General features: G+C 46.0%; 422 protein-coding genes, 1 pseudogene, 1 CRISPR repeat array and 1 other annotated feature (2 of these 425 only partly in view). Of the genes and pseudogenes, 72 read left to right on the top strand and 351 right to left on the bottom strand.

Going from position 1 to position 461,373, the window contains the following annotated elements; translation table 11 throughout:
- The 5 genes from NLX82_RS12910 to NLX82_RS12890 all read right to left on the bottom strand — a co-directional run.
- A protein-coding gene (locus tag NLX82_RS12910; protein WP_223822107.1) for a helix-turn-helix transcriptional regulator crosses the window boundary here: on the bottom strand, positions 1-15 show its beginning. 600 nt of this gene lie to the left of the window's left edge; 15 of the gene's 615 nt are visible here — the first part of the coding sequence; its start codon is at positions 13-15; its stop codon lies off the left edge, out of view.
- Between the two features lie 238 nt (positions 16-253).
- Positions 254-1,465 (bottom strand): ABC transporter permease, encoded by a 1,212-nt coding sequence (locus NLX82_RS12905; RefSeq protein ID WP_023988441.1) that lies wholly within the window; start codon positions 1,463-1,465, stop codon positions 254-256.
- Positions 1,462-2,181, bottom strand: a complete 720-nt coding sequence (locus NLX82_RS12900; protein WP_023988440.1) for an ABC transporter ATP-binding protein — start codon at positions 2,179-2,181, stop codon at positions 1,462-1,464. Before NLX82_RS12900 ends, NLX82_RS12905 begins: the two co-directional genes overlap by 4 nt.
- 6 nt (positions 2,182-2,187) lie before the next feature.
- Complete coding sequence (locus NLX82_RS12895) at positions 2,188-3,648, bottom strand: efflux RND transporter periplasmic adaptor subunit (RefSeq protein WP_028542326.1); 1,461 nt, start codon at positions 3,646-3,648, stop codon at positions 2,188-2,190.
- Positions 3,649-3,661: 13 nt separating this feature from the next.
- The gene (locus tag NLX82_RS12890; protein ID WP_053325355.1) at positions 3,662-4,828 is read right to left on the bottom strand and encodes a TolC family protein; all 1,167 of its coding nucleotides are present in this window, start codon (positions 4,826-4,828) and stop codon (positions 3,662-3,664) included.
- A 319-nt stretch (positions 4,829-5,147) separates the two neighbouring features.
- Between NLX82_RS12890 and NLX82_RS12885 the strand changes: the two genes are divergently transcribed.
- On the top strand, positions 5,148-5,336 hold the full coding sequence (locus NLX82_RS12885) for a hypothetical protein (protein WP_013370989.1): 189 nt from the start codon (positions 5,148-5,150) through the stop codon (positions 5,334-5,336).
- A 156-nt stretch (positions 5,337-5,492) separates the two neighbouring features.
- Here the strand turns inward: NLX82_RS12885 and NLX82_RS12880 are convergent, their stop codons facing one another.
- The 3 genes from NLX82_RS12880 to NLX82_RS12870 form a co-directional block, all read right to left on the bottom strand.
- Positions 5,493-5,816 carry an MGMT family protein gene (locus NLX82_RS12880; protein ID WP_023988438.1) on the bottom strand — a complete coding sequence of 108 codons (324 nt, stop codon included), beginning with the start codon at positions 5,814-5,816 and terminating at the stop codon, positions 5,493-5,495.
- Positions 5,817-5,931: 115 nt separating this feature from the next.
- Positions 5,932-7,092 (bottom strand): rhamnogalacturonan acetylesterase, encoded by a 1,161-nt coding sequence (locus tag NLX82_RS12875; RefSeq protein WP_028542328.1) that lies wholly within the window; start codon positions 7,090-7,092, stop codon positions 5,932-5,934.
- A gap of 231 nt (positions 7,093-7,323) precedes the next feature.
- Positions 7,324-7,746 carry a hypothetical protein gene (locus tag NLX82_RS12870; RefSeq protein ID WP_023988436.1) on the bottom strand — a complete coding sequence of 141 codons (423 nt, stop codon included), beginning with the start codon at positions 7,744-7,746 and terminating at the stop codon, positions 7,324-7,326.
- Positions 7,747-7,915: 169 nt separating this feature from the next.
- Between NLX82_RS12870 and NLX82_RS12865 the strand changes: the two genes are divergently transcribed.
- The 4 genes from NLX82_RS12865 (at position 7,916) to NLX82_RS12850 (ending at position 11,784) form a co-directional block, all read left to right on the top strand.
- The gene (locus NLX82_RS12865) at positions 7,916-8,341 is read left to right on the top strand and encodes a CHRD domain-containing protein (protein WP_053325353.1); all 426 of its coding nucleotides are present in this window, start codon (positions 7,916-7,918) and stop codon (positions 8,339-8,341) included.
- 318 nt (positions 8,342-8,659) lie between these two features.
- Positions 8,660-9,850 (top strand): acyltransferase, encoded by a 1,191-nt coding sequence (locus tag NLX82_RS12860; RefSeq protein WP_034095027.1) that lies wholly within the window; start codon positions 8,660-8,662, stop codon positions 9,848-9,850.
- A gap of 110 nt (positions 9,851-9,960) precedes the next feature.
- A complete protein-coding gene (locus NLX82_RS12855; RefSeq protein ID WP_023988433.1) occupies positions 9,961-10,662 on the top strand; it encodes a response regulator transcription factor in 702 nt (233 codons plus the stop codon).
- Between the two features lie 15 nt (positions 10,663-10,677).
- Positions 10,678-11,784: a sensor histidine kinase gene (locus NLX82_RS12850; protein WP_028542331.1), complete on the top strand. Its 1,107-nt coding sequence runs from the start codon at positions 10,678-10,680 to the stop codon at positions 11,782-11,784.
- A 65-nt stretch (positions 11,785-11,849) separates the two neighbouring features.
- Here the strand turns inward: NLX82_RS12850 and NLX82_RS12845 are convergent, their stop codons facing one another.
- The 5 genes from NLX82_RS12845 to NLX82_RS12825 form a co-directional block, all read right to left on the bottom strand.
- The gene (locus NLX82_RS12845) at positions 11,850-13,286 is read right to left on the bottom strand and encodes a glycoside hydrolase family 1 protein (RefSeq protein WP_069079677.1); all 1,437 of its coding nucleotides are present in this window, start codon (positions 13,284-13,286) and stop codon (positions 11,850-11,852) included.
- 19 nt (positions 13,287-13,305) lie between these two features.
- Positions 13,306-15,195, bottom strand: a complete 1,890-nt coding sequence (locus NLX82_RS12840; protein WP_069079676.1) for a beta-glucoside-specific PTS transporter subunit IIABC — start codon at positions 15,193-15,195, stop codon at positions 13,306-13,308.
- Between the two features lie 117 nt (positions 15,196-15,312).
- Entirely contained in the window at positions 15,313-16,155 is an 843-nt protein-coding gene (licT, locus tag NLX82_RS12835) for a BglG family transcription antiterminator LicT (RefSeq protein WP_023988429.1), read from the bottom strand.
- A 262-nt stretch (positions 16,156-16,417) separates the two neighbouring features.
- Entirely contained in the window at positions 16,418-17,269 is an 852-nt protein-coding gene (locus NLX82_RS12830) for a DMT family transporter (protein ID WP_053325351.1), read from the bottom strand.
- A gap of 17 nt (positions 17,270-17,286) precedes the next feature.
- Positions 17,287-18,750: a glycoside hydrolase family 1 protein gene (locus tag NLX82_RS12825; RefSeq protein ID WP_028542334.1), complete on the bottom strand. Its 1,464-nt coding sequence runs from the start codon at positions 18,748-18,750 to the stop codon at positions 17,287-17,289.
- Positions 18,751-18,904: 154 nt separating this feature from the next.
- Here NLX82_RS12825 and NLX82_RS12820 point away from each other — a divergent pair, with 154 nt between their 5' ends.
- A complete protein-coding gene (locus tag NLX82_RS12820) occupies positions 18,905-19,882 on the top strand; it encodes a LacI family DNA-binding transcriptional regulator (protein ID WP_068940816.1) in 978 nt (325 codons plus the stop codon).
- 12 nt (positions 19,883-19,894) lie between these two features.
- On the opposite strand, the gene NLX82_RS12815 is transcribed toward NLX82_RS12820, so the two are convergent.
- From NLX82_RS12815 to NLX82_RS12780, 8 genes are all read right to left on the bottom strand, one after another.
- Entirely contained in the window at positions 19,895-20,650 is a 756-nt protein-coding gene (locus NLX82_RS12815; protein ID WP_254348182.1) for a LutC/YkgG family protein, read from the bottom strand.
- A complete protein-coding gene (locus NLX82_RS12810) occupies positions 20,643-22,163 on the bottom strand; it encodes a LutB/LldF family L-lactate oxidation iron-sulfur protein (protein WP_053325349.1) in 1,521 nt (506 codons plus the stop codon). Before NLX82_RS12810 ends, NLX82_RS12815 begins: the two co-directional genes overlap by 8 nt.
- Complete coding sequence (locus tag NLX82_RS12805; protein WP_025724218.1) at positions 22,160-22,888, bottom strand: (Fe-S)-binding protein; 729 nt, start codon at positions 22,886-22,888, stop codon at positions 22,160-22,162. The genes NLX82_RS12810 and NLX82_RS12805 overlap by 4 nt, the downstream gene beginning before the upstream one ends.
- A gap of 268 nt (positions 22,889-23,156) precedes the next feature.
- Positions 23,157-23,915, bottom strand: a complete 759-nt coding sequence (locus tag NLX82_RS12800; RefSeq protein ID WP_023988422.1) for a DeoR/GlpR family DNA-binding transcription regulator — start codon at positions 23,913-23,915, stop codon at positions 23,157-23,159.
- A 20-nt stretch (positions 23,916-23,935) separates the two neighbouring features.
- Positions 23,936-25,411, bottom strand: a complete 1,476-nt coding sequence (rhaB, locus tag NLX82_RS12795; protein WP_069079673.1) for a rhamnulokinase — start codon at positions 25,409-25,411, stop codon at positions 23,936-23,938.
- Positions 25,408-26,628, bottom strand: a complete 1,221-nt coding sequence (gene rhaI, locus NLX82_RS12790; RefSeq protein ID WP_025724216.1) for an L-rhamnose isomerase — start codon at positions 26,626-26,628, stop codon at positions 25,408-25,410. Before rhaI ends, rhaB begins: the two co-directional genes overlap by 4 nt.
- Before the next feature lie 352 nt (positions 26,629-26,980).
- On the bottom strand, positions 26,981-29,050 hold the full coding sequence (locus tag NLX82_RS12785; protein WP_028542340.1) for a bifunctional rhamnulose-1-phosphate aldolase/short-chain dehydrogenase: 2,070 nt from the start codon (positions 29,048-29,050) through the stop codon (positions 26,981-26,983).
- Between the two features lie 263 nt (positions 29,051-29,313).
- A complete protein-coding gene (locus NLX82_RS12780; protein ID WP_075154139.1) occupies positions 29,314-30,327 on the bottom strand; it encodes an LLM class flavin-dependent oxidoreductase in 1,014 nt (337 codons plus the stop codon).
- Between the two features lie 239 nt (positions 30,328-30,566).
- Between NLX82_RS12780 and NLX82_RS12775 the strand changes: the two genes are divergently transcribed.
- From NLX82_RS12775 to NLX82_RS12760, 4 genes are all read left to right on the top strand, one after another.
- Complete coding sequence (locus tag NLX82_RS12775; RefSeq protein ID WP_023988417.1) at positions 30,567-31,049, top strand: RrF2 family transcriptional regulator; 483 nt, start codon at positions 30,567-30,569, stop codon at positions 31,047-31,049.
- Between the two features lie 31 nt (positions 31,050-31,080).
- Positions 31,081-31,962: an Hsp33 family molecular chaperone HslO gene (gene hslO / locus NLX82_RS12770; RefSeq protein ID WP_075154138.1), complete on the top strand. Its 882-nt coding sequence runs from the start codon at positions 31,081-31,083 to the stop codon at positions 31,960-31,962.
- Between the two features lie 155 nt (positions 31,963-32,117).
- On the top strand, positions 32,118-32,951 hold the full coding sequence (locus tag NLX82_RS12765; protein WP_075154137.1) for a class I SAM-dependent methyltransferase: 834 nt from the start codon (positions 32,118-32,120) through the stop codon (positions 32,949-32,951).
- Positions 32,952-33,849: 898 nt separating this feature from the next.
- The gene (locus tag NLX82_RS12760; protein WP_053325341.1) at positions 33,850-34,719 is read left to right on the top strand and encodes an aminoglycoside 6-adenylyltransferase; all 870 of its coding nucleotides are present in this window, start codon (positions 33,850-33,852) and stop codon (positions 34,717-34,719) included.
- A 49-nt stretch (positions 34,720-34,768) separates the two neighbouring features.
- Here NLX82_RS12760 and NLX82_RS12755 read toward each other — a convergent pair whose 3' ends face one another.
- From NLX82_RS12755 to NLX82_RS12685, 15 genes are all read right to left on the bottom strand, one after another.
- Positions 34,769-36,637 carry an alpha/beta fold hydrolase gene (locus NLX82_RS12755; protein WP_254348180.1) on the bottom strand — a complete coding sequence of 623 codons (1,869 nt, stop codon included), beginning with the start codon at positions 36,635-36,637 and terminating at the stop codon, positions 34,769-34,771.
- Between the two features lie 60 nt (positions 36,638-36,697).
- Complete coding sequence (locus NLX82_RS12750; RefSeq protein WP_023988411.1) at positions 36,698-37,276, bottom strand: TetR/AcrR family transcriptional regulator; 579 nt, start codon at positions 37,274-37,276, stop codon at positions 36,698-36,700.
- Positions 37,277-37,345: 69 nt separating this feature from the next.
- Entirely contained in the window at positions 37,346-37,690 is a 345-nt protein-coding gene (locus NLX82_RS12745; RefSeq protein ID WP_028542344.1) for a cupin domain-containing protein, read from the bottom strand.
- A 121-nt stretch (positions 37,691-37,811) separates the two neighbouring features.
- Complete coding sequence (locus tag NLX82_RS12740) at positions 37,812-38,147, bottom strand: YolD-like family protein (RefSeq protein WP_028542345.1); 336 nt, start codon at positions 38,145-38,147, stop codon at positions 37,812-37,814.
- Positions 38,148-38,159: 12 nt separating this feature from the next.
- Positions 38,160-38,354 carry a hypothetical protein gene (locus NLX82_RS12735; RefSeq protein ID WP_013310131.1) on the bottom strand — a complete coding sequence of 65 codons (195 nt, stop codon included), beginning with the start codon at positions 38,352-38,354 and terminating at the stop codon, positions 38,160-38,162.
- 154 nt (positions 38,355-38,508) lie between these two features.
- Positions 38,509-38,892 carry a VOC family protein gene (locus NLX82_RS12730; RefSeq protein ID WP_023988409.1) on the bottom strand — a complete coding sequence of 128 codons (384 nt, stop codon included), beginning with the start codon at positions 38,890-38,892 and terminating at the stop codon, positions 38,509-38,511.
- A gap of 66 nt (positions 38,893-38,958) precedes the next feature.
- A complete protein-coding gene (locus tag NLX82_RS12725) occupies positions 38,959-39,447 on the bottom strand; it encodes a hypothetical protein (protein ID WP_023988408.1) in 489 nt (162 codons plus the stop codon).
- Positions 39,448-39,532: 85 nt separating this feature from the next.
- On the bottom strand, positions 39,533-39,895 hold the full coding sequence (locus tag NLX82_RS12720) for a response regulator (protein ID WP_023988407.1): 363 nt from the start codon (positions 39,893-39,895) through the stop codon (positions 39,533-39,535).
- Positions 39,896-40,228: 333 nt separating this feature from the next.
- Positions 40,229-41,215 carry a metal ABC transporter substrate-binding protein gene (locus tag NLX82_RS12715; protein WP_075154135.1) on the bottom strand — a complete coding sequence of 329 codons (987 nt, stop codon included), beginning with the start codon at positions 41,213-41,215 and terminating at the stop codon, positions 40,229-40,231.
- A 52-nt stretch (positions 41,216-41,267) separates the two neighbouring features.
- Positions 41,268-42,116, bottom strand: coding sequence for a metal ABC transporter permease (locus NLX82_RS12710; protein WP_028542348.1), 849 nt, complete (start codon positions 42,114-42,116; stop codon positions 41,268-41,270).
- On the bottom strand, positions 42,062-42,769 hold the full coding sequence (locus tag NLX82_RS12705) for a metal ABC transporter ATP-binding protein (protein ID WP_025724201.1): 708 nt from the start codon (positions 42,767-42,769) through the stop codon (positions 42,062-42,064). Before NLX82_RS12705 ends, NLX82_RS12710 begins: the two co-directional genes overlap by 55 nt.
- A gap of 217 nt (positions 42,770-42,986) precedes the next feature.
- Entirely contained in the window at positions 42,987-44,009 is a 1,023-nt protein-coding gene (locus NLX82_RS12700) for an ABC transporter substrate-binding protein (RefSeq protein WP_053325337.1), read from the bottom strand.
- 64 nt (positions 44,010-44,073) lie between these two features.
- Positions 44,074-44,862 (bottom strand): ABC transporter ATP-binding protein, encoded by a 789-nt coding sequence (locus tag NLX82_RS12695; RefSeq protein WP_068940795.1) that lies wholly within the window; start codon positions 44,860-44,862, stop codon positions 44,074-44,076.
- Positions 44,859-45,968 carry a FecCD family ABC transporter permease gene (locus tag NLX82_RS12690; protein ID WP_028542351.1) on the bottom strand — a complete coding sequence of 370 codons (1,110 nt, stop codon included), beginning with the start codon at positions 45,966-45,968 and terminating at the stop codon, positions 44,859-44,861. Before NLX82_RS12690 ends, NLX82_RS12695 begins: the two co-directional genes overlap by 4 nt.
- The gene (locus tag NLX82_RS12685) at positions 45,965-47,044 is read right to left on the bottom strand and encodes a CobW family GTP-binding protein (protein ID WP_023988400.1); all 1,080 of its coding nucleotides are present in this window, start codon (positions 47,042-47,044) and stop codon (positions 45,965-45,967) included. The genes NLX82_RS12690 and NLX82_RS12685 overlap by 4 nt, the downstream gene beginning before the upstream one ends.
- 234 nt (positions 47,045-47,278) lie before the next feature.
- On the opposite strand from NLX82_RS12685, the gene NLX82_RS12680 reads away from it, so the two are divergent.
- From NLX82_RS12680 to NLX82_RS12670, 3 genes are read left to right on the top strand one after another with little or no spacing between them, the layout of a single operon-like run.
- Positions 47,279-48,280: a permease gene (locus NLX82_RS12680; protein ID WP_028542352.1), complete on the top strand. Its 1,002-nt coding sequence runs from the start codon at positions 47,279-47,281 to the stop codon at positions 48,278-48,280.
- A gap of 8 nt (positions 48,281-48,288) precedes the next feature.
- Positions 48,289-49,266, top strand: coding sequence for a TIGR03943 family putative permease subunit (locus NLX82_RS12675; protein ID WP_069079661.1), 978 nt, complete (start codon positions 48,289-48,291; stop codon positions 49,264-49,266).
- An 18-nt stretch (positions 49,267-49,284) separates the two neighbouring features.
- Positions 49,285-50,388: a CobW family GTP-binding protein gene (locus NLX82_RS12670; RefSeq protein WP_069079660.1), complete on the top strand. Its 1,104-nt coding sequence runs from the start codon at positions 49,285-49,287 to the stop codon at positions 50,386-50,388.
- A 111-nt stretch (positions 50,389-50,499) separates the two neighbouring features.
- Here the strand turns inward: NLX82_RS12670 and NLX82_RS12665 are convergent, their stop codons facing one another.
- The 13 genes from NLX82_RS12665 to NLX82_RS12605 form a co-directional block, all read right to left on the bottom strand.
- Positions 50,500-50,745 (bottom strand): type B 50S ribosomal protein L31, encoded by a 246-nt coding sequence (locus NLX82_RS12665; protein ID WP_013310118.1) that lies wholly within the window; start codon positions 50,743-50,745, stop codon positions 50,500-50,502.
- Between the two features lie 17 nt (positions 50,746-50,762).
- Complete coding sequence (locus NLX82_RS12660; protein ID WP_023988396.1) at positions 50,763-51,233, bottom strand: hypothetical protein; 471 nt, start codon at positions 51,231-51,233, stop codon at positions 50,763-50,765.
- 95 nt (positions 51,234-51,328) lie between these two features.
- Positions 51,329-51,478: a 50S ribosomal protein L33 gene (gene rpmG / locus NLX82_RS12655; protein WP_007430271.1), complete on the bottom strand. Its 150-nt coding sequence runs from the start codon at positions 51,476-51,478 to the stop codon at positions 51,329-51,331.
- 68 nt (positions 51,479-51,546) lie between these two features.
- Positions 51,547-52,116 carry a hypothetical protein gene (locus NLX82_RS12650; RefSeq protein WP_053325330.1) on the bottom strand — a complete coding sequence of 190 codons (570 nt, stop codon included), beginning with the start codon at positions 52,114-52,116 and terminating at the stop codon, positions 51,547-51,549.
- An 80-nt stretch (positions 52,117-52,196) separates the two neighbouring features.
- A complete protein-coding gene (locus tag NLX82_RS12645; RefSeq protein ID WP_028542356.1) occupies positions 52,197-53,579 on the bottom strand; it encodes an MFS transporter in 1,383 nt (460 codons plus the stop codon).
- A gap of 93 nt (positions 53,580-53,672) precedes the next feature.
- Positions 53,673-54,140: a MarR family winged helix-turn-helix transcriptional regulator gene (locus NLX82_RS12640; RefSeq protein WP_023988393.1), complete on the bottom strand. Its 468-nt coding sequence runs from the start codon at positions 54,138-54,140 to the stop codon at positions 53,673-53,675.
- Positions 54,141-54,371: 231 nt separating this feature from the next.
- Positions 54,372-57,380: a GAP1-N2 domain-containing protein gene (locus NLX82_RS12635; RefSeq protein WP_254348179.1), complete on the bottom strand. Its 3,009-nt coding sequence runs from the start codon at positions 57,378-57,380 to the stop codon at positions 54,372-54,374.
- Positions 57,377-58,642 carry a TRAFAC clade GTPase domain-containing protein gene (locus tag NLX82_RS12630; protein WP_023988391.1) on the bottom strand — a complete coding sequence of 422 codons (1,266 nt, stop codon included), beginning with the start codon at positions 58,640-58,642 and terminating at the stop codon, positions 57,377-57,379. Before NLX82_RS12630 ends, NLX82_RS12635 begins: the two co-directional genes overlap by 4 nt.
- A gap of 16 nt (positions 58,643-58,658) precedes the next feature.
- Positions 58,659-59,312 (bottom strand): beta-mannanase, encoded by a 654-nt coding sequence (locus NLX82_RS12625; RefSeq protein ID WP_068940786.1) that lies wholly within the window; start codon positions 59,310-59,312, stop codon positions 58,659-58,661.
- 18 nt (positions 59,313-59,330) lie between these two features.
- Positions 59,331-60,620: a vWA domain-containing protein gene (locus NLX82_RS12620; RefSeq protein ID WP_023988389.1), complete on the bottom strand. Its 1,290-nt coding sequence runs from the start codon at positions 60,618-60,620 to the stop codon at positions 59,331-59,333.
- 46 nt (positions 60,621-60,666) lie between these two features.
- Positions 60,667-63,033: a transcription initiation factor TFIID gene (locus tag NLX82_RS12615; RefSeq protein ID WP_068940784.1), complete on the bottom strand. Its 2,367-nt coding sequence runs from the start codon at positions 63,031-63,033 to the stop codon at positions 60,667-60,669.
- A 3-nt stretch (positions 63,034-63,036) separates the two neighbouring features.
- Positions 63,037-66,426, bottom strand: coding sequence for a tubulin-like doman-containing protein (locus NLX82_RS12610; RefSeq protein ID WP_068940782.1), 3,390 nt, complete (start codon positions 66,424-66,426; stop codon positions 63,037-63,039).
- A gap of 24 nt (positions 66,427-66,450) precedes the next feature.
- A complete protein-coding gene (locus NLX82_RS12605) occupies positions 66,451-68,253 on the bottom strand; it encodes a vWA domain-containing protein (RefSeq protein WP_068940780.1) in 1,803 nt (600 codons plus the stop codon).
- A 300-nt stretch (positions 68,254-68,553) separates the two neighbouring features.
- Between NLX82_RS12605 and NLX82_RS12600 the strand changes: the two genes are divergently transcribed.
- From NLX82_RS12600 to NLX82_RS12590, 3 genes are all read left to right on the top strand, one after another.
- Positions 68,554-68,706, top strand: a complete 153-nt coding sequence (locus tag NLX82_RS12600) for a hypothetical protein (protein ID WP_023988385.1) — start codon at positions 68,554-68,556, stop codon at positions 68,704-68,706.
- A complete protein-coding gene (locus NLX82_RS12595; protein ID WP_068940778.1) occupies positions 68,699-69,616 on the top strand; it encodes a hypothetical protein in 918 nt (305 codons plus the stop codon). Before NLX82_RS12600 ends, NLX82_RS12595 begins: the two co-directional genes overlap by 8 nt.
- 172 nt (positions 69,617-69,788) lie before the next feature.
- Positions 69,789-69,950 (top strand): hypothetical protein, encoded by a 162-nt coding sequence (locus NLX82_RS12590; protein ID WP_023988383.1) that lies wholly within the window; start codon positions 69,789-69,791, stop codon positions 69,948-69,950.
- A gap of 180 nt (positions 69,951-70,130) precedes the next feature.
- Here the strand turns inward: NLX82_RS12590 and fabG (NLX82_RS12585) are convergent, their stop codons facing one another.
- From fabG (NLX82_RS12585) to NLX82_RS12565, 5 genes are all read right to left on the bottom strand, one after another.
- A complete protein-coding gene (gene fabG, locus NLX82_RS12585) occupies positions 70,131-70,886 on the bottom strand; it encodes a 3-oxoacyl-ACP reductase FabG (protein WP_254348177.1) in 756 nt (251 codons plus the stop codon).
- Positions 70,887-71,223: 337 nt separating this feature from the next.
- The gene (locus NLX82_RS12580) at positions 71,224-73,980 is read right to left on the bottom strand and encodes a PHB depolymerase family esterase (protein ID WP_254348170.1); all 2,757 of its coding nucleotides are present in this window, start codon (positions 73,978-73,980) and stop codon (positions 71,224-71,226) included.
- Positions 73,981-74,253: 273 nt separating this feature from the next.
- Complete coding sequence (locus NLX82_RS12575; protein ID WP_023988379.1) at positions 74,254-74,592, bottom strand: hypothetical protein; 339 nt, start codon at positions 74,590-74,592, stop codon at positions 74,254-74,256.
- A gap of 135 nt (positions 74,593-74,727) precedes the next feature.
- Complete coding sequence (locus tag NLX82_RS12570; protein ID WP_025724184.1) at positions 74,728-75,858, bottom strand: bifunctional cystathionine gamma-lyase/homocysteine desulfhydrase; 1,131 nt, start codon at positions 75,856-75,858, stop codon at positions 74,728-74,730.
- A gap of 1 nt (position 75,859) precedes the next feature.
- Complete coding sequence (locus tag NLX82_RS12565; protein WP_023988377.1) at positions 75,860-76,783, bottom strand: PLP-dependent cysteine synthase family protein; 924 nt, start codon at positions 76,781-76,783, stop codon at positions 75,860-75,862.
- A 255-nt stretch (positions 76,784-77,038) separates the two neighbouring features.
- On the opposite strand from NLX82_RS12565, the gene NLX82_RS12560 reads away from it, so the two are divergent.
- On the top strand, positions 77,039-77,401 hold the full coding sequence (locus NLX82_RS12560; protein WP_220027749.1) for a hypothetical protein: 363 nt from the start codon (positions 77,039-77,041) through the stop codon (positions 77,399-77,401).
- A gap of 118 nt (positions 77,402-77,519) precedes the next feature.
- On the opposite strand, the gene NLX82_RS12555 is transcribed toward NLX82_RS12560, so the two are convergent.
- From NLX82_RS12555 to NLX82_RS12425, 27 genes are all read right to left on the bottom strand, one after another.
- Positions 77,520-77,819, bottom strand: coding sequence for a DUF6509 family protein (locus tag NLX82_RS12555; RefSeq protein ID WP_023988376.1), 300 nt, complete (start codon positions 77,817-77,819; stop codon positions 77,520-77,522).
- Complete coding sequence (locus tag NLX82_RS12550; protein WP_076294847.1) at positions 77,813-79,780, bottom strand: ATP-dependent DNA helicase; 1,968 nt, start codon at positions 79,778-79,780, stop codon at positions 77,813-77,815. The genes NLX82_RS12555 and NLX82_RS12550 overlap by 7 nt, the downstream gene beginning before the upstream one ends.
- A 291-nt stretch (positions 79,781-80,071) precedes the next feature.
- Complete coding sequence (locus NLX82_RS12545) at positions 80,072-81,076, bottom strand: ABC transporter substrate-binding protein (RefSeq protein ID WP_023988374.1); 1,005 nt, start codon at positions 81,074-81,076, stop codon at positions 80,072-80,074.
- A 100-nt stretch (positions 81,077-81,176) separates the two neighbouring features.
- Positions 81,177-81,695, bottom strand: a complete 519-nt coding sequence (locus tag NLX82_RS12540; RefSeq protein WP_069079652.1) for an RDD family protein — start codon at positions 81,693-81,695, stop codon at positions 81,177-81,179.
- Positions 81,696-82,092: 397 nt separating this feature from the next.
- The gene (locus NLX82_RS12535; protein WP_028542366.1) at positions 82,093-83,229 is read right to left on the bottom strand and encodes a glycoside hydrolase family 88 protein; all 1,137 of its coding nucleotides are present in this window, start codon (positions 83,227-83,229) and stop codon (positions 82,093-82,095) included.
- Between the two features lie 59 nt (positions 83,230-83,288).
- Positions 83,289-85,199, bottom strand: a complete 1,911-nt coding sequence (locus NLX82_RS12530) for a glycosyl hydrolase (RefSeq protein WP_254348168.1) — start codon at positions 85,197-85,199, stop codon at positions 83,289-83,291.
- Positions 85,200-85,227: 28 nt separating this feature from the next.
- Positions 85,228-87,132: a heparinase II/III domain-containing protein gene (locus NLX82_RS12525; RefSeq protein WP_254348167.1), complete on the bottom strand. Its 1,905-nt coding sequence runs from the start codon at positions 87,130-87,132 to the stop codon at positions 85,228-85,230.
- 206 nt (positions 87,133-87,338) lie between these two features.
- On the bottom strand, positions 87,339-88,331 hold the full coding sequence (locus NLX82_RS12520; protein WP_023988369.1) for a cation diffusion facilitator family transporter: 993 nt from the start codon (positions 88,329-88,331) through the stop codon (positions 87,339-87,341).
- Between the two features lie 259 nt (positions 88,332-88,590).
- Positions 88,591-88,860 (bottom strand): 30S ribosomal protein S14, encoded by a 270-nt coding sequence (gene rpsN / locus NLX82_RS12515; protein ID WP_254348160.1) that lies wholly within the window; start codon positions 88,858-88,860, stop codon positions 88,591-88,593.
- Positions 88,861-89,122: 262 nt separating this feature from the next.
- Entirely contained in the window at positions 89,123-90,091 is a 969-nt protein-coding gene (locus tag NLX82_RS12510; RefSeq protein WP_053325319.1) for an ABC transporter ATP-binding protein, read from the bottom strand.
- Entirely contained in the window at positions 90,084-91,073 is a 990-nt protein-coding gene (locus NLX82_RS12505) for an ABC transporter ATP-binding protein (protein ID WP_254348222.1), read from the bottom strand. The genes NLX82_RS12510 and NLX82_RS12505 overlap by 8 nt, the downstream gene beginning before the upstream one ends.
- A gap of 6 nt (positions 91,074-91,079) precedes the next feature.
- Positions 91,080-92,006: an oligopeptide ABC transporter permease gene (gene opp4C / locus NLX82_RS12500; protein ID WP_023988365.1), complete on the bottom strand. Its 927-nt coding sequence runs from the start codon at positions 92,004-92,006 to the stop codon at positions 91,080-91,082.
- Positions 92,007-92,021: 15 nt separating this feature from the next.
- Positions 92,022-92,975, bottom strand: coding sequence for an ABC transporter permease (locus tag NLX82_RS12495; protein WP_061831922.1), 954 nt, complete (start codon positions 92,973-92,975; stop codon positions 92,022-92,024).
- Positions 92,976-93,082: 107 nt separating this feature from the next.
- On the bottom strand, positions 93,083-94,804 hold the full coding sequence (locus tag NLX82_RS12490; RefSeq protein WP_028542372.1) for an ABC transporter substrate-binding protein: 1,722 nt from the start codon (positions 94,802-94,804) through the stop codon (positions 93,083-93,085).
- Between the two features lie 201 nt (positions 94,805-95,005).
- On the bottom strand, positions 95,006-95,941 hold the full coding sequence (locus tag NLX82_RS12485) for an ArsR family transcriptional regulator (protein WP_028542373.1): 936 nt from the start codon (positions 95,939-95,941) through the stop codon (positions 95,006-95,008).
- Positions 95,942-96,191: 250 nt separating this feature from the next.
- Positions 96,192-97,601: a discoidin domain-containing protein gene (locus tag NLX82_RS12480; protein ID WP_254348158.1), complete on the bottom strand. Its 1,410-nt coding sequence runs from the start codon at positions 97,599-97,601 to the stop codon at positions 96,192-96,194.
- A 371-nt stretch (positions 97,602-97,972) separates the two neighbouring features.
- Positions 97,973-98,908 (bottom strand): dockerin, encoded by a 936-nt coding sequence (locus NLX82_RS12475; protein WP_023988360.1) that lies wholly within the window; start codon positions 98,906-98,908, stop codon positions 97,973-97,975.
- 187 nt (positions 98,909-99,095) lie between these two features.
- On the bottom strand, positions 99,096-100,253 hold the full coding sequence (locus tag NLX82_RS12470; RefSeq protein ID WP_075154123.1) for an amidohydrolase: 1,158 nt from the start codon (positions 100,251-100,253) through the stop codon (positions 99,096-99,098).
- Positions 100,254-100,309: 56 nt separating this feature from the next.
- A complete protein-coding gene (locus NLX82_RS12465) occupies positions 100,310-101,326 on the bottom strand; it encodes an LLM class flavin-dependent oxidoreductase (protein ID WP_160790074.1) in 1,017 nt (338 codons plus the stop codon).
- Between the two features lie 15 nt (positions 101,327-101,341).
- A complete protein-coding gene (locus tag NLX82_RS12460; RefSeq protein WP_023988357.1) occupies positions 101,342-102,094 on the bottom strand; it encodes an amino acid ABC transporter ATP-binding protein in 753 nt (250 codons plus the stop codon).
- The gene (locus NLX82_RS12455) at positions 102,091-102,801 is read right to left on the bottom strand and encodes an amino acid ABC transporter permease (RefSeq protein ID WP_061830372.1); all 711 of its coding nucleotides are present in this window, start codon (positions 102,799-102,801) and stop codon (positions 102,091-102,093) included. The genes NLX82_RS12460 and NLX82_RS12455 overlap by 4 nt, the downstream gene beginning before the upstream one ends.
- On the bottom strand, positions 102,798-103,577 hold the full coding sequence (locus NLX82_RS12450; RefSeq protein ID WP_076160203.1) for an amino acid ABC transporter permease: 780 nt from the start codon (positions 103,575-103,577) through the stop codon (positions 102,798-102,800). Before NLX82_RS12450 ends, NLX82_RS12455 begins: the two co-directional genes overlap by 4 nt.
- Before the next feature lie 76 nt (positions 103,578-103,653).
- Complete coding sequence (locus NLX82_RS12445) at positions 103,654-104,502, bottom strand: transporter substrate-binding domain-containing protein (protein WP_023988354.1); 849 nt, start codon at positions 104,500-104,502, stop codon at positions 103,654-103,656.
- A 160-nt stretch (positions 104,503-104,662) separates the two neighbouring features.
- The gene (locus NLX82_RS12440; RefSeq protein ID WP_013310069.1) at positions 104,663-105,553 is read right to left on the bottom strand and encodes a LysR family transcriptional regulator; all 891 of its coding nucleotides are present in this window, start codon (positions 105,551-105,553) and stop codon (positions 104,663-104,665) included.
- Between the two features lie 108 nt (positions 105,554-105,661).
- Entirely contained in the window at positions 105,662-106,192 is a 531-nt protein-coding gene (gene ssuE, locus NLX82_RS12435) for an NADPH-dependent FMN reductase (protein WP_029519116.1), read from the bottom strand.
- Positions 106,193-106,209: 17 nt separating this feature from the next.
- Positions 106,210-107,550 (bottom strand): LLM class flavin-dependent oxidoreductase, encoded by a 1,341-nt coding sequence (locus tag NLX82_RS12430; protein ID WP_023988352.1) that lies wholly within the window; start codon positions 107,548-107,550, stop codon positions 106,210-106,212.
- A gap of 142 nt (positions 107,551-107,692) precedes the next feature.
- Positions 107,693-107,962 (bottom strand): glutaredoxin family protein, encoded by a 270-nt coding sequence (locus NLX82_RS12425; protein WP_023988351.1) that lies wholly within the window; start codon positions 107,960-107,962, stop codon positions 107,693-107,695.
- A 271-nt stretch (positions 107,963-108,233) separates the two neighbouring features.
- Between NLX82_RS12425 and NLX82_RS12420 the strand changes: the two genes are divergently transcribed.
- Entirely contained in the window at positions 108,234-109,103 is an 870-nt protein-coding gene (locus NLX82_RS12420; RefSeq protein WP_028542379.1) for a DUF421 domain-containing protein, read from the top strand.
- A gap of 87 nt (positions 109,104-109,190) precedes the next feature.
- On the opposite strand, the gene NLX82_RS12415 is transcribed toward NLX82_RS12420, so the two are convergent.
- The 5 genes from NLX82_RS12415 to NLX82_RS12395 all read right to left on the bottom strand — a co-directional run bounded on the left by NLX82_RS12415 (position 109,191) and on the right by NLX82_RS12395 (position 113,386).
- Positions 109,191-110,315: a sensor histidine kinase gene (locus NLX82_RS12415; protein WP_076160200.1), complete on the bottom strand. Its 1,125-nt coding sequence runs from the start codon at positions 110,313-110,315 to the stop codon at positions 109,191-109,193.
- Complete coding sequence (locus NLX82_RS12410) at positions 110,312-110,986, bottom strand: response regulator transcription factor (protein WP_023988348.1); 675 nt, start codon at positions 110,984-110,986, stop codon at positions 110,312-110,314. The genes NLX82_RS12415 and NLX82_RS12410 overlap by 4 nt, the downstream gene beginning before the upstream one ends.
- A 61-nt stretch (positions 110,987-111,047) precedes the next feature.
- Positions 111,048-111,863, bottom strand: a complete 816-nt coding sequence (locus NLX82_RS12405) for an ABC transporter permease (protein WP_028542381.1) — start codon at positions 111,861-111,863, stop codon at positions 111,048-111,050.
- Positions 111,860-112,879, bottom strand: a complete 1,020-nt coding sequence (locus tag NLX82_RS12400) for a daunorubicin/doxorubicin resistance ABC transporter ATP-binding protein DrrA (protein WP_023988346.1) — start codon at positions 112,877-112,879, stop codon at positions 111,860-111,862. Before NLX82_RS12400 ends, NLX82_RS12405 begins: the two co-directional genes overlap by 4 nt.
- Before the next feature lie 177 nt (positions 112,880-113,056).
- Positions 113,057-113,386: an antibiotic biosynthesis monooxygenase family protein gene (locus NLX82_RS12395; RefSeq protein ID WP_025722950.1), complete on the bottom strand. Its 330-nt coding sequence runs from the start codon at positions 113,384-113,386 to the stop codon at positions 113,057-113,059.
- Between the two features lie 131 nt (positions 113,387-113,517).
- Here NLX82_RS12395 and NLX82_RS12390 point away from each other — a divergent pair, with 131 nt between their 5' ends.
- Complete coding sequence (locus tag NLX82_RS12390; RefSeq protein WP_076317399.1) at positions 113,518-114,378, top strand: LysR family transcriptional regulator; 861 nt, start codon at positions 113,518-113,520, stop codon at positions 114,376-114,378.
- Between the two features lie 2 nt (positions 114,379-114,380).
- Here the strand turns inward: NLX82_RS12390 and NLX82_RS12385 are convergent, their stop codons facing one another.
- A complete protein-coding gene (locus tag NLX82_RS12385) occupies positions 114,381-115,571 on the bottom strand; it encodes a GTP-binding protein (protein WP_068940746.1) in 1,191 nt (396 codons plus the stop codon).
- 193 nt (positions 115,572-115,764) lie between these two features.
- On the opposite strand from NLX82_RS12385, the gene NLX82_RS12380 reads away from it, so the two are divergent.
- Complete coding sequence (locus NLX82_RS12380; RefSeq protein WP_023988342.1) at positions 115,765-116,745, top strand: DMT family transporter; 981 nt, start codon at positions 115,765-115,767, stop codon at positions 116,743-116,745.
- A 148-nt stretch (positions 116,746-116,893) separates the two neighbouring features.
- Here the strand turns inward: NLX82_RS12380 and NLX82_RS12375 are convergent, their stop codons facing one another.
- Positions 116,894-117,868 carry an aldo/keto reductase gene (locus NLX82_RS12375; RefSeq protein WP_023988341.1) on the bottom strand — a complete coding sequence of 325 codons (975 nt, stop codon included), beginning with the start codon at positions 117,866-117,868 and terminating at the stop codon, positions 116,894-116,896.
- Positions 117,869-118,000: 132 nt separating this feature from the next.
- Here NLX82_RS12375 and NLX82_RS12370 point away from each other — a divergent pair, with 132 nt between their 5' ends.
- Positions 118,001-118,177 (top strand): hypothetical protein, encoded by a 177-nt coding sequence (locus tag NLX82_RS12370; RefSeq protein WP_254348152.1) that lies wholly within the window; start codon positions 118,001-118,003, stop codon positions 118,175-118,177.
- A 91-nt stretch (positions 118,178-118,268) separates the two neighbouring features.
- On the opposite strand, the gene NLX82_RS12365 is transcribed toward NLX82_RS12370, so the two are convergent.
- The 6 genes from NLX82_RS12365 to NLX82_RS12340 form a co-directional block, all read right to left on the bottom strand.
- Positions 118,269-120,944, bottom strand: coding sequence for a YhgE/Pip domain-containing protein (locus NLX82_RS12365; RefSeq protein ID WP_053325308.1), 2,676 nt, complete (start codon positions 120,942-120,944; stop codon positions 118,269-118,271).
- Positions 120,945-121,101: 157 nt separating this feature from the next.
- A complete protein-coding gene (locus tag NLX82_RS12360) occupies positions 121,102-122,118 on the bottom strand; it encodes a hypothetical protein (RefSeq protein ID WP_023988339.1) in 1,017 nt (338 codons plus the stop codon).
- Positions 122,119-122,271: 153 nt separating this feature from the next.
- The gene (locus tag NLX82_RS12355; RefSeq protein WP_028542387.1) at positions 122,272-122,823 is read right to left on the bottom strand and encodes a DUF2062 domain-containing protein; all 552 of its coding nucleotides are present in this window, start codon (positions 122,821-122,823) and stop codon (positions 122,272-122,274) included.
- A gap of 190 nt (positions 122,824-123,013) precedes the next feature.
- Positions 123,014-125,467 (bottom strand): glycogen/starch/alpha-glucan phosphorylase, encoded by a 2,454-nt coding sequence (locus tag NLX82_RS12350; RefSeq protein ID WP_023988337.1) that lies wholly within the window; start codon positions 125,465-125,467, stop codon positions 123,014-123,016.
- A gap of 45 nt (positions 125,468-125,512) precedes the next feature.
- Entirely contained in the window at positions 125,513-126,616 is a 1,104-nt protein-coding gene (glgD, locus tag NLX82_RS12345; protein ID WP_023988336.1) for a glucose-1-phosphate adenylyltransferase subunit GlgD, read from the bottom strand.
- Between the two features lie 23 nt (positions 126,617-126,639).
- Entirely contained in the window at positions 126,640-127,785 is a 1,146-nt protein-coding gene (locus tag NLX82_RS12340) for a glucose-1-phosphate adenylyltransferase (protein ID WP_076160182.1), read from the bottom strand.
- Positions 127,786-128,042: 257 nt separating this feature from the next.
- Between NLX82_RS12340 and NLX82_RS12335 the strand changes: the two genes are divergently transcribed.
- Positions 128,043-128,180 (top strand): hypothetical protein, encoded by a 138-nt coding sequence (locus NLX82_RS12335; RefSeq protein ID WP_023988334.1) that lies wholly within the window; start codon positions 128,043-128,045, stop codon positions 128,178-128,180.
- Positions 128,181-128,295: 115 nt separating this feature from the next.
- On the opposite strand, the gene NLX82_RS12330 is transcribed toward NLX82_RS12335, so the two are convergent.
- The 6 genes from NLX82_RS12330 to NLX82_RS12305 form a co-directional block, all read right to left on the bottom strand.
- Positions 128,296-129,108 (bottom strand): DUF3891 family protein, encoded by an 813-nt coding sequence (locus NLX82_RS12330; RefSeq protein ID WP_076160179.1) that lies wholly within the window; start codon positions 129,106-129,108, stop codon positions 128,296-128,298.
- Between the two features lie 131 nt (positions 129,109-129,239).
- Complete coding sequence (locus NLX82_RS12325; protein ID WP_023988332.1) at positions 129,240-130,028, bottom strand: response regulator transcription factor; 789 nt, start codon at positions 130,026-130,028, stop codon at positions 129,240-129,242.
- Positions 130,000-131,964: a sensor histidine kinase gene (locus tag NLX82_RS12320; protein ID WP_076294853.1), complete on the bottom strand. Its 1,965-nt coding sequence runs from the start codon at positions 131,962-131,964 to the stop codon at positions 130,000-130,002. Before NLX82_RS12320 ends, NLX82_RS12325 begins: the two co-directional genes overlap by 29 nt.
- Positions 131,965-132,010: 46 nt before the next feature.
- Entirely contained in the window at positions 132,011-133,657 is a 1,647-nt protein-coding gene (locus NLX82_RS12315) for a type 2 periplasmic-binding domain-containing protein (RefSeq protein WP_028542391.1), read from the bottom strand.
- Positions 133,658-133,683: 26 nt separating this feature from the next.
- The gene (locus NLX82_RS12310; RefSeq protein WP_028542392.1) at positions 133,684-134,571 is read right to left on the bottom strand and encodes a carbohydrate ABC transporter permease; all 888 of its coding nucleotides are present in this window, start codon (positions 134,569-134,571) and stop codon (positions 133,684-133,686) included.
- Between the two features lie 14 nt (positions 134,572-134,585).
- Positions 134,586-135,548, bottom strand: coding sequence for an ABC transporter permease (locus tag NLX82_RS12305; RefSeq protein WP_076264208.1), 963 nt, complete (start codon positions 135,546-135,548; stop codon positions 134,586-134,588).
- A gap of 253 nt (positions 135,549-135,801) precedes the next feature.
- Between NLX82_RS12305 and NLX82_RS12300 the strand changes: the two genes are divergently transcribed.
- Positions 135,802-136,692 (top strand): hypothetical protein, encoded by an 891-nt coding sequence (locus tag NLX82_RS12300; protein WP_053325303.1) that lies wholly within the window; start codon positions 135,802-135,804, stop codon positions 136,690-136,692.
- 195 nt (positions 136,693-136,887) lie between these two features.
- Here NLX82_RS12300 and NLX82_RS12295 read toward each other — a convergent pair whose 3' ends face one another.
- The 3 genes from NLX82_RS12295 to NLX82_RS12285 all read right to left on the bottom strand — a co-directional run bounded on the left by NLX82_RS12295 (position 136,888) and on the right by NLX82_RS12285 (position 140,990).
- Positions 136,888-137,745, bottom strand: coding sequence for a hypothetical protein (locus NLX82_RS12295; RefSeq protein WP_053325302.1), 858 nt, complete (start codon positions 137,743-137,745; stop codon positions 136,888-136,890).
- 234 nt (positions 137,746-137,979) lie between these two features.
- A complete protein-coding gene (locus tag NLX82_RS12290) occupies positions 137,980-139,479 on the bottom strand; it encodes a UxaA family hydrolase (protein ID WP_053325301.1) in 1,500 nt (499 codons plus the stop codon).
- Positions 139,480-139,496: 17 nt separating this feature from the next.
- The gene (locus NLX82_RS12285) at positions 139,497-140,990 is read right to left on the bottom strand and encodes a tagaturonate reductase (protein ID WP_023988325.1); all 1,494 of its coding nucleotides are present in this window, start codon (positions 140,988-140,990) and stop codon (positions 139,497-139,499) included.
- 314 nt (positions 140,991-141,304) lie between these two features.
- Here NLX82_RS12285 and poxB point away from each other — a divergent pair, with 314 nt between their 5' ends.
- Positions 141,305-143,029, top strand: a complete 1,725-nt coding sequence (gene poxB / locus NLX82_RS12280) for a ubiquinone-dependent pyruvate dehydrogenase (protein WP_028542396.1) — start codon at positions 141,305-141,307, stop codon at positions 143,027-143,029.
- Positions 143,030-143,128: 99 nt separating this feature from the next.
- Here the strand turns inward: poxB and NLX82_RS12275 are convergent, their stop codons facing one another.
- The 3 genes from NLX82_RS12275 to uxaC form a co-directional block, all read right to left on the bottom strand.
- Positions 143,129-144,133, bottom strand: coding sequence for a LacI family DNA-binding transcriptional regulator (locus NLX82_RS12275; protein ID WP_069079639.1), 1,005 nt, complete (start codon positions 144,131-144,133; stop codon positions 143,129-143,131).
- A gap of 87 nt (positions 144,134-144,220) precedes the next feature.
- Positions 144,221-145,621 carry an MFS transporter gene (locus tag NLX82_RS12270; protein WP_023988322.1) on the bottom strand — a complete coding sequence of 467 codons (1,401 nt, stop codon included), beginning with the start codon at positions 145,619-145,621 and terminating at the stop codon, positions 144,221-144,223.
- A 272-nt stretch (positions 145,622-145,893) separates the two neighbouring features.
- Positions 145,894-147,318, bottom strand: coding sequence for a glucuronate isomerase (gene uxaC / locus NLX82_RS12265; RefSeq protein WP_023988321.1), 1,425 nt, complete (start codon positions 147,316-147,318; stop codon positions 145,894-145,896).
- 518 nt (positions 147,319-147,836) lie between these two features.
- On the opposite strand from uxaC, the gene alsS reads away from it, so the two are divergent.
- Together alsS and budA are read left to right on the top strand one after the other, a co-directional pair.
- Complete coding sequence (gene alsS, locus NLX82_RS12260; protein ID WP_172828313.1) at positions 147,837-149,540, top strand: acetolactate synthase AlsS; 1,704 nt, start codon at positions 147,837-147,839, stop codon at positions 149,538-149,540.
- A 162-nt stretch (positions 149,541-149,702) separates the two neighbouring features.
- Positions 149,703-150,449, top strand: a complete 747-nt coding sequence (budA, locus tag NLX82_RS12255; RefSeq protein ID WP_025722973.1) for an acetolactate decarboxylase — start codon at positions 149,703-149,705, stop codon at positions 150,447-150,449.
- 156 nt (positions 150,450-150,605) lie between these two features.
- Here the strand turns inward: budA and NLX82_RS12250 are convergent, their stop codons facing one another.
- The 6 genes from NLX82_RS12250 to murI form a co-directional block, all read right to left on the bottom strand.
- Entirely contained in the window at positions 150,606-151,091 is a 486-nt protein-coding gene (locus NLX82_RS12250; protein ID WP_254348148.1) for a tetratricopeptide repeat protein, read from the bottom strand.
- Between the two features lie 154 nt (positions 151,092-151,245).
- Positions 151,246-152,226 carry a S8 family peptidase gene (locus NLX82_RS12245; protein WP_028542402.1) on the bottom strand — a complete coding sequence of 327 codons (981 nt, stop codon included), beginning with the start codon at positions 152,224-152,226 and terminating at the stop codon, positions 151,246-151,248.
- A 194-nt stretch (positions 152,227-152,420) separates the two neighbouring features.
- Entirely contained in the window at positions 152,421-153,815 is a 1,395-nt protein-coding gene (locus tag NLX82_RS12240) for an MATE family efflux transporter (protein WP_068940735.1), read from the bottom strand.
- A gap of 71 nt (positions 153,816-153,886) precedes the next feature.
- Entirely contained in the window at positions 153,887-154,309 is a 423-nt protein-coding gene (gene fosB / locus NLX82_RS12235; protein ID WP_023988314.1) for a metallothiol transferase FosB, read from the bottom strand.
- 14 nt (positions 154,310-154,323) lie between these two features.
- Positions 154,324-155,172 carry an aminoglycoside phosphotransferase family protein gene (locus tag NLX82_RS12230; protein ID WP_076160173.1) on the bottom strand — a complete coding sequence of 283 codons (849 nt, stop codon included), beginning with the start codon at positions 155,170-155,172 and terminating at the stop codon, positions 154,324-154,326.
- 92 nt (positions 155,173-155,264) lie between these two features.
- Entirely contained in the window at positions 155,265-156,119 is an 855-nt protein-coding gene (murI, locus tag NLX82_RS12225) for a glutamate racemase (RefSeq protein ID WP_053325296.1), read from the bottom strand.
- Positions 156,120-156,359: 240 nt separating this feature from the next.
- Between murI and NLX82_RS12220 the strand changes: the two genes are divergently transcribed.
- Positions 156,360-156,986, top strand: coding sequence for an FMN-dependent NADH-azoreductase (locus NLX82_RS12220; RefSeq protein ID WP_025723667.1), 627 nt, complete (start codon positions 156,360-156,362; stop codon positions 156,984-156,986).
- Positions 156,987-157,131: 145 nt separating this feature from the next.
- Here the strand turns inward: NLX82_RS12220 and NLX82_RS12215 are convergent, their stop codons facing one another.
- The 9 genes from NLX82_RS12215 to zwf form a co-directional block, all read right to left on the bottom strand.
- Positions 157,132-157,641, bottom strand: coding sequence for a hypothetical protein (locus tag NLX82_RS12215; protein WP_023988310.1), 510 nt, complete (start codon positions 157,639-157,641; stop codon positions 157,132-157,134).
- Between the two features lie 173 nt (positions 157,642-157,814).
- On the bottom strand, positions 157,815-157,970 hold the full coding sequence (locus NLX82_RS12210; protein ID WP_023988309.1) for a hypothetical protein: 156 nt from the start codon (positions 157,968-157,970) through the stop codon (positions 157,815-157,817).
- A gap of 785 nt (positions 157,971-158,755) precedes the next feature.
- Positions 158,756-159,841, bottom strand: a complete 1,086-nt coding sequence (locus NLX82_RS12205) for a lactonase family protein (protein WP_025723669.1) — start codon at positions 159,839-159,841, stop codon at positions 158,756-158,758.
- Positions 159,842-159,910: 69 nt separating this feature from the next.
- Complete coding sequence (locus NLX82_RS12200) at positions 159,911-160,357, bottom strand: OsmC family protein (protein WP_013310026.1); 447 nt, start codon at positions 160,355-160,357, stop codon at positions 159,911-159,913.
- Positions 160,358-160,412: 55 nt separating this feature from the next.
- Positions 160,413-161,621 carry an MFS transporter gene (locus NLX82_RS12195; protein ID WP_023988307.1) on the bottom strand — a complete coding sequence of 403 codons (1,209 nt, stop codon included), beginning with the start codon at positions 161,619-161,621 and terminating at the stop codon, positions 160,413-160,415.
- A gap of 234 nt (positions 161,622-161,855) precedes the next feature.
- Positions 161,856-161,981: a hypothetical protein gene (locus NLX82_RS27565; protein ID WP_023988306.1), complete on the bottom strand. Its 126-nt coding sequence runs from the start codon at positions 161,979-161,981 to the stop codon at positions 161,856-161,858.
- Between the two features lie 20 nt (positions 161,982-162,001).
- Complete coding sequence (locus NLX82_RS12190; protein WP_023988305.1) at positions 162,002-162,676, bottom strand: SOS response-associated peptidase; 675 nt, start codon at positions 162,674-162,676, stop codon at positions 162,002-162,004.
- 156 nt (positions 162,677-162,832) lie between these two features.
- Complete coding sequence (gnd, locus tag NLX82_RS12185; RefSeq protein WP_023988304.1) at positions 162,833-163,726, bottom strand: phosphogluconate dehydrogenase (NAD(+)-dependent, decarboxylating); 894 nt, start codon at positions 163,724-163,726, stop codon at positions 162,833-162,835.
- A gap of 54 nt (positions 163,727-163,780) precedes the next feature.
- Entirely contained in the window at positions 163,781-165,283 is a 1,503-nt protein-coding gene (zwf, locus tag NLX82_RS12180; RefSeq protein WP_023988303.1) for a glucose-6-phosphate dehydrogenase, read from the bottom strand.
- A 290-nt stretch (positions 165,284-165,573) separates the two neighbouring features.
- Here zwf and NLX82_RS12175 point away from each other — a divergent pair, with 290 nt between their 5' ends.
- Positions 165,574-165,894: a winged helix-turn-helix transcriptional regulator gene (locus NLX82_RS12175; protein ID WP_007430161.1), complete on the top strand. Its 321-nt coding sequence runs from the start codon at positions 165,574-165,576 to the stop codon at positions 165,892-165,894.
- Positions 165,895-166,036: 142 nt separating this feature from the next.
- Positions 166,037-166,366, top strand: coding sequence for a hypothetical protein (locus tag NLX82_RS12170; RefSeq protein ID WP_068940726.1), 330 nt, complete (start codon positions 166,037-166,039; stop codon positions 166,364-166,366).
- Between the two features lie 10 nt (positions 166,367-166,376).
- Here the strand turns inward: NLX82_RS12170 and NLX82_RS12165 are convergent, their stop codons facing one another.
- The 7 genes from NLX82_RS12165 to NLX82_RS12135 all read right to left on the bottom strand — a co-directional run bounded on the left by NLX82_RS12165 (position 166,377) and on the right by NLX82_RS12135 (position 170,450).
- Entirely contained in the window at positions 166,377-167,300 is a 924-nt protein-coding gene (locus NLX82_RS12165; protein WP_068940725.1) for an NAD(P)/FAD-dependent oxidoreductase, read from the bottom strand.
- A gap of 236 nt (positions 167,301-167,536) precedes the next feature.
- Entirely contained in the window at positions 167,537-168,139 is a 603-nt protein-coding gene (locus NLX82_RS12160) for a nitroreductase family protein (RefSeq protein WP_025722870.1), read from the bottom strand.
- Positions 168,140-168,245: 106 nt separating this feature from the next.
- Complete coding sequence (locus tag NLX82_RS12155; RefSeq protein WP_013310018.1) at positions 168,246-168,524, bottom strand: hypothetical protein; 279 nt, start codon at positions 168,522-168,524, stop codon at positions 168,246-168,248.
- Positions 168,525-168,654: 130 nt separating this feature from the next.
- The gene (locus NLX82_RS12150) at positions 168,655-168,981 is read right to left on the bottom strand and encodes a (2Fe-2S) ferredoxin domain-containing protein (RefSeq protein ID WP_023988299.1); all 327 of its coding nucleotides are present in this window, start codon (positions 168,979-168,981) and stop codon (positions 168,655-168,657) included.
- Between the two features lie 35 nt (positions 168,982-169,016).
- Complete coding sequence (locus tag NLX82_RS12145; RefSeq protein ID WP_023988298.1) at positions 169,017-169,517, bottom strand: metallophosphoesterase family protein; 501 nt, start codon at positions 169,515-169,517, stop codon at positions 169,017-169,019.
- A gap of 23 nt (positions 169,518-169,540) precedes the next feature.
- Positions 169,541-169,975, bottom strand: coding sequence for an Rrf2 family transcriptional regulator (locus NLX82_RS12140; RefSeq protein ID WP_013310015.1), 435 nt, complete (start codon positions 169,973-169,975; stop codon positions 169,541-169,543).
- A 97-nt stretch (positions 169,976-170,072) separates the two neighbouring features.
- Positions 170,073-170,450 (bottom strand): DivIVA domain-containing protein, encoded by a 378-nt coding sequence (locus NLX82_RS12135; protein ID WP_023988297.1) that lies wholly within the window; start codon positions 170,448-170,450, stop codon positions 170,073-170,075.
- Between the two features lie 144 nt (positions 170,451-170,594).
- Between NLX82_RS12135 and NLX82_RS12130 the strand changes: the two genes are divergently transcribed.
- Positions 170,595-171,164 carry a TraR/DksA C4-type zinc finger protein gene (locus NLX82_RS12130; RefSeq protein ID WP_023988296.1) on the top strand — a complete coding sequence of 190 codons (570 nt, stop codon included), beginning with the start codon at positions 170,595-170,597 and terminating at the stop codon, positions 171,162-171,164.
- A gap of 92 nt (positions 171,165-171,256) precedes the next feature.
- On the opposite strand, the gene NLX82_RS12125 is transcribed toward NLX82_RS12130, so the two are convergent.
- The 6 genes from NLX82_RS12125 to hrpB all read right to left on the bottom strand — a co-directional run bounded on the left by NLX82_RS12125 (position 171,257) and on the right by hrpB (position 178,383).
- Complete coding sequence (locus NLX82_RS12125; RefSeq protein ID WP_023988295.1) at positions 171,257-172,261, bottom strand: Gfo/Idh/MocA family protein; 1,005 nt, start codon at positions 172,259-172,261, stop codon at positions 171,257-171,259.
- Between the two features lie 19 nt (positions 172,262-172,280).
- The gene (locus tag NLX82_RS12120) at positions 172,281-172,643 is read right to left on the bottom strand and encodes a replication termination protein (protein WP_013310011.1); all 363 of its coding nucleotides are present in this window, start codon (positions 172,641-172,643) and stop codon (positions 172,281-172,283) included.
- Between the two features lie 264 nt (positions 172,644-172,907).
- Positions 172,908-173,546, bottom strand: a complete 639-nt coding sequence (locus tag NLX82_RS12115) for a CatB-related O-acetyltransferase (RefSeq protein ID WP_076264216.1) — start codon at positions 173,544-173,546, stop codon at positions 172,908-172,910.
- A 162-nt stretch (positions 173,547-173,708) separates the two neighbouring features.
- Positions 173,709-174,881, bottom strand: coding sequence for an acyltransferase (locus NLX82_RS12110; protein ID WP_023988293.1), 1,173 nt, complete (start codon positions 174,879-174,881; stop codon positions 173,709-173,711).
- Positions 174,882-175,151: 270 nt separating this feature from the next.
- Positions 175,152-175,736 (bottom strand): general stress protein, encoded by a 585-nt coding sequence (locus NLX82_RS12105; protein WP_028542417.1) that lies wholly within the window; start codon positions 175,734-175,736, stop codon positions 175,152-175,154.
- Between the two features lie 118 nt (positions 175,737-175,854).
- A complete protein-coding gene (gene hrpB, locus NLX82_RS12100) occupies positions 175,855-178,383 on the bottom strand; it encodes an ATP-dependent helicase HrpB (RefSeq protein WP_254348146.1) in 2,529 nt (842 codons plus the stop codon).
- A gap of 323 nt (positions 178,384-178,706) precedes the next feature.
- On the opposite strand from hrpB, the gene gluQRS reads away from it, so the two are divergent.
- Positions 178,707-179,702, top strand: a complete 996-nt coding sequence (gluQRS, locus tag NLX82_RS12095) for a tRNA glutamyl-Q(34) synthetase GluQRS (protein WP_075154090.1) — start codon at positions 178,707-178,709, stop codon at positions 179,700-179,702.
- A 64-nt stretch (positions 179,703-179,766) separates the two neighbouring features.
- On the opposite strand, the gene NLX82_RS12090 is transcribed toward gluQRS, so the two are convergent.
- The 6 genes and pseudogenes from NLX82_RS12090 to cas1 all read right to left on the bottom strand — a co-directional run.
- A complete protein-coding gene (locus NLX82_RS12090; RefSeq protein ID WP_075154089.1) occupies positions 179,767-180,141 on the bottom strand; it encodes a DnaJ family domain-containing protein in 375 nt (124 codons plus the stop codon).
- 114 nt (positions 180,142-180,255) lie between these two features.
- Positions 180,256-180,450 carry a Rha family transcriptional regulator gene (locus NLX82_RS12085; RefSeq protein WP_075155049.1) on the bottom strand — a complete coding sequence of 65 codons (195 nt, stop codon included), beginning with the start codon at positions 180,448-180,450 and terminating at the stop codon, positions 180,256-180,258.
- A gap of 109 nt (positions 180,451-180,559) precedes the next feature.
- Complete coding sequence (locus NLX82_RS12080; RefSeq protein WP_071558834.1) at positions 180,560-180,727, bottom strand: aspartyl-phosphate phosphatase Spo0E family protein; 168 nt, start codon at positions 180,725-180,727, stop codon at positions 180,560-180,562.
- A gap of 366 nt (positions 180,728-181,093) precedes the next feature.
- Complete coding sequence (locus tag NLX82_RS12075) at positions 181,094-182,491, bottom strand: helix-turn-helix domain-containing protein (protein WP_075154088.1); 1,398 nt, start codon at positions 182,489-182,491, stop codon at positions 181,094-181,096.
- A gap of 490 nt (positions 182,492-182,981) precedes the next feature.
- A CRISPR array of direct repeats spans positions 182,982-183,359; the repeat unit is 33 nt; unit sequence ATTTCAATCCACGCACTCCATACAGAGTGCGAC.
- Positions 183,360-183,584: 225 nt separating this feature from the next.
- Positions 183,585-183,710, bottom strand: coding sequence for a CRISPR-associated endonuclease Cas2 (locus tag NLX82_RS27740; protein WP_367995879.1), 126 nt, complete (start codon positions 183,708-183,710; stop codon positions 183,585-183,587).
- 125 nt (positions 183,711-183,835) lie between these two features.
- Positions 183,836-184,169, bottom strand: a pseudogene (gene cas1, locus NLX82_RS12070) (CRISPR-associated endonuclease Cas1); the annotation flags it as partial.
- An 826-nt stretch (positions 184,170-184,995) separates the two neighbouring features.
- On the opposite strand from cas1, the gene NLX82_RS12065 reads away from it, so the two are divergent.
- On the top strand, positions 184,996-185,706 hold the full coding sequence (locus NLX82_RS12065) for a YrpD family protein (RefSeq protein WP_367995882.1): 711 nt from the start codon (positions 184,996-184,998) through the stop codon (positions 185,704-185,706).
- Between the two features lie 59 nt (positions 185,707-185,765).
- Positions 185,766-186,593: a copper amine oxidase N-terminal domain-containing protein gene (locus NLX82_RS12060; RefSeq protein WP_254348217.1), complete on the top strand. Its 828-nt coding sequence runs from the start codon at positions 185,766-185,768 to the stop codon at positions 186,591-186,593.
- A 983-nt stretch (positions 186,594-187,576) separates the two neighbouring features.
- Here the strand turns inward: NLX82_RS12060 and NLX82_RS12055 are convergent.
- The 12 genes from NLX82_RS12055 to NLX82_RS12000 form a co-directional block, all read right to left on the bottom strand.
- Positions 187,577-188,761, bottom strand: coding sequence for an aminotransferase class I/II-fold pyridoxal phosphate-dependent enzyme (locus NLX82_RS12055; protein WP_254348145.1), 1,185 nt, complete (start codon positions 188,759-188,761; stop codon positions 187,577-187,579).
- Position 188,762: 1 nt separating this feature from the next.
- On the bottom strand, positions 188,763-189,692 hold the full coding sequence (locus NLX82_RS12050) for a D-alanine--D-alanine ligase (protein ID WP_254348143.1): 930 nt from the start codon (positions 189,690-189,692) through the stop codon (positions 188,763-188,765).
- 108 nt (positions 189,693-189,800) lie between these two features.
- Entirely contained in the window at positions 189,801-191,285 is a 1,485-nt protein-coding gene (locus tag NLX82_RS12045) for an aminotransferase-like domain-containing protein (RefSeq protein ID WP_254348142.1), read from the bottom strand.
- A gap of 712 nt (positions 191,286-191,997) precedes the next feature.
- The gene (locus NLX82_RS12040; protein WP_023988269.1) at positions 191,998-192,807 is read right to left on the bottom strand and encodes an SDR family oxidoreductase; all 810 of its coding nucleotides are present in this window, start codon (positions 192,805-192,807) and stop codon (positions 191,998-192,000) included.
- A 265-nt stretch (positions 192,808-193,072) separates the two neighbouring features.
- Entirely contained in the window at positions 193,073-193,909 is an 837-nt protein-coding gene (locus NLX82_RS12035) for a hypothetical protein (RefSeq protein WP_028542687.1), read from the bottom strand.
- A 12-nt stretch (positions 193,910-193,921) separates the two neighbouring features.
- Entirely contained in the window at positions 193,922-194,674 is a 753-nt protein-coding gene (locus NLX82_RS12030; protein ID WP_013309992.1) for a vWA domain-containing protein, read from the bottom strand.
- An 84-nt stretch (positions 194,675-194,758) separates the two neighbouring features.
- Positions 194,759-196,804, bottom strand: coding sequence for a serine/threonine-protein kinase (locus NLX82_RS12025; RefSeq protein ID WP_071558842.1), 2,046 nt, complete (start codon positions 196,802-196,804; stop codon positions 194,759-194,761).
- A gap of 200 nt (positions 196,805-197,004) precedes the next feature.
- Positions 197,005-197,280 carry a WXG100 family type VII secretion target gene (locus NLX82_RS12020; protein ID WP_013309990.1) on the bottom strand — a complete coding sequence of 92 codons (276 nt, stop codon included), beginning with the start codon at positions 197,278-197,280 and terminating at the stop codon, positions 197,005-197,007.
- A 248-nt stretch (positions 197,281-197,528) separates the two neighbouring features.
- Entirely contained in the window at positions 197,529-198,065 is a 537-nt protein-coding gene (locus NLX82_RS12015; protein ID WP_023988266.1) for a WXG100 family type VII secretion target, read from the bottom strand.
- Between the two features lie 5 nt (positions 198,066-198,070).
- The gene (locus tag NLX82_RS12010; protein WP_071558843.1) at positions 198,071-198,913 is read right to left on the bottom strand and encodes a hypothetical protein; all 843 of its coding nucleotides are present in this window, start codon (positions 198,911-198,913) and stop codon (positions 198,071-198,073) included.
- Between the two features lie 16 nt (positions 198,914-198,929).
- A complete protein-coding gene (gene essC, locus NLX82_RS12005; RefSeq protein ID WP_254348139.1) occupies positions 198,930-202,925 on the bottom strand; it encodes a type VII secretion protein EssC in 3,996 nt (1,331 codons plus the stop codon).
- 67 nt (positions 202,926-202,992) lie between these two features.
- Positions 202,993-203,313 (bottom strand): hypothetical protein, encoded by a 321-nt coding sequence (locus NLX82_RS12000; protein ID WP_023988263.1) that lies wholly within the window; start codon positions 203,311-203,313, stop codon positions 202,993-202,995.
- Positions 203,314-203,702: 389 nt separating this feature from the next.
- Between NLX82_RS12000 and NLX82_RS11995 the strand changes: the two genes are divergently transcribed.
- Positions 203,703-203,942 carry a hypothetical protein gene (locus NLX82_RS11995; protein WP_013370782.1) on the top strand — a complete coding sequence of 80 codons (240 nt, stop codon included), beginning with the start codon at positions 203,703-203,705 and terminating at the stop codon, positions 203,940-203,942.
- Positions 203,943-204,070: 128 nt separating this feature from the next.
- Here NLX82_RS11995 and NLX82_RS11990 read toward each other — a convergent pair whose 3' ends face one another.
- The gene (locus NLX82_RS11990; RefSeq protein WP_023988262.1) at positions 204,071-204,220 is read right to left on the bottom strand and encodes a hypothetical protein; all 150 of its coding nucleotides are present in this window, start codon (positions 204,218-204,220) and stop codon (positions 204,071-204,073) included.
- A 216-nt stretch (positions 204,221-204,436) separates the two neighbouring features.
- Here NLX82_RS11990 and NLX82_RS11985 point away from each other — a divergent pair, with 216 nt between their 5' ends.
- Entirely contained in the window at positions 204,437-205,456 is a 1,020-nt protein-coding gene (locus NLX82_RS11985) for a flagellar motor protein MotB (RefSeq protein ID WP_254348137.1), read from the top strand.
- A 118-nt stretch (positions 205,457-205,574) separates the two neighbouring features.
- On the opposite strand, the gene NLX82_RS11980 is transcribed toward NLX82_RS11985, so the two are convergent.
- From NLX82_RS11980 to NLX82_RS11970, 3 genes are all read right to left on the bottom strand, one after another.
- Positions 205,575-205,913, bottom strand: a complete 339-nt coding sequence (locus tag NLX82_RS11980) for a L,D-transpeptidase (RefSeq protein WP_023988260.1) — start codon at positions 205,911-205,913, stop codon at positions 205,575-205,577.
- 82 nt (positions 205,914-205,995) lie between these two features.
- Entirely contained in the window at positions 205,996-207,093 is a 1,098-nt protein-coding gene (gene rsgA / locus NLX82_RS11975; RefSeq protein ID WP_160790132.1) for a ribosome small subunit-dependent GTPase A, read from the bottom strand.
- A gap of 484 nt (positions 207,094-207,577) precedes the next feature.
- On the bottom strand, positions 207,578-208,174 hold the full coding sequence (locus NLX82_RS11970; protein ID WP_068940675.1) for a DUF2087 domain-containing protein: 597 nt from the start codon (positions 208,172-208,174) through the stop codon (positions 207,578-207,580).
- A 295-nt stretch (positions 208,175-208,469) separates the two neighbouring features.
- Between NLX82_RS11970 and NLX82_RS11965 the strand changes: the two genes are divergently transcribed.
- From NLX82_RS11965 to NLX82_RS11955, 3 genes are all read left to right on the top strand, one after another.
- Entirely contained in the window at positions 208,470-209,441 is a 972-nt protein-coding gene (locus tag NLX82_RS11965; RefSeq protein WP_023988257.1) for a YpdA family putative bacillithiol disulfide reductase, read from the top strand.
- A gap of 22 nt (positions 209,442-209,463) precedes the next feature.
- Positions 209,464-209,907, top strand: a complete 444-nt coding sequence (locus NLX82_RS11960) for a DUF441 domain-containing protein (protein WP_254348136.1) — start codon at positions 209,464-209,466, stop codon at positions 209,905-209,907.
- Between the two features lie 115 nt (positions 209,908-210,022).
- Positions 210,023-210,535 carry a hypothetical protein gene (locus NLX82_RS11955; protein ID WP_023988256.1) on the top strand — a complete coding sequence of 171 codons (513 nt, stop codon included), beginning with the start codon at positions 210,023-210,025 and terminating at the stop codon, positions 210,533-210,535.
- A gap of 133 nt (positions 210,536-210,668) precedes the next feature.
- Here the strand turns inward: NLX82_RS11955 and NLX82_RS11950 are convergent, their stop codons facing one another.
- Positions 210,669-210,971 (bottom strand): HesB/YadR/YfhF family protein, encoded by a 303-nt coding sequence (locus tag NLX82_RS11950; protein ID WP_068940673.1) that lies wholly within the window; start codon positions 210,969-210,971, stop codon positions 210,669-210,671.
- Between the two features lie 348 nt (positions 210,972-211,319).
- The gene (locus NLX82_RS11945; protein WP_226887697.1) at positions 211,320-211,505 is read right to left on the bottom strand and encodes a hypothetical protein; all 186 of its coding nucleotides are present in this window, start codon (positions 211,503-211,505) and stop codon (positions 211,320-211,322) included.
- 50 nt (positions 211,506-211,555) lie between these two features.
- Between NLX82_RS11945 and NLX82_RS11940 the strand changes: the two genes are divergently transcribed.
- Complete coding sequence (locus NLX82_RS11940) at positions 211,556-213,313, top strand: ABC transporter ATP-binding protein (protein WP_023988255.1); 1,758 nt, start codon at positions 211,556-211,558, stop codon at positions 213,311-213,313.
- Entirely contained in the window at positions 213,313-215,397 is a 2,085-nt protein-coding gene (locus NLX82_RS11935) for an ABC transporter ATP-binding protein (protein WP_068940671.1), read from the top strand. The genes NLX82_RS11940 and NLX82_RS11935 overlap by 1 nt, the downstream gene beginning before the upstream one ends.
- A gap of 125 nt (positions 215,398-215,522) precedes the next feature.
- Here NLX82_RS11935 and NLX82_RS11930 read toward each other — a convergent pair whose 3' ends face one another.
- The 3 genes from NLX82_RS11930 to NLX82_RS11920 form a co-directional block, all read right to left on the bottom strand.
- Positions 215,523-216,491 (bottom strand): S-layer homology domain-containing protein, encoded by a 969-nt coding sequence (locus NLX82_RS11930; RefSeq protein ID WP_068940669.1) that lies wholly within the window; start codon positions 216,489-216,491, stop codon positions 215,523-215,525.
- 264 nt (positions 216,492-216,755) lie between these two features.
- On the bottom strand, positions 216,756-218,483 hold the full coding sequence (argS, locus tag NLX82_RS11925) for an arginine--tRNA ligase (protein ID WP_053325274.1): 1,728 nt from the start codon (positions 218,481-218,483) through the stop codon (positions 216,756-216,758).
- A 59-nt stretch (positions 218,484-218,542) separates the two neighbouring features.
- Positions 218,543-218,801, bottom strand: a binding site (T-box leader).
- Positions 218,802-218,878: 77 nt separating this feature from the next.
- Complete coding sequence (locus NLX82_RS11920; RefSeq protein ID WP_023988251.1) at positions 218,879-219,208, bottom strand: four-helix bundle copper-binding protein; 330 nt, start codon at positions 219,206-219,208, stop codon at positions 218,879-218,881.
- A 262-nt stretch (positions 219,209-219,470) separates the two neighbouring features.
- Here NLX82_RS11920 and NLX82_RS11915 point away from each other — a divergent pair, with 262 nt between their 5' ends.
- The gene (locus tag NLX82_RS11915; protein ID WP_069080935.1) at positions 219,471-219,986 is read left to right on the top strand and encodes a MogA/MoaB family molybdenum cofactor biosynthesis protein; all 516 of its coding nucleotides are present in this window, start codon (positions 219,471-219,473) and stop codon (positions 219,984-219,986) included.
- A 66-nt stretch (positions 219,987-220,052) separates the two neighbouring features.
- On the opposite strand, the gene NLX82_RS11910 is transcribed toward NLX82_RS11915, so the two are convergent.
- The 103 genes from NLX82_RS11910 to NLX82_RS11400 form a co-directional block, all read right to left on the bottom strand.
- Entirely contained in the window at positions 220,053-221,516 is a 1,464-nt protein-coding gene (locus tag NLX82_RS11910) for a nicotinate phosphoribosyltransferase (protein ID WP_028542698.1), read from the bottom strand.
- Between the two features lie 120 nt (positions 221,517-221,636).
- Positions 221,637-222,203, bottom strand: a complete 567-nt coding sequence (locus tag NLX82_RS11905; protein WP_023988248.1) for a cysteine hydrolase family protein — start codon at positions 222,201-222,203, stop codon at positions 221,637-221,639.
- Between the two features lie 69 nt (positions 222,204-222,272).
- Complete coding sequence (locus NLX82_RS11900) at positions 222,273-223,061, bottom strand: NUDIX domain-containing protein (protein ID WP_023988247.1); 789 nt, start codon at positions 223,059-223,061, stop codon at positions 222,273-222,275.
- Between the two features lie 65 nt (positions 223,062-223,126).
- On the bottom strand, positions 223,127-223,549 hold the full coding sequence (locus NLX82_RS11895; protein WP_023988246.1) for a PaaI family thioesterase: 423 nt from the start codon (positions 223,547-223,549) through the stop codon (positions 223,127-223,129).
- A gap of 122 nt (positions 223,550-223,671) precedes the next feature.
- Positions 223,672-224,124 carry a YlbF/YmcA family competence regulator gene (locus tag NLX82_RS11890; protein ID WP_071558852.1) on the bottom strand — a complete coding sequence of 151 codons (453 nt, stop codon included), beginning with the start codon at positions 224,122-224,124 and terminating at the stop codon, positions 223,672-223,674.
- A gap of 81 nt (positions 224,125-224,205) precedes the next feature.
- On the bottom strand, positions 224,206-225,759 hold the full coding sequence (gene miaB / locus NLX82_RS11885; protein ID WP_254348134.1) for a tRNA (N6-isopentenyl adenosine(37)-C2)-methylthiotransferase MiaB: 1,554 nt from the start codon (positions 225,757-225,759) through the stop codon (positions 224,206-224,208).
- A gap of 298 nt (positions 225,760-226,057) precedes the next feature.
- On the bottom strand, positions 226,058-226,630 hold the full coding sequence (gene pduL, locus NLX82_RS11880) for a phosphate propanoyltransferase (protein WP_023988243.1): 573 nt from the start codon (positions 226,628-226,630) through the stop codon (positions 226,058-226,060).
- 142 nt (positions 226,631-226,772) lie between these two features.
- Positions 226,773-227,861: a low temperature requirement protein A gene (locus NLX82_RS11875; protein ID WP_028542700.1), complete on the bottom strand. Its 1,089-nt coding sequence runs from the start codon at positions 227,859-227,861 to the stop codon at positions 226,773-226,775.
- 188 nt (positions 227,862-228,049) lie between these two features.
- Positions 228,050-229,117, bottom strand: a complete 1,068-nt coding sequence (locus NLX82_RS11870; protein WP_028542701.1) for a dipeptidase — start codon at positions 229,115-229,117, stop codon at positions 228,050-228,052.
- 122 nt (positions 229,118-229,239) lie between these two features.
- Positions 229,240-229,500, bottom strand: coding sequence for a stage V sporulation protein S (locus NLX82_RS11865; RefSeq protein ID WP_007430104.1), 261 nt, complete (start codon positions 229,498-229,500; stop codon positions 229,240-229,242).
- Between the two features lie 129 nt (positions 229,501-229,629).
- Complete coding sequence (locus NLX82_RS11860; protein WP_013309959.1) at positions 229,630-230,424, bottom strand: TIGR00282 family metallophosphoesterase; 795 nt, start codon at positions 230,422-230,424, stop codon at positions 229,630-229,632.
- Between the two features lie 76 nt (positions 230,425-230,500).
- Positions 230,501-232,045 (bottom strand): ribonuclease Y, encoded by a 1,545-nt coding sequence (rny, locus tag NLX82_RS11855; protein WP_013309958.1) that lies wholly within the window; start codon positions 232,043-232,045, stop codon positions 230,501-230,503.
- Between the two features lie 373 nt (positions 232,046-232,418).
- Complete coding sequence (locus tag NLX82_RS11850) at positions 232,419-233,168, bottom strand: regulatory protein RecX (RefSeq protein ID WP_160790405.1); 750 nt, start codon at positions 233,166-233,168, stop codon at positions 232,419-232,421.
- A 196-nt stretch (positions 233,169-233,364) separates the two neighbouring features.
- Complete coding sequence (gene recA, locus NLX82_RS11845; RefSeq protein ID WP_023988239.1) at positions 233,365-234,426, bottom strand: recombinase RecA; 1,062 nt, start codon at positions 234,424-234,426, stop codon at positions 233,365-233,367.
- A 242-nt stretch (positions 234,427-234,668) separates the two neighbouring features.
- Positions 234,669-235,937 (bottom strand): competence/damage-inducible protein A, encoded by a 1,269-nt coding sequence (locus NLX82_RS11840; protein ID WP_028542703.1) that lies wholly within the window; start codon positions 235,935-235,937, stop codon positions 234,669-234,671.
- Positions 235,938-236,032: 95 nt separating this feature from the next.
- Positions 236,033-236,620 carry a CDP-diacylglycerol--glycerol-3-phosphate 3-phosphatidyltransferase gene (pgsA, locus tag NLX82_RS11835; protein WP_013309954.1) on the bottom strand — a complete coding sequence of 196 codons (588 nt, stop codon included), beginning with the start codon at positions 236,618-236,620 and terminating at the stop codon, positions 236,033-236,035.
- Positions 236,621-236,830: 210 nt separating this feature from the next.
- The gene (locus NLX82_RS11830) at positions 236,831-237,322 is read right to left on the bottom strand and encodes a YajQ family cyclic di-GMP-binding protein (protein ID WP_023988237.1); all 492 of its coding nucleotides are present in this window, start codon (positions 237,320-237,322) and stop codon (positions 236,831-236,833) included.
- 143 nt (positions 237,323-237,465) lie between these two features.
- On the bottom strand, positions 237,466-237,630 hold the full coding sequence (locus tag NLX82_RS11825; protein ID WP_023988236.1) for a hypothetical protein: 165 nt from the start codon (positions 237,628-237,630) through the stop codon (positions 237,466-237,468).
- An 84-nt stretch (positions 237,631-237,714) separates the two neighbouring features.
- A complete protein-coding gene (locus NLX82_RS11820; protein ID WP_071558855.1) occupies positions 237,715-238,815 on the bottom strand; it encodes a helix-turn-helix domain-containing protein in 1,101 nt (366 codons plus the stop codon).
- A 30-nt stretch (positions 238,816-238,845) separates the two neighbouring features.
- A complete protein-coding gene (locus NLX82_RS11815; RefSeq protein ID WP_013370747.1) occupies positions 238,846-239,619 on the bottom strand; it encodes a DUF3388 domain-containing protein in 774 nt (257 codons plus the stop codon).
- 227 nt (positions 239,620-239,846) lie between these two features.
- Complete coding sequence (locus NLX82_RS11810; protein WP_013309950.1) at positions 239,847-240,101, bottom strand: DUF3243 domain-containing protein; 255 nt, start codon at positions 240,099-240,101, stop codon at positions 239,847-239,849.
- A gap of 102 nt (positions 240,102-240,203) precedes the next feature.
- Positions 240,204-240,971, bottom strand: coding sequence for an elongation factor P 5-aminopentanone reductase (ymfI, locus tag NLX82_RS11805; RefSeq protein ID WP_023988234.1), 768 nt, complete (start codon positions 240,969-240,971; stop codon positions 240,204-240,206).
- 20 nt (positions 240,972-240,991) lie between these two features.
- Complete coding sequence (gene yfmH, locus NLX82_RS11800) at positions 240,992-242,272, bottom strand: EF-P 5-aminopentanol modification-associated protein YfmH (protein WP_069080937.1); 1,281 nt, start codon at positions 242,270-242,272, stop codon at positions 240,992-240,994.
- A gap of 2 nt (positions 242,273-242,274) precedes the next feature.
- Entirely contained in the window at positions 242,275-243,555 is a 1,281-nt protein-coding gene (gene yfmF, locus NLX82_RS11795) for an EF-P 5-aminopentanol modification-associated protein YfmF (protein ID WP_023988232.1), read from the bottom strand.
- Positions 243,556-243,715: 160 nt separating this feature from the next.
- Positions 243,716-244,567 carry a spore cortex-lytic enzyme gene (gene sleB, locus NLX82_RS11790; RefSeq protein WP_023988231.1) on the bottom strand — a complete coding sequence of 284 codons (852 nt, stop codon included), beginning with the start codon at positions 244,565-244,567 and terminating at the stop codon, positions 243,716-243,718.
- A gap of 226 nt (positions 244,568-244,793) precedes the next feature.
- Complete coding sequence (locus NLX82_RS11785; RefSeq protein WP_254348132.1) at positions 244,794-247,472, bottom strand: FtsK/SpoIIIE family DNA translocase; 2,679 nt, start codon at positions 247,470-247,472, stop codon at positions 244,794-244,796.
- A gap of 103 nt (positions 247,473-247,575) precedes the next feature.
- Complete coding sequence (locus NLX82_RS11780) at positions 247,576-247,788, bottom strand: YlzJ-like family protein (protein ID WP_023988229.1); 213 nt, start codon at positions 247,786-247,788, stop codon at positions 247,576-247,578.
- Complete coding sequence (locus NLX82_RS11775; RefSeq protein ID WP_023988228.1) at positions 247,785-248,633, bottom strand: ClpP family protease; 849 nt, start codon at positions 248,631-248,633, stop codon at positions 247,785-247,787. The genes NLX82_RS11780 and NLX82_RS11775 overlap by 4 nt, the downstream gene beginning before the upstream one ends.
- A 229-nt stretch (positions 248,634-248,862) precedes the next feature.
- Entirely contained in the window at positions 248,863-250,542 is a 1,680-nt protein-coding gene (locus tag NLX82_RS11770; protein WP_013309942.1) for a ribonuclease J, read from the bottom strand.
- Between the two features lie 350 nt (positions 250,543-250,892).
- The gene (gene dapA / locus NLX82_RS11765) at positions 250,893-251,774 is read right to left on the bottom strand and encodes a 4-hydroxy-tetrahydrodipicolinate synthase (protein WP_028542708.1); all 882 of its coding nucleotides are present in this window, start codon (positions 251,772-251,774) and stop codon (positions 250,893-250,895) included.
- Between the two features lie 39 nt (positions 251,775-251,813).
- On the bottom strand, positions 251,814-253,031 hold the full coding sequence (gene dapG, locus NLX82_RS11760) for an aspartate kinase (protein ID WP_076156870.1): 1,218 nt from the start codon (positions 253,029-253,031) through the stop codon (positions 251,814-251,816).
- A gap of 23 nt (positions 253,032-253,054) precedes the next feature.
- On the bottom strand, positions 253,055-254,092 hold the full coding sequence (locus tag NLX82_RS11755; RefSeq protein ID WP_013309939.1) for an aspartate-semialdehyde dehydrogenase: 1,038 nt from the start codon (positions 254,090-254,092) through the stop codon (positions 253,055-253,057).
- 134 nt (positions 254,093-254,226) lie between these two features.
- Complete coding sequence (locus NLX82_RS11750) at positions 254,227-254,820, bottom strand: dipicolinate synthase subunit B (protein ID WP_023988226.1); 594 nt, start codon at positions 254,818-254,820, stop codon at positions 254,227-254,229.
- Positions 254,817-255,716, bottom strand: coding sequence for a dipicolinate synthase subunit DpsA (dpsA, locus tag NLX82_RS11745; protein WP_028542709.1), 900 nt, complete (start codon positions 255,714-255,716; stop codon positions 254,817-254,819). Before dpsA ends, NLX82_RS11750 begins: the two co-directional genes overlap by 4 nt.
- 184 nt (positions 255,717-255,900) lie before the next feature.
- On the bottom strand, positions 255,901-256,347 hold the full coding sequence (dut, locus tag NLX82_RS11740) for a dUTP diphosphatase (RefSeq protein WP_013309936.1): 447 nt from the start codon (positions 256,345-256,347) through the stop codon (positions 255,901-255,903).
- Positions 256,325-257,590 (bottom strand): M16 family metallopeptidase, encoded by a 1,266-nt coding sequence (locus NLX82_RS11735; RefSeq protein WP_023988223.1) that lies wholly within the window; start codon positions 257,588-257,590, stop codon positions 256,325-256,327. Before NLX82_RS11735 ends, dut begins: the two co-directional genes overlap by 23 nt.
- A gap of 66 nt (positions 257,591-257,656) precedes the next feature.
- Positions 257,657-258,661 (bottom strand): polysaccharide deacetylase family protein, encoded by a 1,005-nt coding sequence (locus NLX82_RS11730; protein WP_254348130.1) that lies wholly within the window; start codon positions 258,659-258,661, stop codon positions 257,657-257,659.
- A gap of 230 nt (positions 258,662-258,891) precedes the next feature.
- Positions 258,892-260,994, bottom strand: a complete 2,103-nt coding sequence (gene pnp / locus NLX82_RS11725; protein WP_023988221.1) for a polyribonucleotide nucleotidyltransferase — start codon at positions 260,992-260,994, stop codon at positions 258,892-258,894.
- Between the two features lie 214 nt (positions 260,995-261,208).
- A complete protein-coding gene (rpsO, locus tag NLX82_RS11720; protein WP_007430074.1) occupies positions 261,209-261,478 on the bottom strand; it encodes a 30S ribosomal protein S15 in 270 nt (89 codons plus the stop codon).
- A gap of 132 nt (positions 261,479-261,610) precedes the next feature.
- Positions 261,611-262,549 (bottom strand): bifunctional riboflavin kinase/FAD synthetase, encoded by a 939-nt coding sequence (locus NLX82_RS11715; protein WP_023988220.1) that lies wholly within the window; start codon positions 262,547-262,549, stop codon positions 261,611-261,613.
- A gap of 58 nt (positions 262,550-262,607) precedes the next feature.
- The gene (gene truB / locus NLX82_RS11710; protein ID WP_023988219.1) at positions 262,608-263,543 is read right to left on the bottom strand and encodes a tRNA pseudouridine(55) synthase TruB; all 936 of its coding nucleotides are present in this window, start codon (positions 263,541-263,543) and stop codon (positions 262,608-262,610) included.
- A complete protein-coding gene (locus NLX82_RS11705; RefSeq protein WP_023988218.1) occupies positions 263,540-264,517 on the bottom strand; it encodes a DHH family phosphoesterase in 978 nt (325 codons plus the stop codon). Before NLX82_RS11705 ends, truB begins: the two co-directional genes overlap by 4 nt.
- A gap of 51 nt (positions 264,518-264,568) precedes the next feature.
- Complete coding sequence (gene rbfA / locus NLX82_RS11700) at positions 264,569-264,919, bottom strand: 30S ribosome-binding factor RbfA (protein ID WP_010346342.1); 351 nt, start codon at positions 264,917-264,919, stop codon at positions 264,569-264,571.
- A gap of 20 nt (positions 264,920-264,939) precedes the next feature.
- Positions 264,940-267,495, bottom strand: a complete 2,556-nt coding sequence (gene infB / locus NLX82_RS11695) for a translation initiation factor IF-2 (RefSeq protein WP_023988217.1) — start codon at positions 267,493-267,495, stop codon at positions 264,940-264,942.
- Complete coding sequence (locus NLX82_RS11690) at positions 267,488-267,811, bottom strand: L7Ae/L30e/S12e/Gadd45 family ribosomal protein (protein WP_013309928.1); 324 nt, start codon at positions 267,809-267,811, stop codon at positions 267,488-267,490. Before NLX82_RS11690 ends, infB begins: the two co-directional genes overlap by 8 nt.
- Entirely contained in the window at positions 267,804-268,112 is a 309-nt protein-coding gene (rnpM, locus tag NLX82_RS11685) for an RNase P modulator RnpM (protein ID WP_007430067.1), read from the bottom strand. Before rnpM ends, NLX82_RS11690 begins: the two co-directional genes overlap by 8 nt.
- 23 nt (positions 268,113-268,135) lie before the next feature.
- Positions 268,136-269,233 carry a transcription termination factor NusA gene (nusA, locus tag NLX82_RS11680; protein ID WP_013309927.1) on the bottom strand — a complete coding sequence of 366 codons (1,098 nt, stop codon included), beginning with the start codon at positions 269,231-269,233 and terminating at the stop codon, positions 268,136-268,138.
- Positions 269,234-269,334: 101 nt separating this feature from the next.
- Positions 269,335-269,796 (bottom strand): ribosome maturation factor RimP, encoded by a 462-nt coding sequence (gene rimP, locus NLX82_RS11675; RefSeq protein WP_023988216.1) that lies wholly within the window; start codon positions 269,794-269,796, stop codon positions 269,335-269,337.
- A 312-nt stretch (positions 269,797-270,108) separates the two neighbouring features.
- On the bottom strand, positions 270,109-274,425 hold the full coding sequence (locus NLX82_RS11670) for a PolC-type DNA polymerase III (protein ID WP_068940658.1): 4,317 nt from the start codon (positions 274,423-274,425) through the stop codon (positions 270,109-270,111).
- Between the two features lie 202 nt (positions 274,426-274,627).
- Positions 274,628-276,076, bottom strand: a complete 1,449-nt coding sequence (proS, locus tag NLX82_RS11665) for a proline--tRNA ligase (RefSeq protein WP_013309924.1) — start codon at positions 276,074-276,076, stop codon at positions 274,628-274,630.
- Positions 276,077-276,127: 51 nt separating this feature from the next.
- A complete protein-coding gene (gene rseP, locus NLX82_RS11660; protein ID WP_023988213.1) occupies positions 276,128-277,399 on the bottom strand; it encodes an RIP metalloprotease RseP in 1,272 nt (423 codons plus the stop codon).
- 107 nt (positions 277,400-277,506) lie between these two features.
- Positions 277,507-278,646 carry a 1-deoxy-D-xylulose-5-phosphate reductoisomerase gene (locus NLX82_RS11655; RefSeq protein WP_053325266.1) on the bottom strand — a complete coding sequence of 380 codons (1,140 nt, stop codon included), beginning with the start codon at positions 278,644-278,646 and terminating at the stop codon, positions 277,507-277,509.
- 146 nt (positions 278,647-278,792) lie between these two features.
- A complete protein-coding gene (locus tag NLX82_RS11650) occupies positions 278,793-279,584 on the bottom strand; it encodes a phosphatidate cytidylyltransferase (RefSeq protein WP_023988211.1) in 792 nt (263 codons plus the stop codon).
- A 17-nt stretch (positions 279,585-279,601) separates the two neighbouring features.
- The gene (locus NLX82_RS11645) at positions 279,602-280,369 is read right to left on the bottom strand and encodes an undecaprenyl pyrophosphate synthase (protein WP_023988210.1); all 768 of its coding nucleotides are present in this window, start codon (positions 280,367-280,369) and stop codon (positions 279,602-279,604) included.
- An 84-nt stretch (positions 280,370-280,453) separates the two neighbouring features.
- Positions 280,454-281,008: a ribosome recycling factor gene (gene frr, locus NLX82_RS11640; RefSeq protein WP_023988209.1), complete on the bottom strand. Its 555-nt coding sequence runs from the start codon at positions 281,006-281,008 to the stop codon at positions 280,454-280,456.
- On the bottom strand, positions 281,008-281,736 hold the full coding sequence (pyrH, locus tag NLX82_RS11635; RefSeq protein WP_013309918.1) for a UMP kinase: 729 nt from the start codon (positions 281,734-281,736) through the stop codon (positions 281,008-281,010). The genes frr and pyrH overlap by 1 nt, the downstream gene beginning before the upstream one ends.
- Before the next feature lie 121 nt (positions 281,737-281,857).
- A complete protein-coding gene (gene tsf, locus NLX82_RS11630) occupies positions 281,858-282,508 on the bottom strand; it encodes a translation elongation factor Ts (RefSeq protein ID WP_013309917.1) in 651 nt (216 codons plus the stop codon).
- Between the two features lie 131 nt (positions 282,509-282,639).
- Entirely contained in the window at positions 282,640-283,338 is a 699-nt protein-coding gene (rpsB, locus tag NLX82_RS11625) for a 30S ribosomal protein S2 (protein ID WP_013309916.1), read from the bottom strand.
- Between the two features lie 253 nt (positions 283,339-283,591).
- Complete coding sequence (locus NLX82_RS11620; RefSeq protein WP_028542717.1) at positions 283,592-284,239, bottom strand: endolytic transglycosylase MltG; 648 nt, start codon at positions 284,237-284,239, stop codon at positions 283,592-283,594.
- Positions 284,236-284,868, bottom strand: coding sequence for a hypothetical protein (locus NLX82_RS11615; protein ID WP_023988207.1), 633 nt, complete (start codon positions 284,866-284,868; stop codon positions 284,236-284,238). The genes NLX82_RS11620 and NLX82_RS11615 overlap by 4 nt, the downstream gene beginning before the upstream one ends.
- Before the next feature lie 41 nt (positions 284,869-284,909).
- Complete coding sequence (locus tag NLX82_RS11610) at positions 284,910-285,230, bottom strand: hypothetical protein (RefSeq protein ID WP_023988206.1); 321 nt, start codon at positions 285,228-285,230, stop codon at positions 284,910-284,912.
- A gap of 81 nt (positions 285,231-285,311) precedes the next feature.
- Entirely contained in the window at positions 285,312-286,721 is a 1,410-nt protein-coding gene (locus NLX82_RS11605) for a flagellar assembly protein A (RefSeq protein WP_023988205.1), read from the bottom strand.
- A 44-nt stretch (positions 286,722-286,765) separates the two neighbouring features.
- Positions 286,766-287,554, bottom strand: a complete 789-nt coding sequence (locus NLX82_RS11600) for a FliA/WhiG family RNA polymerase sigma factor (protein WP_254348128.1) — start codon at positions 287,552-287,554, stop codon at positions 286,766-286,768.
- Positions 287,555-287,568: 14 nt separating this feature from the next.
- Positions 287,569-287,982 carry a hypothetical protein gene (locus NLX82_RS11595; RefSeq protein WP_013309910.1) on the bottom strand — a complete coding sequence of 138 codons (414 nt, stop codon included), beginning with the start codon at positions 287,980-287,982 and terminating at the stop codon, positions 287,569-287,571.
- Between the two features lie 2 nt (positions 287,983-287,984).
- Positions 287,985-288,482, bottom strand: a complete 498-nt coding sequence (locus tag NLX82_RS11590; RefSeq protein ID WP_010346358.1) for a chemotaxis protein CheD — start codon at positions 288,480-288,482, stop codon at positions 287,985-287,987.
- Entirely contained in the window at positions 288,475-289,101 is a 627-nt protein-coding gene (locus tag NLX82_RS11585; protein WP_023988204.1) for a chemotaxis protein CheC, read from the bottom strand. Before NLX82_RS11585 ends, NLX82_RS11590 begins: the two co-directional genes overlap by 8 nt.
- Positions 289,102-289,104: 3 nt before the next feature.
- Positions 289,105-289,566: a chemotaxis protein CheW gene (locus NLX82_RS11580; protein ID WP_007430046.1), complete on the bottom strand. Its 462-nt coding sequence runs from the start codon at positions 289,564-289,566 to the stop codon at positions 289,105-289,107.
- A 62-nt stretch (positions 289,567-289,628) separates the two neighbouring features.
- Positions 289,629-291,725 (bottom strand): chemotaxis protein CheA, encoded by a 2,097-nt coding sequence (locus NLX82_RS11575; protein ID WP_023988203.1) that lies wholly within the window; start codon positions 291,723-291,725, stop codon positions 289,629-289,631.
- A 33-nt stretch (positions 291,726-291,758) separates the two neighbouring features.
- A complete protein-coding gene (locus tag NLX82_RS11570; protein WP_254348210.1) occupies positions 291,759-293,297 on the bottom strand; it encodes a chemotaxis protein CheB in 1,539 nt (512 codons plus the stop codon).
- A 30-nt stretch (positions 293,298-293,327) separates the two neighbouring features.
- Positions 293,328-294,215, bottom strand: coding sequence for a MinD/ParA family protein (locus NLX82_RS11565; RefSeq protein WP_254348126.1), 888 nt, complete (start codon positions 294,213-294,215; stop codon positions 293,328-293,330).
- Positions 294,212-295,654, bottom strand: coding sequence for a flagellar biosynthesis GTPase FlhF (gene flhF / locus NLX82_RS11560; protein WP_028542720.1), 1,443 nt, complete (start codon positions 295,652-295,654; stop codon positions 294,212-294,214). Before flhF ends, NLX82_RS11565 begins: the two co-directional genes overlap by 4 nt.
- Complete coding sequence (gene flhA / locus NLX82_RS11555) at positions 295,651-297,684, bottom strand: flagellar biosynthesis protein FlhA (RefSeq protein WP_016820963.1); 2,034 nt, start codon at positions 297,682-297,684, stop codon at positions 295,651-295,653. The genes flhF and flhA overlap by 4 nt, the downstream gene beginning before the upstream one ends.
- Before the next feature lie 23 nt (positions 297,685-297,707).
- Positions 297,708-298,820: a flagellar biosynthesis protein FlhB gene (gene flhB / locus NLX82_RS11550; RefSeq protein WP_023988199.1), complete on the bottom strand. Its 1,113-nt coding sequence runs from the start codon at positions 298,818-298,820 to the stop codon at positions 297,708-297,710.
- Complete coding sequence (gene fliR / locus NLX82_RS11545) at positions 298,820-299,605, bottom strand: flagellar biosynthetic protein FliR (RefSeq protein ID WP_023988198.1); 786 nt, start codon at positions 299,603-299,605, stop codon at positions 298,820-298,822. Before fliR ends, flhB begins: the two co-directional genes overlap by 1 nt.
- A gap of 10 nt (positions 299,606-299,615) precedes the next feature.
- A complete protein-coding gene (gene fliQ / locus NLX82_RS11540; RefSeq protein WP_007430038.1) occupies positions 299,616-299,885 on the bottom strand; it encodes a flagellar biosynthesis protein FliQ in 270 nt (89 codons plus the stop codon).
- A gap of 37 nt (positions 299,886-299,922) precedes the next feature.
- Positions 299,923-300,678, bottom strand: coding sequence for a flagellar type III secretion system pore protein FliP (fliP, locus tag NLX82_RS11535; RefSeq protein ID WP_013309901.1), 756 nt, complete (start codon positions 300,676-300,678; stop codon positions 299,923-299,925).
- Positions 300,675-301,208 (bottom strand): flagellar biosynthetic protein FliO, encoded by a 534-nt coding sequence (locus tag NLX82_RS11530; RefSeq protein ID WP_023988197.1) that lies wholly within the window; start codon positions 301,206-301,208, stop codon positions 300,675-300,677. The genes fliP and NLX82_RS11530 overlap by 4 nt, the downstream gene beginning before the upstream one ends.
- 12 nt (positions 301,209-301,220) lie before the next feature.
- Positions 301,221-301,586, bottom strand: a complete 366-nt coding sequence (locus NLX82_RS11525; RefSeq protein WP_010346372.1) for a response regulator — start codon at positions 301,584-301,586, stop codon at positions 301,221-301,223.
- Between the two features lie 29 nt (positions 301,587-301,615).
- On the bottom strand, positions 301,616-302,926 hold the full coding sequence (gene fliY / locus NLX82_RS11520; RefSeq protein ID WP_023988196.1) for a flagellar motor switch phosphatase FliY: 1,311 nt from the start codon (positions 302,924-302,926) through the stop codon (positions 301,616-301,618).
- On the bottom strand, positions 302,916-303,914 hold the full coding sequence (fliM, locus tag NLX82_RS11515) for a flagellar motor switch protein FliM (protein ID WP_023988195.1): 999 nt from the start codon (positions 303,912-303,914) through the stop codon (positions 302,916-302,918). Before fliM ends, fliY begins: the two co-directional genes overlap by 11 nt.
- Positions 303,915-303,957: 43 nt before the next feature.
- On the bottom strand, positions 303,958-304,431 hold the full coding sequence (locus NLX82_RS11510) for a flagellar basal body-associated FliL family protein (protein ID WP_023988194.1): 474 nt from the start codon (positions 304,429-304,431) through the stop codon (positions 303,958-303,960).
- Positions 304,428-304,652: a flagellar FlbD family protein gene (locus tag NLX82_RS11505; RefSeq protein WP_013309896.1), complete on the bottom strand. Its 225-nt coding sequence runs from the start codon at positions 304,650-304,652 to the stop codon at positions 304,428-304,430. Before NLX82_RS11505 ends, NLX82_RS11510 begins: the two co-directional genes overlap by 4 nt.
- A 60-nt stretch (positions 304,653-304,712) precedes the next feature.
- Complete coding sequence (flgF, locus tag NLX82_RS11500) at positions 304,713-305,522, bottom strand: flagellar basal-body rod protein FlgF (RefSeq protein ID WP_023988193.1); 810 nt, start codon at positions 305,520-305,522, stop codon at positions 304,713-304,715.
- Between the two features lie 104 nt (positions 305,523-305,626).
- Positions 305,627-306,007 carry a TIGR02530 family flagellar biosynthesis protein gene (locus NLX82_RS11495; protein WP_023988192.1) on the bottom strand — a complete coding sequence of 127 codons (381 nt, stop codon included), beginning with the start codon at positions 306,005-306,007 and terminating at the stop codon, positions 305,627-305,629.
- The gene (locus tag NLX82_RS11490; protein ID WP_068940652.1) at positions 306,004-306,537 is read right to left on the bottom strand and encodes a flagellar hook capping FlgD N-terminal domain-containing protein; all 534 of its coding nucleotides are present in this window, start codon (positions 306,535-306,537) and stop codon (positions 306,004-306,006) included. Before NLX82_RS11490 ends, NLX82_RS11495 begins: the two co-directional genes overlap by 4 nt.
- Positions 306,538-306,556: 19 nt before the next feature.
- Entirely contained in the window at positions 306,557-308,014 is a 1,458-nt protein-coding gene (locus tag NLX82_RS11485; protein WP_053325258.1) for a flagellar hook-length control protein FliK, read from the bottom strand.
- Positions 308,015-308,040: 26 nt separating this feature from the next.
- Positions 308,041-309,024 (bottom strand): magnesium transporter MgtE N-terminal domain-containing protein, encoded by a 984-nt coding sequence (locus tag NLX82_RS11480; protein WP_053325257.1) that lies wholly within the window; start codon positions 309,022-309,024, stop codon positions 308,041-308,043.
- Between the two features lie 47 nt (positions 309,025-309,071).
- A complete protein-coding gene (gene fliJ / locus NLX82_RS11475) occupies positions 309,072-309,515 on the bottom strand; it encodes a flagellar export protein FliJ (protein WP_013309890.1) in 444 nt (147 codons plus the stop codon).
- Between the two features lie 10 nt (positions 309,516-309,525).
- A complete protein-coding gene (gene fliI / locus NLX82_RS11470) occupies positions 309,526-310,845 on the bottom strand; it encodes a flagellar protein export ATPase FliI (RefSeq protein ID WP_013309889.1) in 1,320 nt (439 codons plus the stop codon).
- On the bottom strand, positions 310,832-311,668 hold the full coding sequence (locus NLX82_RS11465) for a FliH/SctL family protein (protein ID WP_025723732.1): 837 nt from the start codon (positions 311,666-311,668) through the stop codon (positions 310,832-310,834). The genes fliI and NLX82_RS11465 overlap by 14 nt, the downstream gene beginning before the upstream one ends.
- A complete protein-coding gene (fliG, locus tag NLX82_RS11460; RefSeq protein WP_013370674.1) occupies positions 311,661-312,677 on the bottom strand; it encodes a flagellar motor switch protein FliG in 1,017 nt (338 codons plus the stop codon). The genes NLX82_RS11465 and fliG overlap by 8 nt, the downstream gene beginning before the upstream one ends.
- Positions 312,678-312,688: 11 nt before the next feature.
- The gene (fliF, locus tag NLX82_RS11455) at positions 312,689-314,272 is read right to left on the bottom strand and encodes a flagellar basal-body MS-ring/collar protein FliF (RefSeq protein WP_254348117.1); all 1,584 of its coding nucleotides are present in this window, start codon (positions 314,270-314,272) and stop codon (positions 312,689-312,691) included.
- Between the two features lie 35 nt (positions 314,273-314,307).
- Positions 314,308-314,622 carry a flagellar hook-basal body complex protein FliE gene (fliE, locus tag NLX82_RS11450; RefSeq protein ID WP_007430020.1) on the bottom strand — a complete coding sequence of 105 codons (315 nt, stop codon included), beginning with the start codon at positions 314,620-314,622 and terminating at the stop codon, positions 314,308-314,310.
- Positions 314,623-314,661: 39 nt separating this feature from the next.
- Positions 314,662-315,114 (bottom strand): flagellar basal body rod protein FlgC, encoded by a 453-nt coding sequence (flgC, locus tag NLX82_RS11445; protein ID WP_028542726.1) that lies wholly within the window; start codon positions 315,112-315,114, stop codon positions 314,662-314,664.
- A 6-nt stretch (positions 315,115-315,120) separates the two neighbouring features.
- Positions 315,121-315,528, bottom strand: a complete 408-nt coding sequence (gene flgB, locus NLX82_RS11440) for a flagellar basal body rod protein FlgB (RefSeq protein ID WP_013309883.1) — start codon at positions 315,526-315,528, stop codon at positions 315,121-315,123.
- Positions 315,529-315,936: 408 nt separating this feature from the next.
- Positions 315,937-317,337, bottom strand: a complete 1,401-nt coding sequence (gene hslU, locus NLX82_RS11435) for an ATP-dependent protease ATPase subunit HslU (RefSeq protein WP_075154071.1) — start codon at positions 317,335-317,337, stop codon at positions 315,937-315,939.
- A gap of 36 nt (positions 317,338-317,373) precedes the next feature.
- Positions 317,374-317,916, bottom strand: coding sequence for an ATP-dependent protease subunit HslV (gene hslV, locus NLX82_RS11430; RefSeq protein ID WP_013309881.1), 543 nt, complete (start codon positions 317,914-317,916; stop codon positions 317,374-317,376).
- Positions 317,917-317,942: 26 nt separating this feature from the next.
- Entirely contained in the window at positions 317,943-319,283 is a 1,341-nt protein-coding gene (gene trmFO / locus NLX82_RS11425) for an FADH(2)-oxidizing methylenetetrahydrofolate--tRNA-(uracil(54)-C(5))-methyltransferase TrmFO (RefSeq protein WP_023988185.1), read from the bottom strand.
- A gap of 27 nt (positions 319,284-319,310) precedes the next feature.
- Complete coding sequence (gene topA, locus NLX82_RS11420; RefSeq protein ID WP_028542727.1) at positions 319,311-321,413, bottom strand: type I DNA topoisomerase; 2,103 nt, start codon at positions 321,411-321,413, stop codon at positions 319,311-319,313.
- Between the two features lie 286 nt (positions 321,414-321,699).
- The gene (gene dprA, locus NLX82_RS11415) at positions 321,700-322,818 is read right to left on the bottom strand and encodes a DNA-processing protein DprA (protein WP_254348114.1); all 1,119 of its coding nucleotides are present in this window, start codon (positions 322,816-322,818) and stop codon (positions 321,700-321,702) included.
- Positions 322,819-323,045: 227 nt separating this feature from the next.
- Entirely contained in the window at positions 323,046-323,975 is a 930-nt protein-coding gene (sucD, locus tag NLX82_RS11410; protein ID WP_028542729.1) for a succinate--CoA ligase subunit alpha, read from the bottom strand.
- 49 nt (positions 323,976-324,024) lie between these two features.
- Positions 324,025-325,185 carry an ADP-forming succinate--CoA ligase subunit beta gene (gene sucC / locus NLX82_RS11405; RefSeq protein ID WP_053325253.1) on the bottom strand — a complete coding sequence of 387 codons (1,161 nt, stop codon included), beginning with the start codon at positions 325,183-325,185 and terminating at the stop codon, positions 324,025-324,027.
- A gap of 328 nt (positions 325,186-325,513) precedes the next feature.
- Positions 325,514-325,984 carry a MarR family winged helix-turn-helix transcriptional regulator gene (locus tag NLX82_RS11400; RefSeq protein ID WP_023988180.1) on the bottom strand — a complete coding sequence of 157 codons (471 nt, stop codon included), beginning with the start codon at positions 325,982-325,984 and terminating at the stop codon, positions 325,514-325,516.
- Between the two features lie 147 nt (positions 325,985-326,131).
- Between NLX82_RS11400 and NLX82_RS11395 the strand changes: the two genes are divergently transcribed.
- On the top strand, positions 326,132-326,560 hold the full coding sequence (locus NLX82_RS11395) for an organic hydroperoxide resistance protein (protein WP_053325252.1): 429 nt from the start codon (positions 326,132-326,134) through the stop codon (positions 326,558-326,560).
- A 376-nt stretch (positions 326,561-326,936) separates the two neighbouring features.
- Here the strand turns inward: NLX82_RS11395 and NLX82_RS11390 are convergent, their stop codons facing one another.
- From NLX82_RS11390 to NLX82_RS11255, 28 genes are all read right to left on the bottom strand, one after another.
- Complete coding sequence (locus NLX82_RS11390) at positions 326,937-328,556, bottom strand: YifB family Mg chelatase-like AAA ATPase (protein ID WP_068940648.1); 1,620 nt, start codon at positions 328,554-328,556, stop codon at positions 326,937-326,939.
- A gap of 163 nt (positions 328,557-328,719) precedes the next feature.
- A complete protein-coding gene (locus NLX82_RS11385) occupies positions 328,720-329,271 on the bottom strand; it encodes a nitroreductase family protein (RefSeq protein WP_025723284.1) in 552 nt (183 codons plus the stop codon).
- A gap of 153 nt (positions 329,272-329,424) precedes the next feature.
- Positions 329,425-329,808, bottom strand: a complete 384-nt coding sequence (locus NLX82_RS11380; protein WP_254348112.1) for a YraN family protein — start codon at positions 329,806-329,808, stop codon at positions 329,425-329,427.
- Positions 329,808-330,107 carry an EscU/YscU/HrcU family type III secretion system export apparatus switch protein gene (locus NLX82_RS11375; RefSeq protein WP_023988176.1) on the bottom strand — a complete coding sequence of 100 codons (300 nt, stop codon included), beginning with the start codon at positions 330,105-330,107 and terminating at the stop codon, positions 329,808-329,810. The genes NLX82_RS11380 and NLX82_RS11375 overlap by 1 nt, the downstream gene beginning before the upstream one ends.
- Entirely contained in the window at positions 330,104-332,209 is a 2,106-nt protein-coding gene (locus NLX82_RS11370) for a DNA ligase (protein WP_254348110.1), read from the bottom strand. The genes NLX82_RS11375 and NLX82_RS11370 overlap by 4 nt, the downstream gene beginning before the upstream one ends.
- Before the next feature lie 90 nt (positions 332,210-332,299).
- Complete coding sequence (locus NLX82_RS11365) at positions 332,300-332,947, bottom strand: ribonuclease HII (RefSeq protein ID WP_254348108.1); 648 nt, start codon at positions 332,945-332,947, stop codon at positions 332,300-332,302.
- A 211-nt stretch (positions 332,948-333,158) separates the two neighbouring features.
- Positions 333,159-334,019, bottom strand: a complete 861-nt coding sequence (gene ylqF / locus NLX82_RS11360) for a ribosome biogenesis GTPase YlqF (RefSeq protein WP_053326554.1) — start codon at positions 334,017-334,019, stop codon at positions 333,159-333,161.
- An 86-nt stretch (positions 334,020-334,105) separates the two neighbouring features.
- On the bottom strand, positions 334,106-334,732 hold the full coding sequence (gene lepB, locus NLX82_RS11355; protein ID WP_013309866.1) for a signal peptidase I: 627 nt from the start codon (positions 334,730-334,732) through the stop codon (positions 334,106-334,108).
- 101 nt (positions 334,733-334,833) lie between these two features.
- Positions 334,834-335,178, bottom strand: coding sequence for a 50S ribosomal protein L19 (gene rplS / locus NLX82_RS11350; protein ID WP_010346403.1), 345 nt, complete (start codon positions 335,176-335,178; stop codon positions 334,834-334,836).
- Between the two features lie 224 nt (positions 335,179-335,402).
- Positions 335,403-336,221 carry a tRNA (guanosine(37)-N1)-methyltransferase TrmD gene (trmD, locus tag NLX82_RS11345; RefSeq protein ID WP_023988171.1) on the bottom strand — a complete coding sequence of 273 codons (819 nt, stop codon included), beginning with the start codon at positions 336,219-336,221 and terminating at the stop codon, positions 335,403-335,405.
- Positions 336,221-336,736: a ribosome maturation factor RimM gene (gene rimM / locus NLX82_RS11340; RefSeq protein ID WP_160789565.1), complete on the bottom strand. Its 516-nt coding sequence runs from the start codon at positions 336,734-336,736 to the stop codon at positions 336,221-336,223. The genes trmD and rimM overlap by 1 nt, the downstream gene beginning before the upstream one ends.
- A 97-nt stretch (positions 336,737-336,833) precedes the next feature.
- Positions 336,834-337,064: a KH domain-containing protein gene (locus tag NLX82_RS11335; protein ID WP_013309863.1), complete on the bottom strand. Its 231-nt coding sequence runs from the start codon at positions 337,062-337,064 to the stop codon at positions 336,834-336,836.
- 23 nt (positions 337,065-337,087) lie between these two features.
- On the bottom strand, positions 337,088-337,360 hold the full coding sequence (rpsP, locus tag NLX82_RS11330) for a 30S ribosomal protein S16 (protein ID WP_013309862.1): 273 nt from the start codon (positions 337,358-337,360) through the stop codon (positions 337,088-337,090).
- 65 nt (positions 337,361-337,425) lie between these two features.
- Positions 337,426-338,802 (bottom strand): signal recognition particle protein, encoded by a 1,377-nt coding sequence (gene ffh, locus NLX82_RS11325; RefSeq protein ID WP_023988170.1) that lies wholly within the window; start codon positions 338,800-338,802, stop codon positions 337,426-337,428.
- A gap of 52 nt (positions 338,803-338,854) precedes the next feature.
- A complete protein-coding gene (locus NLX82_RS11320; protein WP_023988169.1) occupies positions 338,855-339,223 on the bottom strand; it encodes a putative DNA-binding protein in 369 nt (122 codons plus the stop codon).
- Positions 339,224-339,389: 166 nt separating this feature from the next.
- Entirely contained in the window at positions 339,390-340,040 is a 651-nt protein-coding gene (trhA, locus tag NLX82_RS11315) for a PAQR family membrane homeostasis protein TrhA (RefSeq protein WP_023988168.1), read from the bottom strand.
- A gap of 162 nt (positions 340,041-340,202) precedes the next feature.
- The gene (gene ftsY / locus NLX82_RS11310; protein ID WP_023988167.1) at positions 340,203-341,219 is read right to left on the bottom strand and encodes a signal recognition particle-docking protein FtsY; all 1,017 of its coding nucleotides are present in this window, start codon (positions 341,217-341,219) and stop codon (positions 340,203-340,205) included.
- 38 nt (positions 341,220-341,257) lie between these two features.
- Positions 341,258-344,827 (bottom strand): chromosome segregation protein SMC, encoded by a 3,570-nt coding sequence (smc, locus tag NLX82_RS11305; protein WP_053325229.1) that lies wholly within the window; start codon positions 344,825-344,827, stop codon positions 341,258-341,260.
- Between the two features lie 256 nt (positions 344,828-345,083).
- Complete coding sequence (gene rnc, locus NLX82_RS11300; RefSeq protein ID WP_013309856.1) at positions 345,084-345,782, bottom strand: ribonuclease III; 699 nt, start codon at positions 345,780-345,782, stop codon at positions 345,084-345,086.
- Between the two features lie 12 nt (positions 345,783-345,794).
- The gene (gene fabF / locus NLX82_RS11295) at positions 345,795-347,033 is read right to left on the bottom strand and encodes a beta-ketoacyl-ACP synthase II (RefSeq protein ID WP_023988165.1); all 1,239 of its coding nucleotides are present in this window, start codon (positions 347,031-347,033) and stop codon (positions 345,795-345,797) included.
- 228 nt (positions 347,034-347,261) lie between these two features.
- On the bottom strand, positions 347,262-347,495 hold the full coding sequence (locus tag NLX82_RS11290; protein ID WP_007429985.1) for an acyl carrier protein: 234 nt from the start codon (positions 347,493-347,495) through the stop codon (positions 347,262-347,264).
- A 108-nt stretch (positions 347,496-347,603) separates the two neighbouring features.
- A complete protein-coding gene (gene fabG, locus NLX82_RS11285) occupies positions 347,604-348,353 on the bottom strand; it encodes a 3-oxoacyl-[acyl-carrier-protein] reductase (RefSeq protein WP_025721716.1) in 750 nt (249 codons plus the stop codon).
- A gap of 50 nt (positions 348,354-348,403) precedes the next feature.
- The gene (fabD, locus tag NLX82_RS11280; protein ID WP_069080950.1) at positions 348,404-349,348 is read right to left on the bottom strand and encodes an ACP S-malonyltransferase; all 945 of its coding nucleotides are present in this window, start codon (positions 349,346-349,348) and stop codon (positions 348,404-348,406) included.
- Positions 349,349-349,429: 81 nt separating this feature from the next.
- Entirely contained in the window at positions 349,430-350,419 is a 990-nt protein-coding gene (locus NLX82_RS11275) for a beta-ketoacyl-ACP synthase III (protein ID WP_023988162.1), read from the bottom strand.
- Positions 350,420-350,427: 8 nt separating this feature from the next.
- The gene (gene plsX / locus NLX82_RS11270) at positions 350,428-351,420 is read right to left on the bottom strand and encodes a phosphate acyltransferase PlsX (RefSeq protein WP_023988161.1); all 993 of its coding nucleotides are present in this window, start codon (positions 351,418-351,420) and stop codon (positions 350,428-350,430) included.
- The gene (fapR, locus tag NLX82_RS11265; protein ID WP_007429980.1) at positions 351,404-352,000 is read right to left on the bottom strand and encodes a transcription factor FapR; all 597 of its coding nucleotides are present in this window, start codon (positions 351,998-352,000) and stop codon (positions 351,404-351,406) included. Before fapR ends, plsX begins: the two co-directional genes overlap by 17 nt.
- 282 nt (positions 352,001-352,282) lie before the next feature.
- Positions 352,283-352,456, bottom strand: a complete 174-nt coding sequence (gene rpmF / locus NLX82_RS11260) for a 50S ribosomal protein L32 (protein WP_007429979.1) — start codon at positions 352,454-352,456, stop codon at positions 352,283-352,285.
- 187 nt (positions 352,457-352,643) lie between these two features.
- Positions 352,644-353,162 carry a YceD family protein gene (locus NLX82_RS11255; RefSeq protein ID WP_023988160.1) on the bottom strand — a complete coding sequence of 173 codons (519 nt, stop codon included), beginning with the start codon at positions 353,160-353,162 and terminating at the stop codon, positions 352,644-352,646.
- A 355-nt stretch (positions 353,163-353,517) separates the two neighbouring features.
- On the opposite strand from NLX82_RS11255, the gene NLX82_RS11250 reads away from it, so the two are divergent.
- Positions 353,518-354,753, top strand: a complete 1,236-nt coding sequence (locus tag NLX82_RS11250; protein WP_254348106.1) for a nucleotidyltransferase — start codon at positions 353,518-353,520, stop codon at positions 354,751-354,753.
- Here the strand turns inward: NLX82_RS11250 and NLX82_RS11245 are convergent.
- Positions 354,743-355,774 carry a YlbL family protein gene (locus tag NLX82_RS11245; protein ID WP_254348099.1) on the bottom strand — a complete coding sequence of 344 codons (1,032 nt, stop codon included), beginning with the start codon at positions 355,772-355,774 and terminating at the stop codon, positions 354,743-354,745. The genes NLX82_RS11250 and NLX82_RS11245 overlap by 11 nt on opposite strands.
- A gap of 197 nt (positions 355,775-355,971) precedes the next feature.
- Here NLX82_RS11245 and NLX82_RS11240 point away from each other — a divergent pair, with 197 nt between their 5' ends.
- Complete coding sequence (locus tag NLX82_RS11240) at positions 355,972-357,255, top strand: nucleoside recognition protein (protein WP_254348097.1); 1,284 nt, start codon at positions 355,972-355,974, stop codon at positions 357,253-357,255.
- Here NLX82_RS11240 and coaD read toward each other — a convergent pair.
- The 8 genes from coaD to NLX82_RS11200 all read right to left on the bottom strand — a co-directional run bounded on the left by coaD (position 357,218) and on the right by NLX82_RS11200 (position 364,407).
- Positions 357,218-357,739, bottom strand: coding sequence for a pantetheine-phosphate adenylyltransferase (coaD, locus tag NLX82_RS11235; RefSeq protein WP_013309846.1), 522 nt, complete (start codon positions 357,737-357,739; stop codon positions 357,218-357,220). The genes NLX82_RS11240 and coaD overlap by 38 nt on opposite strands.
- Positions 357,732-358,373 carry a 16S rRNA (guanine(966)-N(2))-methyltransferase RsmD gene (rsmD, locus tag NLX82_RS11230; RefSeq protein ID WP_254348095.1) on the bottom strand — a complete coding sequence of 214 codons (642 nt, stop codon included), beginning with the start codon at positions 358,371-358,373 and terminating at the stop codon, positions 357,732-357,734. Before rsmD ends, coaD begins: the two co-directional genes overlap by 8 nt.
- 315 nt (positions 358,374-358,688) lie before the next feature.
- Complete coding sequence (locus tag NLX82_RS11225) at positions 358,689-358,811, bottom strand: cyclic lactone autoinducer peptide (RefSeq protein WP_023988155.1); 123 nt, start codon at positions 358,809-358,811, stop codon at positions 358,689-358,691.
- Positions 358,812-358,816: 5 nt separating this feature from the next.
- Positions 358,817-359,332 carry an accessory gene regulator ArgB-like protein gene (locus tag NLX82_RS11220; protein ID WP_068940630.1) on the bottom strand — a complete coding sequence of 172 codons (516 nt, stop codon included), beginning with the start codon at positions 359,330-359,332 and terminating at the stop codon, positions 358,817-358,819.
- Entirely contained in the window at positions 359,325-359,957 is a 633-nt protein-coding gene (locus NLX82_RS11215) for a hypothetical protein (protein WP_023988153.1), read from the bottom strand. The genes NLX82_RS11220 and NLX82_RS11215 overlap by 8 nt, the downstream gene beginning before the upstream one ends.
- A gap of 171 nt (positions 359,958-360,128) precedes the next feature.
- Positions 360,129-361,247 (bottom strand): acyltransferase family protein, encoded by a 1,119-nt coding sequence (locus tag NLX82_RS11210; protein ID WP_254348081.1) that lies wholly within the window; start codon positions 361,245-361,247, stop codon positions 360,129-360,131.
- Between the two features lie 312 nt (positions 361,248-361,559).
- A complete protein-coding gene (locus NLX82_RS11205) occupies positions 361,560-363,377 on the bottom strand; it encodes an APC family permease (RefSeq protein ID WP_023988151.1) in 1,818 nt (605 codons plus the stop codon).
- Positions 363,378-363,570: 193 nt separating this feature from the next.
- Positions 363,571-364,407 carry an AraC family transcriptional regulator gene (locus tag NLX82_RS11200; protein WP_254348079.1) on the bottom strand — a complete coding sequence of 279 codons (837 nt, stop codon included), beginning with the start codon at positions 364,405-364,407 and terminating at the stop codon, positions 363,571-363,573.
- Positions 364,408-364,545: 138 nt separating this feature from the next.
- Between NLX82_RS11200 and NLX82_RS11195 the strand changes: the two genes are divergently transcribed.
- The 3 genes from NLX82_RS11195 (at position 364,546) to NLX82_RS11185 (ending at position 368,715) form a co-directional block, all read left to right on the top strand.
- Positions 364,546-366,573 carry a beta-galactosidase gene (locus NLX82_RS11195; RefSeq protein WP_254348077.1) on the top strand — a complete coding sequence of 676 codons (2,028 nt, stop codon included), beginning with the start codon at positions 364,546-364,548 and terminating at the stop codon, positions 366,571-366,573.
- A gap of 69 nt (positions 366,574-366,642) precedes the next feature.
- A complete protein-coding gene (locus NLX82_RS11190; RefSeq protein ID WP_254348076.1) occupies positions 366,643-367,869 on the top strand; it encodes an MFS transporter in 1,227 nt (408 codons plus the stop codon).
- 210 nt (positions 367,870-368,079) lie between these two features.
- Positions 368,080-368,715 (top strand): hypothetical protein, encoded by a 636-nt coding sequence (locus NLX82_RS11185; RefSeq protein WP_023988147.1) that lies wholly within the window; start codon positions 368,080-368,082, stop codon positions 368,713-368,715.
- A gap of 73 nt (positions 368,716-368,788) precedes the next feature.
- Here the strand turns inward: NLX82_RS11185 and NLX82_RS11180 are convergent, their stop codons facing one another.
- The gene (locus tag NLX82_RS11180) at positions 368,789-369,619 is read right to left on the bottom strand and encodes a DegV family protein (RefSeq protein WP_025718529.1); all 831 of its coding nucleotides are present in this window, start codon (positions 369,617-369,619) and stop codon (positions 368,789-368,791) included.
- Positions 369,620-369,640: 21 nt separating this feature from the next.
- Positions 369,641-370,078 (bottom strand): MarR family winged helix-turn-helix transcriptional regulator, encoded by a 438-nt coding sequence (locus NLX82_RS11175; RefSeq protein ID WP_071640431.1) that lies wholly within the window; start codon positions 370,076-370,078, stop codon positions 369,641-369,643.
- Between the two features lie 191 nt (positions 370,079-370,269).
- On the opposite strand from NLX82_RS11175, the gene NLX82_RS11170 reads away from it, so the two are divergent.
- The gene (locus NLX82_RS11170; RefSeq protein ID WP_023988144.1) at positions 370,270-370,737 is read left to right on the top strand and encodes a GNAT family N-acetyltransferase; all 468 of its coding nucleotides are present in this window, start codon (positions 370,270-370,272) and stop codon (positions 370,735-370,737) included.
- A 188-nt stretch (positions 370,738-370,925) separates the two neighbouring features.
- Here the strand turns inward: NLX82_RS11170 and NLX82_RS11165 are convergent, their stop codons facing one another.
- The 3 genes from NLX82_RS11165 to NLX82_RS11155 all read right to left on the bottom strand — a co-directional run bounded on the left by NLX82_RS11165 (position 370,926) and on the right by NLX82_RS11155 (position 373,465).
- Positions 370,926-371,507 carry an NAD(P)H-dependent oxidoreductase gene (locus NLX82_RS11165; RefSeq protein ID WP_028542747.1) on the bottom strand — a complete coding sequence of 194 codons (582 nt, stop codon included), beginning with the start codon at positions 371,505-371,507 and terminating at the stop codon, positions 370,926-370,928.
- Between the two features lie 73 nt (positions 371,508-371,580).
- Positions 371,581-372,003 (bottom strand): MarR family winged helix-turn-helix transcriptional regulator, encoded by a 423-nt coding sequence (locus NLX82_RS11160; protein WP_053325221.1) that lies wholly within the window; start codon positions 372,001-372,003, stop codon positions 371,581-371,583.
- Positions 372,004-372,343: 340 nt separating this feature from the next.
- Positions 372,344-373,465, bottom strand: a complete 1,122-nt coding sequence (locus tag NLX82_RS11155) for an NADH:flavin oxidoreductase (RefSeq protein WP_028542748.1) — start codon at positions 373,463-373,465, stop codon at positions 372,344-372,346.
- Between the two features lie 245 nt (positions 373,466-373,710).
- Between NLX82_RS11155 and NLX82_RS11150 the strand changes: the two genes are divergently transcribed.
- A complete protein-coding gene (locus tag NLX82_RS11150) occupies positions 373,711-374,307 on the top strand; it encodes a TetR family transcriptional regulator (protein ID WP_023988140.1) in 597 nt (198 codons plus the stop codon).
- A 95-nt stretch (positions 374,308-374,402) separates the two neighbouring features.
- Here the strand turns inward: NLX82_RS11150 and NLX82_RS11145 are convergent, their stop codons facing one another.
- Positions 374,403-375,554: an iron-containing alcohol dehydrogenase gene (locus NLX82_RS11145; protein WP_023988139.1), complete on the bottom strand. Its 1,152-nt coding sequence runs from the start codon at positions 375,552-375,554 to the stop codon at positions 374,403-374,405.
- A gap of 251 nt (positions 375,555-375,805) precedes the next feature.
- Here NLX82_RS11145 and NLX82_RS11140 point away from each other — a divergent pair, with 251 nt between their 5' ends.
- From NLX82_RS11140 to NLX82_RS11110, 7 genes are all read left to right on the top strand, one after another.
- Positions 375,806-376,840, top strand: coding sequence for a C40 family peptidase (locus NLX82_RS11140; RefSeq protein WP_069080042.1), 1,035 nt, complete (start codon positions 375,806-375,808; stop codon positions 376,838-376,840).
- Positions 376,841-377,079: 239 nt separating this feature from the next.
- On the top strand, positions 377,080-377,610 hold the full coding sequence (locus NLX82_RS11135) for a GNAT family N-acetyltransferase (protein WP_254348074.1): 531 nt from the start codon (positions 377,080-377,082) through the stop codon (positions 377,608-377,610).
- 160 nt (positions 377,611-377,770) lie between these two features.
- On the top strand, positions 377,771-378,142 hold the full coding sequence (locus NLX82_RS11130; protein ID WP_028542750.1) for an iron chaperone: 372 nt from the start codon (positions 377,771-377,773) through the stop codon (positions 378,140-378,142).
- 172 nt (positions 378,143-378,314) lie between these two features.
- On the top strand, positions 378,315-378,992 hold the full coding sequence (locus NLX82_RS11125; RefSeq protein ID WP_254348072.1) for a tetratricopeptide repeat protein: 678 nt from the start codon (positions 378,315-378,317) through the stop codon (positions 378,990-378,992).
- Between the two features lie 228 nt (positions 378,993-379,220).
- On the top strand, positions 379,221-380,633 hold the full coding sequence (locus NLX82_RS11120) for an efflux RND transporter periplasmic adaptor subunit (RefSeq protein ID WP_023988134.1): 1,413 nt from the start codon (positions 379,221-379,223) through the stop codon (positions 380,631-380,633).
- Positions 380,630-383,710 carry an efflux RND transporter permease subunit gene (locus NLX82_RS11115; protein WP_254348070.1) on the top strand — a complete coding sequence of 1,027 codons (3,081 nt, stop codon included), beginning with the start codon at positions 380,630-380,632 and terminating at the stop codon, positions 383,708-383,710. Before NLX82_RS11120 ends, NLX82_RS11115 begins: the two co-directional genes overlap by 4 nt.
- Positions 383,707-384,588: a TetR/AcrR family transcriptional regulator gene (locus NLX82_RS11110; protein ID WP_254348068.1), complete on the top strand. Its 882-nt coding sequence runs from the start codon at positions 383,707-383,709 to the stop codon at positions 384,586-384,588. Before NLX82_RS11115 ends, NLX82_RS11110 begins: the two co-directional genes overlap by 4 nt.
- A gap of 104 nt (positions 384,589-384,692) precedes the next feature.
- Here NLX82_RS11110 and NLX82_RS11105 read toward each other — a convergent pair whose 3' ends face one another.
- The 10 genes from NLX82_RS11105 to NLX82_RS11060 form a co-directional block, all read right to left on the bottom strand.
- Positions 384,693-385,331, bottom strand: a complete 639-nt coding sequence (locus NLX82_RS11105; RefSeq protein WP_254348066.1) for a GDSL-type esterase/lipase family protein — start codon at positions 385,329-385,331, stop codon at positions 384,693-384,695.
- Between the two features lie 71 nt (positions 385,332-385,402).
- The gene (locus NLX82_RS11100; protein ID WP_023988130.1) at positions 385,403-385,825 is read right to left on the bottom strand and encodes a GNAT family N-acetyltransferase; all 423 of its coding nucleotides are present in this window, start codon (positions 385,823-385,825) and stop codon (positions 385,403-385,405) included.
- A 42-nt stretch (positions 385,826-385,867) separates the two neighbouring features.
- Positions 385,868-386,422: a nucleotidyltransferase family protein gene (locus NLX82_RS11095; RefSeq protein ID WP_023988129.1), complete on the bottom strand. Its 555-nt coding sequence runs from the start codon at positions 386,420-386,422 to the stop codon at positions 385,868-385,870.
- A gap of 19 nt (positions 386,423-386,441) precedes the next feature.
- Positions 386,442-387,695 carry an MDR family MFS transporter gene (locus NLX82_RS11090; RefSeq protein WP_028542757.1) on the bottom strand — a complete coding sequence of 418 codons (1,254 nt, stop codon included), beginning with the start codon at positions 387,693-387,695 and terminating at the stop codon, positions 386,442-386,444.
- A 54-nt stretch (positions 387,696-387,749) separates the two neighbouring features.
- Entirely contained in the window at positions 387,750-389,465 is a 1,716-nt protein-coding gene (locus NLX82_RS11085) for an ATP-binding protein (protein WP_071558900.1), read from the bottom strand.
- Between the two features lie 49 nt (positions 389,466-389,514).
- Complete coding sequence (locus NLX82_RS11080) at positions 389,515-390,579, bottom strand: cobalamin B12-binding domain-containing protein (RefSeq protein WP_254348064.1); 1,065 nt, start codon at positions 390,577-390,579, stop codon at positions 389,515-389,517.
- A gap of 193 nt (positions 390,580-390,772) precedes the next feature.
- A complete protein-coding gene (locus NLX82_RS11075) occupies positions 390,773-391,234 on the bottom strand; it encodes a MarR family winged helix-turn-helix transcriptional regulator (protein ID WP_013309820.1) in 462 nt (153 codons plus the stop codon).
- A gap of 199 nt (positions 391,235-391,433) precedes the next feature.
- Complete coding sequence (locus tag NLX82_RS11070; protein WP_023988125.1) at positions 391,434-391,883, bottom strand: VanZ family protein; 450 nt, start codon at positions 391,881-391,883, stop codon at positions 391,434-391,436.
- The gene (gene rpiA / locus NLX82_RS11065; RefSeq protein ID WP_023988124.1) at positions 391,883-392,551 is read right to left on the bottom strand and encodes a ribose-5-phosphate isomerase RpiA; all 669 of its coding nucleotides are present in this window, start codon (positions 392,549-392,551) and stop codon (positions 391,883-391,885) included. Before rpiA ends, NLX82_RS11070 begins: the two co-directional genes overlap by 1 nt.
- Positions 392,552-392,611: 60 nt before the next feature.
- Positions 392,612-393,082 carry a GNAT family N-acetyltransferase gene (locus tag NLX82_RS11060; RefSeq protein ID WP_254348056.1) on the bottom strand — a complete coding sequence of 157 codons (471 nt, stop codon included), beginning with the start codon at positions 393,080-393,082 and terminating at the stop codon, positions 392,612-392,614.
- Positions 393,083-393,549: 467 nt separating this feature from the next.
- On the opposite strand from NLX82_RS11060, the gene NLX82_RS11055 reads away from it, so the two are divergent.
- The 3 genes from NLX82_RS11055 to NLX82_RS11045 all read left to right on the top strand — a co-directional run bounded on the left by NLX82_RS11055 (position 393,550) and on the right by NLX82_RS11045 (position 400,276).
- On the top strand, positions 393,550-395,319 hold the full coding sequence (locus NLX82_RS11055) for a methyl-accepting chemotaxis protein (protein ID WP_023988122.1): 1,770 nt from the start codon (positions 393,550-393,552) through the stop codon (positions 395,317-395,319).
- Between the two features lie 144 nt (positions 395,320-395,463).
- Entirely contained in the window at positions 395,464-399,159 is a 3,696-nt protein-coding gene (locus NLX82_RS11050) for a non-ribosomal peptide synthetase family protein (RefSeq protein ID WP_209941700.1), read from the top strand.
- Positions 399,160-399,277: 118 nt separating this feature from the next.
- Complete coding sequence (locus NLX82_RS11045; protein ID WP_068940615.1) at positions 399,278-400,276, top strand: polysaccharide deacetylase family protein; 999 nt, start codon at positions 399,278-399,280, stop codon at positions 400,274-400,276.
- A gap of 90 nt (positions 400,277-400,366) precedes the next feature.
- Here NLX82_RS11045 and NLX82_RS11040 read toward each other — a convergent pair whose 3' ends face one another.
- Positions 400,367-400,987 (bottom strand): TraX family protein, encoded by a 621-nt coding sequence (locus NLX82_RS11040; protein WP_254348049.1) that lies wholly within the window; start codon positions 400,985-400,987, stop codon positions 400,367-400,369.
- 22 nt (positions 400,988-401,009) lie between these two features.
- Complete coding sequence (locus tag NLX82_RS11035) at positions 401,010-401,720, bottom strand: CBS domain-containing protein (protein WP_254348208.1); 711 nt, start codon at positions 401,718-401,720, stop codon at positions 401,010-401,012.
- 185 nt (positions 401,721-401,905) lie between these two features.
- On the opposite strand from NLX82_RS11035, the gene fsa reads away from it, so the two are divergent.
- The 3 genes from fsa (at position 401,906) to NLX82_RS11020 (ending at position 404,411) form a co-directional block, all read left to right on the top strand.
- Entirely contained in the window at positions 401,906-402,553 is a 648-nt protein-coding gene (fsa, locus tag NLX82_RS11030) for a fructose-6-phosphate aldolase (RefSeq protein ID WP_013309811.1), read from the top strand.
- Positions 402,554-402,754: 201 nt separating this feature from the next.
- Positions 402,755-403,210: a MarR family winged helix-turn-helix transcriptional regulator gene (locus tag NLX82_RS11025; RefSeq protein ID WP_023988117.1), complete on the top strand. Its 456-nt coding sequence runs from the start codon at positions 402,755-402,757 to the stop codon at positions 403,208-403,210.
- Position 403,211: 1 nt separating this feature from the next.
- On the top strand, positions 403,212-404,411 hold the full coding sequence (locus tag NLX82_RS11020; RefSeq protein ID WP_254348047.1) for an MFS transporter: 1,200 nt from the start codon (positions 403,212-403,214) through the stop codon (positions 404,409-404,411).
- Positions 404,412-404,503: 92 nt separating this feature from the next.
- On the opposite strand, the gene NLX82_RS11015 is transcribed toward NLX82_RS11020, so the two are convergent.
- Both NLX82_RS11015 and NLX82_RS11010 read right to left on the bottom strand, forming a co-directional pair.
- The gene (locus NLX82_RS11015) at positions 404,504-405,814 is read right to left on the bottom strand and encodes an MFS transporter (protein ID WP_254348046.1); all 1,311 of its coding nucleotides are present in this window, start codon (positions 405,812-405,814) and stop codon (positions 404,504-404,506) included.
- Positions 405,815-405,904: 90 nt separating this feature from the next.
- Positions 405,905-407,623 carry a methyl-accepting chemotaxis protein gene (locus tag NLX82_RS11010; RefSeq protein ID WP_023988114.1) on the bottom strand — a complete coding sequence of 573 codons (1,719 nt, stop codon included), beginning with the start codon at positions 407,621-407,623 and terminating at the stop codon, positions 405,905-405,907.
- 270 nt (positions 407,624-407,893) lie between these two features.
- On the opposite strand from NLX82_RS11010, the gene NLX82_RS11005 reads away from it, so the two are divergent.
- Positions 407,894-408,847: a serine hydrolase domain-containing protein gene (locus tag NLX82_RS11005; protein WP_254348045.1), complete on the top strand. Its 954-nt coding sequence runs from the start codon at positions 407,894-407,896 to the stop codon at positions 408,845-408,847.
- Between the two features lie 143 nt (positions 408,848-408,990).
- On the opposite strand, the gene yicI is transcribed toward NLX82_RS11005, so the two are convergent.
- A complete protein-coding gene (gene yicI, locus NLX82_RS11000; protein WP_068940607.1) occupies positions 408,991-411,315 on the bottom strand; it encodes an alpha-xylosidase in 2,325 nt (774 codons plus the stop codon).
- A gap of 181 nt (positions 411,316-411,496) precedes the next feature.
- On the opposite strand from yicI, the gene NLX82_RS10995 reads away from it, so the two are divergent.
- Positions 411,497-412,417 carry an AraC family transcriptional regulator gene (locus tag NLX82_RS10995; protein ID WP_028542770.1) on the top strand — a complete coding sequence of 307 codons (921 nt, stop codon included), beginning with the start codon at positions 411,497-411,499 and terminating at the stop codon, positions 412,415-412,417.
- Between the two features lie 15 nt (positions 412,418-412,432).
- Here the strand turns inward: NLX82_RS10995 and brnQ are convergent, their stop codons facing one another.
- Positions 412,433-413,791 carry a branched-chain amino acid transport system II carrier protein gene (gene brnQ / locus NLX82_RS10990; protein WP_254348043.1) on the bottom strand — a complete coding sequence of 453 codons (1,359 nt, stop codon included), beginning with the start codon at positions 413,789-413,791 and terminating at the stop codon, positions 412,433-412,435.
- 872 nt (positions 413,792-414,663) lie between these two features.
- Between brnQ and NLX82_RS10985 the strand changes: the two genes are divergently transcribed.
- Complete coding sequence (locus tag NLX82_RS10985) at positions 414,664-415,938, top strand: oligosaccharide MFS transporter (protein ID WP_075154056.1); 1,275 nt, start codon at positions 414,664-414,666, stop codon at positions 415,936-415,938.
- 96 nt (positions 415,939-416,034) lie between these two features.
- Here NLX82_RS10985 and NLX82_RS10980 read toward each other — a convergent pair whose 3' ends face one another.
- Entirely contained in the window at positions 416,035-417,738 is a 1,704-nt protein-coding gene (locus NLX82_RS10980; RefSeq protein WP_254348036.1) for a methyl-accepting chemotaxis protein, read from the bottom strand.
- 33 nt (positions 417,739-417,771) lie between these two features.
- Positions 417,772-419,046 (bottom strand): ABC transporter substrate-binding protein, encoded by a 1,275-nt coding sequence (locus tag NLX82_RS10975; RefSeq protein WP_254348034.1) that lies wholly within the window; start codon positions 419,044-419,046, stop codon positions 417,772-417,774.
- Between the two features lie 242 nt (positions 419,047-419,288).
- Here NLX82_RS10975 and NLX82_RS10970 point away from each other — a divergent pair, with 242 nt between their 5' ends.
- A complete protein-coding gene (locus NLX82_RS10970; RefSeq protein ID WP_071558910.1) occupies positions 419,289-420,137 on the top strand; it encodes a copper amine oxidase N-terminal domain-containing protein in 849 nt (282 codons plus the stop codon).
- A gap of 289 nt (positions 420,138-420,426) precedes the next feature.
- On the opposite strand, the gene NLX82_RS10965 is transcribed toward NLX82_RS10970, so the two are convergent.
- From NLX82_RS10965 to NLX82_RS10955, 3 genes are all read right to left on the bottom strand, one after another.
- A complete protein-coding gene (locus NLX82_RS10965; protein ID WP_254348027.1) occupies positions 420,427-422,268 on the bottom strand; it encodes an adenine deaminase in 1,842 nt (613 codons plus the stop codon).
- A 153-nt stretch (positions 422,269-422,421) separates the two neighbouring features.
- Positions 422,422-424,800, bottom strand: coding sequence for an RNA polymerase recycling motor HelD (helD, locus tag NLX82_RS10960; RefSeq protein ID WP_254348025.1), 2,379 nt, complete (start codon positions 424,798-424,800; stop codon positions 422,422-422,424).
- Between the two features lie 356 nt (positions 424,801-425,156).
- Complete coding sequence (locus NLX82_RS10955) at positions 425,157-426,188, bottom strand: FUSC family protein (RefSeq protein ID WP_175405266.1); 1,032 nt, start codon at positions 426,186-426,188, stop codon at positions 425,157-425,159.
- Positions 426,189-426,375: 187 nt separating this feature from the next.
- Between NLX82_RS10955 and NLX82_RS10950 the strand changes: the two genes are divergently transcribed.
- Together NLX82_RS10950 and NLX82_RS10945 are read left to right on the top strand one after the other, a co-directional pair.
- Positions 426,376-427,698, top strand: coding sequence for an MFS transporter (locus NLX82_RS10950; protein WP_023988101.1), 1,323 nt, complete (start codon positions 426,376-426,378; stop codon positions 427,696-427,698).
- 93 nt (positions 427,699-427,791) lie between these two features.
- Positions 427,792-428,961 carry a glycosyltransferase family 4 protein gene (locus tag NLX82_RS10945; protein WP_068940598.1) on the top strand — a complete coding sequence of 390 codons (1,170 nt, stop codon included), beginning with the start codon at positions 427,792-427,794 and terminating at the stop codon, positions 428,959-428,961.
- Between the two features lie 57 nt (positions 428,962-429,018).
- Here NLX82_RS10945 and NLX82_RS10940 read toward each other — a convergent pair whose 3' ends face one another.
- The 13 genes from NLX82_RS10940 to NLX82_RS10880 form a co-directional block, all read right to left on the bottom strand.
- Positions 429,019-429,651: a DUF2238 domain-containing protein gene (locus NLX82_RS10940; protein WP_068940596.1), complete on the bottom strand. Its 633-nt coding sequence runs from the start codon at positions 429,649-429,651 to the stop codon at positions 429,019-429,021.
- 25 nt (positions 429,652-429,676) lie between these two features.
- A complete protein-coding gene (locus NLX82_RS10935) occupies positions 429,677-429,880 on the bottom strand; it encodes a YwbE family protein (RefSeq protein ID WP_013309792.1) in 204 nt (67 codons plus the stop codon).
- A gap of 65 nt (positions 429,881-429,945) precedes the next feature.
- A complete protein-coding gene (locus NLX82_RS10930) occupies positions 429,946-430,686 on the bottom strand; it encodes a DUF1361 domain-containing protein (RefSeq protein WP_254348023.1) in 741 nt (246 codons plus the stop codon).
- Between the two features lie 186 nt (positions 430,687-430,872).
- Positions 430,873-432,624 (bottom strand): hypothetical protein, encoded by a 1,752-nt coding sequence (locus NLX82_RS10925; RefSeq protein ID WP_254348021.1) that lies wholly within the window; start codon positions 432,622-432,624, stop codon positions 430,873-430,875.
- Between the two features lie 34 nt (positions 432,625-432,658).
- Positions 432,659-433,618 (bottom strand): sugar phosphate isomerase/epimerase family protein, encoded by a 960-nt coding sequence (locus NLX82_RS10920; protein WP_034095012.1) that lies wholly within the window; start codon positions 433,616-433,618, stop codon positions 432,659-432,661.
- Positions 433,618-434,490, bottom strand: coding sequence for a carbohydrate ABC transporter permease (locus NLX82_RS10915; RefSeq protein ID WP_028542780.1), 873 nt, complete (start codon positions 434,488-434,490; stop codon positions 433,618-433,620). Before NLX82_RS10915 ends, NLX82_RS10920 begins: the two co-directional genes overlap by 1 nt.
- 21 nt (positions 434,491-434,511) lie before the next feature.
- The gene (locus NLX82_RS10910; RefSeq protein ID WP_025721738.1) at positions 434,512-435,414 is read right to left on the bottom strand and encodes an ABC transporter permease; all 903 of its coding nucleotides are present in this window, start codon (positions 435,412-435,414) and stop codon (positions 434,512-434,514) included.
- Positions 435,415-435,444: 30 nt separating this feature from the next.
- The gene (locus tag NLX82_RS10905; RefSeq protein ID WP_254348019.1) at positions 435,445-437,052 is read right to left on the bottom strand and encodes an extracellular solute-binding protein; all 1,608 of its coding nucleotides are present in this window, start codon (positions 437,050-437,052) and stop codon (positions 435,445-435,447) included.
- A 394-nt stretch (positions 437,053-437,446) separates the two neighbouring features.
- Complete coding sequence (locus NLX82_RS10900; RefSeq protein WP_068940588.1) at positions 437,447-438,652, bottom strand: MFS transporter; 1,206 nt, start codon at positions 438,650-438,652, stop codon at positions 437,447-437,449.
- Positions 438,653-438,671: 19 nt separating this feature from the next.
- Positions 438,672-439,733: an ROK family protein gene (locus NLX82_RS10895; RefSeq protein WP_068940586.1), complete on the bottom strand. Its 1,062-nt coding sequence runs from the start codon at positions 439,731-439,733 to the stop codon at positions 438,672-438,674.
- Between the two features lie 187 nt (positions 439,734-439,920).
- Complete coding sequence (locus NLX82_RS10890; RefSeq protein ID WP_081326392.1) at positions 439,921-442,227, bottom strand: helix-turn-helix domain-containing protein; 2,307 nt, start codon at positions 442,225-442,227, stop codon at positions 439,921-439,923.
- Positions 442,228-442,525: 298 nt separating this feature from the next.
- Positions 442,526-445,078 carry a beta-mannosidase gene (locus tag NLX82_RS10885; RefSeq protein ID WP_254348017.1) on the bottom strand — a complete coding sequence of 851 codons (2,553 nt, stop codon included), beginning with the start codon at positions 445,076-445,078 and terminating at the stop codon, positions 442,526-442,528.
- 206 nt (positions 445,079-445,284) lie between these two features.
- Complete coding sequence (locus NLX82_RS10880) at positions 445,285-446,352, bottom strand: LacI family DNA-binding transcriptional regulator (protein ID WP_076156968.1); 1,068 nt, start codon at positions 446,350-446,352, stop codon at positions 445,285-445,287.
- Positions 446,353-446,631: 279 nt separating this feature from the next.
- On the opposite strand from NLX82_RS10880, the gene NLX82_RS10875 reads away from it, so the two are divergent.
- On the top strand, positions 446,632-448,323 hold the full coding sequence (locus NLX82_RS10875) for an ABC transporter substrate-binding protein (protein WP_254348015.1): 1,692 nt from the start codon (positions 446,632-446,634) through the stop codon (positions 448,321-448,323).
- A 72-nt stretch (positions 448,324-448,395) separates the two neighbouring features.
- Here NLX82_RS10875 and NLX82_RS10870 read toward each other — a convergent pair whose 3' ends face one another.
- Genes NLX82_RS10870 through NLX82_RS10860 form a run of 3 tightly spaced genes read right to left on the bottom strand, consistent with a single transcriptional unit; the run spans position 448,396 to position 450,604 of the window.
- Positions 448,396-449,619: an MFS transporter gene (locus NLX82_RS10870; RefSeq protein WP_028542786.1), complete on the bottom strand. Its 1,224-nt coding sequence runs from the start codon at positions 449,617-449,619 to the stop codon at positions 448,396-448,398.
- Positions 449,620-449,621: 2 nt separating this feature from the next.
- The gene (locus NLX82_RS10865) at positions 449,622-450,182 is read right to left on the bottom strand and encodes a GNAT family N-acetyltransferase (RefSeq protein ID WP_028542787.1); all 561 of its coding nucleotides are present in this window, start codon (positions 450,180-450,182) and stop codon (positions 449,622-449,624) included.
- 59 nt (positions 450,183-450,241) lie between these two features.
- Complete coding sequence (locus NLX82_RS10860) at positions 450,242-450,604, bottom strand: DUF2500 domain-containing protein (protein WP_023988085.1); 363 nt, start codon at positions 450,602-450,604, stop codon at positions 450,242-450,244.
- A 407-nt stretch (positions 450,605-451,011) separates the two neighbouring features.
- Between NLX82_RS10860 and nrdI the strand changes: the two genes are divergently transcribed.
- The 3 genes from nrdI to nrdF all read left to right on the top strand — a co-directional run bounded on the left by nrdI (position 451,012) and on the right by nrdF (position 454,628).
- The gene (gene nrdI / locus NLX82_RS10855; RefSeq protein WP_016819181.1) at positions 451,012-451,371 is read left to right on the top strand and encodes a class Ib ribonucleoside-diphosphate reductase assembly flavoprotein NrdI; all 360 of its coding nucleotides are present in this window, start codon (positions 451,012-451,014) and stop codon (positions 451,369-451,371) included.
- A complete protein-coding gene (gene nrdE, locus NLX82_RS10850; RefSeq protein WP_028542788.1) occupies positions 451,358-453,442 on the top strand; it encodes a class 1b ribonucleoside-diphosphate reductase subunit alpha in 2,085 nt (694 codons plus the stop codon). The genes nrdI and nrdE overlap by 14 nt, the downstream gene beginning before the upstream one ends.
- A gap of 220 nt (positions 453,443-453,662) precedes the next feature.
- Positions 453,663-454,628: a class 1b ribonucleoside-diphosphate reductase subunit beta gene (gene nrdF, locus NLX82_RS10845; RefSeq protein ID WP_028542789.1), complete on the top strand. Its 966-nt coding sequence runs from the start codon at positions 453,663-453,665 to the stop codon at positions 454,626-454,628.
- Between the two features lie 193 nt (positions 454,629-454,821).
- Here the strand turns inward: nrdF and NLX82_RS10840 are convergent, their stop codons facing one another.
- From NLX82_RS10840 to NLX82_RS10810, 7 genes are all read right to left on the bottom strand, one after another.
- Positions 454,822-456,075 (bottom strand): MFS transporter, encoded by a 1,254-nt coding sequence (locus tag NLX82_RS10840; RefSeq protein WP_254348013.1) that lies wholly within the window; start codon positions 456,073-456,075, stop codon positions 454,822-454,824.
- 155 nt (positions 456,076-456,230) lie between these two features.
- Positions 456,231-456,704, bottom strand: coding sequence for a MarR family transcriptional regulator (locus NLX82_RS10835; protein WP_023988081.1), 474 nt, complete (start codon positions 456,702-456,704; stop codon positions 456,231-456,233).
- Between the two features lie 160 nt (positions 456,705-456,864).
- Positions 456,865-457,290, bottom strand: a complete 426-nt coding sequence (locus tag NLX82_RS10830; RefSeq protein ID WP_053325184.1) for a VOC family protein — start codon at positions 457,288-457,290, stop codon at positions 456,865-456,867.
- Between the two features lie 91 nt (positions 457,291-457,381).
- Positions 457,382-458,032, bottom strand: coding sequence for a hypothetical protein (locus NLX82_RS10825; RefSeq protein WP_028542792.1), 651 nt, complete (start codon positions 458,030-458,032; stop codon positions 457,382-457,384).
- 25 nt (positions 458,033-458,057) lie between these two features.
- Entirely contained in the window at positions 458,058-458,597 is a 540-nt protein-coding gene (locus tag NLX82_RS10820; protein WP_053325183.1) for a GrpB family protein, read from the bottom strand.
- Positions 458,598-458,687: 90 nt separating this feature from the next.
- Positions 458,688-460,796 (bottom strand): class I SAM-dependent methyltransferase, encoded by a 2,109-nt coding sequence (locus NLX82_RS10815; protein ID WP_028542794.1) that lies wholly within the window; start codon positions 460,794-460,796, stop codon positions 458,688-458,690.
- Between the two features lie 122 nt (positions 460,797-460,918).
- A protein-coding gene (locus tag NLX82_RS10810; RefSeq protein ID WP_319016732.1) for an NAD(P)H-binding protein crosses the window boundary here: on the bottom strand, positions 460,919-461,373 show its 3' portion. It continues 1,078 nt past the right edge of the window; 455 of the gene's 1,533 nt are visible here — the last part of the coding sequence; the start codon falls outside the window, past its right edge — the gene reads right to left on this strand; its stop codon occupies positions 460,919-460,921.

Genomic DNA, 461,373 nt, shown 5'->3' with positions numbered 1-461,373 from the left:
TACGATGTTTAAAATTTCTACTTGTCTTGCCGTAAGGTCGATGATGAACGTCCCTCCTTTTTTCTTGCGATCTAATAATGAATATAATACGTCATATATAACAATAAATCAACCTTAAAAAGCATATAAAACATCACATATATAAAATTAAGGCGGTTATTCATGTCTTTTTATCATTTAAAACACTTATTTAACACAAAAAAACGGGTACTTTGCACCCTGCTCTTTCGAGTAAGGCGAAGTACCCGCTCCCTTATTCGTATCTTAAAGCATCAATTGGACGCAGCTTCGACGCCTTTCGCGCCGGATATACTCCGAACAACACTCCAACCCCCATACAGCACAGAAAAGAGTAAAGCACGGGCTCTATCGAATACACAATCGGCATTTGGACGAATTTCTCGAGCAGCTTTGCACCTCCGAGACCCACCATTACGCCAACCAGTCCACCCATCAGACTGAGAAAAACAGCCTCAGCCACAAACTGCAGCATAATATCACTGCGTTGCGCACCAATCGCTTTACGAATCCCGATCTCCCTCGTACGTTCCGTGACGGACACCAGCATAATATTCATAATGCCGACACCTCCAACGCCAAGCGCAATTGCAGCTACACCGGCCAGCAGCATATTCATAATCCGATCAACCCCGGACACTGTTTTTAAGATTTCCGTCTGGGTCATGATCTGAAAGTCATCGCCCTCTGATGGCTTTAGCTCATGTCTGGCACGTAGCACCTGCCGAATTTCAGCACTTGCCTGATTAATCTTCTCCTCTGTTGTTGCAGAGGCGTTCACCTGCTGAATACTCATATTGCCTAGCCGTTCCATCCCCGTTGTAATCGGTACATATACCTGCTGACCACTGTTACTCATATTGGAATTGGAATTTGCCAGCACACCAACCACCTTAAAAGGAAGCTGTTTAATCATGATCGTCTCACCGACCGCTCTTGAGGCATCCGGACCAAAAATATTACGGGCCGCATCACTCCCAAGCACGGCCACATTCATTTGTTTATCCACTTCATAGTGGGTAAACGACCTGCCTTGAGCTAGTGACAGCTTTCTCACATGAACGAATGCCAGCGAAGTCCCCTCAATTTGCGCGCTGACCTTATTGCGACTCCACGTAATATCTGCATTGGTCATGGCACTTGGCGCTACCTCTGCTACTGCTTTTTGCTCCTCTAGCGCATCGATATCTTCCAGAGATATTCCTTTCGTCTGACTGAACGACATGGAGCTGGAGCCATCATATGGAGCATAAGGATAGATCATCAGCAGATTATTTCCCATACTGTTGATCTGAGATGTAATCGTAGCCGTTGATCCTTTACCAATGGCTACAATCATAATCACAGCGGCCACTCCGATAATAATGCCCACCATGGTTAGCAAAGATCGCAGCATATTGGTTCGCAAACTGTTGAGCGATACACGGATAATTTCCTTAAACTTCATGCCTTCACTTCCTCTGCCGCCATTCTTCGTTTCCCAACAGGCTGATCCTCTTCAATCCGCCCATCCCGAAAATGAATCAGACGCTTGGCGTATTCTGCAACCTCCTGATCATGAGTAACCAATACAACCGTTTTCCCCTGATCATTCAGACGCTGAAAAATCCCCATTATTTCAACACTTGTTTTGGAGTCCAATGCGCCTGTCGGTTCATCCGCCAAGAGAATGACCGGATTGTTCACAAGTGCGCGCGCAATAGACACCCGCTGCTGCTGACCGCCTGACAATTCGTTTGGCCTATTGTTCATCCGATCGCCTAGACCTACGCTAGTAAGAGCCTCCATTGCCCGCAAACGACGCTCCTTGGCAGGAATACCCGCATAGATCATAGGCAGTTCCACATTCTCCAAAGCCGTTGCTCGCGGGAGCAAATGGAATTTTTGAAATACAAATCCGATTTTCTGATTACGTATAATAGCCAGTTCATCCTCGCGGGCATCTAATATCGAATAGCCATCCAAATAAAATTGTCCCGATGTAGGTAAATCCAGACAGCCGATGACATTCATCATCGTGGACTTGCCTGATCCAGACGGTCCCATGATCGCGACAAAATCACCGTCAGCAATATCAAGTTGTACCTCACGCAGGGCATGAATTTCCTGATCTCCGACCTGATACACTTTTTTCAAATCCTCAATCTGAATGACGTATCTCATACCCGTTTAAAAGCCTCCCTGCATGCCGCCCATAGCAGAAGGGTCCGGCGGAGGTTCAGGAGCAGGCACAATAAGCGTGTCACCCTCCTTTACACCTGACTTGAGCTCGACTCGATCTGGCGTGTAAAATCCGAGTTCTACGGGCTTGAATGTGCGCGCCCCTTGATTCGCAGCGTTATTAGCGGAAACATACACGCCATCCTGTCCCCCTTCCGATCTCAGCGCAGTAGCAGGTACGAACAGCACATTTTTGTGTACTCCCAAAATAACAGCCACATTCATAATCATGCCCGTTTTGAGCTTGCCTTTCGGGTCATGAACAGACAATTCCATCAGATACGTCGTCATCCCTTCATCCGTAGAGGCTTCCGGTGAGACGAATTGCACCTTCCCTGGAAATGATTCACCAGGATATGCATTGGTAGTCAACACGGCTGAAAGACTCTTCTTTACTTTGACAATGTCGGTCTGACTTACCTTCACAACCACCTTAAGATCGTTGGAATCCGAGTTATTCATGACAATGAATGGAGCCGTCGGACTGGTCCCTACATCCCCGTTCACCTTCAAGATTACCCCGTCCCAAGGTGCTGTGACCTGAAGCTTGTTCAGTTCATTTTTCTTCTGCTCCAGTTCCGTCGCCTGTCTTCGAACCTCTATCCGTGAGGCTTGAATATTGGATGCATCAGCCGGAACCTGAATTTTGCGAAGCTCTGCCATTGCCGTACGATATCCGATTTCAGCTTCTGAAATGGTGCGACGTTTTTGCGACATGATTTTGCGGAACTGCAGATCCAGACCATCATAGTCCGTCTGTGCTTTATCCAGTGCTTGCTCTGCCTGCTCCAATTCACTGTTGGACACCGCACCGGCATCATGTAAAAACTTTTGGTCTTCATATGCCTTTCGCGCCTGTTCCAACTGTTTTTGGGAAGTTTTCTTCTGACTTTCGGCTTCTTCCAGCTCAAATGATTCTTGCGCTGTATCGATAGCCATTTTGGCCCGAAGTACATTTGTTTTCTGAATTTCAATATCCTCTGCCTTCGGACCTTTCTCCAATTCAGCCAGCTTGGATTTGGATATTTCCAAAGTATCAGACGCAGTCTGAATTTGCATTTTAATTTCTGAACTGTCCAAAAGAGCCAGCACCTGTCCTTTTTTCACCTTGTCCCCGGCTTTCACATTTACCACTGCCAGCTTGTTATCACCTGCACTCGTGAAGTTTAACTTCACTTCCTTGGACGCTTGCACGGTACCGGACGTGTCCAGCTTCTCACTCACATCGCCGCGCTCTACTTTAAGCGTCTCATCCTGAACCAAAGGTGCCGCCTGCTCCTTGGGCAGACTCAGATATACTGCTGTTCCGCCTCCACCTACAACCAGTAGAACAATTGCAGTCCATATCCACTTTTTTCTCCGTTTTTTCCGTAACTTGATTAAAGCATCATTTAAAACCGTTTCTGCCAACGCCTTTTCCTCCCTATGTGCTCCATGGCTTGTTCAACGTATACTCATTTTGATCCAACTCGATCGCCAGTTCTTCCATTTGCCGTTCAATCTGGTTCACTTTCAACTGATTATTTTTCAATTCCATCTCGATAATTAGACCTCTGTCCCACTTTTTGCGTGATAACTCCAAGGCCTCTTTTGCCGTACGCAAGCTTTCTTCCAGTTGTACATATTTTTTTTGGTTTTCCTTAACCGTGGCATACAAATTACGGAGTGATTCGGCAAAATCCTTTTGACCTTTGTCGAGCTCCTCTTTAGCCGTATCGACATCCATTTTAGCTAGATCATAAGCACCTGCGCCGCTGTTAAAATCGAAGTATCTCACATTAAGTTCCGAAGTTTTGATACTATCCTCCAGCTTCCATAAATTTGGATTCATGTCTGTCAGCTGTTGTATATGTATTTCGATATCCAGCTTCTTCGGTTCCTTGTACACGGGCCGATCAACCAATTCATAGGCTGTTCCGTTAGGTTGTCCCATGAGGAAGTTCAGAGCATCCCTAGATTTTTGCAACGCAATTTTCCCCTGCTCTACTGTTTGCTGAGCCTGGCTTCTGGTCTGTGTACTCTCGTTTTTCGCATACTCAGAAAGCTTGCCGCGTGCAAATTTGGCAAGTGCAATCTTTTCCTCCGCTTGGGCGATTTCAAGCGCTTCCAGATCATTTTTCACCTGATTCTCTGCTATAAACACACTTTGGTAGCTTTTCATCACATTAAAATAAATCTGGTCTTTGGCGAACTGCGCCTGCTTTTTACTGGCTAGATAGGATAACGTAGAGGAACTGTAATTCCTCCATGACGTTTCATCATCAAAAAACTCATCCTCTATAAACGAATCAACAGGTGTATAACCTAGCTCCTTTTCTGCATTTTTCAGTTCGATTCTGCGACGCTCTACATCCCGTTCGGCGGTACGCGTATTGTAACTGTTCGTCTGTGCCCATTCCACGGCCTGCTTGAGTGTTAATGTAGGTAAAGCCTGACCCGTTACGGATGATGTCTTCGATGTAGCCGCAGTAGATGGACTAACCGACGTACTTGATGCTACATTTCCTGATAAACTCTCAGACTGTACAGTGGAGGCCAATCCTGATGATAAGGACAATACAAGCAGCACGACAGCCGCTTTTTGCTTCATAGATGAATCTCTCCCCTTTCGGTTCATTCCCCGAATCTTTTCCATTTTTTTCGACATAAACTTCCACGAACTCTTTGCATTCTAATTGTACTTTCAGGTTTATGTTGGTACAAGGTGTCAAAACAATACATTTTTGTAACCTTTACTTCCTGATTACTCGCTTTATACTACTTTTCGTCCAATGAGATATTGATTCAACCTATTTTTACCTGAACTTTACCTAATTTTCAGCTAATTTTAAGGAAACCAACAGCATCTATTAAGGTTTGGAACATATACTAGAGAAAGAATAACAGCCGCTCACTGGGAGGGTTAATAGATGATAAAAGAATCTCGCATGACAACCACTAACGAACCGTCTGATTTGTGGATGACCCGCTTTTTACGTGAATCAGAACAAAAAAAGAAACAACTGATCCGGGAAGCCCGGAAAAATAACGATATACCGCTGATGAACAGCATTTCTTTTCACCTTGCCCAACGGGATCAGCAGCATCTTATCGGATAAAATGACAAGTGAATCTTATGCTATAAATAACAGATTACCTCTAGTTATCCGCTTCGTATGCTAGATGAAAAAAATCCGGGACAAATCGATAATTGATTTGTCCCGGATTTTTGTGATCATCAAATCTAATATAAAACCGCATAGCTTGTTCCGTTCCTATTCTTCCATCTCCGCCTGCGGATCATAGAGATATTGATCGAGTGGAATACGCCCGCTTTCATTAAAACGTATGCCTTCCTCCTCCAAGTACAGACGCTGCAGGGATGCGGACTCATCCTCCTGCAAAGCAATCTCCCCCAAACGGTTGACTACTCTATGCCAAGGAAGTCGGTGTTTTTGGCTCAATGTATGCAAAATTCGCACCACCTGTCTGGCACCTCTTGGGCTTCCGGCCTCTGCCGCAATTTGACCGTAAGTCATTACTTTTCCCTCAGGGATCAACAGTATAATTTGAAGCACACGGGCAGTGAAAGGCTGCATGTTCTAATTCCTCCGTATTACTATTGCTTTTTCAATAATTATAGCACCCTGAACAGAGGCTAAAAACCCCTGCTCCTACGAATGTAAGAAGCAGGGGAAAACCCATCGTTTAAATTTAGAATCCGCTCAGACCCTGCCTTTTTAAATCCTGTGCTACCAATCGGGCCAGTTCCCTTGCACCTTCATAGTTTGGATGGAGTGTATCGCCGTTCATATACAAGGCCAGTGTAGCGTCTTTACCAATAGAAGTGAAATAAGCTGAGCTAAGAACATTCAGGTCGACTAAAGGCGTTTGTTCCTCTTGAGCCAGTGCCAAAATAGCGCTTCTATACCATCTATTTTCTGCGTTGTGTACATTGTTAGCATTAAAGTCAGTCGCTCGTCCTTGCGGAGTTGACAGGATTACCGTCGCCCCTTTAGCCTTAACCTGCCGAATCATATCCTTCATCCAGTCCTTAAACTCGGCTTCGCTTTCGTTATGCTTTGGATTGGTGTCATTGATGCCCAATTGGAGAATAAAATAATCCCCCGGCTTAATATATTGGACGATGGCCTCCAACTGACCGTCCTGGTGGAAGCCTCTAGCAATTTGGCCTCCTGACGCCATATTGCGAATTTGAAAAGTATTCGTGTTCACAAACTCTGGCAGCAGTTGACCCCATCCCGCCTGTACGCTGCTATCTAGCGGATAATAGTTACAAACCGTAGAATCTCCACCGATATAAATCGTTCGATTCGTAACCGGATTGCTAGATAATTGCCTGATTTCCAATGCACTGAGTGTGAAGACCGCGCCCTCTTTGCCTTCAGTAACCAGCAGATTTAGCTGTCCATCTGTCACTGGAATTTGAAAACGATCCTTGGCCCCATTCCCTGTCATATTAATGACCTGATACACCCCTTCAGCCGCAATACTCGAACGAGAGGTATCTCCTAAAGTAACCGACACCTCATACAAACCAGGAGGAAGATCAACGTCAAAAGTATTCTCGCTTTTCGTACCTGTAGCCAGGAACCGTACCGCATCACTTGCCACTCCAGTCCCCGAAGCGCTGACATTACGCATATTCTCAGGGGTACGAAAGCCATATCCACGTGCTGAGTCATAGGACAGCGAAGCACTCACACCGGTATAACCCGTTTCGACCGTACCTCCGCCAAAATCAAACTTGTACTCGCCAGCGGATGCATGTGCCGGCGTAGCTATGCCCATACCTGGTGCACCACATAAAAAAGCTGCTAAAAGCATACCAGTCAATCCTTTTTTCCATTTCATTCTTCATTCCTCCTTCAGATTTTTAAATGTACGAAGCAAAGAATATTTTATTTTTGTAAGCGCATACATAAAATTCTACCAATTGTTGCAGGGTTATGCCTATGTGATTATTATGCAAAAGAAAAGTAGTTTATTCGTTAAGCTAAAACTTGTACTTGTACACAAAAAAGCCTCGCAGTTACAACTGCGAAGCTTTATGAAGCAATATTTCTTCATATCAAAATCACTACATTAATCCGCAACCAAAATTCCGTCAAAGCTCTCTGGACCTACTCGTACTGTACCCAGCAGGTTAGAAGAAACAAAAGCTGTATAAACCAATTGTGGTGTAATCGGCGGGTTAAAGTCATCGGCTGAGAACGCAATAACCTGTGGAGCTAATAAACTCAAACTGAAAGTAGACGTAGCCGAATAAACAACAGGGTCAGTTACCAGGGTACCTCTTACAATAGTGATCGTTATTCCGACTAAAGCAAGCGGAAGTTGAAGCGATATGGTTCCTTTAAGCAGAACCCGTGGCGTACCTGTAGCTCCCAGTGTGTTTAATCCGATCTGCCCAAACAATTGAGGCGTATTTAAAAGAGTGATCGGAATGGCAATAGAGTTAGCTGTCGAAGCGTTTTGGGATGTTCTCCCATCAATAAATGTTCCCATGGTTTCCCCCTCCTCTCTCTACCAGATACTCATAGACTATGAAAAAGTTTGTTTTGTGCTTGGACTGAATATCTTGTAAAACACACAACTTCTGATGAATAGGCTATTGTGCAGCCCTTTTCCTGGCCCTGTGAATACACTAAACCAACACTGGGAAAGGAGGGATGTCATGTCTAATAAGTTTAGAGCCACCTTAAGGGGGGCTAATGAAGTGCCTCCTGTCAGAACAAATGCGACAGGAACAGCCGAATTTCGTTACCGTCCAACGAGCCAACAATTAAGCTTTGAACTGACTGTACGCAATATCTCACGGGTAACCGAAGCGCATATTCATCTGGGACGAAGAGGTGAAAATGGCCCTGTTGTTGCTACACTGTTTGGTCCTTCGAAGTTTGGGATAACCGTTAGAAGAGGCGTCGTTACCGGCGTGCTACGTGCATGTGATCTTACCGGTCCGCTCAGAGGCAGAACCATTTATGATTTGGTGTGCCAAATCAGAGAGGGCAATGCTTACGTCAATGTCCACACCATCCGTCATCCGAACGGTGCCATTCGTGGACAAATTAGACGCGCACCTATCAAACGCTGCAAATAACGAATGATCATGAGTATAAAAAAGAACTTCCATGCCACTCATTTTGAGGCTATGGAAGTTCTTTTTAATTCAGGATTTTGCAAAATTCGATTCCAGTCGCTCCGAAGTGCAAGATATAGACGGACTAAACCATTTCAATCTATATCTTGTTCATTGGAAGTCGCTTATGGGATTTTTGCAAAATCCTCAATTCTTAACAAAAGTTAAGAAGTTCATAAGCGTTTCTTAAGCCCTTCCCTTCAGGGTTGTTAAGAACTTTATCTTTTAATAGAAAGAGTTCAACAAGATACAGTTCACTCCTGAAAGGAAATGAAGCTTATGAAGCCTAAGACCAAAGAAAAAATTCCCGAATTGCAGTTGGTCAGAGCCATGGCGATTTTAGCCGTCTTGATGGTACATGCCACTTCTTATGCAACGGTTCAGCTTACAAATTCCAGTCTTTATGTTGTATACAATGCGCTCAATGTGTTGATGAAGTATGGAACCCCCGTATTTATCGCGCTTAGCAGCATGGTACTGTTCTACAACTACAAGGATCGTCCGATGGGACGACAGCTCTTAAGCCGCTTTTATAAGCAGAGATTGCTGTACATCCTCTTACCTTACGTCATGTTCTCTCTATTTTATTTCATCCTGTCCCTTATGGCTGGCAGCTCCGAACCATGGAATATAATCACACTTGCGAAAAGCTTTGCTCTGAAGCTGGCCACAGGCAAAGCGTATACTCATTTATATTATATTTTTATCATGATGCAATTCTATCTTGCATTTCCATTCGTACTGTGGCTGTTCCAGCGTTGTCGGCAACTTCCACAATGGTCTATTGTCCTTGGGCTGTTGGTACAGTGGTCATTTGTTATTGGAAATAAATTTCTATTTCAGGTTCAAAATAAGGGCAGTTGGGCACTGTCTTATATAGCTTGCTACATGCTGGGTGCTGCTCTCGGTTACTACTACCCACAGCTGAGAACGTGGTTTCTGATGCGTAAGGGGGAACGAAGTGTTGCCGGTGTGTTGACATGGATCGCAATTTGGGCTTTATGGCTGATTTCAGCCACCATGCATGTCTATATGTGGTACGAAAATAGAATGTACGGAATCTCGTACAATTCGCTAGTTTTTGAACTTATGTATAATATGTACAGCCTGTCTAGCACTCTGGTAATACTACAGATTTCCTTTTTAATGTACAGACGACAAGATTCCTTTGTCACTCGCAAACTGGAACGTCTGGGCACGCTGTCCTTTGGTGTGTATCTGATTCATCCGTTCTTCCTGCTCCTGTATCGGCAGTTTTCACCACATATCGGTTCTCCGCAGCTTATTCATGCGTGGTATGCCGGAGGTTTTTTCTTTGCACTTCTTTGCTCTTGGCTCGTCGTGTCGATCATCTCCCGTTTCCTGCCATTTGCTTGGATCTTGTTCGGTCAACTACCAGAAATAGAAAAAAGACAATTCAAGCAAGAAAACCGTATTTCTTCAACTGAAACAGCACTATCCAAAGGCTGACGACCCCAAGCAAGCGAACTGAGATGAGTGTCCATAGCCTCCATCTTTAAAAAGGTATATAATACGCCCATATTGTATACTGCTGGAAAGAACAGAAAGGGTGCACAACCATGCATAACGGAACCATTTTATTAGTAGACGATGAACCTGAAATTATTAAGCTGATGCAAATTTATTTGGAAAATGAAGGATATCGACTGCTTATGGCACGAGACGGACTGGAAGCGCTGGAGCAAGTCAGTCGGGAATCGATAGATGTGATGGTGCTTGATGTGATGATGCCCAATATGGACGGGGTTGAAGCTTGCATGAAGATCAGAGAAACCGAGCATTTTCCGATTATTATGTTGTCTGCGAAGGGACAAGATATGGACAAAATCACAGGACTCAGCGTTGGAGCCGATGATTATGTCACTAAGCCGTTCAGCCCGTTGGAGCTGGTGGCACGCATCAAATCCCAGCTGCGCAGAGTACGGAAATATACCCACTCCTCCCCTGCATTGGAGCATGAAATGATACTGGATGAACTCTCCATTAATTCTGCTACGCATGAGGTCACTCTCGCCGGAGAATCCATTAAGCTGACCCCGCGTGAATTTGCCATTGTCGAGCTGTTGGCACGTAATCGTGGTCAAGTGCTGAGCATGGAGCAGATCTATGAAAAAGTGTGGAAGGAGCAATATCTGGAATCCAACAACACGCTGATGGTTCATGTGCGTAAAATTCGCGAGAAAATTGAGGCTGATCCGAGAAAACCTAAATACCTGAAAACGGTGTGGGGAATCGGCTACAAAATGGAAAAATTCGATTAATGGAGGATTCACGTCTTGAAGGCAAAACGATATGACACATTGGGATGGAAGCTGGCAGCCCTTAGCCTTGCCGCCTTCACTTTAACCGGACTGATTTTGATGGTGTTTTATTATGGAGCATCTTTGCTACTATGGCTGAACCCTTCCCGTTCATTTTTTGGCACTCGTCTAATTCGCTGGACCGTGAATCATATTGGGTCCCCACTCATCATGCTGATTGGAGGGCTGCCTTTATATATTTATTTCTTTTTCCTTTTTACCAAAAATACGATTGGCTATCTTCGCGAAATTACGACGGGGATGCAGGAGTTTGCTGATGGAGATCTGTCCTATACGATCCCTGTGTCTTCAGCGGACGAGCTGGGTACCTTGGCGAAAAATATGAACACCATGGCGGACAAGCTCCGTCTCTCACTGGAAGAAGAACGGGCTTCCGCCAAAGCCAAAAACGACCTGATCACCGGCGTATCTCATGATCTTCGTACCCCGCTAACATCCGTGATCGGTTTTTTGGAATATATTGAAACCGACCGCTATCGGGATGAAATTGAGCTGCGCTATTATGTGAACATTGCTTATGAAAAGTCATTGACGCTTAAAAAGCTGATCGATGAGCTGTTTGAATACACGCGTGTGAGCGGTGGCAGTCTGCCACTGGAGCTGGAGCCTGTAGATCTCGGCAAATTGCTTACCCAGCTTGCTGAGGAATTTGTACCCTCGCTGGAACAGGCGGACATGTCCTACCGTGTCCGAATCGTCGAGCCTGTTCGGATTCTAGCCGATACCGACGAGCTGGTACGCCTGTATGAAAATTTGTTTTCCAACGCTATTCGATACGGAAAAGACGGCAAACGCCTCGATATCACCATAGGACGCGAAGACGACGAGGCGGTGGTAATCTGCACTAACTACGGCACCCCAATTCCTGCGGAAGATGTCCCGCACTTGTTTGAGCGGTTTTACCGGGTGGACAAATCACGTTCCAAGGAAACCGGAGGCACCGGACTGGGCCTTGCGATTACAAAAAGTATTACCGAGCTGCATGATGGCCGCATTTCGGTTAGGAGCAATCGCAGACAAACAGATTTTGAAACCCGTTTTCCCCTCTACTCCTACACATAAACAAACGAACCAGCCAAAGATTGTATCTCTGGCCGGTTCATTTCTGACTTTTATTTAATACAGGACTATTTTCCTTTATTTTGTTCAAATAATACTTCCCCATTGGATTCAATAATCTTTTGGTACCAGTAGAAGCTGTTCTTTTTTCTTCTTTCCAGCGTACCCGTACCATCGTTGTTTTTGTCTACATAGATAAAGCCGTACCTTTTTTTCATTTCTCCCGTTCCCGCACTGACAATGTCGATTGGACCCCACCAGGTATAGCCGAGCACTTCGCAGCCATCCTCAATAGCTTCATGCAGCTGGATCAGATGCTTGTTCAGATAGTCTACCCGCTCGGGATCATGAATTGAACCGTCTTCCAAAATTTCATCATGACTGCCGTAGCCGTTCTCTACAACAAACAGAGGTTTCTGATATCGGTCGTACATCTCATTACACACATAGCGGAAGCCCTTCGGATCAATTGGCCATCCCCATGGCGTTTTTTCCAAATAGGAATTGTCGAGTCCCATAATTCCCCCTGTGTTGCCCAAGATGGGCATACCTGCTTTATGTGTCGTACTTCGATAATAGCTAAATCCTAAATAATCCGCTGTATGCTCCCGCAGTAATTGTTCATCTCCGGGCTCCATTTGGAGCATGATGTTATGCTCTTTCCATATCCGTTTCGCATAGCTTGGATAATAGCCTCTAAGGATCACATCCGAATAAAATAAGGATCTTCTTCTCAGCTCATAGGCTTCAAACACATCGTCCGGATTACAGGTATTCGGATAGATCGGACTCAGGGATAACATAGCGCCCATCATCGCTCCTGGGATAATTTCATGACACAGTTTAGTAGCCAGGGCACTGGCAACGAAAACATGGTGACTAGCCTGATAAATAGTCGGCAGTTTGTGCTCATCGTCTTGAACAACAATGCCTCCTGCCGCCAAAGGAATGGTATGGAAATGGTTGATTTCGTTGAAGTTCATCCAATATTTCACTTTGTTTTTATAACGTTTGAAGACAACTTCCGCATACTTTACATAGAATCCAATCAGCTCGCGGCTTTTCCAGCCTTCGTATTTGCGAATCAGATTCAGAGGTAGCTCAAAGTGAGAAATGGTGATGACCGGCTCAATTCCATACTTCAGTAGCTCATCAAACAGATCATCGTAAAATTGCAGCCCTTTTTCATTTGGCTCGGCATCATCCCCATTCGGAAAGATTCGGGACCATGCAATGGAAGTCCGAAAGCATTTCATGCCCATTTCGGCGAACAGGGCGATATCTTCTTTATAACGATGGTAAAAATCAATCGCTTCATGGCTGGCGTAGTACTTGTTTTCATCAATCGTATCATCAAACGTCCCGCCTACTATTCCTCCCCGAAATGCATCGCTGATTGCTGGCCCTTTACCATCCTCGTTCCATGCCCCTTCAGCTTGATTCGCTGCTATAGCACCACCCCATAGAAAATTCTCAGGAAAACTTTTGGCTATTTGTGCTGTCATAACTCATTTCCTCCTTTATTTAATGTACAGTGAGCAAAATACTTTGCAAATCTACGGATTTTTGCTGTGTCTGGGTAACCTTTTGGTAAGCAGTGCTGTTGGTAACAATAATTGGAGTGGTCAGGTCATAACCGGCTGCCTGGATTTTCGGAATATCAAATTCAAGCAGCAAATCGCCTCGTTCAATCCGTTGCCCTTGTTCTACATGCTTCGTGAAATAGCTGCCTTTCAGCTTAACCGTATCTAGTCCCACATGAATTAACAGATCCAGATGGTTATCTGAGGTGATGGCTATCGCATGGCCGGTTCGAAATACGAGCGAGACAACCCCGGAAACCGGTGAATATACCTTTCCTTCACTCGGTAGAATGGCTATTCCTTGACCCATCGCTTCTGTAGAGAACGCAGGATCAGGAACCTCATGAAGCGGAACAATTTGGCCATGGATAGGCGCATAGACATTCTCGGTGACTTCGGTATGTCCAGGTTCAGTTTGTAAGGCAGGCTCGGATTTTTCTGCTTCCGTCTTTCCTGTCTCCGCATCCGTTGCCCCGTTTCCTTCATTAAAGCCCAGAATATAAGTCAATAAGGTAGTAACCACAAATGAAATGATGATACTAATCAAATAAAAAGCAATTGTATTCGTAAAGAATGCCGGAATAGTAGTTATTGCCGGGAACACATAAGCAAGCACGGTCGTTTGGAAATGTCCGGCAATGGCCCCTCCGATCATTCCCCCGATGACGGCGGCAATCATTGGTCTTTTCAGCTTCACGGACAATCCGTAAACGATAGGTTCTGTAATACCAGCGAACAGTGAAGGGAAAATAGATGACAGTGCGTAAGCTTTCAGCTTTTTGTCTTTGGCTTTCAGAAAGACCCCAAGAGCGACACCGGATTGGGCGAAGGTCGCAGAAGCCATCATAGGTCGAATCGTATCAAACCCTTTGAGGGAAAGATTGTTGATCATCGCAGGTGCAATCCCCCAGTGTAAACCAAACATCACTAGGAAGGTCCAGCCGCCTCCCAGAATGGCTCCAGTCAAGAGACCGCTTTGCGTACTCAAAAATTCAATACCATCCGCAATACCTTTACCGGTGTACACTCCCAGTGGACCGATCACAATGGCGGTAAGCGGAACCATAATTAATAAGGAAACAAGCGGGACCATAAACAATTCAATGCTTTTCGGAACCACCCGCTTCAGAAACCGTTCCAGATATGAATACAGCCAAATGGCTAAAATTGCTGGAATAATGGATGTCGTATAACTCATCAGGACAACGGGAATGTGGATAAAGGAAGCAATATCCCCCGTGTTTTCCATCAGCTTGGTGAAGTTAGGCTCCAGCAGAGCGGCCATAATGGCAGCAGATACGATAGGCTGGGTCTTGAATGTTCTCGAAGCTGAAAACGCCAACATCAGTGGCAGGAAGAAAAATACGCCGTTGCCTGCGGCAGCAAGGATAGCATAGGTACTGGAGGCACTGTCCAACCACTCTAACTGTGTAAGAATAACCAGGATAGCTTTCAGCATCCCTGCACCAGCCAAAGCAGGTACAATCGGCTGGAAGATAGAGCTCATGACGGTAAAAGCACGACTGATGAAATTACCTTCCTTTGCATTATCCTCTTTCTTTTCGTTGCCGCTTTTTACCTGAAGGTTATAGTTCTTCGCAATCGTATCATAAACCTCGTTAACATGATTGCCGATCACCACCTGGTACTGCCCTCCGCTTTCTATCACGGAAATGACACTGTCGGAATTTTCCAAAGCCTGTTTATTGGCTTTTTGCTTATCCTTAAGTGTAAATCTCAGACGGGTCATACAATGGTACAGATCACGTATATTTTCTTCTCCGCCTACATTAGTTACAATGAATTTCGCTAATTCATCATGTTTGCTCATAATGCCTGCCTCCAATGTTCTCTGGTTGATATAAAAAAAACCTGAGTAATCCCCGATACCAAAATGCAATTTAGTATCGAAATCACTCAGGTAATGCCCACGAATGGTAACACCCTGTTAGTTTTCAGTTCTGTTGACCAATCTGGAAATGTGAATCATAAGATACATCATTTCATCATTGGTTAATTTCTGCTCAAACTGCTTATTCACATACACCCCTATTTTTTGTACACATCTGTGCTCTTCTGGAAATTTGATTTTCAGGTCTTCGAACAAATTCATGTACTGCGGGTCTGCCGATTCGTGGGCAAAAAGCCGCTGGGCAAAAAATTTAAGATGGGTTACAAAACGGTTGTAATTCCATGAATCTTCATCAATCTCGACATTGAAGTGGTATTTTACAATATCCATAATATCCTTGATGACTTTTGACGTTTTTAGCGTCAGATCAAGCTTCTGGTTATCCAGGCGGGCGTTGACGAAATGCAGGGCAATAAACCCAGCTTCATTCTCATCGAACGTGATGTTGATCCTGTTACGAATCATCTCCAGCGCGTGTTTTCCGATCGCGAATTCTTCGCGATAAAACCGCTTGATCTCCCAAAGAAATCGGTTTTCAATCGGTGTTCCCCGTTCATGCCGTTGGATGGCGAATGAAATGTGGTCGATCAGGGCTAGGTAAATATAGTCACTAATGTCTCCAGCCAATCTCGGTCTGGCATACTCCACGATTTCATCCGCGATTTCAATACATTCCATCTTCACATCTTTCAGCAAATCCGCCAGCTTCGCGGATAAATCCTGAGTTTTGACTACAAACAGCTTCGTGATTTTCCGCTCATCAATGGTATCCCCCGGTTTCAGGTTGAATGCGATTCCATTTCCTGTCGCAATGACCTCTTGGGCGTCCTCTTCCTCTGCTAAAACGACATTGTTGTTAAGCGCTTTCTTCAAAATCATGCGACCACCTGCTTTTATTTACTGGAAGGCCATTTTTTAAAGAGACTCTGTTAAAAAATGTGCATACACTAAAAAACCTGAACAGAATACCGCTTCATAGACGTTATCGCCCATTTACCGGAACTCCATTCAGGTTATGCCTAAAATAGTAACACCCTGAAAATTATGAGATTCATTTTTGTAATCGTTTTCTTGGCTTCATTATAATAGAGTTTCTTTTTTTCTGTCAACCCTTTATTAAAAAAAGCCTTCCATCCGCTTACTACGGCTTCGGAGTCCCTGAACGATTCACAATCCAGATGCCCGCCAGTACTAAGAAAATGCCAAGCAAGGTAGCCGCTTTGAGCGCCTCGTGAAGAAAGATCCAGCCGGACACAACACCAATGATAGGAACCAGCAACAGCGTAACAGAAGCTTTACTAGCTTCCATTCTAGTGAGAATATGAGTCCACAGCAGGAATGCAAGAGCAGACGCCACAATGCCGGAAAATAAGATATAAAAGATCGACGCAGCGCTAAAGTTCGGCTCCCATCTCTCAAACAACAGGGAGTACAATAACAATCCGAGCGCACCGAACGCCATCTGCCAGGTCGTGAACTGGGTTTTATCGCAATGCTGGAGCTTGAGCTTGATAATCAGGTTCGAAAGTGCCCAAGCAATCGCTGAACTCACCCCAAGCAGCATGGCCCACAAATTGCCGCCCAAATGAATGTCCATAGCAAATAATAGCCCCAGGACCCCTGTAGCAATTCCAATCGTTTTGCGTGTATTCAGCCGCTCACCTGGAATCATAAAATGAGCCATAATGGATAAAAACAGCGGCATGCTGTACGTAAGCACGGAGGTTAAGCCCGCATTAATGTAGTTCAGGGATATCTGAATCGCAATATTAAAATAGGTAGTCTGGAGAATCCCGCAGAGTATATACCATTTTATCGTGTGCCTGTCAGGGTTCGGAACCCGTTTCCACATCAGAATTCCGAACAGAAGTAGCGTCCCTGTGAGAAACCGGAGAGCCGCAAATTGAACAGGTTCAAAGGCTCCATTGCCCAATTTCATGATGACAAAATTAAAGCCCCAGATCAGGCATAAGAGCAGGCTCAAGCCTTTCATGCATCATACGCCTCCGTTTAGAGCACTTCTCCGCCCGATTCAATCACTTTTTTATACCAGTCAAAGCTTTTTTTCTTGTAGCGGTTCAGTGTTCCGTTGCCCAGATCATCCTGGTCGACGTAGACGAAGCCGTATCTCTTGGATGCCTGTGAGGTCGAAGCACTGATCATGTCGATGGGACCCCAGGCGGTGTAGCCGAACAGGTCCACTCCATCCTCAATGGCTTCCCTCATTTGCTCGATATGTTTTTTCAGATAGTCGATACGGTAATCATCGTTAATGGTCCCGTCAGGATTCATTTGATCTGTCGCACCCACGCCGTTTTCTGAAATGAACAGTGGCTTTTGATAGCGGTCATACAGGTTATTCAACGCATAACGTAATCCTTTAGGATCAATCTGCCATCCCCACTCGGACTGCTCCAGGTAAGGATTCTTCACGCCACCAATCAGATTTCCGCTTGCTTTGGCATGCTGATCGGCAGTGGCACTGGCATTGTTGGACATATAGTAGCTCAGGGACACGAAGTCCACGAGGTTATCTCGCAAGATTTCATCGTCGCCAGGTTCTTTATGCAGAACAACACCCTTTTCTTTGAACATACGTGCGGTATAGGACGGATAATACCCTCTAGCTTGTACATCACTGAAAAAGAAGGACACTCGTTCTTCCTTTTGGCATTCAAGCACATCATCCGGATTGCAAGTATTCGGATAAAGCAACAGATAGCTGATCATACACCCAATCTGGGAGTTCGGTATAATCTCATGACAGGCTTTGACTGCCAGCGCGCTAGCTATAAACTGATGATGGGCAGATTGATACTTGTCCTGCTCCAGATTCGGGTGATTCTCTTCAATGATCCCCGCGCTGACAAACGGATGGTGTTTGACACAGTTCATTTCGTTAAACGTAATCCAGTACTTTACTCTATCCTTGTAACGGGTAAATACAGTCTCGGCAAAACGGACGAAAAATTCAATCAGTTTCCGGTTTTTCCAGCCACCATATTCGGTGACAAGATACAAAGGCATATCGTAATGGGTCAGCGAGATGACAGGTTCAATTCCTTTGGCCAGCAGGGCATCAAAAACCTTGTCATAGAATTGCAGCCCTTTCTCATTGGGTTCTGTCTCGTCGCCATTCGGGAAAATACGTGTCCAGGAAATGGAAGTGCGGAAGCATTTAAAACCCATTTCGGCCAGCAGATTAATATCTTCTTCATAACGGTGATAGAAATCATTTCCCCGACGTTTTGGATAATTTTTGGTGCTGTTTGGGTCCAATGCTTCCTTGACCTGCGCATGGGTCATCATATGCCACTGATCCAGCCAATGCTTTTTGTCGAGTGCTGGATCAAAGGTAAATACATCAGAAATCGAGAGTCCTCTTCCATCTACGTTGTAAGCCCCTTCAATCTGCATGGCAGCGGCTGCCCCGCCCCATAGAAAGTTCTTGGGAAAACCTTTTGCCTGTTCCATGTTGCATTCCTCCAAGTAGGTTATAATTTGTGAAGAAGTATGCGGAACCCATGTCCTTCAAATGCATCCCGGATTGCTGCATACGCTTTATGCTTTCATGCTACAATCTGGGATGCATTCCAGGTCAAGAACTAAATTTTTGGAGTTGAATGTCATGCATAATATAAAAAGAATTGCTGAAATTGCGGGGGTATCGACAAGTACCGTATCTCGAGTGCTTAATCATCATCCATATGTCAGTGAAGCAACGCGGACCAGGGTGATGGAAGTCATTCGGGAACTGGATTATATTCCGAATATTAATGCGGTGCAGTTGAAAGTAGGCCGTACCAAGGTTATTGGGATCATGACCCCAACGATTAACAATTATTACATGCAAATCATCAAGGGAGTATCCAATGCGGGTAAAGAGCAAGATTATCAGGTTTTGATCTACCAGACGGAGGAAAATCAGGATTTGGAAAGCGCGGCGTTAGAGCTTTTGAGGCAGAAAAAAGTGGACGGGATCGTCATTTTACGGCGTATGCTGGATTGGTCTGCTGTGAGGCATTACACCAAGTATGGGCCGATTGTGACCTGCGAGCCATTAAAAAATAAAGAGATTTCATCCATTTATCTCGATCATTATGAAGGATTTCGGATTGGATTAGAGCATTTGGCCGAGCTGGGATTTAGAAAAATCGCCTGCACCGTAGGCAGAAAAAACAGCGTAAACAGCCAAAGAAGACTCCAGGCCTATTATGACCTGCTCGCGGCAAGGAAGCTGCCAGTGAATGAGGAATGGTTGCTCAGTGGTATCCATACGGTGCAGGACGGAATGCGAGCGTTCGCCAAGCTGGAGTCTTTAAAGGAACGTCCCCATGCCATCATGACAACCAATGATTTGGTGGCATGCGGTATTATCTCAGCTGCTCGTAGTAAAGGGTGGAAGGTTCCAGGAGATTTAGCAGTGGTCGGCTTTGAAGCTGACGAAAGTCAGGTAGCCGACGCCATGGGACTGACCAATATTACGAACCCATTGCAGCGAATCGGACAGGAAATGTTCCGTACATTATATCAGCAATTGAACGGACAGCCTTTGGAGCCAGCCTCCCTTGCTTTTGAATTGAAGGTCCGCCAGTCTACCTGCTAATCCATCTACAAACTAACCAATCAACAGTGTATAGACGATACCCGGCCCGTGTACACCGATCGTCAGATCATTTTCAATATCCGACGAGCGGCTCGGTCCAGTAATAAAATGAATGCCTGCGGGCAGTTGCTCACGCCCGGCTTTGTCAAAATGGCTTAGAATTTCGCCCAGCCGTGTTCGCAAGCGCTCTACTGGCAGAAGAATGATCAGTACAGTTGGCAAAAGGCTGACCGCACGGCCTTTCTCCGGCGAGGATAGCACCGCTACCGAACCGGTGTAAGCAGCCGCTTCGTCGGCGATGACGATGCCGATATCCGCCTCGGCGGCGCGGGCCTTCCAATCCTCGACTGGATCGGTGTTCCACACCGATAAACGGACTTCCGGCAGCGCCAATTCCAGCTGGAGCGCATCCAGGTCCGGCTCATTCTGCCGGACGATATAGGCCGCTCCCAGCTCTCGCGCTTTGTGCGCGATCCAGTCTGCGGTCTGCTCCAAATCCGACAGACGCACGACATGCCCGCCAACACTTGTAAAGTTGGCGGTGAACTCTTCGATGCGCTGCTCCGCGCTCCATTCGAATTCGTGCCAAAATGCAGGTGCCCCGCGAAACGGCTGAACTGGCGGTTCCGTTTGTCGTGGACGCTTGAGCCGCGTCGCGATGTCGTCCATAAAGCGTACCTGCTTGGCACGGGATTCTGCTTCCATTTGATGAAGCCACGTTTCATGGGCCGCTTTTGCTTGCGCAGAAGGATTACTCTGTTCACTCATGCTGCGTCCCTCCTTTACTTCTATCTGCCAAAATCTTCTCCATTCGACTGAGAACATCCGGCTGCATCACATTGCGTTCCTGCTCCAGCTTATGCTCCAGCGTGTTCCATTGCTGACGGAAGGATTTTTTCGCCAAAGAGGGAGCCACACGGTACGTATTCCATCCCTTTAGGGGGCCCAGCTTTAGGGTAATTTCGCCCTTACGAACGACCGCTTTCTGAGCAATCTGCCCTAGCCGAATCGCCGCTGCGAATCGCTTCGAGCTGGAAACCACGGTCGCAAAACCTTTCATTCCTACTGTTTCCAGCTTATCTCCTTGTCCCGCCTCTACCTTACGTCTACGCAAATATACCAGCATATCATGCAGCGGTATTTTGACCGGACAGGCTTCATAACACGCACCACACAGACTGGATGCACTCGCAATATCGTTCCACTCTTCGATGTTGCCATGAAGGGCAGGCGTAAGCACTGCACCGATAGGGCCACTATATGTCCCGCCATACGCATGCCCGCCAATGTGTCGGTACACTGGACAGGCATTCAGGCAAGCCCCACAGCGAATGCAATTCAGCAACTCTTGAAACTCGGGATTGCCTAGCTGTAGTGAACGTCCGTTATCTACGATGATGATGTGCATTTCGTCAGGCCCATCGGCATCTTGGCTGCGCCGAGGGCCTGAAATACCAGACATGTACATGGTCAGCTTCTGTCCAGTAGCGGATCGTGGCAGTAATGTAGCCATCACCTCCAAATCCGTCCAGGATGGAATAATCCGTTCCATGCCCATCAGCGTAATTTGCGTTTTGGGCAAAGTGGATACCATTCGTGCGTTGCCTTCATTTTCAAACAGGACCATGGAGCCTGTCTCGGCGATGGCAAAATTACACCCGGTCATGCCAATATCCGCTTCTAGAAACTTCTCACGCAGCTTTTTGCGGACAAAGCCCGCCAAAATCGTCGTATCCGCGGACAATTTCTCCCCTGCTTCTTTGGATAACAGCTCGGCAATCTGATAACGGTTTTTGTGAATCGCCGGAATGACGATATGAGACGGGGGCTCTCCTGCCAGTTGAATAATATACTCACCGAGGTCACTTTCAATCGTCTCGATACCCGCACCCTCCAGCGCCTGATTCAAATGCAACTCCTCCGACACCATCGACTTGGATTTGACGACGGAGCGGGCTTGGCTATGCGCAGCAATATCCAGTGTAATACGTACGGCATCGGCTGCTGTATCGGCAAAATGAATATGCACCCCGTTGGCACGGGCATTTTCTACAAATAGATTTAAATAATAGTCCAGATGGGCAATGGTATGCAGACGAATTTGACGGCCCCGTTCACGCCATTCCTCCCAATTTCCGTGCTGTTCTGAAGCCACCCGCTTGCCGTTGCGCAGCCGCTCCGTAGTGAAACGAACTGCATTCCGCAGAAAATCATCATTTAGGGCCAGCTCTGCGCGTTTTTTGACCTTTTGGTTCATGGAATGTGAGTGTACGGCGGTCATGCGTGCTTCACCCCTTCGTACAGCAGCTCAGCCAGATGCATCACCCGAACTGGCTCCTCCCGATACCGAAGATTTCCAGCAATGTTCATCAAGCAGGCCATATCTAGTCCGACCAGTACCTCGGCTTCGGTCTCCCTGATGTGGTCCACTTTTTCAGTCACCATCGCTCCCGAAATATCCGGCATTTTCACCGCGAAAGTCCCGCCAAAGCCACAGCAGTCCTCAGCAAAGGGAAGTGGTACTAATTGCAGCCCCTTTACACTGCCAAGCAGCTTCATCGGTTCCTCCTTCACGCCGAGCAAACGTGTGCCATGGCAAGACGGATGGTAGGTTACCGTATGCGGAAAAGACGCGCCCACATCGGTCACGCCAAGCACCTGCACCATAAATTGCGTAAACTCATACGTCTTTTGCTCCAGCCTCCGTGCCGAATCGAGCCATTCGGGTTCATCCTTAAACAACTCCGGGTAATGATGAATCATATATGTGCACGAGCCGGAAGGAGATACGACAAAATCGCTGTCGTTAAACGCTTTCAAAATCGTTTTAGCCGCAACCCTCGTTTCATCCCAATAGCCGCTGTTATAGGATGGCTGTCCGCAGCATGTCTGTATCTTCGGAAAATCCAGCTGAACACCATATCTGACAAGCAAGCGTGCCATCGCTTCCCCTACCTTGGGATAAATCGCATCACTCAGGCAGGTTATAAATAAAGATACCTTCATACGGAACACCCTTCCGTCCATGGAATAGCTATTACTTTATAACTGAAAGGTTACCTATAGTGCCGCTGCGCAGTCAGATGGTGCTTCCCATCGCTGTTGCCCCCAGATTCTTTACTCAATGCTAAAAATCCGGGGGAAGTGATACTTTAGAAGCTTGCAGTGGGATTCTCACTTATAACTTTTTTACATCATCAAAGAATCCCACTGCAATAGCGATCGTAAGACCAAATGAAACGCAAAGCAGCCTTCACCTTGGAAATTCCCCGCTTCACACAACCGTAACTGGAATAGCCAGCTCCGCAAGTTGACTGCGAATCGGGTCCGACAACCGCGAATCCGTAATAATCTCGGATACCTGCGACAGGTTCACGACATGCGTAAACGCCTGTTGCCCAAATTTGCTCGCATCCGCCAGTAAAATCACACGGTCTGCAATGCTGACCATTTTCTGCTTCAAACGTGCTTGCAGTTCATTCGATTCACTAATACCGCGATCCAGATGAACCCCCTGGCTGGAGAAAAACAATTTATCCACATAATAGGTTTCTAGTGAACGCTCTGCGAGCGGGCCTACAAATGACAGCGAGCGTTGAAGCAACTGCCCCCCTGTCGAAATAACCTCGATTTTTTCCTTACCCGCCAGCTCTGTAGCTACCCGAATTGAATTTGTTAATATTGTCAAAGGAATATCCGGTAAACTTGACGCCATATACCAGGCGGTTGTGCTGGCATCCAGCAAAATACGATCATTCGGCTGAATCTGCTTGACCGCTTCCTCGGCAATCCTACGCTTTTCCTCTGCGTTCATAATTTCCCGTACCGCATAGGGCGTTTCAGGCTGCTCGTTTTTGACACTGACCGCTCCCCCATGCGAACGGCGCAGTCGTCCCGCCTGCTCCAGGCGGTCCAGATCACGGCGGATCGTTTCTTCCGTTACTTTGCACAACTCACTCAATTCGGACACCCGTATGCTTCCTTTTTCATTAACGAGCTGCACAATCATCTCATATCTTTCTGCGACCAGCATGGCAATCTCACTCCACATCTTTAATGTACAAAAAGTCCCGCCACCCGCCGGAATTGCCCGTAGGCATCCTCCCACGCTTCTGACTCGGCAGGTTCATATTCCTCCACGGAAATAGAATCCGCGATGACCCGGCGTGCTTCCCATATATCGGCGAACTTTCCCTGTGTCATCCATTGTACCGCAAGATTGCCGATTGCGCTCGCTTCTGCAGGTCCCGCCCACACTGGTTTTTGAATCGAATTGGCTGTCCATTGGCACAGCAAGCGATTTTGAATCCCTCCTCCGACCATATGCAAACCATTAAACCGTTGTCCTGACACCTGCTCCGTAAGCTCCAAAATGTAACGGTACTTTAACGCCAGACTCTCCAAAACACAGCGCGTGATTTCTCCCGGCGTCTCGGGCAATGGCTGCCCGGTGTTGCGGCAATATTGGCGAATACGTGTTTTCATATCCCCGGCGTGCAGAAACAGTTCATCGTCCGGGTCAATCAAAGAAGTGAATGCTGGAGCCTGTTCTGCCATATGAACCAGTTCGGGGAAGGAATAGGAGTATCCCTGCCGCTCCCATTCTCTGCGCGCCTCCTGTAAAATCCACAAGCCCATAATGTTTTTAAGCAGCCTGTAAGTTCGACCGACCCCACCTTCGTTCGTAAAATTAAAACGAAGCGTATCGTCATTGATTACAGGCTGTGCCGTTTCCGTTCCCATCAGGGACCATGTTCCGCAGCTCAAGTACGCAAACGAGTGCTCCAGCGCAGGCACGGCAGCCACAGCAGATCCCGTATCGTGCTCTGCTACTGCAATTACAGGAATCGCCCCAATACCCAGATCGGTCATGACCGACGAGCGGATAGTTCCTGCAACATTTCCTGGCTCCAGTACCTCACCAAACCAGGAACGGGGAATATTGATTCCAGACAAAAGCTCATCATCCCATTTTTGCTGCAACGGATTATATAATTGCGTGCTGGTCGCATTCGAAAACTCATTGTACATTTCACCTGTCAGAAAATACCGCAGCAGATCTGGAATCATCAAGAAATGCTTTGCCTGCTCCAGCAACGGTGAACTCGTATTTCGCATAGCAGCCAGCTGATAAATCGTGTTAAACGTCAAAAACTGAATGCCTGTACGCTGAAAAATGAAGTCTTTTCCCAGCCGTTCCTGTATTTCTTCCATCACCCCGTGGGTGTGCCAATCCCGATAATGATAAGGGTTCCCCAGCAATTCTCCGGTTTTCCCAATTAATCCAAAATCGACCGCCCAGGAGTCAATCGCAAGACTGGACGGATTCACTCCCATATGCTTGGCTTTGAGCAATCCTTGCTGAACCTCGTGATGCAGACGCAACAGATCCCAGTGCAGACGCTCCCCAACCTTGACCGGATCATTCGAAAAGCGATGAATTTCCTCCACCACTATACGTGAATCTGTCAATTCTCCGAGTAGAACCCTGCCGCTGCTTGCTCCCAAATCATAAGCGAGGATGCTCACCAGCTTGCACCACCCTTGCCTCTTTGCAAAATCTGCGTGCCATACTCAGACGCTAAATAGGCTTTCATCGGGTCTGCCGGTAACCCTTGCTCTTCACGGATCGCTCTGAGCAATGGTGCCACATCGAACTCAAACGCTTGGCGCACGGCATCCTCCGCACCCAGCACATCCTGGCGACTCGCCGCTTCCTCCACCTCTGCATGATTGATCAGAAGTGCCTTCGCATATTGAGTCTGCACATTCAGCACCGAGCGAATCATCGCCGGAATTTTGGGTTCAATATTGTGCGATTGGTCGATCAAATAAGCAATTTTATCGACGGTATGGCGAATATCCGCATCCACATCCTGAGCCGCATTCAAAATCTGATAAAAAATCAAGAACAGTTCATACGGATTCGCGGAGCCCACGATCAGATCATCATCCGCATATTTGTAGCTATTAAAATGAAAACCACCTAATCGCTTCTCATCAATTAGAAACGCGACAATATGCTCCACGTTGGCTCCCGGCAGATGATGCCCTGTATCCACCAGCACCTGTGCCTGCGGCCCCAGCTTGGTTGCGAAATTGTACGCCATGCCCCAATCGGCAATATCCGTATGGTAAAAGGCTGGCTCGAACGCCTTGTATTCAATCAACATGCGCATGTCAGGAGTAAGCGCCTTATACATTTCACTGAGCGCTTCCAGCATCCAATTTTTCCGTTTGCGAATGTCTCCCTGACCGGGATAATTCGTTCCATCTGCGAACCATAAGCTAAAATCGTTAGAGCCCGTTTCCTTCGCAATATCCACGCATTCCAGCAAATGGTTGATGGCCTTGCGGCGGATGGCCGGGTCTACATTGGTGACACTGCCGAGCATGTAGTCCTCGTCTTGAAACAGATTGGGATTCACGGCCCCAATCTGTAGTCCCAAGCTTTCGGCATGACTGCGAAGCTTGCCGTAATTGTCTACTGTATCCCACGGAATGTGGATCGCAACGGATGGACATAGGCCTGTCACGGCATGAACTTGCGCGGCATCCTCCAACTTTTCGAACGGGTCACGCGGCACGCCTGTTTTCTGAAAGACTTTAAATCGTGTACCTGAGTCACCATATCCCCAGGATGGTGTTTCTATGCTAAGCGCTTTCAGCTTTGCCTTTACTTGCTCCAGGTCAATGCCCCGTTGTTGCTGTTGCTCCTCGAATAAGGCGTACGCTTTGTCACTCATCGTGGTTCCTCCTTGGAAAATGAAGTGAGTTACGGGAGGCCGCTTCGCGTGCGGATTGTTCTTCCGATCGCTGTTGCAACGGGATTTTTCATTTTATAACACATGATAAGGTTAAAATCCCGTTGCAAAGGCAAACACATCGTTTCTTCAGAACAATTCCGCCCGCTCTGCTGCTGACCACCCATAAAGTCACTTCTATATTTAAAGTGTTAGTGTGTATAAGCCCTTCGAAACTATCGTCATGTGGCTTGGTTTAGTGAAATAGATTAGTACATTAAATTAGTTCATTATAATCCTAAGTGTTGAGCCGTTGAAATGAGTCTATCGCTTACATAGGTTCATTTTAATTCGGCTAGCGTGTAAATGCTGCGGGAACGCCACCGTCGATGGTCAGCATACAACCTGTCGTTTTCTCTGCCTTGGACGAGGCGAAAAAGGCAATGCCCTCGGCGATATCCTGCGGGTAAATGTTGACCAGCAACGTCGTCCGTTTGCGGTAATGTTCCTCCAGCTGGTCGGGCTCAATCCCGTAGGCGGCAGCGCGCTCGTTGCGCCAATTGGAGTTCCAGATTGCCGAGCCTTGCAGAATGGCATCCGGCAAAATGGTGTTCACACGGATACCATATTCACCGCCTTCTGCGGCAATACAACGGGCTAAATGCGCTTCCAGCGCCTTGACCGAGCTGTAGGCTGTTACATTTTTTCCTGCGTAGACCGAGTTTTTGGAACCGACGAACACCATGCTGCCGCCAAGTGTCTGCTCCTTCATGAGCTTGAACGCTTCTCGTGCAACCAGAAAATAACCCGTTCCCAGCACATTCACATTTAAATTCCATTCCTTTAACGATGTTTCATCGAACGGACTGGATGTAGCAAGCCCTGCATTGTTGACGATGATATCTACACCGCCATAGGTCAATGCCGTTTCTGCATAGGCAGCCTGAATTTGCTCCTCCAGCGTCACATCCATTTTTACGGCGATGGCACGATTTTCTCCGTAGCTGCTATTTATCTCTGCGGCTACCTTTTGCGCGCCTTCTAGATTCAGATCTGCCAGTACGACATGTGCGCCTTCATCCACCAAACGACGTGCGGTTGCACTGCCAATTCCGCCTGCACCGCCTGTAATGAACGCAATTTTACGGGAAAATTCAGCTTCTGCTGGCGCGAGTGACAGCTTATAAAGCTCCAGCGGCCAATATTCCACGTTATATGACTCGTTCTCGCTGAGTGAAACAAACTCTCCTAACGCCGTTGCTCCTCGCATGACAGCAATAGCCCGATGATACAAGGCGCCGCTTACCTGCGCGTTGCTCCAGCTTTTTCCTGTGTTGATCATACCAATACCCGGAATCAAAATTACACGTGGCGCAGCCTCAAACATAACATCTCCCTCATGCCGATTGCGCTCGAAATAAGCTTGATACTGCTCCTTATAGGCTGCTATACCCTCGGCAAGCTTAACTTTCAAGCCCTCTACATCCTCCACATCCGGTGTCCAATCTACATAGAGTGGCTTCATCTTGGTATGGACCAGATGATCCGGGCACGCAGCCCCGACCTGGGATAAAGCAGCAGAATCCCTGCCGTTCACAAACTCCAACACATCCTCCGCGTCATCAAAGGTGAGGATCATCTTTTTCTCATCACTGACTGCACCACGGACGGATGGCATGACCTGGGATGCAATGCTGCGGCGTTCTTTATAAGTAAGCGCTTTATATTTTGTGCCTCCAAATGCCTGCTTTTCCTCTTGACGAGCTTTAATATAGCTTTCTGCTTCTTGAATGATTTCGATTGTTTTCGCATAAGCCGCTTCGGATGTCTCTCCCCACGTAACCAGACCATGCTTTTCCATCAATACCAATTCAGCTTGTGGATGATCGAGTACACCTTGGGCAATCATTTTCGATAGCTTAAAGCCAGGACGGATATAAGGCACCCATACAAAACGGTCACCGAAAATTTCCTTAGCGATTTCCTTGCCGTTGTGCGCACAGCACAAGCTAATAATCGCGTCCGGGTGTGTATGATCCACATGTCTAAAAGGCAGAAAAGCATGCAATAGCGTCTCAATTGAAGCCCGTGGATGCTTGGCATCTATCATACAGTTCGCCAAATATGCGACCATATCCTCGTCAGACATATCTTCCCTTTCAAATAAAGGACGAATATCCTCCATACGAAGCCCTGTGAAGTTATGCGCTTTCATTGTTGCGAGATCGGAACCGCTGCCCTTAACGTACATCACTTCTACTTCACGCCCACGAAAATCTTGTATCATCGTTTTGGCCGAAGTGTTGCCGCCTCCCCAGTTGCACACACTCCTATCTGTGCCAATCAGGTTAGAACGGTATACGAGCTGTTCCAGCGTGCTTTTCTGCTCAGATGCTTGTGAAGAAATCCACAGACTTTGTACCATAGGAAAAAGACCTCCAAGTTTAGTTTTAGTTTTGAAAGGCTTTATTAAAGTGGTTATTCTTTGTTTATGGAGACTATAACACTTTTGTTTTAATTTGAAAATAAGTAATACAAAAATAATCAAAAATAAATTTTAATTTTTACCCATCTATAAAACGGATATATTCATTGTAAAACGATCATTTCCACGCAGAAAATAAAGGCCATGTCAGAATCGGTTATAAGAACCTTTCTGGCACAGCCTCATTTGTTTAACTCATCTAATTACCCAACTATACGCATCACTTTGGCTAGCAGCTCGTACGAGCGCAGGCGCGCTTGATGGTCATATACCTGAGAGGTTGTAATCAGCTCATTGGCTCTCGTCTGGTCGATTATCAAATCCATCTTTTGCTTGACGGTGTCAGGACTGCCGATGGCTGAATACCCCAGCATATTACCACGAACCATCTCCTTCTCGTGCTCACTCCAAAGCTTTTCCATGTCATCCACTGGTGGCTTCAGTCCTCCGCTGTGCCCGCGCAGCACATTTAGAAACTGCTGTTCTTGTGAAGTAAAGAGCCATTTTGCTTCCTCATCAGAATCTGCAACAAGCACATTAACACCGACCATCACATATGGCTTATCCAGTGCTTTGGATGGCCGAAAATTGCGATGATACAACTCTAAAGCCTGTAGCAAATGAGCCGGGGCAAAGTGGCTGGCGAACGCGAACGGCAACCCAAGCTGACCTGCCAGCTGTGCGCTGAATCCGCTTGATCCCAGTAACCAGATGGGAATGTCCAGCCCCTCTCCAGGAATCGCTCTTACTCCCGGAACGGCTCCGTTTAGCGCTGGATTCAGGTAAGAACGCAGCTCATTCAATTGCTCGGGGAAATCTTCCCCAGTACTGTGAAGCCCTCGCCGCAGTGCCCTCATCGCGGGTTGATCCGTGCCTGGAGCCCGGCCAAGTCCCAGATCAATTCGTCCCGGATAGAGCGACTCTAGGGTTCCAAACTGCTCTGCAATCATGAGTGGAGCATGGTTAGCCAGCATGATACCGCCTGAACCGACCCGAATCTTGTTTGTATGTGCAGCTACATGCCCGATGATCACGGACGTAGCCGCACTAGCGACCGCCTGCATATTATGATGCTCCGTTAGCCAGTACCGATGGTACCCCCATTGTTCAGCATGCTGGGCAAGATCCACCGTGTCGCGGAAGGAATCGGCAGGAGTGCCGCCTTCAATGACAGGTGCAAGATCTAATATAGATAGTGCAACGTTACGCGTAGTCATTATATATAAACCCCCTGTCAAAATATTATTTTACATATTTCCCTCAACGTCTTAATTCTTTGACCCATCAATTGATACGTCAATTATGATAATGTGTTCCGTTATGAATTGCAAATGATTTAAATTTTTAGTTTTTATCAAAAAACAGTTTACTTTTATAATAAGCTCATCTATTATGCAATATATGTGGATAATGTTTATCCACATTAGCCTGGTTATAAATATTGAGGTGATTGCTAGTGCATATGAAAACAGGTGTCGAACAATCTGTCTACGCTCTTCTTCTACTCACGATGCTGCCGGACAAAGCCGTTTTACCTGGGGAGGCCATCAGCCAGCAGTTAGGTGCTTCACCTACTTATTTTCATAAACTGTTACGAAAATTGGTTAGCTCCGATTTGATTACTTCTGTACCTGGTGTCAAGGGCGGGTTCAAATTAAAGAAAAAACCTGAGGATATACGGGTATTTGATATTTATCTAGCGATTGAGGGACAACAAACCCTGTATTCTTCCAGTGGTATATACAACGAAATGCTTGAATTAAAGAAAGACGATCAGTGTTGTTTACTGGCAAATTTGATGGAAGAAGCGGAAGCCTCCTGGAAGGCCGTTCTGAAAAGAGAAACCATCGCGTCACTATCCGCTGACTTTTTTAAAGAAGGATATGATGACAAAATTACTTCTTTGGAGAACTGGATTCAGGAAAAAATGGTCTTGTAAAGAACTCTAATTAACAGAAAGGAATATGAACATGAACGATTATTTAGTAAAAGCTCTTGCCTACAACAATCAGGTACGGGCTTATGCCGTGAGAACAACGGAAACGGTAAGTGAGACCCAACGGCGTCATTATACCTGGCCCACAGCATCGGCTGCATTGGGACGTTCTATGACGGTCGGCGTCATGCTGGGAGCCATGCTTAAAGATGAGGATAAACTGACGATCAGAATCAACGGTGGCGGACCTATCGGCACCATTCTTGTCGATACCAACTCCAAAGGTGAAGTTAGAGGTTATGTAAAAAATCCACAAACCCATTTTGAGCTTAATCAGATAGGGAAATTAGATGTCGCCAGAGCTGTAGGAACAGATGGAGCGCTAATTGTATCCAAAGATATCGGCTTAAAACACCCGTTTGTTGGACAGGTCCCTCTCATATCGGGTGAACTGGGCGAGGACTTCACATCTTATCTCGTCCAATCCGAACAAATTCCTTCTTCTGTGGGAGCGGGAGTTATTGTTAACCCGGATAACTCTATACAGGCGGCTGGAGGTTTTATTATTCAGCTGATGCCAGATACACCAGAAGAGGTTATCAGTTTTATCGAGAGACGTATTGAGAGCATTCCAAGCATCTCCGCAATGGTCATGGAAGGTCTTACACCAGAGCAGATTCTGGGTCAGATTTTAGGAGAAAGCAACATAAACATACTGGAAACCATGCCTGTACAATTTCATTGTCCCTGCTCAGAAGAGCGCGTTACCAATGCCATTATCAGCTTAGGGAATAAGGAAATAGAAGATATGATCCATACCGATGGACAGGCTGAAGCTCATTGCCACTTTTGTAACGCACACTACCATCTTACCAAAGAAGATCTCGAGGGCATGCTGGAAACAAACATCATTTAAATATGGCTGTTCCCAAAAAGTAGGTTTAGCTACTGGGGAACAGCTTTTTTCTTTCCCAATGCTTCCGATGGTTTCTTAATCCTAAACACGGTAGACTTGTTCATGATGTAAGTGATAATGTTATATTATTCCAATCACTTGAGATGAGGTGCGCTATGCTTGAAAAAGATACGCATGAAATTCTGGCTTATTATGATGGCGGTGCAGAAATAGGCAGGTTAGAGCGAGGCATAGGAAAAATAGAACTGGAAAGATCAAAAGAAATCATTTCACGTTATCTCAGGGAGTCTACTCATGTTATTTACGATATCGGCGGCGGTGTAGGGGTCTACTCTTCGTGGCTGGCGGAGCTGGGATACGAAGTTCATTTATTTGATCTATCTTCCCAAGCCATTGAATTCGCTCGTCAGCAGCAACTGAATAAACCCATCATCAGCAAGCTGGAAACCGCGGATGCCAGAAATCTTGATCGTAAAGATGAAAGCGCGGACATCGTGCTATTGATGGGACCTTTATATCATTTAACGGAACAGAAGGAACGAGTAAAAGCACTGCAAGAAGCAGCGCGTGTCTTAAAAAAAGGTGGAACGCTGATTACTTCAGCTATTTCCAGGTTTGGCTCGCTACTGTGGGGGCTATCGGTGTACGGTGAGTGCAATACCATTGTGGAGGAAGATGCGTTCATGGATATGGTCAGACAGGAGCTAACAGATGGTCAGCATGTGCGCCCTGCTGCTTATCCCTCTTTTCTCACACGCTCCTACTTCCATACACCGGATGCCTTGCGCGCAGACTGGCAGGCGGCTGGATTGCCGAAGCCTCGTGTACTGGGCGTGGAAGGACCCGTCTGGATTGCACCCGGATTTGAGGAAAAGTGGGTGCTTCCTTCCCATCGCAGCCGCTTGCTGGATATATCACGGCAGGTTGAAGAGCAGGAATCCGTAATCGGTATGAGCCCGCATATGCTTGCGGTAGGTACCAAGTCTTAAAACTCAGCACCTCTACAATTACGGTCAGATGCCGCTGCTTTAATAGTTCACGATCTATTGCTACGATATCCTCTCCAAGCGGGTTAGCTATACCGTCCAAATGCTGAGTAAACGTCATTCGTCCACTCTTCATAGGCCGTAAATCCTTCATCACGGTTTCAAGAGCAGCTTCCCACTTCTCATCTGCCGGGTAATATAGCACGTAGTCTAATTCTCCTTTGGATGCCAGTTGAGGTAATAGGATTTCTTGAAGCAACATGTTGATTTCTTTTAAAAAGGCTTTATTGTCCGGACTTCCTCCCAGAAAAATGCCTTGGGGGTTGCTCAATACAGCGGTATCCCCATTATTAGATAAAAAAATTCTACCCGGTGTGGTGCCGCTAATAACACCTTGAATCGATATGTGATGCTTCATTGTAATAAAAAGACCGAATGCCTTATAAAAATAAGATTCCGCGAGTTCTATTCCTTTAATCATGTGATGAGCACACATCTGTCCGATTTGCCTCCCATAAGCCTATGAGAGATTCTTTCTTATTCATCTAAATACATAAATCTCTCATAAGCTTTTTGATTTGTTTGTTCGTGTTCAAACATCATCACTCCTTTAAACGTATTAGAGGATTAGGCTCTAAGATGGTCTGTACTTGATGCCTCGCTTCATTATGGATAAAACATACAATTCGGTCAAGTGTACTTCTGGTAATGAAGAAGGCCTCGGCAGCACAATTGAATGGCTTCTGTGTATAGGCTATTGTAAGGATAGGAGACTTATCCCAGATAAAAGAACTTACAGGAGGTTGTTTTCCTTGATGATCCTTGAGCTAGTGGCCATTATTTCTATTGCTCCCTTGTCCACGTTTTTCTCCTTTAGATACCGCTTGTGGAGACAACTATTATGAGAAGTGAACATGAAATGCTTCATACCATTCTCCATCTTGCTCAAGAGGACGAACGGGTACGTGCCGTGATTCTGAATGGTTCACGCGCCAATCCACATGCTCCACGGGACATTTTTCAGGATTATGATATCGTCTTTCTCGTATCCTCCATGGACAGCTTTATTCAGGAACGTCGCTGGATCAACCATTTTGGTGAATTGATCATTATGCAGACGCCCGATGAGCATATGGAACCTACTCCGATGCCCCGTGATCGTTTTGCTTTTCTCATGTTATTTACGGACGGCAATCGCATAGATCTTACTCTCTATCCTACAGAAAACATCGCCAATTGGACCCGAGACAGCTTAAGTGTACTGCTGCTGGATAAAGACGGGCTTGTGCAGCCTTTCCCACCGCCAAGTCTTCAAGATTATAAGACGATACCCCCAACCGCCCAAGCCTATGCGGATTCCTGCAACGAGTTCTGGTGGGTCAGTACTTATGTGGCTAAAGGATTATGGCGACAAGAGCTGCCCTATGCTAAATTTATGCTGGATCGGCCTGTTAGAGATGCGCTCCACTTGATGTTGGAATGGCATATTGGTATACGAACAGACTTCGCGGCAGATCCGGGTAAGCAGGGAAAATATTTCGAGAACCACCTTGAGCCTGAACAATGGACAGCCTACATCCAAACGTTTGCGGATGCAGATTATGAACATATGTGGCAGTCTCTTTTTATCATGGGAAATTTATTTAGAGAAGTTGCCTTGGAAGTAGCGAACCATTATGGTTACGAATATCCGACTCTGGACGATCAACGTGTTACGAACTATCTCCATCACGTAAAAGCTCTCCCAGCAGATGCTAAGGACATTTATTGATAAAAAACCAGGCTGCACTTGATTTATATGTGCTAGGCTGGTTTTATTTTTATACACTAACGTTATTCTGTCGTATGTGCTGCTTTAGATATTGCGCTGTTCGTTCCGGTTGCGAGATCGGAAAATGATGAGCTGCCGGAATATTCAGCGTATGCAGGGCATGAAATGGCTCGGGCAACTTATAGATCTGATCCTTCACACCCCATAGAATCGAAACCTCCTCTTTATACATTCTTTCGGATATCTCAGGGACCGACCGGAAGCTATCGGACTTGGTTAGCATGGCTAGGGCTTGCGCAGTCGTCTTTCTTACGCGTGGGGAACGCATTTCTTCAAGAACATATGTGATGTATGCTGGCGGGATATCGTCGATACTTTCAAAACAAGTCTGCGCAAGCAATTGCTTGCGTAAGCCTGACTCGCTGAGTCTGCCTAGCATACTCTCCGTAATTCGTGCGCTCCGATATCTGCGCGGAGCAGTATGCAATACAGGCTGCAATAGGTGTAAGCTACTGATACGCTCAGGTACGCGTTCCCATGCCTTAACAGCTAGTAGTCCGCCGAACGAATGACCTACAAGGCAGATTGGCGTTTCCAAAGCCTGAATAGCCTGCACTAACGATTCAATGTGGCCTTCTAGTACATCCTCCTTATGATGGTATGGGGAACGGCCAAAACCGGGAAGATCCACCAAGCAAACAGAGGATTCCGGAAATTGATTTGCCAGCGGTATCAAACAATCTGCCCCGCTGAAAGTACCGTGAACTAATACGATCGTTGGATTTCCATTCTTCACCCTTCGCTCCAGGGTAGCTAATGGCCCACGTCTGTTGCGGACATATCCATCTGTATCTATGGTGGAATGAGCAATCCTGAAATCAAGATCAGTAATGACAAATGGGAACATGCTTTTGTTCGTTGCCTGTGACAACCCGTATTTACGTTGAATCTCTCGTGCTGCATCCAGTGGGTAGTCCACATCCACGATAAAATCGAGTGATTCCTTCGGAATACCTAACTTTTGGCCCAGAGGAGTACCCAATATACTGGTTAGCCAAGCTGGCGAGATCGAACCGAGCGGTTTACAGACACGAAGCTCCTTCGCCATATTCGTTCCCAGCTCTATCATCGTTGGACTCTGCTGCCTGTCATCCATCAAGTAGTATGTTTCACTAGCAGGATGTGATTCCTTCGTAAGAACACTGATCAATTCGGCTGCATGATCTACATGGACCAAGGGAAGCCAATGAGATTTTCCGCCGGGGACAAGTCCCATAAGCTTGCGCGCTGTAGAACCTACGAGAATGCCTAGCCCACCAGTTTGGGGCGTATCCCCAGACTCTGAGTCACCCATGACAACGCTCAAATGGACAACCGAAAGCGGAAATCCTTCCTTGTGTGCTCCTTGACGAATACGCAAATCAGCCAAAAATTTCATCCTTTCATATGGAGGCGCCTGTTCCAAATGAGCGATGACGGGCTCGGGAGTAATCCAGTTATGATCATTAAAAGGGCTTTTATACCCAACCAAATGAATAAAATGTCGTAACCCTTTGCTCGCATGAATATGTGTAGCCAACGTTATCATTTCTTCTGCCGCTTGTAGAAAAGCTGCTCTCGCATCCTCCTCTCCCAGCAGAATATCCATCGGGCCTCCTGCGTGAATTATCACATCTGCTGTCTCCACGAGTTGCCTGTCAACAGGATTTAATCCTAGAGCAGGTATACTCAAATTGCCAATAACCGGTGTTAATTTCCCGATATGCCATGCTGTCTCCAAATCCATTTGCCTGCATATTTGTTCCCACTTCTGCTGCGAACGAACCAGGACGGTAATAGTGTGTTCCGCCTTTGAAAGTTGTCGTAACGTATGCATGCCGATAAACCCTGTGCCGCCCGTGATAAAGATATGTGCCATATACGAAACCTGCCTTTTTTAATTTTTAGTACTTCGTAGTACTAATAAAGATTAAAAAAATCACTTTAGCAGAAGTGCTAAAGTAAATTTTAAATTTTCGAGTATGCTCGGGTCCTGGCTTGCATGCTGCAGAAAGAGCGCACCTTCAATGGCCGAGACGATGAATTGGGCCGTCGACCTCGCAGGAAGTTCAGCCTGAATCTCTAATCTTTCCCTTCCCTCGTTCAGCAATATTTCTACGGTAGTGATTTGGCTTTGGAAGAACTGGCTTATTTTATTCCGAAACAAGGCGCTATCTTGAGGCATTTGCGTATAAAGAGTAATAAAGGGACAGCCTCCCAAACAATCTGTCTCTTGCTCTGTCAGCAATTGAAGAAGGATTTCAAAACGTTCCTGAACAGACTGATCCTTACGCGAAACAACTTCATAAATCATCTCATTATACGTTTGAATCAGTTGATCCAGAATGGCTGAAAGTAGCTCTTCTTTACTTTTAAAATAATAGTAAATGTTGGTTTTGGACACATTGCTCACAGCCACAATTTCATCCATACTTGTTGCATGATATCCTTGGGTAAGAAACAATGAGGTGGCGATGCGCAGAACAACATCCCGATTCGTGATTTTATTTTTTTTCATCATATTTAGCACTATACGGTACTAAAAAAGACTTGTCAACCTTCGCTGGAACATGTCTGCTCCAAAATATTATTTTTCGGCCAGAACCCGGTCACCTCTGCTCGCAGGCTGAGAAATAACCAAAAATTCAACATCCTGATTCGTTTCATTAAACATTTGATGAGGCACCATAGGAGGAACCTCACACCCTTCCTGAGATCCTAATTGGATTCGTTCACCATCCACTTCAAGTACCGCTGTACCTGATAAAATAAAGAAAAATTGGCGCGCATGATGATGATAATGTCTGACCTCATGTGTATTTCCGGGCATCCGCTCATGAATAATGCTCAAATCATTATTTTTCACCAAGCGCCAACCATCACATTGATCTCCCCATATATAATGTTCAGCATTATTTTTACTTATTTTCATATTGAACTCCTCCTTTTGCAATTACAGTTTTATTTTAAATATGGATTCATAGAGCTACAATCTTAATTTTAAAAAACGGCGGGACAAATGTAAAAAACACTCCGACTTAGTCAGACTGTTTTTATATATGCGCCTCGATAATTTCCTCCAACTTAATCCAGCTAAAATCCTCTTCCCCACGGGATAGCTTCACTTCTCGCCGACTTGTGTTAATTACTGTGACCAGTCCACGCAGCTCCTCATCATCAAATGGATTGAACACTTTTAGCGTAATAGGCTTACGTTCGTTATAGGATACGATAATGGCCTGTTCAATCTGCTGCATTTCCTGATCGTCCAGTGCTGGCTTGCCGCGCCTTCCTTGCTCCTTCATCAGTCTTAAATATGCCTCCCGATGCTCAGGCAAAATCATGCGCGAGCTTTCCCATATGCCATTTCCTTCAAGCTTTTTCCCCATCGTAAGCCCCTCCTATGCTGTTCTGGTTACCGGATGCCATGCCAATACATGATCTAATCGAAAAACACGTGGCTGGCCTGTCTGTAAACAGGTGGCTCGTATCAAGCCATTCTGCACACGATGCACCTCGATACGCCGATGAGACAGTTTGCCCTTCCGATCCAAATACACGATTTCCACGATCTGCCCCACGTATTTTTCCAACATGATCCTTCACTCCTTATCAGAACGTTTGTTTGTATTATATGCGAACATGCGTTTGATTATCAATGTAAAAAAATCCCCTGAGGGATTTGACTCTCTCAAGGGATTTCGTAACAATGTAATCTGAACTTAAAAATTTAACTTCTACAAAAATTTATTATTTAGTTCGTTCCCTTACAGCAAAGTAATTTTCTTCATTATCTGCAAAGTTAAACACTCTTCCGAAAGGCATAGTTACAATTTCTCCAACTTTGACATTTTTATTTGATAAGTCGTCATATAATTGATCAAGATTTTCCGAAAAAAACATTAAAGAAGGTGTACCGAGATTTAATTCAGGTGACATTTTAGCAACGAATTCCTTATTGTGGAGAATGATGCTTGTTTCTGCACCCTTTGCAGGAGCAATTTCAATCCATCTCATTCCTTGACCATTATTTTCTTCAGAAATTACTTTAAATCCTACTTTTTTTGTCCAAAAATCCAGTGCCTCATCCTGGTTATTTACATACAACATAATTTGACCGACTTTACTAATCATTGATTTTTCAACTCCTTTGTATAAGTAATTACCAAACCTCGATGCCCCTAATCCCATCTCCTCACTTTAAAATTCATAGGTGGATAGCTTAATATCTTCTTTATTCAAATCTTTCAGCGGATAGACAGGGCCATTCCAATAAGTCAGAATATCAAGCGGCTCATTAGTACCATGTTCTTTTAAAGAAAGAGATAATTCAAGTAATAAATGTGGAAGTTGATAAGAGCTTGTTAAAAACTGATATTCCTCTGGACTTTCACAGTCTTCTGCTCGATAGAACACAAAGTATCCCTCGGTATGATCCCCAATGAGTACAATATAGCGAGCAAGAAACATAATTTCGCCATTGGCAAAAGGAATGGAATGTGTCGAAGCAGAGATCAAATCGGTCTCTAATCCCTCAATACGAAGGGTAAGTTCATTGTTAAGAGCATCCATTCTTTCCCTTTGTTCGCTGACGAGGTGTTCATAATTTACAGGGACAAGCCCTCCATTCTTGATCGTAGCGATCAGTTCGTCTATAAATACTTTTTGAGACAACACTCGATTGCTCATCCTATTCATCTCCATATTCGTGAAAATAAGCATGGAATTCTCGCTTTAACATGTTCAATATTTATGTATTAAAAATCTTGATTCCTTAACTCCCCAACATTTTTGTGACGGCATTCACGACCCTTTCCATCTCAAATGGTTTAACAATAAAGTCTTTTGCACCTGCCTGAAATGCTTTTATAATCGCTTCCTGCTGCCCCAAAGCAGAACACATCAAAATGTTGGCTTGGGGATCAAGCTCTACAATCTTTTTAACAGCCTCAAGTCCGTCCATCTTAGGCATATTAATATCCATGGTGATTAAATCGGGACGAAAGTGTGCGTATTTCAAAACAGCATCATACCCATTTTCTGCTTCCGCAATAACAGCGTGACCTAAATCCAAAAGAATATCCTTAAGCACAGAACGCATAAATAAAGAGTCATCCACTACTATAACTGTTGCCAAATTAACCTCTCCAATCCGTTGTCAAATGATATGCACGCCCAAACTTCAATATCGGTGAATAAACTAGTAATATTAATAGAAAGAATCTGTAAAAATAAAAACGCTACCAATGAATTATAAAAGAAATTTGAAACTAGCTACTACAGAATTAGTTTTCAAAAAAACGTTTCACAATGACGTAAATCATTTCTGAAAAGCAAATTACAAAGGACTATATATCTACTGTATCTAGAGCACTAGCCCAGAAAGTACAATCTTCTTAGATAGTTATAAAAAAACTGACGCCGGTATCATTCCGACGTCAGTTTTTAAACTTATTCGTTTAAGAATTCCTTATTCATTCAGAGCTTTTTTCAAAGCCTCCAGATTGTTTTTCATCACACCAAGGTAATCCAGGTTCTTCTGTTTGTCTTCATCCGTCAATCCTTCGAGCGGATTCAGTACATCGGTTTTTGAACCGATTTCAGTAGCTACGGTCTCAGCAACCTTCGGATCAACAAGAGTTTCGAAGAAAATCGTTTTAACATTATTTTCTTTAGCAAATTTGATAATACCCGCCAGCTTGTCCGGTGTAGGCTCTTGCTCTGGAGATAATCCGGCAATAGGTACTTGGGTCAGACCATATTGCTTAGCCAAATAACCAAAAGCAGCATGCTGCGTAATAAAGTCTTTACGTTTTACATCTTTCAGACCTGTTTTGAACTCGTTATCCAGATCCTTCAGCTTGGCGATATAAGCATCAGCGTTTTTCTCATAATCAGCTTTGTTTGCCGGATCGGCTGCCACAAGCCCTGCTTCAATGGACTCCACTTCTTTTTGGGCCAAGACTGGATTAAGCCATACATGAGGATCCAGCACATGATCGTGATCATGGCCTTCCTCTGCGTGTGCTTCTTCTCCTTCTTCCTCAGCCGTGCCTTCCATCAGGTTCAATCCTTTGCTCGCTTCAACTACAACACGCTTATCGTTGGACGCGCTGCTCAAAGCCTGTTCTGCCCAACCTTCGACGATACCGTTATAAACAAATACGTCAGCATCCTTAACCTGTGCCATATCTTTGGCGCTTGGTTCCCAGTCATGCGGCTCAGCACCGGCAGGAATCAACGCGGTTACGTTAGCATGGTCTCCAGCAACTTGCTTGGTAAATTCATACATTGGATAAAAAGTGGTGACCACATTCAGCTTGTCTGCTGTTTGTGCCGCATTCGGCTCGGTTTGGGAAGCATTTGTAGCTGTATTATCAGATTTGGCTCCGCAGCCAGACAAAATAAGTGCTAGTCCCGCAGACAATACAAATGATTTTTTGAACCATGTATTCATATTCATTACTCCTTTATGTGTTAGTTTTTAGTCACTCTCACTGTAATTACACTCACTGGCCTGTCGCATTCTTCCGTCGGGAAGCCTGCTGCTTGCCCAGCTTACGGACCAGCTTTTGAATACCAGCTCCTACGATCAGGAATAATAACAGCACCATGGCAATTGTCCCCCCTGGGGGTGTACTAAGTTCATACGACGCCGTTAAACCCATAAATACGCCGATCAATGCAGTGATCATAGATATCCAGATGGCTGCCGCGAAGCTCGGTGCGATTCGAATCGCCAGCGCCGCAGGGAGCACGATGAGTGAGGAGACAAGCAGCACACCGACAATCGGCATTGCAGCAGCTACAATCATCCCTGTTAAAATACTAAATGCAAATGAGATGGACTTGACAGGAAGACCATTAGTCTTCGCCGTTTCTTCATCAAAGGTAATCTGATACAATGGACGCCGGAATACAAAAAAGAAAATACCTCCGATCACAGCCACTACAATCATCAACATCAGCTCTGTCTGATTGACCGCTACTACCGAACCGAACAAATAAGCGGAAAACCCTTTGTTGATGCTCTGATTCAGATTCATTAAAATAACGGCCGTCGAGAGGCCACCTACCATAATAATAGCCACAGATATCTCACTATATGTTTTATAAGACCTGCGGACGTATTCAACGATAATCGCGCCGATTACGGCAACAATAAATCCAGTTATCGTTGGGTTAATGCCTAAATAGGCACCCGCTGCCACCCCTGCCAGCGATACATGCGATAGCATGTCCGCCATGAGAGCCTGACGCCGTAGCATCAGGTATACTCCAAGCACCGAGGCCAGCAGTGCAATTACCCCACCGGCACAAAATGCCCGCTGCATGAAGTCGTAGTGCAGCATTTCCATCCGCCATCTTCCTTCCTCTCAAGCTCAATAATTCGATCCAGATAATGTTGCACTTCCGATAGTCCATGGGTCACCATGACCACAGTTCTTCCATATTCCTTAACCTGCTGATTCATCAGATCGTAGAAATGATGGCGGCTTTCCTGATCCATTCCGGTCGTAGGCTCATCCAAAATGAGCAAATCCGATTCCTGAGCGAGTGCTCTTGCCACACAAATACGCTGCTTCTGTCCACCCGACAATTCTCCGATTTTACGGTGACGCAAATCCCACATGCCTACTTGACGCAGCGCCTGCTCAGTCAGATCATGATCCTCAGACCGCATACGGCGTAACCAAGAGCCATGAGTATATCTTCCTGAACGGACAAATTCCAAAATCGTACTTGGAAATCCGCCATTGAAAGCAGCAATTTGTTGGGATACAAATCCGACAACGAGCTTTTTGCCTTCACCTGTACGGTTAGACATGAACACCTTGCCCTTCCAAGGCTGAAGCAAGCCGAGCAACAGTTTGAGCATGGTTGATTTGGAAGCACCATTCGGTCCGGTAATAGCTACAAATTCTCCCGAAAAAATTTCAACATTGGCATCCACCAAGTTAGGAACGTCTCCGTAGCCAAATGTGACCTGTTCCAATGAGGCCAATAACATGACGCAAATCTCCTTTTCCTTTAAAAAGCCTGGAGCCATCTGAGCGATCATCATTTGCGCAGATTCTCCAGGTCGTTTATGATCATTAAACCATCTACCGTAATTATTACGATTTGGTAATAAAAAAATAAGCGTTTGATAAACGTAACCTTTACGCATTAGCAAGTTTAACAGTTTAGGCAAGGTTCGTCAATGTTTTGGAAACTCTTTTGTTTGTTTACTTCACCTTGTCCGGGTATAAGCCTGCCGCCAAGGTTTTCAACGCGATCGGAGCGCGCACGCCTTCAGCCGCTGCGGATAATGGCAGTACTATAAACCGTTTGTTTTTGATCGCTTCCACACCAGCCAGCGCAGGCTTGCTCAGGAGCAGCTTCTCTTTATCCGCCAGTGAAGTATCTCCATAGTCGAGAATGACAATGACGTCAGGATTACGGTTCACAACCTCTTCCCAGCTTACCTCGGTAAAACTTTTGTCGATATCATCAAAAATATTTTTCGCCTTCACACTTTCAATCAAAGACGTTAGGTAATTGTTGGCAGCCGTAAAGGGCTTGTCTTCTCCGCTGTCATAGACAAACACCTTGGGTGGCTGTTCAACAATACCAATTTGAGTCTGAATGGACTGCACTTGTTCACGAATGTCATTTACCAGCTTTTCTGCACGCTCCTCAACCCTGAAAATACGCCCAATATTTAGTATATCCTGATACACATCTTCTAACGTGGGACCCGGTTTATTTGAGGACTCCTGTACATAGGTCAGCACCCCTTGTTTGGCTAACTCCTCACGGGAACCCAGATTTTTATCATTAAAGGCACTCTTCCAGCCCGCATAGGCAAAATCCGGTGCAGCGGCCATAAACACCTCTTTGGACGGATATTGTCCGGCCAGTACCGGGATTTTGTCATATTGAGCCTTATATTTTGGCAAAATCTGATCATCCAAATACGCAGTTCCTACCATAGAGGATTCCAGTCCAAGGGCCAGCATAACCTCAGTTGCATGCTGGTTCAATGTAACCGCGCGTTTGGGCGCCTCGGGAAATGCCATTTTAACGCCCATGTTCTCAAGCTCTACCGACGTCTTATTGGTTGCCGATTGCAATGCGGCAGGTTGCTGCCCGTTTGCCAATGGATCGCTTGTTTGAGCTGTGTTTCCTGCTGCGCAGGCTGATAACAACAGCATCATCGCCAAAGCGAGCATAACCAGCGGTAACGCGGGCTTGCTATATTTTTTCATATGTACCGTCTCCTCTTTTATTTGTAGTATATCTTACCTCATCGTATCACCTTTTCTGTTGACGTTATGGATAGCCTCCTCTCCTGAGAGAATCCGGTAAAAAGGTAATATTCGGCTTCCCGGTTTTTGGATGAATGCAGATTTCTGTCTCCACACCGAATACACTCCACAGCAGGTCTGGCTGAAGCACATCCTCCGTTATGCCAGAGGCTACCACTTTGCCTTCTTTTAATACATACATTCGATCACAATAAAATGCCGCCAAATTCAAATCATGTAGTGCAGCTAGCGTAGTTATCCGAAGTGTTTTGACCAAATCCAAAATTTGCAGCTGATACCTGATATCCAGATGATTCGTCGGCTCATCCAAAACAAGAAATTTCGCCTGCCCGGCCAAAGCTCTGGCGATCAATACCCGTTGCTTTTCTCCGCCGGACAAGGTGGCAAAGTCCTGATCCGCCTGAGCATCCATGCCTACCCGCTCCAGCGCCTGCTCGACCAGTTCATGATCGACGACAGTATCTGCTTCCAGCAGTTTCTTATGCGGATGGCGCCCCATCAGCACGATGTCCCGTACTGAAAAATCAAACGTTTGCGGCGCATCCTGACTCACCACTGCCATTTGTCGGGCCGTCTCTTTATACTTCATCCGCAGCATATCCTGGCCATCCAACGTAACCAAACCACTGTCAGGCTTTAGCACACGATACATATTTTTGAGCAACGTCGATTTCCCGCTGCCATTCGGACCGATCAATCCGACCAGCTCCCCTGCTTTTACCTGGAGACAGATGCCGTCGATCAGCCGTTTGTCGTGAATACTGAAGGTCACGCATTCGACTTCTATATTCATTTTTCGCCTCCAAACGAGTAGGAACTACGACGCAGCAGCCACACAAAAAAGGGTCCTCCGCACACAGCCGTCACAATACCAATCGGCAGCTCCTGTGGAGCCAGCACGAGCCGGGCACATACATCAGCCCACACGACAAAAATAGCTCCCGCCAACAGACTGACAGGCAGTACACGCCGATGATCTGATCCCACTATCAGCCTAACGATGTGCGGAATCATAAGCCCGACAAAGCCAATCGAGCCACTAACTGATACGACTGCCCCGGTTAAAAGAGACGCCACAACAACCAGTAATACGCGGAACGTCTGTACGTTCACACCTAGCGTTACTGCGGTTTCTTCACCCGTTAGCAAAGCATTCAGCGAACGGTATCGGGTCAGGAGCACAGCCGTTCCAACGGCTACAATGAGGCTTGGAATAAAAAGTGTATCCCATTGAGCACCTGCCAGACTTCCCATCATCCAATACATCGCGTCACGAATGCCTTTTTCATTCGGGGCCATCGTAACGATAAAGCTAGTCACTGCCGACAGCATCATAGACACCGCCACCCCTGCCAGCAATAAGCGGGTCGTCGATATGCTCCCAGCCACACGGGCTAACGCGAACACCATAAGCATTGCAGTTAACGAACCTATAAAAGCAGATAAAGGCAGCGCAAGTCGTCCTAAAAATCCGAAAGCTCCGAACACAATCACCAACGTGGCTGTTACCGAAGCCCCAGACGAGACTCCTAAAATATAGGGATCTGCTAACGAATTACGGATTAATGCCTGTATAGTCGCTCCTGTAACAGCAAGTCCTGCTCCTACGACAACACCTAGCAGCACGCGTGGAAAGCGGATTTCCCAAACGATATATTGCTCAGGCTTGGTCCATGTCACGGGTATCCACTGGTCCAGCCAAGGAAGATGGGACAGTGCAATTCGCCATATCGTCCCCGGTGTGACAGCTACAGGACCCAGCATAACCGCGAGTGTGACCGAAAGCAACAGTCCAGCAGTCAGCAGCAGAATTGTTGTAAATCCCCAAGTAGGCTTGCCCGCTAGGTGTGCGCGAGAATTATGTTGTGATGGATTAAGGTTGCTCGTTCTCGAAGTCATGAACTACTCAATGGCTTTTCGGCCGCTTCCAGCTTTCTCAATTGTCCCTCGATCTCGGAAGCAGAGAAATTCTCACCCATGACAACCGCTACATCGTTCACTGGCTTTTGCGGGCGGATCGGAATGATTTCCAGCTCCCGATAGGCAAATTGAAACATCATCTGGCCCTCTGATTCCAGAAACCGCACAATTCCTTTGGCCCGGTAAATTTCAGCTGGCAAACTGCGGAACAACTGTTCAAACTCGGAGCGTGGCACAGGTTGTCCAAAGAAATGCGTGTGAACAACTACATGGTCGTAGGAATGATAATGCTCCCCATGTTCGTGGCCATGGGCGTGATCACGGTGATCATGATCATGATGATCTGTATGGTTATCATGATCATACGTCTGCAAATGATTTTCCGAATGAGAATGTTTACTCTTAATATCAACTGCGGATTCCTTATGCCGCGAAACGTCCATACGCTCCTCTCCTTGAGTGGAGAAAAAAATACCCGCGTCCACGTCACTTCGTTGCGTGCTCACAGTCAAAGCATATGGATTTAACTCTTTTACGAGGGCCTGTACTTTCTGCAACTCGCCCGCAGCCAATAAATCGGTCTTGTTAATAATCAGTTTGGAAGCGCACCGAAGCTGATCCTGCATCAAACGAAGCGACTTGCTTCTCTCGTTCCCCGAGGCAAAGTCCAGAAATTGATGCGCGTCTATGACCGTGATAACGGATTGTAAAATCATAGAGGAATAGATGGAGGCGTCTGTCACTGCATCTACAATCTCCATCGGGTTAGCCACTCCGGTACATTCTACAATAATCACGTCCGGCTTATATTCATCAGCAAGATTCATGAGCTCGACGCCCAAATCCCCGCGAATGGTACAGCATATACAACCGCTGAGCATTTCCTTCATGGGTGCTTGGCCATTCACCAAACTGCCGTCCAGATTAACATCACCCAACTCATTCATCAAAATGGCTGGCTTGAGGCCCTTCTCCTTGTAGTAAGCCAGCGCATGCTGAAGAAGAGTGGTTTTACCGCTACCCAAAAAACCGGATAAAACAACAATCGGTATCATATAACCCCTCCTTGTCTTTGCAACATTTAATATGGATCGTACCGTAAAAGTTTCCTTCTTGCAATCATTTATCGAAATTTAATCGTAATAATTACTAATAACAAACATAAATATATATGACCACTCTTTGAATTGTCAATATAGGAGGTGAGACAAGCACAATCCAGCGGGCATGATTGTCCCTCTACAGACATAGGATGTAGATAAGAACCCTTATTCCCAAGGAGACGTGGAATGAAAAACAGTACGCTGTTGAAGATGCTGCCTTTTATAATTCCGTTTGCCTTTCTCATCCCTGTGCTTGTCACGCTATCTCCCCAGTGGCTTCGTTTGTTAGATATGGGCCAGCTGCAACCGTTAAAAACGGTATTTATGGGCATTTTTCTGGAAGCTGTTCCGTTTCTCCTTATCGGTGTACTCGTCTCATCCCTTTTGCAGTGGCTTGTACCGGAGACATGGATTCGCAAAATAGCGCCTGCGCATCCTGTACCGGGTGTCCTGCTGGCCTCCTTACTAGGTATGCTATTTCCCATCTGTGAATGCGGCATGATCCCTGTCGTTCGGCAATTAATGCTCAAGGGAATGCCTGCCTATATGGGTATCACTTTTATTTTAAGCGGGCCCATTATCAATCCCGTGGTACTGGCTGCGACGATGATGGCTTTCCCTTCCCATCCCGAGGTCACTGCCGTTCGAATGGGTTTGGCTTTTGCCGTCTCCGCGATCATCGGGCTGATCGTGTATGCCTTTGTACGAGTGCATCCGCTCAAACGGTCGTTGCTCTCTTTTAACCAGCAAAAGCAGAACAATCAGACTCATCGGCATAGTCGCACATGGCGGGGCTTTTTTGTACATGCTGGTGACGAGTTTTTGGACATGAGTAAATATCTCACTATCGGCGCATTATTAACAGCCTGCATCCAAACCTTCATCCCACGTGATGAGATGCTTTCGTTAAGCAACGGAACGGTCGGATCGTACGCCTTTATGATGGGTTTTGCCTATATACTGTCGCTATGTTCCACCTCCGATGCCTTTGTAGCTACTGCTTTTTCACACACCTTTACACTAGGTCCGCTGGCAGCCTTTCTTGTACTCGGCCCAATGCTAGACTTCAAAGGCACGCTCATGCTGCTAAGCACCTTCCGCACCAAATTTGTCGCCATCCTGGGCTTGCTCATTGTTTCACTCGTCCTAGTGGGTTCTATAGCTGCTGAATGGTTATTAGGGAGGTGAATACAAACGTGAATTCAACCTTTAGCATTCGCTGGCAATACGGCATGCGCTCCTTGCTCCTGATCGGATTGGCTGTGTACATCGTCTCATTAAGCCGCACGAATGCACTTCATTACTACTTGGCTCCCCATATGCAAAAGCTGCTCCTACTCTGTCCTGTACCACTCTTGTTCATCGCATTGGCGATGGCATGGCACGGAATCATCGGGGAGCGGGACGGTGAGGATGTATGTGATTGTGAGCATCCGTTGCCGCAAAGCTGGTTCAAAAAAACACTCGTATATGGAATGCTGCTCATCCCGCTCCTGTTCGGTTCTCTGCTGCCCAATCAGGCACTTGGTAGTGATATGGCCGCCAAAAAAGGCATGTCCTTCACGTATCCCAACCCGGATATCCGACGAAAAACGGATACACAGACCACAAAAGCATCCACCTCCTCCCTTTTATCAACTGCATCTTCTGTCCCAACTTCGTCCCCTCCAGAGGGAAAATGGAGTCAGGAAACGCTGGATAAGCTGTTCGTTCCGCCTGATAAGTACAATGTAGAATTCGCTGAGCTGGCGAAACGCCTGTATCAGCAACCTATCATACAGATCAAGCCAGAGATTTTTTCCGAAACTATTGGAGCCATTGAATTATATAAACAAGCTTTTGAAGGAAAAAAAGTACAGGTGACAGGCTTTGTCTATAAAGACGACAACCTGCCGGGTAAAGGCCTATTTGCAGTAGGAAGATTCCTCGTCATGTGTTGTACTGCCGATGCCATGCCATTCGGGATCATCGTCCAATCCCAGAAAGCCCCGTCCTTTGACAAGGATACCTGGGTGACCATTGAAGGAACACTGCATGCCACACAAAAGGGCAACGCTCCCGTACTTGAAATTCGATCCGAAAAAATAACCGCTGTCGAGCAGCCAGAATCCCCTTATGTCTATACCCAAGCAGACTCGGTAGCTACCTTTGATCGCTTGAACACAGCACACTAAACCCACCAAGGAGGAAAAATGATGAATAAAGTTCCTGTTATTTTAATCAGTGGTTTTCTTGGAAGCGGCAAAACAACACTACTTTTGCGCCTATTAGCCCATACTCGTCAAATCCCCCTTCGTGCTGCTGTTTTAATGAACGAAATGGGCGAATATGATGTAGACAGCGCTATAATTTCAGAGGAAATGCCTGACGTAACAGTAGAAGGATTGCTAGAAGGCTGCATTTGTTGCAGCAAAAGAAATGAGCTGGCAGGGGCTCTGCATACCCTGCTCAGCCAGGAGCCAGATCTGATCTTCATGGAAACCACCGGGGTAGCCAACCCCGAACAAGTACTGGAGGAGCTTCGCTCCCCTCTACTGGCAGATCGGCTTTATCTGGTTCACAGCATCAGTGTTGTGGATGCTGAGCTGTTCCATGAGTACAACAGCCGCTTTACGGCTGATAAAGAACTGGTTCGCACCCTGCACGGACAGCTGCGCACCGCAGACTTCATTGTGGTGAACAAGACGGATGCAGCAAGCAGCCGTGAAGTGACGAAGGTCGTCAAGAGCATCCGCAAGCTCAACGATACGGCCAAGCTGCAAACTACTGAATATAGCCGGGTTGACCTTGAACCACTACTAGAGCCTGTTCTGGCCTCCGCATCCGTTGCCGCGAAACCTGCACAGACACCTCAACCAGCACCTGCACAGGTCCAGCTCACTGATGCAGATGCACCGTTCGTCCCCATTCCCGTCAAAAGTATCGGAAGCACCAGTAGTGTCTCCAGAAGTACGGCTTTCAAAGTTATTTCGACACACAGTCATAACCACGATCCTAAGCAGCCTCATTCGTTCTCCCGTCTGGAGAGCATAACGCTGCATCAATATTCTCCTCAACCACTCGAAAAACAACGATTGGAAAACTTTTTGACCGGGTTAGGTTCCTCGTTGCTTCGTGCGAAAGGTTATTGCGTACTTCCTCAGGAAGGTACAATGCTTTTGCAATTTTCAGGAAATCACTTGGAGTGGCAGCCTACTGCACTTCCCGTGAGTCAGGGATATGTCACGCTAATTGGGGAGCAGCTCGACAAAGCATCCATTACCGACCAATGGGAACAGTGCTTCATTTCGCTATAAATGACAGGTCTAGATTAAGACAAAAAAACCTCCTGCATCTGCAGGAGGTTTTTTAAAAAGCGATGTTCACGGATTATTAGCATAATCCGTAAACATAACGCTCGACTGTTCTTACTTAAGGTTATATTTTTTGTTAAAGCGATCCACACGGCCACCGATATCCACGTTTCTTTGTTTACCAGTGAAGAACGGGTGGGAAGCGGAGCTAGTATCTACACGGATAACTGGGTATGTGTTGCCATCTTCCCATTCCATCGTTTCTTGCGAATATTTAGTGGAAGCACTCAGGAAAGTAAATCCACAGCTAGGGTCCAAAAAGATAACTTTGTTCAATGTTGGATGAATATCTTTTTTCATTAGTTTCACCTAATCTTTCATATAGTTTTAGTTTCAAACTCAAACGTACTGGCGCAATACTCCATCAGTTGGCAAAAGGAACGGTTATGTCCCAGAAAAAAAGACGACAGATCATAACGGTTGCGCTCAAGCTCGTAAACGACAAGCAAACGATGCCGCATATATCGCATCGCCCATTGCACGAACGCTCCGGATCTTTCGTCAGCCTTCATCGTTATATAAGCATATAGTGAATGGTCCTCCGGCTCGTCCCAAATGCTGACACCAGCACAGGAGAACTCGGTAGCCACGTGCTTTCGATTCAAAAGGCAAAGCGTGCCATGTAGCTCGGCATCTATCATACAGCCTTGAAAAAAAGCCGTTTTCTTAGGTGCAAGCTTTAACTTTGGACGCTCTGTCCACTGGACTAATTCAAGTTTTCGCCGGTTCCATAACGCAGGCTTTTGCAAACTTAACACGATTTCTTCATCGTTAACTGGAGAGATCATGCCGCAGCTCCTTTCATGAAGCCCTATATTCATTAGAATTACAGGCTCCGTTCAGGATGCAGGATCATTCAGGTTGCTATATAGCAAGCCTCAAATTATCTAGTTTCACGATGGATCGTGTACTTTTTCAGACGCGGAGAGTATTTTTTCATTTCAAGACGCTCCGGATGATTTCTTTTGTTCTTGGTTGTTGTATAGTTGCGATCACCGGATTCGGTGCATGCCAAGGTAACAATTACGCGCATTTCTCTTCCTCCTTAATTGGAATACATGGTATACAATTACAATAGTAATTTTTACGATTAGTTCTATTCTATAATTCATGCTCCGCTTTGTCAACCTTAGAGTCACGGTTTGTCGCTTCTTCTACCGTGTTCCAGCGATTACGGTACTGTGCAAGCTTCGGATGAAGTTCCTGGGGTTCGCTCGAAAGCAGCAATCTGACATTTCTAATCCATTCTCCAAACGATGCATAGGAAGCGCACAAATTTGCAGTTTCAGGACTCATGTACAAAAAAAGTGGGGTCGTATACTTTTCCGCCAAAAAACGGATGGCTGCTTCAATCGGCGTATACTTTTTACGCTTACCTTCCCAACTCTCAATCACAACAGCACTCAAAGCCTGCTCCCGCTGCCACTCTCCCAGCTCGTCCACCCGCTTGTAATACGAACGTACCGGCTGCTTCCACATTCTTCTGACGGTTTCTTCATGTAGCGGATACAGCACCAGCTTTGTAAAAGATAATGCAGCCCCCGTTTCGGCAAAAAGCTCCAGCTCTCTGGCTGTAATCTGCTCGAACGTATCATAGTAAACCATGGTCCCTTTATGCGTCTCGATCGGAGGCTCATAACCATAGGGCACATATTGAAGGTTTCTTGTCATGCTGGACACTCCGTCCTTCCATAGATGAACTTTTCCTTCTATATTATACCCTTGTTTTGGCATGAGTTTGCATCAAATGTTTATCCTTGTTCAACAGCAGGCGTATTACGGCGTGAACCCCTTCGGAATTGCAACGCATAAAGTCCCATCGTCACAAGCGCAATCAGTGCAAGCACCGTAAAAATATTGCTAAAATTGAACACCTGCACATTAGATACGACAGGATTCAAATGAAAGGACGACGAACTATCCAGCGTTTTGCCCAAAATACTTGTCGTGATCGCCCCTGCAATGAAATTCAGCAGAGATAACAGCCCCATTCCAACACCAATCTGGTCTTTCGACAAGGTACGAGAAATCGTGTTGGACATGGCAATTTGCATGAAGGTCTGACCTACGTTTCCGAAAATAAGCAAAAATAAAATCAGATACGGAGATGCACCCACAAACGTAGACAAGCTGATAAAACAGATGAACAAAAGCGATACAGCTGTATAGACGAGAAACGAATTTCCTTTACTATCCGCCAAACGCCCCCCTCTTTTACCCAATAGAGCCGAAGCAATAGCAGCCGGAAACATAACCAGTCCAATTATTGCCGGCGTAAGCTGATTGAGACTGTTCAGAAACTGCGGTGCCAAGTACGGCAATCCAAAGCTAATCCCCGTCCCTAAAAAAGCGATAAGGAGCCCGTATGAATATTGCTTGTTACGGAACAGCTTCGGCTGGATGAATGGATCATGCGCAGTGTTAATGCGCCATATAAACAGTGCAAATAACACCATACCGAGCAGAAAAAACATCATATTGGTTTGCGAAATCGAAAGTAACAAGAAGGCTACTGTTCCACCCAGCAATAATCCACCAAGAAAATCGAACTTCTGATCCTCTCCACGCTGATCGTCCAAATATTTGCGGAAGAACGGCAATGCGATCAGTGGTAGCATGGAAATGACGAACAAAAAACGCCAGCTTGCAAAGCCTGTGATCAAACCGGAAATAATCGGAGCCAGTGCAGTACCTAACGCCAAGCCGATTGCTGTGACGCCCAAAGCACGTCCTCTTTTTTCAGCCGAGAAATAACGGACTGGGACGATCATAGCAGTTGCCGGAATAACTGCAGCCCCTGCAGCCTGAAGCAAACGAGCTACAATGAGCATCCAAAATTGATTGGCCAACAGTCCAATAAGCGAACCCAGTGCAAAAAAGATAATCCCAAACGTCAGCAAATCCTTAAGACGATATTTATCTGCCAATTTGCCGTAGGTCACCGAGCCAACCGCATACACGATCATATAGCCAGTCAGCAGCCAACTTACATCGGAAGCACTAATATGAAACTCCTCCCGAATCACAGGCATAACGACATTAAACATAAAAGCGTTCATCACTGAAAAAACAAGTGTGAAAGCCAACACACGCATAAGCTTATCCGCATTGGGATAAGTTTGTTCATTTATCATTTGGTTGTCTCCCTCTCCTGTAAACCTCTTATCTAAGATCGTATTTCACTGCTTTTGAATATCCCTATCCGGGCAAACTCTCTATATATCCGCTCAAACGCGGGTGTTCGCATAACGGTAATCGTGGAGAATTTTTTTAAGCAGGCCGCGCAGCGTCTCCGATTCTCCGACAGATAACGTTTCACCTACCGAGCTTTTAATTGCCTCAATGGTACGTTCAGCTGTCTTGTGAATCTCCAAACCTTCCTCAGTCAAATAGATTTGCTTCATTCGTGCATCTTCCGGGTGACTTTTGCGTACTGCCCAGTTTTTCTTAACGATCCCGTTAACCAGGCTGGTAACGCTTGATTTATCAATAAGCAATAGCTTTTCCAAATCCGTATTGGTGACTCCAGGCGACATCGCCAGTATATAGAGCGTCTGCGATTGTGGGGAGGTGAGCCCCAAAGGGCGCAGTGCTGTTTCAATTTCGCGCCGGACGGTAGTGAAAATCCATTTAATTAAATACATCGTACTCTCTTCCTCCCAAGGAAGACAAACGGGATACACCTCACTTCCCATCTCACTACTAACCTCCATAGCTATCTAATTTTAATAGTTTGAATTCCAACTAATTTTAATCAGCTGCCTACTTGGTGTCAATACTTTCGTAAAAAATGATGTTTTATTAGATAAGGTGAATTTCAAATTTTGAATTCATCCTTTATGGAAATATAGGCATAATAAAAGACGAGCCCTTGAAGGAAACCCGTCTTTTACTTCATTCATCATTCATTTCTGTTTTATGATTGCTTAGTCTGCAGTTTTCACTTGAACTAGCGGATATTCTTCTCCATCAACGGTAACCGTACTAGCATCATTCAGCTCCAGCCGTTGCCAAATGGTCAACAGCGTACGATAAGGATACTTCTTCAGATCATACTCCGATGGTGCGTCAGTGTCTGTGTTGGTTCCATTACCACTACCCTCAGTAGAAATCTCTGAAGTCGAGCCTCCGTCCGTATTGTCTGTCACTGTTCCAGACTGATCGCCGCTTTTTCCGCTGGATGTACCACCACGAGCTGTGGAACCACTGTCCGTGGATTGTCCATCTGCTGTCGTGCTTTTTGTAGTGGGATTCCCAATGTTTACGTCACTGGATGTATCATTGTTCGCTTTAATGGCTGCTTCCTTGTCGTTCTGTTCAGCAAGCGTAAAATTTTCGTATAAGTGCTCCTGTTGATCCGCCCCGACAATGACGAGCTTCTTCGGCTTAAATTCTGCCTGCTCTGTCGATGTCTGAAACGCAAATAGCAGCTTGACCATTTTCGTAGTGGACTTGGTATTAGGCACATGTGTCACTATGGCCGTAGGCTCCTCTTTTACGGGCACTGTAGGCTCTACAGGCTGTTGTACAGGCTTCGGGGCAGCAACAGGCGCAGGTGTGTCACCAGATCCGATCACCCCGGTTGCTTTAAGGCCACCTAGCGTACCTGCAATGACAATCAGCACAATCCCGGAAATCACCCCACCTTTACGGAAACGACGAAGTGTTTTGACCAACGGCGTGTCCGTCTCCCGCTTTGCTGCCAAATAGAAATTTTTAAAAGCAGGCTTTGCAGGTTCAAAATATTGACGCCACAGCGTTTTTTTGTGCAATCCCTCTCGTCCTTCCTTTTGGAAGAATAGAAGTAGCGCACGTCGATACGCCGGTTCGAAACCGCCACGTGGAGTAGCAAACTCGGGGTGTTCCTCTGACCATCGGATAAAACGGTACATCGTATCGTTATCCTTCGCCCATTTGCGGATCGAACCGACTAGGCGAGCGAAGTCCAATATTCCTTCTCCCGGCCCGTCAGAACGATAGAAAGCAGGCAACAGACGGGCAAAATGGCCTTCCGCAAGCTGCTGGGGCAGCCAGCCATAAGCCCAATCCTGTACCTTTTCTACTTCGCCAGGCTCCAGGCCGTCCAGCACCGACGGTTCCGGTTCCTCTGTATTAAACCAATCGTAAGCCGCAATCAATCGCACTGCTTGTCCCTTGAGAGGAGCAGGCAGCTTTCCAACCCACTGCACCAAATCGGGCCGTGTAAAAAAGGGAATCTGTACGACCTGATCGGGTGATATCTCTTTTAGCTCTACTTCGGTAAGTAAATACCGATCCGACGCTTCCTGCAAGCGCTCTGTCAATCCAGATTGCTCCAACGGGGACAGTTTGCCTACGGCAGAGTTGCTGTCCCATTGACGCAAGCGTTGGTGAATGGCAGCCACAGCCTCTACTGGTTTTCTTTCGGCACGCAGTCTGCCCATCAGCGCAGATTCTGCCAAAAGCTGAAAATCGGCATTCGCCGACACTTCGATATACCGACTGCCCCATTCGTGCACAACAGCCAGCAGTCCCTTGGCATCCGGTGTTCTTTTCATCTGACTGTCCATGTAGGGAATGAACAGCATTTTTGTAAGTGCTGGATTACCCAACACTTTCGTAAAATATGCCTTGCCTAATGATGGATTTTCTTCAATCGTATGATAAATATACGTGACTGCTTCCGTATTTCTGGCAGTATAAGCATTGTTTAGCGAACGGATTAAATATTCCACCAACCGATTTTCGCTGCTGCGTGCATGAACTTTATAATAGTCCTTGAAACTATCGACTAGACCTACGTCTGGAATATATCCATCCTTCACCCGATCAAATTCATGATCAAAAAACGACAGAAACAGATCATTCAGCCTCATTTTACGTGGCAGCGCATCGGGTGGCGATAAATAATCAGTCAAGCTTCGTAACACAGCGATTCGTTGTTCGTTGTATAATGCCCGCTCTCCCTGCTCAATTCTGTACAACGTAATGAGCTCATGATAGCTGGATGGCGTCAAATCACGCCCGGCCTCCATACCTGTCAGCATTTGCTCGGCAAATTTGAAGAAATCGTCCGGCGTCTCACCATTCAGCAACGTACGAACAATCCAGTCAAAATACGGCTGTCTCACCTGCTCTGCATCCACATTAAGTATTCGACTATGGTTAGACAGGTCAAATACAAAGTCCTTTTCCACATTCCGATCACCGGGACGCAAACTAAAAGGCTCAACGAACATCAAGTGAATGCCTTTTCTGCTGTTCGGTTCCTGTGCATATGTAAGAAATCCGAGTCTGTTACGAAATGCATAAGGCAGTGCCGCATACAGCACACCCAGTAGCTGCTTGGCTGAAGATCCGACCGCTTCTACAGGAACATTCAGCGCTACATATACCTTTTTGCGACCTGCTGCGGACATCATGACTGCGTATAAAAGCTGTTTGAACACTTCTTCGCTCAGCTGTAATTGAGTCAGCACTGTAGACGGGTCAACAGCCGGAAATACACTTCCACCCGGTAGACGCTCCAATTCCGGCAAATCCGTTCCCTGCTCAATATCATAGGTATCAACAAAGGATGTGTTCAGCCACTGCTTATAGTCAGACGGAGATTCACCATGTCCGGCTGGAATCACATAGTTGTGCGTGAAAAAGGCGCTCCGCAGCCCAGTAAAATCCGCGGCCTTATAAATACTGCGGCCAAGCACTACATCCCCGGACTCCGTCCGTACCAGATGTATAGCTTCCGGATAGACGCTTTCCTGTTTCTCACCACGCGCCGTCAAAGCAGCAGGCGCATCATATACACATAAGGGATGGAGCACCTTTTTAATAAAAGAAGCATCCAATCCTTTGGAATTAGCCACTGTATCGAAGCCTTCCGTAGAACGGAAAATACCACGCCGTTCCCGTGTGTACATCTGCTGTTGTATTAAATGAGAGGTAGAATAACTCACTGTGATTCTCTCCCCTCAATGTACTTCAACTTATAAAGCAGCCAAATGAATGGCTCATCCACACGGATCGGACTAACCAACCCTTGCAGCTTTTGCTCCACCGGATTGCTACCCAGCGCGGAAACTGCGAAATAGGCCGTATCCGTAAAATATACATCCATCGTGCCCTTGAACGGCTTATCCACCTTTTCGATGAAGCGTCGAACTTCGCCATCAATGTTCGCGAACTCATCCAAATCCATATATTTGCGATGCTCCATCGGATTAAAAATATTGCTGTTCGTCTTGATGTATGTGCCTTCTTCATCTGCCAACGCAGTAAGCATATCACTTTTGGTCAGGACGACAGCGGTCGGAATATCCGTTTTCCCTTTTTCCTGATAAGCGATAAAATCACCGAACATCGTAAGTACGACATCACGCGGTTCATCGTATTGCGAGACCCATTCACCCGGCTTATCGCCAAGGTTAATCTTAATGCGCTCCCGAATAGAGCGGATTTGCAGTGGATCGACCATAAAGAGAATACCTGCAGAATTCTTAATATGCTGTCCATGCAGTCCCAGATAGTCCTGATCTACCATTCCCTCACCGGCGACATCAAAAAATACCAGCGTCAGTGGCGGCTTTTCCTCATCCTTAAATACAAACTGGAAGATAAAAGGCTCCTGCATCTTTTCTTTTTGTGTCGATGTAAGCAGATCCCCTCGTTCAAATAGGGGTTCCTCATACATGGTGCGGAACTTTCGGCTGATCTCTGCATTGAGCGGCATGCAAGCCGCGTCAAAATGATCGGCCGTAACATGCTGCAACGTGTGAATCAGTGAGGTCATATAAACAGATTTCCCCGCCTGCGAAGCTCCAATGATCGAAATGATATTGCTAGGCACCTTACCCGCGGTCACGGGCAGTTCGTTATGGCAGTGCGGGCACAGTCGGTGACGCGTCAGCTCGCCATAACGGTCGGTCAGTCCTGTCAGTACATGATCAGAATACAATCGATGTTCCTCAGGGACATCATGGGGATGCAAAATCGCCTCCATATCATGCACACTGTCCAAACCAAAACGCTCCCGATATTTGTTCAACAGCTCATCTTCACCCAAAGCGTAGTCCTCGTCATCTTCACGGTGATGAGAAGCACGGAATACCACTTCCTCCGGGGAAAATTTACTAAAGCAATAAGGGCACACAATATCATAAAATAACGGCCTTGGCGCTGCCTGTGGCTTTCTTCTGAATAAATTGCTAAGAAAACTCATCGGTTGCGGCCTCCTTTCATTCAGGGACTAATTCATATACCGTGCCATATTTCTGGCCATCCGTAAAAAACAGCCGCACATATTCATCTCCCCCCACTTCAACAGAGGGTAAAACATTCCGTCCCGCGGCAAAAGGTGCCGTGAACGGATACAAGGTTCCATCGTCCCGGTCTGCTGGATAACCCCCGCGCTTCTTCACGTAGCAAAGCGCCTCTTGCGGGACAGGAACTTCGGCTGTCACCTGAATCTGGACGGTTTTGCGGCTGCGAAACCAGCTTTTTTTATGGTGAACTGCATATCTGATTTTAGCCCTCCCCGTGCTCAACTCCAGTTGGTTGGCTCCGTCTTGCTGACGGATCACGTAAGTGTCTCCATCCTCCCGAACAGCTGGATATACGATATACCGCACGCGTCCAATGCCTTCAATTCGGTCACGATAGCTGCCAGCAGCCTTATACTCCTCGCGTGTAAAAAGTTTTAGGCTTGAAAAAGGCGGTAAAACTTCACCTTCATTTTGCCCATTCACACCTGCATCGGCTGATTGTTTCGCAATATATACCACGGCTGCGCCCTCAGGCCACTGCCAGCGTAACACAACCCGGTTGTCATCAATTTTGTGGCTCAGCTCCGAAATAATAGGATCACCGGGCTGTGCTTCCCTATACTGCATAAGTTCCAGCCTCCCGTTCTAAAATCCACTGCTGCGTCGATTGCGCGTCGGGGCTTCCGGTGCCCCTCTCCGGCGTCCTGATGGCGCACCCTGACTTCCTCCACCGGAAGATCGGCGAGTATTTTCCGCAATCGGCAGAACAAGCGAAAAGACAGCAATAAGGGCTGCCAGTACGAGCGCTGCCACCAAACGAATCATCAAGTCGCCTATAGGCGAGCCAGATAGTCCCTTTTCCAAAATAAAACCAGCGAGCAAGCCTGCCGGGACTCCTCCAATCGCAAAATTCCGTGCGAGAAAACGGTTATCGAACATCAGCCCAAGAGCCAATCCCAATAAAGCGCCGATAATGACCAGCGCCGTTACGCGATAAATGGCAAAATACAGACTGTCGGCATACTCACCTGTCCGCTCCGTTACCAGTGTGCGATCACCGATTTTGTTATATATTTTTCCGAACGCCTGAGTAAGTCCTTGGGCATTGGCTACATTAGAATAAGTTCCGCCCGTCAGGTCAGCAATATTTTGCAATAAGGCTATACCATCCGACTCTGCCAGTTTCAGCCCGATCGTATTAATCGGAATCTGGCGGGCGATATAAGGAGCCAATGCTGTCTGGGTATCCAGATCGCTAAAGCCATCAGAGAGCATGATAACGAGAGAACCTTTTTCTGCATTACCTTGGGTTTCAATCTCTTTGATCGTCTCGTCCAAAGCAAGCCCGATCTCTGTACCGCCTGACATTATAGTCTGCATACTATCGATTTTGGAATAAACCGCTTGCTTCTCTGCATCTGTGCCAATGGGAGTAAATGGCTGAACCAACTGCGCAGCAGATTCAAATGAAACAATGGCTACCCGCTTGTCTCCATCCATTTGGCCAATCAGACTCTTGGCAGCCGTTAGGCGCTCATTATCGGGATCTGTTTGCTGCATACTCCCGGAATTATCAATCACAAGCACGAGGTCCTGTACGCTCTTGCGCCCTTCAGGGTTAACCTGATAGCCCAACTCCAATAGCAGACCTGCCACGAACAACATCACTAGTGTAGCAGGCACCAGTAACTTCCAGGATAACCCGGAGTAGCGCTGCCGCCATGAATGCCCATTTAACTGTGGCGAAATTAGTTCGCCAATCAGACAACCTAGGCCAATGCACAGTGCCATGATGCCAAAATACAGCCCAATCACGACGATATGCGGCCAGTGCCCTATCAATTTGTGAAGAATAAGCTCTCCCAAGATGAAGCCTACTACAGCGCCCAACAAGCCGAACAGTAATAGGAGAACGTTAAATTTACGTTGCTTCATAAGAATCGTTGCTTCCTTCCATCATTAAAGTAGGATTAATATGTGGCTACCGCAATTCCGGCAACCGGTCCACGTCGATTCCGTGAAACACGAAACCATTCGCAGTATATGTCTCATAATACGTTTTGCCGTTGCGGTAAACCATCAGATCCTCCAGATGGAAGCCGCCCATCAAATGCAGCTTTTCCACCCCGCTGCTGCGACGCTCATGTACAAAACCCAGCTTGTAAATACGCGAAGTAATGTCCACATCCATCGCATAAGGAAGAAATTCGCCTTCGTAGTCACCAAAGAAGTACTTTTCTTCATACCGATGCTCATGGGTATAGTCGAGCAAACGTACGTTAATTCCGCCATGTTCCTCTAACGTTTGATATAGTTTTTTAAACAGCTCATCCTTCGGAACGACCAGCCGATTTTCATATGCAGCAGCTACATTGGCACGCCGCAATAATTCTTCTTCGAAGGTCTGATTAAACGGCTGTGAACTGAGAATCAAGGTTCGACAGGTCTGCGTAAGTCGATCCACCAATGCGGACAGGCCCCCGTCCAGCAATCCGGATACAGGCCCCATATGCCGGGTATCAAAGAATATAGATTTTCCCCGCTTGCTTTCCAGCTCACGCATGACATCCTCCGTCACACGCTCGTAATACTCGAACAGGTTTTGACCTGTGTAACTATCAGCCTGCCGAATACTATCCGTTGCAGCTTGATGCAGTTCACGCTCCAGGCTGGAAAGCTGTACTGTAATATGCTTCGCCTGTGCATGCCATTTTTCTAGTGCCAGTTCATAGCGACGAAGCAGCTCCAAATCGGCTTGAATTCGCAGCATGTGCAGTTTGTGCCCGTAAACCGTCTCGGTCAGGTAACGAATCAAGCTGCGCACATTATGCTTATCCATGAGTGGCAGTCGTTGAAAAGGCTGGTCCTCCACCTGACCGCTATACAGGGTGTCCAGTTCAGCGGTACTAATCTGCAAGTCATTGGACGTATCCCGAATCAGTCCCCGAATGGCCGTAAGCACATTTCCTGTTTTATTTTCATCCGTCCAGTCTGTCAACTCGAATAAGCCGATTTCAGGATATTCCTTGGAAGCTGCATTCACAGCCAACTGCAGACCTGATTCCGCCTGAAAATCTCCCAACCGTTTGTGCATAATCCGTTCACAGTTATCGCGGAAAAAGGCTTCGCAGCCCTGACCGAACAAGGCTCCCTCCGCCTCACGTAATGTCATTCGCTTCAAGGAGCCGTAGCTGGCTCCGCTGGTCATCAGTGCGCTCATGTCCGTGATCGCCTCATTACCAGGAACGAGATCATTTCGCGTGCGACCGCGCTCAGCAGCATCTAAACCAAAATAATTCAGCTTATCGCGTATGTCCCACTCCTGCTCTGTTCTCATACGCTCTAGCAGCTTTACATAAAAGTGATACAGCACCGTAAGTGCGATTGACTGGTTAGGGCGGTTGACTCGGGAAAATCCAGCCGACACATAACCCTGCCGCCCGGATTCCGTCATGATGTTGTTTTTAAACGATGTATTGTTGTATCCCCCATCCTGTGACCGATAGGAATCTCCTGCCTGATAGCGGTTTTTAAGAAGCTGAATGTGGCAAATGATGTCACAGCTTTCCCGCAGGCTATTCGGCACCGTTACGCCGCGTTCGTTCTTGTCGGACAGCACATAGACGAGATCGAACAACGGTGATGGAGCATGGGATACTGGAATGGTCAATTTGTCCTCGGTCATATGAAGCGGTGCCGTAAACGTATACTCTGGACTCTGGATATAGTCCAGCTCTCGCATGAAAGCAACGGACGTTGCACTACTGTAGCCGAATTGGACAGCCTGATCGCTTTCATTCACCAACACATACAGATCCATTTGTACCGATTTAAAAGACTGTGCAAAAATATACTCCGCCAACAGCGTAATTTCAGGGATTAATACGTTCATGGGGTCATCCGCTGTCGTCAAAATCGACAAATGGACACGCTCGAACGAAGAATACAACCGACCGTAATCTGCCAGGTGTCCACTAGCCCGGCGCAACGCGGTGTTAAGCTCAATTAGCTGCGATTCATGTGTATAAAAAGCCTGGTGCAAGTCACGGCGTATCGTTTGGTGGCCACTTTCCTCCGGTACTGCTATCGTATGAACAATAGCATCCACCGAACGATCTACAGCCGCATGTTCTTCCTGCGAGCGGATCTGAATATACGTTACTCCCGTGCTGTTATCCCACTTGGTCCGGTTGATATCTGCAATGGTGTTCATCACCGGGTTCATGCGATCACCGATAAAAAGAAACACGGACGGGAAATGGATGCTACTGCGTCCATCTCCGCTTCCGATTAATTGGTCCTCTGCGGCTGCATAGTCAGCCGCATAACGTAACAGCTGCTCTCTCATACTTTACTTCAACTTTCTGCGGATGTCGTTTAATTTTCCAGCCATTTGAGCATAGAATGCATAAAGTTCCGCTCCGTTAGCGAGCTCCACCTTTTCATATTCCAATTGATTGCGGGCCTCTGTGTAAATCGCAGCCAGTTCATCCAGCTTCGCCAGCAATGGTGTAATATCCTCAGATGAAGTCAATACAGCATCACGGCGATCCGCCTTGCGCATTAGAGCAGCAAATTTCTTTTCTTCCAAACCACGGAAGTTTGTAAACACTTCAAACTCCACATAATTACGGCTCTTCATGACATTGGCAAATGGCTCCCAAGCCTCTTCCTCTTCGTCGCGATCATAGACGTACAAAGCACCTTTTTTCGTAATCGTGTCCGTATAGAGTGCCTGAATGAACTGATCCAGCCATTTTTCTTCATCCTGATATTTGCCCAGCAAAGCTTCCAATTCAGCGGCTTTCGCTTCAATTAGTGTATATTTCGCCAGTTCTTCACGAACCACCTGTGTTAATTCTGGTGAACGGATCAGGTTTTCCTTCGCCATCTCTTCATTGATGCTGCCAAAGATGTCCTTGCTTCCGGCCTGCTCCAGCCCTTCAGCCAGCAGACGTTTCAACTCAGACCATGCTCTTTTGACTTCACCCAAATTCGGCTTGGATTCCTGCAAGCGCATATCGTAGCCTGCCAGCATCGCATTCAGATCTAGCGCATGTGAACGGATTACAGTGAAGCGGCTGCTCGTATTCTGATCGACATCCTTTTCCCGAATCACGCCAAGTGACTTGGCACGGTCAAAATCATTACGAATGCGGGCATTGTAAGCTTGCACACGCGAATTGACGTAAGTTTCGCCCCATGACTTTTCAGGAATCGGCGACGGCAGATTAGTCCAATTGTTCTGACCTGTTTGCACCAGATGACGGCCAATACCTTCGCGGTCAAGAATCGTTTTTTCATAGCTTTCTTCATACACTTTGAGCGGCGTATATACAAACAGAGGAACACCATTACGCGTATTGAGCCAGAAAATCCGGTTACGAACTTCACTCTCTTTAATAGTAAAGTGTGATTTGCCAATTGCATTATTTTGATAATTGCGAACGCCTTTCAGGATATTAGGCGACTGTACAGGTACTGAAACGAATCCCCATGATGGGAAGTACAAGTTGCCAGAGCTATTGCTCAAATGGAACACAGGTACAGCTTCCTCATCCAGTTTGCTCGCAATGTAGCGCTCCACAAATTTTTCAATGGCTTCATCTTGCCCGTATTTCATGACGAGGAAATCCTCCATGGAACGGGTAATGAGATCACCGAACTTATCAGTCAAGAAGTTGGAGATTGAGCTAATGATGTCCATATCCTGATCCTTCACCCATTGATCTGAATTTTCCAGCAATTCTTGGGCAAAATCACGAATCAAATCATCACCGTTGCGGTTGTCCAGCAGCTTGGTCACAACTTCAGAAATATCCGGTACACTTACCAGATTCCAATAGTACGTTTTATTACCTTTGTGATCGGACTGTTCCTCGCCGTTAATCAGCAGATCGCCATTCTTCTCGAAAATTGCGCTCAATGCGTTCAAAATTTCAGTAAATACATTATAAATGCGGCTATTTTCCTTGTTCAACAGGTCATACAGGTCTTCATAAAATTCAATGAGCTGCTCTGTACGTTCCACATCAGCCCGCAGCCAATATTCGTTAATTTTCGCTTCAATGTACGCATTTTTCTTTTTATCCTTGGACACAAACGCGCTCTTGGCATCGCCCAGCTTTTCGTTCGCCTGCTCACGCGCCCATTCAATGTCCGTTGGAATACGGTGCAGTGATTCACGCAACGTCTCAACATATGAAAGCAGCATTTTCAGCAAGCTAAATCCTTTTTCAGTATAAATCATGCGGGATACATAAAACGGCCCTTGCTCAGGATGCAGAAACATCCGGCGGATTTGGTCCGTAAACTGTCCTGTAATTTCGCCAGGAAGCTGTTTCTTCGCTTTGATATACTCTTCGCGGGCACGCGTCAGGAACGTTTGCTCCAGCTCGGTGTCCATATTGACAACTTGCATTTTAACAACATTGCTATAACTCAACCGTTCACTGTTTTCAAAGCCCGGAAGCGGCTCAGGTACACGGGATTCAAAGTTTTTGATCATGCTATCCAGATCCACGCCCAGCTTGCGGGCAAACTTCTCTACATCCTCTTGATTTGGCGATTGCTCAAACATTTTGGACATTTTGCCAAACATTCGATAGGCCAGATATGTCGTCATTTCCTCCATTGGCAGTACCGCCGAGGAAGCCCCGATAATATTGTAATCGTAGTTTGCCGGATAGGCCTTATTCATTTGTGCGATGTTGGTACGGATATTGCTGATATAGTCATGAATGGCAAACTCTTCACCTGACTGTTTTTCCTCACTCGCCATAAAGTTGGTGATGTTCTCGGCGGTGACATTCATGCAGTAATCATAAGCATTTTCCAACAGCTTGCCTTCCGTATTCGTGGCCGAAATGAGATGACACAGATTAAACGGCGGAAGCGGCGAGTTCACGGTCAAAATATTTCCGTACTGCTGTTTAAAGCGTTCACCACGGCTGTCTACATTCATCCAATAGTCCAGCTCTTTCAGTGCAGCATAGCCGTTCTTTTTAATATATTCACGTGTATGCTCGCTCAGGCTTTTGTTCGCTAAATTAATATCCGGTGTAAACAGATAACCTAATGTATTTACACGGTCTACACCTGCAGAGCCATAGTCACGCTCAATAATTCCTCGGACGATATATGAGATATCGAGGAAAGTACCGCTTCCTGTACCGCCGGACAAACCGGACAGCAGGAACACCATAAGCTTCTTGTTGGTGCCTTCAGACAAGGTTTTGATTTTTTTGTCAATGCTTTGTACGACCTGATTGATTTTGGTGAACAGCAGTAATCGTCCTGCCTGACGTACCCCTGCCGCCCCGTTCATACCATCGGTAATGCTCAGCTCTGGAGACAGCCAATCGGTAATGTACGGCTCAAGAATGCTGCGGTTTTGCAGCAATCCGCCGATTTCCGCATTGGATAGCAATACAAACTCATTGATGGGGTCCAAACCAATCCCCTTGTATTTTTTGTTACGGTCTTGTTCATTCGTTTCAAAAGCGAGAAATTCCACATTGTCCGGTTTATCGCTCTTTTTCTTGGAGATCGGATCTGCTGGAAGCTTGAATCTGCGGTTAATTTGATATTTCAAGCGGAGAAGGGCATCAATTCCCGTGCCTCCGAGTCCGATAATTAAAATAGGATTATCAATAGTATCAACTCTGATCTTATCGCTTACGATCCCCCCGCCGAGTGATACGTCTAATTGTTGGATATGCTCTCTAACTACTGGTTTCATAGATATGACCTCCTAAGGGTTCGTTTAGCTGTTTACTGAAATAAATTCCAGTAAAATGGTTTTGTCCACACTGGCTAACGGGATGGTCAGACGATCACCGTTTTTGAGTTCAAGACCGTTTCCTGTGTCTACAGCCCGTCCGGATTTCTCAATCGTAATCTCGGGGGTACTGCGCACAATGATACGATCCTGATTGGCTGGTGTGAACACGACCTTGTCGGTTCCAGCAAATTCCGGTGCCAGTTGCAGCAACTGGTGCAGATTAAATTTGCCCCGGAAGGTGTTCAGCTTCTTGTATTGTGGATACGTTTTTTCGCCAGTGTTCTCATCCCGGATTTCCAGTACGATTTGACCGACAAAGCCACGGTTGGCCTTTTTGACAGCCTTCCAGATGAAATATGCGGCAACCAGCAGAATGAGCAGCCCCAGCCCTAAAAGAATGAGTGGCATTAGCTTGGACTTTTCAGCAGGTGTTGTTGGCTGCGTTGTGCCTGTATTCGTACCGTTCGTCGCCCCTGCTTTAGCACTGATGGTTACAGGCTGTGTTTCACGGTAGAAGCTCTTCTCCTCTGCTCTAACGGTTAGTTCGTAGTCATGCTCATCTGGAATCGTATAGGAACCGGTAAAAGAATCCCCTGCATTGGTTAACGGAACCTCATTCGTTGTACCGGAATCCAGATCCTTGACCTTCAGAACAGCATTCATATTTGCATACAATTCCTGATCCTGAAGCTGCTGGCTATTGCTCGTCAGGTAGGAACGAATTTGAACTGCATCGCCTTTTTTGTATGATTTGGCGGACGGTGCGTCCATTTTCAGTTCCAGATCGTAGTTAAACACCAGATTAATATCAATCTGATCCTGCTGGACTCCCTTGACTTGGAGCTTCCAGTCACCAGCCACAGGCTTGAGCAGTTTAATCAGCGAGTAGCTTTTGGACTTGGACAGCAGCACATCGCTCGAAGGAATCGGCTTGGTGTTGCCCGACGGGTCTATCAGTCTCGCATCCACCGGTTTCGAGGACATGATCGAAATGTTAGCCTCCAGCACACTATCGTTCGGTACGGTTACCGTTACGTCCTGATAGTCGCCGTTTGCCGTAATGGACTGCAAAGGCACCACTTTCAACTTCAAATTGCTGGCGAAAATTTCACTTAAAATGTTCGGCAAGTCATCCGCTGAGCTTGTAATAAAGGACTTGCCGCCCGTTTGCTGCGCTATGTCGGCAAGCTTGTTTTTATTCAGCTTCCCATCTGCATTCAACCCGATGGTGTAGATCGGAACACCGCTATTTTTAGCCTCGGCTACAGCCTGTGCCATATCCTGATCGGATTGGCTTTCGGTTCTGCCTGTCGTCTTATTAAAATCGTTGTTACCGTCGGCCAACATGACGATCATAGGCGCATGTCCAGCTGTTTTACCATCTTGCAAAATGCGGATCGCTTCCTTGACACCCACGGAGGTGTCAGTATACGCCCCCCGGTTCAGTCCGTCAATAAACGTCTTCAGTTCCTGCTTATCCGCTTCGGATGTAATATTAAGCAAGGCTTTCTCGCGCTGTACGACATCCGTATACGCTACAATCCCGACCTTGTCATTTTGCGTCGACAGCATATCAATGAACATTTTCATGGCTTCATTGCCAATTTTCCCAGGATCACTGGTGTTCATTGAATTACTTACATCGACGACCAGCACCGCATCCACCTTAGAAGCAGAGGGTGAAGCGGCATTCGCCATCTGTGGCTGCCATGCCAAAATCGAGGTCATGATCATTGTACATATGATTCCGATGACCAAAAACCATTTTCTGTCTCTACTAAACATCGCTTGTACCCCTTTGCCGGTTAATTCTCATTCTAAATTACAGTTGTACTCCCCTACTATTAAATTATAATGAGTTTTACATGAGCGCCAGCTGAAAATACTGCCCAAATGGTCTGAATCCAACCAAAAAGCCTGTCATACCGCGTGATTTTACCAATATCCTGCAGTAATGATATAATTATACCCCAACAAGGGCAATCGGGCACCAGCCTTCTCCTTTATACGACAAAAATGACAGTAGCGAAACCCGCCCATGTAAAATATTGAAGTAAAAATCCAAGCAGAAAGAGGAAGTACACTATGATCTCATACGGATGTCTGGCGATTATGTTTCTTTTTGTCGCCATCAAATCACTAATTTACTATATACATAAAAAACGCGCCCCGTCGATTACACAAATCGACACCGAGCTTCTGGCACTGCTGAACCGGAGAAGTGAGCGCAATGAATAGTTCCAAACAAGCTGTACAATTTCGCCCATTTACCCGCACAGAGCACGCCTTCCAAAAGCTAAGAGTCTGCAAGCGTTGTGGACAATTCACCGCCCTTTGGGAAGAGAAGTGTACATCATGTGGTCGGGATACACTAGTTCCTGTAGAGCAATATGCCAAACTTAGAGCCAAACGTTATTTTCGTAAAGACCTTGCCGTCGGCGTCATATTGCTGGCCGCTACTGTTTTTTTCGGCCACTCGCCGCAACAAATGCTTCTATGCGGTATCGTCGGTGCGTTCTTTCTGCTGCCCTTGGTGCTTCTACAGCAGGGTATTTATCCTTATGAACAGCGTAGGCAGCTTATACGTCTGTTCAGAGGTCGTATAGGGCAGATCCAGGAAGGACTAAACGTTAATCATAAAAACGCGGTTGCCCTGCGGCAGCTCAGTGAGCGTGTCTCCTATGAAATGCTGCGTGAGATGGCTGTACTCATTCACAATGATCGGATAAGGCTCCAGCAGGTCGCCCTGCTGCAATCTTTTGTTCTCCGCAAAGACATGGAATTAACGCTCGATCCTCTCCTGATCAAGAGCTTCGAGCCGCTTATGGTCAGATATATCGGAGAGATTGCCAGACTCAATCGTGAGCTGATCAAGGACCGGACATTCCGATACGTAGTCTTTTATGAGCGCCGTATTCTGGAATTGGCAGGAGGCGAAGATATTCTCGTCCGCGTAGCCAGTGCGGCCGTCCGTAAAAAGCGCTACGTAGTCATCCATGCTGCTTTCATTTCCAGATATGTACGCAAGCTGCCAAAGGAACGAATCCAGCGTTTATATCATATCATTCAGGAGAATCCGTTAGAACCCTTTGGAGATTTAGCCGATGAAGTAAAGATCATGTACCTGATGGAGCAGTATAAAAACTGATCTGTCCTAACGCCCTTCTATATATGACGTCATTACCATGACAAACCACTGCAATAAAGCAGCAAAAAACCGTCAGGATCGCCTGGGTGGTATCATCCCCTTCAAGTAGACACTCTTAAAAAACCTTGTGTGTTACCATGAGAGTATGAGTGAACCTGGAGGGGATTTTCGTATGGCTAACCAACTCAAAGTTTGGGTGAAGAAGGTTCGAAATGCTGAACCGCTCGATTGGCGCAAGGGTTCATCCAGCCCGATGAAGGGGCGTACACGTACCTCCTTTTCCAGTATCAAAGAAGAACGAGATTACTTGATAGCTCAGGGGTGGACTACTTAAAAAGCGATATTCAAATCTGGTGACGGAGCGAAGCTCAGCGGTTTCAGGATAAACTCAAAAAGCGCGCCCCGATCGAGTATCGGCACGCGCTTGCAGCTTAGCTTTTTTCATTCGTCTACTTGACAGGGGTATGACTACTCAAGGATTCATTTTATTCCTCTTGGTACAAACTTGTTTTTATTAAGATTCAGGCAAGCTCTGTCCTCCGTCGATAATAATTGTTTGTCCCGTGATGAAGCCAGCCTCCTTAGAGGCAAGAAACGCAGCTGCGTGTCCCATTTCTTCAACGGTTCCAAACCGTTTCAATGGAATAGCTGGAAGCATGGTTTCAATGTATTCTGGGAAGGTTTGTATCATTTCAGTCATTGTATTACCGGGCATGATCGCATTGATTGTAATACCAAACGGAGCTAACTCAAGCGCTGCACTGCGAATAAAACCGAGTTGGGCAGCCTTACTGGCACCGTAATGCGACCATCCTACAAATCCTGTCAACGGCCCCGTAATCGAAGATGTTAACACCACTCTTCCATATTCAACTTTTTTTAAGAATGGCAGACAAGCCTGTACAGAAAATAAAGCTCCACGCACATTAGTATTCATCACGCTATCCCATTCTTCAGCAACCATTTCTTCAATTGTAGTCATAGGGGCAATACCTGAGTTAGCACACAACACATCAATGCCGCTAAAGGCCACCGATACTGAATGTGCCATCATTTCCATAGAAGATCGATCCGTGACATCACCTCTAAAGCCTTGCGCGTATCCACCGGATGCTCTGATTTCGGCAGCGCATATCTCGGCCTCATCTAGGTTACGAGAAATAATGGCTACTTTAGCTCCCTTTTCAGCAAAGACTTTGGCGATTCCTTTACCAATCCCCTTACTCGAACCAGTTACAATAACCGACTTGTTTTCAAATGAATTTTCCATTATGTTTTCCCTCCTTCGGAGAGAGAGCATTTGCTCTCTAAATAGATCAAAAAAAATATCTTATAATAATATTAATAGATTGCATGACTAGATTAATCTTTTCTGTGCACTTAATGTGCCTTTCCCTGGACAGAAGAAGGATTCAAAACGTTTATGATGATATTCACATTTTTTAGCTTTGTCAATAAAGTGGACGCACAAGGCTACTTCCATATCTCGACATGGTTGAGCTCTCTTGAAGGAGTTTTGATTTGTCTCACGTTAAGGGGTCAGTCCCCCTCCCCAACTCCGGACGTTTTTTTATTTTAGGATTATCGTGTCTAATTAGCTGTCTTCTTTATTGGCCTTGCAGTTTTTGGTGCGCATGTCTGATGGAAGTAAAGTTAAAAGCACGCACTCCCTTGCTGTCATACACAATAATCTCTTTATTCAAATATGGGTGTAAACCATTAAAATATCCAGGCATAATCAGTCTGCGCATAAATAGGTTTTTACCCAACATACGGGGGGAATTGGTCGCTACGACAAGCATTTGCTGGGTTGCAGACCATGGGCTAGGTTGAATATATGACAGACAATACTCGCCTGCCGTAAAATCGCCGCCCAATGTATACCCTTCCTCCGTACATGTAATTTGCAGATCAGCTTGGTGCTTCTGAAGCAGCTCATGTCTGGACAAGCCCGAAGTGACACATATCACGTTGCTATCAGCCAGTGCTTCCTCTGTAATATCATTGGAAGACACCACCGGATAATGAACACCGATATACGGATTCCAAGTCGCTGTTCGTGGGCTAGCCAAGGCGTTCGCCGTCCGTCTCACCGCCTGCTCTTCCTCCGGTGTAGCATAGCTGGATGGAAGGACAATGTGAAGACGATCCATATAAACGTCAAGCACACCCATACCATGGCTCAAAACGTTTCTTCCCACGCTTTTCGAATCCACAATTTCCTTTTTGGCATCCGATTCTTTTGAAAAGCATTCACTGCTTTCTTCCTCCCGTTCGGCAATCAAACGGTATTCAGGTGAGGGACGTTTATGTGAGTGTGTTTTAACAAAGCGAAAGCGGCTGTATTCCCGCAAGTCCAACACGAAAATACGGGCTCCGATACGAACTTGGGCCAATTCCAAGGGCATGACCTCTTGAGAAAGATGAATGATAAATTCTTCGGCGTGAACTGCCTCAATATCCAACTCACCTGTGGCACTCATTTCACCGTACAACTCGGCATATTCCTCATTTTCATCCATTCGCGTCAGTTCCAGCCAGTAAGCCCGGTTATGTCTGCCCCGTTCCGTCCGATAGGCAATACGCTGAGGTACGACATCCCTTTTCCATTGCATAAGCCAACCCAGTACGCCGTCCAGAAGTCTCAGCTCATGCGTATCCCAGTGATTAGACTGCCGCTCTACGACACCTTTAAAATGATCAGATGGAAGCTCTGTTACAGGGGCTGTGTATGCTTGTGCAAATAAGTAATCCTGATCTCCGCATACATTCAATATTGGCATATTCAACAGATTTATCAGATGCTTGGGATGTGGCGCTCCAGAGATAACCGCAATAGCCGCAAACCGAGAAGGATAAGCCTGTGCCATCGCCCAGGCCGCATATGCTCCGTTCGAATAACCCGTCAGATAGATCCGCTCTTCGTCCACTCGGTACGCTTGCAGTATGACATCCAGCGCCTCCAAAAAAGCAGCTTCTCCAATATAACTGCCCAACGTTACACCACGGCATGAAAAAGTAACGAATATAGCTTCCTCTTCCCAGCCTTGCCCAAAACCTCGATTCTGAAAATCCGGCAAGCCCAGTTCATATCGCTTGCCTGGCATCAGAACGATCAGAGGATACTGTCGGTCAGTCGAATAGCTTCTGGGAAGCTGAATGGTATAGCGTTGCAAACTATTATCCAAACGGGAGACAAAAAATCCTTCCCCAATTCCGTCATTAGACAAAAAGATGTGTTCTTCTTGAAGTAAGGACGGGGAGTGTGACTGTTCGGCATGTCCACACGTGAAGATTTGTTTTAATAGCTTGATATATTCACGTACAACCCGGTAATCCCAGATTTCAAAAGGATCTTCCGGCAAATCCGTTAACCTTTTTAATTCCTCAAGCAGGCCCTCTATTTGTATTTTCTGCGCAGAATGAAGAATATCTATAGCGCGGGCTTGAATGTACCGGTCATACTCTTCCTGCAAGCCCTCCACGACGACTGACAAAGGCCGCACAAGTGCCGAATACACAAAATGATGCTCCACAGCCTCATGATCCCGATATGTAACGGTGAAGTGCAGCATTCCCGTATTCCTGGCCTTTTCCTCGTCCCAGTCATAGCTTTGCTCCTGCTCCCAATGTGCTGGAAAGCGATCCAGCTTCATGCCTTCATCATTCGTTACCTCGACCCATAACGTTTGATCTAAGGGAAGATCTATCCGATCCTTACGCAGTAAATAAAATAAGATCGGGCTGTCTTCACCCTCCCTGCCAGCACTTTTCTCAACCTCTAACCAAGCCATATGAAAACGTATATTACGCTCTACAAATTCACGTTGCAGTTCTGTCACATCTGGTTCGTCGCATACCTGATTTCCACTGATACGAATAGAGCGGGCCTCCTCGGGAATAAACGCAGCAATGATAACTACCGTGTGATCGCCTTCCTCCAGATACAAGCGAAAAGGACCGGATTCCGCATATACCAGTGTGCCATCTATCCAAATTTGTCCCGTTCCTTCAAAGGGTCTGAAAATCACTTCCTGTGCAGCCATACAACGAAGATTTGAAACCAGCAAAAGCCTTTCTTGTTCGGCCAAAGGCGGAAAAACACCTAGATTTAGTTCGGCAGTCCGAGGGTCCAGCTCGGTCAATAATCGGCACGCTGCCTTTCCTCCGGCTGAAAGCTCTACTCCTTCTTCATCACAAGCCTTTTCCAAATTCCATTCCTCATGGGCAAAATAACTTGTCCATTCCCTGCCCACACCGCAATTTTCCGGGAGCATGACCGGACCGACTGCATAAGCAGACCTCAGACGTACCGGATGATCCGACAGCACAGTTGTTGCTTTTTCCAGATGTGTGAACCTCATAACATTCCCCCTCCAGGTTTTTGTTTCCTCAGAGACGTAGTCGCGGTTATATTCCGTTTAACATTCAATTTAACTATATAAAACTATTCGTTATTACCTCTACGTACTCCTCTGTTCTTCTCAAAAAAGTAGCTATGATAAAACAAAAAAACGAAGAAAGCAGAGTGCTTCACTTCGTTATTAAAAATTTCTATATCTAAAAACCTATTTAATGCTGCCATGATTGTTGCTAACAATACTAGGGTATAGTATGTTTAGGGTGAAGTTAATATTTTAAAAATGTGCATAACTCGCTTGAATTTGCTTTTCCAACTTAATGCGTTCTAACTTTAGCTCCCAAATCTGTTCGCTCCACGAGTTTCGATCCGCCGCGTTATTACTATTTCGTAAGAGATCAAACAACCTCAGCAATTCATCGTTAATCTGATCAAAATGCCGCCACAGCGTATTAATCTCAGAATCTTTAGTCTCTTTGCCATTCTCCAGCAATTGATGCCGCAGGGCTTCTTTGAGCTCCTGTTGCCACTCTATATCGTTCAATTGTTTCGCATAATTAAGAAGATCCAGATAGTCATCTACCTGCAGGTAACTGCGTGTTTTTATCTGTTTCATAGGGTCTCTCTCCTTATGGCTCAATCTATTACCAAGTATTATACTCGGTTATTAAGGGAAAGCAATACTTTATTCTACAATACACAAAAAAAGAGGCAGCCTCAGCTACCTCTCTTGAACATTACGATTATTTTCTTACAATGCTGCCTGCAAATCTTCGATCAAATCTTCCAGATCTTCAATCCCAACCGAAATCCGCACCAAACCTTCGGTAATACCTAGCTCTGCACGACGTTCTACTGGAATAGAGGCGTGCGTCATACGTGCCGGAACACTAATCAGACTTTCAACCGCTCCCAAGCTTTCAGCCAGTGTAAAATATTTCACCTTTTTCAGAAGTGCAACCGCGTTAGCGTCGCTACCTACATCAAAGGAAATGATGCCGCCAAAGCCTTCGGCCTGGATTTTGGACAGTTCATGCTGTGCATGGCTTTCCAGTCCAGGATAGTACACTTTGCTAACCTTCGGATGTTTTTCCAAAAAGGCTGCAATTTCCTTTGCATTTTGCTCAATCGCTTCCATACGCAGACCCAATGTTTTAATACCTCGGATCAATAACCAAGAATCTTGCGGGCCGAGAATAGCACCAATGGCGTTTTGCAGAAAATGAAGTTGTTCTCCCAGCTCGTCGCTGTTCACAACAGCCAGACCGGCTACAACATCGCTATGGCCGCCCAAATACTTGGTAGCAGAGTGAATGACGATATCAGCCCCAAGTGTAATTGGCGTCTGCCAATAAGGGGTAGCAAATGTGTTGTCGACGATCAATAAAAGATCATGTTTTTTTACAAGCTCCGAAACAGCGCGGATATCCGTAACCTTCAAAAGCGGGTTCGTTGGCGTTTCGACATACAATGCCTTCGTATTCGGACGAATTGCTTTGGAGATGGCTTCCAGGTCAGTCGTATCCACAAATGTGGACTCAATTCCGATACGGCTGAGGACTTTGCTTACAATACGGTAGGTGCCTCCGTATACATCATCGGTCAGCAAAATATGATCCCCTGCATTAAACAGTGAAAATACCGCATGGATTGCTGCCATACCCGAACCGAAAGCAAAACCACGCTTTCCTTCCTCCAGATCCTTAATCAGCTCCTCCAGAGCAAACCGGGTCGGATTGCCTGTACGCGAATATTCGTATCCCTTATGGACGCCAATTTCCTCTTGCTCATAAGTGCTTACCTGATAAATAGGAACGTTAACCGCGCCTGTATGGGGATCGGTAGGAAGCCCGCCGTGAATCAGTTTTGTTTTGCGTTTCATTTTATATCCCGCCTTCATATATTTTTTTGCTCAGATAACGTTCGCTGCTATCCGGGAAAATGGTAACAATATGTGCGCCATCCGGTGCATTTTCGGCTTCCAGTAAAGCGGCATGTAAAGCAGACCCTGAAGAACTGCCAACGAGAAGACCTTCACGTGCAGCCAGTTCCTTGACACGGTCAAAAGCATCAACATCGCTAATGGTGTGAATGGCATTAAAATATCCTTTATCCACAAATTCAGGGATTAATTCCATGCCAATTCCTTCCGTTTTATGTGGACCTGACTCGCCGCCATTCAAAATGGACCCTTCCGGCTCCACGATGACCGTTTTAAGGGCTGCATTTTGTTCCTTAAGATAACGCGAGGTTCCCATAAACGTTCCCCCCGAGCCTGCACCTGCCACAAATACGTCCACTTTGCCGTCCAGATCGTTCCATATTTCAGGTCCCATTGTCGTATAATATGCCTCGGGATTATCCGGATTACTGAATTGCCGTGGCAAGTATGCATCTTTTATTTCAGCAGCCAATTCTTTTGTTTTTTCGATAGCTCCTTTCATCCCCTCACTTGTCGGGGTATGAACGATGCGTGCTCCCAATGCCTTCATCAGGTCCTGCTTCTCTTGGCTGAACTTCTCAGGCACAGCAAAAATAACCGAGATATTATAATGAAGCGCCGCCATCGCAAGACCAATACCTGCGTTGCCTGCTGTTGCTTCAATTAATGTCCCACCTGGCTTCAGCTGACCTGTTTTTAATGCTTTTTCAATTAGAGCCTTACCTACCCGATCCTTTACGCTGCCGCCGGGATTCATAAACTCCAGCTTCGCAAACAGGCGAATTCCTCTCGGTAGAGAATAGCTGTTCAGCTCCACTAATGGCGTACGTCCGATGAGTTCAAGGGTATTTTGATATACATTCATAATTTCAAGCTCCTTTTAATGGCGAATCCAAAATAAACCAATGGTCAAAAATTAACGCCTATTGTCGGAGAAGTTCGCTATCATCTCCGAGAAAACACAGTAATACGGTAAGTATTGATGCAATAAGATTTTATGTGTATTTGAAGCTTTTGTCAAATGGACCAGTCACAATACCCACACACCCTGCCTGCTTGCTCGATATGATAGAGAAGATGTCACAAAATATCCCCGTGCAACATAAGGAGGAGTTCATATATGGGAAAGCAATTTCTGAAGATAGCTGCCGTATATTTTGCCCTCAGTGTGCTGCTTAGTGTAATTATTGGCTTGTCGGGTGATTACAGCCTGTCCAATGTTCAGTCTCATATTCATTTGTTGGGTTGGATTGCACTTGGAATTATAGGTCTGATCTATGTGACCTTTCCTGCACTTTCAGTTACTATTCTGGCACATATCCATTTTTGGATGCATAATATCGGTCTGCCTGTGTTGATATTGGCAATTATAGGTGAAAATTACGAGGTTCCAGAGGCTGGAGTTTGGGTCGCCATAGGGTGGGTGTTACTCGCGGGGGGGACTATGCTGTTTATGGTGAATGTGTGGGATAGACTGCGCTAGAGCAAATAAGTTCTCTTCATTAGACCATAAAAAAGGAGCCTGGTCATCCCAGGACTCCTTGATATCTTCATTATATGTTAGCTATACACCAGCTGTACTAGCTAAGTGTTCTATACTGTTACTTCACTGTTTCATCCTGTACATGTTCTTTACAGAAGTTCTCAACAGCTTGCAGCTCATCATCTTCAAGTTCAAGATCAATGTAACTATTCGTTACTTTTTCAATTAATTCATACTTTAGCAGTCCCGTCTTTTCTTCGTCTACTAAATAAAGACAACGGATATACAGTCCGTTTTCAGTGTATAGCTCGTCGTCCTCCTCTACCTCTACATCAATGATAAATTCATAACGCTGTCCAGTCAAAATACCAAAAGCATCTTTAATCTGATCTACTGTGTACGTTGTAAAATTCAACATGTTTTTATTCCCTCCGGGTTTCCTTCAATTACGGTGCATTCTACGCCCGCAGGCAGTAGTTGTTCAACTTGTGTGCGTACTTCTTGACGTCTCAAATCCTGGCCCATGATGGATATCCAGCCTCGATCATTACGCGAGCGAATTAAACGCCCTATGCCTTGTCTGAGTCTAAGTGCCATGTGAGGCATATCTATCTGAATAAACGGATCTGCTGCATCCTTGCGCAGAGCCGTAAAAACCGGATCATTCGGAGGAAATGGCAGTGACCAGATAATGACGTGCGACAGAGACGGTCCAGGAATATCCAATCCTTCCCATAATGTAACAGCGCACAACACACTTTCCTCATCATTCTGAAAAGCTGAGATCAGATGGCTGATTTCAGCCGAACCTTCGTACAGAAAACGATAGGCTGATGCCTCCGGGTAAGCAACGAGATCCTTCTTGAATGCAGCCAGTTCCTCCTGTGAAGGAAACAGGATAAGCGCTCTTCCCTGCGATTTCTCCAGCAGTGTCAGCGCTCTCTGGATTGGATCATGCCCTGCTTGCAACGGGTACAGTGCAGCTTGCATCTGATCGCTGTAGTCATAAGGTGAAGCAACAGAAAACGTTAGCGGATTTTCAATACCGAGACTCTGCGCCATATAGTCAAAAGAGCTCTCTACGGAAAGCGTAGCTGAAGAGAATACGATTGGTATATGCTGCGCAAATACTCGTTCTTTGAGAATCTCTTTTACCATCTTCGGCATAACCACAAGCGTTAACCCATCCTGATCCTCCATCACCCACGAAATGAGAAGTTCAGGACGCTTAAACAAAGCCAATGCGGTTTGAATCATTTCCAAATGTTCTTCCACAATTTTGACTTGATACTCATCCAAAGAGAATAGCCCGCTTTCAAATACAAGCTCTTCTTCGATCGTGCCGATCAATTCACCAAAGCGGTTTACCTCTCGAATCAGCGACTCATTCAGGATGAACTCCTTGCGATTAGAACCCTGTACAGGCTGACTGTTCTTATCAAGCGCAGCGAACAAAACCTCACTTTGGGAGATCGCATCTTCGATCGTCATTGCCAAAGATTCTCGCACTTCCCCCTCGAGAAGTCGGGTAATAATAGACTCAAACTGAGCGTGCTTAAGCTTGTAGGTAAGTGCATTTTGTGCCGCTGTCTCCAGCAGATGCCCTTCGTCAAAGACGACAGAGCTGTGCTCCGGCAGCAACGGCAGCTGACCCTCGCGCTTTCTCGCTTCGTAGGTCCATACATGCTCCATATAAAAGTCATGAGAGCAAATGACCAGATCTGCCGCTTTGCGGTAATGATCACGAGACAACGTCTGACCGCAACGATGGCGCTGATGGCAAACGAGACAGTCTTGAAATACATCCCATCCGAGTCTGCTCCACTGTCCATCTGTTAGCTCGGGATACTCCTTCCGATTTCCGTAAGGAGTGAAGGACTGTAACGTATCTGGAAAATGAACAAAATCCGGCAGTTCCTGATAAATATCACGGAAAACATCTGCGTCCTCATCCAGTCCGCCTCGCACCTCATCCAGCTTATTCAGGCAAATATACTGATCCGGCGACTTCCCCAATCTGGCATCAATCGTCAGACTCAAATGCCGTGCCAGCTTGGCGATATCCCCTTCCGGCTTTACCAATTGTTCAATTAACGATTCATCCGCACAGGCGATAATCGCCGGTTTTCTCATGTATCGAGCATATGCAATAGCGTACAGCAGGTATACCAGCGTTTTACCAGTGCCCACACCTGCTTCTGCAAAAATGGTCTTTTTTTCCTTATAGGCACGTTCTAGCTGGAATGCCATATAAATTTGTTCATCCCGAACCTCAAAGCCGACTTCAGGCAAAACTTCATAAAATACATCCGCAATCCAGTCACTTGCCTGCTCAATAAACGGCTTGGACGGATCAAAGGCAAAAGGGTAAGTAGTCAATCGGGCTGTGCCTCCAATTCGTTCATAATGTGCATCCTTTCATTATAACGCAAAACAAGCTAAAAAGAACATGAAAACTGTAAGAACAGCTTACATTTTTTATTTCGCCATGAAATTCTATAAATAAAGGACATCAGGGTTCGTTTGTGTGAGTACGCTACGAGGAGGATTTGGCGAAGGATTTGGTGGAGAAAGCTTGATAAGAGATAGGTTAAGCAAGGGAATTATTCATAGCATAATGAGAAAACAAAGAAACCAGCTAATGCTTTCAGGCACTGGCTGGTTCCATGTTTACTTTTGCTTCATCAAATCTGGAATTTGTTCAAGAAGCCGTTCTCTCGTGATGGCATCATCAAAATTCCATGAGCTGTCGAGTGTATATACCCGTTTGTTTTGAACCGCGGGAATGGTCTTCCATATTTCACTGTTCATCAGATTATTAGTAACTGCAACTGTTTCTTTACTCTGATCCGACAGAATAAATAGTTCATCCCCGATAAATGCAGGAAGCACCTCGTTAGAAATGGTAGCAAAGCGCTCTTTTTTATCAATCAGGTCTGTTTGTACCTTGGGAGCCGGTTTAAAGCCAAGCACATCATACAAGGACACGGATGCACCCTGATGTCCCATAACATACAGGTTCTTCCCCATAACTAACAACACCGTCGCTGTCTCTCCTGGCTTAATGTCAACATCCAGCTTGGCCTTCATTTGTTTGGCCTTCTCGTCATATAAGGTTTTGAATTGGTCTGCCTCTTTAGTTTTTCCAAGAAGTTTACCTAGCTCCTGCATACGTTCAAAAGTTGCCTGGTCGGAATGAAGAGCCACGGTAGGTGCAATTTTAGCTAACGTATCAATCGCCTTTTCATCCCAATTGTCGTGAAGAATAAGGTCCGGTTTCAGCATCGTCACTTTTTCCAGATTCACTGGGTAGCCTACATCGGTAATATCCTTGGTAAGGTCCGCATACACAATTTGTGACTGAATGACACTCAGACTCGCACCTGCTGGACGTACACCCAAGGCAAGCAAATCCCCCGGATCACTGCCTACATAAACGATCCGCTGTGGATTTACCGGAATCGTTACTTTACGTTTTTGAGAGTCTGTATATTCTCGGGTGGTCGGCGTTGTTGATGCCTCTTCCTTTTGAACCGTGCTGTTTGCAGCCTGTCCTGCTGTAGGGGAAGTTTGGGCAACATTTCCTTGAGAGCTACAAGCTGATAGTACAACGGCTATAATGAGCAGTACTCCCGCCAGTATAGGGAGTTTGGTCGATTTTTTTACATGTAGCATATGGATGTATCCTCCAAGTTATATAGTCTATAGAAAATGATAATCATTATCATTCACTTAATATTACATAATAGACCCATCTTCTGCAACGGAAATTTCCTTAATTCATGATATTAGAAGCTACTGGAGGGAAGGGCAATTGTTGATCATATCGCTGCAATTCTTTTTTATTCACAACAAAGGTGTTGGTACAAAGATCGTGGAGTCCCTGTTTTTTGGCAGTAAAAGCAACCACAATATAAATAATATGAGCAATTACAAAAGAAATGGCTTTAATCCAATAACGTCCTGAGGCATGTAAGAATCCAAGACGCTTTCCTTCCTTGTCTACAACAATTAAAGAGAACACCAGCTTACCCGGTGTTGCTCTTACCTTCGATGATTCCCATAACACACAGTACAACCATGGCACTACGAGCCATAAGATCAGCGGCCACAACATAAGCAGTACTTGTATGAAACCCGTCTCCTTTATGCCCAGAAGATCTGGGATAATGTAAATTGCGCCCCCTACTAAAAGGACTATGGCAGTAAGGATGATCAGATCAATCACAAACGCTGCCGTTCTTATCCAAAATCCTCCGTATATTCTTTTTGTACAATCACTTGTTGCTGTCATGATATGTATAACTCCTTTTGCAAATGAGATTTAAAATCCAGTTTATTCCTTTACCCAAGAAGATATCATACGGTTCCCCACCTATATTGTCAATTTACGAGTAAATGCTCTTAAACAAGTAAAAGGAACTATTTCCATGCATCAAAATGAAATTTTTCATAGGAGTTAAGAGCTTATATCAATGATTTTTCTCTGATTGGGTACAAAATAAGCTCAGCCACAATCTCTTAACCCCCTATAAGTAGTACTTTGGCATCGAAATAAATCCAGCCTTTTCATGCATAAAAAAACAGCGTATATGTAAATGAAATTACACACACGCTGCTTCACAATTCATTCCGTAAATCTGACAAACGACCGTATGATTAAAATGAGTTCGTTCTTGCACGCTTATACACTATATTTTTTTGCATTCAATACTAAACAAACCTTCTTCTCCGCGCAGCTTTGCCAATGCCTCGACAAAGAAATAATCGCCATAGATAATGGGAACGTTGATGTATTTTTGCTCAGGATAATGTACAGTCCCGTTCATCAGCAATCCCTCATGCTCCTCGCCCCACGCTGTACATGTATGATGCAAGCCCTCGAGGATAGATGCTGCAGCTTCTGTAAAATGCTCTGCACGCGTCGAATATTTTGCCAGCTCCAGCAAACCACTGGCCGCAATTGCCGCCGCCGATGAATCCCATGCCCCGCGGTGCTCTTCTTCTGCTCTAAAATCCCACACAGGCAGGCAAGCATCGCCCAGCTGGGACAGGAAAAAGTCAGCCGTGTTCTCGGCCACCTTCAAATAACGCGAATCGCGCGTGTACCCATACGAAAGCGTAAAACCATACAAAGCCCAAGCCGTGCCACGTGCCCAGGCAGAACCGGGAGCAAATCCCTGTCCACCATGCTCGGCGACCTTTTTTCCAATCTCCGGATCGAATTCGATCACATGTGCGATAGAGCCATCCGAACGGACAAATTCACGTGCTACGGTATCTGCATGCTGCACAGCGAGAGCGGCAAAACGCGGATCTCCGCTTTCCTCCGAAGCCCAATAAAGCAGGGGTAGATTCATCATACTGTCTATAATCGCAACGCCCCGTGTATCCATGTCCTTCGAGGGGAAGTTCCACGCACGAATAAAACGGCCATTCACGTTAAAACGGGCAGCCAGCAGATTGGCAGCCAATAACCCACGTCTTCTGGACTCAGAATCTCCGTTCAATCGGTGGGCGGCCACGCCGCTGAGCAGCCAAATAAAGCCAAGATCATGGTCTACAGCTTCGCTATTATAGAGTATTTTTTCCAAACGACCCTCGCACCGCTGTGCAATCCCGGCAGCCACACTGTCAGGACGCGCCCGATTGGCTAGCCATAGCAGTCCCGGATAAAAGCCTGCTGTCCACCACGCTTCTTCACGATTATCATAACGTCCACCCTCTGCAACATGTGGAAAAGCGTCCCCCAGTCTTGCCGCCAAGGCAAGCGTTTTATCCAAAGCCAGCTCCCACGATTGCTCCAGCCACGCTTCTGCTTTCGTCATTTCTTTTTCCTCTCCTTTTTCCACATGTTTAAAAATATATATGGCTACACCAGTTCCATTTATTCAGGTAACCGAATGATAAAGGAAATGCGGTTGCCTTCACATTCCAGACGCGCTCCCTTAAGTAAACCATTCCGACAGGCCACAGAAGCTAATTCTTCCGGCCAAACCACGTTCGTTCCTTCCGTCGTCGGGATGACTTCAAGGCTTGCACCTGCGTATTCTACTCGAATGCTTTCCGTTTCTTTCCCAGCTGACATGACATGATGAATAACACTGCGCTCCCGACCGTCGTACGCCATTAGGGGAATAAGTGCCCCTACATTCTGAATATTGCCTTGAAGCTCATACGCCACTTCAATTTTGCCGGGTACCTGACGATAATGCGTTCGGATTTCCCTCACTCCCGGGAATGGGCCTTCCCACAGGAGTGTAAAATCCGTTGCTCCGTCAGACGCTGAGCTTTGTTCCATCTGTACGGTTCCTCCACCATCCTGCGGGTCAATCCCTCCATCCCGGTCGAACTCCAGTGTACCGGGAATGCCCTCCGACAAGCTGTGCCACTTTCCGTCCTCCGTTTGCCAGGCCGGGGTATAGCTCAACGGGAAAATATCTCCCTCCGCGAAGCCTGTAAAGCCGCGGTCTGCATGACCTGCTGAGGACGGACCGATCAGCGACGGCAGCGCAGACTGCTGAATACGCACGATGCCCGGAATATTGTACGGGTCGTTGACCGATGTTTGCACAAGCATTTGCTGCCCGTCTACGGCTGCAATGACAGTCTGGAACCAGCCATCCGTTGCCATCACCCGGCTGCCGATCTCCGCCGGGATGAAGGTTGGGGAAATGCGATCCATCTCCTCACCATGTAGAAGGGTGTGGGCCAGCACAGCCGCCGTCCACAGACTGTAGCAGGTATGATTCGAGTACACCTCAAAGCCATGCCGTGCCTCAGACGGATAATGGTTGCGGACGATATGCAGCTTGCCGTCATCCGTCTGCCAGCGACTAATCGCTTTCCAGCATAGATCTGCTGCCCGTCGGAACGCACCTGCGAGCCCATGCTCTCCTGCTGTAAAAGCCTGCTGTGCATGTGTTGTAAAGACAAAGGCCGCCGCCGCTTCGTTCCACTGATGCTGGGCGCTTCTTCCACGCGGCGGAATTTCCCCGTGCGGGGATAGCGCCAGTAATGTGCTGAGCGCCCCCCTGCGAAGGTGGTCACGCAGTTCGAGTGCGCAGCTGCCATCATATCCGTTCTCCAGCATCACGCCCAGATGAAAACGTGTAACGATATCGTAGGCAAATGGGCTATTGGGCCGATCCAACGGACCATCCTGATACAGGCCCAACCCGGTAAAACGAGGCAAATGGTAGCTGCGGATATACGTCTCCATCCATTCCGAATCGGCTGCAATTCCTTCCGTTGCACGCAAAAACTCGCCGGAAATCATAATCGCATTCCAGTTGATCATCCGGTTCGGATTTTTCATTTTGCTCATCGTAAAAATGTAGGTCTGCTCCGGCTGAATTCTGCTCAGTTGCTGCTTCCATGCCATGGCTTGTTCTGGCAGCAGATTTTTAAGGAGCCGATACGCTCCCATCATCATAATTGGAAAAAAGTCTGGGTGGTGATCTGGCGCTTTTTCCTCCACTACACAAGCTATGCTATGCGTCAAGGCCGCAGCAGCAGATTCCAGTAAATCATGCCGACCTTCTTTGACCAACACCGCCGCAGCCAACGCATAGGAGGGGGTGGAGTAGTACCGTTCACTTTCAGAATGGGGGTCAATGATAGCTCCGGTTTCGTCCTGATGCAGGGCATATGCGCGAACCAGCTTTTCCAGCACAGCCAGCTTATGTTGGTGAGTCCATCCGTCATTCACTCGATTTGGCGCGCTTTCCACCTGTTCTATAAATCTCTCCAGCTCCGTCTGCCAAGGGTACACGCTGCCTGTCTGCAGCTTATTCATCCTGTCTGCCTCCCATTCAAAATGAAAATTAATGTATGGTAAAAAACAGATTACAATCTACGCTTGCAGAACCGTTCCATTGATTGGAGTCCAGTTGCAGCGATGTTTTATAAAACACAAAAGGAACTCCGTCATGATCTATGTGCTTCACAGCCTCCAACCCCGCCCGCAGCACGCTGGCATCATAATCTAACCTGACCCCTGCGTTCGCTCCCTTCCATTCCACGAAGCCTGCTCCCAGATTAGGCTGAATACGACTGATGAAAAGCTCCTCCACATCCCGTGACTTCATGCTCACGCCAGACGTTTCAAACTCAAAATGATCTGTGACGGTAAGCCTTGCCCCCTCGTTTCCCTCCAGCACATTCCATGTAAAGGAGCGGGTGAAGACCGCCAATTCTTCTACAGGATAAGCAGATGTCAAATCAAGCTTAAGCCTTGTGCCCGTCTGTACCTCCTCCTGCTCATCCAAAGCAATATCCAGCACAGCCGCCTTTGCCTGTGCGCCCGATTGCTGCATAGTCCCATTGATGACAGGCACGGAATGACCGCCGGAGGAGATATTAATAATCGACTCTCGTCCCGATGAAAAATAGGCTTTCGTGTACAAGCCAGCTCCCAGATCGCACAATATATTTTCGCCACCGCCATGAAGGATGAAATGTCCAAGATCGTTATGATTGTGCGGTTCATTGTTATGCCCAGCCTTCGCTGAAAATGCAAGCATGACATCTGGTTCACCCTTTTGGCTTTCGGGTCCACTATGGCTGGAACTGCAGCTGCGGCACATCAGCCAACCGAGTTGCGGCAAATAATTGGTAACGGTCTCACCGCTCCCGAATGCCAGAGGATTCGTCCAGACCAAGTTGCGCAATACATGAGCCCAGCGGCGACAGGGGTCTTCCAACAGACCAGGTACGCGGAAAGGGAGTGTAGATGGTCGTCCTTGCAAAGAATTCAAATGAGAAATGAGTCCGGAAGGCAATCGTTCCGTTTCACTACTGTCCGAATAATTAGCGAAAATGCCATCCGACAGATGAACCCGCTCTGCAAAGGCTGCGATTTTCCTAACCTTTTCCGAGTTCAGAATATCCACAGCTCCCTCGGTAAACTCACGCAGCATATCGGCAAAATAAGTGAAATAACCAAAGCCGTATACCCAGTAACCTACGCCTTCGGGACATCCCCCATCCTCTCTGTAGCCTGCCAAAAAACAATCCAGCGCGCCCAGCATACTCTCGATGGCTACCGCTCTGGAAAAGTCGTCTTCTACCAGCAGCAATGCTGCAATTCCGCAACCGGAAGCACATACTGCCGACCAATTATGATCTGCGGTTTCCCATCCAAAATGACGAGGCTTCCAAAAAACGGGTTCCAGCACACGACGTTCAATCTCTTCGTGCACCTGAGCGACCACATGGCTAGCCAGTTGTTCTCCTAGCAGCAATAAAATTTCAACCAGCGTTTGTGCTGTTTCGGACGCGAATAAATCCACCTGCTGCCAAGGCGGTGTTACTGTGTCCTCTTCATTGACATGTGCAGGAAGCGCCCATGTGTACTCGCTACATATGTCCAGCAGACCGCTTTCCACCTCTTTCATCTTTCGAGGCTCCGGCTTGACAACAGCTTCAAGCACTATAGCAACCAGTCGTCCACGCCGTTCAAAGTACACATCCTCATACGGCTTGCGCTCTCCTGTATTAGTAAATTCCCGAAACAGAGACAACGGCAGTTCAGGCCATGATGTTTCCCGATTATCTTTACAGACACGCACAATATCCATCCAAAGTTCGGCGTATATCGGCTCAGAGACAGTCGTCCGCAGCCTTTTTGTCCAATTACTCCTTAACCGTTGCCTTGCTGAATCCTGCATGCCGCCAGCCAGCGCCTTAACGAGCCGCGAAGCAGGCCAAGCCTCCCTCAGAAGACTCATTTGCATTTCCTCCCCATGAGAAGCATTTGTTTCACCTTCTTTTTTGTTAACGCTTTCATTGTATCTAACAATCATCCTAAATTCAAAGGGGTAGTAAAACAATTGAGAAAAAGTAAAAGAACCTCCATGCCCCGTTGCTGTGGTCATGGAAGCTCTTATTTTACACTATTGCCAATCCCCGTCCAGATTCGCTTTGATCATTTTTTCTAAACTGTGGGTTTCTCTTGTTTCCACTTTCTAATCCCGTCATCTTCCAGAATACCCAATGCTGCATCTGAGATATTAGGATCACGTAGCAAAGCGTCCTCGACTCTAAATTTAATATCGTCAGCATCTGCCAGCGTCATGCCCGGTGTAAGCTCAATCAACCCTTCCACGTGATAGTAGCGTCCCTCCTGTAAAATACGCATTTGATAAATATCCGTTACATGTGTATCTGCTAGAATAATGGAAGCCACACGTTCTTCGATATCAGGAGGAGCAGATACACCAATCAAGCCTACCATGTTGTCGTAACCGACCCGGAAAGCAACACCGACCATCAGACAACCGATGAGTATACTCGAAATTCCGTCCAGCAGTTTAAAATCTGTCAGCGATGTGACCACCACTGCTAGCAGAGCAAGTACTCCACCCGTTGTTGCTACCAAATCTTCATAAAACACCAGCCGGGTTGGCGGTGCAGCACGCCCCACATGGCGGAACGCAGTGGTGAAAATGCTTAGCCCCTTCGCTTCTACTCTGGATTCATGCAGCACTTCTTTCATCGCTTTGCTCCATACAAATCCGTCCACCACTAGTGACAAAATCAGCACTACTACATTAATCCAAAATCCATGTGTAGATTCAGCTGGATGCTGCAGCAAATGAATGCCTTCCAATGCGGTTTCATAGGCCATAATCGTTACAACAATAACGGCAACCATACAAAACAGGTTAATCACTCGTCCAAAGCCGGTAGGAAAGCGTTTTGTCGGTTTTTTCTCTGCCAGTACACTGCCCGCGAATACAAACATTTGATTCACTGCATCCGCAATGGAATGCATCATCGTAGCAAACATAGAGCCGCTGCCTGTCAAGGCAAAAGCAATCCCCTTAATCAGAGCAATGCCGGTATTACCTAACGCCGCCGAGCCCGAGGATTTGTTTCCTTTTTTGACCATACTCCAAAAGGAGTCCTCTCTCTGTTTCACTTCCATCTTGTAGCTCCTCCTGAGGTATACATAATCTGATATATCCACATTATGTAATCGTTTGTTATGTATATTTTTAACCCGTCCATATTCTACCTAACCATCTGAGGAGAATCAATACAAACGATAATATTTTCCATGGAAAAGGAATGCCCCATGTCCCCCTACGACATGAAGCATTCCCGTTACAACCTTCTATCAGACATATCCTCAGGTTAACAACACAGATAATCTCCATGCGCTGACGATCGACATAAGTACCTGTTTACCAGCTTGATTTCGTAATTCCTGGAATTTGGCCTTTATGTGCCAACTCGCGGAACGCGATACGAGACAGCTTGAATTTGCGCAAGTATCCTCTAGGTCTGCCCGTCAGCTCGCAACGGCTTTTCAGGCGGGTTGGAGATGAGTCACGCGGAAGCTTTTGCAAAGCTTCGTAGTCCCCTTTTGCTTTCAATTCACGTCTCAGGTCCGCATATTTAGCTACAATATCCTGGCATTTCTTCTCTTTTACGACTTTTGACTTCTTGGCCATGTAAAGCTCCTCCTTGTGATATATGCCAATCATGAAGGTTCACCATCACTACCGCGAGATTGATGAACACGGATATGGACATGATTTTATACCTTAAATAGTAATCATTACGATTACTATTTAATATAACGCTGCTCCAGGTGTGTTGTCAACCCAAGCGGTTTGAATCACGACATTAAAAAGCCGTTGAAACAGCAGCCCCCTTCACTCTTGTGAACGGTCTGCCGTTTCAACGGCTTTAAAATTTGCTGACTGACTTTGTTCATTCAGCCAAATGGCAAGCTACCCAGTGATCTGGACGAGCCTCACGATAGAGTGGAATCTCTTTGGAGCAACGGTCGATTGCAAAGGGGCAGCGAGTATGGAACTTGCAGCCCGAAGGCGGATTAACCGGACTTGGAATATCCCCCTTGAGCAAAATACGTTCTCTCTTCAGCTTCGGCACCGGAATAGGTACAGCCGACAGCAACGCCTTCGTATACGGATGCAACGGATTCCCGAATAGCTCGTCACGCGATGCCGTTTCGACCATGGAGCCTAAATACATCACGCCAATACGGGAACACAAATGTTCCACCACGCTCAAATCATGCGAGATGAACAAATATGTCAGACCCCGTTCGGCCTGCAATTTGGCGAATAGGTTAATAATCTGCGCCTGTATGGACACATCCAGCGCTGATACCGGCTCATCAGCGATAATTAGATCCGGCTGAAGCGCCAGCGCTCGGGCAATGCCGATCCGTTGGCGTTGACCTCCCGAAAATTCATGGGGAAAACGGTCGATATGATACTCTGACAATCCACATAGCTTGAGCACGTCCAGCACAATCTGCCGGACCTCCTCCTTCGTTGCTATACCGTGATCCAGTAGCGCCTCACCAATGGCATCACCAATCCGTACACGCGGATTCAGCGAGCTATATGGGTCTTGAAAGATCAGCTGAATTTTGGGACGAAGTTCCTGCATCCCTTTGGCAGACAAGCTGTGCAAATCCACCCCTTTGTATTTTACGGTACCGTCCGTTTTATCCGTCAATCTAACAATCGTGCGGCCCACCGTGCTTTTACCGCTCCCCGATTCCCCTACCAATCCGAAGGTTTCACCCTGACGGATCGTAAAGCTGATATCGTCTACCGCCCGCACATGTCCTGAAGTACGGTTCATAAACCCGGACTTCACCGGAAAGTACGTTTTTAAGCGGTCTATTTCCAACAATGGCTCAGCCATGAACAACCGCCTCCTCATATAACCAGCAGGATGCTTTCTGCTGAGCTGAAACTTCTTTTAATGTAGGCTCCTTTACACGACAAATGTCCATGCAATGCCCACAGCGGTCATGAAAATAACAGGAAGTCGTCAGCTCCAGTGGATTAGGTACCTGCCCGGGAATGGAATACAGTTCCTCTTGGCGCTGATTAAGCACCGGTTTGGATTTTAGTAACCCTTGTGTATAAGGATGCTTGGGATGATTAAACAGCTGTACCACTTCGCCTTCCTCGACGATCTTGCCTGCATACATCACAATGACGTAATCGGCCATTTCGGCGACAACACCCAGATCATGGGTGATTAGCATGAGCGACATATTGGATTGGGCTTTAAATTCACGCAGCATATCGAGGATTTGCGCCTGAATCGTTACATCCAGAGCGGTGGTTGGCTCATCCGCGATAAGCAGCTTGGGACCACAAGAAACAGCAATTGCAATCATAATTCGCTGCAGCATCCCCCCGCTCAGCTCATGCGGATAACTTTTTAAAATCTGCTCCGGCCGGGATATACCGACCTGTTCGATCAGCTCCAGTGCTCGCTTACGAGCTTCCTTACGGCCCATTTTCAAATGCTCAATCAGTGGTTCGGATAGCTGTTCACCAATGGTCATGACCGGATTCAATGAAGACATCGGCTCCTGAAAGATCATGGATATTTCATGTCCGCGAATCGTGCGCATCTCATTTCTGCTAAGCTCTAGCAGATCGGTTTCCTCAAAGCGGATGCTTCCGCCTGCCACTTTACCACCGGGACTCTGGATCAGACCCATGATGGACATCGCGGTAATACTTTTGCCGCATCCCGATTCACCGACAATGCATACCGTTTCCCCTGGCTTCACACGGAAGCTGATATCATCCACCGCTTTAACCGTTCCTTCTTCTGTATAAAAATGAGTGCTTAAATGTTCAATAGAAAGAAATTGTCCATGGTGTATGATCACCTACCTCTTATGTTTCGGGTCAAGTACATCCCTCAGCCCGTCACCAAAAATATTAATAGCGATGACTGTAGCAAAAATAGACAGTCCTGGCGGTATCCACAACCACGGACGTTGCTGAAAATCCAGCACATTGTTAGCGGCATCAATCATGTTGCCCCAAGTCGGTGTTGTGGGCAGCACGCCAAGGCCAAAGAAGCTGAGCACAGATTCACTCAGGATGGCTCCGCCAATATTCAATGTAGCGATAACGATCAACAACGGTAAAATATTCGGCAGCAGATGCTTGAACAGCTTTCGACGATTCGAGAGTCCCAGTACCGTCGCGGCTTGCATAAATTCACGTTCCCGCAAACTAAGCATCTGGCCCCTCACCATCCGTGCAATCCCCGGCCAGTTGACCAGACTAAGCATCAGCATGACAATATACATTCGTTGATCGGGTGGAACCTTCCAGTCAGATAGCAGCGCGCCCATAATAAATAGCAGGGGCAAACTGGGAATCGTCAGCAGCAAATCAGCAACGCGCATAATAATCTGATCCGCAATCCCGCGAAAATATGCGGATATGACCCCCAGCGTAGCCCCCAAAAAGACAGACAATACCATTGAAGCCAAACCCACGGTAAGAGAAATTTGACCTGCTTGCATCACACGTGTCAACACATCCCGCCCCAGCTTGTCTGTTCCTAACCAGTGATGGATATTTGGCGCCTTGTTCATCATTAATATATTTGTTTTATTATCGGAATAAGGAGAAAATAGCGGACCGATAAAACAGAGCAAAAACATAAATACCACGACAAGCAGACCAGCCATAGCAAGCTTGTTTCTGAACAGCTGCCGGAGCGCTTGCTGCCACATTGAAGATTTAACAGTTGTTCGCAGTCTGCCGCTGCTCTTGCTCAAATTACTGCTCACGGATGACATTCCTTAGCCCCCTTCTTACACTTTCACACGCGGGTCCGCGATGCGATACAAAATATCGGACAACAGTGTTCCGATAACGCTCAATATGGCAATTAGCATCGTAAAGCCCATAAGTAGTGGATAATCCCGGAGCGAAAAGGATTGCATGTACAACTGACCGATTCCTGGCCAATTAAAAATCTTTTCAATAATCAGGGACCCGCCAAACAGCGCAGGTAATTCGAAGCCAACGAGCGTAATGGCAGGCAGCAATGCATTTCTCAATGCGTGCGTAAAAAGTACCTTTCTTTCCTTTAAGCCCTTTGCACGGGCTGTGCGTATATAATCCTGCTGGATCACGTCGATCATATTGCTACGGAAGTAGCGGGTCAACGACCCCAGTCCCAGCAGCGTCATAACGATCACTGGCAAGGTCATATGCTGGAGAACCTCCTTCACATACTCCATACCTGTAGCGTTACTCCCCGTATTAAGCATGCCACCGGGTGGCAACCACTTCAGGTCAACCGCTGCGATTTTAATCAGATACAACCCTATAAAAAATGAGGGCACAGACATGGCAGCGAAAATCACCACCATTACCAGAGTATCAAACCATGAATACTGCTTATAAGCAGCAACCACACCGATAATGACCGCGATAAACCAGGTCAGGAAGGTCGATACAACGGCCAGCAAAAACGAGTTCCAGATATACTCATTAAATAAGGTCAGCACCGGCTTCTGCTGGGCAAGCGAATAACCAAAATTTCCATGCAGCGCATTGCCCAGCCAATTTCCATAGCGTTCAAGAATAGGCTTATTCAGGCCGTAAATTCCCCTCAGCTCCGCCTTTCTCTCTGGCGACAGCTTCAGATTGCCGCTAATGAAATCTCCCGGTGTCATGGCATACAGGAAAAAAATCATCATCGAAGCGGCCAACAAAATAATAACCATATACGTCAGTCTTTTCGTTAAAAACGAGCTCATGACAGACTCCTTTCAATTCAAGGTCAGGCTACTCATTACGTTTCCCCTATTTGGGAGGCCCCTTGATCCGAACCTGATGTTCTTCACAAGGGGCCCGCAAATGTGGCTTATTTAAGGGACCATTCGAACAGATTACCAGACAAGCCAATGAACGGACTGACCTTTACATGTTCCATCCGACCATTGTAGGCATACACCGTCTTCTTATAGTTGGTAAAAATTACGGGCAGTTCATCGTTTAGCAGCACATATAATTCTTGATATATTTTCTTGCGTTCTTCCATATTCGTCGTAGACAAGCCTTTTTCATATAGCTCTTTTACCTTTGGATTGTTATATCCCTTGACTTCTCCATTGACGAATTGCTCGATTCCATCTGATGGATCTGTCAGCATGCCTGTCGAAAAGGCGGCAAGATCATAATCCTTACCTTCTACTTTGGCGACCATTGCATTAAAGTCTGCAAAGATTTCCGGCTGTAGGTCAACGCCAATCGCTTTGTAATTTTCAGCCGCAAGCGCAATAAAGGTATCTGTTTCTGGACGTTTAGAGGTCAGCAGGTGAATGGTCAGCTTCTGACCGTTTTTCTCCCGGATGCCGTCACTACCTTCTGCCCAGCCCGCTTCATCCAGCAGCTTTTTCGCTTGCTCTGGGTCGTAGTTATATGGATTGATTCCATCGGTCGTGTAAGACCAGAATATTGGGGAAGCTGGAATATTTGCGACCGCCCCTGCTCCCTGTGCTGCGTCGACATAAATGCTTTTCCGATCCAGTCCATAGGTCAATGCTTGACGAACCTTTTTATCCTTAAGCTTTTCATTTTCAAGATTTACTTGCAAATATCCGTAAGTGCTAGGGGTATACGGCAAAATGTTTAAGAAGCCAAGCCCTTTTAGTTTGTCGATATTTTCCTGAGTTGCGGTGAATTGAGCAAAATCGGTATCGCCTGTTTCTATGAATTGCCAAGCGTCGCCTTCTGCTGTTTTGTAAATGAAATGCTGTGTTTTCGGTTTGCCTTTGAAAAAGTGATCATTCGCCTCCAGACGAACTTCTTGCCCTGGAATGAACTTTTCCAACTTATAAGCCCCATTTCCCAGAGGGCTACTATGTAAATTTTTAAAATAATCCAGCTGTCCGAACTTGTAATCCTTGCCGTAGTAGGCTTTGGACAGTACATAGTCACCCAGAATCGGCAGAGCCAGCGCGTTTGGTTTTTCCAACGTCGCAGAAATGGTCTGCGCATCAATCACCTTGATTCCTTCAATTTGTTTTGCCTTGCCTTCCGTATAGTCTTTGCCGCCTTTAATGTTCAGCTTTCGGATTTGGCTGTCACCAGGATAGGCTTTGTCATAGATCAACGTCCAGGTAAAAGCGACATCCTCTGCTGTCAAAGGAGAGCCATCACTGAATTTTGTACCGGGAACCAGATGAAACGTGTACGTTAGATTATCCTTAGAAATATCCCAGCTCTTAGCCAGATTTGGCAGCGGAAGCCCCTTCTCGTCTACCGTGACCAGCGGAGTCCACAACTGCGAAATCACGTTGCCATCATAGCCGCTTTGGTTAAAATACGGAGTAAACACCCCGGCTGGGTCAGTCAGACCAACAATAATCGTGTCGCTTCTCTTTTTGGACACTTCCGGCAATTTGGATAAATCTGAAGCTTGTACCAGACTTGTTAATGGCTGCGCTGTAGCGGCTGTCTGTGCGACATCACTATTTTGCGAAGTAGCATCATTAGCGCTATCTGATCCACCACTAGAGCAAGCTGCTAATAAGGTAGAACTTGCCAGAAGTAGACTGCTGAGTAGAATAATTCCCTTTTTCAAAATAATCCCCCCGAGTTAATTTAGTAAATTCCGATCGAACAAGTTGTAATTAATAAGATAAATCTCATTATAGGAATCTATTCCGGTTCTGTAAAGAGAGAACTCCATTTTTTATGTAAAAAAAAGACGTCAGCTCATCTGGATTCCAAATGATCGACGTCTATTTGTTTAAAGTGTTAAAGTCTAACTGGTGCGTGTAGCCTAATTTCGCTCCATATAGCCAAGAATGCTCCGATGCATTTCATCCACAGCCGAAAGCCGTGCGCTATATCCGAGTAATGTTTCGCCATCAAAATGTGCATGGATGAAGCCAGAGGCCCGGAGCTTAAAAATATGGTCGTGGGTGATTCCCTTGGACAGCTTGAGATGACGGACAATCTCAATAAAGGTTCGTGGAGACTGGCTTTGATACAAATATTTTAAAATCTTAAGCCTGCTCTTCTCCCCCAAACTTCGGATCATTCGATATTCCTGTGGGGATAAAAAATCGTCCTCCTGAACATAAATCCCTGCCGAATAATGGCACAACAGGAGCGACCCAAATCGATAAATGATATTAATCGGCTGAAAATGGTATTGAGGCACCAGCAACACCCGTGTCAGCCCTTCGGAAGGCTCGAACCGGAAGCCATTAGTGGTACGATCCACCCACTCCATAGAGCTATATACGCCCCTCTCCTTATTTCTCCGTTCAGCTTCCTGTTCCAGACCGCTTAGAATACTTGTATCCACATGGCGGAAATACTCCTCGTCCCAGCCAGATAGCAGTTGCAAAGCAAGTTTGCGAAGCTTCTCCATGTCGTCAGGCAGCGAGACCCCATAGGCTGATGCCTGTTCATTTAATTCCTGTACAGTCCGGTTCTCCAGACGATCTACGACCTCTTTAACGTTCCCCTGATCAGAAAGCATACAGACGAGTCCATAAATAACCTTCCAATCTGCATTGATTTCCATGGACTCCAGCAATTTGGACAAACCTGGAGACAGCGTTCTACGCACTTGCTCCGCCCACCCGGCTGATAAATCGGTCTTCTTGTAAGCCTTGCGGCAAATAAAGGTGTGTAAGCTGCTGAGCAGCTCAAACACCGGTCCATATGCTACATGTACATCGTAAGGAGCATTCACGTCGTGACTCATCGCTTTCTGTCCTCTTTTCTTTCATGTCTGATGTCCATTATACATACTATCGTACACCCGTTCATTCTTAGTGATCCATTCATACGAGAATTTAGCAAAACACAGATACAAATATGAAGGAAACAAGCATCATAATCAAGACGAAAAAAAAGCCTGATCTCATCAGACTCTAACTGTTCAGCTATGAATTAAAAAAGGTTGTCTCCCACAAATATCGCAGGAGACAACCTTTGGACAAATAATATGATGCTTAAAGTTTGTTAGCTGCTACTTTCCACTCTAATATTCCTGTGGATGCTGAACCTTTGGATACCATTTCAATTCTTAATTTCGTTGTTTTTACAGGCGTAAAAGTGGTCGTATTATACTGGTCTGCCGAAGTACCCAATCCATTAGCCTGCTTGACATTGGACCAGCTACGACCATTCCAATACTTAATCTTGTAAGATTTAGGAACATCAACGCCAGCGCCATCTTTGAACCAATAGACATCCGTTTGGGATATCGTATATTCTTGATCAAAATCATATTGGACCCATTGTGTACCCGTCTCAGGCCAGTTACCATACACAGCATGACTTCTATCGTTGGAATTGGCAGGTTCAAATCCATCGTTTAGCGCGCTTACATTTTCCCAAGATGAAGTATAAGAGCTGCTAGCCGTTGCCGCAGGTGCTATGTTCACGATTTCATCAGGATCTGTTTCAATTGGGCCCTCGTCGTCTTTAGTCGTGATTGGGAAACGAGCCGTATCCTTCTTGATTTGACTCCAGGTATAACGCAGCATCCAAACATCCCAGTCGGTGATATGATCGGAATTGCCGGCCCACATAATGGTGTTCGTTGGGAATCCACCTGGTGGACGCTCATGTTCTTCATAAAAATCGTTTAACTCAAATCCGTGACCAATTTCATGTTCAGTAATCTCAATCTCATCCGAGTTTACCGTACTCAGAACGTATTCATCATTCATACGCTGTCCCCAGTCGCCGCCGGCTCCCCCGCCAAAATTTTCTGTGGCCCAGAGATACATATCAAAGCGTTTATCCAATCCACCTGGATACGAATAGTTCGGGTCCGAAAAATGCTCAAACCGGGATATTTCATTAGGCGCAACTGGAAGCGCAGCAGGAATTTCCGGTTTTTCAGAAGCTAGTGTATCTGTAATGGTATCCGTATAAATGACCTCGTCAGGCTGCTTGTTCAGGAGCAGTGAAGGATCGGCAACAGCCCAGCCTACCACTTTTACTTTAATATTCTTATAGGGCCAACCGTCATATCCTTGAAGATGATCTGTCCAATGGTTCATCTGCCGATCTATCATTTTAGCAATATCCTGGCGTTGCTTCAGTGTGACGGGCTTAGAGGATTGCCAGCGTATAACATAATTAAGAGTCCCTTTTCCCGCAAAAATTTGATCAAAAATCGTATTTTTACGAGCCGTCGAGCCTTCGGTCAACATTCTATTCTTCCAAACCCATTCCACCGAGGATTTGAGATAAGCTGGCATATCAGCTAACGTCGAATCACCCGTTGCCGCAACCACAGAATCCCCGTTTAGATGAGAATCCGCTGATACAAAACTAGCGTTTCCCATCAGTAATGAACTAGCAATGACTACTGAAAAAGAAGCCATCATCATTCCTTTTCTGTTCAACATGTATGTACCTCCATATCCATTTGTATTATTGCAATAGTTTTCTTGAAATAACTATCTCTATCACCTCTCTTTTCGTGTTTGCGAACTAATCTAGGAGATTAAGAGTACACTATCAAATCTCCTTGTCGTTTTTTGTAAATAATCACAAATCATATTATCACTGGATTATTGCATCGTCAATATTTTCCTTAATGATTTAAATTAGTCATTTTAATCGTATCTTGGAACATATACTTGATCTTTGCATGCACAAAACTGGTATTTTATAAAATGAAAAAACCGTTTATTCACTAAATCAATTCCACCATAGAATTTGATTTTGGAACAAACGGCTCTATTTATAAGCTTTTTTCACACTACTCTAGCATTTTTTAGCGGTTAGGAAAACGAGAGGTATCCTTCTTAACCTGGCTCCAGGTATAACGCAACATCCAGGTATCCCACTCTGTTATTTTGGGGGAATTTCCGGCCCACATAATAGTTGGCACAGGAAACCCACCGGGTGGACGCTCATGTTCTTCATAGAAGTCAGGCAAGCCGAATCCATGCCCCATCTCGTGCTCTGTAATCTGGATTTCATCCGAATTCAAGGTGTTCAGGATATAATCATCAGGCATACGTTGCCCCCAATCCCCGCCGGCTCCGCCTTGAAAATTGGACGTTCCCCATAAGTACATATCAAACCGCTTGTCCAGGCCACCTGGGTAAGAATAGTTAGGGTCCATAAAATGTTCAAATCTCGATAGTGCGTTAGGAGCAACTGGAAGTTTAGCTGGAATATTCGGGTCTGTTTTACTTAAGTCATCCGTAATGGTATCCGTGTAAACGATTTCATTAGATTGTTTGTTAAGAATCTGTGATGGATTCGCAACGGCCCAGCCTACTATTTTTACTGTAATATTGTTATAAGGCCAGCCATCATACCCTTTCAACTGCTTATTCCAATTATTGATTTGGCGACTCAGCATGGAAGCCATATCTTTACGCTGCTGAAGAGTGATATTTTTAGAGGATTGCCAACGCACTACATAATTTAGCGTTCCTTTTCCCGCATAGATTTGATCAAAAATCAAATTTTTACGGTTGGTGGAGCCTTCTTTGACCATTCTATTCTTCCAAACCCATTCTACCGATGGCTTAAATTTAGCAGGTATATCAGCAGCAGCCAAATTAATATTTGTCGACGCTATATCAGAAGTGCTTTCCAAATCTGAGGCTGCTGAACCAACGTTAGCCCCGCCAACCAGTAAAGAAGCAGCCACTACCAATGAAAAAGAAGCCATGATCATTCCATTTTTCTTCGGCATTTATTTAACCTCCATACCTTTTATTTTTACGAGACATCTAAAAGGACAACGCCTACTCTCTTATTACACCCACTCTCGTTTTTGAATAAAATTACAATTTTATACTATCATTGGAATGATATAGCGTCAAACAAAAATATCCCCTCTACAAGGAGGGGATAAGTATCCATAGACTAGGCTTGCACTCCTACTCTATGGATATCAATGCCGATTCTGCCAGTGAAGCCAGTAGCTTCGCTGTTCCGGGCAACGCGCGTTCGTCCAGATCAAAGGCAGGATGATGCCATTCCTGGCTTCCCGCAGTGCCGACAAAGACAAATACACCAGGGATGTTCTTCTGATAAAACCCAAAATCCTCGCTCGCCGAGGATGGTATGGGACGAACTACGTCCAGACCGACCGCTTCTGCCGCCTCCTCCGCGATGACGGCCAACTTACCGTCGTTCAGCACAGGCGGCGGACCCTCGATCCAGCGGATGGATGCTTTCGTGCCGAAAGCATCCGCAACGCCTTTTACGACCTGCTCGAAGCGCTCAATCACCTGGGCGCGAACATTTTCGTCAAATGTGCGAATGGTTCCGTCCAAATGGGCGCGGTCAGGAATGATGTTCCAGGCGTTGCCACTGTGCAGCTTCGTGACGCTAATGACCGCGCTATCCAGCGGATTAACGCTCCGACTCACAATGGATTGCAGCGCCGTAATGATATGTGACGATACCACGATGGGGTCAATCCCTGCATGCGGCACTGCCGCATGTGTGCTCAGACCCTCCACCTCGATGTAAAAACCATCCGCCGCTGCCATTAGCGGACCTTCTTTGATGCCGACCGTGCCTACGGGCAGGTCCGGCTTGTTATGTAGGCCAAATATGGCCTGCACCCCTGCCAACGCACCGCTGTCCAGCACTTGGGCAGCGCCTTTGGCCTTTTCCTCAGCTGGCTGGAACACCAGCCGAACCGTGCCTTTCAGCTCCTGCTCCCGCTGCTTCAACAATACGGCTGCTCCTAACAGGGATGCGGTATGAAAATCATGCCCACAGGCATGCATCTTGCCGGGATGCACCGAAGCATAAGGCAATCCCGTCTCTTCCTGAATAGGCAACGCATCAATGTCTGCACGAAGCGCGACAGTTGGTCCCTCCTGCTGTCCGCCGATTTCCGCTACTAATCCGGTACGCAGCGGCACATCCAGAATGGTTATGTTCTGTTCTTCCAGCAGACGGCGGATAAAGGCGGTAGTTTCAACCTCCTCGTTAGATAACTCGGGATTTCGATGCAGATGGCGGCGAATGTCCACCAGCTTCTGCTCCAAAACCTGCTCCTTCGTCCCGGTTGATCCACTCATCCCTATTCCTCCTTCGTGAACCCAAAATAGTTACAATTCTCTCAGACCAACAACATCTAGGACTGCACAGGCAACCCGGCAAAAGCTTCATGCAATAACTCGAACGAGCGCACGCGCTTGTGTATATCCCTTATTCCTGTCGTAACAATTAGCTCATCGGCCTGATACTTCGCTTGAATTTCCGTCAACACAGCATAGATTTCGTCTTTATTCCCTTTGTTAATTTGCGCTTGTGTAGCTTCAATTGTATATTCTTCACCTGATTGCTTGCCGAACTCTTCTGCACTTTCCAGCGTGCCCACCGTAGCCGTCTTGCCACTGGCCAGATGAATTTTGTACAGCTTGTGCTCCCCTGCTAACTCCTCAGCTTCCTCGGAAGTGTCCGCTACGATGACTGAAAGCGCAAAAAGAGCTTTCGGCTCACGTCCATAACTATAATCGAAAGACGCCCGATACGTACGGAATGATTCCAATGCAATCTGCTCATTACTATTGATAAATTGCGAGAAAACGTAGGGCAACCCCAAACGCGCAGCAATTCCAGCACTGTCTGTACTTGTACCCAAAACGTAAATATCCGCTGGTGTTTCTGGAATCGGATTCGCCTGTAACCCGGCTAACGGTCCTTCTTCAGACGGAATATTATGAATATAGCGACTTACTTCATCAATTTTTTCTTCGAGAGAAGGCGCGTCATGAACGTTTCGTTGTAACGCCTGTGTGGATTTCGGCAACCCGCCCGGCGCGCGTCCAATTCCCAAATCTACGCGACCCGGTGCAAGAGAGGACAGCACATTAAAGTTTTCAGCTACTTTATAAGGGCTGTAATGCTGAAGCATCACTCCACCAGAACCGACTTTAATACGTTCAGTGCGTGCCAGCAAATGGGAAATGAGTACCTCTGGCGAAGAGCCCGCAACCTGCTCGGAATCGTGATGCTCTGATACCCAGAAACGCGTAAACCCCAATTCCTCTACACGCTGTGCTAGCTTAATCGTATTACGAAGGGCCTGCGCTGCCGTTTCCCCCTCGTGTATAGGGCTTTGATCCAATACTCCGATTTTAATACTCATGTCTCCCTCTCCCGTCTAAATTGAATAGTTATATTCCGGTGTAATCCGTTTCAGGAATTGTTTGGTACGTTCCTCTTTGGGGTGGTTAAAAATGTCGTCCGGTGTGCCTTCCTCGATAATATGACCGCCATCCATAAATACCACATGATTTGAAACATCGCGCGCAAAGCCCATTTCATGTGTAACGACAATCATTGTAATGCCTTCCTTCGCAATCTTGCGGATCACCGACAGCACCTCACCCACCAATTCAGGGTCCAGCGCCGAAGTCGGCTCATCGAACAAAATCACTTCCGGGTTCAGCGCCAAGGCACGCGCTATGCCGACACGCTGCTGCTGCCCTCCGGATAGCTGGCTTGGATAATGATTCAGCTTTTCACCCAGACCGACCTTTTCCAGCACTTCAATGCTAATTTTTTTCGCTTCCTCCTGCTTGACCTTGCGGACAACGACAAGCCCTTCCATGACATTTTCCAGTGCTGTTTTATGCTTGAACAAATTGTACTGCTGAAAAACCATAGCCGTCTTTTGACGTAGAGCCAAAACATCCCTCTTCGCAGGTCGCTTGCAGTTCACTGTAAAATCGCCAATGCTGACTTCCCCATCATTCGGCTTTTCCAGATAATTAATGCAGCGTAGCAGAGTCGTTTTTCCTGAACCGCTCGGGCCTAAAATAACGACGACCTCGCCTTTGTTCACGGTCAAATCAATGCCTTTGAGCACTTCATGTTTGCCGAACGACTTCGTTATATTTTGCAGACGGATCATGATGCTCGACCTCCATTAAACACATTGATTTTTTTCTCCACCAAGCCGGATATTCGCTCAATTAATACCGTCAAGCCCCAAAATAGCAGTGCAGCCGCGATATATACCTCTAAATATTTCCAGTTGGTAGATGCCAGAATTTCAGCCTGTGCCTGGATTTCTGTGACCGATACCGTGAAAGCCAAGGTAGAGCCATGAAGCATCCCAATAACGGAATTCGTCAGGTTTGGCAAACTCACCACGAACGCCTGCGGAAATACAATCCGTCTCAGCACTTGCCACGTCGTCATACCGACGGCATAAGCCGCCTCGATTTGTCCCTTGTTGACCGATTGAATTCCAGAACGGACGACCTCAGACATATACGCGCCACTGGTAATGGAAAACGAAATGAGTGCAAATACCATATAAGGAACATCTTTGGATTGCAGCGGCCAGCCGAAATGCTTCGCTCCCGCATCAATCAACAAAGGCAAACTGAAATAAATAAGCAGCAAATGCATCAGCATCGGTGTGCCACGGATAAAGGTGACGTAACCGTGAGAAATCTGGGACAACACAGGAACCTTATAAATTCGCGCCAGCGCCGTTATAATACCGATGACCAACCCTGCCAGTACGGAAACCACCGTAATAATTAAAGTGTTGGGCAACGCGGAGAACAACCCTAAAAAGGCAGTATATATAAAGCCAAAATCCAGACTCATATGCCTTTACCTCCTTTACTAAGACGGGGACTTCTCAGGTAACGCACCACAAAGCTTTTTCGTTTTTCGGGTTCTTTCTGTACTGCATCCCGATGCTCATGCCGGAGAAGCGTATTTTCCAGCACCTTGAACAATTTTTGTAAAATCAGACTGATCACCAGATAGATAAGGGATAACGCGATATAGGTTTCAACAAAATGCTGGGTAGCCGACCCTAATGTCTGTGATTTCCCTGTCATCTCCATCGCTCCGATCGTAAATGCCAGCGAAGTATCCTTCAGATTGCCAATCACCAGATTGGAAAATACCGGAACCACCACAGCCAGCGCTTGCGGCATTATGATACGTGTAAAGGTCTGGTAGCCTGACATGCCGACGGACTGCGCAGCCTCGATTTGTCCTCGATCTACTGCCTCTACTCCTGACCTGATAATTTCGGAAATAAAGGCTCCACTATTGAGCGCGTAGGTCGCTACGGCAAACCACAGCACATCCCATCTGGAGGAATTGATATCCAACAGCTTTAGTAGCTCTGGCAGGCCGTAATACACCAGAAACAATTGGATTAGAATAGGTGTTCCGCGAAAAAAGGAAACATACACTTGAGAAACACGTTTGAGAAATGGAATGTTATACATGCGAGGCAGCGCAACCAACAGACCAATGATAAGCCCCAATACAAGCGAGCTTGCCACAATAAACAAGGTGATGTGTAAGTAAGACAGCATTTTCGGGATAAAGCTAAAAACATAGTCAATATTGAACTCTCTGCTCATATGCCTGCCTCCTTTCTATACATCAACGGTCAGAATACATAGAGTACCCTGACCGCTGAAATGTCCAAGTCTATCCTTACTTCTTACTGCTACCTTCTTTTTTCACATCTTCCAGAGACTTAGTGAAATCCTCTCCAAGCCATTTAATGCTCAGCTTCGACAACGTACCGTCGTCCTTCACTTCCTGAATGGCTTTGTCCAGGTCATCCGCCAACCCTTGCTCATTTTTGTTCAGTACATACAGTACATCCGATTGAGTCAAAGGATCACCAACGGTCTTCAGAGCTACTTCTCCTTTTTCATCGGTGTTAAAACGGTTCGCAAAGTCTGTCGTAACGGTAGCATCTATACGGCCGCTCGTAATTTGTTGCACCGTATCATTGGCTGCACCACTCGTATAAACGATATTCAGGGCATCTCCGTGGGTTTTGTTATACTCTTTCAGCACATACGCCGCATTACTGGTTGGGCTGGTGAGTACCTTTTTCCCTTTCAAATCATCAATTGAATGAATGGTATTGTTATCCTTCGCTACAGCGACTCTGTTCAGAAAAATGCTATACGGATTTTTGTTGAACAGATACTTGGCTTCGCGCTCCGGGTTTTTTTCCATTTGATGCGATACCAGATCAATCTTGCCGGCATCGAGACTTAGCAGCAAATTTCCAAAGTCCATCGTTTTGAATTCAAATTCGTATTGAGGCAGGCGCTTGTCCAGCTCCTTAATCAGCTCCACATCAAAACCTGTTAAATTTCCGTTTTCGTCAATAAAGCATACATTTTTGAATTGAGTACCTGTGCCTACGATAATTTTCTTCACGTCTCCGCTTGAACCTGACGCGCTAGACGCGTTATCTGAGGAACCGCAGCCTGCCAACACCAGGATGATTGCCATAACAGACAATATTGCAAACCACTTTTTCATATGAATCCCCCTCATCTCTTTGTATATCAGCAGTTTGCGACATACATGGTAGCTACAACATCCAATAATTCATAATTCCTATAAGCTTAATTGGTTTTAGGATGTGATTAATTTAACACCTGGAAACCTATACGTCAATCCACCAAGCTATAGAACATTTCTATAACAAAACAGCACCCCGGAAACCTTCTGTCAGTGCATCTGCAAAATCCGAGGTCACTGCACAGTCTTCTTTGGTCGCTATTATGCTAATCTGCATAGACACCCCAGCTACCTCTGGAACATGGATACGGAATAGTTTCTGATCTTTCACTTCACGGTTCACACAGACATCCGGCAAAAAGGCAATACCCGCTTCTTCCAATACCAGCTTTTTGGCCGTGACCACATTGTCTACCTGAAAAGCAATGTCCGGTGGCTGCTCCAGTGATTCAAAAGCGCGATGAATCCTCATCCAATCTAGTGATCCGCATTCGAAAAATACCAGTGTTTCACGTTGAATATCCTGTATGCTGGCCTTTCCTGTTTTCATAAACGGATGGCCGTCGTATACATACAGGGAAATCGGATCCTCATAAAAAGCAAGCGTACGGATAGCCGGATGCATCACTTTACGGACAAAACTAATGTCTACCTCACGGTTCAACAGTTTATGTACCAGTTGATCCGTCGTAGCCGTCACAATTTTGTAGTTAACCTCTGGATAACGGGCACGAAGCTGCTTTAATATTTCAGGAATGATGTAGTTCGACACCGATATCGTGCAGCCAATTCGAATTTGCTGAGGGGCTTTCTTACGCTGTTGGAGCTTTTGCTTCCCTTTTTGCAGCACCTGAAGCATCTGCTCCGCATAAGGAAGAAACTTTCGTCCATCCTCCGTCAGAACCGTTTGCTTGCTTTGGCGGTCGAACAGCTTGCATTCTAGCTCGCGCTCTAGCGTCTGAATCCGTGCTGTAACGGAGGGCTGGGACAAGAACAAGGCTTCTGCCGCCTTGTTAAAGCTCCCATAATGATTCACGTATACAAAGGCTTCCATATTCTCGATATTCATACGCAAGTCCCCCAGTAAGTTTTATATACATTTATCCAATATGTTAACTTGGTTTTTTTGTATCATAAAACTCACTGAACGACCTGTCAATGGAAATATTGAAAATATCTATAATTTTAATAGCTCATTTAGTTCTTTAACAGAACGTTCCAACCGTGCAACCAATTCTTCGGACAACCCGTATGCTCCATCTGGTAGACGTTCGACCCACTGATCCACTGCATACACCCCGCCAAGAATATGTCTTCCGCCCAGTGCATTAATAACCGGCTTCAAGGCATAGTCAATGACCAGCAGATGAGCCAGCGTACCTCCGATAAATAAAGGCAGGACAGGTTTCCCTCTTAGCCCCTCCTGCGGAACCAAATCCAGGAATATTTTCAATAATCCTGAATAGGACGCCTTATAGACTGGAGAAGCCACAATAACGGCATCCGCTGCTGCAATCAATGCAAGTGATGCTGTGACGTCGGGGCTGTTAAAGTTAGCTGTGACCAGATCCTCAGCTGGCAAGTCAACCACATTCAGTAATGTAACCTCCGCTCCAGCCTGCTGCAACTGCTCCGTTGTATAGTTAATCAAGCCGTATAAACGGGATTGTGTAGACGGACTGCCTGATAGGATGACAACCTTGGACATATTTTTTCCTCCTTCTGTTATGCGTCAACCTTCACTTTGGATTTGGCTGCTGTATAGCGGTTCTCAGGAATAGGCACGCCCAGGTTTTCACGTAGTGTGCTAAATTCATAATCCTGACGGTAAATACCGCGTTCCTGCAAAATAGGCACAACCAGATTTACGAAGTCATGCAGACCCGAGGGTACATCAGAACCAATGATGAATCCGTCTGCTCCTTTTCTTTCAAACCACTCCTGCACTCGATCCGCCACCTGCTCAGCGGTTCCGATAAAAGAGGTTCTCGGCGTAGCTGAACGCAACGCAACCTCGCGTAAGGTCAAATTTTGTTCCTTGGCTACTCGTTTGATTTTATCTGTACCGCTGCGGAACGCATTGCTGCCAATACCATCAAGCTCAGGGAATGGCTCATCCAGCGGATATTGTGAGAAATCATGATGATCGAAGAAACGTCCCAAATATTTTAACGCAGCCTCAATCGTCACCAGATTAGTGATCTCTTCATACTTACGTTCCGCTTCCTCCGTCGTGCTGCCAATAATCGGCGATATGCCCGGCAAAATGACAATATCCTCTTCGGATCTACCATAGCGTACCGCACGTTCTTTCACATCACGATAAAACTGCTGCGCTTCCTCTAACGTTTCATGTCCTGTAAATACAGCATCCGCTTCCTTGGCGGCCAGGTTTTTGCCATCCTCCGAGGAACCTGCCTGAAAAATAACCGGCTGTCCCTGCTTGGATCGTCCAATGTTCAGTGGACCCTGCACAGAGAAAAACTCACCTTTATGGTTCAATGTATGCAGCTTTTCAGGATCAAAGAATACGCCGGCTTCCTTATCACGAACGAACGCATCCTCTTCCCACGAGTCCCACAGTCCTTTGGTAACCTGTAAATATTCCTCTGCAATTTTATAGCGCTGCGGATGCGACGGGTGCTCGCCTTTGCTAAAGTTAAGGGCAGAGCCTTCCAGCGGAGAAGTTACCACATTCCAGCCTGCACGACCTCCGCTAATATGATCAATGGAAGAAAACTGGCGTGCTACCGTGAACGGTTCGCTATAGGAAGTCGACAGTGTGCCGACCAGTCCGATATGCTTCGTCACCCCAGCCAAAGCGGACAGAATCGTAATTGGTTCAAAACGGTTCAGAAAGTGGGGAATGGATTTTTCGTTAATGAACAGGCCATCTGCGATAAATACGAGGTCAAACTTTCCTTCCTCTGCCTTTTGCGCCTGCGTTTTATAAAATTCAAAGTTAACACTCGCATCCGCAGGTACTTCAGGGTGACGCCAAGTCGTCATGCTTCCCCCAACACCGTGAATAATCGCACCAAATTTAATTTGTCTATTCTTAGCCATAACTCTTCCACCTCTCTTGAACATAATTGTTATCCTACGGCTATCATTTTTTTAGGGCAGCTAGGCTGCTAATGGTTTGTAGGGCAGTCTCCGCTACTTATTTTGTATAGGCAGCGGAGCAACTGATCCTTTTCCTATTGGCCTATACTACTTGATTGTAACTTTCCAGCACTTTACCCAACTCTTCCAGATCCGGGTTGAGCAGTGCTTCATATTTATTATCCCCGCCTACCTCGACGACAGGGACATAACGAATACCATATTTGGTCTCCAGCACGTCACGCAGCGCATCATTTCCGTCCACTTGGATATTTTCATACGGCTGATTTTGGGATTCCAGGTACGATTTGATCTCTCCACAAAAATGACAGCCGGTTTTACTCCACAATACAACTTTAGGTTTGGACGACATATACATACCTCCGTGAGCTTAATGTTTATAATCCCGATGAATTAAATAAGAATTATATTTATAATGTATCCTCCCCCCTCCTTTCCGTCAATCGCTTGTTCAATAGACAATGATAATTCATCGATAGAAAATTTTAATTATATATTGTATTTCATCGCTTATTGGCAGCTTGGTTATTTAAATTTAGGGGAATTGGAGTTTAAATGTGCCTTGACGCGGATATCCTTGGAATAGTAGCGTCCTTGTGGCGAAATGAAATGAGGTTGAGCAAATGCAGGATTGGGCCGAGGTTGCTATACGCACATTAATGGCTGTCGCTATATTATTTTTAATCACCAAAATTCTTGGAAAACGTCAGGTATCCCAGCTTTCCTTGTTCGAATATATAACAGGAATCACGATAGGTAACCTGGCTGCTACCATTCCTATGGAGCGTGAATCCACCTGGTATCTAGGCCTCATAGCCTTGTCAGTATGGGTACTGACAACACTTGGCATTGAATATTTGCAAATTAAAAGCAAGAAAATCAGAGATATAACAGATGGAAGGACAACAATCCTGATCAAAGACGGCAAAATTTTAGAGGATAATCTGAGAAAAGAACGGCTCACCCTGGATGAACTCATGGAGCAGCTTCGAAGCAAAAATGTATTCAAAGTATCTGACGTGGAATTTGCTCTTATGGAAACCAGTGGCGAAGTCAATGTGCTGTTAACCAAAGACAAGCAGCCTGTGACACTTAAAGATCTGAATATGCAGCAATTACCGGAGAAGGAACCAACAGCAGTCATTATGGATGGACAACTTATGGAGCAACAAATGGCATATATGGGGATCACTCAACAATGGCTGGATGCCAAGCTAAAGGAAAAGAGTCTAACGGTCAAAGATGTGTTTTTCGCGCAGGTGGACCCGCAAGGAGAACTGTACATTGACCAATATAGTGACAATGTACAGCTAAACAAGGTGCAGGATTCGAATCAAGCCGTGCTGACTTTGCTGGAACAATGCACAACGGAGTTGCAAAAACTCGCATCTGGTTCCAGTGAGCAACAAAGAAAACAGCTATATGAGCAATGCTCACAAAGCTTGAAAGAAGCTATACAGGAGATGCAGCCGGTAAATACATCTAAGTCCTGAGCACATACGCATATGCCATAAGAGTATAAGTATGGGAACTAAAAAGGAGCGTCCTTCAGCCGTTTGTGGCTTTGAAGATGCTCCTTTTTAAATTACTGTGCCGTTGTACATTTCACAGTTGCTGCTGCCTTTCATTACTTTCTGGCGCAGCGGCAGCATAACTGTAAATACCGTTCCTTCTCCCACCTTGCTGGATACAGAGATAGAGCCGGTATGCATCTCTGTTATTTTATAAGCAATGGAAAGTCCCAAACCACTGCCTCCTGCAGTTCGGGCCCGTGACTGGTCTGCTTTATAAAAACGTTCAAAAATGCGCTGCTGATCCTGTTCGTTGATGCCCTGTCCCGTATCCGCAATGCAGATAACCGCCTGATCACCGTTACTTGAAAGAGAAACAGATATGCTTCCACCCTGTGGTGTAAATTTAATGGCATTGTGAAGAAGATTCACCCAAACCTGGCCCATCAGATCCTCGTCCGCGTTGACCTCAACTATATCCACCTCAACAGTCATCTCGATTTTTTTAGCCTCCCATTGCGGTTCGCAGGCGAGAATAAGCGAAATCAGCTGCTTGTCCAGCCGATAAAGGGACGGACGAAACGGATGCCGCTCCGAATCCAGAATCGCCAGCTTCATGAGATTATCGCTTAGCTTGGATAGACGAATACACTCCGTCTCGATGATCGACAAATACCGGTCTCGCTGCTCACGATCCAGATTCTCATCCTTAAGCGCCTTGGCGAATCCGATTATCGAGGTCAGTGGTGAGCCGATTTCATGGGATACGTTCGAAATAAACTCCTCCCGCAGTTTTTCCATAGCCTTCAGATTTGCAGCCATATCATTGATACTGTCCACCAACTGTACATAAGGATGCGGCCTCCGATGTTTTCCGTTCCGCCCGCCGAGGTCCCAATCCAGATTAATGTGAAAGTCTCCTTGCGAAATACGTTTTAAAGCATCGATCATTTCGGTAAAAGCGTGCTGCTCTCTAGGCTGGATGAAGCGTCTTACCGTCATACTGATAATACCGAAGAAGAAAAAGCCAAGCGTCGCATTAATAAGAAAGACGAACAAATCATGAAAAGCCCATGACATGCGCGAATAGATCGCCGCCGTAATAAAGTACGCGGCAGTCCAGCTAAGATACAGCACCAATAACACCAGCATGAGTCTCGCAAGGATATGGAGGAATCCCGGTTCCCGCTTCATTGCCTTACCTCCAGCCGATAACCCAATCCTCGGATCGTACTGATCCGGAAGGAGTGCCTTGCCTCCGGAAATCGTTCCCGAAGGCGCTTGATATGGACATCAACTGTTCTTTCGTCTCCCTCATAATCATAACCCCAGATCTGTTCGATCAACTGGTCGCGGGTAAAGGTTTTGCCAGGATAGCTGGCCAGCTTGAAGAGCAGCTCAAACTCCTTGAGCGGCAGGGTAATCTCCTTCTCTCCAGCCCGACACTCAAATGTATCGCTGCGCAGGACAAGATCTCCGACAGTCACTGATTTTGAAGCCATGATACGATAACGTTTTAATAAAGCCTTCACGCGTGCGACAAGCACCATGGGGTCGAATGGCTTAACAAGATAGTCGTCCGTTCCGAGCGCGAAGCCTTTCACGATCTGTGACGTCTCGCCTTTGGCTGTAAGCATAAGCAGCGGCAGGTCGGTCTGCTCTCGCAGCTTACGGCACAGCTCCCAACCATCCATTCCCGGCATCATGATATCAAGAACAAGCAAATCGACCTTGATTTGATCAAAAATGCGCATCGCGTCCAAACCATCCACCGCCTCGACTACCTCCAGACCTTCCATTCTCAAAAAGTGTCCGACCAGTTCACGAATATGCGGATCATCATCAACGACTAATACACACGTCATTTCAATCCCCCCTAACTAACTCTGCCTTAAATCTCTCGTCCTCGTCAAGAAGACCGCCATCTTATGCTTTACGCATATAAGCACGCACCGTAAGCGGCGCGAAGATCGCCACAATGACTGTAGCGCCAAGCAGTGAGATCGCCAGTTCCTCGCCAATCGTTCCCGTATTCGCAAGCTCCCTGACTGCGTTCACAAGATGTGAAATCGGGTTGACGTTTACAAACCACTGTAGCCAACCAGGCATTGTGTCCACAGGCACAAATGCATTGGAAACAAAAGTGAGCGGAAACAGAACAATCATGGAGATGCCCTGTACACTGGAAGCAGTGCGGGCAATCACGCCAAAGAAGGCGAAAATCCAGCTGACTGCCCAGGAACACACGATGACCAAAAGCGCAGCGATAGCGACACTCAGCAGTCCTCCCTCTGGCCGATACCCCAAAATATACCCCATGGCGAAGGTAAGTACAGTCGCAATAGTATACCGAATACTGTCAGCTAGCAGAGCTCCAGCCAAAGGCGCAATGCGTGCGATTGGGAGTGACTTGAACCTGTCGAACACTCCTTTGTCCATATCCTCACGTAGTTGGACGCCGGTAACGACGGAGGTCGAGATCACCGTCTGCACGAGGATGCCTGGAATAATAACAGGCAAATAATGCTGCACGTCTCCTGAGATGGCGCCGCCAAAGATATAGGTAAACATAAGGGTGAAAATGATCGGCTGGAGCGTGACATCAAACAATTGCTCGGGAGTATGCCGGATCTTCAGAATGCCCCGGTAGGCCATCGTCATGGAATTGAAAAACGCCTGCCTGAAACTCACAGACTTCTTCAATGTGCGATCAGAACCTGTCATAACAGTAGTACTCTTCATGCTCTCGCCCCCTCCACAGCATGCGCTCCTTGGGACGTCTGCTGTCTGTTTACTTGTGCCCCATGACCAGTGATGGACAAAAACACCTCGTCGAGCGTCGGCTTCTGCACACTCATCTCTGCTAGACGAATCTCTCCGGTACGGAGGGCGATCAGCAGGTCCGTTACCCGATCTGCGTTGGCCATCGGAGAGATAATCTTTCCAGCTTCCACTGACACGCTGGACTTAACTGAAAGCACCTGTTCAACGATCTGAACAGCTCTCTCGATGTCCTGTTGATTTTGCACTTTGAGTTGCAGAGTCGACGCCCCCACTGCCGCTTTCAGTTCATCCACCGTACCCTCAGCGACTACCCGGCCATGATCGATCACCGCGATTCGATCAGCAAGTTGATCCGCCTCGTCGAGGTACTGGGTTGTGAGCAGTACGGTGGAACCGGTCTTGACCAAACTCCGGATCGTGTCCCACATCTGGACACGCGTGCGCGGGTCTAGTCCAGTAGTCGGCTCATCCAGGAAAATCAGCGGCGGCTTGGCAATGAGACTTGCGGCCAAATCCAGCCGACGGCGCATACCTCCGGAGAAATGCTTTAGCGGTCGTTTGGCCGCTTCGGCCAAGCCAAATTCCTCCAGCAGCTCCGCTGCCTTATGACGCGCCTCGGCACGTCCCAGTCCAAGCAGTCTGGAGAAGATGATCAGGTTCTCGGTAGCGCTAAGCGACTCATCGACCGATGCATACTGGCCTGTCACCCCGATCAACTGACGCACAACCTGCGGCTCCTTTACTGCATCGTGCCCGAAGATACGGGCTGATCCCCCATCAGGCCGCAATAACGTTGACAGCATTCGGATGGTAGTCGTTTTGCCTGCTCCATTAGGACCAAGCACACCGTAGATCGTGCCAGCACGCACGTTCAAGTCGACACCGTCAACAGCCTGCTTGTCACCAAAAGCTTTTACGAGTCCCCTTGCTTCAATGGCCAAGGTCTCTTTTCTGTCTGTATAATCCACATTCATATCCTCCCTGTACGGTTTCTATAGAGAGGATAACCCACGTTTATGAACTGAATATGAATAGAACCGTTTACGTTTCACAAAATGGTCGACGATGCCTTTCTGACAGAGAAGCCAAAGAAGTCCCATATGGGACCTCTTTGGCTTCATGCTAAGCACTAACTTTGATATTGAACCTATTTACACTGTAAAAAAATAATCTCGTTCTACCTTGCTCACTCTTAAACCAAATGTTTTATACCACTCGGATTTCCCTTTTTCCTGCGCTACCTTGTGCAGCTCGTTATGTTTCCAATTTTTTATAGCGTCCAGAGACTCCCAATAGGAAACTGTAATGCCTACTCCATTGTGGTCACGAACACTTTCCACACCTAGAAAACCAGGCTGTTGGGCAGCCAGTTCCACCATTTTGTCTCCCATCACTCCGTATCCGCCATCTCCTTCCGTACGTTCAGAAGTAAAGATAGCCGCATAATAGGGCGGACGAGGAGTTTTAGCAATTGAATTCATATGACCCTCCTAAAACAAAATTAAATAACCTTTCTTTAATTTGATTATAATCATAAATATTAAATAAAAAAAATGAATATATCTGATATGATGCATGAATATATTTCATAAAAATAGGAGTGAACACAAATTTGTTTAAATATAAGATTTTTCTTTGCGTAGTTGAAATGGGAAGTTTCACAAAGGCCGGGGAAGTTTTAAATCTTACACAATCAGCAATCAGCCATGCGATCTCTGGGTTGGAACATGAACTAGGGCTGACTCTTCTGATCCGAGGTCGTTCAGGCATCAGATTGACCAATAACGGGGAAAGATTAATGAAGCGATTTAGAGAGATTGTACAAATGGACGAAAAGCTTTACCAAGAGGTAGCTTTAATTAAAGGATTGGAAATCGGAACCGTGAAGATCGGTACATTTTCAAGCGTCTCTATTCATTGGCTGCCCCGTATTCTAAAAAAATTCAATGAGCAGTTTCCTCTTATTGAAGTAAAACTGCTCGATGGGAACTACCATGAAATTGAGAGCTGGATAGTCAGTGGGGAAGCTGATTTCGGCTTTGTGAACCTACCCACGTTAGACACATTAGAGGCGTTGCCATTAAAAGAAGAAAGCATGCTTTGTCTACTTCCTTCCGATCATATTCTTGGAAAGCAAGCTTCAATTCGAGTAAAACAGCTCAGAGATGAGCCTTTCATTATGCCTGTTGCAGGCTGTGACACCGATGTAAGAAATATTTTTTCACAGCATAATATGTCACCTAAAATCAAATACGAATTAGAAGATGACCATGCGATTATGGCTATGGTGCAGAATGGCCTAGGCGTGAGTATTCTTCCTGAAATGATCCTGTCTCACATTCCTTACGACATCTCTATTCGACCTTTGGACGAAAGGCATTCCCGTACTATCGGTATCGCTACCGCTTCCTTAAAAAATGTTTCTCCAGCAGCTAAAAAATGTATGGACTTTATTACTGAATGGATCAACTAGCTTCAGCATGTCGGCCAAGGAAGCGGATTCTCAAAGCTGGACCAGTCCATATTCATTTCGTTATCGTTCAGTAGACATTCATCTAGCTCTTCTTCCAAGTCTGGTCGATTCATTCCGATACCTATCATGACGATTTCGTTCATGCGGTCGCCCCATTGTTCATCCCAATGGTCCAGAGCCTCAGGGTCGGCTGCGACGATCTCCTGCCGTTCTTCTTCAGATAACGCAGCAAGCCAGCTTCCCGCAGGGCCAAATTGAATAGATGGTCCAGCTTGGCTAATACTCGCTGCCCAATCCTGCGGGGTTGCAATCCAGGCCAAACCTTTGGCGCGAACGACCTCCTCCGGCCAGTAGTTCATAAATTCAGCCAATCTCGCAGGATGAAATGGTCTTCTACGGCGATATACAAAGGAATTGATCCCATATTCGTCCGTTTCTGGTGTATGGCTTTCAAGCTCCAGCTCACGAATCCATCCAGCGGATTGACTAGCCTTGTCAAAATTGAATAGCCCTGTATTCAAAATGTCCGAAGGAGCGACCTTTCCCTTGGAAGTACGAATGATCCGGGCTTCAGGCTGTAATCTCCGCAGCACACCCTCCAGCTTGTCCAGCTCCGCAGGCTGAACCAGATCGCACTTATTCAGAATCAATACATCACAGGTTTCAATCTGGTCAATCAGCAAGTCCGAGATATCACGCGTGTCGTCTTCACCAGTAGCCTGCCTGCGATCCAGTAGCGTTTCTCCTGATTCAAAATCATGCCAGAAACGATTCGCATCGACTACGGTCACCATGCAATCCAGTTTTGCCAGCGATGCCAAATCAATGCCAGTTCCTTCATCAACGTATGTAAAAGTTTGAGCGATTGGCACGGGTTCACTGATGCCTGTAGATTCGATTAAAATATAATCAAAACCGCCTTGTTCCGTCAGCTTCTTGACCTCCAGCAATAAATCTTCACGCAATGTGCAGCAAATACAACCATTAGACAACTCGACCAGTTTTTCTTCTGTTCTGGACAAGCCGCCCTCTTTTTTAACCAGCTCAGCATCTATATTCACTTCACTCATGTCATTGACGATGACTGCCACTTTCATTCCGTCCCGATTGTTTAATACATGATTCAAAATCGTTGTTTTTCCTGCACCCAAATATCCGCTCAACACTGTTACCGGTATTGCTTTCTTATTCATCGCTGTTACGCTCCCTTGAATATTGGCTTTTCATTTTCATTCTTTTTTTAAATCGTAATAATTACTATTAACATTAACTTTCAGTAATATACAGCATCCCTCTTACCTTGTCAACTGTAAGAAACTCTTGAATTGAATGATCTAAAGTTATTAATATGAGAAATAACGATACTTAAAGAATTAGGTGAATGCTATGCGCTCAATCTGGTTAGGTGTGTTGGCGGCTTTCTTTTTTGCTTTTACATTTGTTCTGAACCGGTCTATGGAGCTGTCTGGCGGGAGCTGGATCTGGAGTGCTTCATTGCGATATCTGTTTATGGTTCCTATTCTAGTCGTCATTGTGATGACCCAACAAAAGCTTAAGCCTCTTTGGAAAGTCATGAAGGAACAACCAGGAACGTGGTTGTGGTGGAGCTTCATCGGATTTGGCTTATTTTATGCTCCGTTATGCTTCGCATCGGCTTATTCACCAGGGTGGTTGATCGCGGGAACCTGGCAAATTACCATCATTTCTGGTTCTTTGCTTGTCCCTTTATTTGCTGAGGTTGTCCAAACGGAGAACGGCCCTGTCAAAATACGAGGAAAAATCCCCCTCCAGGGACTGTTGATGTCTCTCGTTATTTTAATCGGCATTATTGTTATGCAAGTCGAACAGTCGCAATCCATTTCTACCCAAGATTTTTTATTCGGTATTCTGCCTGTCATACTCGCCTCATTCGCTTATCCATTAGGTAATCGTAAAATGATGGAAGTCTGTGCAGGACGATTGGATGCCTATCAGCGTGTGCTCGGGATGACATTAGCCAGCTTACCCTTCTGGTTATTGCTTTCGTTATATGGAGTTTTCAGCGCGGGAATGCCAAGTAAGGATCAGACGATACAGTCTGCTTTGGTGGCTGTGTTTTCAGGGGTGATCGCTACGGTTTTATTTTTTAAAGCTACAGATCAGGTTCGTGGAAATATGCAAAAGCTGGCGACCGTAGAAGCAACACAATCTTTGGAAGTTCTTTTTGCATTAATGGGAGAATTAATCTTTTTGTCTATCCCCATGCCGTCTCCTTTATCATGGATGGGTATGTTCATCGTCATCCTCGGCATGATTCTACACAGTTATGTAACACATCATAAGAAAACCACTCAGAAAATCATATCTAAAAAGATAGATCCCATTTAGCGCATATTTATTCTTGTTACGGTCGTTCAAGTGTGGATCAGGCACCAGAAAAAAAGCAGCAGATCAAAGAGGAAGCTCCTGATCTGCTGCTTTTTTGCCGATTATTTCTCACAAAGAATGATGTTTTATTACGAGTACGAAGTATTATTTACCAAGCGTAGGCTTCTGGCGCAGGTTTTCCCGGACCGGGGAAAATCTCATTCAGCTTGGCAAGCACATCTTCGCTCAATTTGACCTCAGGTACCCGTAGAGCATCCTCTAACTGTTCTAAGGTCCGTGGTCCGATAATTGGAGCCGTTACGGCCGGATGGGACAGTACCCAAGCCAGTGCAATCACGTCTTCCTTTTCACCCAGCTCGCGGGACAATGCTGCAAATTGCTCCAGCTTCGCACGATTCTGCTCCACCTTTTCTTTGGCGCGTGCGCTGCGAGAACCAGTACCTGCTAACGCATTCCGTCCCAACAGTCCGCCGGCCAGCGGGCTCCATGGGATCACACCCAGACCCAGCTCTTGAGCTGCTGGTAATACTTCAAGCTCGGCGGAACGTTCGTTCAGGTTGTACAAATGCTGCTCGGATACAAGCCCCAGAAAACGCCGTGCCTTCGCTTCTGCCTGCGCCACCGCAATATGCCAGCCTGCAAAATTACTGGAACCGATATAATCAACTTGTCCCCGATCCACCACGGACTCAAATACGCCCCACAGTTCATCCCATGACACATTTCGGTCAATGTGATGCATTTGATATAGCTCTACATGGTCGGTTTGAAGACGTTTCAGCGACGCATCCAAATGACGGCGAATTTTGTAAGCAGACAAGCCTGATCCTGCATTGGGTCCGTCATGTTCATTTTTCATGTCTCCGTATACCTTCGTTGCCAACACGACCTTCTCGCGTCTTCCGCCGCCCTGCTGGAACCAACGTCCGATAATTTCCTCTGTCCAACCTTTACGATCATGGCCATATACATTAGCCGTATCAAAAAAGTTAATGCCCGCATCCAGTGCGGCATCCATAATTTTAAACGCATCCTTTTCTTCGGTTTCCGGTCCGAAATTCATCGTCCCCAGACATAACCGACTAACCTTCAAGCCTGACTTTCCTAAGTATGAATACTCCATACTGCTTCCCGCCTTTGCCTAAGGATTTTAAAATTCCGCAAAATTACATGCCAAAAAAGACCATACTCCGTTTATTCACCAGAAAAAACCACATTGAAACAACCCCAAATGCAATTTAAGGTTGGATAGCGCATGCAAAAAAGCCCCACGCACCGCCGAAGCAGCAAGCGCGAGGCATCTCCTACCATACTACCTACTCCATATGAAAAAATAGTGACTTTACGGCGGTTGCAGCGGAGCGGAGAATTTGAATCTGGAGAAGCGAAGCGTTCGCCTTTGCCATGGGATTTTTACCTTGTCATGTCCTAATCCAAAGAATCCCGTGGCAACAGCGATCGTAAGATCAAATCCTTCGCGGAGCGGCTCACTTCAGCCACCGTAACTCATTCTTTTTTTACAATCAAGGAATCAATTTCGTTTCTTTTGCTCGCTCGGCCATTTTTTTCGTATGCTTGCTGAGCGGCTTCTTAAACACCAATCCAAACAGGAAGCAAACACCGATAAATACAAACAGCATCACCACATCTCGTATCACCGTTGAAGGCAACATCCCTCCTACTGTCTCTCGTAACAGACTAACCGCATAGGTGAATGGTACGAACGGATTCAGCGCCTGAAAAAACGGTGTACTCGTCGCAATCGGGAATGTCCCTCCTGAACTGGAGAATTGAAGCACCAGCAGGATGACTGCCAGTCCCTTGCCGATATTGCCGAACACAGAAACTAGTGTATAGGTCATCGCCGTAAACACCAGACTGATCAGCATAGACGATAGTACAAAAGCTACTTTGGCATCCACATACGCCCCGAGCAGGAACAAGTCACCGAGAGATACGCTCAGCGCTTGAAAAATGCCAATCGTGGAGAATGTCATAAGCCGTCCGAAATACACTTGGTAGCTTTTAAATTGTCCTTCCGGGTCATCCACATCTACCCTGAACATGGAGACCAGTAGCATCGCACCTACCCAAATCGACAATGTAGTGTAAAAAGGTGACATCGCAGAACCATAGTTGGGAATTGGGTATATCCGCTCCTGCTTCAACGATACCGGACTGCCGAGAAAATCACTTTCCTTTTTCACATCCCCCTTTAACAATGCAATAGCGCGTCCGAGTGCATTTTCGCCCTTAAGCTTGCGAATTGTGTCTGCAGCCTGACGTATGGAATCCTCGGCAGCTGGAAGATCGGTCCTTACAAAATTGGCTACTTGGTGTACCGCTTTTTCAGCTTCAGGAAATTTATTTTCAATTAAATCAGCCATTTTGACAAACTGTTGTTCCGCTTTAGGCAAATCATTACGCACAAAATCTGCTGCCTGATGAATTTTATTTTTAACCGCTGGCAAATCGTTATTTACAAAGTCTGCCGCTTTGTTCACAGCATTCGTAAACTCGCCCATGCGCCCCTGAATCGTCGTCGCCGCTTCATGCAGTTTTTGACGGTATTGTGGCAGATCCTGCTGGAGACGTGTTAGCTCTTGCTGACCGAATTCTGCTGCAGCCTGTGCGTCATTTAATAGCTTTTCAATATTCGGTAGCTGCTCTTGAGCTGTAGTCAGCACATTGGCAGAATTGCGGGCAACGGATTTGATCTGATCCAGCGCCTTTTGAATGGCGGGTGCATACTCCGTATCATAATTGCCCAAAATGCTGTCAATTCCGCTACTGATTTCTCCTGCAAGGCGATCAGTGTCATCCAGCAGATTTTGCGCAGGCTTTTCGCCGCGCTGAATGGCATCCCCGATGCTAGTTACTGTGCTATTCAGACGACGGAAACGATCCTCTACCCCGCTCACACGGGAAATAAGTGAATCCAGAGGTTGACTTGGCAAGTATCCGTTCACACGCTTCAGCAATTGAGAAATATGATCCAACACTCCCACGGCAGTTGTCAGCCTACCGCTGACACGATTCACCGCAGCTTGTGCTGCTTTAGGATCAAAATCCACACCACGAACAATGTCTGTAATCTGAGAAACTTCATTCGCGATTTGTTGTACCAGTTGTAAGTCTTCTTTAACTACTGTACCAATCGAATCAAGCGCACCCTCGTTTTTGTCCAGAAATTCGAGTAAACCGGTTGTAAAATCCTTGCCTGTGTCCGCTATTTTCTGTACTTCTGGCAGTGCTTTCTGGGCAGCATTAATGACTTTAAGAGCCGTTTGCGTGTCCTCTAGGGCTGTGGCCAGTGCGCTTTCTACCTTGCTGAAATTTTGATCTAGTTCAACAATTCGATCACCGGCCTTTTGAATATCAGGTAGTCTTTTTTGGATATCCAAAATAACAGCGGCTACCTTGTCCAGCTCAGGCATGTTTTTGTCAATTTTGAGCACCAGGTCACCGGCACGGTTAATTTCAGGAATTTTCTCCTTCAATGCAATGATCTTTTGTCCCTGTGCCTTTATTTTCGGCAAATTTTGCTCCAGTTCCAATGCCTGTTTGCCCAACCTTTCGATATCCGGCAATCGATTATTCAGCTCCAACACCCGGTTCTCAATATTACGAATCGTCGGGAGCTCCTCCTCCAGCCTGACTCCGGCTTCCTTCAACTTCGTCAATACCGCCTGGCTGGCAGTTTCAATAAAGTTTTGGCTAATCTGGTTCGTCAGAGAGGTTGCCCCCGAAGATGTAATTTTCGGAGCTACTGCATTAATTTTTTCATTTACGGCGTAATCAATTTCCGGCTTTTGCGGATTTTCCGTCAGCACACTCGTAATTTTCTCTGAAAAATCTTTCGGGATCAGCAGGCTGGCATAATAATCACCATTCAACACACCTTTTCGTGCTTCCGCTTCATTGACAAAAGTCCAACCCAGCTTCTTGTTATTTTGAAGGTTATGCAAAACCTCATCGCCGATATTAATCTTTTTACCATTCACTTCTGCACCCTGATCTTGGCTGGTTACTGCAATTTTAATCCCAGATGTATTCGCATACGGATCCCACATCGCTTTCAAATTCACCCATGCATAGACAGAAGGCAAAAGAATGATGCCAATGACTAATAAAGTCCCGGTCGATACTTTGAATACATTTCTCCAGTCTGTTAAGTAGATTTGCCATATCTTCCGCAACTTCATCACTCCTTGTATGTACATTAACCTGTCGTCCATTGTTGTATGCACACGTATTGTAAACGATTCGAGCGAATGAAGCCAATCCTGTTACAAAATATGTCAAAAGCGTATGCCTCTTATAGAGATCATACGCTTTTCAATAAAATCATTCTGCTTAATTTCGAACTCCATTCGCGGGCATAGCCTCTAGGGAATAAAATGCTCCTTTTTTATTGATTTTTCCCACCACAGTAACTGCGCCTTTTTGGGAGAACGTATACTCGTTATCCTTAATTTTTACGGTATATCCTTTTAGGTTAATTCCGAAAAGAGATTGCACTTTCGACTTCGCGGCTGAAAGAGCCTGAGTTTGGCTGAGCTTTGGCTTAGCGAATGCTTTGACAAAATCCTTTTCCCCCGTCCAATCCATGCCAAGCTCGTTTTTTACGGCCCACACTTTACCAGTTTTCACCCCAATCAACACGTTGTTTAACTCATTATCGTCCCGGAAATTCCAAACGGTATCATTGCCTTCATGCTGACGAAACACATATTCAAACGGATTGCTCGAAGCAATACCAACTGTTTTAAGCGAACGATTCGCTTTGTTGGACAGTGAAGCTTTAACGTCTTTAAGCGAATACATTATGCTAGCCGTTATTTTATTTCCTTGATCAAGGTCAATGTAGAGACTCTGGTCATGCCCCCATAGCACCCAATAATTTTTGAGTTCTCCTTCGTCATCCGGTGAATATACACGCCAGACAGCATCCGTTTTAAACACTCCATCAGAATCAAATGTTTTCAGGAACGATGCAACCTTGCTGCGTAGATTATTGTCCATAACTTTGTTGAGATCAGCCGCATCATAAATAATGCTGGTGGATTGCACGATTCCCTTTTTGGAATCGTAATTTTGGATGAAATCAGCATTAGCTGTCCCGCTCAAAGTACCGTTTACCGTCCATGAGTCAAAAGCAGTATCAGCGCTTGTAAACTTTATTGTTTGTTTCCCCGCTAATGTGTTCAGCACATCTGTTAAACGCTTAGTGGCGGTTGGGTCCAAGTTAACAGAAGTTTGTGCGTTTTGAGCTATGGCAGCGGCGGGCTGCTGTGCCCATGCAACTGGAGCCGTTCCCAAAAGCATGGATATTGCCGCAACTGTTGCAGTGATAGAATTCCATTTTTTCATGGGGCAATTCCTCCTGATGTCTCAAAAGAGACTTAAAAGAATGGATACATATATTCCTTAGACGTAATACAAAAATAAAAGTTGCTTGCCCCAACTCAAAGAAGCCCTTCGGACCTAATAAATAGGCTCGAAGAGCTTCTTTCTTATGCATCGTTATCCATTCTTCAGCAGTCTGGCCGCCGAAAATGCTGCACCATGACGCAACTTCCGCTTTTCCAACCGTTTGTGCAGCGAACGATTATACAGAACCTGAATGACAAAATACGAGATAATGCCCAGCACCACACCGAAAATCGACATGCCGATCAGGATGTGCAAGCCTCCGTGCAGCAAGTCTCTGAATACAGACCAGTTGCCGTGAAACAGCTCCATAAAAGAATGCTCGTGAAGTCGTCCGCCCCTGACATGTACCGGATAATGGGATGGATAAATCCAAGCCCCCACTTGCTTGGCGAATGGCATCAGTACAATTGGCAAAAAGGTCAGTTTACCTACAACGTTACCCACAATGGCCGCAGGCAACGAGCCGCCGGACAGACGAACAATCGGATAAAAAACAAGGTATACCAGAGAAGCCGTGGAAATCACAATCATCTCCAGCGCAAAGCCAATGGCGAAGCCCAAAGAGATCTTTTTAACTCCACCAGGGGCGCGCAATAGCTTGATGAAATTCAGCCGAATCGCACGCCATATATTTTGAAACATATTATATTTCTTCTTCGATTTATGAGGTTTGAGCCTTTTCGGATTGAGCTTTATCAATAGGAGGACTCCTTCAACAGTACAATTCAAGTTCAGGAATGAGTATATACAGTTCCCATCCTTACTTATGTCTATACTGTCATTATAACCCTCAGCGTTCGAAAAGCAATGTTATTCCGCCTGTTTCGCCGTTTTAGGACAGAATTCGCTTGTTGACATCGTTTTGGAGAGGCACAATGTCCCAAATCTCAGCCGCGTATTGCTGAATCGTGCAATCACTAGAAAATTTACCAGAGTTCGCCATATTGACAATAGCACGCCGAGTCCACTCCGAGGGATTCCGATACACTTGTTCAATGTGAACCTGTGTATCCACATAGGATGCAAAGTCTTTGAGCACAAAGTATTCATCATTATGATCAATCAGGGATTGATAAATGGCCTCAAATTCCCGTTCATGCCGCGTAAAAGGAGCATCGTTCACGAGTTGATCCAACACTTCACGCAGTCTTTCGTCGCTATTGGCTGTTTTGCGCGCCGAATACTGGCCGTCCCGGTAATATGCCTCGATCTGGTCCACCTTCAATCCAAAAATGAACATGTTGGCATCCCCTACCATTTCATGCATTTCAACATTGGCTCCGTCCAATGTACCTATTGTGAGCGCACCGTTCATCATAAATTTCATATTCCCTGTGCCAGAGGCTTCCTTGCCTGCCGTGGAAATCTGCTCACTGACATCCGCCGCAGGAATAATCAGCTCCGCTAGCGAGACAGAATAATTTTCAAGGAAAACGACTTTCAGCTTGTCCTTGACATCTACATCCCGATTGATCGTGTCCGCCACGTTGTTAATAAGCTTGATCGTCTGTTTGGCGAGAAAATAACCGGGGGCGGCTTTGGCTCCAAAAACAAACGTGCGTGGCGTCACATCCAGGCCAGGATTACTTTTAAGCTGACTGTATAAATGCATCACATGCAAAATGTTGAGCAGCTGTCGCTTATAACCATGTAACCGTTTGACCTGCACATCAAAAATGGAGGACGTATCCAGTCGTACTCCCTGTTTTGCAAAAACATGCTCAGCGAGCCTGACTTTATTATTTCGCTTAATCGCCTGTATCCGTTCTTTGAACGACTCGTCCCCACTGTAACGAAGCAGGTCGATGAGCTCCCTTGGACGGGTCCTCCAACGTGTACCGATGGTCTCATCGTACAAGCTTGCCAGCTCCGGGTTAGCGTGCATCAGCCAGCGGCGATGGGCAATCCCGTTTGTTTTATTATTAAAACGGTCAGGGTACAGCTCGTGAAACGACTTCATCTCTCGTTCCTTTAATATTTGCGTATGCAGCGCAGCCACCCCATTAACGCTGTAGCTGCCGACGATTGCCAAGTGAGCCATACGGATTTGTTCACCATGAATAATCGCCATTTCACCAATTTTGATGTCCTGTCCTGGGTAACGCTCCAGTAGCATAGCGCAATAACGTTTGTTAATTTCTTCAATGATCAAGGAAATACGAGGTAGTAGCTCCCGTACCATATTGACAGGCCATTGTTCCAGCGCCTCACTTAATATCGTATGATTCGTATATGAAACGGTTCGCGTCGTAATATCCCATGCTTCGTCCCAGCCCAAGCCCTTCACGTCCATCAGAATACGCATCAGTTCCGGTATAACCAGCGTCGGATGTGTATCGTTAATGTGCAGTGCTATTTTATCGGGCAACTGGGCGTAAGGTAAACGAAGCTTCTCGAACGTACGCAAAATACTTTGCAGGCCGGCCGAGCACAGGAAATACTGCTGCTTCAAGCGAAGCAGCTTCCCCTCATAATTGGAGTCATCCGGATATAGAAATGCCGAGATGGATTCCACCGATCGATTGTAGTCGAGAAAGCGGTAATAACCGCCCTCGCCTCGAATCGGTCCTCGAACGGGATCAAGCGCTGATTCCGCACTCCAAATCCGCAGCGTATTCACCTGCGCATGACCATAGCCTACCAGCGGAATATCGTAAGGGACAGCCCAGACTGTTTCGGTATCCTGTGTCTCGAATACAAGACGTCCCTCCTGTTCACGGGTTTCCACTCTTCCCCAAAAATGAACCTCGACCTTTTTGTCAGGACGGCGTTCCTCCCAGACATTCCCTTTCTGTAGCCAGTAGTCCGGCAGTTCAACCTGATTGCCGTCCACAATACGCTGTTCAAACAGACCATATTTATATCGGATACCGCAACCATGTCCTGCATAGCCAAGGGATGCCAGCGAGTCCATGAAGCAAGCCGCCAGACGGCCGAGGCCACCATTGCCTAGCCCCGCGTCCGCCTCCTGTTCTTCAATTTCCTCCAGATCCCAGCCCAGTTCACCCAATGCCTGCCGAACCATATCCAGTACGCCCAAATTCAACAGATTACTGCCCAATAGACGACCTATCAAAAATTCCAGTGAAAAATAATAAATCTGCTTCTCTTGTCCTTCTTTGTAGGCTTGGTTCGTTTCTGCCCAATTCTTGCCGACTTGTTCACGAATCATGCCACCCAAAACCTTATATACGTCTTCCGACTGAGCCTCCTGCATCGGTTTGCCCAGCCTTCCGACCAGTTGCTCTCGAAAAGCCTGCTTAAATGCTTCTTTATTGCTGAACAAAGTTGTACCTCCTGTTATTTCCGTTTTAATGGCTAAGTATATCCTTTAAATTACGCTATTCTTGGCAATGACATAGGGAACTCTAATGTCTCCAATCAGAGTTCGATCTGGTGAAAGCTGTACATCTTTATCTAAAACCACATTCTCCACAACTGCCCCTTTACGGATGACGCATTTTTGCATAATAATCGAGTTGCTTACCCGCGCACCCTCCTCCACCCGTACTCCACGGAAAAGAATACTGTTCTCGACCTTGCCCCCAATGGTGCAGCCATTGGCAACAAGTGAATGATCCACCTCGGCGCTGTGCGTATAACGGGTCGGGGCTTCATACTTGATTTTGGTATGCACCGGCTGATTCTGAAACAGTGCATGATACTGCTCCTGATCCAGCAGCTTCATGCTATTTTTATAGTAGCTCTCGATAGAATTAATGACCGCATGATAACCTTCATAACGATACGCATAAATGCGCAGTCCACTTGGGTTTTTCTGGATGGCATCGCGAAAGAAATGATTATCCTGATGGGCAATGCAATGCTTCACCTGATCCAGATACAAGCCTTTGTCCATCACGAACATTTCCAGATAAATATTATGATGATCCTGCTCCTGATGAATACCAGTCACTCGTCCGTTCTCATCAATCTCCAGTCGTGCACAAGGAGCATGCTCAGATTCGAGCTGGTCGATGGGTTTATATACGAGGGTAACATCTGCATTTTTCTCCCGATGATAACGGTATACATCCTCAATATCAACCTTATTGACATGCTGAGTTCCTGCGTGAACAATGGTTTGCCCCGATGAGCGATGGAAAAAGTCCAGATTGTTGTGCACATGCTGCAAATCCCCACGTGATGCATCCGTCGGATCATTCCAGTCCGGTGGCAAAATAAACAACCCGCCCCGTCTGCGGTCTAAATCCCAAGGCCGGCCTTCACCCAGATGATCCAGCAGCGAACGGTATTTGCGGCGGATAAACAGTGCAATATCATGCACCCCTGCATGCATCATGTTGGATAAGGTAAAATCAATGAGCCGATATCGACTGGCAAAGGGGACTGCGGCCCCGCACCGGAAATAGGTCAACTCTTTCAACTGATCCAGTTCGTGATCCAGGTTGATAACTCCAATGAGTCGGCTCATAGCAGACACCGTCCTTATCCGGGTTAAATTCGTGCATGAAGCTGGCTTTCCTGATCGAACAAAATAATCTCATCAGAACTATCTTCAGGTCCGATAAACGCGTTGTCTTCAATAACGATGTTCTCATTCACGATAGCCCGGTGGATACGTACATTGCGCCCAATTTTTACGTTTGGCATGATGACAGAATCGGTAATGACGCTCCCTTCACCTACTTCGACCCCATAAAATAGTACAGAATGCCTTACTTCTCCATCCACCATGCAGCCTTCATTTACAATGCTGTTTTTGAGGATTGCCCGTTGGGTTATATACTGGGCCGGTTGATTAGGACTGCGGGTATAGATGCGCCAGAAAGGATCGTTCAGATCCAAAGGCGGATCCTGAACCAGAAGATCCATGTTGGACTCCCACAAGCTCTGAATGGTACCTACATCCTTCCAGTACCCGGCAAACGGGTACGCATACAACGACCGTCCATGCTGAAGCAGCAATGGAATGATATCCTTGCCAAAATCATGTGAGGATTCAGAATCGCTTGCACTTTCCAGTAAATAGCGACGTAACACCTCCCATTTGAACAAATAAATACCCATGGAGGCCAATGTGCTTTTCGGCTGTTCAGGCTTCTCCTCAAAGTCATATATTTTGAGATCATCATCGGCGTTCAATATCCCAAATCGTTTGGCTTCCTGAATCGTGACATTGATGACAGAAATGGTGCAGTCTGCTTCCTTCTCCTTGTGATAGTGGAGCATTCGACTGTAGTCCATTTTATAAATGTGATCCCCTGAAAGAATGAGTACATGCTCCGGGTCATACTGATCCAAGAAATGCAGGTTTCGATAAATTGCATCCGCCGTGCCCCTGTACCAGTTGTTTCCATTTTCTTTCTCGTGCGGTGGTAAAACAAAAACTCCTCCATCCAGGCGATCCAAATCCCAGTCGCTCCCAACGCCGATATAGGAATGAAGCACCAACGGCTCGTATTGGGTCAATACGCCTACGGTGTCTATACCAGAATGAGTGCAATTGCTGAGAGGGAAATCAATAATGCGGTAAGTTCCTCCAAAAAATACTGCCGGTTTGGCTAGTGTACGGGTAAGTCCTTTGAGTCTTTTGCCTTGTCCGCCGGCGAGCAGCATGGCAACCACTTCCTTCTTTCTCATAACAAAGACCTCCCTGTCATGTGCGTCTGAAGCAATTGTGGCGGGATATTTAATAATATCCATTAAACATGAAAAGACAGTCGTAATCGTTTCATTGAAGAAGGAACGGGTAAGATTTGATGGAGAAGGGTAAAATCATAGTTATGCGGAACGAGTGCAAGGAATCACTAAATCGTAAAATCCCGTTCATCTTTTCACATTTTGGATGCTTTTAAAGCAATTGTGTATGACAACATGATCATAAGGAGGCGTTATTCATGAAGAATAAAAAATGGGTGGTAGCCGCATTGGGAATGGGTGTTACGTATCTGATGAAAAATAAAGGGGCACGCGATAAGGTATTGAATAAGGTACAGACTATTGTCAATCGTGCGAAAACATCTGCAAAATCGTAAAATGTTAAAGCTAGAAAAAAGCGAGCCTCTCTGAAGCATGGTTCAGGGAGGCTTTGCTCTGACTTTTCTCTGCGTCTACGAACAAAATATTGTTCGAGGCTGTATCCGTAGACTGTCAGGCATTCTCCTTATGTTCTTCTACTTCCATGATATGTTCAACGGTAAAGGTTCGATGCGTCCATTCAGAAGAACGGTAAGCCTCTAGGAGACCAAAGGTACGAATTTTCTCCTTGTCCACCTTCTTAAAGGTATGAGTAATCCCTACCTTGCCCCTGAAAGGAAAAAAGGAAAGACCTACAGTCTGATCCGATAGCCACTCGGCCCAAACTCGCCCGCTTTCATGTCGAACAGCCGGGAAGCTTAAACCTTCAGCAAACCATTCATAATCTGCTGTAGGCGTGCCCGGCTCTCGGCTGCACAAAAACAGACTCAATTCGTCACAAAACAACATTCTCCGTACATCCGTCCGCACTTGATGGTCGAAGGTTACGCCACATGCCAGCTCCTGTTTGAGCCTCTGACGACGCTGTGCCTCCGCTTCCTGATAAGCATGCGTAATCTGCTTGTCCTGAGCGTTTTGATGCTCGGTCCGTCCGACTAGCTCCCTGTACATCAAGCTACACAGCAACGCCGCATACGTATTACCTTGTTCGACTTCATCAATCCCAAGACGATAGAAAACAAAACGAGGATTGAGCGGAAAATCAATAAACGTATAAGGTGCAGACACATGATCATTCCAGAAAGGAGCAGCGTCTAACTGTATCCAGCCCCGATCATGCTCCCTTGCTGCATATACAAAATCCTGCTTATGACGTCTATTCTTGAAGGCACTCTCTTCCCATTGTGAAGCCAACTCACCTGAAATATGGGCATGGTCATGCTGCGTCGTCATGATATAAGCTTGGTCCGTTTCATAAATAACCATATGCTCTCCCCTTCCGTTCGGCGATTCGTGTGATTGTGTACAAACTCTCTGATTGAAGGCGATGGTTATGCTTACGTTTATTATATCAGGATAAGGTTAAAAAGGCAGTGAAGTTTTCCGCCTCTTTATATCTAATTACCCCTTTGATTCTGCACTCGAAACTGCTGCGGGGTCATCCCCTCCAGCTCACGAAACACTTTGTTAAAGTGCTTTGCATTGTCAAAGCCCACGTTAGCCGCAATTTCATAAATCTTGCCCCCTTGACACTCCAGCAGCTTTTTGGCTTCTGTAATGCGCAGCCTTTTTACATATTGAACAAAGCTAAGGCCTGTATAGGCTTTGAACGCCTGACTAAAATACGTATAATTCAAGGATACTGAATTGGATACTACTGCCATATTCAAATCCTCGCTGTAATGAGCATGGATGTATTGGATAGCACGTGTCATACTACCGCTTCTATCGACGATGGCACTCGCGCCAGCTGGTCTATCTTTCTCTACGCTGACAACACCATCGTATATGAGGTGGTTCCTCTGCTTCAATTCCTCATTCAAAACTGCCAGCGCACCAAACAGTTCCTCCCTTACGATTGGCTTGAGCAAATACTCCCGTGCCCCACAGCGAATCGCTTCGCGCGCATACTGGAACTCGTCATATCCACTGAGAATGATTACCAAAGGTCTGCGACCCGGCTCCAGCTCGTGAATATGCTGCATCAGCATAATGCCATCCATAACAGGCATACGGATATCCGTTATCACCAACTCGGGCAAAAACTGCTTCACATGCTGCCAGGCTTCCATTCCGTCCTTGACCAGTACACATTCATAGAGACCGGAAAATTCCCGTTCGATCATAGCTTGAAGTCCCATTCGAATATTTTTCTCGTCATCCGCAATCAACAGCTTGGTCGTCATGGTCTGCCCCCCTCATCATGTAACGTTTAGGCAAAATCAGGGTCACTGTCGTCGATTGTCCGGGGATGCTGTCCAGTCTTATGCCATACTCTTCGCCATACTGCATACTCAAACGGCGATGCACATTATACAAACCGATTCCCCCATTCATCCCGGGCTCGTGGGAATCCATTTCCGTTCGCGCTAGACCAGCCATGATGGCGTTTCTTCTTTCTTCAGATATCCCCACTCCGTTATCCTGTATGCGCAATTCTATAATATCCTGCTTAGGGCAGGCTTCAATCGTGATGCTGAATGGGCTTTGCAATGCACTCCAACCGTGCTTGATAGCATTTTCGACTACAGGCTGCAGCGACATTTTCAGCATCTCCAGTTCCATAAACGCCGACGATAGATGAATTTCCAATCCAATTTGGTTATCGTGGCGAATGTTCATGATGGCCACATAATGCTGAATATGGCGGATTTCATCCCGCAAAGCAACACACGATCCCGACCATTGGAGATTATAACGCATCATCGAGCCAAGGGAAGTAAGGGCATCCGACAGCGGATACTGTCGTTCTATCTCCGCCATCATTTTTAAATTTTCCAATGTATTATAGAGAAAATGGGAATCAATCTGATGCTTGAGCGCTAGCAGCTCAGCCTCCTGAGCAGCGGCCTGCTTGTGTACTGCTTCGGCAATGAGTCCGTTTATCCGACTCAGTAGACTGCGAAAATATAGAGCCAGCTCAGCCACTTCTCCCCGCCCATATACTGGAATTCTAAGCTGAAAGTCACCCTCCTGCTCTACTTTTTTCATGGATTCACGCAGTGTATGTAGCTGCTTGAGAATGAAGGCATGCAGGGTATAAGAAATGACGGACATAAACAAAATCAGCATACTAATAATGAGCAGCATGGCATTGCGTTTCTGACGGAGATCACCCAGCGGACCGTCCAGCGCCACCACATTTAGCAAATAGGCGTCCAACCCTTCTATATAACGGTACATGCCGAGATAAGGCTTATTCTCATAGGAAAAATCAAAAGCACCACCCGGTCCCTGAACCTGGGACTGAAACAGATGGTGCACATGGGACAGAGGGATCGAAATTGAATCTGATTGAGAGGAAGCTGTAGCTATATCGGTAGAAGACATTGGTTTATCAGCGTTCCTTGAGCTGGAATCGTCGCCGTCTAGAATGAACATTTGCCATGCGCGGTCACGTTGTGGGATTCCAAATACTCTAGGTGAAAATAGCTCCAGCCTCATGTTTGTTTCTACCAACCCTGCGTGTCTTCCTCCGGTAGACTGAATTTCACGCAGCAGTGCCATATACTGCACTGTCTCACTTTCCTGCCGGGATTGCCCCAGAAGTAAGCTTTTCGGCCCCTTGTACATTTCCCACCATATTTTCCCTTGTCGGAGTTGGGCCGTTTTCAGCCAGGAAGCTTTAGGCAGTCGTGATTCATTAAAAATCATTGGCCATATTTCATGTGCCTGAGGATTACTCGTATACAGTCGAATGTTCTCTACATTGGGATTACTGTACAGCAAGTGCTGTAAATTTGGAAACACATTCAAGTTGAATTGGACCAGCTCATCGCTGCTTATTTCACGTTCCTCGGTCAGATAACGAAGTACGTTGCGATCTGAGATCGCAAGCTGTGCGGTTCGCTCCATAATTTCCATATTGCTGTGAATATGGGCCAGCTCTGTATCCAACACATACTGATTTTGTACGGTAATGTCTTGCATGGTATTCTCGTACAGTTGGTGAAAGGTATATAGCGAGAACAATACCACCGGAATTAAAATGACTCCGATATACGCGACAATGAGCTTAACTTGAAGAGAGCAACCGCCAAGCCGATCGGCCGTCCCCTTCATCCACTGCCATATAGTGCTGCGCAGCAGGCTCTTCATCTGTGAACGTGCACGGCCTGGCATGAAATCACATCCTTAGGGGTTCAATAGATTAAGTCATCGAATTAAATCATTTGGTGAACTGTTCAATTTTCTTAAGGTTTTCCTCATAGGCTTTTTGCTGATAGGCCATAACTTTGTCATATCCTGCTTTTCTGCGATCTTCCAAAAAGCGAGCAAACAGCTGGTCGAATTCCTCATCTGAGGAAGCCAGCAGCAGCTTCGGCAATGTCTTGCCCCAAATTTTATCTATCTGGCCTGACGCAATGCCCTCCGCCGAAGTTCCGGTCGGTTTGATATTGTCATATTGGGAGAAGCCTTTCGTCTTGCCTTTCGTCCAATCCTCTGGCTGCTTATACGGCTCGACGCTGGGCGGCGCCCACTGCAAATTCATATTCGTATCCATCAGCATCCAGAAGGTGAAGGAGGCTCCATATTTTTTATCAAAAGCAGAACGATCCTTGTTCAGCAGTTCCTGCACCTCTGGCTTGAAGGCTGGCTTACCGTTAACCATGTCCCACAGCTTGCCCTGCTCCCCCAGATACAGATCGCGGTTTCCTTCCTCGCTAATCAGATAAGTCAGAAATTCAATAGCCCGCTCCTTGTCTTTGACATCCTTCGAAATAAGCGTCACCGTCCAGCCGGAAATACCCGGCCCAGCCAGCGTCGGCGGGTCCAGCTTACTGTTCGAAGGTCCATCCACCGCGATATAGACGGAGTTCGGGTCCTTCGCATATAACATTACCTGTTGTGTGGCAAAGTCAGAACGCTGATATAACATGGCAAAATATCGGCCCTGTGCCACCTTTTCCTCCATTTGCGGACGTTTGTCGATAAATACGTCCTTGGCGATCAGGCCCTGCTCATTTGCTTGACGGAATGTTTTGAGCCAGCGAATATACTCTTCGTCCGAACGACGATCGTATAGCTTGCCGTCTTTTTCATGAGGAATGGCTAGGAAGTTAAGTAAATAGTCTTCAAAAGAATAATTTCCGTTATCCGTAAATTCGTGGAATCCCATCGGGATAAGAGGCTGACCGTTCACCTCTGGAAATTTCTCTTTCACTTTTTGAAGCGCTTTCAAAAATCCTTCCGGTGTTCTCATATCCGGCTTGCCGATCGCCTCGTACATATCCTTCCGAACCATAAACGTCTGGTTGGAAACAAAATTTTGGCCGTATTTTTGATAATCCTGTGGCGAAGAAGAAGCGTTAGGATACCCGTAAACATTCCCGTCCGTTTGGCGATACCAGGACATTTTCGCCGGATCAGCTATTTTAATCAGATACGGATCGTATTTCTCGGCCAGCTTGTTGAGCGGAAGCACCATCTTGCCCTCAATCATTTTTTTGACCGCGTCCTCTCCCCAACCAAGTGTGACAAAATCAGGCAGCTTGCCGGAGGCCAGCATGGTGTTGAGCTTTTCATTTTCATTCCCTGCGGGTACGATAAAATTGACGCTGACCCCGGTCTTTTGCGTAACATACTTCGAGGTCATATCCGTCCCCCACTTGTTCGGGAACCAGGAAAAGTTCAAATACCAGTCAAACGTAATCGGCTCCATATCCGCCTTCCATCCCGGTGCATCTGCCGTAGCCTTGGTCTTCTCGTCCTTCAATTCCGTGACAGTACCGCCTCCACCGGACGTACATGCCGCGAGCAAACCCACCAGCAGAACAGAGGCCAACAGCCCCTTCTGCCATTTGCGAATGTTCATTATAAATCTCCCCCTTGGATGATGTGCTAACCCTTGATCGAGCCGATCATCAGACCCTTGACGAAATATTTTTGCAGAAAAGGATATACCAGTACAATAGGCAGTGTCGTCACGACCATCGTCGCCAGCTTGATCGATTGCGAAGTGACGGACTGGGCAACAATTCCCGGTGCAGCAGCCATCATCTGATTAGAGCTAGATTGGGCAACAACCCGGTACAAATACGTTTGAATCGGCTGAAGATCCGTATTATTAATATAAATCATTCCGGTAAAATAATCGTTCCACTGGTATACCCCATGAAACAACGCAATCGTCGCTACTACCGGCATAGATACAGGAAGCACGATCCGGCAAAAGATACCAAAATCATTCGCACCGTCTATTTTCGCCGCCTCTTCCAGTGCATCCGGCAGTTCTCGGAAAAAAGCCATAAAAATAATAAGGTCAAAAAAACTGAACATCGCAGGAATGATGTACACCCAAAAGCTGTCCAGCAGTCCAAGATCACGTATCAGCAAATAGGTTGGAATCAATCCCCCACCGAAAAACAGGGTAATGGTGCCAATCAGCATATACAACTTGCGCCCGATCAGCTCCCTACGGGAATATGCATATGCAATCATGGCAGTAAAAAACACATGAACAATCGTGCCGATAAGCGTCTTGGCAATAGTCACCCCCATCGCGGTCATAATACCGTTGTTGGCAAACACAGCCTGATAGCTGCCCAGACTGAAGACCCTCGGCCACCAGTAAATGCCGCCCCGCATAGCGTCTGCTCCTTCGTTAAAGGAGTTCACCAGCACATACCACACGGGATACAACGTGACAAAACAAATGATCAGCATGAAGACGTTGTTCATGAAATCGAATATCGCTTCGCCTGCTGTTCTGCGTTGCAATAGCTGCATGCAGCCGTCCTCCTTCAAAATAGGGATGTATTATTCACCCGCTTGGTCACCGAATTGGCAATTAGCAGCAAAACGAGAGCAAGAACCGATTTCAGCAAACCCACCGCGGTAGAATACGAGAAACGGCCCTGCTGAATGCCCACCTGATATACATAAATATCAACTACATTACTTGCACTTTCATTCAGCGAGTTACGCAGGACGAGAATTTGATCGAAGTTGGAGTTCAATATGCCGCTAACCGCCAAAATAAATAAAATAGATATTGTCCCCTTGATAGCGGGAAGGGTGACGTACCACATTTTCTGAAACCGTCCGGCTCCGTCAATGGTGGCCGCTTCATACATGTCCGTAGATACCCCCGCCATTGCTGCCAAATAGATAATAGCTGACCATCCAAGCTCCTTCCAGATATCCGAGCTAACGACGATAGCCCAAAAATAGCTCGGCTCTGCCAAATAACTGATCGGCTGGTCAATCCAACCCCAGGCTAGCAACAGTTGATTAATCATCCCGGTATCTGCCAGCCACGTCGTTAAGATCCCGCCAAGAATGACCCAAGATAAAAAGTGAGGAAGGTATGAAATGGTCTGAATAGATTTTTTGAACCGAGTAGATCGTATTTCATTCAGGAATAGAGCAAACACAATAGGCAAAGGGAACCCGATGGCCAGCTTGAGCAGGCTAATGCCCAGTGTATTTTTGACAATGTACCAAAAGTTATCATCCTCCAAAAAGGCCCGAAAATGCTCTAACCCCGCCCAAGGTGCGCTTGATAGGGTACCAATGATGTCAAATTGTTTGAAAGCAATCAAAATGCCGTACATCGGAATGTAATGGAAAATAATCATCCAAACCACCCCAAGCAGCGCCATAGTCTGCAAATGTCTTTGTTGAACCCATTTGCGCGCTAGTGATGCCCCTCTACCCGATCGAACCGGTGGCTGTGGCTGCGGATTCTTCCATCCTGTTCTCATACGAAGACCTCCCTTCTTTGTAATGTAAGCACTTACATTTATTATTTTAGAGGCTTCTGCTTCGAATGAGTAGTACTGGATTTTTTGATTTTGGTATCTAAAGTTCAGGTGGGGATCTGACTATACGCGAAAACCTTCTTCCAGCCTTTGGATTTTTACATCTATTAATTTACGAAAAAGACTATCAGATGGTACGATAAGACTATATGTGATTCCAATCATTACCTATATACCTAGATCAGGAGGATTAAGAATGGAAGAATTGGTTCGTTCGATTCAGAAACAGGTTCGAATTAAAAAGGTTGCCTGCTGGGCGGGGCTCATCATGTTTGGCCTGTGTACTTTAGTTGGCGTTGCAGCTCAGGAATGGCTTATGACGCTCTTGGCGCTCGCGATGACAATTTTATCCGTCTATGGATTAACCATGATGCGTGGTATGACAAAGTTTACCAAAGAGTATCAACCGGGAAAGGGCTACGGTTATTATCGCCGTACGGTACAACAAAAGCTGCGCTATCTAACTTGGGGACAGTGGTTAGTAGGCGGCCTTATTGTCCTGATGTTCTTTATATTTAATGTCCGACTTAGCGCTTTTCTCATAGCTATCTTGGGCATCCTGACTATTCAGTTCAGTATCAAAAAACGAATTAAAAATCATCAGGAACCCGATGTCACTGAGCTGGAGGAGTTTGTACGGATGGGGATTGTTTCTCCGCATGAGCAGACTATTGGGGTATATAAAGATTTTCTACACCTGAGTCATACATTTCGGGGTAACCAAATTGTTATCGTTACAGACAAACGCCTGATTTCTGTATTTGTGGAGGAACAGGGGCGTGCGGTGAAAACGGAAATGCTACTCTCGGGTATAAACAAAATACGCGCAATCGGTACGGGTTTTCAGGGTCAAGGTATATTGCTGTCTGTAAGCAACCGTGACCATAATGAGCTTCACATTCATATGGTCGGGAAAAGCATTTTCTTTTCTCCAGAGCAATTCATAGGTTCCTTGCTACGGGCACTGGATGCAGCGTTAAAAAGCAGATCATACAGTACGGAAGAACCATTCCCCGTTTACCAACAGACAAGAATTTCATTGCATCCATCAGAACAAGGTTTGCTGCATAAACCTACAACAGCTTAAATATTTTTGGGACATGTGCCACGTTATATATACGTTATGATCGGTCTTCATAATACGCCAAATAGCAAGTAAGCCCTGATCTTAATGAGCTTACTTGCTATTGGGTGTACTTCTACTTTACTTCTGCCTTCTTAATGATTGGCTCCATGATAAAACACCGTGATGAGGTCATGACTTGTAACAAACACTAGCAAACTAAACAGACTGAGCGACAGAGGGCGTGAAATCAATTTTTTCATCCTTTAACACTCCTTTTAAAATAGTTATATATTGGTCTTGCTGTGTTGCTGTAGCTTGGGATCTGAAAATTTCAAATATAGCGGTACATTTCCTAAACTCATGCTCATGTTCCATACCCAGGGTATCGGACAGCATAAGAGATTGCAGGATATAGCCCAACGCAACCGTAAACTGTTCTTGCTTGATATAATAAAGAGCCAGTTGATAACAGAAGCGAAAATAATATGATACATTCACAGGCTCTTCAAAATATGTAAAACCTTCAATTTGTTCGGCAAATGATTTAAGCACAGCCTCTAAAGGATAGTCGTATCTCGACGCTCCCTCAACGATGGAAAGAAGCCCCGGTAACAGTTCTTCCGGATTGTTACGAAGAAATTGGATGTATTCCTGCAACACTTCGGCATGGCCTGACAAAATATCAAGCGCATACAAATTAGCTCTGGCAGCATAGCGGTAATATTCTACCTCTGCCTCCCCATATTGATCGAGACCATTAAACCAGCCCAATTCTGCATATTTTTCGATGCAATCGCGAGCGGCCTCATACTTGCCCTGTTTTTGGAAGGCCATGCCTTTCATAAGATGACTGTAGCCGTAGTAGTAGACTAGCGGCCGTTTGGTATGTATGGGTTGTATAGGTTTCTTGCGCGCTTTGTAGAGCTGCAATTCCTGATACTTTTGGTTGACATGGCTATACAGCTGGTCGCATAAAGCAATCATATTGGCACCATCCGCAAATGAAAAAGACAACTTAATCATGTTAACAAGTGTGTCTAGATCTGTGATGTCGGAGTGAACAAGATCATCCACCATTCCCGCCTCCTTGTCCGACTTTTTATATTCACCAAACAAAAGTAAGATCTAAATCCTATCTAAAAATAACTTAATTACGTATTTATTACGTAATTAAGTTATACCATAAATTCAAGCATGTGACAAGTACATTATGATAATATATTCCAATTTTTCTAACATGCTTATTTAGAAGCATACAAACTCAAAAAGGGAAGCGGAATAATTCCGCCTCCCTTACACTTCAGCCTTTTACAACGTAACACCGTTTTTAAAAATAGCGAGCTCTCTGAAATTGTTTTTCTCATTGTTCACCCAGGTTCCGTTGGCTACATCGACGATGTAATCGACAAAGTTGCGGAGCGCATCTTCCATACTGACATCCTCCACCAATGAACCGGCGTTATAGTCGATCCAATGAGGTTTAGCCTTATACAACGGCGAGTTGGTTGAGACCTTCATCGTCGGAACAAAGGAGCCAAACGGCGTACCGCGTCCTGTTGTGAAAATGACGAGCTGGCAGCCCGCTGCAGCGAGAGCTGAAGATGCCACTAGATCGTTCCCCGGCGCGCTGAGCAGGTTGAGTCCCTTGGTCTTGAGACGCTCCCCGTACTGAATAACATCAGTGACCGTGGAAGACCCGGATTTTTGCGTACAGCCCAGTGATTTATCCTCCAGCGTCGTGATCCCCCCTGCTTTATTGCCCGGTGACGGATTTTCGTATACTGGCTGCTTGTAATCCAGAAAATATTGTTTGAAATCGTTAATCAGATGTACGATCTTATTAAATACTTGCTCATCGGCAGCGCGCTCCATTAAAATTGTCTCCGCCCCGAACATTTCAGGTACTTCTGTCAATACCGTTGTTCCACCTTGCGCGGCCATATAATCCGACAATCGTCCGAGTAGTGGGTTGGCAGTAATACCCGATAAGCCATCAGATCCACCGCATTTCAAGCCGATGTTCAGCTCTGACAAAGGTACAGGTTCCCGCCGATCTTCTTGCACGGCCGCAAAAATTTCATGAAGCAGCCTTACCCCTTCCTCTACTTCATCCGACACATCCTGGGAAAGCAAAAACTTTACCCGCTCCGAATCATATTCTCCGATGGCTTCCTTAAATTCTTTCATCTCATTGTTCTCACAGCCTAAACCCAGTACAAGTACACCACCTGCGTTCGCATGTTTCACAGCATCGATCAAAATCGTGCGCGTATGTGCATGATCGTCACCCAACTGAGAACAACCATAGTTATGCTTGAGCACCAGTGCATTTTCAAAAGGTGAAATATCTCCCGCTTCCTGCTTGAAACGGTTTAAAATAAGTTCAGCGATCCCGTTCACACAGCCGACCGTCGGCACAATCCACAACTCATTGCGAATCCCCACACGGCCGTCCTTTCGCCGAAAACCTTGAAACGTACGACTCTCCTGTTCATATAAATGAGGAGCTGGCTTAGGCTTATAAGTGTACTCCTCCACGCCTGTCAGGTTCGTCTTCGTATTATGCGTATGCACATGCTGTCCTGCCTGAATGGGCTGAATGGCATGACCGATGGGATATCCGTATTTCAGAACATGCCCACCTTCAGCTATATCCTGCAAGGCGATTTTATGCCCACGTGCTACATCCTCGGCTAGCTCCACTCGTTGTTCTTCTTGTGCTCCCCACGCCAGTGTCTCTCCCTGCTTGTAATCACGCAAGGCGACAGCCACGTTATCTTGATCATGAATTTGAATGAACTCCAGCATTCCGGTCTCCTCCTTGCTTATGCTCTGGGCACGCTGTTCCCGGTTAGAGAATCGAGCGTCTCCTTCATTCCTCTGCTTGTAATTTCATACACGTGCTGTGCCGTTTGTTCAGCCAGTCCTTCGATCTGGTTCAGGTCTTGCCCCCACCATGTCTGCCGGCCAAGTACCAGCGCAGTCAATTGCTTCGCCCCGGCGAGAGTACCGTCATATTTACTCCACAGTTCACCAAACGTACTCAACACTTCAGCTTCGTCTGCCAACGCAATCGACTCGCCATTTCTGTCACCCCGGTAAAATACGAGCAAGGACGCCAGCGAAAATACAATTTTGGCAGGCAACGCCTTACGCTGTGTCACATACTGGAGCAAGGATGGCAAGTTCCGTGTCTTGAACTTGGACACCGAATTTAGTGCGATACTCATAACATAATGACTTACATAGGGATTACGGAATCGTTCAATAACATCGTCGGCATATACATTCAATTCCGCTTCTGGCGAGTCCAGTGTCGGAATAATTTCTTCTCGAATCAGCGACTGGATAAAGTTTCCCATAATATCATGCTCGACCGCCTGCCCCACCGTGTCCAGGCCATATAAATAAGCTACAGGGGTAAGCGCCGTATGTGCTCCATTCAAAATGCGTACTTTCCGTGTACGGTATGGCGCCATATCGTCGACAATCAGTACATTCAATCCGGCCAAATGAGCAGGTAATTCTTCTTTAAGCCACTGTGGCCCTTCAATAACCCATAAATGATACTGTTCGCCCACAACAACCAAATCGTCCTTGTAACCCAATTCTGCTTGAATCTCATGAATCCGGTCTTTGGGATAACCAGGTACAATCCGATCGACCAAACTGTTGCAGAACGTATTCGATTCCTCCAACCATGCAATAAACTCGGCCCCAAGCTTCCATTGGTCCGCATATTTCAGTACGATTTCCTTGAGAGCGTCTCCATTACGGTCGATGAGCTCGCACGGAATGATCACCAGTCCCTTGCTCTGATCGCCCCCGAAGAATTGAAAGCGCTTGTACAGAAAGGCGGCTAGCTTGCCTGGAAAGCTCTTTTGCGGACGATCTTCCAATTGATCCTCTGGTGCATAAGCGATCCCCGCTTCCGTCGTGTTCGACACGACAAAACGCAGCTCCGGCTTTTGGGATAATGCTTCATACTCGGAAAAATCAGAGCCGTATGGATTAATCCCACGAGTGACGCACTCCACAACGGTATGCTCCTTCATGGCCTTCCCATCCTTAATCCCTTCAAGAATAACCGTATACAGGCCATCCTGCTCGTTAAGCTTCTCCACGAGGCCTCCTGGCTGCGGTTGTACAATCACAACTCCCGTATTCCATTCTGCCAGCTTATTCATTTTGTCAAATTGCCAGTCTACAAAAGCACGCAGGAAGTTCCCTTCCCCGAATTGCAGCACCCTCACAGGATGCGGGTCTGTTACGATAAAGCTTTTTCTGTTTAATTGGTCTAATTCATCTACTTGTTTCATCCGGAGTAACCTCCCACAATTACCATAATGATTTCATCGTTATTTTATCACAATGCACACGTTAACAAAATAGTTTTATCAATATTTTTAGTTTAAAAAAATAATAATGACAATAATATGAACACGTTAACATATACGTTTATATAAAAATTTGCAAGTATATCGTCCTTTTTCTGTTGTTTCGCACCTGATCCAAGACGGTTAAGGCTAACTATCACCCTATCCCGAGACCTTGTTCTTATATACATTTCAGGAGAATAGACGCAAGAAAGCACGGGCAGGATAACACTACTTACTAGGCAGGAGGAACATCTATGAAGACAATCGCAGATACTATTGTACAAGTTTTGGTCAATGCAGGGGTCAAGAGGGTTTATGGCATTGTTGGAGACTCTCTAAATAATATGGTTGATTCCATTCGCAGCAATGGTCAAATCGAATGGATTCATGTAAGGCACGAAGAAGTGGCTGCCTTTGCAGCCGGAGCGGATGCTGACCTTAGTGGTAGCATTGCTGTATGTGCTGGAAGTAGTGGTCCCGGAAATTTGCATCTGATTAATGGTTTATATGATTGCCACCGCAATCGGGTGCCTGTACTGGCTATTGCCGCTCATATTCCAAGCGACGAAATCGGAAGTGAATATTTTCAAGCTACGCATCCTGAGCATCTTTTCGGAGAATGCAGTCACTTCTGTGAGGTTATTACGACACCGCGTCAAATTCCCAGAACGGTGACCATGGCCATTCAACAGGCAATTTCACGTTCAGGTGTCTCCGTCATTGTTCTTCCCGGTGATGTAGCAGCTTTGGAGGCGGAAAAGGTACCTGTCCCTGAACATGTCTACCATCCCACTGCACCTGTAGTGCATCCGTCAGCTTCCGAAATTTCCAGACTGGCCGAATATTTGAATAAAGGCAAACGAATTACGTTACTATGCGGCGCCGGCTGTGCACAATCTCATGAATTGCTCATGCAGCTATGCGACAAGTTAAAATCCCCTATGGTATCTGCTCTGCGAGGCAAGGAATATCTGGAGTATGACAACCCTTACTATGCTGGATTGACGGGACTGATCGGGTATTCTTCCGGGTACCATGCGATGATGGATTGTGACGTCCTGCTTATGCTCGGAACAGACTTCCCTTACAGACAATTTTACCCTGAAGATGCGATTGTCCTACAGGTAGACATAGAGCCAGCCCATCTCGGCAGACGTACTCCGTTGACGTATGGTTTATGCGGGGATGTAAAAGCCACATTGGAAATGCTGCTACCGCATTTAACGTCAGAGCATGATTCCAAGCATCTAGAGAAAACCGTCTCCCACTATACCAAGGTACGCCAGGAGTTGGATGACCTTGCCGTCGGTAAACCAGGTCATACGCCGATCCATCCCCAATATCTCGCCAAGGTCATCAGTGACGCCGCGCAGGAAAATGCTATTTTCACCTGTGATGTCGGTACTCCCACTGTATGGGCTGCGCGTTATTTGCAGATGAACGGTCAGCGTCGGCTTCTCGGCTCGTTCAACCATGGCACGATGGCAAATGCGCTGCCGCAGGCAATCGGAGCGCAGGCTACTGAGCCTGACCGACAAGTGATTGCCCTCTCAGGCGATGGCGGGCTCACGATGCTGATGGGCGACCTGCTCACTCTGAAGCAGCATCAGCTGCCTATTAAAGTCATTGTTTTCAATAATGGCGCTCTCGGTTTTGTCGAGCTGGAAATGAAAGCAGCCGGATTCCTGGAAAACGGCACTGAACTGGTGAATCCTGATTTTGGTGCTGTAGCGCAAGCCATGGGGCTCAAGGGCATCCGGGTTGAAGATCCAGCAATGCTGGAGGATGCCATTCAGCAAGCATTGGCTCATGATGGCCCTGTTGTGGTAGACGTGGTGGTGAACCGTCAGGAACTATCTATGCCACCCAAAATTAATCTTAAACAAGCAGAAGGATTTACACTGTGGATGATGAAAGCGATGTTGAACGGACGCGGTGACGAGATTGTGGAACTGGCTAAAACCAATCTCTTTCGTTAAATCCAGACGAAGCAGAGCGCATTTCAACCTAAAAGGGGCAGAAACCATACATTTAGCATGGTTTCTACCCCTTTGGCCTGCCTGTTAATAAAACGAAACTCAGCGTGGTCTGCCTGCCGTTGATTTCCGTTTCATAAGCGCAGTCTCCATAAATATAAGCTCACCCTCATTGGACGGTGACTGAATTCGTTCCAGAATGCAGGCGGCTCCGCGCTCACTTATCTGCTCAATCGGTCTTTTGACCGTTGTTAACGGTGGAGTCGTATACATTGAGAACCCGATATCGTCAAAACCAATGACTGAGATATCCTCTGGTACCTTCAAGCCGTTTTCGAATACCGCATTCATGGCCCCAATAGCCATATCATCGTTAGAGCAAAATACCGCTGTCGGCGGCTCCTGCAAGGAAAGCAGTTGCTTCATTGCCTGGCTTCCGCTTTCAGTATCATAATGACCTTGCACGATATATTCATGTCGAATCGGCTTACCACTATCAATCAACGCATTCATAAAACCCTCACGGCGTTGCTGGGTAGACTTGAAGCCTTCTACCCCTTCGATGATCGCAATGCGTTCATGCCCGCTTTCAACGAGAAAGGAGACCGCTTCATAGGACCCTTCCTTATCATTAGAGATCACATTTACAATCCCCGCACCGGACACCTGCCGATTCAGTACAACAAGCGGAATACCTTGACCGAGCACATGATAAATAAAAGGGTTGTCCGCCTCGCTCTGGCTCATCAGAATGATACCATCAAAACGCTTGCGGTGAATGGCCGAAAAATCGGCGTAATCGTCAATTCCTCGCACAAACAAATTGTAATCCACCCCGATGACATGATTAACACCGCGGATGGTATCCGCAAAAAAACTGGAGCTGGTGCCTTCTGAAATACTGGTGAAAAACAGGCCAATCGTATGCGAGCGCTGGAGAACCAGGCTTTTGGCATTAAAATTTGGAATGTAATTGAGTTGCTCTGCCAACTCCATAATTTTGCGTTTCGTATCTTCTTTAATCAGCGGGCTATTATTGAGCGCCCGGGAGACGGTTGTATGGGAAACATTAGCCAATTTGGCAATGTCTTTAATGGTAGCTGCCATATACGTATCCTTTCCTTAGTGAGGCTCTAAAAAAATTATATACCCACCATACCACAGGAGCCGCCCGGAAAAGAAGACTTTCACAAATTATACGCGGTTGTCCGCATGTCGACGCTGTAACTCTTGAACCATTTCTGCATGTCTACTGTCAGTCAGCTTGTACATTTTACCGATGACCAGCATGGCCAAAGCCAGGGCAACAGCCGGATAGAGACAAAGTAATGCCTTGATCCCAAGCAGCGTTCCAGAGGACTGAACCACATTCGGAACATAGCCGATGAGCGCTAGTCCAATACCCGATAGAAAGCCAGACAAGGATTGAGCCAGCTTACGTGAAAAGTTAAATAACGAGTAAGTAATCCCTTCCTTACGCTCCCCGGATGACCATTCGCCATAATCAATGATATCGGACACGAATGCCCAGGTAACCCCGTTAGGAATACTAATACCAATGAACGAAATACTGGCCAGGATTGTGAAAATATATACATTTGAAGGCATGAAAAAGTTAATAGAGTCGGCAATGACACTAACCAGCATCCCCAGTATAGCTGTTTTTCGTTTACCGAAGCGCCGTACCAGCTTGGGCAGGAACAACACACCCAGTAGCGACGAACCGATAATAATAAAATTCATATAAGCCATTAATTCTACATGCCCCAAGTTATATTCGGCAAAATAGATCAGCAGTGCGGACTTAATATTGTACGCGGATATGGTGAAAATCGTCATCAAAACGAGTACCAGCAAAGGCTTGTTATTCGTAAAGGTATGCACGATAACGCCTATAGATAGCTTCTCTTTTGGCCCGGACTGGCTAATAATACGTTCTTTCGTTCCTCGGTAACATATGATGAAAGCGATCACACCAATGAGTGACATAATCCCCATCACAACCGGATAGCCAACATGATGGTTAGGAAACAGTAAAATAAGCGGCATGACAACGACACTGGTGACAAATAATGCGCCCAGAGATCCTGCCTGACGGAAAGATGACAATGAAGCACGCTGATGAGTATCCTGCGTAATGGCGGCACCCAGCGAGCCGTATGGAATGTTTACAATAGAGTAGCCGATCCCCCAGATCATATAGGACGCATAGGCGTAAATGAGTTTTCCTGTGGGGGAAATATTCGGCGAAATAAAGGTTAGAACCGTAAGAATTGCAAGGATAACGCTTCCAACGATAAGAAAAGGCCTAAATTTTCCACGTGCACCGATATGTTTGCGATAATCAACAAAGGACCCGACAATGGGATCACAGATGGCGGCAAACAGCTTGCTGACCAAGAAAATGCCTGCGGCGGCTCCTGCAGAAACCCCTGCTACATCTGTAAAAAATTTCAGCAAATACAACTGCCCCAAATCAAACATGAATCCGTTTCCAAAGTCACCCATACCATACGAAATCTTTTCTTTCAGGCTAATATGCTCGCCTGTCTTGTTGTCAGTTTGGACGCTCTCCTGCACGATAGGCACTCCCATACCTACACACTCCTCTATGTTTGTAATTATTTTCACATATCTAGTTCAGGATTTTGCAAAATTCGATTCCAGTCGCTCCGAAGTGCAAGATACAGACGAACTAAACCATTTCGATCTATATCTTGTTCATTGGAAGTCGCTTATGGGATTTTTGCAAAATCCTCAGTTGATAACTATTTTGTTTTCAATTGCTCTTACCGGGAGTTTGAAACAAGCTCCTGGCAAGAGCTATTTTTTATAAAGTTAGTGAGTTCTCACCTTAGGCGGTAGCTTCACTTACTATGAACAACTGTTGGGAAATTAAAATATTGCTCAGCGTTATTGTAGCAAATGTTTTGTACCATTGCTCCGAGCAGTTCCAGATCCTCAGGCGCCTTACCCTCCTGAACCCACGTCCCAATTAAGTCACAGAGTATACGGCGGAAATATTCATGGCGTGTGTAGGAAAGGAAGCTGCGGGAATCCGTCAGCATACCAATAAAGCGGGACAGCACCCCATAGTTAGCCAGCAACTTCATCTGCTCCTGCATGCCTTCGATATGGTCGTTATACCACCATGCCGTGCCAAACTGGATTTTCCCTACAGTTCCACCGGATTGGAAGCAGCCCGCGAGACTTGCCAGTACTGGATAATCAACCGAATTAAGCGAATACAAAATGGTTCTCGGTAATCCACCTGCCAGCTCCTGTGCGTCCAGCAATGCCGCCAATGGACGAGCGATAGAGCCATCATTTACGGCATCGTAGCCTGTATCCGGTCCTAAATGACGGAACATAGCCGTGTTGTTGTTACGCAGCGCGTGAATGTGGTATTGCATAGCCCAGCCATGTTCTGCATACTGTTTGCCAAGGAAAACCAGAACGTATGATTTATATTTCGCCTCCTCTAAAGGAGTCACATGGCCTTCCTCCAGCGCCTTGCTGAATATGGCTGCCGCTTCCTCCAGTTTCGTTTCTTCATAGACTACAGTATCCAGCGCATGATCAGATACCCGGCCTCCAGCAGCATGGAAATGGCGCACCCGGCTCGCCAGCGCATTCAAAAATCCTTCCAGGCCAGAAACATCCAGTCCGCTGACTTCACCCAACCGAGCCACCCAAGGCTGGAAAGTTTCACGATTAATTTCCAAAGCTTTATCGGGGCGGAAGCTTGGCAGCACTGCCACTGGGAAATCGGTCAGCTTGCTGATTTGTTTGTGGTATTCGAGATGGTCCGTCGGATCATCCGTGGTGCACACCACAGTTACCTTCGAGTTCACAATCAGATCACGTGCGCCAAATCCCTTTCCCTGCAGCTTTTGGTTTACCTTTTCCCAGATCACTGGTGCGTTCTGTTCATTCAGCAGCTCATAGACACCAAAAAAGCGTTGAAGCTCCAAATGCGTCCAATGGTACAGCGGGTTGCCTATTAGTGTAGGTACGGTTTTGGCCCAAGCCAAAAACTTGTCATAATCTTCACCATCCCCCGTAATCAGGCGTTCCTCAACCCCATTAGCCCGCATAAGTCTCCACTTGTAATGATCTCCGTACAACCAGGCTTCCGTAATATTTTTGAACGCTTTATTTTCATAAATTTCTTGTGGACTTAAATGACAATGATAGTCGATAATCGGCATATCCTTGGCGTACTGATGGTACAAGATTTCAGCCGTTGGATTGCTCAACAAAAAGTTTTCGTCTAAAAACGCTTTAGTCATTACTCTCTCATCCCTTCTATAATCGTGTTTCCTAATAAATTGTTAACGTTAACAAAAATGTTCGAGATACTACTTGCCTTTTAACAATTACATTCCCCATAGCAGTGGGAAATCCATATGATTTGTACAGGACAATACAACTATAATATGATACCTGTACATCATGTCATACTGGTTTGCTTCACCTTAAATTTAATGTTTACGTTAACAACAATTACATTGTAACCGCTATCCTTTGTAGAGGAAAGTGATTTTTATCATGTGAGCGGATAAAAATGATCTGCCTCCATTTGGGACAGATCTGTTCTATACCTTCTCGATGACCGACACCACAAGAAAATTCCACAATTTTAATTTTCCGTGATAGATCAAACTTTGAAAACGTTTTATATATTTTTCTCTTTTTTTCTGAAAATTTCTTTCTTGAAAATACCAGTTATTGTATTATAATTGCAATATACATCCATTGATTTACATTAAAAGTATTTCATTAGTTATTTCACAGAGGAGAAGAAGAGGTGGTAGCATTGAGTACAAAAGTGCAAGCTGTTCAAACTAAAACTATATCCGATACAAAAGGAGCCGACCTTGTTGTCGATTGCTTGATCAAGCAAGGGGTTACCCATATTTTTGGCATTCCAGGTGCCAAGATCGATTCTGTTTTTGATGTTCTTCAAGATCGGGGGCCCGAATTGATCGTATGTCGTCATGAACAAAATGCCGCCTTTATGGCAGCGGCAGTCGGTCGATTAACCGGTAAACCGGGCGTATGCATTGTTACCTCAGGTCCAGGCGCATCTAACTTGGCGACAGGACTTGTCACCGCTAATGCAGAAAGTGATCCTGTCGTCGCCATTGCGGGTGCAGTCCCAAGATCCGAACGCTTGAAACGCACGCACCAATCTATGGATAACGCCGGACTATTCGAACCCATCACCAAATACAGTGTAGAAGTAGAACATCCTGATAATGTACCGGAAGCAATTGCTAATGCATTTCGAATTGCGACCTCAGCCCAGCCTGGAGCCACATTCGTCAGCCTGCCGCAGGACGTGTTGACTTCGTCATCTGAAGTAACAGTCATTGAGAAGGTTTCTCTTCCCCAACTCGGAACCGCACCCGCCGGACTCATCAAACAAGTCGCAGAGCAAATCAAAAAAGCCAAGCTGCCCGTACTTCTTCTCGGCATGAAAGCCAGCACGCCTGAAGCCACCGCAGCTATCCGTGCTCTCATCCGAGATACAGATCTGCCTGTTGTCGAAACCTTCCAGGCCGCTGGAGCCATCTCCCGTGAACTAGAAGACCACTATTTTGGAAGAGTGGGTCTGTTCCACAATCAACCGGGTGATATGCTTCTTGGAGCCGCAGATTTGGTACTGACGATTGGCTATGATCCTATCGAATACGATCCAAAAAACTGGAACATTCCGGCAAACCGAACACTCATTCATCTGGATGACCATCAAGCCGATATTGATCATGATTATCAACCGGACTACGAGCTAATCGGAAATATAGCCCTGATTGTGGGTAGCCTTGCAGAAGAATTACCTACCTTAAAGCTACCTAAATCCTCCTGCGACCAATTGAATCGTCTGCGCCATGATCTAAACGAGCAAGCGGCTGTTCCCGCACACAAGCATGATTTTCTGATTCATCCATTGCAATTTATTCGTACACTGCGCAGCCTGATTGATGATAACGTCACAGTCACCTGTGATGTCGGTTCACACTATATTTGGATGGCACGATATTTCCGTTCGTATGAACCGCGGCGCCTTCTATTCAGCAACGGAATGCAGACGCTAGGCGTAGCGCTGCCTTGGGGGATTGCTGCCACGCTCGTCAATCCCGGTCACAAAGTCGTTTCTATTTCTGGAGACGGAGGATTTCTTTTTTCATCCATGGAGCTCGAAACCGCCGTACGTCTTAACTCACCGTTGGTGCATATCGTATGGAGAGATGGTTCCTATGACATGGTCGCTTTTCAACAACAGATTAAATACGGAAGAACGTCTGGTGTAAAATTTGGAGATGTTGATGTAGTGAAATATGCTGAAAGCTTCGGCGCCACTGGATTACGCGTGCACTCTCCTGAAGAACTAGAAAGTGTATTGCAGCAGGCACTTCATACCGATGGTCCTGTGGTCGTCGATATTCCGATTGATTATCAGGATAACATCCAGTTGGGACGTAAACTGCTGCCTAACCAATTAAACTAACCTTAACCATGCCTCAGTCGTGACGGCTTTATGACAATTATGGAGTATAACGTTTTTTTAATGATTTTTTTGAGTTATTCATGTTATTTACTGAAATTTTACGTTTATTATTGAAAAAGAAAGAAAATAAATGCATACAATTATAAAAGGAAGTGTATTGCCATGACCGTTGCGCAATTGGAAACCAAGCAAGAAGCTGATCATGATATTTACCAAACATCCACTATGCTTGCTCTATTAGATGGTCTTTATGACGGAGTTGTTGCCTTTGAGGAGTTGCAAAAGCACGGGGATTTCGGAATTGGTACCTTTGATCAACTGAATGGCGAGATGATCGCGTTCGATGGTGAATTTTATCACTTGCTTCCAGACGGTACGGCCCATCGCGTAAAACCGGAAGAAACTACACCTTTTTCCACTGTCACCTTTTTCCAGGAAGATTTCACATATACTATTGACCGCCCTATGCATCGTGAAGAGCTGGAAGCTCTGCTGTTAACGTTGTTTCCAAGCCGTAATCTGTTCTATGCCTTCCGTATGGATGGCACTTTTCATGAAGTAAAGACACGGACCGTGCCTCACCAAGTTAAACCATACAAACCTTTTATCGAAGCGACCAAATCACAGCCTACCTTCACTTTTAATGAGGCTTCCGGCGTGATTACAGGTTTTTGGACACCTGCCTATGCTCAAGGTATTGGGGTAGCCGGATTTCATCTGCATTTTATTAACGATGAACGCACCGGAGGCGGGCATGTCTTTGATTTTATCGTCGAAAAGTGTACCATCCGCATTTGTCAAAAATCCAATCTGCACCTGGTCCTGCCCGATACGCCGGATTACTTGAAGGCCAACCTGTCCAGAGAAAACCTGGAGAAAGAAATTGCCGTTACTGAAGGTGCGCAGTAATCACAGTTATTTAACTCATCAAGTTACGGACCCTATAGCTAAACAATAAACAGTAAAAGATCACAGTCAGGGAAGAGAATTACTGCTCTCTGACTGTGATCTTTTTATGTACGAGCATATATATACGTTACTGCTTATGCTCTCACTCCGGTTCACCTATGCCTCGATCTGATCCAGTTTATCTGCATAATATTGAATAGCACGTGAGTACTCCTGTGTAGATAAATCCGAGGTCGTCTCAGCCACCTCCATTAGCAGCTCCTGCATGGCTTTCCCGTATTCCCCCAGATTGTATAACACCATCGCGTAAAATACCCGAAACGGTCTGTAATCCGGAAATTCGTTCATTCCTGTGTCCAACCACGCTTTCGCCTTGGCGTAATCTCCCAATACACGATATGTACTGCTTAATCCCAGGATGGCTCCTTTCCTTGATTCTGCGGATAACGCCATACCTAGGCTTTTTTCATAATAGGCAACCGCTTCCCTCTCTAAGCCCAATGAATCATGTGTCCAAGCTGTCTGATACCACAATTCTGCATCATTTTGCTGCTGTTCTAATGCCTTTAAAAGAAGCTTACGTGCTTTCTCTGCTTGCCCTGTTCGTCTACGCTCGTCAGCTTGCGCCATGATATCGTTCATATTCATCCTCCACTTCTGACTCATGCCTATCTTTGAGGTATATGTTACCCGACATTTGAATGCAATGTAAATGGAGTTTTTCCTAAGATTTGAAATCCAAAAAAACGACCCTCCCTTTAGGAGAGCCGCTATATTTCCGAATTGAAGTTACGGTTTATTTAACCTTCAATGATCCTACAGTTAGTATTCCCGCTACACGCTGCGCGTCGAAAATACGAGAAAGCTCCTCCACTGCCGTCAAGTACAGTAGACCGTTGCCCTCCAGCTTAGGAGAATTGCCCAGTGGAATCGTGCGTTTGATGAGTTGTGCGTATAATTCCGGTTCGGTGAGATCACGCTCAAAGCTCGCATTCGCCAGCTGCTTAATCAACGCCAATGCACCTGCTACGTGTGGAGTAGCCATCGAAGTTCCGCTAAAGGTCGCATATTTGCCGCCCGGAACGGTGGACAAAATATCTTCTCCCGGTGCAACCAAATCCACCTCATTATTAGAATTACTAAATTCTGAGGTGTGCCTGTCAAAATTGATAGCACCTACGCTAATCACTTCATTATAACAGCCGGGGTAGCCAAGCTCGTCCGTTCTGTCGTCACCATCTCCCTCATTTCCAGCTGCACAGATGACTAAGATTTGGCTAGCTACAGCCTTTTTTACTGCTTCATGAAGCTCTGGCACATCCTCAGGACCGCCAAGTGACATCGATATGATATCTGCCTTTTGCTCAATCGCATAATAGATGCCTTGAATAATCCAGTCATATTGACCGGAGCCCTGCTTGTTTAGCACTTTGATGATGAGTAGGTCTGCCTCTGGAGCAACACCCACGACACCATCCGCATTTTCTGCTGCCGCAATGGTTCCTGCCACATGCGTACCATGACCGTTGTAATCCTTGAAAATTTCCGGATCACCTTGATCATCATCCGTGAAATTCCGGCCGCCAATAATGCGCGCCTTCAAATCAGGATGGTCCGAATCACAGCCCGTGTCCAGCACCGCCACCTTCACGCCTCGGCCTCGAGTCTGGTTCCATACCGCAGGAGCCTGAATCAGCTCTACACCTCGCGGTATTTCATTCACTTGTTGCTCCTGCTTGATCACTTGGTAAGGAATGATATGCACTTTACGTTCCATCTTATTCCCTCCTTCATGGATTCAATCGGAAACCATCCGTCTTTGAAACTTTGAAAACCTCTACTACCTTCGAGGTTACTATATTCTAGCAATTTTTGAAAAGTTTGAACATCCCCATTTTGCTTATTTTTGTAAAAAAAACAGACATCCTCCAATTCGCTTGAAGAATGTCTGTTGTAGAATCTCTTTCAGCCTTAGGCTGATTCCGCCTGAAGTTCAGCCTTAGATAACAGCGATTTGTGCTGCCATTTCCGCCCCTTCCAGCGTAAATAGTGGAAAATGCCTCGTACCCACTCATCGCAGGCATGTGCAATCCACACTCCCAGCACACCATATCCCATATGAATGCCCAGCACATATGCTAGCGGGATTTTAATCCCCCACATTGAAATAATGGCCATCATCAACGGGAACTGAACATCTCCCGCCGCTCGCAAGGAGTTAATGACAACATGATTAAACACTCGGCCCGGCTCCAGCAATATACAGAAGAGCAAAATTGCTGCCCCTAATTGAATGATCGCCGGCTCATCTGTAAAGATCGCCATCACTTCATATCGGAAAAAGGATACTACCACGATCACAGCAATCGTAATGACCAAAGACCATTTCAGGCTCCGTAAAAGTTGATGATAGGCCTTTTCCTTGTCTCCTGCTCCAATCAGGCGGGCAACAATAATTTCTGTCCCCTCACCTACAGCCATTCCAAATACCATAAAAAAGTACACAATTGTATTCGTATAAAAATGGGTTGCGATCGCCGTTGTACCCATAAAGCTGACAAACCGGGTCACCATCATTTGGCTAAGCTGATAAGACAACCATTCCAGCCCGGCAGGAATACCAATCTTCAGGATGGCTACCAGCTTACTCCATTGAAGCTGTACATAATACCGGATGCGAATCGGCGCACTTACACGCTTGTACAGCAGTAGAAAAATCCAGACACACGCTACAGCACGGCTAATAACTGTTGAAATCGCTGCTCCCGCCACTCCCATCTGCGGCAGACCAAACCAGCCATAAATGAGCAGCGCATTCCCCACGATATGCAATATATTCATACCAATGCCCACGATCATCGTATCTTTAGTAAAACCATGCGAGCGAATAACCGGACCTGCGGTTAGCATGAGCGCTTCCAGAAACAGCGAACCCCCTGCCAGCATCATATAGATTTCTGCATTTTCCTTAATCGTCGGGGTAATATGATAAAAGGATAGTAAAAAATCCCGGCTCACAATAAACATCAAACTCAGCGCCAGACCAAACACCAGATTAAAGGTTAGTGCCGAAGCCGTAACACGGCTTGCATCCACATGCTTTTGCGCCCCCAATAGCTGAGCAATGATCACACCTACACCAAGACCAAGCAGATTGAAAAGTATAATCGTAAATTCAATCAACTGTCTTGATACACCTACAGCCGATACAACCTCATCAGAAACATGGCTTAGCATGAACGTATCCACGCTACCCATCAAAATGTGAAACAACATCTCTATAAAGATCGGCCAAGTGATTGCAAAAACCTTCATCGTTTTAACGGCTTGTGCTTGCTTGGAACCGTTTTCCTGAGACAGTGACATCCTTCCGTATTCCTCCTAAATGCGACCCAATTATTACTTAATACCTACACGTCAATATCGATAACACTTACTCAATCATAAAAAGTCATATGCTTTTTATCGTTTCTATAATAGTCCAAGCGGTCCTGCAATTGTCCTGTGTGGAATTCAAACTTATGTCCGTCTGGATCTGTAAAATAGACCGACCTTTTGTCCTGTTCATTCCGCTCTCTTCCGGGCAAAATGGTGACATTAAAAGTTCTCAGCTTGTTAAGCATGCTCTCAAAATCCGCTTCCGCTACCGAAAATGCAATATGCGTATAGGATTGATGAATTTCATTTCTTGGGATATCCTCCTCCACATTGAGGGCCAGCCACATTCCCAAGCAGTCCAGGTAAGCCAACTTACGTCCTTTAACGAGCAGTTTTCCATCTAGTATATTCTGATAGAAATGTATAGACTTCTCCAAATCAGACACCGAAAAGCAAATATGATTCCACCCTTGTATGCTCATGTTCCCTATTCCTTTCAGCAAATCCTGTCTAGCCAATAGGTCCACGCTTCTGTATATGTATTTAGGTCTTTAGGATGATGGCGAATGCAGGTAGCTATACGAAAGTATAATCCCAGTAACACTTCCCTGTTCAGCTCGTATTCCCCTGCCATCTCCGGCCCAAGCTTCTCTAAAGCAGGCAAAATAGTATCGACGGTCAGCCTATCCGTTGAAGAACAAAAGGCGTATATTAGATCATACAGAGGTTCTCCCACCACTGGATCAGGGTCAATAATACCTGTCAATGTGCCGTTTTCGGTAAACACAAAATTATGTACTCCACAGTCACCATGAAGCAAATATTTAATATTCCGTTGTGGCAATCCAGCCACAAGGGTATAAACGAACCGATGATCCTCTGGGGGTAAAACGTCTTGTATGATCTTTTCAGATTCCTTCGTTCTGTGCAGTAGAAAATCTCTCCATTCCACAAACGGATGATCCGAATAACCATAATGACGTTCCTCTCCAATAGGCTTGTAGTGCGAGATCACCTCCGTCGCCAGACGAAGCAACAAATCGCTTTTGTTTTGTCCATGATACTGTGTGAGCCCCGACCTGAACGTGTACACCAAATAACGGTGCAACGGATCTACATAAACCAAACGCGATAGTTTCTCAACCTGTACATAGGTATGTAAGAATTCTGCCTCGGCTTCTACGACAGCGGGATCATTTTGCTTAATCACGTATCGCGGCTTAGTTCCGTCCATGACAACAACCACTTTGCTCGAAGTTCCGCCGGTCAGCGGTTTGAGATTTCGCATATGGCTTTCAAGCACGCCCGTTTCGTGAAGCTCATTCAGGATCAGTTGAACATCCATCTTACGCCCTCCCTTCATGCGTCTGATCAACAATGCGGCTGGCGATTTGGATATTTCATTAAGATCCAACACGTTCGCCAGCCGCTCTTCTTTTAAAAATAAATCTTTTCATGCTCCGCATAGATTTCAAGCGCCCGCTCCATCTTATGCACATAGGTCTCATCCTGACTAGAACATAGAAATGTAATGTGTCCCTCCTGCGATGGACCGGATTTTGGCGAAGGCTCCAGCAAATTACGCTCAGACAACACCTGTTTCAACCGTCTAACTGTTCCCTGGCTCCCGTCAATTAACTGAATATGAGAAGGCAGTAGTTCCCTTAGAATCTCCTTATAAAAAGGATAATGAGTACACCCCAATACCACCGTACCGTATATGTCGAGATTGAACGAAGACAGCTCCCGGTTAAAATATTCGGACATTTCTGCCCGGTCAAAATTCAACTGTTCGCAATACTGTACTAACTCCGGCAGAGGTAGTGAGTCCACGCTCCCATGATCGTCAACTCTGGATACCAGCGCTGCATAACAGGATTGTTTCAAGGTCAATGGTGTGGCTAACACCAGAACTCTTTTACCATTGGATCGGTTCATCTCGACCGCTGGCTTCACTGCTGGCTCCATACCAATAATCGGAATAGGATATTCTTTCCTTAGCTCCGCAACCGCGATACTTGTAGCCGTATTGCAGGCAATTACCAATGCCTTAACATCTTCTTTTAGAATCGTTTGTACTGAAGCCTTGACATAACCAAGCACCTCTTGGGGAGTTTTCGTCCCGTAAGGCACATGAAGGGTATCCGCCATGTATACAAAATTTTCGTTTGGCAAACGTCTTAGTGCCTCGGACAATACTGTAATTCCACCCAATCCTGAATCAAAAAAACCTATCTTCAAGCTACTCACCTTTTTTCGTTCAACTATTGTGCTATATCTTGCTGGCACCATGTTCATTTTCTTCTTCGCCTACTCAAACCATTCTCTTCATTAAACTTTACATTTAAATTTTACCGCAAAACTGATATTTTGCAAAAGAAACACGTAAAATTTTTAGTGTAAAAAATAAAGTAGCTTTTCAAAGTAAATTTAATATAAAAGTGTTGACAGATATTATCTTTATATTGTAATATTACTTGGTAACTTACTAACTTAACTTACTTATTCAACTTACTTAGGGGGAAATAAATCATGTCTAAAGTATTATTTGTCAAAGCTAATGATCGTACAGCTGAAGAATCTGCAACAGTTAAATTGTATAACGCCTTCGTAGAAAGCTACAAGTCTTCCCACCCAACTGATGAAATCACTGAGCTGGACCTGTTCTCCGTCGAGCTTCCTTATTTGAACGCTAACATGATCAACGGCACGTTCAAATCCGCTAGAGGCATGGAGCTGAACGCAGAAGAAGCTCGCCTGGCAAACATTGCTAATGGCTACCTGGATCAATTCCTGGCAGCAGACAAAGTCGTATTTGCTTTCCCGCTCTGGAACATGACGATTCCAGCTGTACTGCATACGTACATTGACTATCTGAACCAAGCTGGTAAAACATTCAAATACACTGCTGAAGGTCCTGTTGGTCTCGTAACTGAAACTAAAGTAGCCCTGCTGAATGCAAGAGGCGGCGTTTATTCCGAAGGACCAGCTGCTGCAGCTGAAATGTCTTTGAACTTCATGAACAACATCTTATCCTTCTTCGGAGTGAAAGACATCGTGAAAGTTGTTCTGGAAGGACATAATCAATCTCCAGATCAAGCACAAGAAATCGTTGCTTCTGCTGTACAACGTGCAGTAGACACAGCAAAATCGTTCTAATCATATATTATGAAGAGAAGAGGATATCCGCGCCCTATATGGGCTGGATATCCTCTTTTTTTGTTATAAAGTATAAAAAAACACGTGCTCCCCTGATCTATAATCAAGTGAAAGCACGTGTTTGTGAAATGAGATTACTTCTATTTTAAGGAATGAATTGCTGCACGATTTTTATAACTTTACCCTCACGAAGCGTAATATGGTATGGAAATTGACTGAGGTCCAGAACGTCCTTTTTAGCAAAATCTTTCTCAAACTGTGCCAGAGGAATCGATTCGTTCCATTGCACGTCTGTATCTTCTATGTTACCCGTGTGATCATAAATCTGCACCTCTACTGAAGCATCTGGTGCAACCTGATACACGTCATTTTGCACGGAATTGTTTACGATGTAGTAGCCATCCGGAGCTCCATCCAATCCTGTATTTCCTTCATGCTCCACAAATGCTTTGTCAGCTGCCGCGCCTTCATACCATTCAATCGGGTCTGCCGACAAATAAATTTGTCCGTCACGAATCTCCATTTGGTTTATATATACGGTCTCCTGATTTTCAGCAGCTGCTACAGGCGTGTAGCCTTGCGCTGTTGCCCCTGCCGTCGTAATCAGCATCATCATTAAAGCCAATACGGTCCATTTCGAAGCTAGTTTCATCATGTCTGATCTCTCCTTGCCGTTTGGGTATGTACACGGTGTCTGTAAGCTTCATTACCCTTGTGTACTTATCATAAACGTTGCACGGTTAAAAAGTGTATCAGATACATAAAAAAGAAGTTACGATTTTTTAAGACTTGGTCTTAAAACTTGATAACATGTCCTATTTGTCTTTGCTATCTTAATAATCCGACCTGACGTGCCTGTTCTTCGGTGAGAATAAACTCTTCATTTTGCCATACTTCGTCCTCTTTGGTCACAGCAAACATCCCCATGATCTCTGTCCATATTCCTTTGTCGACGGCTTCCTTTTGCGTAATGATAATTTTCATTTCGTTTCCTCCTTTATATACTCTTATCGGTCTGTGAGGCCCACTTCGCGATCAGATGGTTTCTCCGATCGCTGTTGGAGCTTGATTTTTTGAATATATTTTAATGGTTAAAATCAAGTTCCAAAGGCGAACGCTATCGCTTCTCCGAATCCATCTGCCCGCTTCGTTACTCAGTTTATCCTTGCCATTGCTCATTTTTCATGAGTTTGCCTCTAAAAAAGCCAACGACCTAAACTAATACTTAGGCCAAATATAATACTTTTATTTTAAGCCTCTAACCCTTATATGGAACTCACAATGCTTGTCCTAGATTTGCATTATCGGATTGAGAGATTCTTGTCCCGCTTATAACATATGTACCCTTTTCCTGCCGAGATTATTCGTATCTTATTTGTAACCATAAAATTTTATATTATTTTTGTAGGTAGTGACTTCTTTTGAAATGACTAAGCCCTAAAATAAAAACGGCTGTAGGTTATCCTACGAGCCGTTTTCACTAAAAAATTTTCTATGCTTGGTTAATCTATCAGTACCATCAACATATACGTATTCATTTATTGTTTCTGCATAAAAAAATGGTCGCCAAAAGCACTAAAGCAGCGGAGAGGACGGAATTGTTCTGAAGAAGCGGAGCGTTCGCCTTTGTCCCCGGATTTCTACCCTTGAACATACAATCGAGAAATCCGGGGGCAACAGCGACCGGAAGAATGATCCGTCCTCGTAGCGACCATTATCCGCATCACTATCACTTAACCACTCCGCATGATATAAATGTAGCGCTCCTTTTACACAGAAAAGTAAAAAGGCTGTACGCATACTGGCTTGGACACGGTTACTTGTTGCCCAGTGTAGGTCAAGCGTCCACTTGCCTTGTCCACTTTGAACGTAACAATGTTGTTGGTGTCGCGGTTGGCCACGAGCATATGGTCACCATTTGGAGTCAAAGCAAAATGGCGTGGATGCTCTCCTTCGGCAGATACATGCTCGACCAAGCTCAACTTGCCAGTTGCTCCATCTACAGCGTATACCACAATGCTGTCATGCCCACGGTTGGAACCGTACAGATAAGCTCCATCCCCCGAAATCGCAATTTCAGCAGTTGTGTTTTCACCTGTAAAGTCAGACGGCAATGTCGGTACGCTCTCAAGCTCAGTGAGCTTGCCAGCCTCTGCATCGTATGCAAAAGAAGTAATGGAAGAATCCACTTCGTTAATGACAAAAGCAAATTTACCATTCGGGTGGAACGTCAAATGACGTGGACCTGCACCTGCATGGGTTTTCGTTTCACCATGAAGCACCAGTTGTCCTTTGCTGTCATCAATGGTGTAAACGCGGATCAGATCCAGACCGAGATCTTGTACGAACAGGAAGCGGCCATCCGGACTAAAGAAACTGGAATGTGGATGTGGACGATCCTGACGTTCAGGATGTGCCCCTTTGCCCTCATGCTGTTTAACATCCAGCAACTCACCGATACGTCCGTCCTCGGTCAGAGATACCAGTCCCACCATACCTCCGTGGTAGCTGACTACAATAAGGTAACGATCAGATGGATCACGCTGAATGTGGCAAGTTGTTGCACCCACGTTTTCCGCACGATTCAGCAATGTAAATGTTCCTTTAACTGGGTCAATTTCGAAAGCAGAGGCTTCGCCTACTTTCGCTCCTGCAGCAGAAGTCGTCTCTCCAATGGAATACAGCTTCCGATTTTTGACGTCCACATTCAGGAATGTAGGATTTTTCAAGCCGGAGAACTCATCCTGTAGTGTAAGTGCTCCTGTCTGTTCATTAAAAGTGTACGAATAAACTCCGTTACCTTCCAATTCGGCGTAAGAGCCTGCGAATACGAGCAATTTTTGTTGTGCTGTCATGGTTGTGTCCTCCTTGGATTAAAAAAATGATGGGCAATTGGAATGATTGCTCCTGTTACAAATATCGCTTTAAGAGGCGCGCTCCACCACGGGCTCTGTGGACAACGCCACATTTCCCGCTACGGCACGCGAGATCATGCATGAGGTTTCTGCCTGCTCTGCCAGTCGCAATGCTTGTTCGATCTGCGATTCTGTCGCATCGGCGGCCAATTGAACCTGCGGACGATGCACAATTCGGCGATATGTAAAAATATTGTTCGTTACATCGACAATCCCTTCGGATTCCAGCGCCAGTGATGCCACCGGGAGACTCGCGCGCTCCATCATAGCCGCCAAAGTAATCAAATAGCAGGTAGCAGCGGCACCGAGCAGCATTTCATCTGGATTGGTGCCCACACCAGGGCCCCCCATCTCAGCTGGGATCGAAATTGCAGTCCGCAACTGTCCAGCCTCAATACGGCCGTCGCTGTTGCGCCCCCCGTTCCAGTCTGCCTTGAGCAGAAAGGTATGCTCCATTTCAGGTCACTCCTCTCTCTTATATTATGAATCTTTACACAGGTGAATGTAAAGGTTAGTCAATCTCCTGGTTTTTGGTTTCCGTACCCAGCAACCATACAGCCGCTGCTCCGATCAAGATAGCTACGAAGAAAATCACAAAGATAGATGGTAACGCTACGCCTTGTCCTACGAGTATACCGACCGCAAAAGGCCCGATAACGCCTCCAATACGGCCAAACGCAGCCGCCATACCCACACCGGTAGAACGGACCGCTGTCGGGTACAATTCCGGAGTATAAGCGTACATGGCTCCCCAAGCACCGAGATTAAAAAAGGACAAGCAGATACCAGCAGCTAGCAGCATTCCCGCCGTTTCCGAGGTGCCGAACCAAATGGCGGACACTGCTGTGAGCAGCAAGTAGATGATCAGTACGAATTTGCGCCCCAGCTTTTCAATTAGATAGGCGGCGGTAAAGTAACCTGGTAGTTGCGCAAGCGTCATGATCAGTACATATTCAAAGCTTTTAACCAGTTCGAAACCTTTCATAAACATAATGCTCGGTAGCCACAGGAACATGCCGTAGTATGAAAATACAACTGTGAACCATAAAATCCACAGCATCAGCGTAGACTTGCGATTGGGTCCCGACCAAATCGAAGCCAATCGTGCACGCAGCGGAAGTTTAACGCTTTGCTGCTTGTAACGCGGTGAATCCTCAATAGCTCTGCGCAGATAAAGAGCGTACAGCGCAGGTACTGCGCCGAGAATAAATGCCATTTGCCAACCATACTTTGGAATAACAAAATAAGCAATAAGAGCCGAAAGGATCCAGCCTGCCGCCCAGAAGCTTTCCAGCAGCACAACCGCTCTTCCTCGTTCTTTCACAGGCACTGATTCTGACACCAGCGTCGAAGCAACAGGCAATTCCCCGCCCAAGCCTGCACCAGCAATAAAACGCAGCACCAGCAGCATTCCGAGACCTGTCGCAAAAGCGGATAAGCCGCTGGCAATAGAAAAGATCAACAATGTCCACACTAATATGGCGCGTCTGCCGTAACGATCCGCCAAAATCCCCGCCAAAGCGGCTCCGAACACCATTCCTATCGAATTCATTGCAGTCAGCAGTCCAATTTGCTCAGATCCCAGATGCCACTCCTTTGCCAACGCTGCGACTATAAATGAAAGCAGCCCCACATCCATAGCATCAAACAACCAGCTGAGCCCTGCGCTAAACAGCAATTTTCTTTTTTTGGCTGGTGGTAATGAAGTTAATTCACTCATGATTCGCTCTCCCTTAAAAATATATCGTATGTAGACGTATATTCAGGTGTCTTGTCACCTGTAGCCTAGCATCTATTGTACCGTAAGCTTCCTTAATCTGCGAGCTTTTTAACACAGAAAAAAACGGAAGATTGCCTACGGCAATTCTCCCGCCTTCTGGAACCTGCCACTTACCGGTTTTGGACCAGACCGATGATCGTCACCATGAGCACTAGCAGCTGGATGAGTGTATCGTTACTCATTCCAATCGCCTCCATCCCATATGAGATACTCCTTCGGCCGTTTCCCCTCTCCCCGGATCATGACGCTTGTTCCCCAATACATACCTATGCAGGTGGCGGGAAGCTTATGATCAATCATGGATGAAAATCTCCATACGTTTAAGGTTTAATCCAGGACCACTGCAAATCCATTTCCTGAATACATTCACGGTTATCATGTTCATCATTGGCCACCAGTGGGGTCACTGGATAGATACTCATGTCTCCTTGCTCATACGTGCGCAGTAGAGGCAACAGCTCATCTATGTTCTGGACAGACGGGTCCAACCATGAATCTATATGATCAGCTTCCAAAATAGCCGGCATACGAGTATCGAATTCACGTATATCCGTATTGGCATGAACTGTCATCATCGTACAGGTGCGTAAAGGCTCCTTACGACTATCCTGCCATACTTCATATAGCCCCGCGACCGCAAACATCTTCTGTTCCGGCAGTACCACCCGTACAGCACACATGCGTTTACCTAATTTTCGCCAATAATAAAATCCATTGCATGGAATGATACAGCGTCGGGTTTCCGCCATCTTGCGATAACTCGGATTTACCCGAACCGTATTCAAGTCTGCATTGACACAATCCTTGCCCCAGTAGGGAATAAATCCCCAGCGAAATTCATCAAGTACCCGTTCTCCATCCTGATGCAGCACAATTGGAACATGCTGGGTGGGACTCATGTTATAACGCGTTTTGTAATAATACATCACCCGTTGTATACCAAAATGATCCCTTACCTCATCCAAATCAGCCGATAACGAAAACCTTTTGCACATATGCTATTCATCCTTCCGCCTTTTTCACCTATTGTGCGGATATACAAGGAAAAATATGCATATGCAGGTTTTGCAAAAATCCAATAAACGACAAAACATATAGCAATATCCCCGCAGTTGTGAAGCTACGGGGATAGATACTAGCTTATATCGTTATTACTTCTTTTCTACCGCGTGACCGCCAAATTCATTGCGCAGCGCAGCAACCACTTTCCCGTTGAACGTGTCCGCATCAAGAGAACGGTAGCGCATCAGCAGGGACAAAGCAATGACTGGAGTTGCAGCCTGAATGTCCAGCGCTTCCTCAACCGTCCATTTTCCTTCACCAGAAGAGTGCATAACCCCACGGATTTCGTCCAGGTTTGCATCTTTGGAGAATGCCCGTTCAGTCAAGCCCATCAACCAAGAGCGAATAACAGAACCGTTGTTCCACACACGCGCTACTTGTTCATAATCAAAGTCAAAGCTGCTTTTTTCCAGCACTTCAAATCCTTCACCGATGGAAGCCATCATGCCGTATTCCACACCGTTATGAACCATTTTCAGAAAATGTCCGCTTCCGGATTTACCTGCATACAGATATCCATTTTCCACTGCTGTGTCGCGGAAAATAGGCTCAACAACCGCCCAAGCTTCCGGATCGCCACCGATCATGTAACAAGCGCCATTGCGTGCGCCTTCCATCCCGCCTGAGGTTCCGGCATCCATGAAGCTGATACCATATTCTTGAAGACGGGCATGGCGAGCAATAGACTCTTTGTAATGAGAATTACCACCTTCAATAATGATGTCTCCTTTGGACAACATCGGTTGAAGCTGATCCAGCACAGAATCCACAATTTGGTGAGGAACCATAATCCACAATACTCTAGGGGATTGAGTTGCCTGTACAAGCTCTTCCAATGTGGAAGCACCTGTAGCTCCATAATCCTTTATTTCTTGGATGGCGGCTGCATTGACGTCGTAAGCCACAAGTTCATGCTTATGATCGATCAAATTTTTCCCGAGATTTAAGCCCATTTTTCCCAAACCAATTAATCCTACTTGCATTGTAAAGGCCTCCTGCCGTAGCAAACATATTTTGTATATACTTTCTTATTGATGTTAAGAACGAACGACTGCTTTTTCAGTGCTTTCGGACTTTTCGTCCAGCCACCATGTAAAGCCTTGCTCTTCCAACAATTGATCTGAAGCTTCTGGACCGTAAGAGCCTGCTGCATACGTATGAAGTGGAACCTCACCACGAGCAAAAGCTTCCAGTACAGGTTGAACCCACACCCATGAAAGCTCAACTTCGTTCCAATGAGCAAAAAAGGTGGAATCGCCGCGCAGCGCATCAAAGATGAGGCGCTCATAGGCTTCTGGTACATCCTTGGCCTCGGAATGATAATTCATCAGAACCGTTTCCAGTTGACCAGCGTTTAACGGGTCTCTGCTATTCAGACGCAGCGTTACCTTTTCATCCGGGTTAACATGGATGATCAGCAAGTTCGGGTCAGTCGGTTGCCCTTGAGCGGCATAAGGATCTGTGCTGTCCTTTTTGAATTCCACAACGATACGAGTAGATTTTTCTTTCATGCGTTTGCCAGTACGAATATAGAAAGGTACACCCGACCATTGTTCGTTGTCAATCCATAGGCGAGCTGAAATGAAAGTATCATTTTGTGAATCAGGACCGATGTCCGGCTCTTCATTATAGGAAGGAACTGCTTTTCCGTTGATCTCACCGTTGGTATATTGGCCTCTAACCACGTTGGAAGCAATATCGGAAGGATCAAGTGCACGAAGCGCGTCCATCACCTTGCTTTTTTCATCACGCACCTGGTCAGCCGTGACATGTCCCGGCTTGTTCATAGCCGTCATCATCAACACCTGTAGCATGTGATTTTGTACCATATCACGAATAGCGCCAGAATGATCATAGTATCCTGCTCGCTCCTCCACCCCTACAGTCTCGGATGCGGTAATTTGCACATTGGCGATGTATTGATTGTTCCATATCCCTTGAAGCAATGGATTAGCAAATTTTAAGGCTTCCAGGTTTTGTACCATGGGCTTACCTAAGTAATGGTCAATACGATAAATCTCATCCTCAGCAAATGTTCTGCTCAGGCGATCATTCAGCTCACGTGCGGATTCCAGATCATGTCCAAATGGTTTTTCGATAATGAGCCGTTTCCAACCCTTTGTTTCAGCTAAACCACTCTCCCGAATATTGAGGGCAATAACATCAAAAAATTCCGGTGCCACCGATAAGTAAAACATGCGGTTCCCCGGAATTCCCAAGTCATTTTCACGTTGCTCAGCAAGCTGCAGCAGCTTTTTATAATCTTCCGGGTGGTTGACGTTCAATGCGCTGTAACGGAAAGCACTTAAGAACTGATCCATCTGTGCACGGTCTTCATTCACGTGTCTGGAAAAATCCTTAATGGATTGCTCTACATTACTTTGAAATTGCTCGTCCGCCACTTCACGACGCCCCATCCCAATTACAGAAAAGGAAGCCGGAATTTTACCTTCTACAAACAAATTATACAAGGCAGGGTAAATTTTGCGTTTCGCCAAATCCCCTGTCGCTCCAAATAAGACAAATGTCATTGAATCCATGAAATATTCCTTCTTCCCATTATAAAGATGAGGTTATTAAAAGTTACCTGAGGAATTAACGTAACCCATAATACACCCAAAATAAGGGGCAAGTCAATCAAATTTTAGCGAAATCGTGAACATTCGATATATCCTGTAATGATAACGTTTTCTGTGGTATGATTGACGAAAGGAAAGAGAAAAAACTGTTAAATATGTCACAGTTGATACAAAGCGTTATAGTTACTATTGGTATACAGAGTTACTTTTAGTATACTGTTTAAAACAACAATGAAATTGAGGGGATTCAGATGAGCGACGACAGGCAGCCTAAGCTTTTGTGCGGTAAGGTGGAACAGTCCTTTCAGATCATCAGCAAAAAATGGACCGCTCTCATCATTCATACTTTGATGGAACATCCCAAACGATTTAGTGAAATTCACGTCTCCATACCTGATCTTAGTAAACGCATGCTGAACGAACGCATCAAGGAACTAGAGCTTTCCGGCCTGATCCTTCGCAATGTCATCACAGAGCGGCCTGTGCGTACCGAGTATTCGCTGACACGCAAGGGTAAAGAGCTAGGTGATGCATTAAATGGTGTGGAGAGCTGGGCCGAGAGATGGCTTTAACCGCTAACAGGAGGTCGTCACACAGGGTCTCCTGTTATTGTGTTACCCCATGTGGATCATAATACAAACTATAGTACGAAAATAATGGAACAACCGCGCAGCAGCTCATGATTTCAGAATGAGCCAAGGAAGGATGAGAACGATGGCATTTGGCATTACCCGGCAGGAGCTTACGGCCTGGAAAAGAGAGGTCAGTCGTGGTGAAATTGCTTTCCTGACACATTACTGGCTGGATGATCGCTTTCCAGGCATTACAACCGTCACCAAGGTGGGATGTTCTGATTTGGACAAGCTGCGCTTATGGTGCAACCATAACGGATTGAACCCCCAATATATTCATCAGCGTCAGCCCTATCCGCATTTTGATCTTATCGGCAACAAACAGACGGAAATTTTACGTAAGTACGGCATGAGCGATCAATTAAAACGCTTCGAACTTCAACTCCCAACGAGTACACACCCATCGTTCTAAACCGCAGCTCTCAGAGCTGCGGTTCTTTTGTTTTCATACCAGTTAATACCTTGTGTATCCAAATCGCTGACATAGCTCCTTCTCCCATCGCCACAGTCGCTTGCTCGGCATGAGCTCCTAAGTCCCCGGCTACCCATACATTTTCCACATTTGTCATTTTGCTGCGAGGATGAGTCTCAATATGCTTATTATGCAGCAGATGTACACCCAGTTGCTCCGCCAGCTCTGAATGAACGTGATTGCTGCCAAAGGCTAAAAAGCCCCGCTCTGCTCGAACCACATGTCCATCAGCCAGCCGCACTCCTTCAAAACAGCCCCATTCTCCGGTTATAATCTCTGATATGGCTGCTTCCTTATAGCCAATCCCTTTTTCCCGCAGCTTTACGATCAGCTCGTCCGGTACCTCTGAACGCTCATGATTGACATAAACAAGTTGATCGGTGCGCGCTGATAAAATCAGAGCCATGGAAGCTCCTGCTTTGCCTGCCCCCATAACGACCGTGCTGCGATCCTGAACCTCATAACCGTCACAATCCGGGCACACATATACACTGTTGCCCAAGCAGGCTTGTAACCCATCCAGCTTTGGAAAACGGTCCGTTAGCCCTGTCGCCAACAGCAGCGTTTTTGACGAATAGACGGATCCTGCATCCACTTGAATGTCAAAAAGCTCAGCTCTTTTGGCGGCTTTTACCGCCTTCCCTTCAACAAATTCAGTACCTAGTTTCGTGGCTTCACTACGTCCAAGCCGTCGCAGCTCTTCACCAGAAATTCCGTCAGGAAAGCCCAAAATATTATGATACTGGTGGCACAGCGTAGATCGACCATAGCCCGAATCTATCACTAGAACTCGATGACTGCTGTATCTCCCCAATTGAATCGCTGCTTGCAATCCGGCAATTCCCCCACCAACAATAATGCAATCATAGTTCATAACTTTTCCTCCTTTGAATGCGCGTTATCCTAGACATCTGCATAAAATCGCAATAACATCTATGTAAACTTCTCATCCAATTTTAAACATAATATCACCCACTAACGGATGAATTAACCCCTGTGTCCGTATATATCAAAAGCTTACATGCCTTAAAAATGGAATGACAAAGAGCACTGTAGATAACCACAGTGCTCTAATCAGGCTGAACCTGAAACGTCATTTTATCGTGAACATTATTTAAATGTTTTTACGCGTTCCTCAACAGGCTGGAATTCTTTTTCACCTGGTTGGAATGTCGGTTTACCAAATGGCATTTCAGCAATCAGTTTCCAATGCTCAGGAATGTTCCATTCGTTTTTCACTTTTTCATCAATTAATGGGTTGTAATGCTGAAGGGATGCGCCCAGTCCTTCTTGCTCCAGAGCCGTCCATACAACCAATTGCAGCATACCATTAGATTGGTTGGACCAGATCGGAAAATTGTCCGCATAGGCTTCAAATTGTTGCTGCAGACCAGCTACCACGTTATTGTCTTCAAAGAACAAGACTGTTCCGTATCCGCTGCGGAAACCGTTCATTTTCTCGGCAGTAGACTTGAATTGCTCCTCATTGCCTACAACCTCACGCAAAATATCTTCTGTAATATTCCATAGTTTGTCATGATGCTCTCCAAGCAGCACTACAGCGCGTGAAGTTTGGGAGTTGAAAGAGGTAGGTGTGTACTTGACAGCTTCCTCTACAATCTCTTGAATCCGTTGGTCAGAAATGACTTGTTCTTTGCTAATACCATAATAGGAGCGTCTGTCTTTCAGAGCTGTGAAGAAGTCTTTAGCCATTTTGTTACCTCCTGAGAAAAATTAATTACTTTTCGTAACTTAATATACATTACATATATCTTAAAGTCAAGAGATTTCTTTTTAAATATTACCAGTTAGTTGATGATTATACGCCACCATTATATTTTTTCTCACTGGAAGAGGTGTGCTTGGTTGCATCCTTGTCTCTCTCCTCCTGCCTTTCCATCTTCAAATCCTCTACGGGAATGGCGTCTACCGTCTGCTCAATCTCAAAACGGTCAAACAAGCTTTCCTGCTCTGTCGGATACTGCTCTGCATGATCTCGATTGATCGACTGTTCCTGATGTTTAGACTCCGTTGTTCCTTTCCCCGTCTGTCCTTTCTGCTCATTCTGATCGTGCAGGTTATCTTCAAATGGGGCCATTTTACTTCCCTCCCTATCGGATTGGTGTTCACAGTATACTTTTACCTTTCACATCGAGGATTAAACGCAAAAAAGAGAAAATCTCCGCAAAGATTTTCTCTACTCATGTTCTTATAGATGGTTGATTGGATTATTCCGAGCTGGATTTACCTGTACACTCATGAAAAAGATGAGGTTCCAGCTTCTCTCCCGTTACGAGCTTCTGCACCAGTTGAGTCCCCGAGTCGGGGGTCATTTGACCATACCAGTCCCCTTGAGGATATACGATCACAACCGCAGCATCATGACAACGCCCATTACAGCGAGTTCTGGTCGTGTGAATATATGCTTCTGCATTTTGTTTACGAATTTCATCCCGAATTGCCTGTGTAACTTCTTCACCCTCATGTCGCATACATGTGCCTCCATTGCAGATCAACACATGATGCTTCATCGGTTCTAATTCAAAAATGGCCATAGCTTCCCCTTTAATCAACAGTTGTTGGTTTTAAATCAATGTTTATCTGGATAAAGAACAAGCTGTGCTTCCATCTGACCAGCTTCAATCGTCAGCACGATAAATGAATATTCGTCTTCGCCACGTTTGTCCGTCGGAGACCCTGGATTAAGGACAAGCTGACCGTCAATCGTTTTGACCACCGGAATATGCGAATGTCCATAAATCAGGCAATCCAGCGTTTCTCCCTTAAACGTATTCAATGCGATATTTTCTGTCGTTCCTCGCCAGCCGTGACCGTGAACCATACCGATCCGCTTGCCTTCAACTTCAACGATTCGCTGATAGCCTAAACGCTCCACGATGTCCATTCCATCATTGTTTCCGGCAATGCCTTGCACAGGCGCAAATTCAGCTAGACATTCATATACGAACCAATCCGTCCAGTCTCCGGCATGGAGAATGAGGTCACTGCCTTTTAACTCCTGTACAAGCCGACTAGGCAACGCTTTGCTTCTATGCGGCATATGAGTGTCTGAAAGTACGATGATTTTCATATAAATTCTCCTTACCAGCGTCTTTACACGGATGAACTTTGTTGCCCCACGCGCTGCTGAAGTGCCTGCTCCAGATCTCGCAGCGTAACGGTCTCGAAAAACGCCTGTATTTTCTGCTCTGCCACGGTATATAAACCATCCAATAATGCGTCTATGTTCCTGCCTACCTCACAATTATGATTGCTGTCGGTATGGATGGCGAACAACGGACCTTCATCCTTGGTCGCCTCATAGATCATTTTCAGATTGATGTTTGAACTGGACATGCTTAGACGAAAGCCGCGTGCTCCAGGCGACGAATCCACCAAACCCGCTTGCTTGAGTCGGCTCATAATCCTTCTCACAACTACTGGGTTTGTATTGATGCTGGAAGCAATAAGTGACGATGTCATTCGCTCCGGTGCCCCTTCAGCCAGAAGAAGCAGACAATGGATACTAACGGAAAAATGGGTACTCATGTTAACCACCTTTATGTGTGTGCCTCATTAAATGTTTGGAAAAATGCTTGTTTCCATCATACCACAATAGAGGCACCAACACAGTGCTTACTGCACCTTACTCCGGAAAATAGTCATTTTCAGGACGTACTCGCACTTTTAATTGGCGTACACTATATTCCAACTGCTTAACGATATCCTCCAGTTGACGACGGTCCAGTCCATTAAGGTCGGCCGCAGGCTTGGGTGCATTTTTCAAATCACGTATGGTTGCCTGCTGCTCCTGCCACTTGTCCATCAGGTCGGCTATATTCGCATAAAAGCGTTCATAATCCTTGATCACTTCATCCAGAAAGGCATCCACCTCGTCCGGATCATAGCCGCGCATTTTATTCTTAAACTGTTTCTCATGAATGGAGAGCGCGTCCAGCTGAATGCCCAGTTGTTTAAACAACTGCTTTTGTTTATCCAGACGACGCTTCATATGTTCATCCATCGGTTATTCCCTCCTTAACACACTATTCTTTTTATATCACATTCTAGGCTGGGAATAAAAGTCTCTGCTGATTGCCCGGCCCTATGAACGGGTATAAAAGAGCATACGTGTCACTTATACAGACCACGAAGGGGAGAGATGATTATGAACCATTTGAACGATTCGCAGCTTGCAGAGCTGAAACATATGTTGCTGGAGCAGAAAAAGGATTTAGAAAAGCATTTTGAACAAAACGGTCAGGAAAACGCTCAATTGGGAGAAACACTGACAGATTCCACAGGTGAGCTCTCGTCCTATGACAACCACCCCGCTGATATAGGGACAGAAACCTTTGAACGGTCCCGTGATCTGGCGATTAATGATTCGCTGCAAGACGAGCTGGAGCAAGTCAATGCAGCCCTTCAACGGATGAAGGATGGGACGTACGGAATATGTGTGGAGAGCGGGGAAGAAATTCCTTTTGAACGGTTGCAAGCCATTCCATATACAGCCTATACAGTCGAGCACACGCCAACTCGAGAATTATCGAATGACCGTCCTGTAGAGGAACAGGTCATGACTCCGCCGCCCAAGGGTGCAGGTGAGGTTCGCCAACGGAATGCAGGACGATTTGACGATGCGGGCGCATGGGACGCCGTGGAGAAATACGGTACATCGAACTCGCCTGCAACTGCCGCCAAGCGTGATGTCACTGATTATGATGAAAATATGTAATGCTATATGCTTATGTATTCGTTCATCTAAAAAAGCAGCTTGTCCTTTGGACAGGCTGCTTTTTATGTCTTTACGGGAATACAGTGATCCCGTTATCCAATTTCTATCCGTTTCCGACTGCGAGCTGACTCAATACAAGCATCGATTACCTTCATATTGCTCACCGCATCTTCTGGCTCATACGGCAACGGGACACCGTCAAGCACCGCTTTAGCAAAAGCATCCGCTTGCAGTTCAAAGGAATTAAAACCTTTCAGACGTTCCTCACGCGTGACCGAACCGACGTGGACGAAAATTTGCGGTACAACAGACGTTCTTTCCCAACCGAACATTTTGGGCATCGCAATCGTACCCTTGCTACCGAGAATTTCCATGTTGGAACGGTTGGCTGCCCACATGCCACAATCGAAAGTAAGGTTGACTCCACCCGGAAATTCCAGCAAACCGGAAGCCATCATATCGACGTTGTCATGCTCCGGGGAAAATAAGGCATGTACCGTCACTGCCTCCGGTTCCCGATCCAAATACATACGAGCGGCTGATATCGGATAGACGCCCACATCATATAGCGAGCCGCCGCCCATGTTTTTATTAAAGCGCACATTATCTGCCTGATCGGTATTGTTAAACGTAAACGTGCAATGGATGCCGCGAATGTCACCAATTTCCCCACTATTGATAATTTCCTTAATTCTTCGATGTTTGGGATGATAGCGATACATAAAAGCCTCTGCAAAGATCACTCCTGCACGTTGACATGCTTCAATCATGCGGCTTGTCCCGGCCGAGCTAAGAGAAGATGGTTTTTCACACAAAACGTGCTTCCCAGCCTCCGCTGCCCGAATGGTCCACTCTTCATGCAGATGGTTCGGCAACGGAATGTACACCGCTCCGATTTCGGGATCAGCCAACAGGTCATCATAGCTTCCATAACTTTTCGGAATATCGAACTCCCGGGCGGCCTCAGCGGCTTTATCCGCATTACGACTAGCAATCCCAAGCACTTCTCCGCGTTCGGATTGCTGAATTGCCGGAATTACAGCGATTTGGGCGATCTCCGCAGTGCCTAAAATTCCCCATTTCAGCTTTCTACCCATCATTCTCATCCTTTCGTGGTTAGGAATAGTTGTCTTGTTCCGCTTTATGCAGCATACCTAAGCAACGGTCCAAATCGGCTTTGACCTGCTTCTTGTACAATCGTGCTTTCTCCTCCCCATCATCTGTAAAGTGATAGAGTACAATCTCCTGAAAATCCACGCGCGGGTCTGTTCCTTTCAATCGCTTGGTACGGTAAAAAACACCTTCCTGTACCAGCTCATGCAGCGCCCGGTAAACCTCGCTCTGAGGCGGAACATACCCAAAGCCACTAAATTCATCTTTCATCGATTCGAGCATCTGATATCCATAACCGCGATGCCTCTCCACCATTGTGATCAGATAAATTTTGATAAAAGCCCGCTGGGATATCATAAACGCCATTTCACAGCCTCCTCCACACCTTATTCGTGCACCTTATCTTCCATTATAAACCACTCTGCGTCCATACACTATTTCCTTTGATGATATGAGAGCGTATGAGAACCCTTCATCTCTTGTGACCTGTTTTAAGATGGCGAGAGATATAGAATGAGGCGATATAGAGTAGTGTGCGAAGCGCTGAGAAATGATTTTATTGTTTTTGCTATTATGAATTTTTCATATGTTGAAATAATATAACTAAAGCTAAAAAAATAGAGTTACAGATTACGAAGACTGGATTAATTGTTTTAAGGCCTCCGTATCGTTACTTGTCAAAACAGGAATATATTCTGTTATTTTTTGGTTGTCCCAGTCCCACCATTTCAGGGTTTGTAGCATAGCTATAGTTTCCTCATCAAACCGATAACGAATTAACTTCGCAGGATTTCCTCCTACAATGGAATATGGCCGAACATCTTTAGTCACCACGGCGTTTGACGCAATGATCGCGCCATCACCAATTTGAACTCCGGGCATAATGGTAGCGTTGTAACCAATCCAAACATCATTTCCAACCACAGTGTCCCCTTTGTAGCCCCCACTTAAATTGGGTAAACCAACTTCCCAATCTCCGCCAAACGCTCCAAAAGGAAAAGTCGTAAATGCATTTGTATTATGATTAGCACCATTCATAATAAATTTGGCTTTGGCTGCAATCGCACAAAACTTACCAATCTTTAATTTGTCCCCTATAAAATCAAAATGATAAAGGACATTTTTCTCAAAATCCAAAGGGTTATCATCATCGTCATAGTAGGTATAATCCCCGATTTCGATATATGGATTAACCACTACATTGTTCAAAAAACACAGACTTCTAATATTTTTCATCGGAAAAACGCTTCTTGTATCTGGACCACTCATTTTGCGACCCTCCCATATGGATGTTCCTTCACCTTACTGGTAAAGGAACATCCAGTCTATCAGTATGCATACTATTAAACAAATGTAGATAGAAAAGTATCCCATTGCCTTATTTCTTGGCTTTGGGATACTCTTGTGAACATATATGATTGGGTTATCAAATCAGGCTTGCTTTTGTAAGGCTGGCGGACCTCCAGTCGGGCGAGGACGAACCCGAAGCCCCACGATCCATTTGCCCAGAGGCAAGCGTGCCAGTAGCCATGTTCCGGCAACGGAAAAGATCATACAGAGAACGAACGAAGCCAGCGTACGAAGAACGTGGCTCCAGTCTGCAAAAAACGTCTCGTCAAAATAATAGGTCACACGCAGCATAAAGGCATGCATGAGATACGCTCCATAGGACAACGTTCCGATGGCCGTCAGCATACTCGCCGCACGTCCCCCCTTATGAGCAATCCACGTCGCTACCCGATAAGCTACAAAAATAGACGCGACGCAATATACAGCCATGACCGGACGCAGCAAAGACAAATAGTTAAAGGAAAGAACTGTACCTCGCGGCGTCTGGAACTGACCGATCATCTCGTACAGTAAGTAGCCTGTAATCACGATAAACAACGGCCAGTATATCATCTGTGCTTTGGTTACCCAAGCATTCCAACGCTTGACGTTCATCCCGGCTGCCGCTCCTAACACAAAATAAAAGAAAAAGTAGATCACATTCCGGTCAGCGTACAGGGTAAACCAAGAGGTAATGACCGGAAGCTGGAGCTTATCCATCGCTTGGTATACGGGTCCAACGGCGAACATGAGCAAAATATATAGCACGCCGAATCCAGCCAATGCAGCGGGTCGCCATTTTGACGGCAGTAGCGCAGACAAATGACGGACCGCATAACGAAACACGGGAAATAACACATAACATTGGATAATCATAACGATGTACCATAGATGATAGCTGCTTTTCCCGTTCAATAGCTTCTGGAAAAAATCCAGCGGGTGAATATATCCACCACTTTGGGCAAGCTGATTTCCCAATTCGTATAAAAGAGACCATATGATATACGGAACAATGATGTCCATGAATCTTTTACGTAAAAACGTTCCGTACTTTAAGACCCCATCATAATTGTAAAATAGCACCATGCCCGTGATAAACACAAACACCGGAACTGCAAATTTGGAACACAGCAGTAAAAGTGTCATCAAAACCCCGTCCTGGATGCGCGCCCCCTGCGCAACCGCATAATGTGCGACGGAATGCTGAAGAACAACGGCGGCAAAAGCCAACCCTCTTAGCAAAGCGACTTCGGAAATTCTCTCTTTTTGACTCATGTCACTCTCCTGTTACATCTAGCAATTTATAAATCCATGATTTTTCAAAATCCTCAAATCTATTATAACGACAATTCTGTAAAAATATATAGAAGGATAAACGTGCCAACAGCAAGCAAAGCATCATTTATCTCAGGTTTATTCTATGTTTCACTAACATGTAAAAGCAGCAGTCTTCCCTCTCGGGGAGACTGCTGCTGTAGAAACAACCTATATACAAAGGAGATAGGAAAGCCTGTTAAATCACGTTCTCAACTAGCCGTTAGTTGTTTACAGGTTCCTTCTAGTATCTGTGTACGCATCTGTCCGCGTATCCGCCACCGTATCATCATACGTTCTGTAACGATCCGCATTCAGCGAACGGTTGGTGCGGAAAATATCATAAACATCCCTGTGATGGTCAGCAGAATCCACCAGCACTAAAATCTTGCCCTGATCGACGTATGTCTCGTATTGACGTGCATCATCTTCTGGAATGCCTAGCCCGACCAGTCCACCGACCAAGCCACCTGCTCCCGCTCCGACAGCTGCTCCGGTAAGAGTAGCCGCGATAGGTCCAGCAGCAAGGATCGGTCCGATACCCGGAATAGCCAAGGCCCCGATGCCTGCCAGCAAGCCAGCAACGCCGCCCACAATACCGCCGGTAGCCGCCCCTGTCGCTACACCCTCCGGTGCTTTGGTGCCTGTCTCTTCACTAATCGTCCTTAGCTCGTCACGGTCACGGGTGATCACAGAAATTTCACTGCTTGGGATTCCTTTGCTCTGCAATTGTCCTATCGCACGAGATGCTTCCTGCTCTGTATCAAAAACACCAACAATTTTCTTTTCATTATAATCGTTTAAGTTATTAGCCATAATAGTTACCTCCCAATATTTTGGTGTTGAGTGGTTCGTCTTTCATTACCCCACCATTATGACGTTTAAACGATTTTACGAAAATTCAAAAAGTCGATTAGCATAAAACAGCTTCTATTTAACGCTTTGGCTTTGCTCTGTTGGTCGCCACAGCTTCCAGTGGATCATCCGGCCAATAATGCTTGGGATATCTGCCCTTCAGGTCCTTTTTGACTTCAAAGTAAGCCTCGCTCCAGAAGCTGGACAAGTCGGAAGTCACTTGGACAGGTCGCTGGGCAGGTGACAGTAAATGCAATACAATGGGTACGCGTCCGCGTCCAATACGAGGCGTATCCCTCATACCGAACAACTCTTGTAGTCGTACGGCCAGCGCTGGTGCCTCAGGATTCGAATAATCGACAGGAATGCGGGAACCGCTGGGTACGCGGATATGCGTCGGCGCTTCCTGATCAAGCTGCTGCCGCTGTTCCCAATCCAGCCTGCCAAGCAGCAATGCAGCACTGTCCAGCCGTTGCAAATCGGATACATTTTTGGCTCCTAGAGCAAAAGGCAACAGCCACGATTCCAATGAATCCAGCAATGCCGATTCCGTGCAGTCTGGCCAGTCTTCAGGCGCCGAGAAGTGCATAAAAATCAAACGAGCCTGCAACTGGAGGGTTTGCCGATTCCATGACAGCAGCTTCAGACCTCGTTCACGGACACCCTGCATCAAGGCAGCAGCTACTTCCTCTGCCGGAGGTCGCTCATAGGACGTTTCCTTTAAGACGAGTGAGCCCAGCCGCAGTACCTTACGGGCTCTCACTGCTGAGGCGGAGCTATCCCAGTATACGTTAGCTTGTTCCAACAGCATTTCACTGCAACGCTCGACCAGCTCTTGCAGTTCAACCGGTGCCGCCAACTGAATGGCGCCATCTGCTCCCTCGTCGTCCACTTCGGCGGCGACGAGATAGGACGAACGCGACATCCACTCCACTTGTCGGAGTCGCGCGCCCCGGCCGCCGCTAAGCAAAAAGCGGCCATCCCCCCGGCCCTGCGCGATCCGATCCGGATACGCAAAGGCCAACAGCAGCCCGCAAGCCGCGGAGCCGTCAGGCTCGTCCTGCGCTGCGGCTGCTGTCGGCAGCGTGGCTAGCAGCTGCCGGCTCTCTTGCACGATACGGCGAATCACCGTATCGTCTGCTGCCCGCAGCAGGCTGTGCGTACTGCGGGCATGGGCCGCCTCGCGCAGGGCATCCAGCCGCGGGCGCAAATCCGTTCCGCCATGTGCGCGGAACGGGTCCCGCTCTTGCAGCAGCGCAGCCAGACGGCTGGCAGTCGGGGCCAGGCTAAGGGTGGCTGCGCGCAACAGCATGTGCCCAAGGCGCGGGTGCGTGCCTAGGGCGGACACCTCGCGCCCATGCGCGGTGATGCCGCCTGTAGTGCCGTCGGCTGCTTCATCCAGGCAGCCGAGCTGGTGCAGCAGACCTGTGGCCTGGCGGTACGCGGCCTCAGGCGGGGCATCCAGCCAGGCCAGCTCGGCGGGCTCGCGCACGCCCCAGGCCGCCAGCTCCAGCGCGAGCGGGGCCAGATCCGCCGCGGCGATTTCCGGGCGACTGGCATCGGGGAGCGCGGCATGCTCCTGTGCGCTCCACAGCCGGTAGCATACGCCCGGCTGGAGACGGCCCGCCCGTCCGCGCCGCTGGTCGGCGGAGGCCTTGGACACCTTGACGGTGGTCAAACGGCTCATACCGGTTCGCGCGGAAAACACCGATTCCCGCGACAGTCCGCTATCGATCACCACCGTAATCCCGGCGATGGTCAAACTGGACTCGGCAATCGATGTGGCCAATACCACTTTTCGACTGCCCAAAGCCGATGAACGTATTGCCTCATCCTGCTGCTCCAGCTTCATGCTGCCGTACAGCGGAATTACCTTGACGTGTGCTGGTAAATGCTTTGAAGCCAATTCTCGTTCCGTTCTATGAATTTCTCTAGCCCCTGGTAAAAACACCAACAGATCGCCTTCATGAACATCAAGCGCCTTATCTACCGTCTCAGCCGTAAAAGACTCTAATGAGATTGATGAAGGTTTGGACATATGAAAGGTTTCTACTGGAAATACGGTGCCTGGACATTCCAGCAATGGCGCATCCCCTAATAGTCTGCATACAGGCTCTGCCTCCAGGGTGGCAGACATGATCAATATCTTCAAATCCGGTCGCAACAGCGCCTGGCTTTGCAGGGCAAGTGCCAATCCCAAGTCTGCATGCAGGCTGCGTTCATGAAACTCATCAAACATAATCAGCCCGACTCCCTCCAATGCCTGATCATGTTGCAGCATCCGGGTCAGTACGCCCTCCGTAACCACTTCAATCCGCGTGTTTGGTCCTACTTTTGTATCCATACGAACCCGATAACCCACGGTCTTCCCGGTGGGCTCTCCCAGCGCTTTCGCCATTTGCGCTGCTGCTGCACGTGCTGCCAAACGCCTCGGCTCCAGCATAATCATCTTTTGCCCTGCCAGCCACGGCTCATGCAGCAGCTCCAGCGGTGTTACCGTCGTTTTCCCCGCTCCCGGCTGTGCAATCAGTACCGCCGCCGAATGGGATTGCAGTGTATGTTTAAGCTCGGGGATCACTTGCATAATAGGCAGTTGTTTATCTGTCAATGAAATCTCTCCAATGATACGCTTGATGCGTAGAATCTAAGTTTTAATTCCTTTATTATTGTGAATTTTTCATTACCTGTAATTATTGAATATTGAATAAAAAATGTTAAGCTGCACTCTGGGACTTCTCTTTGATCTGTCGTGCATAATTCTTCTAAATCTATTATACAGATATTTAAATTTCCCGTCTGGCCATCGCAGCTATGTAAGTTTTCTGTGTTAGCTCCTATACCCTGTCGAGATGCACTCGCGGCAAGTTCGTTTTATAATATGGTTGATATGGATTGCTGAAGGACGGAATATAGAATCGAGGTCACTTTCGTATGGAATTACAGGCCCAACCCATCAGAGGGCGATTTGCCCCAACGCCATCGGGATGGATACACTTAGGAAACGCTCGTACCGCCTTATTATCCTGGCTGCACGTTCGTTCCCTGGGTGGAACCTATATTTTGCGCATGGAAGATATCGATATGACGCGAGCTCGCAGCCAGTTGGCGCAAGGGATTATGGAAGATTTGCGCTGGATCGGGCTGGAATGGGACGAAGGACCCGACGTAGGCGGTCCCTACGGTCCCTACACTCAAAGCCAGCGGCTGGAACGCTTCCAATCTGCATTGGAGATACTACAGGAGCAAGATTTGCTGTATCCTTGTTTTTGTAGTCGGGCCGACATTGTGGCTGCCGCCCATGCTCCACATGGACTGTCTGGTGAAGGACCCGCATATTCAGGTGCATGTCGTAACCTTAGCTCTCAAGATGTCGTAGCCAAAGCACAACATAAACTCCCTTCACTTCGCTTTAAAGTACCGCAAAATCCAGATGCCGTTATTTCGTTTCATGATCAGGTAGCAGGCCATGTGACCTTCGGTGCGGCAGAGGGCGGCGATTTTATCGTCAAACGGGCGGACGGCATGTTTTCCTATCAGCTGGCTGTCGTTGTCGATGATGCAGATATGTATATGACCGACGTACTACGTGGGTATGATCTTCTCGATTCGACTCCCCGTCAGCTATTGCTGTACCAAGCTTTGGGGTTGCAGTCGCCACGTTTCGCACACGTTCCCCTTGTCCTGGGCCCTGATGGGCGAAGGCTGGCCAAACGACATGGTGGCGTAGCACTCCGAGCTATGCGCCGACAAGGTATCACACCGGAAGCAGTCATTGGCTGGCTCGCCTATTTTTCCGGGCTGCTGGATTCACCTGAGCCTGTGAAGGCTATGGATTTAATCGATGACTTTCATTTGGACAAACTGCCCAAAGAACCCGTCATCCTGACGAAACAATGCCTCATGAGATTATCTGCACTGCAACGGTAATGAGGTAAAGCGCGGAAATCAAAGTGTACGGGCAAGGGCATTCCGCCCTTTGCTCCGCTCGCTTCTATTCCTTCAGTCGCTTACGCATAGCGGACTCATATTCATAAAATACAGACGACGTATTTAGCCCTCTTTCCTCCAGCAGCATACGGAGACGTAGTGATTTTTCAGTCAGCCTGCGACTGATCCGTTGTTGCTCTCCTGCCTCATGACAAGCGTGAAGCAAATCACGTAGCTGGACACATTCCTTTTGTAACTGAAGCTCTTCCGGTAAAATGCCTGCATTCTTCAACAGCTTGTACGACATCCGCAGCTCCTCTGGAACATGTGACAAATCCTCGATCACCAGTGGCTTGCCCTCTCCCGGTAAATGATCAAACTCACCTTTGGCCATCGCCTCAGCAATCTTCTGCTCTGCCATTCTGGAGAACATCCCCATCACTCCTTGTTTTAAGCTTCCTATGTACAATCTATATTAAAGAAACCTGGAGTCCTTTGCCACTGTAGCTTACATATCATTAGGATGCCCTGTTTCCATAAAGGAGAGAGGAGGTTATTCTTCGATCCCAAGCAGTTGACATACTTGTACTCTATATTTTTTGGCCTTACGTGTTCCATGAATGAGATTAGACAAGCGGCTAGCAGGAATATGATAGGTATCACAAAATGTTCTCTGATCCATTTGCCTCTCGACTAGCTTTTCTTTGATTTTCCAGCCAAAAGGGGTTACTGCATTGCGTTTTTTCAACAACGTTACCACCTCTTCATAGTATGGGATTTAGGATTTAGGATTATGATTGGGGTTTGGAGATTGGATTTCACGCTCTTCCTTTAGCAACATGTCATGAACTCATTTGTTAAGATTTCATTTTGTATATTTGGTATTGATTCAATAGTTCATCCAGTTTCATGGATTGTTCAATCACTTTGGGATGCGTTAAAAATCCGTATTTCTTCTGGACTTGGTACAGTCTTTTTCTGGCCCGTTCGACACGAAGTAAAGTCACACCTGGATTCATCAGCATGATTCCCCCTTCTGTGTCGTATCCTAATACAAAACGTAAACTTTTGGATTTTTTGAAAATTTGCTCGACAAAAAAAGTGCTTCTGCAGCATTCCAGAGGCACTTTTTGGAGTTTTATGTTTATTTAAAAAAATGCAACAGACTCCTACAAGCTGAACTTAAAATTCAACTATTGTTTCACTACGCAGTCGGATGTTGCTTCCCATCGTCACCGCCCCCGTATTTCCTTAAAAAAGTCAGAGGAGGGTTAAAATTCGTGGCAAAAGCGACCGCTTTACTTGCACAGCAACATTCTACCTTCTTCGTTTTCCATATATATTTTATTTTATTCAACTTGGAATCAACACTGAGAAATGATTAATAACTATTAATAATAAAATAATCTTTCTTTTCGCCCTTCTCTAACTAAACTTTCATACTTCGTACACATCCTAAAGTCTGCAAATTGTTTGAACTGCTCAAATAATCTTATACAGCTAATGAAGAAGGCTTCTTTGTTAATGACTAATGATTTAGATAAAACGTCTAGTAAGTATTTAAATCCATATGAGTAATTACCTTTATTTAAGTAGTATTTAGCCAGTTCATATTTAAAACGGATTGATTGTTCTGGAACCACTTGATGAGTGTACATATCAGCAGATGGTTGCTGTTGGGTGATCGAATCTATCTCCGTTTCGAACTGCTTAAGTATTTCATCCACATCAACTTGAAATCGGTTAGCCGCCATCATAATATTCAACAGCTTTGTAACCATTTCTTTTTCAGAAGCATCTGGCGAAGCAGCAATATATTCAACATAATTGTTTAGTACACTTATATCTCCAGATAATAGCTTATAGGTGTAGATATTACCTTCTGCCCAATCTTGAAACTGTTTAATCCAATGCAGAGTATCCTCGTCAGTCTCTTTGACCCAATCTAAATTAGTGTAGGCGTATGTATATTGTAATGCCTGCTCATAATCGCCTTTGGCCTCATATACACTGGCACACAGTAAATCAGAATAGGTGATGTACACAAACAATGGACGGCTCAGCCTCTTTTCAAGTTCCGCAGGCTTTCGTTTTTTCTGCTGATGCTCTAATGTATATTGAATTTCCGCTCTAACTCTCATTTTTCGAGCGGTCACATCAAGCCTGTCCCATAAGCGTAAAGAACGAAACACATTCGCCAAATCTTTTAGCGCATCAAGTTGGTCTATTTCATCTAGACGTTCCACGAAGGATTCAAATAGCGTTGCTGCCTTGAGATTACGGCTTTGGTCGTCTCCAACTTGAATCGAGAATATACGATATTGGCAGGTGGCCAAGCGTTCAGAATACTGATATTTCTCCACTTCTGCGACATTCTCATAGAGAGGCAGCGCAGCAGCATGTCGTCCCTGTTCAAATAATGCTTCTGCAACATCAAATAGCCTAGTCGCATACAGCGGATTATCCATGATATGTCCAACCATTCGACGGATTGCATCCAGCTTGTCCAGCTCCGCACAACGATACAATAATGGCTCGATTCGCCTAAAATTCGGGGAAAGGTCAATGATGTAATTTTCTATGTATAGATCGTAAAAATAGCCTTCTGGCAAATCCATAGCCACAGTGATTCGGTCTAGCTGCTGTACGGAAACAGGACGATGCTGAGTAATCCAATTACTAAGCGTTCTTTGATGAACCCCTGAATATTCGGCAAATTGACTCAACGTCATATCATTTTGTTTTAGATAATCCTCAAACTCCGCTGAAATCGTAGGTGTATGCTTCAAGTCATAACCACCCTTCACATAAAAATTCCATTATTTTAAAAATCACCCTCTATTCTTCTCCATAATTAACCATCTGTCAATATATTATGCAACTAATGTTTATAACGAAAATTCAGCATAACTCACACATATTGAGACATATTGGACAAGCGACATCCTGAAATCATTGAATGGTCCCAAGTAAAAGGTTTCACAATGTTGACATGACGGATTCATTTCCCCATGTGCATTCTCACCAGTAAATGATATAGAGGTCCCATGCAAAAACTCTGTTGGACCTTTTAATTACATGAAAAATCCCCTGATGTTGATGCAATCAAGGGATACATAGATCATTTCTCTCGCTTTGATAATGCGAAGTTGATTATTTCTCCAATCACAATTCCTGTCAAAATTGCATAGATTCCCATAGCGCTCATCTGATATCCCAAAGCGTAAAATAACCCTATACCTATTGCGTAGCTCAACAAAATCGCTGCATAGCGTTTTAATTTCAATCCACACACTCCATACAGAGTGCGACCAAAAGGTGGAACTGGGTTAGATTCGATGATTTCTATTTCAATCCACGCACTCTATACAGAGTGCGACTACGATTGCTACAAGTGCTCTTAAAAAGGCGCAGCAATTTCAATCCGCGCACTCCATACAGAGTGCGACGTGCGACTTCATCACCTTCGATCATGACCAGGTTCCCACTTATTTCAATCCACGCACTCCATACAGAGTGCGACTCAGGTAAAGATGTGGCCTACCCCAACAACGAGAATTTCAATCCACGCACTCCATACAGAGTGCGACTTGGCTGGCATATGTACAAAACATATTATTTGGTATTTCAATCCACGCACTCCATACAGAGTGCGACAGCGAAAATGTAGTAATTCATACCCTAATGATATCAATTCCACACATTGTCGCAAAAAATGATGCCAAAAAGGCTTGTATCGACTATTGACTTTTTCTCATAGATAGCATCCTTAATGCTTTTCGACAAATTTCGAGGTGCGAAGGACCAGGGGTTTTTATGTGAGCTTCACATTCGCACCGTACAAAATCAGTGAGCTTTCCATATCGGAAGCTTCTTTAGCCCCTATATGCTCTTCTTCTTTTTATAGCTATCACCCAAATTGTAGAAATGCAGGCTATCTTCTCTTTTATCTATTAATTCTTCTAGTTCATACTTTAAACGTCGAAATTGGGTCAAATCAAAATACATTCAAATATGATACATAATCCTATCCTGTTTCATTGTACCATGCCTTCATTACGATTTTCCTTGTATTATCGTTTCATCATGACAGCCCATTTTCTATTTTTTTTTTGTAAAATCCTTTATCTAGTCATTTTCTTGTTAATCAAAAACAGGACAAAACAGTCGGCATACGCCTCGAAACTCTTTCATCATATCCAGTGTCAAGGAGGTTCATCCCGGATGATCTCTATGCAGAAAACCTACATTAGCATCCAAGCCGACGACTTCCAGTGCTGATTTCATATCGTTGGGCGGCAGTGTATAGGCAAAAGATAACAAAGCATTCACATGATCTAACGGCGGGCACTTATGGCGTCCATGGAAGTAAAAATCATTTTTTTGCTGCAAAATCAGTTCATCCCAAACGGAATTGTACTGATCCGCCTCCCTCCCCTCAAAACAGCGTAAAATCTCCAGCTCCTCACTTCTCTGTGATGCGATGCGTTCATGATGACAGGACATTGGTCAGATTTAATTCTGCCTGGATGATAATATAATCCAGTTTTCATATAAATACCTCAATACTCCCTGTTTATATCATCATCATACGAAATTGAATGTACATCATACGTCCGCGTCTAGGTCCATTACTTCTACTTACTTAGAGGTTAAAGTTAAGAAATAGAGTTTTGAGAGTTATAAGTCAGCAACGGTCAGAATCTACCTCATGCTTGCTTTTGATTGGTTTCCATTTTAAATATTTAACCATGTTTATTGGAAATATGGTAAATTATATGATCTTGATTTAATGTATCGTTTTGTACATAATAGATTCGTGCTAAAAATACCAAAAAAAGGAGGATAGTGATTTTTTATGTAATTGTAACAACAAAAATTTGAGGGAGATGAATGGATTTTGAAGGTTAAGAGTTTGTGTACGTGTGTGGTTGTAGGCATGCTTTCGTTATCGCTAACTTGTTCAGTAGGTGCAGAATCACTCCAAAATGAACAGTTAACCAATCCATCGATGACTAAATCAGACAATGCTTTTTTGAGCGATATCATCAACTAGCTGGACCCCGAAGACAGAGAAAACGTTACATACATAGATGAAACGGGCAAAGTGCTGGTAAACAAGGAAAGTTTAAGGCAGGAAGTTATCTCACTGGAACCAGTGAGTCAGGTTACGTATAAGAATTCGAATTCATCCCTCACATCCGTAACTGATACTACGTATAAAAATAATAGGTATAAAGATTCAACGGGGCAGCTATATACTTTACCCGTGTTACAGCCTAAACCAGCGTGTATGGGAAATCACTCATTAACACCAATGGATTTTAGCACTAACTCCGCGAGCTTCCCTGAATGTCGAGACCTGAGAAACGGGCCGTATCGTTCGGTATGGTCACATATAGGGTTTGCATGGGCTAGTACACGAGTTCATTTACCAAGTGCTAGAGAGATACGTGATAATAATAGTGGTTATAGTGGAAGCACAGGATTTATCTATATGGGTGGTTGGAGTAACACCAATATGGCGGTTGATGTTGGATTGCAGCATAGTACAAAATATAATGACTGGGCTCCTTTTATGCTTATTGAAGGTGTGAAGAACCCGTATACTTTTAAGCCACGTTTTGAACCCGATCAGGAAGTACAAATGAAATTTTATGTTCCTTCTGACGGTAACATTGCCTTGACTGTAACAGGTTATGCAGACGGTGAAAAGATAAGTAGGAGCTATGTCGAGCCGGCCCCAGATTGGACTGCTACTGGCAACGGTAACCTTATCAAAAGAACGACAAGTATAGGGCAGATACAAGATCGACAAGACTATAATGACGGATCTTACATTAGAAGAGTTCGTTGGGCCACATCCTATATCGGTTCAAATTCAGAAGATAATATCCCTTGGCGTAACAGTCAAACCTATGATTATTGTTCTATGCCACGGAGTAAAGTTGAAGTGGATTACGTACATGGAGGAGAGGAAACAGACAGTATATTTTTAGACTGAATTTTTAAGAGAGGGGCTGCTTCACCCCTCTCTTTTAAGGAGGAAATTTTGTGGGAAAGATGTTGTTCAGAATTATGCTTATAGGTGCATTGTTTTTTTGCTTTTCTCAACCCAATACAGGAAAAATGTCAGCTCAGAGTATAGCTCCAAACACTCCATTTTTGAAGATTAACAATTACTATGTCTTGTTCACAGCCCCCAAAGCACCTTATATTGATCAGAACAATCGCTATATGGTGCCTTTGAGATCCATTAATGATTTGTTGGGAGGACAGACTACGTTTAACCCGACTTCTAATACGGCTACAATTAAGTTTGGAACACACAAGGTTGAGTTTAAAATGAACTCCACTGAGATTGTTACCGACTCGAACACGTCCGTGATGGATACCGTGCCTGTACTTTATAAAAATGCGATGTTTGTGCCTTTAGGGATACTTACTAAGTACTTAGATATACACCAGGAATGGGATAAGCAAAATAAACTGTATTCCCTCTCTGAGAAAGAATTAATGAAGACACCTATGATGGAGAATGTAGAAGATTTGGATCATTTTAGAGAACAAGTGGATAATGAAAATGCATTCCAGTTGTTATCGTACAAATTGACCATGGGAGAAAAAATTCATCTGGCCATTACAGCTAAGAATATGACAGGGAAAAAGATTAGTGAGGGCATTGAAGATTTAAATACCACTTTTATTTTTTCTGACAATAGCACGGCCGGGGAAAATAGAAATCGTAAAAGACCCAGTATAGATAAGGATGAAATTGTAACTCGCGAAGATGACATAGATTATGTGAAAACAATAGAGAATAATAAAATTATCAAACATGAACTGTCGTATATTCTCTTTAAGGGCAGAACGCTAAAGACTCACAAGTAAAAAAGTACTTTTACTTGTAGAGTGGAATGGGTAAACAGTAAAGCTGATTCTAGAAAGGATCAGCTTTACTATTAAATATTAGATTTGTGAATTTCAAATTCCTTACGTTCATAAAAATAACCCAACCTACTCCATTGTCAATTAGGGACAAACTTGATAAATAGTGATTGCTTTCTCCGTTCCCAACGGTGTTTTTACTTGACTGATTATTTATGTATTAGAAAGTTTATCAAGAGTACGTCTATATTTTCGACTGCCTTCTTTATTCTGGGGTGTTATCATGACGATCATCATTTTTATTCATATAATCCTCCTCGTGCAAATCTTCGTTTGTAAAATGAAAATGCTGACTGTACTGAACCACGACTGTTCTAAACCAAACCTTTTAGCAGCCAACAAATTCGCAATCCACGCACTCATATAGAGTGCGACCCCTAAGTATTAAGCTTCTACTGGAACACCAGTCAATTTCAATCCACGCACTCATATAGAGTGCGACAGCGAAAATGGGTTAAATGCCCCCTATTTAAGTAACATTCTAGCGTTATTTTGGCAAAAACGCATCTAATATTACCTCATCCTCTTGCTATCGTTTAAAACTTGTTCACATTCGATATAATTCGACAAAATCTGAGGTGCGAATCTCTCGGAGAATTCATGTGAGCTTCACATTCGCACCTGGACAGACTCGCTTTTTGGCTTAGCAACAAATACCTGCCTGGACTTATTTCACCTCTGCCAGTTCTGCCACCTGTGAAGGAGTAAGCGCACATTCGAATATATTTAATTCATCGATAGCTCATTTAAAAGCAGGGTCCCACCAGTTAACACCAAAGCTGAACGTTCTGGCTTTGGGTAAATACATCCGGAAATATCCACTACATTGATCAGAAAAATACCTTTATGTTTTCAAAAATCATAAAGGTATTTGTAAAATATTTTATGAAAACGTTCGGCAAAAGTTGAGTTATTAACCCTGTTCATCATACCGGCTGCATTACCTGCATAATCCTTCCCATCCGTTCCAGCGCCTTCTCCAAATCGACGAGCGAGGCTGCATATGAGCAGCGAATAAAGCCCTCTCCGCCTGTTCCGAATACATGTCCCGGTACGACCGCCACCTTCGCTTCCTTCAGCATACGAAGTGCAAACTGCTCAGATGACATGCCAGTAGAAGTAATTGAAGGGAAGGCATAGAAAGCCCCCTCAGGCTCATGACAAGCAAGCCCGATTGCATTCAAGCCGGCCACAAACAGCTTGCGACGTTCATTGTAGCTCGCCATCATCTCATCCTTGGCAGCCAAGCCATGGCGCAATGATTCCAGCGCGGCAATCTGTGCAATGGTGGGCGCACACATGGCTGTGTACTGGTGGATTTTCAGCATGCCGGCAATCAGCTCATGCGGACCGCACGCATAGCCTACCCGCCAGCCTGTCATCGCAAATGCTTTGGAAAAACCACTGATGACAATCGTACGCTCCTTCATGCCCGGCAAAGAGGCGATACTGACATGCTTTCTCCCGTAAGTCAGTTCGGCATACACTTCATCCGAAATGACGACCAGATTATGTTTGATAATGAGCTCTGTCATCGGCAGCCAATCCTGCTCCGTCATAACTGTTCCAGTCGGATTACAGGGATAATTGATCATTAAAACCTTTGAATGAGGTGTAATTGCCGCTTGCAGCGCTTGCGGGGTCAGCTTGAATTGCTCCTCTGCCGTAGCCGCCACCTCTACAATTTTACCGCCATGCAGATGGGTAATGGGTTCATAGGCAATATAGCTTGGTGCTGGAATCAGCACCTCGTCACCCGGATCGATCACTGCTCGCAGCGCCAGGTCGACGGCTTCACTGCTCCCCACCGTCACAATCATTTCCTGCTCAGGGTCATAGGAAAGCGCGAAGCTGCTGGAAAAATAAGCCGAGATCTCCTCCCGCAGCTCCATCAAGCCGGCATTCGAAGTATATTTCGTCTGTCCTTCACGCAATGCCTGAATGCAAGCTTCACGTACCTTTTCCGGTGTAACGAAATCAGGCTCTCCGACCCCAAGGGCGATTGTACCTCCGCCTGCTGCATTCAGATCAAAAAAAGCGCGAATTCCCGATGGCCGAATATCCCGTACACGCGAGGATACAAACCGCCCTGTCCCCTTTTCACTAAACATATTACGCCATCCCCCATTCCTGTTTCCGCTCATGGAGCGAGCTGGCAATAATATGGTCCAGTAGCTGTGTAAAGGTTATACCCGCAGCTGCCGCACTCTTCGGAAGCAGGCTGTTGGCGGTCATTCCCGGTAATGTGTTCACTTCCAGCACGTAAGGTCTATCCTGACACAAAATCATATCGACCCTTGCATAGACCTTACATTGCAGCAGCCGGTAGCTGGCCAGTGCCGCCTCGCGCACACGCTGTTCAATAACGGTGGGAAGCTCGACCACCTTCTCCTCAGCACCGCCGACCTCATATTTTGCTTTGTAGTCGAACCACTTCGAACGAGCGGAGCTAATGCTAATAATTGGTAATACCTCGCCATCTACGATGGAGCAGGTAATCTCCGTCCCTTCATAATAGGACTCAATCAAGATCGCTTGATCCAAGCTGCAAGCCCCCTGAACAGCCGACAGCAGTTCCTTCTCATTTTGTACAAGCTGGATGCCGATGCTGGATCCCCCCGTATTCGGCTTCACAATAACCGGGTAGCCCAAACGCTCCACCACCTGCGGATCATAATCGTCCATCCCCTGCCAGTAAAGGCCTGAAGGCGTATGCACACCCGCTGCCTTCAACAGCATCTTGGACAACTGCTTATTCATGCATAAGCTGCTTGCCAGGACACCGCTGCCTGTGTAGGGAATGCCCAGCGTCTCCAGCGCTCCCTGCACCGTGCCGTCCTCGCCATACTGACCATGCAGTGCCAACAGCGCGATATCAATGCCTGTCTGCTGGACCTGCGCGATTAAATCCGCTCGCTGCTCGATCACCATTGGAACCACTTCATAACGGCTGCGATCCAAATGATTGATCATCTCTTGACCTGTCTGCAGAGAAATCTCACGCTCAGAGGAAATACCGCCCATAATAACGCCAATTTTCATCATGACACCTCATTTTTCTTCAAAATCTTTATGTGGCTACGGATGTTCATCCGATCGCTAGTGCTTCTTCAGAACAATATTCCGTCTCTATAGCTCTTTTCTTAATCCTTATGCCTTAAGAAAGTTACGCGTCTGTTGACCGATTATTTGAATACCCCGTTCGATATTTTCATCTGTTACTCGTGAAAACCCAAGCCGCAATGTATTCGTCCCTTCGCCTTCTTGAATAAAAAACTTGTCTCCCGGTGTGAAAATGACGCCCTGTTCTGTGCAAGCTTCTAGCAGCTGGCGTGTATTTACGCCTGTCGGGAAGGTAAGGAACAAATGCAAGCCCCCGTCACCTGACACATGCGCCTCAGGAAGATGTGCTTCACAGCATGCCTTTGTCAGCTCATATTTGCGCTTATACTCTGTACGTGCTTTTTTTACATGTTTATCGAAATTTCCGTTAAGCATATATTGGTATAAAATCGATTGATCGATTGTTGAGGTATGAATGGTGCGCGCACGCTTAATGCTTTCCAGAGTGTCAATCAGTGCTCGGTCTCCAAGCACCCAGCCTACACGCAAGCCAGGGAACAGCACCTTGGAAAAGCTGCCAATATAGATTACTCCGTTCCCTTGGCCTGCTGTCGCTATTAAGGGCGCAACATGCGCTCCCGAGTAGCGTAGCTCCTCATTGAATCCATCCTCGATCACCGGAATCTGATAGCGCATCATTAATTTCATAACAGCGCTACGCTTTGCTGGCGACATGACGATGCCTGTCGGATTATGATAGGAAGGAGTCAAATAGGCCAAATCGAAGCTATTGGTCTGTAATACCTCCTCTAGCCGCTCTACATCAATACCGTCACACTTCATCGGAATGCCGGTAATCTCAAATCCTTGCAACTTCAAATTTTTGATCGCTGTGTGATGGGTCGGATTTTCACAAATTGCCGCTCCACGGCGTGCAGAAGGGCGTAAAGCCGACAGCACAATGTCAAAGCCTTCTGTAAACCCGCCTGTAATCAGCATATCCTTGCCAATTATATCGACGCCTTTGTTCTCCATATAATGCATCAGGTAATCAATCAGCGGCTTGTAGCCCTTGGCATAGCCGTAGTTGAGCAGCACCTGCCCTTCGATTGCCATCCGATCCATAAAAGCTCGCCTTACATCCCCCAGATCAAACAGCTGCTCATCCGGAGCGATGCTTGTGAACGAGATAGTTCCCTTTTGGGCACGAATGCCCTGCTTCATCATATCCAGATCAACAGCCGATACAGCATACTCGTTCATTCTTGCCTTCCAGTCGACCTCCCAGGTGGCAGAACCGTCAGATCCTCCGTTATCTACGGCCGACTGGCCCACCATGGCGGCCACATAACTCCCCTTTCCGGGAATCGCATACGTAAATCCGTCATCCTCCAAGCCTTCATAGGCTGCAATGACTGTATTGCGGCTCACCTTAAGCAGAACGCTCATTTCTCGTGTGGAAGGCAGCTTCTGATCCGCCTGAAGCGCCCCTTTTATAATTAAACGATTGACGTATTCTTTTACTTGTATCGAGACCGGGCGGTCACTTACGAGCTTGAAATCCTGGAACATTCTTCATCGCCTCCCCCTATAATGATGGCATACAAGACGAGTGAAAAAAAAGAACCACCGCACTGGATTTTTCATCCTTCGGTGGTTCTTCCGCATTTTATCCCCTGTACGCCCTCATATTCTTGCCTCATTCCCCCGCATCATTGCCTCTCATCGCGCCCATTGCGAGCATTGTACATATCACAAAGATCGTTTCACTTCGATTTTATTTTCTTCCTTCTGCGGCTGAAGCCCTGAGAACTATGCAAAGCATACCAGTCAAACAAAACCATATGCCGTAACGACTGACCGTGAATCCTGCCGCATCGTCAATTGTCACATGGAGTGCGCCTATTTCTTTCTTGAGGACGTCCTCCATTCATCATATTTCAATCCACGCACTCATATAGAGCGCGACCCGACCGGATACATGAGCGACTACCACTGAATGGTCGATTTCAATCCACGCACTCATATGGAGTGCGACAGCGAAAATGAAGGAATTCATACCCTAATGATATCAATTCCATGCATTTTCGAAAAAAACGATGCTAAAAAAGCTTGAATCGACTATTGACTTCTAACGAAGAAAGCTAATCCGAATCCATTTCGACAAATTTCGAGGTGCGAAGGACCCGGGGTTTTTATGTGAGCTTCACATTCGCACCGTAACCAAGACAATACACTCAGGATACCACAAAACATTTCTCCGTCCCAGAGCATGCTCTATTTTCTAAAACAATAACGACTCTGCCCCATCAATTACAATTTGTGCACCAGTAATGTGACGCGAATGATCTGAGGCCAAAAATGTTACCAAATCAGCTACCTGCTCGGGTTGACCCGGTCCATCTGCCAACGGTTGCCCTCCTTCGGGAAACTTGACGGGGATGGTAATTTGCTTTAACCCTTCCGATTTCTCCGTGGTTTCATCAATATTGGTCGAAATGGCCCCAGGATAGATGACATTGACACGAATACGGAACTTAGCCAGCTCCAGCGCAGCCATTTTAGCAAAACCGGTTTGACCCGCCTTCGATGTACTGTAGGCTGACATCCCAAAGCTGGTAAAGCGCTGATTTCCATTAATGGAGCTGGTAATAATAATGCTGCCGCCACCGTTCTTTTTCAAATGTGGTATTGTATACTTCACCGTCAGGAAGGTACCATCCAGATTCGTGGACAATGTTTGCCGCCAATCCTCAATGCTCAGATCCTCGATCGGTCCGACGACCCCGTTAATCCCGGCATTAGCAAAAATGATATGCAGACCGCCAAATAATTCAACCGCTTCCAGAACTGCTTTTTCCACACGCACCGGATCAGCAATGTCCACGTCAAATGCCCGAGCTGATCCTTCACGTATGGCATTAATTTCTCTTTCCGTCTCCAAAATGCGCTCATTACTTACGTCAAAAAGAGCGACATTCGCTCCTTCTCTGGCCATTTGAATGGCCGTTGCCTTTCCAATCCCAGAACCAGCCCCCGTGATTAGAGCGGTTTTGCCTTCAAAGCGCGCGCCTCCTGCATATGTGTAGCTCATATGTATCGCTCCCTTTCAGTAATCTGTATAATCACAAGATTACCCAAAAGGATATACTTTATAATCACCATTTTTGCGCATTTTTTGCTATTCCTTTGCGGTATTTAAGAAAAGGACGAATATTACGCGCATTAGCGCGTCTTTCCTTCTCCTCCTCGTTACATTCTATAAATATCTTAACGAATCGTATTTTTCTATGTATTCATCAAAAAAAGGACGTTATACAACCATGGATATGGATGCATACGTCCTTTTGCTTATTCATTTACCACTGAAGCTCAATAAATGCAGCATCATCATCAAGTCCCCCGGTATGGGATGCGTCCAATAATACCTGTATCTGCTCATCAGGGACAGGCTCGCGAATGGGGTCCAAATCGGATAAACCGTCCGTATACACCTGTAATCTCATAGGCATATCTGCGGGTATGCTTCTTTCGTACCAATGAGGCTTCCCACCAATCGGCCCACGACTTGTAGACCAGCGCTCCGATGTAGAAAAGGTATGATCGAACAGCTCGCTAATTTCCTCGGCACCGTTCCATAGTCGCAAACGTGAATCCCCTTGCCAGGCAAGTCGGAGACGGCCACGGCTACCACGCTTCGGCAGTTCGATTTTACCGCAAATATACATGGACTGGCTTCCCTGACGACGTTTATCTTCCAATACCGACCGCATTAAGCCTGATTCATGATCCAAAGGCTGCCGATCCAGTTCCTCTGCCGCTGTACCTGCCAAACGTTCAAGGTACACTCTTAACTGATCAACAGACAGATCTTGTCCCCGTTCCATCCAATCCAGTAAAGAGGAACCCAGATAGCGGGCTGCAAAATCTCCTCGGTAACTGAGCCCGACACCATCACACAAGACAAAACAACAGACGGATTTATGAATACGTACTGCGGCGAAATCCTGTCCGCTTTCCCCCATACTGGCAGATTCGGCAGATCTTCCATAGCCATAACGACACATAAAACGACTGTGATGAGATGATAAAGGCTGATCGCCTGTCTGAGAGCTTATGTAAGCAAATTGCTGAGTCAGCCTTGCATTCATTCCCTTTTTTTTGCTCGCGGGGAGCAGGGACAGCAGTGGATTCATGCTTTTACCTCCTTACCGTACAGGCGTTGCAGCCGACATTTGGAACCCAATGGACACCAGTTCCGCACAGGTTCCGGGCAGCATCATAATGGCTCCTTCACCTAACTGATAATCCGCCTCAAATAGCATTTCCCGATAGCTTTCAGGCAGCACAGAAGACATATCACGCAATTTCACAGCATGTTCATCCTGCAACGGCGTATTATGTGTCAGACCTTTCCATCGACGGGGGTCCTGAATAGGCGTTTCCAGCAACCTGTCGGATAAAAATATATTTTCCACCAGTACATTACCGTCCGGTACACTCATGCTCATAATGCGCTTCGCAATCGGTTCCGGATCATCGCCAGTGGAAACCCCATCTGTCATATGACAGACCAAAGGTGCAGGACAGTCCTGCATCCCTGGTAATTCTGCCTGCAAAATACGCTCAGCTTGCAGGAAGGCTTTTGCTGAATCTGAAAATCGTTTGGGTGTCAAATCGGGCAACGAACCAATGGCCGCGATTTCATCAATTCCCTTGACACCATTCAGCAGGTCATACACGTCGTCACTATAAGCTAAAATCGCAATCCGATAGCGTGCTGTCAGCCGATTTCCTTTGGTTGATCGGAAAACCATCTGCCGGATCGCCAACGATATAGCTTCATATACAACGTCAATACGCCGCCGCCCCTCCATCAGCATGTTCATCGACGCGCTGATGTCAATCAGGTAAATGATCAGGGCGGGAGTGCGTTGTGAAGCCTGTATTGTATAATTCATGGTTTGTACATGCTCCCCTCAGTTACCTTCTATCTTCATCTGTTTTGTAGCTATCATTCCGCCCATATATAAACATATGAAATATTAAATTTTAGGCAGTCTAAAATTCGTATCGCCTAAAAAATTATAGATCGAGGAAGCCCGATATCCCACTTCGCCTACCGAACGATAATAAGAAGGATTACTATCATATAGTGTTCTAAAACGCTTCGCAAAGCTCTTTGCCTTCGCAGCGCTTCCACCTTCCTGAGAGGCATATGCCTTGTTGTACAGGGAAATAAGCTGAAGAACGTTCTCCTTGTTTCGTGCATGCATAGACTCTTTTTGCTTTTGTTCCGCCTCGGCTGCTGCCTTACGAGCTGCCTCTTCCTGGGCGGCACGGGTTTCCTGCTCCTTTTTCAAAGCCAAGTATTTTTCATACTTTGCCTGTTGATCATACGCTTTTTGCTTCGCCAACTTGGCAGCCGCCTGCTTATTTTGTTCCTTTTGGGCGAGATAAGCTTCATATTTAACCTGTTGATCGATAAGGGCTTGCTGTCTCTTCTGCTCTTCCTGTTGCTTTTGAGCGGCAAGTACCTGCTGTTTGGCCTGCTGTTCCGCTTCCTGGCGTTGTTTCTCCGTCAGCAATTTTTGAGCGGCTTCCTGCTCGGCTGCCAGCTTTTCCTCGGCCGCCTTTGCAGCCTTCGCTGCCTCTTCCTGCTTGGCCGCCTCGATTTGACGCTGATTGGACTGATCTGCAAGAATATTCACGGCTGGGATTCCAGCTGCCAACAGAACGACTGCGGCCGCAGTTGTCACGATAAACGCTTTGGAGCGATACCAGGCTTTTGATTTTTCAGGTTGCTCCGGCGTCTTGGGATTCAACTGCTCCTCTAGCCCTGTGATCGCAGCCGACACCTCCACATGCAGAGGACTGCCATCTTCTACAAAATGATACAACGACCGGTATACTTCCAGCGCTGCAGCAGGTTTGTTTTGCTGCTCCAAATCACGTGCCTGTCGGAACAGCTTGTCCGTTACCCCACGCTCTCCCTGCTCCAGGGCAGCCTGATTTAGCAATGCAGCCTGTTCAGCCTTGAGCGGTGCAGGCGCTGACAAAGAGGGTGCAGCTTCACTGGCAAGACCGCCCACCGCTGCCGATTCTATTGTTTCTGTCGCAACAGGCTCCGGTTCTATAGCCTCAACTGGAATTTCCTGCTCAGTAACCGCATTAAGTACAACCAGCCATTCGCCAAAAGTAGGGCAACTGCTTAAATCCTGACTATCCCAGGCGCGGCTGAACAATTCTACCACCTTGCTGCCCCAACGGGATTCAAGTGATTTTCGTAAAATAAAATAACGTTCGCAAGGCGTCTGCATTTCATGCTGATCAAAATAACTCTCGCCCCACGCTTTGTCGACTACAACACGGTCAGACCAGCCTAGCATTTCTCCTATAATAATTGCCCCTGCAAAACGGTCTGCATACGCACTCCATAAACCGCTGTGGACGGTACGATGTGCGGCATACCCTGGCGAACCTGCCAATAGAGCGTCTGGACGATCCATTTTAGTACTATACATTTGTTCCACGTCCACCAATTCCACAGCTGACGTGCCTTGAGGCAGTTCCACTTCAGAAAAAAACGGAAGCATCACATTTGGCGCCGATAAATCACAGTGCGCCAATCCTTTTTGCTCCATAGCTGAACCGATCCCTGCCAATGCTCTGGCTAAAGCCAGACTATCGGAAGCCTCAAGCTGACGCTGATCTGTGAGACAATCGAACCATGTCATACCGTGAACCCATGGCATCAGCACCGCATACAGCAAATCAGGCTGCTCGGCGATCAGACTTCCGTTTCTTTCTGGAGTGAGCACATCACGCTTGCATACCTGCAAACCGGGAATATCCCCGTATGCTTCCATATGCTCAGATTGATAAACCATAGCCGGGATGCGGAACTTCGGAAAAAACACTTTAAGGGCTTTTGCCTCATGCGGTGCTCCGTTTTTGGCATTCAGTTGGTATACAATTCCCTGCCGCCCTGCTTGGGCATAGGCTAAACCGGGTGCAGCGGGATGTCGTCCAACCACATAAGCTGTGCCGTTTATGATCAATTCGTCTCCCGGATTCGGTTGAAAAGACATGAAACATCCCTCTCCTTACATCATTCAGTATGCTAGTTTTCCTCACCTTATTATATACATCTATGGATGGCAAGAAAACCGGGTATCCGAAGATCGCCCGGTTTTTCCTGAACATCCTGTGCCAAACCGTGAGGAATGGCTCACATATTGCTTCTTATAGAGTGGTATATGACAAGTTAATGCCTATCAGGCAAGGCAACTTATTTCGTTTGGTCAACCGTACGGAATTTGTTAGCGATAGCTGTCAATTCTTGGCTGATGCTGTTCAAAGTCGTTACGAAAGCTTGCATTTGTTTGCTAGCTTCCTGAAACTCTTGGAAGAAGCGTTGTTTAGTCATACCTTCCCATTGACCTTCCATACCTGAGATGGACTGTGTCAAACTGGAAACGATCTGTTGGCTTTGCTCACCACTTTGTTTAAATTGGTTAGCCACCTGATCAACCTGTTCTGGGGTAATTAAAATGCGTCCTGCCATTTTTTGCGTCCTCCTTGATGATAAAAATGTTTTTGTTTTATCTAGTTCAAATTGTACTATGGCTATTTAATTCCCTACAAAAGGCAAAGGACCTAATTGTAACAATCCCACTTTTTAACTATAAAACAGCACCTAACAGTATAATATTAACAAAACAACCACCTAATAAGTCCCATAAAGTCGGGAACTGCGAAACGAATCAAGTAAATTTTGCAGTCGGTCCAGATTGTCCCGGAACGCGATCCCAACTAAGCGACAGGCTGATCTCTTGTTGTAGACGGATCAGTAAAATACCAATCCTGCGGACTGCTAGAAGACGCCTGCATCAGAATATCCTGATGCAACGTTTCTACATCCGAAGACTGTACACCAGCAATGGCATGTACGACAGACTGCGGGTTTGAAATCAGACTGCCTGTTTCCGAAGCTTGCCCAGGCAGAATAGACGGTGATTGCTGATTCGACCAATCGAGCATTGTGACGGGTCGTCCCAATGGTTGGCTGGCAAATGACAGAATCGTTTGATAGTTGTGATCAACAGACTGAAACTGCTCTGCCTTTCGGTTCAGTTGTGTACCTGATGTATGGAGGTAAGCATGAATCTGTTCTGACATCCGCTTGGCCTGCATCCAATGATTCAAGATCGCCTCGCGTGCAGATACATCCCAATCCAGCGATTGTAACGCCTGCTCCAAACCTGCTGTTAACTGTTGAATTTGCTCCGCTGCATGCTGTAGCTGCCCGCTAAGCCCCCGAAGCACATCCGGTTCAACTCGAATGCGCATATCCATCACCCTTCTTCTGTCACTTCTTCATTCACTGCCGACTGTTTCAACCAATTTAATAATAAATCCACAAACTGATCCCTTGAAGCCATAGCTGCAATCAGCCAGTCTCCGTTACCACTTGAGCTCATCCGAAATATCCAGTTCATTGCAGGACACAGGACAAAGGCTGCCCGTTGTGATTCCCACTCTCTGCCGTTCCATACCAGCAATTGCAGTTCTCCTTCGGCTACACGAGAACTCAAAGACTGAGCCAGTCTTGCAGCCCCCTCTGCATCTCCGCTAGCCTCGGTCAGTTTACTGCTGATCAGAGACACACTTTCTCCTGCCGATTGCTCGTAAATTTTATTAAATGCCTGCTTGGAGAACATAAGTGCGGGGGATTCAGGCACAAGTCGATCTACCCAACCCATTTTATCAATCAATGTCTCGCAAGCCTTTTCCACATTTCCCAGATCGTACAGTCGATACTCATCGGGTTCATCAGCGGATTTCACGAGTTCCACTACACGCTCGTTCGTGCAATGGAGATAGCCTTCAAACCGCTTACCTCCCCGCACATAGCGTATACGGCAAGCCCTGTTGGATAATCCCGCGATAGCGACTCTTGAAAAAACGGTAGGAGGCATTGCTAGCTCTTTGCCCTTATCTACCTGCTTTAGATACCCCTTTTCCAAAAGAGTAGCTTTTACCTGCTCCCACTCTTCCGCCAACTCCTCTGCTAGATAGCCCTTAAACGGATCTTCCACCCCAAGCAGTCTGTCAGAACCCAGTACGCCTGCCAGAAAAAACAGTTCCTTCGCCTTGAGGGTTATTAACTTCTGCTTGGAAGCTTGAAACGTTAACATTATGAGCCACCTCCCTTCAAACTACAACATGCCATCGGTCACGAATTTTCGTTATCCAATCCTCACAGCTCACTTGCTCTGAGAAGGGAATTGCCGCTTTTATCCTGGTAAATTTGCGCCGTACGTAGTATCCCTGCCCAGGTGGCAGGACTTTTAGGCCACCAGCAGCGGCGTTCGCCTCCGAATAAGGGATACGAAAGAACGATAGATCATTCGAATCTAGTGTTCCAAATAGCATACCGCTTTGGCTTGCCTTGACATCATTAAACCAGTCCACACCAAAGGTAGGGAAATCAGATGGCACACCCGAGAGCACGACATGCACATTGCGATCACGTCCCAACCGTACAATGGCAGAGAGCTGATCCTTTATCATAAAATCGTTCAGTTGCTTACTTAACATATCCGCATCATCAATGACCAGGAGCAATTCGGGATCATTCCCCTCCTTGTTCCGCTGTTGAACGATATCATACACTTTCTGTACCAGAGGTCCCATTTCTTCCTCGCTTTCGGCAGCAGCCTTAACATGAGGAAGATGCCGTAATCTAGATAGTCCTCCGCCTCCATAGCGTGTATCGATCGTATAGACTTCCAATTGATCGGGTGATGTGTAATAAGCAAGCGATATAATCCAGCTCATTAGAAAAGAGGTTTTTCCACCCTCCATTGGACTACCCACTATAAAATTGGGCCCTTCTTTCAGATTCAGGAGAAAAGGCTCAAGATCGTCACTCTGTAGACCTACAGGTACTTCATAAGGAAGTGCACCCGATGGTCCACTTGTTCGATCCCACTGCTGAAGCAGTTCCGACAGTGGAATCCGCTCAGGTAATGGGAGGATGGCTGGTGCGTGCTTGCCTTTCCATTCGTGCACAATGCCAGCAATATTGCGGCGTAACCGTGCTGATCGCTCCGCCTCATCTTCTCCTGGTGAAGGCAATGCCGTCTGGAACTCCAGCGGAGGAACATGCCCTTTAACCAGAGCGCGGCCTGGAATTAACGGTCCTGGCGTTTTGGCTGGTCGTCCTACCGCATAGTAATAGTCACTCGGGTCGGACATTTCAAAAGAAACAGCATTCGGTATGTTACTGCGGAATTTCTCAAACACATCGGTAATCCGATTCGCTGTAATGATAAACGTAATACCTAGACTGCCTCCTTCTCGCAAAAGAGATTCCAGCAGTTCATTTTCATCTGGATAAGCATTACGGAAATTAAGATATCCATCAATAACTACGACAATTTGCGGAATATCCTCAACAGCAGAACGTCGATAAGAGCTTATTGTTTTGACACCAGCCTCGGAAAGCATTTCCTTGCGTACGGCCACCATCTTGAACAGATAACGGAACAGTCGCTTGATCCGGTCATCCTCCTCAGCCATCATAACAGCCCCGATTTGGGGAAGTTCCCCAAAGTCGCGCATCGTTCGACCCATATCAATGATATAACCGTTCCAATGATTCGCTGCAAAACGCTGAGCCGTGGACATCAGCAATGTATGCAAAAAGGTCGTCTTTCCCATGCCCGGCATGCCATACACAGCCCAATGACCATGATCCAGCGATGCATAAATTGGCTCCTGCCGCTGATTCGGCAAATCATCCACCAGACCAATAAGGGCCTTCAACTCCAAAGGTGATGATGTACTATCTATTTCGGTGCATGCCGGCAGATTTGTTAAATCCAGCAATTCAGGCAACGGCGGAAGCCACGGTCCCTGAAGTCGTTCGATCCCTGCCTTAGCAGCCTCATTCGCAATATAATCAATAAATACTTGAAGCTGTTTAGGGGCTTCTTCTCCTTTTAAGCCTGAGCTTGCCCGTTCGCCGCCCGTCAGTAGCGCTTCACGTTTCCCGTTCAGTCTCACTTCATGTACAGGTAGTGCAGAAGAAATATCGCTGTTGCCTATATACGGCGCACCGCTCCAAGCAAACTGCATCTCTTCAAACACCTCGTCGCTACCGACCTGGAAATATCCTCGTCCCGGCTTCGTAATCCACGCGGCATTCGGTATTTTCAACATGTCACGGCTATCACCTTCGCTTTGCACCCGTAAGCAGATGCGGAACCTGGAGTTACTCCAGATCTTATCATCTACGACACCTGCGGGCTTTTGCGTCGCCAAAATCAAATGGACACCTAGTGTCCGCCCAATCGCGGCAATACTGATTAACTCGTCCATAAACTCTGGCTGATCTCGCTTTAATTGTGCAAATTCATCAATAATAATAACCAGATGAGGCAGCGGTTGTTCCTGCCGCTGCCGGAGTAGTCTGTAATATTCATCAATATGCTGTAAATTGCCTGCATCGTTCAATATCTTCTGTCGACGAACCAGTTCTGCTTTAAGAGATATTTTGGCACGTTCAATCAAATTATTGTCCAAGTTCGTGATCGTACCCACAACATGCGGCAAGTTAACGAACGTGTTGGACATGCCTCCACCCTTGTAATCGATCAGCATAAAAGCAAGATCATGTGGATGAAACTCGGCAGCAAGCGAGGCTACGATGGACTGGATAACCTCACTCTTCCCTGAACCCGTTGTACCGGCGATCAAGCCATGGGGACCATGTCCTTGACGCTCTATCTTATCATGCAGGTTAATCATAATCCTCTTACCGCCTGCTCGCACGCCCATCGGCACAGGTAAGGTATCGGGATGGCGGTTACGTCGCCACCGATCTGCCACGTCCAGTTCTTCCACACTCGCTACGCTCATCATATCAAACAGAGGTAGCACAGCGGGAATGTCAGAAGCAGAGGAACGCTTCAAGCGAATAGGAGCCATGTACCTCGCCAATGCATCGGCTTCCTCTTTTGACAAACGATCCGGTTTAAAACTTTGCTGTTCAACCTCCGCCGATTCTGATTTGCGGGCATATACGCCCTGCTCTTTGGAAGCCTCCACAATCAGCTGACACTGCATCGGCAAAGCCTCTTTACGAGAAGCTAGCACAATCGTACACGCATCAATGGCTCGACCGTCCTCCAGTAACAACGGCAGCAACGGTTCTTCCTCAATCAGCTGGGTGTCAGATAAAACAACGATATAACACGGGACTTCCATTCCTTTGTCCTGGCGATCATTGCGATTATTTTTACGACGGTTCAGTCTGGCAAACAGAAAATCAGCTAATTGATGTGCACTGCTACTGCGGTCTGACATCATTCTCTGGATGCGGTCATCATCCCACACATGTGGGAGCCAGCGCATCCAAGTCCATTCACTTTCCTCTCGCTCGTCATAGAAGGAAGCAATTTTCACTTCATCTGGCGAGTGACGAACCGTCACCTGTGCCAAAATGACTCTTAACGCAGCAAGGGTATGCTCCCGGTCGCCGACCAATCCAACCACTTTGGATTGAAACAGCGGTAATGCAATGGAAGCAGCGTCTACCAGACGAAATTCCTCTTCCAGCTCATCCGCAGCTCCCAACAAAGGATCTCGGTCATAACCATCTGGACGTGGAATTTGCAATTTAATATGAAAGGGAACTTGTCCAGTCCCAATACGCACCTGCAAAAAGTCCTCATCCTCCGGTGATCGTTCCCAGAGTGAACTATTGCGGTTTTTGACGATTTGAGTGCATATTTGCGGGTCACCGTGAATTTCATATAGTGTGCGAATTTGCTCCTCGCGTTTCATTTCAAGTTCTTCACGATGCTTTTGAAGCTGTTCCCGGTACATCCGGTCCCGTTCCTCCAGATTGCGCTTGTATTCCTTCTTATTATTTAAATAGACGAAAAAAGGAATCGTATAAGATGTAAGCATCATGACCACAGTGACCATCTGGAACATCAAATAGTTACTGTTACCCATCTTGCCTGTTTTGCTCATATATACGTAAAAGCCTATAGTCACCAACGTCATCATTAACGGAATAAGTATAGATATAATAGAAAAAGACGGCTTGCTCGGCTCAGCCGGAGGCCGTAAAATCTCCAGCTTCTCCTCTCGGAGCGCCGGCCTTAATCTCGGGGATCGCTGGTATAATGCATTCAAGACAAAAGTCCCCCTTTTCGCTTACTATTTCATTTTACCAAGGTTTCATATAATTTCATGTGTGTATTTACCCATTTTTTTCACTTTGAAACAGAGAACGCCTTCCATACACAGGCGCTTCGTCCTGAGTTGTCGAAAAAGCGCGCTGAATACGCACAGTACAGCCTTCCCGTAAGCCTGATCCTGTGAGTAGTTGGTTATCTCCCACCCTGAACCAAAGCCCTTCCGGGAACTTTGCTTCCATAATATATTGCATGCCTTCCGCCGGAGGCTCGCCGAAAATGCGCACACCCAGCATCAGCTTTAAATGTTCCACCGAGTATTCATCAGCTACCTCGATGTCAAACCACTCTGTTTCCTGTCGTCCTGAAAGCACGGTCAGGATCATCTGTCATCCCTCCCGATCCTTAATATATAGCAAAGTTCACGCAAAAAGCCTATTTCTACGGAAATATGGCTATCGTAACTGTAGCATCCGACTATTAGACTGTCAATTTGTTACAAAATACCCACTCTAAAAATAAAACAGCGACTTTAGTCATATTTTCTCACATTAGTAGAGTCATTAGTATCAATAATATGTATTTAAACGTTTCTAATACGGCTATATACGTCATTTTGTCGATTAGTTAGAACTAAATTCGATTGTTCCCTAGATTGTTGTGAACACTTTGTAAATTTTTCAGACCTTTATGTTTTTATAAGGTGTTTTTAAGGTAATTTTAAGAAACGGGCACTACAATAAAGCCATGAAATAACTCAGGCGAGGTGATTTTTGTGAGAACATTAATTACATTTCAAAACAAACGTATTCCCGTATACTTCAATCAAGAAAATAAGCAACCGGTACAAAAAACTTTAAAACTTCTAAGTAACACTTTGGAGAATAAAATCTCCAGCGGCAAGCGTGCCCTTCAAAAATGTCTTAACTCTTTGATCAGTATAGAGATTGTCGGTTGTGAAGCCATCCTGCATAGCGTTAGTGAAAATGATTCATTGGCATTGTCCCTCTATTAAGAGGGACTTTTTTTTGTCCACATTAGACACAAAAAAGAGAAGGGCATTTCAGCACCCTCTCCATATCAGCAGCTTTGAAACATGATACATGTGACTTACCGCAGCTTATTCATTTGATTAGACTCTATTTAAAGTATTCTGCGATAACCTTTTTTACCGCCTCGTTCCTTATTCTGCGCCTTCTCAATCCGTATTCTAAACAGTTCTAGTAAATTAGCGCGTGTATGCTCTTCCCGGCAGTTGTCCAGCTTTTTTAAGATAAAACGGTCAATGGACATATGACTCAGGCTCCTTTACAGCAAGCTGCCCCTGCTTTTCAAGGGGATGATCAGGCTATCCATTTTTAACCATTCTGTACGTTGTTTAAACAGGTACGTTCCTTATAGGATAAAGCAGGCGGGATTACATACCCTTTAATTAGGGTAAATACATAAAGTTTCGAAAATTTTATCACGTTAAGCCTGGAAGCTATGGACAAGGAGCGAGCAGAAACCATGAGTAAACACATGATTACCAAAATAGACTGGAACCTTTTATGTGCATTCTTAATCCTAACGATGCTGGCTGCATGCAGCAGGGAAAAAGCTTCAACCCGGAGTATGGCCCAACATGAAGCTGAAGCACGTGCCTACACCGTAACGGGTAATCCCAACCAAGGCGCATCATCCCTTGATGAAAGAGCTGCCAATCATACACCTGTTCATCAGCAAGGCAGCAGCTATGTCGAAATATCAGGTGGCGTTAGCATTGATAAAAATACCGTGAAAGTTACAGGACATTCCAACCTCCCAGCCGGAGCACGGATCAAAGGGAATCTTGCGGTCAAAAACTCCCTGTTAACTGGGTACACGGATGAGACCACTATTCAAAAGGACGGAAGTTTTGTACTCCGAGTGCAACGCCCTGGAATACAGGGCAGTATGGATCTGACTGTTCTGTTCCGTCCGGATGACCAAGACAATGAAATACGAAATCTGTATGGTAGCGGTGGCAACAAGTTGGAAGGTCCTTATGTATATCAATACGAAGAAAACAAACAGCTTCTGCATGAAGTTCGGATTGGGGCTGAATTTGATCCTGAACAAGAACGCAATACCCCTTTAGTTAAGCCCGTCTGGAACAAACCTAAGGACTACGGTAGTCCTCAAGTGTGGATTAAGCCTGATGTGAAGCAAGAAGGTAACTATTATCATGTATATGCGCGCAGCAATTTGCTGGAAGGGTCGGACGTCAAACTCACGATTGATTTTCCGGGACGATGGCAGTTTGGCTACGATGATCAAACCAAAGTTATGCCTGACGGCTCCTTCAGCATGAGGGTCAAAAAGCCGAGCCTTGCCAACCGCTACACCATAGTCATAAGTTTCGAACCAAACGAAGATATGTGGACCAACGCCAAACAGGCATACGGTACACAAGGAGAACGTCTTTCGGGACCGTTAGTCAAATCCGCAGACGACAAAGAGGGCTCCAAACAGATTGAAGCCCGTATCCCTATCCAACCCAAATCGTAACTAAACGCAGCATCTAACTTAAAGTTACGGCCGTTCGCCATGAAATATACTTCACAGATACAGCCTATGACGCGGTATCCACGTCTGAGTAGATACAGAATCTAGTATCGTCTAGCCGCTACGGCTGTATCGTGACTGGCGTGCCTATACTTACCTTTTCCTGAAGCTCAAGCACATCCTTATTCTGCATTCGAATGCAGCCATGTGACACCATCTTGCCAATGGACCATGGCTCATTGGTGCCGTGAATGCCATAATGCGGCTTGGACAGCCCCATCCAGAACGCTCCGAAAGGGCCGCCGGGATTGGGCTGTTTGTTAATAATCGTAAATTGCCCATGCGGTGTCTGTGTAGCCAGCTTGCCAATACCGACTGGATAACTAAGAACAATCTGATCTCCATCTTTCAAATATAAACGACGATCCGATAAATCCACCACAATGCTGTAGTTCGGCATATATTCACCCCTTTATACCATATGCCGACTACAACATAGATTTTCTTATATTTTTACATTTGATGCTTCACTGCAGTTCGGCTTACCACTCCACATCACGTCGCCAGCCGCTTCGCTGATCCCTACGACCCGGGGTTGTGCTTGAACGGCTATCTTTCCTGCGCCGGTCTGCCTCCTTACGCGCCTGATATTCCAGTTCCCGCTGCATTTTGCGATAATTGTTCACTCTGGATTCCGACAATTTCCCTCTCTCTATAGCTTCCTCCACTGCACATCCAGCTTCGCCCTTATGCTTGCAATCTGCAAAACGGCACTGCTGCGCCGTTTCCATAATATCCGTAAAGGTATGAGCGACACCCATGGAATCATCCCACAGATTTAATTCGCGCATACCAGGTGTATCCAGCAAAACGGCTTGCTTTGCGATGGGAAAAAGCTGTCGGTGAGTGGTGGTGTGCCTGCCTCGACTGTCTTCCTCCCTCACATCCTGTGTCAGTTGAACTTCAGATCCGGAGAGCCAGTTTACTATCGTGGATTTTCCACTACCGGAAGAGCCTGTCAAAGCAACTGTACAGCCAGGTTGAAGAAACGCCTCCAGTTGCTCTCTGCCTTCGTTCTGCAAAGCAGAAATAACGATAACAGGTACACCAGGGGCAACTCCCTCCGCTTCAGCAACCCGTTGTTCGACATCTTCACAAAGATCACTCTTACTCAAAACGACAACTGGGTTTACCCCGCTGTTCCAAGCCATAATTAAATACCGTTCCAGTCTGCGCATATTAAAATCATGATTCAACGCATTAACAAGGAACAACGTATCCACATTGGTAGCGATCAGCTGTTCCTTCGTCTCAAAGCCCGCGGCCTGTCTAGATATTCGACTTTTCCGTGGCAAGACGGCATGGATGACTGCATCCGACACTTCATCTGGCGTAGTGATTGCTAGCCAGTCCCCTACGGCAGGCATTTCCGCCGGATCGACAATAGCATGTCGTAGCTTACCTGAAGCCGCTCCCCAGCGTTCTCCATCCATTGTGATAAGTTTCACCTTTTGTCCATAATCGGCAATCAAGCGGGCAGGACGTACCTGTGTATTTCCTACGCGTTCCTCAAAACTTTGCTTCCATTGGTCCCAAAAACCGTTCCAGTAATCAGACCAACCGTATTCATGTATACTCATTGTTTTCCTCCTGAAATCATTATTATTTTTTTGATCGTAGTGTTATTCGATCGATAGGTATACATTTTTCTCCCCGCATGCAAACAACGCAAAAAATCCGCAGGGGTTTCCCTGCGGAGGGTATACGATTCAGGCCGATGTGATCCGTTCGTTCACTTAAGCAAGCAGTCTTCACAGACCACTCCCCAGAACCAGCAACTGGATAACAAGATGCCTAACCATAAAAAATCCGCAGGGAATCACTCCCTGCGGATTTCGTTGGTTCTACTGCCAACCAACTGCTAAGCCAAGACTATAGATCTATACAGTCTTTAACCGTGCATCGTCCGTGCGGGAGACAAGTCATTCTGCTGCTGAACCCATCCATTCATGTTCGTACGCATATAACATCGCCTCCTCCTAAAATTTCCTTTATCATACAAGTCCATCAATTGTCTGTCAAGGCTGCCCACGAAACTTTTTTGAAATCTTTGTCAAGTTTCGTTTAGTGTACTTGATCCCAGCGCGTCCACATCTCACGCGGGTTCAATTCGTACATTTCCCGTTCCCTGTACATAAACTGATGCATAATCAGCTCACGCCGAATCGTTGCAAAATCCTCATGGTATTGCTTGATCCACTCGTTTAATTCACGTTCAGGATACATGCGGCCTGGCTCCAGCTTTTCTGCCAGCATCTGAAGTACGATTAATTTTTTCTTATACTGCGCAGGGATTTGGCGCAACTTGCCGTCCTTGGAAAAAAAATTGCGTAAGACCGACGCCTCCAGCGTTTCATTCAACTCTGACATCTCTTCCTCCCCCTCTCCTTTTTCGAAAATAAATCGCACCGTCGCCTCGGCATGCTGCCGGATCAGCTCTGGATTCAGTGTAAAATACACCGTGTTTTTATCACGTCGTTCCTTAATCAGCCCAGCCTCACGGAGTTTGGAAGCATGATGTGTAACAGTCGGCTGAGACAAATTCAGCTTTTTCGCCAAAGCTTGGCCATGCATCTCCCCACGGGACAAAAGAAGTAATATTCGCATACGCGTTGGATCAGCAAGTGCTTTATGATAATTGACCATTTTATCCAGTTGCATCGTTATTGCACCTCTTTTCACTAGTACATACTTGCTATGCAAGCGAATTTAATCACATAAAATAGATATATATCTAATTATATGTTTACTAAAAGTAGCTGTCAATCTTCACCTTCCATCATCACTTTCTGAAAACGGCTGGATATTGTGTTCGCATTGCGGTAGGATTATTATTTGAAAACTTCTCACATACTGAGCTATTTGCTTCAATCCTGAGATCCGTTTTTAATCGTCAAAATAATGTTAACCCTACAAAACTGGCGTAATAAACCAATACAACTGGAGGTTCATCCAAATGTACGACGTAATCATTATCGGTGGCGGACCCTGCGGACTATCCGCTGCAATCGAATGCAGCCGCAGAGGTTTGCAAACTGTCATTATTGAAAAAAGCAACATCGTTCACTCCATTTTTCTGTATCCGACGAACATGCAGTTTTTTAGCACCGCCGAACTACTGGAAATCGGTGATGTTCCATTCAGCACCCCTAATGATAAACCTTTTCGTCATGAAGCACTGGCGTACTATCGTAAGGTAGCCACTCATTATAACTTGAACATTCAGCATTATGAGGAGGCCCAGTCCATTCATCGCCAGGATGACGGTACATTTACCGTACATACCCTGAGCAAAGGGGAAATAACCAAAACGTATTCGTCACGCTATGTCGTTGTGGCTACAGGATATTTTGATCATCCGAACTATTTGGGCATTCCTGGGGAACAATTGGATAAAGTCACGCACTATTTCAGCGAAGCCCATCCCTATACAGGAACCCGGGTCGCAGTCATCGGTGGCAGTAACTCTGCGGTAGATGCTGCAATGGAATTGGTGCGGGTCGGAGCTACGATTGATATGGTATATCGTCGAAGCGAGTTGTCCCAATACATCAAGCCGTGGGTTCGTCCACTGTTTGACAGTATGGTACAAAAAGGGAAGATCACGCTGCACTTAGGCGCACGTATTACCGAAATTCATCCAGACCATGTCGTAGTCACTCCGCTGGACACTGAAGCATTCCGGCTCGAAAATGATTTTGTACTGGCACTGACTGGATTTCACCCGGAACGAAAACTACTGGAGTCTGTTGGCGTCCACATGGCTGAGGATCTGGACAAACCAGAATTTAATCCTGCCACGATGGAAACGAACATCCCAGGTATATATGTCGCTGGGGTCATCGCTTCAGGCAGCAATGCCAATGAGGTGTTTATTGAAACAGGCCGCTGGCACGGGCGACAAATCGCCGAACATATCCAAAGCTAAATAAACGAAGGAGAACATCTGTATGGATTACAGCTCACTTATCTTACTGGTATTGGCTGGTCTTGGAATTGTTAGTGGTAACTCTACCGTGACTATTGCCATGGTTGTATTACTGCTGCTGCGGGTAACCAGCTTTCATTCTGCTTTCCCCTGGCTTGAAAGGTATGGCCTGACGATCGGAATTATTATTTTGACGATTGGGGTCATGACCCCGCTAGCCAGCGGTAAAATCAGTATCAATCAGGTGATGGAGTCTTTCCTGCACTGGAAATCACTGCTCGCGATTAGTATCGGAATTCTGGTAGCCTATCTTGGCGGCCGCGGAGTAACTTTGATGTCTGGACAGCCCATTATTGTGACAGGTCTACTGATCGGGACCGTCATTGGCGTTGCCTTCTTTAAAGGAGTTCCTGTTGGACCTCTGATTGCTGCCGGATTGCTTTCCTTGTTAATCGGCCGCAGCTAAATTCGCACAACAAATATAGGAATAAATGATAGCAATCTGCATGTCGGGCTGAATTCAGTCCCGCTTTGTGGTATACTCATATCGCATAATTTGGTAAATGCAGGAGGCTTGACCGATGTCTCGACAATTTGTAACGGAAGCTGTAATGGTGGCTATATACGGCCAACTACTTACATCTCCCGCCCCTGTGGAATATATAGTGCCATACACATCACTGCTAGAGCTATACGAATTCCAGGATAGCACAGAGCCGCTCATGGATAATCCTATGGACGATCAACATGTGAAGCGGAAGGTAAGCGAGTTGATCAGTTATTTTGAGGAACCGTTGAATCAGAAAAAAATTCGGCGTGCCCTTCAGATGCCTTGGGCCAAGAGCTTGCCTATTCTATTCGATGCCAATACATCACTCATTATCATTAATGCTGTTGATACTGCGCATTACGGAGAATATTTTGATCCAATTGAGACTGAACTAGTGTTGACAGCTCAACGTGAATCATTACCTATTCTGACGGATCAATTGGACTGGATCCACCGCATTATCGAAGCTTCCGTACCTGTACATGTGTACGACATTGATGATTTTGATTTTGCACTCGATGGCCCGATACTTAACAACCCTTAACATACGACATACCCGCCTTAACCACAAAAAAGCGGTGGAGCATCATGTACAGGTTCATCTCCTGTAACACGATACTCCACCGCTCTTCTTGTCCAAGAACAACTATTTGCACGCTATGATTGACAGTAGAGCGCTAAGCTTGTCCATCCTCAACATAGGTGTAAATAATGTCATCATGTTCCTCCAAATACTTAACTTCCAGATGATGGCCCTTCAGATACCAGTAATCCTGGTCCTCCATATAAAACGTAATGCCAGCCGCTTCATGCTGTAATACGGGGTGCTGCGGAGGCTCTACGGCAATTCCCAGAGAAAAGCCTGGATGCAACCCGCCGCCAGAGCTATAGCGAACAAAAAAACGGATCGCATCTCCACGATTCAAACTAAGCTCCTTAATGTACCACTGTGCCGCAGGTTCAGTTACCTGTATGCTCATACGTTATGCTCATCTCCTTGTACAATGACGTCTGCCAACTATATCATAGCATCTTTTAGAATGACCACCAACCGTCCCAACCTAGCGAGATTCTTGGACAAGTCATATACATTTTTTTGAAAAAGGTTTGACAATTCGCAAAAAAGGGTGTTAAGATTCAACCATACGAGATCCATTTTGAAATTTATTACCAATTTGAACGATTACTCATGTTAGAATGAACCCATTTTGAGGAAGAAAGGAGTGTTACCGGTGCTAAAATTTCCTATTGCATTTTACCCACATCTACAAACACAACAACTTCATACCGGAGCATCTCCCCTGTCGCATCCTTCAGAATTGGGCCATTCACGTTGTATGGTTTAATACGAGTGGCTGCCTGCGTTTGAGCAGTTTTTCAGTGGTGAGTGTGCTGAAAATACCTGCGCGCCATATGATATTGAGATTTAGGGCATATCGTCTGCGGACGGTATGCCTTTTTTGCGCCTGTTGCCGGATCATATTTGTGGTAGCAAGTCGCTGTTGTTTCTTCAAAATGGTACACAACTCTCGAAAGAACTTGTCATGAAAGGATGGGATTCCTCTTGTTTTCGGTACTTAAAAATTTAAGCTGGTTTTTTAAAAGAGAACGAAGCCGATACTCCATTGGATTGTTTTTGCTGATAGCCGTTGGTGTGCTGGAGCTTGCTCCACCTCGGCTACTAGGTAGTGCCATTGATGAGATTGTGCGCGGTTCGATTTCCTGGTCCTCACTTTGGCGTTATATTTTGTACATCATAGGCATTCTAGCCGTCATCTACTACATTACGTACATATGGATGCACAAGCTGTTTGGTGGTGCCAATCTGGTGGAGCGCTTACTGCGCACACGCTTTATGAATCATCTACTGCGGATGACCCCTCCATTTTTTGAACGTAATCGTACTGGTGATCTGATGGCTCGTGCTACGAACGACCTTCGCTCCGTAGCAAGTACAGCGGGCTTCGGCATGCTGACACTGACAGACTCTACGGTCTATCTGAGCGTTGTATTAGTTGCCATGGGTACCCTAATCAGTTGGAAGTTGACACTGGCAGCTATCCTGCCCCTACCTTTTATTGCACTGGCTATGAGCATTTACGGTAAAGCCGTTCACGAGCGTTACACACTGGCACAAGATGCATTTGGTGATATGAACGATCAGGTGTTGGAATCCGTAGCAGGCATCCGAGTCATTCGCGCCTATGTGCAAGAGCGAATGGACGAAAAACGTTTTGCTGATATTACCGACGATGTATTTCGTAAAAATCTGGCTGTCGCTCGGATGGATGCTCTCTTTGAACCAACGATTCGTTTATGTGTAGGACTTAGCTATGTCATTGGACTCGGTTATGGTATTTATCTGGTATTTCATAACGATATCACGCTAGGCGAATTGGTCTCCTTTAATATGTATCTAGGAATGATGATTTGGCCGATGTTTGCCATTGGAGAGCTGATTAACATTATGCAGCGCGGTAGCGCTTCCCTGGACCGGGTCAATGAAACTCTCGATGTCCAGCCAGACGTTCAGGATGCAGCTCAACCTGTTCCAGTGGACCGCCTCGAATCCATCAGGATGAAAGACGTTACCTTCCGTTACCCTACTTCTACTATTGACAATCTGTCACATGTGAGTCTGGAGCTCAAACGCGGAGAAACGCTAGGCGTCGTCGGTAGAACCGGCAGCGGGAAATCCACTCTCCTCAAACAGCTTCTGCATGAATATCCGACGGGTAGCGGTGATATTTTAATCTCCGGCATACGTCTGGAGGACATTGCAGTAGAACAACTACACAGCTGGATCGGCTACGTGCCGCAAGAGCAAATTTTGTTTTCCAAATCGGTGCGCGAGAACATTCAGTTCGGGAAACCTCGTGCAGATGATGACGACATTATGGAAGCTATCCGTACAGCTGCCTTCGACCAGGATTTAGGTACCTTGTCTGATGGGCTGGATACACTGGTCGGAGAAAAAGGTATCGCCCTGTCCGGCGGCCAGAAGCAGCGTGTTTCGCTGGCACGCGCCTTTATCGGTGATCCGGATATTCTATTGCTCGACGATGCACTATCTGCAGTAGATGCCCGGACGGAAGCAAGGATTATTGACAATATCCGACGTAAGCGCTCGGGTAAAACAACCTTGATCTCCACCCACCGCCTCTCTGCTGTAGAACATGCAGACCGGATCGTCGTGCTGGAGCAAGGACGCATTATTGAGGAAGGGACCCACAGCGAGCTGCTTCAGGCTGACGGATGGTACCGACAACAGTATGAACGGCAACAAGTGGAATCTGATCTGACCTCAGGGGAGGTATCCTAATGAAACCTAATATCGGCAAAAGGCTATTCCAGTACGCGCTGACGAGCAAAGCAGGCTTTATTGCCGCTCTCATCGCTTTGGCTATCGGAGTAGCCGCCGAGCTCGCTGGTCCCTTCATCGCCAAAACGATGATTGACGACCATATGCTCGCTATTGAAAAACCATTTTATGAAACAACTAGTGTGGACGGAACTGTAAGCTATGCTGGAACCCACTTTAAGCGTGAAGATCGCTTTGAGTCCGGGGAGACCAAAGGTCGCGAAGCGAGGATTTTACAAGTTGGGAAATCTTTCGTATTTATCGATGGCTCGGTTAAAGTGGCTGACGGTAACCGCTCCTTTACGAACGGAACGCTGACTGTGACACGCGGCTCCGACACCTTTCGCTATGAAGCTAAGGCTCTGACAGCTGATGAACTGTATAGCTTTTACAAACCGGAAATGCCCGGTATCTTTCAGCTGATTGGCTGGTATTGCTTCTTCCTGGTTATTTCCATTTTTGCTGAATTCGGTAAAACATACTGGCTGCAATCCTCGGCGAACAAGGTCATTCAAAAGCTTCGGCTTGATCTCTACGCTCACATCCAGCGGTTGCCAGTTTACTTTTTTGATAACTTGCCTGCAGGCAAAGTCGTATCCCGTGTTACGAATGACACTGAGGCAGTCAAAGATTTGTTTGTGGCTGTGCTCTCAAATTTCACTTCAGGGATTGTGACGATGGCAGGAGTATATGTTGCACTCTTTTTGCTGGACTTCAGACTGGGTCTTATCTCTCTGTTTATAGTACCGTTACTGATCTTGTGGATTGTATTGTATCGCAAGGTCGCCACCCGCTATAATACGATCATTCGGTCCAGACTCAGTGAAATTAATGCGATTATCAATGAATCGATTCAAGGGATGTCCATCATTCGCGTATTCCGCCACCAGAAACAAACGCAGCAAGAGTTTGAAGAACTGAATGATGATTATATGAAGCATCAGAATAAAATGCTGAATTTGAACGCCTTCACTTCGCACAATTTAGTCAACGTGTTGAGAAATCTCGCCTTTGCCGTCGTGTTGTGGTATTTCGGATCTGAGGCGCTCGGAACTACAGGTAGTGCTGTTTCACTAGGCGTATTGTATGCCTTCGTCGATGTGCTGGGTCGACTGTTCCAACCTATGACGGGTATGGTCAACCAACTCGCCGTACTGGATACTTCCATCGTATCCTCAGGACGCGTATTTGAGTTGATGGACGAAACTGGAGAGCCGGTGACGGACGGCACGATGCCGCGCTACAAAGGCCAGGTAGAGTTTAACGACGTTTCCTTTGCCTACAAAAAGGATGATGTACTTAAACATATTTCCTTTACTGCACAGCCCGGGCAAACAGTTGCCCTTGTCGGACATACCGGATCAGGCAAAAGTTCGATTATTAACCTGCTATTCCGGTTCTATGATCCGCAAAAAGGAACGATCACCATTGACGGAACATCTGTCAAAGACATCCCTAAGCAATGGCTTCGCCATCATATGGGTATTGTTCTTCAAGATCCATATTTGTTTACAGGTACGGTAGCCTCTAATGTCAGTCTCGAAGACAGCCGAATCACGAGAGAACAGGTGAATAAAGCGCTGCATGACGTTGGAGCCGACAAATTGCTGGCCCATTTGCCGCAAGGATTCGATGAGCCTGTTATTGAAAAAGGTAGCACTTTATCAGCCGGGCAACGCCAGCTAATTTCCTTCGCTCGTGCACTAGCCTTTGATCCCGCAATTTTAATTCTGGATGAAGCTACTGCCAATATTGACACCGAAACGGAAGCGCTCATCCAATCCGCTCTTGAGGTACTCAAGAAGGGACGTACGACCTTTATCATTGCTCACCGTTTGTCCACCATTCGCAGTGCGGACCAAATTTTGGTACTTCATCGGGGTGAAATTGTTGAACGGGGTAGCCATGACGAACTTATGACTCAAGGCGGTCGTTACTTCCAAATGTATCAGCTCCAGTCGGGAACAGTTGCAACAGATTCGGCTTCATCCTCTGCTACGCCTTCTGCGCAAGATGACCTGCTTGCAGGCAAAGTCAGCATTTAAAGCTTGAATAGCCCTATTGCTTAGGGCTAACGATTAACATTTGGTATGAAAAAAACCAGCAAGTCTCCCCTACAAATTGGAGGCTCGCTGGTTTTATTTATATCTATAACATAGGGCTCGTAATTTTATTTAGCTACAGACGTGCCTGTTCCTGTGGGCGGAAGCACTGTTCCATCTACTGCTTTAAGCGTAACCTTATACTTGCTGTCTACCAATGTGCTTGTGTGGGTATCCGTAATGACCTGAATATTCATTTCCCCTGGCTTTGGACTAGTCAGCTTGTAGTAAATTACTGCATTCGTATCATCTACGTAGTCGATGTGATCCACTTCAATGCCGTAACCTGGATTAGGTGCCTGCAGACGGGTGATTGTCACTTTGTTCTGCTCGTCATTTGCCTTCTCTATACTCATACTAATGTTATTTTGTTGAACCGGATCTACAGGCTCAGCCGGATTTTCAGGAGTAGCTTCAACCGTTTTATGACTTTGTACAAATTCGGATGCGTTATAGACCATTTCTGCTGCCTCCATCCGCGTTACTTTACGATCCGGGTTAAAGTTGCTCTGTTCGTCCAATTTTGCAATTTTGGTCAATAGCAGGAATTGAACGGCTGCATTTGATTCCTGGTCTAGTTTTTTGCCATCCGCTACATTAATTAACATACGGACAGTTGGATATTCACCCGTTGCACTCACTGCTTTATACAGAATATTCGCAAATTGTTCTCTTGTCATACGGGTGCTTGGATCAATATCTGGTGACAAAGGGATTTGGTGTTGGGCTGCAATCCGATAGGACTGGGCATACCATGCAGAAGCCGGAATGTTTGCAAAGGAACCCGTTGTGAAATCAGGCATTACCTGAAGATCCATTGCACGAACAACCAAGTGTACTCCTTGTGCATACGTGAGCGTTTGATCCGGTGCAAATTTATCCTTGGTTATTCCTTGAATAATTCCTTTGTCCTGAAGTGAGTTTACGATCTTCTCCTGTTCAGTTCCCTTTATATCACGAAAAGCAGAGGCCGACGTAGCTACTGCCAATGAGCAGATGACAAGCAGGGCAGCTGTCACGCTTTTGTTCTTTTTCATGAGATACACCTCCATGTTTACTTTGCTTCTACACTTACCGACGCAATAAAAGCATCAAATGTTTCAAATATGCACAAATTGGTTGCAAAACAGTGGAATACCTGCGTTTAGTGTACCCGTCTAACTCTTTTCTGCTCACAATCTTTATACATACCCAAAAGTGCCTGTAACCGATTTATTTTTTTACAGTATTCCTTTGGAATATCCAGGTCTGGGTAGCAGTCATCCCGCCAGCAAAAACTCGCTCCCCTTTGTTCGCTTTGCTTACATCCGATTCGGTGCTTTCAGACCAAGAAGTTGCAGCGCGCATGCCAGAATATCGGCAGTTTGTTCCGCCAACTGAATACGCCACTGTCCACCATCGACAATCCTTTCCTTGGCGTAAAAACGGTTAAACGCCTGGGCCGTATCCAATGCAAATCTCGCAATTACCGAAGGCTCCAGTTGGCGAACCGCACGTATCAGTTGTCCGTGATAGCGATCCAACTGCTTAAGCAGCGCCCAACCTGTGTCACCCAACATTCCATCCGATACGTCATTCAAATCACGAGAATGGCTATCTTGGACAAGGGCGTTGTCGCTAGAATTGGTATTATCAACATCGACGCGAGCGTGAGCTTTCTCCAGAAGGCTGCGAATGCGCGCATGAGTATACTGCACATAAGGCCCGGTCTCGCCTTCAAAGGTCAGCGCCTCCTCCAACGAAAAATCCACTTCATTCAGCCGGTTGTTTTTTAAATCACCAAAAATAATCGCCCCGATACCAACGTCCTCAGCTACTGCCTGTTGTTCCTGCAAATCGGGGTTCTTCTGAGTAATGATGGCTTGAGCACGCGCTATAGCTTCATCCAGCACCTCCTCCAGTTTGACAACTTTTCCGCGTCTTGTGGACATTTTCTTACCCGCAAACCGCATTAATCCAAACGGCACATGCTCACATTGCTCCGCCCAAGCCTCCCCTGCATGCTTCAGCACCGCAAACACCTGCTGAAAATGCAACTTCTGTTCTCCACCAACGACGTACAGCAACCGATCAGCCTTCATCACTTCATGACGATAAATCGCTGTTGCCAGATCACGTGTCGGATAAATGGTGGTCCCATCCTTTTTTAGAATAAGACACGGAGGCAGTTCCTCGTCTTCCAGACGAACCACGAGCGCACCATCACTTTCCTCCAGCAATCCTTTTGCTCTTAATTGAGCAACAACTGCCTGCATCTTATCATTGTAAAAACTTTCTCCCAGCACATGGTCAAATGTAATGTTCAGACGCTGGTACATACGATCAAATTCACCCAGACTAACTTCAACAAAAAACTCCCATAGTTGTTGAGCCTCAGCATCCCCATGCTCCAAACGTCGGAACCACTCGCGGCCTTCATCCTCCAAAGTCGGATTATGCTCGGCCTCCTGATGAAAACGAACATATAGCTTCAGCGATTCACCAATCGGATCATGTTGTAGCTGCTCCTCATTTCCCCATCTTTTATAGGCCGCAATTTGCTTGCCAAACTGTGTTCCCCAATCCCCAAGATGATTCACACTAATTGGAACATATCCGGTTTCACCAAGAATACGATACAAGGCAGCACCGATAACAGTAGAGCGAAGATGACCGATACCAAACGGTTTGGCAATATTGGGCGAGGACATATCAATAACTACCCGCTGTCCGTGCCCGATATTGGGCCTGAGGAAATCGGCCTTGCTCAATTCAGCAAGCATAAGTGGAATATGAACAGATCGATCCAATGTTATATTTACATAGGCACCCGATGCTGAAGCAGTTAAACCTTCTTCATGATTCACTAGCTCCGCCAATTCCAGTGCAATGTGCTGTGGAGACTTTCGAAACTTTTTGGCCAGCACAAAACAGGGAAACGCCACATCTCCCCATTCAGGCTGCGGAGGCACCTCAAATAAAGATAAAATTTCTTTCTCCTCCAAGCCCGTATGGGCCAATATCGCTTGAGCAGCAATCCTCATCAACATGATCTCTCTCCTTCTTTTTATAGAATCTAACAAAAAAAGCCCCCGCCTCTTGAAATAATTCAAGAGACGAGAACTTCAATATCCCCGCGGTACCACTCTTCGTAAATCGGTTGTGCAGCTAAAGCTAACTTACACAAATCGCGATTTCACTCCAATGACTAATAACGGTGTCTGCCGGGCTGATCTACTAGAAATTCTGCTCGTTGGATCAACCGTCTCCCGGGTGCGCTTCACATCGGACCTCATACCGGCTTACACCTCTTCCGGCTCGCTGTAATGATACGGCTCCGCTGCTACTCTCCCGTTCCATGACGTTAATTCCAATCATTATACAAACCTATTCAGTAGAAAGCAACCTATTATTTCCTCTTCAGGCACTAGTTCCATATATGTAATTACACTGCCACCAACTGGCGGCACGCCTGAACGCAACGACGGCAGGCTTCTGCACAATGCTTGCAGTGATCATGGGAATGCTTGCTGCATTCAGCAGCACATACCTCACAGGCCTTGGCGCACAGCTCACAGATTTGCTCGGCAAAATCCGTTCCACGCTGCAGCATTTGAGCAGCAAATCCGCATATTTCTGCACATTCCCTACTCACTCGAATACATTCACGCAGCATAGCTAAATCATATTCCTTCAAACTCGCTACGTAACATACATTGCAAGCGTTCATACATTCCAGGCAAGCATCCACGCATTGTTGGTATGAATGATTCATATTACATTACCTCCCAGTTGTTGACCCTGCTGTACTATTACCCGCTGACCCTTGAGATTAATCATTTGATGTGCGCGCTTTCAATAAAATAAAAACAAAGTAATCCCGACTTATGTAAGGAAGTGTACTATATTCCAGTGTGCAAGTGCAAGGATATTAATCACATGGATTTTTAGCCCCTGTTTCTGACTTGCATACACTCAGTCATTGCTCTATTGTAAAAAGTGTATGTCTAACCACCGATCAAGGAGTGAGCATTTCAATGAATATGTCTTCTGTAGAGGAGCATCGACAGGAATCCCCGCAACAGGTTAATTGCATGGTCGTGACTGTCTCGGACACCCGCACCGTGGAAACAGATACTGGGGGACGACTGCTCATGGATCTACTAGAAACCAATGGATATAAGGTTGTTCGATATGTCATTGTCAAGGACGACTACGAAGGTATTCAGCAGTTAGTATCCGAAGCAGCGGCACAGAATGAAATCGAGGCTGTACTTTTGACAGGCGGCACTGGTATTTCTCCACGTGATACTACATATGAAGCCGTCTCCTCTCTACTGGATAAGGAACTACCTGGCTTTGGAGAAATCTTCCGTTATTTAAGCTTTGCTGAGGACATTGGTTCAGCAGCTATATTAAGCCGGGCTGTAGCTGGCACTGTGGGCCAGACAGCTGTATTTTCTATGCCTGGCTCACGCGGAGCCGTTCGTTTGGCAATGGAACGCATTATTGTCCCTGAGCTACGACATGTGATGAGAGAAATTTATAAATAAGCTCCTATTTCCTACATGCCGCGACACAAAAAGGCACCCCATACATTCATGAGGTGCCTCTTCCAACTATTCTTTTTCTTCAACTTCGGGCTGCATATAGCTATCGATCAGCTTTTGCTTCAGCTCCCATACCTTCTCGCTCAGATTTACACGATAAATTTCAGGGTTCAGCTTCCGCAAATATTCTGGCCAAAACAGTTTCAACTGTGAAGTATGGTAGGCACGAATTTCATCCAGCTCAGGAAGCTCATATACCTTCTGTCCATTTATAAAAATAGGCTCAAGCATTGGTACGGCTTCATAATTTTCTACATACTTCTTCATATACGGATGCAAAGGGTTAAACAGCTTCAGGCGCTTACCATTACGCGGACGCTCTTCATCCGGGAAAGAAATATAATCGGCCACAGCTCTCCCTTTTTTCTTATCCACAATGCGATATACATCCTTCTTGCCTGGTGTGGATACTTTTTCTGGGTTACCCGAGATCTTAATCGTCGGCAACATTTCGCCATCCACTTCACGCTCAACCAGCTTGTACACCCCGCCAAGCGAAGGTTGATCTGAAGCCGTAATAAGCTGTGTTCCTACACCCCATACATCAATACGTGCCCCTTGGGCTTTCAGGTTAAAAATCGTATTTTCGTCCAAATCATTGGAAGCTACGATTTGTACGTAATCTAAGCCTTCAGCATCGAGCATTTCCCGCGCCTGAATGGATAGATAAGCCAAGTCACCGCTATCCAGACGGATTGCATTCATACGCTTGCCCTGACTCTCCAGCATTTTTGCTGTCCGAATCGCATGAGGAACACCACTTTCCAGCGTGTCAAAGGTGTCTACCAACAGTGTAACCTGGTCTGGTAAAACCTTCGCATACACGTCAAACGCCTCCTGCTCCGTCATAAAGGTCTGCACCCATGAATGGGCATGTGTTCCCTTCGTCGGGATTCCAAAGTGCTCGCCTGCCAGCATATTAGAAGTCGCGTCAAAACCTGCCACATAAGCTGCTCGTGCTCCCCAAATCGCCGCATCTGCTTCCTGCGCACGCCGTGTTCCAAATTCGAGCAGTGTATCGTCACTTGCCACCTGCTTGATGCGCGATGCCTTTGTCGCAATGAGTGTCTGATAGTTCATAAAATTCAGTAATGCCGTCTCGACAAGCTGCGTTTCCATAATCGTTCCTTCGACACGTACCAGAGGCTCGTTTGGAAAAACAAGTGCCCCTTCTTTCATCGAATGGACTGTTCCACCAAACTTAAACTGGCGCAGCGCCTCCATGAACATGGGATCGTAATTCTCCTCCTGTTCAGACAGATAGCGAATGTCCTCTTCTGTAAACCGCAAATTTGCAATATAATTCACAATGCGTTCCAGACCAGCGAACACGGCGTATCCATTACCAAAAGGGAGTTTACGGAAATACGCCTCGAACACAGCTTTACGCTGATGACTTCCGTTCACCCAATGGGCGTACATCATATTAATCTGATATTTATCTGTATGTAATGCGAGGCTCGTTGACTGCATCGTAATCATCCTCTCTGACTGTCCCCAGGTTTGTGGCAGCGTACCGCCTCATCTGCCCAGATTCAGCAATATCCGGCTCCATTTTGTTATCGGACATTGGTGCACAATCGTTAAGTTATTTTACTTCTTCTGACGTAAAACCGTATCCTCAGCCGACCGTACCGCAGCTCCAAGACTTCCCTCAAAATGACCCAAAGCCCAATCATGTCCAGCTTGATTAAAGCTCGCCACAGCGTCCTTGTATACAGTAATAGCAAAACCTTTGTTATAAGCATCTACAGCCGTATGCAGCACACATATATCTGTACACACACCAATTAGATGAACTTCCAGAACACCACGTTCACGCAGCCTGAGCTCCAGATCTGTGCCCGCAAAAGCACTGTACCGTGTTTTATCCAACCAGTAGATAAGATCACTTTGTTGCTCATAAAGGCTACGTAGCTTGCCATACAAATGTCGTCCGTTGGTTCCACGTATATTATGTGGAGGAAACAGCTTGCTCTCCGGATGATAAAGGTCGTTCTCCTCATGCAAATCCACAGCCATGACAACAAAGTCCCCTTGATCCACATATGCCTGCGTAATTGCTGCGATCCGTTCATCCAACTCAATCGCAGGTTGTCCTACAGGCAAACTACCGTCCACAAAATCTTTCGTGTAATCAATAACAATTAGTGCCTGCATCGTACGGTCAGCTCCTTATCCTCAAAGTGATATTGTACGTTCTATGCGTAACCTATTTTACATTAGGCGTTACGTGTAGATAGATAAACGCGGTACTCTGTCACTAAAACGGTACAACTGTGCCGGTCTTTGTGAATACTGGTTGGAACTGAGCGGTTTGCCATTCTCATCACGCACCTCTTCCAGTATTCCCTGCCTGCTACGAGTCGATGTTATTTTGCGAATAAAGTTTGGCTCTTCGAAATCCGGTACGACACTCTGAATCACCTGATATAATTCACCCAGTGTAAAATGTAGCGGTAAAAACTGCTTGGCTATCGTCGTCTGAAGCATCTGCAACTGAATTTTGCGATAAGCATCTACAATGATATCCCGGTGATCGAATGCCAGCTCCAATTCCTCCAACGCTTCGCGGATCGTGAATAGCCCAACCTCGGAAGCATCATCGGCCGCCTGACGCTGTTCCAACATCCATTCTTCTACTAGCGCAAAAAACGCATGCGATATGATCCACCCGCGCGGATCACGTCCCGGTCCACTATATACACCCAAATACTCCAGATGCCCGCCGTCCACACCCGTTTCCTCTAACAGCTCCCGCTTGGCAGCTCCATACATGGATTCATCTTCCTGACAAAACCCTCCAGGCAACGCCCAGCGTCCTGCAAAAGGCCAACTGCGGCGCTTGATGAGCATCACTTTCAGCTCACGAATCGGCAATGTCTTTGTTACCGTCTTGCGCTCCCGCTTCGTTAAGGTAAACATAACGATATCCGCCGGAGCTCCATCCGGGGTACGGTATTTCTTAATGTTGTACGACGCCTTTTGCGCCTCTTCGTTTATACGATTGCTATCCATTGGCATCACCATATTATATCGTTTTGATAAATTCATTATGACATACTAATTTTTTTTGTCAAGTGTCAGGCCTTGCCTGAATCACTTGCTTGTGTACGTAATACTCGGAAGGTTGCTGTAGATGTAGAACCGAGTGTGCCTTCACTATCTCTTACTTCCGCCTCAGTGGTTATCGTGCGACCTCCTTGATGAAGAATTCGCGCCCTAACCTCCAGTCGTCCTTGCCTCATGGGTGACAAGAAATGAACATTCAGGTTCGTCGTTACACATGGATCCATATTTCGTGAAGCCATACTGACCATCCCCATCGCCTGATCCATCAATGAAGTAAGTACACCCCCATGGACAATACCCATCACATTGGTATGCTCTTGTTTGGCCTCCAAAGCGATCTGTACCTCGTTTGCATCAGCTGCAATCAGTTCACACCCTAAATACTCCCAAAAAGTATTATTCTCTCCCTCTAGCATCTTACCCAACTTATCCATTCCCTTGCTTCCATCCCTTCTATGTTGTCCCATTTCTCTTGAAGTCCTATAACCATATACGTTGGCAAAATGCTTTCGAAAAAAAGGCGTGGAAGCTACGCCTCCACACCATAGATTTCATTCTAATCACTGCAATTCGACGAGGAAGTGCTTTTTCCCTCTTCTACGTTTACCTTCTCAGCAACGGTATCACGGATCGCCATAATCACCATTTGCAGTAGCTCATTAATTTCCACCTGACTCTGCTGAAACTCCGTTACAATTGGAATACCGTCAAGCTCTTCCTGTAGCTCCTGAAGTTCGGCCTCTATTTTGGCAATCATTTTTTGATTCTTCAAGGATTCAAATGCTACAATTTCCTTTTGCTTCTTTTTCATCGTTGCAATCAGTTGCTGGATGCGTTGATGATCCTGAATCTTTTCTTCTGCTTTTCGGAATACCTGTACTTCCTCACTGCTACCCAAAATACCTGCCAATTCTTTGGCTTTTGCCAATATCATTTCGCGATTGACCAAATGATCATGCTGGCGCGCCGCCGATTGAAGTTCTGTTTGTTGCAACCGCTCCTCTGTCATTGTCCATCGCTCCTTTTCTCACTTAGACGGCTTGCACACAGCCCTTTACTCAGACCGCATGCAACCCGCTAGAATATTCTTTTATCCGTTAACTGCTACAGCCGTTTCAACCAGATCACCTTTGATGTAAAAGGTCATAGGTTCCGTAATTTTCACTTGAACAAAGGAACCAATCAGGTCCTTAGAACCCTCAAAATGTACAAGCTTATTGGAACGGGTCCGACCGGCAAGCACTTTGCTGTCATTTTTGCTCTCGCCTTCCACCAGCACTTCAACCACTTCGCCACGCAATCGACTATTAAAGCGAAGGCTGTTTTGGTTCACAGCAATGTTCAGACGCCGGAGACGCTCTTTTTTAACCGACATAGGCACATTATCTTCCATCGAAGCAGCTGGCGTACCTTCACGTGGTGAATAAATAAATGTGTAGGCAAAGTCATAGCCGACCTCGCGCACCAAAGATAGAGTATCTTCAAACTGCTCGTCTGTTTCGCCCGGGAAACCTACGATGATATCTGTTGTCAGAGAAACATGCGGAACAGCTGTTTTAATCTTCGCAGCCAGTTCCAGAACACGCTCACGGGTATATTTTCGGTTCATTTTCTTCAATATATCCGTATTACCGGATTGAACAGGCAGATGGATATGCTCCACCAAATTGCCACCCTTACCAAGCACTTCAACCAAATGGTCATCAAAATCACGTGGATGTGATGTCGTAAAACGTACACGCGGGATATTAATTTTGCGCATATCATCCATCAGATCCCCGAATCTGTAATTCAAATCTTTCAAATCCTTGCCATAAGCGTTAACATTTTGCCCTAGTAAGGTGATTTCTTTAAAGCCTTGACGTGCCAAATCCCGTACTTCAGCGATAACATCCTCTGGACGGCGGCTTCTTTCCTTACCACGTGTAAAGGGAACAATGCAATAGGTGCAAAATTTATCACAACCGTACATAATGTTCACCCAAGCCCGCATACCCTCGCGCTTCTTCGGCAGGTTTTCGATAATGTCGCCTTCCTTAGACCACACTTCGACCACCATTTCTTTGCTAAAGAGTGCTTCCTTGACGAGCTGAGGCAGACGATGAATATTGTGGGTACCAAAAATCATATCGACAAAACCGTGTTTTTGCATAATCCGGTTAACGACATTCTCTTCTTGTGACATGCAGCCACACACGCCGAGCAGCAGTCCTGGCTTTTCTGTTTTGAGATGCTTGAGGTGACCCAGCTCGCCAAACACTTTATCCTCCGCATTTTCACGGATAGCACAAGTGTTCAGTAAAATGATGTCTGCTTCCTTCCGATCCTCGGTTGCCTGGTAGCCCATTTGCTCCAGCAAGCCTTTTATGGTTTCGGAATCATGCTCGTTCATTTGGCAACCGAATGTGTATACGATATAATGCTTTCCCTCACCGATATGCTTTAGCTCATCCGGGACTGCGTTATCATATAATACCTGTACATCCTCTTTACCGCGTTGCTTTTCTTTTCTATGGTTCGGCTCCGCCATAATGTTGATTTCACGTCCGCGAATACGGATCTTTTTGCTATGCTCATCTTCAGAAATAATCTTCGCATCCGAGAAATCAAAATATTGGGAGTAATCTTTTGTTTTCTTTTCCATTCCTTAGTCACTCCTTACACCATCTATTTCACGAGCTAATTTGTGATTTTACTGTATCTTTAGGCTTGGTAAATTTATTTTAGTTCTAAAAAACCTTTAAAAAAGGCATTACACTAAATTATAGCATGATTTATAGGCCATCGCCATAGATCAGCCGCAGATACCATTGAGTGCAATGTGAACTCATGTTCTTTTTGTACATTAGTGAAGTATTTGTGAATTATATAGTATGTAAAAAGCCCGATTCTTTTGCAAGAATCGGACTCTTTAAGGCTTCCGGCATTTAAATACGTGTATATTAGTCTACGATTTCAGCGTTGTCACCGTTTTTCACACCGGCTCCGTTCGCTTCATCTGTATCAATGTGCATATCCAAAGCAAAAGAATCGGACACACGTGCAAGAACATTTTCAAATACAAGGCCACGTTCGCCGCCGACACGTACTTTCAGCAACTGCTTGTCCTTAATGTCCCATTTAGCTGCATCAGATGTATGGAAATGAATATGGCGGGCTGCTACAATCACACCTTCTTGCAGTTCCACTTCACCAGCTGGTCCTTTTACCGTGATTCCTGGTGTACCATCAATGCTACCAGATTCGCGTACAGGTGCTTTTACACCAATAGCAAAGGAATCAGTGCGAGAGATTTCCAATTGGGAAGCGGGACGAGCAGGTCCCAAAATGCGAACCTTATCAAATTGGCCCTTAGAACCAATTACAGCTACCGTTTCATTTGCGGCAAATTGTCCTGTTTGGGACAAAGGTTTAAATTCAGTTAATTGATAGCCTGCTCCGAACAAAATTTCAATATGCTCTTGAGTCAGGTGAATATGACGGGCTGAAACGCCGACAGGTACGATTTTACTCATCGTGTGGTCACTCCTTTTTCTCTATACAATACTTTACACATCTATGCTATTATACTCCTATTTTGCCAAGAAAGAAAAGGAGAGCGTATAAAGTTCCCTTTTTCGCCCTAATCGGCGTTAAATATCGTCCATAGAAATCGGATCAAACCGTCGTTTTAGCGAACAAGAGAAAGAAAAGCATGATTTCAGCTACGATGAGATGCGGGGGAACGACAACAAATATATTAAGAATAAACAGGACACAAAGTATTCCAGTTAAGAAAAAAATGACTCTGAGACGAGGTTTCAGATGACTTAATCTGTACTGATGAAATACCAGCAAAACCGACAAAAAGTAAATAAAAACAGAAGCAAAGGTAAAGCAAAGCACAAAGATATAGTCTACTTGTCCCAAAAACAAGAGCTGAATCGAAGCAGCTAGCATGCTAAGGGAAAGATAAATAAACAAATGACCATAAATAATAGTCTGTCCTGCTGATTGTTTTGATTTATCTACGCGCTTCTCCATATTCTCAAAATATTGCCACCAGATTGCGATGACTAATACAAAAGCCAAAGCAGCAAATACAATAGAAGAAACCGTAAAATGATCGGATTGTAAAACAGAAAGCATACTTATCACAGATTCGCCAAGCAAAATTAAGGTGAACTGTGCAAAGCGTTCTAAAAGATGCTCCGTATGGATAGGTGTGATCACCAACTTTTTACGGCCAATCAAAGGAACGAGGATATCAATAGCTATACCTGTATATAAAATCAAATATCGAACCCAAGAATCAAAGAAGAGGGAGAAACTAGAAATGACTATTCCAATCCAAAAATAAATTCCGAAAAAACGAGCTGTTTCCTGTTTATGAGCCGTTTCTTTGGGTGCCGAAAGTAAATATTGAACGACAGTCAAACCTCTTAACCCAATATAGCCAACAAAAAAAGATACATAATACGCATCAAAATCTATATTCAGGCTGGCGGTCATGATCAACACGAAAAACAATTGCAGGATCATAAAAATTCGATGTGTTATACTGTCTTGCCCAAAACGATTGTTGTAGACCGTTTGCCCCACCCAAGCCCACCATATTGGGATAAAAATCATAATAAACTTTTCCATATGTTCCCATGAGATACTACCATGCTCAACATGTAGCAAAACATGAGTGGCCTTGGAGACAGCAGCTACGAACAACAAGTCATAAAAGAGCTCAAGCCAGGTAACCTTTTTTATCAACATTATGTAATGGAGCCCCCTCTGATATGGCGGTGCAGCATGGTGACCCGTCAGTCTCGCTCCAACGTCTGCCGTATTTCTGCAAATGTTATTTTAGCACCATGCAATTCTAAGATGCTCCAATTATTTCGTAATCCTTCTCGCTTTGTCAAGAGTGTTCGCAGCTAAAAATTCCCTCTATAAATAGCTATTTAAGAAGAAATTTTGGAAGGCAGATTCGTTTGCAAGTATTCCAGCGCATGTCCTCCCAGCCATCCCTTGACCAGCTCCTCAGGGTAATGCTTCAGCAGCAGTTCTGCAAAAATCGGATATTTCCCCGAATGCTCCAGCCCTTGCACATGGTGCTCGATACCGTCAAAATCAGAGCCAAACATCAAATGCCTTTCGCCGCCTAATGAACAAATATGCTCAATGTGTGGTAGCAGATCCTCAGCAGTTACCATGCCCTGCTCTTTGAGAAACATTGTGACGAAGGTCAAACCAATCCGTCCGTTACGAGCGATCAGTGCACAAATCTGTTCATCCCGTAGATTTCGAGGATGAGCACACTTCGCAAAGGCATTCGAATGCGAAGCAATGGGCGGTAGAGTGGCCTCCTCTAGCACCTCCCAGAAGCCCTGTACCGACAAATGCGATACATCTAGCAGCAGTCCCAGGTCATTACAGCGATTGACCAAATCGCGCCCCTTGCTACTCAGCCCGCCACCTCTATGTTCCATAATGCCGTCAGCTGCCCAGTTCGCATAATTCCATGTCAGTCCAATCAATCGTATTCCCATGGCATAGCACAATTCTGCATAAAACGGGTTCCCTTCCAGCGCATCTACCCCCTCCAGTGAGAGCAAAGCCCAAGGTGCCCATGTATGATCCGTCCCATTACCATCCACATACGTTATCTTTTCCATGCGCTTCTCTTTTCCTGCCTGCTTTACTTGCTCCTCCTGATGCACTGCGGACGTATTTTTACACATTACCAAGTCTTCCTTCCACAGCAATGGTCTCAACCCACCTGAGATAGAGGTAACATGCTGCCTGAACAGCTCAATTTGACGAATCACATGCTCAAATCTTGGCGTGCCCAATACCTGAGAAATATATATAGCAAATGTTTGCAACCGCACGTTACCTTCTAGCAAACGTTCTTTTGTGACATCAAGCGATGGATGACTGAAATCGATCTGCGCATCGAGCTGCATTTTACATAACACATCACAATGAAAGTCAACAACTGGCCAATTCACTTTTAGCTTATCATTCATGCATCTTACCTCCATTTAGAGATTGAAGCATCACAAATTTATTTTAAAAATCATAGTAACAGACTCACAAAGCAAAAAAGCCCGTTTACAAATCGTAAACAGGCTCAGGCAACTTACATTTATTATCTTGGCTCTACAATCAATTTGATCGCAGTCCGATCTTCTCCATCAATAACAATGTCTGTAAAAGCAGGAATACAAATTAAATCCACTCCGCTTGGTGCGACAAATCCCCGGGCAATGGCTACCGCTTTAATGGCTTGGTTTAGTGCACCCGCTCCAATCGCCTGTAATTCTGCATTTCCGCGTTCACGCAGTACTCCTGCGAGTGCGCCTGCAACTGAATTGGGATTGGATTTTGCTGATACTTTTAATACATCCATAGTAAGTACCTCCCCTGGGAATGATGATGGTTTGATTCCACTATTAGATGTTATTCGAGGGTCAGCAAAAAATTCCTGCTTTTTGGTGACAGTTTTCCTTATTCTTTCCTTAAGTAGCTCACAAAAAGGTTAATCCATCCGCCATTCATCTTCTTTGAGTCTGATTTTCTGAATTTTGCGGGCTTTTCCATCGTTATCATTCAGCTCTACGCTGATGGCATGAAAATGCCATTTGCCCATGTCCACTTGAAAACGTACTGGAAGCTGGGTCTGGAATTTCTGTAACACAGCCTCTTTCTGCATCCCAAGCACTCCCTCATAAGGACCTACCATTCCCGCATCTGTCTGATACGCAGTTCCTTGTGGCAAAATCGTATCGTCATTGCTCTGTACATGTGTGTGCGTACCTACCACGATTGAAGCACGTCCATCCAAATGCCAACCCATAGCGATTTTTTCCGAGGTTGCTTCGGCGTGGAAATCAACTAGGATATGTTTATGTTTTTTGCGCAGCTCATCGACAATTTCATCTGCTGCACGGAATGGATCGTCAATAGCTGGCAAAAAAGTTCTACCTTGCAGATTAACAATAGCCAGCTCCTTACCTCCACCTTTTACAACGGTATAACCCCGGCCTGGTGTTCCTGGTGGAAAGTTAGCCGGGCGGATGATCCGCGGCTCATCATCTATAAAATCAAATATTTCCTTATTGTCCCAAGTATGATTTCCCATCGTAATCCCATGAACGCCCCAATCAAAAAACTCTCTGGCGATGGCTGGGGTAATTCCTCTTCCCGAAGCCGCATTTTCTCCATTCACAATAATAACATGCGGGTTGTATTTTGATTTTAGCGAAGGGAGATTCTCCCTCAGTGCCTTTCTGCCTACACTGCCGACGATGTCTCCAATAAATAATACGTTGATAGAAAGCCCTCCCTAGTCTGCCTTACATAATGAAAAGTGGCCCTACAAGCAGCGGCCACTTTTCATTGAAATGCTTTTATTTTGCGTATTCTACCGCACGGGTCTCGCGTATGACGGTGACCTTGATATGTCCCGGATAGTCCAGTTCATTCTCAATCGTTTTCGTAATATCGCGGGCCAGTCGGAATGCTTCCGCATCATCAATTTTCTCTGGCTGTACCATGACACGAACTTCGCGTCCGGCTTGAATCGCGTATGATTTTTCAACGCCTTCAAAAGATTCGGAGATGCGTTCCAGCTTCTCAAGACGACGGATGTACGTCTCTAGCGTTTCACGCCGCGCTCCCGGTCTTGCTGCTGACAGGGCATCTGCCGCCCCAACCAGCATGGCGATCACTGAAGTCGCTTCGCAGTCGCCGTGATGTGAGGCAATGCTGTTGATGACGACCGGGTGTTCCTTGTACTTCTTCGCCAGCTCCACGCCAATTTCAACGTGCGATCCTTCCACTTCATGATCCAGCGCCTTCCCGATGTCATGCAGCAATCCTGCCCGTCTTGCCAGTACAACGTCTTCGCCCAGTTCCCCGGCCATCAGACCTGTCAAGTATGCAACTTCCATCGAGTGCTTCAATACGTTCTGTCCGTAACTTGTACGGAACTTGAGACGTCCCAAGATCTTGATCAAATCTGGATGCAAGCTATGCACGCCCACCTCAAAGGTGGCCTGTTCACCATACTCACGGATTCGTTCGTCCACCTCTTTACGGGATTTTTCCACCATCTCTTCAATACGAGCCGGATGTATCCGTCCGTCCGCTACGAGCTTTTCAAGCGCAGTACGCGCAATCTCTCTACGAATCGGATCAAATCCAGACAAAATAACAGCTTCCGGCGTATCATCAATAATGAGGTCAATTCCTGTAAGGGTTTCAAGTGCACGGATATTACGGCCTTCGCGCCCGATGATCCGGCCTTTCATTTCTTCGTTCGGCAATGTGACAACAGAAACCGTCGTTTCTGCTACATGATCTGCCGCACAGCGTTGGATGGCCAGTGTGATGATTTCACGAGACTTTTTGTCCGCTTCTTCTTTGGCCTGCTGTTCAATTTCTTTAATCATCTGAGCTGTTTCATGACGAACTTCCTGCTCTACGTTGGTCAGAATAATACTTCTTGCATCCTCCATCGTCAGATTGGAAATACGTTCCAACTCAGTTACCTGACTCTTGTAAATCAAATCAATTTGCTGCTGGGTTTCATCGATTCGTTTCTCTTTGTTGGCCACTTGTTCTTCTTTGCGTTCCAGCGATTCCAATTTTTTATCCAGCGATTCTTCTTTTTGCAGCAATCTTCGTTCCTGTCGTTGAATTTCATTGCGACGTTCACGAGTTTCTTTTTCAGCTTCGGCACGGATGCGGTGGATTTCATCTTTCGCTTCCAATACCGTTTCCTTCTTCAGCGCTTCTGCCTCTTTTTTCGCGTTCTCCACGATTTGCGCGGCAGCTTCTTCCGCACTGGAGATCTTAGCTTCTGCAATAGATTTGCGAATAAAATAACCAATCCCGAACCCAAAGAATAACGCGGCTACAGCAACGAGAACGAACCAGATCGCAGTCATCATACTGTTCACCTCCCCGTTGGTTCCTCCAAGGCATTCCTTGGGACTTTTTGCAATTGTCACATTTACTTTGATCGTCAAACTAAGACAACGACACAAGGTCGTTTCATTTCATATGCACATGCTTTCACATGTACAATTCCGCCTGGCATAGCGGCATCACTTGTTATTTGGCGATGAGAACTCACCGTGGATTCCGCTTTTTTGGAAGGAAAAAGGGCGTTCCACAAGTATCGTTTCATATATATTTTATTATTTGACAAATGGCATTGTCAAGGGAATGCAAACATTAGTAGACTACCATGCAGCTTTCCATGTAATAACTAGCTCATCCTATCCGTTCATACTAGCCAAAGGTTCAGCAGCCGTTTGGCAACTATTCCTCCCACTGCAACAACTCCTCGTCATCTGAAGCAGCGTCATGCTCGGTCGCAGTGAGATGATTGACTACCCGGCGTGTCATATCCCCCGAATATCCGCGTCTCATGAGAAAAGGGTAGGTTTTTCTTTTTTTCTCCATTATATCACCACGTACCTGATTCCATTTCTTACGTCCGACCGTCAAAGCGCTCTCCCACTCCTCATTATCGGTGATCTCACCTAGCGCTTCGCCAATAGAGGCTTTAGAGATGCCCTTCTGACGAAGTTCTTGCCTAACCCACATCTTCCCCTTACGTTGGCTTGTTATGCGCTGCCTTGCCCATTGACGGGCGTATAAATCATCATCTACGAGTTGTTCCCTATGCAGTCGGGCCATTACTTCGTCAATAACAGACTGATCCAGTTCTTTTTGCGCCAAACGCTGGGCAATTTCCTGACGTGTGCGAGGCTTTCGCCCCAAATAGCGTAGCGCAAGTACATAAGCCTGTTGCTTTTCATCTGCCAGAACGATATCTTCCAGTTCTTTTTTATCAAATGACGTTCCTTTGAACATATTGTACTTGATCATTACATCTTCTAATACAGACAGTGAATAAGGACCAAAATGTATGATATATCTTCCACGTTTGCGTCCCTGTCCCTGCTCTACCCTAGTAATCATCAATTCCTCATGATCCGGAAAAAGAGAAATCCCTTGTTGCTTATTTGCTTCCGAAGTGTATTCATCTTCATCGTCCAACTGCAATATACTTCCCTCACTTTGAAATTCACGAAAGCAGCCTTTGAACACCTGCTACGCAAAAGTTAGATTCCACTGACAAAGCAGACTCTAGTTGATGCAAAAATGCCCTGCACAACTGTGCAGGGCATCAGAATCATGCTATTCAAACGGACGGTGCCATAACCCTGGCCCCAGTTCACAAACCAGGATTCACCGAGCTTTATTCAAGCTCCAACAATTCCTGTTCTTCCTTCGCTTGCTGTGCCAACTCTTCTTCTGTAGGCGGAGCAACCGTCGTAATCAGATTGCTGGCCACCCGAATTTTTTGTTCGATCGTACTAGCAATATTCGGATTTTCCTTCAAAAATTGCTTAGCATTCTCACGTCCCTGACCAAGGCGCTCACCTTCGTAGGAATACCAGGCTCCGCTCTTGTCGACAATGTCATGCTCCGTACCGATATCGATCAGGCTACCTTCTTTGGAAATGCCCTCACCGTACATAATATCTACCTCAGCCTGACGGAAAGGAGGGGCAACTTTGTTCTTCACGACTTTAATACGTGTGCGGTTACCCACAATGTCGTTACCCATTTTCAAACTTTCAATACGACGAACATCCAAACGTACCGTAGAGTAAAACTTCAAGGCACGTCCACCTGGTGTTGTTTCAGGGTTACCGAACATAACACCTACTTTTTCACGTAGCTGGTTAATAAAAATAGCAATGGTTTTCGACTTATTAATGGCTCCAGAAAGCTTACGCAATGCCTGAGACATCAAACGTGCTTGAAGACCAACGTGGGAATCTCCCATTTCGCCTTCAATCTCTGCCTTGGGCACAAGTGCCGCTACGGAGTCAACAACTACAATGTCTACTGCTCCACTACGTACAAGAGCTTCGGCAATCTCAAGCGCCTGCTCTCCTGTATCTGGTTGCGATAGTAACAACTCATCAATATTGACACCCAGCTTGCTTGCATACGACGGATCAAGCGCATGCTCGGCGTCGATAAAGGCGGCTTGTCCGCCTGTTTTTTGCACCTCTGCGATAGCGTGAAGAGCTACTGTCGTTTTACCGGATGATTCCGGTCCGTATATTTCAATAACCCGGCCTCTTGGAAAGCCGCCCGTTCCTAACGCAATATCCAAAGCAATCGAACCACTGGGGATCGTTTCCACTTGCATGTGGGTAGACTCACCCAACTTCATAATGGAACCTTTACCAAATTGCTTTTCTATTTGACGGAGCGCCATATCCAGCGCAGCACGACGATCTGACAATAAACTCACATCCTTCATTGTTTGTACTTTAATAATACCTTGTTTTGACACGCTTGCCAAGCATTTTTTCGAACATACATTCGTTTTTTTTGTTCACACAGCTCTCTTCTACAATTACACCTGTCTCTTAAAACAAAAAAAGAACCGCTGGCAAAAGGCTTTGCAACGGTTCTTCCGATAAGATGATTATATCATGAATATCTATCTAAAACAACTCTACGACCCACACTGTACATAGATGTTTAAGAGAGTTTCTCGTTCTCTACCAGCCTGCGCCACAATCTGTACAGGATTGCTTTGACTGATCGCAGTCGGATTGTTTCACGGTTACCACTCAGTCTCAGTTCATGTACTTCCGTTTCCTTGTCGCGTTCAGCAATGCCAATATACACCAAACCGACTGGCTTCCGTTCGGAATACCCAGGCCCGGCAACACCAGTAACTGAAAGTCCAAAATCGCTGTCCATGATCATTCTCGCCTGCTCTGCAAGCACAAGGGCTACTTCCTTACTCACTGCACCTGGCGCTTGATCCCCTTCCAAATAATCATAAGGCACGTTGAGTAATTTCATCTTCATTTCATTGGAATAGCACACGATGCCACCTTGAAACATAACAGCACTGCCAGGTATAGAAGTGATGTGTTCCATCAGCATTCCACCTGTACAGCTTTCTGCCGCACTCACAGTGAGCCCGCGTTTGGCCATTAGATCTACGATAACCTTCTCCAGCGTAACATCTTCACTTGCATACATATATTCCGAAAGACGCTGCTGAATTTCTACTTCCGTAGCCGTCAGCTTAATTAGTGCTTCACTTTCGCTGGCCGCCTTGGTGGATATACGGATCGTGACTTCCCCTTCCTTGGCATAAGGAGCAATCGTGGGGTCTGTCTGGGATTGGATCAGATCTAACAAATGGGTTTCAAGAGCTGACTCACCTATCCCTGCAAATTTTAGCATTTTTGAATAAATTGGCATTTCCTCACCGCTCAATGCCTGCTGAAGCAACCAAGGTTTCGCTTGGTTTGCAAACATGGGTTTGAGTTCCTTAGGCGGTCCAGGCAAAACTACATAAAATTTACCGTCCTGTGCAATTGCGTCGCCCACAGCTAGCCCTGTCTCATTTTCAAGCGGAGTAGCGCCTTCAATAGAAAGCGCCTGCCGGCGGTTATTCTCGGTCATTTCTACCCCACGGTTACGGAAAAACTGATCTAGCTTGTCCATTGCAAGACGATCTATGTGCAATTTTCGCCCCAATACAGACGCTATCGCATCTTTCGTCAAATCATCCTGAGTCGGTCCCAGACCACCGGAAAACAAAATAATATCCGCACGCTTCTGAGCAATTCTTATCGCTTCCTGAAGCCGATCTATGTTATCGCCAACTACAGTCTGAAAATATACATCGATTCCGATTGTAGCCAACTCCTGTGACAAATATTGAGCATTTGTATTCACTATTTGTCCGAGCAATAACTCTGTACCTACTGCAATTATTTCAGCTTTCATCAATTCTTCCTCCTGTACTGCGAATATTATGGGAATTATGTAAAGAAACAGCAATAAGTTTAGTCCCTATTGCTGTTTCCATAAAATTTATCCTGTTAAACTTTGGAGGAGCTCAGCAAGTGGATATTTTTCACAAAATAATCAATACCCGAATAAATGGTGATCAACACCGCTGCCCATATCGCTATTAAATCAAACGGGATACCAAGAAAAACAAACGGGAAATTATTAATGAGCAACGCTACAATAGCAACGATCTGGATGATCGTCTTCAATTTGCCCCAATTGCTTGCAGCAACCACAGAACCATCCAGTAAGGCAATCTGACGCAGACCCGTAACCGCAAACTCACGGCTAACAATCACAACGACAATCCACGAATCAATTTTCCCCATTTCTACCAAGGAAACCAAAATGGCGGTTACCAAAAGCTTATCAGCAAGGGGGTCCAACAGCTTGCCCAAATTGGTGACCATATTATTTTTACGTGCCAAATATCCGTCAAGACCATCCGTGCTGGCTGCTACAAGGAAAATGATAGCCGCAATCAGCTGATTATACGGCAGCTTGAAAGCTCCGATCTCAATCGGCGGCGGATAAAAATCAAAGTCCACCAGCAAAGCCAGCATCATCACCGGAATAAGGCAAATCCGCGTTATTGTAATTCTGTTGGGTAAATTCACAACACACTCTCCCCTGATTATCGTACTTGATTACAAATGGCAGTTTTCGGATTAAATTCAATCCTATGTAAATCGCTATCAACGAGCGCTATACACCTAAATTGTCTGCATTTTCGTTACAAGTATAATATGGCGCAAAACGCATGTCAAAATAACCTGCCGCACATCAAGCAACGTTTTTTCCTACAAAATGTATGAGGGAAAACGGCTTTATTTCATGTTTGTAAATTGAAGCTCCAATGGCAAATCAGCTTTACGCAGCAATTGAATGATCGCCTGTAAATCATCCCTGTTTTTTCCGGTCACTCGGATTTGATCACCTTGAATCTGACTTTTAACTTTTAGCTTGGAGTCCCGAATAAGAATGTTAATTTTCTTGGCATTATCCTGATCAATTCCCTGCTTAAGCGAAAGACGCTGACGCACTGAACCTAAAGAGGCGGGTTCCAATTTGCCATACTCCACATTTTTAAGGGACAGACCTCGTTTGGCCATTTTAGATTGCAAAATATCAATCACCGCATTCAGCTTGTATTCGTCTTCCGATGCAATCGTAAGAGCTTCTTTCTCAAGCTTAAGGCTACTTTTGCTACCCTTGAAATCAAATCGAGTTTCAATTTCACGCTCCGTCTGATGAACCGCATTTGTTAACTCCTGCATATCCATTTTGGAGACGATATCAAATGAATTTTCTGAAGCCATCGTTTCACTTTCCTTTCACAACAAAGTTCAATATCTAATTATAGGCTAGTCATTTACAAAAATCCAATAATCCGTTGACTAAAAAGGCGTTCTTGCCAGTTTTCCTGACAAAAACGCCTTTATTTCATTTACGGTCAAAATATCTAATTATGGCTTCGTGTTGGAGTTCGGAACATATCCAAAAGTCCAAGCACAATGTGAGCAAGACCAAAGCCCAGTATGCCATAGCCCCATGCATTCGGTGTCAGATAATAGCCCAGTAAACTGACAATTATACCGAGCCCAGTCACAATCCAGCTGACGGTCATAACGTATACACCTCACTTTGCGGAAAATGAAATGACTGCCTTTCCAGGAATTACAGTCATTAGTATTTCCTCGCACCAAGGCGTTTATTCACCATCAGTAGTTGTAGAATCTGTACTACTTTGTGCTGAATCCGTACTGCTACCTGTCGTAGAATCTGCAGGTGAACCCGTCACCCCTGCACTCGTTCCGGTCGAAGAAGCTTCTCCTTGCTGGATCAGTACACGAGTAGTCGATTTATTATCTGTTATCGGTTGACCTGCTACGGAAATATCTGTGGCAGAAGACCGTCCTGATTTGATATATAAACCTTCTGGACCAATATCGAATGACATGGCATCTCCACTTTTAGTCATACCATAACTCAGCTTTTCTCCACGGGAATTTTCTCCCTTGTACACTTCAAGCCAGCTTTCGCCCGTCGCTTTAATATCAACCTTGACCGCGGCTCCCGTTGAACTGGAAACTTTAAAAATCGTCGTCTTGCCTTGCTTGCCGTCCTGTGCCACAGTTACACCTTGTTGTGGCGTAGTCGTATCCGGCTGCTGTCCAGTATCTGGAGTAGTAGCACCCGTACTCCCCGTACCACCTGGCTGAGTTTGGCCGGTTTGCCCCGCATCAGGAGTCTGCCCACCAGCACCATTTGGAGCCGTCGTTTGACCATTGTTCGGCTGTGTCGTAGTGGTATCAGGAGTAGACGTGCTTGGTGTGGTGCTTGGTGTTGTACTTGGTGTTGTACTTGGTGTGGTGCTTGGTGTTGTAATCGGCGTTGTGTTTTCTGCTGTTTTTGGAGTTGAATGGTTGTTGCTCACCCAATAAGCATAAATAACCCCAACAATGAGAACTAGAAAAAGCCACATTAACGCTGTAGGCAACCATTTAAGATTACCAATCGTGGCGGGACGGCTGGAGCGTTTCTGTGTAACAGGCTCCATGACTGCTTCCGGCTCAGGTTCAGGCACATTGCTTTGATGCCCTTCCAGAATCTCATCGGGGTTCAACCCGACCGTTTCAGCGTATGTTTTAATAAAAGCTCTGACATAAAAGCTTCCCGGCAGCACTTTGTAATCGCCCGTCTCAATGGCTTCCAGATAACGTTTGCGTATCTTCGTCATTTCCTGAACATCGTCAAGGCTCAATCCTTTTTGCAGCCGGGCCTCCTTTAATTGCTGACCCAGTTCTGACATGTCATCATCTCCTTGTGTAATTACGCTTATTTAAAGATCTTCTGTATAACTGGCTGTAAAGGTATCATAAATAATTTCCTCAGCCGGATTATTGCGAAGCTCAATAATGATATTGAAATCGTCAAAGCTGTATCCTGATTCACGTACAAATACATCAGGATGCTCAATCACTTTAGTACTTGGCATACTCATGATTTCCTGAAGCAGATGATAATGTCTTTCATTTGACCGAATTGTACTCACAATACCATCAATAATAAACACATTGTTTGGGTTCATTTCTTCTTCAGAGAGCTGACTGCGCACCGTCTGTCGTAGTAACGTTGAAGACACAAAAGTCCAACGCTTCATTGCGCATACACTACTGGCAATAATGGATTCCGTTTTGCCCACACGCGGCATCCCGCGAAGACCGATCACCTGATTGCCGTCCCTCTTTAATACTTCACCCAAAAAATCGACCAGCAACCCAAGCTCATCGCGTGTAAAGCGAAATGTTTTACGATCATCCGAATCCCGATCGATGTAACGGCCGTGTCTTACTGCCAATATATCAACCAGTCTCGGAGCACGTAAGGCCGTGACTGTAATGTTGCTCGCTTTTTTTAACGTGTCTCCGAGAATGCGTATCTTCTCGTCATCGTCCGTTTCAAGCAACATCCCCCGTCTTTCGCCTTCAACACCGTTGATCGTCAGTATATTAACCCCCAGAATACCAAGCATGGAAGCAATGTCTCCCAGCAGTCCGGGTCGATTTTTATGTATCTTGTACTCCATGTACCACTGTTTCGTTTCTTCCGTCACGTTAGCACCTCATTCACATTCAAACCGTCAACAACTCCAAATCAAAGCATTATTGTATCATAAAATAACATCTTTCGACAAAACCAATTATTGAAATTTGATAGGCTGCATTGTGTTGTAAGCCTCAATCACGTTTATGATATATAAATTACAATGGAATTACAAGAACAGCTCTGTAACCATTACAGAAAAGCCCCCAAAAGGGAGCTTTTCGTGTTGGTTCCTACTTATGCGTTGCTCTTGGCCAATTTAACCATTAGCCGGGCGATGGTGTGACGCTCGTCCTCATCGGCAACTCCCCACAGTTCTTTCAGTGCGCGGTTGGAGTGGTTGGCTGGATCGACCTTCTCATCCAGAAAATCACCAATTTCATAAGCAAGCTCTGAAATGGTATCTTGGCTGATTCCCAGCTTCTCCGCTTGCTCTACACGCTGACCGAGGAACTTTTTCCAAACATCAAAATTCTGAACAACTGTTGACATACTTAAATCCTCCTTAGATGATTCAGATTTAAAATCAACAGTTGTAATATGCTCTTCTCAGACGCTTACTATACTGGTGGATTCCTCCAAGCGCTATTTCCCTTAAGTCACCCATCCTCCGTTAGGACTTATGACCTGGCCATTAATATAACCTGACTCAGGAAGCGCAAGAAAATAAACTAGGGACGATATTTCATCAGGTCGAGCCAATCGTCCAGCAGGAATTTCTTCTTCCAAACTGGTAATTTCGCCTTCATCCAAATGATCCAGCATCGACGTATCCACTGCACCTGGAGCTACAGCATTCACTGTCACCCCGGAAGGTGCTACCTCTTGAGCCAGCGCTTTAGTGAAAGCGTTAATGCCTCCCTTGGTGGTGGAATACAACACCTCGCACGAAGCACCACATATCCCCCACACGGATGAAACATTCACAATGCGGCCATAGCGTTGGGAAATCATATGTGGCATAAAAACCTGCGTGCACAAAAAGGTTCCCTTAACATTGACAGCCATCACTTCGTCCCATTCCTCTTCCGAAACATCTGTCAACAGCCCATAATGAGATAGTCCGGCATTATTCACAAGAATATCCGGCTTCATCCCGTGATTATCCAGCTTTTCACGCATGCGTTCGATCTGCTCCTTGCTCCGCAGATCCGCTGACACGGTCATTACCTTGCCTGAATAAGCCATGCAACGACGGGCAACTTCATTTGCTTTTTCATGGGACTTCATGTAGTGAATGACCACATTCATCCCTACAGCTGCAAAACGCTCAGCAATAGCCGCACCAATTCCGCCACTTGCCCCTGTAATCAGCACGGTTGTATCGCCAATCGCTTTTAGTTCTCCGCCCTCGGTGGTCATCGTTTCCCTCTCCCTGGACATTACGGACTCACCACTAGTGATATTGCGAGTCGATCCCACTGGATATGGTCTTTCAGACGGCGATTTACATCCTCAAGCGTGATACTTTCATAAATCGGAAGCAGTTGGAAAAAATCACTGCCCCGGAAGCGATGTCTTGTAAATTCATGCGCAATATTTTCTGGTGAATTGAGTGTACGCAGATAACCACCGATTTTCTTTTTGCGTGCCCGTTCAAAATGTTCTGCTGCAAAGCCCTGCTTCTGGATGGACTCCACCTCTTCACGTATTCTCGCCAACAGCCGATCCGGGTCTTTGGTATCCCCACCGATTGCAGAGAATGCATATTGCTGCGTGCTATTGTACTCATGACCAAAACTGTCCGAAATCAGATCCTCATCGTAGAGCTTTTGATACAATTGTGTACTGGAGCCAAACAGGAGATCTAGCATCAGCTTGGTTTCCAGATCATGACGGAGCAATTCTTCACCCGTTAGGCCTACTTCAGCCTCCTTAAATCCAAACAGTAGCTTTGGCAGAGAAACGGCCAGCTTTACCTCACGACGTGGTTCTGCAACTGTAGTGGGTTCATCGTCGAAAATCCGCTCGATCTCTCCCTGCGGCTTATAGTCCTTTTTAGCCTGATTGTTACGTACCAGCTCTATTACTTCAGCTGGATCCACTCCGCCCACTACAAAAAGAATCATATTGCTTGGATGGTAGAAAGCTTCATAGCAACTGTACAGCGTTTCCTTTGTAATCGTACTGATGGATTGAACAGTACCTGCGATATCAATATGCACCGGATGGACCTTGTACAACGCCTCGATCAGACCAAAGTAACTCCGCCAATCGGGATTATCTTCATACATATTGATTTCCTGGCCGATAATGCCTTTTTCCTTCTCTACATTTTCATCTGTAAAGTAAGGATGCTGCACAAAATTGACCAGCGTGGTCAAATTTTCTTGAATACGCTCGGTTGCCGAAAACAGATATACTGTTTGATCAAAGCTCGTAAATGCGTTCGCCGATGCCCCATTAGAGGAAAAGGTAGCAAAAATATCGCCTTCAGGCTCTTCAAACATTTTATGCTCCAAAAAATGGGCTATGCCATCCGGCACCTTTACGGGCTGTTGACCTTCTACGCGGAAATGATTATCAACCGAGCCGTATTTAGTCGCAAATGTAGCGTACGTTTTCTGAAAACCCGGTTTGGGCAACACATAAACGTGTAAACCGTTATCCATTACTTCATAGTACAGCGTTTCCTGCAAATGCTCATAAGGTATATGCTCCACCGCTATTCCCCCTTCTGGTCTCTCAAGAAATAAATAGTGTCCAGTCGGAACGTCCGGGCGGCATCCTGAACATCCTGCACCTTAACTGCCTCCACCTGACTCAGCAGCTCATCTACCGTCCGCTCCTTACCGGAAAGCTGTCTGTTAAAATCATAGGCGATCATTTCAAAAGCGGAATCCTGCATCTCCTTCAGCAAGTTGCGAATCATCGCCTGCGTTTGGGTCATTTCCAGCTCGGTAATCGCTCCATTTTGCGTATCTTCCAGTTGCTTGCGGATAATAGTAACCGCTTTTTCATAATTAGGAATTTCGATACCAGATTGAATCGTACCAATCCCTTTATGCCCGTCATACCGCGATGAAGCGTAATACGCCAAACTTTCCTTTTCCCTTACATTAACGAACAGCTTTGAATGCGGATACCCGCCCAAAATGCCATTATACATCAGAGCGGAAGCATAGCGATCGTCTCCATACGTAATAGGGGTGCGCAACCCCATGTTGAGCTTGCCCTGGTTCACATCAAGACGCTCTACAACGGTTTGAACCTCACGCTCTACTGACTTGGGCTGTTCTGGAACATACCCTGCTTCCGCTGAACGATTCAATTGAAAATAGCGATCAACAAACTTCTCAACTTCTTCCAGCGTCGTATCTCCCACAACGTATAAATCCATGCTGGCATGATTCAGCCATTCTCCATAAGCCTGATACAAGCTCTGTGCATCTATGCTGTCCAGATCGGATCGTTGACCAAGAGGGTGCAGACGATAAGGCTCATCTTTGCACATTTCCTCCATACAGCGCTCACCAGCATAACGTATTTTATCGTTAACTATAGATTCCAGCTTTTTACGCACATTTTCTCGTTCCTGCTGGACGTATCCCGTTTGAAATGCACCATTTTCCAATGCAGGCTTCGTCAGCACTTCTCCGAGAAAAGCAAACGAACGATCCAGCAAACTATCCGGACTGTTTACAAAGCTGTCATTAATCGTATCCATGCGAAATTGCACGATCTGATAATCTCCACGTTTGTATACATCGAATCCGAAACCCGCGCCATACAATTGTTCTAACTGTTCTCTGAATTGTGTAGTCTGCGGATACGATTCTGTACCCCGTCGCAGAACGAAAGGTACCAGCCCCACTCGGGTTACGGTTTCCTCACGTAGCGGAGTACCTACATACAACGATATGGCAAACGTCTTAAAGCGCTTGGTCGGCAGTACATGAATCCTCAGTTGTCTGCGTGTGCCACGCTCGAAACCTGTTTTGTTCAAGTCCAAAACTCCTTTGTGACGTCAATTTGCGTCTAGCCTTTGATTAGCATTAGCTGCTGTAAATCATCCTCCTGTAAAGAGGTAAAGTGTACCAATCTTTATTCTAACCATGCAAAAGCCAAGAAGCAACCGGAGACAAGCTCCCGGCTGCTTCGGCGTTTTACATGCAGAAAATATGCTCCCCAATGGTTTTCACCTGCGGACGGGACCAAATCCATTTGGAGGTGGCTGTTTTTGGGTTAAAATAATAAAGACATCCTCCGCTTGGGTCCCAGCCGTTCAGTGCTTGGCGTACCGCCTTTTGTGCCGTCTCATTCGGTGTGAGCCAGATTTGGCCGTCTGCTACAGCTGTGAAAGCTCCTGGCTGAAAGATCACTCCAGATGGTGAGTTGGGAAAGCTGGGTGACTTAACCCTGTTCAAAATAACAGCCGCGACGGCAACTTGTCCTTCAAATGGCTCGCCGCGGGATTCACCGTAGACCGCGTTGGCCATAATTTTAAGATCATTTTCAGATAGTCCCATGGTGTTGGCCGATCCCATCGTTTCATCATTTTGATCCGCTTTATCGTTATTGTCCGCTGTCTGTCCCTGAGCGGAACCTTGATTGTTACGATGCATAGGAGTTTCCGTTGGCTTCCAGTTAGGAGTAGCATTCACCAGCTTTAATTTCGTCTTTGCTCCGACCACTCCATCGGGACGGATGCCAAATTCCTTTTGAAAACCCTTGACAGCTTTTAGTGTACTGCTGCCAAAATGGCTGTCCACTTTCCCGCCAAAAAAGCCCAGCAACTTCAAACGTGATTGCAACTCATATACATCCTGACCGTAAGATCCAAAATCAACCGCTCCCGAGCTGAATGTCGGCTGGGAAGGTTGCGCTGCTTGTACTTTCTGCTGTGTGCTCAGCGGCTCTGCTTGCTGCTGTGCAGAGTCATTTTTAAAAAGTCCTGTGTACGTAATAGCCGAGGCTGCGAGGATACCCGTGCAAATCCAGACCATTGTCTTTTTCATATGCTGCGCTCTACCTTTCTTTTGTGGGATTAACAGGATGGCTACGTTTATTATGACAAGCTCCGCTTAAAGCTATTCACCCTTTTAATCTTCTTTCAGCAGGTAGTCGCCACACCTCAAAAAAACATCACAAAAAAACGCTGTTTGTTCACTTAGAGTTGCCATAATAGAACAACCACCATGCGAACAAACAGCGTTTTAATGTAGTGCTGGATAGAGATAATGCTTAGGAACTAACTTTATTTTGCTGATATTGCTCCATTGAGATAAGGACCTCACGGGGCTTGCTGCCCTCGTAAGGGCCGATGACTCCGCGAGCTTCCATGGAGTCAATCAGTCGAGCAGCACGTGTATAACCGATCCGCATACGGCGCTGAAGGAGCGAAACGGAAGCTTGTTTAGCCTCTAAAATGATGTTGACAGCCTGATCGTACAGCTCATCCAGCATTTCATCTGCATCAGCCGATACCTCTTCCACCTCCGGCACTAGCGTTTCATCATACTGCGCTTCACCCTGTTCACGTACATAGTTAACAATATTTTCGACTTCTTGATCGCTCATGAACGCTCCCTGAACGCGGACTGGTTTGGAAGCACCCATCGGCATGAATAGCATATCACCACGTCCGAGTAGCTTCTCGGCTCCGCCCATGTCCAATATGGTACGGGAGTCTACCTGCGAGGAAACGCCGAAGGCAATACGTGAAGGAATATTGGCTTTAATCACCCCGGTAATTACGTCAACCGAAGGTCTCTGGGTTGCAATGATAAGGTGGATGCCTGCTGCACGCGCCATTTGGGCAAGTCGTGCAATCGCATCCTCCACATCTCCCGCAGCTACCATCATTAAATCTGCCAACTCGTCCACAATAACGACGATGTAAGGCAGAAATGCATCCGGGTTATCTTTCATCAGATTATTATAGCCCTCAATATTACGGGTTCCTGATTTGGAAAATAACTCATATCTTTTTTCCATTTCAACTACAATTTTCTTCAATGCAAGTGAGGCACGCTTTGGATCAGTCACGACCGGAGCCAACAAATGCGGGATTCCGTTGTACACGTTCAACTCCACCATTTTAGGATCGACCATCAAAAATTTGACCTCATCCGGCTTTGCTTTGTACAAAATACTCGTGATGATCCCATTGATACACACTGATTTACCCGAACCTGTTGCCCCAGCTACAAGCAGATGGGGCATCTTGGCCAAATTACCAACAATCGTCTGTCCTGCAATATCACGTCCGAATGCAATGGATAAATTGGAAGTTGACTCCTGGAAAACGGTTGTCTCCATTACCTCACGCATCGTGACAATGGAAACTTCATTATTCGGAACCTCAATTCCGATAGCAGATTTGCCAGGAATCGGAGCCTCCATACGGATATCTTTGGCAGCAAGCGCAAGCGCAATATCATCCGTCAGACTCACAATGCGGCTGACCTTTACTCCAATGTCCGGCTGAATTTCATAACGCGTTACGGCAGGGCCACGGACAACCTCCAGCACCTTCGCCCGCACACCAAAGCTTTCCAGCGTTGCTTCCAGCTTGCGTGCCGTTTGCATGTAATCCTTTTGTCCCATACCTTTGCCTACGTTTTGTGGTTTAGCAAGCAAACGAAACGATGGGAGCTTGTAAGGTTTAGGCGGCGGCGGAGCCGGAATAGCTGTATGGGTACCTTCAGCCTCTTCGCCTGCAACCCCAGTTGCAATCGTCTGAGCTTGTCCCTGAGCACCTTCTAATGTCCCCTGGATCGTTGTCGAATCATCCATATCCGTATTCGCATGGGCATCCACAAAGTCATCATCCAGGGATTCATCAATAATGGAAGTTGTCTGCTCTGCCCCTGTCAGGGACTCTCCAAATTCAGCTTCCGGTCTTCTTTCCTCATGCTTTACTTGTTCGAAGAAATCCCTAATAATCGGCGACCTTTTTACCGGAGTTGCAGCTTCCTCCTCAGCGTGTTCGACTACGTCAGACAGCTCTTCACTCTGGTTATCGTTTCTCCACTGTGCCTGCGCGTCCTCAGCTTCATATGGAAGATCATGATCATCCTCATCCGTATCGACGGAATGCTTCTCCTTGTCCGCTTTATCTGAATTTTTGAGACCAAACAACTGAAAGAAAATCGGTTGTTTGCGTGCAGGAGGCTGCATTTCGTCAAAGTCATCATCCATGTCTTCCTCATAGGCAGGAATCGGCTCAGACTTGATTTTTCTATTTCCACTACCTTTGCTAGATGCCGAAAGCGGAGTAGCTTTACCAGTCCATTTTTTACGCACGCTTCCCCCGACTGTCAGCAGCTTGGTCTTTACAATCCGTACCAAATCCACATAGGACAGTTGGGTCATCAGCATGAAACAAATGACGAACATAACAATCATGATCAGTTTAGCTCCTGTGAGACCAAACAGCCACAACAGAACAGTAAGCTGCAATGCGCCTACGTACCCCCCGCTGATATCCTTGTTCAGCATTGAGGTATGGCCCTGCTGGTCAGGCGACAGCAACTGCTCACGCATATCTATATGTATCTGGGTCATCACTCCGCCCGGCTGAAGCGCGTTGATCGGCCCCAAACGCTGCTCCATAGATGAAATAGAACTCATAAGTGTAAAGGCAAATACCAACAGGAGCAAACCCGTTTTACGCGAGTTCCACTGGTTCGGCCACTTGCGGTGAATCATCACCATCAGACCATAATAAATGCCAATGAGAGGGATAACAAAATAGAATTTCCCCAGTACGAGCCCAAACATCTTGGATAGCGACCGACCAACTGCCGCTTCACCCGACAACGCAACGACCGCTAATGTAATCAGCACAATGCCGTAAATTTCAAATTTTAGAACTCCGCCAAATGCGGCTTTCTTTTTTCTTTTTCTTCTTCTGGACATACAAGGTCACCCCCCAGAAGAATATTATACCACGTCACCCGGTATCCGCACATATGTTCTTTTTCAGCAGTAAATGACCTATTTCTATACTATTCGACACCTTCTACGACCACTCGATAACTTGACCTGGTCCATAACGCGGATTCAGGTAGGCTTCTAGCGGACAGTCCAACAACCGTACAATGATCCCCCGACGACTTTCAAGCGGCTGTACCTGCATAAGTAGACCGTCTACCCGAACCTCTGCAAGCTCCTCAGCCTCTTTCCACATCCCTTGCCATACCATTTCCATTGGCATCACAGTATATAGTGTCATTGAGGTAGCTCCCTGCTTTGCTCCCCTGACAGTGTCTCTGTAGGAGTTCCTGTGGGACTGGGAGAAAAAGGAGCATACGGAGCCTGCTGTTGAATCCCAGCGATCCCGTTTTGCTGACGCCGCGTTTCAATAATGGTGTTCAGCTGTTTTAAAGCCTCTCCGATGCCTCCAACCGCGTCCATCAATCCATACTTCACTGCATCCGCTCCCCCAACCGCTGTACCAATATCGCGGTTTAACTCACCGGTTTTAAACATCAGTTCCTTAAACTGCTCTTCTGTAATACGAGAATGAGAAACGACGAAGCGTACAACACGTTCCTGCATTTTTTCCATGTATTCAAAAGTTTGTGGTACTCCAATGACCAGACCGTTCATCCGAATGGGATGAATGGTCATCGTCGCACTCTCCGCAATGTAGGAATAAGTGGAAGACACAGCAATCGGCACACCGATGCTATGCCCCCCACCTATGACAATAGTCACCGTTGGTTTACTCATCGATGCGATCATTTCAGCAATAGCCAGTCCTGCCTCTACATCACCACCAACTGTATTCAGCAAAATCATTAATCCTTCGATACGAGGATTTTGTTCTGCCGCTACCAACTGGGGAATAATGTGCTCATATTTTGTCGTTTTGTTTTGAGGCGGTAAAATGAGATGCCCTTCAATCTGACCGATAATCGTCATGCAAAAAATATTGGACTCGCCTCCAGGCATGGAAGTTTGACCCAGCTGCTGCAAAGCCTCCATAGCAGGTAAAGCGGGTCTTTGCCCAATTTCTGGTTGATCTGGCGCTTCCGTTTCCTCGTTGCCAGATGTTAGATTGCTGTATTGTTCCATATGGGTGATCTTCCTTTCGCTTTACGCATCTATATGACCCGTATTCACCCTATAGTATGGGATGGAAATGGAATATTTTATACCCGACCCCATGCTTTTCCTTGTCCCGCAAAATCAAAAAAGCCTCTCCTCCCGCGGAAACCGTCCAATATTTCCTGCGGGAAGAGAGGCGACTGTGTGCCTGTGACTTAAGTTTTTAATTCAGGTTTTTGAACAAATTTCAATTGAATCACACTTCCATTATAATTGGCAGGATCATCGGTCTGCGACGAGTTTGCTCATACAAGAAGCGACCTAGTGCATCCTTGACATTTGTCTTGAGGGAAGCCCATTCATTTACATTTTCACTCATGAGCTTATGCAGTGTACTTGAGACAATACGATTTGCTTCATCCAGTAGACCTTCCGATTCACGGACATATACGAAACCGCGGGAAATGATATCTGGGCCTGATTTAATCGTTCCGTCTTGCTTGCTCAGCGTGACAACCACCACCAAAATACCATCCTGTGACAGCAATTTGCGGTCGCGCAATACGATATTTCCTACATCCCCTACGCCTAGTCCATCGATCAGTACGTTGCCTGCTGTAACTTTACCAGCTCTGCGTGCTCCGCCATTCTGAATTTCAATGACTTCACCGATATCCGTGATGAAGATATTTTCAGGCTCTATACCTACGCCTTCAGCAAGAAGAGCGTGACGACGTTGCATTCTAAACTCACCATGAATTGGCAAGAAGAACTTTGGTTTCATCAGATTCAGCATCAGCTTGAGTTCTTCCTGGCTTCCGTGTCCAGAAACGTGGATACCTGGATTAGCTGCGCTGTAATATACATTGGCACCCAGACGGAACAGTTCATCAATTGTGCGTCCAACGTATTTTTCATTACCCGGTACCGGAGTAGCTGCGATGATGACTGAATCCCCTGGAAGAATGTCAACCTTTCGATGTGTGGAACGAGCCATTCTTGTCAAAGCGGACATCGGTTCACCCTGACTGCCTGTGCAGAGAATAACTACACGATCCGCTGACATTTTGCCAACTTCTTCAGGCTCAATCAGCATTCCATCTGGAATTTCCAAATAGCCCAAGTCCGAAGCAATACCTACGACATTAACCATGCTTCGACCAATAACTGTTACTTTACGTCCCGTAGCTTCAGCAGCATTAATTACCTGCTGAATACGATGTACGTTAGAAGCAAAAGTGGCTACGACCACACGCTGTCTCGACTTGCGGAAAATGTCTTCCAGGACAATACCAACGCTCTTTTCCGAAGGTGTAAAGCCCGGTTTCTCGGCATTTGTACTGTCTGACAAAAGAGCCAGTACACCACGTGTGCCAATTTCAGCCATACGCTGCAAATCTGCATATTGTCCGTTCACCGGAGTATGGTCAAATTTGAAGTCACCTGTATGAACAACAGCGCCTTCAGGAGTATCAATACATACACCTACAGAATCCGGAATACTATGGTTGGTTCTGAAGAAAGTTGCTTTTAGTGTGGAACCCAGCTTGATTTCGGAATCAGCATTGATCAAAATACGTTTGGTTTCACCAAGCAGATTCGCTTCCTTCAGCTTGTTTTCCACCAATCCCAGCGTCAATTTGGTACCATATACTGGTACATTCAAATGTTTCAACACGTAAGGCAAACCGCCGATATGGTCCTCGTGACCATGAGTCAGCACAATGCCTCTTACTTTGTCGCGGTTCTCTGTAAGGTAGGAAATATCAGGAATAACGATATCAATGCCCAGCATGTCCTCTTCCGGGAATTTCAGACCGGAATCCACCACGACAATGTCATTGCCGTATTGAACGACATACATATTTTTCCCGATTTCACCGACGCCGCCCAAAGCGAAAATCATCAATTTATCGTTGTTTGTTTTTTTAGACAAATGAATCTAAACCTCCTATGGTAGTTGGACGTCGTACCTTGATTTGTTTATTTAATTTTCAAAAAAATACCGCACCCAGTCACTTGACCCCATTATACATGATTAAAATAAGAAAAAACAAGTCATCCTGTTCGTTACGCTAGGTTTCCCATTGCCGTCTGAAACCATTAGTATCTGTCATTTTATCTACATACATGGTTGAAAGCACAGCAAAAAGGACGTCCTATAAGAACGCCCTTCACGCTGGAGAACCTTGTCAGACAATAAACTCTATCGGTTTTGTACCTACCGACTGCCCTTAACAAGGATACTCCTTAGTATTAATTAACAGCTTACATTCCTATTTCTCTTTAGCGGGTAAATAATTTCTTAATAAATTCCGCTTCATCCTCAGTTGGAGGAATGAGTGGCAACCGAACCGAACCTACCTTAATCCCCCGTAATTCCAATGCATATTTTACTGCCACCGGATTAGGCAGAGGATGAGGACAGCCAAACAAACCCTTGAAAATCGGGAACAACTGCTGATGCAACTTGGCTGCCTCCTGCGAGTGTCCTCCTACAAGTGAATCGATCATCTGCTTCATTTCAGCACCTACCACATGACTCGCTACGCTGATAATACCATAAGCACCTACAGCCATAGCAGGCAACCCAGAAGCATCATCCCCGGAATAAACCAGAAAACCTTCTGGCGCTGACGCTGCAATCTGTGTGACCTGCGCAAGTGATGCACATTCTTTGGTTCCCACAATGTTCGGAATTTGTGCAAGACGCAGCGTTGTTTCAGCTGTTAGACTCGCTCCAGTACGGCTTGGAACATTATACAGTATAGCTGGAAGGGATGTGGAGTTTGCAATACTTTCGAAATGCTGATACATCCCTTCCTGATTCGGTTTATTATAATATGGTACTACCAGTAGAACACCATCTGCTCCTGCCTGCTCCGCGGCACGGGTTAGATGAATAGAGTGACGCGTATTGTTGCTTCCAGTCCCGGCAATAATTTTACATCGTCCAGCTGCTTTTTCTACAACAAATGCAAACAACTTGATTTTTTCATCATCGCTCAGGGTAGGAGACTCCCCTGTTGTTCCAGATACAACAAGTGACTCTGAGTGCTGTTCTTCTATTAAGTAATCAATCAACGAGGACAATGCAGTCCAGTCAATCTCTCCTTGCTGATCAAAAGGTGTCACCATTGCGGTAATCAATCTGCCGAAGTTCACCATGCTGCCTCCTTTTTGCAAGTCCGAGCACGGACAATGCACCTATTGATGGAGTTCAAATTTATTATGCAATGCGCGTACAGCCTGCACCATATCTTCTTTTTTAACAAGTACCCAGATCGTCGTGTTGGAATCTGCGGATTGAAGGATCTGTACGTCTGATTCTGCCAATGCCTCCACAATCGTCGCCATAATGCCCGGTACCCCGTTGATACCACCGCCTATGACAGAAACTTTAGCACACCCGGCCAGTATCTTAGGTTCTAGACCCAAACCGTTCAATACTTCAACCGCTTTGCTTCCATCATGATCGAACACAGTATAAACTGCCCCCGATGGAGTTACGTTAATAAAGTCAACGCTGATTCCATGTTCAGCCATAGATTTGAATACTTGTAATTGCAAGTGCTCCAAACCCGGCTTTAATTCAACATTAATCTGAGTGACATTGCCGACATACGCAATACCGGTCACGAAACGGTCTACGATGTCTGCCTGCACGTCTTTAAAGCCTTCCGGGTGGGTAACTAACGTACCTTCTCCTTCGGAGAAGGTAGAGCGAACACGGACCGGGATATTAGCCTGCATGGCGATTTCAACAGCACGAGGATGGATAACCTTTGCTCCCTGATGAGCCATATTGCAAATCTCCGTATAGCTAACATGTGTAAGTGGCTTTGCATTTTCCACAATGCGCGGATCGGCGGTTAATATACCATTCACATCCGTATAAATATCGACCATATCCGCATGTAGAGCAGCACCCAGAGCAGTAGCTGACGTATCGCTGCCGCCCCGACCCAAGGTGGTCATATCACCGTCTGCTGTTTGTCCCTGAAAACCTGTCACAATGACAACTCTGCCTTGGTTCAACTCTTCAACAACACGGTCTGGCTTTATATCCAAAATACGAGCATTGCCGTATTGATCATCCGTAATAAAGCCCGCCTGTGCCCCAGTTAGCACCGTAGCAGGAATACTTTCCTTCTCCATCAGGCTGCATAATGTAGCAGCAGAAATGATTTCACCACAGCACAGCAGTAAATCCCGCTCGCGCTTCGGAAGACTGTCGCCGTTAGACGCCGCCCAATCCAGCAGCGTGTCGGTGGCATAAGGCTCTCCTTTTCTCCCCATGGCCGACACAACAACAACCAATTGAAGATTTTGCTCCAGCTCCCGCTTCACATGTGCCAGCACAAGTTGACGTGCTTCAGGTGTGGACAGCGAGGTTCCCCCAAATTTTTGCACCAAAATACCCATTATTCTTCCCCCATATCGGAACGTTACTCCGCGTTTGCAGCAATAATTTCCGCGATTTGCACCGCGTTCCATGCCGCTCCTTTGAGCAGATTATCTGATACAACCCACAAATTCAATCCACGGCTATTGCCCAAATCACGGCGTACACGCCCCACAAATACGTCAGGTTTTCCAGCAGCTTCGGATGCCAGTGGATAAAGCTGAGCAGCAGGATCGTCCACTAGCGTTACTCCCGGTGCCGAAGCCAGCAGATTGCGGATTTCTTCTAAATCATAATCTTTTTTAAGTTCTACATATACAGATTCCGAGTGACCGTATACAACAGGAATACGTACACACGTTGCTGTTACGTCCACAGATTCGTCACCCAGTATTTTTTTCGTTTCACGTACCATTTTCATTTCTTCCAGTGTATAACCATTGTCCTGGAATTTATCGATTTGCGGGATAGCATTGAAAGCAATCTGATGCTTTACTGGCAACGAGCCTACTGGCAACAGATCAGGCTGAACTTCATCACCGTTAAGAATCGCTGCGCTTTGACGATTCAATTCATCAATAGCTCGGCTTCCAGCCCCGGAAACGGCCTGGTATGTGGATACTATGATACGAGAAATGCCATACTGATCATATAATGGTTTCAAAGCAGCTACCATCTGAATGGTGGAGCAGTTCGGGTTCGCAATAATTCCTTGATGCTCGGCAATTTTGTCGCTATTCACCTCAGGCACTACAAGAGGAGCTGTCGGATCCATTCGGAATGCATTGGTGTTGTCAATGCAAACCGCTCCATGACGAACAGCATGCGGCGCCAATTCCTTACTTACGTCTCCACCTGCACTAAACAAAGCAATGTCGATTCCTTCAAAGCTGTCGGGGGTAGCAATCTCTACTGGAATTTGCTGACCTTTAAAGCTAATTAACGTGCCGGCAGAACGAGGCGAAGAAAGAAATTTGATTTTGTCCACAGGAAAATCCCGTTTTTCCAGCAGATTTACGATCTGTTCTCCTACAGCGCCTGTTGCTCCAACGACAGCTACATTAAACTTTCTATTGCTCATCTGGTGTATCTCCCCTTCTCGACTAAAAAACCATTTTTTATTCTGAAAGCATCCACCGCCAACAAGAAATTAGACTCGATACAATATCGAATCATCTTCTAGGCGAGGGATGCTCAGCAGTTAACTATAGTACTTCATGGGGTCTTGCGTTCCACAATCATCGGCTGAAGCTGTTTACCTTGCAATGCTTCATAAGCAGCCTCGGGAATCAACTCCATGTTAGCTACAAGCGAGTTCGGCTTTTTAACTGGATTGTCCTGTCCGAACGGCACAAAAAAGATATTTTTGGCTACGAGTAATTTGGCGATATTGGCAGCATTTAGACCCAGTCCATCATTAGTAGATATGGCTAAAAGAAGTGGACGACCGTTGCGCAATTGCGCCTTGGCAGCCATCAAAACCGGACTGTCTGTCATCGCATTCGCTAACTTACTCATTGAATTCCCCGTCAAAGGTGCAATCACCAGCACATCGAGTATTTGGGAGGGACCCAGTGGCTCAGCCTCCACAATTGTAGAAATGATATCATTCCCTGTTATATCTTTCAACTGTTTTTGCCAACTTTGCGAAGTACCAAAGCGAGTATCCGTTGTTAGTACTGTATTGGATATAATAGGAATGACCTTCGCACCCTCATCAACAAAGCGCTGTATAACAGGCATTACCTCTTCAAATGTGCAATGTGAGCCTGTAATTGCATAACCTACTGTTTTCCCTTGCCAACTCATTGTGCATCCCCCCGATCAGGATTATCTTCCATTAACAACTGCACCAGCGTATTCGCTATAATGGCACCAGCAGTTTTGGGAGCAACAATACCGGGAAGACCAGGGGCAAGCATAGCCTTGATTCCACGCTTTTCCGCATAACGGAAATCACATCCGCCCGGGGCGGAAGCAAGATCTATAATCACGGTGCTCAATGGCAATTTAGACAGGATTTGCGCTGTGATAATCATAGAGGGTATCGTATTAAAAATCAAGTCAACTCCCTTTGTCTCTTGCGCTAAATCCCTTGTCATAAAAGGCTTCCAACCCATTTCCACGGCTCTCGCTGCATCCTCTGCCCGCCGTACTCCAACCTTCACTCTGGCTCCCAACCCCTGTAGTGCCCTTGCCATGGTAAATCCAGTCCGTCCCATGCCTAGAACCATACAATCTGCACCGTGAATCGTAAAATCGGTATGCTGAATGGCCATCATCAGTGCGCCTTCGGCCGTAGGTATAGAGTTGTATATGGCCACATCATCTCTCTCCAGCAGCTCTACCAGCTTTAACTCATGTCTGGTACAAATTTCTTTTAAGTACGTCCGCGCCATCCCTGTATATACAACACAATGCGGTGGAAGAGCAGCAGCATGCTCATTCAGAAACTGGAGCTTCTGTGCTCCAAAAAGTGCATTTACGTTGCCTTCCTCATCGCATCCCACCACCGGCAAAATCAGTGCGTCTGACGATTCCAGCAGCTTGACAGACATTGGTTCTAGTGTCACTCCTTTGAGTGGTACTTCAAGCTTGTCAAAACCGACCACACTGACGGTAGCATCCATGTCCACACATTTGCGGATTACCTCAAGCTGCCTCGCATCGCCACCCAAAACAACGACGCGTATTCCTGTTAGCATCCGGATCACTCCTTTCCGAGACACGATATGCTTTTAGTCTATGCGAGTGCCCGGAGAGGGGTGAAAAAACACAAAAAAAAGCCGCCCCTTTATGAGGCGACCTTTATTTGCATGCTTACTCTTAAGCAAGAAATTTGAAGATTTTACAAAATAGACATTCGTACATCGCAAACCAACCATAACCTCAGCGTCCTGTATGGCCAAAGCCTCCAGCACCACGCACTGTTTCAGATAATTGGTCTACTTGTTTCAGCTCTACCTCAGGTACAACCTGAAATACCATTTGTGCAATTCGCTCATTGCGCGTAATCGTAAACGATTCCTCGCCCAAATTAATAAGAAGTACCTTAATCTCCCCACGATAATCCGCATCAATCGTTCCCGGTGTATTGAGACAAGTAATACCATGCTTAAGAGCCAGTCCACTTCGCGGACGGATTTGTGCCTCCAATCCCGCTGGCATAGCTATTGCAAATCCAGTTGGAACGAGGCAACGTTTGCCGGGTTCCAGTACCAGATTTTCCTGTACTGCTGCATACAAGTCAAACCCTGATGCAAGCTCTGACATTTTGCGGGGCAGCTCAATATCTTCATTGCCCGCGAGTCTGTTAATTTCCACGTAAGTTAACAAAATAGTCCCTCCTCATATCCTTTACCGCTGAATCACTCGCTCCCACCATCGACAGGGCAAACGGCTCCGAGAACATCCGATCCAGCACTTTATTCACATCATTTGCCGTCACTTGCTCGATATGCTCGATCATTTGATCCAGCGTATAATGCTGACCAAGCATCAATTCATTTTTTCCAAGCCGATTCATCCGGCTACCTGTACTTTCAAGGCTTAAAATCAAACTTCCTTTTAATTGCTCCTTACCTTTACGAAGCTCATTAGCGTCCAAACCGTTGACAGCCACATCTCGTAAAAGCTCCAGCGTCAAATCCAACACGTCCTTTGTTTGCTTAGGAGCCGTACCTGCATAGATCGTGAACATACCACTGTCCGCATGGGAGCTATGATAGGAATAGACCGAATAAGCCAGTCCACGCTTTTCCCGAATTTCTTGAAACAAACGTGAACTCATGCCGCCGCCGATCGCGTTATTCAGCAAAACCATAGCATACTGGAGTTCGTCACCCGTTGCAAATCCAGGCAGGGATAAACAAATATGATTTTGCTCCGTTGCTTTCTCATGATACAACAGCTCACCGTTAAACGCAGGTACTGTCAGCGGCGAAACGGTTCCATGATTATCAAAATGTCCAAAATGTCGCTCCAACAATTCTACCAAGCGATCATCAACATTACCAGCCACACTGATAACTGTATTGTCGATTGTATAATGCTCCCTCATATAATGGCTGAGATGTGAGCTATCCATAGCAAGCAGGTGATCTTCGGTTCCGAGAATCGGATAAGCCAGTGGATGTTCACCATAGGCCGCGCGAGATACAAGATCATGCACCATATCATCCGGTGTATCCTCGTACATGGAGATTTCCTCCAAAATCACATTCTTCTCTTTTGCCAATTCTTCCTGATCTAGTTTGGAATTAAAAAACATATCAGACAGCACATCAACTGCGATCGGTAGATGCTCATCCAACACCTTGGCATAATAGCATGTATATTCCTTCGAAGTGAAAGCATTAACATTTCCTCCGATGGCATCGAATTGCTCAGCGATTTCCTTAGCGTTAAAACGCTCTGTTCCTTTGAAAAGCATGTGTTCGATAAAATGAGAAATACCGCTATTGTCCGGCGTTTCATTTCGGGAGCCGGTTTTAACCCAGATACCGAAAGAAACAGAACGCACGGTTGGAATTTTTTCAATGACCACTCTTAGGCCGTTTTTGAGTTGAATTCTTTCCACGATTGGCCCTCCTAAACTGAATTGCATACTTAGCCATAATGTTCAATCCTAACAGAAAAAAGACGTTCACTCAACCAGAGCAGGTAGCTGTCGATCAGGGGAAAGTGTCTGACTGACAGTTCCGAGCACAAGTCCCTTACTACGAATGGCATGGATCATGCCTTTGAGAGCAGCCGCTGAGGAATCTGTTGGGTGCATTAATATCAGTGTGCCTGATTCAACCTTACTACTGATTTTGTTAATCACCGATTCCGGTGACGGATGTTTCCAATCTACAGTGTCCAATGTCCACAACACTGTTTTGAGCCCACGTTCTGCTGCTATATCCACCGTTTGCTGATTAAAATCGCCCGATGGAGGGGCAAACCAGTTATTTTTGACGCCCAAAGTTTCTTGAAGAAGCTCTTGTGTCTTTTCAATTTCTTGTGTGGCTCTGGCCCGACTCAGACGGCTCATATTCGGATGAGAGTAAGCATGATTCGAAAGCTCATGTCCTCTTTTTTGAATCTCCTTGGCGAGTTCAGGATTTTTTTTCAGCCAACTTCCATCAAGAAAAAATGTGGCCTTGACCTTTTCCTGATCCAGCGTGTTCAGTATCGGCAGGATAAATTCATTCCCCCATGCTACATTGATCATGAAGGATACCATTGGCTTTTCGGGATTCCCCCTGTAAATTGGAACATTACCAAGCTGATTTAAATGTATTTTAGGTGCCAATTGCCGATATACATATTGAATGGGTCGATCCGGAGATGCAATCGCTTTGCGATAGGTAGCTTCCAAATCCACCTCCAGTCCGTTGTAGCCTGGAATAGCCTTCCATACCCTGTCGATCTTGGCATCAACTGGTTCCCGCCGCTGACGGGCTGCCTCTGTTCTTAGTCGCTGCATAAGCGCATTATCGGGTAAAGCCGCCATCGCCATCGTTGTTTCAGCTTTAGGCTCCCCAACTCCTGTAGCGTCTCCATTGCGTAATTGATTAGCGAAGTCACGAACCCCGCTAAACTGTCCGATTACCAGTGTGATGGCTAAACTGGCTACCACCCACACTGCTCTTTTTGCCCTACTCATGATTCCTTCATCCTCCCGCCCGTTTGTCCACATTGTATGCGGGGAGGACAAGAACTATGACGCAGTAGCCTCTAGAAGCCTACTTTGGCACAGCTTGTGCATATGTATGAAAAAAGAGCCAGAAACGTAGCTCTGCCTCTTTCCAAAAGCTTAAACAATGCTATTCAAATCCCTTGTACTGTTAATATGAAAAGCTACTCCTGCCTTTCTAGTCTGCAACATGCAGGTACCTAGGATTTTGCAGGTGCTTCTGCAGTCAGAACAGCCTTACGGGACAGATTGACACGACCTTGTTGATCAATTTCGGTTACTTTCACCGTAATTGTATCCCCAATAGCAATTACATCTTCAACCTTGGCTACACGTTCAGTAGACAGTTGAGAAATATGAACCAGACCATCTTTGCCCGGTAAAATTTCAACAAATGCACCGAATTTCTCAATCCGTTTTACTGTACCGATGTAAATCTCACCGACCACGACTTCCTTTACGATACCCTCAATAATGGAACGTGCTTTTTCATTCATCTCTTGATTTGTGGAAGCGATGAACACACGACCATCTTGTTCAATATCGATTTTCACGCCGGTTTCTTCGATGATTTTGTTGATGATTTTACCACCAGCTCCAATAACATCACGGATTTTGTCCGGGTTAATGTGCATCGTCATAATTTTTGGAGCATACTGAGACAACTGCTCACGTGGCTTCTGGATCGCTTCCATCATTTTGCTAAGAATGAACAAGCGTCCTTCTTTAGCTTGCTTGAGCGCATCCTGTAAAATCTGGCGGTCAATACCGTTAATTTTAATATCCATTTGAATGGCAGTTACGCCTTCCGCAGTACCAGCAACTTTAAAGTCCATATCGCCCAGGTGGTCTTCCATCCCTTGGATATCAGTCAATACGGAAACATGGTCTCCATCCTTGATCAATCCCATCGCTACACCTGCAACCGGAGCTTTAATCGGTACACCTGCATCCATCATAGCCAGTGTACTTGCACAAATACTAGCTTGTGAAGTCGAACCATTTGATTCCAGTACCTCGGAAACCAAACGGATGGTGTATGGAAATTCAGTTTCGGAAGGAATTACTTTGGAAAGTGCACGTTCACCAAGAGCACCATGTCCGATTTCACGACGGCCTGGCGCACGCAAAGGACGAGCCTCACCTACGCTGAATGGCGGGAAATTGTAATGATGCATGAAGCGTTTTGTTTCTTCCAGATCAATACCGTCCAAAATTTGTACATCACCCAATGCACCAAGTGTACAAATGCTAAGTGCTTGCGTTTGACCGCGTGTAAATAAGCCCGAACCATGAGTACGCGGCAAAATGCTAGTGTCGCTTTCAATCGGACGAATTTCGTCAAGCTTACGACCATCAGGACGCACTTTATCATGCGTGATCAGACGACGTACTTCTTCCTTGACGATATCATAGAGAACTTCGCTCACGTCGCTCAAAAGCTCAGGTGTCTCTATGTATTGTGATTCAAAATGAGCAACTGTCTCTTCGTTGACTGCATCAATCGCCTCTTGACGGGCGTGTTTTTCTGCAATTTTAACAGCTTCCATTAAACGTTCAGCTGCATAAGCACGTACTTCACTGTTCACTTTTTCATCAACAGCATGCAGTTTAACCTGCATTTTCTCTTTACCTGCTACTTGCACCAATTGTTCAATGACTGCCACAATGTTCTTAATCTCATCATGACCGAACATAATAGCTTCCAGCATAACTTCCTCTGGAATCTCATTGCCCTCGGCTTCTACCATCATGATGGCATCTTTCGTTCCGGCTACAACCAGGTACAGATCGCTTGCATTCTGCTGTGCAATATCCGGGTTAATCACAAATTGCCCGTCTACACGTCCTACAGCGACTCCACCGATTGGCCCATTAAAAGGTACATCCGAAATGCTAAGTGCTGCCGAGGTTCCGATCATTGCTGCAATTTCAGGTTCGCAATCCTGATCGACACTCATAACCAGGTTCAACACCTGTACATCATTCCGGAAACCTTCCGGGAACAATGGACGAATTGGACGGTCTGTCAAACGGCTCGACAAAATCGCTTTTTGACTCGGACGTCCTTCACGTTTAATAAATCCGCCAGGAATTTTCCCTACAGCATACAATCTTTCCTCATAGTTTACGGTCAGGGGAAAAAAGTCCAAATCTTTCGGTTCACGGGAAGCGGTCACGGTACAAAGCACAACTGTTTCTCCGTAGCTCACTTTAACTGCCGCATTGGCTTGTTTCGCAAGACGTCCTGTTTCCAGCACCAGCTTTCTTCCGCCGAGCTGCATTTCTACGCGTTGCTCCATGGTATCCCTCCATTTCATTTCATTGTAAAAGTTCTATACATATCCAGTATTTCCTGCGCAGGGCTTATTCATAAGAAGCTAGCAGACAAATCAGGATATGTAATTCAAAAAAAGATTCCTCATTTCAAAAAAGAACCCGGCTGCTGTCCGCCGTCGCCTTAGCAGGGACAAGCGGTGAACAACCAGGCTTCTTTTCTCATTACATGTCTGAAAATTAACGACGCAGTCCGAGACGCTCGATCAACGCACTGTAACGTTTAACATCAGTCTTCTTCAGGTAAGCCAAAAGTTTACGACGCTGACCGACCATTTTCAACAACCCGCGGCGGGAGTGATGGTCTTTCTTGTGCGAACGAAAGTGACTTTGCAAGTTGACGATGTTTTCAGTAAGGATAGCGATTTGTACCTCTGGTGATCCTGTATCGGATTCATGAGTTTTGTACTCCTCGATCAATTGCTGTTTACGCTCTTGAGTCAATGCCATCCTGTTCACCTCCTTCATTATAATCGCCATTAGCCTCGTAGCCGCCGGTGAAAGCGGACAACCAAGCTAAGGTTCATCGTTGTTTACACAACATAAGTCAGTATAACACAGCGCCTGTCTTATGTAAATAAATTAGCCTAACAGCTTTTTAGCCGTTTGTGCGTCATTGCCAATTTGGCTGATCAGCTCATCCACCGAAGAGAATTTGCGTTCAGGGCGGATGTAATGGTGAAGCTCCACAAGCACAGAATTCCCATAAATTTGCTGATTAAAATCAAATAGGTGTACCTCAAACGACGGATTCAGCACACCTTCATGAAAAGTAGGCTTAACCCCTACATTCATTACACCATTTATCCAACGATCGCCTACAAGCGCCCGTACAGCGTATACACCCTTGATCGGAATCACGTAGGTATCATCCAGTTTGAGATTAGCGGTCGGAAAACCGATCGTACGTCCGCGCTTCTCTCCATCCATTACAGTACCTTGGATACGATAAGGACGTCCCAACCAGCGAGAGGCATGTGCTATATCCCCGTTCTGTAAAGCACGGCGAATGCCAGAACTGCTCACCTTGTCCCCATCCAGTTCGAACGGTGATACGGTGTGTACAGACATCAGCTCTCCTCCCAGCTTACGGAGGGTATCCTCATGCCCGGCTCCCCGGTGGCCAAACCGAAAATCAAAGCCTACTACCGCTGTTCGAATTTGCAACGGAAGCAGCACATCGCTTATAAACGCCTCAGGGCTGACCTTAGAAAATTCTTCGTTAAAACTCAAAATATAAAGTACGTCCACACCCATATCAGCCAGAATAGTCTGCTTGTCCGCAAGCGGTGTTAAATAACCTTCATAATCGCCTTTTTTCATGACTTCCTTTGGGTGAGGATGAAATGTCATGACAGATACCGGCACTTGCTGTTCACGAGCCAGCGCAACGGCCTTACGTATCACGCTTGCGTGTCCCAGATGAAGACCATCAAACTGACCGATCGCCGTGACCTGTGGACGTCCCCATTGCTGCAAAAGCTCATCACTCAATGGATAAGATAACGATACGGTAATCATTATTAATTCACCTGCATTTCACATCATTTGACTAACTTCGTCAAAATTATAGCACAATTCAAGGTAAAAAAACTTTAATGGGAGCGATCGCGTCTGATTCATCCCGACCATATATGCCTAAAAACGTTTTATCCTCTTTATACAAACGGAAGGGCTGGTTGTCCGTCACAGGTGGTGAAATCATATTCAGCGACAGACGTTGGCCTTGCAGAGCCGCAGTTACCTTGGCTTCAGCCACTATATGCTCAGGCATATAGTCAATCGCCTGATCCGTTGTAATAAGTCGCTCTCCAAGACTACCATCCGCTACGAAACGCTCTATCTCTTCGAAAGTCAGACAACGTTCCGCAGGAATTCCCGCAGACATGGTTCGCTCCAGCTTAACCATCGTTGAAGGATATCCTAATTCACGGCCAATATCAACACATAGTGTACGGATATAAGTACCTTTGGAGCATAAGGCACGAAAAGAAATATCCACATACGCCCCCGTCTCCGCGAATCCCGTCATTTCCAACTCGTAAATGCTCACTTCACGACTTTTGCGTTCCACGGTTTTGCCTTCTCGAGCCAGTTCATATAGACGTTTGCCATCCACTTTTAGCGCGGAGAACATTGGAGGCACTTGGGAAATCGTACCAACAAAACGTTTCAAAACCGCTTTGACTTCCACTTCCGTCACCTCTACTGGACATTCACTCTCTTCCGTGATTTTCCCAGTCAGGTCTTCGGTATCCGTAGCAATTCCTAATCGCAGTGTAGCCCGATATTCCTTGGGCCGCTCTTGCATGTATTCCACCACACGGGTGGCACGTCCCAGACACAAGGGCAAAACACCGGTTACTTGCGGATCAAGCGTTCCAGTGTGTCCGATTCGCTTCATACCTAATAAACGGCGAGCCTTGGCCACCACATCATGAGAGGTAAATCCAGCAGGTTTATAGACAGGTAGAACGCCTTCCCAAGTTGCCTGTTCCTTCTTTATCGGGTTCATAGCTCAGACTTCACCCGCCCTACAACTGTCTCAATGATATCTCCCAGCTTACCCTCTAGACGGCAGCCAGCTGCACGTACATGTCCACCGCCCCCAAATGATTGAGCCAGCGCAGCTACATCAACATTTCCTGCCGACCTCAAGCTGGCCTTGACCGCTTGATCATTAATAACCTTAAAGAAAATGCCTACCTCAACTCCACGAATATTTCTTGGATAATTCACAATGCCTTCCAAGTCCTCATTTACAGCGCCACATTCCGTCATGTCGTCAGGTGATACTACGACCCAAGCAACTTTTCCATCCTCCGACATCGTGAGCGTCTGCAATGCTTTTGTCAGCACCTTCATTTGTGGAAAAGTCATCTCCTCGAGCAATTTCTCGGATAAAGATGGACCATCTACACCGTAAGCAAGTAGCTGTGACACAGTAGACATCACTTTCGGTGAAGTGTTGGAGTAACGGAAACCTCCTGTATCCGTTAGCAACCCTGTATATAAAGCCGTAGCTATTTCGACATCCCAAGTTACTGCGAACTCTTTCAGTAGGTCAAAAAGAATTTCTGCTGTTGCCGCAGCATCCGATTTAATCACATTAACTGTACCATACGCATCATTCGTTGGATGATGATCAATATTCAGGATAATGGCATCTTCCGTAAAAAACTGCTCTGTCAAACCAACACGACGGTAATCCGCACAATCTACACAAATGATCCGGTTGTATTTCCGTTCTGGCGGTTGCTGGCTCATATCCATAATCTCATCGGCATGCCATAAAAAATCCATACGCTTGGGAATAGGTCCCTCATTTAGCATGGTAAATTTCTTCCCCAGACATGAGAGAAGCCAGCCCACCGTTACGGTGGAGCTGACTGCGTCTCCGTCCGGCTGTACATGCGATACGATCAGGTAATCATCATGCTCCAGAATAAATTCCTTCGCTTGTTGAAGCGCCTGTTCATAGGTATGCATTGCCTTCTCCTTTACATTCAGTTCATGGTTCCTTCAGACAAACTAAAAGTTTTATTTTTCATCCTTGTCGATATCACTCAGCAGTTTTTCAATTCGACTACCGTAAGCAATAGATTCGTCAATTTTGAAAATCAACTCAGGAATATGGCGCAGCCGTATCCGTTTGCCGAGTTCAGAACGAAGATAACCGTTCGCTTTGTCCAATGCCTTCAGGGAAGAATTTTTTTGTTCTTCATCCCCGAGCACGCTCAAGTATATTTTCGCTTGGGACAAATCATTTGTAAGATCGACACCCGTTACCGTGATAAAACCGATGCGGGGGTCTTTTAATTCAGTTTGTATGAGTTGGCTTAGCTCCTTCTTGATCTGCTCGCCAACCCGACCTGTACGTATTTTAGCCATGGATGCTCACCTCTCTGCCGTTAGCGCTCCACTGTTTCCATGACGAACGCTTCAATAATGTCGAGTTCCTTAACATCATTATAGCCATCAAGGGTAATACCGCATTCGTAACCTTGGGCAACTTCTTTTGCGTCGTCCTTAAAGCGTTTCAGTGAGTCGATTTTACCTTCAAAAATGACGATGCCATCACGAATCAGGCGTGCTTCTGCTGAACGGGTAATTTTACCGGATGTCACCATACAACCAGCGATCGTACCGACTTTAGTAACTTTGAATACGTTACGTACTTCAGCATGCCCAATCACATTTTCTTTATATTCAGGATCCAACATGCCCTTCATGGCTTGCTCTATTTCTTCAATGACATTGTAAATGACACGGTGTAGACGAATATCCACTTTTTCAGCTTCCGCTGTAGATTTCGCCTGGTTATCCGGACGAACATTAAAACCAATGACAATAGCATTGGAAGCTGCTGCCAAAATAATATCGGATTCGGTGATTGCTCCTGCACCACTGTGAAGAATTTTAACGCGCACACCTTCGACTTCAATCTTGTTCAAGGAACCTTTCAACGCTTCGACGGAACCTTGTACGTCACCTTTAATAATGACGTTCAGATCTTTCATTTCGCCATCCTTGATGTGTTGGAACAGGTCATCCAGTGTTACACGGGTATTACTGCCCAGATCAGATTGGCGTTGCGTGATCGCACGTCTATCAGCAATAGCACGAGCTTTGCGCTCATCCTCAAACACCATGAATGGATCGCCAGCAAGTGGAACTTCTGTCAAACCAGTAATTTCAACTGGAGTGGAAGGACCTGCTTCCTTAAGACGACGACCTTTATCGTTGACCATGGCACGCACACGTCCGAAGCAGTTACCCGCTACGAAAGCATCGCCGACTTTCAGTGTACCGTTCTGAACGAGGATACGGGCTACAGAACCGCGACCTTTATCCAGTTCTGCCTCGATGATGGTACCACGTGCCCGTTTGTTCGGGTTCGCTTTGTACTCATTCACTTCAGCTACGAGCAGAATCATCTCGAGCAGGTCTTCCAGACCCATTCTTTGTTTCGCGGAAACGTTGACGAAAATTGTATCGCCGCCCCACTCTTCAGGTACCAATTCATATTCAGTGAGTTCTTGCTTCACTTTATCCGGGTTGGCATCCGGTTTGTCGATCTTGTTCACAGCTACGATAATGGGCAGACCTGCCGCCTTCGCATGGTTAATAGCTTCGACCGTCTGTGGCATAACACCGTCGTCAGCTGCAACCACGATAATCGTCATATCTGTCACTTGGGCACCACGTGCACGCATAGCAGTAAAGGCTTCGTGACCCGGTGTATCCAGGAAAGTGATTTTTTTGCTGTTAATTTCAACTTGGTATGCACCAATATGCTGTGTAATACCGCCAGCTTCGCCACCGGTTACATTAGTCGAGCGAATGGCATCCAGCAAAGTTGTTTTACCATGATCGACGTGACCCATAATCGTTACAACCGGTGGACGTGTTTTGAGATCCGCAGGATCATCATTTTCTTCCACGGTTTCAAAACGATCTTCTTCGACAGGAATTTTCACTTCTACCTCGACACCAAAGTCTCCGGCAAGCAAGAGGATGGTATCCATATCCAGTTCCTGATTGATGGTCGCCATTGTTCCGAGCACAATCAGCTTTTTGATGACTTCTGACGCATCCTTATGAAGAAGCTTGGCTGTTTCGCCTACGGTCATCTCACCACGCACAATAATTTTCTTAGGCGTGTTGTCGATTTTCTCGCGACGCTCCTGTTGTTGACCTTTACCACGATTGTTAAATTTCCCGCCACGATTGCTGCCGCCGCGATTATTGCCTCCACGACCACCGTTACCACCGCGTCCGCCGCCTTGACGGTTATCGTCAAAACGTCCTTGACCGGAACGGTTACCACCGTTGCTGGAGTTACTACCTGTACGGTTGCCACCACTACGGTTCGCATTGTTGCTACCTGTGGAGGATGATGTTCTTACAGCCGTACCACCCTGACTACTTCCCTGAGGGCGTGAGTTAGTGCTTTGGTTACCTTGAGGACGCGAACCTGTGTTGCCACTAGGACGCTGTTGTCCTCCCTGTTGTTGACCATTACTGCGGTTCTGCGTACTTTGCTGACCAGTGGGTCTGCTAGTACTTTGTTGACTGCGGTTTTGACCGCCCTGCTGACTGCTTTGCGCTTTTGGAGCGCTACTTCGGTTACTGTTTTGGTTGTTGTTTGTCCTATTCATACTTACCTGCTTTTCCTGTTGATTTTTGGTTTGCTCAGTTGAATGATTACTATTCTGGCTTGAACCGGCCTGATTCGAGCTTACTTGCGCCGTACCTGCCCCGCCTTGCTTGGCCGCAGCATTGGATTTAATATTCTTAAAAAAACTTTCCACTTTACCTACGGCATCATGTTCCATGACGCTCATATGGTTGTTCACGGGAATATCCAGCCGTTTAAGAATGGTGATAATTTCTTTGCTGCTCATGTTCAACGATTTGGCGTATTCGTATACCCGCACTTTGTCTTTGCTTTCTTGTTTACTCAATATACTCCACCTCCGACATTATCCCCGCATGTTTCTTGATCAATTTCGCGAATCCTTGATCCGTCACAGCCAGCACAACCCGTTCAGGTTTGCCGATACTGCTTCCCAAGCTTTCCCGGTCAAATCCTATCAATAAGGGGATTTTGTACGTCCCGCATTTGTCGCGGAATTTCTTTTGAGTATTCATTGAAGCATCTTTCGCAAGAATGACCAGCTTGGCTTCTGAAGACCTGATCGCTTTATAAACGATCTCATCACCTGTTAGCAGCTTGCCAGCTCTCATGGCAAGACCCAATCCAGACAGCGCCTTATTCATCCTGCACGCTGCCTTGTGCCGCCAGGAATTCTTCCTCGACGGCAGCAAAATCACGACTTAGCTGCTCATAAATATCAGGATGAACCGAGTGCTTCAATGCTCGATCCAGTGCCTTGCTCTTTTGAGCCAGCTTGAAGCAGGCGGCTTTGCCGCACAAGTAAGCGCCGCGTCCCGACTTTTTGCCAGTCAAGTCAATCAACACTTCGTCTTCAGGGGTTTTGACGACACGGATCAACTGCTTCTTTGGCATCATTTCATGACAGGCCACACATTTGCGCAAAGGTATCTTTCTCTGTTTCATGCATTAACCCCCCTACACTCCGCTTAATCTACAGAAACGGAATCCTGATGCATTTCATCGGTGGATGTTCTCGGTCTGCCGAGTTCTTCCTCCGCCTGTGTTTCACTCTTAATATCAATTTTCCAGCCCGTAAGCTTAGCAGCAAGACGGGCATTTTGCCCTTTGATACCAATAGCAAGAGAAAGCTGATAATCAGGAACAATAACACGCGCCATTTTCTCTTCTTCAAACACTTGCACTTCGAGCACCTTGGATGGACTCAGCGCATTAGCCACGTATTCATCAACATTATCGGAATAACGTACAATGTCAATTTTTTCGCCACGCAGCTCATTTACAATGGTCTGTACACGTGTACCTCTAGGACCCACACAAGAGCCGACCGGATCAACCTCGGCGTTACGGGAATGAACCGCGATTTTAGAACGGAAGCCTGCTTCACGCGCTACGGAACGAATCTCTACAACACCATCAAAAATTTCAGGCACTTCGAGTTCGAACAAACGCTTAAGCAGACCCGGATGTGATCGGGACAGCATAATTTGCGGTCCTTTGGTTGTGTTTTCTACCTTGGTGATATAAGCCTTAATTCGATCCAGATGGCTAAATTTCTCATTAGGCATCAATTCACCTAACGGGAGAACCGCTTCCACCTTACCAAGATCAATATAAATATTACGTGGGTCTTGGCGCTGTACAGTTCCTGTTACAATATCTTCTTCCTTGTCCACAAACTTGTTGTAGATCAGTCCCCGTTCCGCTTCGCGGATACGCTGGGTCACGACCTGCTTCGCAGTTTGTGCAGCAATCCGTCCAAAATCACGTGGTGTGACTTCAATTTCAGCGATATCTTCCAACTGAAAATGCGGGTTAATCTCACGGGCTGCAGGCAACGAAATCTCGGTGCGAGGATCCAATACCTCCTCAACGATCAGCTTGCGGGCATATACCTTAATGACTCCCGAGTTGCGGTTCATATCAACACGCACGTTTTGTGCGGTGTTGAAATTCCGTTTGTAACTGGAAATCAAGGCTGCTTCAATGGCCTCAAACAGCACATCCTTGCTGATCCCCTTTTCTCTTTCCAACTCGTTCATTGCTTCAATAAAATCCATACTCATGGATTACTGCTCCCCCTTTCAAATGATGCACCTGCGTACTGGTCGGCACACGAGGTAAAAAAACATGTAGTACATGTCAAACAGCAACAGTCAAATCTGAATTAAAATATGATCGCGAGCCTTGCACCAGCTACCTTGTCATAAGGTATAACATGCTTCTTTTGTCCGCTTTGAACGGTGAGTTCCCCATCTTGAAAAGAAAGCAAACGACCTTCGAATTCCTTCAGGCCGTTGATCGGCTCGTATGTAGTAACGAATACGTTTTTGCCTACCGCTTTAGTAACGTCCTCCGCTTTTTTTAGCGGTCTTTCGGCGCCTGGTGAAGACACTTCCAGAAAATATGCTGTAGAAACAGGGTCATTTTCATCCAACTTTTGACCCAGATATTCACTGATCATACTGCAGTCGTCCAGATCAATTCCTCCGTCTTTGTCCACAAAAACGCGAAGAAACCAATTGCTGCCCTCTTTGACATACTCGACATCGACCAGTTCAAAACCATGCTCATCGAGGTAAGGTTGGGCCATTTCTTCTACTACTGATTTGATCTTTGGTGTGCTCAAAGATTATAACCTCCAAAAGTGAACTTTCCTGTGGTGAAAAAAAGACGCCCTATTACCATGGACAATGCTTCTCCATCACCGGCATTTTCATTTTCATTTGATGTAATGTTCATTTCGGGCTCACTGCAAATAAACCGGCGTACCGGTTTCGTGCCCAAAAATAACCTTTTCACGTTGTAACTGTATATCAAACAGTAAAGAGTGGGTTTCCCCACTCTTTTAGCAACGGTTTTATCTCCATGATTACCAAAAAAATTATAACATAACCATAGTTATGTGACAAGTGCCAGAGCTTGACTACTGTAGTTCGGATTAAAACAGAGACAGCTGATTACTCTCTGGCAAACCTCGAAAGCATCCCAACTGGGATAGCATTTCGACAATGGTTTTACTTGCCTTCGATTTTTGTTGAAAATCCTCGACAGACAAAAATTCACCCTGTTCACGGGAGGCTGCGATGTTACGTGCTGCATTGTCTCCAATTCCCTGAAGAGCTCCGAATGGCGGAATGAGTGAATCTCCATCGACCTTGAAGCGTGTAGCTTCGGAACGGTACAAATCAATGGATTTAAAACTAAACCCGCGAGCCGTCATTTCCAGAGCCATTTCTAGGATCGGAAGCATCCCTTTTTCTTTGGGCGGTGCCTGAAAGCCAAGCTGCTCGATTTCGACAATCTTCCGCGCGATTGCATCATATCCCTGACAGCACAGCTCAATATCAAAATCAGCTGCACGTACTGAAAAGTAAGTCGCATAATATTCAATCGGATGATACAGCTTAAAGTACGCTGTGCGCACTGCTGAAATAACATAGGCTGCAGCATGCGCCTTCGGAAACATGTACTGGATTTTCAGACAAGAATCAATGTACCATTGTGGCACTTTGCATTTTTTCATTTCCTCAATCCATTCAGCACTAAGCCCCTTACCTTTACGTACGCTCTCCGTAATTTTAAAGGCCAGACCTGCGTCCATCCCTGCCTTGTAAATCAGAAACAGCATAATATCGTCACGGCAACCAATTACAGTCTTGATGTTGCAGGTATTATTCTTAATCAGTTCCTGTGCATTCCCCAGCCATACGCCCGTGCCGTGAGACAGTCCGGATATTTGCAGTAAATCAGCAAAAGAACTTGGCTGCGACTCTACTAGCATTTGGCGTACAAACTTCGTCCCCATCTCTGGTACACCATAGGTTGCTACAGGCGTGCGGATTTGCTGGGGTGTTACACCGAGCGCCTCCGTGGAGTTGAACATGCTCATCACTTTAGGATCATTCATTGGAATGGTCGTAGGATCGACACCGGTCAAATCCTGAAGCATTCTCATCATAGTCGGATCATCATGACCCAGAATATCGAGTTTGAGTAAATTCGCATCAAAAGCGTGATAATCAAAATGCGTTGTTTTCCATTCCGAGCTTGTATCATCGGCGGGATACTGTACCGGCGTAATATCCTCGACCTCAATATAATCGGGAACAACGACAATTCCGCCTGGATGTTGCCCTGTACTACGTTTGACCCCTGTACAGCCCGAAGCCAGCCTGTTCAGCTCAGCCCCACGCCATTTTTTATGATGCGCCTCTTCATATTTCTTTGCAAAGCCAAAAGCAGTTTTTTCGGCAACTGTACCTATGGTTCCAGCACGAAATACACTTTTCTCACCAAACAATACTTTCGTATAGTTATGTGCGACAGGCTGATATTCGCCAGAGAAGTTCAAGTCAATATCGGGAACTTTATCTCCCTTAAACCCAAGAAACGTTTCAAACGGAATATCCTGTCCCTCACCCTTCAATTTGCCACCACAGTTCGGACAGTTTTTGTCTGGCAAGTCAAATCCGCTCGGCACACTACCGTCCAAAATCCATTCGCTATGTCTGCATTCAGGATTACCACAAATATAATGTGCAGGCAGTGGATTAACCTCGGAAATTCCGAGAAAGGTAGCGACCACAGAAGATCCAACAGAACCCCGTGAACCTACCAGATATCCATCCTTATTAGACTTTTTAACCAGACGCTCGGAAATGAGATAATTGGCAGAGAAACCGTATTTAATAATCGGCTCCAGTTCTTTTTCAAGGCGGGCTACAACCACCTCGGGCAATTCCTCACCATAGATGGATTTAGCCGTCTCGTAGCAAGTGTTGCGGATTTCCTCGTCCGCCCCATCCAGCAAAGGTGTAAACAGCTTATCAGGGAACAGCTCCAGCTCCTCAAACCGATCCGCCAGCTCAATGGTATTCTTCACAACGACTTCATAGGCTTTCTCCTCGCCCAAAAACTCGAATTCTGCCAGCATTTCGTCTGTGGTGCGTAAATGCGCATCTGGCTTACGAATATCTTTTAGCGGGCTAAATCCCGTAATGCCGTGTATCGTAATATCACGGTACAGCTTATCGCGAGTTTCCAAATAGTGAACATTACCTGTGGCAATTACGGGCTTATCAAGTCGCCGTCCAATTTCGCATACTTTGCGTATCGCCGTTTTCAGAGCATCAGGACCGCTTACCAGTTGTTTTTCCACTAGATGCATATACATTGTCAAAGGCTGAATCTCCAACACATCATAAAACTGTGCAATTTCCTCAGCCTCTTCCTCGGACTTGTTCAACACAGCCTCGAAGAACTCTCCTTTTTCACAGCCAGAAATAATAAGCAATCCGTCTCTCATTTCTGACAATTTTGATTTAGGAATACAAGGCACACGCTTGAAATATTCGGTATGAGACATCGAAACCAGCTTGTACAGATTTTTTTTACCAATCGGATTGAGGGCATAAATACAGCAGTGAAAAGGACGAACGGTCGATAAATCCTTACCCACATAATCATTCAGACGATCGAGCATTTTTAAACCCTTAATTTGTTCCGCATCATTCAGCAGGCCATTCAGCACTTCAGTCAGTGCGACTGTATCGTCAATGGCCCGGTGATGGCTTTCGAGCGCCACTTTATATTTGGTCGTCAGCGTATTCAAACGGTGGTTTTTCATCGTTGGAAACAGTAAACGAGCCAGTTCGAGCGTATCAAGTACCGGATTGGTCATTTCAGGCAAGCCCATATTTCGAAGGGTGGCCTGGATAAAGCCGACATCAAATCGCGCATTATGGGCAACCAATACAGCATCGCCAGCAAAAGCTACAAACTCCTTCATAACAGGTTCTACATCCGGCGCATCCTTGACCATTTCATCGTTAATGTTGGTCAGTTGCTGGATATTGTAGGGTATACGCTCATGCGGATTGACAAAGGTAGCATAACGATCAACTTCTTTGCCATCATGCATTTTTACAGCCGCAATCTCAATAATTTTATTCTGTGTAACCGATAAACCGGTGGTTTCAATATCAAAAACGACATAAGTCGCTGTTTTCAAATTTAATGGTTGTGCCTGCATTACAACCTCAACGGCATCATTAACCACGTTGGCCTCAATACCGTAGATCATTTTAATTCCGTTTTTCTTTGCTGCTTTTGCTGCATCAGGATAGCATTGCACACCACCGTGATCGGTGACCGCAATCGCTTTGTGCCCCCATTTGGCGGCTGTTTTGACGTATTGATCAATCGAGGCGACAGCATCCATTGCACTCATCTTTGTGTGTAGATGGAACTCAACCCGTTTTTCCTCTGCCTTATCCTTACGTGTGGGTGGAGCCTGTACTTCAACTAGATCGGAAGGAATCATAACCAGCTCGGGAATTTGCATAAAACGATCATATTCAACTCGCCCCCGCACTTTGACCCATTTCCCGTTAGCCAACAAACTGAGGATCTTCAGATCTTCTTTAGTTTTAGCAAACATTTTCATTTGCAGGGAATCACTAAAGTCGGTCAAATAATACGTAAACAACGTACTGCCATTGCGCAATTCTTTACTATCCAAACCGAAGATTGTCCCTTGTAAGGTGACTTTCTTTTCTTCGTCCTGAATATCTTGCATCGGAACAGCCGGTTCTTTGATGTCATAACCAAATTGAAGCCGTACGTCTCCTTCTTCTTCGTCCAAAGGCGGCATTTCGGATTCCATACTTTCCATCATCTGCTGAATAACTTCGCGTTCTTCCTGCATCTTCTTCTCTTGGAATTGCTGTAATGCCTCCTGGTTACTTTCACCCACCTGGACTTTAATGCGCATAGAGAGCCCGAAATATTTATTGTAAAATTTGATGATAGCTTGATCTATCTGCTTTTTACGCGCCAGTTCCAATGACATACTGTCGCTCATCGTTAGCAATAATAGACCGTCTTCCCACTCATGCACAGCCCGATTCAACCAACCGTTAACAGAAGGAATCTCACGATGTACCCACTCTAGAAAAAGTTTCCAGTATTCACTAATGATATCACCCGGCTGAATCTGCTCACTATACTGAAAACGGAACGTAATTTTTGCGATGTGACTCATTTTTTCCTGTACTTGAATACAGAACGTACGATACACCTGAGCGGGGACCAGTGTCTCCTTGGCAATAGTGATATTCCAATCCTTATTGGTACGGCTAATCTCCACTTGATCAATCCAACCGTCCAAAAAATAAGGTTCAACCACTCCCGTCGGCATCACAACCTGCTTCATCAGCAGTTCCAGCCGCTTTCTCTTTTCTTCAGCTCCGCCCATGGCTCTCCCCCCAATTTCAAATCTACCATTCTGAAAACATGAAAAGCTTCTGCGTCAAAAACATCTCCGACCGCAAAAGCTTTTCGTAACCCTCTTTAATCCTCCTCACAACGACATAGATCCTTCGGAACATTGTCCGGTAACAGCTACCCTGTCGGCGAAGAGAATGAAGTGAGTATAGTGGTATTGCCCTACTTCTATATTAGTACGCCCGTGCGAACACTACTGTATGCTTGGCAGGTTTGCCACAGCACAAACATGTGGACTTTTGCTCGGTTGTTTTAAACGGTATATTACGGCTTGTAGCACCTGTCACTTCTTTAACTTTGTCTTCACATTCTTCAGATCCGCACCAACCTGCCAAAGTAAAACCGCGTTTTTCCTCCATGAGAGTCTTCATTTCGTCCAACGTATCGACAGAATAGAAATTTTCTTCCATGAAATTTTTCGCACGATCAAACATCTCCTGCTGTACCTGTGCGAGCATCGCGTGTACTTCCTCAACCAGATTATCCTGCTGCACGATTTTTTTCTCACCGCTGATACGGGATACGAGCACACAGACGCCGTTTTCCATATCACGAGGCCCGATTTCCATACGAACCGGCACACCGCGCATTTCATATTCATTAAATTTCCAGCCTGGGCTTACATCACTGCGGTCGTCCATTTTAACACGCACTCCCGCTTGTTTCAACTCAGCAAATAGTTCATCTGCACGAGCGATAACGGCATCACGCTTCTTAGGTGGTCCAATTGGAACCATAATAACCTGCGTAGGCGCAACTTTAGGAGGTAATGCCAGACCACGGTCATCTCCATGGACCATAATCAGTGCGCCGATCAAACGTGTACTTGTTCCCCATGAAGTCGTATGCGCGAATTCCAGGTTGTTTTCACGGCTCAAATATTTAATGTCAAATGCAACAGCAAAATTAGTTCCCATATAGTGGGAAGTCCCAGCTTGTACCGCCCGTCCATCCTTCATCATCGCTTCCAGTGAAAATGTATCCTTCGCACCTGCAAACTTTTCAGAAGGTGTTTTCTGTCCAGTAATAACTGGAATAGCTAGAACTTCCTCAATAACCTCACGGTATACTTCCAGCATTTTCATCGTTTCTTCACGTGCTTCTTCTTCTGTTTCATGGGCCGTGTGACCTTCTTGCCACAAAAATTCACTTGTGCGCAAGAAAGGCAGTGTGCGTTTTTCCCAACGCACTACGTTAGCCCATTGGTTAATAAGCACCGGCAGATCACGATAGGATTGAATCCATTTAGAGTACATATGACCTATCATGGTTTCCGAAGTCGGACGTATTGCAAGACGCTCTTCCAGCTTTTCTCCACCAGCCTCGGTTACCCAAGGTAGTTCAGGATTAAACCCTTCAACATGCTCTTTTTCCTTTTGAAAAAAGCTTTCGGGAATGAACATTGGGAAATAGGCATTACGGTGGCCTGTTTCTCTGAAACGCACGTCCATGGCTTCCTTGATATGCTCCCAAATTTCAAAACCATCGGGGCGGAATACAATACATCCGCGAACAGGGGAATAATCCATCAGTTCTGCTTTTTTAATAACATCAATATACCATCGGGAAAAATCTTCGCTCTGCGGCGTAATTTCCTCGACAAACTGTTTATCATTCGACATAGAAATGCATGTCCTCCCATATAGACCGTTTTTATATAAGTCCGTCTCTAATTAACCATTAATTAAGCGTAAAATATCGTTATACGTGACCGCAATCATAAGCAGGAATAGCATAGCAAAACCAACGAAATGGACCATTCCTTCCCTGCTCGGATCAACGGGACGTCCTCTTACCGCCTCCACACCAAGGAAAACAAGTCTGCTTCCATCCAGCGCCGGAATAGGCAATAAATTAAATATCCCCAGATAAAGACTCATTATAGCAGTCCAATATGTCAACTGCTCAATCCCCTGCTTGGCAATTTGCCCCGTCACTTCAAAAGTACGTACCGGGCCTCCCAGGTCGTTGATAGAAAAACGTTGAATGAGCTGGCTAAATCCTTGGAAAATAATATCGGTCGTTCTGACCATGGATTGTCCGGCAAATTTGAACGTTTCACCCACACCTGCTTGGCGTTTTGGAAGTTCAGGCACAATGCCCACCTTGCCACCCTTTTGTCCTTCCATTGCACGAGGTGTAATAGTAAGATCAAAGGTCTTATTATCACGGCGAACCGTCCACTTCATCGGCTTGTCTTGAGAATCCGCAATCAGTTTGATCATGTTTTCAACATTTGCACCAATGGCTATTCCATTCACCGATTCGATGATATCTCCCTTATGCAAATCAGCTTCAGCAGCGGGCATACCTGCTGTAATTTCACTAATTTGGACATAGGTCGGGTTGTCCACTTGTATGCCGACCATCTGAATATGAAGACCAAACAGAATAAAGGCAAGTATAAAATTCATCAGTGGTCCAGCAAAAATAGCCATCGCACGCTGTCCTACTGTTTTACTCCCATACTGCCGATCCTTTGGTGCAATCTGAATGGATTGTCCTTTGGTTACCATCATCGCTTGCGGGTGTACTGTGTATTGCTGATCTTCGCCATCTACATCCAATTTTAAAGTTAACGACTGTTCCAGATCAATATCCAACACTTCGCCGCGTACCACATTCTTGCGATTATCCAGTTGATCTAGATAGATGGTTTTAACGACGTCATCCGTTACGCGTACAGCAATCGTTTGTCCGGTCTCAATTTCATTGATCTCCGGATCCTCTCCCGCCATGCGGGCAAAGCCACCAAACGGCAACAAACGCAGCGTAAATCGCGTCTCGTTTCTTTTATAAGAAAACAGTTTCGGACCGAAACCGATCGCAAACTCCCGTACCAGAATCCCGGCGCGCTTGGCAAAATAATAATGCCCCCATTCATGCACCGTCACTATGACGAAAAACATGAGCACCGTCATCAACACTATTTGAATCGTTTCCAATCGTTTCCGTTCCCCTTTCAATGAGATCGAGTTTGTCTTCCTAGATTATCATTATTCTCCAATCCCGCACAAGAGAATCACATTTCGTTTCTTAACCCAGCATTAGCCTACAACCCCGCAGCTATGCTACGAGTCTCTCCGTCACAGGCTTCAATCGCAGAAAGATCAGGATTAGCCACATTGACATGCCGCTCCAGCACACGTTCAATAATAGCTTCAATATGCAGAAAAGAAATTTCTCCACGCAGGAAACGGGCAACAGCAATCTCATTAGCTGCATTAAATGCGGTCGGTGCTGTACCACCCATTTTACCACATTCGAAGGCAAGCCTTAAACAAGGAAAACGATTATAATCCATTTCCTTAAAATGGAGTCTACCCACTTCAGCCAGTGACAACGGCTTCGCCGGGGACTTCATACGCTCAGGGTAAGTCAACGCATATTGAATGGGTACTCTCATGTCCGGATTCCCAAGTTGAGCAACAATGCTTGTATCCTGAAACTCAACATAGGAATGAATAATGCTTTCCGGATGAAGCAACACATGAATCTGCTCATAATCAAGTCCGAATAGCCAATGCGCCTCAATGACTTCCAGCCCCTTGTTTACCATCGTTGCTGAATCAATCGTAATTTTGGCCCCCATTGACCAATTGGGATGCTTGAGTGCATCTTCCACGGTAACTTCACGCAACTGTTCTCTTGTCAAATCTCGAAAAGAACCCCCTGATGCTGTGAGGGTAATATGTGCCACATCTTTCATACGCTCACCATTCAAGCATTGGAAAATAGCTGAATGCTCACTGTCAATCGGCAGCAACGGCACTCCTTTCGCCCGAGCCCGCGCTGTGACCAGATGACCAGCAGTAACCAGTGTTTCCTTATTGGCCAAACCGATCTGTTTTCCAGCCTCAATCGCGGCCAGCGTGGAGTGCAATCCGACACTGCCCATTACAGCCGTCACAACCATATCCGCCTCTGTGTTCGCAGCAAGCTCAACGAGTCCTTCATTTCCCCAATACAGTTCCATTCCAGAAGGCAGTAAAGGACGAATTTCATCCGCCAACTGCCGAGTACCCACAGACACCTTTTTGGGTTTATAGAGATGCGCCTGCTCAGCAAGTAACTTTATATTAGAACCACCTGCTAAAGCCTCAACAGTAAACTGATCCGGGTGCATGGACACTACATCCAGCGTTTGAGTTCCAATAGATCCGGTTGAACCAAGTACCGTAATTCTTTTCATGATGCACCTTCCTATCCTGAAAATCACTTTTAGCCAGGAGCTCATTGTTTGTTATTCAGGCAGCTATGCTACTGGTTCCATCCTTCTAATAACGCAGAGTGAGCAACATAGAGATTAAGCCTGAGCATAAACTGTAATCAACAGACTCATGGAAGCAGCATCAGCATATGTACAAATGGAAAAACGACAATCCAGCTGTCGCAGCGGTCTAGTATACCACCGTGCCCTGGCAGCAGATTACCGGAATCTTTAATGCCGTACACTCGTTTGTATGCAGATTGTACCAAATCGCCCAGTTGTCCCACAACTGCACACGACAAACCGATGCCGATGGCTTTGCCCCATGGCAGCAGTCCACCTGACAATCCAGCGAATACTAGAGCTATAACCAACGCTAAAACAATGCCGCCAATGGATCCTTCGACCGTTTTGTTTGGACTAATCGCAGGCCATAGTTTCGTCTTCCCTGCCATTTTGCCTACAAAATATGCCCCTGCATCACTTGCCCAAATACAAGCCAACAATAAAAAAGTCCATAACAGTCCATGTTCCATATGACGTGATTCCGCTATATACGAAAATCCAAACCCTATATAAACGGTACCAAGGAATAGTATAGCTACCGTTTGAATTGGGATTTTATTTTTCGTTCCTACCGTGATGATCATAAAAGCTATCATTACCAGCCAAAGCATACTGGCAATGGGTAAGGGTGAGTGCAAACCAAAAGGTTCATATGGAAATACAAAAGCTAATATGCTTACGTATCCGAGTATTGCTGTACCTCCAAAAGGAGATACCTGCGTCATTCGTGCGAACTCATAAAATCCGATTAGGGCCATCGCCAATATAAGCAAATGGTAGGCCAAGCCGCCCCACAGGACCATCGCCAAAAAGAATATGCCTGCCAGAATACCGGTAATTAATCTCTGTCTCAACGGCTTTCATCCTCCATTTACTTCAGTCCGCCATACCGCCGTGTTCTTTGCTGATATTCGATCACTGCTTCGTATAAGTGTTCTTTCTTAAACTCAGGCCAATAAATATCAGTAAACCACAACTCACTGTAGGCAAGCTGCCAGAGCATAAAATTACTAAGTCTAAGCTCACCGCTTGTTCGAATCAGTAAATCAGGGTCTGGCATACCACTAGAAAGCAACGTATTACCGATCAGCTCAGATGTTATATCTTCTGTTTTAAGCTTCCCATCCGCAATTTGACGCCCCAATGTTTGCATGCATTCTGTGATTTCCAACCGACTTCCATAATTTAATGCGAAATTAAGAACAAGTCCGGTATTATTTTCAGTTCGTCGAGTCGCTTCAGTCAGCGCCTCAACGGTATGGGAAGGTAAATGTTCCTTGTTTCCCATCATACGCACTTGCACATTTTTTTCAATCAGCTCATCTAGCTCAATAGCCAGAAATTCCTGCGGTAAGCGCATTAGAAAATCAACTTCGTCCTTTGGACGCGTCCAATTTTCAGTTGAAAATGCAAACAAAGTCAAATACTTAATACCCAGTTCATCCGCCGCAATTGCTGTGCGTTTCACTGCCTTCATTCCATTTTGGTGCCCTACAATCCGCGGCATTCCAATCCGTTTGGCCCATCTGCCGTTCCCATCCATGATGACAGCAACATGCTGCGGAATATTGTCTTTTGAAATGGCCGGTGTTTGCTGTTTTTGTTCCCCGTTCCACCAAGACCGAACCCGTTTGATCATTCCAGTTCCTCCAGCATTCTCTGAAAATGTGCCTCAGGCTTGAAAAGAGACAAACCCCACCGTAAGGGAGGGGCTGCCAATCTTTTAAACTTCCATAATTTCTTTTTCTTTTGCAGCTAAAACTTTATCCACTTCAGCAATAAATTTATCAGTTGTTTTCTGGATATCTTCCTGATATTTACGAGATTCGTCCTCGGAAATATCACTTTTCTCCATTTTTTTGATGTCATCATTTGCATCACGACGAATGTTACGAATAGCGACCTTCGCTTCTTCACCGTTCTTTTTCGTCAACTTCACCAAGTCAGTTCTGCGCTCCTCCGTCAAAGCAGGAATGCTCAGACGAATGGTGTTGCCATCATTCGAAGGTGTCAAACCTAAATCGGATTTTTGTATAGCGCGCTCGATATCGGCCAAGGAAGATTTGTCCCAAGGCTGAATCATCAAGGTCCGGCTGTCAGGTGTATTGACATTCGCCAGCTGGTTGACTGGAGTCATTGCACCATAATACTCTACCTGCACACGGTCCAGTAAAGCTGGTGTCGCCCGTCCTGCACGCAAAGATGCAAGATCACGTTGCAATGCTTGGATTGCTTTTTGCATGCGCTCCTCAGCACTCTTTTTCACAGATTGTGGCATTAATTTACACTCCCTTTGACGATCGTACCAATTTTTTCACCCAGCACGACACGTTTAATGTTACCTTGCTCTGTAATAGCAAAGACAATCAACGGAATATTGTTATCCATGCACAACGAGGAAGCAGTAGAATCCATGACACCGAGATTTTTGTTGAGCACATCCAAATACGTAAGCTGCTCATATTTCTCAGCTGTGCTATCTTTAAACGGATCAGCAGAATATACGCCATCCACTTTATTTTTAGCCATCAGAATCACTTCCGCTTCAATCTCAGCGGCACGCAGTGCAGCTGTAGTATCAGTCGAGAAGAACGGATTACCTGTACCTGCTGCAAAAATTACAACCCGACCTTTTTCCAAATGACGGATAGCTCTACGGCGGATGTATGGTTCTGCAATCTGTTGCATCGCAATGGATGTTTGTACACGCGTAGGTACTTCAATCTGTTCCAAAGCATCCTGTAAGGCCAGTGAGTTCATCACTGTTGCCAGCATACCCATGTAATCTGCCGTGGCCCGGTCAATTCCGTTGGCACTTCCAGCAATACCACGCCAGATGTTACCGCCACCACACACGATAGCAACTTCTACTCCCAGTTCCACCACATCTTTGACTTGTTCAGCAATGGACGCAATCGTATCCGCATCAATACCGTAACCGTTAGGGCCTGACAGCGATTCACCACTAACTTTCAGGACAACACGCTTAAACACAGGTTTTTCCAAATGATCACCCTCCAATATCATTTATACTTTATGTAACAGGATAGGTGTCCTGTTGCAAGAAAAGGAACACTGATGTGTTCCATTTCCGTTTTTTTCATATGCAATTACCGTTCGTTGGTAATTATTGTTTCACTTGAGACATAACTTCTTCGTAGAAGTTGTCTTCTTTTTTCTCCAGACCTTCACCCAGTTCAAAACGAACAAAGCGACGCAGGGAGATGTTTTCGCCAATTGTACTGATTTTTTCGTTGATAAGCGTGGAAATTGTTTTGTCCGGATCTTTGATGAAAGATTGCTCCAGCAAACAGAACTCTTCATAGAACTTACCAATGCGGCCTTCAACCATTTTCTCAACGATTTTCTCTGGTTTACCTTCGTTCAGAGCTTGTGCTTTCAGGATTTCTTTTTCTTTTTCGATTTCTTCCTGTGGCACTTCTTCACGACGAACATAACGAGGGTTCGATGCAGCGATATGCATTGCAATGTCGCGTACAAAATCTCTGAACTGGTCTGTTTTAGCTACGAAGTCTGTTTCGCAGTTTACTTCTACCAGTACGCCGATACGGCCGCCAGCATGAATGTAGGATTCAACAACACCTTCAGTAGCAATACGACCTGCTTTGTTGGCTGCAGCTGCAAGTCCTTTTTCGCGCAGAACTTCAACCGCTTTTGTCAAATCACCGTTTGCTTCTTCAAGCGCTTTTTTACAATCCAGCATTCCTGCGCCTGTTTTTTCACGAAGCTCTTTTACTGCGCTAGCATTAACTGCCATATTATTTCCCTCCAAATTTGATTTTCAGTGGTATACCGTGCTTTATTCCTTAAAAAAAGGGTAGTGAGAGGTTATACACCTGCCAACCACCCTTTTCATTTAATTCATATAGTTATTTCCTAATGGAAATGTTATGCTGTAGTTTCTTCGCCTTGGTTTGCTTCCATAACTGCATCAGCCATTTTACCTGTCAGCAATTTAACAGCGCGGATTGCGTCGTCATTACCTGGGATAACATAGTCGATTTCGTCTGGGTCGCAGTTTGTATCAACGATACCTACGATTGGGATACCCAATTTGCGAGCTTCAGCAACCGCGATACGTTCTTTGCGTGGATCAATGATGAACAGAGCACTCGGAAGGCCCTTCATGTTTTTGATACCGCCCAAGAATTTTTCAAGACGATCTTTTTCTTTGCGAAGAATGATAACTTCTTTTTTAGGAAGAACTGCAAATGTACCGTCTTCTTCCCAAGCTTCCAGTTGTTTCAAACGGTCAATACGTTTTTGAATCGTTTGGAAGTTAGTCAGCGTACCACCCAACCAACGTTGGTTAATGTAGAATTGACCAGCGCGTGCTGCTTCTTCTTTAACGGAATCTTGTGCTTGTTTCTTCGTGCCTACGAACAGAATTGTACCATTCTCAGCTGCAATGCTTTTTACGAAGTTGTAAGCTTCCTCAACCTTTTTCACTGTCTTTTGCAAGTCAATGATGTAAATACCGTTTCTTTCAGTGAAGATATAACGATCCATTTTCGGGTTCCAGCGACGTGTTTGGTGACCAAAGTGAACCCCAGCTTCCAAAAGCTGTTTCATGGAGATTACTGCCATCTTCACGCACCTCCTAAGTTTGGTTTTTTGTGTGTCCTCCGCCGACATCATTTTTCATAAAGACTTTCCATTGGAAAGCACCCTCTATAAAATTAACCGACGTGCGTTTTTAACACCGTCAATTAATATACCATAACACTTGCATCGTTGCAACCAACTTTTCGACAATAGTTGGAACAACGCAAAATGTGACGTTTTACGCCTCTTATCGAACTTGTCAGCATGAATAAAAGCCGTCCACTTCCCGGTCTGGTCAGTTGGACGGCTTTTTCGTAATTTTAGTAATAATAGAACTGAAATCCTCACCCTTAGCAAACTGATAGGTACCCGTACGAATTTTGGTATTGATTTTTTGAGCCTTAGCTGCTGCCTCAAATGCACTAGCATCAGATACGACCCCTGCCCGTTGCAATCCTGATGCCACACTTCTCAAATTGCTTCCCGATGCAATGCTATACTGCACTTGTGGGGTGGCAGGCTGCTTGGGGATATTGGGAGTCGGTGTAGTGCCGGATCTTTGAGTTTGCGGCTTATTCGGACTTTGTGGAACCGATGTGCTAGTCGAAGGTTTAGACGCAGTCGAGGATGTGCTGTTTGCAGGTGCCTTTGGTGTTGCCGGCGTTTGAGCTGGTTTAGCCTTTTGGGGTGCAACCGGAGTTTTATTACCTTCCTTGATCACCTTATTACGCCATTCCTCTTCTGTCATTTTCGGATCAGAGCTGTCACTGATCTGAAGATTTAATTCGGCTGCTGCCTTTTCTAACTGCTCTCGCGTCATGTTTTTCGGGTCTGTGGAAGATTGCTGCGATTGTCCCTGACCGATCATTGCCAGTTGCAACAGCAATGCCCCCGTTATCAGACCAGTACCCATGCCTAGCATAAATGAACGGTTTTTGATCACGTTACATCCTCCCGCTCCGCGAGTTGCAATATGAGCTGTACTTCACCCCGTTGAATGCCTGATTGCTTGGCTATATAGTCCACTGACTTGCCTTGCTCATGCAGCGCAAACAACTCTTGATAACGATCACGGATGGACTCTGCTTCCTGCTCAGTTTCAGGGTCTTGTAATACCGTCTGCTCCTCCATAGTTATGAGGGGAGCTTCTGAACCAGAGTAGCCTTCCTGCACAGACATTCCAGGTTGCGGACTTTGAAATTGACCGTATGCAACCGCTGCCTGATGAGAAGTAGCTGTATGTTGTATTTCCTTAGATACAGGCTCGGTTTGCATAGAGACAGTAGCAAACATAGCCTGGTGCTCAAGCTCCACGATACGGCTCCGAAGCTCAGCTACTTGCTCCTGTAATGCCGCCTGTTTAACTGTATGCTCCTGCTTCATACCCGAAACGAGCTCAATCAACTCGTCATTATCGTTTTCAATATCGGCCATATATTGCTCCAATGTGGCCTCGACCTTTTGGACGACGGCCTCTTCTGTTCCCCGGCTTGGCTGACGCTTAGGCAGAAGCCAGGCGTAGACAACAGCTGCGGCGCCCAGCAGAACAATATAAATCCATGGTTGATCCACTGCCCATCGTCTCCTTTAATAACGCTTCTCCACCTGTCGGATCAGAGCGAAAAATCAATATGGTGTCCCTTGAACGGATGCTCTGCCGGATGCTCCTTAGGTAGCTCAGACTCATCTGAGCGGGAGCGGCTCTGCTGGGAAGAATCTCTGCTCTGCCCTCCTGTTTGCCGCTCACCGACGAATGTTTCCGCAGACTGGTCTACGGCACTGCTTCGCTGACGCATGTTTTCCGTCTCCAACGCGGCCTTTTGTCCAAGCAATGCTTGATCATTCATCGGCCGCTGCTGGGACTCACTTTGGTATTTTCCTGCTTCGCTGGTGCGAGGTACGGCAATTTGCAATTCAACAGCCTTCAAGCTCATTGGACCACACCCTTTCCGATTGGGCATCCGTTCTGTCTTCCAAGGAATACAATGTTGAATGTTGTTTTTCAGTGTGCCGAATTACACGTAGGAGGACATGCTGATGTCTCCTTCGTGATAATAAAACGCCATTCTTTCCACTGAATCTTTAATGAATTTTGTATATCTGCCGATAACTATTTTAGAGCCACCGTAAATTACATTTTTCACTTCTACCCGTGCGCGGCTTGTATCCTCTAATGTTCGTTCAATTTCAAGCATTCTGGACTTGGTTTCCAAAAGCTCCTGTTCATTAGACTTTTTAGTAGATGTCAGCTTGATTCGCATAGCCATTCTTTCAGGTGCAAGCTGTCCGGCGGCGGCAAGCTGATCCAATATGGTAAGAGCCTTATTCGTTTTATCCTGACTGTCTGTCTGCTGCTTCAAACGTGCGCGGAGTTCTGTCAGTTCATCGCGCAGTTCGGGAAGCACACCAACTTCGATAACAGTAGCTGTGGACATCGTATTACCGATGGTACGAGCCACTACCTTTTTACCAGCTTGTACACTGCCACCTACGATAAGCCCTTTGGTCCCCTCACAGAGTACATTTACACTCGCTTTAATCTGGGAATGCATGATGCTCTGGGATACAAGTATATCGCCTCCGGCAATCACGTTACCATCTTGTATGAATGAGCATTTGACATTTTGTGCAGCTTTCACGAACCCCTTATGGTATCCGATAATACCGCCACTGATTTCCACTGAACCTTCCGCCTCAATTTCAGCGCCTTCCACACCACCGATGACACGAATGTCGCCAGCCGCCCGAACACGAAAACCAGTCAAGACATTCCCACGAATGACGACGGTTCCAACAAAATCAATGTTACCGACACTATAATCGACGTCCCCGTTCACTTCATATACAGGGAATACATTAAGTTTGCCCTTTTCAGTCGTAGTCACCAGTCCGTCAATAGCCGCATACATCGCAACACCTTCTGGATGGATCACTACATTTTTTCCGACTTTAAAACGCGCCTCTTTACCTGGAAGAAAAGGAATTTCCTCTCCGGTTACAGCAATCCCCGGTACACCCGGCACAGGATCAACCCGTTCGGCAATCAGTTGACCACGTTTTACATTTCTTAAACGAGTTAATTCTTTATAATCCACCCGTCCATCCACGGTTTCAAGCGGCTTATGTGCATCTTCGCCAGTCACAATATCAGCCAGATTAATTTTTCCGTCTGTGCCATGGATCGGCTGCTTTCCCTGAGCAATCAGTAATTTTCCGAAGAAATGATCTTCCGGACTTGCCGCAAATACACGAATTGCATCGGTCATTAAACCGTAGGATATTTTTTGGTTGCTTAGAAAACGCTCTAATTCTTCCACAGAACAGGCAAAGCCTTCTTCACGTTTGGCAAACTCCAAGTAGGCGGTTTGTTTGTCAGGTGAGACAACCACTTTTAAAAACTGGTCCAAAGCATATTGCTTCTCCACAAGGGTGCTCCTTCCGTCTAACTGTTACTGTAACCTCCCGTACGTTAATCTTTACGCATTAGCAAATCCCGTTGTTTGTCCAATGTCGCTCTCAGACGTAATATTGCTTTGGAATGCAACTGTGAAATTCGCGATGGAGATAGCGACATGACCTCAGCGATTTCACTGAGTGACAAATCCTCGTAATACAATAAAGAAACAACGATACGTTCTTTTTCAGTCAATTTATCAATGCCTTGTGCAAGGGCATCACGAAGTGTAAATTCATTGACCTTATGATCCGGATTTTTCGCCTTCTCGTCCACCAAAAGGGAAAGCCGTGTTTCCGATTCCTCTTCGCGGATCGGGTCCTCCAGTGAGACAATCGACATAACGGCGACCTCCTGGATCATATTTTGAAACTCTTTCTCAGAAACGTCCAAATAATGACTCATCTCTTCGTCGCTTACCGTGCGTAGATATCTTTGTTCCAAATGCTGGTAGGCATCTTCGATTTTTTTCGCTTTTTCCCTAACTGAACGAGGAACCCAATCCCCTTGACGAAGACCATCCAAAATCGCTCCACGAACACGCCAAGAAGCATAGGTCTCAAACTGCAAGCCACGATCATAGTCAAATTTCTCTAAAGCGTCAATCAAACCCATAACGCCATTACTCGCCAGGTCATCCTTGGATACATTTTTAGGCAATCCTACTGCAAGACGGCCTGACACATATTCCACAATATGGAGATACTTTTCAATTAACTGTTTTTTTGCTTCCTTGTCACCGTGTTCTTTCCATTGTTCCCATAGTTCGGAATGGTTTAAATGAGCGGCTTTTCGCTCGTTCATCGGCTTCACCCTCCTTATTTGTCTGTCAGGTGACGAACGGCCTTGGCCAATTCTTCAGGGTCCTTGTTGGAAACCAGCTTAGGTGGGTTTAAAGGTGCGAAACCATTATTCCCCTCGTCCGTCTGCTCTGGTTTCGGTTTCAGCAATTCATTCAGGTCTTCATTTTCGTCTGGTGTCGTCAGGTCCAGGTTACCCCCTACGCCATCTACCTGAGAGCTTGCCCGGCTTTGGGCATTCCCCAGATCTGGCCGCGCCACAACACCTAGTGTCCAGCGCAGCACAAATGCAAGTAGGAACCAAAAAACGAAGGCGATCAAGCCACGAATTAAGCTCGTGGTCAGCAGATTGCTGCCAACGGACAACACAAAAGTCAGAATAAATCCGACTACTCCAGACCAAAGATTAATGCGTAAGCTGCCAAATAACATGTTTATAATTCCTTTACACCTTTTTGTACGCTTCGAATATTCAAAACGCCAGTTTCAGAGTCCAACTCAATCGTTCGTCCATAATTGCCACCTGTGTCCTCCGCAATCAAAGGAATGCCGAGATCTACGAGCATTTCCTTGCATGATTCTACATTACGTGGACCAATCCGCATGGTGTCTCCACTACCAGCAAAGGCGAACATCTGCGCTCCCCCTGCCATTTTGGCAATCAGCCTGCGTCGTTCAGCACCCAATTTCAGCATCCGCTCAAATAACTCGGGCAGCGCCGTATCGGCGTATTTAGCAATATTCAGTTGCCCTTCACGTGCAATATCCGAGGATGGTAGCATCACATGTGCCATACCTGCCAATTTCAAATGAGGATCGTAGAGAGTCAATCCGACGCAGGAGCCAAGTCCTGTCGTGCGAATCGAGTTCGGGTTACTGGTAACATTTAAGTCAGCCATACCGACTTTAATGATGCTTTTATCCTCAATCATCGTTCATCGGGACTCCTAACGACCTAAAGATTTTCCCGAACGATTCTGGATCAGGAATCAGGAAAAATTGACCCTCTATCTGATTCTGCCCTTCCAGAAACGATGTGTCAATCAATAATGCAGCATCCCCCATCTGCCCAAACTGCAGCAGTCCATAGCTGAGAATTGCTCCTGCCATGTCCAACGCCAGCGCAGGGACTGTTGGATACATAGATAAACGCGTAAAGTCTGCCAGCGAAGACAGGTATGAGCCCGCTAAAATGTTTCCGATCTCCGACAGGGCTGAGTGCTCCATTTCGTTAAAACTGTCCTCGTCATCTGAAGGAATATTCGCCAAACGGGAAAGTAAGCTTTTTGCCGCCTGAGGCTGCAATATGAAGAATAGATTCCCGGGGGCTTCCCCTTCTACCCTAAAAAATATTGCAACAACAAGTTGCTCATAGCCGCCGACTTTCTCGGCAATTTCCTCAAAGGGCAGCATTTGTACTTTGGGGACACCCATATCGACCGGTTTATTGAGAAGCCGGGAGAGCGCTGTAGCAGCGTTCCCCGAGCCAATGTTGCCGACTTCTTTCAACACATCCAACTTGAAGTCTTCAAGATTTCCGAGATTTTCCATATGTTAATCCTCTAAGCCTTCCAGTTGGTTCATCTCGCTACGATTCAGGACTTCGGACAAGTTCAGCATAATCAACAAGCGCTCTTCACCAATTTTAGCAACTCCGCGAAGGTATTTAGCCTTAACTCCGCCAATCACTTCCGGTGGTGTCTCGATATTGTCAGTATTCAGGTCAATAACGTCATTCGCTGAGTCAACGATAAAGCCGACTTGCATTTCACCCACTGCAACGATAATGATGCGAGTTTGATCGGTATATTCAGCTTCAGGCAATCCAAATCGGCCACGAAGATCAATAACCGGAATGACTACGCCTCTCATGTTGAATACGCCTTTAACAAAATCGTAGGTTCTTGGAACCCGTGTAATCGGCACCATGCGTTCAATAGATTGGACTTTTTCTACTTCAACACCGTATTCCTCTTCACCAAGCTTAAATACGATAACTTTAATTTCTTCTCCCATGTCTAAAAACCCTCCTTATTGATGTCAGCAACTTCACATTTCTTTCATTTCTGATGAAGACATTATTTAATGAAAACATTCGGGTCAATGATCAAAGCAACCTGACCGTCACCCAGAATCGTGGCGCCTGAAATTCCTTGGATGTTTGGAAGGTATTTGCCCAGATTTTTAAGGACAATTTCACTTTGCCCCAAAAAGTCCTGTACGGAAAGAGCTGCCAGACGGTCTCCCTTGCGGATGACCACGACCTCTGTCTCTTCTTCTTCATCTTCATTGAAGTCCGGTACCTCAAACAGCTGACTCAAGGAGATGAGCGGGATATGAGAATCGCGGAAAGCAATCATTTTATTGCCATGTACAGAACGAATTTGTGTCCGTTTGACGATCGCAGTTTCCACAATGGAGGACAATGGAATCGCATATTTTTCAGAACCGATCTGTATCATCATGGCTGCAATAATGGATAGGGTCAGCGGCAATTGCACAGAGAAATTAGTGCCTTGGCCCAGTGTAGAGTGAACCGTAACATTGCCACCCAAAGCGGTGATTTTGGATTTAACAACGTCCAAACCGACACCGCGTCCTGATACGTCTGAAATGACTGCAGCTGTGCTAAAGCCCGGAGCAAACAATACCTGATAGGCTTCCTCGTCGGTCATGACCGCTGCCTGCTCTGCCGTCAAAATCCCTTTAGAAATAGCACTGTTTAGTACCTTATCGCGATTAATACCATTTCCGTCATCTTCAATCTCGATGAATACGTTATTTCCGCTATGGAAAGCACGCAAGTTAACCGTTCCTGTCTCAGGTTTACCAGCTGCTATCCGATCGGCTACCGACTCAATGCCATGATCCACGGAGTTACGAAGCAAATGCACCAGAGGATCGCCAATTTCGTCGATAACAGTGCGGTCCATTTCAGTCTCTGCTCCAGTAATAACCAAATCAAGTTTTTTATCCAGCGATTTGGCCAGATCGCGCACCATACGCGGAAAACGATTGAAAACAGTATCTACTGGTACCATCCGCAATTTAAGAACGACGTTTTGCAAATCGCTGCTCACACGACTCATGTGCTCTACGGTTTCTGTCAGTGCTGGATTGGAAGCTTCACTTGCCAACTGCTCTAACCGCACACGGTCAATAAGCAACTCGCTAAATAAGTTCATAAGTACATCCAGACGTTCAATATCTACACGAATCGTACGGTTATGCGTAGGCGCAGCTGCCTTAGCTGCTGGCGCCTTACCTGCAGCTGGCTTAGCCACAGAGGCCGCAGCTGGAGACTGCGGCTGGGAAGGAGCAGGTGGTTGCACGGCAACAGGAGCTTCCTGTACTGCAGCAGTCTCAGCCAGTCCAGCAGTAACTTCGCTCATTTGTTTAAGCGATTCCTGATCTAGTTGTACCACTGAGACAGTCTCAATTTCAGAGATACCCGCGATTTCCTTTTCCAGCTCCCCAACTTCTTTCTGCGTTATGTAATATAACGAGAAGCTTTGCTCGAATTTCTCCTGCTCAATATCCTGTACCGACGGATAGGCCTTGACGATTTCACCAGAGTTTTCCAGCGTATTGAACACCATAAAAGCACGTGCCGCCTTCAACTGGCTCTCTGAGCTGATTGTTACCTGTATATAGTGAACACGATGTCCTTCAGAAATAGATTGCTCCAGTACAGAATACTGGAACTGATCCAAGACAAGCCCAGCACTATCGTTTTTGTCCACTTTTTTAGATGGAGACTCCTCAGTGGCAGCATTTGCGCCAGACTTTTGGAAATCCCCGCTCACGATGGATTGTAGTGAAGATACAATAGAGGAGACATCCGCTTTTCCGTCGCCTCCCTCTGTAATGTGCTGCACCATGGACTCCAAAGCATCCAATCCTTTAAATAAGGTATCGAATATAAATTCATGCATCGCCAGCTTGTTGTTACGTACCAGATCAAGAACGTTTTCCATTTGGTGAGTGAGCGATGCTAGGTCTTCAAACCCCATCGTAGCAGCCATTCCCTTGAGGGTATGGGCAGAACGGAAAATCACCTGAACGATGCCTAGATCGGTTGGATTGCTTTCCAGTTGAAGCATTTTTTCGTTAAGAGATTGCAGATGATCATTCGACTCATCAATAAACATGTTTAAATATTGGTTCATGTCCATTGTGAGACACCTCCTCCATGAGTTACACTCCGATTATTTCACAACTTGTACAAGCTTGGGGGCGATCTCCTGCATTGGCAGAAGGTGACGCACACATTTTAACTCTACTGCTGAGCGGGGCATTCCGTACACTACACAAGTTTCCTCATTTTCAGCAAATGTGGATTGTACCCCAGCATCATAAAGCTTTTTCATCATTTTGGCCCCGTCGCTCCCCATTCCAGTGAGCAATACTAGATGCCGCTCCAACGAGGTTAACGAGAGCAACGATTCAAACATCGTATCTACGGAAGGACGGTGACCATTGCGAGCTTCCTCCATCTTCAGTGACACAGTGTATTTACCACCGGCTCCTGGCACAATTCTTAGTTGATATCCCCCTGGGGCAATGTAGGCCGTTCCAGTCTCCAGCGTCATTCCCTGCTCAGCCTCCACAACTCGGAGTGGACTTAACGTGTTTAAGCGTTGTGCCAGCGAACGAGTGAAGTTTGGCGGCATATGCTGAACGATAACGATTGGAGCAGGAAAATCACCAGGAATGCGTTCCAACAGCGTCTTGAGCGCCCGCGGACCGCCCGTAGAACATCCCACCGCCACCAGTTTGCGAAAGCTGGACGTGTGCACACCTTTTTTAAGAGAAAATCCCTTAGATGTGGCAGGAACTGTAGGTGCAGTTACTGGAGGCGTAGCAGCCGCAGGAGTAGCTGATGAAATCACCGTCTTACGGGGCTCCGGCTTAACCAGCCCTGCTTTATCCTTACCATGCAGCGATTTGCCAGCGGCCGTATTAGAACTGTTTAGTTGCCCTGGTGTTCGTCCCATCCCCTTGGACAAGTCTTCCTTCTTCTGAACAGTAGGTGCTTGGACTGACTTGCTCGGCTGAGGAGCTGGCTGTTCTATGCGCCCCGCTGTAACAGATGTTCCAGACTGTTGTCGTTTAGTTTCCTGCTTGGCTGTTGCCGGGGCGGACTTGCCCACATCACGCTTCGGCTGAGCTGATACAGCAGGTGAAGGAGCAAGCGGAACAACAGGAGGCTTGTCTGTCGAAGCTTGACTGCCTGTTCGTTTCTCAGTCACAGCCTGTCCTGGAGGCTTTTCCTGTGGCGTTTTCTCCGCTTGTTCCAATGCAGCTTTGCGCTCATTAGCTTCCTTGCGTTCCAGGCGGCTCCGCACTGCTTGCATAGCAGTGTGCATCTGTTCCAGCAGCGCCTTGCTCACTTGCTCAATATCTTGCGCATGAGCAATGGAAGGCTTTCTTATAAAATCGAAAGCTCCTGCCTCCAGAGCCATGATGGTCTCCTTCATACCTTGTTCATTAATGCCTGACAGCATAATAACAGGTAGCGGATGGGCTGCCATAATCAATGGCAATGCTTCAAGACCATTCATTTCAGGCATCTCGACATCCATGGTGACCAAATCGGGCTGCAATTCCTTCACTTTCTCTACAGCCTCTTTGCCATTGGCGGCTGTACCTACGATGTTGAACGACTCATCCCTTACAATTAAATCTGTAATAATTTTGCGCATAAAGGCCGAATCATCTACAACCAGCACCTGGTAAGCACACATGTTAAACACCTCTGTTTCCTCTCATCAAAATCAATGTACAGAACGCCGCAACCATTTTTGCATAAACCCTTTAATTCCACTCAATGCACCTGATTGCGGAATCTGTGGCATTGCTGCAAAACGGTGTGCCAGATTCAATACATCTCTTGAAGCCGCACATCCCGGAAAAGCAACCATAAAAGGTACTTGCCTTTTGACTGCTTGCATGACATGAGTATCATCACTGATATGTCCAAGCAACGGGATTTCGATCTCCAAAAAGCGTTTCGCAACCAGTGCGATCTTATCGGCAACTTGACGGGCCTCATTATCGTTATCGGCACGATTGACTATAATTTTGAATACCGTATCCTTTTGTAACCCGCTGACGACTTTAATTAGCGCATACGCATCTGTTAAGGACGTCGGTTCCGGTGTGGTTACGACCAGGCATTCGTCAGCTGAAGTGATGAATTTAAGGTTTTCTTTGGATAAACCTGCACCTGTATCAAATAGAATGTAATCCATATCTGCCGTCATTTTCTCTACTTCTTCGGCAAAATAATTCAGATCGTTATCCGATAACGTAAACAATTCGCTCAAGCCCGATCCTCCAGCAATATAAGGCAAACCACCTACACCCGTTTGAATAATTTCATCAATTGATTTCTCACGTTTTAGCAGGTGAAGAAGATTGTATTGTGAATTGGCTCCCATTAATACATCAATATTGGCCATACCTATATCAGCATCAAACACAAGTACCTTTCGACCAAAGGATTGCAGAGCCAGAGCAAAGTTCAGCGTGAAATTGGATTTGCCCACCCCGCCTTTACCACTGGTGATCGTTATAATTTTTGCTTGACGATTACGTGGGGGCAATCGATATTTATCCAAGGAAGAAGCCATTTGTCTAAGTGATTGGGCTTGGTCACTCATATGGAATCTCCGTTAACTCCTGTTGATGCTTTGGGTCCAAGCAGCATGCTTGTCACCATTTCTGTATCGGGATGAAGCAGGTCGTCAGGAACATTTTGTCCATTGGTAATATAGGCCAGCTGCATCGGAAAATGATGCAAAAGGTTAAACATCCCACCACAGCTACCTGTCTCGTCCATCTTAGTAAATACAACCTTACCAAGACCAAACTTGCTGAAATGTCCAGTTATATTGAGCATATCTTTACTTTTGGATGTCAGACTGAGTACCAGATACGTCTCACTTTCATTAATAGGCGAGAGCAGACTTTGCAGTTCCGAAACAAGTAATTCATTACGATAATTTCGTCCTGCGGTATCCATGAGGATCAGGTCACAATGTTCCAGACGTTGAATGGCTCTGTGGACGTCACCAGGAGATTGCACAACTTCAAGCGGTACATTCAAAATCGTAGCATATGTACGCAGTTGCTCGACGGCTGAAATCCGGTACGTGTCAGAAGTAATAAATCCAACTTTGCGATGATGCTTAAACAACTGCTCTGCTGCTAACTTGGCAATGGTTGTCGTTTTCCCTACTCCGGTAGGACCTGCCACATACACAATTTTGGTATCTTTAGAGATCCCTTTGTCCAGTCTTGTCTGAATAAAACTGGCCACTTCCTCACGAAAGGCTTGTTCCCAATCAAAAGTTTCAGGCGCAAAAGGGTGCTCACTCCGACGCACATATACCTGTTCGAGCCAATACTCCAGTAAATCACGTTCCACTTCCTGCTCCAGTACACGCTCACAAATCTCTTGCAGCGGCTCCGGCCAAGTACTTTCCAATGAAGAATTTCGGGAAAACCGAGTCATCATGGCTTTCATTTCCCGCAATTCATTAAGCAGAGCCTGATTTTCCTCTACTCCGCTCTTATCTGGAGCACTTACTTCAATGGGCTGTTTAAACAGTTCACTGGATGATTTCATGTTCGAAAGCAATGCTTCATGATCAAGTGCTTGAGATATAGTCTCCAGATTATTTGCAGACCTAGATGACAAATGCTCAGTTGCTGAAGCAGCTTGTTCTTCATTAATCGTTAATTCAGCTTGTTCTTCTTTGGAACCACCCGTCATCTGCGTTACCCGTCGATAAGCTTCTGGAGCAGCTTGTCTGGGAACCACAGGCATAAATGATTTTTCTGGCTGTTCAGGAGCGTTCATTAGAGGTGAAGCCGCCTGGGCAAGTTCTTGTGAAGAGGGCCCAAACCGTCGTGGCTTTTGAGGTTGCTTCTCCTCTACCGCAGCAACCACTTCGATTTTCTTTTTACTGAACATTCCCATGAAACCGCCGACCTTCATTTCTTTTGTACTTAAAATGACGGCGTCTGTTCCTAAGTCACCCCTGATTTGCAGCATAGCTTCTGGCATGGTATCCACTACATATCGTTTCACTCTCATAAGTTCACCACCCCGACACTTTGAATTTCAACGTTCGGCTCCAGCTCACTGTACGACAGCACCGGGACATCCTGCATCGTCCGCTCCATCACTTGCCGCAAATACATACGAATTGTCGGTGACGTTAACACAATAGGCTGCTGTCCAGATTGAATAAGGCGGTTGATTTGCTCCATCATTCTTTGATACACCGTTTGCGTAGACACCGGATCAAGAGCCAAATAGCTACCTTGCTCCGACTGTTGCACGCTTTCAGCAATTTTCTTCTCCAATCCTGGTCCCACTGTAATAACGCGTAACGTCTCCCCTTGTTGGGCAAATTGCTGCGTAATCTGGCGGGACAACGCCTGACGGACATATTCAGTCAGCACGTCGGGATCTTTTGTATAAGTACCATAGTCAGCTAATGTTTCGAAAATAGTCACCATATCGCGAATGGAGATTTTTTCTTTCAACAGCTTGGCCAGCACTTTTTGTACATCCCCAATCGCAAGCACAGAAGGAATAAGGTCGTCCACCAGCACTGGATAATTCTCTTTGAGATTGTCGACCAGCGACCGTGTTTCCTGTCTGCCAAGCAACTCATGAGCATGTTTCTTGATTGTCTCCGTAAGATGAGTAGCTACAACTGAAGGTGGATCAACTACGGTATAACCCGATAGTTCCGCAACATCCTTGGTGTTCTCATCAATCCAGAGCGCAGGCAATCCGAAGGCTGGTTCCGTCGTTTCGATTCCTGTAATAGAATCATCGTCGTATCCTGGACTCATAGCCAGGTAATGATTTAACAGAAGCTCTCCGCCGCCCACGGTATTACCTTTAATTTTAATTACATACTCGTTAGGCTTGAGCTGAATGTTGTCCCGAATACGAATGACCGGCACAACCAAACCCAGCTCCAAAGCACATTGACGACGGATCATAATAATCCGATCCAATAAATCCCCGCCCTGCTGTGTATCCGCCAGCGGAATTAACCCGTATCCAAATTCAAATTCAATTGGATCTACTTGAAGCAGATTAATGACACTTTCCGGACTACGGACTTCTTCAATTTGTTGCTCCTCTTCCAGCTGTTCATCGGCTATCTGCTTGCGCTCCATATTGCCCTGCATTCTTCGAGCCGCGAAAAACAGCAGTATCGCCAGTGGAAGAGTTGTAATGATATGAATAGGTGTGAAAAGTCCCAATAATGCAATTGTGGCTGCCACAATGTAGATCAGTTTTGGATAAGAAAAGAGCTGTCCAGTTAAATCCTCCGCCAAGTTGCCATCCGACGTAGCCCGCGTAACAATCAAGCCTGACGCCGTCGATATGAGCAGTGCGGGAATCTGGCTGACCAGTCCGTCACCGATGGTGAGGACAGAATAAGTCGACAGCGCCTCTTGAAATCCTTTTCCCTGAACGGCCATACCGATAATAAAGCCACCGACCAAGTTAATGATCAAAATGATAATACTAGCAATGGCATCACCTTTAACGAATTTACTCGCACCATCCATCGCTCCGTAAAAATCTGCTTCCCGTTCGATTTTACTGCGTCGTTCACGGGCTTGCTGCTCATTGATCAAACCTGCATTCAGATCAGCATCAATACTCATTTGTTTACCCGGCATCGCATCCAACGTAAAGCGTGCGCCTACCTCAGCAACCCGCTCAGATCCCTTGGTGATAACAATGAACTGTACGACCACGAGAATGAGAAAGACAACAAAACCGACGGCAATTTGCCCTCCTGCAATCCAACTACCAAACGTAGCAACTACTTCCCCTGCATGGCCCTCTCCTAAAATAAGTTTGGTTGTAGAAATATTAAGTGCCAATCGAAACAACGTTGTAATGAGCAACAATGAAGGGAAAATAGAGAACTGTAATGCTTCCTTCGTGTTCATAGAAACGAGTAGAATCATCAAAGCAATAGAAATATTAATGACGAGTAGGATATCCAGCAGCCATGATGGGATCGGGAGAATCATCATAAGAACGATACCGATGACGCCTGCAAGGACAGTTATTTCTTTTATTTTCACGGGTCTCTAGCCCTCCGATCCCTTTATTTCACTTTACCTTTTAATTTATATACATACGCCAGCACTTCGGCAACGGCCTGGAACAGATCAGCTGGTATCGCATCCCCGATTTCGGCTCGTTGAAACAGCGCCCGCGCCAGCGGCTTGTTTTCCATCGTTATTACGCCGTTTTGCTTGGCAATTTCTTTAATTCGGAGTGCAACGTAATCTTGCCCTTTCGCAATAATCTGCGGCGCTTCCATCTCCGAACCGTCATATTTCAATGCCACAGCAAAGTGCGTAGGGTTGGTGATGATGACATCTGCATTAGGAACCTCCTGCATCATACGCTGCATAGCCATACGGCGCTGACGCTCGCGAATTTTCCCCTTGATCAGCGGGTCACCCTCCATTTTCTTGTATTCATCCTTGATGTCCTGTTTGGACATTTTCAGGTTTTTCTCATGTTCGTAACGTTGATACATATAATCCAACACCGCTAAAACGAACAGCACCACACCAATTTTGAGCCCCAGTTCCATTGTTAATGAAGCTGTAAAGCTCAACATCTGATCGCCGGACATTTCAGCTAGTTTGGGTAGGTCAGCCTTTGTTTTCCAGAGTACGCTGTACACCAGATAACCAATTACGGTCATCTTTAAAACAGATTTCAGGAATTCAACCAATGACCTCATGGAAAAAATATTTTTGAATCCTTTAATCGGATCAATCTTGCTAAACTTGGGCGTAATGCCCTCTCCGGTTAATAAAAAACCGATCTGCATGTAATTCGCTACTATCCCGATGACAATAGCCCCAATAAAAATAGGTGCCAGCATAATCAAGATTTGCACGCCGTACTCGCCCATCATCAGCAGCGTTGTGTTCGGCGTTACCTCCATAGAGAGCCGATTCACAAAAATATCTCGAAATAGTCGAACTGCATGATCCTTAAAATACCCGCCGAAAATCATGAGGCAAAAAAACGTAACCAGCAGGACACCAGCGGCGGGCAACTCCATGCTTTTGGCAACCTGCCCTTTTTGTCTTGCATCCTGTTTCTTTTTGGGTGTAGCTTTTTCCGTTTTTTCCCCTGAGAACAACTGCAGGTTCATAGCATATTTAAATGACAAACTACGTTCCTCCAGACCAGACATTAAGGACGATTACCCATAATATCCAACAAGTTGCGCATGGATTCGAACATCACAGAAAACAATCTTTCGAATATAAAAGCAAAACTTGGCATGAGAAGCAGTAACATGAACAGTCCCACAATAATTTTAAGAGGTACACCAATAACAAAAATGTTGAATTGTGGCGCTGTTTTAGCTAAAAAACCGAGTCCCACATCTGTTAAAAAGGTAGCCACTACAATGGGAGCAGCAATTTGAAAAGCAAGCATAAATGATTCCGCAAAAGAACGTACCAGGAATTCAGTTACACTGCCACCATACAGCTTTACAAAAAAATCATTTGTCAACGGTACCCAATCATAGCTGTATAAGATAGCATTTAGCAGATGATGGTGCCCATTTATACTTAAAAAGAACAATACAGCTATGGCAAACTTAAAATTCCCCGTTAAAGGCGTTGAAGCCCCTGTCATAGGATCAAACACACTCGCCATTCCGAAACCCACCTGTAGGTCTATAAAAGAACCTGCGGTTTGGATCGCTGTCATGAACAGATATGCAGTAAACCCCAATAACAACCCAATCAGCACTTCACGGCCCACTAAGAGCACATACGCTACATCGGTCGGTACCTGTTGATGCGTACCATATGTAAGATACACGACCAAAGCTAGAAATCCTGAAATTCCGACCTTAAAGATATTAGGTACCCCTCGGGTTGAAAAAATAGGCGCTACTACAAAAAATGAGGTAATCCGACAAAAAATCAGCAAAAAAACAGGAAAACTCTGTAACAATATGTTCATAACATTCAGCCTAACCTATATATTTGTACAAATTGTCCAGAATGTTATACGTAAAGTCCACTAATGTGGTCAATATCCAGGGCCCGAACAAAAGCAATGCCAGCAATACGGCGACAATCTTCGGAACAAAGGCCAGTGTTTGCTCCTGAATTTGGGTTGTCGCCTGAAAAATGCTGATAATCAAACCCACGACTAGCCCCAAAATCAGCATCGGAGCGCTCACCTTGAGTACAATGTACACCGCTTGCCCAGCCAGGGAAATAATAAACTCCGAAGTCATTGCCGTCCTCCTTGATTGCTGTCCTTGCATGAAGTATTCATGTGTTAAAACTCAGAAGCAATGATTTGACAACCAAATACCAACCATCTACAAGTACGAAAAGCAGTATTTTAAAAGGAAGTGAAATCATTACAGGTGGTAGCATCATCATCCCCATAGCCATGAGTGTACTCGACACCACAATGTCTATAACTAAAAACGGTATGAAAATCATAAAGCCCATCTGAAATGCCGTTTTCAACTCACTGATTGCATAAGCCGGAACCATCACCGTTAGTGGAATATCCTGATAATTCTTTGGTTTTTCCATCTTGGTGTATTTCATAAAGAGCAGTAGATCCTTCTCACGTGTATGAGAGAACATAAAGGTCTTGATCGGTACCGATGCCTTATCCAGCGCCTGAGACTGTGTTATATCCCCCTTGAGATACGGCTGAAGTGCAGTTTCATTCATAGCTGAGAATGTCGGTGCCATAATGAATAAAGTGAGAAACAAAGCCAGTCCGACAAGCACCTGATTAGGCGGCATCTGCTGGGTTCCCAGCGAAGTTCGCACAAAGCCAAGCACAATCACAATTCGCGTAAAACTTGTCATAAGTACAAGCAACGCGGGCGCTACACTAATGACAGTAATAAGTAAAATAATAGACAGCGAGGTGGCACCGGGCTGTCCTTTGTCCGAATTGCCGACTTGAATATCAATGTTCGGAATCGGTTCCGCAGAGGCCGCCGTCACCGAAATGAAGCTGAACAAGACAAGCAGCAAACATGCAAGTATAATCTTTTTTCTCATGAATCTCCCGACCGATCTGTAGTATTCTCCTCATTGCGCAGCTTTTCAAGTTTATCCTTGCGATTCGGCATTTGCCGAAGCTTGGATTCAAACATCTCGTGAAAAGATGTCTCCTCTTCAGGCTGCTGCTGTGCCGCGTTGTTCCGGCGAAGCTTATCCGCAATTTTAGCGAATAGCGGGGCAATCGGGCCGCGCTGCAGAGAAGCTTCTTGCTCCAGTGCGGCCAAAATTTGCTCCACTTCTTCAGGATCGGATACTTTGTCAACAAGCCGGATATCTTCTCCCACACCAATGAGGTACACACTGCTACCAACTTCAACAAGCTGAAGGGATTTATTGGGACCAAGTCCCACGCCTCCCAGTATGCGAACGGAGCGGTTGCTGAACCAGCTCTGATTTCTTTTACTCAAAAACCGTATCAAGTACACGATCAGTACGATGATAAAGATTAGCACGAAAAGGACCCAGGCAATGTTGCCTATATTGCTGGATGTACTCAATGCGTCAGAGGCACCCTGTTGTGTATCCATACTGGGTGCGCCTTACACACCCAGTGTTTTGTTGATGGCTTCGATAACCCGATCCGATTGGAAAGGCTTAACGATAAAATCTTTTGCGCCAGCTTGAATGGCATCAATAACCATTGCTTGCTGACCCATCGCGGAACACATGATAACCTTTGCGTTCGCGTCAATTTGTTTGATTTCCTTCAGAGCGGCAATGCCGTCCATTTCAGGCATCGTGATATCCATCGTAATCAGGTCCGGACGAAGCTCCTTGAATTTTTCAATGGCCTGTGATCCGTCCTGGGCCTCTCCTACTACTTCAAATCCATTTTTGGACAGGATGTCCCGAATCATCATTCTCATAAATGCAGCATCGTCCACGATCAAAATACGGTTTGCCATCTGAAATAAATCCTCCCTAAATTATGCTTTTATTGTAATTTTTGAATACGGTCCCATTGGCTTACAATATCTGTTACACGCACGCCAAAGTTCTCGTCGATTACGACAACCTCGCCCTTGGCAATCAGTTTGTTGTTAACCAAAATGTCCACCGGCTCCCCGGCAAGCTTGTCCAGTTCAATAATTGAACCTTGTGAGAGCTCCAGAATATCTTTAATTTGCTTTTGGGTCCTTCCTAATTCTACGGTGACTCTAAGGGGAATGTCCATCAATAAATTTAAATTGTTTTCATCCACTTGCGCAAATGCACCGGACTGCAAGTTAGAAAATTGTACAGGTTGTACATTTACATTACGTCCCGGTACTGCGCCGTAGTGATGAGGCGTTCCGTAAGGAGCTTGCGGTGGTACACCAGCTGGCATTCCATAACCCGGTGTTCCATAGCCTGGAGCGCCCTGCTGCCCGTATCCCGGGTCTTGAGGATACATTGGCGGTTGTTGCCCATAGCTTGGGTCTTGCGGCGCCTGCGCGGCTGCAGGCGGCTGCTGATAGGCTGGTGCAGGCGGTTGCTGCGGAACGCTAGCTTGTTGCGGCGCTTCAGGAGTTGCTGTTGCAGCTACCTGCTGTGCGGACGCTTGCGGTTGTTCCTCTTCCTCTCCGCCATTCATTAGGATGCTCACCATTTTTTTGGCGAAATTAACAGGTAACAATTGCATCAGCGTAGAGTCAATAAGATCCCCGATCAATAACCGGAAGGATACTGTAATGAGCGTCTCTTCATCCGGCAGACTGGATACTCCATCACCGTGCATAGGATCCAAAATATCAATCCCCGGTGGAGAGATATTAACAAAACGATTAAACATGGTAGACATAGAGGTCGCCGAAGATCCCATCATCTGGTTCATCGCTTCCTGCACGGCACTGATGTGGATTTCATTCAATTCTTCATCTACTGGGTTTCCTTCACCACCAAGCATTAAGTCCGCTATCACTTGTGCATCACGCTTTTTGATTACGAGTGAGTTAATACCCTCGAATCCATCGACATAATTTACATGTACAGCTACGTGTGGCTTTGGAAATGCAGTTTCAAATTCAGAACGGGTAATAATTGAAACTTTAGGTGTCGTAATATCCACCTTTTGACCGAGCAGTGTGGAAAGAGCCGTAGCTGCGCTGCCGAACGTTATATTACCGATTTCCCCGAGAGCATCCTGCTCCAGAGGAGTCAGAAAATCGTCAACGGTCTTGTTGGCGGGAGTAGAATCCGTCCCCGCTTCAGACTGTTTCAGCAAGGCATCGATTTCCTCCTGGGACAAATAGTCTTTACTCGTCAATTTCTTCAACTCCTTCGTTGACAATTTCATCAATTTGTACGGCAACACGATCTCTTACCATGCCGGGACTTCCCATAAACTTCAATTTCTCGCCTACCCGGATGGATAGTCCTTCTTTGACAGGCTTGTTCAATGAAATGACATCCCCTACCGAAAGACCCAGAAACTCGGCTACATTTATCCGGGATTCACCCAACTCCGCAATAATAGGGAGCTCTGCTTTGGTGACCCGTAATCTCAAGGCGTCGATCTCTTCGGGCGCCCTTGATTTCTTTTCGGATGTAAACCACTGGTGCGTGGACAGTCTGGCCATAATGGGTTCCAATACCACGTGCGGGATACAGAGGTTAATCATCCCTGTGGTATCACCAATTTTGGTGCTAAGCGAAATCAGAGCAATCGTTTCATTCGGCGAAACAATCTGCATAAACTGCGGATTTGTTTCCATCGCCTCTAGGCGCGGTTCAATGTCCAGTACCGTTTTCCAAGCCTCTTGCAGGCTATCAAAGGTACGACTGAAAATCCGCTCCATGATCGTCGTCTCGATTTCGGTCAACGCAGCAACCTTTGACGGTGCCGAACCTGTTCCTCCGAGAAGCCTGTCCAACATGGCATAAGCAACGTTCGGGTGAACCTCAAGCACCATACGGCCTTCCAGCGGTTCAGCTTCAAAAATGTTTAGAATGGTCATTTTCGGAATGGAGCGAATGAATTCATCATAAGGAAGCTGCTCCACCTGAACGACATTAATTTGGACAAAAGTACGAAGCTGCGCTGAAAAATATGTGGTCAGATACCGTGCAAAGTTCTCGTGTATCCGCGTCAGACTCCGTATATGATCCTTGGAAAACCTCAGCGCTCTTTTAAAATCATAAGCGCGAACTTTCTTTTGGGTATCTTCCTTTTTAAGTTCTTCCGCATCCATTTCACCGGACGAAAGAGCTGCTAAAAGGGCATCAATTTCCCCTTGTGACAGTACATCCACCAATGTTATTCACCCCCTTACGTGTTCCTGACAAGTTCACCTGGAATCAAATGGCTGCCAGCAAAAAGTCTGTAATTTTGGCGTTCCCCAGGTGACCTTCAGGGAGCGACTTGTTGATGAGATCCGTCAGCTTGTCACTGAACTGGTCCCGGCCTTTAGCCGTTCTGAGCTCATCAGGTTTGGTGTCTGCAAGTAATTGAATAACGATGGGCTTAATACTGATATCTTTGATTTTTTCAAAAGATTCTTTTGCTTTGGCATCGTTCAATTGAAAAGATAGGTTCATCTGGACAATGTAATCTGCGTCTGCCAAATTCGTTTTGATACCGGTAATTTCAGAGCTCACTTCCACCAATTCATCTGCTGACAATCTTGGAAGTTGTTCTGCTTGAGCAGCTTGCGCATTCGGTATGACTTCCGACTTCTTCCCGCTAAGCGCTGGTATAAGTACAAAGGCCGCGCCTGCAATCAAAGTAATCGCGAGTAAAATTGTAATGAGCCATGGCAGCATCTTCTTCATTCGTCTTCCTCCATTTGTTGCACTTTTATCGTGGCGGCATGCATGCCGATTTCACGGCTGTAACCCTTGATCAAGGAGACGACATCTGCCGCTTTTTCCAATACAATCAACCGTTTCCCCGTCACCAAAGTGACGTATGTATCCGGTGTTTCCTCCACAGTCTCAATGAGCAGCGCATTAAGCCACATAGGCGAGCCGTTCAGCCGCGTTAACGGGATCATCGTAACACCAACCTCCTGATAGGTGCGGAGGAGCCTCTACTCCTCCGCGTTTAAATGAGATTATCGTTTCAAGTTTACAACTTCCTGAAGCACTTCATCCGAGGTCGTAATGATACGCGAGTTCGCTTGGAATCCGCGCTGAGCTACGATCATTTCGGTAAATTCGCCTGTCAGATCAACGTTGGACATTTCCAGCTGACCCGCGATGATAGCTCCACGCCCCTCTGAGTTGGCTGCTCCAGGCTCAATTGCATCAATATTTGAGTTGACCGTAGTACGGTACAAGCTCCCACCGATTTTTTCTAAACCTTCTGGATTCGTGACTCTGGCTAATCCAATTTGTGTACCATTATCAACTGTTCCGTCATCCAATTGTTGTACAATTGTACCGTCCTGTGAGATAGAGACTGCCGTAACATTGTCAGCAAGTGTGATTGGATCTCCACCCAAATCTCCCACAAAAAATCCATCGGAAGTAACCAGATTCCGGTTTGCATCTATGTGGAAATCACCCGCACGAGTCAGATAAGGAACTTCCTGTGCATCATTCATTTTGACCAGGAAAAATCCGTCACCGTTAATACGTAAATCCGTTGGGTTGTTCGTAGTCATTGCACTACCTGGAAGATGCAGTGTATCAATTGAGCTGACCGATACCCCCAAACCTACCTGCTTGGCATTCTGCCCGGCGGTTGTTGTTCCGTCTGGTGCACTTGCGCCTGAACTCGTTTGGCTCAAGATATCCTTGAACATTACTCGGCTGGACTTGAAGCCTGTAGTATTTACGTTTGCAATGTTGTTACCGATAACGTCCAGCTTCGTTTGAAAGCCCTTCATGCCCGATACACCTGAATACATTGATCTCAACATTGAGTATAAATCCTCCTCTGATTGGTTGCTTAGTTGACCGCATCAGTCGATCCGCGGCTTTTTCATGGCTTTCCTATTCGGGCCAGCCACTTCGTATACATTTTTCATGAAATAATTACAGCACTATCTATCTGCGTAAATACGTTATCCTCCATGGATTTCTTATCCATCGCGGTAACAACTGTTCGATTAGGTACACTTACAATCAAAGCCATATCCTGCATTAAAATCAATGATTCTTTGGCGCCTTTGGCAGCTGCTTTATCCACAGCAGAGTTGATTTTCGCCATTTGGTCACTTCTCAACTCTATTCCCCGCTGCTCCAGACGCTTGGCTGCATGGTTGCTCAGCTTGAGCACCTGATCCTGCAACACCTGACCGAACGGTCTGGCATCCTTGGATACCGAATTCACTCGGTTTTGTGTGATTGCTGCCGGGGGCACGTTGGCGGGAAAAAGGCGTCCGACCGTTATCCTGTCATTCATGAGTTCTCACCGCTTCCAGTAGAGGAAGAAGATGAAGTATCCGATGTACCTGTAGCGGGAGTCGTTGTGTTAGCTTGGCTCACTGATGTTACATCTTTTAATGCTACCTCAGCCGCTCCCATTTTGGCATACTGCACACCGTCGCGAATAACGATGGAATCCACGATTCCACTTTTCACTGTACCCGCGCCTGCTTCACCTGTAATGGAGTCTTTTTTACCTGCCTCAATCCAGCTGACTTCTTTTCCTATCAAACCGGAAGCCGTACCCAAAGACTGTCCCAATGCATTCAACTGCGTAGAAATGTTCATCAGTTGTTCCACCGAGGAAAACTGGGCCATTTGAGCGATAAATTCTTTATCCTCCAAAGGCTGCATCGGATCCTGATTTTGTAGCTGGGTGATCAAAATTTTCAGAAATTGATCTTTACCCATCGTTTTAGTATCCTTGGCACTTGCTGTTTTGACATTATTCACATTGTAATTCGGCCAGACGTTACTGGTGGATACATTGTTGTCTGTAGTCGTCATTGTGTTCTCACCTCCATCATTACGCTTGTGCTGTAAAGGAGCCTGTCCGATTCATATCATCTGCGCGTTGTTCTGCTGTCCAGTTACGAAGCTCTTCTGCCATTTCAGCTACCTTCATAGCATCCTCGCTCTCTTCTCTACCACGAGCTTTGGAACGTTGGTTGGATTGCTGCTGCTGATTAGCTCCAGATCCGCGTCCATCCTGATACATATGGGAGGAAAGCGACTCATTGTGCGTTACTTCTACCTTATCTACCTGGATACCTTGGCTCTGCAGGCTCGAACGCAGCTGCGACATTTGCTGTTCCAGCAAATCCTTCGCTCCGCTATGCTCAGTCATGAACTGGGCAACCAGATGACCATTTTGCATCGTCAGCTTAACCTCCAGCTGGCCCAGATGATCTGGACGAAGCATGATGGTCGCTTCCGTCAAACCAGTGTGTTTTACAATGTCAAGTTTCTGAACTACAAATTCGGTCATCTCCTTGGCAAATTGCCGTACATGTACGACTGGTTGAGCTGGAGCCGAAGGTGTTGTTCCTTGCGTTTGTACCGAAAGCTGTCCCGCAGTTGTGATCACTGGAGTCTGATTGTCAGTTGCTGTCGGATCCGCTTGCTCAGTTGCATCTACGAATGCACTCGCTTCATCCGCTCCAGTCGTCTTAACTGTAGACTGAACGAGAATATTAGTTGATGAACGTTGCCCTTCTGAACCTTGCTGATTAGTTTCGCCCTGACTTGCTTGCTGCTGAGAAACAACAACCTGTTTGTCTGTAGTAGCTGTAGCTACGGTCTGAGTACCATTTGCTCGATTTGCAGAAGGCTGAACCGCTTGTGAGTCCCCACCATCAGCAAGTTCCACAGCTTTCATTACACCATTCCACTGCTCATCGGAAATAGCTCCCGTCCCTGCCGTTGCGCTTTGGAGCGATTGTAGCAACTGTGCCACCTGGGACTTTTGGTCTCCAGAAGCCTGCTCTGCTACATTGGCAAGTTGTGACAAAGCGTCCTGCAATGCAAATCGAAGAGTAGCAGGGTTGGCTGCCAAGGCTGTTAAGCCTGTCGCCTCTGACGTTTCTCCACCGTTTAACTGTTGATTTGTTCCGTCGCCTTGCAAAAACTGTTGTACTTGCTGAATCCACGCTTGCAGAGAAGCAAGCAGAGCAGGATCGGCAGCTACCTGATCATCCAGCTTTTCGAGATTTTGCAGCAAAGGAGCCAGTGTTTCGACCAGCGGCTCGGTTGGAGCTTCCGTGGATTCTCCGGTTGCAATCAGCGGAAGTACCATAACTAATGGAGAACCGTTCGCATCTGTGCCTGCTGAGCCCGTTTGCCCGCCTGTCATCATTTGCGTAAGTGTTTGATTAAAAGCACCCGTGGTTGCTCCGGCAGCCGTGGCTGTACTCGTTGTTGAGGCTGTCGTACTGCTAGCTGTTTGACTGGAGCTGAGCGATACACTTTGAGAAATAAGGGTCATTTATTTTTCACCTCCCTTCATTTAAATTACTTACTGCCCATCAGTTTGTTCAAAATTTTTGCAGTCTGAGCCGCATCCTTGGCAGACATATTTTGTAGTAAAGAACCACGTGTCGAATCATCTACTGTATTTAATATGTTTAATGCCTTGTCTGGACTGATTTTGTAAGTTTGTAAAATAAGTTCGGCACCGCTCTTCTTGTCCATGGAAGCAAATGTGCTACTGATTTGAGTGCTTTGCAAACTCTTACTCGTCGTGCCAGCTGTGGTACCTTGATCCTTTTTCAGACGAGACTGCAACGCAGCAACTGACAAATCCGTAGATGGCGTTACGTTTTTCAGAGCCATAGTAATATCGGCTGCTTTTTTAGCGTCCATCTTTTGCAAAATCTTTGCACTGTTGGCAGGGTCCATGTAGCTTAGCAGCTGCACAGTCTCTTCCGTAGTCAGATTCTCCATAATCGGTGCCGCTTTACTAGCTGTCATTCCTTCATACATGCTAGCAAGATCTCTGGCCTGTTTTACATAAGGATCTTCATTTGTTGTTCCACCTGTAGTTTGCGTACCAGCCTGTCCCTGCTGACTGGCCTGTGGCTGCTGTTCCTGTTGCGTTTGCAGCGTATTGACCTGATTCTGCAGTTCAGTAACCTTTTTATCTTGTGTCGTCCTAGCAGCGGTAGCCTTTTTAAGCTCCTCCGTCTGCTTGGCTAAATCTGCCTTTAACTGCTGAATGGTTGCTTCAGAACTTTCAGACTGTGCCTTCTGATCTGCCTCTTTCGTCTGGGTAGCCTTATCTTTCGGTTCAGGCACCCAATTTTTAACAACTGGTATTTTGTTCCCTAATGAAATCATTTCGCTTCTGAAGTCCATATTGAACAATGTAAGCAGGACCCCGACCAGAACGATTGTGAACACAATCGGAATCAGGAAAAACATAAACCGTTCAAATCCCCCGCCTGATTCTTTTCCTAAATCCATATCCAGTTCATTTTCTGCTAACTTCTGTGCCATCGTCTTCCTCCTCAGGCAGCTGATATGCGTATCCTATGACTTTCCGCTTACCGGGCTTTCATGGCAAATCGCACGGAAGCCATTTCATCCAGCTCGTTCTGCTCGCGCAGGAGCATTTCCTGTTGGAATTTCACGTTGGCCTTCTCTCTCGCTTTCAGCCAAACCTGTTCATCCAGCATTTTATCGGTCAAAACGGTTTGTTTGCTTTGCACATTTTGCTGCGCATATTGAACATCCCTATGCTTGCGTGTAATACATTGGTCCAGATGATTAACATAAGCCTGTAATTCCTGAATGGTAGAGAGTGGCGCGCAATCCTCGGCAGCCTTTTGAATGGCTGATATGACCCGATTCCTTTCGCCTACAAGCTGTGTTAATGTCTGCTCCTCAGCCTGCAATTGTCCGACAGCACTGGAAAGCAACCATTCGGCCTGTGACTTTTCGTTGGTTTTCAAGTCTACAACTTTCTGAAAGGAATACTGAAATCTCATCGTTCAACCTTCATCTCCTCGTAAATTCAGAAATCAAACGCTCCCTTACCTCGTCCAGCTCAGCCTTTTCATCTGTTCTTTGTCTTGTAAAATCCCATATATCCCGTATACGCTCCATGGATTCGTCAATTTCTGCATTTGAACCCTGCTGATAGGCCCCGATATTAATCAGGTCCTCCGAATCTTTGTAGACGGCCATCAAGCGCTTAATGTTCTCGGCAGCGTCTATCTGATCTCGTGGTGCGATATCCTTCATAACCCGGCTAATACTCGCTAACACATCAATTGCGGGAAAATGTCCTTTGTTCGCAATCCCACGATTCAAGACAATGTGTCCATCCAAAATCCCGCGCACCGCATCTGCGATGGGCTCGTTCATATCATCACCATCGACCAGTACCGTATAAAAAGCGGTTATGGAGCCAGTAGGACCTGTCCCTGCACGTTCTAGAAGCTTAGGTAGACTAGCAAACACGGAAGGTGTGTACCCTCTCATTGCTGGCGGCTCCCCTACGGCTAGTCCCACTTCACGTTGGGCCATCGCATACCGGGTAACTGAATCCATCATCAGCATGACATTCAACCCGCGATCCCGAAAATATTCCGCGATCGTCGTTGCAATAAGTGCACCCTTAATACGGATTAACGCAGGCTGGTCGGAAGTTGCCACAATGACCACGGAACGTTCTAGTCCCTCTGGACCTAAATCCCGTTCAATAAAATCCAGCACCTCGCGTCCACGTTCCCCGATCAAGGCAATTACATTCACATCAGCTTCCGTATTACGAGCAATCATTCCCATCAAGGTACTTTTACCTACACCCGAACCTGCAAAAATACCAACCCGTTGTCCTTTACCGATAGTAAGCAACCCGTCGATAGCGCGCACCCCGATACTGATTGGTTCCTGCACACGCGGACGATTCAGCGGATTGGACGGAATATTGAAGGTTGAATATCTCGCCATTCTAGAGGGAATCAATGAGCCATCCAGAGGCTGACCCAATCCGTCCAGCACTTTGCCTAACAGCTCCGACCCGACCTGCACATTCAACGGTTTCCCTGTTCCTACAACATCACAACCGGGACCAATGGATTGCAGTTCTCCAAGTGGCATCAGAAGCACTTTATTGTCCCTGAAGCCTACGACCTCCGCTTGCAACGGCTTTGCCGTTTTACCCGGATAAATGTAACAAACATCCCCGATACTGGCGTCTGGACCTTCCGATTCAACCATCAGGCCGATAACCTGCGTAACCTTGCCATTTACCCGAACCGGGTCCAGCTGGCGCAAATGATCCATGTAGCGCTGCGCATTAAGCCCCTTCATGTCTTCGCTCCTCATTCTCATGTGCCAGACGCAATAATTCCTTTTTGATCTCAGCTAATTGCGTATCAATCCGCGCATCCACACTTCCAAAGGAAGAACGGATAACACAACCGCGATCTTTCACGGTACCATCAGGAATAATTTGAAGTTCTGCCTGCGAATCGACAGTTAATGACAATTCTTCTCGTGCACCTTGCACAAATGCGAAATGCTGAGGCGACACACACAATGTAATGGTTCCTTTTTCCCGCTTACGAGCCAAATTTTTACGAATTAATTCAATCGTGTATTCAGGCTCAAGGCTAAGCTGTTTCTCAATGACCTTCTCAGCAATAGCACTACTCAGTTCAACCAGGAAAGGCTCAGCTTCCTGAATCAGTTGTTCCTTGATCTCATAGGCCTGACGCAGAATATCCTGTGCTTCTTCCATCATCTGCTCTGATTTCGTCTGGAGCTCGGCCTCAGCCAGCTTCTGACCTTCTTCATATCCTTGCTGAAACCCATCAGCTTTTAACGACTGAGTTAACTGCTCGTCATGCTCGCGTCGTTCCTGCCACCAGGCTTCAATCTGCTGCTGTGCCTCCTGAAGCATCCGTTCCGCTTCTTCAGCTGCCTCGCGAACCTGACGTTCGGCAAAATCCTTAGCATCATTCAGCATTTCATCCCGTAGCCGTTCAGCCTCGTGATCTCGCTGAGGCTCCGGCTCCGTATATTCAGTTGTGATTTCTTCATCCGTCGTTTCTGGCGCATACGTATGTGCCACATCAATTGTTTTCAAAGCCTCTACAGGAACATATTGGAAAGATTTGATCAAGTTAGACAATGATGTCATCTCCTCCACCGCGTGCGATTATAATCTCACCGGCCTCTTCCAATCTGCGGATTGTCGATACGATACGTGTCTGTGCTTCTTCCACATCACGCAACCGCACCGGTCCCATGTACTCCATTTCCTCTTTGAAGGTTTCTGCCATACGTTTCGACATATTTCGGAAAATCACATCGCGTACTTCTTCACTGGACACTTTAAGCGCCAATTGCAAATCTGCATTGTCGATATCGCGGATAATGCGCTGAATGGAACGGTTGTCCACATTGACGATATCCTCGAACACGAACATTCTTTTCTTGATTTCCTCAGCCAGTTCTGGATCTTGAATTTCAAGCGAGTCGAGAATCGTACGTTCGGTTCCGCGGTCTACGCCATTCAAAATCTGAACAATGGACTCGATACCACCCGCATTTGTATAATCCTGCGTTGCGGTTGCAGATAGCTTTTGCTCTAACACTCGTTCCACCTGGGAAATAACTTCCGGAGATGTACTGTCCATGACAGCGACACGCCGGGCCACATCTGCCTGTTTTTCCTGTGGCAGAGACGACAGAATTGCAGCCGCCTGCTCGAATTGCAAGTACGAAAGCACGAGAGCAATCGTTTGCGGATTCTCATTCTGTATAAAATTCAATATCTGGTTTGGATCAGCCTTGCGGGCAAAATCGAAGGGTCTTACCTGTAACGTCGCTGTTAGACGGTTAATGACCTCAACTGCTTTTTGCGACCCGAGTGCTTTTTCCAATATTTCTTTAGCGTAATTAATACCGCCTTGGGAAATGTACTCCTGAGCCAAACAAATTTGATGAAACTCGGCCATGATGGAGTCTTTCTCAATGGCATCGACCTTCCGCACATTGGCAATTTCCAATGTAAGTTGCTCGATCTCCTCATCACGCAAATGCTTGAATATTTGAGCAGATACCTCTGGTCCCATTGTGATGAGAAGTATAGCCGCCTTCTGTCTTCCCGTTAAACCTTGACTGCTTGCCTTTGCCAATGAACTCACCTCTATTCGTCAGCCAGCCATGTACGAAGCAGATTGACGAATTCGTCGGGTTTCTTTTTCGCCAGACTTTCAAGCTGTTTACGCACTTGACTTTCATTTGTCACACTTTCCATGGTAATAGACGGGAACTCCGTCGGCGTTGGCATGAGTTGCAATTCTTCATCCAACTCTTCTTCCTGATTACGACGACCGCGTACGATGAGGAAGATTACACCCGCCAGCAGTGCCAGAACAGCAGCTCCGATGCCCCATAGCCAAGGGTTGGAAGCTGAGAAGAATGTATTCGTGCTCGCAGGCGCCGGAACAGCTTGTGAGAACACTGAAACCTTCTTAGCCAAATCAGCGTCTGTAATAGTAGTACCAGAATTCGCTAACGACGCTCTTACAATATTAACCAAAATATTTTGAATTGCTGTCTGAGTTGCAGTATCCAACGTTTGCTGACCTGTTGGTGGTTCAACTGCTACATTAATGGTTAAATCTTTTACAGTGTACGGACTTTGGATAATATCCCTTGCAATTCGGTTAACTTCGTAGTTAATCGTACTTGAACTCTTATCTGAGCTGGTATTGCCGGAATTAGCTCCTCCAGGATAGCCTGGAACATCCTGTGTTCCTGTTCCTGCAACTCCTCCGGTTTGTCCACTACTGCCCGTATAGCTTTCCTGAATTTGTTGGGCGCTAATTTCAATACCCTTCATTTTCGTTTGATCAACAGGTGTGACCATTTGTTCCTTTGATGTTACTTTGTCGAAATTTAGCTGGGACATAACCAGCACATTTACCTTGTCGTCTCCAACAATTTTCGACAAAAATTGTTGAACATTATTCCTTACATCGCTCTCAAACTTCTTCTGTAGAGCCATGTTTTCCTGAACACCACTAGTGAGCCCACCTTGGCCGCCCTTGGCCGTTGGAATCAACTCATATTCCTTATTGGTGATCGTAATGTTTTCCACTGGCAGATTCGGTACGGCCGTTTTTACCAGATTAAAATATCCGTCGATCGCTTGCTGATTTGGAGTAAAGCCAGGCTCGAATTCCATTTGAATCGAAGCGGAGGCTTTGTCCTTTTCTTCAAGTCCGGCAAAAATGTTTTCCTTTGGCATATTAATGACAACTTTGGAGCTTTGGACACCATCCATCCGTTCCAACAGTTGCTGTATTTCGCCGTTCAATGCATTATTGTACTTCACATTGAACTCGTTCTCCGTCATACCAATGGCAGAGGAGGACTGGTCAAAAGCACTCATGCCGATTGAACCCTTCTGAATCAGGCCTTGAGACCCAACATCTACCTTCGCCTTATCCGCATTAGCGGTTGGGACTGAGATTTGTGTCCCACCAGCATTAAGTTGATACGGTATACCCGCAGAATCGAGATATTTAATGACTCCGGCTGCATCGTTAGCATTTAAATCTCGGAAAGCCACTTCATACTCGGTTTTAGTAAACTGCATCGTTAGCACTACAACGGCGATAATGATGAATGCTAATGTCGAAACAAGTAATATCTTCTGTTTTTTGCTGAAATTATTCCAATACCCGGAAATCTTATCCCGATATTGGGCGATTCTCTCGTTCACTCCGTCACCCCATCCGAAACTTTGCTAAACCCTCTTTACATCTGTGTACGCATGATCTCCTGATAGGCTTCGATCGCTTTGTTTCGGACCTGTGTAGTAAGCTGCAGGGAAAGCAGCGCTTGTTGGGAAGTGATCATGACCTGATCTACATCAACTTTGCCTGCCATGAATTGGTCGGACATCTGGTGCGTAGCGGCTTCCTGCTGCCCTACTTCATTGAGAGCATCCTTTAGGAAGGAACCAAAATCCTTCAAGGATTCGGAAGGCGTCGCTTTCGTCAACTCATTGTTAGGCGATTGAATCTGCTGTATTACCGGTGTCTGTACATTAAACATGGCGTTCTGAATCATGTTTTACTCTCCCTATTAAGTAGTTAGTAGTCCTAGAACTTAGCGACCGATTTCAAGCGCTTTGGAAACCATAGCCTTTGATGCATTCAGAGCTGTTACATTGGCTTCGTATGAGCGTGTTGCGGAAATCATGTCGACCATTTCTTTCATAATGTCTACATTAGGCATATATACATAGCCATCTTTATCAGCGTCCGGGTGACCCGGATTGTACACAGGCTTCAAAGGTGACTGATCTTCCTGAATTTGCGAAACCTTAACGCCAGCAGCGTTTGTGCTACTTCCTTCCATTTGAGCCTTTAAAACATCGGCAAAGCCAGATTGGTTCGGCTCCAAAACAACCGTTTTTCTCCGATATGGAACTGCTTGTCCATTCTCTACTTTCGCCCGAGTTGTCTCTGCGTTGGCAATGTTGCTAGATATAACGTCCATCCGCAACCGTTGGGCCGTAAGAGCAGATGCACTAATATCAAAGCCGTTGTTAATCTTCACCTAGTCCTATCTCCCTTCTACCGCTGTTCTCATCATTTTGATGCGCTCATTAATTTCTTGGATGTAGGTATTATATCTTAGTTGATTTTCAGCCATAAGACTCATTTCTCTGTCGATATCTACGTTGTTCATATTGTTATTCATGACTGAGTACCCATCTTTGGTGACCGTGGCATCTGGAATGGAGTTCACAGGTCCTATTTGAAAATGTCTTGAATTGGTTACTTTTCCACGTAGTGGTGTGACATCACCGTCCATTTGCTGCTGAAGCAGTTCTTCAAATGAAACCTCCGAACGCTTAAAATACGGGGTATCCGCATTGGATATATTGTCCGCCATCACACGTTGTCTCGTATTTGCCGCCTGTACACCTGCCTGAAGCTTTTGAAAGCTCATATCACCCAGCAGATTCATTTAGCTCCTCCCTCCCAGCGTCTACTCCAAAGTAAGATTCAATAAAACAAGATTTTTCACTTTTTTTCGACAATAAAATTTCATAATTATACATTTCTTTTAGGTCTTAAGTAGAAAATAATAACTTTCTGTCATATATTCTAAGTTTCGTAGAGTTGGGACCTAATTACAATAAGAAAAAAGCCCTATCTTTTTTAAAAAAGAGGGCTTTAGATGCATAAAATGTTAAATTTTTCAGGTTTATTTCAAGAAAATGAATGTTTTCTTAGCACTTTACACCTGTAAAAGATTATACGTCCTACTTTTGGAATAGACAGAAAAATCATCAACTTGACCATTATCTAGGTCTAAACGACGGTGCAAGATAGTGTTATTCTGGACCACACACCCTATTTTTAGAAACCCTATTCATAAAATATACTGACTAAGGTCCCTGTTTTGGGCAATATCTCCCAGCTTCTCACGTACATATTCCGGGGTAATGATCATACGATCCAATGTAAGCTCTGGTGCTTCAAACGACAGATCCTCCAACAGCTTTTCTAGAATGGTATGCAAACGACGTGCGCCAATATTTTCGGTGTTGCGATTTACAGACTCAGCAATGCTGGCAATCTCACGGATCGCTTCCTCAGAAAATTCGACTTCAATCTCCTCAGTACGGAGTAAATCAGTGTATTGCTTGGTCAGCGCATTTTTAGGCTCCGTCAATATCGACACAAACTCATCCAAGGTCAGGCTACTTAATTCCACACGGATTGGGAAACGGCCCTGAAGCTCAGGGATCAGGTCAGATGGTTTTGCAACATGAAAAGCACCTGCAGCAATAAACAGAATGTAATCTGTTCTTACCGGACCGTATTTGGTCATGATGGTAGATCCCTCGACAATAGGTAAAATATCGCGCTGGACGCCTTCTCTTGACACATCGGGGCCACTACCCTTACCCTGGCTGGCAATCTTATCTATTTCATCAATAAAAATAATACCGGATTGCTCAGCACGCTTCACAGACTCCTGAATCACATCATCCATATCGATCAATTTGGCGGCTTCATCTTGAATCAACACCTTGCGAGCTTCCTTGACTGGTAGCTTGCGCTTCTTCGTCCGCTTGGGCAGAAAACTTCCGAACATCTCCTGCATATTCATACCCATTTGTTCATTCCCTTGCCCAGCAAACATATCGAGCATATTGGGTGCAGTATCCTCCACATCAATCTCTATGACATCATCCTCAAGCTTACCGGATAACAGATCGAATTTAACCTTACGGCGCTTTTCCGCCAAAGATCCATCCTGTTGTGGTGGTTCTTCTTCTACCGAAGTTCCCGTGTTATTGCCAAACAGCATTTCAAAGGGATTACGTTGCGATTTGTTTGACTTTTCTGCAGGTACAAGGATGCTGACAATCCGTTCATTTGCCATGTCCTCCGCTTTGTCCTTCACATTCTCTGTTCGTTCCGTCTTAACGATGCGAATGGAGGTTTCCATCAGATCACGCACCATGGATTCCACATCACGACCGACGTAACCCACTTCTGTAAATTTGGTCGCCTCTACCTTGACAAAAGGAGCCCCCACGAGCCGTGCAAGTCTACGTGCAATTTCAGTTTTACCCACACCTGTCGGTCCGATCATCAAAATATTTTTAGGCACAATTTCATCCCGGATATCATCCGGCAGCTTACTACGCCGATAACGGTTACGCAAGGCAACAGCAACAGATTTTTTAGCTTCCTTTTGTCCGACAATATACTTATCCAGCTCGGATACCACTTGTCTGGGCGTCAACGATTGATTATTCATTTTGCACTCCTCCACCCTTGAATACTCAGAGCCGATTTACAGTTCTTCCACGATAATCTGATTGTTCGTATACACACATATTTCCGAAGCAACCTCTAGCGCTTCCCGTGCCATGTCCTTTGCTTCCATGCCAGAGCCATGGCGTTTGAAAGCACGGGCAGCCGCCAATGCAAAATTACCACCTGAGCCAATCGCAAGCACATCATCATCCGGCTCGATAATTTCGCCGCCTCCAGAAATGAGCAGCATTCCGGATGAGTCCATCACAATCATGAGCGCTTCCAGCTTGCGCAGAATACGATCCTGACGCCAGTCCTTGGCCAGTTCCACGGCTGCTCTTTGAAGATTTCCGTGGTGTTCCTCTAGCTTATTTTCGAACTTTTCAAATAACGTGATAGCATCTGCCACCGAACCCGCAAATCCCGCAACGACCTGACCACGATACAATCTGCGCACTTTTTTTGCCGTCTGCTTCATTACAACACTGTTGCCGAACGTTACCTGTCCATCACCCGCAATAGCTCCTTTGCCATTGTGGCGTACAGCGCAGATGGTGGTAGCATGAAAGGACATATCCATAACGCGCTCCTCCTTTTCCTTCATCCTTATGCCTGTACTTCAGCTGACATAACTCCCGTTTCGTTGATATAACCATGCAAACTTTCCAGCGCGCGATTAGCGAGAGCTTCATTTTTTTCCTTTTTGTTACGAATCCGTTTCTCCAACTTTGGAAGCAAACCAAAATTTGCATTCATCGGTTGAAAATGCTTAAAATCAGCGGTCGTAATATACCGCGCCATGCTGCCTAATGTCGTTTCTGCAGGAAATACAAACATTTCCTGTCCACGCGCTGCTCGTGCCGCATTCATCCCGGCCAGCAGACCAGAAGCCGCCGACTCCACATATCCCTCTACACCGGTCATTTGTCCGGCGAAGAATAGATTACTTCTTCCCTTGAACTGATAGGTTGGATGAAGTTGCTGCGGAGAATTAATAAAGGTATTGCGATGCATCACACCGTAACGTACAAACTCTGCCTCTTCAAGACCCGGAATCATTGAAAATACACGCTTTTGCTCCCCCCATTTGAGGTGAGTCTGGAAACCAACCAGATTATACAGCGTTCCTGCGGCGTTATCCTGCCGAAGCTGAACAACTGCGTGGGGCAGTTCACCTGTATGTGGATTTACGAGACCCACAGGTTTCATCGGTCCGAACAATGCCGTTTGTTTCCCACGTTGCATCATCACTTCGATGGGCATACAGCCTTCGAAATAAATTTCTTTTTCGAATTCCTTGACTTGCGCTACCTCAGCCGTAATCAGAGCCTCATAAAAAGCATCAAATTCCGCTTCGTTCATCGGGCAATTCAAGTACGCTGCTTCTCCCTTATCATAACGGGAAGCCAGATAAACCTTGCTCATGTCGATAGAGTCCTTTTCTACAATTGGGGCTGCCGCATCGTAAAAATAAAAATACTCCTCTCCCATCAGCGATTTAATCTGTTCCGACAAAGCTGGAGAAGTTAAAGGCCCCGTCGCAATGACCACAATACCGTCCTGTGGGATTTCCTGAAGCTCTTCATTAACAACCTCGATCAAAGGATGTTGATGAAGCGTATCAGTAATATGACCGGAAAATCCGTCACGATCCACTGCCAATGCACCGCCAGCCGGAACTGCATGACGATCTGCTGCACTCAGAATCAAGGAGTTCAGTATTCTCATCTCTTCCTTCAGTACGCCTACTGCATTCGTTAGGCCGTTTGCCCGCAAGGAATTACTGCATACCAGTTCGGCAAATTTATCTGTATGATGTGCTGGTGTTTTTACAACCGGCCTCATTTCATATAACTTAACTGGCACTCCACGGCTTGCAATTTGCCAGGCAGCTTCGCTGCCCGCCAAACCTGCTCCGATGACCGTTACCTTTTGTAGTTCACTCACGTTTAAATCCCCCTGCTATTGTTGTTCTTAAGAAGTCTCTACGCTCTCATCGCTCTCTTCCAGCATTTCGCTGTGATCGCAGACAGTACAGTTGAGCTTCGTTCCTTGTTTTGTACGTTTTTCGACCATTAGGCTACTGCAACTTGGGCAAGGCTTAATGGACGGTTTATCCCAGGAAACAAAATCACATTCCGGGTAGCGGTCACATCCATAGAAGACACGTCCTTTTTTACTCCGTCGTTCGACGACATGGCCCTCACCGCATGTAGGACAATTAATCCCGATATCCTTAACAATTGGCTTTGTGTTACGGCAATCTGGAAAAGCAGAACAGGCCAGGAATTTACCAAATCGGCCAAGCTTATACACCATTTGGCTGCCACACTTATCACAAATGACATCGGATACTTCATCTTTTATTTCAATTTCTTTCATTTCTTCTTCAGCCACTTCAAGTCGCTTCTCGAATGACTCGTAAAAGTCACTCAACACCTTGACCCAATTACCTTCGCCTTCTTCGACGTGGTCAAGATCACCTTCCATATTAGCTGTAAACTCCACATTCAGAATCTCTGGGAAGAACTCCTCCATCTGTTCGATGACCAATTCGCCCAGCTCTGTAGGGAAAAACTTCTTCTCTTCAATAGCAACGTACCCACGTTTCTGAATGGTTTCCAGCGTTGGTGCATACGTACTTGGACGTCCTATACCCAGTTCTTCCAGCGTCTTCACCAGTCGCGCTTCCGTATAACGGGGAGGCGGTTGTGTAAAATGCTGCTTCGGCTCAACCGCTTCTTTTTTTAACTTATCGCCTGGTTGAAGTGGTGGCAGCAGTTTATCTTCTTCGGTTTTACCGTCGTCATTTCCCTCTACATACACTTTCATGAAACCTGGAAAACGAACCTTAGAACCTGCTGCCCGGAATATCGTCTCACCCGCTTCAATATCTACGGACAAAGTATCCATAATAGCAGAAGCCATCTGGCTGGCCATGAAACGTTCCCATACCAATTTGTACAAACGGAACTGATCCCGACTCATAAACGGCTTAACTGTTTCCGGATCGCGTAACGCAGAGGTTGGACGAATCGCTTCATGCGCATCCTGGGCGTTGGCCGCTTTTTTTGAATATTGACGAGGAGTTTCAGGTACAAAAGCTTCGCCATATTTTTGAATAATTAATTCTTTCGCTTCCTCTTGAGCTGAAGCGGCGATCCGTGTGGAATCCGTACGCATATACGTAATCAGACCCACGGTCCCTTCTTTACCTAAATCCACACCCTCATATAGCTGCTGAGCTACAGACATCGTTTTAGATGCACGGAAGTTGAGCTTCCGAGCCGCCTCCTGCTGCAAGGAACTTGTTGTGAATGGAGGAGAAGGATTGCGTAAACGCTCTTTCTCTTTCACATCGCGTACCTTGTAGGACGATTTTCCGATAGCTTCTAACACTTCTTGTACATCGGCTTCGCTAGAGAGTTCTTTCTTTTCACCGCGCAGCTTATGAAATTTCGCTTCAAAGGTACTGTCTTTAATAGCTAGTTTAGCTGTAATCGTCCAGTATTCTTCCGGTACAAACTCATTGATCTCGTTTTCCCGGTCCAAAATAATTTTCACCGCAACCGACTGCACACGCCCAGCGGATAGGCCCTTTTTCACCTTTTTCCAGAGCAACGGGCTGATTTTGTAGCCAACAAGTCGATCCAGTATCCGTCGTGCCTGCTGAGCATTGACCAAATCCATATTGATTTTACGGGGTGTTTTAAAAGCATCTTTGACAGCCTGCTTCGTAATTTCATTAAATACAACACGGCAATCTGCTGTATCGTCCAGTTCCAGCGCATGCGCCAGATGCCAGGCAATAGCTTCACCTTCGCGATCCGGGTCAGCCGCCAGATATACTTTTTTTACTTTTTTTCGGGCATCCTTTAATTCTTTTAGAATTGAGCCTTTACCTCGAATGGTAATGTATTTGGGATTAAAATCATTTTCGACCTCTACGCCGATCTGACTCTTCGGTAAATCCCTGATATGACCCATGGAAGCCTTGACGATATATTTGCTGCCTAAGTATTTGCCGATCGTCTTCGCCTTGGAAGGCGATTCCACGATGACGAGTGAATCCGCCATAGGCTCTTCCTCCTCTCAATTACACACATGAATATGATAGACTTCCTGAAATGTGGTGAGTTATGACGCGATAGAGAGCTTCACAGATTGGTCATTCTTCCGGATCGCTGAGATTCTTCAGAAAAATTCCATCTGCTCCGCTGCTGCGAGTCATAATGTCAACACATTTCAGGAAGTGGGGAAGGAGTAGGAATCCGCGACGCGGATGAATGCCATACTGCCCTCCACCTGATGTTTAAAATTGAATTTGTGCATTTACTAACTAAGGACTTTGCAAAAACAACTACTAAATAAGCTTGTATTTTGTGCCCGCTAGCTGGGCGATCCTTTTTTTTATGATTAACGATAACAGAACTGCGTGTAAAAGTCCAAAATCCCATGCCGTAGCATCAAGCAGTTCATCCAGTGTCATGGTTCCCTGTTCAAGCAACAGTATGACACGGTTTTCCTCAGAAGTCTCACTTTCTGGCACTTTGGAGACCTCCTTCAGATTAAGACTCTGCTCTCTATTGTATGAAGAAACCTCCCTTGTACGCAAATCTGCTTCATACTCCTCAATAATATCCGAAGCTTCAGTGACCGTTTTTGCCCCTTGCTTAATCAAGCTCAGCGTACCTCTACTCTTCGGTGACGTAATGGGTCCGGGAACAGCAAACACATCTCGATTTGCCTCCAGTGCAGCATCAGCTGTAATCAAGGAGCCGCTTCTTACATCTGCTTCGACAACAAGCGTTCCCTTCGTTAAACCGGCTATAATCCGATTACGTTGTGGAAACATTCCTGGATGCGACCTCGTGCCTGGAGGATACTCTGATAAGATCAAGCCATTGCTAGCCATCTCTGCAAATAAAGACGCATTTTGGGGAGGATAAATTTGATCAATCGCTGTTCCCAGTACACCAATCGTGTTTCCTCCCCGGCGCAGGGCTGTTTCGTGACAAATACTGTCAATCCCTCTCGCCAATCCGCTAACGATTGTAATCCCTGCATTACATAATCCCTCTGTCAGTATCTCCGCTGCTCTACGTCCATAAGCGGTGGGAACGCGGGTTCCTACCATGGCTATAGAACATGTATGCAAAAGTGATTTATCCCCTTTTGTATACATTACCCAAGGTGGGTCAACTGTTTCCTTCATTAATAGGGGATAATCCTCGTCCACATAAGTTACCGTTCCAATATCACCGGATTGAACTCGCTGATATCGTTCATGCACCCATTCTTCATCATAACACTGAGCCGCAATGCGTGCCTGAGCAGGGCTTAACCCTATCTCGATCCACTTCTGTTCGCTAAAATGCAGTAGCTCATGCAATTGATAGTCACTCGACCAAATACGCTGAATTGTTTTTCTTCCGATTCCCTCTAACTCATGTAAGCCTAACAAAAGCCATCTTTCTTCCAAACTATGGTTCCCCCATTCACGGAAGAGTGAACCCTCCCTTATTTTGTGGCACAATGAATCATTTTGCAAGCGTTTCCCTGACAAGCCTGTCTTAACGCAAAAAAAGCAACCTTTTCATCCCCTGTTTCAGAAGATAAAAAGGTTGCTTACCTTTCTTTCATTATACACTAGCCTGCGGCAAATTTCGATGCAGTTTTATGGCCTGTATATTAATGAAGAAACACGATTTAATGTGTCGTACACAAATTCAAAATACCACGTGCTTCCAGCACACTTACCAGTGTCGAGCCCATTTCGGAAGGAGTCGGTGCCACCTTGATCCCACAGGCTTCAAGCGTGGCAATTTTCTCTTTGGCCGTTCCTTTTCCACCAGAAATAATGGCACCTGCATGCCCCATCCGTTTGCCTGGAGGCGCAGTCACACCGCCGATAAAACCAACCACTGGCTTCGTCATATTGTCCCTGATCCACTCGGCAGCCTCTTCCTCGGCTGTACCACCAATTTCTCCGATCATAATGACAGCATGAGTGTTGGGGTCCTCATTGAAGCGTTGCAAAATATCAATGAATTCTGAACCTTTAACGGGGTCACCGCCAATACCAACCGCAGAAGATTGTCCTATACCTCGGGTCGTTAACTGATGCACTGCTTCATAGGTCAAAGTACCACTACGTGACACAACGCCTACATGACCTGGTAGATGAATGTAACCTGGCATAATACCGATTTTACATTCTCCTGGCGTAATAACGCCCGGGCAGTTAGGGCCAATCAGAACGGTCTTTTTACCTTCCATAAAACGTTTGACCCTGATCATATCAAGCACCGGAATGCCCTCCGTGATACAAATCACGAGATCTAATTCCGCATCTACAGCCTCCAAAATGGAATCTGCGGCAAAAGCTGGTGGCACGTAAATCACGCTCGCTGTTGCGCTAGTAGCTTCCTTGGCTTCGCTCACTGTATTAAACACCGGCAATTTGACCTGTTGTCCGTTCTCCAGTGTAATTTCTACCTCGGTGCCTCCCTTACCTGGAGAGGTGCCACCTACCATTTGTGTACCGTAATCAAGTGCACCCTTGGCATGAAACAACGCCGTTTTTCCCGTAATCCCCTGTGTAATCACCTTTGTATGCTTATCGACCAAAATACTCACGATCTTCACATCCCCTATCGTTTATTCGGCATATCGGAATGCAAACAGGCTATTGAACAAGTTCGACGATTTTTTGGGCGCCATCCGCCATGGAATCGGCTGCCACGATATTCAAACCGGATTCCGCTAAAATCTGTTTGCCGAGCTCAACATTCGTACCTTCAAGACGGACAACAAGCGGACGAGTCAGCCCCAACTGTTTGGCAGCCTCCACGACGCCGTTCGCAATGATGTCACACTGCATAATTCCGCCGAAAATGTTCACGAAAATACCTTCTACCTTCGGATCGGACAAAATGATTTTGAACGCTTCGGTTACCTTTTCCGTCGTCGCACCGCCCCCTACGTCTAGGAAGTTGGCCGGATCGCCACCGTAATATTTAATAATATCCATGGTTGCCATCGCCAAACCCGCACCATTGACCATACAGCCAATATTTCCGTCCAGAGCGATATAGCTTAGATCGTATTTAGATGCCTCAATTTCCTTCTCATCCTCTTCATCCAAATCACGCAATTCCAAAATATCCTTATGACGGAACAACGCATTAGAATCAAAATTCAGTTTGGCATCCAACGCCAGTACATTCCCATCACCCGTAACGACTAAGGGATTGATTTCTGCAATCGAACAATCCTTGTCCACAAAAGCTTCGTATAGCGCCAGCATAAACTTGACCGCTTTGTTTACCAGTTCATTAGGAATATTAATGTCATATGCCAACTTACGCGCCTGATACACCTGAAGCCCAATCGCTGGATCAACAACCGCTTTAAAAATTTTCTCCGGAGTGGCTGCAGCCACCTCTTCGATTTCCGTACCGCCTTCTTCTGAGGCCATCATTACGATACGTCCAGTCGCACGATCTACGACAACGCCGACGTAATATTCTTTACGAATATCGCAGCCTTCCTCAACCAAAAGGCGTTTGACCTCTTTACCTTCAGGTCCGGTCTGATGCGTCACCAGCACCTTACCCAAAATTTCAGAAGCAAAAGTCCGCACCTCATCCAAACCTTTGGCAACTTTCACGCCACCCGCTTTACCGCGTCCACCAGCATGAATTTGTGCTTTCACCACCGTAACAGCGCTTCCAAGCGATTCTGCCGCAGCAACGGCTTCCTCCACCGTATAGGCAACCTTACCGTTCGGTACAGCCACTCCGTACTGCTTTAATACTTCTTTACCCTGATATTCATGGATATTCATTCTGGAATCCTCCTATCAACATGACTGCAACAAGGGCGGTTCACAAGGAAATCTATACTAAACCTACATCATTGTAACATGTTTTTAAAACGCTTTCCTTATAATTTAACCTCATGAATTACAGTATTTTGATATCATTATCATTCCCAAAATCGAATGCTTGGATATTATTGGATATTACCATTAATACAAATTCACACAAAAAAAGCACCTCTACAACATGGGATTACCTAATCCGCATTAAGAGGCACTTTATTTCTTCAAGCATTAATACTTTCAGCTGAGAACAACTCATGCCATAAGATTCGCAAGAGCAACTGAAAATACCTTATGATTTTTCAATTTGTACATTCGCTTGATGAACACGATCAAGCAGATCATTGAACTGGAGCAGAAGCGACCCAAATTGATCATGAGTCATACTTGTTTTTTCCTGGATGCATCCTGGTACAGATAGAGCTTTTTCCCGCAATGCGCTTCCCTCTGTCGTCAAAGAAATCAGCACCTTACGCTCATCCTGAGTGGAACGCTTTCGATCGATCAGCCCGGCGTTCTGCAATCTCTTCAATAGCGGAGTTAGTGTGCCGGAGTCCAAATATAGTGCCTCACCCAATTCCTTCACTGTACACTCTTCACGCTCCCAGAGCACGATAAGTACCAAATATTGCGAGTACGTCACACCGAGCTTTTCCAGATAAGGCTGGTATAGCTTCGTTATCTCTCTGGAGCATGCATATATGGCAAAGCATAACTGATTATCAAGTTTTAACGCTGTACCTTCATTGGGATTGTTTTCCATGCTGTCTGATCACCTACTTTCGTCATTATTTTAGCACATTATATAATAAAATACATGCTAATTGCACAAAATACTTTACAAACAATAATTATTTTGATAAATTAAATTGTGTAAAATATAAATTGAGCGAGAGGCAGTGATTGGATTATGATGACCATTCAACAAAAAATGTATGAAACAACAGTAAAAGCGGTTGGTGGACGTAACGGTTATATCGAGTCTTCCTCCCCTGAACTTCGTTTAAATATTGATACCCCAAAAGAAATGGGCGGCGCAGGCGGTGCAGGTACAAATCCAGAGCAATTGTTCGCAGCAGGCTATTCCGCTTGCTTTGACAGTGCCTTAAATATGGTTGCTCGCATGCAACGTGTTAAGCATGAAGGTACTGAAGTAACAGCTACGGTCCATTTCGGCAAAGTGGAAGACGGCGGCTTCGGAATCGGAGTAAACCTCGATGTATTGGTAAAAGGCGTCGATCATGAAACTGCATTAAAACTGGTGGAAGGCGCACACGAACAATGTCCATACTCCCGCGCTACCCGCGGTAATATTGAAGTGAAACTGAACGTTTTGTAACTTAGATTTTATTTAGTACATGTAGGGGGACGTCTTCATCTCTCTTCATGGATTCAATAGTTTCGTTAGAATGAATTTCACAACAAGCCCCTCAATCGTTTTTTGTCGAGGGGCTTATTATCCTTTCAGCTATCCCTTCGTTAAAGACTGTTTATTTTTTTCCATCAAGTAACATGGGAGATGCTGCATAATCGTATATACGAAACTGATATACTCATAGTATAATCACTAATGTCATAATCTTATTTTTCTTCTCCAGATCTTTATTGTCTGGAGCTTTTTTTGTCCTTTTTTTCCATTTTCTATTGTACATACCCTTTGGAAAAACTCTTTCATAAAAATGATTGTGTTATAACTACTAAGTTTTATCGCCTTTTTAACTTTCAGGAAAACTGGCATTTGCTCTATCCATGTGGCGGTATTGAATAGCTTCAGCCACATGTGAAGTCAAAATTTTCTCTGAGTCATGTAAGTCTGCAATGGTACGCGAAAGCTTGAGAATTCGATCATACGCACGCATGCTTAAACCGAGTGCGTCCATTGTCTGATCAAGCAAGTCCGCTGCATTTTTTTCTAATACGGCATATTTACGAAGCATCTGACCGGACAGCTCACTATTCCATGAAAAGGGAAGCTTGCTATATCTGTGGATTTGTATCGCTTGAGCAGCCAGCACCTGCCTTCGCATTTCAGCGGATGACAATGATTCTTTTTCCTCCCGCCAATCCTTCGGCTGCGATACTTCAAGCTGAAGATCAATCCGATCCAGCAGTGGACCGGAAATACGTGAACGGTAGCGAGCTACTGCTGCAGGTGAACAGGTACAGCGCTGATGTTCCGTATCATTTCCGAAAAAGCCACAGTGACACGGATTTAAAGAGGCAGCAAGTAAAAAATGCGCCGGATACTTAAAAACAGCACGTGAACGACTGATCGTAACATTGTGGTCTTCCAATGGTTGGCGCAGCACTTCTAGTACATGACGGCTAAACTCAGGCAACTCATCCAGAAATAAAATCCCCCGGTGTGCAAGACTGATTTCTCCTGGTTTGGGTATACCTCCTCCACCCACCAAACCAGCAGCAGAGATCGTATGATGAGGCGAACGGAAGGGACGAATATTCATCAGATGAGGCGATGACTCCTTCCACTTCCCGGCAGCGCTGTATACTTTGGTGACTTCAAGCGCCTCCTTTTCTGTCAAAGGCGGAAGGATAGATGGCAACCTGCGGATGAGCATGGTCTTCCCAGCCCCCGGCGGTCCCATAAGCAAAATATTATGCATCCCGGCTGCAGCGATGACTAACGCACGCTTGGCGTGCAGCTGACCCAGCACATCGCTGTAATCCTCCATGTTGCTAGTTATCTCTTCTTTCTCACACAACGGTATTTGCTCTGCCTGAGGTAAATGGTCATAGGAACAGATCATGACTTGTTTACTGGCAGTACAACTCTGAGTTGTCGCTTGCCTATCAACAGTCCCTTGTGCACGATCTTCAATCGGGATAAGATCTGCTAGATGACGTATAGCGTAAATACGTATACCCGTAATCAGACGAGCCTCGCTTGCGTTTTCCTGGGGAAGCAGTACAGAGTTGAATCCTTCTCGCTTGGCCAGATCAACCATAGACAGCACCCCATTTACAGGTCGAATACTGCCATCCAGCGCCAGCTCGCCAATAAACAGCGTCCGTTCTCCCACGGGTAAAACGACCTGTTCACTGGTTGTCAGCAACCCTAAAGCGATAGCAAGGTCAAAAGCTGAACCTTCCTTACGCAAATCAGCAGGAGCTAAATTAATCGTGACACGCTGGGACGGATATTTAAAGCCACAGTTTTTAATTGCTGCTCTGACACGCTCCACTGCCTCTCGAATCGCCGAATCGGGCAATCCTATAATCGCTGTCTGAGGCAAGCCATTGGACAAATCAGTCTCAACTTCAATCAGAACGCCATCTATTCCATACAGACAAGCTCCGTGTAATTTTCCATACATATCAAAAAGCACCTCTCCTCATATTGGAATGCTCCCTCTCGGGAATCATTGCATATATGAAAAAAGGTGCTTCCAAATTTTCATTCTTTGCAAATGTAATGTTCGAAATTTTAGCTTCGAACTATGCTTTCAAAATTCTTGACTAAGTTTATCTGACGACAGATTATTTGTCAAACAAGGTCAGCTTATCGGCTGCGGGAGTACGTGGTCTTGATTCCGGGATAACGTCAGGATAGCCTGCATATATCATTCCTATTACCTTCTCACCTGGTTGAATTCCCAAGTGCTCACGGAACTTAGGCGAATACAAAAATGGCTTTGTCACCCAAAACGTTCCGATTCCTTTGCTCCATGCGGCAAGCATAAAGTTTTGTACAAGCGCGCTGACCGCTGCAAAATCCTCATCCCAAACCGCTTGACGCGGGTCTTCTTCCAGCACTACTAAAAGCTGGATCGGGTTGTGCAAAATGCCGCTCTCAAACTTGTTGTCCTTACCGATGTCGGCTGCAATTGCTTTTGCAAGCTTTTTCCGTCCTTCACCAGCAAACAACAGAAAACGCCACGGTTCACGCATTTTATGATTAGGAGCCCACACAGCGACGTCCAGCAATTCTTTGATCGTATCTACCGGAATAGAGTCGGATTTAAATCGTTTAATCGTCCGGCGTTCCTGAATTACATCTATGACATGTTCACTAAAGGTATGTTTTGTCACGTAAATCCTCCTTCACAGGTACAACTTCTCGATATTCATTTTCAGATGAAAATGATAACTATTCTCAATAAAATATACCTGTAGCTTTCCTTCCTGTCAACCTGTACATATGAATTCAGTCCCGCACTCTTAGCTTCGAAAAAGCTCTTACTCTTAAAATGCGCCTATTAAATGGTTTGTAACAACTGCCTTTTCGTCAGTTAATTGTACAGAAATCATGTCAAAGCGGATTGGAGCATCTCCAATCCCGTTCATATGCAAATATACAGCGGCTGTTTGGCGAACTTGGGCTATTTTACGCGCAGTAACTGATTCTGCTGGCGTTCCATATTTGGAGCTACTTCGACTACGTACCTCAATAAACACGAGTGTATGCTCCTGCTTGGCAATCAGATCTATTTCACCACTGCGGCATCGCCAATTACGCTCTATGATTCGGTAACCCAAGTTTTCTAAAAACAAAGCCGCTGCCTCTTCACCCATCGCTCCTTTGGCTTTCCGTTGATCCTTGCTTCCAGCCTTCATCTCATTACGCATCACCAGTCATCCCTTGATGCAAGCCGGTCCATTTGATATATATAGGTAAGCACCTCTGCCACCAACTGATAGAGCTCAGCAGGGATTTGTTCGTCCAGATCAAGTTTGGACAGTACTTCAACCAGCGCAGCATCCTCCTGTACTGGAACACCATGTTCTTTAGCTTTTTCTAAAATGCTATCCGCAATACGGCCGCTCCCTTTGGCAACGACAATCGGTGCTTCGCTCTCGCCAGGCGTATATTTAAGGGCGACCGCCTTCTTTATGGAAGGAGAAGGAGGTTCCAACGGCTCTTTCATATTTTAAGATCGACTCCTTTATACGGCTGAGGCACATAGCTTTGTACTTCAGAAGAGGCGAGGCTGTTCTGTTCAGTCCTTATGGGCATGGGCTCGGTACGAAGCGATAGAAGCTGGTATCCTAGTGACTCCAACGCTGTGTGAATGGACTCACGCCCACTGGTTAACAACGAAGCCGCCCATTCATGATCATTATGGAGCTTGACACTTACAATCCGATCTACAACCTGGACATCTACCAGGGTCGGCCCAAGTCCCTTCATGTCCAAATCAAACCAAAGACGACAGTTGGAGGCGTCCAGCTCTCCCCGTTTGCCGCGGCGGGACTGAATCTGGATCGTAGCTGTTTCGCGACCGTCCGGTCCAACGAATGGTATAAACATGTGTACTTGTGCAAAAGGCGCCGTTCGGTCTGTATTGAGCAGCAACTGCTGACCTGTCAGGTGCTGTACAACCTGCTGAGCCGCCTCTTTCAAAGCGGGCGGCAGGTCGTCACTGCTCATCAGCTGGAGCAGTGCCCCTTTTACGGTGTCTGCGTCTGCTGACACCGTGTCCCCAGACGCAGCCGCTAATCCCGGCAGCGTCTGGGGCATTCCCTCTGGCGGCTCCATACGTGCCGCCGCCCCTTGCGCGACCTGTGTAGTCGCGCGGTGCACTTGCTGCTCGTGCTCTGCACCGAGCAGCTTCAGTACGCGGCCTACCCACGGGTCTTCCGTGGGGGTGAGCTGCGGGCTGGACGCCACAGGCTGCGATGCAGCGGCGTCTGCGGCCCGCGAGGCGCCAGCCGCCCGCTGCGCCACTTCCGTTGCGGGCTGCTCTGGGGCAGCCGTGCTCAGCGCGGGTGGCACCGCCGCGCGTAGCTCTTGCAGCAACGTGCGCAGCCGCTGGAGCGGCACCTCTGGCGCAGCAGTGTTGCCTGCTGTGGATTGCGGCACAGGGGCACCAGCCTGCTGTGCGGAGAGACGGTCAGCCGTGGCTGCGGTTAAGGCGGGCTTTGCCCCCGCAGGCTCTGCCGTGGCAGCCGCTGGAGCGCCATCCGTATCCTTAAGCTGTGTGCTTGCCGCAGTAGCTTGCTGTGACTGTGACTGCTCCACTCTGGTGCGGGGACCATTTAATGCATCAGCACTCGATTCTGGCGCATTTACACCAGCTTCCGATGCCACTGTCGCTCCGCGTTCATTGGCTGCCTCCGATTCTCCTGGAGCAGTCCCTTTGGCTGCAGATGCAGCCCCCGTCGCAGTATCTGAATCTGTTGCCAAAGCACTCGCTGCTGCAGCAAGGTTGGCTGCTTGAGTCCCTTTTAACAATTCCTTGCCGCCTGTGGTTTGTCCAGCTTCTGCCTGCTTTGCAGCGGCAGAAGCATCCTTGGACAATGTAGGAGCTTGGCCTTCCTGTCCATCTACCACCACAGAAGAAGCACCTGTTGGACTAGCAGACATTCGGTCAGCGTTCTTTATAGCTGGCGATTCCCCCACTGAACGATCAGTGGATATTCCCTGTGCTTGCTGTTTTAATACCGTTTCAAGCTCTTGCTCCAGCGAAGACAACAGATCATTTAAAGGAGGCCCAAACATCGCTTGACGCAATCCGTTTATGCTTTCTGCCGTCAATGGAAGTCCCCGTTGAAAGGCAACTGCCGCCGCCTGCACAAACGTTCCCAATTGTACATTGCCGCTTTGCTTCGCCATAGCTTCTCGCAAAGAAGCCGCATTTTCCGACGTCAACGGCACACCATTCTTTTGCATTGCCTGTATAAGCTCCCTGTTCTGAGCTGTATCCGGCAGTCCCACCGATTCCAATACATCTGTCAGCGCTACGGTTTGCTGTGGTGTATTGGCCACATCGTTCAGAGGCTTAAGCACCGTCATTCCGCTGGGGGAAGCCGGTTGAACCTGAAACGTTGTAGTCTGTCCAGGTTGAAGAGGGGTCTCCAGCTTTGCCCTGACCTGAGAACCTTGTATTTGCAACACAGCCTCACCGCCGTCCTCAGACACCTTTAGCACGACTCCTCGTACGACCTGACCTGGCTGCATATCAAGTTTTTTAGCCTCTCCAGCCTTCACATCTCCAAGTAATCCACGAAATACAGATCCGATGTTCATATCGCCCCTCCTCTCACTCTCCCCCATTCAAAGGGGCTTATGGTATTAGTTATACTTTATATCGGCATTGTCCCGATTCACAATAAGTAACTACAGATCAAACAGTGTCGGTTGCTCTGTCAGCAAATTGCCTAGAAAGCTGCGTCTATGCATCTTTGTAGGTCCTAGCGCCAAAATTTGTTCCCTATGCAACTTGGTAGCGTAACCTTTATGTATACCGATCCCATATTCCGGATACTTCGCATCCCATTCACCTTTACACAGCCGATCACGGGTTACCTTGGCGATGATAGAGGCCGCCGCAATGGACTGACTGTTCGCATCTCCTTTAATAATAGAGAGCTGAGGAATAGGCACATCTACCTTTTCTGCATCCACCAGTAAATAATCAGGAGACACATGTAAAGCCTCAATAGCCTGCTTCATAGCCAAACGAGCTGCCTGCTTAATATTGATATCATCAATCGTCTGCGCGTCTATATAGCCAACTCCTACAGCAATAGCCTTCTCCATAATCAGCTCGTAGTATGCTTCTCTCTTCTTGTCCGTCAATTTTTTGGAATCATCCACACCTTCCAGTAACTCACCCACTGGTAAAATGACTGCTGCGGCCACAACATCACCAAACAGGCATCCACGACCTACCTCGTCAATACCTGCAATCCGCTCACAAGACTGCTCCCAGTATTTTTTTTCATAATGTAGCATGTCCTTCGCTACAATCTCTTTATTTTCCATATTCAATACCTGCCCATCTATATGTAGTTTAACGCGTCATTCATGCCGTAACTCTAGCGATTGAATTCAGCTTACCACAGACCTTCACCGTCCAAAACCCTTTTCTAACTGCCTTCAAATACCAAAAAAAAACCTTCCTCCTCTCCGGAGAGATGGGGAAGGTTCTTCCTTGCCACAAAATGCTATGTTCTGCATCGGTGTACCAGTAAAATCAGTAAGGAGCTTCCAAACTGAATCGTCCCAGCTTCCCTGCACGCAGCTCACGCAAAATGATTTTTGACGCCTTTTCGAGATCTACACGTCCGCCGCTAACAATACAGCCACGTTTACGTCCGATCGCTTCCATAACGTTGACAATTTCATCAGGATTTTCTGTATCTTCAGGACGTTCGGTGAGCTCAAAGCGCTCTGCCAGTGCATCCCAATAGTACTGAACCAAATATTTAGTCGCAAAAAAGGCAATATCCTCGACATTCAGAATTTCTTCCTTGATCGCACCTGTAACTGCCAGACGATAGCCTACATTCTGATCCTCAAATTTAGGCCATAGAATACCTGGTGTATCCAGCAATTCAATTTCTCCGATCTTGATCCACTGCTGTGCCTTCGTTACCCCTGGACGGTCACCCGTAGCTGCAATATTACGTCCCGCCATTCGGTTGATCAGTGTCGATTTGCCGACATTCGGAATACCAACAATCAACCCACGCATAGGACGCGGGTTCATTCCCTTCCTAATCTGCCGATCTATCTTTTCCTTAAGCAGCAGCTTAGCCTGAATCGGAATTTCTTTTAGTCCCGTCCCAGTTGCGGCATCCACCGGAAGGGCCACATGCCCCTGCTCCTTAAAATAGGCAATCCATTGCTGTGATACTACCGGATCCGCCAAATCTGCTTTATTCAAAATAATCATCCGCGGCTTGCCTTGCAAAATATCATCAATCATTGGATTTCGGCTGGAGAGCGGCAATCGAGCATCAATCAGCTCAATGACCAAATCAATTAACTTTAATTTTGCTTCAATTTGGCGGCGCGCTCTGGTCATATGACCAGGAAACCATTGAATCGTCACCGTCATCACCCCATTGATCGTAACTCCTACTTTTACCCTTAGGCTCTTAGTTAGGATTACGGCAGCTATGCTGCTTATTAGTTATTCTAGTGGTTAATCCACTGCATATCTTTTGCCGGCCAGAAAATAACGTCAGCCCGACCTACGACTTCCTTCAAATCAATATATCCAATCATCCGACTGTCTGTACTATTGGAACGGTTATCTCCCATTACAAAAATATGCCCTGCCGGAACTTTTCCATCCTTAAACTTCTCATTTGGAAAATTTGTAAACTTGTTGTAAAGCTCGCCATTCTGATGGGCTTCTTCTAAAGGAGCTTTCAAATAAGCTTCCTGAATCGGCTTACCATTTACTGTAATCGTGTCACCTTCTACCTTGACCGTATCTCCTTCAACGGCAATGACGCGTTTGATAAAGTCTCTTCCTTCCTCCGGCACATGAAACACGATCACTTCGCCTGGTTTAGGGGCACGGAAATCATACAAAATCTCATTTACAATGACGCGTTCTCCGGTATGAAAGTTAGGCTGCATCGACGGGCCATCCACAATAAACGGCTTAAAGAGAAGCCAGCGGATTAAAAAGACAAGCACTAACGCAATAATGATGGCCTTGAGCCACTCAAAAATCTCATTTTTTGGTTTACGCTTGGGCGTACCATCCTGATCAGTTGGCTGCTGTACAGCTCCTTGTCCTACTTCTTGCTCCATAGCTCACTGTCCTCTCTTTACGGTCAATAATCCACAGTTCCCTATGTACGTAGAAAAAACGAAAGGAGCTTGTAACCAAGCCCCTTTCGTTATTCGTTGTATTAACGACGAATTTCTTTAATTCTCGCTGCTTTACCGCGCAGTTCACGAAGATAATAAAGCTTCGCACGACGCACTTTACCACGGCGAGCCACGTCGATTTTATCGATTTTTGGGGAATGAAGCGGGAAAGTTCTTTCCACACCTACACCGTAAGAAATTTTACGAACTGTAAAAGTCTCACTGATTCCACCACCACGGCGTTTAATTACAACACCTTCAAACAACTGGATACGCTCACGAGTTCCCTCAATAACTTTCACGTGCACTTTCAAAGTGTCACCAGGACGAAAGTTAGGCAAATCTTTACGCAGTTGTTCTTCAGTGATCGCTTGGACGATATTCATCTATGACTCCCTCCTTCCGTACAGGTGTTCATGCTTCTTCTGGAAACACAACCGTTTCCTTCATCATCCACAGAGGACCACCGTATTACACACAACAGATGTATTGTATCATGGAGGATACCGCATTGCAACAACAAAAAGGGATTTGACCAAACATTATTTAATTGACTCCATTATAAAACAGGTCACCGCCTGCTTTCAAATCCACTCATGTCTAAGGCGCTTTATTGCTTATCCCCCAAACAGTCAGATTTGCGCTGCTCCTCAATCCACATGCGCTCCTTGCCTGTCAGTTCAGCCTGTTCCAACAGGTCTGGTCGGCGTTCCATCGTGCGACGTAAGGCCTCTTGGCGTCTCCAAGAATCAATATTGACGTGATGCCCTGACAGGAGTACATCGGGTACTTTCCAGCCCCGAAACTCCGCAGGCCGGGTATAATGGGGGTACTCCAGCAGCCCCGTACTAAACGAGTCCGTTACCGCACTCGTTTCGTTCCCCAGCACTCCTGGTAGCAACCGTGTCACACTGTCAATGACGGTCATGGCTGGAAGCTCACCACCAGTCAATACATAATCTCCGATAGAAAGCTCATCCGTCACCAAATACTCTCGAATACGCTCATCATAACCCTCATAATGCCCACATATAAAAATAAGATGGTCCTCTTTGGCCAGCTCTTCCGCTTTCTTTTGCGTAAAAGTCTCGCCTTGTGGACACATCAAAATGATACGCGGAGATTTTATGTCTGTGTTACGTTCTACCCCTTCATGTTGGATAACTTCATCGGCTGTCTCTAATGTTGGTTGCTCTGATTTATCCAACAGCGCTTCCACCGCAGCAAAAATAGGGTCAGGCTTCAAAACCATGCCGCCCCCACCGCCATAGGGCGTATCATCCACTTGTCCATGCTTGTTGCCAGCATACTGACGAAAATTAACCGCTTGCAGTGATACAATTCCCTTATCCCTTGCTTTTCCCAGAATGCTTGCATTAAATACTCCATCAAACATCTCTGGAAACAGGGTTAGCACATCCACTCTCATTACAGCAGACCTTCCATTAACCGTACCGTAACCCGTTTTTCACGCACGTTTACATTCAAAATAACATCCTCTATATACGGCAATAGCAGTTCCTTGCCTTTAGGCATTTTGACTACCCATACATCATTGGCTCCCGGAGTCAAAATTTCTTTGACCACGCCGAGCTCATTTCCGTCTTCGGTCACCACTTCCATGCCGACTACTTCATGAAAATAGAATTCATTTTCTTCCAATTCACCTAACCGCTCAGCAGATACCTTCAACAATGTACCTTTATATTTTTCGACTTCATTAATATTGTGATATTCCTTAAATTTAGCGACAACCATATTTTTTTGAAAACGCGCTGTTTCAACAGTTACGGGGATCGGTGCTTTACCTTCCGCCGGAACAATCAAAAGCTCACTACCTTTAGCAAAACGATCTTCTGGGAAATCTGTCGTCGTTAATATTTTAAGCTCCCCACGGATTCCATGGGTGTTCACAATTTTTCCGACATTAAACAATTGTTGCATCGTGTTCCTCCTGCTTGTAATCGGTCCCGCTCCATATCATCTTCATCATGTACGAAAAAGGGTTAGGACATACATCCTAACCCACTTTCGTATATCTTTAAGATATGATGTCTACGGTAACCCGTTTATCCATCTTAACGGCTGCTGATGCAACCACAGTGCGAAGCGCCTTGGCGATACGACCCTGCTTACCAATGATTTTGCCTACATCCTCAGGATGCACACTAAGCTCATATACAACAAGCCGATCCTTCTCCAAGGTCTTCACGGTTACATCTTCCGGATGATCGACTAAAGCCTTAGCAATGATTATCACTAATTCTTCCATGGTTGACCCTCCGTATCAGCACCTTATTTCTGTAGTTTAGATTCATGAAACTTTTTCATTACGCCCGCTTTGCTAAGCAAGTTACGGACTGTGTCGGATGCTTGTGCACCATCTTGCAACCATTTCAGCGCTTTATCTTCATCAATTTTTACAACCGCTGGTACTGTGATTGGGTTGTAGTAACCGATTTCTTCGATAAAACGACCGTCACGCGGGGAACGAGAATCAGATACCACGACGCGATAGAAAGGAGCTTTATGTGCACCCATACGTTTCAGACGAATACGAACTGCCACGAAAATTCACCTCCTTCAAAAAGTAGACTATATTGTTATCCCATAATTCCAAGGGCCTAACGGCCTTAGCGGAAAGGAAACTTCATACCTTTACCCATACTCTTCAGCTGCTTCATAGCCTTGTTTTTGCCACCCTTAGGTCCCATCATATCTGAGAACTGCTTCATCATGCGACGCATTTCGTCAAATTGCTTTATCAGACGATTTACCTCAGCCAGTGATGTTCCACTGCCTACAGAAATACGTTTGCGTCGGCTATGATTAATCATGTCTGGGTTTTGCTTTTCCTGTGTGGTCATAGAATGAACGATAGCCTCAATCCGGCCCATCTGTTTGTCATCCACTTTGATATCTTTCATTTGCTTCATGTTGCCCATACCGGGAATCATATCAAGAATCTGGTCGATTGGACCAAGCTTCTTAACTTGATCCATTTGCTCCAGAAAATCTTCAAAAGTAAACTCGGCATTACGCATTTTACGTTCCATTTCCTTCGCCTTATCGGCGTCGATATTGGACTGCGCTTTTTCAATCAGGGACAACATGTCACCCATGCCTAAAATCCGTGAAGCCATCCGTTCAGGATGAAACGGCTCCATCGCATCCAGCTTTTCACCCAATGTAGCAAACTTGATCGGGCATCCCGTCACAGCCTTAACTGATAAAGCTGCACCACCACGAGTGTCACCATCCAGCTTCGTCAGTACAACTCCCGTCAACTCCAAGCTACTATTAAAGTGCTCTGCAACGTTAACCGCGTCCTGCCCCGTCATGCTATCTACAACCAGTAGAACTTCATCCGGGTTGACGTTGGTATGAATCTGGCGTAACTCTTCCATGAGCTCTTCATCAACATGAAGACGACCCGCAGTATCTATAATAACGTAGTCATTACCATTATCCTTAGCATGCTGCAAACCCTGTTTCGCAATTTCTACCGGGCTTGTCTGATCTCCCAGTGTAAATACAGGAGTATTAATCTGCTCCCCCAGAACCTGAAGTTGCTTGATCGCGGCTGGTCTATAAATATCACCAGCTACAAGCAATGGACGATGATTTTGCTTTTGCAACAATTTCGCCAGTTTACCAGACGTCGTCGTCTTACCTGCGCCCTGGAGACCCACCATCATAATGACCGTAGGCGGTTTGTTTGCTTTGGCAAGCTTGGCCTGACTGCCACCCATCAACTCGGTCAGTTCCTTGTTCACGATGTCGATGATGACCATGCCTGGCGTAAAGCTGTCCATCACTTCCTTACCAACGGATTTCTCCTTTACCTTGGCAATAAAGTCCTTTACAACCTTGAAGTTAACGTCCGCCTCAAGCAAAGCTAATCGTACTTCACGCATCGCCTGAGCTACATCATCCTCAGACACTTTTCCTTTACCGCGCAGTTTACTGAATACATTTTGCAAGCGAGTCGATAATCCTTCAAATGCCATACTTTCGCACCTCCTTGTCTACCAGGGTTGTTTGTTCTTATATCTATATGTCCTACAATTCCTGCAGGCGATTTACAATTTGATGGACATGTTGCAGAGTGCCTTCATCGGACTCACCGATTTTACCGAATGCCTCATACAACGTCTTATTTAATTCTTCGAGATCTTGGATTCTACGCTCATACTTACTTAGCAAACCAAGCTTTTCCTCGTACATTTCCAATACCTGTTCAGCACGTTTAATATGTTCATACACTGCCTGACGGCTAATTTGAAATTCCGATGCAATTTCCCCTAAAGAAAAATCATCATGGAAGTAATATTTTAAAAACATCTGTTGCTTCTCTGTAAGCAGAGGTTCATAGAAGTCAAACAGTCGGTTAATCCGGTTTGTCTTTTCCAGCCGATTCTCCTGACTCATCTTGTATACCTCCATCGTCAAGGAAAAACACTTTACAGTTCTTTTCAACGTTCCTTATGATACATAAAAGAAAAGAAGATGTCAAGCGTTATCCCTTGTCATACAAAAAAAAGCCGATCCACTGCCCTTAAACGGAAGTACGGATCGGCTTTTTGCCCACTGTTACTTAAACCCTTACTGGAGTAAGATACAGCAGAACAGCCAGAAAATGAAGTATGCTGCCTGCTAAAACAAACAGATGCCAGATCGCATGGTGATATGGAAATGCCCGCCACACATAGAAAATCGTGCCCAACGTATACATTAGACCACCTACGAACAATAACGTCATCCCTCCGGCGGGAACAGTCGCAACAAGAGGATTCCAGGCAATGGTGATGAGCCAGCCCATCACAATGTAAAACACGGTAGACATAAACAGAAAGCGCTTGGTGAAAAACGCCTTGAACAACACACCAAACAGTGCAATCCCCCAAATCACTCCAAACAGTGTCCATCCCATAGTACCTCGCAGTGCAACGAGCATAAACGGGGTGTAGCTGCCTGCAATGAACAGGTAAATGCAAGAATGATCGAATATTTCGAACAAATCTTTCATTTTCCCTTCACGCAGGCTATGAAGCAACGTTGAATTGGTGTACAACAGCAACATCGTAATCCCGTAAATCGTAAAGCTGACGACATGCCAAGTGGTTCCTTTCATGCTAGCAAAAACAATGAGCAACACAAGCGCTGCTACGCTTAAAACGGCTCCAATTCCATGTGTAATGGCGTTGGCTACTTCTTCCCGTCGGGAGTAGGTATAGGTGTTTGCCATCGGTTTTTCACCCGGCTTCCTGATTTATATTTTACATACAAGATACATTACATATACGGCATCGACAGACTTCTTGCTTTCATTATACATCTGGGCGAACTTGAGCAGCAACAGGATGGCTACTTAGTCCCAAACGTAGCATGAAAGCCTACTTTAAACGTATCAGTTCTGTTCTTCCTCGCCTGTAGCAGTTGCTTCGACCGTCTCTTCCTGAATCAACCCCGCAAACAACGCATGAACGAATTGCTCGGAATCAAACGGTTGAAGATCATTCACTTTTTCACCTAAGCCCACCAGCTTAACAGGCAAATTCAGCTCCTGACGTATGGCCACAACAATCCCGCCCTTCGCTGTACCATCCAACTTCGTTAGTACCAGCCCGGTTACACCGCTTTTCTCACCAAACAGCTTGGCTTGGTTAAGTGCATTTTGTCCAGTCGTCGCATCAAGTACCAACAACACTTCATGTGGAGCATCTGGAATTTCGCGTTGAATCACACGGAAAATTTTGTTCAGTTCCTCCATTAGATTGCTTTTATTCTGAAGACGTCCTGCGGTATCACACAACAAAACATCCACTTTACGCTGCTTGGCAGCCTGTACGGCATCAAACATAACCGCAGCCGGATCGGAACCGGATTGCTGCTTAATAACCTCTACACCTGCCCGTTCGCCCCATACCTCCAACTGTTCAATCGCACCCGCGCGGAACGTATCCCCAGCAGCCAACAATACTTTTTTGCCCTCTTGTTTAAAACGGTGAGCTAACTTGCCAATGGTTGTTGTTTTGCCGACGCCATTGACTCCCACGAATAAAATGACTGTAATCCCGTCAGGACTCATTTTGAGCTGACTATTGTCATTACCCCGCAGCAACTCGGACAGCTTTTCCGACAATACAGGCTGTAACTCGGATGCGTCCTCGATTTTGCGCTTTTTCACTTCTTCTCGCAGGTCTTCAATGAGGTTCATAACCGTGTTGACGCCTACGTCTGCTCCGATCAGAATTTCTTCCAGTTCCTCATAAAATTCCTCATCAATCTTTTTACGGCGAATCATCAAGTCCGTTACTTTTTCAACAAAACCTTTACGTGTTTTTTCCAAACCATCTTTGAACTGTTTTGTGACAGATTCAGTTTTGTTTGCAATGCTTTCCTTCAATTTCCTAAAGAAACTCATGGATTCCCTCCGTTGGTCTGAAAGTATGTTATTTAATGTCAGGCAATCTCAGCTTCATCGTTGTCCAGCTTGACAGATACGAGTTTGGAAACCCCGCCTTCCTCCATCGTAACCCCGTACAGCACATCAGATTCCTCCATTGTGCCCTTGCGGTGTGTGACTACAATGAACTGTGTCTGCTCCGAGAATTCTCGTAAATACTGGGCAAAACGCACCACGTTTGCTTCGTCCAATGCAGCCTCTACTTCATCGAGTACACAGAATGGAACAGGTTTAACGTGTAAAATGGCAAATAGTAACGCCATCGCTGTTAACGCACGCTCACCGCCCGACAGTAGCTGCAAGTTTTGCAGTTTTTTGCCCGGTGGTTGAGCTACGATGTCGATTCCCGTCTCCAGCAAGCGTTCCGGGTCAAGCAGCACGAGATCAGCACGTCCGCCTCCGAACAGCTTGGAGAATACCGTTCCAAATTCGCGCCGAATAGCATCGAATGTAGTCTTAAAGCGTTTGGACATTTCTTCATCCATTTCACGAATAACCTGATAAAGCGTTGTCTTGGCCTCCACCAAATCAGACTTTTGCTCATCAAGAAACGTATAACGCTCATGCACACGCTGGTATTCCTCAATGGCGCCTAGATTCACCTCACCTAACGCGGAAATACCACGTTTGAGCCTTTCTACCTCACTCTGCGTACCTTCAATATCTTCAGGTATAGGGTAACGCTGCTTGGCTAACTCATAGCTGAGTTCATAATCATCACTTAATTTTTTCAGAACATTTTCCAGTTCCACATCAAGTCGATTTACTCCAATTTCCGTTTGACGAAGCAACTCCTCCACTGACTTAAGCTGAATTCGCTGTTCTTTCGTGTCGTTCTCAGCCACTTCCAGCTTTTTGGACAAGCTGCTGCGTGCAGCCCGCTTGAATTCCAGTTGCTGTGCGGCTTCTTCCTTTTTCAAACGGTATTGATTGAGATTTTCAATCTGTTTCACGGTCTCCTGCTCATTGGTCAGCAAATCCGCTTCGATGGAAGCAAGCAAGGTTTTGTTTTGTCTCGAATCCTTACCAAGAGTATCATAATCCCCACGCAATCTGCGCAGCTGCTCTTCCAATGAAAAGCGCTCCTGGTCCAGCTTTCCTTCTCTTACCTTGAGATTCGTGAGCTCTCCCTGCAGCTGCTCTTTGGCAGATTCGTTGGCTTTACGGGCGAATTCGGCAGCGTGAATGGCCTGATGCGTTTTCTTCTCTTCTTCCTCCAGCGCAGCCAACTTTACCAACGCTTCTTCACGGGAAGTTTCCAGCTCCTTGATTTCCTGATCAAAGCCCTTTTTCTCCTGACCAGACGCAGCGACCTGCTCCAGAACATGACGAAGTTCATGCTCCAGTTGCTTGAGCTCCATTGCCATCTGCTGCTCTTCACCGCGCTTCACATCGCCGCCCTGACGCAACTCGTCCAGACGGGTCTGTGTCTCCTCCAGCTGGCGTTTGGTATCTATTGCACTCTGGCGCAACCTTGCAATTTGCTGCTCCGTATCTACAATGTCTTGATCCAACTGATCCAGCTGACGTTTACGTCCAAGCAGATTAGCATTTTTCTTGAACTGGCTTCCCCCAGTCATGGAACCCCCTGCATTGACAACATCGCCTTCCAAAGTGACCACGCGGTATCTATATTGGCAACGGGCCGCAATACGGTTTGCATCTTCCAACGTACGGGCAATGACCACATTCCCCAAGAGACTGCCTACAATTCCGGCATATCGATCATCATACTGAACAAGATCTGCACCGATCCCGACAAAGCCTTCAGCGCCTTCTGCAATTTGGCGTTCCCCCGCACCGATTTGACGCGGGCGGATAACATCCATAGGCAAAAATGTCGCTCTGCCCAGTTGACGTTGCTTTAGAAAACTGATCGCCTGTCTGGATACGGATTCATTTTCCATCACGATATGCTGAACTGAAGCACCCAAAGCGGTCTCCATCGCCTGCTCTAAATGCTCAGGCACCCGAATCAGCTCCGCTACCGCTCCATGTACACCGTGCAAGGTTTCTTTTCGTGCAGCCTTCAATACCTCTTTAACTCCAAGCATGAAGCCGTCAAAGTCATCCTGCATTTCCTTCATCGTATCTCGCCGTGAAATTAGAGCCTCTCGTTTTTGTTCCCATTTACGAACCGTACCCTGGTTTTCTTCCAGAAGTTTTTGCAGGGCTTGGTACTTTTCACTTCCCTGAATATAGCCACTACGCAAACTACTGATTTCCTGCCCTAGCTTCTGAACAGCAGCTTCCAATCCCTTTTTGCGCTGTTCAAGCTGTACTTTCTGGGCTTCCCATTTGCCGGATTCGTCACTTACGCGAGTCACACGCCGTTCCAATGCTTCCTTCTGTTGGTCTGTATAACGAATTTCGTTACGGGCCTGTGCCATTTGATTCATCAGCTCCAGCAGACCACCCTTTAGGCTTTCTTCCTGCTCCTGGCTGATTCCGCCTGTAACACCAATCAGTTTGGCCTCTTCGTCAGACAGCCGCCCACGCAACTCGTCAAGCTCTACATTCAGTGCAGACAGCTTTTCGTTCAGTTGATCCAGTTCACTCCTGCGCTCGGAATGCCGTGATTCGCTTGTGCTAAGTGATAAGATCAATTGTTCCCGATTAGCCTCCAGATTGCGTGTGCGCTCTTTGAGCAATTCGCCGTAGCCTTCACTTTTCTCCGTCGCTTCACTGTATTGCAGCAGATCCCTTTGCAACCGCTCTACTTGCTCCTCCAGCTGGCGTAATTCGTTGCGGTCACTTTCCAGCATCGCATCGTGGCGGGACACCACCGTAGACAACTGAAGCTGCTCCTGCTGCAGCAAAGCTAGTTTGGAAGTCGCATCGCTCCACGAAGTATGAATTTGTTCAATTTGATGGACGTACATTGAAATTTCTTTGGATTTCAATTCACCGCGCAGCTCTTTAAAATGAATCGCCTTTTCAGACTGCTCCTTAAGCGGTCCAATCTGATCCTCCAGTTCACTAACCAAATCGTGAATACGCAGTAAATTTTGCTCCGTTTCATCCAGCTTGCGAACCGCATCTTTTTTACGCGATTTATACTTTACGATACCCGAGGCTTCCTCAAAAATACCTCGACGATCCTCAGATCGGGTACTCAGAATTTCTTCGATGCGTCCCTGTCCAATAATTGAATAAGCTTCTTTACCAATCCCTGTATCCATAAACAGCTCTGTAATATCTCGGAGTCTGCATGATTGCCGATTAATGAAATATTCACTATCCCCACTTCGATGTACACGTCGCGTTACCGTGACTTCACCAAAATCCAGAGGCAACGCCTGATCTTCATTATCCAACGTAAGCGATACTTCACCGTAATTAACAGCCTTACGAGCATCACTACCCGCAAAAATAATGTCCTCCATTTTGCCGCCACGCAGTGATTTGGCACTCTGTTCGCCAAGCACCCAACGAATCCCGTCAGAAATATTACTTTTTCCGCTTCCGTTGGGTCCGACGACTGCCGTAATGCCGCGGACAAATTCCATTTCCGTTTTATCTGCAAACGATTTGAAGCCCGCCAGCTCAATGCGCTTTAAAAACATGCTCAATCTCACCTCTAACATTTCAAATATGCTTGTACAACACCGTACACCTGATTGATATGAATTATCCCTATTGTAGCATAAACTAGCTTGTATAAAGCACAGTACCGACACTCACATTACACCAGCAAAGCCACGAAAAAAGAGCAAAACGCAGTCCATTCGCCATTACGGGCCGGGACTCCCCGCGGACTGCCCTTTGCTCTTACTTTGTGTCCCTTGCTTGCGTAACCCGTCCGGGCTGCTCAGGTACCGATTACGATTCTGCCAGCTTCAAACGGTTTAAAGCTACTGCCGCCGCTTGCTGCTCAGCTTCTTTTTTGGAGCGTCCTGTACCTGCCCCTAGCCGTTCGCTGTCCATATATACTTCAGCTACAAACTCGCGCTCATGGGCTGGTCCGCGCTCCTCTACAATCTTGTATTCAAGCATCCCCATGTTATGATGCTGCGTCAGTTCCTGAAGCTCTGTTTTGAAATCACTCATCTGAAGCTTACCGTTTAATACAATTTGAGGAAAAATATAACGTTCCAGAAACGAACGGACGGCCTCCAGACCCTGATCCAAATAAAGCGCACCTACGAACGCTTCGAATACATCAGCCAACAGAGCCGGACGAGTACGTCCACCTGTCAACTCTTCACCTTTTCCAAGCAGTACATATTGCCCAAACTCAAGCCCGACAGCAAACTTCACCAGAGAAGGCTCACAGACAATAGCTGCACGCAGCTTGGTGAGTTCGCCTTCGGGTCGGTTAGGGTACTGATTGTACAATTGCTCGGACACCGTCAGTTCCAGAACAGCGTCACCTAAAAATTCAAGACGCTCATTGTCTGCATGCTGACTGAACCGATGTTCGTTTACGTAGGAAGCGTGCGTAAAGGCCTGCTTCAGAAGCTGCCGATTGTTGAATTGAATATGAAGTTTCTGCTGTAATTGCTTCAAGTCTCCACTCAACGAACTGACCCCTTATGCTTCATATTTTTTTAGAATAACCGTAGCATTGTGACCGCCAAAACCAAAGGAATTGGACATAACCACATTCAGTTCCGCTTTTCTCGGCTTATTAGGTACATAATCAAGATCGCATGCCGGGTCTTGATTATCCAAATTAATCGTTGGCGGAATCGTCTGATGCTGAAGGGCGAGACCACAGATCACGGCTTCAACGCCGCCCGCTGCACCCAATAAATGCCCTGTCATCGACTTAGTTGAGCTGATCGCTACCTTATAGGCATGCTCTCCCAGCGTTTTCTTGACTGCTTCCGTTTCGGATTTATCACCGACTGGCGTAGATGTACCATGTGCATTGATATAATCAATCTCTTCAGGATTCAATCCAGCATCACGGATCGCCATTCTAATGCAGCGTGCTGCTCCCTCTGGATCAGGCTCCGTCATATGATGGGCATCGCCAGAAAGACCGTAGCCAATCACTTCACCGTAAATACGCGCACCACGCTTCAAAGCATGATCCAACGATTCTAGAATAAGAACACCAGAGCCTTCGCCCATAACAAACCCGTCTCTTTCGGTATCAAAAGGACGGCTTGCCTTTTCAGGCTCGTCGTTACGCGTGGACATTGCTCGCATGGAACAAAATCCAGCCATACCAATCGGACGAATAGTCGCCTCAGCTCCTCCGCAAATCATGGCGTCTGCGTCACCACGCTGAATCATGCGGAAGGAATCACCAATAGCATGACTGCCCGTGGCACAAGCCGTAACTGGTGATGTATTGGGGCCTTTAGCACCGAGTGAAATCGACACTTGACCGGAACCCATATTAGCAATCATCATCGGGATGAAGAAAGGGCTTACGCGTTTAGGTCCTTTTTCAATCAGTGCGTTGTGCTGATCCTCCCAAGTTCCCAATCCGCCAATACCGGAACCGACAGATACACCAACACGCTCAGCATCCGCATTTTCTCCGATTACAAGTCCGCTGTCCTCAAGCGCCAATTTACTAGCAGCAACCGCAAACTGCACAAAGCGGTCCATTTTACGCGCATCCTTACGTTCAATATAATCCTCTGGATTAAAATCTTTAATGGAAGCGGCTATTTTCGTAGTGTACTCACTTGTATCGAAAGCTTCGATTTCACTGACGCCGGATTTTCCAGCCATCAGATTATCCCATAGTGTGTTCAAATCCTGTCCCAGCGAAGTGATTACACCCATTCCTGTTATGACAACACGTTGTTTCAAAGATAATCACCTCTATGTCTACTGCATATTGTATTTTAAGACCGCACACTCTTGTGCGTAAAAATAATATAGAATCAACTAAAGTTAGTAATGCCGCATACTTCTCAGCCTTTGACTAAGTGAAGCTGAGCCAGACTCAAAAACACACGGCAATTCCGTCTTTAGTTCAATCTGTATAATTAGGAGAAAGTCCCGCCTGTAACAGAACGGGACTTTTGATGACATGAATTAGGTATGAGATTGTATGTACTTCACAACTTCACCTACAGTTGTAATTTTCTCTGCATCTTCATCAGAGATTTCCATATCAAACTCATCTTCCAATTCCATTACCAATTCAACTACATCGAGAGAATCAGCGCCTAAATCATCTTTAAAAGATGCTTCAAGTGTAACTTCGGCTTCGTCGGCTCCCAAACGGTCAACGACAATGCGTTTTACGCGCTCCAATACATCGGACATCCGGCTCACCTCCTCTTAGGTATTATACGAAAATTACAATTAAAATGCCATAGAAGAGAGTATTCATTGACAACTCTTCATCGGGGCATGCGGATTGGCAACATGCTACTACATATACATGCCGCCATCCACATGCAAAGTCTGGCCCGTCATATATGAGGAAGCATCCGAGGCCAAGAACAGCACCACGTCAGCAATTTCCTCAGGCCGTCCAAGACGGGCCAGCGGAATACCGCTCAGCATATTGTCACGCAAATCATCAGCCAGCACCTGCGTCATCTCAGTATCGATGAATCCAGGAGCCACACAGTTCACTGTAATACCTCTCGAAGCAAGCTCTCGAGCAGAGGATTTGGTAAGACCAATTACCCCTGCTTTAGCAGCAACGTAGTTGGCTTGTCCTGCGTTGCCAAGTACACCGACCACGGATGAGATATTGATAATTCGGCCAGAACGCTGCTTCATCATTGGACGTGTTGCCGCCTTAAGACAATTAAACACACCCTTCAGATTCGTTTCGATCACCTGATCGAATTCCTCTTCCTTCATGCGCATGATTAAATTATCTCTTGTTATGCCGGCATTATTCACCAGGATGTCAATCTTGCCCCAAGCGCCAATCACATCCTTGATCAACTGATCCGCTTCATCAGCGCGACCGACATTAGCCTGAACTGTAATAGCCTCTACACCTTTGGCACGAATCTGCTCTGCTACCTCAGTCGCAGCCGCCTCACTACCAGCATAGTTTACCGCCACATTAGCACCTGCTTCAGCCAGCGCCAACGCAATACTACGGCCAATTCCGCGCGACGCTCCTGTAACGAGCGCCGTTTTTCCACTCAATGGCTTAGACATCATAGTCCCCCCTTGCAAGTATATAACCCGTTAAGGCAATGATTATACTTTTAACGGGCCTCCAAGGCTTCCGTTACAGAAGCAAACGACTCCAGGCTGCTTATATTATACAGCTTAACCGTTTTGTCGATTTTTTTAACCAGTCCAGTCAATACACTTCCCGGTCCAAACTCAACAAAGGTGTCAACACCTTGTTCTAGTAGCCATGCTACACTGTCTTCCCACAGTACCGGAGAATAGACCTGATCCACCAACAGTTGGCGAATTTCGCTCCCCTCACGTACAGGTTTAGCTGTTACATTGGCAACAACCGGAACCTGAGCTTTGGAGAAAGTTACAGCCCCCAACTTGCCGGAGAGCTTGATCGCTGCTTCCTTCATCAGTGACGAGTGGAAAGGACCGCTAACCTCCAGAGTAATAGCGCGCTTGCCTCCTGCTTCCTTCACACGTTCAGCGACAGCAGCTACGCCCTCCTTCGTACCAGATACAACAATTTGTCCAGGACAATTGATGTTGGCTAGTTCGACCAGTTGACCAGACTCTGTAATATCACGGCACAATGCTGCCAATGCTTCACGATCAGCTCCCAACACAGCAGCCATCCCGCCTTGCCCATCAGGAATGGCCTGCTCCATGAACTCGCCACGTGTACGAACAATTTCAACCGCATCCTCAAATGCGAGGACACCGGAAGCGACTAGCGCGCTGTATTCTCCTAGACTGTGTCCAGCCACATAATCGGGATGAATGCCCATTTTTTCCTTGAACGCTTCATACAACGCAATGCTCGCCGTTAACAATGCAGGCTGCGTATTGGATGTTTGCTTCAAAGCTGTGTCCGGCCCTTCAAAAATCAGTGTGCTTAGTGCGAACCCTAACCGTTCGTCCGCTTGGCGAAATACTTCTGTTGCAGCTGGAACTGCTTCATAAGCATCTTTAGCCATACCTACAGCTTGTGAACCCTGACCGGGAAATATAAATGCCGTTTTGCCCATCGTGTATGCACCTCTCTGTATCCAATGCTTGTCCTGTAAAACACTACACAAATTCAATATTATATCAAAACTTCCATTTTATTACCAGACAAGAACCGACGCTCCCCAGGTCAAGCCACCGCCAAAGCCCACCATTAATACACGGTCGCCTTCCTTCATGCGGCCTTCCTCAGCTGCTTCCACAAGAGCGAGAGGGATTGATGCTGCCGATGTATTCGCATATTTATGAACATTAACAACTACCTTTTCCTCTGGTAAATCCAGACGTTGCATCGCCGATTGGATGATGCGAACATTGGCTTGATGCGGAACGAACAGATCAATATCATCTTTGGACAGCCCTGCTTTTTCCAACACATCGACCGTTGCCGTTCCCATAACACGAACCGCGAACTTGAACACTTCGCGTCCGTTCATGTAAATATAGTGCTGTTTATTTTCCAGTGTGTCTGCACTCGCAGGCAAACGCGAGCCTCCTGCTTCCAACTTGAGTAAGCTGCCTCCGGCACCCTCAGCCCCGAGATCAAAGGATTGGAATCCTCTACCTTCAGGCACTTCACCAATCACTACAGCTCCTGCACCATCTCCGAATAGAACACAGGTATTGCGGTCGGTATAATCTGTAATCCGAGAAAGACAGTCTGCCCCAATGATTAATGCATTATTATAGATACCTGTCTTAATGAAGCTCGTTGCCGTAGCCAGTCCGTATACAAAACCCGAGCATGCCGCAGACAAATCGAAAGCTGCTGCGCCTTTGGCTCCCAATTTGTCCTGAAGAATGCAGGCAGTTGACGGAAACGCCATATCCGGTGTAACCGTAGCTACAATAATTAAATCCAGATCCTGTGCCGTCATACCCGCGGACTCCAACGCCTTAATTGCTGCTTCATAAGCTAAATCAGATGTAGCCTGCTCTGGAGCCGCAATATGGCGCTCCTGAATCCCTGTACGGCTGACAATCCATTCATCACTTGTTTCTACGATTGCTTCCAAATCTTTATTGGTCAGAATTTTCTCAGGTACGTATTTCCCTGTTCCGATAACACCAACCGGCCGTAATTTATTCATATCGTCACTCACTTCCTGCTGATTTCCTTGGATATACTTTCTACCAATCGGTTTTGCAAGGCCGTACGAGCCTGCCTTACCGCATTTTTGACGGCAACGCCGTCAGACGAACCGTGACTTTTCAGGACGAGTCCACTCAAACCCAGCAAAGGAGCCCCGCCATGCTCTTTATAATCCAATTTACCTTTCAGACTGCGAAGCTCAGGCATAATCAAGGCTGCCGCAAGCTTGGTCTTCAAGGATTTGGTGAATTGCTCTTTTAAGAGAGAAAATATGGCTCCGGCTGTACCCTCTAGCGATTTTAGCATGATATTTCCAGCAAATCCATCGCACACCAGTACATCGCAATTCCCGGTTAACACATCTCTCGATTCAACATTACCCACAAAATTGACAGGTAACTGCTCAATAAGTGGATATGCCAACTTCGTCAGTTCATTGCCCTTCCCAGCTTCGGTCCCCACATTTAGCAGACCCACCCTTGGAGAAGACACACCGTGAACTTTCTGACGATACAAGCTCCCCATCAGTGCATACTGGGCAAGATGCTCAGGCTTGGCATCCATATTGGCTCCCAAGTCCAGCGCTAGAATACCCTGATCATCTATCGTTGGTATCATCGGCGCGAGAGCCGGACGTTCAATGCCCTCCATTCTTCCAACCACTAGCAACCCTGTGGTCATTAGCGCGCCTGTATTACCTGCGGATATCATGGCATCCGCTTCGCCTTCTCTGACCATTCGACCAGCTACGACCATCGAGGCATCCTTTTTACGGCGCACTGCCTTTACAGGCTCGTCCTGCGCATCTATCATTTCGGATGCATGGCGAATGCTGAGGTTCGTCGGCAACGCCCTACCGTTCAGAACCGATTCAATTCGTTCCAGGTCACCAACCAGCGTAATGTCCGTATCCTTCCATTCCGCTGCCGCAGATAGCGCGCCCTCTACTGTCGCCTCAGGAGCATTATCTCCCCCCATGGCATCAATGGCGATCCGCATGCTGACTTCCTCCTTCGCTATACTCTTCCTCCGTGGAGCGATAAATGACAAAGTTGCCTTGGAACACCATTTCTTCTCCTACGTAGGCAAAGACTTCCACTTTAGCCTTCCCTTTTTGTTCTGGATTTGAGCGTACATATGCCTTGGCAATGCACTTCTCACCTAAATGAACCGGGCGGACAAAGCGTATATCCGCTGACGCAGTCAATGCTATCTCATCATTAATCACGGCAACGGCCAATGAATTGGCCTGGGCAAATACATAATGCCCCCGCGCAATGCCAGTACGCGAAAAAATATGTTCCTCTTTAATCTCAAAAATCGAAATACCGCTTCGATCCAACTGTAGATCAACGATATCCCCGATCACTTCATGCAAAGGCAAGGAACGAACCTGGTCGTAGGAGCGCTCAGCCATCAGCTTTAGCCGTTCCCGCAATTCTGGGATTCCCAGTTCCATCCGGTCCAGCCGAATAGTCTGAATACTTACCTTCAGCTGTCTTGTCAATTCCTGATCCGTTACGAACGGATTATCATCAATTAATTGAGTCAGCCGCTGCTGTCTCTGTCTCTTCGGCAAACGTTCGATGTCAGTGACGCCTCCTTTCCCTACAATAAACTGTCGTTCAGACGACAGTTCGGGTTACTTCACTTCACTTTCTAACGGCGAAACTTCAAGCCGATTTGTCTTCTTGTATGTATAAAGGAACCTCTTCGGCCCTTCTTTCTTAGAACCTGGTACTAAAACAGTATATAGCATGCTGACGTAAAAAGGAAGCATGCAGACAAAAAAAAGTAGCGCCTCACTGAAGTGAAGCGCTACTCTTCCTGCGAAGATTCCAAAGAATCCGCTTATCGGACATTATTGAGAGATGATCTCTCTAGCTTTGTACGTTCCGCAAACTTTGCACACATGGTGAGCAAGTTTCAATTCGCCGCATTCGGAGCATTTCACCATACCTGGTACTGCCAGTTTAAAGTGAGTACGACGTTTGTCGCGACGAGTTTTGGATGTTCTCCGTTGAGGTACTGCCATTATTCCCACCTCCTTAACCAGATCACCCCCGCATAGCGGGTATGACTTCTTATCTCATTCAAGACTGAAAGAAAATGTCAGAAGCAATTATCTTACAGCCGGTGAATCAAGCCTGCAACATCCACGCATCGGTTCAGTAACTCTCCGGCACAAGCGGATGATGATTTTTCAGAATTGAACTCAATTCTCATTTAAAAAAATCCTTAAGCCCTGCCAGACGCGGATCAATCTTTTCCGTATCGCCATCGTTACTGTCATCGGAGCCAATACTCCAGTTTTGTCCGGTCTTTGGTGCGATTCCCTGACAATCCTCACTGCACAAAGGCGCAAACGGCACATGCAGTACAAACAGTTCTTCACAATACGGTGCAATGTCGAAGGAGTCCTCCGTCACTGCGATAAAATCGCCATCTTCATCCTCCTCTTCAACACTCGAAGAGGTTTGCTTGAACCGTTCACGGAATTCAATCTTTAAATCCTCGTGCATCGGGCTTAAACAGCGTGAACACAGCATGTCCAGACCTGCGGTCAACGTGCCTTCCACGCTCATCAAGCCTTGACCCAGACTAACGGCGACCAAGTCGGTCTCCAGCGGGGAAACGGCCGTAACATCAGCACGATCATCCACCAATTCACTCACATTAAGAGATTCACGGATAGGAAAAGGACCGTCACTTGTTGCTACTTTGCGAAAAAATAGTTGCATCACTATCACTCCAAACAAACAAAAATTATTATACCGACTGATCGAGTCGTTTGTCAACACCTTTCACTTTACACCACTCACAAATCCACCGGTTTTCCAATGGTTCGACAAGTTTTATGCAGAAGCAAAAATGCATTGTGCTAAACATGTACCGATGAGTATTCGTACCCCCGCCACTCTTCGTGTACAATAATGCGAGTATAAAGCTTTTTCGTTCAGGTCTCAATGGTCTTGTTCATGCCGACGATGAAAAACGGTATAGCTGCCCTGAAAACAATCATTCACGGGTACTTAACCATTATTATCAAAATAGTTACCCAATAAGTTACTTTAAGAAAGGAGCCGACATACGGTCTTGAAAACACTCGGTATGATTGTAGAGTACAATCCTCTGCATAACGGACATGTCCATCACTGGGAGGAGTCTCTTCGCATCACTGGTGCACAGCGCACAGTGGCTGTGATGAGTGGCCCTTTCCTTCAGCGGGGTGAACCCGCGATTACAGACAAATGGTCCCGCACCGAAATGGCACTCGCCATGGGTGTGGACCTGGTTCTGGAGCTGCCTGTGGCCTATGCCGTCCAGCCTGCAGAATGGTTTGCCCGCGGAGCGGTCGCCCTGCTCCATGCGATGGGCATCGTCGATGCGCTCTGCTTCGGTAGCGAGAGCGGAGACATCGCCCCGCTGCGCGCGCTGGCCCGCGTGCTGGCGGCAGAGCCGGCCGAGCTCAAGGCCGGCATCGCGCAGCGCCTGAGCAGCGGCACGAGCTATCCCGCTGCCTACGCGGGAGCCGCAGCCGCGCTCGCGGCCGAAGGAGCGGACGGCGCTGCGCTCGCCGCCCTCATGCAGCAGCCCAACAATACGTTGGGGCTGCATTACTTGATTGCGCTGGAAAGACTGGGCAGCACAATCAAGCCCTTCACGGTAGCCCGCACGGGATCGGGCTACCACGAAGCCGTGGCGCCTGCAGACGGAGTCATCGCCAGCGCCACGGCCATCCGCCGTCTGCTGCTGGACGGCGGGCCGGAGGCCGCGTCGCCGTACATACCTGCAGCGACACTAGAGATTTTGCGGCGCGAGTGGCAAGCCGAACGCGCGCCGTTGCATTGGGAAGCGTTCAGCCAGCCGCTGCTGAACGCTCTGATCACACGTAGCCCGCAGCAGCTGGCGGAGCTGCACGAGGTCACCGAAGGGCTGGAGCATCGTCTGCGGCAATCGCTGTACACGCTCCCCCAGCCTTCTGTGGAGGCCCTGCTCGCCGCGATCAAGACAAGGCGCTATACTCGTACGAAGCTTCAGCGGATGTGTACACATATTTTGCTGAATCATGCCAAAACCGATATGACTCCTGCTGAGCTGGCGAAAGGTCCGGGCTATATCCGTGTGCTCGGCTTTAACAGGGCTGGACGCGAGCTGCTGGCACGCATGAAGCAGACAGCCACCCTTCCGGTATGGGTCAAGCTGTCTGCCGGATCACATCCTCAGCTGGACTGGGATACAGCCGCAGCCACCATACACGCAGCCGGGATGCCACGTCCCGCCATCCGCGACATGTATGCTGATTACTTGCGACCGCCCATTATGGTTTGATGGGCAGCTTTTCCATATAATTCAGCGCATCGCCAAGCTTGCGAACCGGAACAAGCTTCATCCGGGTTCCAATTTGCTCAGCTTTGGCCTTCGCCTCTTTATAATTATCTGCAGGGACGAAAAACAAATCCGCATCCTGACGGTCAGCAGCAACTATTTTATACTTTGCACCACCAATCGCTCCAACCTGACCGTCCTTATCAATAGTACCCGTACCGGCTGCACGATATCCCTTACTCAGATCACCTGGTGTCAGTTGGTTATAGATTTCCATGGTAAACATCAAACCTGCCGAAGGACCGCCAACATCCGTAGATGTAAAATGAATCGTTTTACGTCCATCCTTCGGCTGTACCTTCTGTACCGTGGCAATACTGACGCCAAATCCAGAACGTTGCTTGCCCGTCTCACTGTCCTTGATGGTCGTTAAGGGAGCTTGCACGGTCAGCAACTTTCCATCACGCTTTAGCTTCACTTTAGCCATTGTTCCCGGTTTTTCGTCCTCCAAAGCCTTCCGAATGGAACGATTATCGGTCACCCTCACTCCGTTCAGCTCCAATATTTCATCTCCAGGCTGGAACACGCTGTTCGATCCCGGGACCTTAAATACATACACGTAATCTGGCACAATCCGATAGGGGACATGGGCACGGGTGTATGCAGCCTCCATTGCGGAAGATTGGGAATCCCCCATATACCATACCTGCTCTGCCGCATATTCGTCTTCACTTCTTCCATGCAGACGATCCTCTTTGCGTTGAATCTCCGAATTGCGGTCCAACTTGGACAGGCCCAACATGATAACATTGGCATAACGCGCCGATACCGTCGTCATCATAAAAGTCCCCCGTTCGACGCTGTCACCCTCCTGGACTCTAACCATCGGTTTGATCTCGTTTGCCCCACCTGGTCCATAGATCAGATAAGGGGTTGGCATATAGACCAGCACATAGACCATTGCAGCCAGCGTTAAGACATAACCGGTTGTAAAAAAAGCTCTTTTCCGGTTTATTCGTTTCATAGCTTCTCCCCCTTACAGCCTAACTTCTCCTATCTTACCCAAGTGCCTCTACGCCACCTGTTCTCAAGCCTTCCGAAAAAGCATACATTGTTTACGACAACGTATACGAACAACCTATCCCAAGACAACGAACGTGAATAAACGCTGGAGACAGCATCCTACTCTCCTTAGTATATTTATGAGAGGTGAATTCTTTGATGCAAAAGGAAGCCCATTCCGCTCCTTATTGGACAACCGTACTGCTTGGCCTTGGAGCCATTTTACTTGTACTGGCTGTTGTCGCCTCACCAGAAAAAGTATTTCAAGCCTCTACTCAAGGCCTTAAGCTATGGTGGAGTATTATTTTCCCGGCCATGTTGCCTTTTTTGATGCTGTCCGAAATGCTCATCGCCTTTGGTCTAGTACATGGACTAGGTGTCCTGCTGGAGCCGTTTATGCGATTCTGGTTCCGTCTACCCGGGCGAAGCGGCTGGGTGTTGGCCCTCGGCCTGACCGCAGGATTCCCGGCTGCTGCGGAAGCAGTGCGCCAATGGGCACAACAGGAGGATATGACCGCGTTTCAGCTTCGACGTCTAACCGCTATCGCTCATTTCTGCAATCCGATTACCATCCTGCTCGTCATCGGGACAGGGCTACTGCACAATGCTGCCGCAGGTGTGATGTTACTTGCCGTTCACTGGATTTCCGGGCTGCTGGCAGGCTGGATCACAGCCAGACTACCTGTACCGTCCAAAGAATTGCAAAAACGGGAAACGCCAGCTGCCCTCCGGCGCACCTCAGTTTCCCGTACTTCTCCCTCCCTGATCCGATCCGCATGGGAAGCTACCCGCTCTGCCAGAGAACGGGACGGCCGCAGTTTCGGAAAACTGTTGGGCGAAACCGTATCCCATGCTGTACAGACGCTGATGGTGACAGGTGGATTCATTATTTTCTTTTCCGTACTGATTCGACTGCTGTCCATATATACAGGCCAAGGATCGCTTTCTTTCATATGGCCTGCCTGGATGGAAATCCATCTGGGTTCCTATGAAATCAGCCGTCTGCCCTTTGATCTCCGTACACAAGCAGCCCTGATTAGTGCTGTGTTGGGCTGGGGGGGCCTGTGCGGCTGGCTTCAAATTACCGCCGTCACCAGGCCTTCCGACAAGGGCATCACCTTCACCCTGTCACGAGTGCTCCATGGGATCATTGCTTTTGGACTTACCTTGGCGACATGGGTCCCGCTTAGCCGCATCTTCAGCAATACAACTCCCGCTTACGTCAGTCGCAGTTCTGTGTCTTCTTTTGCGGAAAACGTAAATGAATCCGCCACGCATCCTGTCATGGCCGGAGCCAGCGGCTTATTAACACAAATTGAAGGAACATCTATGTACCCCTGGCAACTAACCGTACTGTCCATTGCACTGCTAGGTACAATTATAGTTACCCTGCTGGCCTTTTCCTTTATGACTTCATGGTGGAGCCGCCACGATTCGCGTTGACCTTCGCACGCAGTGCGTCTTCCACCTCCGGTGCCACCAGATCTACAACCTTGCCATCAAAATGCGCAATTTCCTTCACCATACTGGAACTCAGATATGAATAAGCTGGATTGGTCATCATAAAGATCGTTTCCGCATCCGGGTTCAGCTTATGATTTGTAGAGGCTAATTGTAGCTCATATTCAAAATCAGTCACCGACCGAATTCCTCTGACAATAACCTGGGCCCCTTTTTGACGTACATAATTAGCTGTCAGATCACGGAAGCTGTCCACTTCAACGTTCGGGATATCGCGAGTTACCGTTCGCAGTAACTCCATTCGTTCCTCAAGTGAAAACAGCGGATTTTTACTAATATTGTTAAGAACCGCGACAATCAATAGATCAAACTGTCTGGCTGCTCTTTGAATAATATCCTGATGCCCCATCGTCACGGGATCAAAAGTTCCCGGATATACAGCAATACGTGGTTTGTGCTCAATCATGATGGTCCTCCCCGTCTGATTCGCTGATGCCGAATTTGACCCCTCCGGCTTCTGTATGTTCTACGACATCCGACAAAACATCGGCTGCAAAATGATAAATAGATAACGCCGTTTCACCATAAACTGCTTTTCTGACCTGTTCGAACGGCCCGAAGCCTTCCGGATATTCATGTCCCGATTCATACTCCAGCACGATGATTGCATCTGAACGAAGCAAGTTCAACTCAGCCATACGGCTCATTAATTCATCTCCGTGTTTGAGACGATAGGGTGGGTCCAGAAAAACAGCATCAAAAAGAGCTCCACGTTTTGCCAGCACCTTGAGCGCTCGTCCGGCATCATTGCGGAACACTTCAGCCTGTCCTTCCAATCCAGTTTTTCGCAAATTTTCTTTAATGACATCAATGCTTTTGGATTCCATATCAATAAAAACAGCCTTGTCCATTCCCCGGCTAAGCGCCTCTATACCCAGGCCACCACTGCCAGCAAACAGATCAAGTGCGACTCCCCCATCAAAATAAGGACCTATCATGCTAAATAGCGCTTCCTTGACCTTATCCGTGGTCGGCCGCGTCCCTGTGCCGGGAACTGCCTTTAACGGCCTTCCTTTGGCACTACCCGATACCACTCTCACGCTGAAACTCACCTATTTTCTATATGTGTTCATAACCATATAAGATTATGACGCTATCGTACCACATGCACCGCCGTTTGAAAAACTTAGGATGAGGCAGGTATAAAAAACCATTCCCTGGGCATCCTTAGGATATCGGCATTCAACCAATGTCGTAGACAACCGCGGAGAAGACTTACGTTTCCCCATAAGCTCTTCGTCCGGTTTCTCCTCTCCCATTCGGGCGCTCTTTAATGGAGCGCCTGATTTTTTTTGCATAAAAAGAAGCTGCTTAATAGCAGCTCTATGTATCATTTTTCTATTTCGGTATTTTGTTTATTTCAGCAGTTCCTCGGGTGTATCCCCTTGATAAACATACACGTAACTCGCCACTGATACAGCAAATGTTGCAAACATAGACAACGATGTAGCTAATCCATATACCATTTTCCTCATCATTCCACTCACCTCCTTCCCCGGATCAATGTTAGGCTCTGGACCAAAAAAGCAATAGCCACTACAGAGGAACCGATTACAAAATTAGTACATACAAGCAAGGAGGATAACAGTCGCAAGAGGGGATAAAATTGTACTGGAATGCGTGACTGCTTTTCAATTTTGGACGGGGCAAAACATAAAACGAGAATGAGAGCTATTCCGGTAAACAGGTTTGTCCACCAACTATTTAAGGCAATGCAGGATATGTAAGTAAAAGCTGCTGAGGTCACCAACACACATGCCATGCCCGTTTTCAAATGAATGCCTCCTGATATTTGGCGCAGCAGGGCGAAAGCGACGAGAATCATTACAGCCTCTACCATCCGCCCCGTGAAGATTGAGGCGAATAGTGTTAACACGATGATCATGGACGCATTCAGAATGAGAGCAAGTGCGTATTTAAGTACCGCGACAGAGGCCGGATGATCAGGCACAGTACGTTTGATCTGGTTAGCAAGTTTGAAAGCCATCGCTTCAATCATCCCGGTATTCCTTTCCGATTGCATAATAGATGAAAAATCCCGAAACCAGTGCAAAAAATATCATATTTAACCATACCTCGTTATAGTAGAGCACAATAGAAGTTGAAATGAGCGACAGGATAATCAGCGTGATGACAATGCCATATTCCTCTTTGAACTTTAGCTTCTTGAAATTAGGGGAAAAGCCGATCCCTTTTCGATACAGCATCAATGAAATAAGCAGTCCTACTGCCGCGCTTACCACTTGTAGCAGATAGCCCTTCAAGGACCCATCCTGCAGCTCAGAAACCGGAAGGTTGCCGAACATGACTTTTAGGAATACAGACTGAACAACGGCATATGCAAAATAACCTGTAACCGTCATAATACCGGACCACACAATCGGAATCTTCACGACCGTAGCGAGTAAAAAAATAAAAAGCAGCATATTAACGACAGGCACCAAATACGAAAAGGAAAACTCCTCTCGGAGCATATAACTTTGCAAATTCATAATCAGGTTAACAAAAATGGCCTGCCATAGATAAGGGGTCATTTTAACTTTAAAAATACTCAAAATCAGTGCAAAAACAGCTACTCCCTCAAGCGTGGAGAAAAGCAAAAAGCCGATTGGCTTCAAAAGCATGCGTGCATCTCCTTTACAATTCCAACAAACCTCATCGGTGTATTCAAAAACTTGGATGTACATCGAATATAAAGGGCTGGGAGCTACTTTTCAAGAGGTCTTTTCAATTATTTCATAGATTTATTCAAGCACTTCAACCAAATGTTATCGGATGCTGCTTCAAGTTGCAGCTTAGGCAACACTTTCTTTGACCGAATCTCCCTGCTTGTGCACAGGCTTCATACGTGATATAAGCTTTTTCCCCCAACGGATGCCGGGCTGTTCAATCCACGAGTAGGTAAACCAGGATAGTCCGATGGTGAATAGCAACGTCATGATAAACATAAGTGTGAGGCTGACTAGGGGAGCAAAAGGTAGTTTAACCTGTACGATTAGTCCCAGAACCAGCATATGCGTCAAATACATGCTGTAGCTAAGGCGGCCGATCCATGACCACACCCGATTAAGCAGCCAGATCGGCTGCCAGTGATACAAAGCATACGCTCCCAGCAGCAACCCGACACCCATGAGATAATCGGTCATGCCTCCAAAAAACGCAAATAGCACAGAAACCAGCAGCCAACCTCCACTGACCCGGTCTATACTTTTCCAATGCCGCTCGTCTTTCCAAATGAAAAACAACAATATACCTAGCCCAAAGACAGGCAATTGATTCGGAAACCATAAATACAGATAGTGCCCCCATAAAGAGTGATCATTAATCCATGGATATTGAACAAATACCGTATTTAGCCCGAAGCTTACCACAAGTGCCATCACAACAAACCAGGTCGCATGGCGGACTGATCGGATCAGCTTAAATAATAGGGGGATAAACAGATAAAACATACATTCCACCGCAATGGACCATTCCACACCAATAATGCTGTTGATCCAGTACGGATTCAGACCATTCAAAAACAGGAAATGAGCAGTGATATTGGTGGCAGTGACTCCCTCCTGATCTCCAAGCCAAAATCGTGGACCTGTCCCGTTCACAACCAAATAGATTCCTAACATCACGTAATACAAAGGAGCAATCCGAAAAAAACGACGCAACAGGTAAGCTGAAATTCTTTCCCTCTTGTCACCCGAACGTCTGCTCAAGGATAAAAATAGCGTAAAAGCGCTGGCCATATAAAATAAAGCGACACCTTTAGCTCCTATACTCAAGCCTTTTTGCAACCATCCGTTTAATCCGTCCACATGCTGGCTGACATGCACAAGTAAAACTCCAATAATAGCCAGCGCCCTCAGCGTATCTACAAATTGCAGTTTGTCATCTTCCATTTTCCCCTTGGCTTCGGGCATCGTATCCCTCCATAACAGTCTCGAATGATACATTTCGTATCTATAATACACAAAATGTATCAACAAAGTAAATATCTCCGTTATGCAAAAAAAACACCCTCCGACCGCAAAGAAATGCGGCCAAAAGATGTTCATTTTGTCCTTGCTATAGTCAGTTCACGCAAATGAGTTGGGCTAATTGGCAGTGACTTTATTTCAGGATTTTGCAAAATTCGATTCCAGTCGCTCCGAAGTGCAAGATATAGACGAACTAAAGCATTTCGATCTATATCCTGTTCATCGGAAGTCGCTTATGGGATTTTTGCAAAATCCTCATTTGTTTAAATGAAAAGGTACGGTCGTTACGATCACGTCTTTGTAATTAATCAAATAAGCTCTCATCAGTAAGCTGGTCTGATTGTGTAGAATATTTTCCCACCAGTGCTTGGTGATGAATTGTGGAATGAGAACAGTGATATGGTCCTCGTCTGCTTTTTTCCACTCTACTGTATCGATGAACTTGCGGAGCGGATTAATGATGCTGCGATAACGGGATCTCAGCACTACTAAACGTATGCCCACGTCCCACTCTTCCCACTTCTGTTCCATTTTTTGAATCGCCTCATCATCCACACCCACATATACGGCAACCACATTATCCGACAAGGTTTTGGCATAGCTGATCGTATTCATAACGACTCGCGTAATACCTGCCACCGGAATAATAATCGTATTGCCTTTCACCATAGGTTTATCCTTGGTAATATCAATGCGCAGTTGTTCAGCCGTATTTTTGTAATGCCTGTTGATCTTCATAAAGAAATACAGAACCAAAGGCAGAAAGATAAAGATTACCCACACCTGGCTAAATTTGGTGAAAATAAAGATGAGCGTAATCGACAGCGTGGTCAGCATCCCAACCGTATTAATAGCAAGTTTGACGATCCAGCCTGGCGGTTTGAGCTTGATCCAGCGAATCATCATGCCAAGTTGCGAGAGCGTGAACGGAATAAATACCCCTACGGCATAAAGCGGGATCAGATTTTCTGTGTTTCCGCCAAATACGATAACCAGCAATGCCGAGAAGATACTCAGAAACAGAATACCATTAGAGTATCCAAGCCGATCTCCACGAACCATGAACATGTGCGGCATGTATTTGTCCTTCGCGAGCATAAAAGCAAGCAATGGAAAGGCCGAATAGGCTGTATTCGCCGCCAAAAACAAGATGAGCGCCGTTACGCCCTGAATGATGTAATACATCACACCGCGCCCGAAAGTGGCGTTCGCAATTTGCGAAATGACCGTTTCATGCGGATTAGGACGAACACCGTACCAATAAGCCAGCAAACTAATTCCGATAAACATACACCCGAGAATCAAACCCATCATCATTAGTGTAGTTGCTGCATTTTTGGCAGCTGGCTTGCGGAAGTTCGGAATGGCATTCGAGACAGCCTCTACCCCAGTTAACGCCGAGCAACCCGAGCTGAACGCCTTCAGTAGCAGGAACAGGCTGACGTTGGATACCGTAGCTCCAAATTGCGGTGCTGCAGCATGAGCCCCCCCTGCCACGTAATGAATGATACCGCTAATAATCAAAACAAAAATAGCAACAACAAATAAGTAAATCGGTACAGCCAGCACCGAGGCAGATTCTGTCACCCCGCGCAAGTTCATAATAGTCAAAAAGATAATCATAATCAGAGCAATGGCGATCCGATGATCATGTAACGACGGGAACGCAGATGTAATGGCATCTGTACCTGCTGATGAGCTAACTGCTACCGTCAGAATATAATCGACCAGCAAAGAACCACCTGCAATCAGACTCGGACTCTTTCCCAAATTGTCCTGTGCAACAATGTACGCTCCGCCACCACCAGGATAGGAAAATATGGTCTGTCTATAGGACAGGATCAGAATGATCAGCAAACCCAATACCGCAATGGATATAGGAATGGAATACCATAGGGCAGCGAAGCCAGCTGTAATTAAAACCAGCAGAATTTGCTCCGTTCCGTAAGCTACAGAGGACAAGGCATCTGAGGACAGAATGGCCAGTGCCTTGAGCTTATTCAGTTTCTCATCTTCAAGGGCCGTCGACTTTCGCGGACGACCGATTAATAATCTTTTGACTTTACTCAGCATTTCGTTGACTCCTTCTTTGGATGAGGGTTTTGCAAAAGAACTATGGATCTTATGTTTATTATGTCACCTGCACATCAGTTTGATGAAACAAATGAACTATTATTTTATACTCCCTCATCCTGAAAAAAACAATAAGGAATGCTCCCTAAAAAGAGCATTCCCGAGTAAGAAAGAGTATTTCGATAAAATACCCTTATGTATACAGTAATTTGAACCTTTCCGGGGTAATTCCTTCAGCTCGGCGGAAAGTTGCCACAAAATGACTGGCATCTCGGAATCCTACTCGCTCCGAAATCTCCTTTACTGTTAATTGCGGATATTCCGTCATCATTTCCTTGGCCTTCCGCAACCGAATTACAATCAGATAAGCATAAGAAGTCACACCAAACGCTTGCTTAAATAATGTATTTAAATGACGGGAGCTGACATTCATCATAACTGCCATATCACCTAGGCCCACATCTGGACTGGCATAATTTTGCTCCATAAAGGCCAGTACAGGGGTTAAACGTTCCACATTATGGGATAGGGAAGGCATCGAGCTATGTTGTCCATGTTTACGCAGTAGAGTCAGAAAACGATACATATTGGCCGAAGCATCTAATCCAGACAAATCACGTTCACTAACCATGGAATGGAGCATAGTTTCCCCAAAGCTGTGCAGCTCGCTATCCGGGTCCCAATGATACCCACGCGTATGCTTCAATCCCAGTGCAGTCAATACAGCAGCGGCGATGGGGCCGTCAAATGTAATGTATAACGTTCGCCAAACCTTGGTCGCCCGTCTGTATGCATGGGATTCCCCGGGCAGCAGCAGAACCCCGGACTGCTCTCCCAGACGGAAGGTCCCCCCTTTAAATGTAAACATCCCTTCACCAGACACCGTCTGAATCCAGTGAAAGCACGGATAACCCTCTGGACGGGACACATCCTCCTGCCTGCTGTTAAATCCGATACTTTCAATAAAAAGGGGTAAAGAGTGCTCACGCGTAGTCAGGAAAAATCTTAAATGATGGGGAGCTAAAATCATAAAAAGCACCTCCGGCGTATGCGGGTATATATTCTTCATGTAGATCCATATTGTTATATACACGTTCATTTTATTATATTTAAAAGCAGTTATTTGTATTATAAGATAGAATTATTCTTATATACAGAGGTGATTGGCATGATAAGCAGCAAACTTCCTAAAGTATTTTACGGTGGAGATTATAATCCTGAGCAATGGGATGAGGCCACGCATCAGGAAGATTTACGGATGTTCAGGCAAGCAGGGATTGATATCGCCACGGTCAACGTATTCTCATGGGCTAAAATTCAGTCCGACGAAATCACATATCATTTTGAATGGCTGGATCAATTGATTGACAGTCTTTATGAAAGCGATATCTTCGTTTGTCTAGCTACTAGCACGGCAGCGCACCCTGCTTGGATGGCTACCCGCTACCCCGACGTTCTCCGGGTAGACGCTGACGGACGGAAGCGGAAATTCGGTGGCCGCCACAACTCCTGTCCGAACAGTCCAACGTATCGAAAATACGCGGAGCAGATGGCTGACCGAATTGCAGAACGATACAAAAACCATCCCGCGATCCTCGTGTGGCACGTGTCCAATGAGTACGGCGGGGATTGCTATTGTGATAACTGCGCGGCCGCATTCCGGGTGTGGCTCAAGCAAAAATACGGATCACTGGAAGAGCTAAACCGGGTGTGGAATACTTCCTTCTGGGGTCACACCTTCTATGATTGGGATGAAATTGTACCGCCAAATAACCTGAGCGAGCATTGGGGAGAAAATCACTCCTGCTTTCAGGGCATATCCCTCGATTATGCGCGCTTCAATTCAGACAGTATGCTGGATTGCTACCTATTGGAATATAACGCGATTAAAAAACATGTTCCCGATGCCGTGGTAACAACCAATCTGATGGGCTTTTTTAAGCAACTGGACTATTTTAAATGGGCTAAGTACATGGATATTGTATCTTGGGACAGCTATCCCGGGGCCAATACTCCGATAAGCTATACGGCGATGGCGCACGATCTGATGCGCGGCTTGAAGGATGGGCAACCCTTTATGCTGATGGAGCAAACACCGAGCCAGCAGAACTGGCAGGCGTATAATTCGCTTAAACGGCCCGGCGTTATGCGGTTATGGAGTTATCAGGCAGTCGCGCATGGCGCGGACACGGTCATGTTCTTCCAGCTTCGCCGCTCGATCGGCGCTTGTGAGAAATTCCACGGGGCCGTCATTGAGCATGCCGGGCATGAGAACACACGTGTATTTCGCGAGGTGGCACAGCTTGGCAGTGAGCTTGGCGCATTAGGCAACACACTACTTGACGCGACCGTTAATGCCAAAGTAGCCATTTTATTCGATTGGGATAATTGGTGGGCTTTGGAAAAATCAAGCGGCCCTTCTGTTGCCTTGAAATATATGGATCAGGTACACAAGTATTATGCTCCCCTCTTCCGGCGGAATGTACAGGTAGACCTGGTTTCTGTTGATGCAGATTTCCAGAAATATGATCTCATTATCGCGCCTGTACTCTACATGGTCAAGCCGGGTACCGCCGAGAAGCTGGAACAATTCACAGAGCATGGCGGCACCTTCGTAACGACCTTTTTCAGTGGCATTGTAAATGAAAACGATCTGGTCACAACCGGAGGATATCCTGGTAAACTGCGTAACTTGCTCGGGATCTGGGTGGAAGAAATTGACGCGCTTCTGCCGGAATCACACAATCGCATTGTATTGAAAGAAAAGGTGGGCGTATTACAAAGTGAATATAAATGCGGTCTACTCTGTGACTTGTTACATAGCGAAGGCGCCGAAGTACTGGCCGAATACGGCGATGATTTCTATCAGGGCATGCCAGTGCTGACACGCAATCGTTTCGGTCAAGGTGAGGCATGGTACGTTGCTTCAGACCCTGAAGAAGCTTTCCTTGATGGCCTGCTGGGCTACATTTGTGAGCAAAAAGGGATTCCATCCCTGCTGCGCGCTCCTGCGGGTGTAGAAGCCACTGTACGGACCAAAAATGGAAAATCATATCTATGCGTTCTGAACCATAACGCCCAGACGCAGCAATATCATCTGGATGATCAGAAAGGGAATGAGCTGATCAGCGGTAAATACCTGGAAGGAGAAATTTCTATTGAAGGCTACGGCTTTCAAGTACTGGAGCTATCATAATCACTCAGATTTGACTCATGCAGTTTAGCTTGCCGCATGAGTCAAATCTAGGTATCAAAGGAGTTCATCATGAAACGACTGCTATGGATCGGCAGCTTATCTTATTTTTTAATCGGCCTGGCACACGTGGTTGTAGGCTCCCTACTGCCTGTGTTGTTAGAGCATTACGGTAGAAACTATACGGATGGCGGAAGTCTAATCTTCGCTCAATTTTCCGGTTTTCTGGCTGGAGTCCTGCTGTCGCCGTGGCTTGCCCGGAGTTTCGGCAAACGCCGAAGTCTGGTATTCGCCCTGCTCCTGCTATGCGCGGCGGAAGTGCTGTACTCATTGCTGCCGTCTTGGGGTTGGCTATATGCCGTCGGGGCAGCAGCCGGGTTTGGCTTCGGTATGGTAGAAACACTCATTGGCACTATTATTATCAGCGGTATTACTCAAGGAACGGGCGCGGCTATGAGCCGTCTGGAAGTCTTTTTTGGGATTGGCGCTTTGGCTATGCCCGCTATCGCCAGCCAGCTCATTGCACTCGGTTGGTGGCGATTGGCCTTTCCCATCATTTCCATGTTTGCAGCCGTCACCGTTATAGCTTGGCTGCGCGGGTCCTTCGGCACGCTGGACGCTGTATTAGACCAACAGGAACACCAAGGTGACAACCATACGCGTTCCACTAACTCACCCAAATCCCCCACGGTGGAGGCTTCTAAGGGTAGCCCTATAGGCAATTGGAAGCTACTTGCACTATTTATCGTCTTTTTCTTTATCTATGTAGGGACAGAGATGAGCCTGGCTAATTTCCTGCCCTCCATGTTCATCGAACGGCTGGGTCTCACACAAGCCGAAGCAGCACTTAGTGTCACCTGCTTCTGGTTAGCAATGGCTACTGGCCGGTTATTCACAGGCTACATTGCCGATCGATACGGCTACGGTGTCTTTGTCGCCCTGAGCTCACTGGCAGCGACCGTGCTGCTGTGCGTGTTCCCGCTGATCAAAGGGACTGAAGGCGCCTTTATCCTTATTGTACTGCTGGGGCTGGGCATGTCCGGCATCTTCTCCATCGCACTTGTTTTTGCCAGCAAAATGATGCCGGGTACAGAAGAATCTACCACTAGCCTGCTTATCGGCGCAGGTGGAGTTGGGGGAGCTCTGCTGCCTTTATGGCTCGGAAATAGCATGGATCGTGGTGGAGCAGTCTCATCAGCGTGGTTGCTGGCAGGCTTCGCCTGTATCCTGTGCCTGCTTGGGGGCATCTTGTACGCCCTATATGTGCGCAAAAAACGGCTTCAAACCGCTTCATCATGAGACTCGTCTCTACTGGCGCCTTTGTCTGTTCCTTGGTTGTCATCCAAGTGCACATTCAAAGGTGCTTTTTTACATACTAGACGAATGCACCTTGTACAGCAGCCCGTTTTTAGTCAAAATAGATCGTTTCCTATGAATCACAGGACAGATATCCATGCCTCCTCTAGATGAATGGAGTAGTATACAACAAACCATATGGAGGTGTTTGTATTGGGTCATCCTGAATTAAAACGAAAAAAAGGCCGTAAAAAAAATGTTTTTGTCCGTGCCTGGTTTGATAAGTTAGAAAAAAAGTTTGAGGAGAAGCCCCCAAAGAGAAAAGTCCGCTCGAAACGGAAAGGGGTTGGAAAAGATATCATCGTCAAAAAGCAACTTGTAAGTGTGAATATTAATCATAGCGCTTTAGGGCCTGAAGGGGATCCTGGAACCATAGGTGATTTAGCGCAGTTCGGTTATATTTATAATGTGAAGCCCCAAGTTGTTCCGATTGAAGGGGATGTCATTTTGGATACGAACGGTATACTTACACCTGGAATTGCTCATGTTCCAGGAACTACACAGATTGCTGTATCCGATGCTGGAAAATATGAAGTTCACTTTTCGGTGTCCGGTGTGGAACCTAACCAATTCGCCATCTTTATTAATGGCGCACTGGCTGTGGGAACTGTATACGGCTCAGGAGCCGGGACACAACAGAACACAGGGCAAGCTATCCTCGCTCTGGCATGCGGTGACGTCCTTACTCTGCGAAACCATAGCTCTACTACTGCTGTTACCCTGCAAACACAAGCCGGAGGAACTCAAGCCAGTATAAACGCTTCTGTCCTCATTAAAAAATTGAGATAGGCTTGAACTCCCGCAAAGTCTCAGTGTACTAAAAAGGGTTTATCCATACAGCGAGGATAAACCCTGAATATTTTTAAAAAGCCATAATGATCCCTTTGTCATTGGCATACATTGAACTAATCCCTCTGGTGGACACAATATGAATATCTTTAAATTGATAGCGTTTCTTCAGCGCATTCATTAATTTTTCCGCCAGCCCAGGATTATTGCAGTGAGTAATGACGATGCTTTCTCCTTCGGTAGCCCGGCCACTTTTTTCAATAGTATCTGCCAGCTTTTCGATAATTTGATTCTGACCGCGTGCTTGAGTAAAAAATGCGATATTCCCGTCACCATCCGAGCCTAAAATAGGCCTGATATGCAAGAGTGAAAGTATCTTTCCTGTGATTTTATTCATCCGTCCGTTTTTAACCAAATTATCCAGATTTTCTAAAACAAAGTACGTTTTCATCTTGCTGATAAAGCTCTCCAAGGAAGAAATAATTTCGCTTTTATGATAGCCCTCGTCGATTAGCTTGCGTAGTTTTAGAGCTAACAAGAGCTGTCCAGCCGAAGCGCTTTTCGAATCAAATACATGAACATCCGCCCCCTCTTCTTCCGCCATATCTTTTCCTACCAATGCACTGGAATAAGAACTGGACAGGTTGCTGGATAATGTAATGGCAAAAGAAGTATGCGCACCTTGAAAGGCTTCCTTATACAGCATAGGTGACGGTGATGCGGATCCAATTTTGGTTGTACAGGCTTTCATTTCTTCCATAAACTGAGGCAAGTCCAATGTGTCATCATCTACGAAGCATTTATCTCCTAGCGTCATATTTAACGGAATCGTAGTAACTTGCATCTCTTCTCTAAGCTCTCTCGTTAAATCACAGCAGCTGTCTGCTATTATTTTATATCTCACCCGGTACACCCTCACATTATGTTATTTTTCAATAGAACCCGCATTCATAATACTCAAAGAAAGCTCAATTAACCGTATAAATTCCTTCACATTCTTCTCACCCAAACCTACTACAAGCGCTTCAAAATAACCTTCAATTCTCTGTTGCTTCTGTTTGATCAAGGATTCACCATCTACTGTGAGCCTTACACACATTCGTCGTCTGTCATGCTCAGACATTTCCATAGTCACATAGCCTTTTTTCCTTAATCCCGTAAGCGCTGCCGTAATTCTTGATCTGGATACATGCAGATGATCGCTGAGTAAGGAAGGATTAATTTCATCATCCCGATGCTGAACTAAATATTGAAGCACATGGTTTTCCCCCTGAACAAGCTCCGTCAGGCTACTGAATAATTCCATGTCATAAATCCGGTTAACGGATTCTCTCAATTCGTCTCTTAGTTCATAATCTTTCATAGTGAACCTCCGCAAAACACATAATACATACAGTTAACTATTAATACTATGTACTATAATGAATTGCTCACGATAATAACAATGAAATATTTGTGAATTTTAATACAAGGGTTAATGAGCTCAGCGTCGAATAAGAAAAAATACGCTTGATCACCTCTTGCCAGTTTACGGTAAAGGAGTTGTTACATAAGATGAAACGGTTTACTCTTCGCCAATCCCACAATTCGGATATTGAAAGCATTGCTAATTTACGGGCGATTGTACTGCGGAACGATTTAACCAGATTAGGAAGGTTTGATGAAGAGAAAGTTCGTCAACGCTTTCGTGATGCATTCGATTCTGTCCATACCTGGATCATTGAGGAAGACTCTTCTTTTGTGGGCTGCATAGCTTTTAAACCGAGATTAGACGGTTATTTATTGGAGCATTTTTATATTCATCCCAGTTACCAAGGTAAAGGAGTCGGCAGTCAAATATTAAAAAATCTGCTAGAACAAAATCATGTAAAAGGAAAACATGTAACCTTAAATGTTCTGCAAGGAAGCTCAGCCAGACGTCTTTATGAACGGTTTGGTTTTAAAATTGAACGTGAGGACCCTATTGACGTTTACATGTACTTAATCGTAGAGGGACATTCCAAAACCGTCGAAAGATCATAGAGTCATGCTTCAACACACCCTTGAATGTCCAGTTATATCTGCCCCAAGATGCTATTACAAATTCAAAAGATCTATGAACTGGGATGTTGGAGATATATAAGCACTATAAGAAAAGGCCAACCACTAAATACGGGTTGACCTCATCATTTAAAGAATGTCTTACGTTTCTAAGAGAACATAAACTGACTTTACAGCACCGTTTTAACCGTGTCTTGGACTTGCTTCAGCAGTCCTTTATAACCATCTTCATCAAGGTAACCAATACTTCCAAGCAGCAAGTGACCGACGGATTCAATTCCAACGAAATCAAAAATTCCCGTATCTGATGTGATCTTCAATCCTGCGGTCATACCGATTTCATCGTAGATCGCGTTGGGAGTACCATGTGTATTCACGATAAAACCTTTTTTACCTGTAAGCAGCTTATTAATCCCTTCCGCACCAGCCGTATATGCAAATCCGTATGCAAATACACGGTCAACGTAACCTTTCAGGATGGCAGGAAGACCTGTCCACCAGATGGGAGAAATAAAAGTAATTGTATCCGATTGTGAGATGTATTCCTGCTCCACTTTGATATCAGCCGGAGTTTGCCCTGCTCTCATAGCGGCAGTATCCTCAGGTTTTAATACAGGTTGAAAATCAAGGGCATATAGATCACGTACAACGACTTCGTCACCTTTTTCTTTCAGAGTATTTACAACCGTTTCGAGTATCGCGTGATTAAAGCTTTCAGCGTTAGAGTGAGCATAGATGATAAGATGTTTCATTTAAATAACCTCCAGAAGTTTTATTGTTATTTTGATATTAATATAGATATCTATGCATTTATTCAAAAAAAAATTATAATCTGTTTTTTACATGCTCTAACAGATATTCCAGTTGTTCTTTTTCCTCGTCTTTCAGACCACCATAGATGGTTTCTTTTAATCTATTGGAGATCGCCGCAAACACAGGCTCCAGCTTTCTTCCTTTATCGGTCAAATATATCAGGGTAACTCTGCTATCCTCCCTTTCTTTTTTTCTTTCGACATATCCCAACTTCACTAGCTTGTCGATCAAAACAGTAACAGTGGGTTGCTGACGAGAAATTTTTTGCGTCAATTCCTTAATGGAAAGCCCGTCCTTTTGATAAAGGAACATTAAGATTCCGCCATGAGTAGGAACAATCCCTTCAATTCCATTTGATTCGAGCTCAGACACAATCAATTTATTGATCGAGTCTCTAATGGTTCCTATCAGTGCAGCTGCATTATTTTTTAACATACAAGCATTATTACATAGACATCTATATATATCAAGTGTTTATGTCAGTCTGATTTGGTTTTAACGTATGAAATGCTTCAAAGAATTAAGAATAAGTTTGTTATAATGGGATCTAAAATAGATAGGAGCTTATTAAATGGAGCAGCTTTTAAAGAAAATTAAATACTTGAGTACCCAAGCAAAGAAAACTTTAAAGCAAATATGACTTAATCTAAAATGGTTCATGGTGACTACTGTCGCAGACGCATTAAAAAGCCAAAATACCCGAAGTTCCTTACCTGACTTTGAGTATTTTGGCTTACACTGTTTATTTAAAGAGGTATTCGAAGTATAAGATGTTTTAGTTGAGCGTTTGAAGTACCTCAGGTGTAAAGGTTTGAAGATCATGAATTCGGCCTTCACGTATTTTTGTAGCCCATGCAGGATCACCCAGAAGCGCACGCCCAACAGCTACCAGATCAAATTCATTGTTGTCCAGCCGTTCCAGAAGTTCATTAATATCTTGGTGTCCTGCCCCTTTCCCTTCCGTATAACTTACAAAATCCTCATCCAGACCTACAGAGCCAACCGTAATCGTGGTTTTTCCAGTCAGCTTCTTCACCCATCCGGCAAAGCTCAAATCGGAGCCTTCAAATTCAGGTACCCAAAAGCGACGTGTCGAGCAATGGAAGATGTCCACGCCCGCTTGTACTAACACATTCAGGAGCTGCCCCAGTTTATCCGGTGTATCGAACGGCTTTGCGTTGTAATCATTCATTTTCCATTGGGATAGGCGCATGGCAATAGGGTAATCAGGGCCAACCTCAGCACGAATAGCTTCCACAAGCTCAATGGCGAATTGTGCACGTTTTATGATATCGCCACCATAGCGATCCGTACGTTGGTTCGTTCTCTCCCAAAAGAATTGATCAACCAGATAGCCGTGCGCTCCGTGAATTTCAACGCCGTCAAAGCCCAATCGTTTTGCATTCGCAGCTGCATCGACATAGGCCCCAATGACCTTGACGATTTCTTCTTCTGTCATCGGCTCGGTCACTTTTTTCCCTTCCAGATCCAGCCCTGATGGACCAATCGACAGCGCTTCTGGGTTCGGCTGAGATCCCAAAGGGCGAGCCATCCCCATATGCCAAAGCTGTGGAAAAATTTTACTACCGGCTTCATGAACCTGTCTGACCACTTCAGCCCAACCGTTTAAAGCCGCTTCTCCATAAAAATTAGGTATCCTCGGCTCACTTGTTCCAGCAGGATGGTCAATTACTGCACCTTCAGTAATAATAAGACCTACACCATTCTCTGCGCGACGGCGATAATAAGCGGCTACATCCGGTCCTGGCACACCATTTGGTGAAAAAGCGCGGCCCATTGCCGGCATTACAATACGAGTCTGTAGGGTCAGATTATGAATGGTATAAGGTTGAAATAAAGCTTCTGTTGAATGGACATTTTGCGGTTGATTACTCAAGGATTGTACCTCCCCATTTTCTTTTATCGTTTTTAGCGATATATAAAAAGCTCGTGCACCATCAAACGGGGTGCAAGTGAAATGTTAGCAATGTTTAATTTATCATTCAACCGACAAAATGTTCATTCTGTTGCTTAACCAAAAGGGTTATAAAATTGTTGTATATCTAAACTCACTTGTTGACAAAACAACACATGTTTATAATGGGGGAATCATTTGATTTACCTGAAAGGAGTGTCTTGAGGATGCCTGGTGTAACTTCACCCAACCCAAACGATCCGCGCGTCATTCGAACACGTAGATTAATTCTCGACGCATTCGTTGACCAATTAAATAAGAAAGACTTCTACACGATTACGATCAATGACATTACCCAAAAAGCCACCATTAACCGTGCCACGTTCTATGCACATTTTCAAGATAAATATGCACTGCTTGAAACCCTTTTGTCAGACGCATTTTTGGAGTATGTTATCAAGAGGATTGATGCTGAGGCACGTTTGTCGGAGGAGATCATTCAGAAACTTATTCTTTCGTTATGTGACTATCACGACTCAAGTAACCAATGCGTTCATAAATATAATTCAGTGGCACCGATCCTGGAAGAACATATTAAGAATCAATTAGAGCAATTCATACTTCAACTCATAACAAGAGAAGCCAATAATACAGACCAAAGAACGTTAGAACTTGCCGCGACCATTTTAAGCTGGTCCATTTATGGTGTAACCTTTCGCTGGAATGTGGAAGGAAAAAAAGAGTCTCCTACAGATTTAGCCGAGAGAGCTGTGCCTTTAATCTTCAATGGGGTTGTCTTATCTCTAGTCTCACAAATCTCTTAGCAGAAAATGCGAATAAAAAGGGCCGTTCCCAGTATACTTCGATCAGTTCCTGGGACAGCCCTTATAGTATTTAGTAAAATAATTGCATCTTTTATTTAAAGAATTTTCTTAAACATCTCGATAACTTGTTCTTTGCTAGGTATGAACGGATTGCCCGGAGCGCAAGCATCCTTCATTGAGTTCTCGGCAAGCAGATCCAAATCCACTTCATTTACACCCAGTTCAGAAAGTTTGGAAGGAATCCCTACTTCCTTCGACAGGTCTTTGATTCTTTGGATTACATAGTCTGCGCATTCCTTATCCGTTTTCCCCTTATCTTCAAAACCGATGACCTTAGCGATGGCACGAAACTTCTCTGGTACATGCTTGGCATTCTCCTCCTCCACAATCGGCAGCAGCATGGCATTACAAACACCATGAGGCAAATCGTATACGCCGCCAAGCTGATGCGCCATCGCATGAACGTAACCCAATCCGGCATTATTAAATGCAAGTCCTCCCAAGAAAATAGCGTATACCATTTGCTCACGTGCTTCTATATCATGACCGTTGCTCACTGTACGAGCCAAATGATTAAAAATAATCTCTACTGCTGCCAACGCAGTCGCATTCGTTACAGGATAGGAACCTGGCGTAACCAAAGCTTCAATAGCATGGGTCAAAGCATCTAGTCCTGTAGCTGCCGTTAACGCGGCGGGTTTGTCTACCATCAGCTCAGGGTCGTTGACCGAAATCGTAGCTACACTATTCTTATCAACCATAACCATCTTGACCTTGCGCTCTTCGTCCGTAATGACATAATTGATCGTGATTTCAGCCGATGTTCCTGCTGTGGTATTAATAGCTACAATAGGAAGCGATTTATGCTTGGATTTATGAACGCCCTCATACTCGGTTATATGTCCCCCGTTGGTAGCAATAATGCCGATTCCCTTAGCCGTATCCTGTGGTGATCCTCCGCCAATCGAAATTAAAAAGTCACATCCGTTTTCTTGCAGAAACTGAACACCATCATGTACATTTTTACAGGTCGGATTTGGTTTTACTTCATCGTATACCGCATAGTTCAATCCAATATCATCCAGCAAAGATGTAACCTTGCCTGCAATGCCACTCTTCATCAAAAATTTATCCGTAACGACTAGAGCTTTGTTTAAATTCAGTTCTTTTATATACGGCCCAACTTCATGCAAACAGCCTGTTCCCATAAGATTGATAGATGGTACAAAAAATACATGTGCGCTCATATAAAATCGGCCTCCTAAAGGATTCACTTCTTGTTGCCTCGCTAAATACGGAATTATTCTATAAAGTGAAATATTTCACATTTATAATTTTATCTTTATTTTATTTTGATGTCAATAATAAAACACAGATATTTATTGGTTTTATTTTTGTTTGTTTTGTTTTTTTAGTGAATCCAATATTTGGTACACAACTAATCGGAGGAAGCCTCGTACAACTTAGATGAACACATTAACAACGAGGTGATGACAGCATGACAATCAACAAGGGAGTATTGCTGGCTCTGCTGGCAGTATCGCTGCTCCAAGCAAACCCGTCTTATGCGAAGTCGGTACCGCTGACTCCAGTGACGACCGTTTATGTGGATGACCACCCGCTTCAGCTTGCCGCCGAGCCGCTGCTGCTAGACGGGACAACGCTCGTCCCCATGCGTCAGTTGTTTGAGGCGCAAGGAGCTGTGCTTTCCTGGAACGGATTCAGCAAAACCGTAACAGCAACCAAAACCGACACGGTGCTGACCTACCACATCGGGGAACTCGTTGCTACCCTAAACGGCAAAACGCTGTCCCTGAATGTTCCGGGACAGATCGTTGAGGGCAACACGATGATTCCACTGCGTTTTGTGAGCGAAGCACTTGGGAGCACAGTGAAGTGGGATGCCCTTACCCGGACAATCCGGATTGCCTCCAGGGACGATTTTTTCACAACAGTTCTTTCCAGGGTCAACCTGCGCAGCGAACCGGATTCATCGGGAGCTTCCCCTTCCCTGCGGCTTATTCCAGCCAGCGAAAAGGTTCACGTCATCCGCGAGGTCAATGCTCTCTGGCTGGAAGTGCGCACTAAAGACAACCTGACCGGATACATATCGGCAAAACCAAAATACAGCGACTATTCCAGCCCATCCCTGGCGGAACGGCAGGGAGATGAACTCATCGCCTACGGAGAGAAATTTCTCGGTACCCCTTATGAATTCGGCGCAGCAACCGGACAGACATCGACCTTTGATTGTTCTTCTTTTGTGGGGGAAGTGTTCCAGCATACGCTCTCTATCGACCTCCCCCGTGTCTCTTACGATCAGGCTAAAGAAGGGCGGGAGGTCGGGCTGAACGAGCTGCGCAAAGGCGACCTGCTGTTCTTCAGCGCACGCGGGCTAGAGATCGGCCATGTGGCTATCTATGCAGGGAACAACAAATTGCTGCATACATTCTCCAAAGAACGCGGCGTTCATTTTGACACGCTTGACGATAAATGGCAGAAACGTTTCGTAACAGCGCGCAGGCTGTTTTAGGACGAACCAGATAGCCAGTAACAGTAGGCTATTCCAGTCCACATTCATTATCTTCTAATTGCCTTTTGCCGGACGCTCCCTTGCGGATTGCGTTCAGGCGGCAAAAGGTCTGGATTCATTGTAAAATGGAGGTCATAACGTTTAAAGACTACGTTCGCTTAAAAAATTGGATTGAGGTATTAATCGTTTTGAAATACTAGGTAGAGTCTTTTGACTATAGACAGGAGGAATAAATAATTATGCAATTTGAGACAAACCGGCTCATCATTCGTGATATTTTCAGATCTGATTGGGAAAGTATACATACGTACACGTCATTGCCTGAAGTTACTAGATATACAGCCTGGGGACCGAATACAGAAGAAGATACAAAGGCATATATAGAACAAGTTTTAGCTTCGCAGCAGGAACAGCCACGACAAGACTACGAACTAGCCGTTTGTCTGAAAAATAATGGAATCCTGATCGGCGGTATGGGTATTCATGTCAAAGATACTAATGCAGAATTGGGTTACATTTTGAATCCAGATTATCAAGGGAAGGGTTATGCAGCAGAGGCAGCACGAGCGTTACTAGACTTTGGATTTAGCACACTTGCTGTCCACCGTATTTATGCAACATGTCGTCCAGAAAACAAGGCTTCTGAGAAGGTTATGCAACAGATCGGAATGCAACGTGAAGGTTTGATGCGTGAACACTGGTACTATAAAGGCGAGTTTCATGATTCATGTTTGTACTCTATTCTTGCTGAGGAATATAACAGGACATAAACGGTGTTTTTTATATCTAAATATATTTTTGATTATTCAACAGACAATTACTCCTTGAGAAACATGTTACTGCGATAAAATGATATTTAAACCATTTAATGAGAAATAAGTTTGAGGAACTTTTCTGCACGATATAATTTTTAATTAAGGAGGGAACAACATGGAAGCTTTTGCAGAATATTTAGAGCATATTGATAACCCCCAACATCGGGCCCGAACGCAAGAGGTTTTGGCTTGGGTAACCAAGAAGTTTCCAAATTTAATGGAAAAAATTGCGTGGAATCAACCTATGTTTACGGATCACGGCACATTTATTATTGGCTTTAGCGTAGCCAAACATCATTTGGCCGTTGCCCCTGAAAAGGCAGGGATTAATCATTTTTCGGAGTTAATTGTGCAGGCTGGCTATGATCACACCAAGCAGTTGGTACGTATCCAGTGGGATAGTCCAGTTGATTTCTCATTACTTGAGAAAATGATCGAGTTTAATATTTTGGATAAGGCAGACTGTTCAACCTTTTGGCGGAAATAAAAAAAGGTTCCTTTTCTCGTAAAACTATACATCGAGCATCACAAATAAGTATTTCTCTTCTCGCCCCCTCTACCATCCTTCCAAATCTCATCATGCTAATGACCCTTAAAGTGACCCTATGCTATAATGTGGAAAGTATGGATTGTTACATGCACAGGAGGATTGGAGCAGAATGATTGGGAAATTTTTAATTTTCTCTCTACTATGGAGTTTGCTCGGCAACCCGTTTTTGGCAATGCTCGTACTCCTAATCGTGATCTATATATTAGATCGCAGCTTTGTCGGTGTATTGCCCAGCATCAGCAAACCATGGAAAAGAAGACGCAATGCCGCTCGATTGCGCCAACAGATTACGCTAAACGCCAACGATGTGGCTGCCAAGTTCGATTTGGCACGTATCTGGATCGAAAGCAAGAAATATCCGCAGGCTTTGGAGCTGTTATTGGAAATTGAATCCCGTTATGAAGAATCAGCAGACTATTGGAACGCACGGGGAACGGCTGAAGTACACACAAACCATCTGGAGGTTGGAGAACAGCATTTATTGAAAGCACTGGATATTAACCCGCGGGTGCAATACGGTGAGCCTTATTTGCATTTAGCCGCTGCTTTCAAAGAACGTGACGTAAATAAGTCACTTCATTATCTGCAGCAATTTCAGGAGATTCAGTCTTCTTCCAGTGAGGGCTATTATCTGACAGGCTTGATGTACCGTATGCTGGGACGCAAGGATGAAGCCACTATAGCCTTTAACCAGTCCATTGCCGTCTATCGCTCGCTGCCCAAATACCACAAACGAAGTGAGCGCAAGTGGGCTGCACGCAGCTTATTCCGTAAATTAATCGGCTAAACAGCTTATATTTATTTTCTTAACGACCTTTCTCTTCTTTTGAGAAAGGTCGTTTTTACGTTTGTCTACCATGTACTTCCACGGACCTGAATCGGCTCCCTTTCGCTTCCTGAATTTGGGGCATTTTTTTGTAATCAGTTGTTGACATGCCACAAATCAGGTCATATAATCCGTTTATGAACTGATGAGTTTATGCATAAACTTTAAAGTACAAAAAAGACAGAAAGGATGATCATCTTGTTAAAACCCAGTCTCTACATATCTGCTATATTCATTCTTCTGTTCACCTCAGCTTGCTCATCTACAGGATCGAGTGATCAAGAAGCAGCAGAACAACAAAATCAAAAGGTAGAAGCGATGGTTGTTAAAAAAGAACCGCTGTCTGCTTCTTTTGACCTTTCAAGCACGCTACAGCCCTATGAGGATACCTCCGTATCTTTTGAGTTATCCGGACTGATTCGCGACACAGTTGTCAATGTGGGAGACTCCGTATCCCAGGGGCAGATCTTGACGATGCTTGATTCATCCAGCTACCAGCTACAACTGGAGCAGGCTAGTACAGCTATCCTTGAAGCACAGGCAGGTATCAAAAATGCTACAGCTGCCATTTCAAGTGCAGATGCCTCCATTCAATCCGCCGACGCGCAAAAGGCAGCAGCTCAAGCTGGAGTTAACAAAGTGAACAAGGGTGCCCGTGAGCAGGAAAGGGCACAGGTCCGTACCAAAGTGCAAAGAGCACAGTCCGCTTTGACTAAAGCACAGGCTACCGCTGAACGCACCAAGCTTTTATATGATCAGGGAGCTGCAACCAAAAACGATTATGAAAATGCACAGCTTGCTTTAACCAACGCCTCCAGGGACCTGGAGGATGCACAAGATGCCCTCTCCTTAATACAGGAGGGAGCGACAATAGAAGATCGGCAATCGGCAGCATCCAGCTTGCACCAAGCCCAAGCCGGGAAAGAGTCTGCCATCGCCGCGAAGGAACAGGCAGTAGCCACTAAAGATAACGCTACTGCAGCATATCAGCAAGCGGTCATTGCCAAAAAGCAAGCCGAACTTTCCCTCTCCAAGACAGCTTTAAAAGCCCCCATTTCCGGCGTTATTCTGGAGAAAAAAGCAACGGTGGGACAATTGGCGAGCGCTGGACAGCCGGTATATCGTATCGGACAAATCGACAAGCTCAAGGTGCTGCTCCCTGTTCCCGATCATGAAATCACGAACTGGAAGCAAGGTCAGACCGTCCAGCTTCAACTGTACGATGAGAACAGAGAAGGAACGGTCAGTAAAATTTATCCGGCCACCAACACCAATACGGGCAGTATCAACGTGGAAGTGATTGTTCCTAACACCCAGCATGATTGGGCCCCGGGACAAGTCGTAAAGGCAGGCCGCCAATTGACCCAAAGTGAGCAAATTTTGCTCCCAGCCAAGGCTGTCATTAATAACGGTACAGATACTTTTGTCTATAAAGTGGTGAACAACAAAGCGGTCAAGACGGTCGTGAATGTCGGTCAGATGTCCAACAATAAGCTCGAAATTACCAAGGGGCTGAATGTCGGGGATCGTATCGTTACCACCGGAGTAAACCTGATCTACGATGGGCTGCTCGTTCAGATCATGGGGGGAACGAGCAAATGATTGCATATTTTATCAAAAAGAAAAAACTGACCCTCTTTATGTTTATCATGTCGATTGTTGCCGGGCTGTATAGTGTCTCTCAGCTTCCCCGGCAGGAAACGCCGGATATTATCAAGAAAACCGCTGTGGTCACGACCCTCTACCCTGGAGCTACACCCCAAAAGGTAGAACAAACGGTCACAAAGCCTCTGGAACAAAAAATGAAAGAAATCAATCATATTAAAAAGATTTCTTCTACATCCGAAAATGGACTTTCGACGATTATCATTGAGACAGAAGGCAACGCCAATGCCACAGAAGCCTGGGATACATTACGCAAAAAAATGAACGATGCCCAGTCTTCTCTGCCCACAGATGCTCAAAAGCCTCTCGTTAACGATGATTTGAATAAGGTATTTATCCATTCCTACGCCATCACGGGGGACTCTGTGGAGCAATTGTATCAACTAAATGATATGGTGAAATCGTGGAAGGATCAATTAAAAACCATTCCCGGTGTATCGGAAGTAACAATCAAGGGATTACCGGATCAAGAGGTTCAGATTCAAATTGATGCTCAAAAGCTCCAGCAGTACCATATCAGTTGGGAACAGCTCATGAGTGCAGTGCAGAAGGAAAATGATCAATATCCGATAGGCAATCTGGATTACAATGAACGTACCTATCGCTTGAATGTAAAGCAGTCCAAGGATGCTCAGGATTTGAGTAAAGTCATTATTTCCAGAACAGACAGCGGCGCTCCTGTGTATCTCAGTGATGTGGGCACCGTATTGCTTACACATAACACCAGCAGCTATATGGCCTTTTTTAACGGTAAACCAGCTATTACACTGACGATTAACGGTAATACCGGCTCTGACGTAGACACGATTTATAGCAAAGTAAATAAAGAAATGCAGTTGTTAAAACCAAATCTGCCTAATACGTTTCAACTGAATACGTTATTTTCACAGACCGAGCGGATTGATCATATTTTTCATGGCTTGACCCGTGAATTGCTGTTTGCCATTGCGGCGGTTGTGATCGTATGTACATTGGGCTTGAATCTGATTACATCCTCTTTTGTGGCACTGGCTATTCCTATTTCAATCGCCATAGGTCTCATTATTCTCCCTATGCTCGGAATAACATTGAATCAGGTTACGGTCATTGGCTTAATTATTGTAATGGGGATTCTAGTCGATGATGCTGTGGTGGTTAATGATAATATTGAACGCAGAATGATGACCTTGGGCGAGAGTCCCAAGATAGCAGCATTAAATGGAACGAAAGAAGTTTCCATTTCCATTTTGACCGCAACCCTGGCAACTGTAGCCTCCTTTGCCCCGCTGTTCTTTTTATCAGGCGATGCAGGCTCCCTTATCAAACCATTACCGTTTGCTGTTATCTTTACGTTATTGGCTTCCATGCTCATGTCCTTTACCGTCATCCCAATCTTTAGAGAATGGTATGGACAACGAAATCAAAAAACGCCCAACTCCACCATGAAGCCGTCGGGACTGCTGGGAAAACAAATTGATGCTCTTCGTAACGTATATACCAGCAAGCTGATTCCGAGAGTCATTAAGCAACCTGGATTATATGCTGCATTAGGATTATTGATCAGTACCACGCTGTACGGCATACTTGCTCTGATTCCGATCGACCTGTTCCCCAGAACCAACGATCCGGAATTAAGCATTAATGTGCGTATGCCTACAGGTACTTCTATAGAAGAAACCAAGCGGGTCACCGAGGATATTGCCAAATGGGTGAAGCAGCAACCTCATGTGGAAACGATCAGTTATGCGGCTGGCGGCGACGCTCCCCGGTTGTTTCAAGATATGACCGCTGACGCCAAAACAGGCACAACCGTGGGTCAAATTGCTATTATTGGGGAAGAAGGTGCATTTGATCCCGATGAAATGGCAGACAAATGGCCCTCCATCTTAAAGGATCGTTATCCGGGTCAATCCATTTCCTTGAAAATAGCCAAAGTGGGGGTGCCTCTCGGTAAGCCGATCTCCATTCGGATTTTAGGCAATGATGTAGATCAGTTGCGTTCGTTGTCACAGCAGTTAAAAGAAGGCATTATGGCTACCAGAGGAACACAGGACATACAAGACAATATGGAAAATGAAGGCTATACGTTGGATTTCCAAATCAACAAACAAGCGATGGATCAATATCAGGTAAGCAATAATGATCTGACACGTACACTCTTGTTAATGGGTAATGGCGTGAGCTTTAGCCGATTTGATACGGGGAAAGATTTGATAAATATTAAGCTGAAGCTAAGCCAAACCGATCAAAATCCTGAAATTTTGTTTCAGCAATTGAATGTGACCAATGCCAATGGTGTTCAAATCCCTTTATCTCAATTGGCTGAGTTGAAGCCATCCTTTGCAACACAAAAAATTAACCATTATAATTTAAAGCGTTCGATTACTGTTGAAGCTGAAGTTCACGGGCGTACAGCTTCCGAAGTCATGAAGGACGTCAAGCTTAAATTGCAGGACATTAAATTTCCTCCAGGCTACACTTGGGAAATTGGCGGCGAGATTTCAGGACAAGATGACATTTTATCAGAAATAGGATGGTTATATGTTGTCGTCATACTATTAATCTTCATGCTGATCTTTTTGCAATTTTTTTCTTTCTCGACTCCACTCATCATATTGACTACCGTGTATATGGCAGCAGCAGGCGGATTTCTTGGCTTGTTCATTCTAAATACGCCGGTTAGTTTTATGGGCGTGTTGGGCTTAATGACCTTGGCAGGTATTGTCGTACGTAACGGCATTGTGCTGATTGAGTTTATTGAGGATGCAAGACGTGAAGGGATCGAACTGAAGGAGGCCGTTGTTGCAGCGACCAAAGCGCGTTTCCGCCCCATATTGCTTACTTCGCTGACAGCCATTGTCGGTCTGATTCCGATTGCTCTTATTGGGGAACTTATGTTTAGACCTCTGGCGTATACCATTATGTTTGGATTGATGTACTCGACCATTCTTACGATGTTTGTGGTTCCGTCCCTGTATATGGTTATTGCCCGCTGGAAATTAAAGAGACAGAGCAAAAAATTGGGGGTACAATGAAAAAAATAACAAGTGAAGATATCATATATGCTGCCCTTTCCCTATTTTCAGAAAAGGGATACGATGCCACCTCGGTCGATGAGATTGCACGTGAAAGCGGGATGGTGAAGGCTTCCTTTTATAAATACTTTCAAAGTAAAGAAGAGTTGCTGCTGGGGACAATCGTCCTGATTGAAAAGCTTCTTGATGCAGATATTAAAGAACTTTATTTGAAGCACCAGCTACCTTCCCGTGAAAAGTTGAGACAACTGTATTTGATTGCGCTGAGCCGGATTTATAAGAATAAAGTTCATTTGCTGGTATACTCCGTTCCTTTAATCGGTTCTAAGGAAGAAAAAATCGCACAAGCCATTGATCGTGTTGAACATCATTTATCTAACGTGATGATTGATTTATTAATTGATGCTTATGGAGAATCCATAAAAAACTATGCGTATGATATTGAGTTTGTCGTCAAAAGCATGATTGTCAATTCCCTCCGATTGAGCGATTCAGAGCTGTCCTGGACGGAGCAGCAAACACTGGCTGAATTTATGCTCAGCATTACGGATATGCTAGCACAAGGAATGCTGAGCCCTGATGTTCAACATCAAATCATGTGGGGCCGCGATTCCGTATTCCATGAAGATTCTGATCAAATCTGGACCAAGGGAAAACAAATCTCCTATGCACTGCAACGTATGGATACGGTTCTGAAACAAACTAAATTAAATGAAGCTCCCCGGAATGAATATGTGCAAATCCTAAGCAGATTAAAGGGTGAACTCTCAGAAGAAAACGTGGAAATAGCTCACGTGAAAGCCCTCCTTCTATTTTTGGGTCAGCTGCCCGAGTTACAGGCGGACTGCACCAAGTTGAAAGCTATATTGGAGATTTAGCACGCCGAAATGCATAAAAAGAGGTTCATGATGGTCAGTTGCTACTGCCATGATGAACCTCTTTCTTTAATATACTTTGTCCGATCCCAAGCATCCTCTCACGCTCAGCGTAACGGCGCATAACCAAGCCGATTCAGCTCTTCCGCAATCACACGATAACCACGACTGTTCGGATGCACCCGGTCTAACGAAAGTAGTGCCCGTTCATAGCCCTCAAATGCGGGATAAATGTTCGCCACCCGGTAATTGGGTCCGCCCAATGTGTAGAGAAACGAGTTGTACTGGCGCACATATACTCCCGCCTCCCTTACCTCAGGAAAAGGATTATATAATCCCACCATCCGGATGATACATGGCTCACGCTGACCGGATTTTATCTGATACAGGGCATGTACAATTTGGCGCACATGTTCTTTGGTGTGATTCAGCGCTTGCGAAATGGAAGAACCTGACGAGCCGGAACCTCCAGCAAGGGCGCTGATGTATGGGCGCAGATCATTCCCGCCGATCGTTACCGTTATAAGTTCAGCCCGGCTGAGCGCCGACCGAAAAAGCGGATTGTTGCGGACCATTGACAGCAACTCCTGCGATGTCAGCCCGTTGATTCCCAGATTCTCGTAACTGACTGGCGTACGGAGATGTCTTTCTGCCATTCGCCGATAGATAGGTACAAATCCGCCGCTCAGCAACGTCCCCGCACCTGTTGTTAAAGAATCTCCAATCGCTGTATAGTGGTACGCCAATGAAACCCACCTCCCTCTTTCTACATAACATATCTTATGTAGAAAGAGGAACGCGGGACCCGGAGATTCGCTTATTCTTCGTCTATTTCATATACACAATGGAATTGCCCACCATCCGGCAAATCCTCTGATCCATATACGGCAAAGCCCACATTGCGGAAGAAATCTGCCCCCTCCGCATCCGTGTCCACAGTAAGCCGTTTCGGATTACGCTCCTGAATAAGCGTAAGCAGCATACCTCTGGCATATCCTCTATGACGGTTTTCAGGCAACACGGCCAGATGGCGAATTACGGTTGTTCCATCCTCCTGCTCCTCAAAGCCAACAATACCTACAATAAGTCCTTCATCTTCTACACCGAACAGCTTCCAGTCATCCGAGGCTTGATAGGTACGTAAAGCTGCTTCTCCGCGTTCAGGATGATCCAGCACAGCGTAGGTTAACAGCTCCAGAACCTCCTCACGATCTGAATCTGTTTTTATATTTTTAAACATTGTATGTCGTCTCTCCTTAATATCCTGAAATTAGGATTACCTCTAATTCTCCATAATAAGCAACGGCCAGTTATCAAGCCACTGCTTCTCAAATACACGCTGACGAAAAGCCGTTGTGTGACGAAACAAAGGACTTTGCCGTACCCGCATATCCAGCAGATCTTCCAATCCATGCGGACAAATGACCTCTATTTGATCCTTGTCATTCAATCTAACCGCCACAGCCGTTGCCGTCTCTGGCCAGCGGCTCATCGCATCCTCTATCGAGGAATAAGGAGCCTCTCCGTTGCGAATATGCATCCGAGCCTGATTTTTGACAGACCAGTTACGTCCAGCCTGCTTACGGTTCAAGGACAATTCTAGATACTCATCTCGTTCCTCTAGCGTATTTTTCGGGTCAAAGTAAATAACATCAATATCGTTTAAAGGTGTAGCAGTTGTATAGCCATGGAGCTTGTCCCAAACCCGGTTACGTACATAGCCTGCGGCAATACATCCTTGCGGCAACTTCAGCTCTCGCACATATCGCAAGTCTTGCAGTACCTGCGGATCATTCATATATTGTATGATTCGTAGCACATTTTCTTCCGACTTCATCCTGCACTCAACTCCCTTTTTATGATGACAGTTGCTGCACCGATTCTCCTCCTTGAGCCGCGATCCGTGCTGTACGCTGCGCCAGACGGCGGCGTGCGACCAGAAGAAACGGAATGCCAATCACAACCGACAGGGCAACCGGAACAAAAACGGCAAGCGGCGCCGTTTGACCATAGATATCCAGCAACCAGCCACCAAATAAAGGAGCCAGCACGCTTCCCAAATTATTAAAGCCGATTGTACCGAAGTAGGTCCCTTTATATTGAGCATCTGCAATTTGGTCAATCAGTACGTCCAACATCGTGAACAATAACACTTCACCAACCGTAAACAGCACCATATCCAGTATAAACATCCAGCCTGAGTTTAGCATACCGCACAGCAACAGGCTGACCGCAATACATATATTCCCTGCAATCAAGGAATTCACCGGGGAAAATCGACTTGCCAATCGCACCAGCGGATATTGAAATGCCAATACACAAACCGCGTTGACCGTCAGCATGTATGTAAACCATCGGGTTCCTTCTGCGAAGGATAAGGACAAGAATTGAGGCATTGTGGAATTGGAATGAGCATAGCCCATCACACAAAATACCGTTCCCAGCAAAATCGGCATAAACACCGGATCACGGCTGGCTGTACGGAATGCCTCGCCCATCCGCAGTGGAGCCTCTCCCGCCGTTGTACCTATATGCAGATCCGATGCATACCGGGCAAATTGGATCAACAACAGTACCCCGTACAATGCGTACACACCAGCAGCTACCATAAACGGCGTCCCCGTGGATGCAGATCCTAACATTAAACCAAGCAACGGCCCTGCCACCACCCCAACATTAATGGCTGCATATCTCATATTGTAGATAAGCAGTCTTTTCTCCTTCGGGGTTACATCTGATAACAGTGCCCGTGAGGTTGGCTCGAACAAGGATCTGCACAGTCCATTCAGAGCATTAATGACAAAAAAGGCCCAGGCCGCTTCCGCCAACGCAAAAGCAACGAATACAAGCGCCCAGCTCGCAATGGACACCAGCATCACCTTTCGCCGTCCGATTCGATCTGAAATATATCCACCGTAAAAGCTGGCAAAAATGCCGACCAACGAGCTGACCGATACGATCACCCCCGTATGAAAGGGGGACACCCCTAGACGGGTGGTAAGGTAAATAGACAAAAACGGGATACTCATGGATGTCGCCATCCGTCCAAAAATTGTACCGACAATAATCGTCCAGGCCAGCGGGTGAATGGAACGTAACTGTTCTTTCATATATGTCTCTTACGTCCTCCTTCCGTATGCAAGTCTAACAAGGGGGAAACCTGTCTAGCACTGGTGAATATAGCGTTCCAGCTCTAAACACGTTGCTTGATAGACAGATTGGAGCGCAGACAACTTCGCTTTCGCATTCTCAAGTCGGTTCTCCCGTGCAAGCTGTTCAATATCGGACAGCAACGAGGACAAACGCCCGACACCCAGACTCACGCTGCCTGATTTCAACTCATGAGCAGCCTCTACTACTTTTGTGGCTTCGCCCGCAGCAGCCAGTTCTCTTAACCTATTGATTTTGGCAGGTGTATCACTAGTATACATTTCGACCAATGACTCCAGTAGTCCCGTGCTGCCATCCTCGTCCAGCATCATAATTTCACGTATAACTTCCTCATCCAAAATCGGCTTGGTTTCAGGCTTTGGAAGCCATTTGACAAGCTTTTCAGAGAGCCTTTCAATCGTTACTGGCTTCATCAAGTAATCGTTCACTCCAACCTCCTGGCCCCGTGCCTGATCCTCCTCGGACACATTTCCGGTCAAAGAAATGATTGGCACAGGTGGTTGCTGGTTTTCTGCTTCCCGCTGGCGGATCGCTTTCGCCGCATCATGACCATTCAGCAGAGGCATATGATGATCCATTAGAATACAAGCGTAGGATCGTTCGGAGGCCGCTCTTACAGCAGCTTGTCCATCCTCAGCAAAATCAATATGCTGGAATCCCAAGTGGTTAAGCTGTAATTGCACCACCTGACGATTTACCCGATTATCCTCAGCCACCAAAATAGTTTGAGAATGACTGTGCTCACGCAGCAACTCGCTAAACACCTTCAAATCACCAGTTTCATGCTTCTTCATTTCGTCTGCCTGCTCCGATCCTTTCATGAAGGGAATTTCAAACCAGAACGTAGAGCCTTGGCCTTCTTCACTGACGACCCCAATTTCTCCCTGCATGAGTTCCACAAATGAACTGCATATCCATAGCCCCAGACCCGTTCCTCCATATTGGGAGGCGCTTCCTTCACCGGCCTGTACATAGGGCTGAAACAGCTTATTCTGATCCTCCGGTGAAATCCCAATACCCGAATCCTGCACCTCAAACCGAACACGTTGGGAATCTTTTGTTTCCTCCACTAATTTTGTTCGAACGATGAGCAATCCTTCACTCGTAAATTTATTCGCATTGTTCAACAGATTGAGCAAGATCTGCATGATCCTTGCCGAATCTCCCTCCAGATGCTCTGCCACACTGGTATCGGTCTCTATACTCAACCGGTTACCCATCTGATAGATTTGCGGCTCCAACAACTGGGCAACGTGACTCATAATCGCCTGAACTCTGACATTTCCGATCTCCAGTTCCATCTGTCCTGCTTCCACTTTGGATATATCAAGCAGATTATTAATCATGTTCAACAACAGGGAGGCTGACTCACGTATCACACCGATGGCCTGCCGTTGATCTGGGGAAAGTTTGGATGAACCTAACATTTCGATCATTCCAAGTATTCCATTCATTGGCGTTCTGAATTCATGACTAACCACAGCCAGAAAAGTGCTCTTTAGGTCATTAGCCCGTACCGCTTCTTCCTTCGTCCGTGTTAATTCCGCATTACTTTTGGCAAGCTGACGCTGCAGATTGACCAGTTCGTTGTTCATTGATGAAAATTCATTCAGCAGCTTTTCTTCCTCAGCCTTGCTTTTCACAATCTCATCCGTTAATTGTTCGACCGTTTTCCGCAGGACAGCCATTTCTGCTGTCGGTTCCTTCATATTAAAAGGCCCCCTTTACAAAATGACTTACAGGTTCACAAAACTAACCTTATTTCCTGAGCGAAAGTAAGTCACCTGCAACCTCCAGCGCTTCCTCCGCACCTGGCGCGTATCCGTCCGCCCCTACTTCCTGCCACAAGTGGGAATCGAGATTAAAAGGCCAGCCTCCGACCATAATTTTCACATGGCTAGTAGTTGGGTCTTGCCGAATGAGAGCAATCAACTCTTTCACTAAATGGACATGGTAAGCCATGGTAGCTGAGATAGCCACCACATCCGCCTTGTAACTCACAATGGCCTGAAGCAGACTCCGGTTAGGTACATTGGCACCTAAATAATACGTATCCCAACCATCCATTTCAAATATATCAGCCAGCATACGCAGACCAAATTCATGCTGCTCGCTGCCTACACACGCCGCCACGAGGCAGCGTTCCTTACTTCCACTTCCCATCCATCTGGGGTACAGGCTGGAAATAATAAATTGAGTCGCGGCAGTGCAAAAATGCTCTTGACCGACGGTGATTTTGCCTTCATGCCATAGACGGCCTATTTCATATTGCGAAATTTGAAAAATATATTTATACGTATGTTGAATAGAGATACCCTCATCCAGCAAACGGACGATCCAATCCAAAGCCTGTCTGCGATTACCTGAGAGTAAATATTCCAAATATTGAGCCGCATTAGCAGCATAAGGATTATCATCTGTAATAAAAGAGGCATACTCCTCTTTCTTCCCAATTTGCTGTATCCCCAAATCCAGATGCTCCAGCACCATGGTTTTATCCGTATGATCGAAGTGCTCTATCAACGTCTGCTGGATTAATCTGAAATTGATGCTCAAATCTTCTTGGGTTATGCCGAAACCCTCCAGAAGCTTTTTTAACCAGGAAACATACTGTGTAAATAAAATAGGGCTGTTCATGATTACACTTTCAGCTAAATAGTTCAAACTATATATAGAATCCTGTTTTGTCTTTATTTTACCGTTATCCCCAAAACGCTGCAAAAGATCGGGCTGTAATTCGTATTGCTTATGGGTAACTAATTCAGCCAAAGCTCCTGCTTGCATCAATAGCGATTCACCTGCGGTATATTGCTGTATACTCATGTACAGCTCCTTCCCCGACAAGGTATTTGTATTCGAAACAGATACTGGGGATTTGTTCCAGACGTGACTATTAGACAATTATACCTGATTTGCGTCTCTACATTAACCCTACTCCCCAAAATACGACAAAAAAATAAAATACCGAGAAGTCGGTATTTTATCTAAAAGCAGTTTTAACCTGCATACGCACAATTTATGATCCGTTACTCTTCTGCCCCTCAGCCGTTAGTCCAAGCTTTTTTAACAGATGAATAGCCTGCTCTTTCTCTTCCACAGATAAGCCATCTACGGTCTCCATAATGACACGATGATGCTGCGGGAATATTTGCTCAAAGAAATGACGTCCATCATCAGTCAATTCTGCATAAATCACACGCCGATCATCTTGTGATGCACGACGGGTAAGCAAGTTTTTTTTCTGAAGTTTATCTACCACGTACGTAATATTCCCACTAGAGATTAGTACCTTTTCTCCAATCTTCTGCAAAGGCTGTGGTCCCCGATAATACAGCAGATCAAGCACTCCAAATTCTGTTGTATTTAATCCATGACTATGAATGTCCCGATTTGTACGGGACGTGACCGAATTATAAGCACGAGCCAGAACAACGAACAAATTAAGTGCTAAGTCCTGATCATCTGGTTTTACAGACATATTAACAGCCTCCGTTACTCATATCTTTATTCCAAGATATCTTAATTGTGCACTTTTGTCAAGTTTAAGCGTTCCTTTCCCTGCTCTTACGGCCTATAAATGGAGGAATTACCGTCTATTATGAGAAGGTTACAGTTCATTATGTAAAAAAAGCCCGCTCTCAGCCAGTCTTAAAGCACTGATCCAGAGAGCGGGACGATTATGTTGTTATCCCTAACTTCTTACGTACAAATACGTAGGCAACACGGCCGCATAATACTCCCAGAACATTCAGTATGATGTCATCTACATCCATTGTACCTGCGCCCAGTAGCATTTGGGACACCTCAAGAATGACCAGTGCGATCACTATCGTTAACAACAGACTGCCTATACTTCGCATGGACACCCAAATGATAGGCACAAGGATACCGAAGGGAATAAATACGCCAATATTACCGAGCAAATTAACACCCCATACCCGAAAAGGAAACGACTCCATTGCCCGCCAGTATTGCCTAATCGTATCAAACGGAACAATATTATACGAATACGGGGGGCCTGGTCGTAATGTACGACCAAAACCGAGAAACATCCAATATAATAGAAGCCCTGTATATAAAATCAATAACATCAATGCCACATGATGAAGCAGGCGGGTCCTAGACATTACTTGTTACGGACGTCGATCTGTCCATTGGCCCGTGCGATAATAACCTGGTCCGCCATATTAATGAACAGTCCGTTATCGACTACACCCGGAATTTGATTCAAGCGGATTTCCAATTCCTGCGGATTCTCGATCTTACCATAGCGACAATCGGCAATATAATTACCATTATCCGTAAGGAAGCGCTCGCCGTCTTTCATACGCCATTCTGCTTTACAGCCCGTCCCCCGCAAAGCCTCCAACGTCCACTCACTGGCAAAGGGTACGACCTCAACGGGTAAAGGAAATGCACCCAGCACCTTCACATCCTTGGACTCATCGACAATAATGATTAATCGGTCGCTATTGCTTTCCACAATTTTCTCTCTCAGCAGGGCTCCGCCTCCACCTTTCACCAGTACCAGTTGCTCGTTCACTTCATCTGCACCGTCGATGGTAACGTCAAGCCTTCCAATCTGATCAAACGGAATGATGGGAATTCCCAGCTCCCTGGCCTGATCCTCCGAGGCTTGGGATGTAGCTACAGCCTGTATATGTAATCCTTGTGCTACACGCTCACCGATTTTTTGAATAGCCCAAAAGGCTGTCGAGCCTGTACCAAGTCCTACTTTCATGCCGTCCTGAATCGCCTCAACTGCTTTTTCGGCCGCTTTTTGCTTCAAATTCATTATCATCTCTCCCGCTATATAGGCTAGTATTGATCATCATCCATTTTATAAGAGAACGCTTTATAATAACAGAGACAGCTTTTTACCATAACAAAGGCTGTTTTCATCGTGTTCATACTCCCCAAACCGTTCAATAGGTTCGTATCCCCGCTTGGTATAGAGAGCAATCGCTTCAGGTTGAGCCGCTCCGGTCTCCAGTTTAATTCTTACAACTCCTCGTTTGCTGGCTTCCTCTTCCAAAAAAGATAATAGACTCACCGCAATTCCTTGTCTGCGATAAGAGGAATCGACATAAAACCTTTTGAGCTCCATTTCTTCCGCATCTATAGGCCTAAGCCCTCCACAAGCCACCGGTTTTTCGTCCACATACACAACAGCGAAAACCATTTTTTTAACTTTCGGATTGGAAAAATCGACCAAGTAAATTTCGTCGGCAGGATACCTTTCCAGCAAGTCCTCATCCAGCCTTTGAATCAACTTATACAGATCCTCATGATTACTCTCAACCTTTAAAATCGTAAGCTTGGACATTCTTCTTATCCCTCTTCTCTTTACATGGATATAAGGACTCATTTCGCAAACAATTCACAAAAACCGCGCTAAATCAAGCATTTCCAACGTCAAATATGAAAAATGTCCCAAATTGATAAGTGCATTTGACTCTATTATAAAGTATGATGGTTTCTGTTGAATAGTTGCTTATGGACTGTAATGAAGTCGAATTTCAAGTAGAAGTATAAATTGGAATATACTGAAACACAGACAGCGTTTACCTATTAAAAATTAATTTTTTATTGTGTAAGGTATTCATTTCAAGGGCTTTTCGTACGACATATATATAGGGATATCATACTTGTCTATAAAAGGACTTAAGACCTATTACTTAAAATTCAAGGGTCTATGATCTCGATTAATATGTTTGTAAGGGGGACTTGATTATCTCATTCGATAAGCGGTTCAACACCATATACAAAAATACAACCAGGGAGTGGAACATTTTGAAAAAGTGGAGTAGCTTATCATTCTTCACCAAAAACTTATTATTATCCTTCTTCAACATCGTATTGATTGGGCTAGTCCTTATTGTGTCCAGTTATTTGATCCAACGTACGATTTTGATAGACCAATTGCATGGGCAAGTGGAAAAAATCACATTGAAGTGGGCCCAGGGCATTAATTCCGATGAAGTAACCCAAGCGGTTCAAGAGAAAAATTATGATGGACCCGTTCAAACCAAACTCCGCGCGTATCTAGATAACATCATGGCGACGAATCCGAATATCTCTCATGCTTATATTTTCGGGACGGAGCTCGAAAATGGCAATCTAACATCTATTGTGGCGATGCCAACGGATCTCAGAGAAGCATTTGAAAAAGATAAGCTGCTCGTTGGCTCCATGTACGAGCAACCCAATGTCGTAGCAGTAGGCGTAACCGGTATGCTGGACAGTGGCAAACCAACATTCACCAGCTTCTACGATGATTCTTTTGGTACATGGACGACTTTGATGACTCCGATTAAAGATCCAAGTGGCAAAATCTTTGCATATTTTGCAGTTGATGCAGATGCCGGTGCCGTACCTGCAGGATTGACCAAGCTGCTCATTAGCGGCGCTACCATTTTAGTGATTTTCCTACTGATCTGCCTGGCGCTTCAATATTGGGTTGTGAAACGCACGCTGTCCCCGATTAAGCAACTGATGTACGGTATCAGTGAAGTAAGCAGAGGAAATCTGGATGTTCAAATTCATGCAGGTCATGATGATTTGGGGCTCGTGAATCAGAACTTCAACAATATGGTAAGTCATATTAACAGCATTATGACCAAAGTGAAGCAGACAACGGATGAAGTCAATGAATCTGCCAAGGAATTACTCGCAATCTGCGAGCAAAACGGAATCAATTCCAACATCATCAATCAAAACATCAGTGAAATCACGGAGAATATCCGTTCGCAGGAAAAAGCAACAGGTGATAGTGCACGTGCCATGGCTGAAATGGCTTCGGTAATTCAAAATATTGCCACTAGTTCTTCCAATGTTGCGGAGGAAGCCAATTCGGTAGAGAAACGTTCTAATGAAGGCAACGAGATTGTAGGTAAGGTATCATCCCAAATGCACTTGATTACCGATACAGTAACCAATACTTCCCGTATCATCAAGTTGCTGGACAGTCGTTCGCAGGAAATTGGCAATATCATCAGTACCATTTCAGGCATCTCCAGTCAAACCAACCTGCTCGCTCTGAACGCTTCTATTGAAGCTGCGCGCGTTGGCGAAGAAGGTAAAGGCTTTGCCGTTGTTGCCAGTGAAGTACGTAAGCTGGCAGAACAATCTGCGGATGCAACCAAACAAATTACGTCCCTGATTGAAGAAATTCAAAGTGAAATCGGACAAGCTGTGAAGTCGATGGAGCAAGGAAACGTTGAAGTTCAAAACGGAATCGTCGTTGCCGGACAAGCAGGCGTGCTGTTCAATGATATTCTTCAAGCAACTAAAAATGTAGCATGGCAAATCCAAGAAGTATCCAGTGCTACTGAGCAAATATCTGCGGGTACACAGGAAATGACAGCAACAGCAGACGATCTTTCTTCCACCGTAACCAAAACAGCCAATAACAGTGTTCACATTGTGCGAACGGTGGAGGAACAAAAAGCTTCTTTGGATTCGATCATTGATTCATCCCATAAATTGACATCCATGTCTGAAGAGCTTCAAGAAATTACATCTTATTTCAAAATTGCAGACACCAACCGTACCAAATCATAATAACCATTTATCGACTCCAAAATTTATTTCATAAGTAAATCATTCGGTAATGCCTCCCTCCTGTTCATGCATTTGAAGGGATCGGAGGCATTTACTGAGTTTATCATTTATATTAAGACATCATACATTCAGGAGGTTAGCGTAATGGCTTCATTACTACAAAACAGCACACAGACAATCCCATCCCCATTCCTAGTTCCCTTGGATTGTGCACGTATACAACGCAAGCATACATCCTCTACTTATCAAGTAGAGTTAGAAGCGTCCATCTCGGAACAATTAAATCAGCAAAAAACTGCGGAAGACAAGCAAGCGTTGCTCTTATCAGCATATACTGCATGGGTATATCGCCTATCCGCAGAAGAAGAAGTTTCTTTTTCTACATTTGTGCCACAAACCGGTCTGCTTACAGCTTCGCTGACAGTCGAAAAGGAAACGACTTTTCATGAACTAGCAGACTTATTTCAGGACATGCTCCGTGAGCCTAATGCATACCTTGCGGAACCACAAGCCGATACTTCATTTTCGGCAAATCTGCCTACGGACAGCGGTGTAGAATCCCGTATTATGGACTGGGCTGTTAGTGAACACAATGGCGCTTATCAAATACAGATACGTTATGATCAATCACTCTTGCTGGAAACAACGGTTGTCCGATACGCAGAATACTTTGAAACCCTTTTGCGTGGCGCGCTAACCAACAGCCATGCACTTGTGAATTCCATTGATATATTATCGGATGCGGATCGAGCTGCTCACGAAGCTTTAAATAATACAGTTGTGAAATATCCTGAGCACCAAACTATTCATGGAATGTTTGAGGAGGCGGCTTCACAATATCCTGATCGTCCGGCTATTGCTTCACACACTGGAGAGTACACGTACCGTGAGTTGAACGAACGTGCTAACCAAGTCGCACGTGTCTTGTTATCCAAAGGTCTTACCAAAGGTGAATTCGTGACTATCTTCATGGAACGGAGCTTAGAGACCGTCATTTCACTGCTTGGTATCCTGAAAGCCGGAGGTGTATATGTACCTGTTGATCCCGCCCACCCTGCTGACCGGAGTAGCTACATTGTCGAAGACACGCGTTCTCCTTTTGTCTTAACAACTTCCGCACTCATGGAACAAGCGACTGAACTGTGCGGTTCGATTGAGACGGTAAAAGAAATTTTAGCGATTAACGGGCCACTGGCAGGCTATGCTGCAAGCAATCCGAACGTTAATGTAAGTCCGGATGATCTAGCTTATGTCATCTATACATCCGGCTCTACAGGCAAACCGAAAGGTGCCCTGATCGCTCACCGTGGTGTCGTTAACCTAGGAGCTGTCGTGCAACGCGATTGCGACATTACACCTCAGGATGTGTTGACCCAATTTGCGACCTACAGCTTCGATGCATCCGTTTGGGATACAATTGGAGCCTTGTTTTACGGTGCAAAATTGTACTTGCTGTCTTCCGAAGAACGTGTATCTGTTGAAGAATTCGCTGAAGCCATTGCACGTACAGGCACGACGATTATTACCATTTTGCCGACCGTATTCTTTAATCAGCTATCTACGTACTTGTCAGACGAAGGCTATCGCAAACTCGCTAAGGTACGGATTGTTACCGTGGCAGGCGAAGCGCTGTACGGCTCACAAGTTCGAGCGTTCCAAAGCAAATTCGGTACAGATACCGACATCGTAAACGTATATGGACCGACAGAATGCACCGTAGCAACGACGACCCATCGGGTCCGTGGTGCCGTGCCTGAGCATGTCGTCAATATTCCGATCGGCAAGCCTATTTACAATTACAAAGTGTATATCGTTAACGATGATAACAAGCTTTGCCCTGTCAATATTCCGGGTGAAGTATGCATTGCTACTCCTGCATTGGCCCATGGCTATCTCCATCAGCCAGAACGTACAGCCCAATCATTCGTGGACAATCCTTTTGTTCCGGGTGAAAAAATGTACCGCTCGGGTGATATCGCCAAGCTGCTGCCAGATGGTACGATTGAATACGTAAGCCGCAAGGATTCACAACTCAAAATTCGGGGGAATCGGATTGAAATTGGAGAAATTGAAGACCATTTTTCCAAACATCCAGGTGTTCAGGACGTCGCTGTAGTAGCCGTCAAAGATCACACAGATCAGAACATGTTAGTTGGCTATTTTACCACTTCGGATGGACAATCCATTCCACAAGACGTTATTCAGTCTTATATTGGGGGCAAGCTGCCTTCTTATTTTGTACCAAGCCATGTCGTTCATCTGGAAGCCATGCCAATTTCACCAACTGGCAAGATCGATCGCAAAAAGTTGGCCCTGCGACCACTTCCGGAAGCGTCTGATCTTTCATTTGGCGGGGAACCTCTCCGAGAAGGAACCGAAACACTTATTGCCGAAGCATGGACTCAAGTGCTTGGTAAAAATAACATTGGCGCTACCGATGATTTCTTCCTGATTGGGGGCGATTCGCTTCGTGTCATTCATGTGCTGGCTATTCTAAAGCCGCGCTATGGCGCGCTGCGCATCGGAGATTTTTTCCGCTACAAAACCGTTCGCGAGCTTGCTGAATATGTGGAACAATTAGGTACGGAACAAACGCCGCAACGCAAGCCACTTGCGATTTCTCAAGAAAAAATGGACTTGAATGAGCATCCTATTGAGTTGTCTGGTGCTTCTGACTTAGCTGAAGTCCGCGACTTGCGCGTGATCTTGTTGACCGGTGCTACAGGCTATCTGGGCTCGCACATTCTGTATGACCTGCTTCAACGGACAGAAGCCAAAGTATACGCGATGGTACGCCCTTCTCAGGACGGTCCATCCGGTATCGAGCGTATTCAGTCCGTATTGACGGGATATTTTGGACAAGATATCTCCAGCTTGATCGAAGGACGGGTAAAAGCTGTCTATGGGGATCTGGAGCAAGCTGATCTTGGTCTCTCTTCCGTCGACCGCCATATGCTGGAGCACCAAATCGACGGCATCATTCACAGCGCCGCTGACGTTCGCCATTTTGGTGATTCGGCAGCCTTCGATCGCACGAATGTGACAGGAACACTGGAACTGCTGAAAATCGCCCAAGCCAAGCCAGGAGTATCCTTCCATCATGTCTCTACTATGGGAATACCGGAGGATCTTGCTAACGAAGGAAAATGGGAGTCGGCATTGGAGCTTTCTGCCTTCCCAGACGAATTGAACGTGGACAACCTGTACACGAACAGTAAACTCGCAGCAGAGAAGCTATTGTTCCAAGCAGCTCAAGCGGGTACGCCTGTCTCGATCTATCGCGCGGGTAATTTGACAGCCCATTCGGCCAACGGACGCTTCCAGCGAAATATCGACAGCAATGCTTATTATCGTATGATGAAGGCGATGCTGCTGCTGGGCAAAGCGCCACAAGCTGATTGGCATACGGACTTCACACCGATTGATTACGCCAGCCGTGCTATCGTAGAGCTGTCCGTTCATCAAAAAAGCGCAAACCGCATTTTCCATATCTGCAATCCGAACCCATTGCCATATGATGAACTGATCGCTATGGTAAACCAACTCGGTTACGCAGTAGAAACCCTGCCTTTTGACGATTACAGCGCTTGGCTGCTGAATCCGTCTTCCGGCATTCAGGAGGATGCACTTCACCTTGCTATGGGACAACTGGAAGGTGACGGAGCCAAGGATTCAGCTTACCGTTACGGATGCTCTGTAACCGCAGCTCTGCTGGAACAAGCTGGCGTTCAATGCCCGGCAACCGACCTTAACTTTATTCGGAACATGATCCAGCATGCCGTCGAGATCGGTTACTTCCCGACCTCTTCATCGGTATCTGTAAAAGCAACACAGAGGTAACAAAGTTGTGATATTTCCCCCGCATGTTTTCGGTATGATAGACTAGATTTTGCTAGTTTCATATTTAGTATAAACCTCTATACTTTCAGAATTTTTTGCATGCGGGGGATGTCATTCAATGAAACACACTTTTTTTAAAAGAACGTTGCTAATCATAAGTTTGTTGGCTATTTTAGGGATTTTGGTGTATGAAGCACGTAGCATATACCACACACCTACAGTTAAAGGGACTCATCGTACACGTACAGCTCATGCAGATCGACTGGTACGCCATTTATTCTCACTGACGCCTACACCAGATAAAGTATATTACCAAAACAAAGTCATTGTCCTGATGTATCATGAGGTGACCAAGACTCCACCTGATCCCGGCGCTCTCAAGCTTAGTAATTTAACGAGGCAGTTGGACGAAATGAAAGCTAACGGCTTCCACTGGATCACGATGAAAGAGTATACCGACTTTATTTTACATAAAGCCAAGGTTCCTGATAATGCGGTACTCATGACATTCGACGATGGCTATGAGTCCTTTTATACGGACACTTTTCCCGTGTTGAAAAAGTATCAGGTTCCGGCAACCAATTTTCTCATTACGTCCACGATCAGCAATCCCAAACACATTGGTATTCCAAAGCTGACATGGGATCAAATTCATCAGATGCATGCCGAAGGCATTGATTTTTACAATCATACCAATGACCAGCATGCTTACGGGTACTCCAACACAGCACGCACCAAACAAAAGCCGCTTCTGATGGGGCCTGTGTATTCGAAAAAGCTGGGGCGAATGGAAACCGAGGATGAGTTCAAACAGCGGGTTTATACCGATTTGGGCATGGCTGACAAGAAGCTGTTCAAGCATCTACACAATGATCAGAATGTACTTGCCTTCCCATATGGTGGGTATACCAAGGAAACACTGGAAATTTGCCGTTCCTTGGGAATTGATGTTACGTTCACGGTGAAACGTGGGATTAACTCGCCAGGGCAAACGAACGGCTATCGCGTCAATGCAGGTGGAATACACAATATTCCGGAAGTATTGGTGCAATACATGAAGGAAGGTGCTCCCCTTCGCCCACTTCCTTTTGCCCAAGGTCCTAACAAGGTATCCTAAACGTTAGCTAGCTTATTCAAGGATAAAAAAGAACCTTTAAAACCATTTATGTCGTGGTTTTAAAGGTTCTTTTGTTGTATGAGATGTAGATTAGGGCCAGATGCGAATTGTCGCGATAACAGCCAGATGTACCGGGTAAAAGCTACGCCACAACCAGCGCGGTACCCGACTATAAAATCCGCTTTCTCCAGTTGCAAAACATACGATCAGAATGCTGGACAGCAGACTAAAGTGTTGGAGATTCGCGTGATGCACCATATCATACACAACGTTCAAAACAAAATGGGCTGCAATCATCATGTATGAATCGGTGTATCGATAAATGAGAACCAACAGCAGTCCATAGGCTCCGTAATCCATCTGGCTGAGCTCCAAAACCAGAGCTGAAAGGACGTACAGACCCGTTACAGCCGTCCAATGCTTCAAGTGGGATGCAGCAGCCAGCGCAAGCAACGAGGACAATAGCGTCCAGATTACGTTCGGTCTAAGTACATCAAACGCCAGCATATAGGGCACCTGAGAAATCAGAGCCAGTCCGAGTAGACGGAGCATATAGCTCCGAATGTCTCGGGTATGAGTATATCCCAAATACAGCGCGTAGGCATAGATTGGAAAAGCAAGCCTGCCGGCAATTCTCCAAGCCGGATCCGTCGGAAAAAACACAAGTCCGACATGGTCAATCAGCATCGTCAGCATGGCCAACCAGTACATACAAGGCCCCCTTATTCATCTTTTACGTTTTTTCTTCTGTCAAGCTCAGAATGGCGTTCATGATGTCCGTTTTCGTAACCCGCCCTACCAACCCTTGAATTGGAGTTGAGGAGCTACATTGCTCGTCCAAAACTGGAAGACAATTGACCTGATGCCGAATCAGTTTCGATATCGCTTCCAGTAAAGAGTCTTCTGGAGCAAGCGTCGTCATTTGGGCCCGGCGCGTCATTGCCATGGTCACCGGGACGGTGTGAAGATCGGTATGCCCCAGCATGACCTTCAGCAAATCCTTGCGCGTAACAATTCCAATGAGCTCCTGCTCCTCCCCTGTGACCATCAGCGTGCCTGTATTTTGCTGAAACAGCATCAGCACCGCATCATAGGCGGTCGTTTCACCGGAAATCAAAATCGGATCACTAAGTATATCCGCCACAGTCAGCTTTTTGAGCATGTTGCCGATATGACTATCATATTTGGGGTAACGTCCTGGCAAGTAGCCTACCTTCGGCTTGGCATCCACCAGCCCGAGCATAACGAGCAGAGCAAGATCAGAACGGAGAGTCGGACGCGTCAGTCCCAGTGTTTCAGCAATTTTATCCCCTGTTACAGGTGCCAGACGCTGGACAATATCAACAATTTCCCGCTGTCTTTCAGACAGTTGAATAATGATTACCTCCTTATGAAGTGGGGTAGTATATATTATAAATGAGCATAGATCGGTAAATTTCAGCATCTTCCGACAATTCATCAAATTTTAATCATAGACAGCTTGTTTTCAAATTTAAAATGTGTCACAATTAAGGATGTAATACATACTAATTATAAGTTTAACGTGTGCAATATGCTACATTTAAATGAGCTAGTGTACATCGCATGTGATATGTATTATGAATTATATAAACCTGAGGAGGAAATCAAATGAAATTTTTCTTGGATACTGGTAACATTGAAGAAATCAAACGTATTGAACGTTTGGGTCTGGTTGATGGTGTAACAACGAACCCTTCACTGATCGCTAAAGAAGGTCGAGTGTTCAAGGAAGTCATTCAGGAGATTTGCAGTATCGTTGAAGGTCCCGTAAGTGCTGAGGTTATTGGCCTGAAGGCTGAAGATATGCTCAAAGAAGCTTATGATATCGCCAAGTGGGCACCGAACGTGGTTATCAAGCTTCCTATGACCGAAGACGGCTTGTACGCTTGTAACGAGCTGACCAAGAACGGAATCAAAACGAATGTAACACTGATTTTCTCCGCGGCTCAAGGTTTGATGGCAGCCAAAGCTGGCGCTACTTTTATCAGCCCATTCGTAGGACGTCTGGATGATATCGCTGTTGATGGTATGAAGCTGATTCGTGAACTAAGACAAATTTTGGACATCCATGGTCTGAAATCCGAAATCATCGCGGCATCCATCCGCAACATTAAGCATGTAGAAGATGCTGCTCTGTCTGGTGCACATATTGCCACCATTCCAGGTTCCTTGCTCCCTTCTCTGTGGAAACACCCGCTGACAGACAGTGGTATCGAACGCTTCCTGAAGGACTGGGAAACTGTACCTAAAGCTTAATTCGCCAGTCATGGCAAACGATATTATATCAACCTAAACAGCCCGTATTTTATGGGCTGTTTTTTTGTTTTGTTTTGTGATGGCAGAATTAAAAACGCCGAACAACTTTTTTTGACAAAATAACTTGTTGTTCATATAATTGTTATAACAACTAATTGATTTCAAAGTAATTTATGTACGGGAAACAGAAAGGAGTACCTTATGAATAACTTGCCTCCCGATTGTTCCATTGGGATGTTGCTCGGGATTACTCACCGCAAAATGAGTCAGCAGCTCTTGCAGCGTCTCAAGCCTTATGATATTTCCCCAGAGCAATGGTCGGTTCTGTACCAAATCTATCAGGCTGAGGGTTTAAATCAGAAAGAAATTGCAGCTAAGGCCGTGAAGGACCAGCCGACCACGACTCGAATTATTGATTTATTAGACAAGAAGGGCTGGGTACGGCGTGTGAATAGCCCTCAGGATCGTCGAGCCTATTTACTTCATTTGACTGAAGCAGGCCGACAGCTTGTAAAAGAGATTCTTCCTATTGAATATGATGCCAATCACGATTTTGTAAGAAGAATTTCCTCAGCCGATCTGGAGCAATTCCGCCAGACTCTTTTACAAATTCACGCCAACATGACCGAATCAGAAAAACAAGGAGATAACGATTAATATGCAACAAAGCAAGCAACCTCTTTGGACCAAGGAATTTATTGTTCTTACGGTTTCCAATTTATTTTTGTTTTTGGAATTACAGATGATTCTATCCTCTATTCCTTCTTATGTGAAAAATACATTCCACGCTAGTTCCGTTCAGGTTAGTCTCGTTACCACTTTATTTGCTTTAAGTGCGATTGCGGCACGGCTCTTTTCCGCCCGTATGCTGGAAAAAGGGCATCGCAGCACTCTGATCTTCGTGGGGCTGCTGTTTGCATTGGCAGGAACGCTGGGGTACAGTGTTTCGCCGACGATTACAGTGCTTCTGCTCATGCGGATGTTATTCGGGATCGGCTTCGGTATGAGCAGTACGGCTTTTCCAACGATGGCCTCTGACGTCATCCCGTCCAAGCGCCTTGGTGAAGGAATGGGTTTCTTTAGTCTGTCCACCAGTCTAGCGATGTCGATTGGGCCAACCATCGGCATTTCGATGCTGCAATACGGGAGTTTTAACCTGCTTGCCTATACGACAGCAGCCGTAATTGTTGTGATATTCCCTTTGGCTCACTGGCTCATTCGTACATTACCTAAGGGGCACATCGAACCCCCTATGATTCCTTTGGAAGAGGGGCGAAAACCGGCATTTAACCGTAAACTGTGGATTCCCGCCTTACTGAACATGCTGATGTCTATTACATATGGCGGATTACTCAGCTTTATGGCGCTTTACGGAAATGAAGCAAATCTGGCGCACCCGGCCTATTTTTTCCTGTTTAATGCGGTTTCCGTGCTGATTGTGCGTCCCTTCTCGGGCCGTATTTATGACAAAAAAGGAGCAAAAGCACTGCTCATCCCCGGCTCCCTCTTTTTAATTGGCGGTCTGCTCCTGCTTTCCTACGCGCACAGTGATGATTTCATGTATGTGTCGGCTCTTTGCTACGGTATCGGATTTGGTGTGATGCAGCCAACCCTGCAAACCTGGATGATTCAGATTGTATCTCCTAAACAAAGAGGCATGGCAAATGGTATGTTTCTCAATTCCCTCGATTTCGGGGTTGCAGCCGGTGCGCTTATACTTGGCATTATTGCCAAAGCAAGTGATTATGCGTGGATGTACCGCCTTTCCTCGCTGTTTATTGTACTGTTTTTGCTGATCTATGTTATACAAATCATCGCAAGCCGTAAGCCTAAATCGCATGTTTCTCTCAATGGGTAAAGCTATTGTTTTCAAATACATTTAGTTTATAACTGCTTATAATCAAAAGCACCCGTTGCCATGGTTGTGTGGACAACGGGTGCTTTTTCATTTTATTTCGCAGGAGTTTTGTGTCTTAGCTTGGGAGAAAGAGGCTTTTCTCGGGACAAGCCTGTCAGCTCCTCCTTTACATTTTTACGGTCAGTGGATGTGTCATCCGCTGGCTCATCCTGCTTGGGTCTGACCGCAAACAGCATCAGTAGAGCTGCAATGCCCCCCACAGCGGCCATCACGCCAAAAAGCAGCCCATGTCCACTGCTGCCCAGCAGCAAGGAAACAACCGGAGGACCTAGCGACACCCCGACAAAGCGCATGCTGCTATACAATGAAGTAATGGTTCCGCGCTCCTCTTTTTCAATTCCCTTCGTAATCAGGGTGTCCAAACAAGGCAGTGCGAGCCCAATTCCGCCGCCCCCTAACGTAAACAGTCCAATCACCGCATAAATATGTTGAAAAAATCCGAGAATGGCAAAGCTGATCGTCAATATGGTCAAACCGCTAAAACCAATCCATTTCATGCGCTTTTTGTGTTTGCCGATAATCTTGCCTCCTACATAAGAGCACAGACAGAGGGAAATAAGCGGAATGGCCAGCACAAAACCTTTCCAGACCCCACGGAGGTTGTAACGACTTTCTAGTATGTCGGATAAGTAGAACAAGACTCCAAAAATGACAAACATACAAATGCCGCCCATAGCGAAAATAGCATAGAGCCAGCGTCCTTTTTCGGCAAGCACCCGCTTCACATTTCCCACAAACTCTCGAAACATAATCGGTTGGTTCTTACGCTTGGGCACATGGATCAGCCAAAGCACCAAAATGAGTGAAATCAGACAGAGTCCTGGAATTACTGCCAATGGCAAAAACCATAGAACTGCTCCCAACGCGGCACCGAGGATCGGACTTAACACTTTACCGAATGTGTTGTAGGTCTCGACGACGCCCAGGTTCTTGCTGGCCTCATCCTCGTTTTCGTACAAATCACCTACAAGCGGAATGACTATAGGAAAAGCCCCTGCCGCTCCCGCACCCTGAAGTAGACGGCCTCCAATAATGGTCCAGTATGCTGCCGAATCGTGAAGCAGCCATGCTCCCGCCGCAGAAATCCCCCCTCCAATCACAGTCAGAATCAGACAGGGAACAATTACCGCCTTACGGCCAAATCGGTCGGAGAGATAGCCCGCAATCGGTATCAGTAAAATGGCCACTACCGCATATACTGTAATCAACATGCTAATCCGAAAAGAGCTTACATGTAGCTTACGTCCGATTTCCGGTAAAACAGGAATCAGCATGGAATTACCCAGCGTCATCATCAGCGGGATGGAACCTAACGCAAGCAGATTCCCTTTATTTTGTTGCATCCCGTTACCACCTTTGCAAAAGTAATAACACAGCTGTTCTGATTCGTTCAACAGATGTTATTGTGTTTACATTGGTGGGGATTTATGCGGTTACACTTTAAATCCACCGACCCTTGCATTCAGCAGTTGCGACATATCCGCCAGTGTATGAATAGATGATGCAATTTCCTCCATGGAAGCCAGCTGCTCTTCAGCTGCCGCACTGACGCTCTGGGTTCCCCCTGCCGACTGCTCTGCTACTTCACGTATGCGTTCCACCGCTTCCACCATTCGCTCGGAACCGCCGGACATCTGTTCTACAGACCGATTTACACTGTGAATCTGTTCGCTGACCAGTTGAATGGAACTTCCAATCTGACGAAATGCAGTTTCTGCGGATTGCATAACCTTTACGCCAGACTGCACTTCAACCGTCCCTGTCTGCATACTGGAAGCCACATTTCCAACATGCTCCTGAATATTTTGCACAAATTGTGTGATTTCTGCTGCTGAAACCGATACCTGCTCGGCCAATCTTCTTACCTCAGAGGCTACAACTGCAAATCCTTTGCCCTGCTCTCCGGCTCTTGCCGCTTCAATCGACGCGTTGAGCGCCAGCATTCCTGTCTGTTTGGCTATCCCGGTAATAACAGCTCCGATCATGCCAATCTGTTCGGCCTGTTCACTAAGTGAACGTACAGCACGTGCAGAGCTGTCTACACTTTCGCTTACCTTCTCCATCTGAAGCATAGCCTGACCTATAGATTGTTCTCCTGCTTCTGCATCTTTAGCGGCTGTATCAGACAACTCATACACCTGCTGGCTCGTAGCTGCAATATGCTCCAGTTCGTGGGCTAGCTCTTTTACGGTATCTGTAGTTTGTGTAATATCATCGACCTGATGCTCCATACCAGCCGCTAGCTCTTCCATTACACCGGAAGTATGACGATTGGCCTGATTCATTTCCTCTGTACTTACGCTAACCCGCTCTGCGGTTACGGTTAATGTACGCGCCGTATCCTGAGCATCCACTATAATACTGCGGAACCCCTCAATAAGCTTGTTGTAGGAGCTTGCAATCATACCGATTTCGTCTTTGGACGTAATATCCAGTCGGCTACGCAAATCTCCCCCACCTTCAGACATTTCCAACAGCTGCTCATTCATATGGTGTAATGGACGAATTGAACGAATCAAAACGATGGATTGAACAATACTGTAAATGATAACTAGAAGTCCTACAATACTCGTAATCAAGGATGTATTCGTCATCGTTTGGTGCGCTTGCTGTACTTTCACCGTTACCATATCTTCTTGAGCTTTGACAAAGGCTACTACCTTGGTATCAAGTTGCTTACGCAACACCCGTTCGTTTTCAAAATCATCGAGCAAATCAGAAAATGGCGGGAAAGCATCGTCTCTTGTACTCTGATACCCCGCTGTAGTCAGTAAACGATGAACTTGATTCATGTAAGTATTAATCCCCGTCTTGAGATCAGTCATTTTTTTCTTAGAATCCTCATTACCTGTATTAAGCAGAGCTTCTGTCTCCTGTAGCAACTTTGCAACTTCACTTTGCTTGTTTCCGATCTCTCGCCCGTACTGTTCATCACGAGTTAGCAAATATGCCCGCTCATCATTAGATATGCCGTTTAACAAAAATTGAAGAGACTTCGAGTTATACGCAATAGCCTCTTCACGATTCATAATATCCTTGTACTCATTCTCACTATGTACGCTTAAAATGTAATTGGTCAGCAGCATAGCTGCAATCACACTCGGAATCAGTATCGCGCTAAGAATCATTTTGGCCTTAATTGTTAAATTCATGAATCGGTCCCCCAGTTATTTCTGAATAAAATGTCCAACTTACTATATATCGTTTTATTCGATTGTTTTTTTGAATGAAACAGAAAAAGTGTATAGATTTTTAAATATACTTGTGTCTATTCAGTGAACATATATATCTTTTTTAATATCAAAAAACAAAAAAATTCAAAATTAGTAAATGAACTGTTTTCAGTTTGTACTCTTCGAATTTCGGACTATTAAAATGATATACTATGTATTGCTATGCCATAAGCCTCAAGGAGGATCTGCATGAAAAGTCTGGAACTCAAACCGCTTATTCACGTGCTTAACGAATTGGAAACCCGCAGCTGCCTTATTGAGCAGCAGGGTAACATGATCATGAATTACTATCGTGAACCTCAAATTGCTAATGAACTTTATAAAATAAATTCCTGTACCAAAAGCGTGATTTCCGCATTAGTTAGTATCGCTATGGACCAGCAACGGGGACCGAAACCGGAGACGCCGATCCTCGAATTCTTTCCCCAGTTGGCCACAGATAGTGATTCTCGTAAGCGTGATATTAGGATTGAACATCTGCTGACGATGTCCGCAGGCTTTAACTGGACGGAATTTGGCGGACAAAATTCTTTTCCTACCATGAGCAAAACGTCAGACTGGGTGCAATTTGTGCTTTCACAGCCATTATCGGATGTGCCAGGTACGCGAATGGAATACAGTTCTGGCTGTTCTCAACTTTTGGCCACCATACTACGTAATGTTTCTGGACAAACAGTTGCTGAATTTGCCGAGCAGCAATTATTCCAACCGCTCGGTATCGAAAGCTATCATTGGGAAACCGATCCTCAGGGTACTCATACGGGTGGATTCGGACTGCATCTCAGGCCGATGGACATGCTCAAATTCGGGCGGCTTTATCTGAACCAAGGAGGCTGGGAAGGACGGCAGATCATCCAAACAGAGACAGTCCGATATTCAACCCGTCCGTTTCTTCCTGCTGCCAAACCACAAAAGGCATTTTACGGCTGGCACTGGTGGACTTCTTCCTTTTCAGATGAAACAGAGATAGGAACTGAAACGGACTATTTTTACGCTCTCGGCTTTGGTGGGCAATATATTGTTGTCGTCCCGTCGTATGACATGGTTGTTGTCGTTACCGCTGATAGATTTAAAAAGAAAAGGACTCCTGTAGATATTTTCCGGCAGTATATTGTACCGCTGCTACTCCAGCAGAATAAATAGAAATAAACACCAAAGCTAAAAGTTGCAACTGGTCTCTATCAAAAATCTGCATCAAAAAAGGCTTGCCTATTGGATCAGGCAAGCCCTTTTTTGCATATAATCGCTACATTATGACATACTTCATCCACTTTCTAGCGCCTTACCTAGCCCAAGTGAATAGTAAGCTCTTGCTGTCCGCTGGAAGCTGGTGTAATGGTTACACCCTGTTCTCCCGACTGGCTACTGCCTTCCTCCACTTGAACAGCCTCGTGGATACCGCGCAGGACTATCGACCATGGTTTAACAGCACCTTCTGCCTTCACCGTAATGACAGAATTCTTGCGGCTAGCAGTAACCGTTAGCTCTTCTTCACCTGACGTATTCACGATAATCGTTCGAGCCTGTTGCCCCTCACCAAGTTCAAACAAATGAAGCGCCACTTGATCAGCATAATCATAATCCGGACGACTGTTCTCATGACCGATTGCCAAAAGTGTGTTCGGCTTCACGAGCACAGGCAAAGTTGTAAAATCATGATGCTCGTTAACCCAACAACCACCTGACACGCTCTCATTCGTAAGTAAATTTGTCCACTTACCCTCTGGTACATAATACTGCACATTGCCTTCTTTATTAAAGATCGGGGCTACCAAAATGGAATCCCCCAGCATGTATTGCAGATCCAGCGTTGCACAGGTTGGGTCCTGCGGGAATTCCAATACCATAGCCCGCATCATCGGCAGTCCCTTTACTGAGGATTCCACAGCAGAAGGATACAGGTATGGCATTAGCGAGCATTTGAGTTTTGTAAAGCTGCGCACCACGTCGACTGATTCTTCATCAAACAGCCAAGGCACGCGATAGGATTCGTTTCCGTGCAGACGGCTATGAGAGGACAGAAGCCCGAATTGTACCCACCGTTTGTACACGTCCGGCGCAGCCGTTAACTCAAAGCCGCTAATATCATGGCTCCAGAAGCCGAAGCCGCTCAAACCAAGCGACAAACCGCCTCGCAAGGATTCCGCCATCGACTCATACGTAGACGAGCAGTCTCCGCCCCAGTGAACCGGGAACTGTTGCCCCCCGGCTGTAGCGGAACGTGCAAATAGTGCGGCTTCATTTTTACCCAGCTTTTCCTCCAGCACATCAAATACAGCCTTGTTGTACAAATGCGTATAATAATTATGCATCTTCATTGGATCAGAGCCGTCATGATATACCACATGGGTAGGGATGCGCTCGCCAAAATCAGTTTTAAAGCAATCCACCCCCTGATCTACCAGCACCTTGAGCTTATCCTGGTACCATGCGACTGCAGCTGGATTCGTGAAGTCAACCAGCCCCATCCCCGCCTGCCACATATCCCATTGCCACACGCTGCCATCGGCGGTTTTGACCAGATAACCATTCTCCATACCTTCATCGAACAAAATGGATTTTTCCGCAATATACGGATTGATCCATGCACAAATTTTGAGACCCTTTGCCTTCAATCTCTGCAGCATGCCTTCCGGGTCCGGGAACATGTCTTGATCCCACTGGAAATCGCACCATTGGTATTCCTTCATCCAGAAGCAGTCAAAATGGAATACCGAGAGTGGCAGATCCCGCTCAGCCATCCCGTCGACAAAATGGTTCACTGTCGCTTCATCATAATCTGTTGTGAACGAAGTGGTCAGCCACAAACCAAAGGTCCAGGCTGGTGGTAATGCAGGCTTACCCGTCAGCTTGGTGTAATTGTCCAGTACCTCTTTAGGGTTAGCTCCACCAATAATAAAATACTCTAACGATTCGCCGGAGACGCTAAACTGAACCTTTGATACATTTTCCGATGCAATCTCATAGGATACCTTTTCTGGATGGTTGACGAACACACCATACCCTTTATTAGATAGATAAAATGGAATGTTTTTATATGCCTGCTCACTGCTAGTCCCGCCATCTTCATTCCAGATATCAACCACCTGGCCATTTTTTACGAACGGAGTGAAACGCTCTCCAAGTCCGTATACGTACTCACCGATGCCCAACTCCAGCTGTTCCCGGAAAAAAGGCTGATCCTGCGGGTCTGTAATATAGCCTGGTCCCCGATGTCCGCTGCCTGTGACTTTGCGATCCTCGACATAAAAGCCTACATCCCAGCTCTTCCCACGGCCGACTCGCACACTCAGATCGCCGCTTTTCAGTACCGCTACGTCCTCATCCACCGTAATGTCTACCTCTGTTGGCAAGGTGTGAATTTCAAAATTCGGTCCCTGATGCACCCGTCCCTTATGGTGGTTCAGACGCACCTGAATGACATTCGGCATAGGCGAGCTGTAGGTCGCTTTCAGCAACGCTCCGTTCAGCGTATCTCCTTTATGCTCGATCCGGTGGGTGGCTGCATATACCGTCATGGAAGCATCGTCCGTCACAATATCACGGATTTCAGCAGGATTTTGTATTTCATAGCCCTTGCGAACCATCCAATAGCCATCAGTAAATTTCATCTGTTTCTTCCTCCGCTTCAATCTTTATTTTCTTAATCCCAAATCGCTTGTTGGATTTTTTCGAAATCCTTACTATAATAATATTGATTTATGTAAGGGTTTACTTCTTTTATTTTGACGTATTGTATCAATATTTTGATGTTTTATATATAAATCAGTTTGCGGAAAAGGAGTCATAGAAATGCAAAGAGAAATGTTGCGGGAAAATCGAATTCACGGCAATCCCATGTATCCGGTCAGCGTATATCCGAGCGTAGAGCAGCTAAATGGAAATAGTGTACTGGAGTCCCATTGGCATGAGGAGATGGAGTTTATCGTAGTGGAACAGGGGAGCGCCATATTTCAGACGGATATGGTCTATACGGAGGTGAACGAAGGTGAAGCTCTTTTTGTCAACAGCGGCGAGCTTCATGCAGGTTATTTACAAAAAAGCGCTCGTTGCGTATTTTCTGCGGTGGTGTTTCACCCCGACATGCTGCACAGCCGCACGCAGGATACGGTGCAAACGCAGTTTATTGACCCATTTATCAGTAAAAAGCTTGTCCCTCCCCCTCACATTCGCGGCGTGCAGCCCTGGGAGCAAGAGGTGCTGGCTGCATTGCGACACATTATCACCAGCCATGAGCAGAATGCGCCTGCCCGTGAACTGGCGACCAAGGCGCAGCTCTATAGCATGATCGCCTGTCTGTACCCACACATGACCCCCGCTAACGGAGAGGATGTGATTATGGCAGGGCAACGCAATAAAGTTGAACGGATCAAAAAAGCGCTGGTGTATATTAACAGTCATGCTCATGAGCCTATACGTTTACGGGAGATCGCAGATGAGATTGGAATGAGTGAGGGGCATTTTTGCCGTTTTTTTAAGCAGATGGTTCAGAAAAGCCCGGTAGAATATATTAACTATCATCGGATTCAAAAGGCTTGCAGGTTGCTGGAGCAAAGTGATCGCAAAGTGGTTGATATTGCGCTGGATGTTGGTTTTGACAATCTAAGCTATTTTATTGCGACCTTTAAAAAATGGAACGGCCTGACCCCTTCGCAGTACCGTAAGCAGCACGAAGCAGATCAGGCGCTTGCTGTCCCTTATATAACAGACTAATATGCATAGGATAAATCATTTATTTTTTTTGGGCTTCATAAGTACTAAAATTATTTTTTTTCCTCTTAACTTAGTAAATATGTAGCCAGCTACGCCTCCTAAAACAGAGGGAATTAACCACCCTAACCCTACATTATATAATGGAAGAAGATGAGTGAAAAAATCATTAATTACATTAATTTTTATTCCAGCAGCATTCAAGCCATCAAATAAACTAATGATAAAGGTTAATATCAAACTGCCTTGATATACTTCTGACCTTCCTTTAAATACGGGATGTAAAAAAGTTAAAAATATTAGAGAAATAGCAATAGGATATATTGCCATTAATACTGGCGTTGAAACCTTAATGAGCTGAGTTAAACCTATGTTAGCTACAAGGGTACTAAATATAGATAACATGAGAGCAACTCTTTTATAAGAGACTTTTGGAAATAATCCATGAAAAAAGGAAGAGCAGGAAGTGATAAGCCCCACACTTGTCGTTAAACACGCTACTGTAATCATTAAGCCTAATAGAATAGAACCATAAGATCCAAAATAATAGGAGGAAACCTTAGCTAACACCTCAGCCCCATTTCCTAAAACACCCAATTTTTCAACGCTAGAAGCTCCCATGTATGAAAGAGACGTATAGATAAAAGCTAAGAGTATAACCGCAATTGCTATCGCTTTGGCACAAATGATCATCAACTCTTTTTTGGAAGTAACTCCTCTATCCTTAATTGCATTCACAATGATAATTCCAAAAATAAAGGCTACAAGAGCGTCCAATGTTAAATAACCCTCTTGAAAGCCTTTGAAAAAGACATTCGATGTATAACCCTCCGCAGGTTCTTGGAACTTTCCTATTGGGTGAATAATAGCTACAATCACAAGTAATCCAATGAATGTCAATTTAATGGGTGTTAAAAACTTTCCGATTACATCAATAATTTTTGTAGGATTAAGTGATAACAAACATGCAACTGCAAAAAAAAGGATAGTAAATACAAAAAGTGCGACAGGATGATCTGCATTGTTTGAAAAAAAAGGTTTTACTCCAATTTCAAATGACACACTACCGGTTCTAGGAATTGCATATAAAGGCCCGATGGCTAGATAAAGAATGGTTGTAAAGACAATGCCGAATACAGGATGTACACGACTCGCTAAAGTTTGCAAATTGCTTTTGCCCGAAAAAACAAAGGCTGTGACGGCTAGTAATGGTAAGCCAACTCCAGTAACCAAGAAACCTGCATTGGCTATCCATACATTCTTTCCAGCCATTTGCCCAAGCATAGGTGGAAAGATTAGATTCCCTGCACCAAAAAATAAGGCAAATAGCATTGATCCTATAATGATAATAAAGGACGAAGAAACACTTTTCGACATAATAAATCCTCCAACTACGAATTCACAACATTTTGTTTTTATTCGTTTTCTCTTTAATTTGTATAATATATGTTAATAGGGACGTAGCCCATGTTGCATCCAAAGAACGGTATCTGATTGCCTAGAGTATGTAATCTGGTGCTTTTCACAAATAATGCTCAGTTCGATCTAAATGCCATCACCAATCAGGGACAGCCATCCGCTCCCCCCTTCTGACTAGTGTAGGGTGATAACCTGTCCCTTAGGGTGAGTGGGTTTCGTCATAACTCATCGTTACACAATACTTTATATACGATCACTGTTTCAAGTAACTTTGTACTTGCAAAATAAATCACTTCATCCCCTTGCTTTTACAATTATGATGCCCCCCTATGTTTCTCCTCCTACTTAGTGAGCTTAATGAACTATAAGGGAATTTTACACTTAGGACTTATTTCTTACAAGACGTAGATGTAGTTACACACACCCGGTAGGTCTCGTAAAAGTTTTTAATTAGTTCAAACACCCATGTAACAGCATATTCTCATGTTATCGTCATATCGCTTACATCAAGAGCTACCTGGTTGCTTTTGGATAAAGAAAGTGAGTTAACTCTCAAACGTTCGCTATGTTAGATTTCTTTAAAATTATACGCATTCTTCATCTCTGTTCGAAAGAGTAATACATAATCTTTTTTGTATATTTTACCATATTTAATCCATATCAGGATCGGCTGTTTTATTCGAATTATCAACTGATTGTAATAAGCACAGGAAATCTTGGGAAAATGCCCTATGGAAGCATCTGAATAATCCTTACAATTAATAGTACAGACAATGCATATTGACGTTGTATACAATTTGAGCCGCTACAATTTAAAGGGGTGCTTAAACATGATGAATTTGGCAAAACGCAACTATTGGTCTTTGAGTATTTTTAACTTCGCTTATCTGTTTACATGGTCTGCCGCCATGTCTTTTTTTGTCATTTGGCTGGGACAAAGCCTGGGAATTTCACAAACCTACACGGGATTTCTATACGCGGCTAATTCAATCGTCGCCTTGATCATGCAGCCCCTGTTCGGTTACTTATCTGACAAGCTGGGCTTGAGAAAACATCTGCTGTACATACTCTTTACAATCCTTTTGCTCGTCGGACCCTTTTTTATCTATGTGTACGGTCCATTGCTTCAAACGCAGTTCGTCATTGGTGCCATTGTTGGTGCGCTATTTATCGGCCTGGTGTTTAATGCAGGTAACGGTGTCGTCGATTCGTATATGGACAAAGTTTCGCGTAAATATGGCTTTGAATACGGACGGGTTCGTATGTGGGGTTCACTCGGATGGGCGGCGGCTACTTTTGTTGCTGGACGGATCATCAATATCAATGTAAATCTGACCTTCTGGATCGCCTCGGTATCTGCCATTGTTGCCATGATCTGCATCTTCCTGACCAAAGTCGAAATTTCCGGACAGGAGCAGCAGAAAACAGAATCGTTGAAGCTAATTGATGTACTGCATCTCGTACGTACCAAAAAGTTCTGGTTTCTTATGCTATTCATGGTTGGCGTGACCCAAATTTATGAGGTATATGACCAACAGTTTGCCACATACTTCGTATCGCAGTTCAGTTCCAAAGCGGAAGGAAATCAATTCCTTGGCGATTTGAGCGCTGTGCAGGTTTTCCTGGAATTTGTGTTCCTTTTCGTTACCCCTTGGTTTGTAAACAAAACGACCGCCAAATGGGCATTAATTATTGCCGGGTCGATTATGTCTTTGCGTATTATCGGCTCTTCGTTGCCATTCGGTTCCATATGGGTCGCTGCAATGAAGATGATTCACTCCCTGGAGAAACCGCTTATTCTGGTAGCCATCTTCAAATATATTACCGTTAACTTTGACCAGCGCCTGTCCTCCACCATGTACCTGCTGTATTTGTTTATGGGCTCCCTGGTGGTTTCCATTTTCTCGCCCATTGTCGGGCATATGTATGAAGTATTAAATTTCCCGATTACTTATGTAATTCTGGGTTCCATTGCAGGCCTGTTCACCATCATATCCTGCTTTACACTGACAGCAGACAAGAAGAATGGGGAACGGTATCTGGAGGAACGCCGTAAACAAGATTTGAAAAGAGCAAACAAAAAAGCTGAAGCAGTTCATTCGTAATCTAATGGTTTGAGCTTAACAGAACAGCGGCAGTCTAGGACTTGTTTTTCTCGTCCAAGGCTGCCGCTCTTAACTCCAGTTAATTTGAAGCTTATTTTAAATCTTGAATACCGACACCGTTTGATTCATCTCTTCCGCCCGCTTGGCAAGCATGTTAGCACCTGCAGACACTTCCTGCATGGAAGCGGTAGTTTCCTCGACCACGCTTGCGACTGTTTGAGTAGAATCGGCTGCACGTTCGGAGATTTCAGCAATTTTTCTCATAGATTCCACCATAGAAACGGTTCCTTCATTTACAGATCTTGCTTCTACAGCCGCAGTGTCCACCTCACCGCTCACTTCTTCAACGGCACCTACAATCTCAGAAAAGACGTTACCGACACCTTCGACAAGCATCATACCTTCATTTAGAGATTGAACACCTTCGTTCATTGAAAGCACGACTTCGTTTGTTCTTAAGGTAATTTCGTTGACCAGAGAAGAGATCTTGCCTGTTGCTTCACTTGCTTGTGCCGACAAATTGCGTACTTCAAAAGCAACAACCGCAAACCCTTTCCCCTGCTCTCCCGCTCTTGCAGCTTCTATACTCGCATTTAGTGAAAGCAAGTTGGTTCGGGCTGCTATATCACTGATCATAGCTGTGATCTGTTTAATCTCCGCCGACTTTTCGCCTAGAATATTTACCACTTCAGCGGATTGAGTTACCTTGGTATGCACATCTCTTATTTGGGAGACAGTCGAAGACATTCGGGTTTTCCCGTTGTTTGCTTTTTCTTGTGCTTGGGTTGTGAGATTAGCCACATGAACAAAGCGATTGGTGATGTTGTCTACACTTTTAGAAACGTCTACCGTGTAATTCAGCGTTTCAGCTATATCTGCAAGCTGTGTCTGAGATCCCTCTGCGACTTGAGTGGCACTTATAGCTATCTGCTCGGTAGCGATGCTTGTCTGTTCCGCACTGGCCGTTAACTGTTCAGCCGTAGAGGCAACCAGTAAGGAATTATCCACAACTTCCTTTAAAAGGTTGCGCAGTGAATCGCACATTTCATTAAAATCGGATGCCAGTTCCCCGACCTCATCTTTTGATCGGATACTAAGGGGTTCCACTTGCAGGTCCCCCCTCGTTACCAGCTTTATCTGTTCCGCTATCTTTAATATGGGCTTAGTGAACGATTGAGCCAGTAAAAAAGAACCGATAATCCCAAGGATTGTACATATGATAGTCAGAGAAATCATAAACAGTTTACCTGAATAGTAGGAATCACTCGATTGATTAGCTGCATCCGTGGCGTACTGCTCATTAAGTAGCTTCAGTTTATTTACATCGTCTAATGCTGCCTTATAAATAGAAGAATTTCCATGAATGATCATGTAGGCCATCACTTTGTCGTTTTCTTCCATGGCAGCGGAAACCACCTTTAGATGGCGAAGATACATTGCCCACTGACCATAAAAGTTGGTGAACAGTTCTTTTTCCTCTGCCGTAGAGGCTAAACTTTGATATTCATTTACACGCTTATCCATTGAAGCTGTAGCTTTGGTTAGTTCTTCTTGGTAAGTGCTGCGAACGGCAACATCCTCTTCGAGTATCAGTCGAACGGTGAGTCTATCGATTTCTGTAATCTGCTTATCCATACCTTGAAGAAGAATAACCGCAGGTAAAGACTTGTTATTTACCTTATCAGAAGCCTCCCCCATTTCCGACATCTTAATGACGCCTATTACACTTGAAAGGGACAGTACGATAACCAGTATGAGCGCTGCACTAATTATTTTTTTCTTTAGCGTTAATTTAAACATCTTTATCTTCCTCCCGTGACTGGTCTTGTGTCATCACTGCTGAGCTTTCCAGTATATGCGTATTTGACGCAACAGCTCAGCCTTATCTATTTTTCCACTGATGTAGCTTTGGATAGATGCTCCTGTGATGGCCCCATGATCAGGTGGAAGGGTTGACATAAACGGCAGCGTCTTTCCGCTCGAGATATACGACTTGATTGATCTTCCCAAAGGATCGGCAGGCTCTAAATCAATATTTTTGAACGCGGGTACCGTATTAGCCTTGTTTACCAGAAAATCTTGTCCGGACTTGTCGTATACCAGCCAGTTCAGAAACTTCTTTGCTTCCTCTTGCTCCTGAGGTGTGGTAGCTGTGGAGTCAATGAAAATATACTTTGTTACACCGACTGTAATCTTAGCATTGTTAGGGTCATCCGTATTATCGCTTAACGGAAGGGGCAAAAAACCGTATTCCTCATTTGCTGTATCATTGCTCTTAATCCCCGCCCAAGCCCAGTTGCCCATAAACCAAAGCCCCACTTTTCCCTCTCCTAATGCTTTAGCTCCATCGTCATACGTGCTGTCCAAAGGCGAATTCTTATTGATGCTGTTATCCTTGAGTAGGTCTAAAGTTTGTACCCATCCAGACATCACACTGTTTTGGGACATGTCTATGGAGTTATCCTGCATACCTTTAACAAACTCCGGAAAACCCCCAGGCTGAACAGAATAAGACAAAGCTAAAAGATGAGAGCCGAGAGACCAGTCCATTGGTGAAAGCATGACCGGTGCTACTCCCGTCTTCTGAATCCTAGCCATTAATGAGTTCAGGCTGCTTCTGCTTTTTACCGAGGAAGCATCAAAAGCCCCACCTGTTGCTTTGTCCAGCACTTTCTTATTGTAAATTAATCCGTAGCCTTCCACTGCAAATGGAAACCCCAGCACAGCATCACTTTTCTTAACGGCGTCAAGTCCATTTTCTATCGTATCAGCTACCCACTTTTCTTTGCTTAAATCAACGGCTTTATCCAGAAATTGCTGAGCATCCCCAGGATCCAGCATCGACATGGTAGCGGGACTTCCTGAGCCGTACATCGACATCAGCTTTTGATATGCAGACGTCCCCTCAGGAGCGGTAATAATCTCCAAAGATACTTCAGAGTGCTCTTGATTGTATTGTTTTGCTACTTCTTCTAACTGAGTTTTTATTTCACTTTTGGAATTCAAAAGTGTAATCTTGGTCGTCTGCTGTGATACTGGTGAGGCTGAGCAACCTATAAACATCATTAAACATGCTAGAGAAATCGCAACTTTTAGCTGTATTCTCATTAACTTTCCCCCTAAGGATTTACTTTGATAAATTTTATGAATAATATTCAATGTTATCGACATAATTCCCCAGGAAGATTAGAAGTTTAAAGTTGGTAAATGTCGGAAGTTAATTAAATAGTACAAACTGGTTGTTACGTTAAGTTAACAGACAGGACAGCGCAACGATCTTTATCCAGTTGCGTCTTAATATGGGGTAAAATTGCTCGCAACAAATTAAACCAAGAAAGGAGCAATCATTTATGAAAAAAGCTTTCTTTGGGGCTTTTCTTACAATTTTTTTATTTATTTCATCGTCCACTACTTATGCAGCAGAAAATCAAATCAAAGTTGACGGTGTGACTACTACATCCGATGTGAAGCCCGAAATGAAGAACAAACGCACAATGGTACCTCTACGTGTTATTAGTGAAAGTTTGGGGGCTAGCGTCGAGTGGTCCAATTCCGAGGTTATTCTCGCTAAAAGCGATATGAAAGTGAAATTAGCAATAAATAGAAGCACCGCGGAAAAAAACGGAGAAAAGATACTGCTTGATGTAAAACCATACACGAAAAATAATCGCATATATGTTCCACTTCGTTTTATTGCAGAGACGTTTGGCTGTAATGTCAATTACAACAACTTTGCAGTGACTGTTGATACTAAACCATTGTTCATAGACGGTGTACAAGTAAAAGCATTGCAATATGAATACCATATGTTTATGGGCGGCGTAGTTCAGCAAATTAATGTAAATGCATTTAATGAAACCATTTATAATATTTTTGCAAAAAACATAGGTGAAAAGGTTGAAGCACCTGCAAACTACTCTTGGAGCTTCACTATTGACACATTTGGGTCTTATTATAAAAATGCACAATATGATTTCTTAGACCAAAAAGGGAAAAGCTTAGTTCGTTTTGATATTTATTCTTTAATTAGTCCTGTTCCATCTGAACTTTCAACAGAATATCCAGAGATTTTAGTTCATGACGTATCGAAAGATGAGTGGTATTTGTTTAACGATACCGCAAGAAAATCCATTAATCAGTTAATGTTTACCGCTGGGAAGAACGGTTTTCTGAAGATTATAAGTAACACAACTGTATAATGTGATTTTTTCTTATTACACTTTTTTCGTCTCCAAAAGATAAAAGGCGAATTCCCAGCTGAACATGCTTCACATGGGTTTGCTCTACAAACCTGTTACAAACCTGCTCTATAATCGAGGCATGATGAGCCATCTTTTCTAATGAACGATAATAGGGATGCATCTGCTCACCACTCCTTGACTTTTATAAAGGAATCGAAGATAACTTTTTTGGCTTCGTATATGAAAAACAGGGGTTATCCCTCAGGTCTGGGCAGACCTGCAGGACAACCCCCAGCGACGTGTTCTATCAGACTTCCGCAGCATCCTCTTCCACGAAAAGAGATACCTTGCGGATGCCATCCGCTCCGATCACGACAAGCCCCTGATCCGACAGACGGATTTCAGGGATAACGACCAGTGCGAGCAGTGACAGTGTCATCAGCGCGTTGTTCAGCATGCAGCCGGATTGCTGAAGCGCCCGGCTGATACTTTCGGACTGCGCAGCCACCTCTGCAAACGGAGCTGGGGACATCAGCCCGGCGATAGGCAGCGGGAAGCGCGTCTCACCCGAGGCGGATACGACGACCACGCCACCACGCAGGGCAACAGCCTGCTTCGCCGCCTGGATCATGAGCTCGTCATCATTACCAATGACGAGCAGGTTGTGGCTATCATGCGCGACGGTCATGGCAATCGCAGCCGGCTCGGTGAAGCCTACACCTGTTACAAGTGCAACCGCGTGACTGCCACTGGCATGATGGCGCTCGAAAACGGCTATTTTGCACAAATCCTGTGCAGAATCTGCCGTGACTTCTCCATTACGGACCGGAACGGTCATCCGCACTTCCTTCGTGTCCACGTGATTTTCCGTAACACGAATCACTCGTACAGGTACATCCCCCTCCTGTACTGGAGCCGCAATGCGGAAATCTGCAGCACTCAGCTCTCGCCCCAGATGGACGGTGTCCATCACTTCCGCAGGATAATCGAAGCCGTCCCAATCGGCGACCATTTGACCGTGCTCGGCCACCAGCTGGCCCGCTGCGATGGTAGCCGTCACATTCACTTCGGCCAATCGGCCATCAAGCAAAATAATGTCGGCAATCGCACCCGGAATGATCGCTCCGATATCCCGTGCCACGCCGAAGCGCTCTGCCGTATTCAGCGTGGCCATCTGAAACGCGGTTACGGGCTTGACGCCCTGTGCAATGGCATGACGCACGACGAAATCCATCTGTCCTTCATGGAGCAAGGATTCTGCGCTGCGGTCATCCGTTACCAGCATCATGCGGCGCGTGTCGAGACCCATTTCCGTGCTGGCTCGGATCGTCTCGGCCACATCATGCCATGCGGAGCCTTGCCGCATCTTGGCATACATGCCGAGTCGGATACGCTCGGCTACATCCTCGGGCGTGACACACTCGTGGTCGCCCGTAATTCCCGCGGCTGCATAGACCGGCAGACGCCAATCATCGGAGGCCCATGTAAAATGGCCATCCGCCACCTTGCCCGCGCGCAGCGTGGCCTGAATTTCCCCGATCATCACATCGTCTCCATAGACGACACCAGGGAAATTCATGACTTCGCCCAGCCCGATCATATCCGGGCCCCAGCTTAACGCCTCTGCGACTTCCGCCGGGCCGAAGGAGGCACCCGTCGTTTCCAGCTCCGGACCTGTGGACGGCACGCAAGAAGCCACCTGCATGTAAGCAGCCAGCGGTGTCGTACGTGCTTCGTCCAGCATCAGACGAAGCCCTTTTAGACCCAGTACATTGGAAATTTCATGCGGGTCAAAAAAACCCCCCGTCACTCCCAGCGGCAGTACAGCCTTAGCGAACTCAGTTACGGTCAGCTGTGTGCTTTCGATGTGACAATGTCCGTCCAGTAACCCCGGTGCCATATAGCGGCCTTCGGCTTCAATGATTATGGTGTCTTCTCCAATCGTATGACTGACGTCCCTACCGACGTAAGCGATACGAGAACCTTGCACAGCAATAGACATGCCTGGCAGCAATTCGCCCGATACCACATTGACCAGCGTTCCTCCGCGGATCACCAGCGATGCCTTGCGCTCCCCTCTAGCTGTAGCCACCAGCTCGGGTACACAGTCCGCCAGCGGCGGGCGTTGAAATACACTCTTCATGTCCATTACGTTTGTAACCTCCGTTTATGCTTCTTACCTGTTTTTCTTATTTGCTTATGTTACTGGAATACGCTCCATAATGCCAGCCAACTCTACATCTATTCAAGCATCGCATGGGTTTCTAAGGTATTTGCCCCCAGCTGATTGCCAATGTCCTCTCTATAGAACACTATCACTTTCTTCCACTTTGCGAGTATACGTATCCGAATCCCGTAAACTCACGAATGGCGTAATCTCCCCTATGCTATAAATATGCAGCAGATGCATCGCTCGCGTACAGGCGGTGTAGAATAACTTACGCTCACTCTCACGCTGGTATTGTTTCGCTGATCCGTCATAAATCAGGACCGCATCGAATTCCACGCCTTTTGCCAGGTAGGCCGGAATGATATGAATCCCCTTTTCAAAAGCGGGAGTTGTTTTCTTAATCAATTTTGGCTTCACTGACAGCTTTTCTTCCAGCGCTTCGTAGGCTGCCGCGCTTTCGTCAGCATTTTTACAAATCACCGCGATGGATTCATAGCCTTCTGCCAACAATTCTGTGACATTCCCAGCTATCTGTTGATGCAACTTTTCACGCGAATGCACCTCGTTTACAAGAGGCTTCTCACCCTTACGATTAAACGGTACAATGTGCTCTCCCCCAGCGACCATCCCCCGAGTAAATTCCACAATCTCCTGTGTTGAGCGATAGCTTCGTGTCAGGGAAATCATTTCGGTCTGATCTGCACCATACAAGTCATACAATGGCTCTGCATCCTGAAGCACCGAGGCATGGGCATAGATAGCCTGATTAAAATCACCCAGTGCCGTCATTTTAGCCTGTGGAAATAAGCGCTTGAAGAAAGCCAGTTGGAATGGGGAATAGTCCTGTGCCTCATCAATAAACACGTGACGGATGTTGCTATTAGAACGGAAACCCAGCATCAACTCACGCAAATATAAAAAGGGTGTCACATCCTCATACGCTAACTCCCCAGCCTGAATTCGTTCCAGAGTTTGTCGACTAATTTCACCCCAGCTGACGGGCAGCTCTGCATGATTCGCCAGTTGGCTCAGCAGCGTCTCGTTCATAAACAGCTCGCTGTAGAGCCGGGTCGTATCTACGAAGCGAAGCGCCTTAATCCATTTGCGCAGGGGCTTTAAGCGGTCACTGACCACCATACGCGCCAATATTTCTCTTTCACGCGTAAAATCGTCGAAGGTATCGCCCTTATTCTTGGATTTACGGCGCATGCGGTTATAGGCACGCTGATAATCCTCCGGCTCCATCAGATCCATCTGTTGATCCACCCATGGGGCGGAGCATTCTTCCTTACCAAAGCGGGCCAGCTCTTTGAGCATCCAATCCCGCAGCAGTTCCAATCGGTTCGCCAGCCGCACCGTAGAGTCGAATTCATAAAACTTGCGTGCCATTTGCTCTACTGAAACCACCTCACGTCCCTGAAAGCGGATGGGTTTAAAACGCATTCCCTCCTGTTCCAAATACGTCTTGTAGCCTGTAATCACGTGTAAGAATGTCTTGGACGACTTAAAGCGGATACCCTCCATCCTAGCTTCATACCCAGGCTGTAACGACGCTGAAAGCACATATTCCAGCTGTTCAAATGGATCTTCTAACTGAAACTCCCGGCCCAAACGCCGCTCCAAATATTCCTGAAACGTGGCCTGAAGCATATTTTCCTCACCCAATTCAGGTAATACTGTCGATACATAACTGTTGAACATCGGGTTAGGCGAAAATAACACGACCTGATCCGCTCGTAAGCGATCCCGGTACTTATACAGTAAATACGCTACTCTCTGAAGCGCAGCAGAGGTTTTGCCACTTCCTGCCGCCCCCTGAACAATGAGCATCCGACTTCGATCATCACGGATGATGCGATTCTGCTCCTTTTGGATGGTAGCGACAATACTTTTCATTTGAGCATCCGAGCTGCGGCTCAATACTGCTTGAAGAAGTTCGTCTCCAATCGTCACCCCTGTATCGAACATAAAACGGATCTGTCCATCACGGATCGAGAATTGGCGCTTAAGCGTGAGTTCCCCTTCCATCTCCCCTGCCGGGGTCTTATATGAAGCGGGCCCCGGCATGTTATCGTAATAAAGATTGGAAATAGGCGCGCGCCAGTCGTATATCAGAAACTCCTCATCTTGATTATCCAGCAGGGAGGCAATCCCCAGATAAACACGTTCCGCAGTCTGCCCTTCCTCAGCAAAATCAATGCGTGCAAAATACGGTGAATCAAGCAACTTTTTCAAACGACCTAACGCCTCTGTAGAATGCTTGTGTCTTCGTTCCCGCTCAGACAAAATCTCAGACTGCTGACGCAAACTGGTGGACGTCTCGCCCACATCATCCGCCTCACTGAAATTGATCGTTACCTCATCCCAGAAGTCTTTACGCATATCGACGACATCTCCGCGCACAGAACCAACCTCTGTCTCTAGCTTCCGAATACGCCCGCTAATCACTGCGGTCACATCTTCTACTCTTCGTTGTTCTTCATTCCATTGCTGTTCAGTAGTCACTGACATCGCTCCTGTTCCGTTTCCTCCTGCTCCACGCAGGGCTCCCTTGCGTACAAACTATGCTCTATTATGGACCCGGGCATACTCGCGGCATCCCCCTGATCCGGGAAAATTGACTAATCCTTTGAAGCATGCTATAATATAAAAAGAAGTATGATTTACAACTTAAGCATATGGTTTTACCATAAAACAGAGCATCCTCTATTGTATCAAGTTCAGTCCCTGTTCGCAACCAGCGGGCTTTTTTTGTGCGTTCTGGCAACCTTCTATTAACCTGTTCTTACATAATTGAATTCATTACATAAAAAAGCGACCAGCCATCTGATTGATGAATGCGGTCGCTTTTCTTTTAGGAAATTCGCCTATCTGCTCTCTTCCACAGGATGAATATGATCGGCCAGTCTGCTCAGCCTCTCCAGCTGATGACCATAGTCGTACATCGCCGCAGCTACAATGGAAAGCCGCAGCATTCCCTCCTGACAATGGTCAAAACGTGTAATCGCATGCTTCATAAATTCGCCGTTGGCTTGCTGAAACAATTCACTTTCGTCCTCATTCGGTTTTAGCTTATTTTCGAATTTCAGTAGAGCATGCTCGTGAAAACGAATCAGTAGCTCCAGATGACTGTCAAAAAAAGCATCCGTTCCCTTTGGCCGTAGAGACTGGAAGTAGTGCCTTTCCACTGCATCCAGTACCTCATATCCTTTGTGCAAACTTCCGAGCATTTGTTTGTATACTACCATTTGTCTCGTTTGACTAAACTTAGAGCGCTTGAGCTTCTTCTGCTCTTCCTCGAACAAATGATATTTGTCCGACAGCGATTTAATTGCTCCCTCCAGATTTCCTTTTTCCTCTTTAAAGACAGACTCCTTAATCTCATCGGAAATGGCAGTACGCAGCAACAAAGACATGCTGTTAAATACATTTTGAATCTGATTAATAAACTGCCTTTTCGGTTTCGGGGGAAAAACGCTAACATTGATGACAAAAGCAGATACAATCCCAATCAAAGTGAGTGCAAAGCGGGTCACCGCAAATTTCCAGTCCCCTGAGGCTTCCATTACAGAAACAACGGTCACAAGTGTCAATCCAACCGTATCAGCCATATTTATTTTCAGACATATCATAAGTACCAATACACATACCAGCCCGACTGCAATCGGCTCATTCGAAAATACCATTCCGCCCAGCAACGCCATGATTGCACCTAGTGTGCTTGTTTGGAGTTGATCCAGAAAATAACGCCACGACCTATATATCGACGGTTGCATGGCAAAAATAGCGGCTATCGCTGCCCCCACAGGCGAATGGGTGTTCAAAAGCGTGCTCAGAAAAAGGGCGAGCGTCACTGCGATTCCCGTTTTTAACACCCGTGCTCCAAAAGCCAAAGCCATCCCTCCTGCTTACCTTTCAAATTTATTCATACCGAATTACTATAATGAAAATTCAATGTAAAGTCCATGCTTTATTATTACCCAAAACAATCGGAGATCAGGAATATTTATGAAATGTACAGTTCCTGATAGAATACATATCAACAGAATTAACTTATTTGCAACAACGTCACAGGAGGAACTCATCGTGTCATGGATTAGCAAAATGTTAGAAGAGCCCCGAAAGTGGCCGCGTAATATCCGATTGTTTTTTATGGCCAATCTGCTGTACCAGATGGGTACGGGAATGTTTTCTGTGCTGTACAACCTGTATATCCAAAAGCTTGGCTTTGACGATGATATGAACGGCCAAGTGGTCAGCATGCAGGCGCTAGCGACGGCGTTGCTGTTCATTCCGGTCGGATTTTGGGGCGATCGGACGAGCCGCAAAAATATGCTGCTCATCGGCGCGTTATTCAGCGGCCTGGCCTTTCTCGCCCGTACCTTTACAGATACCAGTGGAAGCATGTTGGTATTTGCCGTAATCTCAGGTGTATTCGCCGCCTTTATTCAGGTGCTGGCTGTGCCTTTCTTAGCGGAAAGCATAAGTAAAGCCCAACGCTTAAAAATATTCAGCTATTACTCAGCTCTTGTACTGGCAGCCCAAGTCCTAGGCAGCTTCGGGGGTGGTGTACTCGCAGATGGGCTGCAGACGTGGGGAATCACACCGCTATCCAGTCTGCGGGTTGCTCTGTTCCTTGGAGGAATGGCAACATTGACCGCTTTTATTCCTCTATTATTCATCACAAAAACTACGGCAACCTTAGAAGCACCAGCTCCTGCCGAATCTTCACCTCAAACAGAACAAGTACATACGCCGCACAGTACATCCGATATACCTGACTCGGAGACGCCTGCTGCTGCTTCTGATCGCCGGGTTATTGGACAATTTGTTCTGGCCCAGTTTTTTCTTGGGTTAGGTTCAGGTCTGGTCATCCCGTATCTTAATTTGTATTTTACGAACCGCTTCTCCGTATCACTCAGCGCAATGAGTTTACTGATTGCACTCGGCCAGCTCATGACCATCCTCTCCATGTTGATCGGACCTACCCTCGGTAGCCGAATAGGACTGGTCAGAGCTGTAGTTGGCTTCCAAATGCTTTCGCTACCGTTCCTTCTCATTACAGGCTTTACGAACGTGCTATGGATCGCTTCCATCAGCTTTCTATTCAGGCAAGCGCTAATGAATGCAGCCAATCCGCTGCAAACCGCCATTCTCGTCGAACGTGTGTCAGATAAAAATCGTGGCATTGCCAACTCCATTCTCCAGACGACCTGGATGCTAGGCACCGCAGGTATGGGACCTGTACAAGCCTATTTGGTTACAACTTATGGCAACTACTGGGGCTATGCCATCACATTTAGCATGACAGGTGTTTTCTATATTTTGTCTTCCCTCGTCTATTACAGAATGTTCCGAGAAAAGCGCCCGTCCGCGGGCCAGCTTTTACAAAACCCGGCAAGCCCGTAAACAAAATCATGACACAATAAAAGCCGGAGCCTCCAAGCGGACTCCCCTGGAACGTCATAGGATAAATGAGAATGGCGGAGGAGGAATGAAGGCATGCTTCGAGTTGCATTATTTACGGACACGTATACGCCTGACGTGAATGGCGCTGCTCTGACCCTGGAACGATGGATTGGCTATCTGGAGACACATGGAGTATCTACGCTCGTCTTCGCACCGGAGGCAGACCATCATCTGCCCTCTGGGCCGGGTGTGGAGCGATTTCGGAGTATTCCCTTTTTATTGTACCGGGAATGCAGACTTGCGATCCCCAACGCGAAACAGATCAACGAGCGTCTGTCAGCCTTTTCCCCGCATTTGATTCATGTCGCTACTCCGTTTAACCTTGGCCTGTATGGAACAAGCTACGCATCCAAACACCATATTCCACTCGTCGCCTCATATCACACCCACTTTGATAAATACCTCGAATATTACAAGCTTCGCTGGCTTGAACCTGCGTTATGGAAATACATGCTCTGGTTTCACAGACATTGCGAAAGGGTGTATGTCCCTTCTCAATCAACCATGGAATTGTTGCGCAATAAAGGAATGGGGCAGCTCGAAATCTGGAGTAGAGGCATTGATACTGACCGATTTCAACCAAAGGTGGACCGTAATGCAGTATGGAGGAAATGGGGCGTTCATGCAGATGCATTTGTTATTTTGTATGTGGGCAGGCTTGCACCGGAAAAGGGGATAGACACGTTACTGGATTCCTATCTCCAGTTACCCGACGACGTCCGCGCAGCCTCTGTGCTGGTCATTGCAGGAGATGGTCCATTGTATAAGGTCAAAACTACAGCGGATATAGGGGTGCCGGAGCATGCAGTCCACTGGCTTGGTTTTGTGAAAGGGCCGGAATTAGCTGAACTCTACGCCGCAGCCGACGTATTTCTCTTCCCTTCCACCACGGAAACCTTCGGCAACGTTGTACTGGAGGCTATGGCGAGCGGTACACCTGTGGTCGGTGCCAATGAAGGCGGGGTAAAAGATAATCTAATCCATGGAAAAACAGGGCTATTGTGTCCTTCTGGGGACGCCGCTGCCTTTGCCAAAGCTGTACACCTGTTGTACGAGGATGCCTCACTTCGCGATTCGATGTCCAGAGCGGGTAGAGCCTACAGCCTGGAGCAGACGTGGGACCGTATTTTTGAACGGCTACTGGACAGCTACATGGACGCAGCAACCCTACACCTCGACAGCCGTCCCATGACGCGAATGTAGCCTTCAAAAACAGCGAAATTCCAGATAGCATGATAAAAGCGAGGTAAATAAATTCTGCTAATACCTTAATTGTTTCAGCAGCTTGTTATGTACCCCACTCAACAAAATCACTGCAGTCAAGGCACCGATGAACGCAAGAAGCATATCCCATTGGGTATCCCATACATCTCCTTGTGTGCCCAAAAAGGCTTCTGCTGCCGTTCCGGTTGTCTTGGCTACAGCAAACTCAATCAGCTCGTACACAGCGCTGATCGCAAGACACACACTAACCGTGAGGAAAGTGAGCCAGCTCCCGCTTCCCAAGGCCGTTTTACGCAACAGCACTTCCCTGACAATGAGTGCAGGTACAAAACCTTGTACAAAATGCCCAAGTCGATCATAATAATTGCGCTCCAGTCCGAACGTATCCCGGATCCAGTTGAACAGTGGCATTTCGGCATAGGTATAATGTCCACCGACAATCAAGATCAATGCGTGCAGCCAGATTAGGGTGTATACCAGATTGGTAAACCGAAATCTACGGTACAAAGCCGTCAGCAGCACAGCTCCCAAAACCGCGGGTAGAACTTCCAGTACCCATGTAAAATAATCCACCGGGCGAATCAAGGACCAAATGAGGGCAAGCGCCAGCAATACAAGTAAAACAAGCGGGTAGCGATCATTTTTAGACCATACCGTTGCCTGGTTCATCTTCATTCCTCCTCAGCCCAAAGCTCTAGCCTTCGTTCGTTACGATATGTTTGACACGCCCAACCTGTCCGTCTGCCAAACGCACTTTGATTCCATGCGGATGACGCGGGGAATTGGTCAAAATATCTTTCACCGTTCCTCGCGTCAGCTTACCGGTAGGCTGATCCTTTTTAAGTACAATATCTACCTGAAGACCAGCGCGGATATCGGATCGATTCTGTCCGTTCATTGTAGCTATTCCTCCTTTGTTTTTACAATTTTTTGATGATATCCAGCCACTCAGCTGCAATCAAATCACCAGCGACGCCATTCGTCCTGGCGGTTGTTCCCCATCCAGACTACGCACATCGTGGATACATAGCTGACGAGCAAAATGACGAATACCATCCCACTAAACTCCACAAAATGAGTACGTTGCAAGGAGTCTGCCCATATGGAAGATACCTGTGCATACAGTTGAGAGGGCGCAGAAACAATATCCCATGTGTTCCCTCGAAAGAAACGGCCAATGTAAATACCCAGGCTGCTCAACAAGAGTACCGCCAGCATAAACAGCCAACTAACAAGCCCACCACGTGCACGCTGTACCAATTGTCGTACGGATTCGAGCGATACAAAACCCATTGTCAGGCCAAGTACGGCTACCAGCAGCATTCCCAGTACATGATTCCAAAAGTACGGATTTCCCCAGAAACGTTGCTCCCCGAGAAATGGATATCTGGCGAATACATGCAGCAAATCTGTGATCAAATAGGGTGTATTGGGATAAAAGAAAAGCCATGCCGCCCCCATAACCCAGAGTAAAAATGTCCTCGTTCCCCGCCTCCACGAGCTGTACATTACATCAAGCAGTAGCGTCAACAGCATAGGAATCCAGGCCAACATCATATTCCACCAAATAAAAAGATAAGGGCGGCCCCCTGAGGGCAGTCGCACGTTAATGATCCACAATGTACTGATTACGGAGCATAAGGCCAGTGCTAAAAAAACATAGAGTTTTAGTGGATAATTTAACGATCTTACACGGGCATACATATGTGTCTTTCCTCCTTGTAACCGTCCTGCCTTCCTGACGTTCCAATTTACACCTGTTCTGGACAGTGTACACCACAATGGCTTCAAGCTCAATGGAAGCGCTCTACCTCTACATAAATGAACATAAAAAAACATCTGTTCTCCGGGAATTGACCTCATCCCCGAAAAATAGATGCTTACTGTGTTTTAGACTTCACTCACAGGTAAAGGCGACATACGAATGTGGATCGTCTGATCAAACGGAGTCATCCAGTTGACCAGCAATGTATGGCAATCCATGGGGAGAGTGGCTCCCCTTACCGAATTAGCCATATGCTCTACGGTTGTTCCCATCAGCTCAAACCACGCATTCCCAGATTCATAGCGCGCCATACCGCCAGTCCAACATTGAACCGTTTCGTTAACCAGCCGGTATTCCCCGCAAGTGAAGCGTCCTTCGCGCCCAAAAATAAATCGAATCTGTGTCATGCAATCTACTGGACCCTCTGAGCGAAAACGAAGCGTCCACATATCGCTCTGACGATCCACATCGACCCGAATTTCATGCTTTTGTTCATGGGTTAATGGCCGTTTGTGATGCGGAAGCAAGTACCACGGACTGACTTCCTCCTGCGAGGTAGGCGGCAGATCTAAGGTCGCTACAGGGCCATAATAACCTTTGGACTGTATGCCCGATAGCGTCCAACCGTGTTCATGAGCTGTCAGCTTCTGCATGGGTACAAAACCAGGCGAGAAATATGATGCAGCCTGAACCGCCAATAATCGTGCATCTCCGTGCCGCAACGATAGGAACGATGAAGCCTCGGTCATCAGCGTGGCACTGGTATCCTCCTGCCGATATCGAACGACTGGCGCGCCAAAGTCCGTATGCAGTCGGCTATGATAAATCTGCTGGTGATGGCCTGCCTCATCCATTCGACTCAGATAGTCAGCCCTTGGGAAGTCTCCGTTCAGTAGTTGGTTATAGGTGACAGGTAATGTAGCTGGCAATACTTCACGAGTTTGCAAACGCGGATCTAGTAAAAAGCGCACAGCCGCATTGATAGGAGCACCGCCTGGATGATCCATGACTTGAATAGCGGCGACAGCCATCGCTTCAAATATAGCGTCCTCATCCTCTGTAGCCAGCATGGCATATGGTAGAAGATAAGAAGATAAGTTCAGGATCACCCCAAAATCCTGTCTCCCTGAATACTCTGTGACCACTTCGCCATCAGGATGGACAAGGTACACCATCATGCGTAAATTACGGCGCACCGACTCTAGTAGCTCCGGCTGTTTTAATAATCGGGCAGCATGAATCAGCATAATATCGCTAACGGCATTATAAATTCCGTTGCTGCGCTCCGTCCATTCGCCATCTGGTGTCCCGTCCAGCCCTTCGGCTAGCCAAGCCTCGGCCCGCACGAGTGCCTCGGGTAGATTAAACAGCTCATGTAGAAATCCCAGCGCAGCACACAATACCCAACGGTGATTTGGCGTATGGCAACCTCCGGTCAGCATGACCGGAATCGTCCGCTCCAGAAACAAGCGGATCGCATCAATCACCCGACGCAGCTCCAGCCAGTCGTCACCAACCAGCAGCTGATAGACCTGGGCGTAGCCTACCACCACGAACGCTGTATCCGGTGGCGAGTGAAAATTGGTCCAGCCCGGTGAAATAGAACCGTCCTCATGCTGCACACGTAGCATGTACTGCACAGCCAGCTCCAGTCGGATGAGTACATCCTCATTCCGATAATATGCAGAATCCGGATTGACGAGCGCTGCCGCCCAGATCGCCATTGCGGCAGGAGTACCGACCGAATGATTAGGCCAGGCGATTCCATTCTCATCATCAGTCACTCCGCCGTAATAACGGCTGTCAGCATCCAGCACCTGATGGTCCATACCTGGTTTTACCCAGGCATCGTTGATCGCTACGATTTTACTATACATTCCTCTCAACCCCTGTAATATGCATAATCGTTTATCATCCTTGCGGCTGAAGCTTCGCTATCTTACTTGTCAGCAACTCATGGCTACGTTCAATATCCTCCGGCTGACAAGCTGCTTTCAGCTCATAAACCTTAATAGGGGCCTGCCGGATAATATTCACGAAACGATCAAAGAACTCCAGATCACCGCTATGAATATAAGGGCACCAGTGATCAGATAATCCAATGGTTTCATGAATATGAACACCGAGAATATAGTCGATCATTTCATTGGCTTCCTTGGCGTTGTCGTACAGTCCCATTCGGTCCATAATCATACCGTGTCCAATGTCATACCACAGATAGACAGGTGCACCCTTCAAACGATCTATAATCGTCTTTGCCTCCTGCAACGTAGGCATCTGATAGCAACGTGAACGCGTTTCAATGCCAATGGCTACATCATATCCCTTGGATGCGATGCGGTCACACACCTCTTCCAGACTATCACGGATGCGTTGTACATAGTGCCCACTCAGTGAATTCCGACGCTCCAGCATTTGGCCCCACAACGTTTGATAAGCAGCAGAATCCCTGCCCTGCTCATTGAAAATATCCTCTAGTTCCTCACTGATATCATATGGAAATGGAACCTCTCCGGGATGCACAACTACCGCTTTTGCACCATAACGATGCGCATATTCCGCAGATTGCACCAACAGCTCTATCGCACGTTGTCGCTTGCTTTCATCGTCAAACCCGAGCAGAACGGAATCCGTGCCGTAATCCGGGTCTGGTGTATGAGGAAATGTATTATGCACACTCGATATGCCGATTTCTCCCCGCTCAATCATAGGCTCAATCGTCGTCAGCATTTCCCGGGTAATGTTATAGTTCAACTCCACCCTGCTAAAGCCCAACTGACGGATTTCCTCTACAAGTTCTCGGCCGACCGTATGCTTTTTAATATTCCAACAGGTGGAAAAGGAATATTCCCCCTTCGCCTTCATTATCATCACCCTTTCACCGCTCCCACCATCACGCCGCTGACAAAATATCTTTGCAGCCACGGATACACTAGCAGAATTGGAACCGTTGCAAAAATGACACTTGCTGCCTTCAACCCTTCGGGCGTAATTCTCGCGCCACTGGCTCCTTCCAGCCTGGTTAGCTCGGATACCATATTATTTTGAATCATTTGATACAGCTTGAGCTGTAACGGGAACAAGTCGGGGTTTTGAATATACATCAGCGTATCCTGAAATCCGTTCCAACGGCCTACACCGTAAAACAGGCTTAATGTCGCCAGCACAGGCAGGGACAGCGGCAGTACAATCCGAAGCAAAGTGCCGAACTGGCTGCTGCCATCGATTTCTGCTGCTTCTCCCAAGCTTTCTGGAATCCCATTAAAAAAGGAAATCAAAATAATCAGATAAAACGGGCTGATCAGCCCTGGTAAAATAAGGGACCACATATTATTCAACAAATGTAAGTCGCGCACCAGAATGTATTCAGGAATGATGCCGCCGCTGAAAAACATCGTTACTACAATAATGAACATAATCGTTTTACGACCTCTTAGGTGTTTCTTTGTTAATGGATATGCTGCGATAATTGTCATTAACATACTCAGCACTGTCGTGATCAGCGTCAGCATAACTGTAAACCCGAGCGAACGGATCATGCTCATATCAGAAAAGACCTTTCCGTATGCCTTCAAATTGAACTCTACTGGGAACAAAGTAACTTCCCCGGATGTAATGGCCCGGTTCGAGCTAAAGGAAATAGACAAAATGTGAATAAACGGGGCCAAGCACAGTAGTACAGCCACAGCCACTAACACGGTGGTTACGATATCAAAGGTGCGGTTTGCAGTACGTTCACTCATCAGATGTCAGCTCCTTTCCCCTTACATAATACTTTCATCTGTCAGTTTCTTGGAGGCATAGTTAGCTCCTAATACGAAGATGAGACCAACCACAGCTTGGAACAGGCCTACCACCGTTGCCAGCGTATATTGCCCGGATTCCATCCCGATGCGATACACGAACGTGCTAAGTACATCGGAATAATCTCGAACCGCCACATTTCCAATTACATAAGGACGATCAAAGCCAATGGTGATCATATTACCCAAATTAATGATAAGCAGCGTAGCAATTGTCGTTTTCATGCCAGGGATCGTAATGTACCAAATTCTTTTCATGCGTCCTGCACCATCTACCTCGGCAGCTTCGAACAATTCCCGGTTAATCCCAGTCAAGGCAGCGAGGTACAAAATCGTTCCCCAGCCTGCACTTTGCCACACCCCTGTCAGCAGGTAGGTGAGTACCCAGTCATTTTTATCTGTCAAAAATGGAATCGCCTGAAACCCGAGCGAAGTAAGCACATTGTTGATCATGCCGGACTGCGTACCAAACACCTGGTACACAATCCCGCCAATAATCACCCACGAAATAAAATGGGGAACGTACAAAATCGTTTGTGACAGCTTTTTAAACCAGACTACTTTCATTTCATAGAGCAAAATCGCCAAGATTAAAGGTGCTGGAAAAGATACCAGCAAATCAAGCAGATTTAGCACGATGGTATTGCGCAGCGTTCGATAAAAATCATCCATACGAAACACTTCTCTAAACGCATCGAACCCGATCCACTCACTCCCTGTAATTCCCTGAAAAAAGTTGAAATCCTTAAACGCGATCTGTACTCCCCACATCGGACCATATTTGAACACAATGAAGTAGGCCAGGGGCAGCACAAGCAACGCGTATAATTGCCAATATCTGCGAAAGTAAACGTTCCCTTTCATGCGCTGTCTCCTCCTTTACTTTCCGCCTTCTTACTTGCCTGTCATGGCCTTATAAGCTTCGGTACGCTCATCCAATATCGCTTGACCACCGCTCACCATATAATCCTTCAACGCCGCTTCGAATGTTGCATCAAACTGCACCGGAGGCACCATCACGGATTTAACGACCATTTCGTCAAACTTATCCAGCAATGAGTTACTGTATTTGGACTCGGCTTTAATCGGATGGTCAAATTTCACTGGTGAAATTGTGTCCGTGTTGGAAATATCCATCGCCTTGCGAACATCCTCCTGGAATTGGGACGGCATGCCCAAAACAAAGGCTTCCTTGTTTTTGTTATCGTCTCCTGCAATCTTGCCATTCGCAATAATGACCACATCACCCTGATTATAGATACGATCCTGCGCTTCTTGTGTCGGTTTCTCCTTGGCAACTGGAATTCCGTCTTTCAAGGTATAGTTCTCGCCTCCCACACCATTTTGCATATCAAGCAACACCTTCTCGGAAGACATCCAGTCGAGATACTTGATCGCCTCAATCGCATGCTCACTGGATTTAGGTACCATAATGTAGAGTCCATTGGATGCAAATTCTGGCTTGGCGTGCTTACCCTCACTGTTGGTATAAGGGTCCATTGGAGTCAGCTTCGCTGCGGACTGGTTAGCCAACAGATTCGGATAGGCGGAGTCGTTATAATAGATGTTGTCGTAATCTTCACTGAAAAAACCGGTATTTCCGCTTTGAATATCCTGAGTCAGCTGTTTTTTGTCCTTATCCAGACCAAAGTCCTTGCTGATCAGATTCTCATTGTAAAGCTTGTTCATAAACTGAACTCCATCCTTGAATCCAGGTAGCAGGATTGGATAGTCACGGGAACCCAGCTCTTGGGTTAGCGTATATTTCTGCTCATCTGTCACTGGCTTAATAAAAGACCACAACAGCGGATCATATTGCCCCGGCTCCATCGTCATCCCCAGCGGAACGACCTTACCGCCGGTCTTGCCGGGGTCTTTTTCCTTGAACGCTTTTAGCGTGTTGTATAGTTCGTCTGTCGTTTTAGGAACAGGCATATTCAGCGTATCGAGCCAATCCTGACGAATAAAAGAGGAATATTTCCCTAAGATGGTACGTTTGCCGGGAATGGCGAACTGCTTGCCCCCCACCTGACCGTAGCTGAGCGTATCTTCACCGAGGAATTTTTTAAGATTTGGGCCGTACTCATTCAGCAGAGGGGTCAAGTCTGTCAGTCCACCCTGCTCCGCATACCGTTCAAAGGTTCCGGAATCATAAGTGAACACGATATCAGGTACATCACCACCGCTAGCCATCAGAACATTCAGCTTGGTAACTTCTTCGGAGCGCTGAACGGGCACGTACGTCAGATCAATATCGTTGGGTTTGCCAAAGTTTTCTTTTGCATAACGAGTTAAATAGCTGTCAGTAATGGTATAGCCCTGAGGTGTATTGCCTCTGTCAAAAATTTCAACCTTCAATGAACCACCCTTGTTTCCGGTAGCGGTCGAAGCCTTGTCCGCCTCACCCGACGAGCATCCACTCAATACAACCGACAGTGCAACCGTAGCTGCAAGCAGCAGACGAAGCTTCTTCAATGTTCCTCCAGCCTTATTCCCACTCATTCCTGAACACCCCTTTGTCTGCTTTTCCCGTTCGTCGCCTCTTCTGATGAGGAGGTTATGACATTTCATGCATCGGCATGAGTCTGTCCCTTTTGGTCCGGGATGTGCCTTAGTATGACATGACCGCAGGAAAACTGACAATAAACTAGTTTCCCAATCATAAACCGGTTGATTGAAAGCGATTACTGAACATGATGAAGCGCTTACTCTTATTAAAAATCACTATTTTCCTGTGAATAAACCATTTTCTTTGTTCGTTTCGTGTGAGCTATAGTTCCATATCACGTGATTCAAAAGTTTTTCGCACGAAAAAAAGAGCATCCTCACCCTCATCAGGGATTCGATGCTCACACTACATTTTGTTAATTTCAATGAAATACTAACGTCACTACTCCTACTGTGAAGTCTCTGAAGGGAGGCTCATGGATAGCTTGCGTACCTTCCCTGTTTTCCCATCCTTACGGCTACGTGATACATAAACCATCATTAATGCCCCCAAGGTTGCGCTGATCAGACACGCCAGGTTCATTAATTGCGGCCCTCCAGCGTGAAGAAGAAAGCCATTTAACAAATTACCTACAATCCCTGCCAGCCCGGCAAATACCATATTGAACACGCTTTGTCCGGTCGCTTGCATATCCTTTTCAGTTACATGTGAAACATACTCGACCGCTGCAATGTAGAAAAAACCAAATGACAATCCGTGCAGCACCTGCACAGCAATCATAACGGTAGGGTCGGGAAAAGCTAATTGAATTCCCCATCGAATCATATAAGCGACTGCCCCTAGCAAAAGAGTTCTCTCTAACCCAATCTTTCGAATCACTCGTGAAGCGAGCAGCATTGAGGGGACATTCGTAATGGACGCAATCAGCAGAGCAACCCCGACCAAACTCGTAAGTCCTCCCGACATCTTAAAGGCCAATACAAAATAGGTGTTGAATGCAGTTAACGTCTGATTTACTAAAAAACTGCCCCCCAAAAATATTAAAAATGTCCTGTTGCATATCAATTGACCAATGCCGTCCGAAAACGATTTGCGCAGCACGAGATCTTCCTCCGTATTTTTCGGCAACGCCAGCGCCGTCAGGGCCGCAAGACTGTTCAGCACCAAAAAAGGTACCCACATCATAGTCACAGATAACAGCGATACAAATAGCCCCCCGGCGTAACCGCCCACCGCATTGCCTATACTCGCCATAAATCGTATACTGCCATAGGTCGTTCCTGCCTTCTTGGCCGCCACAATCGCATAGGAATCCGCAATCGGCGCCTGCGTTGCCGTAAATATTGCCATAGTGGAATACACAAGCGCCATCAGAACAAAACGCTCCGACTGATAACATACGGCCATAATTCCCGGAACCGCTACACTCAAAATGAGCACCAGCCGCATTTGACGATATTGATCCACAATAATTCCCCATATCGGCTGAACCAAAATGGATACCAGCGTACCAATCGCCATCAGAACACCGACACTGCTGCTCGTCAATCCATTCTGAACTAGCAGTAGTGTCAAATATGGATTAAACATGCCCCCTGCCAAGCCAATAAACAAATAGAAGCTTCGTAGCTTCAGCATTTGTGAGCCTACCATCTGGAAACCTCCCTGTTGTTTAGCGTACCGAGCTGCCCAGAATCGTAGCCAATGCTCCGATGGCCCCGGCTTCATTCCCCAGACCAGCAGGTACAATAGTACAAGGAATATCCGTCCATAAGGCTACTCTTTGCCGAATTTCATCCAAATAATACGTGTTACCTTCTGCTACACCGCCACCTACAACGATCATTTCCGGGTTCAGCAGGCTGATCACATTCGTCAAAGCCATCGCCATATGCACTAGTGCAGGCTCCAAAATCATCTGTGCTTCTACATCCCCTTCGGACGCCGCTTGCAATACATGTCTCGCCCCTACCTCGTCCCTGTTTCCTCCTGCTAGACGGATCATGTGTGTACCTGGTATGCCAGAGGCGAGTGCTGATTTTACACTGCGCGTTATCGCTGTACCCGATGTCAAAGATTCGAACACACCGAACTCGTCCGTCCCTTTCTGTTTTGCTGCTTGCCATGCCTGTTCCTCGCCTGCAATCCAGTAAGCCATCTCACCTGCTCCGCCTGCGGCTCCCTTATACATCTCTCCATTTAAAATAAGGCCACAACCGATACCTGTTCCCACCGTTATCATCATCACATGCCGTAATCCCCGAGCTGCCCCTAACCATTGTTCTCCCAAAGCAGCCATATTCACATCATTATCCAGCACTAAGCGACCACTGTATCGGTGTGCAACGATAGATCGTATACTTTCATGCGCATTACCGCCATGCGTACTGTCGCCATGTATACGATCTTGAACACTCCATGGAATTGCCGGGGCGTGGGTAATCGTTCCGCTATCGTTATCCACCACACCAGGGAAACCGATACCTATGCCTTTTAACTGTGCCAGCAACAAGCCTTCCTGCTTTAGACAATGTTCCAGCTCCTCGAATAGACTCTCAAAGAAAAAATGGGCATCGTTCGTATGAACCGTCGGAAATTTATGCCTCACCACTACTTGCTGTTCCGCTGTGCCGATACAGATCAGCGTCTTCGTCCCGCCAACATCAATGCCTGCGGCCCAGCCGGAAGCCTTCGGCTCATCCCTGTGTTGCTTTTGTACATACATGTCCGCCATAGCCATCCTCCGTCATTCCGGTTCGCCATCATGCCTGCCAATACATCGGCTGTTGACGCCCTGTAGGTTCAAGATATGGACATAAGTATCGCATTTGAACACCTGTGCCGCAATAAACTAAATTCCGCCCCATAAACTGACGCGCTTTACTCCCCTTTTTAATGAAAAAAACAAAAAAGGCGAGCGCCTATAGCGCTCCCCCTGTTAATGAATCCTCCGGTTTTAATCTCAGCTTGCGATAATCTCCCGGCGTTACGCCGACTACCCGCTTAAATACCCGCCCAAAGGTAATCGAATTGGCATAACCAACCTGAGTCGCAATATGCTGAACCGTCTCGGTCGTGTTACACAGCATTTGCTGGGCATGATTCATACGGAGCCGGGTCAAAAAATCTACGAATTTCATATCAAATTCTGTTTTAAATAGATGACTAGCATATTTAGGTGACACATCAAAACGTTCACTCAAATGATTTAACGATAAATCCGGATTCGTATAGTGCTCTTCAATATATTGCTTCATCTCGCTAACCATGGCCCGGTAGCTTTTGGTTTCACTGGCGGCAACATAAGTCCGATACACAGTGGTCATGTGCTCCAGCATTAGCGTATGCATCACAGCCAATGAAGAAGCAGACTCGACCTCAGATTTCCATCGTTCTGCTTCCGGCCCGTTAAAATAACGATCCAGTGCCCCCGATACATCCTTCATCTCACGCATTTCTCGTTCCAATAGCTCTTGCAGCCACTGCATTACCGTTAAAATATCTCCATCCTTCAGCTTGTCTGTTTCCATTGCCCCAAATAGTCCTTCCAGCTGTACACGCCAATCGTGGCTCGCCAGCCGAAAAGAACGAATCGTCTCCGAAATCAGCGGCAAATAGGAGTATAATGGAATGTCATCAGCCTGCGGAACCTGTTCACTGGTTACAATATCACGCACTCCAAGCGTTAACCGGTACCGCAGAGCAGAAATGGCGGACCGATAGGAATCCTGAACATGCGCCAACTCATGAATCTGGCCGCCTATCCCAATCGTGAGCTGTACACCCAGATGCCCATGCAGCCACTCACAGCCTGTTTGTGCCATTTCTTGCAGCTTCACACCCAGTAAGCCTTCCCCATCATCTACCTCTTTCCGCAATAAAATGGAAATTCTTTTACGACTCATCCATTCTGCCCAGCCCTGCCATCCATAGGTAGCTGCTAGTTCCTGTACCACACCAAGCAACGACAGGCTTAAACGCTGATCTTCGCCCCCATGATCCTCTAAACGTCTGCTACCGTCTGCTGTCTGTGGCAGATCCAGATCGTGCAACTCTACCACCATGACAGCATAAACCAGAGTAACACCTCTCTTCCCGCCATCCGCAAAAGGAGAAAGATCATTCAGCCGAAGCTCTACCGTTTCGGTGCCTGTACCTTCCATAAGATCAAGGAACAGCTGCCGCCGCCGAATGAGTATATTCGCATGCTCCTGCTGTTCATAATCAATCGTTTGCCGAATCAGACTTTGCAACGCATGATCAATCATCCACAGCTCGTCCTTGTTGTTTTCCTCACCCGGACGGCTGGGCAGTTGTTGAATACGCTGCATCATCAGCTGAATTGGCCTGTAATTTCTGCGGGTCACATAAATAATGTAGATCACCGCTAATATAACAACAGCCAATCCAACTACAATCCAGACGTAAGAGATAACAGACACCCACTCGAACAACTGTCCGGCACGAATACCACTTTCAAAACTCCATCCCAGCCGGGGGGACATCAGATGAGTCAGTTGCTGCCCGTCCTCTGCTTTTACAGCATCTTTTGTACCAGATGCAGCTGGATAAATGGTTTGACCGCTAGCATCATTAATCACCAGATAGGAAACTGTCGGATTCGTCATTTGACCAATCATTTGCTGCAACGGATACACACCGATATTGATTACCAGCAGCCCTTGTCCTCCAAAAGGCAACGGGAGGCGCTTATGCATCGAAATCACACGTTCTGACGTATGTGTTCCCGGCTCCGTCCATTCCCGCACAGGTGACCACTGCCGATCCTCCGACCGAAGAGCCTGCTCAATATACGGATAATCACCGAATGTCGAAGCATCCTGAAGTCCACTTCTCGTTAACACCGTGTGATCCTTCGTTCGATAAATATAAACGGAATGTACCAGTTCATGATTATCCTTAAGCGCGCGTAGGCTTCCAACCAGCCCATACAGCATCGTGCTGCCACTTTGCGCCTGCCCATTCAGAAAAGAACTGTAGCTCTTGTTCGTCTCCGCCTCGCTTAATACGTCCATTTCTACCTTTGTCAGCGACTTCTCCACACTGTCCAGCACAAATCCGGTTGTAATCCGATTCGCCTTTCCAGTTTCATTGCGCGATATTTCGTTTACAATCAGGAAGGATAAAAAAATGAGGATCGACACCGTTAACATAAAAATCGGGAAATAGGAAAAAAGCAATCTCCTGTACCAGCTCTTTCGCATCATGTCCTCCCCCTGCCGCCTAATGCTTTCATGACCCTCTCTATAGGGCTTCGCTCAACACTAAGCATACTCGTGATGTCAGTTTTAATGCGGATTTGATTATACTTTGAACCTATTCTACCAAAATTAGATGCTAAATAGATAGATTTCTTACAAATGATCTGTTATCACTTAAGTCGAAAACCCTCTTTTGTTATGTATATTAACATTATGAAAACGCTCTACATATCATAAAATAAATTTATATTATAAAAAAGCCTATCCATCATCTACTTAAAGACGGATAAGCTTTTACTTCTGTCTAACCTTGTATCCAATTGACCAATGAATGTACTGTCAATGTACCCGGCGCAGCTGCCTCAAATACTGAGGCACCGTTGCGCAAAGCCAAAAATTCCACTGTTTTTGGAATACCAGGAGCCAGATCCAGATGGTTGTCGCTGAAAATACCTTCCTGCTCTGCCGATAGCCACACGTGTCTAGCAAGTACATCCGAACACAGCATGAATCTGCTGCCCCCGCTTCCCTGAATCTCTGTCACTTCAATTTTTGCCTGCGGTAAATCCATCTCTTTTGTGTCTGCAAAATAAATTTCACCAGAGGCCACCTGTTCACCATTCTGCGTCAAACGCGCGACCAGCATATGCTCCGCCCGCTTCAGGCCACTCAGCCATTTGTCGATAGGCAGTATATGTACAATTCCTGCACCGCCTGCTGGTTGCTTTACCTTAACATTCTCTTCATGAATAGCCTGGCTGCTACGGATATGCAAAAGCGTCAGCCGCAGCGTACCTGATATCGGCTCTAGTGTATCGTTGACCAGATGCAGTGCCTTATTCCCCTGTTCTGTATCTGTTGCACTCAACAGCACATCGGCAAAGCTGCGCTTAGCCGTATATTGGAACGCCTTCCAACGACCAAAATAGTCCATACTCGACCAGGAGGCAACGGGCCAGCAGTCATTCATTTGCCAGTATAATGTTCCCATGCAATAGGGCTTGTGACGACGATGCGCCTCTATAGCTGCTTTCATTGCTTCTGCCTGTAAAATTTGGCTCATGGGAAGAAAACTTGTAAAATCCTTTGGCTCTCGCATGTACCGCCCCATATATTCTTTAATCAGACGATTGCCCGCATCGTTCTTCTGATGTGCCAGCATCACCGCAGATTCCAGCTCCAAATCCTTCTCTTCCGCATAAGTACGAACGGACTTGTATTCTGGAAAGGACTGAAAACCATATTCACTCATAAAACGACCCACATGGACATGGTAATTCTCAAACGGCTCAGACGCGTGCCATACACCCCAATAATGAATATCACCTGCAGCTGAAGACCGATGGGCATGCTGGTTCCGATCTCTCGTCAGGTCAATCAGTGGGGAGGAGGGCCAATATGCTGTCTGCGCAGACCAAGTGTGTACCGCCTCCGGTAGAATCCGATGAAAGAGCGTTTCATAATCATCCCACAGGCGCTCCCGTTGCTCAGGTGTGTAGTCCTTTTTCCACCCCCAGCCTCCGTTCTCTTCATAATGCGCCCATGCAGAATCGATCTCATTGTTCCCGCACCATAAGGCAATGCAGGGATGATGACGCAGCCGCTTGATATTGTCCTCGGCTTCCTGTGCCACATTGTCCATAAAATCCTCATCCCCTGGGTACATGCTGCAGGCGAACATAAAATCTTGCCACACGAGCAAACCGTATTCATCACAAAGCTCATAAAATACGTCTTGTTCATAAATACCGCCACCCCACACCCGCAACATATTCATATTCGAGGCTGCTGCACTGGCAATTTCATACCGATATCGTTCCAGCGTAACTTCAGTGACAAAGCTGTCATTCGGAATATGGTTAGCCCCTTTTGCAAACACTGGAATTCCGTTCAGCTCAAAATGAAAGCTCTCTCCTGCTGCATCCCGTTCACGTACAAGACGGATGGAACGCAGTCCCGTTTTTACTGATTTTTCCGCAATTACAGCTCCTTGTTCTTGTTCCACCAATTCGGCCACAAACGTATATAGATGCGGCTCCCCCAGCCCACGGCACCACCACAGCTTCGGCTTCTTCATCTCCAGCTCCAGCTCCACCGTCTGCTTCCCCTTCAGCAGCCGAACTGGCTTGGACCACACCTTCCCGTCAGCGGAAATACGCAACTTGGCATCTCTAATCTCATCTGCATTTTCGATCTCTACCACTGCCATGAGTTTAGCCCCTACCGAATTCACCTCGTCCTGTCGAATAAACAAGTCTCTCACGATCAGACCCGACCACGCTTCGATCCGGACCTCTCTCCAGATACCGCTCGTCACCAGCCTCGGTCCCCAATCCCAACCATAGTGGTAGGGAGCCTTACGTGCGAAAACGCTTACCTTTTTGTCGGACAAACCACCTATCTCGGACTGATCATTGGGTGCAGGGAGTCCATAACCTAAGCTTTCCAGCTTGGGTACATCTTCAGCAATCGGAGAACGAAAACTGATTTCCAGCCGATTTTCCCCTTGCTGAACAAATGCCTTCACATCTTGTCTCCATACCCGAAACATATTATTGGCTGACAAGACAGATTGACCATTCACTTTTACATCCGCGTATGTGTCCAGACCTTCCAACACCAACTCTACACATTGACATTGAAGCTGATCTGCATTTATCTCAAAATGGGCTTCATATACCCAATCCTGCTTATCAATCCACTGTACCTCCATCTCGTTCATACCGATAAACGGATCAGGAATTTTGCCATGTCGTAAAAGATCGGTATGCACACAACCCGGCACTTTCGCGCTGAGCCACTCATCACTTTGTGCTTCCCTAAACCTCCAGCCATCCAACCCTATCACATTAACCATCGTCACAAGCCTCCCTATAAGCATGATTGGGAACATCTGGATTCATCAGTAACATAACAAAAATAACATCAAGCTAACAAATTAGTCAATTGTTTTTTGGAACAAATGACAAAATACAAAATAAAAGTCGCCCTCTGCCCCTAAACAGGCTAAAAGCGACCTCCTTCGTCTCCACGGTGTATGGTGTCATAACACGTATCTGGACATTAACTATATGTGATTGTGCTGATGGAACGCTCACGGTCATCATTTTCCCGACTGATCCGGGGTGCATGAACTTCCCGTACGAATAGCTCAGCATGTAGCAATTTTTTCTCGACAGGCGAGTCCGGGTTCGTTATGCGCCACAACAACTGGTCCACTGCACGCATTCCCAGCAATTCCTTATCCACTCTCACCGTGGCATAAATCGGCATTTGTTCATTCGTATCGTCAAACCCGGTCACTCCGCAACGCCTCGGAACGTCAATCCCCTTTTCTTTCAGCACATCCACGACTTGCGCAGCAGTCACATCATTAGCACATACAAAAACCTCAGGCAGTTCGTCCTCAGACAACTTGTCCATTTCCTCAGCAAGCGCCTGCGCTCCTCCGTGAAGAAGGGCTTTATTCTGCCGCAATTCTACTCCGCTCATTTCCAGTGTGGAACGACAAGCTTCCCAGCGTTCGTAGAAACTGTGAGCGTCATCAATATGACCCACAAACTGAAAGCGGGTATAGCCCCTGCACAGCAAGTCCTTCATTAATTCACTCATGCATGTGCGATTATCTGTAAACACCGTATCACTTAAAAATGCAGAATCCCAATGATCTACCATAACGACCGGAATACCCATCCGATAAATGTTCAGCAACAACGAAGTTGAAATCGTTCCTACTGTGATAATCCCTTTAATCGCCTCCGGGTTCAGTAGAGAAAACGTATCTTCAGTCGAGGGCTCCGTTAACGTGATCATATCCATACCCTTACGGTTCAGACGCTCGGAAATCCCTTCAAATACAGGCCCCCAGTACCTGGATTCCCTGTTCTGGTACCTAATATTCGGAAATAACACTAGCACGGTACCCGACCATTCTCTGGGATCTGTGTCCCGAGGCTCTACCCCTGTCATTTTGGGATGATTGCGAAAATAGCCCATCTGGGCAGCAAGCTTGACCAGAACCGCCCTTGTCTCTTCACTTACACCGGGTTTGCCTGACAGTGCACGCGAAACAGCGAACTTTGAAACGCCCGCCGCATCCGCAATTTCTTGCAACGTTACTTTTCCACGCATCTTCTCACCCAACCCTATTCGGAGTCTTTTTCTACCTTAATCTTTCTAATACACGGGTGTACCTATAAACTGGTACCATCGTAGCATACTTTGTTTTAGATCATCAAATGATAGATTTGTACAAATCCACACCCTCCACCAAAATATGTTTGCTTAATAAAAAACAAACCGCATAACAAACAATTATAAATAACTTGACGTGAGGTTTTTTATTTCCTACAATTTACTATTGAAAGCACTTACATTGTGTAAATCATACTTATTAAGGGGGATTTGCAAATGTTCATGAACAGGTCGGTACGTCAGAGCTCCATCCTGCTCCTGTCTTTGCTGCTGCTCGTTACAACGGGCTGTGCGAACGGAACAAGCAGTAAGGCAGAAAAGGAAGATCCTAATGACACCAGCCCTATTACATTTACTTTCTTTGGCGGTGATTCCAGCTCTAACTGGAACAACATGAAGGATGCTGTCGGGCAGGAAATTATCAAGAAAACGGGCGTTACGCTAAATGCCGAACATGCTGTCAATGGTCGAGGCGAGGAAAAGTTTGCTTTAATGGCAGCGAGCGGAGAGTATCCAGATCTCGTGTACCCCAAATCAGACATTGGCAAGTTGGTCGATGCCGGAGCACTCATTGACTTAACAGATCTCATTGATAAATACGGCCCTAACATTAAGAAAGTCTATGGAGACTATTTTAATCGTATTAAATATAGTAGTGAAGATCCAGCCATCTACACGATCCCGACCAATTTGGGTGTGGATCACATCGCGTTTGATGCACAAGCCGGCTTCGAAATCCAGCATCAGGCACTTAAGAAGCTTGGATATCCTAAAATCCGCACCGTTCAAGATTTTGAAAAAGCACTTAAAGATTATGTCGCCAAATACCCTACTACCAATGGCCAGCGAACCATCCCCCTATCACTTGATGCCGAAGACTGGAAAATTCAAATTACAGTGACTAACCCGGCTGTTACTGCTACAGGTGGACCCGACGATGGCGAATATTATATTGATCCTAAAACACACAAAGCCATTCTTCACTACAAGCGCCCAGAAGAACGTGAATATTTCCGTTGGTTGAACCATATGTACAATGAAGGACTGTTGGATAAGGATACTTTTGTGCAAAAAAGTGATCAGTATAAGTCCAAAATCGCCGCAGGCCGTGTCATCGGACTCATTGATCAGGAATGGAACTATCAAGATGCCGAAAATGCGCTCAAGGCAGCAGGTAAGGATGAATTCACTTACGCCCATTTTCCAGTCACTTTAAATGAGAAATACGAGGATCATTCCCTTCAACCCATTGGCTTCGATACCGCATCCGGGATCGGAATTACAACCTCATGTGAAAATCCGGTGCGAGCTATCAAGTTTCTGGATTTTCTGGCCTCCGACGAAGGACAAATTTTACGCAATTGGGGAATTGAAGGCCAGCATTACAACGTAGAGAACGGCAAACGAGTCATTCCGGCGGATGTGCAACAACGTAAAAACACCGATAATGCTTCTTTTAGCAGAGAGTCAGGTATCGGTTTGTACTGGATATGGGGGCCACATTACGGCGATAGCGTAAAGGACCCTTCTGGCAACTATTACACAACCAATTATCCGGAGATGATTACCGAAAATTATAGTCAAATCGAAAAAGAGTCCCTTCAGGCATACAAAGCCCAGACGTGGAAAGACCTGTTCCCGAACGAAAAGGATTTTCCGGTAAAAGAGTGGGGGGCTGCCTACAACATGCCTGTTCCGACCAATACAAATTACAATGTTATTTATCAGAAGTCGCAGGACATTGTACGCAAACGGATTCCTGAGGCCGTACTCGCCAAGCCAGATCAGTTCGACGCTGTGTATGACCGCATGCTCCAAGAGCTGGATCAGGCGGGTGTGCCAAAAGCTGAAGAAATCTACACTGGCCTAATCCAAAATCGCCTGAAACTGTGGTACGGCGAAAAATAGGGTTTGCTTTTTAAAGAAATATTATAGGGCTGACAGACCATGCTGTTCAGCCCTTCTACATTAACTTTTATATTAAACATTCTGTTTGGTTTCTTTTTCTTTCCAAGAATTACTTTTGCCTGAAACACGATTGACGTGAAACAATAAAATGATAGGAATCAACGCAATCCCGCCACACATCACCCAAGATATTTGAATAGGTGTTTGATCGGAAGACAAATCCGTAAAATTACGACTGATGATACCTGTCACGATTAAACCTACGCACATGCCTAATTGTGAAATCGCAGAATCCAGAGATAGTAGTGTAGAACGATACTCATTAGAGATTCTTTTGTTCAGAAAAATTTGTTTGGCAACCGGATACATGCCGCGCCCAATTTCATAGATCAAAAAGGTAAGCAGTACAGGATAAAATGTGTTGAACGCACCGGCTAAAATGAGCCATATCCCAATCATACCGCAAGCATACATGAGTATATGTACATCACTGTATCGTGCGCCTAGCTTTCGAACCAGGTAACTTCCCAAAGTCATACATAGTGAATACCCTGCCTTGATAAACCCCATAATCCAAATCCCTTGTTCAGAAAGGCCAACCAGACGTGGCTGTTGAAATGTATTCCCCGCCGAGTTCGAAAAGCTGATAAATAAGCCAATCATAAACACAATCCAGATAGACTTATTTTCAAAACCGATACGGACGCTTTCTCCGATAATCGTTTTAATGCGAGTAGTAGACGTCTTTCGATGAGCAACATTCTCCTCATCCATATAAAAGGAGCATAGAAAAATGCATACAATAATAGATAAAATGCTAGCCGCCCATGGAAGTGAATAGTTAAAAGTTGCGAGGAAGGCCCCCAACAGACCACAAATAAATCCCGAAATGTACTGTATACTGTTAGAGGTTGTAAAAAGAACTTCCATGGGCTTATCACTATTTTCCACAACCCATGATTCCAACGAACCTGATTGTAAACATATAGCCAGACCCCCAAAGACTTGCGCAAACACAAGCACCCCGATATGATCTGTCCAAACGAACAACACACTATAGAGTAGAAAACAACAAAGTCCCAAAATAACAGAAATTTTTCTTCCATACTTATCTGCAATAGCCCCTGTGGGTATCTCAAACAAAAAAATACTTACAAAGAATACAACTAGTAAGAAGTTTGCACTCTGCAAAGAAAGTCCTTTAGCTAATAGAAAAAGGATGAGCGTAGTCCCCGTGATTTCACTCATAAAAAATTGAAGAAAGCTGACGGAGTAAAATAGCTTATGAGATTGCACTCTTAGGATTCCGTCGCTTGCTCTGCAGCCTCGTATTCGCTTCGCAAAATCCCCATCTGAATAATGTCATAGTATTGCCCTTCCCTGAATAGCTTTTCCCGTAGCCGCCCTTCCTCCTTGAAGCCGCATGCCAAATAGCAACGGTGTGCACGTTCATTGAACGCATAGACCTCCAGCTCCAGCCGATGCAGATTCAGTGTATGAAATGCAAATTTTTGTAACAGCCGGATCGCTTCCCGTCCGTAGCCTTTGCCCAAGTCACCGTCACGCCCGATCACAACACCAAGGGTGGCGTGCCGATTTACCCAGTTGATTTTAAATAAATCCAGTTGTCCGATATAGTCCAGTGTGTCTTTATGCGCAATGACAAAACCTTTGATCTCGGGGTTGCCGTCAATCATCATCTGCAAAAAGGATTCGCTATTCACCTGTGAATGCGGGTAGATAAACACGTCGCTTAAACCACGTGTGATTTCCGGGTCATTGACCCATTTTCGGATAGCTGGTACATCTTCTTGACGGTATTCTCTCAATACAATTCGTTTTCCAATGATATGCGGCATCGTAATCTTCCCTCCAATTATGTATTTGTTTTGGCAATACTAACTCCCCGCCAACACCTTTATGCTTCCATTACTCTTACAAACTCCAGAAAACGTGTACCTTTATAATGAAGCTCCCCACGATCCCCGATCACAATCATACCAAAGTCCGTATCCTTCACCTCCAGCTCCATACGCTCACCCCCGTCAAACTCAAAGGTGATATAATAATATGTCGAAGCTGAAAAATCGCCTGATCCCCCACGCACTCTCGTCCGTTTATCCACAACCTTACATGAACGTTGTATCCGTTCGGCTGCTTGATTGGACAGGCCCGCTCCTATCGTTTTGACAATTCCCATAATCATTACAATAGCAATGAGTCCAAATACGATAAAAAAGATCATATTAAACGATTGAAATTCCATAAAATCATTTCCCATCTGCTTCATCCTTTCTACAGTAAAATGTAAATTTTCCATTCTATTGCCCATTGACAAATCGTACATCTTCACCCTCAAAAACTCCAATACTTTTTTAACATACTTACGAAAAAAAAGTTCTTTCGCTCTTTTCCGTACCCCGCTTGGACTTATACCCGATCTGGGTCCGCTGATCCCCTCTAGACCGATTGACAAAACTATATATAGATATAAAATAGAGAATGTACTCTAAATATAGTGTAAAAAACGTATTTATGCCCGATATCTTGAAGATACAGGTATGAAAATACATGTAAATATAGAGTCAAAAATTTTAAATGGCACAGCCAGCAAGGGTTTCCAGCTATGATGGATCTCGGGCAATGCCGTTTTCTTTTTTCGTTAATTGTTTAAGGAGGTTGCATACCATGCTGATTGCATATGATTCCAAGACCGGCAATGTAAAAAGATTTATAAACAAGCTCAAGCTTCCAGCGGTTCAGATCGAGGAGCAAATGACTATAGAAGAACCTTACGTACTTATTACATATACAACCGGGTTTGGGCAGATACCTGAGAGGGTATCTTCCTTTTTGAAAAAAAATGCACAAAACCTTGTTGGTGTAGCTGCAAGCGGCAATCGTAACTGGGGTGAGAAATTTGCCAAAAGTGCGGATTTGATTGCCGACCACTATAATGTCCCCGTAATTAGTAAATTTGAATTATCTGGAACGTTCGGAGATGTAGAGCGTTTTAAACAGGAGGTGAGCCGAGTTGCGGCATATTGAATTGAACAACATGTTGATGAAACGCGATACAGACGGCTTTTTCCAATTGGAAAAGGACCAAGAGGCTGTAGCAGAATTTATGAAGGAAGTTCAGGAACGGAGTTTGAAGTTTGCTGACACAGCCGCTCAAGTGCTGTATATGATTGAGAATGATTATTACGAAAATTTCTATAACAGCTACACGGCTGACGAAATTAATGATATTTTCCATATCACTCATAGCTATAATTTTAAATTCCCTTCCTATATGGCAGCATCCAAGTTTTATACCGACTATGCAATGAAGAGTAACGACCGTAAAGTCTATCTGGAACATTACCCTGACCGGGTTGCTGCTGTCGCGCTGCATTTAGGACGCGGTAACGCCGATACGGCACGCCTGTTGTCCCGCTCGATGATGGAGCAACGTCTCCAGCCAGCGACACCAACCTTCCTGAATGCAGGCAAAAGCCGCCGTGGGGAATTGGTTTCCTGCTTCCTGCTCGAAATGGACGACTCCCTGAACTCAATCAACTATGTGCTGAACACCTGCATGCAGTTGTCCAAAATCGGGGGCGGTGTTGCGGTCAACCTGTCGAAACTGCGGGCACGCGGTGAAGCAATTAAGGGTGTAGAAGGCGCAGCAAAAGGCATAATGCCTGTGCTGAAGCTGATGGAAGACGGCTTCTCCTACGCAGATCAAATGGGACAACGTAAAGGTTCTGGCGCAGCCTATTACAACATTTTCGGATGGGACGTGCTTGAGTTCCTGGATAGCAAAAAAATCAATGCTGACGAAAGAGTACGTCTCAAGACACTTTCTATTGGATTACTGGTGCCAAACCGCTTTTACAAGCTGGCTCAAGATAATGAACCGCTGCATGTATTTGCTCCTTACAGTGTGTTCAAAGCCTATGGAACGCATCTGGACGACATGGATTTGGATGAAATGTACGACACGCTGCTTGCTGACGATCGGGTGAAGAAAAAAATAGCGATGAGCGCACGTGACATGCTGACGAAAATTGCCATGATTCAGTTGGAGTCTGGTTATCCATATATCATGAACAAAAGTAACGCGAACCAGGCACATGCTCTTAAAAACGTGGGTCAAGTCAAGATGTCGAACCTATGCACGGAAATCTTCCAGTTGCAGGAAACTTCCGAAATTACAGATTACGGACAACAGGATACTATCCGCCGGGACGTGAGCTGTAATCTGGCTTCTCTGAACATTGTAAATGTGATGGAACATGGTAAAATTCGCGAATCTGTTCATGAGGGTATGATCGCGCTCACTTCAGTCAGCGATATGACCCAAGTAGCTAATGCACCAGGTGTTGCGAAAGCGAACCGTGAAATGCACTCCGTCGGTCTGGGTGTTATGAATCTGCACGGCTACTTTGCCAAAAACAAAATTGCGTATGAAAGCAATGAAGCAAAAGACTTTGTCCGTACCTTCTTCATGACGATGAACTATCATTCCATCGAAAAGAGTATGGAAATCGCGAAAGCAGCTGGACAAAGCTTTTATGGATTTGAGGAATCGGATTATGCGACAGGCGTATATTTTGACCGATACCTGAACACAGATTATCGTCCGACAACTGCACGTGTGCAAGAACTGTTCAAAGGCATCTATGTTCCGACTTCAGCGGACTGGGACAAATTAAAAGCAAATGTGATGAAAAATGGCCTGTACCACGCCTATCGTATGGCAATTGCGCCGACTGCTAGCATTTCGTACATTCAAAATGCAACATCCAGCGTCATGCCGATTGTTGAGCAGATTGAAACCCGTACCTATGCCAATTCGACGACCTACTATCCAATGCCTTATTTGCAAAAGGATAACGTGTTCTTCTATAAATCCGCTTATCAAATGGATCAGTTCAAAGTGCTTGATCTGATTGCAGAAATCCAGCCGCACGTGGACCAAGGGATTTCGACCGTGCTTCATGTGAATAGTGACGTGACTACGCGTCAGTTAGCACGTTGCTATCTGTACGCCGCACACAAAGGACTTAAATCGTTATACTACACACGCACCAAAAAGCTGTCTGTGGAAGAGTGCCTCACCTGCTCCATCTAAAACATAAATGGTAACAAACTGTAGTATAAAAATTAGATTTTGAATAGATATGGATGCTTTGCATTAGAAGCTGTATCCAGCGTGTGGTTCAGACCTTTTACGGGACTGGACAAGACCCTCGCGGATACAGCTTCCGTATGTCAAGCATACGATGATTCGCCTGCACTATTTCAATATGTGTTTCCAGGGAATCTCGCAAGCTGAAGGGAGAATGCTAACAATGACAGGTATACAAGCTGTAAACTGGAATCGCTCGGACGATGATTTCACACTGATGTTCTGGAACCAGAACATTATGCAATTTTGGACGGATGATGAAATCCCGTTGTCTGACGATAAAATGTCCTGGGTAACCCTCAGTGATATCGAAAAAGAAGCCTACATGAAGGTGCTGGGCGGATTGACGCTACTGGATACCATTCAAGGCGGCGTGGGTATGCCGCAAATTATGGAGCATGTGGACGGACTGCAACGCAAAGCCGTACTAAGCTTTATGGCGATGATGGAACAAATTCATGCCAAGTCGTACAGTAGCATCTTTACAACGCTAGCTTCCACGGAAGAAATTGACGGTGTGTTCCGCTGGGTGGAAGAAAATCCACATCTCCAAACCAAGGCAGAAACCATTCGTCAGTATTATATGAATATCCACACACCCAAAGACCTGTATCTCGCTATGGCAGCGTCGGTGCTGTTAGAAAGCTATTTATTTTATAGCGGCTTCTTCTACCCTCTTTATTTGGCGGGCCAGGGCAAGCTGACATGCAGTGGAGAAATTATCGATTTGATCCTGCGGGATGAAAGTATTCACGGTGTGTACGTAGGTGTACTGGCACAGGAGATTTATGCAGAATTGGCCGAGGAAGAACAACGTGATCTTTACCAGACGCTGGTAGGCTTGCTCCGCTACTTGCACAATAACGAGGAACAATACACCGAGCAAATTTACACTCCTATTGGACTCGTAGACGATGTGAAAGTCTTTTTGCGCTACAACGCCAACAAGGCCATGATGAACTTGGGCTTTGATCCACTGTTTGAAGAAGAAGAAGTTAATCCCATTGTATTCAACGGTATCAGCACCCACACTAAGCAGCATGATTTCTTTTCTAAAAAAGGAAACGGCTATGTGCGGGCGATGAATGTAGAGCCGCTGACAGATGATGATTTTAATTTTAGCGTATAAGTACAAATACGTGAAATTAATTTAGCAAGGTGATACTATGAAGAGCCATCCGCATGCGGTTGGCTCAGACTGTAAACAAAGTAGATAGTTTACATATTTCAGGATTTTGCAAAATTCGATTCCAGTCGCTCCGAAGTGCAAGATATAGACGAACTATACCATTTCGATCTATATCTTGTTCATTGGAAGTCGCTTATGGGATTTTTGCAAAATCCTCATTTACTTGCGTTCGCTTATATAAAACTGGTATTGCCGCTGCTATAAGGATCATACCCATAAAAGCGGGTGCGGCATGACCAAGTGACACATAGATTTGACCTCCAATGATAGGCCCAATCATTCTTGCTAAAGCCTGAATAGATTGACTACCTCCTTGAATCCTTCCTTGTTCACTAGAATCGACAGACTTGGAGAGCATCCCATTGAATGAAGGCCCAAAGATCGAATCACCAAAACCAAATATAAACATTCCAGCGATAAAAAGAGGATAGAATGAGAACAAAGTAGATAGCGCAATAAGACTGTAGCCTATAATCTCCGAAACCATTCCAAGAATTGCTATCTGTTTATCATTAAATTTTATCAAAAGCTTTGGCATGATGAAACCTTGTGAAATGATGTCTTGGAAGCCCATAATTGAAAACATAAGTCCGATTAGTGCAGGCTTCCAACCGAAGGTATCCATTGTAAATTGTGAAAAAACGGCCTGTAAAGATCCGTTGGGTATCCAAAGTAAGAACGCCGAGACAAGTAGCCTTTTTAAGCTTTTCATGGAAAGTATGTTTGCAAGCTGTGTAAGTGGATTCAGTCTTACAAAGGTAATCTCTTTCAGTCTATTATTCTTGGCAAGGCTCTCTGGCATAAAAAAGAATCCATAAACAACATTCAATAAAGTTATGATTGCTCCAAAATAAATAGGTACAGAATAACCAAACTTGGCAAGTAATCCGCCTAGAGTTGGGCCAATGACAGTGCCTACACCTACAACCGCACTCACCCATCCAAAGTATTTGGTTCTCTGTTCTGGAGGAATGATGTCTGCAAAATATGCGAAGATCGTGCTTATGCTCCCACCTGTTATCCCCTCTATTATGCGTCCCGCAAATAGTACCCATAGAGCTCCTCCTATGCCAAAAACCAAGTACCCGATTGCGGAACCCAAAAGGCATACTAAGAGCAATGTACGACGGCCATATTTGTCACTCAGAGCTCCAAGTACGGGGGCCGCAAAAAACACGCAGAAGGCATAAACAGAGGTCAGCAGCGTGACAACGATAGCTTGTTGTCCCGGATTGCTTATATAAGGCTGTACTAAGAATGGGACGACAGGTGCTATGATACTGAAGCCTATTCCGCAAAGAAACACAGAGATAAGACCGAATATTAAAGCGTGTTTATCTACGGTTTGTTCTGTGTTCTGTTCATGGTGTGATCTAAATTTGAACATTAAATTCTCCCCTCAAAAATTGTTATTTCGCTTCCTCGGAAGCAAAAATATCGTATCACAGTTTTGCTTCCTCGGCAACAAAACAGTAGCAAAAAAAATGCAGCCCGTTCTCAATAGAACCCAGCTGCCTGTGGTTTGATTTTCATTATTCAAATTTATTCCGACTTAATATCTACACCCTGTTTCTTTATTTCTGCATCCAAATGCCTACTATACTTTTCCAGGAAGCTAATCATACTGTCAAATTGCTCCTCAGTTACCTGCTCAAATACAGCTTTATCCCGCTCTTGAAACTCTTTGTGCAGTTCCTCATGGATTTTATAGATTACTTTCCCTTGCTCCGTAAGCCTAAAATAGATTTCTTTCTTGTTATCCGGCTTCTGGTAGCTTTCGATAATGCCTCTTTTTATGAGCTTCTTAGTTATTTTACTTATGGCACCGCTAGTCATATAAAGGGACTCCGCAAGTTTTGTCACGTTGGAATCTACATTTCTTTCAATGTATTCGATGCAATGTACTTCAGAAGACTTATAACCCTTAAGACTGTCTTCCATCTTATCCTTATTAAGCCAAACCATCTTGTTATATAAGTCCCTGAAGCCCATTATGACCTGTTCTTCTTTGTTCATGGCCTGTCCTCCCACCCGTTGGTGCATTAACAACATAATATAATATATTTTTGTTTCTATTTCAACAATATTAAAATCATTATTTATTCTAGGAATTGAACTATACGTAAAAAAAACGGCCAGATCGCTAAAGTAGCGGAATCGAGCCGTTTTCCATTTCTTAAGACCGAGCCTCTGTGAACATTTGAAAGGTGACACCAAACTTGTCTGTTACATTCCCATAAGCGGGACTAAAATGGGTTTCCTGCAAAGGCATTCCCACCTGTCCTCCTTGCTGTAGAGCATCAAACATTTTTTGAGCTTGCTCCACACTATCGGTTGTAATACAGATACTCACCTGATTCCCGCTGCTAAACGGTGATCCGGGAAAGGTATCAGAAAACATGAGCTCTGTCTCACCCACTTTAAGGGTAGCATGTCCCACACGTTCCTTGACCTCTGCGGGAATGGGAAAATCGGGGTTTTCCGGCATTTCCCCAAAGGTTTGAATAAAAAGCAGTTGAGCATCCAATGCCTCTTCATAAAATTCGATTGCTTCTTTTGCATTTCCATCCATCGTGATGTAAGGAATCAAACGTTTGGACATCTTCAACACAGCTCCTTTAATTCGAGGTGATTACCCAGCCATTTCTCCTGTATTATATACAAAACTTGTCAAGAAAAACAAATCTGTATTCTTAGCTTTCATGCACCTGAACGCCAAGCTGCTTTAGCTCCTTTATCGCTTCCGTAACGTTACGCTGTGGATGAAGCGCAGAGATCATCTGTGCAGTGACCGGAACGCCGTTGAAAATCTGGCTTACCACCCCTAGAGAAATCGGCAACTCATAGTAACTTTCAGCCCAATCCTGATATTCCTCCGGTGTAACTATAATTTTCCCCAGCAAAAAGGATGAGCCATCGTCATACGCCTCGGGAATGTTCGCATTGCCCATACGCCACTCCTTATCTTCCGCTTCCCTCCACATACAAAAGGTAACGTCCTCCTTCTCCAGCGCTTCGTCTTCCAAGAGCTCCATCATATCATCAGGCACACCGTCGTACATGCCCGGCCAGACCTCATATTCGTCTCTCGCATGAGGACTTACAGGGGATTCGTGGTCAAAACCCTTCAACAGCACACCTCCACGCGTCCATAGCATATGAATCGTATCTCCAGCGCCGTTGTTCACCTCACCCAGGCATACATCACCAGACCATTCAGATTGCATACGATACGTGCGTAACCAATCTTCTGGGGACAATATAATGTCCAGCGCTGACAGCAGCATCATTCTGTCTTTTAAACCATTCGGCGTTACCTGTGCATCAAGCATCATATTCTTCATCATTCCTCCACCTTGTCCATGCGTACTAAGAATTCATCTGTCCCTGCCTATATCTTTCAAGCTTCGCCCGCTCAATCACCTTCCGAATGAATGGTCCTTTGGCTTCGGTATACGCTGCACGGTCATATTTGAATTGGTACGCCAAATCTTTTTTTAAAGTATCATACGCTCGCAGGCTATCAGGATGCGCTTTTAAGTAATCTCTGAACAATAGATGGTTTTCCCAATGCTCACCTTTATACTTGTAAATATGCAAGTGATGAGTCCCAGCTCCCCATTCTCCACGGCGAAAGAAAGCTCTCTCTGGAAAATCAGGCTTATGTACATATTCATATTGAAACCCTTGTAGACGCTCTCGATGTTCGGATTGAAGACTTGCCAACTCTTCTACTCCAACCATAATATCAATAATAGGCTTGGCTCCCAGATTAGGAACGGACGTACTACCGATATGCTCTATGCCGACACATACATCTTTGAGAGCCTCTACAATTTTCCTTTGCTCTCGCATATACTCTTCAGCCCACTGCGGGTCATACCCGGATATTTCCACCTGCGAGGACATACATGAACACACCTCCACTAGCTTTCTAAAAAATGCCTTCCAATCGTGCTTGGCACAAATCAGAAGGCATTCTCTTGTTCAAATTAAAAATCATTCAGCAATTCCAGCCCTATTATTCGGCTTCTCAATCACGATCAGACAGGTACTGTCTGGCAAAGGAACCCGCTGGCCCTGCTCATCCATGAACTCAACACGGCTGGACAGCGCCTCGGCATAGCCCTCCTGTAAATAATGGCGGCTCACCCGGATAATCGCTTGTGATCCAAGTGTGTTATGGATACACTCTTCATACTGTGACGGGGTAAAATAACCAAACTGCTCCTGCACTTCATGCACATAGGCTTCCGCCCCCCATGTATAGGTATATAGAAATTCCATCGCATCGTTCACTGGCAAAACAGCCTCATGCTCACCCACACGCTCTATTTCAATGTGGCGGCCTGCAAAATCTTGCGCATACCGCATCAGCCATTCCATTCCGTCCGGCTCCAAGAATCGAATTCGTCTGCGCTGCTCTACTGGTTCGGTCATAATACCGTCACGAATGATGATACGCCCGCCGGGTGCAAGCACACGATAGGCACTCTGCAAAGCAGCCTCCACCGTTTGTGGATTGAACCGAATTCCATCTCGTTCGATGTAGGAATAGAGCTCGTGAAGAATCGAAGAGAAGATGACCGTGTCCATGCTCCCCGTTTCCACATATTCCTCCAACCGAAGCGCATCTCCTTTGATGACATCCCAACGATGGCGCTCCAATTGCTTTTTACGTTTAAGTGCCTCAATGACATTCACAGAAATATCAAGACCTAATGGCTTCGCATCTGGTCTTTCCTGTTCGATCAGATCCAGCAGCACGCCCCCGCCGGGTCCAATATCCAGTATGCGGGTTCCCGTCACGTAATCCAAAATGACCCTTTTGTAATCTACGGTCTGGTTCATATCTGTAAGATACGTTTCCTCATTGTGAAAGCGATCATAAGCATCACGCCGTAATCCGAACAGATCGAACAGCAGCAGGACTGCTTTGTCATACAGAGGCGTTTTTTCTGCTTCAATACAAAAATCGATTAGTTTCTCAGCCGCAGATGAAAATACAAAATTAAAAAATACAGTACTCGGCAGCTCCTCTTTATGCTCCACGATCACACTCAAATGAGGATTATGCTTCCGTTTCCCTTTTGAGATGTCCTGCCAGGACAGTGCACTTAAATATTTTTCTATCATTCGTTTTTTATATACGTTAATTTTCTTGACACCACGATAGTCATAATACATCGTATTCATAAGCGATTCGAAGCTGATATGGCGAACGGTCGCAGGCTGTTCCTGCCCCGTCCCATCCCTTAATGTGAGTAAGAATACCTTTACCAGTTCTTGAAGTGAAAAATCCTGCAAAGCTGATTCTACATACCAAAGTGTCCGATTCTCCAACGGAGCCAGCGCCTTCTCTACATTCAACTCCTGCTCTAGTTCTGTGTAAGCCTGCTCGAACGGCTCTCCTTCATGAATCGAAACCGACCGTAATCTCTCCAGTCGCTCCTTTACACTCCAGACTACAGGAGCGTTATCCCATGCAATCCAGCCGATCAGCTGCTCTACTTCACTGCGTACTTGGTCCCATAATGCAGGTTCTACCCCGGCGATAATACACTCGTTCAGGGCCCGTAAAACAAGCTCCAGTTCCTCAGAGCTCAGCCAGCCCTTACGAGTAATTTCAAGCAGCAGTCGATTTTCCGCAAAAGGAATTTCTCCCCGTATATATTGCCCGATCAATCCATGCGTCTCAATCAGAATTCGGGTCATGCTATTGCGCGGGTACGCAGGGGACTCCGCTTGGGCCTGTCTGACATACAGTTGGGAGGAGCCGATGTTATGTACAAATAAATTAATGCCCTCATGCTGCCAGCGTAGCCGTTCGCGGACTGTACCTCCTTTGGCTGTCTCAGACCACACCAATACATCCTCCAGCAGCTCTTTAACCCAGAATGACAATGGAAGTCCGTCCAAAATAAGCAACGTACGCTCCACGTAATCCAGTACAGGATTGGCATCCTTTAACTCACCTATAGATCGAATGCGTTCCAAATTTACAATACGCTCCTCAGCCGAAACAAGCAGCTTTAACCAAGTCGGTGTATCCCAGGCCAGATCATTTTCTTTCCTGTAATTAGCAATGGCTTTTAACGATTGCAGCATTTTTCTCACCTCGTGTGATTCGGATTCGGTATGCACAGGAGACTTTGGATAGGACATTTGGATAAAACCTTGTATATATTACACTTTACCATACATTTGTAGCTTCCATCTCGTGGAAAATATTAAACATTTGTATCAATCAACCGCTTGACATACTTGCCAAACGCATACATAACCCCCAAATGTACTTTGGCCTGTGTATATTTATAAATAAACCAAGGCAGCGATGGCACATAATCATGAATGGCTACGACACAAATATTTGTACCGGGAATTTGCAGGAACTCAAGCCTGCCGCGATGGTCTTCCTTTACAGTGGCAAAAGTACCTCCTGTGATTCGATAGAGTGCAAACTCAGAGGTGCTCTGCGCACGGTCATAAATCATTTCTAACAACGGCTTTCGACTACCCAAGAGATACAACTGATAGGTATCCGGGCCCCGTGTCTCGACACGCACCCAAGGTTTTGCAAAGACCGGAAGCCAGGCCAAATAGCGTTCCCCGGCCCATGTTGCATCCTTACCAGGCGGGAGTTTGATCCGTTGCACCGAGCGTACATCAGATTTTAATGATCGAA

Origin of the sequence: Paenibacillus sp. A3M_27_13, from assembly GCF_024213315.1 — a bacterium.
Lineage (GTDB): Bacteria > Bacillota > Bacilli > Paenibacillales > Paenibacillaceae > Paenibacillus > Paenibacillus polymyxa_B.
This window is presented reverse-complemented; position numbering and strand designations above follow the sequence as displayed.

Excerpts from the sequence above, each read along its gene's own strand:
- NLX82_RS12630 (WP_023988391.1), bottom strand. The coding sequence starts at position 58,642 with ATGAGTTTTCTTAGCAATTTATTCAGAAGAAAGCCACAGGCAGCGCCA.
- NLX82_RS12080 (WP_071558834.1), bottom strand. The coding sequence starts at position 180,727 with ATGCTGATGAATCCAGGTGTGACTTTACTTCGTGTCGAACGGGCCAGA.
- NLX82_RS11655 (WP_053325266.1), bottom strand. The coding sequence starts at position 278,646 with ATGAAAAGAATTACGGTACTTGGTTCAACCGGATCTATTGGAACTCAA.
- NLX82_RS11670 (WP_068940658.1), bottom strand. The coding sequence starts at position 274,425 with ATGGGCGGAGCTGAAGAAAAGAGAAAGCGGCTGGAACTGCTGATGAAG.
- NLX82_RS11600 (WP_254348128.1), bottom strand. The coding sequence starts at position 287,554 with ATGAACGAGCGAAAAGCCGCTCATTTAAACCATTCCGAACTATGGGAA.
- NLX82_RS12215 (WP_023988310.1), bottom strand. The coding sequence starts at position 157,641 with ATGATGAAACTAGCTTCGAAATGGACCGTATTGGCTTTAATGATGATG.
- flhF (WP_028542720.1), bottom strand. The coding sequence starts at position 295,654 with ATGAGAGTGAAACGATATGTAGTGGATACCATGCCAGAAGCTATGCTG.
- NLX82_RS12055 (WP_254348145.1), bottom strand. The coding sequence starts at position 188,761 with ATGTTTAGTGAAAAGGGGACAGGGCGGTTTGTATCCTCGCGTGTACGG.
- fabG (WP_254348177.1), bottom strand. The coding sequence starts at position 70,886 with ATGGAAAATTCATTTGAAAACAAGTCGGTTATTGTAACTGGTTCGAGT.
- NLX82_RS12090 (WP_075154089.1), bottom strand. The coding sequence starts at position 180,141 with ATGGGGATGTTCTCCAGAATGGCAGAGCAGAAGATTGCTGAGGCGATG.
- NLX82_RS10915 (WP_028542780.1), bottom strand. The coding sequence starts at position 434,490 with ATGAGTGAACGTACTGCAAACCGCACCTTTGATATCGTAACCACCGTG.
- NLX82_RS12030 (WP_013309992.1), bottom strand. The coding sequence starts at position 194,674 with ATGAATTATACAATACAGGCTTCACAACGCACTCCCGCCCTGATCATT.
- NLX82_RS10880 (WP_076156968.1), bottom strand. The coding sequence starts at position 446,352 with ATGCGTGGAAAAGTAACGTTGCAAGAAATTGCGGATGCGGCGGGCGTT.
- NLX82_RS10900 (WP_068940588.1), bottom strand. The coding sequence starts at position 438,652 with ATGGTAGGCTCACAAATGCTGAAGCTACGAAGCTTCTATTTGTTTATT.
- NLX82_RS12375 (WP_023988341.1), bottom strand. The coding sequence starts at position 117,868 with ATGGAGTATTCATACTTAGGAAAGTCAGGCTTGAAGGTTAGTCGGTTA.
- NLX82_RS11780 (WP_023988229.1), bottom strand. The coding sequence starts at position 247,788 with ATGACACTATATACTGTGATGCCAATGGAAATGGTATGGCAAGGGATG.
- NLX82_RS11985 (WP_254348137.1), top strand. The coding sequence starts at position 204,437 with ATGAGTAAACACATGATTACCAAAATAGACTGGAACCTTTTATGTGCA.
- fliI (WP_013309889.1), bottom strand. The coding sequence starts at position 310,845 with ATGAAGGGGCTTAATGCGCAGCGCTACATGGATCATTTGCGCCAGCTG.
- NLX82_RS11395 (WP_053325252.1), top strand. The coding sequence starts at position 326,132 with ATGATGACCATTCAACAAAAAATGTATGAAACAACAGTAAAAGCGGTT.
- NLX82_RS11970 (WP_068940675.1), bottom strand. The coding sequence starts at position 208,174 with ATGCAACTGGATAAAATGGTCAATTATCATAAAGCACTTGCTGATCCA.
- gnd (WP_023988304.1), bottom strand. The coding sequence starts at position 163,726 with ATGCAAGTAGGATTAATTGGTTTGGGAAAAATGGGCTTAAATCTCGGG.
- NLX82_RS11895 (WP_023988246.1), bottom strand. The coding sequence starts at position 223,549 with ATGGATAAGTTGGGTAAGATGCTAGAGGGAGAGAATAATACTTTTTGG.
- NLX82_RS11955 (WP_023988256.1), top strand. The coding sequence starts at position 210,023 with ATGTCTCGACAATTTGTAACGGAAGCTGTAATGGTGGCTATATACGGC.
- argS (WP_053325274.1), bottom strand. The coding sequence starts at position 218,483 with ATGTTGATGAGGATTGCTGCTCAAGCGATATTGGCCCATACGGGCTTG.
- NLX82_RS12015 (WP_023988266.1), bottom strand. The coding sequence starts at position 198,065 with ATGCGCATTCGAGTTGAACCGGATGTGCTTCGGGGGCTTAGCGGGCAG.
- NLX82_RS12445 (WP_023988354.1), bottom strand. The coding sequence starts at position 104,502 with ATGAAAAAGTGGTTTGCAATATTGTCTGTTATGGCAATCATCCTGGTG.
- rpmG (WP_007430271.1), bottom strand. The coding sequence starts at position 51,478 with ATGCGCGTAATTGTTACCTTGGCATGCACCGAATCCGGTGATCGCAAC.
- NLX82_RS12290 (WP_053325301.1), bottom strand. The coding sequence starts at position 139,479 with ATGCTGGAGTTCATTCAAATTCATGATCAAGATAACGTGGCTGTCGCC.
- NLX82_RS11595 (WP_013309910.1), bottom strand. The coding sequence starts at position 287,982 with ATGTTATTTGGCAGCTTACGCATTAATCTTTGGTCTGGAGTAGTCGGA.
- NLX82_RS12545 (WP_023988374.1), bottom strand. The coding sequence starts at position 81,076 with ATGCTACATGTAAAAAAATCGACCAAACTCCCTATACTGGCGGGAGTA.
- NLX82_RS12565 (WP_023988377.1), bottom strand. The coding sequence starts at position 76,783 with ATGAATGTATATCAAAATACCCTTGAACTCATCGGACGTACGCCATTA.
- NLX82_RS11705 (WP_023988218.1), bottom strand. The coding sequence starts at position 264,517 with ATGCATACCTATGAACAGGCGCTTCAACAAGCGAAGGAATTTATTCTG.
- NLX82_RS11480 (WP_053325257.1), bottom strand. The coding sequence starts at position 309,024 with ATGGCACAGAAGTTAGCAGAAAATGAACTGGATATGGATTTAGGAAAA.
- NLX82_RS12745 (WP_028542344.1), bottom strand. The coding sequence starts at position 37,690 with ATGAAAATAAGTAAAAATAATGCTGAACATTATATATGGGGAGATCAA.
- gluQRS (WP_075154090.1), top strand. The coding sequence starts at position 178,707 with ATGGAATTACAGGCCCAACCCATCAGAGGGCGATTTGCCCCAACGCCA.
- NLX82_RS12450 (WP_076160203.1), bottom strand. The coding sequence starts at position 103,577 with ATGAGCAGAGAGTTCAATATTGACTATGTTTTTAGCTTTATCCCGAAA.
- plsX (WP_023988161.1), bottom strand. The coding sequence starts at position 351,420 with ATGCGGATCGCCATTGATGCCATGGGGGGAGATAATGCTCCTGAGGCG.
- NLX82_RS12710 (WP_028542348.1), bottom strand. The coding sequence starts at position 42,116 with ATGGAAATGCTGCACTACGACTTCATGCAGCGGGCATTTTGTGCCGGT.
- NLX82_RS12560 (WP_220027749.1), top strand. The coding sequence starts at position 77,039 with ATGGGAAAGCAATTTCTGAAGATAGCTGCCGTATATTTTGCCCTCAGT.
- NLX82_RS10980 (WP_254348036.1), bottom strand. The coding sequence starts at position 417,738 with ATGTTTAAATTAACGCTAAAGAAAAAAATAATTAGTGCAGCGCTCATA.
- NLX82_RS12195 (WP_023988307.1), bottom strand. The coding sequence starts at position 161,621 with ATGAGTGAATTAACTTCATTACCACCAGCCAAAAAAAGAAAATTGCTG.
- yicI (WP_068940607.1), bottom strand. The coding sequence starts at position 411,315 with ATGAAATTTACTGATGGCTATTGGATGGTTCGCAAGGGCTATGAAATA.
- NLX82_RS10935 (WP_013309792.1), bottom strand. The coding sequence starts at position 429,880 with ATGAACGGACAGAATCGATCCGATATCCGCGCTGGTCTTCAGGTAGAT.
- NLX82_RS12820 (WP_068940816.1), top strand. The coding sequence starts at position 18,905 with ATGCATAATATAAAAAGAATTGCTGAAATTGCGGGGGTATCGACAAGT.
- rpmF (WP_007429979.1), bottom strand. The coding sequence starts at position 352,456 with ATGGCAGTACCTCAACGGAGAACATCCAAAACTCGTCGCGACAAACGT.
- NLX82_RS11775 (WP_023988228.1), bottom strand. The coding sequence starts at position 248,633 with ATGGAACAATACAGCAATCTAACATCTGGCAACGAGGAAACGGAAGCG.
- budA (WP_025722973.1), top strand. The coding sequence starts at position 149,703 with ATGACCGTTGCGCAATTGGAAACCAAGCAAGAAGCTGATCATGATATT.
- NLX82_RS11225 (WP_023988155.1), bottom strand. The coding sequence starts at position 358,811 with ATGATGAGGAAAATGGTATATGGATTAGCTACATCGTTGTCTATGTTT.
- NLX82_RS11810 (WP_013309950.1), bottom strand. The coding sequence starts at position 240,101 with ATGTCAACAGTTGTTCAGAATTTTGATGTTTGGAAAAAGTTCCTCGGT.
- NLX82_RS11825 (WP_023988236.1), bottom strand. The coding sequence starts at position 237,630 with ATGACCGTCAGCTGGATTGTGACTGGGCTCGGTATAATTGTCAGTTTA.
- fliJ (WP_013309890.1), bottom strand. The coding sequence starts at position 309,515 with ATGAGATTTCAGTATTCCTTTCAGAAAGTTGTAGACTTGAAAACCAAC.
- NLX82_RS11040 (WP_254348049.1), bottom strand. The coding sequence starts at position 400,987 with ATGTACTGGTTGGCCATGCTGACGATGCTGATTGACCATGTCGGACTT.
- NLX82_RS12785 (WP_028542340.1), bottom strand. The coding sequence starts at position 29,050 with ATGGTACAAAGTCTGTGGATTTCTTCACAAGCATCTGAGCAGAAAAGC.
- NLX82_RS10955 (WP_175405266.1), bottom strand. The coding sequence starts at position 426,188 with ATGGCTTTGGCTTTTGGAGCACGGGTGTTAAAAACGGGAATCGCAGTG.
- fliR (WP_023988198.1), bottom strand. The coding sequence starts at position 299,605 with ATGAACATATTGTTACAGAGTTTTCCTGTTTTTTTGCTGATTTTTTGT.
- NLX82_RS12210 (WP_023988309.1), bottom strand. The coding sequence starts at position 157,970 with ATGAAAATTATCATTACGCAAAAGGAAGCCGTCGACAAAGGAATATGG.
- pnp (WP_023988221.1), bottom strand. The coding sequence starts at position 260,994 with ATGGAGCAACGCGTAGAAATGCAGCTCGGCGGAAGAAAGCTGGTGCTG.
- rnpM (WP_007430067.1), bottom strand. The coding sequence starts at position 268,112 with ATGAAACAGAGAAAGATACCTTTGCGCAAATGTGTGGCCTGTCATGAA.
- NLX82_RS11160 (WP_053325221.1), bottom strand. The coding sequence starts at position 372,003 with ATGTTAAAAAATAATGCAGCTGCACTGATAGGAACCATTAGAGACTCG.
- flgF (WP_023988193.1), bottom strand. The coding sequence starts at position 305,522 with ATGTTGAGATCAATGTATTCAGGTGTATCGGGCATGAAGGGCTTTCAA.
- NLX82_RS12160 (WP_025722870.1), bottom strand. The coding sequence starts at position 168,139 with ATGGCTAAAGACTTCTTCACAGCTCTGAAAGACAGACGCTCCTATTAT.
- nusA (WP_013309927.1), bottom strand. The coding sequence starts at position 269,233 with ATGAGTATGGATTTTATTGAAGCAATGAACGAGTTGGAAAGAGAAAAG.
- NLX82_RS10940 (WP_068940596.1), bottom strand. The coding sequence starts at position 429,651 with ATGAACCAGGCAACGGTATGGTCTAAAAATGATCGCTACCCGCTTGTT.
- NLX82_RS12220 (WP_025723667.1), top strand. The coding sequence starts at position 156,360 with ATGTCTAAAGTATTATTTGTCAAAGCTAATGATCGTACAGCTGAAGAA.
- NLX82_RS12145 (WP_023988298.1), bottom strand. The coding sequence starts at position 169,517 with ATGAAAATCATCGTACTTTCAGACACTCATATGCCGCATAGAAGCAAA.
- murI (WP_053325296.1), bottom strand. The coding sequence starts at position 156,119 with ATGGTGCCAGCAAGATATAGCACAATAGTTGAACGAAAAAAGGTGAGT.
- NLX82_RS10965 (WP_254348027.1), bottom strand. The coding sequence starts at position 422,268 with ATGGACATGAAGAGTGTATTTCAACGCCCGCCGCTGGCGGACTGTGTA.
- opp4C (WP_023988365.1), bottom strand. The coding sequence starts at position 92,006 with ATGTCATCCGTGAGCAGTAATTTGAGCAAGAGCAGCGGCAGACTGCGA.
- NLX82_RS12205 (WP_025723669.1), bottom strand. The coding sequence starts at position 159,841 with ATGACAGCACAACAAAAATTGCTCGTATTCGCAGGCTCTTACGCCGAA.
- NLX82_RS10820 (WP_053325183.1), bottom strand. The coding sequence starts at position 458,597 with ATGTCCTCGCAGGTGGAAATATCCGGGTATGACCCGCAGTGGGCTGAA.
- NLX82_RS10925 (WP_254348021.1), bottom strand. The coding sequence starts at position 432,624 with ATGTATAGTAAAATCGTAGCGATCAACGATGCCTGGGTAAAACCAGGT.
- NLX82_RS11525 (WP_010346372.1), bottom strand. The coding sequence starts at position 301,586 with ATGGCAAACCGTATTTTGATCGTGGACGATGCTGCATTTATGAGAATG.
- NLX82_RS12135 (WP_023988297.1), bottom strand. The coding sequence starts at position 170,450 with ATGGATGAACATATGAAGCGTCGTCTGGATAAACAAAAGCAGTTGTTT.
- NLX82_RS11905 (WP_023988248.1), bottom strand. The coding sequence starts at position 222,203 with ATGCAGGCACTAATTGTTATTGATTACACGAAAGATTTTGTGGACGGT.
- NLX82_RS12670 (WP_069079660.1), top strand. The coding sequence starts at position 49,285 with ATGATGAATAAAGTTCCTGTTATTTTAATCAGTGGTTTTCTTGGAAGC.
- NLX82_RS12575 (WP_023988379.1), bottom strand. The coding sequence starts at position 74,592 with ATGAAACAGATAAAAACACGCAGTTACCTGCAGGTAGATGACTATCTG.
- NLX82_RS12355 (WP_028542387.1), bottom strand. The coding sequence starts at position 122,823 with ATGTTTCAAAATATATGGCGTGCGATTCGGCTGAATTTCATCAAGCTA.
- frr (WP_023988209.1), bottom strand. The coding sequence starts at position 281,008 with ATGCCACAATCTGTGAAAAAGAGTGCTGAGGAGCGCATGCAAAAAGCA.
- NLX82_RS12320 (WP_076294853.1), bottom strand. The coding sequence starts at position 131,964 with ATGCCAGGCCGTGCACGTTCACAGATGAAGAGCCTGCTGCGCAGCACT.
- NLX82_RS12050 (WP_254348143.1), bottom strand. The coding sequence starts at position 189,692 with ATGAAAATTGGCGTTATTATGGGCGGTATTTCCTCTGAGCGTGAGATT.
- NLX82_RS12870 (WP_023988436.1), bottom strand. The coding sequence starts at position 7,746 with ATGGGAACATTTATTGATGGGAGAACATCCCAAAACGCTTCGACAGCT.
- NLX82_RS12680 (WP_028542352.1), top strand. The coding sequence starts at position 47,279 with ATGAAAAACAGTACGCTGTTGAAGATGCTGCCTTTTATAATTCCGTTT.
- NLX82_RS10825 (WP_028542792.1), bottom strand. The coding sequence starts at position 458,032 with ATGAAGAATATGATGCTTGATGCACAGGTAACGCCGAATGGTTTAAAA.
- NLX82_RS11045 (WP_068940615.1), top strand. The coding sequence starts at position 399,278 with ATGAAACACACTTTTTTTAAAAGAACGTTGCTAATCATAAGTTTGTTG.
- NLX82_RS12310 (WP_028542392.1), bottom strand. The coding sequence starts at position 134,571 with ATGCAGCTATTGCAACGCAGAACAGCAGGCGAAGCGATATTCGATTTC.
- NLX82_RS12165 (WP_068940725.1), bottom strand. The coding sequence starts at position 167,300 with ATGAACTATGATTGCATTATTGTTGGTGGGGGAATTGCCGGATTGCAA.
- NLX82_RS12400 (WP_023988346.1), bottom strand. The coding sequence starts at position 112,879 with ATGAATGTGGATTATACAGACAGAAAAGAGACCTTGGCCATTGAAGCA.
- NLX82_RS11005 (WP_254348045.1), top strand. The coding sequence starts at position 407,894 with ATGAAAAGTCTGGAACTCAAACCGCTTATTCACGTGCTTAACGAATTG.
- NLX82_RS11135 (WP_254348074.1), top strand. The coding sequence starts at position 377,080 with ATGCAATTTGAGACAAACCGGCTCATCATTCGTGATATTTTCAGATCT.
- NLX82_RS11950 (WP_068940673.1), bottom strand. The coding sequence starts at position 210,971 with ATGAGCATACAGGTAACTGAACCTGCGGCACAGTGGTACATTAAGGAG.
- ymfI (WP_023988234.1), bottom strand. The coding sequence starts at position 240,971 with ATGACCACCGAGGGCGGAGAACTAAAAGCGATTGGCGATACAACCGTG.
- NLX82_RS11095 (WP_023988129.1), bottom strand. The coding sequence starts at position 386,422 with ATGAAGTCGGAAGAAAATGTGCTACGAATCATACAATATATGAATGAT.
- NLX82_RS10995 (WP_028542770.1), top strand. The coding sequence starts at position 411,497 with ATGCAAAGAGAAATGTTGCGGGAAAATCGAATTCACGGCAATCCCATG.
- NLX82_RS12110 (WP_023988293.1), bottom strand. The coding sequence starts at position 174,881 with ATGAGTCAAAAAGAGAGAATTTCCGAAGTCGCTTTGCTAAGAGGGTTG.
- NLX82_RS12460 (WP_023988357.1), bottom strand. The coding sequence starts at position 102,094 with ATGATCCGTCTGCAAAATATAACGAAGTCGTTCGGCAAACATGAAGTG.
- NLX82_RS12740 (WP_028542345.1), bottom strand. The coding sequence starts at position 38,147 with ATGGGGAAAAAGCTTGAAGGAAATGGCATATGGGAAAGCTCGCGCATG.
- zwf (WP_023988303.1), bottom strand. The coding sequence starts at position 165,283 with ATGGATTCAATGACATTTGTCTTATTTGGAGCGACAGGGGATTTGGCG.
- NLX82_RS12300 (WP_053325303.1), top strand. The coding sequence starts at position 135,802 with ATGGAAGAATTGGTTCGTTCGATTCAGAAACAGGTTCGAATTAAAAAG.
- NLX82_RS12115 (WP_076264216.1), bottom strand. The coding sequence starts at position 173,546 with ATGAGTGGTCCAGATACAAGAAGCGTTTTTCCGATGAAAAATATTAGA.
- NLX82_RS12535 (WP_028542366.1), bottom strand. The coding sequence starts at position 83,229 with ATGACGAAAGCAGAAGCGTGGCTGGAGCAATCGTGGGAGCTGGCTTTG.
- NLX82_RS11275 (WP_023988162.1), bottom strand. The coding sequence starts at position 350,419 with ATGAATAAATTACGGCCGGTTGGTGTTATCGGAACAGGGAAATACGTA.
- NLX82_RS11965 (WP_023988257.1), top strand. The coding sequence starts at position 208,470 with ATGTACGACGTAATCATTATCGGTGGCGGACCCTGCGGACTATCCGCT.
- NLX82_RS12395 (WP_025722950.1), bottom strand. The coding sequence starts at position 113,386 with ATGAATTCAATTGCTAAAACTCCTCGTCCGCCCTATTATGCGGCTATC.
- NLX82_RS12865 (WP_053325353.1), top strand. The coding sequence starts at position 7,916 with ATGTCTAATAAGTTTAGAGCCACCTTAAGGGGGGCTAATGAAGTGCCT.
- NLX82_RS11015 (WP_254348046.1), bottom strand. The coding sequence starts at position 405,814 with ATGCAACAAAATAAAGGGAATCTGCTTGCGTTAGGTTCCATCCCGCTG.
- NLX82_RS12510 (WP_053325319.1), bottom strand. The coding sequence starts at position 90,091 with ATGGCTGAGCCATTGTTGGAAATAGACCGCTTAAAAACGTACTTTCCG.
- miaB (WP_254348134.1), bottom strand. The coding sequence starts at position 225,759 with ATGGAAAAGAAAACAAAAGATTACTCCCAATATTTTGATTTCTCGGAT.
- sucC (WP_053325253.1), bottom strand. The coding sequence starts at position 325,185 with ATGAATATCCATGAATATCAGGGTAAAGAAGTATTAAAGCAGTACGGA.
- NLX82_RS27740 (WP_367995879.1), bottom strand. The coding sequence starts at position 183,710 with ATGTATTTTGATTTGACCCAATTTCGACGTTTAAAGTATGAACTAGAA.
- NLX82_RS12040 (WP_023988269.1), bottom strand. The coding sequence starts at position 192,807 with ATGAGCTACACATATGCAGGAGGCGCGCGCTTTGAAGGCAAAACCGCT.
- rsgA (WP_160790132.1), bottom strand. The coding sequence starts at position 207,093 with ATGAGTATACATGAATACGGTTGGTCTGATTACTGGAACGGTTTTTGG.
- NLX82_RS11915 (WP_069080935.1), top strand. The coding sequence starts at position 219,471 with ATGAATATGTCTTCTGTAGAGGAGCATCGACAGGAATCCCCGCAACAG.
- NLX82_RS12315 (WP_028542391.1), bottom strand. The coding sequence starts at position 133,657 with ATGAACATTCGCAAATGGCAGAAGGGGCTGTTGGCCTCTGTTCTGCTG.
- NLX82_RS12645 (WP_028542356.1), bottom strand. The coding sequence starts at position 53,579 with ATGATAAATGAACAAACTTATCCCAATGCGGATAAGCTTATGCGTGTG.
- NLX82_RS11070 (WP_023988125.1), bottom strand. The coding sequence starts at position 391,883 with ATGTCTAGGACCCGCCTGCTTCATCATGTGGCATTGATGTTATTGATT.
- NLX82_RS12155 (WP_013310018.1), bottom strand. The coding sequence starts at position 168,524 with ATGGCCCCATTTGAAGATAACCTGCACGATCAGAATGAGCAGAAAGGA.
- hslU (WP_075154071.1), bottom strand. The coding sequence starts at position 317,337 with ATGAATAATCAATCGTTGACGCCCAGACAAGTGGTATCCGAGCTGGAT.
- NLX82_RS11170 (WP_023988144.1), top strand. The coding sequence starts at position 370,270 with ATGAAACGGTTTACTCTTCGCCAATCCCACAATTCGGATATTGAAAGC.
- NLX82_RS12140 (WP_013310015.1), bottom strand. The coding sequence starts at position 169,975 with ATGAGTACCCATTTTTCCGTTAGTATCCATTGTCTGCTTCTTCTGGCT.
- NLX82_RS12245 (WP_028542402.1), bottom strand. The coding sequence starts at position 152,226 with ATGGAACGTAAAGTGCATATCATTCCTTACCAAGTGATCAAGCAGGAG.
- nrdF (WP_028542789.1), top strand. The coding sequence starts at position 453,663 with ATGACAGGTATACAAGCTGTAAACTGGAATCGCTCGGACGATGATTTC.
- NLX82_RS11200 (WP_254348079.1), bottom strand. The coding sequence starts at position 364,407 with ATGATTTTAGCTCCCCATCATTTAAGATTTTTCCTGACTACGCGTGAG.
- NLX82_RS11830 (WP_023988237.1), bottom strand. The coding sequence starts at position 237,322 with ATGGCTTCAGAAAATTCATTTGATATCGTCTCCAAAATGGATATGCAG.
- NLX82_RS10930 (WP_254348023.1), bottom strand. The coding sequence starts at position 430,686 with ATGTATGCCCGTGTAAGATCGTTAAATTATCCACTAAAACTCTATGTT.
- NLX82_RS12485 (WP_028542373.1), bottom strand. The coding sequence starts at position 95,941 with ATGAGTCACGACGTGAATGCTCCTTACGATGTACATGTAGCATATGGA.
- licT (WP_023988429.1), bottom strand. The coding sequence starts at position 16,155 with ATGATTTTGAAGAAAGCGCTTAACAACAATGTCGTTTTAGCAGAGGAA.
- ffh (WP_023988170.1), bottom strand. The coding sequence starts at position 338,802 with ATGGCATTTGAAGGATTATCGACTCGCTTGCAAAATGTATTCAGTAAA.
- NLX82_RS11085 (WP_071558900.1), bottom strand. The coding sequence starts at position 389,465 with ATGAAGGAACCGACAGCAGAAATGGCTGTCCTGCGGAAAACGGTCGAA.
- NLX82_RS12430 (WP_023988352.1), bottom strand. The coding sequence starts at position 107,550 with ATGGCTAAGAATAGACAAATTAAATTTGGTGCGATTATTCACGGTGTT.
- NLX82_RS12240 (WP_068940735.1), bottom strand. The coding sequence starts at position 153,815 with ATGTCACTGTCTCAGGAAAACGGTTCCAAGCAAGCACAAGCCGTTAAA.
- NLX82_RS12150 (WP_023988299.1), bottom strand. The coding sequence starts at position 168,981 with ATGGCCATTTTTGAATTAGAACCGATGAAGCATCATGTGTTGATCTGC.
- NLX82_RS12800 (WP_023988422.1), bottom strand. The coding sequence starts at position 23,915 with ATGCTGGTCGCAGAAAGATATGAGATGATTGTGCAGCTCGTTAATGAA.
- NLX82_RS10985 (WP_075154056.1), top strand. The coding sequence starts at position 414,664 with ATGATGAATTTGGCAAAACGCAACTATTGGTCTTTGAGTATTTTTAAC.
- smc (WP_053325229.1), bottom strand. The coding sequence starts at position 344,827 with ATGTTTTTAAAGCGCATTGAGCTGGCGGGCTTCAAATCGTTTGCAGAT.
- NLX82_RS12845 (WP_069079677.1), bottom strand. The coding sequence starts at position 13,286 with ATGACAGCACAAATAGCCAAAAGTTTTCCTGAGAATTTTCTATGGGGT.
- NLX82_RS12455 (WP_061830372.1), bottom strand. The coding sequence starts at position 102,801 with ATGAGTCTGGATTTTGGCTTTATATATACTGCCTTTTTAGGGTTGTTC.
- NLX82_RS11390 (WP_068940648.1), bottom strand. The coding sequence starts at position 328,556 with ATGTATGGAAAATTACACGGAGCTTGTCTGTATGGAATAGATGGCGTT.
- NLX82_RS12415 (WP_076160200.1), bottom strand. The coding sequence starts at position 110,315 with ATGAAGCGGGAACCGGGATTCCTCCATATCCTTGCGAGACTCATGCTG.
- NLX82_RS12885 (WP_013370989.1), top strand. The coding sequence starts at position 5,148 with ATGATAAAAGAATCTCGCATGACAACCACTAACGAACCGTCTGATTTG.
- NLX82_RS11010 (WP_023988114.1), bottom strand. The coding sequence starts at position 407,623 with ATGAATTTAACAATTAAGGCCAAAATGATTCTTAGCGCGATACTGATT.
- NLX82_RS11990 (WP_023988262.1), bottom strand. The coding sequence starts at position 204,220 with ATGTCCATTGACCGTTTTATCTTAAAAAAGCTGGACAACTGCCGGGAA.
- NLX82_RS12905 (WP_023988441.1), bottom strand. The coding sequence starts at position 1,465 with ATGAAGTTTAAGGAAATTATCCGTGTATCGCTCAACAGTTTGCGAACC.
- NLX82_RS11820 (WP_071558855.1), bottom strand. The coding sequence starts at position 238,815 with ATGTCAGAACTGGGTCAGCAATTAAAGGAGGCCCGGCTGCAAAAAGGA.
- NLX82_RS12900 (WP_023988440.1), bottom strand. The coding sequence starts at position 2,181 with ATGAGATACGTCATTCAGATTGAGGATTTGAAAAAAGTGTATCAGGTC.
- NLX82_RS11920 (WP_023988251.1), bottom strand. The coding sequence starts at position 219,208 with ATGAATCATTCATACCAACAATGCGTGGATGCTTGCCTGGAATGTATG.
- NLX82_RS12830 (WP_053325351.1), bottom strand. The coding sequence starts at position 17,269 with ATGAAAGGCTTGAGCCTGCTCTTATGCCTGATCTGGGGCTTTAATTTT.
- NLX82_RS11190 (WP_254348076.1), top strand. The coding sequence starts at position 366,643 with ATGAAACGACTGCTATGGATCGGCAGCTTATCTTATTTTTTAATCGGC.
- NLX82_RS12385 (WP_068940746.1), bottom strand. The coding sequence starts at position 115,571 with ATGAATAAGAAAGCAATACCGGTAACAGTGTTGAGCGGATATTTGGGT.
- NLX82_RS11910 (WP_028542698.1), bottom strand. The coding sequence starts at position 221,516 with ATGCAGTCAACGAGCCTCGCATTACATACAGATAAATATCAGATTAAT.
- NLX82_RS12700 (WP_053325337.1), bottom strand. The coding sequence starts at position 44,009 with ATGAAAAAATATAGCAAGCCCGCGTTACCGCTGGTTATGCTCGCTTTG.
- NLX82_RS12760 (WP_053325341.1), top strand. The coding sequence starts at position 33,850 with ATGAGAAGTGAACATGAAATGCTTCATACCATTCTCCATCTTGCTCAA.
- uxaC (WP_023988321.1), bottom strand. The coding sequence starts at position 147,318 with ATGACTAAAGCGTTTTTAGACGAAAACTTTTTGTTGAGCAATCCAACG.
- NLX82_RS27565 (WP_023988306.1), bottom strand. The coding sequence starts at position 161,981 with ATGATTGATCATAAGCTTCCCGCCACCTGCATAGGTATGTATTGGGGA.
- ftsY (WP_023988167.1), bottom strand. The coding sequence starts at position 341,219 with ATGAGTTTCTTTAGGAAATTGAAGGAAAGCATTGCAAACAAAACTGAA.
- NLX82_RS12715 (WP_075154135.1), bottom strand. The coding sequence starts at position 41,215 with ATGAATACATGGTTCAAAAAATCATTTGTATTGTCTGCGGGACTAGCA.
- NLX82_RS12755 (WP_254348180.1), bottom strand. The coding sequence starts at position 36,637 with ATGGCACATATCTTTATCACGGGCGGCACAGGGTTTATCGGCATGCAT.
- NLX82_RS11050 (WP_209941700.1), top strand. The coding sequence starts at position 395,464 with ATGGCTTCATTACTACAAAACAGCACACAGACAATCCCATCCCCATTC.
- NLX82_RS11980 (WP_023988260.1), bottom strand. The coding sequence starts at position 205,913 with ATGCCGAACTACAGCATTGTGGTGGATTTATCGGATCGTCGTTTATAT.
- nrdI (WP_016819181.1), top strand. The coding sequence starts at position 451,012 with ATGCTGATTGCATATGATTCCAAGACCGGCAATGTAAAAAGATTTATA.
- NLX82_RS12650 (WP_053325330.1), bottom strand. The coding sequence starts at position 52,116 with ATGACAAGAAACCTTCAATATGTGCCCTATGGTTATGAGCCTCCGATC.
- NLX82_RS11210 (WP_254348081.1), bottom strand. The coding sequence starts at position 361,247 with ATGCCCGAAGCCAAGGGGAAAATGGAAGATGACAAACTGCAATTTGTA.
- NLX82_RS10885 (WP_254348017.1), bottom strand. The coding sequence starts at position 445,078 with ATGGTTAATGTGATAGGGTTGGATGGCTGGAGGTTTAGGGAAGCACAA.
- NLX82_RS11715 (WP_023988220.1), bottom strand. The coding sequence starts at position 262,549 with ATGATTACCGTATCGTTATCTTATCCATTGAGTGATGAGCTTTTGCAG.
- NLX82_RS11400 (WP_023988180.1), bottom strand. The coding sequence starts at position 325,984 with ATGGAAAACAATCCCAATGAAGGTACAGCGTTAAAACTTGATAATCAG.
- NLX82_RS12475 (WP_023988360.1), bottom strand. The coding sequence starts at position 98,908 with ATGCCGAAGAAAAATGGAATGATCATGGCTTCTTTTTCATTGGTAGTG.
- NLX82_RS12610 (WP_068940782.1), bottom strand. The coding sequence starts at position 66,426 with ATGAAACCAGTAGTTAGAGAGCATATCCAACAATTAGACGTATCACTC.
- NLX82_RS10865 (WP_028542787.1), bottom strand. The coding sequence starts at position 450,182 with ATGCCGCATATCATTGGAAAACGAATTGTATTGAGAGAATACCGTCAA.
- NLX82_RS11750 (WP_023988226.1), bottom strand. The coding sequence starts at position 254,820 with ATGAGTTGGCAAGGGAAAACAGTAGGTTATGCAATTACAGGCTCACAT.
- rbfA (WP_010346342.1), bottom strand. The coding sequence starts at position 264,919 with ATGGCTAAAATACGTACAGGTCGGGTTGGCGAGCAGATCAAGAAGGAG.
- NLX82_RS11140 (WP_069080042.1), top strand. The coding sequence starts at position 375,806 with ATGACAATCAACAAGGGAGTATTGCTGGCTCTGCTGGCAGTATCGCTG.
- NLX82_RS12190 (WP_023988305.1), bottom strand. The coding sequence starts at position 162,676 with ATGTGCAAAAGGTTTTCGTTATCGGCTGATTTGGATGAGGTAAGGGAT.
- NLX82_RS12035 (WP_028542687.1), bottom strand. The coding sequence starts at position 193,909 with ATGAATCCACTGCTGTCCCTGCTCCCCGCGAGCAAAAAAAAGGGAATG.
- rpiA (WP_023988124.1), bottom strand. The coding sequence starts at position 392,551 with ATGAATTTGAAGCAAAAAGCGGCCGAAAAAGCAGTTGAGGCGATTCAG.
- NLX82_RS12360 (WP_023988339.1), bottom strand. The coding sequence starts at position 122,118 with ATGAAAAAATGGAATTCTATCACTGCAACAGTTGCGGCAATATCCATG.
- NLX82_RS11060 (WP_254348056.1), bottom strand. The coding sequence starts at position 393,082 with ATGTCCAAGCTTACGATTTTAAAGGTTGAGAGTAATCATGAGGATCTG.
- NLX82_RS11120 (WP_023988134.1), top strand. The coding sequence starts at position 379,221 with ATGATCATCTTGTTAAAACCCAGTCTCTACATATCTGCTATATTCATT.
- truB (WP_023988219.1), bottom strand. The coding sequence starts at position 263,543 with ATGAACCCGATAAAGAAGGAACAGGCAACTTGGGAAGGCGTTCTACCT.
- NLX82_RS10860 (WP_023988085.1), bottom strand. The coding sequence starts at position 450,604 with ATGGGAAATGATTTTATGGAATTTCAATCGTTTAATATGATCTTTTTT.
- NLX82_RS12285 (WP_023988325.1), bottom strand. The coding sequence starts at position 140,990 with ATGAAACAAGTAGATGAATTAGACCAATTAAACAGAAAAAGCTTTATC.
- NLX82_RS11075 (WP_013309820.1), bottom strand. The coding sequence starts at position 391,234 with ATGTCTGTAAAACCAGATGATCAGGACTTAGCACTTAATTTGTTCGTT.
- NLX82_RS11370 (WP_254348110.1), bottom strand. The coding sequence starts at position 332,209 with ATGAACATCGGATCTGTATTTCGTGGATTACTTGGAGATGTGAAGGCT.
- NLX82_RS11290 (WP_007429985.1), bottom strand. The coding sequence starts at position 347,495 with ATGTCCGATGTATTGGAGCGCGTAAAACGCATTGTCGTTGACCGTTTG.
- NLX82_RS12660 (WP_023988396.1), bottom strand. The coding sequence starts at position 51,233 with ATGATCTCTCCAGTTAACGATGAAGAAATCGTGTTAAGTTTGCAAAAG.
- NLX82_RS12595 (WP_068940778.1), top strand. The coding sequence starts at position 68,699 with ATGAATAGTTCCAAACAAGCTGTACAATTTCGCCCATTTACCCGCACA.
- NLX82_RS12810 (WP_053325349.1), bottom strand. The coding sequence starts at position 22,163 with ATGACCGCCGTACACTCACATTCCATGAACCAAAAGGTCAAAAAACGC.
- NLX82_RS10815 (WP_028542794.1), bottom strand. The coding sequence starts at position 460,796 with ATGCTGCAATCGTTAAAAGCCATTGCTAATTACAGGAAAGAAAATGAT.
- NLX82_RS12725 (WP_023988408.1), bottom strand. The coding sequence starts at position 39,447 with ATGAGCAATCGAGTGTTGTCTCAAAAAGTATTTATAGACGAACTGATC.
- NLX82_RS11755 (WP_013309939.1), bottom strand. The coding sequence starts at position 254,092 with ATGAGCAATAGAAAGTTTAATGTAGCTGTCGTTGGAGCAACAGGCGCT.
- fliE (WP_007430020.1), bottom strand. The coding sequence starts at position 314,622 with ATGATTCAGAACGCCATGTTTAATGTACAGACACCGGTAATACAGCAG.
- NLX82_RS12620 (WP_023988389.1), bottom strand. The coding sequence starts at position 60,620 with ATGAAGCAACGTAAATTTAACGTTCTCCTATTACTGTTCGGCTTGTTG.
- NLX82_RS12690 (WP_028542351.1), bottom strand. The coding sequence starts at position 45,968 with ATGACTTCGAGAACGAGCAACCTTAATCCATCACAACATAATTCTCGC.
- NLX82_RS11115 (WP_254348070.1), top strand. The coding sequence starts at position 380,630 with ATGATTGCATATTTTATCAAAAAGAAAAAACTGACCCTCTTTATGTTT.
- NLX82_RS11375 (WP_023988176.1), bottom strand. The coding sequence starts at position 330,107 with ATGAAAGAGCCGTTGGAACCTCCTTCTCCTTCCATAAAGAAGGCGGTC.
- trhA (WP_023988168.1), bottom strand. The coding sequence starts at position 340,040 with ATGGCAAACACCTATACCTACTCCCGACGGGAAGAAGTAGCCAACGCC.
- NLX82_RS12520 (WP_023988369.1), bottom strand. The coding sequence starts at position 88,331 with ATGGAAGTGAAACAGAGAGAGGACTCCTTTTGGAGTATGGTCAAAAAA.
- tsf (WP_013309917.1), bottom strand. The coding sequence starts at position 282,508 with ATGGCAGTTAATGCTAGCGCAGTAAAAGAGCTTCGTGAAAAAACAGGC.
- fabG (WP_025721716.1), bottom strand. The coding sequence starts at position 348,353 with ATGTCTAAGCCATTGAGTGGAAAAACGGCGCTCGTTACAGGAGCGTCG.
- NLX82_RS12120 (WP_013310011.1), bottom strand. The coding sequence starts at position 172,643 with ATGGCGTTTATGATATCCCAGCGGGCTTTTATCAAAATTTATCTGATC.
- NLX82_RS11090 (WP_028542757.1), bottom strand. The coding sequence starts at position 387,695 with ATGAAAGAACAGTTACGTTCCATTCACCCGCTGGCCTGGACGATTATT.
- sleB (WP_023988231.1), bottom strand. The coding sequence starts at position 244,567 with ATGAAAAAGACAATGGTCTGGATTTGCACGGGTATCCTCGCAGCCTCG.
- NLX82_RS12230 (WP_076160173.1), bottom strand. The coding sequence starts at position 155,172 with ATGGATGTTCAACTGATCCTGAATGAGCTTCACGAAACGGGCGTGCTT.
- NLX82_RS11320 (WP_023988169.1), bottom strand. The coding sequence starts at position 339,223 with ATGAGTCAGGAGAATCGGCTGGAAAAGACAAACCGGATTAACCGACTG.
- NLX82_RS11575 (WP_023988203.1), bottom strand. The coding sequence starts at position 291,725 with ATGGACATGAACCAATATTTAAACATGTTTATTGATGAGTCGAATGAT.
- NLX82_RS11960 (WP_254348136.1), top strand. The coding sequence starts at position 209,464 with ATGGATTACAGCTCACTTATCTTACTGGTATTGGCTGGTCTTGGAATT.
- NLX82_RS12580 (WP_254348170.1), bottom strand. The coding sequence starts at position 73,980 with ATGAGGTTCACACATCTGGAAAAAGCAACAACTGTGCTGTCGGATCAT.
- NLX82_RS12590 (WP_023988383.1), top strand. The coding sequence starts at position 69,789 with ATGGCTAACCAACTCAAAGTTTGGGTGAAGAAGGTTCGAAATGCTGAA.
- NLX82_RS12330 (WP_076160179.1), bottom strand. The coding sequence starts at position 129,108 with ATGGTTATTTATGAAACGGACCAAGCTTATATCATGACGACGCAGCAT.
- NLX82_RS12495 (WP_061831922.1), bottom strand. The coding sequence starts at position 92,975 with ATGAGCTCGTTTTTAACGAAAAGACTGACGTATATGGTTATTATTTTG.
- NLX82_RS11890 (WP_071558852.1), bottom strand. The coding sequence starts at position 224,124 with ATGACAGAGGAGCGGTTGCAACAAACAGAACTTCAATCGGCGGCGCGC.
- NLX82_RS12200 (WP_013310026.1), bottom strand. The coding sequence starts at position 160,357 with ATGGAGCATACCTTTCTGCTCAAGGCAGACTGGAACGGGGGGCGCAAC.
- pduL (WP_023988243.1), bottom strand. The coding sequence starts at position 226,630 with ATGAGTAAAATCGTACCTGTCGGCGTTTCAGCCCGTCATATTCACCTG.
- NLX82_RS12065 (WP_367995882.1), top strand. The coding sequence starts at position 184,996 with ATGGGAAATCACTCATTAACACCAATGGATTTTAGCACTAACTCCGCG.
- rimM (WP_160789565.1), bottom strand. The coding sequence starts at position 336,736 with ATGCAACAATTGTTTAATGTCGGAAAAATTGTGAACACCCATGGAATC.
- NLX82_RS11490 (WP_068940652.1), bottom strand. The coding sequence starts at position 306,537 with ATGACGACTACAGACAACAATGTATCCACCAGTAACGTCTGGCCGAAT.
- NLX82_RS12840 (WP_069079676.1), bottom strand. The coding sequence starts at position 15,195 with ATGAGCAAACATGATGAATTAGCGAAATTCATTGTAACTAATGTAGGC.
- NLX82_RS12600 (WP_023988385.1), top strand. The coding sequence starts at position 68,554 with ATGATCTCATACGGATGTCTGGCGATTATGTTTCTTTTTGTCGCCATC.
- NLX82_RS11865 (WP_007430104.1), bottom strand. The coding sequence starts at position 229,500 with ATGGATGTATTAAAAGTATCAGCAAAATCCAATCCCAATTCAGTTGCA.
- NLX82_RS11570 (WP_254348210.1), bottom strand. The coding sequence starts at position 293,297 with ATGTGTGCTTACCAGGTGCTGGTTGTAGATGATTCGGCCTTTATGCGC.
- NLX82_RS11840 (WP_028542703.1), bottom strand. The coding sequence starts at position 235,937 with ATGAAAGCTGAAATAATTGCAGTAGGTACAGAGTTATTGCTCGGACAA.
- NLX82_RS12470 (WP_075154123.1), bottom strand. The coding sequence starts at position 100,253 with ATGAGTGGATCAACCGGGACGAAGGAGCAGGTTTTGGAGCAGAAGCTG.
- helD (WP_254348025.1), bottom strand. The coding sequence starts at position 424,800 with ATGTCAGTGACTACTGAACAGCAATGGAATGAAGAACAACGAAGAGTA.
- NLX82_RS11240 (WP_254348097.1), top strand. The coding sequence starts at position 355,972 with ATGCAAAAGGAAGCCCATTCCGCTCCTTATTGGACAACCGTACTGCTT.
- NLX82_RS12025 (WP_071558842.1), bottom strand. The coding sequence starts at position 196,804 with ATGTCTTTTCAACCGAATCCGGGAGACGAATTGATCATAAACGGCACA.
- NLX82_RS10840 (WP_254348013.1), bottom strand. The coding sequence starts at position 456,075 with ATGTTCAAATTTAGATCACACCATGAACAGAACACAGAACAAACCGTA.
- NLX82_RS11110 (WP_254348068.1), top strand. The coding sequence starts at position 383,707 with ATGAAAAAAATAACAAGTGAAGATATCATATATGCTGCCCTTTCCCTA.
- topA (WP_028542727.1), bottom strand. The coding sequence starts at position 321,413 with ATGGCGGATTCACTCGTCATCGTGGAATCGCCTTCCAAGGCGAAGACG.
- hslV (WP_013309881.1), bottom strand. The coding sequence starts at position 317,916 with ATGGATATGTCCTTTCATGCTACCACCATCTGCGCTGTACGCCACAAT.
- proS (WP_013309924.1), bottom strand. The coding sequence starts at position 276,076 with ATGTCGAATGATAAACAGTTTGTCGAGGAAATTACGCCGCAGAGCGAA.
- NLX82_RS12305 (WP_076264208.1), bottom strand. The coding sequence starts at position 135,548 with ATGAGAACAGGATGGAAGAATCCGCAGCCACAGCCACCGGTTCGATCG.
- NLX82_RS12525 (WP_254348167.1), bottom strand. The coding sequence starts at position 87,132 with ATGAGTCTTCTGAGGGAGGCTTGGCCTGCTTCGCGGCTCGTTAAGGCG.
- NLX82_RS11930 (WP_068940669.1), bottom strand. The coding sequence starts at position 216,491 with ATGAAAAAGAACAAAAGCGTGACAGCTGCCCTGCTTGTCATCTGCTCA.
- NLX82_RS11365 (WP_254348108.1), bottom strand. The coding sequence starts at position 332,947 with ATGGAAAATAAAGAGATTGTAGCGAAGGACATGCTACATTATGAAAAA.
- NLX82_RS11900 (WP_023988247.1), bottom strand. The coding sequence starts at position 223,061 with ATGGATAGCAATCGTATAAACGAAGAGGCGCAAAAGGCGTCGTACAAC.
- NLX82_RS10830 (WP_053325184.1), bottom strand. The coding sequence starts at position 457,290 with ATGTCCAAACGTTTGATTCCTTACATCACGATGGATGGAAATGCAAAA.
- NLX82_RS11145 (WP_023988139.1), bottom strand. The coding sequence starts at position 375,554 with ATGAGCGCACATGTATTTTTTGTACCATCTATCAATCTTATGGGAACA.
- NLX82_RS10910 (WP_025721738.1), bottom strand. The coding sequence starts at position 435,414 with ATGAAAGGGAACGTTTACTTTCGCAGATATTGGCAATTATACGCGTTG.
- NLX82_RS12855 (WP_023988433.1), top strand. The coding sequence starts at position 9,961 with ATGCATAACGGAACCATTTTATTAGTAGACGATGAACCTGAAATTATT.
- NLX82_RS11165 (WP_028542747.1), bottom strand. The coding sequence starts at position 371,507 with ATGAAACATCTTATCATCTATGCTCACTCTAACGCTGAAAGCTTTAAT.
- NLX82_RS11215 (WP_023988153.1), bottom strand. The coding sequence starts at position 359,957 with ATGCTTTTGAAGCCAATCGGCTTTTTGCTTTTCTCCACGCTTGAGGGA.
- NLX82_RS11035 (WP_254348208.1), bottom strand. The coding sequence starts at position 401,720 with ATGCTGAAATTTACCGATCTATGCTCATTTATAATATATACTACCCCA.
- NLX82_RS12695 (WP_068940795.1), bottom strand. The coding sequence starts at position 44,862 with ATGAATATAGAAGTCGAATGCGTGACCTTCAGTATTCACGACAAACGG.
- NLX82_RS11495 (WP_023988192.1), bottom strand. The coding sequence starts at position 306,007 with ATGAATGACAGGATAACGGTCGGACGCCTTTTTCCCGCCAACGTGCCC.
- NLX82_RS11935 (WP_068940671.1), top strand. The coding sequence starts at position 213,313 with ATGAAACCTAATATCGGCAAAAGGCTATTCCAGTACGCGCTGACGAGC.
- NLX82_RS12615 (WP_068940784.1), bottom strand. The coding sequence starts at position 63,033 with ATGAGAGAGCAGCTGTTACGTTATGCGGCTGACTATGCAGCCGCAGAG.
- NLX82_RS12130 (WP_023988296.1), top strand. The coding sequence starts at position 170,595 with ATGAACCATTTGAACGATTCGCAGCTTGCAGAGCTGAAACATATGTTG.
- dapA (WP_028542708.1), bottom strand. The coding sequence starts at position 251,774 with ATGGTGAACTTCGGCAGATTGATTACCGCAATGGTGACACCTTTTGAT.
- NLX82_RS12540 (WP_069079652.1), bottom strand. The coding sequence starts at position 81,695 with ATGACAGCAACAAGTGATTGTACAAAAAGAATATACGGAGGATTTTGG.
- NLX82_RS12335 (WP_023988334.1), top strand. The coding sequence starts at position 128,043 with ATGAAGAATAAAAAATGGGTGGTAGCCGCATTGGGAATGGGTGTTACG.
- NLX82_RS12875 (WP_028542328.1), bottom strand. The coding sequence starts at position 7,092 with ATGAAATGGAAAAAAGGATTGACTGGTATGCTTTTAGCAGCTTTTTTA.
- NLX82_RS12010 (WP_071558843.1), bottom strand. The coding sequence starts at position 198,913 with ATGTTAACGTTTCAAGCTTCCAAGCAGAAGTTAATAACCCTCAAGGCG.
- NLX82_RS12860 (WP_034095027.1), top strand. The coding sequence starts at position 8,660 with ATGAAGCCTAAGACCAAAGAAAAAATTCCCGAATTGCAGTTGGTCAGA.
- NLX82_RS11020 (WP_254348047.1), top strand. The coding sequence starts at position 403,212 with ATGCAACAAAGCAAGCAACCTCTTTGGACCAAGGAATTTATTGTTCTT.
- NLX82_RS10875 (WP_254348015.1), top strand. The coding sequence starts at position 446,632 with ATGTTCATGAACAGGTCGGTACGTCAGAGCTCCATCCTGCTCCTGTCT.
- NLX82_RS11785 (WP_254348132.1), bottom strand. The coding sequence starts at position 247,472 with ATGTCCAGAAGAAGAAAAAGAAAAAAGAAAGCCGCATTTGGCGGAGTT.
- NLX82_RS11580 (WP_007430046.1), bottom strand. The coding sequence starts at position 289,566 with ATGGGAGAAGAAATTAAAGTTATCGTATTTAAGCTTGGTGAAGAGGAA.
- NLX82_RS11080 (WP_254348064.1), bottom strand. The coding sequence starts at position 390,579 with ATGAGTATACAGCAATATACCGCAGGTGAATCGCTATTGATGCAAGCA.
- NLX82_RS12270 (WP_023988322.1), bottom strand. The coding sequence starts at position 145,621 with ATGGGAGTGCCTATCGTGCAGGAGAGCGTCCAAACTGACAACAAGACA.
- NLX82_RS11505 (WP_013309896.1), bottom strand. The coding sequence starts at position 304,652 with ATGATCCCGTTAACGCGGCTGAACGGCTCGCCTATGTGGCTTAATGCG.
- NLX82_RS12410 (WP_023988348.1), bottom strand. The coding sequence starts at position 110,986 with ATGACGTGTGTATTAGTCGTTGATGATGATCCGCATATTCGTGAACTG.
- NLX82_RS10895 (WP_068940586.1), bottom strand. The coding sequence starts at position 439,733 with ATGGCGGACATGTATGTACAAAAGCAACACAGGGATGAGCCGAAGGCT.
- ssuE (WP_029519116.1), bottom strand. The coding sequence starts at position 106,192 with ATGTCCAAGGTTGTCATCCTATCAGGCAGTCCGTCTACACAATCCCGT.
- NLX82_RS12020 (WP_013309990.1), bottom strand. The coding sequence starts at position 197,280 with ATGGCAGGACGCATTTTAATTACCCCAGAACAGGTTGATCAGGTGGCT.
- dpsA (WP_028542709.1), bottom strand. The coding sequence starts at position 255,716 with ATGCTAACAGGAATACGCGTCGTTGTTTTGGGTGGCGATGCGAGGCAG.
- dapG (WP_076156870.1), bottom strand. The coding sequence starts at position 253,031 with ATGGGTATTTTGGTGCAAAAATTTGGGGGAACCTCGCTGTCCACACCT.
- glgD (WP_023988336.1), bottom strand. The coding sequence starts at position 126,616 with ATGAGCCGACTCATTGGAGTTATCAACCTGGATCACGAACTGGATCAG.
- NLX82_RS12275 (WP_069079639.1), bottom strand. The coding sequence starts at position 144,133 with ATGGCAGCTACCATTAAAGACATTGCCAAATTGGCTAATGTTTCCCAT.
- NLX82_RS11100 (WP_023988130.1), bottom strand. The coding sequence starts at position 385,825 with ATGTTTAAAAATATAAAAACAGATTCAGATCGTGAGGAGGTTCTGGAG.
- NLX82_RS10920 (WP_034095012.1), bottom strand. The coding sequence starts at position 433,618 with ATGATAATGAAGGCGAAGGGGGAATATTCCTTTTCCACCTGTTGGAAT.
- NLX82_RS11255 (WP_023988160.1), bottom strand. The coding sequence starts at position 353,162 with ATGCAACTATTTTTTCGCAAAGTAGCAACAAGTGACGGTCCTTTTCCT.
- NLX82_RS12405 (WP_028542381.1), bottom strand. The coding sequence starts at position 111,863 with ATGAAGAGTACTACTGTTATGACAGGTTCTGATCGCACATTGAAGAAG.
- rpsO (WP_007430074.1), bottom strand. The coding sequence starts at position 261,478 with ATGGCATTGACTCAAGAGCGTAAACAGCAATTGATCGAGGAGTACAAA.
- NLX82_RS11380 (WP_254348112.1), bottom strand. The coding sequence starts at position 329,808 with ATGCGTAATGAGATGAAGGCTGGAAGCAAGGATCAACGGAAAGCCAAA.
- rpsB (WP_013309916.1), bottom strand. The coding sequence starts at position 283,338 with ATGGCAGTAATCTCCATGAAACAGCTTTTGGAAGCTGGGGTTCACTTT.
- rhaI (WP_025724216.1), bottom strand. The coding sequence starts at position 26,628 with ATGAGTGACAAAGCGTACGCCTTATTCGAGGAGCAACAGCAACAACGG.
- NLX82_RS12705 (WP_025724201.1), bottom strand. The coding sequence starts at position 42,769 with ATGTTATTGGCCTCATTGGAACAGGTCACATTTGGCTACGGAGACGTT.
- NLX82_RS12125 (WP_023988295.1), bottom strand. The coding sequence starts at position 172,261 with ATGGGTAGAAAGCTGAAATGGGGAATTTTAGGCACTGCGGAGATCGCC.
- brnQ (WP_254348043.1), bottom strand. The coding sequence starts at position 413,791 with ATGTCGAAAAGTGTTTCTTCGTCCTTTATTATCATTATAGGATCAATG.
- rny (WP_013309958.1), bottom strand. The coding sequence starts at position 232,045 with ATGATGACTGCGATCTGGTTCGTTCTCGTTGCTGTAGCCGCGTTATTC.
- NLX82_RS12000 (WP_023988263.1), bottom strand. The coding sequence starts at position 203,313 with ATGATCCTGACCGTGCTTTCAGGACGACAGGAAACAGAGTGGTTTGAC.
- hslO (WP_075154138.1), top strand. The coding sequence starts at position 31,081 with ATGAACGATTATTTAGTAAAAGCTCTTGCCTACAACAATCAGGTACGG.
- NLX82_RS12530 (WP_254348168.1), bottom strand. The coding sequence starts at position 85,199 with ATGAATAAGCTGCAGACAGGCAGCGTGTACCCTTGGCAGACGGAGCTG.
- fosB (WP_023988314.1), bottom strand. The coding sequence starts at position 154,309 with ATGAGCATACAAGGGTGGAATCATATTTGCTTTTCGGTGTCTGATTTG.
- NLX82_RS12625 (WP_068940786.1), bottom strand. The coding sequence starts at position 59,312 with ATGCAGTATAGGGAAGCACAGCCCGGTGATCCTATTATTTCGGAGCTG.
- NLX82_RS12880 (WP_023988438.1), bottom strand. The coding sequence starts at position 5,816 with ATGCAGCCTTTCACTGCCCGTGTGCTTCAAATTATACTGTTGATCCCT.
- NLX82_RS12890 (WP_053325355.1), bottom strand. The coding sequence starts at position 4,828 with ATGAAGCAAAAAGCGGCTGTCGTGCTGCTTGTATTGTCCTTATCATCA.
- rpsN (WP_254348160.1), bottom strand. The coding sequence starts at position 88,860 with ATGGCCAAGAAGTCAAAAGTCGTAAAAGAGAAGAAATGCCAGGATATT.
- NLX82_RS11530 (WP_023988197.1), bottom strand. The coding sequence starts at position 301,208 with ATGGATACACAACAGGGTGCCTCTGACGCATTGAGTACATCCAGCAAT.
- NLX82_RS11730 (WP_254348130.1), bottom strand. The coding sequence starts at position 258,661 with ATGAGTAGGGCAAAAAGAGCAGTGTGGGTGGTAGCCAGTTTAGCCATC.
- flhB (WP_023988199.1), bottom strand. The coding sequence starts at position 298,820 with ATGTCTGGTCTGGAGGAACGTAGTTTGTCATTTAAATATGCTATGAAC.
- NLX82_RS12060 (WP_254348217.1), top strand. The coding sequence starts at position 185,766 with ATGTTGTTCAGAATTATGCTTATAGGTGCATTGTTTTTTTGCTTTTCT.
- NLX82_RS12825 (WP_028542334.1), bottom strand. The coding sequence starts at position 18,750 with ATGGAACAGGCAAAAGGTTTTCCCAAGAACTTTCTATGGGGCGGGGCA.
- coaD (WP_013309846.1), bottom strand. The coding sequence starts at position 357,739 with ATGATTGAGCACAAACCACGTATTGCTGTATATCCGGGAACTTTTGAT.
- NLX82_RS11870 (WP_028542701.1), bottom strand. The coding sequence starts at position 229,117 with ATGAATGATAAGCTAAAAGTGAATTGGCCAGTTGTTGACTTTCATTGT.
- fsa (WP_013309811.1), top strand. The coding sequence starts at position 401,906 with ATGAAATTTTTCTTGGATACTGGTAACATTGAAGAAATCAAACGTATT.
- NLX82_RS10975 (WP_254348034.1), bottom strand. The coding sequence starts at position 419,046 with ATGAGAATACAGCTAAAAGTTGCGATTTCTCTAGCATGTTTAATGATG.
- NLX82_RS12045 (WP_254348142.1), bottom strand. The coding sequence starts at position 191,285 with ATGTTCCAGGATTTCAAGCTCGTAAGTGACCGCCCGGTCTCGATACAA.
- NLX82_RS12325 (WP_023988332.1), bottom strand. The coding sequence starts at position 130,028 with ATGACGACCAAGCTGTTGATTGCGGATGACGAGAAAAATATTCGAATG.
- NLX82_RS11175 (WP_071640431.1), bottom strand. The coding sequence starts at position 370,078 with ATGAAAGATTATGAACTAAGAGACGAATTGAGAGAATCCGTTAACCGG.
- NLX82_RS12465 (WP_160790074.1), bottom strand. The coding sequence starts at position 101,326 with ATGAGTATTAAAATCGGAGTATTGGATCAAAGCCCTATACACGAGGGG.
- NLX82_RS12175 (WP_007430161.1), top strand. The coding sequence starts at position 165,574 with ATGAGCGACGACAGGCAGCCTAAGCTTTTGTGCGGTAAGGTGGAACAG.
- rplS (WP_010346403.1), bottom strand. The coding sequence starts at position 335,178 with ATGAATATCGTCCAAGCGATCACTGAAGAACAACTGCGTAAAGATTTG.
- NLX82_RS12805 (WP_025724218.1), bottom strand. The coding sequence starts at position 22,888 with ATGAAGGTATCTTTATTTATAACCTGCCTGAGTGATGCGATTTATCCC.
- NLX82_RS12570 (WP_025724184.1), bottom strand. The coding sequence starts at position 75,858 with ATGAAACGCAAAACAAAACTGATTCACGGCGGGCTTCCTACCGATCCC.
- NLX82_RS11195 (WP_254348077.1), top strand. The coding sequence starts at position 364,546 with ATGATAAGCAGCAAACTTCCTAAAGTATTTTACGGTGGAGATTATAAT.
- lepB (WP_013309866.1), bottom strand. The coding sequence starts at position 334,732 with ATGGAGCAAGAAGTAGGACAAGGAGCTGTACAGCAGCCAACTGATCAG.
- NLX82_RS11245 (WP_254348099.1), bottom strand. The coding sequence starts at position 355,774 with ATGAAACGAATAAACCGGAAAAGAGCTTTTTTTACAACCGGTTATGTC.
- NLX82_RS12765 (WP_075154137.1), top strand. The coding sequence starts at position 32,118 with ATGCTTGAAAAAGATACGCATGAAATTCTGGCTTATTATGATGGCGGT.
- NLX82_RS12665 (WP_013310118.1), bottom strand. The coding sequence starts at position 50,745 with ATGAAAAAAGATATTCATCCAACATTGAACAAAGTTATCTTTTTGGAC.
- NLX82_RS11205 (WP_023988151.1), bottom strand. The coding sequence starts at position 363,377 with ATGCTGAGTAAAGTCAAAAGATTATTAATCGGTCGTCCGCGAAAGTCG.
- NLX82_RS12605 (WP_068940780.1), bottom strand. The coding sequence starts at position 68,253 with ATGTTTAGTAGAGACAGAAAATGGTTTTTGGTCATCGGAATCATATGT.
- NLX82_RS11025 (WP_023988117.1), top strand. The coding sequence starts at position 402,755 with ATGAATAACTTGCCTCCCGATTGTTCCATTGGGATGTTGCTCGGGATT.
- NLX82_RS12730 (WP_023988409.1), bottom strand. The coding sequence starts at position 38,892 with ATGATTAGTAAAGTCGGTCAAATTATGTTGTATGTAAATAACCAGGAT.
- NLX82_RS12480 (WP_254348158.1), bottom strand. The coding sequence starts at position 97,601 with ATGTTGAACAGAAAAGGAATGATGATGGCTTCTTTTTCAGTAGTCATT.
- NLX82_RS12420 (WP_028542379.1), top strand. The coding sequence starts at position 108,234 with ATGCAGGATTGGGCCGAGGTTGCTATACGCACATTAATGGCTGTCGCT.
- NLX82_RS12685 (WP_023988400.1), bottom strand. The coding sequence starts at position 47,044 with ATGATACCGATTGTTGTTTTATCCGGTTTTTTGGGTAGCGGTAAAACC.
- NLX82_RS12340 (WP_076160182.1), bottom strand. The coding sequence starts at position 127,785 with ATGAGAAAGAAGGAAGTGGTTGCCATGCTGCTCGCCGGCGGACAAGGC.
- NLX82_RS10945 (WP_068940598.1), top strand. The coding sequence starts at position 427,792 with ATGCTTCGAGTTGCATTATTTACGGACACGTATACGCCTGACGTGAAT.
- NLX82_RS12105 (WP_028542417.1), bottom strand. The coding sequence starts at position 175,736 with ATGGCTAATAACTTAAACGATTATAATGAAAAGAAAATTGTTGGTGTT.
- NLX82_RS11565 (WP_254348126.1), bottom strand. The coding sequence starts at position 294,215 with ATGAGTGACCAAGCCCAATCACTTAGACAAATGGCTTCTTCCTTGGAT.
- NLX82_RS11690 (WP_013309928.1), bottom strand. The coding sequence starts at position 267,811 with ATGAATAAGGCGCTGTCTGGATTGGGTCTTGCCATGAGAGCTGGCAAG.
- NLX82_RS12735 (WP_013310131.1), bottom strand. The coding sequence starts at position 38,354 with ATGTTGGAAAAATACGTGGGGCAGATCGTGGAAATCGTGTATTTGGAT.
- NLX82_RS11610 (WP_023988206.1), bottom strand. The coding sequence starts at position 285,230 with ATGAGCTTGAAGGCTGTTGAATTGCAAATTGCCGTACCTCGCACCAGC.
- flgB (WP_013309883.1), bottom strand. The coding sequence starts at position 315,528 with ATGAATCTGCTGGGTGATATGAGCTTTCAAAAGCTTCAGGCAGGTGTA.
- fabD (WP_069080950.1), bottom strand. The coding sequence starts at position 349,348 with ATGGGCAAAACGGCATTTATATTTCCCGGTCAGGGTTCACAAGCTGTA.
- NLX82_RS12380 (WP_023988342.1), top strand. The coding sequence starts at position 115,765 with ATGCGCTCAATCTGGTTAGGTGTGTTGGCGGCTTTCTTTTTTGCTTTT.
- NLX82_RS11645 (WP_023988210.1), bottom strand. The coding sequence starts at position 280,369 with ATGATCAAACGGGTTCGGTCTTGGTGGAACGGGGAACAAAAACAGCAA.
- NLX82_RS11130 (WP_028542750.1), top strand. The coding sequence starts at position 377,771 with ATGGAAGCTTTTGCAGAATATTTAGAGCATATTGATAACCCCCAACAT.
- NLX82_RS10890 (WP_081326392.1), bottom strand. The coding sequence starts at position 442,227 with ATGATGCGAAAGAGCTGGTACAGGAGATTGCTTTTTTCCTATTTCCCG.
- NLX82_RS11510 (WP_023988194.1), bottom strand. The coding sequence starts at position 304,431 with ATGAAGAAGATGCTGCCATGGCTCATTACAATTTTACTCGCGATTACT.
- NLX82_RS11125 (WP_254348072.1), top strand. The coding sequence starts at position 378,315 with ATGATTGGGAAATTTTTAATTTTCTCTCTACTATGGAGTTTGCTCGGC.
- NLX82_RS12640 (WP_023988393.1), bottom strand. The coding sequence starts at position 54,140 with ATGGGAAGTGAGGTGTATCCCGTTTGTCTTCCTTGGGAGGAAGAGAGT.
- NLX82_RS11220 (WP_068940630.1), bottom strand. The coding sequence starts at position 359,332 with ATGATTGAAGCGATGGCTTTCAAACTTGCTAACCAGATCAAACGTACT.
- NLX82_RS10970 (WP_071558910.1), top strand. The coding sequence starts at position 419,289 with ATGAAAAAAGCTTTCTTTGGGGCTTTTCTTACAATTTTTTTATTTATT.
- NLX82_RS12750 (WP_023988411.1), bottom strand. The coding sequence starts at position 37,276 with ATGAAAAAAAATAAAATCACGAATCGGGATGTTGTTCTGCGCATCGCC.
- NLX82_RS11590 (WP_010346358.1), bottom strand. The coding sequence starts at position 288,482 with ATGATTGAGGATAAAAGCATCATTAAAGTCGGTATGGCTGACTTAAAT.
- fliP (WP_013309901.1), bottom strand. The coding sequence starts at position 300,678 with ATGAGAAAAAAGATTATACTTGCATGTTTGCTGCTTGTCTTGTTCAGC.
- fliQ (WP_007430038.1), bottom strand. The coding sequence starts at position 299,885 with ATGACTTCGGAGTTTATTATTTCCCTGGCTGGGCAAGCGGTGTACATT.
- NLX82_RS11875 (WP_028542700.1), bottom strand. The coding sequence starts at position 227,861 with ATGTTGATAAAAAAGGTTACCTGGCTTGAGCTCTTTTATGACTTGTTG.
- NLX82_RS11335 (WP_013309863.1), bottom strand. The coding sequence starts at position 337,064 with ATGGAAGAATTAGTGATAATCATTGCTAAGGCTTTAGTCGATCATCCG.
- NLX82_RS10905 (WP_254348019.1), bottom strand. The coding sequence starts at position 437,052 with ATGAGTGGGAATAAGGCTGGAGGAACATTGAAGAAGCTTCGTCTGCTG.
- NLX82_RS12250 (WP_254348148.1), bottom strand. The coding sequence starts at position 151,091 with ATGAACGATATCATGGCGCAAGCTGACGAGCGTAGACGAACAGGGCAA.
- NLX82_RS10835 (WP_023988081.1), bottom strand. The coding sequence starts at position 456,704 with ATGAACAAAGAAGAACAGGTCATAATGGGCTTCAGGGACTTATATAAC.
- NLX82_RS12170 (WP_068940726.1), top strand. The coding sequence starts at position 166,037 with ATGGCATTTGGCATTACCCGGCAGGAGCTTACGGCCTGGAAAAGAGAG.
- NLX82_RS12425 (WP_023988351.1), bottom strand. The coding sequence starts at position 107,962 with ATGTCGTCCAAACCTAAAGTTGTATTGTGGAGTAAAACCGGCTGTCAT.
- NLX82_RS12780 (WP_075154139.1), bottom strand. The coding sequence starts at position 30,327 with ATGACTACGCGTAACGTTGCACTATCTATATTAGATCTTGCACCTGTC.
- NLX82_RS11150 (WP_023988140.1), top strand. The coding sequence starts at position 373,711 with ATGCCTGGTGTAACTTCACCCAACCCAAACGATCCGCGCGTCATTCGA.
- trmD (WP_023988171.1), bottom strand. The coding sequence starts at position 336,221 with ATGAGAGTGGATGTGCTAACCCTGTTTCCAGAGATGTTTGATGGAGTA.
- NLX82_RS11585 (WP_023988204.1), bottom strand. The coding sequence starts at position 289,101 with ATGGAAAATCTCGGAAATCTTGAAGACTTCAAGTTGGATGTGTTGAAA.
- NLX82_RS12555 (WP_023988376.1), bottom strand. The coding sequence starts at position 77,819 with ATGTTGAATTTTACAACGTACACAGTAGATCAGATTAAAGATGCTTTT.
- poxB (WP_028542396.1), top strand. The coding sequence starts at position 141,305 with ATGAAGACAATCGCAGATACTATTGTACAAGTTTTGGTCAATGCAGGG.
- NLX82_RS11485 (WP_053325258.1), bottom strand. The coding sequence starts at position 308,014 with ATGACCCTTATTTCTCAAAGTGTATCGCTCAGCTCCAGTCAAACAGCT.
- NLX82_RS12815 (WP_254348182.1), bottom strand. The coding sequence starts at position 20,650 with ATGAGTGAACAGAGTAATCCTTCTGCGCAAGCAAAAGCGGCCCATGAA.
- NLX82_RS12440 (WP_013310069.1), bottom strand. The coding sequence starts at position 105,553 with ATGAATATCGAGAATATGGAAGCCTTTGTATACGTGAATCATTATGGG.
- NLX82_RS12370 (WP_254348152.1), top strand. The coding sequence starts at position 118,001 with ATGCAAAAAAGCCCCACGCACCGCCGAAGCAGCAAGCGCGAGGCATCT.